The organism is Nocardia puris (assembly GCF_003315035.1).
Classification (GTDB): Bacteria; Actinomycetota; Actinomycetes; order Mycobacteriales; family Mycobacteriaceae; genus Nocardia; species Nocardia puris.
Genome location: NZ_QNRE01000002.1, coordinates 451,778 through 904,275, shown reverse-complemented (window position 1 = coordinate 904,275; position 452,498 = coordinate 451,778). Strand labels below are relative to the sequence as shown.

The window sequence follows — 452,498 nt, the reverse complement described above, 5'->3', positions numbered from 1 at the left end:
CCGTGGCAGCCGCCGGAGAACTACCGGCGCTGACGACATCCTCGGCACGCCCCGCCACCCGATCCCGGGTAGCGGGGCGTTCTGCGTCTCCGCACGTTCGAATGCGCTCGGGGTGGGTAGGTGACCAGGTGAGCGGGGTCTCACGACCCGGCGCGCGATGATTTGCTGAAAAGTTGCAGAGTCCGATGTGTCCGACTACGGTTCTGGGCGTCGCTGAGAACAGCGCGCGACCGAACCGACGAATCCGGGAGACTTCGATGCAGTACCGGCCCGTAGCTGCGGCGTTGCCTGCCCGCGTGCCCGGCGTGACTCCGCCGGGCGCGTTGCGGGAGGACCAGATCGCGGTCAAGGAGTTCCAGCGCGAGGGCACGCAGGTGTCGGTGACGATCGGGCGCCCCGCGCAGTTCCCGGAGCGGGCGGGCTGGCGCTGCCGGGTGCGGGTGGAGCGCGAGACCCGGCTCGAGCAGTCGCAGGTCGTCGCCCCCACCGAGGCGGAGGTGCTGCGCATGGCCATGGAGTTGGTGACCAGCCGCCTCGGGCTGACCGGCGCCGAGTTCCTCGACGGCGCGCACGTGCGCTCCGATTTCCTGTGCGGGCTCACCACCGCGGGCTGAATCGCCGGGTCGGTGCGCCCGTGCCGATCCCGTTGCGGTGCTGGGCAATACGGTCGGCGTGGTCACGTTGACGCGGCGGGAGTCGCGGGCTACTAATGGACGGTGGCGCGACGCGCGCAGCCCCCTCGTCCGACAGCCCACGGGAGCGCCCACCCATGTCCGGCTCGCTCAGCCTTCCGGTCGACCGCTTCGACACCGAAGTGCTCGGCCTGCACTGGATTCCGCTGCCGGAGGCCGACGAGAACACCGCCGCGGTATTGCGCGAGCGCCTCGGCGTCGACTTCCCGCCCGTGGCCGACGAGCCTTGGGAGAGCGGCGGTTTCGCCTACTTCCCGGTGACGTTCCGGTATCCGCGCGGTGAAAGTTTGGTGGACGCGCGGGTCGTGCTCGCCCTCGGGGCCGATTTCGTCGTCACGCGTCAGCCCGCCGAGCCGTTCGTCCCGTTCGACGCCGCCGTGGCCGAGATGGCGCGCACGCCCGCGCTCACCCGCTCCCCGCACGGCGTGCTGTACGCGCTGCTGCGCGCGCTGAACGAGACATCCGAGCGGGTCGTCGCCCACGCGGCGGACGACGTGGACGCGCTGGCCGGGCTGGTCGGCGGGCTCTCCGGTGGCGCGGGTGCGCTGCGCGACGTTTCCGCGCGTCTGGACCGTGCTGAGCGCACGGTGGCGCAAGTGCGCGAAACCCAGCGCGGGCTCGCCCGTGCGGCGCGCCACCTGCGCGCGGTGCACGCCGATGAACTCGGCGCGCCCGTCGCCGCCTTGCTCGCGGCGATCGAGGCGGCCGACGCCCGCGCGCAGGGCGTGCAGGACCGCGTTCGCCACGTGGAGGCGGCACTGGCCGCGCACCTGGCACTGCGCCGGACCCGCCTGCGGACACTGCTGGCCCTGTGCGCGGCGGGTCTGGTTCCATTGCTGATGATTCTGGGCTATCTGGCCTTCTCCGCCTGACCGATCCGCCGCGATCACATGCTACGGAGCCGAGCGCTCCGGCGGTTGGTCCTCGCCGCACCCGTCCGGCGGCACACGGGCGTTCGGCATCCCCGTGCGCAGCGCATCCGCTTCGCCACTTCGGTCGGTCGAACCGCCGCCCATGCCGGCACGCGTATCGAATCGGCTGGCTGGACCACGTGGAACCAAGGCCGATGCGCTGCCTCCCGCGAAGCGCGCCACGACCGCGGCGGCGAGAGCGGCGATGTCGTGCGCCCGCAGTACCGCCCGCTCGGCCCGCCGGGCGTGCTTGCCACCGTGCACGGCATTCCACGCGATGCCGTGAGCGGGCGGCGCGCGAGCACCGACCCGGCCGTCGCGGCGAAACCAGCCAGCGAGGCCCAGATCCCGATCACGAAGAAAGTCCCGCGCCGACTCGGTCCACACCCACAGCCGTACCGGTGGACACCCGGCCGCTACGGCACCCTCGGAGGTAGCACGGCTGTGATCTGGGTCGCGGGACCGCCTCGCCGCCGTTCGCGACACGACCCGGCTCGCTGGTCTCCGGTCGGACACGGCTGGGCGAATTCTCTTGCGGGATACCCGAACACGGTGCGGCCTGTGCTGTCTGAGGAGCATCCTGGAAAAACTGGTGTCGGCGCGGGACGAGGTGGTCGGTGTGGACGAGGTCGAGCGGGATGCGTATTCGCGCGCGGTGATCGGGGTGGCCGCGGAGGTGGCGCCGCGGGTGGCGCGGGTGCGGCTGCGGCGGACCGAAGGCTCGGCGGTGGTGTGGGCGGACGGCGTGCTCGTCACCACGGCGCATGTCGCCGGGGTCGAGACCAGTGGGGACGTGCTGTTCGCCGACGGGAGCGAGTCGCGGTTCGAGTTGATCGGCATCGAGCCGGTGTCGGATCTGGCGGTGCTGCGGGTGCGGGACGGATCGCCCGACGCCGCGACATTCGGGGACGCCGACGGTCTGGACGTCGGGCAAGTGGTTGTCGCAGTGGGTAGTCCGTTGAGTCCGGGCGCTTACGTGAGCGCGGGGGTGGTCGGTGCGCTGGGGCGCGCGCTGCCGGTGACCTCACGCCGCGCGGGACGCCTTCTCGAATCCGTCATCCAGACCGACACCACACCCAACCCCGTCGATGCCGGTGGCGCGCTGTGTGACTCGGCGGGCCGCGTGATCGGCATCCTCACCACGGTGACGGGCATCGGCACGGGTCTGGCGATCCCCGTCGACCCCACCACCCGCCACATCATCGACACCCTGCGCACCGAGGGCCGCGTGCGCCGCGCCTACCTCGGACTGATCGGCATCCCCGCCCCGCTGCCCACCGGAGGCGGGGGAGTGCGCGTCTTCGACGTGGTGCGCGGCGGTCCGGCCGAACGCGCGGGCCTGCGCCGCGGCGACGTCGTGCTCGACATCGGCGGTGCGAAAGTCGAGGACGCCCAATCCCTCCAGCGCCTGCTGTTCGCCGACGCCATCGGCCACCCCACCCCGATCACCCTGCTGCGGGGCGGCGAACCGACGGAGGTGACCGCCGTCCCGATCGAACTGGGCGCGGACTGAGCGAACGGCGCGGCGGGTCGAACCGGAATCGGAGAGTGCGCGGTACTCCCGTCCGGGCCGTGGACCGCGGCCGGTCAGGTCCGGGCCTCGCCCCTCAGTCGCGCGCGCCGACCGGTTCGGCGACCGGAACCGTTTCGGACTCCACCGGTTCCGGCTTCCAGCGCGCGTCGACCAGCAGCCCAGCGAAACCGATAGCCAGGCACACACCGGAGACGACCAGCATCGCCGGATGGGAGCCGCCGGTGAGCGCGTCGGCGAGGACGACGGTGGCGATGGTGCCGGGCGCGGACCCGGCCAGGGTGGCCGCGAGGTAGGGCCAGAAGCGCACGGAGGACAGTCCGCAGCAGTAGTTCACCACCGAGAACGGGGCGAAGGAGATCATCCGCAGGGAGCCGACGGCCAGCCAGCCGCGCCGGCGCAACCGGTCGTCGATCGCCGTGACCGCCGGGTGCCGGATGCGGGAGGCGACCTTGTTGCGGTCCAGCGCCCGCACGAGCTGGAACGCCAATGCCGCCGCCACCGTGGTCGCCGCGAGCGCGACGATCACACCCAGCAGCGACCCGAACAACACCCCGCAGCTCACCGTGAGCACGGTCCGGGGGACGGGTGCGACCGCGACCAGCGCGTACACCACGAAGAACAGCACCGGCAACCACGGACCGGCCGTCCCCGCCCACTCCTGGATGCGCGCGGGACCGGGCAGCGGAACCAGCAGCGCGGCGGCGCAGAGCGCGCCCACCCCGGCGAGCAGCGCGACGATACGCGGGTTCCTGAGCAGCCTGGTCACCCGCGACAGGTTACCGGTTGGTAGTGGCGGCCAGGGTCAACCCGCGCGCGCCGGACCGCTAGCATCGAGGGGAACGGGACGAATACTCGTTAACCGAAGTGTGCGCTGACCAGCGCAAACGCGGCGGAAGTGAGTGTTTGCCAGTGGTGCGTCCCGTGGGTCGAACAGAAGAGGAACACCAGCTATGCCGATTGCTTCAGATCCGCCCCCGGGCGGGGAGGTCGCGGATCGCCCCGAGGGTGTCGTGCCGCAGTACGACGCCTGGCGCAAGGGTGTGGCGGGAGTCCTCGCCAAGGCGCGCCGGGTCGAGATCACCGAACTGCCGGACGAGCCGGAGCGGCTGCTCGAGCAGACCACCTACGACGGCCTGACCGTCGCCCCCCTCTACACGCTGCGCGACGAGCGCCCCGAGCTGCCGCTGCCCGGCGAGTTCCCGTTCGTGCGCGGCCGCGACGCCACCCGCGACGTGCATCGCGGCTGGTTCGTCAGCGCTTACGTGGGCGATGCCGACCCCGCCGTCGCCAAGCGCGAGATCCTCACCGGACTGGAGAACGGCGTGAGCGCCGTGTGGCTCGGCGCCGGAACGCGCGGCGTGCCCGTGGCCGCACTGCCCGCTGCGCTGGAGGGCCTGCTCTACGAACTCGCGCCGCTCACCCTGGACGCGGGCGCGCAGGTGTCCGAGGCGGCCACCGCCGTGTTCGGCCTCCTCGACGGCTACCAGCCCGCGGGCGACCGCGCCGACATCCGGCTCTCCCTCGGCGCCGCACCGCTCACCAGCCGCTTCGCCGGCCTCGAGGACGTGGACACCGCCGAGGCCGTGGTGCTGGCCGGTCGCGCGATCGCCCGCGCGGAGACGGTGCGCGCGATCACCGTGGACGGCACCGTCTTCCACGACGCGGGCGCCTCCGACGCGCAGGAACTCGGCGCCGCGATCGCCGCCGGACTCGAATACCTGCGCGCGCTCACCGAGGGCGCGGACCTGGCGGATGCCCTGGGGCAGCTGGAGTTCCGGTTCGCCGCCACCGACGACCAGTTCGCCACCCTCGCGAAATTCCGCGCCGCGCGCCGCCTCTGGGCGCGCGTCGCCCACGTCTGCGGCGCACCGGATTTCGGCGGCGCGCCCCAGCACGCCGTCACCTCGGCCGCGATGATGAGCCGGCGCGATCCCTGGGTGAACATGCTGCGCACCACGCTGGCCGCGTTCGGCGCGGGCGTCGGCGGGGCCGACACCGTCACGGTGCTGCCCTTCGATTCGCCGCTGCCCCCGGGCGAGCTCGGTGTCTCCAAGTCGTTCTCGGACCGCATGGCCCGCAACACCCAGCTGCTGCTGCTCGAGGAATCCCACCTCGGCCACGTGCGCGACCCCGGCGCCGGCTCCTGGTACGTGGAGGACCTGACCGCCGAATTAGCCGTCAAGGCATGGGAATTCATGCAAGAGCTGGAGGCCGCGGGCGGCTACCTGGCCGCCCTCGAGTCGGGCCTGCTCGCCGAGCGCATCGCCGAGACCAAGGCGGCGCGCGACAGAGATGTCGCGCACCGGAAGACGGCCGTCACCGGCGTCAACGAATTCCCGAACCTGGGGGAGCAGCCGCTGTCGGAGGCGGCGCGCGTGCCCGGCCGGGTGGCGCGCTACGGCGCGGCGTTCGAAGCGCTGCGCGACCGCTCCGACGCCTTCCTCGCCGCCACGGGCGCGCGCCCCAAGGCGCTGCTGGTGCCGCTCGGCACCGTGGCTGAGCACAACGTGCGGGTCACGTTCATCGCGAACCTGCTGGCCTCGGGCGGGATCGAATCGATCAACCCCGGCCCGCTCGACCTGGACGGAATCGGCGCGGCCGCACGGGAATCCGGTGCGGGCATCGCGGTGCTGTGCGGGTCGGACGCGCGCTACGGCACGGACGCGGGCCCGGCGGTCGACGCGCTGCGCGCCGCCGGTGTGGAGACGGTGCTGCTGGCCGGCGCGGCGAAGTCCGTGGCCGAGCTGGACGGCGCCCAGCGCCCGGACGGGTTCCTGGCCGCGAAGATCGACGCGGTCGCCGCCCTGTCGGGCCTGCTGGAGAAGGTGGGAGCCTGATGACAACGCGTGAGATCAAGCACCTGATCGGCAATTTCGCCGACGTACCGCTCGAGGAGCGGGCGCCCGAACCCGCCGCGGTGGACGCCGCCCGGGTCGAGGAGTTCGTGCGCACCGCCGCGACGGCGAACCACTACACCCCCGAACAGCTGGTGTGGTCCACGCCGGAAGGCATCGAGGTGCCACCGGTGTTCACCAAGGCCGACCGGGATGCCGTCGCGGCCGAGGGCTATCCGCTCGACAGCGTGCCGGGCATCGCGCCGTTCGTGCGCGGCCCGTACCCGACGATGTACGTCAACCAGCCGTGGACCATCCGCCAGTACGCGGGCTTCTCCACCGCGGCCGACTCGAACGCCTTCTACCGCCGCAACCTTCAGGCCGGGCAGAAGGGTCTGTCGGTCGCGTTCGACCTCGCCACCCACCGCGGGTACGACTCCGATCATCCGCGCGTGCAGGGTGACGTCGGCATGGCGGGCGTGGCGATCGACTCGATCCTGGACATGCGCCAGCTCTTCGATCACATTCCGCTGGACCAGGTCTCGGTGTCGATGACGATGAACGGCGCGGTGCTGCCGATCCTCGCCCTCTACGTCGTGGCCGCCGAGGAACAGGGCGTCGAGCCCGAACAGCTGGCCGGAACGATTCAGAACGACATTCTGAAAGAGTTCATGGTCCGCAACACCTACATCTACCCGCCCAAGCCCTCGATGCGGATCATCTCCGACATCTTCGCCTACACCAGCGCGAAGATGCCGAAGTTCAACTCGATCTCCATCTCCGGCTACCACATCCAAGAGGCCGGGGCGACAGCGGATCTGGAGCTCGCCTACACCCTCGCCGACGGTGTCGAGTACATCCGCGCGGGCATCGACGCGGGCATGGAGGTCGACAAGTTCGCGCCGCGCCTGTCGTTCTTCTGGGCGATCGGCATGAACTTCTTCATGGAGGTCGCCAAACTCCGTGCGGGACGGCTGCTCTGGAGCGAGCTGGTCGCGAAGTTCAATCCCAAGAGCGCGAAATCGCTGTCGCTGCGCACCCATTCGCAGACCTCGGGCTGGTCGCTCACGGCGCAGGACGCCTACAACAATGTGGCGCGCACCTGCATCGAGGCGATGGCCGCGACCCAGGGGCACACTCAGTCGCTGCACACCAACGCACTCGACGAGGCGCTGGCGCTGCCCACCGACTTCTCCGCGCGCATCGCCCGCAACACCCAGCTGCTCATCCAGCAGGAGTCCAACACCACGCGGCCCATCGACCCGTGGGGCGGCTCCTACTACGTGGAATGGCTGACCCACCAGCTGGCCAACCGCGCCCGCGCGCACATCGCCGAGGTGGAGGCGCACGGCGGGATGGCCCAGGCCATCGGCGAGGGCATCCCGAAGCTGCGCATCGAGGAGGCGGCCGCCCGCACCCAGGCGCGCATCGACACCGGCCAGCAGCCGGTGATCGGCGTCAACAAGTACCAGGTGGAGGAGGACCAGCAGGTCGAGGTCCTCAAGGTCGAGAACTCGCGGGTGCGCGCCGAACAGATCGAGAAGCTGGAACGCCTGCGCGCCGAACGCGATCCGGCGGCGGTGGAGCGGGCGCTGGCCGAATTGACCCGTGCCGCGGGGTCTTCCGAGGGCGGCATGGCGAACAACCTGCTGGCCCTGGCCATCGACGCGGCGCGCGCCAAGGCCACCGTCGGGGAGATCTCCGACGCGCTGGAGAAGGTGTACGGGCGGCACCAGGCCGAGATCCGTACGCTGTCGGGCGTGTACCGCGATGAGGCAGGCAAGGTCACCAATATCACCAAGGCGAGCGAACTGGTCGAGGAGTTCGCCGAGGCCGAGGGCCGCCGCCCGCGCATCCTGGTCGCCAAGATGGGCCAGGACGGCCACGATCGCGGTCAGAAGGTGATCGCCACGGCCTTCGCCGATCTCGGCTTCGACGTGGACGTGGGCCCGCTGTTCCAGACGCCCGAGGAGGTGGCGCAGCAGGCGGCCGACAACGACGTGCACGTCGTCGGTGTGTCGTCGCTCGCGGCGGGCCACCTCACGCTGGTGCCCGCCCTGCGGCAGGCGCTGACCGAGGTCGGTCGTCCCGACATCATGGTCATCGTCGGCGGCGTCATCCCGCCGGGCGACTTCGACGAGCTCTACGAGGCCGGCGCGGCGGCGATCTTCCCGCCCGGCACCGTGATCGCCGAGGCCGCCATCGATCTGCTGCGCAAGCTGTCCGCCGAACTCGGGCACGAGCCGGGCGGGGCGGAGCCGGACGCCGCGGAATGAGCAGACGCGTCATCGATGTCGACGCACTGGCGCAGGCGGTCCGCGCCAATGAGCGGGCCGCCGTCGCGCGGGCGATCACCCTGGTCGAATCCACCAGGGCCGACCATCGGGAACTCGCGCAGCGATTGTTGCTGAAGCTGACGCCCGAATCCGAAGCGGTGGTGTCGAATCGGGTGGGCATCACCGGTGTGCCGGGCGTGGGCAAGTCGACGTTCATCGACGCGCTCGGCATGTCGCTGATCGGCAAGGGGCACCGGGTGGCGGTGCTGGCGGTGGACCCCTCGTCCACCCGCACCGGCGGCTCCATCCTCGGCGACAAGACCCGCATGGCGCGACTTTCCGTGGAGCGCAACGCCTATATCCGTCCCTCGCCCACGGCGGGCACGCTCGGTGGCGTCGCGAAGGCGACCCGCGAGACCATCGTGCTGCTGGAGGCGGCCGGGTACGACGTGATCCTGGTGGAGACCGTCGGTGTCGGGCAGTCCGAGGTGACCGTCGCCAACATGGTCGACGTGTTCTGCTTCCTGACCCTGGCGCGCACCGGAGATCAGTTGCAGGGCATCAAGAAGGGTGTGCTCGAGCTCGCCGATCTGGTGGCCGTGAACAAGGCCGACGGCAAGCACGAGGTGGAGGCCAAGGCCGCCGCCCGCGAACTCGCCGGGGCGCTGCGGCTCATCCACCCGCACGACACCCTCTGGCGCCCACCGGTGCTCACCATGAGCGGCTTGGAAGGCACCGGCCTGGACAAGTTCTGGGACACCGTGCTCCAGCACCGCCGCGTCCTCACCGACGCCGGCGAGTTCGACGAGAAGCGCCGCCGCCAGCAGGTCGACTGGACCTGGACCATGGTGCACGACAACCTGTTACGCCGCCTCGCCGACAACCCGAACGTCAAGGCGATCCGCCACCAGGTCGAAAAGCAGGTCCGCGACGGCACTCTGACCGCCGCCCTCGCCGCCGAAGAACTCCTCCAGGCCTTCGATTCGGGGGAGCGGGGGTAGGCCGCGGCCGCTCGGCGCGCGGAAGGCGCTACGTCACCCGACCGCCGAGGCGTGGGCGGCGACGACCCGCCAGCCGCGCGAGTCGTCGTGCGCCCAGGTGCGGGTGTAGCGCATCTTGGCCGCGAAGGGGGAGCCGTGCACACTGCCCTCGAGGACGCCGAGGAACCATGTGACGCCGGTGGTTCCTTCCACCAGGACCGTCAGCTGTTCTTCCTCGAGCTTGCTCAAGGTTTGAGCCTTCGTGCGGTGCAACTCGAGATCGTCGGCCTTGGTGAACGTGTCGGCGCCGAAGGTGAAGATCAGCCGGTCATCGAGTAGCGCGTCCAGCGCCTGGACATCCCCGGCCAGCTGCGCGGCCTGAAGTCGCCGTTCGGCCTGCCGCAAGTCATTCTCCATACCACTCAGCATGCCAGCCGAGTGCCGATCCGCCCCGCACGTTTCGCTGACAGCGGATATGCGACCCCGCGCGGATTCCGCCGCCGAGCCGGACTACGCGGAGGTCTGGTCGAGTTCCCGGAAGGCTCTGGCGAATTCGGCGTCGGTGCGGAGGAGGTGGTCGCGGGCGGTGGTGAGGAGGGTGCGGAGCTGTTCGGCGGTGGTGCGGTAGGCGTCGAGGGTGGTGGCGGCGTTGTTCGGGCCTTCCGCGGCCTTCTCGCGGAAGATTCGGACCAGGGCGGAGGCGGTCCAGAGGCGGGGGTTGTCCTCGCCGAGGCCCCAGGGGGAGTGTGCGGCAAGGGATTCGGCGGCGGTGCGGGCCTCGGTGAGGCGGTCGATGACGTCGGCGCAGGCGCGGTCGAGGGCGAGGAACGCGGCGGGTTCCATGCGCAGGCGGGGCGCCCCGGCTGTCGCGTCGTCCACGGCGGCCCCGACGGGGTTCGGCACGGTCATGGGTCACCCTCCCAGTGGTGTCGTTTGCAGGGTTGGACGCACCACGCCCGGCCCTGGTTCCCCCGAAGTGCCGACACGCGCTGCGACACGCCGTACCGGGTGAAAGTCACACCGGGGCAAGGGGATCGGTGACGCCGCAGCGCTCCACGCCGGTTGCTCGGCCCGCTCTCAGTCCTCGTGCCCGACCAGCAGGGGGCAGTCGGCCGCTAGGACCAGGGACTGGCTGGTGGAGCCGAACAGCATGCTGGAGAAGCCGCCGCGTCCGCGGCTGCCGACCACCAGCAGTTGTGCGGTTTCGGAGCGTTCGCGCAGGTAGCGTTCGGGGCGGTCCTTGACGACCTCGCGGTGGATGGTCACCTCGGGGAAGCGTTCCTGCCAGCCCGCCAGGCTTTCGGCGAGGACGTAGTTCATGTCGGTCTCGGTGTCGGCGGGGTCGAAACCGTAGTCGGCGGGCAGTTCGACGCCGGTCCAGACGTGCACCGCCACGAGGTCCACGCCGCGCACGGACGCCTCGGACAACGCCAGTTCGATGGCCGGTTCGCTGACGGCGGTACCGTCCACGCCGACGATCACCGGCCGCGTGCGCACCGCGGCGGAGAGATCGGCGCCCTCCCGGATCACCGCGACAGGGCAGTGCGCCCGGCGCGCCAGCGCGGAACTCACCTAGCCGAGCAGCGCCCGCCGCAGGCTCCCGCGATCGCGCGTGCCGACCGCGATCATCCGCGCTCCCTCGGACCGTGCCAACAGCGTGGGCGTGGCGGGGGACTGCACGAGTTCCACCCGCACCTCGACACCGCCGAGGTCGGCCGCCGCCTCCTCGGCGCGCGCGGTCGCCGAGCCGAGCAACCACCGTCCGTGCTCGGCCAGGCGGTCGTAGTCGGTGGCGGTGAGCGGTTCGGTGCTGCCGGGCCCGTAGTCGGCGACCACGTCCACGACGTGCAGTAACAGCAGCGGGGCGCGGTGCAGCGCGGCGGTGTGGGCGGCCCACGTCACCGCCGTCGTCGCGCCGGCCGATCCGTCGACCCCCACCACGATCGGTGCGTTCCCAGCCATCGCCGTCTCCTCTCGGGTGCCGCCTGCGACCATACCGTGCACGTGACGACTGTCCGGGGATCTCGCGCGGCACTCCGGGTATGGGCCGAGATCGCCCGGTTCGCGCCGCCGGAACGAGCCCGCGCGCCCGGTCGAGATCCGCTTCGGCCGTCACTCTTTCGGCGTGCATCCGCGGCCCGCCCACCGCCGAATACCGCTAGCTGTCGAGCGAACGACCCGAACTCGCAGAACGACTTGCGTGCCGTAGTCCTCCTCTCGGGCCGAGTCCGACTGCCGCCGGGAAGTCCGGGACGAGGTGGCCACCTGGCCCACTGCGGCGTCCACCCCGGAACCTCCCGCACCGGGGTCGTTCGCCTCAGAGCCGGAGCAGGCCCACGAGACGTCGAAACATCGGCGGCGACAGGTCAATCCGAAGAACCGAGCCGGTGACCGATCCGTTAGCGCCCCGGTTCAGGACGGCGTGCCGACCGTCCCCGGCTCCTTCTCCACCACCGTCGCGCCCACGCGCCGCGACCGCCCACCCGGCATCCACCAATTCGCCGGGCCCATCAACTGCACCAGCGCGGGAACCAGCAGCATCCGCACCAGCGTCGCGTCGATGACCAGCGCGATGATCATGCCCAGCCCCAGGAAGCGCATCGGGGTGAGCGGGGAGAGGGTGAACGCGCCGGTCACGATGACGAGCAGCACGGCGGCCGCGGTGATGACGCGCGCGGTCTTGAGGGTGCCCGCGCGCACGGCCTCGGCCGTGGACGCGCCCGCGTGGTGCGCTTCCACCATGCGCGAGAGCAGGAACACCTCGTAATCGGTGGACAGGCCGAACACCACGGCGATGATGAGCACCAGCATGCCCGCCGCGATCGGCCCCACGCTCACCCCGAGCAACCCGGCCAGGTTGCCGTCGGCGAAGATCCACGTCAGCACGCCGAAGGTGGCGGCGAGACTCAGGAACGCCATGGCTACGGCCTTGAGCGGCAACACGATCGAGCGGAACGCCGCGAGCAGCAACAGCACGGTCGCGAGCACCATGGCCAGCACCATGAACGGCATTCGCTCCACGATGGAGTCCACGCTGTCGCGGGTCGCGGCCGTGTCGCCGCCGACGCGCAGCACCGTGTGCTCCGGCGGGGTGAGGGCGCGGATCGCGCGCACCGTGTCGGTGGCGGCCTCGCTGCGGTCGGGGTCGGTGAGGAAGGCGTGCAGCACGACGAAATCGTCCGCGCGCCCGACCTGGAGCACGGTGCGCACGCCGTCGAGACCGGAGATCGCACCGATGGTCTGCGAGATCGCCGCCGCGCCCGGCGCCGAACCGTCGACGCCTTGCAGCACGGTCGTGGCCCCGCTGCTCGCGGCCGGGAAGGTGTCGGTCAATTCCTCGACGGTCGCGCGCATTTCGCTGCCCGCGGGCAGGGCGCGATGGTCGATGTCGCCCAACCTCAGCCCGCTGAGCGGGGTGGCCAGCACGAGCAGCAGCGCGCCCACCGCGACGGTCACCACCCCCGGCCTGCGCAGCACGGCGTCGACGATCCGCCCCCAGAACCGTTCGGTGCGTTGCGAAGTGCGCGCCCGCCCGATGCGCGCGCCGAACAGCGTGAGCAGGGCGGGCAGTACGGTCAGCGAGAGCGCGGCCGCCAGCGCCACCGCGGTCATCGCCCCGATGCCGAGTGAGCGCAGCACCGCTTGCGGGAACACGAACATGCCCGCGAACGCGCAGATCAGCAGCAGCGCGGAGAAGGCGACGGTGCGCCCGGCCGTCGCGACGGTGCGCTCGATGGCGGCGGGCACCGCGTGCCCCTCGGCGATCTCCTCGCGGAAGCGGTTGACCAGGAACAACCCGTAGTCGATGGCCATGCCGAGCCCGAGCAGCGAGGCGATGTTCACCGCGAACGTGCTCACCTCGGTGACCTCGCTGAGCACCCGGATCGCGCCGAGCGAACCCGCGACGGCGAGCAGCCCCACGGCCACCGGCAGCGCGGCGGCGGCGAATCCGCCGAACACCAGGACCAGGATCAGCAACGTCAGCGGCAGCGAAATCGATTCCGCCACCAGCAGATCCCGCTGCGACTGCGCGGTGATCTCGGTGGACAGCGCGCTGTAGCCCGACATCCTGGTCTCGATGCCCGGAATCCGCAGCGCCGCTTCGATGTCGGGGAAGGCGGCGACCCGCTCGGTCTCGTCGCCCGCCGTGAACACCACGGCGAGCGCGCGCCGCTCGTCGGGGGAGCGCAGGAAGTTCTGGCGCGGCGGGACACTGCTCCAATAGCTTTCGACCGGTTTGGCCAGGAGCGCCGGGTCGATGCTCGTGATGGCCTCGCGCACGCGCGGCCCGAGATCGGCGAGGGTCTGTCCCTCCGGCACGGTGTATACGGCGACCACGTCGGGGTTCTGCGGCCCGAAGTGCTCGGTGACGAGACGGTCCACGAGCGCGGATTCGCTGTGCGGATCGGTGAATCCGCCCGCGCTCAGGTGCTGTGCCGCGCTCGCGCCCACCAACCCGCACAGGCCCATGAGGGCCACGACCACCGCCAGCACGGTGCGCGGCCGCGTCATCACCAATCGCGCGAACGCCGTCATCGCGCACCCGCCGGGCCGGAACACGTCCTCATCGCAGAACTCCTGTGCCGCAGTGATATCGGGCGATCAGACCGCGGCCGCGGTGAGGTCGCGTTCGAGCGTGGCCGCGATCAGGTCCAGCAGCGCCTCCAGCCGGGCCTCGACGCCCTCGCCGTTGCGGCACGACACGGTGAGTTCGAGCTTCCCCGCGCTCTCCACCATGCCGAACAGCAGCGGCATCATCCCGCTGTGCTGCGGCAGCACCCGCATGGTGGTGGGCGTGTAGCCGGGCACCGCCATCTCGGCGAGGTCGAACGCGCCCATGTGGGACACGGTGGCCGACACCAGATTCCGGTTCAGGCGCGCGCCCACCCAGTTGCCCGCGCGCAGCACGCCGCGCACGACGGCCCCGGGGAACGCGGTGAGCCCGCCGTTGTCCATCTGGTTCAGTTCGCGGTTCTCCCGCAGACCCGCCCGCAGCTGAGCGTTGACGCTCTCCCAGCCCTCGCCGGGCGCGACGTCCAGGAACAGCGGCAGCGCCAGGTTGCCGGTGGAGCGCAGATCCGGATCGTGCCTGCGCAGATCGACCGGAACCATGAAGCGGGACTCGGCATTCGCCGCGTCGGCGAGCACCGCCGACACCCGCGCCACGATGCCTTTGCCGGTGGCGGGAATGGTGCGGTGCCGCAACAGCCACCGCACGCGCGCCGGGTCCTGGCGGCCCTTGCCCGCGGCGGATCGGAAGCGGGGCAACAGGATCGACGGCTTGCCGGGTGCGCGGAGGCGGGCGACGAGTTCCGCGTCGGCCACCGGGTCGGGCGCGCCGATCGGCTCGGCGCCGCGCAGCGCGCGGAACACGTCGTCGGCCCACATCCGCATGCCCATACCGTCCATGACGCCGTGGAAGACGCGGAACACCACGGTGACCGGATCACCGGTGAGCAGCAGCACCTCGCAGGTGCGTTCGGGCGTGGGGCCGATCGGGCTGTTGAGCACCGGATCGTCCTCCAGCCCGGGGTAGGTGAGCGTGTGCCCCTCCACCACGCGCACCGAGGCCGCGATCCCGCTGTCGACCCAGTAGTCGCCGTCGCGGACCAGACGCGAGCCCGGGTTGGCGGCCGAGGCCACGTCCACCGCGCGGCGCAACGCGTCGGCGTCGAGAGTGCCCTCGCCGTGCACGGCCAGGTGCATCAGGAAGGGCGGCGCGACATCGCGGGTGGCGAAGTACAGCCGCTCGGTCGGGGAGATCTTGCGGCGGAAGACGGTGCTGCTGTTCATGATTGCCTCCGGGGCTCAGCGCAGATGCCGGTTCAGTTCGCGGACGCCCCCCTGGGTGTCGAGCCAGGCGAGGAACTCCGCCAGCCCGGTCGCGCGGTCCACGATCGGCCGGTAGCCGAAATCGCGGGTCGCGGCGCTCGTGTCGTAGGTGGCCGAGCGCGTCATCAGCGCCACCGCGTAGCGCGACAGCGGCGGTGACCAGCGCGTCGCCACGGCCGGGATCCGCCACACGGTCTCGATGGCGGCCACCACCGCGTTCAGGACCCGCCGGTTCGGCTGCCTGGTCGGCGGCGCGTAGCCGAGGCCGGCGGCGACCTCGCCGAGAAAGCCCCACACATCGGTCTTCTCGGCGTCGGCCACGAAGTACGGCTTGCCGCCGACCGCGTCCGAGCTCAGCGCGAGCACGGTGGCTTCGGCGATGTTCTCCACGTGGCACAGCGACGCGTACACCGCCCCCCCGTAGGACAGATCGGGCAGCTTGCCCTCGGCGGTGCGGCCGAGCAGGCGCACGATGGGGCCCGAGCGGTCGCCCGCGCCCCAGATGGCGCGCGGTCGCAACGCGCACGTGGTGAAGCCAGGAGCGTTGGCGGCCAGCACTTCTCGCTCCGCCGCCGCCTTGGTCTCGGAGTAGAGATTCAAGTAGCGGGCGGGGTAGGGGATGGACTCGTCCACGTCCAGCTGGTCGCCGCCGTGATAGTCCATCATCGCGCTGGGGCTGGAGATGAACACGAACCGCGAGGCGCCACCGCGTTTCGCCGCGTCCAGCAGCCGCTGTGTCGCCGTGACGTTCTCGGCGACGAACTGCGCGCGGGTGCCGCGCTCGTCCACGCGCGCGGCGCTGTGCACCACGGCGTCGACGCCGCCGGCTGCCGCGACCAGCGAGGCCGCGTCGGTGAGATCGCCGTAGACGATCTCGACCCGCTCGCGCACGGCACCCAGATCGTCCAGCTTGCTGGTGCGGCGCACCAGGATTCGCACGTCGTGGTCGCCGTCGGCCACCAGGCGGCGCACGATGGCGCCGCCGAGGAAGCCCGACGCGCCCGTGACCAGGATCTTCATCGCGGTGCCTCCGTGCGGGTGTCGGTGTGCTCGGTGGCCCAGTAGGTGAGACCGAAGATCTGGGTGAGCACGGCGGTTTCGAGGGGGGAGTGCCCGGTGTCGCGCGCGGCGCGCAGGGCGACCGGGATCTGCGCGGCGTGCACCACCACGCTCAGGAACGCGTCGATCCACCACGCGGCCCGCAGCAGCCGGTTGTCCGGCGCGCGGCCGGCCAGCGCGGCGACCAGCCCGGCGAACAGGTACAGCCAGCCGAGAATCGGGATCGCCCGCAGCGCCGTGGTCCTCATCGAGCCACCTTGTCGCGCAGGCGTTTGCCCGCCCACACCGCCAGCTGCTCGCGGCCGATCTTGGCGTTGTGGCGGATGTCGACCGGGAACGTCTTCGGGTAGATCAAGAAGTCCTGGATCGGCTTGGTGAGCGCGAATTCGACGCCCTTGGTGCGCACTTGGAGTTCCACCGCGGTGGCGTCGGCGCCCGGCTTCAGTTCTACGCACAGCACCGGGCGCTGCGCGCCGCGCGCTCCGACCCCGACCAGCGCGGTGCGCGCCACGCCGGGCACCGTGTTGAAGATCTGCTCGATCTGCACGGTGAACAGCGGACCGTCGGCGGTGACCACGCGCTGACTCTTGCGGCCGCAGAACCAGATCCGGCCCTGCTCGTCGATGCGGGCCAGATCGCCGGTGCGGTGCCAGACCCGGTCGCCGTCGAGGATCTTGCCCTGCGCGTTGGCCGATTCGGGCCAGTAGTAGCGGGTGCTCACATTCGGCCCCGACACCACGAGTTCGCCGATGCCGTAGGACTTCTCCAGCTCGCCCGCGCGTTCCTCGGCGCGCGCCCAGGTGGGGATCACGTCGTCGGTGATCGCCACCAGGCGAGCCTCCACGCGGTCCGACGGCCGTCCGATGCAGGTGCCGTCGCCGCGGTGGGCGCGAGTCACCAAGCCGCCCAGCAGTTCCCGCGATTCGATGGTCGACATCGGCAGCGCCTCGGTGGACCCGTACCCGGCGAAGATCCGCACATCGGGGTCGAGCACCTCGCGCAGACCGGCGATGCACCAGTCCGGCACGGGCGCGCCGCCCGAGTAGATGCTGCCCAGCGCGGGCAGCGGCGTGGGGTGCTGTTCGAGGTGGCGCAGCAGCGGGATCAGCACGGCGGGGGAGGCGAACATGGTGCGCACCTCGAACCTCGCCAGGGCGTCCACCACGTGCGCCGGATCGGTCGAGCCCACCTTGCTCGGGATCAGCGGCGGCAGCACGCAGCGCGCGCCCAGCAGCAGGTCCAGCACGCCCACCAGCGGCAGCGTGATGAGCGAGGTCCCCGGCGGCACATGATCGCGCGCGGTGTCGACCTGCTCCACCATGGCGGCCAGGTTGCCGTGGGTGAGCTGCACCGCCTTGGCGGGCCCGGTGCTGCCGGTGGTGAACGCGATGAGCAGCAGATCATCCGGGTCGGCGGGGGTGCGCTCGGGAGCGGGACCGGACGGGCGGCGGCCCCAGTCGTCCAGGCGCTCGGCGCGCCCGAACCGCGGCTTGCCGACGGTGACGGCCGTCCGCACGCTGCGGAAGCTGCGCCGGAACAGCACGCGCAGCGCGTGCGCCTGCGGGATCCCGATGAACGCTTCGGCATCCACCGCGCGCAGGCAGCGCAGCATCTTGCGCACGCCCATGCCCGGGTCGATGACGACCGGCGCGGCCCCGATCTTCAACAGCGCGAACAGGATCGCGTACAGCTCGGGGCTGGGCAGCACCAGCACGATGGTGCGGGTGCCGGTGCCCACCCCCGACGCGGTGAGCCGTTCGGCGATCGCGTCGGACCACTCGTCCAGCTCGCGGTAGGTGAGGTGCCGGTAGCGGGGGAGCCCGGCCTCGCTGCCGTCCGGGTAGATCACGGCCTCGCGATCCGGTTCCGTGCGCGCGAACGCACGGAACCGGTCGATGGCCGCCCAGTAGGTGCCGTCGGTCACGCGGGAGCTCCGACGAGGGCCGGGAGGCGGTACAGCGACGCCGCGGCCGAGGGGCCCGCGCCCGCCGCCACGAACAGCACGCGGGTGTACTCGGCGAGCGTGCCCGCGCCGACCGCGCGGTCGTAGGCCTGCGGGAGCGACGCGGTATGCGGGTCGCCGTCGCCGAGATCCGGTGTGCACACCGAATCCCGGGCGATGCCGAGCGCGTCGGCGAGGCGCAGCGGGAACTCCGCGCTGGGGGTGGAGGCGATCAGCGCGACCTCGGACAGGTCCTCGAGATCGGCTTCGGCCAGCGCCGCGCGGGCGACCTCGAGCGCCGCCTCGAGCAGGCGGTCCTCGAAACCGTCCTCGCGCACCACGGTCATCAGGCCGCGCCCGACGGTTCCCATGGTGGCCGTGTCCACGTACGCCTCGACGGCCGGTGTGCCCTCGGTGGTGGTGACGTGCACCGGTCCGAAGCCCTCCGGTTCGTCGGTCTGCTCCAGCAGCAGCGCGGCACCCGAAGTGGCGTACGGGAATTCGTCGTCGGCCACGGCCCGGGTGAGCGACGGGTGGGTGTCGCCCGCGACCACCAGCACGTGCTCGACGCCGCCGGCCGCCAGGATGGCGCCCGCCACCTGGACGGCGTTGAGCACGCCGGTCGCGCCGTTCATCAGATCGAACGAGAAGGTGGTCGGATCGCCCTTCGCGTACTCCAGGCCGATGCCCGCCGCCTTCTGGATCAGCGCCGAGACGGCCGGTTCGACGGTGTTGGAATCGCGGTGGATGCCGGTGTTGATCAGCACGCCCACCTGCTCGGGAGCCACGCCCGCGCGCTCCAGCGCGCGGCGGGCGGCCCGGCCGCTGTGGGTGACGACGCTGTGGGTGTCGCCCGCGCGGCTGACGGCGGTGGACTTGATGCGCACGCCCATGACGATGACCTCAGACCTTCAGGGAGGAGATGGTGGTGGACAGGAAGCCGGTGACGACACCGGACGCCGCGGGGATCATCAGCACCTTCGACCCGGCCGGGATGGCCTGATCACCGAGCTGATCGTGCAGCACGATGAAATGCGACGTGGTGGAGGTGTTCCCGTACTTGTGGATCACGTTCAGGTCCGGCGGCATCGGTGTGCCGAACTCGCGCGCGGCGATGGCGTTCGCGTACGGCACGGCCGCCGCGCCGAACTGATGATGGATGATGTAGTCGAAGTCCTCGTCGGCGAAGGTGGTGCCGCGTTCGCGCAGGTAGACGTCCTGAGCGTTGGGCCACAGCATGAACCGCGCTTCGTTGTGCATCTTGCGGTTGTCGGTGTAGAGCGCGACGCCGGGGGTGCGCCCGCTCGGCATGCCCAGGCACAGGTGCGAGTGTTCGGAGGCCGTCATCAGCTCGATGTAGTGGATCTTGTCCGCGTCGTCCACGGCGCGGTCCAGCACGACGGCGCAGCCGGAATCGCCGACCGAGAGCGAGGCGAATTGGAGATCGTATTTCTCGGTGATCTCGTCGACGGCCGTTTCGGCGATCGGGGTAATGGCCTCACCACTGACGACCATGCCGTTGCGCACCACGCCGGCGCGGATCATCCGGTCCAGAATGTAGGTGCCCGTGAGCATTCCGGCGCAGGCATTGGATACGTCGAAGGTAATCGCGTCGCGGGCGCCGAGATGTTTGCCGATGGTGGACGCGAACGACGGCTCCATGTAGACGCGGGTGGCGTGGCGGCTGCGCGTGATGGAACTGGAGATGATCACGTCGAGGTCGCCCGCGGAGTAGCTCGACCTGGACAAACAATCCTCGGCCGCGGCGATCGCGAGCGCGAAGGAATCCTCGTAACTTTCCGGACGCGTATCGTGCACCCGGCGTTCTTTGATTCCGGTGATTTTCTCGAGATCGAACTGGGGCGGCACTTTCAGCCGGCCGATCAACTCCTCGGTGGTGACGATTGTCGAGGGCAGATGGGCGCCGATGGATTCGAAGCGGGAATGCGGCACGGGATGCTCCTGGGAATCGGTGGCGGAGACGCTCGGAGGATCAGCGCTGATCGTCGACGTGACGGAACGTTACCCGAGAGTAACTAGAAACGTGAACGCGTCCGGCGGGCGAATGCGGCTGCGCGGGAGGGGCATTCAAGTTTCTGTATCTGTGGGTATCGGATATCGGTCACCGCGTGGCTATGGCCGATGGCTATGGCCGTGACCGTGCGTGTTCGCGACATCGTTCCAGGTGGGAGTGGGTCGCGCGACGTGCGTCAGCTAACTTTTGGCGAACCTGAATCGGGTGCGGGGAACTGGACAAAATATGGTCCGTGTCCAGCGACTATGTGAGTGACTTCACTCGACTCATGGGAGTGGAAGTGGACTGCGATGCCGTTTCGCGTGCATCCAGCAATGTCGTCGGATCCTAATTTCTCCGGTGCCGTCTTGTCGCCGAAGACAAATCGGGGATCCGGCCGCGCGTGCGGCGGCGGACGGTCCGGGCGATAGGCTCCGGGTATCGCGGACGCGGCGGAAAGCGCGACCGCGCGGAGTCGAAGGAGTGGTGCGATGACGACCGCGGGCGAGCAGGTGGACGTGCTCATCGTGGGGGCCGGGCTGTCCGGGATCGGGGCGGCCTGCCAGGTGCGTCGCGCGTTCCCGCGGCGGCGTGTGGTGGTGCTGGAGAGCCGGGGTGCGCTGGGCGGCACCTGGGACCTGTTCCGCTACCCCGGAATTCGCTCCGACTCCGACATGTACACGCTCGGGTACCGGTTCCGGCCGTGGCTGGGCGAGGAGGCGATCGCCTCCGGGAGTGACATCCTCGATTACGTTCGCGCGACGGCGGCCGAATACGAGGTGGAGGAGTGCGTCCGGTACCACCACCGGGTGGTCGCGGCGGACTGGTCGTCGGCGGAGAGCCGGTGGACGGTGCGCGTGGAACGCACCGATAGCGGCGAAACCTTCACGCTCACGGCGGGTTTCCTGTTCTGCTGCTCCGGCTACTACCGCTACGACGAGGGCTACACGCCGGAATTCGCGGGCGCGGAACGGTTTCCGGGCCCGGTCGTGCACCCGCAGCACTGGCCCGATGATCTGGATGTCGCGGGCAAGCGCGTCGCCGTCATCGGCAGCGGCGCCACGGCGGTCACGCTGGGCCCGGCGCTCACCGCGCGCGGCGCGCACGTGACCATGGTGCAGCGGTCGCCGAGTTACGTCATCTCCGCGCCCGCCCGCGACGATCTGGCCCTGCGGGCCCGGAAGTTCCTGCCCGCCAAGGCGGCCTACGCCGTGGCGCGGGCGAAGAACGTCGCCGTCGCCACCGCGATCTACCAACTCAGCCAGCGTTACCCGGAGCGCATGCGGGCCCGCATCCGCGGCTGGCAGCAGCGCTGGCTGCCCGAGGGATACGACATCGACACCCACTTCACGCCCCGTTATGGACCGTGGGATCAACGGTTGTGTTTGGCGCCCAATGGCGACTTCTTCCGCGCCATCCGCAAGGGCGAGCTCGACATCGTCACCGACCGCATCGCGTCGTTCACCGAGACCGGCCTGGCCTTCGAATCCGGGGCGGCGCTGGACGCCGACATCATCGTCACGGCAACGGGATTGAACCTGCTGGCGTTCGGCGGGATCGACCTGGCCGTGGACGGGCGCCCCGTATCGATGGCCGACCACCTCGCCTACAAGGCGTTGATGCTCTCGGGCGTGCCGAACTTCGCGTTCGTGATCGGCTACACCAACGCCTCCTGGACGCTGAAGGCCGATCTGGTGAGCGAGTACGTCGTCCGGCTGTTGCGCCACATGGATTCTCGCGGGTACGCGACCTGCGTGCCGGTCCGCGACCCGTCCGTCGGCAAGGCGCCGCTGTTCGAGAACTTCATGCCCGGCTACGTCCTGCGCGCCGCCACCCTGTTCCCGATGCAGGGCGACCGCGCCCCGTGGAAACTCCGCATGAACTACCTGCGCGACCTGATCACCTTGCGGCACCAGCGCATCGAGGACGGCGCACTGCGGTTCGAGCGGTCGGGGAAGACCGCAGGCAGCGCTGTGAGTGCGCGCTAGCAACCCACGCGTGCTCTATCGCGTCCCGGATCTGGGCCTGACCATGTCCGGCGCGGTCAACCAGATGCGCTACCGCAGTCTCCCGCACCGCCTCCTGCTCGCGCTCGTCACGAAGTTCCTGCGAGAGCCCCTGTCTCTCACGGGTCTTCGGCGAACAGGTTCGGAATCGTCAAGGCGTATTCGATGTCCGTGCGGGTGCCGAGGGTGGTGAGCAGGACGCGGATCATGGTGAGCCTGGCCTCCGCGACCGTCTCGGCGTCGGGCTCCCCGCCGGGCGCGGTGCCCGACGAGATCCGGTAGACCACGTACTCGCAGACGTGCAGCGCCGCGTCGAGGTCCAAGGGGGAGGGGACCGGCCTGCCGAGTTCGGTGAACGTCTCCCGCACCGTGACGCGGATGTCCTCGAGCGCGCGCTCCCGGTACTCCGACACGGGCGAGCCGGGATCGTGCAGTTCCGCGAAGAGCGGACGCAGCATCGGGCCGTGGCCGCGCGCCCAGTCCAGGTAGGCGTCGATCAGGCGGATGCCGAGTTCCACCGGCTCGTCGGTGCCGGTGAGGGCGGCGCGGATGCCGCCGACCAATCCGTCGTTCGACGTGGTCAGCAGCACGTGCAGCGGTTCGGTCGCGTTGCCGAAGTAGCGGTAGAAGGTCGGCCGCGCGATCCCGGCCTGCTCGATGATCTGCGCGACGCTCAGCCCCCGCGACCCCGTACGCGTGAAGACCTCGGCCGTGGCCAGCACGATCCGCGACCGCACCTCCTCGGCCTGCTCCGCCGTCTGCGGCGGACGTCCGCGCCGGGCGCTGCCCACCTCAGTGGTCACCATGAGACCTCACAGCCGGATTCCTGGGATGTCTGTGCCGCACACCAAGAGCTTGACACGCGACGCCGTGCAGGCATTAATCTAACACCACTGTTCATTTAATGCGGACCGGCGACGTTCCGCTTTCCGAGAGGGCCGACAATGACGACCGCCCCCACGCTGTCCGCCGACGCCGCGCTGCCCGCCGGGCTGGTCCGGTCGCTGCTCGAGCACGCCGTCGCGGGCGGCGCGCCCGCGGTCGAGGTGTCCGCGCCCGCCACCGGGCAGCGCATCGCCGAGCTGCCGCAGTCCTCCGTCGACGACATCGACCGCGCCTTCGCCACCGCCCGCGCCGCCCAGGGCGAGTGGGCCGCCACGCCCGTGCGCGAGCGGGTCGCGGTGCTGCGCCGCTTCCACGACCTCGTGCTCGCCGAGCAGGACGCCATCCTCGACATCGTGCAGACCGAGACCGGCAAGTCCCGCGCGCACGCGTTCGACGAGGTCGGCGACGTCGCGGTGAACGCCCGCTACTACGCCTCGGTCGCGGAGAAACTGCTCGCCACCCGCAAGCCGCGCGGCGTGCTGCCCGTGCTCACCCAGGTGGACGTGCGCCACCGGCCCAAGGGCGTGGTCGCGGTGATCTCGCCGTGGAACTACCCGCTCGCGCTGGCCGCCTCCGACGCGCTGCCCGCCCTGGTCGCGGGCAACGCCGTGATCGCGCGCCCCGACAACCAGACCGCGCTCACCGCGCTGTGGGCCATCGACGCCGCCGTGCGCGCCGGACTGCCGCGCGGGCTGTGGCAGGCCGTGCTCGGGCGCGGGCGCGAGATCGGCGGCGAGGTGATCGGGCGCGCCGACTACGTCGACTACACCGGGTCCAGCGCGACCGGCCGCACCATCGCCCGGCAGGCCGGCGAGCGGCTGATCGGGTACTCGCTGGAGCTGGGCGGCAAGAACCCGCTGCTGGTGCTGGCCGACGCGGACGTGTCGCGGGCGGCGAAGGTCGCCGTGCGGGCGTGCTTCTCCTCGGCCGGGCAGCTGTGCGAATCGATGGAGCGCATCTACGTCCACGACGGCGTCTACGACAAGTTCGTGGGCGAGTTCGTCGCGAACGTGCGGGCGCTGAAGCTGGGCGCGGCACTGAACTACGACAGCGATATGGGGTCGCTGACCTTCCAGCGCCAGCTCGACACGGTGAGTTCTCACGTGGACGACGCCGTCGCCAAGGGCGCGACGGTCCTGGCCGGTGGCCGCGCCCGCCCCGACCTCGGCCCCTACTTCTACGAGCCGACCGTGCTCGCCGACGTGCGCCCCGGCATGACCGTCTACCGCGAGGAGACCTTCGGCCCGGTCGTCTCGGTCTACCGCGTCGCGAGCGACGACGAGGCGGTGGCCGCCGCCAACGACACCGCCTACGGGCTCAACGCCAGCGTCTGGACCAAGGACGCCGGCCGTGGCCGTGAGATCGCGGCCCGGATCAACGCCGGCTCGGTGAACGTCAACGAGGGGTTCATCGCCGCGTGGGGCAGCGCCGACGCGCCGTCGGGCGGGCTGGGCATCTCCGGCACCGGCCGCAGGCACGGACCGGAGGGCCTGCTCAAATACATCGACACCCAGACCATCGCGGTCCAGCGGGTGCTGCCCATCGCGCCCCTGCCCGGCATGTCCGAGCAGCTGTGGGCCAAGACGATGACGTTGTACTTCGGCGTCATGAAGACACTGCGTCAGAAGTGACGCCGAGAACGGAATCCGGAGCATTCATGAAACTCGACTCGGTCGCGGGTAAGAAGGTGCTGGTCACGGGCGCCGCGATGGGCCTGGGCAAGCTGTTCGCCGAACGCGCGGTGCGCGAGGGCGCCGCCGCGGTGGCGCTGTGGGACGTCAACGAGGTGGCGCTGAAGGAGACCGCCGACGAGCTGTCCGGTAAGGGCACCGAGATCCACCGCTTCGTAGTGGATGTGTCCGACCGCGACGCCATCGGCGAGGGCGCCACCGCCACCCGCGAGGCCGTCGGCGGCATCGACATCCTGGTCAATAACGCGGGCATCGTGCGCGGCAACCGGTACTTCTGGGAGACCGACGACCGCGCCGACATCGACAAGACCATGGCGATCAACTCGCTCGCCCCGATGTACCTCACCCTGGAGTTCCTGCCCGCCATGGTGCAGGGCACCGGCCAGGCGCGCGTGCTCACCATCGCCTCCTCGGCGGGCCTGGTGTCCAACCCGCGCATGGCCGTGTACGCGGCGTCGAAGTGGGCGGCGCTGGGCTGGTCGGATTCGGTGCGCCTGGAACTCGAGCAGGCCGGGCACGACCATGTGAAGGTCACCACCGTCTGCCCGACCTACATCAACACCGGAATGTTCGACGGCGCCAAGGGTTTCTGGCTCACCCCGATCCTGGACCAGGACGAGGTGGTCGACACGTCCTGGAAGCAGATGAAGGACGGCACGCCGCTGGTGATCCTGCCCTGGACCTCGCGGCTCAACAAGGCGCTCTCCGGTCTGCTGCCCATCAAACTGCGCGACATGTTCCTCGACACGGTGGGCGTCTACCGCTCGATGGACCAGTTCACCGGGCGGAAGAAGTAGGACGATCGCCGGCGGCGGGCCCCGCCCGCCGCCGCTCGGCGAGCGTGGTTAGCCCAACCATATGTTGCGACCACTTGGTAGATCCCGTGCTCCGTTCGCTGCTTCCGGTGATCGCCGGACTGGTGCTGGTGGTCGCCGGGTGCGCGTCCGGTCGAGGACGGTGCACCGGAGTCGGGTGGTGCGGACGGTGGCGCGGGGTACCCCGTCACCATCGATCACCGATTCGGGCAGACCGTCATTCCGGCGACGCCGCTGCGCGTCGTGACGATCGGATTCAACGAGCAGGACTTCGCGCTGGCGTTCGGCGTGGTGCCGGTGGGCGTGCGGGAGTTCCTCAGCTAGGATGCGCCGTCGCGCCCGTGGGCGCCGGAATCGGTGCGCGACAAGCCCTTACCCACCGTGGGGGCCACCGAGTTGAACCTCGAGAAGATCGTCTCGCTGAAGCCGGATCTGATCCTGGGCATCAACTCCTACATCGATGAGACGGGCTACCGGGACCTGTCGTCGATCGCGCCCACCGTGGCCGAACCGGCCGGCGTCCTGCCGGGCGCGACGACCTCGGAGGAGCAGACCCGCATCACCGGCAAGGCGCTGGGTCGGGAGGATCGGGCCCAGGAGTTGGTCGCCCAGACGCGGCAGCTCTTCGACGACGCGATCCGCGAACATCCCGAATTCGCCGGGAAGTCGGCGCGCTTCCTGCTCGGGCTGAGCCGGACGGGCGATCTGCGGATCAGCCCGGGCGTCGACGACTACCGGAGCCGGTGGTTGACCGAACTGGGTTTCCAGGTCCCCGCGCGGTCGGAACAGATCAGCTTCGAACTGATCGACCGGCTCGAGGCCGACGTGCTCGTCGCCGAGGGTGTGGACCCCGACTCTTTCGCCAGCCCGCTCGTCCAGCAGATGCCCGCGGTCCGCGAGGGACGATTCCTGAACATGGGCGGCTTCGACCAGGACTTCGCCGGCGCGTGGGGCTTCAACTCCCCGCCGAGCATTCCGTTCCTGCTCGAGACCGCGGTTCCGCGACTGGCCGCCGCGTTGGATGGGGACCCGGCGACGACGCCGGAACCCTTCGGCAACTGACGGATTCGAGTTCGAGTCAGGGAAGCCGGGGGTTCGGGGATCGCCGCGCGGCCTCCGGCGAAGGTGAACGTCGGGGTGCGATCGGGTCTGCATCGCGAGGGCTTGGCTGTTCCGTCGATGGACGACCGTCGCTGTCGGTAGCTCGCGGATGCGGTGGGCAGGGGAGGCCGACGACTCGCCCACCGCCGAGACCGGCCGCGCCGCCGAGGCGCCACCGTCGGCGAGCCCGACCGCGCGGAGATCATTCAGGTCGAGATGTTGCGAGCGCAGGCTCACTCGGGGCACGTGCCGATGACGACGGTGGCGTAGTGCTCCTCGGATTCGGCGAGGCGTGGGGTGAGGCCGTGGGTTGTGAGGATCGCGGTGGCGGTCGGGGCTTGTTCGGTGCTCGTCTCGACGAGGAGGTGGCCGCCCGGGGCGAGCCAGTGCGGGGCTTCGGCGGCGACGCGGCGGAAGAGGTCGAGGCCGTCGGGGCCGCCGTCGAGGGCGGAGCGGGGTTCGTGGTCGCGAGCCTCGGGCGGCATGTCGGCGATGTGGGCGGTGGGGACGTAGGGGGTGTTGGCGAGGAGGATGTCGACGCGGCCGCGGAGGTGGTGCGGGAGTGGGGTGAAGAGATCGCCCTCGTAGACGGACCCGCCGATCGGTGCGAGGTTGCGGCGGGCGCAGGCGACGGCGACGGGTTCGATATCGGCGGCGTGCAGGTCGACGGGGATGTCCTGGCCGGCCAGCGCGGTGGTCAGGGCGAGTCCGAGTGCGCCCGACCCGCAGCAGAGATCGACTATGACGGGGCGGTTCGGCTGCGGCCCGGATCGTGCTGCGCCGTCGAGGAACGCCTCGGTGCCAGATGGTGCGGCGGTCGTGTGGGGTGTACGGGTGGCGGTCGTGTGGGACGCGGGGGTGCCGGGGCGCGTCGCGGTCGCCGAAGGTGCGTCCTCGCCGAGCGCCCTCATGCTGTGCCGGACCAGCGCCAACGCCTCGTCCACGAGGAAAACGCTCCGCTGTCTCGGCACGAACACCCCCGGCCCGACCGCGACCCGCACTCCCCGGAACTCGGCCCACCCCAGCAGATGCTCCAGCGGCGTGCCCGAAACCCGTTGCGACACCAACCGCTCCAGCTCGACGGCGGAACCGCCCGCCGCCTCGGTCAGCAACCGTGCTTCGTCCTCGGCGAACACACACCCCGCCGCGCGCAACCGCGCCGCCACGTCACCCGAAACGCCCACCTCCACGTGGTCATCGTGCCGCACCGGTCCGGGCGTGACCAGCGAATTGTCAGCGCGAGGTGGCGAGCTGGAACGTCCGGGTCGCGTCGAGGTAGATCCCGCGCTGGGCGTGCCGGGGCGGCGGCGGGAGCTGCGACACCAGCTGCTCCAGCGAGGTGGTCGCGCCGACGACGCGGGTCCCCGCGACGATGAAATCGGCCACCGCGCGCCGGATGTGGTTGGGGGAGGTCACCACCACGGCGCTGGTCGCACCGATATCGCGCAGGATGCGGGTGCTGAACAGCGCGTTCTGCACGGTGGAGCCGGCGCGGTTCTCGATGTGGATGCGCGAGGCGGGGATGCCGCGCCCGATCAGCCAGTGCGCCATCGCGTCGGCCTCGGCGATCCCGTTGCGCGGATTGCCGCCGGTCAGCACGATCGGCGAGAACGGCGACGCCACCGCCTGCAACCACGCGGCCGTCAGCCGGTTCACCAGCTCGGGCCGCAGCGCGCCGTCGGGCAGCAGGCCGTAGCCGAGCACCACGATGCCGGTCTGCGGGCCGACCAGCGCGGGCAGGGGATTGGGCAGGGTGCCCGCCGCCGCGGTCACGGCGTGGATCACGTTGTCGGTGCCCGCCTTCTTGGCCGGGTCGACGGCCGCGAGCCGACCCATCGCGTCGGCGAACGCGGGGATGTCGCCCGCGTAGTGCGACCAGATGGCTTGCAGGGCCAGCGCGTCGGCGTCGGCCGGGTCGGCGTCGATCAGGGCGCGCAGATCGGCGCGGCCCGCGGCGTCGTTGCCGTCGGTGAAGTGCCGTTGCGCGGAGTTGTACAGGGCGTCGGTGTCGGGGGCCGCCTGGGCGGGGGCGCCGAGCACACCGGTCAGGGTGACGGTCGCGAAAGCGGCCGCGACCAGGGTTTTCCAATGCCTCGAGATCTTCACTACAGTCGACACCTTCCACGCGTGAAACGGGTTCCGGTACGTCAGCTGGCAGTTAGCCGGGGGCAGAGCACCCACCACGATACGACTGGTCGCGGCGATCGCGGCGCAATTACCGGACCGAAACGCGCGCTGATTCACCCGGCGCGGCGAAGCGCGGGCCGGCACCCGGATAAGCTGTGGCACCGTGGATACCGTTTCGCTGTCCGGCAAGGAACTCGCGGCCGCCCTCAACGCCGACTCCAAGGAGCGCGCCGCCGCGCTCACCGAGCGGGGCGCCGCGCCGCGCCTGGCGCTCGTGGTCGCCAACGACGACCCGGCCAGCGCCTGGTACGTGAACTCGCTGCGCAAGGCCGCCGAACGACTCGGAATCGCTTGCGAGCGTATCGATCTCGGCGCCGACGCGTCCGCCGACCGGATCCGCGCCGAACTCACCGAACGCAGCGCGGACCCCGCGTTCGACGCGATCATGTTGCAGACCCCGCTGCCCGCCGGCGTCGCCCTCGACGACGTGAGTGGCGCGATCGCCGCCGACAAGGACGTCGACGGCGTCAGCCCGCTCTCCCTGGGCCTGCTGGCCTCGGGCCTGCCCGGCTTCGTGCCCGCCACTTCCGAAGCTGTGGTGGAACTACTGAAGCACCACGACATTCCGCTCACCGGCCGGCACGTGGCGGTCGTCGGCCGCTCGAACGTGGTCGGCAAACCGCTCGCTCAGTTGTTGCTGGCCGAGAACGCCACGGTGACCGTCTGCCACTCGCGCACCGCCGATCTGGCCGCCGTCACCACCACCGCCGATGTGGTGGTCGCCGCCGCGGGCCGCGCGGGCCTGATCACCGGCAAGCACATTCGCGAGGGCGCGGTCGTCATCGACGTGGGCACCAACGAGTCGCCCGACGGCGGGATCGTCGGCGATGTCGACGCCGACTCTGTCGCCGGGAAGGCCGAGGGCCTGAGCCCGGTTCCCGGCGGCGTCGGCCCCGTCACCACGGCCCTGCTGATGCGGCACGTGGTGGACGCGGCCCAGCGGCACCGGGGCTGAGCGCACGCGGACGCCCGTCGGCCCATCGCGACCCGAGCCGGATTCCTGCGTTCCGCGAATCCGCGCTGTAGGCCGGCGGCGCGATCGGGAGTATCGTCCGGTCGAATGTGACGGCTGCTCGTCCCGGAGTCGGCCGACCGACTGCCCCTCGAGGGGACGACAGATTCATGACGAACTCTCGTGCGACCGTGGTAGTTCTGGGTGTGAGTCTGCTCGTCGCGTTCGGCGCGGGAGCAGCCGGCGCCACGCCGCCGCCCGCGAACCCCTGGTCCGCGTGGCTGGACCCGATCATCCTGTTCATCGGGCAGTTGCTCGGCCTTCCCGGGTACCGGCCGGGGATCTGAGAGGGCTCGGACGCCGCTGCCGGATACGTCGCGGTGTCGGAGTCGAGTAGGCAGCGGCGCGGCTATTCGGTGGCTGTCACCCGTGACCGGTAGGCGCGCTGCCGGCACGCCGCCGAGCAGTAGCGGCGTTTGCGTCCGCTGGCCGGCTGGTCGAGGGGCGCGGCGCACACCGGGCAGGTTTCGTCACCGAAAGTGCTTATTTCGTCACCGGATCGGGCCGCCCGGTGCGCGTCCGCGTACTCGGCGGCCGCCAGCAGGTCGGCGACCGGGATGCGGCCGCGCGGGGTGTACTGCCGCAGTTCCTTCTCCAACATCGGGCAATGTCCCGCCGGGTCGTCGTCGGTGCAGGTGAGTAGATGCTCGAGGTAGTCGCGGGCGCCGTGCAACCGCCGGATCCGCTCCTCGATCACCCCGATCTGCGTGCGCACTTCGCGCTGCCAGTCCGCGTGCCCGGCCCGCCCGGTGGTGACCACCGCGGCCCGGTCCAGCGGCATCATCCCGGTGACGCAACAGAGGTAGGCGAGCCCCAGTCGGCGCAGGTCGCGGTAGCTGTAGCGGCGGCGCCCACCGGCGCGATCGGGCGGCGGCAGCACCCCCGCGCGCTCCCACCACCGCACGGTGGAGGCCGGTAGATCGAACAGCGCGGCGGCGGCCGCGATCGGTACCCGGGATGCGCCCATGATCACCAGTTGACATCAAGCCGACTTCAAGAACAAGACTTGGGTCGGCCTTGGTCACCTGGGTCACGCCGCGTCGAGAGGGAGCCGATGACCCGTCATCGAGACCCGGCCGCCCGCCGAATTATCCCGCGCGGGTGGGGCTTTCGCGGTTGCTCTCAGGCGGTGCGGGGTGGCGGATCGCCGGAAAGGATTGCGATGCGGGGACTTCTGTTGCTGGCTGTGGTGGTGCTGGTGGGTGCCTGCGGCACGGTGGACGGGCCGGAGACCGGGGCAGAGGTGACGGTGCAGGGCGCCGACGGGCCGGTGTCGATTCCCGCCACCGACCGCGGGATCTGGGCGCTGGGCGACGCGACTGCCGTGCATCTGCTCGCCTTGGGCGTGGTTCCGGAGCATGCCGCGCGCAACCGATACCAGGGTCGTGGGCGCGGTCCAGGTGAACGTGCCGTCCCCGCTGAGCGTGCTCTGGTCGCGGGGGACGATCCCGGGGAGAGTACGCCGTCCCCGACTGCGCGCACTCAGCTCGCCGGCGCGATCCCGGTGATGAGTGTGCGGTCCCCGGTGCGGGCGACGCTCACCAGTTGCGGGTTGTAGGTCGTGGCGGCGCTGTCGGGGCGCTTCTCGGTGACTACCACGCGGAACTGTCCGGCGAAGGTACCCGGCGTGATGGTGACGCAGTGGGTGGTGCCCGCCGGGATGCTGTCGATACCGGTCTGGATGGCCTCGGCCGTGGGCACCGACGCGTTGGGCGCCACCACCGCGCGCGCCAGCTCCGCCGAGCGCGTGACGTAATACGCGTGCTGGAAGGCGAAGATCGCGGACGGGCCGGAGTCGGTGCCGCCCTCGATATTGCCTTGGAATCGGTCGCCGACCCGCTCGAACGCACACGGCGCGGCCGCGGCGGGTTCGGCGGCCGGGGCGGGAGCGCTCGAGGACGTGGGCGCGGGATCGTCACTGCCGATGAACGTCAACGCGCCACCGGTGAGGGCGAGCGCACCGATCGATGCGATCAGCGCGGGCGCCCACCGACGGACCCGGCCGCGTTTGGGCGAGCGGTCGATCATCCGGGTGAAGACGTCCTCCTCGGGGAAGGAGGTGGGCTGGAACTCGGGCTCCGGGCGGTTCGTGGGCGGCTCCCCGGGGCTGGACCCGTAGCCCGGTTCGGCGGTCCGTGCGGCTCGCGCCGCCGCCAGTTCGGCGAGCGGATCGCGCACACGCGCGGGCTGCTCGGCGGAGCCGCCGGACGACCACGGCCTGCGCTTGCGGGCCGCCGAGGCTTCGACCAGCGGTTCGCGCACGGCGGTGTCGGTCTGCGCGGCGCTCACCGTGCTGTAGCGGCGGGTGGGCCGGAAATCGGCGGGGGAGTCGGCGGTGGTGCGCCGGGCGGTGCGCGCGGCGTGCGCGCTGCGGTGGTCCAGACCGGGGGTGTCCGGCGTGACGACCGGCCCCGGCTCGGTTGTGGAGGCGGCGGGTCTCGCGGCATCGGGTGCGAGGCGGGGCATGCGTTCGGTCGGCGAGGTGCTGAGCGGCTGACGCGCCTGCGGTGCGCCGAGATCCCGGGCGGCGTGCCGCGATCGAGTCGTGCTCTCGGGGGAGATGACCGGGGCCGGGCGGGGTGCCCTGGCGGCTTGCGGGGCGGGGCGCGTCTGCGGTGCGCGAGGGGGCTCGTTCCTCCGGGCGAGCGGGCCTGTTTCGAACGCGGCGCCGGACGGCGGCGTGAGCCCTCGAGGCGACGTCTGCGCCGGTTGGCCGGCCTGGTGCCGCGGTCCGGGGGGAGGCGGTGGTGCGGTGCGCGGCAGCGGGCCGGAGTCGTGCGGGCGGTGGGGGACGTTCGGTGCCGGACCACCCGCCGCTTGCGCGGGCCGCGGTGGCGGCGTGCGATGCCGGCCGGACGAGTCCGTCGCCGGTGCCGGACGGCGGGGGATCGGACCCGAATCGTTCATCCCCCGCGAGACTTCCGGTAGTCGCGGCGATTCGGAGTTTCCGTACCTACCGGTCGGGGTATTCCGGGTTTCGTGCGGGCGCGGGCCGGTCTCGGGCGTCGGATAACCAGGAGTGCGCCGGGCTGCGGACGGGTCGGACCCCCACTGATCCGGGCGGCCGCCTCGGCCGTGCGCCGGGCCGGGCCCTGAAGTCGCATCCGGTCGATCCATCTCCCCGCCTTCGTCAGATCGCGCCCGTCGGGTACGTCGCGCTCGAAACAAGCTCCCCGGCACGATACTGCCAGTCCGGGGTGTTCGGCGAAACGTAGCGGCGCGTCGCGTGGCGGAGCGGCCGTCACGGTGACGGCGGGAAGGCCTACCAGTGCACGGTCACCGGATCGCCGATACCGACCGTTTCGTAGTACCAGCGGGCGTCGTCGGGAGCGAGGTTGATGCAGCCGTGGCTGACGTTGGCGTAGCCCTGGGAATCCACCGACCACGGCGCGGAGTGCACGAAAACGCCACTCCACGTGAGCCTTTCGGCGTACTCGCCGTTGATGAGGTAGCCCTCGGGGTGGTTCAGCGGGATGCCGATGGTGCGGGAGTCGAACACGATCGAGCGGAACTTCTCCAGCACGGGGAAGGTGCCCGTCGGGGTCTCCCAGCCGGGCTTGCCCATGGACGCGGGCATGGTGCGCGCGATCTGTCCACCGATACTGACGGTGAAGGTGTGCGCGGACATGTTCGCGACCGCCGTGACACCCGCGTTGGTGCGGAACTCGGTGCGCGCCCCGCCCGCCACGACGCTGATGCCCGTCCTCGCGGGCAGGAACCCGTCGGGTGTCCAGGTGAGTTCGCGGTCGCCGGTCCAGGCAAGCGTGCCGGGGAGCGAATCGCCGGCGCGGACGTCGACGAACCGTTCCGCCCGCGCCCGGTTCTCGACCGGTTCGGCGAAACGGATGGTCACCGGATGCGCGATCCCCACCTCCTGACCGGCCGACGGCGTGATCGAGGCGACGCGTTCGACGGTGTCGGCGCCGACCGTGACCGCGGCCGCCGCTCCGGAACCGAACGCGGCCGTGGCGACCACGACGGTCGCGAGAAACAGGTGGCGACAGGCGCTCCACATGGCTGCCACCCCTTTCGCATGCTCGGGGTACGCGGAGATCCAGTTTACGCCCGCATGATCATCCGGGTCGACGGCGAAGATCGACTTGTAACCGAGGGGAAACCTGCGTGATCACCCCGGTTCGGCGGCGCCCGCGACCCGTTCGTCGAACCTCGCCCGCGCCTCGGCCACCTCCCCGTGATGCCGCTGCGACCATTCGCCCAGCGCACGCCCGATATCGCCGATGCTCACCCCGAGTTCGGTGAGCGAGTACTCGACCCGAGGCGGCACCGTGGGGTAGACGGCGCGATGCACGAGACCGTCACGCTCCAGTGTGCGCAGCGTTGTCGTGAGCACCTTCTGGGTGATCCCGTCGAGCGTCCGCCGCAACTCGTTGTAGCGGATCGGGCCCGTCTTACGGAGCACGCCCAGCACCAGCAACACCCATTTGTCGGACAGGATGGTCAGCACCTCACGCGCCGGGCAGTCGGCGAGGTACTCGGAGACGAGACCCGACGTCCGCTCCGCATTCGGCCCACCGCTCACGATTCGATCCGCCCGGACGCGAGGTGATGCGGATCGGCGGCAGTCCCGGCGCCGCCCGGCCGGCAGTACGCGGGTCCCGCGGAGCACCCGGCACCCTGCGCGGCGTGCATCGCACCGCGATGGGTCGCGCGAAAGGCGGCGACGTCGGGCGCGGACGTTGCGTACAGCATGAGTCGAGCGTATCCGCACCCCTCGGCACGAGAGGTACGACGGCGCTCAACCAGCGCAGTTCCCGGCGGGCGCCCGTGGTCGCGCCGAGTGCTCTCGCGTCCCCGCCACCGTTCGATCCGGCGGACGGGCAACCTGGAGTTTCGCACCGCACACCCCGAGTTGCGGCGACCGAAGAACGGAACAGCCTCGCCATCAAGGGGAGGTGAGCTGGAGCGCTGCGTAGAGGATGGTCGCGGTGGCGCCGAGGATGCCGGGGTGGGTTCCCGGAAGTGCCTGGGGATCCCGAAAGTGCCTTCTTCCGGTACCCATTCGTGCGCAGCAGGATCGAACGCATGTTGGTGATCACGCAGGATGAGTTCGGGGGGCCGGAAGTGTTGCGGGCGGTGACGGTGGAGCGTCCGCGGCCGGGGCCGGGTGAGGTGGTGGTGCGGGTGGCGGCGACGAGTGTGAATCCCGCTGATTGGAAAGTGCGGGCGGGGCAGGTGAATCCGCCGTGGGAGCTGCCGTTCACGCTGGGATTCGATGTGTCGGGGGTCGTGGCCGAAGCCGGGGCTGACGTGAGTGAATTCCGGGGAGGGGAGCCGGTTTTCGGGTTGGTGTTCGGTCGTTACGGCGCGAACGCCGAATACCTGACTGTGCCTGCCGCCGTGCTCGCCCAGATCCCCGCCGGCGCTTCGTATCTGGAGTCGGCGGCACTGCCGACGGCCGGGCTCACGGCGTGGCAGTCCCTGTCCGCTGTGGCCGCGGGGCAGCGTGTTCTGATCCACGCTGCGGCGGGTGGTGTCGGGCACCTCGCCGTGCAACTGGCGGTCGCGCGCGGCGCGCATGTCATCGGCACGGCGAGCGCGAAGCATCACGGCTATCTGCGGGGGCTCGGCGCGCACGAGCTGATCGATTACAGGACAGCGGATTTCGCCGAATCGCTCGCCGAAGTCGACGTGGTCCTCGACCTGGTGGGCGGCGATTACGGCAAACGCTCGCTCCGCGTGCTGCGCCCCGACGGCGTACTCATCGCGGCCCTGGACTCCGACGCCGAGGGCGACCCGCGCTATCACCGCCTGCACGTGCAACCATCGGCGGCCGACTTGTCATCTCTCGCAACCGAATTCGAGGCCGGACGCCTGCGCCCGGCCATAGCGGCGGTCTACCCGCTCACGGACCTGGCCACCGCCCACCGCCATAGCGAATCCGGCGGCGTGCGCGGCAAGATCGCGATCGAAGTCGACGCCTCGCTCACCACCGGCTGAGCCCACGACCACGCACCGCAGGGCGCGCCCCGACCGCGCGCCCTGCCCGAGTGCGCCCACACGCGCCTCCACGCCCGCGCCGGTGGTGAGCCTGCGCCACAGGTCGGCGGCCTCGCGTGCCCTGCGAGGCCGATGTTCCGCCCACCGGCGCGGCGAACCGGTGGGCGGAACGGTGTGCACCGGCGAACCGGCACACGTCTATTCGAGATCGGCGCCCGTTCTGGGCGGGGGCGCCGCTTCGAGGTCGGTGAACTCCTCGTCGGTGAGGAGGCGGGAGCGGATCAGGAACCGCACGCCTTCGGGCGCTTCCAAGGAGAATCCGCTCCCGCGACCCGGGACGACGTCGACCGTGAGATGGGTGTGTTTCCAATACTCGAATTGATCGGCGCTCATCCAGAACGGGGTGTCCGCCGCGACGGTGCCGAGCAGCACGTCCGAGGCGCCCACGCGGAACTCGCCGCGCGGGTAGCACATCGGGGCGCTGCCGTCGCAGCAGCCGCCGGACTGATGGAACATCACCGGCCCGTGCTGCCCGATCAGATCGTCGAGCAGCAGTTCGGCCCGTTCGGTCAGTTCGACGCGGCGGACGGGCATCAGAAGAATCCGAGCTTCTGCGGCGAGTAGCTGACCAGCAGGTTCTTGGTCTGCTGGTAGTGGTCCAGCATCATCGCGTGATTCTCTCGCCCGATCCCGGACTTCTTGTACCCGCCGAACGCGGCGTGCGCCGGGTAGGCGTGGTAGCAGTTGGTCCACACCCGGCCCGCCTTGATGCCACGGCCCAGCCGGTACGCGGAGTTCATATCGCGAGTCCAGACGCCCGCGCCGAGCCCGTAGAGGGTGTCGTTGGCGAGCTCGAGCGCCTCCTCCTCGGAATCGAACGTGGTGACCGAGACGACCGGGCCGAAGATCTCCTCCTGGAAGATCCGCATATCGTTGCTGCCCTTGAAGATCGTGGGCTCGATGTAGTACCCCTCGGGGAACTCGTCCACCTTGCGGGCGCCGCCGCCGGTGAGGACCTCCGCGCCCTCCTTCCGGCCGATATCGATATAGGAGAGGATCTTCTCGTACTGATCGTTGCTGGCCTGCGCGCCGATCATGGTCTCGTCGTCGAGCGGGTTGCCGCCGCGAATCGCCTCGGTGCGCTCGATGGCGCGCGCGATGAACTCGTCGTAGATGGACGAGTGGATCAGCGCCCGCGACGGGCACGTGCACACCTCGCCCTGGTTCAGCGCGAACATCACGAAACCCTCGACCGCCTTGTCCAGGTAGTCGTCGTCGGTGGCGGTCACGTCGGCCAGGAAGATGTTGGGGCTCTTGCCGCCCAGCTCGAGGGTGACCGGGATGATGTTCTCGCTCGCGTACTGCATGATGAGCCGGCCGGTGGTCGTCTCACCGGTGAACGCCACCTTCGCCACGCGCGGGCTCGACGCCAGCGGCTTACCCGCCTCCACGCCGAAACCGTTGACCACGTTGACGACTCCCGGCGGCAGCAGATCCGCCACGAGTTCGATCACCTTCAGGATCGACGCCGGCGTCTGCTCGGCGGGCTTGATCACCACGGCGTTGCCGGCCGCCAGCGCGGGCGCCAGCTTCCAGGTCGCCATGAGGATCGGGAAGTTCCACGGGATGATCTGCCCGACCACGCCGAGCGGCTCGTGGAAGTGGTAGGCGATGGTGTCGGCGTCGATCTCGCTGATCGAGCCCTCCTGCGCGCGGATCGCGCCCGCGAAATAGCGGAAGTGGTCGACGGCCAGCGGCAGATCGGCGGCCTTGGTCTCGCGGACCGGCTTGCCGTTCTCCCACGTCTCGGCCACGGCGAGGGCCTCGAGATTGTCCTCGATGCGGTCGGCGATCTTGTTGAGGATAGTGGCGCGTTCGGCGGCCGAGGTGGCGCCCCAGCCGTCGGCGGCGCGATGCGCCGCGTCCAGCGCCCGGTCCACGTCGGCGGCCGTGGAGCGCGCCACCTCGGTGAACGGCTGCCCGTCCACGGGCGAGGGATTCTCGAAGTACTTCCCCTCCACCGGGGCCACCCAGTCCCCGCCGATGAAATTGTCGTAGCGAGCCGCGTAACTGACAATGCTGCCGTCGGCGCCGGGCTTGGCGTAGGTCATGGTGCTGCTCCTCGATGAGTCGGACGCGTGATCCCACGGCCGCGGGGCCGTGGTGCAGGTCACTTTTCTCCGCGAGGGTTGGCGGAAGGTTGACGCGCGATCGTCCGTCATCGGTGCGACCACTCCGACGGATGAGATCGCGCCCGCGCTGGTGGTCACCGCCGCGAACTCGGTTGGCGTGTAGCGCATGGTCGCGCGTGTGGCGCCTGGCGGTTGGTCGGCGCCGGGTCCGGGCGATCCGGCGTGACGTGCGTACGATGGCAGCGGCCTGCGCACGACCCCTGCGACCGTACGAGGTGCCGTTCGATGAGTTCCTTGCCTGTCTCGTGGCGAGTCCCGTTGCGGGTCGCGGTGCGCCTGGTGGTGAGCGCCGCGGTGCTGTGCCTGCTGACGGTCGCTCCCGCGCACGCCGAGCCCATCGCGACAACACCACCGCCGCAACCGACTTCGGGTCCCGGCGGCAGCGACTACACCGCCGGCGGCGTGCGTGTGAGCGAGGGCGGCAGCGGCGACAGCGCCTGGTACGTCTTCGAACCCGTCGACCCGCAACCGGCCTCGGCACCGCTCGCCGTGATCTCCCACGGCTACGGCGAGTTCGCCGGCTACCAGATGCTGGCCGGGCTCATCCACCACACGGTGCGCAAGGGCAATGTCGTCATCTACCCGCGCTGGCAGGCGAGTCCGCTCACGCCATGCCCCGGACCGTTCGATATCGAACCTTGCGTGCGCGCGGCCGTCGACGGTATCCGCGGCGCGCTGGACTTCCTGCGCGCCGACCCCACCCGGGTGCCACCGGACCTCGCCCGCACCAGCTACTTCGGCAACTCCTTCGGCGGTATCCTCACCGCCAACTTCCTCACCCGCTGGGAGCACTACGGCGTGCCGCGCCCCCGCGCCGTCTTCCTGGAGGACCCGCACGACGGCGGCCTCGCGGGCCCCGGCGAGCCCGCCCTCGCCGACGACCTCGGCGGCATCCCGTCCGATGTGCTGCTCGAATGCCACAGCGGCGCGGAGGGCGTGATCTCCGAAGCGGGCAAAGCGGATTCGAGCTGCAACGCGATCTTCCCGAAGCTCACGAGCCTGCCCGCCGAGAACAAGAGCATCGTCCTCACCCACACCGACGCCCACGGCACCCCGCCCTTGTCCTCCGACCACGGTGTCGCGGGCGGTTCCCCCGATCCCGAAGGCGCGGTGTGGGGAACGATCGACGCCTACGACTACTACTTCGTCTGGAAGGTCTGGGACGCGCTGCGCAACGCCGCCTACTACGGCGAAGACCGCGAATACGCCCTCGCCGACACCCCGGAACACCGGTACACGGGCACCTGGAGCGACGGAACTCCGGTGATCCCCTTGAAGATTCAGGACCACGCACCCATCCGGCCGTGACGCGGTCGGTTCAGTCGGCCTCGGCGGTAAGTCGGCGAAAGCTCAGCTCCGCGTGGGCGATTCGTCGCAGGGCCGCGATGATGGGCTCGTAGAGGATGGTGCCGAGCACGGAGTACTCGATGGCGGCGGAGGCCGAATCGAGCGGCATGTTCTCGATTTCGTAGGCGGCTATCGCGGTGACGTGCTCAGTGTAGATGCGGAACCGTTCGTCGGTGATCGGCATACCCGCCGCCTCGGCGTCGGCCAGGGCCTGTTCCAGTTGCGCGACCGGGGGCGCTTCGGTGGGCAGGGTGAGCCCGAGGGTGGCGAGTATCGACGCGGCGCGGGGATTGCCGGTGCTCGCACCGGAGTCCGGTGCGGCTTCGGTGACCGGGGGCAGGGCCCACGTCGCGGCGGCGATCAACTCCAGGAGCGGACCGTCGGCGGTGTCGATCAGGCCGACGATCACCTTGATCCTGGTCATCGAGACCCCGAGCGCGGACAGCGCCTTGATCAGCGCGATACGCCGGATGTGGGTCTCGTCGTACTCGGCGCGCGTGGCGCTGGTCGCGCGGCCCGGCATGAGGACCTTCTCGCGCAGGTAGTACTTCACCGTCGGCACCGGCACCCCGGCCCGCGCGGCCAACTCGGACATCAGCACGACGGCATCGCTCCTCGGACATTCGGTCTTGACATTGGATACTAACACTATCCAATATTGGATAGTCGCAGTATCCAACAGCGCCGTCCCTTTCCGCAGCCCGAGACGCAGGACACTTCCATGCAGCACATCAGCCCGTTCATGACCATCGCCCTCGGCGCCACCGTCATCTCGGTCGCCACCATCGCCTCCGGCGGTGCGTTCCTCTTCCGCATCGCCACCGGAGGCCACGGAGCCAACGACCTCCAGAAGACCTTCTTCCGCGCGGGTCACGCGCACGCCGGCGTCCTCGTGACGCTCGGCCTGCTCCTGGCCGTCCTCGGCAACGCCGCGGGCGCGAGTCCCGGCTGGGCGAACGGCGGTGCGCTCGCCGTGCTGGTCGCCGCGATCCTGATCCCGGCCGGCTTCTTCCTCTCGGTCCTCGGTAGCGAACCGGTGCGCCCGAATCGGGTGGTGAACGTCATCTGGGTGGGCGCGGGGCTCCTGGTGGCCGGTGTGATCACCTCGGGAGTCGCCGTCCTGCTGGCGGGCGTCGACCGCCAGTGAGCGCCGCCGGCGCCGGTCTTCCCGACCTTCGCCCCCAGCGCGCGGGCCGTGCGCCCGAGCGCAGGGCGATCTGTTCGGGCGATGCGCTGGCGAAAGCCTTTGTGCCGGTTGGTTACCTGAGCATGCGCCGCCTCGACTCCGGCCGGAGTGTTCGGACGTCAGTCGGATCGTGGTCGCGCCACCACGATCCGATCCGGCGGGCGATGTCGTGTCAGGTGGCGGCCGTGCGGGACGCGGCCCGGCATGATGCGCGGTGCGTCAGCCCTCACCCTCGCAGCGCGGTGTGCAGCCTTGCCGTCGCGATCGCTCGCCGCGAATCGTGGTGGGGGAGGAGGTGGAGGGCGTGTTCGTGGACGGCGATGTCGTCGGGGGCGCGTTCGCCGTAGCGGAGGGCGATGTCGGGGTCGGGGTCGGTGAGGACGGCGGTGCGGACGGCGACGGCGAGGTGGTCGCGCCATTCGACGATGCCGGGGGTGTCCGAGCCGGGGAGCAGCGGGCCGCGGTAGAGGCGCACGGCGGTGGCGGTGTCGCCCGCTTCGAGGGCGGCCAGCAGGTCGACGGCGTCGCAGGACACCGGTGTGGTGAGGCGGTAGACGCGGTTGGCGATGTCGCCGCCGGTGGCCGAACGCAGGTGCGACACATCGGCTTTCAGCGTGCTGGAGGTGACGGGGCGGTCGCCGTAGATGGCGTTGTGCAGGCGTTCGGGGGTGAACCCGTCGGGTTCGAGGGCGAGCAGCGTGAGGATTTCGAGGTGCCGGGGCCGCAACCGCACGGGGCGGCCCGCACGGACGAGTCGCGCGTCGCCGAGACAGGTGAGCCGCACGGCGGGCGGCGCGGGCGCGAGATCCGGCAGCCGCGCCTCGATCGCGGTGACGAGCGAGCGCACCGTCGTCATCGCGAGCGGATGCGAGCGGTCCCACGTGGACGAGAGATCGAGCACGCCGAGTTGCCGCCCGTCGGGGGCGTGGATCGGCGCGCAGTAACACACCCATCCGTGCAGCGCGGCGACCAGATGCTCGGCGGAGAACACGGTGGCGGGTCTGCCCGAGCGCATGGCCAGCGACAGCGCGTTGGTGCCCATGTGCGGTTCGTCCCAGCAGCCGCCCGGTGCGAAGTTCACCTTCTCGGCCCGCCGCCGCATGACGGCGCCGCCGAAGGACCACAGGATGGTGCCGCTCTCGTCGGTCACCGCCGCCACGTAGCCGGCGTCCTGCGCGACATGCCGGAATTCGTCGGCCAATTCGGTCACCGGCCCCCGCAACGGCGAGGCCTCCCACCGCGCGCCGACGTCGCCGGAGTCGGCTTCGGGCGCGCTGGGGATGCCGGGATCCACCGTTCGGACCGAGCGCATCCAGGACCGCACCACGTCCCCGCGCAGCCCGGTCGCCGAATCCGCGCTCCCCGGAACCCGATTCGCGCGCGCAGGCACCCAGCGGGCCCATTCCCGCTCGAGTGCGGCCCGCTGCTCGGCGAGAGTGCTCCGTTGCCCCATCCCGCGATACTTTCGTCGTCTCGGTCGTGTACCCCCATGATGCCGCACCGCGACCACGATCGGTGCCGCAATCTCCCCTCCGTTCGGACAGGATCGCCCGTCGTCCGAATGATCAGCCAACGCCTTCGGCGTATTGCTCGGCATTTGGTGCCGGCGTCACAGGTGTGGCCTGTGCCCTGGTTCGGTATCGGGTGTGCGGGTTTGTGAGCCGGGTGGCGGACGCCTTCGGCGTATTGCTCGGCATTTTGGTACGCCCCGGTTTCCTACGGCGATCCACGCACCCGCGCTGGGCAAATGCGGGATGCTGGGACCAGGCCGTTCCGCCGAACCCCGACCGCACGGGAGCCCGCCATGAATACCGCCTGGGTCATCGTCACCGTCGTCCTCGCGCTGGGGGCCGCCGCGTCCGGCGTGGGGACGCTGACCCGTCAGCCTCAGATCGTCGACATCATCACCGCCGTCGGATTCCCCGCCGACCGGATCTGGATACTGGGCGCGCTCAAAGTAGCCGGCGCCGTGGGTCTGCTGGTCGGACTCGCGTGGTGGCCGCTGGGTGTGGCGGCGGCCGTCGGGTTGGTCGCGTACTTCTGCGGTGCACTGGCGATGCACCTGCGGGCGCGCCGGTTCGACATCGCCCCGGCGACCGGGTTCCTGGTGCTGTCGGTGGTGGTTCTGGTGCTCTTCCTCGCCGTCGGTCCGTGATACCGCCGAATCACGCTGTGCGGGTGGATGTCTGACGTGGTGGCCCGTGGTGCCGCGCCGCATCGGCCCGGCACCACGGGAGTCGGTCAGCTGAGGTGGTGCACCGGCCCCATCCCGTACACCGGGGTCGGGATGCCTTCGTAGCGCGCCTTCAACTGGAGTGCCAGATACAGCGAATAGTGCCGTGACTGGTGGAGGTTCCCGCCGTGGAACCACAGCGCTTCCTGATGGGTCGGCTTCCACATGTTGCGCAGTTCCCCTTCCCACGGCCCGGGGTCCTTGGTGGTGCCGGAGCCGTAACCCCAGCATTTGCCGACCTTGTCGGCCACCTCGCGCCCGATGAGGTCGGCGGCCCACCCGTTCATCGGGCCGTAGCCGGTGGCGTAGACGACCAGGTCGGCGGGCAGTTCCGTGCCGTCGGCGAGGATCACGGCGTCCTCGGTCAGCTCCCGCACCTCGCCGTGCGCCAGCGCGATATCGCCGTTGGCGACGAGATCGCACGCGCCCATGTCGATGTAGTAGCCGGAGCCGCGCCGCAGGTACTTCATGAACAGGCCGGAGCCGTCGTCACCCCAATCCAATTGGAAGCCCGCGCGTTCGAGCCGGTCGTAGAAGTCGGCGTCGCGCTCGCGGATCGCCTGGTACACCGGGACCTGGAACTGCGGCATGATCTTGTAGGGGAGCGAGGCGAACAGCAGATCCGCTTTGTCGGTGGTGATGCCCGCCGCGACCGCGCGTTCGGAATACAGGTCGCCGAGGCCGAGTTCCATCAGTGAATCCGACCGCACGATGTGGGTCGAACTGCGCTGCACCATCGTCACCCGCGCGCCCGCCTCCCACAGCGCGGCGCAGATGTCGTGCGCGGAGTTGTTGGCGCCGATCACCACCGCGCGTTTCCCGGCGTAGGCGTCGGGGCCCGGGTGGGCGCTGGAGTGGTGCTGGTCGCCGCGGAACCGGTCCTGCCCCGGGAAGGACGGGATGTTCGGCTTGCCCGACATGCCGGTCGCCAGCACCAGTTGCGTCGGACGTAGCGTGACCGGCTCGCCGTCGCGCACCACCTCGACCGTCCACTGCCCGCTCGCCCCGTCGTAAGAGGCGGAGGTGCACGTGGTCTTGGACCAGTACGGCACCTCCATCACCCGCGTGTACATCTCCAGCCAGTCGCCCATCTTGTCCTTCGGGGTGAACACCGGCCAGTTGGCGGGGAACGGCAGGTAGGGCAGGTGGTCGTACCAGACCGGATCGTGCAGGCACAGCGACTTGTACCGCTTGCGCCACTGGTCGCCGGGCCGCTCGTGCTTGTCCACCACCAGGGCGGGCACCCCGAGCTGGCGCAACCGCGCGCCCAGCGCGATCCCGCCCTGCCCGCCGCCGACCACCAGCACATACGGTTGCCGCTCGTATCCGAGTTCGCGCTCCTCCCGCGCGCGCCGCTCGGCCCAGGTGACGCGCTCCGGGTCCGCGCCGTGCACCACCCCGCGCGGCCGCGTCGGACCCTTGCGCTCCTCGTGGCCGTGCAGCTCGCGCAGCGAGGTGAGCAGCGTGAACGCGCCCTCCTCGGTCAGCCGCAGGTGCCCGGTGCAGCGGCCGGTCGCGGTCTCGAAACCGATCCACGCGGAGATCACGCCGTCGGCGGCGGTGGGCGGTTCGGTGGTGTGGAAGCCGCGCGGATCGGTGTCGGCCAGGCGTGCGGTGAGCATGTCCGCGACGCCCTCGCGCCCCTCCACGGTGGCGATGTTCCAGGTGAACGCCACCAGGTCGCGCCAGAAACCGTTGGTGGCGAACAGATTCGCCGCGGCGGCCACATCGCGGGCGGCCAGCGCCGCTTCGAACGCGGTCAGCCACGCGTCCACCCGTTCCTGGGGACCGAGCCCGTCCGGTCGCGTCGCGGTCGGTGCGAGTGTGCGGGTCATCGTCGACTCCTTCTCGTGCTGATCTGTGACCTACAGCACACGCCGGGCGAACCGATGTCACAATCGTTGCAAGGCGTTGCATCATCGGTGGACTTCGCGCCGGTGTCCGCGCCGGAGCGGGATCGAGGATGGGACCGTGGGCGATTTCAGTGCGATAGGACCGGGCACCGACCTGCCGCGCTATGCCCGCGACCTGGTGCGGATGCACGACGCGGTGATCGGCGGCGGGCGTTCGCCGCTGCGCCCGCGCACCGTCGTGGCGCGGTCGTGGTCGCGGGTGCTGGCGGCCGGGCTCTCCCCGGCCGGATCGAACGCGCGCGCGGTGCTGCCGTTCGACGAGGTGGAGCGCCGCCGTCGCGCATCCCCGCTCGCCGAGACCATCGGCGGGCTCACCCAGGTCGTGGCAGGCGTGGCCGACGCCTCCCAGATGATCATGGTGGTGACCGACGCCGACGGCGTGGTGCTGTGGCGCTCGGGCGCGGCGCGGGTACGCCACCGCGCCGACACCCTGGGTTTCCAGGAAGGCGCCCGGTGGACCGAATCGGTGGTGGGCACCAACGCGATCGGCACGGCGATCGCGGAAGCCGTCCCGGTGCAACTGTTCTCGGGCGAGCACTTCGAACAGTCCCAGCACCCTTGGTATTGCACGGCCGCTCCGATCCACGATCCCCGCTCCGGTGAGCTGCTGGGCGTTGTCGACGTGAGCGGTCCCGCGCTGACCCTGCACCCGGCGATCACCGCGCTGGTCGGTGCGGCCGCCCGGCTCGCGGAAGGCGAGATCGCGCGCGGACAGGTCGATCGGCTCGAACGCCTGCGGACGGCGGCCATGCCGACGCTGTCCGCGCTGACCGGCCCTGTGCTGCTCGTGGATGAAAATGGTTGGGTGGCGCACTCTTCCGGCGTGGCGCCGGTACGGCGCATCGGGATCCCGAATGCCGGACGCGCCGTGCATGTTCCGGGGTTGGGGCTGTGCGCCACCGAACCGCTGCGCGGTGGGTGGGTGGTGCGGCCGGTCGGCACCGAGGCCACCATCCGGCTCACCCTCGACTTGACCGGCACGCCCGTGGTCCATGCGACCGGCGGGGAAACCGAATGGCGCGCAGCCCTTTCCGCGCGGCACGCCGAAATACTGCTGATCCTGCACCGGGCGGGTGCGCGCGGCGTGACGGTCGCCGAGTTGAGCACGGCCCTGCACGGCGACCCCGACCACGCGGTCGCCGTGCGCGCCGAACTCTCCCGTCTGCGTCGCACCCTCGGCGCGGTGATCGAGAGCCGTCCCTACCGGCTCGCGCCTTCGGTGCGGCTCACCGTCACCCCGCCCGAGGCGATCGGGAACCCGGCGCCGCGAGGCTCCTCCTCGATCTGATCGGCGACGGCGGCGTGGCGTCGAGCTTGCCGAGCAGATCGTCGCCCGGCTCGTCGTCGAGGCCCGAGCGCCGGTTCCCGGGTACCGCGCGGTGATCTCCGGTCAGGGTGCCGCGCAGGACACGTCGTCCTCGGGCATGGTGCCGTCCACCAGGTAGGCGGTGGTGACGTCCTGGGCGCAGGCGTTCTTGCCGAGCACGTACGCGCCGTGGCCGCTGGCGTCGACGCTCACCAGTCGGGCGCGGTCGCCGAACTGCTCCCGCAACATCTCGCCGCCCACGTGCGGCGTGGGCACGTCGCGCCGGTTCTGGACGAGCAGGATGTTCGACGGGCCGTCCTGGGAGATCTCGACCGGTTGCTCGGCGGGCTCGAACGGCCAGTAGGCGCACGGCGTGATGTTCGCGGGGGCGGCGCCGAAGAGCGGGTAGCGGTCGCGGTCCTCGGCGACCGCCCGGCGATAGGTCTCCACGTCCTCGGGCCAGTCGATGTCGTTGCAGGTCACCGCCAGGAACACGGTCCACGAGTTGTCGTAGGACGCGAGGTCGGGCGTCTCGCGGGGCGGCGCCGGCAGCGGTGCGTCGGTGCGCAGCGCCTGCCAGAGTTCGGCCAGCGCGGGATATCCGGACTCGGCGAAGAGGAGGCCGAACAGGACGGAACGGAAGGCGGGGCCGTTCATATCGGGCCGGGGGTTGTCGTCCAGGCGGTGGGCCAGTTCGAAGTAGGTCGCGCGCACCTCCTCGGGTGTGCGGCCCAGACCGTATTCGTCGTCGCGCTGCGCCGCCCATGCCGCGAAGGCGGGGAAGGTCTCCTCGGTGCCGAGGCTGTAGCGGCGCATGCCGTCCTGATCCAGGTGGGTGGTGCCGACGTTGCTGTCGAGCACGATCCGGTCGGTGCGCTCCGGGAACAGCGACGCGTAGGCCGCGCCGAGCGCGGTGCCGTAGGAGTAGCCGAGGAAGTTCGTCTTCTCCTCGCCGAGCGCGGCGCGGATGCGGTCCAGGTCGCGGGCCTTGTTGGCGGTGGACAGGTGGCGCAGGCGGCCCTCGCTGTCGTTGCTCGCGCATTGCCGCGCGACGGCTTCGACCTCGGTCGCCCGGGCGAGGACCGCCGCGTCGTCCACCGCGTACGGCGGGATGTTGCCGATGTAGGGGCCCTCGCCGGTGAAACCGCAGTGCACGGGGGCGGAGTACTTGATCCCCCTGGTATCCATGGCGATCACGTCGTAGCTGTCGGTCACGCTCGCGGGCAAGCCCAGCTTCACCAGGAACGCCGAGAACGCCAGGCCCGACTCGCCGGGACCGCCCGGGTTGAGCATCAGCACCCCGCGCCGCTTGTCCGGATTCGGGCTCGCGAGCCGGGAGATCGTGAGGTCGATCCGGGTGCCGTCGGGATCGGCGTAGTCGAGTGGAACGGGCACGGTGGCGCAGTCCAGCCGCGACGGCGCGGCCTCGGTGACGACGTCTTCGGGGCAGGCGCCCCAGGTGACGGTCGGTGCGGGCTCGTCGGCGGTGGTGGAACACGCCGAGGCGAGCGCGCCGGCCATGCCGAGCACCGCCACGACCGCCAGGCCGCGGGTCACGGCGCGGTGTCTGGTCACAAGAATCTCCTCCTTCGCACCCTCGCGCCACCGAGCCAACACCGTGCCGCTACGGCACAGTCAAGTCGGCGGCGCGGGATCGATGAGCGGAGACTTCGTGGCCGGTGGGGCACATATCCACGGCCCGCTACGCCTCGCCGAGGACGTCGCCGAAGTCGTCCTCGACCCGGCGCACGAGAACACCCCGGTGGCCGACGCGGCGACCCGTCTGCCCGTCCCCGTCCGGTGGCACCCCGGATTCCGTTTGCACACAGACGAACTCGTCCACCACACCGCCTACCGCGGCCCCCACATCGTCGCCCTCGGCACCGCCCTCGCCGAGCACGGCTGGCTCACTCCGCGCGTCCTCGGCGACGCGGCGCGCGGGCACCCACGATCCCCAGGACCTGAAGAAGGTCTGGCACCGCCTCGCCCGCTTCGGCTACGCCTGGACTGATCCGACTGCCTGACAAGGAGTTTCGGAACGTACCGGAAAAGCGTTGGCGTGCACCATGAACCGCTCAATGCTCTGCGCGGTGCACGGGGTACCAGTCCTGCCCGGCAGGTTCACCGGCCAGGTTCCAGCTCCAGGACGTTGTCGGGGTGACGCGCACGTAGTACCCCGGACCGACCATGCCGGTGCGCTCGAGGGGTTTCTCGGCCCTGCCGTAGATGCGGATCCCGCGGGCGATGAACGGGTCGAGGGACACCACGTCGTCGAAAACGAGGGCTACGTGGTGGTTTCCGGCAGCGATATTGCGGATCTTGCGGGTGCGCAGGACTTGTTCGCCCGCACCGCAGATCCACAGATGCGGGAGGTCGAGTTCGACGGCGACGGGCACCACGTCGGGGTGACCGGTGGGGGAGACGGTGGCGAGGCGGGCGACGGGTTGCGTGCGCAGGTAGGCGACTTCGTCGTCGGTGAAGGACATGAAGGCTCCTCGAGGAGAGTGGACTCGTCACCAGTTATACGAACGGGCACCCGCCGGATCGACAGTTCACGGCGCGGACACGCGCCCGGCGGGGCGGGGCGTCTCCGGCGGGCGGCTCACGCGCCCGCCCAGCCGCTCCTGCACGGTGAATCCGTGGCGGCGGCACCAGCGCGCCAGGGCGGGGATCGCGTTCTCGTCCTCGCGGAACGTCGGGATCAACTGGCCGGTGATGTGCAGGCGGTGGGCGTCGGCCGTGCGGCACAGGTGGGTGAGCACGGCGGTGCCCAGGCCCATGCCGCGCAGCGCGGGCGTCACCGTGATGGTGTCGAGTTCGAGTGTGCTGGTGCGGATCACGAAGGACACCTCGACCGGGCTCGGCCCGCTCCGCAACAGCGTCAGCACATCGGAGGGGACGGGCCGCAGGTCGCCGGGCAGGTGGTCGATCAACCGTTGCCGGGCCGCCTCCGAGGGGGCGAGCCGCACGGCCGTGAGCAACCGGCCGGTCACGTGCTCCACGGCGAGCCGGTCACCCTCGGCGGCCGCCTCCCGCGCGGTGAGGCAGTCCCGCGCGATGGCGCGCAGCTCCCGCGACCACGGTGGCGCGCTCGCCGCGAAATACGGTGCGACCGTGGCGACGGTCGCCTCCAACCCGACAACTCCGTCCAGCGTGTTGGTCTCGCCGCCGGACAGCACGCCCCAGGCGCGGTCCTCGGCGCCCACGCCGTGCCGGGACAGCTCCTGCCGCAACCGCTCCAGCCGCCGCTCCGCGCGCTCCACCGCACCGCCGGGCAGCCGCGCCAACCACAGCGGCCGTCCCGCCAGATTCGTGCGGATCCGCAACCCCGCCAACGCGATGCGCGCCGCCCGATAGTTGCTCCACGCTTGCTCCCTGCGGGCGCGCACCTGCGCCGCCGGACCGGGGTCCGGCGCCGCGGGGGAGGGAGGGTCGGCACTCATGACTTATCAACCGTAGATCGGTCCACGGCGGTTCGGCGACAACTCGGCGCACGACGATCCGAGAACCTCCCGGACGCCGCTGGTCAGCCCGTCGGCGCGCGGAGAACCGCCGCGTGTCCGCCTATCGGCGTGTCGGTGGGCGGGATTCAGCCGCGGACGGCGCGGAGCACCTCGGCGTGCAGCGCGTCGGCCCGCGCGGCGATCTCCTCGACGCGCAGCAACGCCGGGGCGAACGGGTCGCCGAGCGCGGCGGGCAGCGAGGTCACGTTGATCTCGATGTTCAGCCGCGAACTCGTCGCGGCGGCGCGGGCGGCGTCGGCGGCGGCCCCGATATCGGTGACCACGTTGGGATTTCCGATCGGCAGCAGCTCCGCCGCGAGCGAGAGCACCTCGTCGGCCTCGTCCATCACGCGCGCGGGCACCCGCGCGGCCTCCACCAGCGCGGCGTTGATCGCTTCGGTGCGGGCGGCAGCCTCCTCCTCGGTCGCCTTGGGCAGTTTGTAGGCGGCGCCGACGGCGGTGAAGGCGGCGGCGTCGGCGTCGGCGAGCGCCAGCGACCGGGCGCGCGCGGCGTCGGCGGCCTCGATCAGGCGGTCGATCACCGGACGGTGCTCGGCGTCCTTCGCGCGCGTCGTGTAGCGGGCGACCATGGCCACCAGCGCGGCTCCCTGCGCGGCGTGCAGCGCCGCCACCGCGCCGCCGCCGGGCGCGGGGATCTTGGCGGCCAGATCGGACAGGTACCCGTCGAGGGTGGCCGCGCCGAAGGAGGACGCGGTTTCCTGGGACGACGTGCTCGGCTGCGACACGGGTGACCTTTCGTTCTCGGATCTGCGGGAATCGCACCCACGCTACCGCCCGCCCCGGCGGACCGGCGCGCGGGCGGGCCGTATCGAGGACTATGTTGTGGACTATGCGGATCGGATTGGGCATCAACTACTCGGGCGGTTTCAAGGAAGCCGCCGCGGAAGTGGCCGACCTGGAGAAAGCCGGGCTCGACATCGTGTTCGTGCCCGAGGCGTACTCCTTCGACGCGGTCAGCGCGCTCGGCTACCTCGCCGCGCGGACCGAGCGGATGCAGCTGGCCTCGGGCATCCTGCAGATCTACACCCGCACCCCGAGCCTCACCGCCATGACCGCGGCCGGCCTGGACTTCGTCTCCGAGGGCCGCTTCGTGCTCGGGCTCGGCGCATCCGGCCCGCAGGTCATCGAGGGTTTCCACGGGGTGCCCTACGACGCGCCCATCGGCCGCACCAGGGAGCTGGTGGAGATCTGCCGCAAGGTGTGGCGGCGCGAGCGCCTGGAATACCAGGGCAAGCACTACCAGATCCCGCTGCCCGCCGAGCGCGGCACCGGCTTGGGCAAGGCGCTCAAGCTCATCAATCACCCGGTGCGCGAACGGATTCCGGTGCTGCTGGCGGCGCTGGGCCCGAAGAACGTGGAGCTGGCCGCCGAGATCGCCGAGGGCTGGCAGCCGATCTTCTTCCTGCCGGAGAAGGCGCGGGACGTGTGGGGCGATGCGCTGGCCGCGGGCAAGGCCAAGCGCGATCCCGCGCTCGGTGAGCTGGAGGTGTACGCGGGCCCGGCGCTGGCCATCGGCGAGAACGTGACGCCACTGCTGGAGTTCGTGAAGCCGCACCTGGCGCTCTATATCGGCGGCATGGGGGCCAGGGGTAAGAACTTCTACCACACGCTGGCCACCAAGTACGGCTACGGCGCCGAGGCCGACCGTATCCAGGAGCTGTACCTGGCGGGGCAGAAGGAGGAGGCGGCGAAGGTGGTGCCCGACGAGCTGGTGCGCGACGTGTCGCTGGTGGGGCCCGCCGGGTTCGTCAAGGAGCGGGTGCAGGCGTTCCGGGAAGCCGGGGTCACCACGCTGAACGTGGTGCCGCTGGCGGCGACGCCCGCCGACCGCGTCAAGCTGATCGAGCAGCTGCGCGAACTGGTGTGAGCGAACGGGGCGCGTCCGGGCCGGACGCGCCCCGTTTCTCTCGTCCTCAGTTGGCGCGCAGCGCGGCCAGCGCGGCCTCCAGCGTGGAGTGCAGCGCGAACACCTGGTCGAGGGCGGTCATCTTGAGCTGGCGGCTGGTGGCGGGCCCGTCGGCGACCACGGCGATCGAGGTCGCCGCGCCCGCCCGCTGATGCGCGGCGACCAGGGCGGCCATCCCCGCCGAGGCCAGGAAGCTCACCCCGGTCAGGTCGATGATCAGGGCCGCGGGCTTGTCGCCGAGCACGCCTTCGATGGCGTTCTCCAGCGCGGGAGCGGTCGCCAGATCGACCTCCCCGGTCACCGTCAGCACGGTCGCGCCGTCGTGCGCCGCGACCGAGGTGGTCATCGTGTCCGCCATGGGATACGCGTCTCCGGAAGTGTTGGTCACCTATCAACAACACACAAACCGCGCCGAATTCGCAACCTCATCCGGTGACGATTGTGCGACGCGGGCTCACTCGCGCTCCAGGACCGCGTGGAGGAAGTCGCGGGTGCGTTGGTGGGTGGGGGCGGTGAAGACCTGGTCGGGGGTGCCGTCTTCGATGACGCGGCCGGCGTCGAGCATGAGGACGCGGTCGGAGACGGTGCGGGCGAAGCGCATTTCGTGGGTGACGCACAGGAAGGTGATGGGTGTGGTGTCGGCGATGTCACGCAGCAGGTGCAGCACGCCGGTGACGAGTTCGGGGTCGAGCGCCGAGGTGACCTCGTCGAGCAGCAGGACTTCGGGGTCCATGGCCAGGGCGCGGGCGATGGCCACCCGCTGCTGCTGGCCGCCGGAGAGCTGATGGGGGCGCGCCTCGGCCTTGTCGGTCAGCCCGACCAGCTCGAGCAGTTCGAGGGCGCGCTCGCGCGCCTGCTCCTTCGGCCTGCCCAGGCCGCGCACCGGCCCCTCGGTGATATTGCGCAGCACCGACATGTTCGGGAACAGGTTGAACTGCTGGAACACCATCCCGATCGCGGTGCGCGCCCGGCGCAGGTGCCGGGCGTCGGCGGGCACCAGCCGGTCGCCGCGGCGCAGGTGGCTGAACGGCTCGCCCGCCACCTCGATGGTGCCCGCGTCCACCCGTTCGAGGGTCATCAGCAGGCGCAGCACGGTGGTCTTGCCGCAGCCGGACGGGCCGATCAGGGTGACGAACTCGCCGGGCGCCACCGCGAAATCCATCCCGTCGAGCGCGACAACCGGCCCGAAGGTCTTGCGCACGTCGGTGAACCGGATCATCGGCGAACCGGGCTGGTCCTCAGGCGAATTCGACACGGCGTTCCAGCTTTCGTACCAGGAGCGAACACGGGTAGCTCAGCGCGAGGAAGGTGAGGCCCACGGCGAACCAGGCTTCCGGGCCCGCGCCGCCGGTGTCGGCGGCGTAGGCGGTCTTGATCTGGTAGACCATGTCCAGCACGACGATCGCGGACAGCAGCGGCACCTCCTTGAACATGCTGATGGTGTAGTTGCCGAGCGCGGGCAGCACGCGGGGAATGGCTTGCGGCAGAATCACATCGGTCCAGGTGCGCCCGCGCGGCAGGTTCAGCGCCACGGCCGCCTCCCACTGCGCGGCGGGCACCGCCTCGATGCCCGCGCGATACACCTCGGCGGTGTAGCAGGCGTAGTGCACCCCGAGGGCCGCGACGCCGACGATCACGCGTTGCGTGTCGATCGACAGCCCGTCCAGCAGGGCCGGGCGCACCACCCAGTACAGCACGAACAACTGCACCAACAGCGGTGTGCTGCGCACGAATTCGATGAACAGCCACAGCAGCTGGTACACCACCGGAACGCGGCTGCGCAGCAGCACGGCGAACGCCAGCCCGAGCGTGTAGGCGACCAGGGCACCCAGCACGGTGAACTGGATCGTGACGAGCAGGCCGTCCCAGATGTAGGGGAAGGCGTCCCAGAACTTGTCCCAGCGCCAAAGTCCCATCAGGTCCCCAGCTCCATCAGGTCACCGTCGCCATTCGCAAGCGCCACCCGGCTCCGGTCGGACGTGGGCGGCCCGCGCGATGCGCGGCCCAGCGCTCCAGGATCCGCATGATCAGCGTGATCACCACGGCGATCGCGAGATAGCAGAGCAACTGGATGGTGTAGACCACCCCGAGTTCCTGGGAGAACTGGGGCACGGCGCGCAATTCGTCGCCCTTCTTGAAGATCTCGGGCACGGCGATGAAGCTCAGCAGCGCGGTGCTCTTCATCAGCTGGATGAACAGCGTGTTGAACGAGGGCAGCATCTCGACCACGGCCTGCGGCAGGATCACCCGCCACATCCGTTGCACCGGACCGAGATTCAGCGCGATCGCGCCCTCTACCTGGGCGCGCGGCACCGAGCGCACCGCGCCGCGCACGATCTCCGCGCCGTAGGCGCCGTGGTTGAGGCCGAGCACCAGGATGCCGATGAGCAGCAGGCCCTGCGCGGTGGCGCCGAGCGCGATGCCGAGGAAGATCGGCACCGCCACGGCGAAGAAGAACAGTTGCACCACTTCGGAACTGCCGCGGAACCCTTCGACGTAGATCCGGGCCGGGACGCGCGCCCAGCGCGTGGGCGCGAGCAGCGCCAGGCCCGCCAGGAACGAGAGCACCACGGTGAGCGCGATGCCGCCGATCGTGGCCCAGAGGGTGAACGGCAGGCCCGCCAGTATCCGCTCGAGGTAGATGTCGAGGTTGTCGGACAAAGGCTATGCCGCGCAGTACTGCTCGGTGGACAGGGCCGGATCGGGTTCGTTGGCCGCGGTCAGTCCGAACGGCTCGACCAGGCGCAGCCATTCGCCGCTCTCGTGCAGCGCGCGCAACTCGCGGTTGAAGTCCTCGCGGAACTGGTCGTCGCCGATGCGGAAGTTGAACGTGCCCACGTCGGGACGGTCGCCGTACTGGAAGGATTCGGTCACTTCGAGATTCGCGTCCGGGTTGTTGCGCACCAGCCAGGAGGCGGTGACGTCGAGCATGGCCGCGCCGTAGACGTCGCCGCCCGTGACGGCGCGCAGGATGTCGTCTTGTTTGGCCATCGGCTCGATGAGGGTGTCCGGCACGCCCGATTCGGTGGCGTAACCGTTCTCCACGGCGCCGCCTAGGGTGGCGATGCGTACTTGTTCGCGGGTGATGTCCTCGAAGCGAGTGATATTGCGCGGGTTGCCCTTCGGGACGAGGAACGCCGAACCCACCTGGTAGTCCGGGATCGCGAACGCCGAACTCTCGCAGCGGCGCGGGTTGATGAACATGCCCGCGGCGACGAAGGCGTAGTTCTGGGCGCGCACGCCGTCGATGAGGCCGTCGAAATCGGTGACCACGCCTTCGATCTCGTCGATGCCGAGCCGTTTCAGCACGGCCCGCGCGACCGTGGGGGCGTAGCCGGTGAGCTCACCGTGCTGGTCGAGGAACGCCCACGGCGCCTCGTTGGCGAAACCGACCTTGATCGTGCCGGAGGCCTTGGCGTCCTCGTAGGTGACGGCGGCCGCGCCGTCGCCGCCGAGTCCGCAGCCGGTGGCCGCCAGGGCCGTGGTCATCGTCACTGCCGCCAGTATCCGCCGGACCCGACCCCGCATTCGCGTCGCCATCGCCCATCCTCTCCTCGACGGCGCCGGGCAGCGTCGAGGGGATCGCCCCCGGCCGCCGGCGCTCGAATCGCCACAACCCACCCGGGCCCGCAGACACGGGCCGATCGGTGTCTTCAAGGCTGGCGAACGAACTTTGCGGCCGCCGATCGAGTCGTTTGCGGTTGTGTGACAGATGTCACTTCACTTGCGGAAAGTGACACGGGCACGACGCCGGCGATCGGTGTCATGGCCGGTCGTGTGCCAGGGTGGCGAGCAGATCGCGCCAGCTCGGGGCGTCGCGGTCGCGCGCGGATACGAGGGTGACCGGCTCGGGCCAGGGCAGGGCGAGGTCGGGGTCGTCGTAGCGGACGGCCAGGTCGTCGGCCGGATCGTGCGGGCGGTCGATGCGGTAGCAGACGTCGGCGCGCTCGGTGAGCGCCTGGAATCCGTGCAGGAAACCGGGCGGGATGTAGAGCTGGTGGAAGTTCTCGTCGTCCAGGCGGAACGCGGCCGAGCGGCCGAAGGTGGGGGAGCCGGGCCGGATGTCGACCACGATGTCGAGGATCGCGCCCGCCGCGCAGCGCACCAGCTTGGCCTCGCCGCGCCCGCGCCGCCCGTGCATCCCGCGGACCACGCCGCGCCGGGACCGCGACTGCGAGTCCTGGACGAAGCGGCCCGAGGCGCCCGCGCCGAAATGCGCGTCGAACACCGCCACGTCGAAGGTGCGGGTGAACAACCCGCGCTCGTCGTGGGCGGGGTCGGGGATCAGCAGCGCGACGCCGTCGAGGTCGGTGGACTCGATGCGCACGGTGGTCACGACGGCCGCACCGTCCGTCCCGGGTGCAGAACGGCGTCGACCTCCGCGGCGATCCGGCTGCGGAAGGTCGCCGGGGAGAAGTTCTCGGCGTGGTCGCGGATGCGGGCCGGTGCGTAGGCGGCGGGGTCGAAGGCGGTGAGGAGCCGGGCCAGCTCGTCCACGACGTGCGCGTCGTCGCCGGGTGGGACCAGCGCGCCGGTCACCCCGGGTACGACGGTGTCGAGTGCGCCGCCCGCGCCGACGGCGAGCACCGGCGTGCCGCAGGCCATCGCCTCGACCGGGACGATGCCGAAATCCTCGATGCCCGGCATGAGCAGCGCCCGGCACCGCTGGTACATCTCGGCGAGCACGTGGTCGGGCGCGGCGCCCAGGAATGTGGTCTCCGGGCCCGCGATGCTCTCCAGGTGCGCGCGGTCGCGGCCGTCGCCGACCACCACGAGCCGGCACCCCGCCCGCTGCGCGGCGCGGATGGCGAGGTCGGGCCGCTTGTACGGGACGAGCCTTCCGGCGAACAGTACGAAATCCTCGCGGTCCACGCCGGGGTCGTGCCGGAACCGCTCGACCCGGACCGGCGGCGGCACCACGGTGGCAGGCAGCCCCCACCAGCTGTTCACCCGCTCGGCGACCGCCTGCGAATTGGCGATCACGCGGGTGAGCCGGGGCGCGGCGCGCAGTTCGGCGCGACGGGCGAGGGTGCCCAGCGCGGCGAGCGCACCCGCCCCGAGCGGCCCGCCCGCCTCCCGGCGGCGGAACGCGGTGTCCCACGCCCAGCGAGCCGGGCTGTGGACGTAGGCGACGACGGGCGCGTCGGTGGCGAGGGCGGCCTGGGTGGCGAACGAGTGGTGGCTCACCACCACCGCGTCGGCGTCGGCGAGCGGGAACCGCCGGAACGCGGCGGGCGCGAACGGCAGCAGCGGCGCGTGCGAGCGACGGCCGGTGGCGGCGTGCGCGCGGCTGAGCCAGCTGTCGCGCACGGTGGACCAGTCCAGCCCGTCGCCGCCCCGGTCGCGGACGGCGGTGCGGTCCACGATGGGCGCGAAAACCGGTGCGGCGGGCCAGATCCGGGTGAACTCGTCGATCACCGCCTCGGAACCGCCGTATTCGGTGAAGCGTTCGTGGACGATCGCGAACGTGTTCATCGGGTGTGCTCCTCGAGCTGTCGGGGGGCGGCGTAGCGGCGCAGCGCGGGCGCGACCGGGCGGCCGTGCAGCAGGCCGTCGACGCCGCCGCGTTCCAGTGCAGTGCGGTAGATCTCGGCGGCCGCGCGGATCGCGGTGAGGGTGTGGTCGATATCGGCGGGCAGGTGCGCGGCGGAGGTGACGAACGACTGGCCGAGCACGCCGTGGCGGAGGAGCTCTTGCAGGAACAGCGTCCGGAACTCCTGCGACGGCGCGCCCGACGGGTCCTCGGTGCGGAACACCAGGCACGAGGAGCGGCCCAGCACGCGCAGCCGGTCGGCGATGCCGAGTTCGGCGGTGATCTCGGCGAATCCGGCGGCCAGCGCGTCACCGGCGGCCTCCAGCCGGCCGATCGGATCGGTGGTGGCGTAGGCGTGGACGACGGCGCGGAACGCGGCCAGCGACGCCGTTTCCGGGCCGTGGGTGGTCGAGAGGAGGAACACGCGCGGCCGGTCGGTGCGCAACCCGCCGAGCTCCATGTACTCGCGCTTGCCCGCCAGCGCCGAGATCGGAAACCCGTTGCCCATCGCCTTGCCCCAGCACGACAGGTCGGGCGTCACACCGTAGACCTGTTGCGCGCCGCCGGAAGACCAGCGGAAACCGGTGATCATCTCGTCGAACACCAGCAGCGCGCCGTGGTCGTCGCACAGTGCCCGCACGGCCGCGAGATACCCCGGTGCCGGTTCGGCCATCGCGGTGGCCGCCTCCATCACCACGCAGGCGACGGCGTGCTCGGTGAGCACCCGCGCCAGGGAGTCGATGTCGTTGTAGGCGAACACGACCGTGCCGGGGGCGGGGATGCCGCTGTCCATCTCGGTGGTGCCGATGAACCAGTCGTCGGTGGAGAAGAACGGCTGCGCGCACACCGCGACGGTGGTGCGCCCGGTGGCGGCCCTGGCCAGCCGCACGGCCGCGGTGGTGGCGTCGGAGCCGTTCTTGGCGAACTTGACCATGTCGGCGCCCGGCACCAGGCGCAGGAAGTCCTCGGCCGCCGCGAGTTCGAGGTCGGTGGGGCGGGAGAAGTTCACGCCGTCGGCGATGGCGCGCGCGACGGCCTCCACCACGGGCGGATATCCGTGGCCCAGGGTCACCGACCGCAGTCCCATGCCGTACTCGACGTACTCGTTGCCGTCGCAGTCCCAGACCCGGCATCCGTTGCCGCGCACCAGGACCGGCGCCATCGCCTCGGGGTACTGGTCGGAGCCGCGCGCGTAGGTGTGCGCGCCGCCGGGGACGATCTCGTGCAGCCTGGCTTGGGCCGCTTCGCTTTTCCGCAGTCGGGTGGTGTCCCGGGTGGTGGTGCGCATCGCTTCCTCCTCAGCATCCGCGATCGGCGAAGGCCCGTAGATATCCGGCGGACTGACGGATGTACATCCAGGCCCAGAACAGCGGCCCGGACGGGCTGGGGGAGGCGACCATGGTGATCCGGCCGCCGAAACACTTCCCGACGATGTAGCGGGCCCGCGAGACGTGCGGGGTGAAGGTGATGACGATGATGTGGCGCCAGCCCCCGGCGTCGGCGCGGCGGCGGATCTCGCGCGCCTCGCCCTGGGTGGTCCACGGGTCGGGAACGAAACAGTCGACGCGGAACGGGTGGCCACCCGCGCAGTAGCGGTCCATCTCGTGGTCGTCGGCGCCGGTGGAGCGCGAGATCAGCAGGCGCGGCGCGTACCCGCGCTCGGCGAGGTCGAGGCCGAGGTCGAAACGCTCGTAGGCGGTGCCGCCGAGCACCACGATGGCGTCGGCGGGTTCGAGCGCATCGGTCTGGGGGTGCACGAAGACCGGCACCCCGGCGGCGGTGACCGTGACGATCACCAGCAGGGCGAGCGCGAGCCGGGTCGCGACGCGGCGGACGGTGGTCATGGGCGGCCCCCGAGCGCCACGGCCCACAGCTCCCGGTTGCCGTCCGCGACCTCCCGCAGCACGCCCTCTTTGTGAAACCCATTGGCGGACAATGCCTTCGCCGCGAGCGAATCGGCGGGGTCGGCGAGTATCGTCACGCGCTCGATGCCCAGCAGGCGGCAGCGGGCGACGACGGCGCTCAGCACTGCGCCGCGCAGGTCCCCGGCCAGCGACGGTGGGTCGAGGGCGGCGCTGATATTGCGGTCGAACATGTCCAGCCCGAACAGCCGCGCGTGGCCGAGGGTTTCGGCACCGCGCCGGATGGCCAGCGCCAGCCCGTCCGGCGTGCGCAGATCGTGGAACCTGGTGCCGCGCAACACCACCTCCGGAAAGCCAGGCACCTCGAGCGTGATCCGCCGGGTGGGCAGCCGCGTCCGGATCGGCCGCGCCGTCGACGCGGCGGCATGGCGCGAGGCGACCGCGACGACGGTGGTCACCGGCGGCGCGGTGCGCTCGGGCACACGGACCGAGGTGAGCGCGGCAGGGGTGCGTCCGGGTCCGGGACGCGCGGTTCCGTGCTCGGCGCGCAGCCAGCGCGCGACGAATCCGCCGGCGGGCACGTCGGCGCGGGTGAGGGCCCACAGTTCGTGGTCGGTGCGGCGGCCGCCGGCGTCGACGGCGCGCACCAGGAGGGCTTCGCGCCGCATGCCCATGGCGGCCGCGCCGGTGCGGGTGACGATATTGTCGGCCGCGATGGGCGCGGTGACGCGACGCAGGCCGAGCGGACCGGTGGCGAAGTCCAGCAGCAGGGCCGCGGCCAGCCCGCCGAGCCCGGAACCCGCGTGGTCGCGGTCGATCCAGATGCCCAACTCGGCCGACTCCGCGCGGGCGTCCAGGGAGCCGAGCTCGCACTGCCCGGCGAAGCGGCCGTCGACCTCGATGACCGTCGCCAGCCGCCGCCCGCGCCGGATGTCCGCGCGCGCTGTGAGCCACTCCCGCGTCCACGCCGCGCCGTCGTGGCGGGCCTCCCAGTCCAGCGGGGAGCTGATCATGAACGGCTGCAACGCCTCCTGGTCGCGCAGGCGGATGCGCCGCCACTCGCCGAAGTCGTCCAGCCGCGGTGGCCGCAGCCGGACATGGTGCCCGGCGAGCGCCACCGGACCGAGGGTGAGTCCCGTGAGCACGGGCCATCGCGCCGTCACCGATGCGGCCGCCGATCGCCGAGGGCGGCGGTGGTGACCGCGCCGTCCGTGCCCACCGAGAGCCGCCAGTACGCGCCGTTCTCGTCCCGCAGCACCACCCCGGCCTCGGACAGCAGCGCGCCGCTGGGCAGCACCGCCGCGACCGCCGCGCCGTCGGGGGATTCGAATCGCGCGATTTCGGCGTCGGTGGAACCGCCTTTGGCGACGACGGTTCCGGTGAACGTCGGATCGGTCGTATGGCCGCGGGCCAGGACGTGCCAGGCGCGCGGGAAGACCGCGTCCGAGAGGTCGGCCCCCGCGCTCGAGATGAGGTTGATCGCCGTGCCCTCCGGGCAGTCGCCCGGGTCGATGCGCAGTTCCACCGGCATCCGGTCCGCGAGATCGGGGTCGAAGCGGACGTTCGCCAGATAGGGCTGGCGGCAGTACGCCAGATCGAGCCCGACCGAGCGGGCCGCCACCTTGCAGTTGACCATGCCGAACTGGGAGGGGCCTCCGACGCCGCGACGCCCGACCGCGAGCGCGGTGTCGGCGCCCTCGAACCAGATGTTGGTGAGCCACCAGTTGTTGGCCGCGCCGTCGATGTCGACGTGGCAGCGGGTGGTGCGGGGATCGTTGTCGGAGACGAATTCCACGTCGGTGAGCGACAAGCCGGCGTTGTGGTCGTTGCCGGTGCCCAGCACGCCCACGTGGTTGGCCGCGAACTTGGACGCGGTGACGTAGTTCTGAATGCAGGAGGTGACGAGCCCGACGCCGAAGTTGTTGATATCGCAGTTGATGAACGCGGTGCCGCCGGTGTTGCCGGACAGGACGACCCCGCGCTGGTCCAGATAGCGCGGATGGTTGTCGGGCAGGTGATTGCCCCGAATCACCATGCCCTCGAACGAACACCGGAAGCACTCGTCCAGGTGCACGGCCGTGGCGCGCTCGCCGGTGAGGTAGAGGCCGAAGTGGGAGAACCGGATTCGCTGTTTGCGACGCAGCGCGATGAGCGTGGTGTCGGTCTCGCAGCCGACGATGGAGGCGTCCCCGCCATCGCCGTAGACGGTGGCGTAGTCGGGGAGCTCCGGCCAGGCGGTGATCCGGTAGTGCCCGGCGGGCAGGTACAGCAGCGGCGCCCGCCCGCCGTCGGTGCGGGCGGCCGCGGCGAACGCGGCGGTGTCGTCGGCTACCCCGTCCCCGACGGCGCCGAAGTCGCGCACATTGCGGACCTCGGCGGGCCGTCCCGCGGCGGGCGCGGTCCCCGCCGTGCACCCGAGCACCGGGACGGCGGCCGCCGCGCCGAGCGCGACGGCCAGCATGCGCCTGCGGCCGACATCCTCGGTACTCATCGCGCGCCTCGCCCGAGGAGCAGGCGCACGCCGGCGCGGGCCTTCTCGACGACCAGCGCTCCGGCGAGCATGCCGCCGGAGTCGGTGAGCAACTCGGCGCGGGCGCGCAGGTCGGTCACCGTGGTCCGCGCCGGCTCGACGACGCCCACGGTGGTGCCCGCCGTGGCGAGCGTGAGCGCCTCCGGGTGCGCGGCGGGCGGCGCGGCGATCACGATCACGTCGAAGCGCCCGCGCAGGTCGGGGAGCAGTTTGTCGAGATCGCCGCGGGCCAGCGCGTCGGCGGTGTCGGCCGCGCTGCCACCCACCGGCAGCACGCCCGCGCCGGTGTCGTCGGCGTGCCGGATGAGGTCGGGCGCGGACCCGCCGTTGCGGAACAGCTCGGCCAGGCCGGGTTCGCCCGTCGCCGGGCCGGTCGTGTCGGCGTCGATGAGCAGCGCGCGCGAGCCCACCGCCGCGAACGAGCGGGTGAGCGCCCCGGCGACCTCCGGTGCGGAGCGATCCGACAGCGCCGTCACCACGAAGGTGCCGGTCCCATCGCCCAGCAGGTGCAGGCGGGTGCGGGCGACGCGGACGCCGGTGTCCTGGGCGCCGGGCACGGGAGCGACCGACGCGAACACCGGAACCCCCACCGCTGCTTCCACTTCCGCGTTGTCACGGGGCCTGCGGTCGGTGCGGTCGCGGACGAGCGCCGCGACCGCGCCGAGGGCGAGCCCGGCCAGCAGTCCCAGCGCGGCCAGCCGCGAGGTGCCGGGCCCCGTCGGGGCGGTGGGCACCTGCGCCGTGTCGACCACCGCGACGCGCGCGGCCGGGGCGGCGGTGGCCTCGATGGTCTCCAATTCGTCCACGAGCGTGCGGAACTTGGCGACCACCACATCGGTGAGTTCGCGCGCGCCCTCGGCGGTCGAATCGGTCACCGCGATGGTGAGCAGCGAGGTGGCGGGCGGTGAGGACGCGGTGATCCGGGCGCGCAGTTGCTCGGCCGAGATCGGCAGGGCGCGTTCGGCGAGCACCCGCTCGGCCACCTCCGCGCTGCTCGCCAGCTCCAGATACGAGCGCACCCGCTGCTGGGCGGCCAGCCCGCCCTGGTACGAGTCGTTGACCGACGTGCCGGTCGCCATCGAGACGTACATGGTGCTCGACGCCGTGTAGGTGACGGGCCGCGACTGCGCGTAGTACACCGCCGCGGCCACACCGAACAGGCCGCACAGCCCGATGATCAGCCAGCGGCGGCGGACGATCCCCCGGATGTCGTTGGGGTTCATGGGTGTTTCCTTCCTGCGGACAGGACGGGTGCCGTCCGTGGCGCGGGTGCGGGGACGCGGTCGGTCCGCACGGCGGCGACCACGAAGTAGACGGCGACCACCAGGACGATGGTCTGCAGGTATTTGCCGACGGTCTCGACGCTGCCGAGCATGCCGCGCTCGAACACCACCGGCACCTCGATGAGCGCGACCGCCATGACGACCACGACGAGGTTGCGCGCGTAGATCGCCCGCGACCAGGCCAGCAGCAGCGCGGCGGTGAACAGGACCCCCAGCGCGACACCCGGATACCCGGCCAGCACGTAGCCCTCGTTCACATTGCCCTCGGCCAGCGACACCGAGATCTGGCTCATGTCGACCGAGGCGCCGCGCACCTCGCTCGCCCACGCCGTGCCGGACTGGAACTTCTCGACGCCGAGCAGCTGGCCGGGGATGAGGCTGAGTACGGCGTGCTGGGCGACCTCGCCGGCGCTCAGCCAGGAACTCGGCCCCCGGTAGGCGGCGTCGGTGGCGGCCTCGAGCAGGTCGAAGCGGCGCAGCAGGCTCAGGAACGGCTGTACCGCAGGGGGATACGCGGCGTCGGTCGCGGCGGACTCGGCGCGCAGGAACGGTGTGGCCTTCAGCGATTGCAGCCAGCCGAACCCGCCCACCCCGGCCACCGACAGCACGGTGATGGCGGCGATCTTGCGCCGGGTCCAGCCGGTGAGCGCGAATCGCACCGCCACCGCCAGCGCGGCGCCCATGATCGGGGTCTTGGACTCGATGGACACCGTCCACCACAGCTCCCCGGCCATCAGCACCAGGATCAGGGCGGCGGGCGCGCCGGCCCGCACCGGGCGGGCGAACACGATCAGCCCGACCGCGCCGACGGTGGCGAGCGTGGCCGCCAGACTCAGGACGGGACTGGCGCTTTCGACCTCACCGGCCTGCCCCGCCGAGCCGGTCGCGACCGCGGCCAGCCGGGCGAGGGTGCCCAGCGCGTAGAGCGCCCACAGCGTCGGCACGAAGACCGGGTCGTCGAGGATGCGGGGTGTGGGCTCGGTGCGGCGGCTCCGGGCCCACACCGCGTAGGCGACGATCACCCCCGCGTACAGCCACAGGCCGAAAACGACCGGCTGCAACACCAATTCGAGTCCGGGACCGTAACCCAGGCGGGCCAGGCGCGGGTCGGCGATATTGTCGCCGAAGCGAGGGTCGGGACGCACCCACAGCAGCACGATCGGGCGCGCGACGTAGCTCATGCCCCAGTAGATGGCCTGGGCGATGAGCAGCACCCGCACCACGCCGGGCAGGGTGAGGGCGGCGGCCACGAGGGCCGCCAGCGCGCCCGCGATCAGCGCGACCTCCGAGATCGCGGTCATGATCGCACCCCACGGGGTCCCGGGTCAGCCCAGCGCATCGAGGATCTCCCTGGCCCGGTCGACGTAGCGGTGCCTGCCGCTGGCGATGCGGCGATACCCGGCCTCGGCGATGCGCGCCGCCTCCTCCGGATGGCCCGCGCACCATTCGAGGATGTCGTCGAGTTCCTCGGCGGTGGAGAACAGCAGGCATTCGGTGCCCTCGTCGAGCAGCTCGGCGTGGTCGTCGGTGCGCTGTCCGACGAAAAGGCCACCGGCGGCGGGGATCTCGAAGCTGCGGCAGGTGTGGGTGTCACGGTTGTCGGAGTTCAGCAGTACCAGGTTCGCGACGATGGAGGCGACCGTGATGGAGAACTGTTCGCCGTAGGCGCCGTCGCCGATCTCGGCGCGGGTGGCCCGCAGCGCCGCGTTGCGCCGCCACCCGGGCCCGCTCACCAGCATGCGCGCGCCGTAGGCTCGGGCCAGCGACACCATCGCCGCACTGCGGTCGGGGCGCTCGACCCCGATGAACCCCACCAGGAACAATCGCGAACCGCGCCGCGCGCTGGGCCGGTGCCAGGCCGGGTCGTAGGCGCTGTGCACGTACTTCACCTGCTGGGCGCCGCGGTCGAGCAGCTCGCCCACGTTGTGGCGCTTGGTGGTGACCACCAGGTCCCAGAGTTTCTCGTGCGCGAGGTATTCCGGCGTCAGGTTCTCCGGGTTGGACACGTCGTCGGGGCTGTAGTGCACCCGCAGCGCGGCGGGCGTCTCGAGCAGGCGCTGCTGGTCGAGGTGAATCCCCTTGAACACGAACAACATATCCGGGCGCAGCATGGTGGCGACCCGGTCGATGCGGGTGTGCACGGCGGCGACGCTGCCCCGGGAGCGGTGCCCGGCGACCTTCGAATACGCCCAGGGCGCCGACCAGCGGTCGGGCAGCGTCACGGTGGTGGTGTCGATGACGACGACTTCGTGCCCGGCCTGACGGAAGCCCTCGGCCAGGGAGCGGGCGTTGCTGCCCACCCAGTCGTCGCCGACGAACAGGATCTTCATAGCTTCTCTCCAATCCGGGGCGCGGGCGTGACCGCCGCCCCGGCCGGTCCGCCGTCGCGGCGATACAGTTGACGGGCGCGCAGCAGATACCAACCGGCGACGGCGAATTCGGCCGCGACGGTCCCGTAGACCAGCGCCCACACCGAGTGGTTGCGCGCGCCCGCGGCCAAGGCGACGCCCGCGACGGCCACGCCGACGCAGGCGCCGATGAACACCCCGGCGGTGTCCTGCCGGACCGGCAGCACCGCCGTGGTGAGGAACGACGAGATGGTGGTGGCGGGCAGGATCAGCGCCTCCACCCGCAGCAGGGTGACGGCGTCGGCGAATTCGCTGCCGAACAGCAGTCCGATCAGCAGCGGCGCGGTCACCCAGATCAGTGCGACCGCCGCCACGGCCGCGGTCACGCAGGCTCCCAAAACTCGGATCGTGGTGCGCCAGAAGCGATCCGCGCCCTGGTCGCGCGCCATGCGCGGGAGCATGGCGAGCCCGATCGGATCGAGCATGGACTGCACCGCGCGCACCAGCCGGTCCCCGGCCGAGAACAGGCCGAGCGACACGGCGTCGAGCACCGCCGCGTACACCACGGCCGCGCCCTGCCCGTAACTGCTGACCAGCAGGCGTGCGGTGAGCACCGGCGCGCCGATCCGCAGGGTGGCGCCCACGTCGTGCGGCGTGCCCGGTTTGCCGTGCCTGCGCACGACGTCGAACCAGGTGAGCGCGAGCACGATCAGCGCCGAACCCAGCAGGCACAGCAGTGCCGCCGACGCCGACGGGAACCGCGGCAGCAACACCACCAGCAGCACCAGGTAGCAGACTCGCGCGATGCCCTGGTACACCGTCGAGGTGCCGAAACGGCCTTCGCCGATGAGGATCCAGTCCTCCGACACCGCCCACATGCCGCCGACGAACAGCCCGAGGAACACCATGTGCACGGCGGCGGGCGCGCCGAGCGCCCACTGCGCCCCCAGCGCCAGACCGAGGGCGGCGAGGACGGCGACGCGGATGAGCAGGTAGTTGCCGCGCAGCGTGGCCAGCTGGGGTCCGCCGCGCGGCACCAGGGCCGCGAGGAACGAGGTGATGCCCAGGTCCACCAGCAGCGAGCCGATGAAGTAGGCGGCCATGCCGATGGCGAGCAGGCCCATGCCCTCGGGGCCGAGGACGCGGGCGGTGAGCGGCACGGTGGCCAAGGTGATGAGGTACTGGCCGTACTTGCCGAACATCACGTAGACGATGTCGCGCAGCACCGCGCCGATCTCGCGCAGGCGGGCGTGCCGGTGCTCGCTCATGTCCGCACCGCCTTCGCGCGTCCGGCCCCGTGGACCGTGGTGGTGAGGAATCCGGCGACGATCGCCGCCGAATCGGTGATGTCGAAGCGGCGGGCGTGCACGCGGGCCCGCTCGCCCAGACGGATGCGCAGGCCGCGATCGCCGATCAACCGGTCGAGCGCGCGGACGAGGTCGTCGTGGCGCGGGGCGACGAGCAGGCCGTCGACCTCGGACTCGACGATCTCGGCCGGGCCGCCCGCGTCGGCGGCGACCACGGCGCAGCCCGCGCGCATGCCCTCCACGACGACCTGCCCGAACGGTTCGGCGAGCACCGAGCAATGCACCAGGATGTCGGCCTCGCGCATGAGCGCGGCGGGGTCGTCCACGTGACCGGTGAAGGCGACGGGCAGACCGGTCTCGGCGGCGAGCGCCTCCAGCTCCGCGCGAAAGTCCTGTTCCCCGAAGAACGTTCCGCCCACCACCAGCACGCGGCGTGGCCGGATAGTGGTAGCGGCCAGTGCCCGCAGGGCGACGTCCTGTCCCTTCCAGGGGGTCAGGCGGCCCACGATCGCGACCACGGTGTCGGCGGGCGGGCGCTGGGGTGAGCGTTCGTGGTCGGCGTCGAATTCGATGCCCGGGTAGGCGACCACGGTCGGGACCCGCCGCGTCGGCAACGAGCGTTCGGTGGCGCGGCTGTTGGCGATGAGCCCGGCGCAGCAGAGCACGGCCAGCAGCCGGACCAAGGGAGCGAGCAACCGGCCGAAGTACTCGGCGCTCACCCGGTCGTGCACCTGCCACACCAGGGGGACGCCCGCCCGGCGCGCGGCCAGCGCTCCCATCAGCAGCGCTTTCACGCTGGCGGCGACGACCACGTCGGCGTGTTCGTCGCGCACGAGGGCGCCGAGCCGCCAGCCGATCCGGGCGAGCGAGAAGCCGCCGGTGAGCAGCCGCAGCGGGGAGGAGCCGGTGATGGTCATGGACCGGTTGTCGAAGTCGTTGGCGTACACGGTGACCGGGATGCCCCGGGCGCGCAGGGCGGTCACCATCGGACCGGGCTCGGTGCACACCATGACCGGGTCCACGGCGCCGAGCGGGGAGTCGCGCAGCGCGGTGAGCAGGCGCATCGTGGCCAGCTCCGCGCCGGAGGGCGCGGCGGTGTGGGAGAGGAAGACGGCCTTGATCATCCGGTCAGCTCCCGGTACAGGGCGGCGTGCCGCTCGGCGGCGGCCGCCCAGGAGAAGGTTCGCGCGTGCGCGCGGCACCGTTCGGGCGTGGGAACCTTGCCGTCCAGCGCGGCGACGAGCCGCGCCGCGAGCGCGTCGGGGTCGCCGGACGGCACGATCAGCGAATCATCCAGCGCGCGCACCGAATCGGGCAGTCCGCCGCAGTCGGTGACGATCGGCGCGCGCCCGGCGGCCAGGGATTCCAGAGCGATGAGCCCGAAGCCCTCCAGCGCGATCGACGGCACTACCGTCACCGTCGCTCGCGCGTACAGGCCGGCGAGTTCGGCGTCGTCCACCCGGCCAAGGAATTCCAGGGAGCTGCGGTGGTAGTAGAGGTCGGCCATGGCGCGCAGCTCGTGTTCGGCCGTGCCCGTGCCCACGATCAGCAGGCGCGCGCCGGGATGCTCGGCCAGCACGTCGGGCCAGGAGCGGATGAGCCGGTCGATGCCCATGCGCCGTTCGAGCCGTCGCACGCACAGCACCGTGGGCGCGTCCGGTGCGGTGTCGGCCGCGGCGTACCGGTCGGCGTCGATGCCCGGCGGGATGACCGTCACCCGGTCCTCGGGCACGCGATAGTCGTGGACCAGTAGATCGCGGAAGTGGTTGGACAGCACCACGATCCGGTCCGCGCCACGATAGCGCAGTCGCTCCACCGCGTACTTCGCGGCGACCCCGAGCCGGCCCGCGCCCCCGGCTCGGCTTTCGGCGGCCCACGGGCCGTGGAAATGCACGACCAAGGGGTCGCGCCGCGCGGCGGGACCGTACAGCGCGAAATGCCGGTCCACGATCGCGCCCGGTGGCGGCGCGGCACCGCGATCGGTGAACGCGCGGGTCGCGCGGCGCAACGTCGAACCACCCGTGGGGCCCCAGCTGTGCCCACCGCCGGGCGCCTCGCCGAAAGCCGCTGCGCTGACGGTGATTCCGGGGTGCCGCGACAGCGCGGTGTACAGGTCGGTGAAGTACCGGTTCAGACCGCCCGGCGCGGAGCCGAACCACTCCGCGCCGGTCATGTGGACGTGTGGCGTCGTCATCCGCGGCCCCCGTGGGCCAGGGCCGCGACCCGGACCCGCACCCGCTCCAGCGCGGTGCGCACGAGCCGGCCGTCGCCGCCCATCACGTCGCTCGCGCCGATCAGGTCCGGGTATTCGGCCGCCATCCGGTGGTGGAAGCGCAGCTGTTCGGTCAGTTTGCTCACGGTGGAGGTGGTGCTGCACAGGTTGAACGACGAGTGCCGCCAGGCGGCGAGCACGTCCGACAGCCCGGCGAACACCCCGAACGCGCCGATCCTGGCGAACAGGTCGATGTCCATGGGGAACACCAGGTCCCCGCGGAAACCGCCGACGCGGTCGAACAATTCGCGCCGGAACATCGCGGCCGCCGTGGGACCGAACTCGGCCGGTCCGCGCCGCACCAGGGTGCGCACGAACGTGCGCGGGTCGCGCACCCCGATCAGGCCGGGCAGGCCCAGATCGTCGTCGAGCACCGCGCCCGCCTCGTCGATCACCCGGAAACGCGAGGCCGTCACCGTGACGCGCGGGTTCGCCAGCACCTCGCGCTGGCGCGCCAGCGCACCCGGCAGCAGGATGTCGTCGGCGCACACGACTTTCACCAGCGTGCCGGTGGACAGCCGGACGGCCTTGTTCCAGTTGGCCCCGATCGGCAGCACGCGGTCGTTCGCGTGGTACCGGAGGCGGGGATCGTCGAACGCGTGGGCGATCTCGGCCGTGCGGTCGGTACTCGCGTTGTCCAGCACCACCAGCTCGAAGTCGGCGTCCTGCGCGAGCAGCGAGGCGAGGGTGGCTTCCAAGGTGCGGCCCGCGTTCAACGCGGGCACGCATACCGAGATGGACATCGCTCAGGTGGTCCACGTGGGACCGTAGGTCACCACGGTGTCACCCGATGCGCCCACCACCGACACGAACGGCCGGATCGTGGTGGGGCCGACCACGCCGGTCACGGTGGAATGGAAGCCGGAGACGCGGAGGAACCCGTCGGTGCCGGAGATCTCGCCCGAGGCGACCTCGACGGTCTGGATGCCGGGACCGAATCCGACCTCCAATTCGATGCCGCCGCGCGGGATCAGGCCCTCGATCTTGACGACGGCGCCGGTGCCCAGCTCCACGCCCAGGCCGGGCGTCGAGTACTCGAACTTCAGCTTGCCGCCCGCGGTGGCCGGGTAGCCGACCTGGTAGCCGAGGGTGATGCGGCCCGACCAGTTCCCGGCGTCGGGGCCTGCCACGGTGAATCCGGCGCGTCCGTGGTGGAACCACTCGCGGGTGAGCGGGTTGCCGTCGAGCGGGGCCACGAAGTCGATGCGGGTGTCGGCCTGGATCGCCGAGACCGTGCGGCCCGCGCTGTCGACGATCTGGTTGGAGCTCTCGATCTCGGCCGCGGCGGTGCCGGTGAGGCCGGTGGTGAGGATCGCGGCCGCAGTGAGGGCGACGCCGGTGGTGAGGACGCGACGCGCACGCCGCGAGAAGTGGGAGGACATGACAACCTTCATCAGTGGATCCGACAGCGAAACGGCCCGCCCCGTCGCGGGGCCGCGGTGTCCGGCGAATCATGGTGTCCGCCGGTCTTTTCCTTCGGTACAGCAGAGAACTGAGGCATAGGCGTGCTCACGTCGGTGTGGGCAATGGTGTGGCGGGGACCGGGCCGCGGCGCGGATCGACCACCCAGGCCCCCGCGAGTGCGGGCAGCGCGGCGGAGACCTCGGGCAGCAGGTCGGCGAGGGTGAGCAGGACCCGGTCGGGTCGCGCGGCGACGAGCTCGGCGGGCGTGATGATCGGGATGTCGGTGCCCGGCATGCGGCGGCCCTGCTTGGCGGGCGCCGCGTCGGCGACGCCGGCGAGCAGCGTCCGGTCGAGGCAGGCGGCGGCGAACAGCGCGACCGCGCGGGAAGCCGCGCCGTACGCGTAGACGGTGTTGCCGCAGCGCTTTTCGTCCTCGAGCCAGCGGCGCAGCGTCGCGCGGTCGTCATCGGCGGCCTGTTGCAGGTCGCTCGCGGCGGCGGGATCGGCGCAGAACGCCTCGTCGGCGAGCAGGTCACGCACGCGGTGGTCCGGTTCCGCGGCGCCGTGCACCGCGGCGAGCAGCACCGTCCCGCCGTAGAGCGGGAACCGCCACGTGGTCGTCACCGACAGGCCCGCGCCGGCGAGCAGCCGCGTCAGCACGGGCAGGCTGTAGTACGCGAAATGGCCGTGGCGCAACGCATTCCACTGGCGACCGGTCAGGATGGCCCGCAGCGAGTGGTATTGCAGCAGCAGCACGCCACCGGGCGCGGTGGCCGCCGCGCGCCGGGCGAACGCGGCGCGCTGATCGGGTTCGTGCATGAGGCCGAAGCAGTCGACCACCACGTCGGCCGGTCCGGTGGTCACAGGCTCGAGCCCGGCCGCCGAGAGCGGACCGAGCCAGGAACCGCCGTGCGGACTGGGGAATTCACGCACCGTGCGCCCCGTCAGCAGCCCCGCGCGCGCCACCTCGGCGATCGCGTCGACGGCTTGATCGCGCAGCGCGCGCGGTTCGACGGATTCGGGTTCGCGCCCCTCGTAGCCGCCGGATTCGAGCTGGGCGAGACCGCAGTCCCGGCAGACCGCCATGCGCAGCGGCGGCACCGGCGCCGCCTCGGGTTGGCCCGGGCGCGGGAAGTAATCGGTCGCCGGCATCGCGCCGAGGTCCAGCACCCTGGTCAATTGCCGCCCTCCGCAGGCCCGGCAGCTCGGATCACGCTCGCGCACCGGACTCACCGAGCCCGCGCCGTGAGGCGCAGCGACGCGTCGAGGCTGCCTTCGGACTCCAGCTGCCGCAGTTGCGCCAGCCGGGTGTAGCGGTCGAAATCCGCTGCGGCCAAGCCGTATTCGACGTAGGCGCGATGGAGTTCGCGCGCGCCGTCGGCGACCGTGCGGTCCGCGCGGAAGCCGAGATCGTCACGGGCGGCGGTGAAATCGACCCGGTACGAGCGCGGATCGGGCCCGGTCTCGCCCGTGATCACCACCCGCGCGCCCGGGACCGCATCGGCGACGGCGTCGGCGATCTGCGCGACGGTCATGTTGTTCGCCTCGTGGCCGATATTGAACGCGCGGCAGTGGATCCGGTCCCGCGGCGCGGTGAGAGCGGTCTCGAAGGCGCGGGCGATGTCGTCGGCGTGCACCAGCGGCCGCCACGGCGTGCCGTCGGACAGCACGCGGATCTCCCCGCTGGTCACCGCGTGCGCCACCAGATTGTTCAGCACGATGTCGAGACGCGGGCGCGGCGAGATGCCGAAAGCCGTGGCGTTGCGCAGGAACACGGGGGAGAAGTCCGCGTCGGCCAGGGTCAGCAGATCGTCTTCGACCCGCACCTTGCTCTCCGCGTACGGGGTGAGCGGGCGCAGGGTGGCGTCCTCGGTCACCAGCCCGTCGGCCGACCCGTAGACCGAACAGGTGGAGGCGTACAGGAACCGCCGCGCCCCGGCCTCGCGCGCCAGGCGGGCCAGCCGCACCGACGCGTGGCGGTTGATCTCGTGGGTGATCTCGGGTGCGAGGGAACCGAGCGGATCGTTCGACAGGGCGGCCAGATGCACGATCGCCTCGACGCCGGCGACGTGCTCGGCGGTGACGTCGCGCAGATCGATCCGGTGCCCCGGCGGATCGTCGGGCTCCGGCCCGAGCACGCACTCGGCGAAATAGCCTGTGTCGAGCCCGATCACGTCGTGGCCGGCGGCGCGCAGGCGCGCCGACATGACCGAGCCGAGATAGCCCTGATGGCCGGTGAGGAGGACGCGCATCGTTTCACCTGTTCCCGAGTTGGAGGACGGCTTTGTCCGAGGAGAAAGCCTCGGCGTAGGGGGCACGGCACTGCACGCCGCGCAAGCGGGCCACGCTGAGGAAGGTCCGCTCGTCGAACCAGTCGCGACCGGTCTGCGAGCGATAGTGCTTGTGCAGCAACCGCGATTTGTGCTCGGCGTGCTCCGCGGTGAGCGGCAGGTACACCGAGGGCCGCCAGGATTCGGCCTCCCACTTGGGGATCTCGTAACCCAGCACGAGGTGGTCGCGGAACTCGGTGGGCACCAGCTCGGCCAGCAGCCGGTGGTCCTGGTGCGCGTCGCACCGGTGCGGTCCGAACACCAGATCGGTGCGCAGGCCGCGCCGGAACTCCGCGAGCGCGTCCTTGATCCGCTCCCAGTGGCCGGGCGCGCGCCCGTCGGGGATGTCGAGGACGGTGAGCCGCACCGAGCCGCCCGCGCAGAAGTCCGCCAGCGCGTCGCGCTCCTCGGCCTCGCGCGGCGAGCCGCCGCCGCTGAGTACCAGCGCGTGCACCCGCAGGCCCGGATTGGCCGCGACGGCGGCGAGCAGCGCACCGCCCATGCCGATGGCGATGTCGTCGCAGTGGGCGCCGAGAACGGCGATCTCGGTGAGCGCGCCGGTGTCGAGAGCAATCATCGCGCGTCGCGCTCCCACACCATCCAGGGCCGGTCGCCGTGCTGATAGGCGGCGTCGAGTTCGGCGCGTTCCTTGAACGTGTCGGCGGGCTTCCAGAAGCCGAAGTGCTGGTAGCCGAACAGCCGCCCCTGCCGGGCGAGCGCGCCGCACGCGTCCTCCACCAGGTCGCCGCCCGGGGGCAGCAGGTCGAACACGTCCTGGGTGAGCACGAAGTAGCCGCCGTTCTCCCACAGCGGCAACCGCGACACCGGCGTGATGCCCGAGATCTCGCCCGAGGTGCCCACATCCACGCAGTGGAACGAGGATTGCGGCGGCACGATCATCATCGAGGCGGCCGCGCCGGAGGCGGTGAACTTCTCGATCATCTCGTCCAGCGGTGCGTCGGTGAGCACATCGGAGTAGTTGGCCAGGAAGTACTCGTCCTCGCCCAGGTGCGGGCGGACCCGCCGCAGGCGTTCGCCGATCGCGGATTCCACGCCGGTGTCGACGAAGGTGATGGTCCAGTCGCTGATATCGGTGTGCAGCAGCTCGACCTGCCCGTTGCGGATGACGAAGTCGTTGGACATCGACTCCTGGTAGGTCAGGAAGTAGTTCTTGATGTGCTCGGCGCCGTAGCCCAGGCACAGGATGAATTCGGTGTGCCCGAAGTGCGCGTAGTAGCGCATCACGTGCCAGATCAGCGGTCGCGGACCCACCATCTGCAACGGCTTGGGCGCCGCGTCGGATGACCCGCCGCGCATCCGCATCCCGTATCCGCCGCAGAACAAGACGACCTTCATGCCACTCGCCTCGCGATCTCCGCCGGGTCGATGACGCGCAGCGACGGCATCGGCACCGCCAGCCGCCCGCCCCACTCGGCGACATGGGCGAGCTGGGTGACCAGCTCGCGCTCCAGATTCCACGGCAGGATCAGCACCACGTCGGGCCGGTCCCGCGCGATGACCTCCACGGGCCGGACCGGGATGCGGGCGCCTGGCGTGAATCTGCCGTGTTTATAAGGGTTTCGGTCCACGGTGTAGGCCAGGAGGTCGGGCCGGATTCCGCAGTAGTTGAGCAGGGTGTTGCCCTTGCCGGGCGCGCCGTAGCCCACGACGCGCCGGCCCGCGGCGCGCGCGTCGAGCAGGAAGCGCAGCAGGTCGTGGCGGACCGCCTCGGTGCGTGGGCGCAGTCCGTCGTAGCCGGAGGGGTCGTGCAGGCCGGCGGCCGCCTCGGCGGCGAGCACCTCGGCCACCCGCTCGCTCGGGCGGTGCGCCGTGCCGGGGCGGGCCCAGAGGCGCAGCGAGCCACCGTGACTCGGGATCGGCTCGACGTCGACCACGGTGAGGTCGCCGGTGGCCAGCGCTCGCGCGGCGGTGGCCAGCGTGAAGTATTGGAAGTGCTCGTGGTAGATGGTGTCGAACTGGTTGTCGCGGACGAGGTTCAGCGCGTGGTGCACCTCGATCGACACCCAGCCGTCGTCGGCGGCCAGCGTGCGCAGCGCGCGGGTGAAGCCGAGCAGATCCGGCACGTGCGCGTAGACGTTATTGGCGACGACCAGGTCGGCGGGCCCGTGCGCGGCGCGCAGCGCGCTCGCGCGGGCCTCGTCCAGGAAGGCGGTCTCGGTGGGCACGCCCTTCGCGCGGGCCGCGGCCCCGACGTTGGCCGAGGGTTCGACGCCCAGGCACGGGATGCCGGCCGCGACGACGTGCTGGAGCAGATAGCCGTCGTTGCTGGCGACTTCGACCACGAACGAGTCCGCGCCGAGGCCGAGCCGGCCGATCGCGCTGTCCACGAAGGCGCGCGCGTGCGCTACCCAGCTGTCGGAGAACGACGAGAAGTACGCGTACTCGGTGAAGATCTCGTCCGGAGTCACCAGTTCGGGCAGTTGCAGTAGTAGGCACGCGTCGCAGCGGCGCAGGTGCAGGGGATAGGTGGCCTCGGGCAGGTCGAGGGCGTCCGCGGCGAGGAAGCTCTCGCACGGCGGTGTGGCGCCGAGGTCGAGCACCGACGTCAGTGACGGGGAATTGCACAGGCGGCAACGCACAGGGGTCTCCCTAGAGAAACTTCGCAGAACGAATTTTTCAACGCTGATTCGCGACCCCCAAGTCGAACGCAGTCGACAGTACAACCATTGCTGAGCGCGCGCCACACCCCGCCGCGAATTCTCGGCGAAAAGTTTCGTACAGCACACTTATAGCAAACCGATCTGTCTCGCGCCTCCTCTTCATAGCGCGAACTAATGGAACGTGTTCTGACTCACCCGCATACTCCCAGTCAACTGAGGGCGGGCGACGGCAATCCAGGAACACCTGCTATTTTCACGACAACTGCCAGTAAAATTGCTGGTAGAGGCGATTCATGAGATGGTAGGCTGGCGTAGCCGCGACATTGCCAGTTGTTCGTTTAATCATCGAGTTTCTCCTATAAAAGGTGCAAACTGTGATGCTCGCCATAGGTGTGTAGCATCGGGGGCCCTTTCTGCGACACTCTTGCACAAGTAAGTTGCGTTCTCCGCGAGACGATTGGCGAGCCGGTGGCAAACTTCGTGCCACCGTGTCGAGAAACAGCTGTGCGGCGGGGCTCGAAGTACGCAGGGAAAAATGGATACAGGTTCATGGAATCGATAATCGACCGCGCGCCCGCCGGTCTGCACGCCCCGGTACTCGAATTCCCTCGGATCGACCAAGTCCGATCGCGGGGCAGGCACGCGCGCCGGGTGTTCGCCACCGACGCCCTGGTGATCGCCGCGGCAGTCGGGCTCGCGCAGTGGTACAACGGGCAGACGCCGCGCGGTGACGTGCGCGAATGGGTCACGAGCGCCGGCGCCGCGACGTCGCTGGCGCTGGCGTGCGCGTGGCTGCTCGCCTGCTCGGCGCACCGCACACGCTCGGCGCGCGTCATGGCCGCCGGCGTCGAGGAGTACCGCAGGCTGGCGGTGGCCACCGTGCAAGTCTTCGGACTGTTCGCCATCGCCGCCGGGATGTTGCGCGCCGACTCGCTGCACGGGTATCTCGTGATCGCTATGCCCGCAGGGCTTTTCGGCTTGGTCCTCACCCGCTGGTCGTGGCGCTCGGCGCGGCGCCGGGCCTCGCCCGCCGGGCCGGGGCGCGGGTCGGTGGTCGTCTACGGCGCCGCGCAGGCGGCCCGGGAGATGGCGGGCACGATGGCCGCGCACGGCGGATACGGTGTCGTGGGCGTGGTGCCGCCCGGCGAGACGCCCGGTGGTGACCATCGCGCGGTGATCGCCGCGGTGCGCCGCACCGGCGCCGACTACGTGGTGGTCGCGCCCGGCGGCGGTGCGGGCGCGGGCGAAATCCGGCGCCTGGCTTGGGAACTCGACCCCCTCGGCGCCGAACTCATCATCGCGCCCGGTGTGATCGACGTGGCCCGGATCCGGCTCAGCAGCCACACCGTCGCCGGTGTGCCCATGCTGCACGTCGGCAAACCCCGCTACGATCGCGCCACCGCCCGGCTCAAAGCCACGTTCGACATGGCGTTCGCCCTCACCGCGCTCCTGCTCACGGCTCCCGTGCTGATCGCCATCGCGGTCGCGGTGAAAGTGAGCAGCGCCGGGCCGGTGTTCTATCGCTCCGAACGAATCGGCCTGGACGGCAAGCCTTTCCGGATGACGAAGTTCCGCAGCATGACCACCGACGCGGACCGGCACGCGGAGGCGCTGATCGCCGCACACGGCGGCGGCGCGTCGTTCTTCAAACTCGCCGACGATCCGCGCGTCACCCCGGTCGGCCGCATCCTGCGCAAATACAGCCTCGACGAACTGCCGCAGTTCTTCGACGTGCTGCGCGGCGATATGAGCGTGGTCGGCCCCCGCCCGCAGGTGTGGCGCGAGGTGGCGGGCTATGACGGCACGATCCGGCGCCGCCTGCTGGTGAAACCGGGCATCACGGGGCTGTGGCAGGTGAGTGGCCGCTCGGACCTGTCACCGGAGGAGTCCTACCGGCTCGATCTGTCCTACGTGGAGAACTGGTCGATGGGGCTCGATCTGCGCATCATCGCGCGCACCCTCACGGCCGTCGTGGCCGGCGACGGTGCCTACTGACGTGCGGCTCGCCGCGGCCGGGCGCGTCGTAACGCCGGACGTGCCTCGGCGGATATTCCCGGCGTTCGGGGAAGAACGAGACCGTCGTGCACCGCGCGTTCGCGCCGCTCACGCGGTACCCGGATTCGGAGTTCGACGGTGGACGTGCACAAGGTCCTGATGCGACTGCTCGAGGTCGCCGATCCCCTGGAGATGGAGATCCTGCTCCGCCTGCACGCCGCGGGTGACCGGTGGCTGACCACCGCGGAGGTGGCCGCGGGTGTGCCCGGGGCGGAACCCGTTGTCGCCGAGGCGTTGCGGGAGCTGGCCGTGGGCGGACAGGTCCACTGGGACGTGCGCTTCCGCACCACCGGTAAACCGCTGCCCGAGCACGCGAGCCTGGCGCAGGCGCGAGTCATCCGGGAACTGACACCCGAGCCGAGGTCCTACGCCGAGCTCAACCCGAACCGCACCTCGATCTCGGGTACCAAGATCACGGTGAACTGGCTGGTGGCCAACGGTCATGCCGAGGTCGTCGACATCTGGCGCGCCTCCGAGAGCACCGACCGCAAGCTCACCGGCCTGTAGCGGGTCAGCCGGCCGCGGGGACCGCGGCTCGCGCGTGTTTGCGGGTGATGAGCCAGCCGAAGATCGCGGCGAGCGGGAACATCAGCACGCCGTACACCGCGGCGGGCACGGCCATCTCGGTGCTGTCCAGGACGCTGATGGCGATGGTGATCGCGATGGTGCTGTTGTGGATACCGATCTCCATCGAGCACGCGATGGACTGGCGGGCGTCCACGCCGAGCCTGCGCGGGACGAAGTAGCCCACCGACAGGCTGACCAGGCAGAACAGCACGGTGACCGGGCCGACGTCGATCAGGTAGTCGAGCAGGTTGTCGCGCTCGGCCAGCATGGTGCCCAGCACCACGAGCACCAGCATCAGCGCCGAGCCGATCCGCACCGGGCGGTCCATCCGATCGGCGAAACCGGGCGCCAAGCGCCGCACCACCATGCCCAGCGCCACCGGCACCAACACGATCGCGAACACCTGCACCGCCTTGCCGAACTGCAACCCGACCGTGCCCGCGTCACCGGCGGGATCGAAGTAGCCGATCGCGAAGTTGGTGACCAACGGCAAAGTGACCACCGCGATCACCGAATTGACCGCGGTGAGAGAGACATTCAGCGCCACGTCGCCGCGGAACAGGTGGCTGTAGAGGTTGGCGGTGGTGCCGCCGGGGGAGGCGGCCAGCAGCATCATGCCGACGGCGAGGACCGGCGGCAGATCGAACAGCAGCACCAGGCCGAACGCCGCCGCCGGGAGCGCCAGCAGCTGGCAGGCCAGCGCGATGGTGACCGCGCGGGGGTTCTTGGCGACGCGGGCGAAGTCCGCGACCGTCAAAGACAGTCCGAGGCCGAACATGATGACCGCCAGCGCCACCGGCAAGCCGACCGATACGAACGGAGAGTCCATCGTCATTCCTTGTGCTACCGCAGGTTCCGGCCGGGCGGGCCGGAAATCTGATACCGACTCGTCTCAGATTGCGATGAGGGTAGCCCGATGTGATCTGCGTCGCAAGAAGATGGGTTGGCCGGTGCGGGTCACACCTCGATCCGCGACCCGGCGTCGCGCGCCCTCGGCGCCGGTGGCGGCCAGGACGATCGCGGCCGCCGCGACGCCGGGTGCGGAGCACGATCGGCGCTCAGTCCAGCTTGTCGAGTTTCTGTCTCAGGACGTCGCGCTCGTTCTCGTTGCCGCACAGGGCGAGAGCGCGTTCGAATTCGGTGCGGGCCTCGGCGGGGCGGCGCAGGCGGGTGAGGAGTTCGCCGCGCACCGTGGGGAGCAGGTGCGAGTTGGGGAGGGCCCCTTCGGCGATGAGGCGGTCGACGAGGGGGAGGGCCTGGGCGGGGCCCGAGGCCATGGCTACGGCCACGGCGCGGTTGAGCTCGACCACGGGGGAGGGGGCGAGACGGCCGAGGGCTTCGTAGAGGACGACGACGCGGTCCCAGTCGGTGTCCTCGACCGACGCCGCGACGGCGTGACATTCGGCGATCGCCGCTTGCAGGCCGTAGGCGCCGAGTCCGCGCCCCGATTCGGCGGCGCGCGCGAGGGCGGCGCGCCCGCGCGTGATGGCGGACCGATCCCAGCGGCGGCGGTCCTGATCCTCCAACAGGACGGGACGCCCGTCGGGGCCGGTGCGCGCGGGGAACCGCGCGGCGGTGAGTTCCAGCAGCGCCAGCAGCCCGTACACCTCGGGTTCGTCGGGCACCAGGCGCGACAACACGCGGGCCAGCCGCTGTGCCTCCCCGGCCAGGTCGAAGCGGATGTGGCCGGAACCCGAAGTGGCCGAGGACCCTTCGGTGAAGATCAGGTACACCACGCTCAGCACCGAGCCGAGCCGCTCGGCGCGCTGCGCGGCGGGCGGCACCTCGAACGGCACCCGCGCGGCGGCGAGCGTCTTCTTGGCGCGCGTGATGCGCGCCTGCACGGTGGCGGGCGGCACCAGGAACGCCTTGGCGATCTCGTCGCTGGTCAGGCCGCCCACAACGCGCAGGGTGAGCGCGACGCGCGCCTCCCGGCTCAGCACGGGATGGCACGAGACGAACATCAGGGCCAAGACGTCGTCGTCGATGCGGTCGGGGTCCCACAGCACATCGACTCCTTCGCGGGACGGGTCGGTGGGCGCGCCGCCGGTCGCGGCACCGCCCTCACCGAGTTCCCCGGCGAGAGCGGCGTACCGCGTGTCGAGCGCGCTGCGGCGGCGGAAGGTGTCGATCGCGCGCCTGCGGCCGACGGTGAGCAACCAGCCCGCCGGATTGTGCGGCACGCCGTCGCGCGGCCAGGTCACCAGCGCCTCGGCCAGCGCCTCCTGGGCGAGGTCCTCGGCGAGGGCGAAATCGCCGGTGTAGCGGGCGAGCGCGCCGACGATCCGCGCCGATTCGATGCGCCAGACGGCGGCGACCGCCGCCCGGCCGGTGTGATCACTCATCGAAGTCGCTCAGCGGGCTCCGCTCAGAGCTGACCGGTGGACTCGCGCCACGCGCGCTCTTTCTGGATCCACACATTGTCCTGCGGGAACTCGTCGATGGACGGCACCCGGCGGATCTCGGTCTTGAAGCCGGGGCCGTTGCCGGGAATGCGCTTGGCCCACTCGATGGCCTCTTCCTTGGAGGCCACGTTGAGGATGTAGAAGCCGCCGAACAGCTCCTTCGTCTCGCCGTACGGGCCGTCGGTCACCACGGGCGTCTCCGACTCGTAGTCGACGACGACACCGTCGGCGGGGTCGTCGAGTCCCTCGGCGGCGACCAGCACACCCGCCCGGATCAGCTCGTCGTTGAACCTGCCCATGGTCTCGAGCATTTCGGCGAAGTCGATCTCGCCCATCTTCGCCATACCCTCGTCGGTCGCGCGCATGATCAGCATGTACTTCATGGTTGTCTCTCCTCGGATCGTGTTCCGGGTCCCGTTCGGACCCTTTCACACCTAGGTCGAACGGGGATCGACTCGAATCGACACCGCCGCGAAATTTTTCCGGGAGATTTTTTCCGGCTCAGCTCAGGCGGCGGTGGGTGCCGCGCAGCGGGTTGGCGACGGGGGATTTGATGGCGGGCAGGGTGACCGACATGCGGACGTGGGTGCCGTCCTCGCCGTGGTCGATGTGCAGTTCCTCGGTGAGCGCGCGCATCATGTCGATGCCGCGGCCGCGATGCCCGGGGTCGGCCGGGCGCGGCTTCCACCTGCCCGTGTCGGTGATCTCGATGACGACCTGTTCGGTGTCGCACTGGGCCGACAGGCGCACCCGCCCCGACGCGGCGGCCCCGTTGCGGTACGCGTGCTCGATGCTGTTGCTGCACGCCTCGTTCGCGGCGGCGACCAGATCGGAGGCGAGGTCGTGCGGCACGGCGGCTGCGGCGAACCAGTCCTTGAGCGAACGCCGCAGCGCGGACAGTTCGTCGGCGCGCGCGGGCACGTCCAGGTGCAGCGGGGCGGGCGGCTGCCGATAGACGACCATCGCGACGTCGTCGTCGTATCCGGCGGCCGGGCGCAGGCGGGAGAGCACCGCGTCGGCCACCTCTCGCGGCAGCTTGCCCGGCGTGTCGGCCAGCACCGCGGCGATCTTGGCGAACCCGTCGTCGATGTCGACGCCACGTTGCTCCACCAGCCCGTCGGTGAACAGCACCAGCGTCGACCCGGGCGAGAGCGCGGTGGTGGCCTCGGGCCTGCGCGGCATCTCGAAGGTCGCCAGCGGCACCGAGCGTCCGCCCTCCAGCATGCGGCCGGTGCTGCCGACGTCGGCGAGGATCGGCGGCATATGGCCCGCGCTGCTGTAGCGCAGGACGCCGCGCACCGGGTCCAGCACGGCCGCGCAGACCGTGGTGCACATCGCGCCGGGAATCCGGCTCGCGACGGTGTCGAGTTCGGCGAGCAACTGCGCGGGCCCGGCCCCGCGCAACAGCAGAGCCCTTCCCGCCGAACGCAATTGGCCCATCACCACGGCCGCCGACAGTCCTCGGCCCACGCAGTCGCCGACCACCACACCGATGGTGCCGTCGCGCAGCGGCACCACGTCGTACCAGTCGCCGCCGATCTCGAGCGGCGGCAGGGCCGGTTCGTAGTGCACCGAGAACCGGGGCGGCAGTTCGATGGGGCCGAGCATGGCCCGTTGCAGGGTGAGCGAGGTGGAGCGCGCCTGATCGAAGTTGCGCGCCCGCTGCACGGCCAGGCTCAGGTGACCGATCAGCAGCGAGAACAACGTCCAGTCGGCGGCCGTGACGGCGCGGGGCGCGGCGAAGCGCAGAAGCAGTGCGGCGTCGCCGGTTTCGCCGAGCGGGGCGACGATGCCGACCGCGCTCTCCCCACCTTCGGGCACGGTGGCCAGGCTGCGTGGCGAGCGGCGGCGCGCCCGGTCCAGCAGGGCGCGCTCCCCGTCGTCGAGGGCCGTGGGATCGCCTTCGGCGCCCGAATGGTCCACGTTCCCGGAGACATACACCTCCGGTTCGGCGGTGCGGCTCGGCCACACGGTCACCACCGCCGACTGCGCGCCCACCGTGCGGCGCAACTCGTCCAGGCCCACGGCCAGGACTTCGACCACGCTGGTCGCCGCGCCCACCGCTGTCGCCAGGCGGGACGCGGCCTGGTCGCGGGCCTGCGCGTCGTGCTCGGCGGTGACGTCGCGGACGGTGCCGACATAGATCAGTTCGTTGTTCTCCGGCTTCACCAGCGCGCTGGTGCTCACCGCCAGCCACAGTTCGCGCCCGTCGCGGTGCCGGATCGGCAGCACGAAACGCAGGGCCTCGGTGCCCAGATCCGGATAGCGCGAGCCGGTCGGCAGCGACCACGGATGCGGCAGGGCGAACGGCAGATCCGCCGCCCCGTACCCGGTGAGCGCGCCGAACGCCGAGTTCACCTCGGTGATGGTGCCGCGCGCGTCGGCGACGAAGAACCCGTCCTGCAACGACTCCACCAGCGCGGTGCGGAACGCGTCGCGCCCGGCGAGATCGTCGGCGCGGGTCCGCTGCTGCTCGGCCCGGCGGGTGCCGTCGAGGTAGCCGCGGGTGGCGATGTCGAGCGCGGCCAGCGTCTGGAGCAGGAACTCCAGCGCCGTCTCGGTGACGCGCGGATCACCGGATTCGGCGGCGGCCTCGGTGGCCAGCCGGAAGTGGTGCTCGGTGAGGTCGAGCAGGCTGATGCTCTCCACCAGCGCCCGGCGCCCCAGCTCGTAGCCCTCCTCGAGACTGTCCTGCGTGCGCGTCGCCAGGTGGTGACGCAGCGCGACGGCGTAATCGTCGAGGAAGGCGGCGAGCACGGCACTCATCGGCGGCCGGTCATCTGAACCCGTTCGCCGCGCCGCCGCGATGGCGGGCCGCGAGGACCAGGGCGTCGTCGGTGTCCTTGGCGTGCTTGGCGAGGATGTCGGCGGTGATCTCGGCGGTGGAGCGGGACAGGTCGATGTCCTCGCCGGACTCGGGGACGATGCCGTCGGTCGACATGACCAGCAGATCACCCGCCCGCACCTGCACGGTCTGGGGTTGCAGGTGCTGCGGCAGCCGGTAGCCGACGATGCCCGCCGTGAGCAGCACGGTGGCTTTCACGTTGAGCCCGACGGGGCCCGCGCTGAGCACCCGCGTCTCCACGTTGCCGACGCCGAGCCACTGGATGCTGTCGTTGACGTCGAACAGCGCCAGCGACACCGCGGCGCCCCTGGTGTCGGCCATGGCCCGATGACACAGCACCATCAGCACGTCCAGCGGTTCGCCGCGGTTCTCCGCGAGCACCTGGGCCGCCCGGTCGGCCGCGTCGGCGGCCGCCGCGCCGTGCCCGAGCCCGTCGAGCACCGCGAACAACACCGTGCCGCCGCCGGAGTCCAATACCACGCAGCGGTCGCCGGACACCCGCTGGCCGGGCAGGGCACGTCCGGCCGCCGCCCATTCGATGCGGCCGATGAAGCCGTCCTCATGCACCGTTGGGTACCCACTTCCACATCTCCACCAACGTGCCGCGGCCGGGCGCGGAGTCGATGGTGAGCCGGTCCATGAGCCGGCGCGCGCCGGGCAGGCCCAAGCCGAGGCCGCGCCCGGTGGAGTACCCGTCCTCCAGCGCGCGGGGGATGTCGCGGATGCCGGGGCCCTGATCCTTGGCCTGCACCACCAGCGCCCGCCTGCCCTCGCGGTCGTCGACGAGCAGCCGGATCTCGCCGATCCCGGCGTAACTGGTGATATTGCGGGCGATTTCGGAGATCGCGGTCGAGATCATGGTGCGGTCGGTCAACGAGAAGCCGAGCTCGGCCGCCAGTTCCCTCCCGGCTGTTCGTGCGGTGACGATGTCGCCGGACACCTTCACCGTGATCACCAAGATCTCAGCGGCCACTGTCACGACCGTCTCGATGGCGCCGTCCGGAAGATTTGTTTTCCAGCCAAGCCAGCCCTTCCTCCAGGTCCAGGGCAGTGTGCATGTCGTCGAAGGTGAGGCCGAGCTGCACCATGGCGAACGCGACCTCCGGCTGTAATCCGACGATCACGGTCTCCGCGCCGCGCAGCTGGGTCATGTGCGCGATGGTGCGCAGCGATCTGGCGGCGAAGGAGTCGAGCACGTCGATCGCGGTGACATCGACGATGATGCCGTGCGCGCGGTACTTGCTGACCTGTTTCATCAGGTCGTCGCGCAGGCGCTCGGTGTCGGCGTCGGTCAGCGCGGACTGGACCGACGCGATGAGGTAGGTCCCCTGCTTGAGGATGGGTACCGGCATCGGGCGGCCCGATCAGCGACCGTCGCGCTCGGTGACGCGATCGGTCCCGCGGGTCACTTCGTAGCCGAGCAGGCGCTCGGCCTCCTCGATACCGCCCTGGAGGTCGCCCACCGCGTTCATCTTCGACAGGTCCAGGCCGATGGTGGCCAGGGTGAGCGCGATCTCCGAGGACAGGCCGGTGATGATGACGTTGGCGCCCATCAGGCCGGAGGCGTCGACCGTCTGCACCAGGTGGTTGGCCACCGTGGAGTCGATGTCGGGCACACCGGTGATGTCGATGACGACGACCTTGGCGCGGTTGGCGCGGATCGCGCGCAGCAGCTGTTCGGTGAGCTGGCGGGCGCGCTGGCTGTCCAGCACGCCGATGATGGGCAGGATGAGCAGCTGTTCGCGCACCTGCAGCACCGGGGTGGACAGCTCGCGGATGGCTTCCTGCTGCTGGCGGATGACGCGCTCGCGCTCCTGCACGAAGGAGATGGCCACCGTGCTCGCGATGCGGTTGGCGGCAGGCTCGTAGGCGTCGAGCACGTGGTTGAGCAGCTCGAAATTGGTCTGGTACTTCTCGAACAGCGAGCGCGCCAGCACATCTCGCAGCAGCAGGACGATGCCGATGACCTCGTCGGTCTCGACGCCTCGCGGGATGATGCGCTCGGACAGGTCGCGGGCGTAGGCCTGCAGCGCCTCGACGCTACCGGTTTCCAGGGCCTCGACGTAGTTGTCGTAGATGGAAGTGGCCTCGGAGAAGATCTCCTCCGGGGTCATGGCGGTGAGCAACTGGGCGTCGGTGATGCGGCGCGCCCACTCCTCGCGCAGCGCGGTGCGGTTCTGCCGCAGGTGCTCGACCAACTGGGGGAGCAGATTGTCCACCGGTCCCGTGGACAGGGGATCCGCCGAAAGGCCCATGGATACCTCGGACATGGAAACTCCAGCCCCTTTCGACGTGGTGGTGTCGGGATCGTCGTGCGCTCGGCCCGTGCCGAGTCCGAGCCTAGTCATACCCCATCGTCTTCGCCGCCGAAACCTGCGGGTCGGTGTGCACGATGCACGTCTCGGGCGCGAATCCCCGCTCCAGCGCCAGCAATGCGCGGTCCAGGTAGACGGTGAGGTCGGCGTCGGCCCCGCGCAGCCAGGCGTCGAAGGCGGCGCGCGCGGCGGCCAGCGCGGTGCGGCCCACGGCCATCGGGACCAGGTCGTCGGGGGACTGGCCGAGCCTGCGGGCGGCGAACGCGCTGACCGCGCGCTCCCACGCGTCGTAGTGCGCGCCCGCGCTGGCGGCCAGGGCGGGGACCGAGGCGACCAGCCCCATCCGGGTGCGCAGCTCGGGCACGTCCTCGGCGCGATATCGGTTGGCGTTCACCACGACTCGGCGCACCGCGGTCATCATGGGCACGTCGTCGGCGACGGCGTCGAAGGCCGCGCGCAGGGCGCGCACCTCCTCGTCGAACTGGTACCACAGCACCTCGCCCTTGCCGGGGAAGTAACGGAAGAACGTGCGGCCGCTGACACCGGCCGCGGCGGCGATGTCCTCCACGGTGGTGTTCTCGAAGCCGCGCTCGGTGAACAGGCGCATGGCGATGAGCTCGAGTTCGCGCTTGCTGGTCCCGCGCGGCCTGCCGCGTCCGGTGCCCTTGGTCGTCACGATTACCGATTATGTCGCCACCCGCGGCCCTTGATTATGTCACTCAGTGACGATAATCTCGCGGCATGTTGTCGGATCTCACGTGGCCGCAGGTCGACGACCGGGCCGCGGGCGTGGTATTGGCGGTGCCGGTCGGGTCGACCGAACAGCACGGCCCGCACCTGCCGCTGTCCACCGACACCGATATCGCCGTGGCGCTGTGCGCGCGGCTGGCGGCGGCCCGTCCCGACGTGCTCGTCGCGCCCGCGTTGCCGTACGGATCCAGCGGTGAGCACGCGGGTTTCGCGGGCACGCTGTCGATCGGGCAGGCCGCGCTGGAACTGGTGATCGTGGAGCTGTGCCGTTCGGCCACCGACACTTTCGATCGCGTGCTCCTGGTGAACGGGCACGGCGGCAATCGCGAACCGCTGCGCCGCGCCGAGGCGCTGCTGCGCGCCGAGTCCCGCGACGTGCGCGTGTATATGCCGCGCTACCAAGGGGATCCGCACGCCGGGCGCGCCGAGACCTCGATCCAGCTCGCGCTGCGGCCCGATCTGGTGCGCGCCGAGGAGGCGGTGGCGGGCGACACCCGTCCGCTGGCCGAGGTGCTGCCCCTGCTGCGCGCGGGCGGCGTGCGCGCGGTGAGTCCCAGTGGCGTGCTGGGCGATCCGGCGGGCGCGACCGTCGCGGAGGGGCGCGCCCTGCTGACGGCCCTCGCCGACGACTTGACCGAGCAGACCGGCCGCTGGTGGCCGGCGGCCACCCCGAAAGGACACCCGTCATGAATCCCTGGTTCGAGACCGTCGCCGAGGCGCAGCGCCGCGCGAAGAAGCGGCTGCCGAAATCGGTGTACGGCGCGCTCATCGCGGGCTCCGAACGCGGGCAGACGATCGAGGACAACCAGGCGGCCTTCACCGAACTCGGTTTCGCCCCGCACGTGGCCGGGCCGATCGGGGAGCGCGACCAGTCGACCACCGTGCTCGGGCAGCCGCTGTCGATGCCGGTGATGATCTCGCCGACCGGGGTGCAGGCCGTGCACCCGGACGGGGAGGTGGCCGTGGCCCGCGCGGCGGCCGCGCGCGGAATCGCCATGGCGCTCAGCTCTTTCGCGAGCAAGCCGGTGGAAGAGGTGATCGCGGCCAATCCCAGTACGTTCTTCCAGCTGTACTGGTGCGGCGGCAAGGACGACATCCTCGCGCGCATGGACCGGGCGAAGAAGGCGGGCGCGGTCGGGCTCATCCTCACCTTGGACTGGTCGTTCTCGCACGGGCGGGACTGGGGCAGCCCGGTGATCCCGGAGAAACTGGACCTGCGCACCATGGTGAAGTTCGCGCCGCAGACCCTCGCGCGGCCGCGCTGGCTGGCCACCTACCTGCGCTCCGGCCACATCCCCGATCTCACCGCGCCCAATATGGCGGTCGGCGGCGCGCCCGCCCCCGGCTTCTTCGGCGCCTACGGCGAATGGATGGGCACCCCCGCGCCCGACTGGGACGACGTGCGCTGGATCTGCGAGCAGTGGGACGGGCCGGTCCTGCTCAAGGGCGTCATGCGGGTGGACGACGCGCGCCGCGCCGTCGACGCGGGCGTCGCGGGCATCTCGGTGTCCAACCACGGCGGCAACAACCTCGACGGCACCCCGGCCGCCATCCGTGCCCTGCCCGTGCTCGCCGACGCCGTGGGCGGCGAGATCGAAGTGCTGCTGGACGGCGGCATCCGCCGGGGCAGCGATGTGGTGAAGGCGGTCGCGCTCGGCGCCCGCGCCGTGCTGATCGGCCGCGCGTACCTGTGGGGCCTGGCCGCCAACGGCCAGGCGGGCGTGGAGAACGTACTCGACATCCTGCGCGGCGGCATCGATTCGGCCCTGCTCGGCCTGCGCAAGACGAAGGTGACGGACCTGACGCGCGACGACATCGTCGTCCCGGAGGGTTTCACCCGGGCGCTGGGTGTGCCGGAAGGTGCTCGGGACACGGTGTCCGCCTGAGTGTTCGCGTGGGGCGGTGCCGTAATCGGTGCCGCCCCACACTGTTTCGCGATCGTCAGCGCCAGGGCTCGTAGCGGCCGAAACGGGCTCGTTACGTAGTTGACGAGGCGGCAACCTCGAGGTGATCTGGGGCCAACCTGTATGCGTGACTGTATACACCGAAGTACACGAAGTGCGTATACCTCTGAGGTGACAGGTTGCCATGGACAGCAGTACCTTTCAGCGTCTTCGGCGGTCGCCGGCCCGGGTGGTCGTGGCCGCGATGGCGCTGCTCCTGACGGTCGCGGGGTGTTCCTCCATCGACTCGACCTTCACGCCCGGCGCGGGCGGCGGGGACGGGCAGGTGGTGCGGGTGGGCACCTTGCGCGGCCAGCCGCACCTGTTCGCGCCCTTCTTCTACGAGCGGGCGCTCGCCGACGGCGTCAGCGCCGACGTGCTGGTCTTCGACTCCTCCCCGGACATCAAGAACGCCTTGGTGTCCGGGCAGATCGACGTCGCGGTGATGGGCCTGCCCGCCATGCTGGCGGGGGCGGCCGCCGGACAGGACGTGCGGTTGATCGCGTCGTCGGCCGACGGCGGATCGGCGATCGTCGGCCGCCCCGAGATCGGCGACGTCACCCACTTGCGCGGCAAGCGGGTCGGCTTCCCGGTCGGTTCTTCGCAGGAGGTGCTGCTGCGGGCCACGCTGGCCCAGCACGGCATGGACGCCGATCGCGATGTGACGCTGGTGAATCTGGCGTTCGCCGATATGGCCAACGCCTACCTGAGCGGCCAGATCGACGCGTTCTCCTCCGCCGAACTCGGGCCCTCGGTCGCGCGGCAGCAGGGCGCGCGAGATGTGGTGTCGCCCTATGACACTCCCGTCGGGAAGGTGAACATCGGCCTGGCCACCACGCAGCGCGTCATCGACCGCGCTCCCGATCTGATCCAGGCCGTGCTGGACGCGCACGTCCAGACCGTCGAGTACATGGACACCCACCGCGCCGAATGGCGCGACCGCGTGGTCGCCGAGTTCGGGCTCGACCCCGAGGTGGCGGCGGGCGCGATCGCGAACACCTGGCCGCGCTCGGATCTGTCGGCCGAGTACGTCGCCCAGGTGACGGCGCTGGCCGGGGAGATGTTCGCGCTGGGGCAGCTGCCGAACCGGCCCGACATGTCCGCCTTCGTCGAGGACACCTTCGTCACCGCCACCGAGGGGAGCGGGAAATGACCGCCACGACAGCGGCTCCGGCCGCGACACCCGTCCGCGTCACCCCCGCGCCCGCCGCGCCGGGGAAGGCCGCGAAGTACGCCAAGACGTTCGCGAACATGGTGGGATTGCCGATCGTGCTGGTGTGCCTGTGGGCGCTGGCCGTGCGCGGGCAATGGCAGTTGCCGCTCGGCGTCGATATGCGGTTCGTGCCCTCGCCGTGGGCGGTGCTGGAACGGCTGTGGGACCTGGCCGTGGGCTCGGGCGCGGAGGCGACCAGCGGCTCCCTGTGGCGCCACACCGCGGCCAGCACGCTGCGCGTGGCCAACGGGTTCCTGATCGCCGCCGCCCTCGCCATTCCGCTGGGACTGCTGATGGGCCGGATCAAAGCGGTCAACAGCCTGTTCGATTCGACGGTCAGCCTGCTGCGGCCCGTCCCGGTGACGGCGTGGGCGCCGTTGGCGTTGCTGCTCATCGGCTTCGGCGACCGCTCGACCATCTTCCTCATCGTGATCGCCGCGTTCTTCCCGATCCTGCTCAACACCATCGCGGGCGCGGCCACCGTCTCGCCCCGGCTGCTGGAAGCCGCCGCGATGCTCGGCACGCCCACCTGGAAGTCCTTCTTCACGGTGGTGCTGCCCAGCGCCATGCACTCGATCACGGCGGGGCTGCGGGTCGGGCTCGGCCTGTCCTGGGTGGTGCTGGTGGTCGGCGAGACCGTCGGTATCCGCACCGGCCTCGGCGCACTCATCACGCAGGCCAGGGACATGAGCCGCACCGACATCATCATCGCCGGGATGGTGGTGATCGGCCTGGCCGGACTGCTCAGCGACCGCCTGCTCACCCTCGGCCTGCGCCTGCTCACCCGCGGCCGTCCCACCCTCACCTGACCGGAGGCACCGTGACCACAGCGACCCGACTCGGCGCACCCCTCACCCTCGCCGGGCTGACCAAGAGTTTCCCCTCCGAACAGGGCCCGGTGACCGCGGTCGCCGACCTGGACTTGGCCATCGAGGCGGGCGAGTTCATCGCCGTCGTCGGCGCCAGCGGCTGCGGCAAGTCCACGCTGCTGCGCATGCTCGCCGGTTTCGAGGCGCCCACCTCGGGCGTGCTCGAGGTGGGCGGCGCGCCTGTCGCGGGACCGGGACCCGACCGCGGGGTGGTGTTCCAGGACTACGGCCTGTTCCCGTGGCTCACCGTGCTGGAGAACGTGGCCTACGGGCCGCGCCAGAACGGCGCGTCGCGCGCCGAGGCCAGGAAGCGCGCCGAGCGGTTCATCGAGCTGGTCGGGCTCACCCGCGTGGCCGCGCGCTTCCCGAACCAGCTCTCCGGCGGTATGCAGCAGCGCGTCGCCATCGCGCGGGTGCTGTGCAACGAGCCCGCCGTGATGCTCATGGACGAACCGTTCGGCGCGCTGGACGCCCTCACCCGCGGCGCGATGCAGCGCGAACTCGGCAAGATCCACCGCGACCTCGGCACCACCACCGTATTCGTCACGCACAGCGTGGAGGAGGCGGTGTATCTGGCCGACCGGGTGGTGGTGATGAGCGGCGGTATCTCACACGGGATACCGGGACACATCGAGGCGATCGTGGATATCGGGATCGAGCACCCGCGCGATGTGAACTCCGCCGAGTTCGGGGAGCAGCGCAGGCGGATCAGCGCGCTGATCGAGGGCCACTGAGCCCTGCCCGCCGTCCCGTGCGACCTGGGCCCAGGGCCGCGGACAGCATTGCGCGCCGACGTGCATCGAGTGCAGGGCTGCCCGGAATGCGGAAGCGCCTCGACTGCCGATCCGGACTGTTTCAGGTGCGCAGGGCGCTGATGATGCCCGCCATCGACACCGCCTGGCTCGCGCGTTCGATGGCGACGCGGCGGGAGGTGTCGATGTGGGCCAGCAGCGCCGCGCGGGCGCCCGCCAGGTCGCGGTCCAGGACGCGCTGGGCGATATCGATGTGCTCGGTGATGGTGGCGGCGATGCGGTCCTCGGTGAGGTAGTCGTACATGCGCACCGGGCGGATGCGCACGTTCACCAGGGCCAGCGCGCTCACCAGGGCGCGGTTGCCCGCGGCGGCCAGCAGCCGGTCGTGGAAGCGCTCGTCGTCGGCGACGAAACCGGCGTCGGGTTCGGGCGGGGCGGCGTGCAGGGCCGCCCAGCGGTCCAGCTCCGGGCCGAGGATGTCGGGGTCGTGGCGCAGCGCGTCGTCCTCTTCGATGCGCACGATGCCGCGCAGTTCCACCGTGGTGCGCAACTCGTAGAGCTGCGCCAGATCGTCCAGGCTCGGCCGGTACGGGAACAGCCCGCGCTCGCGGCGCTCCACCAGCCCGTCGGCGAGCAGGCGGGCCAGCGCCTCGCGCACCGGCGTGCGCGACACCGCGTAGCGCTCGGCGAGGACGGTCTCGCTGAGGCGTTCGGCGGGGGAGATCCGGCCCGACATGAGGTCGTCGCGCAGCGCGACGAAGACGCGTTCCGTCAGATTGGTGTCGCTCATCCCGCCCTCGCCCCGCCGTCGTTCCGTTGTATCCGCCAGCGTATACCCAGCCGGACGCGGCGCTGCGCGGCCGATCAGGGTGTGGCCTGCCGCCGGTGATGGGCCAGCAGCGTGTCGTAGATGTCGGCGAGCGCGGCCAGTTGCTCGCGGTCCAGCGCGTCGATCATGTGTTTGCGGACGCTGATCACGTGCGCGGGCGCGGCGGTGGCCAGCACGTTCGCGCCGCGTTCGGTGAGTCGCGCGGCGGTGCGGCGGGCGTCGTCGGGGATCGGCTCGCGCACCACGAGCTCGCGCTTCTCCATGCGGGTGATCTGGTGCGAGAGCCTGCTCTGCGACCACTCCAGCACCTCGGCGAGTTCGGCGAAGGTGCGCCGGTGTCCGGGCGATTCGGCCAGTCGTGCCAGCACCGAGTACTCGACGTAGGTGAGGTTCGACTCGCGGGCCGAGTCACGGCCGATCGCGGCGGCGATGAGGTCGCGCGTGCGCACGAATCCGACCCAGGCCCGCATTTCGACGTCGTCGAGCCATTGCGGTTCGGTCACGAGAAGCCTCCAGTAGTTCCGGCGTGTGGGGTGCATTGTCCCGGTGTCGGTCGCGAGCCGGGAACTGAGAGTTAACACCGCCGGGTTGAACGTGCAACCTTTCCGGTCCCCATCGGCTGGATAGGGTTGCCTAACCGATCGCGCTCCCGACCGGCCTGGATAGGCTCCCTCCTGCTCGTGACCAGCCCGGTTCGGCTCAGCCCCCACGCCGACCGCAGGCTCCGTCGCGCCCCAGCCCGACCTCGAAGGAGAGCGATCCGTGACCGCCCCGGAATTCCGCTATTCAGACCTGCTGCCGATCGGCGCCGACGACACCCCGTACCGGCTGCTCACCACCGAGGGCGTCAGCACCTTCGAGGTCGACGGACGCACCTTCCTGCGGGTCGAACCCGAGACGCTGCGGCTGCTCACCGCCGAGGCGATGCACGACATCAGCCACTACCTGCGCCCCGCGCACCTGGCCCAGCTGCGCAAGATCATCGACGACCCCGAGTCCTCCGGCAACGACCGGTTCGTCGCGCTGGACCTGCTCAAGAACGTGAACATCTCCGCGGGCGGCATCCTGCCCATGTGCCAGGACACCGGCACCGCCATCGTGATGGGCAAGAAGTCCGAGGGCGTGCTCACCGGCGCCGACGATGCCGAATGGATCAGCCGGGGCGTGTTCGACGCCTACACGAAGCTGAACCTGCGCTACTCGCAGCTGGCGCCGATCACCATGTGGGACGAGAGGAACACCGGCACCAACCTGCCCGCGCAGATCGAGCTGTACTCCACGCCGGGCGATCCCGCGCAGCCGTCCTACAAGTTCCTGTTCATGGCCAAGGGCGGCGGTTCGGCCAACAAGTCGTTCCTGTACCAGGAGACCAAGGCGGTACTGAACCCCACCCGCATGCTGGAGTTCCTGGACGAGAAGATCCGCTCGCTCGGCACCGCGGCCTGCCCGCCCTACCATCTGGCGGTCGTGATCGGCGGCACCAGCGCCGAGTTCGCGCTCAAGACGGCGAAATACGCCTCGGCGCACTACCTGGACAACCTGCCCACCGAGGGGTCGCTCGCCGCGCACGCCTTCCGCGATGTCGAACTCGAGGAAGAGGTGTTCAAGCTCACCCAGTCGTTCGGGATCGGCGCGCAGTTCGGCGGCAAGTACTTCTGCCACGACGTGCGCGTGGTGCGCCTGCCCCGCCACGGCGCCAGCTGCCCGGTCGCGGTCGCGGTGTCCTGCTCGGCCGACCGGCAGGCGCTGGCCAAGATCACCCCCGAAGGCGTGTTCCTGGAGCAGCTCGAGCGCGAGCCCGCGCAGTACCTGCCCGAGCAGACCGACGCCATCCTCGGCGGCGACGTGGTGCAGATCGATCTGAACCGCCCGATGTCGGAGATCCGGGCGGAACTGTCGAAATACCCTGTTAAGACCCGTCTTTCGCTGACCGGGCCACTGGTCGTGGCGCGCGACATCGCGCACGCCAAGATCAAGGAGCGCCTCGACGCGGGCGAGCCGATGCCGGAGTACCTGCGCGAGATGGCCGTCTACTACGCGGGGCCCGCCAAGACGCCCGACGGATACGCTTCCGGTTCGTTCGGCCCCACCACGGCGGGGCGCATGGACTCCTACGTCGACCAGTTCCAGGCGGCGGGCGGCTCGTTCGTCATGCTGGCCAAGGGCAACCGCTCCGCCCAGGTCACCCGGGCGTGCCAGGAGCACGGCGGCTTCTACCTCGGCTCCATCGGCGGGCCCGCCGCGCGGCTGGCGCTGGACTGCATCAAGTCCGTCGAGGTGCTCGAGTACCCCGAACTGGGCATGGAGGCGGTCTGGAAGATCGAGGTGGAGGACTTCCCGGCGTTCATCGTGGTGGACGACAAGGGCAACGACTTCTTCGCCGAGACGCAGAAGCCGATCGCGCTGCGGGTGCGCACCCGCTCCACAGAGCGCGTCTGAGCGCCCGCCGCGCCGGTGCGGGCACGGGTGCGGACACCGCGTTGTCACCCTGTTCGCCGCAGCGGCGCGGGCATCCGCCGGTGCACCCTGGTCGGGGTAGGTCGTACTGGTTTCGATGCGAGGAGGGCGAGCAAGGTGATGACCACGTCGTTTCGCGTCTCGGAATCGGCCGGGCGACGCCTCGTCGCGCGCGCCGCACAGGAAGGAACCAGCTCCACCGCACTGCTCAACCGATTGATCCGGGAGGGGGTCGACCAGTTGGAACACCCGGGGATCGTGTTCCGCGGGCCGATCACCGACCGGCGGGCCGCCCTGGCGGCCGGGCCCGAGGTGTGGGAAGTCGTGGCCCGGCTGCTGGAGCTCGACGGTCCGGTGGAACGCCGGATCGCCGTGCTGAGCAGCCGCTGTGATCTGCGCGCGCCGACCATCCGCACCGCGCTCGCGTACGCGCGGGCGCACGGTGCGGAGATCGGTGCGCGGATCGGGCGGAATCGTCAAGTGGCCGAGGCGATTCGGCGGGGCGAGCCGGTGTGAGCGGGTGAACGCGCGGGTGCACGGGGGCGCCGAGGCCGGGTGAAGGTCTCGGCGTCGTCGTGTGAATGGGGGCGAAAAGTAGTGGGGGAGAGGTGTTTCGGGGGTTTCGGCGTGGACTGTTCGGGTCTGCCGGTGTGATCGTGGCCGTGGCTCGGGCGTGATGGGGCGGTGGGGTGGTTGCCGGTGCGCGGGGCGTGGTTCGGTGCGTGCATTCCAAGCGGGTAGTGGCTGTCGCCGGCGTGGGTGTCGTCTATTTCCGGCCGTGGTGGTGTGTGGTTCCCGCGTGGGTTGCGTCCTGGTGGGCGCGCGGGTGGTGGTTCGTCCGTAGAGCGGTCGCGGGTCGGAGTCGAGAAGCTACGCGATTGCTGTGCCGATCCTCGAAGGTCGTGCGGGCCCGTCGGATTCACGCTTGAATGTGATGTCCATCACTTTATTGCCCGCACTTCGGCGTGTCTCCGCAGCACCTGCCTGGCCGGACTGGTCGGTATCGTCCGCTCCTGCTTGGGGATTGGTAGCCCGGTGTGTCCCGCTGTGATCCACAGCACTGGATAACTATGTGGACAACGTCCGTTCCTGTGGACATTCCTGCCGTCCGGCAAGGGTTTTCGGCCATCGAAGCGCCCAAACCGCCCGAATCGCCCGCTCCGGCACCGTCACTCGTCCCCAATTCATCCACAGCCGATGTGTATAACCAGTGGTCGCGAGGGTCTGGGGGCGGCCGGAGCGCCCGCGGGCCTGTGGATATCGGGCGGCGGTTCCGCCCGGGTCGTGTCGGGGCGGGCGCGGTGCGCGCCGCTACGATGGCGCGATGGCGCAGACGACGGTGCGGTGCGGAACGCGGATGGTGATCGGGGCGCTGGCGTTTGCCGCGCCGGTGCTGATGGCGGTGCCGGTGGCGCAGGCCGCGCCCGGCCCGCAGTGGGCGGTGGTCGGATCGGCCGAGGGCACCGAGGGATTGGACCCGGCGCTCACCGTGGCCTACACCCTCGCCGAGAACGCCGCCCACGTCGAGGGTGTCCCGCTCTACATCAACTCCGGCCACCGCACCCACGCCGAACAGCAGGCCCTCTGGGACCAAGGCCTCGCGACCTACGGCAGCCCCGAGGAAGCCCGCCGCTGGGTCCTGCCGCCGGAGGAATCCACCCACGTCACGGGCCGCGCCATCGACGTCGGCCCCCAGGAGGGCGCACTCTGGTTGGAGCGCAACGGAAATCGCTGGGGCCTGTGCCGCACCTTCCTCAACGAGTGGTGGCATTTCGAGCTGGCCACCCTCCCCGGCACTCCCTGCCCACCCATGCTCCCCGACGCCGGCCACCGGTAGGCGGATACGTCCGGTAATCCGCGAAGGTCGAAGGCGCCGAGCCACTTCCGCCCTCCGATGAGCGGCATGGCGGGTCGGCGAGGAGCCACAGGACTGGCCACCGGGACGGGCAGATCGTCGGCGATGACGTTGTCGTCGGCGCCTCTACCGCGGGTCGCGGCGCGCCGCACTCGACGGCTCGGTCGGCATATTCGTCGACGCTCTGCTGCCGCGCAGTGGGACCGACGACGTCGAACCGTGCACCGAGCTGCGTTGGTCGCGGCCGTGACCGGGGATGGTCACGGAGGAGACGCACGGCAGGCCGGCACCGGCACCGCAGGGTCGGCCGAGCCCGACCGGGCTCCGTGTTCCAGGCGCGCCGCTCGGATACGCACTCGACGGCGCATCGCGCGCGACGGTGGGTTACGTCCGGGCCGGCGGTTCGGCCCGCCCCAAGACCTCGGCCGGAACCAGCCGCTGTGCTCCCAACACCTCGAGGCCGAGCAGGGTGCCCGAGGAGTTGAAGTCGAGCACCACCGTGCCGCCCGCGACCGGGGTGACCACCTGCCGGGTGGCCTCGCCGGGGGCGATGGCGTCGGCGATGGTGAAATAGGCGGCGTCGGCAGCCGGATCGTAGGTCACACGCATCATCCACACCTTTCGTCCCTCGACGCCCGTCGAACTTCCCCGGTGAGCCCTCCACGGTAGACCGGTAACGCCGATGTCGCCCCGCGTACCGCGAGAACGCCGGGAACACGCAGGTAGCCGCCGTGTGCGCGCGTGGCGCAGGGTGTAGGGGCCGGGCCCGATGGACTCGCCTCGGCCCGGTCACGGTGGAGCTGTGCTGCGGGGTCCCGGTAGCGCGGTGCTGCCGTGCCGCCTGGTGGAGGTAGCGCCGTGCTGTCCTGTCGCCCGGCCGAAGTTGCGCCTCGCTGTCCGTCGCGGCAACCGCCCCCGTCGCCGGTCGCTCTGCCGGGCCGCGGCGCTGCTGCCTGGGTGGCCGTGCTGCTTTGGCGCCCCCTGTCGGTCGCCCCGCTGCCGCGGCACTCGCGGCATGCGTCTCGGCGACCACACTCGTGGTGCGCGGACCGGGCGACCGCGAGTTGCGGGACGGCCGTGTCGCTCGGGATCGAGGCGGCGAGGGCGTCAGCGCGCGTCGACCAGCTCCGGTGCCACGCTGGACTTCGCCCGGCGGGGCAGGGCCCAGTACAGGGCGTAGGTGCAGGCCAGGCTCATGGCGCAGATGCCGATCGCGTAGAGGGTGACGGGGGTGGAGCTGGCGCCGGTGGTCCAGAGGGCGGTGGCGATCAGCGGGGCGAAGCCGCCGCCGAGCATGACGGAGAACTGGACGATGAGGGAGGTGCCGGAGTAGCGGACGGCGGGCGGGAAGAGGTCGGCGATGATGATGCCGCCCACGCTGTGGCTGACCGGCAGCGCCAGGCCCATGCCGAACAGGGCCAGGATCGCCACCACCGGCGAGCCGGTGTCGAGCAGCGGGAAGTACAGCGCGCACCACAGCAGCAGGACCGCGGTGCCCGCGAGGAACACGCGGTGGGTGCCGAACCGGTCGCCGAGCGAACCCCACAGCGGCATGGTGGCGCACCACAGCACCGACCCCGCGATCACGCCGCCGAGCAGGAAGTCGCGATCGAACCCGAGCGAGGACGTGCCGTAGGTGAGGGTGAACGCCATGAACAGGTACACCACGGCCGAGGTCGCGGTGGCCGCCCCGAGGATCAACAGCAGCCGCGCCGGACCCACCCGCAACGCGTCGCGCAGCGGGAACTTCGACACCTCCCCGCGCCGCACCAGATCGGCGTACGCGTCGGATTCGGTGACGGCCAGCCGCACCGCCACCCCCACCGCGACCAGGATCACGCTGAGCAGGAACGGGATTCGCCACCCCCACGACTGGAACGCGTCCTCGGACAGCAGCGCGCTGGTGCCGAGGAATACGGCGTTGGCCAGCACCACCCCGGCCGGCGTCCCCATCTGCGGGAAGCTCGCGTACCGGTTGAGCCGTCCGCGGGGTGCGTGCTCCACGGCGAGCACGGTCGCGCCCGCCCCCTCGCCGCCGAGTCCGATGCCCTGCACCAACCGCAACGCCACCAGCAGCACCGGCGCCCAGAACCCGATGGCGTCGTAGTTCGGCAGCAAGCCGATGAGCGTGGACCCGACGCCCATCAGGATCAGCGAGACCACCAGCGTGTTGCGCCGTCCGAGCCGGTCGCCGAAGTGCCCGAACAGCAGCCCGCCGACGGGCCGCGCGCCGAACCCGACGGCGAACGTCGCGAACGAGGCGAGGGTCCCGGCCGCCGGACTCAGCTCGGGGAAGAACTGGGTGCGGAAGATGAGCGCGGCGGCGGTGCCGTAGAGCATGAAGTCGTACCACTCCAGCGTGGTGCCGACCAGGGTGGCGGCGGCGACCTTGCGGTGGACGGCGGTGGTGCGGGGTACTGCGGTGGTCACGCGAATCCGTTCGGGTCAAAGGGTGTTCGATACTGCATGGGCTGAAGCTGCGCTACGGCCTCCGGGCTCGTCCGGGTCGTGCTGTGTTCCATTGGGCCTGTCCTGGGAGCCTTCGTGGCGACGCTGCGCTGCGGACTCGTCGGGTCGGGCGGTGGTCGTCGAGCCTGCTCCGTGGCGACGCTGCACTACCACTTTCGGGTCTGACCGGGACAGGCTATACGGCCGCGGGCGCGCCCGGCATGTCGTCGAGGGTGAGCCCGCCCTCGATGCCCACGGGCACGCGGCGGCGGTTGGGGGACCCGAGCGCGGCGGTCAGGTCCGACCCGTCGTGCTCGGCGAGCAGATCCCCGGTGTCCCACACCAGCAGCGTCGCGCTGACGGTGTTCTCGGCGGTGGAGTGCGCCAGGTCGTAGTGCGCGCAGCCCGGCACGTGCGGGTAGGTGATCCACAGGTCGTAGCCGGTCATGAACAGGTCGAGGTCGAATTGCACGCTCAGGCTGAGCAATTCGCTGCGCCCGTTGTCGTCCACGCCGGCGAACGCCTCGTCCAGCGCGAGCAGGCGCGGGGCCTGCGGGTCGGCCGAATCGAGCATCACGTGCGCGGCCGCGAACAGCGGCAGGTGCAGCGACACCGACTGCTCGCCGCCCGACAGCGCGCTGTGCCGGGCCACCGTGAGCTTGTCCTCGCTGCCGTCGCCGGAGATGAGGGTGAAGGAGAACACCCGCCAGGTGCGGTAATCCAGTGTGGCGGCGAGGATTTCGGGATAGGAGCGCTCCGGGTGCGCGGCGCGGGCGGCACGGATCTCGGCGGCGAAGTGGGCGCGGATGGCGGCCAGATCCTCCGGCGCGAGCGCCGACGCGTCGCGGTCGAGGTGTTTGCACACCGCGCGCGCCGCGTCGGACAGGTGGTCGGCCAGCACCCAGTGCACGCCGATGGTGTTGCCCGAGGACATGCGCCGCTGCTTCATCTCCGCGCCCATTTTGGCGATGAGTTCGCGGGCGTCGCCGGTGCGTTCGTGGATCTGCTGGGCCAGGCCGGTGAGCAGCGCATCCTCCAGGATGCGCCGTTCGGCGTCGGTGAGCAGCTGTTCCTGGTCGTGGCGGGCCCGGTCGACGCGGTCGGCGAAATCGGCCAGCGCGGCGGCGCCGTGCTCGTCGTGCACCTGGACGACGGTGAGCCCGTCGGCGGCGTCCCACTGCAACCGGTAGTCGCGTCCGGAGGCGGACAGGGCCGCGTCGAACTCCTGGAGCGCGGCGGTGACCGCGCTGCGAGTGGACTTGCGGGCCGCCTCCCCCGCGCGCACGGAAGACGTTGCGGTGTCGAGGCTTTCGAAGAGATGGGCGACCTCGTCGGGCAGCACCTGCGGCGTCTGCTCCGGCCCGGCCTGTGCGATCCGGTACAGCAGCTGCTCGGGGGTCGACCACGCCGCTTCGCCCGCAGGCCACCGGCATTCGGTGTCGGCGCCCAGCAGCGAGAGCAGGTCCGGGCGCGCGTACGGGGCCAGGCCGCGCACGTCGGCGAGCACTTCGGTGAGCGCGGTGCCGAGCGACTCGTGCGCGGTGCGGTAGGCGGCCTCCGCGTCGCCGACGGCCTCGATGGCCTGGTTCGCGGCCTTGCGCGCCGCCTTCTGCTCGGCGCGGGCGGCCTCGATGCGCTGGCGGGCCTGCTCGAGTTCGTGGTCGATATCGGCGGCGCTCGCACCCAGGGCCTCGCGCAGCGTCTCGAGCTTGCGCAGCTGTTCCTCGTAGCCGGCGCGGGCGGCCTCGGCCTCTTCGGCGAAGGCTTCGGCCAGGTCGCGGGCCTCGTCGTGGCGGTCGGCGCCCTCGCGCTCGCGTTCGCGTTCCCGGTCGTGCTCGGCGCGCAGCCGCAGCAGCCCGGTGCCGGTGGTCTCGAAATGACGGATGGCGGCGGCGAGCGCGTCGAGCTCCCGGGGATCGCGCGGCGCCCGGTGCGCGACGGCGGCGGCCCGCAGCTTCTTCTCGAGGGCGGCCACCTCGGTCACCGCTTGATCGAGATCCTTCTCGGCCTGGGCGGCGGCCTCGGCGCGCGAGCGCATGAGCCCGGCGGTCTCGGAGACGGCGCGCAGCGCGGCGGTCACGGCGGTGGGGCGGGGGAGCGCCTTCGCGGCGGCGGTCAGGGCCGCGAGCCGGGACGCGGCCTCGGCCTCGGCCGCGCGCGCGGTCGCGAGTTCGGCCTCGGCCTCCTCGACCGCCGCGTCGAGTTCCGCGAGCCGCAGCGCGCGGCGGCGGGAACGCGCTGTCGCGCCGATGAATTCGGCGTCGGGTTTGGTGTGGCGGCCGAGCAGGACGCCGTGCCGGAAGCTTCCGGATGTGTCGACGGCGGCGTCGGATTTCGTGGAGCCGGTGGCGAACCCGGTGGAATCGGCGAGCGCGATGGAGGCGAGGACGTCGGACACGGTCTGCCGGGGGACGCTGAGATCGTCGGTGTCGTCCTCGATCACCAGGACGTCGGCGAGGGTCCGACCGGCCGGACGCCGATCCGCCGGAAGGGGGACCAGGTAGATGTCCGCATCGTCGGCCGGCGTCGCGCCGTCGGGGCACACCCAGGCGTCGAGCAGATTCGCCGCCTCCAGGGCCGCTTCGATGCCGGCGGCGTCCTCGGCGGGTACCTCATCGGCGAAACGCACGAGCCGCCACAGCGGTGCGCCGGGCCGGTCCGCGCGATCGGCACGCGCCGCCGGCACCTTCGGCGCGTCATCGCGCTGGGCGCGCACCCGGGCTCGTTCGGCGGTGAGTTCCGCGATGCGTTCGGCGGTCGCGGCGGCGCGCGCCTTCGCCTCGAGCCGGCCCTGGCGGATCTCGTCCAGCAGCGGTTCGCTGCGCTCGGCCAGCACCTCGGCCGCACCCGCCGCGTCGTCCGAACCGACGTGCGCCAGTGCGGAATCCAGCGCGTCGTACAACTGGGAGCCGAATGCGCCGTAGTGCTCGCGGTGGGTCTCCCACCAGGTGCGCAAGGCGGCGGCGGTCTCGGTGCGGGCCAGGGTGACCGCGGCCTCCGCGTGCGCCACCTCGGCCGCCGCCGACTCGCGGGACTGCCCGGCGCGCTCGGTGAGCCGTTCGGCCCTGGTGCGCTCGGCGAGGGCGGAATCCATGAGCACCAGCGCTTTTCGCACGGCGCGCACATCGGCGTCGCGCTCCTCGGCGCGGGCCCGCACGGTCGCGGTGAGCTGGTCGCCGCGCGCGTCCTCGGGCGGCGCGGTCCAGGTGATGCCCGCTTCCTCGGCGGCGCGGCGCAATTCCTCCTCGCCGCGCGCCAGCGCCTCGGCGGCGGCGCGGACCGCGGTGCGGGCGCGTTCGGCCTCCTCGGCGCGCTGGTCGAGGGTCTGGCGGGCCTTGAGCGCCTTGTCGGCGTGCACGGCGGCCGAGGTCTCCAGCCTGCGCACCGCGTCGGCCAGGTCGTCGAGCTGCTGTTTGCCCTCGTAAGCGCTGGAGCGCTGGAGGGTTTCGCGATCGGTGAGGGCCTGTTCGTAAGCGCGGTCGGCGTCCTCGGCGCGCTCCTCGGCGGCCGTGCGCTCCGCCTCGCGCCGCGCGCGCAGCGCCTTGGCGGCGAACAGCGCCGTGCTGGCGTGGGTTACCGCGTCCAGACGCCCCCGCACCTGCTCCACATCCGTCTTCGCCTGCACGGCAAGGTATTTGCGATACACCCCCACGAACGCGCGGGTGGCGGTGTCGGCGTGGACGAGACCTTCGAGGGTGCGCCCGACCTCCTCCATATCGCTGAACGAGCGCGCCGCGTCCAGGATCAGCTGCTCGTCCAGCGGGCGCAGACCGTCGGTGAGCGCCTGCGAGAGCCCGCGCGGGTCCAGGTTCTTGGCCAGCTGCGGGCGGCGCAGCGTGAGGATCAGGTTGATGAGCTGGTCGTAGCGCTGCACGCCCAGGCCGAACATGCGCGCGTCGATCGCGGCGCGGTACTCGACCGGCCGGTCCACGATGGAGTCGGTGCCGATCTGCTCGGCCAGCTGCTTGCGGGTGAGCGGGCGGTCGTCGGGGCCGATGAGCGAGAAGTCCACGCCCACACGGCCATCCGCGACGAAGTACCAGCGGGTGACCTTGTCCGAGGACCGTGTGGCGCGCATGCCGATGCCGACGGTCACCACCTCGGGGTCGGCCCAGCGGCCGCGCGCGAACTCCATCCACACGTACGAGTACGCCGACTCCTGTTTGCGGTACAGCAGATTCGACTTCATGGTGCGCTCCTCGCCCGCGAACGGGTTGAGGCGGCGCGGCTCGATCCGCCCGTCCAGCACGAACGGGAACAGCACCTCGAGGGCCTTGGTCTTGCCGGAACCGTTGGGGCCGCGCAGCACCAGCCTGCCGTCGGCGAAGCAGAACTCCTGATCGCGGTAGTCCCACAGGTTGACGATCCCGGCGCGGGTGGGCAGGAAGCGCACTCCGCCGTGGATGACCGACATGTTCAGTTCCCTTCCGTCCCGGTGCTCGCCGCGACGGTGTCGGCGGCGGTGACGAACAGTTCCTCGGCCCGTTTGGTGCGCACCGTGACCACCGCGCCCCGGTAGCGCGCCAGCGCGGGCAGCACCAGCAGGCCGTCCTCGACCGGCGCGACCAGGCGCAGCCGCGCCAGCAGCGCGGTCACCTCGGCGGTCAGTCCCGGCACGTCGGCCTGCCACTGCGCGGCGAACGTGACGCCGTAGCGGTCGGTGAGCGCGCGCACGGTCTCGCGCACCCACGCCGCGGTGACGAACGGGTAGTCGGCGGGCGGGGTTTCGGGCTCGGCCTCCGGAAGATCTTCCGCCGCAACGGTTTCGGTGAACGGCAGGTCGGCCATCGCGGTGAAGACGGTGGATTCGGGGATGGCGTCGTCCAACTGCGCGGCCAGCGCCACATCGGGCTCCGGCCCGCGCGGACGGCGGGGGAGCGGGTTGTCGATATCGAGCACCACGTCGGCGATCTCGCCCGCCAGCAGCAGCGCGACCTGCGCGAGCGTGCCCGTGCCGGGGAACCGCACGTCGGAGAGGCGGCCCGAGGTGTCGATGAGCGCGACGCCCTCCGCGCGGCGTTCGGCCCGCAGGCCCGTGAACATCTCCACCTCGGCGACGAGCTTGTCCTGGGAGAGCGCGGTCCGCTCGCCGGGCGCCAGATCCTCGGCGTAGACGACGGGCCGCTCCACCAGCGCCCGCCGCACCCGCCGGGCGTTCTCGGCGGCGATGACGGCCGGTTGCGCGCTCGGCGGGACCTCTTCGGCGAGCAGGCCCCGCACGCTGTGCAGGTGTTGCAGCGCGCGCGGCGGGCGGAACAGCGCGAACACCACCGGGCGGTCGATGTCGTAGAGCGCTTCGCCCGCGTCGGGATCGGCGGCCCAGCCGCCCGCGTCGCCGTCGGCGAGGGTGAGCGCGCCGCGCGCGGCCAGCCAGCCCACCGCGTCCACGAACGCGTCCCGGTCGACGGCGCGGTCGGGCGCGAGTTCCAGGCCCTCGACGCGGCCGGTGTAGGCGGCGACCTGGTCGGCCAGCTCCGACAGCGTGATCTGATCGCCCGCGCGGCCCAGCGCGGCCAGCGCCAGCGCGAGGTAGGCGTAGCGGCGGCGGTCGAACACGCGGTCGTTCACGGTGCGGGCGGGCTTGCCGCCGTCGAGCCGGTCGGTCACCGGGAACAGGCGGGCGGTGATCTCGGTGACCTCGAGGCGGTAGCCGAACAACTCGGCCAGGTCCTCGCGCAGTTCGGTGGCCCAGCGGCGCACCAGCGGCAGCGCGATCCGGTCCGGGTAGGTGCGGGTGATCAGGTGGTTGGCGAGCACCACGCGGGCGGCGCGCTGATAGTTGTCCAGCGCCAGGGAGTCGATGCGGCGCGCGTGAATCATGCCGTCCCCCTCGCTGATCCGCTCTTCTTCCCCGACCGCGTCGGCCGCACCTCGAGTTTGCGGTTGTTCAGGTGCAGCAACCCGCGGGAGGTGCGCACCACGGTGGGGCCCGCGTGCTCCGACACGGTCAGGGTGACGCCGCTGTCGGTGCCGGTGGTCCCCGCCACGCGCCCGCTCACCGGCACCCACGCCGTGGACGCGGCGTCGAGCAGGCGCAGCAGCACCTCGGTCTCGCGGTCGTCGAGTTCGCGCTCGTGCACGTCGGCCGAGGCCAGCGAGCGCGCCGCCTCCGCCCTGGCGCGCTGGGCGGCCAGCTGGTTCTCGCGCAGCCTGCGGATACCGGCGTCGTTGCGTTGAATGCGGCCGGGCGCGCCCGCCGAAGGCGGACGGCCGGTCTCGGCGAGCGTGCGCGAGATCTCCAGCGGCGGCGCCTCCCACCACGACCGCACCGCGGGCACGATATCGGCGTCCGGATGCTCCATGGCGAGGTGGCGCGGCCTGCCCAGCCCGAACACCGCGTCGAACAGAGCGTGCGCGCTCTCGGCGGTGGGCGCGGCGGTGAACCAGCCGGCCAGGTGCCGCAGCGCCGACTCGCGGCTCACCCCGCCGCGGCGCGTCTCGGTGACCCGCCGCAGCAGCGAGAGCACCGCCGCGATCGCGCTCATGGTGGCCTCGCGCAGGCGATCGGCCTCGGTGGATTCGGCCTCCACCGCGACGAACCAGGTGCGCAGGCCGTGCCAGCGCGCCCGCCAATCCGCCTCCCGCTCCGCCGGACTCAGCAGCACCCGCTCGTCGCAGCTCGCCGCGCGGGCCAGCAACTCGTCCACGCCGGTGGCCTCGATCTCGGTGATCGCGGAGGCCAGGCGCGGGGCGAAACGCGCCAGATCCATGCTGAATTCGCGCATGTGCGCCAGCAGCGCGTCCTTGTGCGCGAGGAACGACTCGGGGGTGATCTCGGTGGTGCGCACCAGATCGCCCAGGGAGAGGTAGAAATGCGCGGCGCGCGCGGCCATGTCGGTGAGGGCGGCGTCGAGCCTGCGCAGCGTGCGGTAGACGCGTTCGGCGTCGCCCGCGCGGTTCACCTCGGCGAGGGTGTGCAGATCGGCCAGCAGTTCGGGCAGCACCAACCGGGACAGCGACGCCTCGTCCAGCCGCGCCTCCAGCACCCCGGCCACCGCGCGATAGGCCTGGAAACCGGCCTGCGAGAACTGATAGACGTAATGCCGGTTCCGGTACTCGGCCAGCGTCGCGGCGCGGGTGCCGTCGTAGCTGCGCTCCAGCACGCCCCAGCGGTGCAGCTGGTCGAGCAGCGGGCCTATCTCGGCCGCGCTGAGCGGTTCGGTGTCGGCGCGGTGGAACAACCCGATCTGCGGCGCGCCCGGCTCCTCGTCGGCGGTGACGACACCCTCGGCGACGCGCGCCCGCCCGCCGTGGCGGCGGATCCACTCCGCGACGTCGTCGGCGTGCAGCAGCACCACGTACGCGGCCCGCGCGCTGTCGAAGGCGCGCAGCACCCACAGGTAGTCGGCACGCCGCTCGGCCGTGGCGAACGAGAACAGCCGCAGCCGGTCGTCCCACGGCGCGGCGTCCATGCCCGGCGGGCCGTCATCGGAGTCGGTCACCGGGAACAGGGTAGTAGCGGGCAGGTCGCCGTGGTCGTGCCCGGGGCGCGTTCGGCGTGGCCGTGTCCGGTTTGCCGATCATTCGCCCACGTCCGGAACGGGACCCGCGCCCGCGCGGCCCCGCTCACTCGACGGACAGCGCGCGCAGCTGATCCAGGTACGAGCGGGTGCGCGGATCGCCGGGGTAGCGCTCGATGATCTCGCGGGCCGTCTCGCCCGCGATCCACATCAGCGACGGCAGCGACCGGCGCTTGCCCTCGAAGGCGCGCATGCCCTCGTCGATGGCCCGTTCCAGATCGCGGTCGCGCACCGCCACCACCGCCAGCGTGAGGTGCGCCTCCGACACCCGCATCGGGTTGCGGATCGTGCCGTCGGGCCGGGTGGAGCTCCGGATGACCTCGCGGGCGAAGGCTTCCGCGAGCTTGTCCTGGCCCGCCACGCGGCAGGTGTCCATCGCGTAGAAGTCGAACTTGCTCGCGTCGACCACGAAGTGATTGTCCAGATTGGCCGGATGCTCGAGTCGCTCCAAGATCGCCCGGCCCTGCGCCAGCGCCTTCTCGACCTCGGCCTGATCGCCCAGCCTGGCCCACGCCTTGGCCCGCTGCGCCGCCAGCTGCACCCCTACGCCGATATGTCGGGTGTCCTCCGGTGCGGTATCGGCCGCCTCCACAGCACCCTTGTAGTTACCTTGGGTGAGCGCGAACCAGGCGGCCATCTCCGCGGCCCAGCCGGTGATCTCGGGGTGGTCGGCCTCCTGGCCCAGCGACCACGCCGCGCGGCGTGTCGCCTCCGCCGAGGTGCGCCGCCCCAGGTCGTAGTCGACACACCCGACCAGCAGCGCCACCCAGCCCGCCAGCACCAGGATCTCGCGGTGCTGGGCCAGCGTGAGGCGGGCGTCGAGCAGCGAGGTGATGCGGCGCAGCCACGCCGTGCCCTCGGCGTGCAGCTCGTACGGATCGGCGAACGGATACTCGCAGCACAGGCGCTCGGCGGTGATGCGCACGGCGTCCAAAGTGCTTGCGGAGACGTCCGACATGCGCAGACGGCCGATGAACTCGAGGGTGTCCATCCCCGTCGCGGAGAGCAGTTCGTCGTCCCGGTTGGGGCGCGATTTGGGGAAGAACGCCGCCGTCACCGTGTCGAACGCGGCCGCGATGATGGGCGCGTAGAAGTCGTCCGGCCGGGATTCGCCCGACTCCCACCGCCGCCAGTTGCGCAGCAGCGTGGAGTCGGTGGGTAGGTTGTGCGCGGACTTCGCGCGCATGACGCGGACGGCATCGGCCTGGGACCACCCCCTCGCGTCGCGTTCAGAGCGCATGCGGACTGCCCAGACGGGTCGATCGTCTCCTCCGGCCACGGTTGTAGTATCGCACCAGTTAACGTTCGGTGGCCCGAATAGGGCACCAAGATGTCAGTGGGTTGACATCTGCATTCGCAACATGGCGTCGACGATTCTGGAAGAGGGAGCGGCCCGGTTGCCCACTTGCAGATGTAAGTACATTTGTAAGAGCACCGGCGTTTCCGAGATGTGGCAGTTAGCTCGTTCCAGCAATTCAACCCCGCGCCGACGCGGGGATGAGCCAGGAGGTTCGGGTGGAAGCGTTGATCTATGGATACGTGCGTGACGACCTGGCCGAGGGCCGGAGCGCGGAGCTCGAGGACGCGATGTGCACCCTCGCCCGCAGCGAAGGACTCTGCTTCGCCGCCACCTTCCATGAATCGACAGGGGGAGACGGCACGGCGTTCGCCGAGCTGACCCAGGAGTTGCGGCGCGCCGATGCCCACCATGTCGTGGTGCCGTCGCTCGATCACTTCGCGGGACAGACGATTCCGCGCGACATCCTCATCGCGAAGCTGGCTCAGGACGCGGCGGCGCAGGTGTGGACGGTGGAGGACGTCGAGGCGGCCGCGCAGCGGGTCCGGCGGCCCGCGTAGGTCCACCGCGATCCCGGCCGCCGCACGCCGGCGGTCCGATCGCGATGGCGCACGCGCGGTGACGCCGGTTCGGTGTCACCCACGGGCATGGTGCCGCGGGTAGATGCCGGCGCGGTGTCCGGGCGCGCCGGGACAGGGCGCGGCCCGGATCGCCCGTGGCGCAACGGTTTTCAGGGACGAGAGTTCCGGGACACGACGGCGGTTCGCACCGACCGGAGCTCCATTGCCGCCGTGCCTCGCGGTGTCCGAGGGCCTACAGACCGCCGAAGCTGCCCGGACCGCGCCTGCGCAGGTAGCGCTCGAACTCGGCCGCGATGGCGTCGCCATCGATCTTGGCCATGGCCTCGTTGACATCGGTCGCCGCGTCGCCGCGCTCCTCGAGCGAGCGCACGTACTCGGTGATCTCCTCGTCGCCGACGGTCATCTCGTTCACCGCGGCCTCCCACTCCTCGGCCTGCTTGGGCAACTCGCCGAGCGGGACCTCGATGTCGAGCACGTCCTCCACGCGGTGCAGCAGCGCGATCGTGGCCTTCGGGTTCGGCGGCTGCGACACGTAGTGCGGGACCGCCGCCCAGAACGACACCGCGGGCACGCCGGCCTTCACGCACTGGTCCTGGAGCACGCCGGTGATGCCGGTCGGGCCCTCGTACCTGGTCTGTTCCAGGTTGAAGCGCTCCGCGGCCTCTTTGCTGTAGGCGGAACCGGTGACCGGGACGGGACGCGTGTGCGGCGTGTCGGCGAGCAGCGCGCCGAGGATGACCACCGTCTGCACGCCCAGCTGTTCGATGAATTCCAGCAGGTCGGCGCAGAAGCTGCGCCAGCGCATGTTCGGCTCGATCCCGCGCAGCAGCACCACGTCGCGCTCGCTGCCCGGGGGCGAGCACACCGACAGCATGGTGGCGGGCCACTGGATCTCGCGGGTCACGCCGTCCACCTGGCGCACGGTGGGCCGATTCACCTGATAGTCGTAGTAATCCTCGGAATCGAGCTCCGCCAGCGGCTCGGCATCCCAGATGAGTTCCAGATGCTCCACCGCGCCACTGGCCGCGTCACCCGCATCGTTCCAGCCCTCGAAGGCCGCGACCAGCACCGGTTCCCGCAACGTCGGCAGTTCCGAATCGGGAGTTTCACTGGGGTTCACCCGGTCAGCCTACGGCGTGGAACCCGGTATCGGCGCGCCAGGGCGCGCCGTGTTCCGGGCCGGGGTGGTCCCCGCGTGACCCGTCCGACCGGTCCGTACGGGCGGCGGATCGCGCGGTCCACAGCCCGCCACCGACACGCGGGGGACGCACGTTCTCGCGACCTGGCGACCGCTCGGCCACCGCCGGGGTGCGCACCGATCCGGCCCGCGCGTGCCTGACCGACGCCCGGTCGCCCGCGGTGGCCGCGGCCGCGCAGCGGTACCGCCGGATCGCCCGCCCCGGCGGAGCGCGCCCCCGGCGTCCGTCCGGCAAACGTGGTCGCGGGGTGTGTGGTGTGGGGCACGCTCACCGGAGGGGGAAGGATGCTGTTGGTTTCGTGTCGCCGTCGGCCTTTACGCTTGTACGCATGTCTGTGTCCGATCGCGCGTTCGATACCTCGCTTCTCGACACGCTTCAGCGGCGTGTCGTCATCGGCGACGGGGCGATGGGCACCATGTTGCAGGCCGCGGATCTGACGCTCGACGATTTCCGCGGCCTGGAGGGCTGCAACGAGATCCTCAACGAGACCAGGCCCGACGTGCTGCGCGCCATCCACCGCGCCTACTACGAGGCAGGCGCCGACGCCGTCGAGACCAACACCTTCGGCTGCAACCTGCCCAACCTCGCCGACTACGACATCGCCGACCGCATCCGCGACCTGTCCGAGCGCGGCACCCGCCTGGCCCGCGAGGTGGCCGACGAGATGGGCCCCGCAGAGGACGGCACCCCGCGCTACGTCCTGGGCTCGATGGGCCCCGGCACCAAGCTGCCCACGCTGGGTCACGCCCCCTACACCGTGCTGCGCGACGCCTACACCGAGGCCGCGCTGGGCATGCTGGACGCGGGCGCCGACGCGATCCTGGTGGAGACCTGCCAGGACCTGCTCCAGGTGAAGGCCGCCGTCACCGGCAGCAGACGCGCGATGGAGCGGGCGGGCCGGCGCATCCCGATCATCACCCACGTCACCGTGGAGACCACCGGCACCATGCTGGTGGGCAGCGAGATCGGCGCCGCGCTGGCCGCGCTCGAGCCGCTCGGCATCGACATGATCGGCCTGAACTGCGCCACCGGCCCCGACGAGATGAGCGAGCACCTGCGCCACCTCTCCCGCCACGCGCGCATCCCGGTGTCGGTGATGCCGAACGCCGGCCTGCCCGTGCTCGGCGCCCACGGCGCCGAATACCCGCTCACCCCCGAGGAATTGGCGGTCGCGCTGCGCGGGTTCGTCTCCGAGTTCGGGCTCGCGCTGGTGGGCGGCTGCTGCGGCACCACCCCCGAGCACATCCGGCAGGTGCGCGACGCGGTCCGCGAGGTGGAGCCCACGCTCCCGCCGCTGGACGACCGCCGCGCCCCCGTGCACGAGCCGAGCGTGTCGAGCATGTACACGGCGGTGCCCTTCGAACAGGACGCCTCGGTCCTGATGATCGGCGAGCGCACGAACGCCAACGGCTCCAAGGCTTTCCGCGAGGCGATGCTGGCCGAGGACTGGCAGAAGTGCCTCGACATCGCCAAGGACCAGACCCGCGACGGCGCCCACATGCTCGACCTGTGCGTCGACTACGTCGGCCGCGACGGCGCGAAGGACATGGAGGCCCTGGCCAGCCGCCTGGCCACCGCGTCCACCCTGCCGATCATGCTGGACTCCACCGAAACCCCGGTGCTGCGCGCGGGCCTGGAGCACCTGGGCGGGCGCTGCGCGGTGAACTCGGTGAACTACGAGGACGGCGACGGCCCGGACTCGCGCTTCCAGCAGACCATGGCCCTGGTCGCCGAGCACGGCGCCGCCGTGGTCGCCCTGACCATCGACGAGGAGGGCCAGGCCCGCACCGCCGAGAAGAAGGTCGAGATCGCCGAACGCCTCATCGCCGACATCACCGGCAACTGGGGTCTGGCCGAATCCGACATCATCATCGACACGCTGACCTTCACCCTGGGCACCGGCCAGGAGGAGTCGCGCCGCGACGGCATCGAGACCATCGAGGCGATCCGCGAACTCAAGCGCCGCCACCCCGACGTGCAGACCACCCTGGGCCTGTCCAACATCTCCTTCGGCCTGAATCCGGCCGCGCGCCAGGTGTTGAACTCGGTGTTCATGCACGAGTGCGTGCAGGCCGGGCTGGATTCGGCGATCGTGCACGCCTCGAAGATCCTGCCCATGGCGCGGATCCCCGACGAACAGCGCGAGACCGCCCTGGACCTGGTCTACGACCGCCGCACCGAGGACTACGACCCGCTCCAGAAGCTGATGCAGCTGTTCGAGGGCGTGTCGGCTTCGTCGTCGAAGGCCTCGCGCGCCGAGGAACTGGCCGCGCTGCCGCTGTTCGAGCGCCTGGAGCGCCGCATCGTCGACGGCGAGAAGGCCGGTATGGAGGCCGATCTCGACGCCGCCATGGCCGAGGTGCCGCCGCTGCGGATCATCAACGAGACGCTGCTGTCCGGCATGAAAACCGTTGGCGAACTGTTCGGTTCGGGCCAGATGCAGCTGCCGTTCGTGCTCCAGTCCGCCGAGGTGATGAAATCCGCCGTCGCCTACCTGGAACCGCACATGGAGGCCACCGACGATTCCGGCAAGGGCCGGATCGTGCTGGCCACCGTCAAGGGCGACGTGCACGACATCGGCAAGAACCTGGTCGACATCATCCTGTCGAACAATGGCTACGAAGTGGTGAATCTCGGGATCAAACAACCGATCTCGACCATCCTGGACGCCGCCGTGGACAAGAAGGCCGACGTGATCGGCATGTCCGGACTGCTGGTGAAGTCGACCGTGGTGATGAAGGAGAACCTGGAGGAGCTCAACGCCAAGGGCGTGGCCGACCAGTTCCCCGTGCTGCTCGGCGGCGCCGCGCTGACCCGCGCCTACGTGGAGAACGACCTCACCGAGGTCTACGAGGGCGATGTGCACTACGCCCGCGACGCGTTCGAGGGCCTGCGCCTGATGGATGACATCATGAGCCGCAAGCGCGGCGGCGGTCCCGACCCGGACAGCCCCGAGGCCGTCGCGGAGCGAGAGAAGGCCGCCGAACGCAAAGCGCGCCACGAGCGTTCGCGGCGCATCGCGGAGAAGCGCAAGGCCGCCGAGGTCCCCGTGGTGGTGCCGGAGCGCTCCGATGTGGCCGCCGACCTGCCCGTGCCGGTGCCGCCGTTCTGGGGCACCCGCGTGGTGAAAGGCCTGGCGCTGCACGAGTATTCGGGCCTGCTCGACGAGCGCGCCCTGTTCCTGGGGCAGTGGGGCCTGCGGGGCCGGCGCGGCGGCGACGGCCCCAGCTACGAGGAACTGGTGGAGACCGAGGGCCGCCCGCGCCTGCGCGCCTGGCTGGACCGGCTGTCCACCGAGGGCGTGCTCCAGCACGCCGCCGTGGTGTACGGGTACTTCCCGGCCGTGTCCGAGGGCGACGACGTGATCGTGCTGACCGAACCCACGCCCGACGCGCCCGAGCGCTACCGGTTCACCTTCCCGCGCCAGCAGCGCGACCGGTTCCTCTGCATCGCCGACTTCCTCCGCTCGCGCGCGCTGGCCCGCGAGACCGGGCAGGTCGACGTGCTGCCGTTCCAGCTGGTCACCATGGGCCAGCCGATCGCCGATTTCGCCAACGAACTGTTCGCCGCCGACAACTACCGCGACTACCTCGAGGTGCACGGCATCGGCGTGCAGCTCACCGAGGCGCTGGCCGAGTACTGGCACCGCCGCATCCGCGAGGAACTCACCCTCGAGGGACACGCGATCGCCGAGACCGATCCCGACGACGTGCTCGACTATTTCAAGCTCGGCTACCGGGGCGCGCGCTACTCCTTCGGCTACGGCGCCTGCCCCGACCTGGAGGACCGCGCCAAGCTGGTGGACCTGCTCGAGGCCGACCGCCTCGGCGTCGTGCTCTCGGAGGAGTTGCAGCTGCACCCCGAGCAGTCCACGGATGCCTTCGTGCTGCTGCACCCGGAGGCGAAGTACTTCAACGCCTGACCGGCGGTGTGATGGTGCTCACCGTGGGTGCGAAAGTCCGCGCCGCGCCGCCGGTTCGGCGCGCACGGTGCCGCTGACCTGCTGTTCGAGGTGGAATGCGCTGGTGCCGAGGAGAAGTCGCGAGGATATCCGGTACCGCTCGGCACACCATTCTCACCCGCGCGTTTCACCTGGTCGACCGACCGGTCCGCGTGGGGTCGTGCGCGCGGGTGGCTCTGTGTCGGTTGGGTGTGCCATTGTCGAGGGGTTGCAACTGCATCCGGAGCAGTCGGCGGATGCCGTTCGTCCCTGCTTCGGGTGCAATGTACTTCGGCGCGAAGGATTTTCGGGGCCCTCCGGGAACCCCGCGCCGGGTGCTGTTGGCTCGCGGGTAGCAGGAGGGGCACGACCACATGACGTCGGACCGGTTGATCGCTGGACGGTATCGGCTCGCGGATCCGATCGGCACCGGCGCGATGGGCGTGGTGTGGCGGGGCACCGACGTGCGCCTGCGCCGCACGGTCGCCGTCAAACAGTTGCTGCTGGCGCCCGGACTCTCGCGCGAGCAGGCCCTCGAATCGAAGCTGCGCGCCATGCGCGAGGGGCGCATCGCCGCCCGGCTGCACCACCCCAACGCCATCACCGTCTTCGATGTCGCCGAGGAAGACGGCCAGCCGTGGCTGGTCATGGAGTACCTGAACGCGCCGAGCCTGGCCGCGAAACTGTCGGGCAAGCGCACGCTGCCGCCGCTCGAGGTGGCCAGGATCGGCGCGCAGGCCGCGGCCGCGCTGGCCGCCGCCCACGACGCGGGCATCATGCACCGCGACGTGAAACCGGCCAACCTGCTGGTGGCCGACGACGGCACGGTCAAGATCACCGACTTCGGCATCTCGCGCGCGGTCGGCGACGTCACCGTGACGGCCACGGGATTCCTCGCGGGCACACCCGCCTACCTGGCGCCGGAGATCGCGCGCGGCGAGAACCCCGAACCCGCCTCCGACGTGTTCGCCCTCGGGTCCACGCTCTACGCGGCGGTGGAGGGCTCGCCGCCGTTCGGCGAGGGCGACAACCCGCTGGCCGTGCTGCACGCGGTCGCCCGCGGGGACGTGCCCGAACCGCGCAACGCCGGACCGCTCGCGCCCGTGCTCATGCACCTGCTCGCCGCCGGTATCGACGCGCGCCCGACCATGCGGGAGGCCGCGGAGGCGCTGGGAGCCGTTGCGGCGGGCCGCGTTCCGAAGCTGGCCGCCGCGCCCGTCTCCACCAAGATGCTGCCCGCGCCGGGCGCCGACGCCACCACGGTGCTCGCCGCACCGGGGCAGGCGAGCGCGGCGAACGCCGACGCGGCCACCACCTTCGTCCCCGCGCCCGTCGCGGCGGTGCCGCCACCGGCACAGGGTGGCGGCACGTTGCCCGGCGGCACGAACCCGCCGAGGCCCAGCCGGACGACAGTGGCCGTGGTCGCGGCGGCCGCGCTCGTGGTGATCCTGGCGGGGGCCGTGGCGCTGGCGAGTCGCGGGGGCGACGGCGAGCAGACCGCCGCGCCGCCCGCGACGACCGGCCAGGCGCAGCAGCCTGCCGAGTCCGGGGACCCCGGCACGCCCACGGTGGTTCCGTTGCCGCAGGGCGGGGGAGAGGCCGCGCCGCCACCGGTCACCGTCCCGACGACGACGCCCGAGCCCACCTCGGCCGCACCGAGCCCCACGACCACCACCGAGCCGACCCCGACCTCCACCACGAGTACGAGCACGACGGTCTCCGCCACGCCGTTCGGACCGCCGCCCGCCGACCGGGTGGCCGGCTTCATCCAGGGCTACTACGGCATGCTGCCCGGCAACGTCTCGGGCGCGTGGTCGCAGCTCGCGCCCGGCTACCAGGCGCAGACCGGCGGATACGCGCAGTACGCGTCGTTCTGGTCGACGATCCGCGCGGTGCGGGTGGAGGCCATCAGCCCGAGCGGCGAGGGCGCCGCCACGGTGACGCTCACCTATGTGAAGTCCAACGGTTCGGTGGAGAGCGAGAACCGCTGGGTGCAGGTCCGGCAGGAGGGCGGGCGGATGGTGATCACGGCCTCCGGGCTGTGATCTGGCCCGCGCGAGTGGCCCGCCGCTCACCTCGCTGACTACGGTGGGGACGGCCGAGGTGGACGACGAACGGAGCAGCGAACTGTGACAGCGCGACTCGCCGCGGTGCTGTGGGACATGGACGGGACGCTGCTGGACTCGGAGAAGCTGTGGGATGTCGCGGTCCGCGAACTCGCCGTGGAACTCGGCGGCGTGATGACCGACGCGGTGCGCCACGCGCTCATCGGCGCGTCGGGGCCCAACGCGCTGCGCATCCTCTTCGACGGGCTGGGTGTGCCGTCGACCCCCGACGCGCTGCGCGAGGCGGGGGAGTTCCTGGAGCGCCGGGTCAGCGACCTGATGACCGGCCCCATCCCGTGGCGCCCCGGCGCGAAGGACGCGCTGAACCTGGTGCGCGACGCGGGCCTGGCCTGCGCGCTGGTCACCAACACCAAACGCTCGCTCACCGAGTTCGGCCTCGACACCCTCGGCCGCGACTACTTCGACATCTCCGTCTGCGGCGACGAGGTCCCCGAAGGCAAACCGGCGCCCGACCCCTACCTGCGCGCGGCGTCGCTGCTCGGCGTCGACCCGGCGCACTGCGTCGCGGTGGAGGATTCGCCGACCGGGTCGGCCGCCGCGGCGGCCGCGGGCTGCGCGCTCATCGTGGTGCCGTGCGAGATCCCCGTGCCGCCCGCCCCGGGCCGCGTGCACCGCGACTCGCTGGTCGGGTTGACCGTCGCCCACCTGGAAGAGGCGTTGTTCGCGCGGGTCTGACCCGGGTCAGCCCTTCTTGTGGTTATTGCGCGAGGTCTCGTACTCGTAGCGGACGCGTTCCCACAGGCGGCGGGGCATGAGGTCGAAGCAGCCGCCGAGATGTTCGCCGTCGAGGTCGGTGGTGCGACCGTCGGCGTCGACGATCGAGACGACGCGCACGACGCCTTCGTGCACGTACCAGACGGCGGTGGCGCCCTGGGCAGTGGTCGAACGCAGTCGCCCCGCGGGCTGCGTTGTGTCCATGGGTTCTCGGCTCCCGGCGTTCACGGTCGGACATCGGCGTCGGGACCGGGCCTCGGCGCGCCATGCGGACGACCCCGGCCCCTGTGCTCGAACGAACGACACGCGGCAATCCCGAGCGGCGGCGTCGAACCCGATCCCGTGTTGGAACACACTCAGACGATCATCATCCACTACCGGGTGCCGATCGCGTGCGCGACTCCGCGAATCGGTTTCCGACCGGCGCGAATACCCGGCCCGATCCGGCGTGCGGGCCGAAAGGTGTTGCCGCACAGTCAGGCGGGGCCGCGCGGTGGCTCGGGTGGCAGGTCGGCGACGGCGGCGGTGACCGTCGGGTACACCTCGAGCCGGTGGCCGGCTGGAGCGCCCGCGCGCAGGGCGTCGGCGAATTGGCCGATCGGGCGGGCGATGCGCAGGCGGATCCGGCGGCGGGCCAAGGAATCCCGGAGATCGGCGAGCATGCGGGCGGCGCTCACGTCGATGGACGGGGAGGTCTCGGCGTCGAGGACGACCAGGCGGGTCGCGTCGGTGCAGAGGTTCTCGATGGCGTGGCGGACGTAGTCGGCGTTGACGAAGTACAGGCCCGCCTCCACGCGCACGACCACCAGGTCGGGGCGGCGCGGCAGCCCGGGGTGGCGCGCCGCGTCGAGCCAGAGATCGCCGCGCCGGGCCACCTCGGCGACGTGCGGCCGCGACGTGCGATACACCAGCAGCAGGATCGACACGCCGACGCCGATGAGCAGCCCCGGCAGCGTGCCGAACAGCAGCACCCCGGCCAGCGTGACGAGCGCGGCGGTGAAATCGGCGCGTGCCGCCTTGCCGTAGATGCTGCCGAGCCGTTCGGTCCACACCCCGTAGAGCCGGCGCAGCGCGGCGAAATCCACGAGTTCGACGACGGCGGCGATCACCACCGCGGCCAGCGTCGCCTCGGGCAGGTTCTCGAACAGCCCGGTCAGGAACAACAGCGTGAGGATGGTCAGCGCGGCCATCACGAGCCCGCTGACCTGGGTCTTCGCGCCCGCGCCGCCGTTGACGGCGGTCTTGGAGAGGCTGCCGTTCACGATCATGCCCGAGGCGAGTCCGGAGCCGAGATTGGCGGCGCCGAGCCCGAACAGTTCGCGATTGGCGTCGATGGGATAGCCCTCCTTGGCGGCGTAGGCCCTGGCCGCGCCGAGCCCTTCGGCGAACCCGATGAGCACCACCCCGACGGCCGGTCCGAGCAGATCGAGGTAGTCGTGGAAGCCGAGACCGTCCGGCGGGCCGAGCGCGGGAAGTCCCGGTTCGATGTGCCCGACGATCGCGACGCCCCGCTCGTCCAGATCGAACAGCCCGACCACCGCGATACCGAACAGCACCGCGAGCAGCGCGCCGGGCACCAGCGGCAGCCACCGGCGCAGCGCCAGCACGACAGCGAGGCTGACCAGGCCGACGAGCAGTGTGCGCCAGTGTGTTTCGCCGAGCCGGCGCAGCACGCCCCAGGCCTGCCCGAAGAACTCGCCCTCGCTCTTCTCGATGCCGAACAGCTTGGGGACCTGGCCCACGATGATCGTCAGCGCCAGCCCGACGATGAAGCCCTTGAGCACCGGCTCGGAGATGAACGCCGCCACGAACCCGAGCCGAGCCAGCCCGGCCAGCAGGCCCACGATCCCCGTCGCGAGGGCGAGCGCGGTGGACAGCGCGACGTACCGCCCGCCGTCGGCGCCCGCCAGCGGGGTCACGATCGCCGCCGACAGGGCGGCCGTCGCCGACATCGGCCCCACCACCAGGTGCCGGGAGCTGCCCGCGAGCGCGTAGAGGACCAGCGCGGGGATCGCGGCGTAGAGCCCGACGACCGGGGGGACGCCCGCGATCGAGGCGTAGGCGAGCGATTCGGGCACCAGTACCGCCCACACCGTGAGCCCCGCGAACACATCGGGCCGCAACCACGCGCGCCGGTATCCGCGCAGCGAGTCGAAGACCGGCCACGGGCGGGCCGATCCATCGGTCGCGGGCCCCGCCGTCACAGCCCGCCGATGCCTGTGCCGAGGACCACGCTGCCCATCACGAGCAGCACGATCGCCAGGACGGCGTGGCTGTTGTCCTGCCACCGCGTCCGGGCCCGGTCGAGGGTGGGGCGCAACCGGTCGGCGGCCACCGCATAGTCGATCGCGACGTCGACGCCGAGGATGCCCGCCACCCAGCCCGCCGCGAAACCGGAACCGGCGTCCCCGGTGCCGGGCGAGAGGATCATCAGGATCGCGGCGACGATCGGGATCGGCGAGAGCGCCACGCCGACCACGAGGGGGAGCGGCTCTCCGATGACCGGGCCCATCCCGCGACGCTAGAGTTCGCGGCGGGGAGGAGTCGTCACACGTGACGGGTGATTTCGCCGGTGCGGTCGTGTCGTCCGTCGGCGGGGATGTGCGCGTGTGACCCGCGCACGGCGGTGGCTCGGTTGACAGGTGGCGTCGCTTCGACCTGGGCACACGGACCGTGTTCACCGGACGCCGTGTGCGCCACGCTCCCGACGCGGTTCGCCACGACGTGCCACATCGACCGGACGCCGAGATCGCCGCAGCCCGCGAGACCCGCGCGGTGTTTCCGAACGGCAGCGACACCCCGCCGGAAAATTGTCGGCCGATCACCCGCCGCGCCGCCGAATTGGCCTGTCGCATCAGTGTGAATGATCACGTTTGCCACGGGAGTTACTGCGCCGCAACGCAAATGAGCACCGATGATAGGTGTGACCGGCGTCACCGGCAATCTTTCCGAATTCCGGGCGTGTCGTCGGCGGCTGCACCAGAATATCGCCATGGCAGGGACGGGAGTGCTGGACGAAATCGTCGATACCGCAAGGTATCCGCTCGATGCGCCGGACTCGGCGCGGTGGCGGGAGGCGGTGGCCGCGGCACGGACCGACCTGGCCGCCGACGGGTGCACCGTGCTGCGGGAGTTCATCCGGCCCGAACTCACCGAGCGGCTGCGCGCCGAGGGCGAGGCGATGGCGCCGCACGCGTACTACCGGACCGAACAGGTCAACGCCTACAACATCCCGCTCGACACCGACCTGCCCGCCGACCATCCGGCCGCCATCGTGCTCGAGCGCGGCAACGCCTTCGTGCCGCGCGACCGCATCCCCGCCGACGCGCTCATCCACCGGCTCTACACCTCCGCGCCGTTCCAGCGCTTCGTCGCGGACTGCTTCGGGCTGGCCGACCTGCACGAATACGCCGACCCGCTGGCCGGGCTGTGCCTGAACGTGGTCGCGCCGGGCATGTCGCACCCGTGGCATTTCGACACCAACGAGTTCACCGTGAGCATGCTGACGCAGCTGCCGGACGCGGGCGGGGAGTTCGAGTACTGCCCCAATATCCGCACCCCGCACGCGGAGAACCTGGCCGACGTGCGCGCGGTGCTCACCGGCACCGGCGAGCGGTTCGTGCGGCGCCTGGCCCTGCGCCCCGGTGATCTGCAACTGTTCCAAGGACGCTTCTCCCTGCACCGCGTATCCCCGGTTTCGGGTGCGGCGCAACGTCATTCGGCGATCTTCGCCTACACCGACCAGCCCGGGGTGATCGGCACCGCCGAACGCACCCGGCAGCTGTTCGGCAGGGTTCTGCCCGCACACGTCGAACGGGACAGCGTGGTCCGCGGCGACCGACTACTCGACTAGGCCCGGTCGTGGAGTCCGGGCGGCGGTGCCGGACGGGCTTCGAGACCTGGCCTACCGACCGAGCCGAGAGGAACGAACACGTGCCAGTGCCGTTGCATACGACCGGGAAAGCGTCCTTCGACCACATCTACGACCGCCCCGATCCCCGCCTGTACTACGCACGGATGTCCGAACTCGACTATCGGATTCCGCAAGCGGCGAAACCCTTTCTGGAACAGCAGATCCGGGAGTTCCGCGCCTCCGAGCGCACCGACACTCCCACGGTGCTCGACATCGGCTGTTCCTACGGTGTGAACGCCGCCCTGCTGCGCTTCGACACCACGATCGACGAGCTGGCCGCGCACTACCGCGACGGCGACGGACTCGACCGCGCCGCGCTGATCGCCCGCGACCGCGCGCGCCTGGCCGCCCGCGATCACCTGCCCGGCGTGCGCTTCGTCGGTATGGACGCCTCGGCGCCCGCGCTCGACTACGCGCGCGAGGCCGGTCTGCTGCACGACAGCGTGCACGCCGATCTGGAAGCGGCCGAACCCACCGACGCCCAGCGCGCGGTGCTGGCCGCCGCGGATCTGGTCGTGTCCACCGGTTGCATCGGCTACGTCACCGAGAAGACGCTCGTGCGCATCGCGACCGCGCATCCGCGCAAGCGGCCGTGGATGGCGCACTTCGTGCTGCGCATGTTCGATTTCGGGCCGATCCAGGCCGAACTCGACGCCCTCGGCTACCGCACCGAGCGGATGTCCGGTCTGTTCCCGCAACGCCGCTTCGCCTCGGCGGATGAACAGCGGCAGGTGCTCGGCACGCTGGCCGCCGCGGGCGTCGACGCCGACGGCCACGAATCCGAGGGATGGCTCTACGCGAGTCTGTACATCTCGCGCCCACTCAGGAATCGCCGGGCCTGACCTCTTGCCCAAACCCGGTCCCGCACCGAGGATCAGTCGTGGAGGACGTACTCCGCGAGTCTCACCGCACGGTCGCCCATCGACGTGCGCCCGTAGCACCCCCCGCACCCCCGATTCGAGGAATCCGACTTGACCGACCGCACCTTCGCCGCCGAAGACCACCTGCCCCGGGTACCGCTGCCCACATTGGAGGACAGCTGCGCCCGGTTCCTGGAGTGGTGCAGCCCGCTGCTGACCCCCGAGGAGCTGGCCACCACCGAGGCGGCGGTCGCCGACCTGCTACGGCCCGGCGGCGCGGGCCGCACGCTGCACGCGGCGGTGGCGGAGTACGACGCCACGCCCGGCGTGGGCAGCTGGCTCGACCAGTTCTGGCCCTCGCGCTACCTGGGCCGCCGCGACCGGATCGCGTTGAACGCCAACTTCTTCTTCCTCTTCCGCGACGACACCGCGCTGGCCGCCTCCACCGGGGCCAACCAGGTGGAACGGGCCGCGGCCATCGTCTCGGCCGCCGTGGACTACAAGCTCGCGCTGGACGAGGAGAAGATCCCGCCGGTCACCCAGCGCGGACAGCAGCTGTCCATGTGGCAGAACAAGTACCTGTTCTCCGAAACCAGAATCCCCGGCGCGCAGCAGGATTCGGTGCGGGTGCCCTACACCGAGGAGTGGCCCGGCCCGTCGCGTGAGCGGCACATCCTGGTCTTCTACCGCGGCAACATGTTCCGCGTGGACGTGATCGGCCCCGACGGCGCGCCCTACGCGCCCGAGGACCTTCAGGAGGGCCTGCGCGCCGTGCTCGAGGCGGGCGCGCACCCGGCGCGCACCGACACCGCCGTCGGCCACCTCACCACCAAGGCGCGCGCGGAGTGGGCGGCCAGCCGCGAGGCCCTGCTCGCCGAACCCGCCAACGCGGCCGCGCTGGACACCGTCGAGCGGGCGCTGTTCTGCGTCTGTCTCGAGGACTTCGCGCCGCGCGACGAACTGCAGGCCTGCGATCATCTGCTGCACGGTGACAGCGCCAACCGCTGGTTCGACAAGGCCGTCTCGTTCATCGTGTTCGCCGACGGCGGCGCCGGCATCAACGTGGAGCACTGCGGCTTGGACGGCACCACAATCCTGTCGTTCGTGGACACCCTGCTCGAGACGCCCGTCGCCGAGCACGCCGAACGCTCCGGCGCGCGCGTGCAGGGCAAGCCCCCCGTCGAACCGGTCGAGTTCGTCCTCGACGACGCGCTGCGCGCCGACATCGGGGCCGCGGGCGCGGCGTTCGCCCGCTACGCCGCCGAGAACGCCACCCAGACGGTGTCGTTCGAGGATTTCGGCACCGCGCGCGCCAAGCAGCTCGGCATCTCGCCCGACGCGTTCGCCCAGCTCAGCTACCAGCTCGCGCACCGGCGCAGCAAGGGCCTCACCGGCGCCACCTACGAATCCATCGCCACCCGCCAGTACCGCAACGGCCGCACCGAGGCCATGCGCGTGGTGACGCCGGAGATGATCGCGTTCGTGGACACGATGCTCGACGAGTCCGCCGACAAGGCCGTGAAACTGGCGGCCGCCCGCGCCGCCGCGCAGGCGCACGTGCAGCGCGCCAAGCAGTGCCAGGCCGGGGACGCGCCCGAACAGCACCTGTGGGAACTGCAATGGGTGCAGCGCCGCCGGGGCGCCGAACTGGGCGTCACCGAGCCGATCGCGCTCTACGACAGCCCCGGCTGGACGATCATGCGCGACGACTACCTGAGCACCAGCTCCGCGCCCTCGGTCAATATCCAGTACTTCGGTTTCGGCTCCACCAGCCCGAAGTGCATCGGCGTGGCGTACGTGCTGCTGCCCGACCGCTGGAACCTCTACCTGGCGACGCCGAAGTCGGTGGCCGACGAGATGCACGCGTTCGCGGGGCACCTGCGGGAGGCCGTGGAGGAACTCGCGGAGCTGCTGGCGTCGGGGACGTGAGGGGGTAGTGCGGGGATTCGGGCCGCGCCTCGGTGATCGAGGCGCGGCCCGCGTCCGTCCTGTTCCGGCGGTCTGAAAGAATCTCCTCCCGTGAAAACTTTCGAGGCCCTGTTCGCCGAGCTGCAGGATCGTGCCGCCACCCGTCCCGAGGGTTCCGGCACCGTGGCCGCGTTGGACGCCGGTGTGCACACCCAGGGCAAGAAGGTGCTGGAGGAGGCCGGTGAGGTGTGGCTGGCCGCCGAACACGAGAGCGACGAGTCGCTCGCCGAGGAGATCTCCCAGTTGCTGTACTGGGTGCAGGTCCTGATGGTGGGCCGGGGGTTGAAGCTGGAGGACGTGTACCGACATCTGTGACGGTCGCGCCCTTCCGTAGTTTCTCCCCGAAAGGACATCTGCCCATGCTGCGCGTCGCAGTTCCCAACAAAGGCGCACTCTCGGAGTCGGCCACCTCGATCCTGTCCGAGGCCGGCTACCGCAAGCGCACCGATTCGCGCGATCTGAGCGTCATCGACCCGAACAACCAGGTCGAGTTCTACTTCCTGCGCCCGAAGGACATCGCCGTCTACGTCGGCTCCGGCGATCTGGACCTCGGCATCACCGGCCGCGACCTGGCGCTGGACTCCGGCGCGCCGGTGCGCGAGCGCCTGGCGCTGGGCTTCGGCCGCTCCACGTTCCGCTACGCCGCCCCCGCGGGCGCCGAATGGAAGGTCGAGGACCTCTACGACAAGCGGATCGCCACCTCCTACCCGAACCTCGTGCTCTCGGATCTGCAACGGCGCGGGATCGAGGCCGAGGTGATCCGCTTGGACGGCGCGGTCGAGATCTCCATCCAGCTCGGCGTGGCCGACGCCATCGCCGACGTGGTCGGCTCCGGCCGCACGCTGCGCCAGCACAACCTGGTCGCGTTCGGCGAGACGCTGTGCGAGTCGGAGGGCGTGCTGGTCGAGCGCGAGGACTCCGATCAGAACGACCGGGCCCGCAACCAGCTCATCGCCCGCGTCCAAGGCGTGGTGTTCGCCCAGCAGTACCTCATGCTGGACTACGACTGCCCCAAGGAACTGCTGGACCGGGCCGTCGAGATCACGCCCGGCCTGGAATCGCCCACCGTGTCGCCGCTGGCCGACGAGTCCTGGGTGGCGGTGCGCGCGATGGTGCCGCGCAACCAGAGCAACACGGTGATGGACCAGCTCGCCGACATCGGCGCGAAGGCCATCCTGGCTTCCGACATCCGCTCCTGCCGCGCCTTCTGAGGTGATCCGGGCGGGTGCCGCAGGGTACCCGCCCGAATCCCGCGCCGCGCGTAATCAATTCACGCGGAATACAACCGGCGTGGGTCCCGGTGTCCGGTTGCTACGGTGCGCCCCTCGATGAGGGAACGCAAGGAGTACGACCGTGTCCGACACACCGCCCGAAGAACGTCCGGGCAGCACTTTCACCTGGAACGAGGACTGGCTCGCCGCCGTCGCCGGGCTCACACTGCTGGTGCTCGTCCTGGTGGGCGTCATCCCGGGCTGGCTGGTGCCCTGATGGCCGAGGAGAAGACCACAGACGCCCCGATCCGTTCGGAAACGGCCGCGCTGCAAGCGAATCCGAGCCCCACCCCGGCGCTGATCGCGGCCGGTGTCGCGGTGGTGTTCGCGCTCGGCGCGCTCACCAGGTTCCTGGAACTGCACGTGCCGGACTGGGCCGAGGACACCGCGTTCCAGCGCGTGGCCAAGTCCGTCGAGTACCCCGTCTACGCGATCGCGCTGGGCCTGATCGGCAACGTCGTGCTGTCGAAACTCGATCTGCGGGAGAAGCTTTCGGCCGGGTTCCGCACCGAGTTCTTCATCAAGACCGGCGTGGTGCTGCTCGGCGCGTCGATCAACCTGAAGATCCTCGTCACCGCCGCCGGGCCCGCGATCCTGCAGGCCCTGCTGCTGATCACCGCGGTGTTCGCGTTCACCTGGTGGTTCGGCGGGCTGCTCGGCCTGGACGACAAGTTGCGGGCGCTGCTCTCCTCGGCGGTGTCGATCTGCGGCGTGAGCGCGGCCATCGCCGCCGCGGGCGCGGTGCAGGCCCGGCGCGAGCAGATCGCCTACGCGGCCTCGCTGGTGATCCTGTTCGCGCTGCCCTCGATCTTCCTGCTGCCCTGGCTGGCCGACGTGTTCGGCCTGTCCGACGCGGTGGCGGGCGCGTGGATCGGCGGCAATATCGACACCACGGCCGCCGTCGCCGCCTCCGGCGCGATCGCGGGCGAGGAGGCGTTGCAGATCGCGACCATCGTCAAGACCACGCAGAACGCGCTGATCGGCGTGGTCGCCATCGCGCTGACCGCGTACTTCACGCTGCGCGTCGAGCGCAAGCCCGGGAGCCCGCGCCCGCCGGTGCGTCAGCTGTGGGACCGGTTCCCGAAGTTCGTGCTGGCCTTCATCGCGGCGTCGGTGATCGGCACCGTCTACCTGGCCTCGGTGGACAAGGCGACCGGTTCCGAGCACATCGGGATCGTCAACGATCTGCGCACGTGGTTCCTGATCCTGGCCTTCGTCTCCATCGGCCTGGAGTTCTCGCTGCGCGGCCTGCGCGACGCGGGCTGGCGGCCGATCGCGGTCTTCGGCTCCGCGGCCGTGGTGAATCTGGTTGTCGGACTGGGCCTCTCGGTGCTGCTGTTCCGCAACTTCACGGTGTGATGCCAGGGGTGGTGGTCCGGTGTGCGGGCCACCACCGCCGTCGACCTACAGTCGCCCCTGATCACCCGTCAGTCCGCGACGGCCTCCGCCAGCTCTTCCCCGGGCGACTCACCCGTCGGCCACCCCGGATACGGCGGCGGCGTGCCACCGAACGCCGGGCACAGCGCCTTGTACTCGCAATACCCGCACAACCAGCTGGTGCTCGGCGGGAAATCACCGGTGCGCCCGGCCTCGAGGATCGCCGCCCACAGCGCCGCGAGGGTGCGCTCGAAGCGATCGAGCTCCTCGGCGTCGGGCTCGTAGGTGAGGATCTGCTCGTCGGCCAGGTAGATCAGCCGCAGTTGCGCGGGCAACACGCCCCGCGTGCGTAACACCATGAGCGCGTAGAACTTCAACTGGAACAGCGCCCGGGTCTCGCGCGTGACGCCGGGGGAGCGGCCGGTCTTGTAGTCCACCACCCGCAGCTGTCCGGTGGGCGCCACGTCGATCCGGTCGACGAAGCCGCGCAACAGCACCCCGCCCTCGAGTTCGACCTCGACCTCCGCCTCGCGCGATTCCGGATCGAACCGGGTGGGATCCTCCAGCCGGTAGTAGCTCGCCACCAGGCGCTCCACCTCGCCGAGGAACGGATCGTCGGCCCCGTCCACCAGCTCGGCCACCTCGGGCCGCTCGGTCCGCACCCGCTCCCACGCGGGACCCACCAGGGCCGCCGCCCGCTGCGGGACACGCTCGGCCGCGGGGAGCCCGTACAGGTCCTCCAGCACCGCGTGCACCACCGTGCCGCGCACCGCCTGGCGCGAGGGCGGCTCCGGCACCCGATCGATCGCGCGCAGCCGGTATTTCAGCGGGCACTGCTTGAAATCCATTGCCCGCGAAGGCGACAGCGCCGGCCTGCGCCGCGCCCCACCCGATCGGGACGCGGCGTCGGCAGGGGGCGTGGACACGGGCGCTGGCATACCTGGCAGGCTATCCGGCGGCACCGACACGCCGGAGCCGAACCAGACACGAGCAGCGGAACGGAGATTCATGACGGCCAGACGGACCGGGCCATTCACCCTCGGGGACCGGGTGCAGCTGACCGATGCCAAGGGCCGCCTGTACACGGTGGTGCTGGAACCGGGCAAGGAGTTCCACACCCATCGCGGCGGGATCAAGCACGACGCCCTCATCGGCGCCGACGAGGGCAGCGTCGTGCAGTCCACCAACGGCACCCCGTATCTGGCGCTGCGGCCGCTGCTGGTCGACTACGTGTTGTCCATGCCGCGCGGCGCGGCCGTCATCTACCCGAAGGACGCGGCGCAGATCGTGCACGAGGGCGATGTGTTCCCCGGCGCGCGGGTGCTGGAGGCCGGCGCGGGCTCCGGGGCGCTGACCTGCTCACTGCTGCGCGCGGTGGGTCCCGAGGGCGAAGTGCTCTCCTACGAGATCCGCGAGGATCACGCCGAGCACGCCGTACGCAATGTCGAGACGTTCTTCGGCGAACGCCCCGCGAACTGGTCGCTCACCGTCGGCGACGTGGCCGACTACGCCGGCGAGCGGGTCGACCGCGTGGTGCTGGACATGCTGGCCCCCTGGGACGCGCTGCCGACCGTGTCGAAGGCGCTGGTGCCCGGCGGCGTGCTCATCGTCTACGTGGCGACGGTGACCCAGCTGTCGAAGGTGGTGGAGGCGCTGCGCGAGCAGGAGTGCTGGACCGAGCCGCGCTCCTGGGAGTCGCTGGTGCGCCCGTGGCACGTGGTGGGCTTGGCCGTGCGCCCCGAACACCGTATGCAGGGCCACACTGCCTTCCTGGTGAGCGCGCGGCGCCTGGCCGAGGGCACGGTCACCCCCAAGCCGCAGCGGCGGCCCTCGAAGGGCTGAGCGGCCGACAGCGCCCGTGCGGGGATCACCCCCACGCGGACGCTGTCACGCCGGCGCGCGCCTTACTGACAGGGCGCCTGGGCGAACTGGAGCAGGGTGCACGCGGTGAGGTCGGACAGCTTCCAGGTGCCGTCGACGCGCTCCCAGGTCATGGGCATCGCGGGGGCGGTGCCCTGCGGCGCGGTGATGACCACCTGGGCGGTGGCGGACTCGCCGGTCACCACGATGTCGGAGACGGCGAAGGTCAGGGTGCCGTAGCCGGCCAGCGCGGCGTTCATCTGGTCGATGTTCGCGGCGCGCTGCTCACCGTTGACGATGACAGCGGTCTTCTCGGGGGTGGTCTTGGCCGGATCGGCGACCAGATCCAGGGTGGCCTGCAGTTCCTCGGCGGTGGGCGCGCCCTCGGCTGCCTCGGCGGTGGTCGTGGCGGCGGCGCTGGTCGTGGTGGTCGCGCCGGCATCGCTGTCGGAGTCGTCCGAGCCGCAGGCGGTCAGGCCGACAGTAACGGCGAGCGCCGCTGCGGCGGTAGCCACGGAAACACGCAGTGTCCTGGCAGGGAGGAACATGTGAGCAACCTTTCGGTTTCGTGTGGCGACAGACCGCGCCACGTGTCGGGTTAGGGCAGGCTAACATGGTCCATCGGCCGTCGATCGCAGCACAGATGTGATCACCACGAAACCATGTCGGACAGCGAGAACGGTTCGCGCCCGGTAGCGTTGATAGACCGGGACTGGGAGGAGCAGCACATGAGCCCCATCGAGAATTCGGATTCGGCGGCCTGGAGAGAGCTCGAGGCGGTACGCGCCGAGGCGGCTGCGCTCCGAAGGCAACTGGCCGATTCACCGGATCGCGCACGGGAATTGGAAGCCCGCATCGATTCGCTGACCATTCGCAACACGAAGCTGATGGACACCCTCAAGGAGGCGCGCCAGCAGCTGGTCGCGCTGCGCGAGGAGGTCGATCGGCTCGGCCAGCCTCCGAGCGGCTACGGTGTCCTGATCGGCGTGTTCGACGATCAGACCGTCGACGTGTTCACCTCGGGCCGCAAGATGCGGCTCACCTGCTCGCCGAACATCGACACCACCACGCTCGAGTACGGCCAGACCGTGCGCCTCAACGAGGCGCTCACCGTGGTCGAGGCGGGCAACTTCGATTCGGTCGGTGAGATCGGCACGCTGCGCGAGATCCTCGACGACGGCCGCCGCGCCCTCGTCGTCGGACACGCCGACGAGGAGCGCGTGGTCTGGCTGTCGGCGCCGCTGGCCAAGGTCGCCGAGGTCGACGATCTGGAGGATCCCGACGCCCCCATCCGCAAGCTGCGCCCCGGCGACTCGCTGCTCGTCGACACCAAGGCCGGCTTCGCCTTCGAGCGCATCCCCAAGGCCGAGGTCGAGGACCTCGTGCTCGAAGAGGTGCCCGACGTGGACTACGGCGACATCGGCGGTCTCGGCAGGCAGATCGAGCAGATCCGCGACGCGGTGGAACTGCCGTTCCTGCACAAGGATCTGTTCCGCGAATACGCGCTGCGCCCGCCCAAGGGCGTGCTGCTCTACGGTCCGCCCGGCTGCGGTAAGACGCTCATCGCCAAGGCGGTGGCCAACTCGCTGGCCAAGAAGATCGCGGAGGCGCGCGGTGAGGACGCCAAGGAAGCCAAGTCGTTCTTCCTGAACATCAAGGGCCCCGAGCTGCTCAACAAGTTCGTCGGTGAGACCGAGCGCCACATCCGGATCATCTTCCAGCGGGCGCGCGAGAAGGCCTCTGAGGGCACGCCGGTGATCGTGTTCTTCGACGAGATGGACTCGATCTTCCGCACCCGCGGTTCCGGTGTCTCCTCCGATGTGGAGACCACCGTTGTGCCGCAGCTGCTTTCGGAGATCGACGGCGTCGAGGGCCTGGAGAACGTCATCGTGATCGGCGCCTCCAACCGCGAGGACATGATCGACCCCGCGATCCTGCGGCCCGGCCGCCTGGACGTGAAGATCAAGATCGAGCGGCCCGACGCGGAATCGGCGCAGGACATCTTCTCCAAGTACCTCACCGCGGACCTGCCGCTGCACGCCGACGATCTCGCCGAGTTCGGCGGCGACCGCGTCGCCTGCATCCGCGCCATGATCGAGCGCGTGGTGGAGCGGATGTACGCCGAGAGCGAGGACAACCGCTTCCTGGAGGTCACCTACGCCAACGGTGACAAGGAAGTCCTGTACTTCAAGGACTTCAACTCCGGCGCCATGATCCAGAACATCGTGGACCGGGCCAAGAAGTACGCCATCAAGGCCGTCCTGGACACCGGCAACCCGGGCCTGCGCATCCAGCATCTCTACGATTCGATCGTGGACGAGTTCTCCGAGAACGAGGACCTGCCCAACACCACGAATCCCGATGACTGGGCCCGCATCTCGGGCAAGAAGGGCGAGCGGATCGTCTACATCCGCACCCTGGTCACCGGCAAGAACGCCAGCGCGAGCCGGGCGATCGACACCGAGTCGAACACGGGTCAGTACCTGTAATCGAGTCGTCGAGGGCCGCGCATCTCACCGGGTGCGCGGCCCTCGGGCTTTTCCGGGCGGACGGCTATCCGGTGACGGCTACGGCGAATCGCGGGTGAGCGCGCACGACGATTCGTGCGTCGTCCTCCATCGGCCGGATACGGGCGTACTGGGTCGCGCGCGCGAAGGCGGCACCGGCGACAGTGATCATGCCTGGGAATCGCACGTGCCGAGTTCCACGGCGGTTACGGCGATCTCGGCATCGGTCCATGCGCTCTGCGTTCTACGGGTGGATGTCGACTGCGGCACCTATTTCTGCGAGGTCGCCATGATCGCTGACCCCAACTCGAACCGGCCCGCATTGGATGATCGACGACGGTTTACGCCCGCCGAACCGTAGCCGGATTTCCTGTCCGTCGGCGACGAATCCCAGGTCTTCCTGAATTTCGACCACAGATCCGTGCCGCAATCGATCGGCATCTCTCTGCCGCCAGATGCCGAGATCGAGCACAGGCACCGCGCCTTCGGAAATCTTCTCGTATCCCGATGGGACCAGTGCCTCCGACGCTGGCGGGGCGACCAGAACGATCGCCGAGGTCAGCATCCCTGTCTCCAGATCCACCTTGAACTCGACCTCACCACCTGAGCGCCCGGAGATTCGGAGATAGAGCAGATCAGCCGTGGACCGGGGTGACCACGAGACCTTCATCGGTATCCACGGATCGACCTCGGCGGTGGCGTCGGAACAGGCCCTGTGCCCAACTACCTTCACCACTGTTCTCCCATCATCCCACTGGGAGAGCGTGGATTGTCGTGGGGCTGACCGGCGCATCTCACGGGCTGCGCGGCCTCGCCGTTTCCCTGCCCCGTTCGCGTCTACGAGGAAGCGCCCTCAGCCGGACTCCGAGGTTCCCCCGACATGACAAACCGGAGGTCGGTTCCGCTCCAGATGCGCACCCGACCCCAATCTCCCTCCACCGAGAAGACACCGTCCTCGTTCACCAGCGAATCGATGTTCCCCATGTCTTCTTCGCCCGATGCGTCGGTGTAGATCTCCGCGGAACGTGTAACCCATTCGACCTTTGTCACCTCGGCGAACACCAGATCGCCACGGGCGTAGCAGTACTGTTCACCCGGCGGCGGAGCGTGGTACCTCGGATGCTCTGGTGTGAGTACTGCGTCGAGCTCGAACCTCACTTCGCCGGGTTCCTCTGATATGCCGAGAACGTAGCTGTCCTCGAGGTAGATGGCCGCCAGGTCCGGATAGTGCGTGTAGTCGCGCGTCATTGCCAATCCCAATCGATAGGAGTGTGATTCCCGGGGCTTCGTCTGTCTACGGTATTACCGAACGGGTCGATTCGTTCCCCGTTGGCATTTCTGAGCTCGACGTGCGGATCCTGACTTCCGGGGGCTCGGCTGCTGCCCTTCTTGATCGTCATTCTGACAATGCCGTTTTCATCGGTGTATTTCGGAGGTCCATTCGGCGTCTGCGATTTAGTCCAACCCTGCTCCAGGGCATACTTCTCAAGCTCGCTTGCTTTTGGTGTTCGCCCATTCTCGAAAAGGTCTTGTAAGTTCTTCGGCTTGAATACTGACCTCTTCAGTTTATCTATGAGCTCTGTCGTGAGTTCCTTGATGCGCTGAATTATTTCCCTGGTTCTGGCGCCGGCTCGCTCGATCGCGACTGCGGTCCGGAGCTTCGCCGCTTTGACGGCCGCCTTGATCAGGTCAACGAACTTGTCGATGATCCTCGCGACCGCGACGGCTGTCTTGGCAGCCACCGCGGCAGCGCCGACTCCGAAGCTGACAGCGGACGCGACCACGGACAGGGCGAGGTTGACCGCGACCTCAGTGGCGATCTCTGTTGCGAGTTGTTCGCACAGCTGCCTGAGGTCTTCTCGGAGCTCGTCATGGGCTGTCTTCTGGTCACGACAGGCCTGAGCGAGCTCGCCGTACGCGCCGCCGAGATCGCTCGCGGCCGTTTTGAGTTGGCGGAGGTCTTCATCGATGAAGTTCGCGTCCGGCGAGGTGACCTGTTCGAACAGCACGGCGGCGCGTTCGAGTTCGCTCGGTGCTGCTGTGACGGAGGCATTGTTGGCCAGGTTGTGCCAAACATCTCCGGAGCGTGACAATTTGGCGGTGTCCCCGTCGGGAATGGGTATCCCGACTTTCACAGCCAGCTCGAGCCCGTCGTCGACGAGCCCGCGCCCTGGTCCGCCAGCCGAAGGGGGCACGAGGAGCGAGACGAGTTCCTGCGGAGATAGGGTGAACGACGGATTCAAGTTGGGAGCAGCGGGCTCCGGTGTGCCGGAGTTCGGGTCATGGTCGGCGAGGGCGTGGTTGTACCCGGCCTGTTTGAGAACCTGGGCGTATCCGTCGAGTGCTACGACCATGTCGATCGACATTGTGTATATGTCTCTGCACTGCTGGTCGTAGGATTCGGCCCAAGTCTTGCCGTCGCCGACGCTTCCGGCCATGTTGGTGGTGTCGCCGAACGATCGCATCGCGGTTTTGAACGCTTCGAAGTAGCCGAAGGACGCCTTCGCGCAGATGTCGGCCGCATCATAGTAGGTCTGCGCGGACACATCGAGAACGGTCACGACTCGCTACCTGTCGAGCGACCGAGCATCCGTAGGTTCGTCGCGACGGCGGAGTTGTATCGGTCCCGGGCCGCCAGCGCTGCGGTACGCATGGCCTCGATGCCCTCGGCGACATCCTGGGCACCGCTCACCCATTTCGTGAACGCTTCGTCGGCGGCGGTGGCGGAGGGGCCGGTCCAACTGGACTGGAGCCCGGACGTGCGTTGCCGGATACCGGCAATGCTCTCGGTGAGGAAGCCGACGAAGCCAGTGAGTTGCGTTGAGATGTCCTCGAGTTCATCGAGGTTCACCCGGTATGAATCGGTCATTGACGTTTCCTCCCCGAGGTCCTACGGCAGGTCCAGTGAGCTGGTATTCGAGGCGCGTTGCGTGTCGACCTCGACGTGAGTGTCAGCAACCACACCCAGCAATTCAGCCAACGTCGCCAAGGACTCCAGCACGGTCTCCGCGCCCTTGCGCGTTTCATCCCAGCCTGCGCGATACGCGGCGGCAGAGCTGCCGGTCCAGTTCCGGAGCAACCTGTCGACATCTGCGTCTATGGCGCGGAGTCCGTTCACGAGTTCTTGCGCTGTCAACTGGACGAATCGACCAGCATCGGAGACTTCGGCGGGAACGACGTCGAACTGACCGTCCCACGATTGCGACAAAGGACCCCCTAACGGACATGCGACTGTCGCAAGCCTAGCGGATGCCCTGATCCGAGCTTGCTACTACCACCGGCCTGCTGAGGTCGGCGACCGATATCAGCCAGCTTGGCGGTGGTTTGGATTGCTCGGTTCGGCGGGATAGGGAAGAGATTCCGCCGACGAAAATTCGTCAGTGGCGGAATGCGTAATTCGCATGGTAGTGACCCGCGCGATGTGATGAACGGCATCGGCCGTTTCTGTCGGACATGGCGGCAGTTGGGTGCGGTGGTGATTGCCCCGAAGCCGAGTCGCCGCCCGTCCTGGCTCGCGCTGCCTGGTGCCTCGAGATCGTGCATGCCCAACGGGCGCGGTGTCGACCGATCCGCGCTGCCGAGTAGAGGAGGCTCCCATGACCGGTTCCGCTGCGGCGTTCGCCGCCGATGTCCTGTTCCGACTGATCACCCAGCTGCTCGCCAGCGGCAGCGCGAGCTGAGCGGGCGCGTGGGGGCGGTCCGGCCCCGCGCGTGAACTCGGCGCTCCACGAAACGGCGCCGAATGAAGAGAAGAGACCGTGTTCCACCGGGAACCGGTCTCTTTGTCGTTGGATGCCTGCAGGTTTCGGCGAAGCGACGTTCTGGAAGCGTGGGGGATCGTCGGTCCGGCGGGGTGGCGGATCGTGTCGGTGAGGTGCGACGGATCGGGCTGGCGAACGCGGGACGGCTGGAACCGGGGACGCCGGATCAGGTCGTCACCGTCTCGTCCTCGAGCATGTTGCGGAGTTGTTCGCGCAACTCCGGCCCGTCCTGGTGTTTGTGGACCGAGACCGCGTGCTCGCAGGCGGCCTGCAAAACTTCCTCTTCCTCACCGGCGATGGTGAGCGTGCAGTTGGATTCGCTGGGAAACCGACGACAGTCCGCGACCTTCCTCGTCATCGGAAACCTCCTCGGGATCGAGAGTGGTGCCGTCCCTCACGATAGTCCGCCCGCTACGTGCGAGAACACGATCCAGCAGGTCGGATCCCGCCAATGCTCCGAGGTGCGTATGCGAGCGTAGAACTCGGCGGGAAGGCGAGGTGGCCCTGTACGGTGGCCGGGTGGCGATTCGGTGTTCTGCATGTGATTCACCGATTGAGGTCGGCGGTGACCATGCTCACTGAACTTCCCCACTGACGCTCACCGAAATTCCCCACTTCCCCGTGTGGCTCCGCCGTGAAGGGCGGGCCTGCTCCGATGCTGGTGGTTACCACACCTGACCAGCAGTTTCGTTCGGAGGAGGCCCGCTTTTCCATGTTGACATGTGAGGAAGATGTGGAAATCAGTGCCCTACGCGCACGAGGCTGGACGATCTCCCAGATCGCCCGCCACACCGGCCGCGACCGTAAGACGATCCGCGCCTATCTGGCCGGGGAACGCAGCCCCGGCGCGCGGAAACGGCATCGGCGCGACCCGTTCGAACCGTTCGTCGACTACGTGACAGCTCGCCTGGCCGAGGACCCACACCTGTGGGCGCAAACGCTGATGGACGAGCTGGAACCCCTCGGGTTCCCGCTGTCGTATCAGTCGCTGACCCGCGACATCCGCGCCCGGGGACTGCGGCCGGTCTACCAGGCCTGCCGGACCGCGACCGAACGGCCCAACGCGGTCATTCCGCACGCACCGGGTGGTGAAACCCAGTGGGACTGGGTGGATCTGCCGAATCCCCCCGACGCTTGGGGGTGGGGCGGATGCGCGCATCTGCTGGTCGGATCCCTCTCCCATTCGGGCCGCTGGCGCGGCTATCTCGCGCCGTCGACTGATCAGCCGCACCTGATCGAGGGCTTGGACCGGGTCGCCCGCGCCCTGGGCGGGGTGACCGGGTCGTGGCGGTTCGACCGCATGTCCACCGTCTGCCACCCGGCAAGTGGGCAGGTCACCGCGTCGTTCGCCGCGGTGCTGAAGTATTACGCGTTCGCACCCGCGATCTGCCCGCCACGGCGCGGGAACCGCAAGGGCGTGGTCGAGAAGGCCAACCACACGGCTGCGCAACGCTGGTGGTGCACTCTCGCCGACGAGACGACGCCCGAGCAGGCCCAAGCCTCGCTCGACAAGTTCTGTTCCCTGCGGGGCGACACCCGGCTGCGGCCCACCGCCGATGGCCGCGCCACCAAGGCCGTCGGCGCCGACGAGACCGCGACCCGCTACCAGCAACTACGATCGCATCTGGGCACGCTGAAACTGCATGCCGCCGCCGAAGCTCTGCCACAGGTCCTCGAAGACGCGACCGCGCAGAATCTTTCGGCGACACGTCCTGCTCATCGGCACGCCCGGCACCGGGAGGACACACCTGGCGACCGGGCTCGCGAGGGCGGCCGCGCACGCCGGCTACCGCACCTACTTCACCACCGCCGCCGACCTGGCCGCCCGCTGCCACCGCGCCGCGATCGAGGGCCGCTGGGCCACCACCATGCGTTTCTACGCCGGACCAGCACTACTCGTCATCGACGAACCCGGCTACCTGCCACTACCCGCCGAGGCAGCCGCAGCACTGTTTCAGGTTGTGTCGCAACGGTATTTGAGAACCTCGATCGTGATCACCACCAACCGTGGTGTCGGATCCTGGGGTGAAATACTCGGCGACAACACCGTCGCCGCAGCCCTGCTGGACCGGCTCCTACACCGCTCCATGGTCATCAACCTCGACGGCGACTCCTACCGGCTCCGCGACCACCAAGCCACCGCCGACAACCTCCGCCGCCACCACCGGGAACCGGCAACCCCTATAATCAGGACCGCTCACGGGTGGGGAATTTCCACGAGCACAGGTGGGGAACTTCGGCGAGCGCAGTCATCGAGCCGTTGGCGTGCGTTGTGGCTGAGCTGCACCTCCTTGGCCGCGGCCCGGATCGTCAGGTCTCGGCCTTCGCGCCCCTCGAGCGGGGGCCGTCCGAGCTGTCCTCGCAGCAGCGTGGGGCATTGCTCCTCGAATCACGAATAGATACGGGATAGTTCGAGCTCGACGCGCGGGGAGCGCTGCCGATGGCGTTGACTCGAACGGTAGGTGGCATGGTTCGGTACGGCCGAACTGATTGCCCCGCGTGATCGTCAGGCGGGAGCGGACGGGATGGTTGAGTGCGGGCGCCCAGCCGGAGTGGGTTGGTGATCTGTATCACTGTGCGAGCGCCAGCGACATGATTGCAGGTAGATGCCCTGGTGTTGGCGATGGTGGGGCCTGTATCCGATCTCCGGTTTCTCGAAACGCTCGCATGAACAATCTGAATCGTGCATGCTTCAGAATAGCGGCGCGCCGGCAGGGTGCGTGCCAGTGGTAGAGATGAGGAGCACCATGTCCGGATCCGCTTCGGATTTCCTGGCCGACGTCCTGTTCAAGACCCTTCAGCAGCTGCTGGGGAGTGGTAGCGCGAGCTGAGTGTTCCGCGTGATGCGAGGCCGGGTCTCCGAGGGGGCTCGGCCTCTTCGCTTTCCGCGCGGTGAGAGATTCGCGGGCAACGAGCACGTAGTGTGCGGCGACGAGGGGGTGTTCGGCGGAGACGCCGCGAACGACCTGAGCGACTGCTGGCGGCGTGAAGCCCAGTGTGCCCCGCCCGGGCTGGGACTTCCGCGAGCGGCGGTGCTCGAGGGCGCGTCCAGGCGGGACCTGTTCGATCGGTGGTGGCCGACGGCAATGCTCTGACGGCTACCCGTGCACCGGCGTCAATTCCACCACCAACCACCCTACTGCCAGGTTTGGTACAGGTATACCTTGTTCGGTGACCCGCCGGGACCGAACCCGATGCCGTTGAACTCGGCGTGGGGCTTGTTGTCGCCCGCGACGATCGCGAACAGGCGCAACACGTCGGCCTCGGTGGTGTGGACGACCTGGTCGAACTGTTCGGGCCGCGGATGACGGTGACCGAGGGCGGGGCGCGGGTTGCGGACCCACGGGCGGGACGAGGTGCCGATCAGGAGGGTGTCGCCGTGGCGCGTGTGGGCGAGGGGGACCTGGTAGACCGTGCCGGATTCGCGGTCGACGACGTGCGGCGTGAGCGATCGCTTGCCGATGACGCGGGAGAGCCACGGCACCTTCAGTAGTGTCCGCACCACCGTATTCGTGGTGGATCGGTAACGGGAGAGCGGTTTCGGCCCGGTCGTCGCCGGTGTGCCGTCGGGGTTCGCATCGCTGATGTCACCAGTATGATCGCGCCGGCGCGGATCGGTCGGGGCCGAGGCGACCGGGAATGCCGGGCGCGGTGGCACTCCCCGGCTAGTGCCGTGTCCAGGAAGGTTGGTGCGGTAACCCTGGTGTTCGGGCTGGCGGGTTGATCATCGGCTGCTGAGCGGTGATGCTGCCGGTGCAGGTGATGCCGGTGACTCGGAAGCCGGATGTGTTCGTCAGAGCGGTGTCCCCGGAGGCGGGCCGCAAGCTTGCTCGGATCGCGCGGCGCAGCAAGCAGCCGATCCGGGTGCGGCGGGCGGTGGTCGTGATGGCCTCAGCGCGGCACCAGCCGGTCGGGTTCATCGCGAAACTGATGCAGGTGTCGGAATCGTATGTGCGGCAAGTGATCCACGACTTCAACAGGCATGGATTCGAGGCGTTGGACCCAGAAGGAACACTGTTGGCGAATTCCACTGATGCGCACTCTGATTCGGCACGATCAGCACTGGCGGGGGAACCTCACCTACCGAACGTTGCCTGACGAGGCACTAGATTCGACGCTATCGGAATCCGTGAGGAGTGGCGTGAGCGAACGTATTGAGCGGGGCCTGGCCAGGCGCCGGTGGAGGAGCGGTGTGAGCGATAGCGGGGTGCGTGCGGAATCCGGTGTGGGGGAGCGGCCGCCGGTGGCGACGGGCGGGCTGAGCGCGGTGGCCGCGGCGTCGACGGCGGTGCTGGCGTTCGCGGCGAGCCGCTACGACTACTTCGGCGACGAGCTGTATTTCCTTGCGGCGGGGCGGCATCCGTCGTTCGGGTACGCCGATCAGGGGCCGGTGCTGCCGATGCTGGCCCGCCTCATGGACGCGCTCGCACCCGATTCGTACTTCGCACTGCGCCTGCCGGCCGTCGCGCTGACGGTGCTGGCCGTGGTGCTCACCGGGCTGGTGGCCAGGGAACTCGGCGGCGGCCGGACGGCCCAGATGCTGGCGGCCACCGCGTACGCGACCTCGCCGTTTCTGCTCCTCCAGGGCAAGTTGCTGACCACCAACGCGGTGGACACGGTGATGTGGGTGGTGATCACCTGGTGCGTCGTGCGCTGGGTGCGGACCCGCCGCGACGGGCTGTTGCTCGCGGCGGCGCTGGTGACCGCCGTGGACATGCAGGTGAAATGGCTGATTCCGTTCTTCTGGCTCGCGGTGGCGGCGTCGGCGCTGGTGTTCGGGCCGCGCGACCTGGTGCGGCGCCCGCTGCTGTGGGTGGGCGGCGCGCTCGTGGTGCTCGCGACACTGCCGACGCTGATCTGGCAGGCGCGGCACGACTGGCCGCAGCTGCGCATGGGCGGGGTGATCAGCGGTGAGCAGGACATCCTCGGCGGCAGGCTGATGTTCGTTCCGCTGGCGGTGCTCACGGCGGGCACGCTGGGCGCGGTGGTGCTGGTGTACGGGGTGTGGGCGCTGCTGCGGAATCCCTCGCTGCGCGAGTACCGGTTCCTCGGCGTGGCGTTCCTGCTGGTCACGCTGGTGTTTCTGATCGTCGGCGGCCGGGTCTACTACATGGCGGGCATGTACGGCGTGGTGCTGGCGGCGGGTGCGGTCGGATTGGTCGAACTGGCTACCGAGTCACGGCCTTTCGTACGAAGGTTCCTGACGGCGGGCGGCACCGTGCTGACGGTGGGGTCGGTGGTGTTCGTGCTGTGGGCGACGCCGTGGCAGTCGCCCGAGGACATCGCGCCCCCGATCGACGACACCGAGGCCGCGCTCAATATCGACGTCTACGGGCAGTTCGGCTGGCCCGAACTGGTCGACGGCGTCACGGCCGCCTACGCGAAGCTCACCCCGGCCGAACGGGAGGACGTCGTGGTGGTGACCGACACCTATTGGCAGGCAAGCGCTCTCGACCAGTTCGCCCGCCACGAACTGCCCGCGATCTACAGCCCGAGCCGCGGCTACGGCTATTTCGGCACGCCGCCCGACGACGCCACCGCCGTCCTGGCGGTGGGCGTCGACGAGGACTTCCTGCGCTGGAACTTCGAACGTGTCGAAGCGCTCACGAAGGTGGACAGCCGGCTCGGCTTCCCGGGCAGCACCCAGAACGTCACGGTGTGGGTCGCGACCGGCCTGCGCCACCCCTGGCCGGAGACCTGGCCGAATCTCATGCATCTGTAAGGGGTTTCGCGGCCTCGCGCAGGATGCGGACCATGCGATCCGGGTCGTCCACGCGGAGGCTGACGGCGGTCACCTGCGCCGTGGGTGCGCGGCCGGAAAGCCGGGCCTCCACCGGGTTGTGCAGGGAGAGCGCGATATTGGCGCCGTCCTGGGTGGGCAGGTGCAGGGTGTCGCCGTCCACTTCGGGCGAGGTCTTGTCGTAGCGGGCGCGGGCCGTGACGGCGGCGAGGTCGGCCACGGGGATCGCGGCGACCACGCGACCGGAGCGGCGCAACACCACGGTGTCGCCCGCGAGGTGGTGCGGGTGGACGACGTCGGTGGCGACCACGCCGAAGAGCAGCACCAGCGACCATACCGACAGCGCCGCGAGGGTGAGGTTCAGCCACGGCCACGGCACCAGGAAGTGCACCACGCCGATCTCGATCATCGTCGCCACGGCGAACGCGGCGGGCAGGCCCAGCGTGCCCTTGGCGGAGGGGAACACCGGACCGTCGGGCCGATCCGTGCGACCGCGCAGCCACATCCACAGGGATCGATAGGGGCGCAGCAGGTTTCGCATCACGACTCCCGCCATCACGACTCCCACAGTGCCCGCGCGCCGCGCACGATCACCGCGCGCTGGGCGGGATCGGGGATCAGATCCTCCACCGACAGGCCGTCGGCTTCCTCCGCCCGCGTCGCGAACATCTCGGGGGTGAACCGCTCGCGCAGCAGCTCCGCGAGTTCGGCGGCCAGCGCGGCGATCCGGGGCTCGCACTCGGCGACCGGCTTGCCGCGCAACGACTCCCACTCGCCGAGGAAGCGCAGGTAGGTGTGGCGGAGGCCGTCGTCTTCCAGCACGGTGGTGACGGGGATCAGCATCTCCTCCGGCACCGCGCCCGAGACGGCGAGCACCTCGAGCAGATCCCGTTCCTGCTGCAACGCGCGCACCTGGCGCGGATCGGTGGTGCTCGCGCGGACCCGCTCGAACGCGTCCACGACCTCGTCCGGCAGCGCGGTGAGAGTGCCGCCGCGCGTGGCGGATTCGAGCATCCGGTGCAGCCGGTCGCGCTTGCGGGTGAGCACGGCGATATCGCGTTCGCAGCCCGCGACCAGGGCCCGCAGATCGGCGCGGATGTCGTCGTCGGCCTCGCCGTCGCGGCCCTCGGCCAGCACGGCGGCCACCGACCCGAGCGGCAGACCGTTCTCGGCGAGCCACCGGATGCGCAGCAGCCGGGCCAGATCCGCCGCGGTGTAGTCGCGGTAGCCGTTGGCCTTGCGCGCGGGCTCGGCCAGCAAGCCCAGCCGGTGGTAGTGCCGGACGGCTCTCGGTGTGGTGCCCGCCGCGCGGGCGACGTCGCTGATCCGCATGACTCGAGTCTCGACTATGACGCCGCGTCAAGGTCAAGGGCGCGCACCGGGCCGCGCACGGAACACCATGTGGTTGGCTGATTCCATGACCTCCGAGCAGACCGAGATCTGGCACAACCCGCGCTGCGGCAAGAGCCGCGCGGCCACCGCGCATCTGGACGGGGCGGGCGTCGAATACCGGGTGCGCCGCTACCTCGACGATCCGCCCACAGCCGACGAACTGCGCGCGGTGCTCGCCAGGCTGGGCGCCGAACCGTGGGACATCACCCGCACCGGTGAGCCGGTCGCGAAGGACCTGGGCCTGGCGTCGTGGGGCCGCACCCCCGCCGACCGCGAACGCTGGATCGAGGCGCTGGCCGCGCATCCCAAGCTCATCCAGCGCCCGATCGTGCTCACCGCCGACGGCGGCGCGGTGGTGGCGCGCACCGACGAAGCGCTGCGCACCCTGGGCTGAACCGCGCCCGCGCCGCGCCGAATTCGCCGCCGCCTGCCCGACACTCGCGCGCGGTAGGGTCGGCGGCATGAAGGTACAGTTGCGCCACAATCCCGCCTCCGCCGTCGCGCGGTGCTTCCTCGCGGGTGGCGAACCGATGCGGGTCGAGAGCGGCGCGATGGTCGCGCACTCGGCGGGAGTCACACTGCAGGCCAAGGCGGAGGGCGGCATCCTGGCCGGGCTCAAGCGCTCGGTGCTGGCGGGCGAATCGTTTTTCGTCTCCACGTTCACCGCACCGCAGCAGGGCGGCTGGGTGGACGTGGCGCCCGCGCTGCCCGGCGACATGCTCAACCTGCAGATCAGCCCGGATCGCCCGTTCTTCATCAGCCGCGGCGGCTGGATCGCCAACTCCTACGGCGTCCAGATCGAGAGCAAGTGGGGCGGCTTCGCGAACCTGTTCGGCGGCGAGGGCGGTTTCGGCCTGCGCGCGCACGGCGAGGGCGAGGTCGTGGTGGGCGTGTTCGGCGCGATCGACGTGATCGACCTGCAGCCCGGCGAGCCGATCACCATCGACACCGGCCACGTGGTGGCCTACGACCTGGCGATGAACTTCTCCATCCGCCGCGCGGTGTCGGGCCGGTCCATCCAGTCGCTGAAGTCGGGCGAGGGCTTCGTGTTCGACTTCGTCGGCCCCGGCCGGGTGCTGTTGCAGACGCGCAACCCCGGCGCCTTCGCGGCGTGGGCGGCGTCGAGCGCGTCGTCGGGGTAGCCGGCGTGCGGTGCCCGCGCCGCGCCGGCGAGGCACCTGCTCAGGCGAGCAGTGTCTCGATCAGCGCCCGGGTGTCGGGCACGAACGGCCAGTCCGGGAGAGCCAGATGCGCGCGCAGTTGCGCGTCGGTCCACCACCATCCGTCGGCGATCTCCTCGGGCTGGTGCCGGATCGGGCCGTCATAGCGCAGTTCGTAGGCGAACAGGTGGCAGCGCATGTCCAGCCCGTCCCACGCGCCCTCCCACGCGATACTCCCGAGCGGCCGCACCGCGCTCGCGGGCGCCTCGATCCCGAGCTCCTCGGCGAGTTCCCGCACGGCGGTGACCTCGGGCGTCTCGCCCGGCGCCACCACACCGCCGGCGAGGCAGTCGTGCGCGCCCGCGCCCACCAGCTTCGTATCGGTGCGGCGGTGCACGTAGAGGCGTTCGCCGTCCCCGGAGCGGACCAGCACGCCCGCGCTCGCGTGCCAGAGCCCGTCGCGGTAGACGTCGCCGCGGGCGGCCGCCCCCACGGGGCGCCCGGCGCCGTCGTAGACGGCGATCGTCTCCCGCGCGGCGGGCGGCGGACTCTGCGGGGCTGACACGGCTCGAGGGTACCCTGGGCTGCGCACCCCACCCGGTAGAGAGGACCTTGCGATGGTGCTGCCCCGCGCGTTGGCGTCGTTCAACCGGCAGGTGACCAATCCGATCGCGGGCCTGGTGGCGGGCAAGGTGCCGGTGCTGGCCGTCGTCCGGCACGCGGGCCGCCACTCGGGCCGCGCCTATCGCACCCCGGTGTGGGCGTTCGAGGCCGAGGGCGAATTCCGGATCGCGCTCACCTACGGCATCGACTCGGAGTGGGTCAAGAACGTCCTCGCGGCGGGCGAGTTCGCGCTCGAGACCAAGGGTCGCACCGTCGAGCTCATCGATCCGGCCGTGCTGGAGGACCGTTCGGCCTCGTGGGCGCCGTTCGGTGTGCGGCAGGCCCTCCAGCTGCTCGGCGCGAAACACTACTTGCGGGCCCGCCGCGTGGTCTGAGTCCGCTGGCCGCGCACCGGTTTCGCACCGGGTTTCGGAGCGGTCGCCCTCGACGCGGAAACAGGTGCCGCGACGGCGGTTTCGGCGTCCACCCGCCGGTGCACGAGGTACTGCTGCCCGAGCGTCCACCCGTTGTTCGCGACCCAGTACACCAGAATCGCCACCGGCAGCAGCGGCCCGCCGATCAGCAACCCGGCCGGGAAGACCCAGAGCGTGAGGGTGGTCAGCAGTGCGGGTTGCGCGGCGGTCTGCCGGGCCGCCGCGCCCCGGGCGGTGAAGTGGGTGGCGACGGCGGCGGCGAGCACGAGCGCGCCCGCCACCAGCATCATCGGCACCGTCGGCTGCCCGGCCAGGGTGGCCGAGAGCGGCGCGCCGAAGACATGGGCGTCGAGGAAGGCGCGCACGCCGTCGGCCTCGAAGAGGTAGTTCGGCGTCCGCGCGTTCTGTTCGGCCGACATCGGCGCCGCCGTCGCCTGGAACGGCAGCTGCCCCACGGCGTGGGTGCGGTCGAATGAGCGCAGCACGTGGAACAACCCGAAGAACACCAGCGCCTGCCCCAGCAGCGGCAGGCACCCGGCCAGCGGCCGCACGCCCTGCTCCCGGTACAGGGCTTGGGTTTCGGTGGCGAGCGTGCGCGGATCATCGGGGTACTTCGCCTTCAGTGCGTCGACGCGGGGCCGCAGCCGCAGCATCGCCGCCTGGGTGCGCGTCTGGCGCAGCGCGACCGGGATCAGCGCGGCGCGGAAGGTGATCACCAGGAACACGATCGCGAGCACCCACGCGACGGCCGACGCCGGGCCGAAGGCGAGCGCGAACAGGGAATGCCATGCCTTCAGCACGGCGGAGACAGGGTAGTAGACGATATCGAGCATGGGGGTACACCTGATTCGGTGAGACGTGCGCGCGCACGTACGGGGACTGGGTCACGGCGACTCGGCCGAACCACCCCGCGCGGGGGTGCTCAGCCGGTGACCAGTCCCGGAGCTCGTGGCCGCGGGCGGCCCGGCGTGTCCGGATTGCTCTGCCGCAGATAGGTGCCCCGCCTGCGGCGACGGGCCGAGGGCGGCGGGCCGGCCCACGCGGCGCGGGCGGGCAGCCGGACGCCGCGCACCGACACCAGCGTGACGACGGCGGCCGCCAGCACACCCAGTGCGGCGAGCGCGGCGTGCTCGGACATCGGCGCCGCGAGCAGCGCGAGGACCGGTGCGAGGCACGCGAAGACCGCGAACGTCGCGAGCCGGACCCGGGAGAGCATGCCGCCGAGCCTACCGGCCGGGTTCGGCCTCGCCGAGATCCCACTGCTCGGGGCGGTGCAGCGCGGCGGGCGTGAGGCCGAAGGTGCGCTTGCAGGTGCGGGTGAGCTGGGTGCCGTCGTCGAAGCCCGCGGCGCGGGCGGCGGTCGCGAGATCGTCGCCGCTGCGGAACCGGCCGATGGCGACGCGCAGGCGCAGCCACAGCATGTAGGGACGCAGGGGCAGGCCGACCTGATCGGCGAAAAGGTGCGACAGGCGCGCGGGGGACAGGCCCACCCGGGCGGCCACGTCCGCGCCCCGGACGGTGCGGTCGGTGACCAGCGTCGGCAGCAGGCGCAGCGCCTCGAGCACCGCGCTGTGCCGCGGGCCCGCGGAACCCGGTGCGCCGGAACGCAGTTCGCGCACGATCACGGCCACCTGATCGGCCAGCGGCGCGGCGGCGAGTTCGGCGGGCAGGGGTGCGGCGTCCTCGGCCCAGCCGCCGTGGTGGGCGCGACGGTCGGCGCTCGCGCCCGCCGCGGTCTCGGGGTCCAGGTACAGCGCGGCGCCCTCGGCGGCCGTCTCGATGCGGTGCGGCGCGTCGGCGGGCACCACGACGCGGGTGCCGCGGTGGCGCACGCCGCTCGCGTCCATCACCGTGACCGGGGTGCGGGCGACGAGCACCTGCACGGTGTGGTGGGCGTGCAGGTCGGTGGGGCGGATCGGGCCGCCGAACGCGAGCAGGCCGGGCCGCAGCAGAGCCGTCGCCCGGCCTGCGGTGTCGTCGGGCGGATCGGTGACCAGAGCCTGCTCCATTGGATGCTCCCGGCTGCTCGCTGCGGTCCGCCAGATCGGACCCATGGCCGAGATTATCCGGACCGCACCGCCCCGGTGAGCGTTTCGGCGAGCCGATCGAGGAATTCGCCGACCACTTTGCGCGCGGCCGGGGTGTCGGGAAAGCGGGTGCGCAGCGCCAGCCCGTCGTCGGCCCTGGTGAACCACAGCTGCACGTCGTCCAGCGGTGCGGCACGGCTGAATTGGGCCGGATCGCGCGGTCGCGCGCGGGTGGTGTCGGACCGGCTGCCGCCCGGCAGATGCCGGTAGTCGGTGTAGGAGACGCTGAACAGGTCGCGCCGGGTCCGGCGCAGTTCGGTGCCCATCGCCTCGAACACCCGCACGGCGGGCACGGTCGCCAGCCGCTGGCCCGCCTGCACGGCGGCGTGGGCGGCGTGGGCTGTCGCGAGGAAATCGCCCGCGACCGGCACGCGGGCCGGTGCGTTGGCGACCAGCCAGCCGAAGGTGTTGTGGTGGCGGGGTTCTCGGCGCGTGTGCACCGGGAAGACCAGGTCGATCGCGGGAGCGCCGCCGAGTTCGGCGGCGGTGAGCGCCACGGCCGCCAGCAGCGCGGCGAACAGCGAGAACCCCTCAGCGCGGGCTCGCAGATGCAGGGCGTCGGTGTCGTTGGGGCCCAGTACCTTTCGCACGTCGCTGCCGAAGGGCGCGGGTTCGCCGCCGGTGCCGAGGTCGAGTGGGAAGTGCGGCAGGTCGTTGTCACCCGCGCGCAGGAACTCGCGCCACGCGTCGAGCAGGGGCCCGGTGGCGGCCGAGGGGGTGGCGGCTTCGCGGGTGGCGTAGGCCAGGAAGCTGCCCGCCTCCGGCAGCGTGCGCGCCGCGGCCGCCGCGGCGGCGGGTCCCTGTTCGACGGCCGCGCGATAGAGCACGTCGAGTTCGGTGACCGCGATCATGATCGACCACGCATCGCAGATGGCGTGGTCGAATCCCACTACAACAGTGGAGGTTTCGGCCCGGCTGACGGCGCCGAGGAAGTACGGCGGGAAACTGGTGGGCGCGCACGCGTCGTCCAGCCGCTCGCCCAGCAGCGCCCGCAGCCGGCCGGCGGAGTCGACGGTGACGGGCGCGCGGGCGGCGAGCGTGATGCCGGTGTCGGGGGCGACCCGCACCGCCACCCCGCCATCGGGCGCGGTGCCGAAGGCGCAGTGCAGCGCGTCGTGGCGCGGAATCCAGTGGGCGAACGTGGTTTCCAGCGCCGTGGTGTCGATCGGCCCGGCCACATCGAAGTGGGCCGCCAGCCAGGTGGTCGGCCCGCCGGAGGACAGGTGAATCGTCTGGTTGGAGGTCGGCGGGGTCGGGTCGGGCACCGGGTCGGCCAGCGCGGTCCATTCCAGCAGCACACCGGGATCGGCGGCGAGATGGTCGAGGAAGAGCAGTCGCATCACGGCCCCTCGCTGTCGTGCGCGACCGCGCGCAGCACCGCGCCCAGCCGAGCGAAATACTCGGCGGCCGAGGCGTTCGCGGCGGGTGTGTCCGGGTACATCGCCGTGACGTGCAGGCGGTCGAGTTCGCGGCTGAACCAGATCGGCGAGGTCTGCCCGATCCGGCTGCGCGAACCGAGGCCGTTGATGCCGCTCACCGCGGGCAGCGCCTGTTCCAGCGCGGCGCCGGAGATGGCGCGCACGTCCATGTAGGAGACCCACGGCCAGTCCGTGGTGACGGGCTGCGGGGCCCCGCTGCGGACCGCCGCCAGCCGCAGCGCGGCGTGCACGGGCACCGAGCCCAGCGCCTTCACATCCTCGAGCGCGGCGGCCGCGCGCCGGACGAGTTCCGCGAAATCGGCGTCGGCCGTGTCGAATCCGACGGGCAGCAGGTTCACGAACCAGCCCTGCGCCATCTGGTACTCCGGCGCGGAGCGGGTGCCCACCACGTTCATCGCGAGATAGCCGGTGCGCCCGGCGGTTTCGCGCTCGGTGAGCGCGAGTGCGGCGTACAGGCCCGCCGAGAAACCGCCGCCCGCCGCCTTGCAGGCCGCCGCGAACGCCTCGCATTCGGCGGCGTCGAGCAGATCCACCTTGGTGCCCCGGCTCTCGGCCAGCTCGCCGGGCGCCAAACCGAGATCCCACGGCAGCGGCGCGACCCGGTCGGCGTATCCGGCGAGCAGGGCCGCCATCCGGTCCAGCTCGGGCGACCCCGCCGCCACCGCCGCGCGTTCGGCGGCGGCGAAATCGACATAACTGCCGACCGGGGGCAGCACCGGGTCGGTGCCCACCGCGTGCGCCGAGTAGCAGTTGTACAGCTCGAAAATCGCGGTGACCAAGGAGATTCCGTCGCTGAACGCGTGGTCGGTGCTGTAGAGCAGCGTGAAGCCGTCTGGTCCATGGTCGATCGCGCCGCACACGAACGCGGGCCAGCGCGTCGGGTCGGCGGCGGCCCGGAACCGCGCGACGAGCAGATCGCGCAGCTCCTCCCCGGAGTCGAACTCACCACGGTGCTCCGCCACCAAGTCGACGTCCTCGGCGGCGACGATATGTCGGCGCGGATCCCCGCCGCCGGTGTCGAGATCGAAACGGCAGCGCAGGGTTTCGTGCCTGCGCAGGAACGTGACGAACGCGCGGCGCAGCGCGTCGGCGTCCAGCGGGGTGGCCACGGTGAAGCACAGCGACAGCTCCGAGGCCAACGGGTTGTCGGTGTGCCTGCGCTCGGCCCACCGGGAGATGTGGGATTCCTGGAGGAAGGTGGGCGGCACGGGGGAGGCGGGCGCGTCCAGCGCGGCGGCGCGGGACTCGGCGGTCGGCGTGAACTCCAGCAGCGCACCGGGTTTCGGCAGCCAGTCCTCGGTGAGGGTCATCTCCATGACAGCGGCGCTCCTTCGACGGGTCGGACGGGGACGTCGCCGCGCACGGCGAATTCGGTGAGCAGCTCGCGCATCCGCAGCACGTGGCGGTGGATGTCGCGGGTGGCGCGGGTGGTGCCGGGGTAGCGCATGTTCAGCGAGACGCCGCTGGGCGTGCGCAGGAACCAGAAGAAGAACTCCTCGCCGGAGCGGTTGCGGCTGCGCAACCACCTGGTTTCGGAATCGGCCCAGGCGTGCGCGCCGGGTACGGCGCGAATATCCATGTAGGACACCATGAACGCGATACGCGGACGCACCTCGAGCACGTCGCAGACATGGCGGAACGGCACCCGCGCGGCGCCACGCACGCGCCGCAGTTCCGCGCCCGCCGGGCCGACGAGTTCGGCGAGGGTGCGCGCGCCGCCGGTGTCGAGCGCGAACGGCGCCAGCCCCACGAACCAGCCGAGCGTTTCGGCCCAGCACGGCTCGCTGCGCGTGTGCAGCGGCACGACGGTGCGGAAGTCGCGTCCCGCGCCGAATTCGGCCGTGGTGGCGGCGAACGCGGCCAGCAGCACCGCGAACAGGCTCTGCCCGTGCTCGCGGGCCAGGGCGGCGGCCGCGTCGGCGGCGCGGGAGTCGAGCAGTTCGAGGGCCAGGGTGCGCTGGGTGGCCTCCGGGGCGGGCGCGCCGACGGCGACCGGACGGGCGGCGACGCGGCCGAACGGATCGTCTCCGGGGAGCACGGCCAGGCCGTTGGCGGAAGCGGGTTCGGCGCGCAAGCCGTTGCGCGCGTAGTCCGGCGCGGCGGGTGCCGGATCGACGACACTCAGGACGGGCGTCCGGTCGGCTTCGTCGGAATTCGCTGTGCTGGAAAGGAATTCGCGCCAGAGCGCGACGCCCGGATCGTCGGCCGTGACCGTCGCGGCGACGGCGCGCTCCCGCTCGGAGAAGTCCACGTAGCTGCCCGGCGCGGGCAACGCGGGCGCGGTGCCGGCGCGGGCGGACTCGTACAGCGCGCGCAGTTCGCCACCGATGCCGGTGGTGGAGTACCCGTCCATGATCGAGTGGTCGGCGGCCAGCACCACGGTGCACCCGCGACGTCCGTCGATGGTGACGCACACGTACGACGGCCAGCGCAGCGGCGAGGTGCCCTCGTCCAGGAGGTCCTGGACCAGCCGGAAGGTGGCCATGGTGGAGGCGTGCGTGCCCGCGTCGACGGGGCGCACACGGATGACGCCGGGCTCGGCGGTGTAGCGCGCCGGGCGCCCGCCCTCCACGGTGACGTGGGTGCGCAGCGCCTCGTGCCGGTCGATCCACTGATCGAGGGCGATCCGCCAGGCGGCGGCGTCGAGCGCGCCGTCGAGACGGAACGCGTGACCGAGCCAGTAATGCCTGCGCTCGCGTATACGGTTGTGTTCCAGCGCATCTCGCAGATGCTGTTCGTGATTGTGGGACACCGCCCTGGTGTCGCGGGGCCAATCCGCCCAATGGGAGGCGGCCGTGGGGAGCCACTCGACGACGTGTCCGCCCGGCAGCGGATAGTCGGCCAACTCGATGAATTCCATGACGCACACCTTCAGCTGCCCATCGAGAACTGTCTGTTTCGTACGGTTCCCGATCAGAAAACGTGACCAGAATCGCTCTTCGGGACGTTCCGAAGTGTTTTGTCGAGCTTTTCCCGGGACGTCGTCGTCTACCGGGCTGCACAAAACAATAGGAGAAGATTCCGATCGGTGTGTAAGTGAGTTGAGTCACCGTCGGGTGTGGTGTCGGCCCCGGGAATCCTGGGCACCCTGTGTCGCGTGCCCGCTGCCAGGGGGTTTGTGAAATAGAAGCGCTTCATGGGCTCGGGTGCGGCGTGTGCGCAGGTGGGAGGCCGTCGAGGCGATTTCATCCTATGTTTTCCGGTCTTTAACGCGCGCGGCCGGACTCAGGGCGTGAACGCGGCCGATTCGAGCTTGCGCGCCAGCCGCGCCGCCGACAGCGTCATCGCGTCGGCGGGCCGGTGCGGGTCCAGGCCGGTCAGCTCGTGCACCCGCGACAGGCGGTAGGTCACGGTGTTGCGGTGCACCGTGAGCTGCCGTGCCGTGGCCACCTGGTTGAAGCCGCTGTCCACGAAGGTGTCGAGGGTCTCGGCCAGCATCGGCTGGCTGTCCAGCGGGGCCAGCACGGCGGCCAGGCCGGGACGTGCCGTATCGCTCATCGCCACCGTGTACTCGAACTGCAGATCGCTTCGGCGGCAGACGATCTCGCTCCGCCGCAGGCACCGCCCCAGCTCGCCCAGGACGCGCGCCTCGGTGTAGGCGCCAGGAATCTCGGCGCGGGTGCAGGCCGCGGCGACACCCACCCAGTACGGCGTCGCGTCGGTGGGCGCGGGGGCGGGCAGCCGGGCGGTGAGTGCGGCGAGCGTGTGCGACCCGTCGTCGCCGGGACGCAACGGGATCAGCGCCGTCCACCCGCCGGCGTCCAGGCGCAGGAACACCCCCGGAATCGCTTCCGCGCGATGCCGCAGCGCGGCGGCCGGACCGCTGCCCGCCGCGCCGAGCCGGAAGACCGCCACCAGGAACGCGTCGGCGATCGGGATCACCGGACCGTTCGCCCACTCCACCGGGTCCTGTCCGGCCAGCAGCGCGTCGGCGATGGCGCGGCGGCGCTCCAGCAGCTCCCAGCGCGGATCATGGGCGCGCTGCGCGACGCCGGTGGCGATCCGGGTGACCACCAGCGTGATGTACTTCAGCAGCGCGGGCGCCGCCGTGAACAGCACCTCGCTGTCCTCGGGAGCGACGGTGTGGCGCAGCCGGTCCCACAGCAGCGCCGACCCGAGCCGGTACCGCTCGAGCACCTCCGCTACCGGCGTGCCGTCGCGCACGCGGTCGAGCGCGAGCTCGACGAGTTCCCTGGTGTCCTCCTCGGAGGGATCCACGCCGGTGCGCAGATACTCGAAGAACAGGTCCACGTTGAGCTTCGTGCCGCGCGCGAAGTCGGGCTCGACCAGCGACTGCGGCAGGCGCGCGTACGGCGGCAGCGCGGCGTAGAACCCGTCGATGAGCGCCCCGGCCCGCCGGTGCAGGTCGTCGATCGGGGTCGGTGCCGGCATCGTTGCTCCCTCCGTCCGTCCGTCTCGGACAGTACTACGCCGAATACATGGCCTCGATGGTTTCGGCGTAGCGGGCGGCGATCGGGGTGCGCCGCAGCTTGCCCGTCGCGGTCAGGCATGCGCCGCCGGGCTCCCAGGTCTCGCCCAGGACGCGGAACTTCTTGATCTGCTCCACGCGCGAGAGTTTCGCGTTGGCCGCCGCGACGCCGCGCTCGATCTCGGCCAGCACCTGCGGGTCGCGCGCGAGATCGCCCACGCCGGTCGCGGACAGCCCGGCGCGCGTGGCGAAGGCGGCGGACAGATCGGGATCGAGGCAGATCAGCGCGGTGTTGTACGGGCGCTGCTCGCCGATCACCGCGACGGCGCCGGCCAGCGCGCAGTGATCGGTGACGGTGTTCTCGATATTGGCCGGGGACATGTTCTTTCCGGCCGCGTTGATGATCAGCTCCTTCTTGCGGTCCACGATGCGCAGGTAGCCGTCGGCGTCGAAGGACCCGATGTCGCCGGTGTGCAGCCAGCCCTCGGCGTCGACCGTCTCCGCGGTCTTCTCCGGGTCGCCTCGGTAGCCGCGCATCACCATGCGGCCGCGGATCAGCACCTCGCCGTCGTCGGCCAACCGCACCTCGGCGCCGGGGAGCGGGGTGCCGACGGTGCCGATCTTGACGCGCTCCGGACCGTTGAGCGTCGCGCCCGCCGTGCACTCGGTCATGCCGTACCCCTCGCACAACGGCAGACCGAGTCCCAGGAAGAATTCGTGGACGTCCGGCGGGATCGCGACCGACCCGGTCACGGCCACGCGCACGCGGTCCAAGCCGAGTCGCTCCCGGAGTCTGCGCAGGACGAGGCGCTCCGCGACGGCGTGACGCAGGCGGTCGGCCGGACCTTCGGGAATACCGTCCGAGACAGCACGCGCCCGGTGGCGGCCGGTCTCGACCGCCCAGCGGATCAGGGCGCGGCGTGGCGCGGGCTCGGCGGCGAAGCGCTCCTCCAGCGCGCCGCGGACCTTCACCCACACCCGGGGCACGCCGAGGAAGACCGTCGGGCGCACCTCGGTCATGGCGGCGGCGACCTGTTTCAGGTCGGCGACGGTGGTGATCTCACCGCCCTCGAGCATGGTGAGGTAGTGCGCGAACCAGCGGTTGGCGGCGTGCGCGTCGGGCAGGTAGGAGATCACCCGGTCCTCGGCGCCGCCCCCGCCGAACTTCTCGATGACGCGGGCGTTCTCGAGGAAGTTGGTGTGGGTCAGCTCGACGCCTTTGGGCGGTCCGGTGGTGCCGGAGGTGTAGACGATGGTGAGCAGATCCTCGGGGTCCACCGCCCGCCACGTCGCCTCGAAATCGAACCCCTCGGGAGCGGGGGCGGATTCGACGGCGGCCAGTGTCGTGGTGCCGGGAACCGGTTCGTCGACCACGATCACGTGTTCCACGCGGTGTCCTTGTTCGGCCGCCAGCGCGGCCGCTTCGAGAATTCGCGAGGCGAATTGTTTCTCGCAGATCACCATTTTGTTTCCGGCATTGCCGAATTGGTAGGCGAGCAATTCCACGGGATTGGTGTTGTACACCGAGAACGGCGTCGCGCCCGCGTGCAGAACGGCGGTATCGCACAGGTGGAATTCGGGCCGGTTGGTCAGCATGAGCGCGACGGTGTCGCCGGAACGCAGCCCGAGCGCGCGCAGGCCCGTGGCGATGGCGCGCACCCGCTCGCCGTACTCGCGCCAGGTGAGGGTCTGCGCGCCACCCAGGGTGCGCAGGGCGACGGCGTCGCCGTAGCGGGCGACGTTGGACTGGAACGCCGCGCAGAGCGTGCGGGGGCGGGCGCGGCCCGCGGTGGTCGATGAGGCAGCCAAGACCGGAAAACCTTCTGTTCGAGAGTGAGTGAGGCCACCTGACCTCACTGTCCCTCTCAGCACATCGCATGAACCCGCACCGCCACCACCGGCAAACCCCAAGACTGCGCGCGCCCGGATTGTGCACTCGACCAAGACGCGCGGACGCCGCCGCGATCGGAGCGGCGGCGTGGGCGCGGGGGATCAGCGTTCGCGGGCGAGCAGGCGGTAGGCCTCGTGCCAGGCCCACTCCACCGGGCCCCGCTCGAAGCGGCGCAACCACAGGTGAGCGGCGCCCATCAGGACGATCGCGACCACCACGTACACCGCGATTGTGAACGGCACCCGGTGGTCGGGGGAGAAGCGCGCCGCCAGTCCCAGGCCCCAGCCGTAGCAGATCGCCGCCGCGATCAGGTTCTGGAGGATGTAGCAGGACAGCGCGGTCCGGCCCACCTCGGTGAGCCTGCGGCCGGCGTAGCCGAGTCGCGGCCTGCGCAGGTAGAACTCGGCCACCGCGGCCAGGATGCCCAGCGCCACGAAGGGGGCGATGCCGTAGCGGGTGAACACGATCAGGTCGCCACCGACGCCGATGCCGATGCCGAGATCCAGCGGCACCGCGAGCGCGCCGATCACCATGAGCCGCTTACGGATTCGCGTGCCCTCGGAGCGGAACACCCCGGCCCGGAACAGTCGCGCGCCGGTCAGGAACAGCGCCACCGACATCGCGAACACGAAGACCGCCTCGAGCCGGAACGCGAACACGTTGTCGACGCGGAACACCACCAGATCCCAGAACGACCCGTCCGCATAAAGGTTGGGGTCCAACGGTTTCGACTCCGTCCGCGGGGTGTCGTCCCCTGGGCCGAACGCCAGGCCGACGGCGATCAACGTCAGCAGCGCGACATGCACGCTCGCCGCCACGATCAGCCAACGCCGTTGCGCCCGTTCGCTCGTCGCGAGCAGGAACGCCACCACCAGGCCGGTCACCGCGTACCCCATCAGCACGTCGAACTCGGCGATCAGCAGGAAGTTCAGCAGGCCGTCCAGGAACAGCAGCGCGGCGCGCCACGGATACTTGCCCGGCCACGGCCGCCCGCGCCGCTTCGCCGAGGCCTGCTGGATGGCCAGGCCGATGCCGAACATGATGGTGAGCAACCCGAGGAACTTGCCCTGCGCCACCTGTTGCAGCGCGCGCTCGGCCCACATCCAGCCGTCCTCGGCGGGGGCGCCGAGCCGGCGGACGTAGCCGACCATGCCCTCCGGGTCGGTCAGGATCCAGATGTTGGTGCCCAGCGTGCCGAGAATCGCGATGCCGCGCAGCACGTCCAGCGCCACCAGGCGCGACGGCGCGGGCGCGGCGGAGCGTACGGTGGGGGCCTGGGTGCCCGCGAGGGATTCGGTCATGGTTCGACTATCGAGTCCGCGGCCGCGCGGGCGAATCCTCCGGAAGTACCACCCTCGGTATGAGATCGGTGATGGTCGCTAGGCTCGACCCCATGCAGCGCATCATCGGCATCGAGGTCGAATACGGCATCTCGACCCCCACCGAGCCGTCGGCAAATCCGATCCTCACCTCCACCCAGGCGGTGCTGGCCTACGCGGCCGCGGAGGGCGTGCCGCGCGCCAAGCGCACCCGCTGGGACTACGAGGTGGAGTCGCCGTTGCGCGACGCGCGCGGATTCGACCTGAGCCGGATGAACGGACCCGCCCCCGTGATCGACGCCGACGAGGTCGGCGCGGCCAACATGATCCTCACCAACGGCGCGCGCCTCTACGTCGACCACGCGCATCCGGAGTACTCCGCCCCCGAGGTCACCGACCCGCTGGACGCGGTCATCTGGGACAAGGCGGGCGAGCGGGTGATGGAGGCGGCCGCGCGCCACGCCTCCAGCGTGCCCGGCGCGCCGCGCCTGCAGCTGTACAAGAACAACGTCGACGGCAAGGGCGCCTCCTACGGCACCCACGAGAACTACCTGATGAACCGGGACACCCCGTTCAACCAGATCATCCTCGGGCTCACGCCGTTCTTCGTGTCGCGCCAGGTGGTGTGCGGGTCGGGCCGCGTCGGCATCGGCCAGTCCGGCGACCACGCCGGGTTCCAGCTGTCCCAGCGGGCCGACTACATCGAGGTCGAGGTGGGCCTCGAGACCACCCTCAAGCGCGGCATCATCAACACCCGCGACGAACCGCACGCCGACGCCGACAAGTACCGCAGGCTGCACGTCATCATCGGCGACGCCAACCTGGCCGAGATGTCGACCTACCTCAAGGTCGGCAGCACGGCGCTGGTGCTCGACCTGATCGAGGCGGGCGAGGACCTCACCGATCTGCAGCTGGCCCGGCCGGTCACCGCCGTCCACCAGATCAGCCACGACCCCACCCTGCGCGCCACCGTCGCGCTGGCCGACGGGCGCGAGCTCACCGGCCTGGCGCTGCAGCGCCTCTACCACGAGCGGGTCGCGAAGTTCATGCACCGCGAGGGCAACGACGACCCGCGCGTGACCGACATCCTGGACAACTGGGCCATGGTGCTCGACCTGCTCGAGCGCGATCCGATGGAGTGCGCCGACCTGCTGGACTGGCCGGCCAAGTTGCGCCTGCTGGAGGGCTACCGCCAGCGCGAGGGCCTGGGCTGGTCGGCGCCCAAGCTGCACATGCTCGATCTGCAGTACTCGGATGTGCGCCTGGACAAGGGCATCTACAACCGCCTGGTGGCGCGCGGCTCGATGAAGCGGCTGGTCACCGAGCAGCAGGTGCTCGACGCGATGACCCAGCCGCCGACCGACACCCGCGCCTACTTCCGCGGCGAGTGCCTGCGCCGTTTCGGCGCCGATATCGCGGCCGCCAGCTGGGATTCGGTGATCTTCGACCTGGGCGGCGACTCGCTGGTGCGCATCCCCACCCTGGAGCCGCGCCGCGGCACCAAATCGCACGTCGGCAAACTGCTCGACGGCGTGGACACGGCGGCCGAACTGGTGGAACAGCTCACGACGTAAACGGCAACGGCCACACGGCGAATTGCGCACAGATCCGACGCCGTGTCGGCCCGCCTGGGTAGTGTTGGTGTACGAGCACGCACATTGCTCATGACCGAGGCCGTGCTCACCATCGGGCCCCGGTCATGATGAGGACGACAGGAGGTCGGCTGCCATGGCACAAGAGCAGACCAAGCGAACCGGCGGCGGCGACGAGGACGAGGGTCCCGGCGCCGACGCCGCCGGACAGGAGCGTCGCGAGAAGCTCGCGGAGGAGACCGACGACCTGCTCGACGAGATCGATGACGTGCTCGAGGAGAACGCCGAGGACTTCGTCCGCGCGTACGTGCAGAAGGGCGGCCAGTGACAGCAGGTGATCCGATGCGGCTCCAGCCGGGGCACGCCCTCTCCTCGTTCACCGAGCACCTGCGCCACCACGCACCGGAACTGTTGCCCGCCAACAAGTTCGCCGCGCTCGACGGTGCCACCGGGAGTCCCGGTGGCACCGGCGTGAAGGACATCGCGCCGCACGGCACCACCATCGTGGCGGTGACCTACCGGGGCGGCGTGCTCATCGCGGGCGACCGGCGCGCCACCCAGGGCAACCTGCTGGCCAGCCGGGACATGGAGAAGGTGTACATCACCGACACGTACTCGGCGGCCGGAATCGCGGGCACCGCGGGCCTGGCCGTCGAGCTGGTGCGCCTGTTCGCGGTGGAGCTCGAGCACTACGAGAAGATCGAGGGCGTCGCGCTCACCTTCGACGGTAAGGCCAACAAGCTGTCGAAGATGGTGCGCGACAATCTGCCCGCCGCGCTGCAGGGCTTGGCGGTGGTGCCGGTGCTGGTCGGCTACGACGAGCGGGCCACCGATCCCGACCGCGCGGGGCGCATCGTGTCCTACGACGTGGTGGGCGGGCGCAGCGAGGAGCGGTTCGGCTACGCGGCCGTCGGCTCCGGCTCGGTCTTCGCCAAGACCTCGCTGAAGAAGTTGTACGCCAAGGGAATCGACGAGGACCGCGCGCTGCGGATCGCGGTGGAGTCCCTGTTCGACGCCTCCGACGACGACACCGCCACCGGCGGGCCGGATCTGCTGCGCCGCATCTTCCCGACCGCGGTGCTGGTCGACGCCGACGGCGCGGTGGAGGTGCCCGAGTCGCGGCTCGGGGAGATCGCGCGCGACATCACCGCCGCCAGGGAGGCGGCCGAGGAAGGGGGTGCTCCGGCATGACGCTGCCGTACTACGCTTCCGCCGAGCAGATCATGCGCGACAAGACCGAGCTCGCGCGCAAAGGGATCGGCCGCGGCCGCAGCGTCATCGTGCTGGTGTACGACAAGGGTGTGCTGTTCGTCGCGGAGAATCCGTCGGCGACCCTGCACAAGGTGAGTGAGCTCTACGACCGCATCGGGTTCGCGGCCGTGGGCAAGTACAACGAGTTCGAGAGCCTGCGCCGCGGTGGCATCCTGCAGGCCGATCTGCGGGGCTACCAGTACGACCGGCGCGACGTCACCGGCCGGGCGCTGGCCAACGCCTACGCGCAGACGCTCGGGTCGATCTTCACCGATCAGCTCAAGCCGTTCGAGGTGGAGATCTGCGTGGCCGAGGTCGGCTATCCGACGCAGAGCCCGCAGTCGGTGCTGTACCGGATCACCTTCGACGGCTCGATCGTCGACGAGCGCGAGTACGTGGTGATGGGCGGCACGACCGAGCCCATCGTCACCGCGCTCAAGGCGTCCTACAAGCCCGGCCTGGAGCTGGGCGAGGCGATCGGGGTCGCGGTGAAGGCGCTGCAGGCGGGCATCCCCGAGGGCACCGACAAGGACAAGCGCGGCCTGGGCGTGAACTCGCTCGAGGTGGCCACGCTGGAGCAGTCGCGGCCGCGCCGGGCGTTCCGGCGGGTCGGTGAGGCGGCGCTGGCGCAGTTGCTCGACGGTGTGGTGGAGGCGAAGGCCAAGCCGACCGAGGATGTCGAGCTGCCCGAGGCGGACTCGAAGTAGCGGCGAACCCGCGTCCCGGACCGCCCCGTCGGGGTGGTCCGTGGCGCGGGTTCCGCCCTTTTCCAGGGGGTCTGCGGGGGTGCCGCGCCGTGTCCGGAATCCGCTGGTGACCGGGCGTTCGCCGTCGCGGGGCGGAGCCGAATCGTTGTGAAACCGGATGCGTCCGTGTTGCGCGCAGCGCCGCGCGAGCGCATCACATGGCTGTAATGTCGAAGGTGTGCAGCGACGAATCATGGGGATCGAGACCGAGTTCGGTGTGACATGCACCTTCCACGGTCACCGTCGGCTGTCCCCCGACGAGGTGGCCCGGTACCTGTTCCGCCGGGTGGTGTCCTGGGGCCGTAGTTCCAATGTGTTCCTCCGCAACGGGGCCCGGCTCTATCTCGATGTCGGGTCGCATCCGGAGTACGCGACGGCCGAATGCGACAGCCTGCATCAGCTGGTCACCCATGACCGCGCCGGTGAGCGCGTGCTCGAGGAGCTGCTGATCGACGCCGAGCAGCGCCTCGCCGAGGAGGGCATCGGCGGCGACATCTACCTGTTCAAGAACAACACCGACTCCGCGGGCAACTCCTACGGCTGCCACGAGAACTTCCTCGTGGTGCGCGCCGGCGAGTTCTCCCGGATCTCCGATGTGCTGCTGCCGTTCCTGGTCACCCGCCAGCTGATCTGCGGCGCGGGCAAGGTGCTGCAGACGCCGAAGGCGGCCACGTTCTGCCTGTCGCAGCGCGCCGAGCACATCTGGGAGGGCGTGTCCTCGGCCACCACGCGGTCGCGGCCCATCATCAACACGCGCGACGAGCCACACGCCGACGCGGAGAAGTACCGCAGGCTGCACGTCATCGTGGGCGATTCGAACATGTCCGAGACCACCACCATGCTCAAGGTCGGCACGGCCGCGCTGGTGCTGGAGATGATCGAGGCGGGCGTCTCGTTCCGCGATTTCGCGCTGGACAACCCGATCCGCGCCATCCGCGAGGTCAGCCACGATCTCACCGGCCGCCGCCCGGTGCGCCTGGCCGGGGGACGGCAGGCCAGCGCGCTGGACATCCAGCGCGAGTACTACGCCCGCGCCGTCGAGCACCTGCGCAACCGGGACCGCGACCCGCAGGTCGACCAGGTGGTGGACCTGTGGGGCCGCACCCTGGACGCGGTGGAGGCGCAGGACTTCGCCAAGGTGGACACCGAGATCGACTGGGTCATCAAGCGCAAGCTGTTCCAGCGCTACCAGGACCGCTACAACATGGAGCTGTCCGACCCCAAGATCGCCCAGCTCGACCTGGCCTACCACGACATCAAGCGCGGGCGCGGCGTGTTCGACCTGCTCCAGCGCAAGGGCCTGGCCAAGCGGATCACCGAGGACGAGGCCGTCGACGCCGCCGTCGACACCCCACCCCAGACCACCCGCGCCAAACTGCGCGGCGATTTCATCACCGCCGCCCAGGAGGCAGGCCGCGACTTCACCGTCGACTGGGTCCACCTCAAGCTCAACGACCAGGCCCAGCGCACAGTCCTGTGCAAGGACCCCTTCCGCTCCGTCGACGAACGCGTGGACCGCCTGATCGCGTCGATGTAGGCATTATAGCGCTGAAATAGCGCTATAATGACGCTATGGCGACAATGCAGATCCGCGACATCCCCGAGGAAGATGCCGAAGTGCTTCGGCAGCGAGCCGAGGCAGCCGGTATGTCGCTACAGGCGTATATGCGGCGTGAGTTGATCGCGCTGGCGCGACGACGTACGAAGCGTGAAGCGTTGGCGGCGATTCGCGAAGCGCTGGCGCAGGACCCTGCCCCAGGGGGCGACCGCGAGAGCATTCTCGACGCCCTGCGTGAGGCTCGCGATGAGTGACGAGTGTGTGGTCGATGCCTCGGCCATATGCGAGTCTTTGCTGCGCAAAGATTCTGTGGGGCTGGCCGTCGCCGAGCGCATCAACGGTTCGACCTGCCATGCGCCGCATCTGATCGACGCGGAAGTCGGCAACGTCCTGCGCCGGCATGAGCGCAAAGGCATGATCGGGGCGAACTCCGCGGTGATGAGCTTGCGACTACTGCGGACCTTGGTGGATCTGCGCTACGCCCACGATGGTTGGTTGGTGCAAGACGCGTGGGCACTTCGGCACACCGTCAGTTTCTACGACGCGCTGTACGTGGCGCTGGCGACGCGGTTGGATGTTCCCCTGTTGACCGCCGATGAGAAGCTGTCGCGCGCACCCGGCTTGCCCTGCCGCGTGGATCTGATCGTGTGATGCCGCCGGGGCGAAGTCGGCCCCCTCACCCCTCGGAGAGCCGGCGTAGGCGGGTGTTGAGGTAGCGCTGTTCGGGGAGGCTGGTGGTGAGTTGGGCGGCGCGGCGGTAGCTTTCGGCGGCGGCCGCGCGGTCGCCTGCCATGTCCAGCAGGTGGGCGCGGACGGCGTGGGTGCGGTGGTGGCGGCGCATGGCGGGATTGGTGAGCAAGGGGTCGATCAGGGCCAGGCCGTGTTCCGGACTCAGGGTCATGCCGAGGGCGACGGCGCGGTTGAGGGTGACGGCCGGGCCCGGGGCGAGGCGGTCGAGCATGGCGTACAGGACGCAGATCTGTGGCCAGTCGGTGGTTTCCCAGGTGGGCGCCTCCGCGTGGACGGCGGCGATCGCCGCCTGCACCTGGTAGCGGCCGACTTCGCCGCGGGGCAGGACGCGTTCGAGGATCGCGACACCCTCGGCGATCGCCGCGTGGTCCCAGCGGCTGCGGTCCTGCTCGGCCAGGGGCACCAGGTCGGGGCCGTTCATGCGCGCGGCGGCGCGGGCGTGGGTGAGCAACATCAGGGCCAGCGCCCCGGCGACCTCGTCGTGGTCGGGCACGACGCGGTGCAGCTCCCGGGTGAGCCGAAGGGCCTCCCCGGCGAGGTCCGCGTCCACCACCGACGCCCCGGCGCTCGCGTGCCCCGCGGTGAACATCAGGTGACAGACGTCCAGAACCGCCGCGATCCGCGCGGGCAACTGCGCCGGAGCGGGCATCTCGAATCGGGCGCCCGCCGCCCGCAGCGCCGCGCGCGCCCTGGTCAGCCGCTGCGTCATCGTGCGCTCCGGCACCAGATAGGCGGCCGCGATGCGCCCGACGCTCAACCCGGCCACCGCGTGCAAGGTCAACGCCACCTGGGACGGACGGGTCAGGCTCGGATGGCAGCAGAGCAGGAACAGGCGCAGCGTGTCGTCGCGGTCGTCCGGCGTCCCGGCATCGGCCGGGGGAGCGAGGCGCGCGTCGTCCGGATCGGCCGCCGCGTGCGCCCATTCCCGCTGCGCTCGTGCGTCCTGCGCGCGCACCCGATCGATCAACCGCCGCGACGCGACCCGGATGAGCCAGCCTCGCGGATTGTCCGGCACACCGTCGCGCGCCCACTGCCGCGCCGCCGCCTCGGCCGCCTCCTGTGCGGCGTCCTCGCAGTCACCCAGATCGCCGTGCCTGCGCAGCAGGGCGGCCAGGACGTACGGCGCCTCGCGACGCCACACGTCCGCGACCGCCCGCGCGCTCACTGGTCGTCGCCGCCCGGCCACATGGTGGGCCGCAGCTCCACCGTCTCCCCGGGCCCGGCGAACACGGCGGCGATCTCCTCGGCCCTGGCCCGGCTCTCCACGTCGATCAGGAAGAACCCGGCCAGATGTTCCTTGGCCTCGGAGTACGGCCCGTCGGTGGCGAAGGGCGCGCCGGCCTCCCACCGGTACAGCCGCGCGGCCTCGGGCGCGCCGAGCGCCTCGCCGGTGACGAATTCGCCCTTCTCCTGCATCTCGGCGAGCAACCGCTCGAAATCGCCGGTGATCCGGTCGCGTTCGGCCTGCGGCAGCGCCTGGAACTCGGCCAGGTAGTCGCCGGTCGGATGCCCCCACGGCTGCGGGTTGGAGTGGATCAGGATCACGTATTTCACGATGTCTCCTCGGGTCGGGGACGGACCGTCGCGGTCCATCTTCGTCCAGAACGTCGGCGCCGAGGCCGCGATGTCGACATCGCCGCGCGGATTGTGTGGGTTCGCGAAGTGCGCGCCGCCGCGCCGGACGCCGGGGACGGCGATTACCCTCTAACGGGTGGCGATATCCAAGGTCGAGCGGCTGATGAATCTGGTCATCGCGTTGCTGTCGACCCGGCAGTTTCTCAGCGCGGAACGGATCAGGGACAGCGTCGCCGGCTACGAGGACTCCGCCAGCGACGAAGCCTTCAGCCGGATGTTCGAGCGCGACAAGAACGAGCTGCGCGACCTGGGCATTCCGCTGGAAGTCGGCCCGGTGGGCCGGTTCTCGACGCTCGAGGGCTACCGCATCAACCGCGACGCCTACGCGCTGCCCGATATCGACCTGTCCGACGAGGAGGCCGCCGCCGTCGCGGTGGCCGTGCAGATGTGGGAGTCACCGGAGCTGGCCGCGGCCGCCGAGGGCGCGCTGCTGAAGCTGCGCGCGGCCGGCATCCACGTGGAGACCGACGCCGCCGTCGCGTCGGTGCCCGCGGTGCCTGCCCGCACCCGCGGCTCGGAACCGGTGCTCGGGAAACTGCTCGCCGCGATCGACGAGGGCCGCGCCGTCCGGTTCGAACATCGCGGGGGAGCCAACGCGCCCTACCTGATGCGCGATGTGGAGCCGTGGGGTGTCGTCACCCACCACGGCCGCTGGTACCTGGTGGGCCACGACCGCGACCGCGACGCCACGCGCAGCTTCCGCCTCTCGCGCATCGGCGACGACATCACCCCCTACGGCCCGCCGAACGCCGTGCACAAACCCGAAGGGGTCGACCTGCGCGAGGTCGTCACCCGCGTCACCAGCAGGGCGCCGGTGAGCGGTTCGGCCACCGTGTGGGTCGCCGACGGCCGCGGCCGCGAGATCCGCAGGCTGGGCCCGGTGCTGGAGGAGCGCACGGTCGGCGGCCGCCCGGGCGTGGTGGTGGAGGTGCCGGTGCGTTCGCGCGACTGGCTGGCCCGCCTCATCACCGGCCTCGGCCCCGACGCGCTGGTGTTCGGCCCCGCCGACCTGCGCGACGACGTGGTGGCGCGGCTGCGGTCGGTGTTCGACACGACGGAGGTGAGCGCATGAGCGAACGCAGTGAGCGAATCATGTGCCAGCGCGCACCGCGCGTGCCGGAGCCGAGCGTCAGCGAGGCGCAGGCATGAGCGGGCGCCTCTCCGTGCGGCTTTCGCGGCTGCTCAACATGATTCCGTACTTCATCGCCAACCCCGGCATCAGCGCGGCGGAGGCGGCGGCCGATCTGGGCGTCACCACCAAACAGCTCATGAGCGATCTCAACCAGCTCTGGATGTGCGGCCTGCCCGGCTACGGCCCGGGTGATCTGATCGACCTCTCGTTCTCCGAGGAGTCCATCGAGGTCACCTTCTCCGCGGGCATGGACCGCCCGCTGCGGCTCACCTCCACCGAGGCGACCGCATTGCTGGTGGCGCTGCGTTCCCTCGTGGACATGCCCGGCATGGTCGATCCCACCGCCGCGCACGCCGCCATCGCCAAGATCGAATCCGCGATCACCGGCGCCAGGCCCGAGCGGCCGGGCCCGGAACCGTTCGCCGCGCCGGTGGAGGCGCCCGCGGTGGCGACCGTGCGCGCGGCGCTGGCCCGCCGGCACGCGCTGCGGCTGGTCTACTACTCGGCCAGCCGGGACGTGGTGTCCGAGCGGGTCGTCGACCCGATCCGGACGGTCCTGGTGGACGACAACAGCTATCTGCAGGCCTGGTGCCGCGAGGCCGAAGGGGTGCGGCTGTTCCGGTTCGACCGGATCGAAGACGCCACCGAACTGGACGAACCCGCCCACCCGCCGAGCCACGCCGCCAGCGAGGCGGCCGCCTCGCTGGACCTGTTCCAGGACGATCCGGCGCTGCCGTCGGCGCACCTGCGCATCCGGCCCGACTACGGCTGGGTGTTCGACCAGTACCCGATGCACCGCCTGGCGGTGCATCCGGACGGCACGCTGGAGGCGACCATGCGGTTCGCCACCCTGGACTGGATGGCACGGCTGCTGCTCGGCTTCGGCGCGGGCGTCACCGTACTCGGCCCGCCCGATCTCGTCGCGGCGGTGCGGGAGCGTTCCGAGGCGGCCCTGGCCGCCTACACGGACGCCGGACTCGAAGAAATGGAGTGAGGTGTCGGGGCTCGACAACATGCCGGCGCGGGTCATGGTGCTCGGCGCGGGCAGCATCGGCGTCTACGTCGGTGGCAGGCTGGCGGCGGCGGGCGCGGAGGTCACCTTCGTCGGCAGGCAATGGCTGGTGGACGAGATCGGCGCGTCCGGACTGCGCCTGACCGATCTGGACGGCGCCGAGGTGCGGGTACCGCCCGACGGCTTCCGCCTGGCCACCCGTCCCGACGAGGTCGGTTCGGCCGACCTGGTGCTCGTCGCGGTGAAATCGGGCGCCACCGCCGACGCGGTGCGCGAACTGGCGGGCAAGATCCGGCCGGGTACGGTGGTGCTGAGCCTGCAGAACGGCATCGGCAACGACACCGTGATCCGCGAGATCCTGCCCTCGTGCGTGGTGCTGGCGGGCATGGTGATGTTCAACGTCGTGCACCATCCCGACGGGCATTTCCATCGCGGCACCGCGGGCGGGCTGGCCGTGCAGGACGATCCGGCGCTGGCCGATTTCGTGGACGTCTTCGACCGGGCGGGCCTGCCGCTGCGCAGGCACGCGGACCTGCGCCCGGTGCAGTGGGCGAAACTGCTGCTGAATCTGAACAATCCGATCAACGCGCTGTCGGGGCGCCCGCTGCGTGAGGAACTGGGCGAGCGAGACTATCGCCGCTGCCTGGCGCTGGCCCAGCGCGAGGCGCTCACCGCGATGAACAAAGCGCGAATTCGTCCCGCCCGGCTGACGCCGCTGCCGCCCGAGCTGATGGCCCGCGTGCTCACCGTGCGCGACGGCGTGTTCCGGCGCGTGGCGGGCGCGGTGCTGGCCGTCGACCCGCTCGCGCGCTCCTCGATGGCCGACGATCTCGCCGCCGGGCGCAAGACCGAAATCTCTTGGCTCTGTGGCGAAATCGTAGGTTTGGGCGCCATGGTCGGCGTGCCGACGCCGGTGAATCAGCGCCTCATCGAACTGATCGTCGCGGCCGAACAGGGCGACCGGCGCGCGTGGTCGGGCCGGGATCTGCTGGCCGATCTGCGCGCCGCGGCGGCCGCTGTGACCGGTTGAACACCGGGCTAACGAGCACGTCGAGCGGCGTGCTCAGGGTCGAGGTCCGGTAGCATCGGAGCTACCACAGTCTTGGGAGGTTTCACATGTCAGGCACGTTCAGCTGGTCGCACCTGCTGATCATCGCGCTGCTGTTCGTGGTGTTGTTCGGCGCGAAGCGGCTGCCCGATGCCGCGCGCGGCATCGGCCGTTCGCTGCGGATCTTCAAGAGCGAGGTCAGCCAGATGCAGAACGACGCGGCCCCCGCCCAGGGCGCGGCCGCCCCGCAGCAGCCGCAGGCCCAGCAGCTGCCGCCGGCGCAGCCCGCGGCCCAGCCCGCCGCCGCGCCGCAGGCCGAGACCAAATCGGCCTGAGCCGTATGCTCCCGCCGGGGTGAGTCCGAGCTCACCCCGGTCAGTGCTGTTCGGCGGTTTGTGACAGGCGAGGGCGACCACACATATGCGAATCCCGTTCGATCCCCGGCGCAGCAGGCGCAGGACGAATCCCGACGGCACCATGTCGTTGGTCGAGCACCTGCAGGAACTGCGCAGCCGGTTGCTGAAGTCGCTGGCGGCGGTGGCGCTGACCACCGTGCTCGGCTTCCTCTGGTACGCCCATTCCTTCCTCGGCATCGAGAGCCTCGGCGAGATCCTGCGCGGTCCGTACTGTGCGCTGCCGCCGGAGTCGCGCGCCGCGCTCTCGCCGGACGGCGCCTGCCGCCTGCTCGCCACCGCTCCGTTCGAGCAGTTCATGCTCCGGGTGAAGGTGGGCTTCACCGCGGGTGTCGTCCTGGCCGCGCCGATCTGGCTCTACCAGGTCTGGGCGTTCATCACGCCGGGCCTGTACGCCAAGGAACGCAAGTACGCCGTCGGGTTCGTCACCACCGGCACCGTACTGTTCGCCCTCGGTGCCGTGCTCGCCTACGTGGTGGTCGCCCACGCGTTGAGCTTCCTGCTCACCATCGGCGACAACGTCCAGATCACCGCGCTCAGCGGTAGCGAGTATTTCTCGTTCATCATCCAGCTGCTGATCATCTTCGGCGTCAGCTTCGAAGTGCCCTTACTGATCGTCGGGCTGAACCTGGTCGGCGTGCTCAGCTACGAGAAGCTCAAGGCGTGGCGGCGCGGCATCATCTTCGGCCTGTTCTGCTTCGCCGCGGTGGTCACCCCGCAGGACCCGCTGTCCATGCTGGCCCTGGCGTTCGCGCTGACGATCCTGTTCGAGGTGGCCGTGCAGATCGCCAGGATCCACGACAAGCGCAAGGCCCGCCGCGACGCGCTGGCCGCATTGGACGACGACGAGGCCTCCGAGATCGGCGCGCCCGAGCCGATCCGTCCCGCCGAGGGCATGGTGGACCCGGCCGGGAAATCCACGCGCCCGGTGTCGGACTACTCCGATACCCTCTGAACGGTGACAGATGACCGGTCCCTGACTGGCGAGCTGGCGACCTTCGCCGCCGAGCTGACCTTCTCTCTCGACCCGTTCCAGCGGCAGGCCTGCCGCGCGCTGGAAGGCGGCCACGGCGTGCTCGTGTGCGCGCCCACCGGCGCGGGCAAGACGGTGGTCGGCGAGTTCGCCGTGCACTTGGCCCTGGCCTCGGGCGGCAAGTGCTTCTACACCACGCCGATCAAGGCGCTGTCGAACCAGAAGTTCGCCGACCTCACCGAGCGCCACGGCCGCGAGCACGTCGGCCTGCTCACCGGCGACCAGTCGATCAACCCGACCGCGCCGGTGATCGTGATGACCACCGAGGTGCTGCGCAACATGCTCTACGCGTCGTCGGACGCGCTGCGCGGCCTGTCCTACGTCGTGATGGACGAGGTGCACTACCTGGCCGACCGCTTCCGCGGCGCGGTGTGGGAGGAGGTCATCCTGCACCTGCCCGCCGACGTGCGGCTGGTGAGCCTGTCGGCCACGGTCAGCAACGCCGAGGAGTTCGGCGCGTGGATGGCGACCGTGCGCGGCGACACCGCGGTGGTGGTGGACGAGACGCGCCCGGTGCCGCTGTGGCAGCACGTGATGGTGGGCAGGCGCATGTTCGACCTGTTCGACACCAAGTCCAGCGATCAGAAGGTCCTCGTCGACGAGGACCTGGTGCGCTACATCCGCCAGCGCGAGGCCGCCGACCGGATGAACGGCTGGGGCCACGGCCCGCGCGGCCGTGGCGGCGGGCGGCGCGACTTCCGGCCGCTGCCGCGCCCGGAGGTGCTGGCGCGGCTGGACGAAGAGGGCCTGCTGCCCGCGATCACGTTCATCTTCAGCCGTGCCGGGTGCGACGGCGCGCTGGCCCAGTGCGTGCGCTCGCGCCTGGACCTGAGCCGCGACGGCGAGGCCGACGAGATCGACGCCATCATCGAGAAGCACACCGGCGACCTGCCCAAGGGCGATCTCGAGGTGCTCGGCTACTGGGAGTGGCGCGAGGCGCTGCACCGCGGCCTGGCCGCGCACCACGCGGGCATGCTGCCCGCCTTCCGCCACACGGTGGAGGAACTGTTCGTGCGCGGGCTGGTACGGGCGGTGTTCGCCACCGAGACGCTCGCGCTGGGCATCAACATGCCCGCGCGCACCGTGGTGCTGGAACGGCTGGTCAAGTACAACGGCGAATCGCACGCCGAACTCACGCCCGGCGAGTACACGCAGCTCACCGGGCGCGCCGGGCGGCGCGGCATCGACGTCGAGGGTCACGCGGTGGTGCTGTGGCAGCCGGAGGTCGACACCAGCGCTGTCGCCGGCCTGGCCTCCACCCGGACGTACCCGCTGCGCAGCTCGTTCCGCCCCGGTTACAACATGTCGATCAACCTGATCGACCGGATGGGCGCGGCCGAATCCCGCGCGCTGCTGGAGCGGTCGTTCGCGCAGTTCCAGGCCGACCGTTCGGTGGTGGGCCTGGTGCGTGGCATCGAGCGCAACGAAGCACAGCTGGCGACGTTGCGCGAACAGCTGGGTGGCACGGAAGGCGGCTTCCTGGAATACATCTCGCTGCGCGAGCGGATCAAGCAGCGCGAGCGCCAGCTGGCCCAGCAGCACCGGTCCGACCGGCGCGGCGCGGCCGTGACCGCGCTGACGGCGTTGCGCCGGGGCGATGTGGTGGCCATCCAGTCCGGGCGGCGCACCGGGCTCGCGGTGATCCTGGAACCCGACGCCACGCCGAACGATCCGCGCCCGCTGGTGCTCACCGAGGACAAGTGGGCGGGCCGCGTGTCGGTCGCCGACTTCCCCAACCCGGCCGAGCCGCTGGGCCACATGCGCCTGCCGCGCCGGGTGGATCACCGCACCGCGCGCACCCGCCGCGATCTGGCCTCGGCCCTGCGCAGCACCGGCATCACCGCGCCGGGGCGCTCGCGGCGCGGGAAGCGGGCGGAGGCGGCCGACGACCGGGAGCTCTCCACGTTGCGGCGCAGCCTGCGCGCGCACCCCGCGCACCACCGGCCCGACCGCGAGCAGATGGCCAGGATCGGCGAGCGCTACAACCGGCTGGCGCGCGAGACCGAGGCCATGCGCCAGAAGGTCGCGGCCACCACGAACTCGCTGGCGCGCACCTTCGACCGCATCGTCGGGCTGCTCGAGGAGCGCGGGTTCGTGCGCGAGGGCGAGGTCACCGCCGACGGGCGCAGGCTCGCCCGCATCTACGCCGAGAGCGATCTGCTGGTCGCCGAATGCCTGCGGCAGGGGCTCTGGCGCGGTCTGGGGCCTGCCGAGCTGGCGGCGGTGGTGTCGATCCTGGTGTACGAATCCCGGCAGGAAGGCGGTTTGCTGGGCGTCACCGGCCCGACCGCGCCGATCAAGAGGGCGGTCGGCGAGACGGTCGGGGTGTGGCAGGAGTTGCGCGGCGACGAGGCCCGCCACAAGCTGCCGCCCACGCGCGAACCCGATCTCGGATTCGTGTCGGGCGTGTACAAATGGGCGCGCGGCGACGGGTTGGCCGAATCGTTGCTGGCCAGTGGTGACCAGGGCACGCCGCTGTCGGCGGGCGATTTCGTGCGCTGGTGCAGGCAGGTCATCGACCTGCTCGACCAGATCAACGGCACCGCCGACGACCCCGAGCTCGCGGGGACCGCCGCCAAGGCGGTGCGGGCCATCCGGCGGGGTGTCGTGGCGGTGGACGCCGCGTAGCGGATTCAGTTGTGATTTGATTTCTTTCGCGCACCGACCGTGGTGGAGGAGTCGTTACCGTGCGACGAGTCGCCCGCGGGGGGCTACCGTGTGAAGAACGATGCGAGTGGAGGCAAGCAGATGAGCGGCCCGTACGGACCGAACGACCCCGCCGGGGAGGGACGTAACGATCCCACCCAGCAGTGGGGCGGACAGCAGACGCCCGGCGGCGCCGGACCGACCCAGCAATGGGGTGGGCAGCCGAATCCGCAGGCCCAGCCCACCCAGCAGTGGGGCGGCGACCCGAACCAGCCGCCGCAGCAGCAGTGGGGCCAGACGCCCGGCCAGCCGCAGCAGCCGTGGGGGCAGCAGCCCCAGCAGCAGCCGCAGCAGCCGTGGAGCCAGACCCCCGGCCAGCCGCAGCAGCAGTGGGGGCAGACCCCGGGCCAGCCGCAGGATTGGAACCAGCAGCCGCAGCAGCAGTGGGGCCAGGCGGGCCAGCCGCAGCAGCAGTGGGGCGGTCAGGGCGCAGGCCAGCCGCCGCAGGGCGGCAAGAGCAAGAAGGGCCTGATCGCGGCGCTCGCCGTGGTCGGCGTCCTGGTGATCGCCGGTGTGGTGGGCCTGATCCTGTTCCTCACCGCGTCCGACGAACTGGACCAGACGGCGGTGCAGGAGGGCGTGCAGAAGGTCCTCACCGACTCCTACGGCATCCAGGACGTCACCGACGTCGCGTGCCCGTCCGGTCAGGCCGTCGAGGTCGATGCCACCTTCTCCTGCACCCTGAAGGTCAGCGGCGAGGAGAAGACCGTCAATATCAAGATCACCAAGGAAGACGGCACCTACGAGGTAGGCCGCCCCAGCTGATCCGCTCGGCGGACGGGCGGCCCCGCGCCGCCCGGGGTGGGGACCCTCGGCCCGTGAAGGCTCCGCGATCACACCGAATGCGGTGTGGGCGCGGGGCGTTCACGGGCCTTTGCGTTGGTGGGGGAGGTACTCAGCCTCGGGGAGCTTGCAGCGCCGCGATCAATCGCTTGATCGGGCTCTCGGCGTTGTAGAGAACCGCCAGTTCGGCGAGGCGGTCCGGGTCGGCCGGGCTCACCGGCAGCGCGTCGGGCCGCGACAACACCACTTCGGCATCGCGGACCACGCGCACCACCGGTGCGGCGGCCGTCAGATAGTCCTCGGCCGCGCGCAGCTTGCCGCGCACACCGGGCGCGAGGTCGGAGGCGGGGTCGTCGATGGCGGCGCGCAGCGCCTCCAGCGAGCCGAAGCGCGAGATCAGGGTGGCCGCCGACTTCTCGCCGATCCCGGCCACACCCGGCAGACCGTCCGAGGAATCGCCGCGCAAGGTCGCCAGATCGGCGTAACCGGGCCCCGCGTTCTCTTCTCGCACACCGTATTTCGCCGCCACCTCGGCGGGCCCGAACAGTTCGGCCTTGGCCAGCCCGCGCCCCGCGTACAGCACCCGCACGGGCGGCGCGGGCTCGTCGCGGACCAACTGCAGCAGGTCGCGGTCGCCGCTCACCACGATGACCGGGTCGGTGCGCTCCCGGGTGGCGAGGGTGCCGAGCACGTCGTCGGCTTCGAGCCCCTCCGCGCCGCCGGTGGCGATGCCCGCGGCCTCGAGGACGTCGAGGATCATGTCGACCTGCGGGGTGAGGCGGTCGGGCACCTCCTCCGTGCCCGGCTCCGGGGCCGAGGTGTCGAGGCGGTGCGTCTTGTAGGACGGCACCAGTTCCACGCGGAAGCTGGGCCGCCAGTCCAGGTCCAGGCACACCACCAGCCGCGCGGGCGCGTGCTTGGTGACGAGCGAGGCGACCATATCGGTGAACCCGCGCACCGCGTTGACCGGGCGGCCGTCGGGCGCGGTGATCTTGTCCGGGATGGCGTAGAAGGCACGGAACCACAGGCTGGCGCCGTCGAGCAGGAGCAGCGGGCCACCGGTCGTCGCAGAGGTCACCCGCCGAAGGCTACCCGGCGCCACCGACGAACCGGCGGCGATCCCGCAGGGCGGGTCCGCCGCGGCGGGCGGGCGGGTAACGTCGGAAGGTATGAGTTCGCACACGGAATCCAGGTTCGCGGCGGATGTGTACGGGGAGCGGCTGGAGCGGGCGGTCGAGCTGATGCGCGCGGCGCACCTCGACGCGCTGCTCATCACGCCGGGGCCCGATCTGCGGTATCTGATCGGGTCGGCGGCCGAATCGTTCGAACGGCTCACCTGCCTGGTGATCTCCGCCGACGGGGCGACGCCCTCGGTAGTGATTCCGAAGCTCGAGCTGGCCTCGCTGGAAGGCTCGGCGGCGGGCGAACTCGGTCTGCAAGTGCTGGACTGGGTCGACGGGGTGGACCCGTACCAGGTGGTGCGCTCGACGCTGCACGCCGGTTCGCGCGTGGCCGTGGCCGACGCGATGCCCGCGCTGCACCTGATCCCGCTGGCGGGGGCGTTCAGCGGGTTGCCCGCCTCGGCGACGCCGGTGCTGCGCGAGATGCGGATGATCAAGGACGCCGCCGAGATCGACGCGCTGCGCCGCGCGGGCGCCGCCATCGACCGCGTGCACGCGCGGATGGGTGAGTTCCTCGTCGCGGGCCGCACCGAGGCGGAAGTGGGGGCCGATATCTCGGCGGCGATCGTAGAGGAAGGACATACGGAGGCGGCGTTCGTCATCGTGGGCAGCGGTCCGCACGGCGCCGACCCGCACCACGGCGTCTCCGAGCGCCGGATCGGCAAGGGCGACGTGGTGGTGATCGATATCGGCGGGCCGGTGGAACCCGGCTACTACTCCGACTCCACCCGCACCTACGTCCTCGGCGAGCCCAGCGCGGCGATCGTGGACCGGTTCGCGGCGCTCGAGCGCGCCCAGGCGGCCGCCGTCGCCGCCGTCCGGCCCGGCGTCTCCGCCCAGTCGGTGGACGCCGCCGCGCGAGATGTGTTGACCGAGGCCGGTTTCGGTGACGCGTTCGTGCACCGCACCGGCCACGGCATCGGACTGTCGGTGCACGAGGAGCCCTACATCGTCGCGGGTAACGACCTGGTCTTGCAGCAGGGGATGGCGTTCAGCGTCGAACCCGGCATCTACTTCCGGGGCAGCTGGGGCGCCCGCATCGAGGACATCGTGGTCGTCACCGAGGACGGCGCCGAATCCATGAACACCCGCCCCCACGGCCTCACCGTCCTGTGACCGGCCCGGTGTCGACGTTCACCACCACGATCGAACTCGGTGGCAAGACCGCCACCGGGTTCCGCGTCCCCGCCGACGTGGTCGAATCCCTCGGCAGCGGAAAGAAACCCAAGGTGCGCGTGACCATCGGCGACCACAGCCGCATCGAGAAGATCGTCACCGAACTGTCGGTGTAGCCACATCCGCGTTCGGACGAGGGCGGCGGCCGGCGAGTGGACGACCACCGGGCGTCACCACGTGCGCGGGCCTCCGACTCGCCCCGGGTACGGTCGGATGATGCCGACCACCACCGCCGATCTGAGCCCGGCCGCCGTCGAATTCGTCACCGAACGCCACCTCGCCACCCTCACCACGCTCCGCGCCGACGGCACGCCGCACGTGGTGGCGGTGGGTTTCACCTGGGACCCCGACGCCGGACTGGTCCGCATCATCACCGACGGCGGTTCGGTGAAGGTGCGCAATGTCCGCCGCTCCGGTTACGCCGCCGTGAGCCAGGTCAACGGTCCCCGCTGGCTCACCCTCGAAGGTCCCGCGACCGTGCTGACCGATCCCGCCTCGGTCGCCGAAGCGGAGGAGCGCTACGCCGCCCGCTACCGCATCCCGCGCGAGAACCCCACGCGCGTGGTGATCGCGATCCAGGTGGGGCGCGTGCTGTCCTCCGGCTCGCTCCGCTGAGGGGCGGGCGCTTCGGCCGCGGGCCGATAGGCGATGAGGGAGGGCGGCCGCCCGGTTCGCGTCCGCATCCGAGCGTATCTCGTCCCCTCGCCGAAGCGCGTCAGCACTGAAAGGCACACCGGCACGTGGTTCCGCGCGCACCTGAGCGTATGGGCGTGCACGTCCCTCGTCCTCGGATGACAGACTGGGCGCATGGGTAAGCGAGGGATCGACGACGGTTCCGTACTGGTGCTCGGCGGACGCAGCGAGATCGGCCTCGAGGTCGCGCGCAGGCTCGCGCCGGGCCGCACGGTGATCCTGGCGGCGCGGCCGGGCGGCGACCTCACCGCCCCGATCGCGCAGGTCCGGGCCGCGGGCGCGACCGCCGTGCACACCGCCGATTTCGACGCCGACGACATCGCGAGCCACCAAGCGCTGCTGGAGAAGATCGCGGCCGAGCACGGCCCGATCGGCGTCGCCGTCCTCGCCTTCGGGGTGCTCGGCGACCAGGCCCGCGCCGAACGCGAACCCGAGCACGCCGCGGCCGTGGTGCACACCGACTTCGTCGCCCAGGTCAGCGTGCTCACCACGCTCGCGAATCTCCTGCGCGCGCAGGGCCGCGGCCAGATCGTCGCGTTCAGTTCGGTGGCAGGCGTGCGGGTGCGCCGCGCCAACTACGTGTACGGCTCGGCCAAGGCGGGCCTGGATGGTTTCGTCTCCGGGCTCACGGATGCGTTGCACGGCAGCGGAGTTCAGCTCCTGCTGGTGCGGCCCGGCTTCGTCATCGGCCGCATGACCGAGGGCATGGATCCGGCCCCGTTCTCCAGCACCCCGGACCAGGTCGCCGACGCCGTCGTGCGCGGGCTGCGGCGGGGCACCGACCAGCTCTGGGTGCCGTGGGTCCTGGGTCCCGTGTTCGTGGGTATGCGACTGCTGCCCCGCGCCGTCTGGCGCCGGCTGCCCCGGTGACGCTCACCTGGGCGGGCCCGCCCCTCGCGGTCGTCGGCCTCGGTGCCGACGGGTGGGACGGGCTCGGCGTGCGCGCCAAGGAGGCGATCGGCGCGGCGGAGGTCCTGTTCGGTTCCGCCCGCCAATTGGCCCTTGTCCCTGAGGAAGTCGGCATCCAACGCCGGGCATGGCCGTCACCGTTGCTGCCCGCCCTGCCGGACCTGTTGCGCGAGCAGACGGGTCGGCGCGTGTGCGTGCTGGCCAGCGGCGACCCGATGTTCTACGGCATCGGCGTCACGCTGGCCCGGCTAGTGGGTCCCGCTGCGCTGCAGGTGTTTCCGCAGCCCTCGTCGGCCACGCTGGCCTGTGCCCGCCTCGGCTGGCCGCTGGCCGAAACACCGGTGGTCAGCGCGGTCGGCAGGCCGCTGCACGCGGTGCTTCCCGAATTGTCGGACGGCAGCAGGTTTCTTGTCCTGAGCGCCGACGAGCGAACACCGTCCGCGCTTGCGGAACTGTTGCGCGAGAACGGTTTCGGCGACTCCACCCTCACCGTCCTCGAACAACTCGGCGGCCCCGCCGAGCGCATCTCCCAGGACCTTGCCGCGAAATGGACTGCGCGCGAAGTCGATCCGCTCAATATCATCGCGCTCGAATGCGTCGCGGACCCGGACCGCCCCCGCGCTACCCGACTGCCCGGCCTCCCCGATGCCCTGTACGGCGGCGACGGCCAGCTCACCAAGGCGGAGGTGCGCGCGCTGACCCTCGCCGCCCTCGCCCCCGCTCCGGGCGAACTGCTCTGGGACGTGGGCGGCGGCTCCGGCAGCATCGCCATCGAATGGTGCCGCACCCACCCCACCTGCCGCGCGGTCACCTTCGAACGTCTCGCCACCCGGCGCGCGGGCATCGAGGCCAACGCGACGGCGCTCGGCGTCCCGCAGCTCCGCGTGCGCGGCGAGGTGCTGGCCGAACTGGCGGACGCGTCCGGGGAACCCGCTCCGGACGCGATCTTCCTCGGTGGCGGTGTGACCCAGCCTGGCGTGCTCGAGACATGCTGGGCACAGCTGCGTCACGGCGGCCGGCTCGTCGCCAACGCGGTGACTGCCGAATCGGAGGCGCTGCTGGTGTCCTCGGCCGCTCGATACGGCGGTGACCTGCGGAAATTCCAGATCTACCGTGCCGAGCCGCTCGGCGGGTTCACCGCATGGCGCCCGCAGCTCCCGGTCGCGCAGTGGTCGGCCGTCAAACCGCGGTAGCACACCGGCCGGGACTTTCGGGGGATGAAACCCCGGTTGGCCTGCGGGTAGGGTCGGCAGCGAGATTCGATCGTCTCGAATCCGATACCTGATGGGGAGAAGTATGAAGTACAAGAAGTTCGCCGCCACCGCCGTGCTGGCCATCGCCGCGACCGGTGTCGCCGCGGGTACCGCCTACGCGGGCCCCGGCGTGCCCCCGGCCGCCGAGCAGCAGGCCACGCTGGCCGCGCAGGGCACCGACCAGGGCGTGAACTACACCGCCACCCTGGCCGACGCGGGCCGCTCGATCGTCACCACCGTCACCGGCGGCGCGTTCAGCCTGGACGCCGACAGCACCGCGGTCACCCTGACCAACGCCGCGGGCGAGGTCGTCACCCGCATCCCGCTCGGCGCCGTGGACGCGGCCACGGGCGCGCCCGTCGAGTTCGGCGCGGCCATCGCGGACGAGGGCCGCAGCCTCACGCTCACCCCGAAGGCCGGTGCGATCGCCACCCAGGACATCAGCTCCCAGCAGTGGTTCTTCGCCGAGTTGCAGCGCGCCTCGCTGGGTGCGGCGGTCGGCGCGGTGATCGGCGGGCTCATCGGCCTGTTCGGTTTCGTGGTCGGCGTCATTCCGGGCGCGGCCCTCGGCGCGGTCATCGGCCTGCTGGTCGCCGGTGGCCCGTCGCTGCTGAACGCGGGTCTGGCGTACTTCAGCGGCCAGCCCTGAAAGCCCTGATCCTGGGCGGCACCGGCGAAGCCCGGCGCCTGGCCCACCTGGCCACCGGCGAGCGAGGTCTCGAGATCGTGACCTCGCTCGCCGGCCGCGTGCGGAATCCTGCGTGGCCCGAGGGCGAGGTGCGCGTCGGCGGTTTCGGCGGCGCCGAGGGGATGCGGGAGTGGTTGGCGGACAACGATATCGACGCCGTGGTGGTGGCCACCCATCCTTTCGCCGCGCGGATCAGCGCCAACGCGTCGACGGCCGCGCGGGCGGCGGGCGTCCCGCTGCTGCATCTGCGCAGACCCGGTTGGACCGAAAGTCCCGGTGACCGTTGGATTCGCGTGCCCGATCTCGACGAGGCCGCCCGCGTGCTCCCGAGCCTGGGGGCGCGGGTGTTTCTGACCATCGGGCGTCAGGGCGTGGGGGCGTTCGCGGGCGTGGACGGTCCGTGGTTCCTGATCCGGTCCATCGACCCGCCGAGTGGTCCGCTGCCCGCCCGGCACGAATTACTGTTCGCCCGTGGGCCGTTCACCTCCGAGGAGGAGGCGGAGCTGCTGGCCGCGCACCGCATCGATGTGCTGGTCACCAAGGACAGCGGCGGCGAGCAGACCGAGGCGAAACTCGTCGCGGCGCGCGCGGCCGGCATTCCCGTCGTCGTGGTCGAGCGGCCGCCGCCCCCCGGCGGCGAGGTCGTCGGCAACGTGGAGGACGCGTGGGAGTGGTTGCGGGACAAAGTCTCCCGCGCCGCGTCAGCGGCCGAGCAACGTCGGTAGGTTGTCGAACCACTCGAGGACCGCGCGCTCGTAGCGGATGCCGAAATCGAGCGTGGCGCGCGAGTGCGGGGGGATGTTGTCGTGGTCGTCGGTCAGATAGTGCGCCAGGCGTGCCTCGTGAATCTTGCGATTGGCCGCGATGATCCGGTCCAAATGCTCGGGATCGAGGTGCCTGCCGAACGACATCGTCAGCAGCAGCGGCACCCGGATGGTCTCGGCGCCGGGATCGCGAGCGATCCACTCCGCGAACGCTTCCCGGCCCGCGTCGGTGATCCGGTAGGGCGTGCGATCGCGCGCGCCGCTCTCGCCCTTCTCGACCAGGCCGGCCGTGTGCATGGCGGCCAGCTCGCGATACACCTGGCTCTGTGTGATCGTCCAGAAGCCGCCGATCCGCTCCTGGGCGATGGTCACCAGATCCCAGCCGGACATGGGGCCTTCGTGCAGGAACCCGAGCAGCGAGGCCGCCGTCGAGTTCAGGGTCTTGCGCCGAGTGGCGGTCTCTGTCACCGCGCGCTCCCTCCGCGTAGACATTCCATAGTGGAATGTAAGTCTACCGCGCCGTCCCCGGGATCCGGTCGAGGAGATGATCGACGAACCTGCGGGCTTCGTCGGCGCTGTGGTGTCCGGCCAACATACTCTGCGTCAGCCCGACGAGCGCGCCGAGGATCAGTCCCGCGTCCAGTTCGGCCGTGGCGGCGCTGTCGGGGTCGGCCTTGCTCAGCACGTCGGTGAGCGTCGCGACCAGCAGGCGAGGTGGGGCCAGCAGGTCCTCGGACACGATCTCCGAGCCGGTGAGCCCCGCGACGTGGAAGGCGACGTTGACCAGGGCGTCTGAGCGGCTGTCCGCGTCCAAGGGCAGCAGGGCGTCGGCGACGGTGCGGACGATCTCGCGCGGGTCGGTGATCGGCCCGCCCGCCGTGATCCGCTCGGTGAACCGGGCCGCCGAATCGTCGATCACGGCGCGATGCGTCGCCATCAGGAAGTCCTTCTTGGTGCCGAAGTAGTACTGCACCAGGCGCACCGAGATCCCCGCCTCGGCGGCGACCGACTGGAAGGTGGCCGCTTCCATCCCGCCGCGCGTGATCACGCGCCGGGCGGCGTCGGTGATCTGGCGGCGGCGTTGCTCGTGGTCGACCAAGCGCGGCACGGGCGTGGGCTCCTCTCGCGGGCGGGGAAAGCCTTCATGGTACGCCCTTACCATCATGGAAGGGTGTGGGCGCAGCTCGAGTCGGCGTGGATGACGAGGCGCTGGCGGAAGCGGCCGGACTATCCGCTCGGCGAGGTCGTCGCCGTCCAGCCGGAGCGCCGGGCAGCCCTCGGAATGAATGCCGGTGGGGCTCAGCTGGTTCCGTAGCGGCGGGAGGTGTAGACGCGGGTGCCGTGCGGGGTGTCGACGGTGGCCGTGGTGGAGGCGCCGATGATCAACAGCGTACGCATGTCGACGTCGGCGGGATCGAGGTCGGTCAGGGTGACCACGCGCACGGATTCGGTCGGGCCGCCCACATCGCGCCCGAGGACCACCGGGGTGCCGGGCTTGCGGTGCTCGAGCAGCAGGTCGCGCATGGCGGCGACCTGCCAGGTGCGCTGCGAGGACGCCGGGTTGTAGATCGCGATCGCCATATCGGCCGCCGCCACCGCCGACAGGCGCTGCGCGACGACCTCCCACGGCTTCAGCCGGTCGGAGAGCGAGATCATGGCGTAGTCGTGGCCCAGGGGCGCGCCCACGCGGCTGGCGACGGCATTGGCCGCGGTGAGACCGGGCAGCACGCGGACCGGCACGTCGCGCCACTGCGGGTCGGCCGACTCCTCCAGCACGGCGGCCGCCATCGCGAAGACCCCCGGATCGCCCGAGGACACCACCGCCACTTTCGCCCCGTGCTTGGCCAGGTCCAAAGCCATGGCCGCGCGCTCGGATTCGACCCGGTTGTCACTGGCGTGCCTGCGCTGGCCGGGGCGTACCGGGACCCGGTCGATATAGGTGGTGTAGCCGACGAGATCGGTGGCGGCGTCGAGCGCGGCGCGCACCTCGGGGGTGGTCCAGTCCGGCGCGCCGGGACCGAGGCCGACCACGACCACCTCGCCCGGGGCGGCGGACTCGGATCGAGGCGCAGTCTCGGTAACCGTTTGGGCGGCAGGGGAATCCGTGCGGGGGAGCGGTGTCGTCGGGCGCGGGCCGGGAACGAGGGTGATCGAGAAGTACGGCACGTCCGCGTCGTTCACGTCGGCGGCGGCGAGCACGCGCTGCTTGCCCGTGCTGGCGCGCTCCACGTAGTAGGCGTCGTCCAGGCGGCCGGAATCCGAGAGCGCCTGGCGCACACCGGGATAGGTGCGACCGAGCTTCATGATCGCCGCGGCCTCCGTGTCGCGCAGACGACGGGTGAGCTCGTCGGCGGGCAAGGTGCCGGGCAACACCGTCAGCACCTGCTCACCCTCCACCAAGGGCGTCCCGAGAGCGGCGGAGGCGGCGCTCACCGAGGTGATGCCCGGGATGATCTCGGCCTCGAACCGGTCCGCGAGCCTGCGGTGCATGTGCATGTACGAGCTGTAGAACAGCGGATCGCCCGCCGCCAGCAGGGCGACCGAGCGTCCCACCGCGAGATGTTCGGCGAGCCGGGCGGCGGCCTGCTCGTAGAACTCGTCGATCGCGCCCTGGTAACCGCCGGGATGGTCGGTGGTCTCGGTGGTGACCGGGTAGACGAGATGTTCCTCGAGCTGGCCTGGCCGCATATAGGGCGCGGCGATGCCCCGCGAGATGCTGCGCCCGTGCCGCGCGCTGTGGAATGCGATCACGTCGGCCTCGGCGATGACGCGCGCGGCTTTCACCGTCACCAGTTCGGGGTCGCCCGGTCCGAGTCCGACGCCCCAGAGTTTGCCCGCGCTCATATCCTCGCCTCACGATCGGTGCCCGGTTGTCCGTCCGTCTGTGCGACAAAGCCTTTCAAGCCACCCGGCTCGGCCTCGCGCTCGGTCGATTCCCCGAGAGGTTGCCCGCTCATTCCTGTTCGCTCGCGATCGCGTTGAGCGCCGACGCGGTGATGGCGCTGCCGCCGCGCCGCCCCCGCACGGTGAGGAACTCCACGCCGCCGTACGCGGCCAGCGCGTCCTTCGACTCCGCCGCGCCGATGAATCCGACCGGGATACCGAGGATCGCGGCAGGCCGCGGCGCGCCCGCGTCGAGCATGTCGAGCAAGTGGAACAGCGCGGTGGGCGCGTTGCCGATGGCCACCACGGCCCCGTCGAGACGGTCGCGCCACAGTTCCAGCGCCGCCGCCGAACGCGTATTGCCCAGGGCCGCCGCGAGTTCCGGTACGCGGGGGTCGGCGAGCGTGCAGATCACCTCGTTGTCGGCGGGCAGGCGTTGACGGGTGACGCCGGAGGCGACCATGGTGGCGTCGCACAGGATCGGCGCGCCGTCGCGCAGGGCCGCGCGGGCGGCCGCGACCACGCCGGGGGAGAAGGCGATATCGCCCGCGAGATCGACCTGGCCGCACCCGTGGATCATCCGCACGACGACCCGCTCCACGTCCGGGGGGAACGCGCTCAGCTCCGCCTCCGCGCGGATGGTCGCGAACGACCGCCGATAGATCTCGGCCCCGTCGGTGAGGTAGCTGGCACGCACGTCGGACATGACTCACACCCTAGAGTCACGCCGGAACCGGGCACGCCTCAGCCCGTGCGGGCGGTGGCGTGCGCTGTCAGGCGCGGTCGGCGATCGCGTTCTCCGCGACCGACGTCCGGTCGATGACGCCGATCGCCGCGTACACGGCGGTGCGGACGCGCTCGGCGACGGCTTCGTCGGAGGAGGTGTCGAACTTGCCGTCCAGGTGCAGGAAGGCCAGGCCGTGCACCAGGGCCCAGAGCGCAGTGGCCATCGCGTCCACGTCGGAGTCCGGGAACGCCTCCTGGGCAAGGTGTCCGACGTATTCGCTGATGGCCTCGGTGGCGGCCACCCGCTCGGGGCTGGTCGGATCGCAGGGCTCGGCGAACATGGCACGGAACATGCCCGGGCGCGTCAGGGCGAAGCGCACGTAGGTGGTCGCGATCGCGGCGAGGCCTTCGGGGGTGGCCGGGGCGGGGTGCGCGGCGCCCAGGTCGGCGGTCAGTTCGCGGTAGCCCACCGCGGCGACCGCGGAGAGCAGGGCGTCGCGGTCGGCGAAGTGGCGGTACGGCGCGGCGGTCGAGACGCCCGCGCGCCGGGCCGCGGCGCGCAGGGACAGTTCGGTCGCGCCGCCCTCTTCGAGCAGCTCGACGGCCGCGCGCACCAGCGCGTTGGGTAGGTCGCCGTGGTGGTACGACGTGGACGACGGTGCCATGCCTCCAATCTAGCCGTTGTCGACAGTGCTTACATCCCTTCCTGCCGTGGTGTCCAGCTCTATGTGAGCGATGTAAACTTTTGCGGGGGAGAGGAAGGTCTCCCATGTCGAGCGGTACGGCGTCGGACGGTTCGTTCGCACCCCTACGGCCGCGGTCCGGCCAGGTGCTGCGGAACAGGATCGCGAAAGCCGCCATGGAGGAGGGCATCGCGGGCGAGGCAGCTGCCCTGCCCGCCGCGACCCGCGCCTGCTGGTTCGGGCGTGCGTCGGTTCGGGCACCTGCCGGGTCGGGCGCCCGTACGCTGGGGCGCCCGTTGGCTCGAGTCGCTCGAGCGCCCGTCGGCTCGGTTGCCCGTGAGCTGGCACACGTCGTCGGTCGGAGCGCCGTGTGGTCGGTCCCTAGGTGGGGCGCTTTCCGTCAGGTGCGGGGGCGTTCCAGGATGCGCGACATGACGATCGAGCTGCGGGTGCGGCCGACGCCGGCGTTCTCCCGGATCCGCTCGACGGTCGATTCGATCTCGGCCATATCGGTCGCCATGACGTGCACCAGGGCGTCGGCCTCGCCCGCGATCGTCCACACGCCCACCACCTGGGGGATCGGTTCGAGGCTGCGGCGCAGTTCGGCGGGGGAGATGTTGTCGCGGTAGTAGACCTCGACGTAGGCCTCGGTGGTCCAGCCGAGGGCGGCCGGATTGACCAGCGCGGTGAAGCCGGTGATCTGGCCGGAGGCCACCATGCGGTCCACGCGACGTTTCACCGCGGGCGCGGACAGCCCCACCGCGGAGCCGATCTCCTGGAACGACGCGCGCGCCGAGCGCAGCAGGTGGCCCAGAATCAGCCGATCGGTGTCGTCCACGTCACACCACTTCCTCTCTCGCGCAATAATTCGCCGCAAGCCACGGGTAATGCGCAATGAATGGATGTTCCTGGCGCAATGCTATGCCGATTACGGTCATCTCAGCCGAATTGCGACTCTTGCCGGGAGCCACGATGACCTCAGTAGCAACCCTGGAGATCCCCGAACCGACACCGGTCCGCCGACCCGTGCCGCGCCGGTTCGTGATGTGCCGCCCCGATCACTTCGACGTGCGGTACGCGATCAACCCCTGGATGAACCCGGGCGCGCCGGTGGACCGCGCGCTCGCCCTCTCGCAATGGGACGCGCTGCGCGACACGTTCGCACGGTTCGGGCACACGGTGGAAGTGGTGCCGGGCGCGCCGGGCCTGCCCGACATGGTGTTCGCCGCGAACGGCGGGCTGATCGTCGGCGAGCGGGTGATGTCGGCCCGGTTCACCCACGCCGAACGCACCGCCGAAGGTCCCGCCTACCACGACTGGTTCGCCCGGCGCGGCGGCGCGGAGCTGGCCGCCGCCTCCGAATTCAACGAGGGCGAAGGCGATTTCGCACTTGTGGGCGGACGGTTCCTGGCGGGCACCGGATTCCGCACCTCGCTCGCCGCGCACCGCGAGGTGGAGCTGTTCTTCGAAATCCCGGTCGTGTCCCTGGAATTGGTGGATCCGCGCTTCTACCACCTCGACACCGTGCTGATGGTCCTCGACGACACCACCGTCGCCTACTATCCGCCGGCGTTCAGCCCCACCAGCCGCACCATCCTCGTCGGCCTGTTCCCCGACGCGATCGAGGCCACCGACGCCGACGCCGCCGTCCTCGGTCTCAACGGCGTGTCCGACGGCGCGAACGTCTTCCTCAGCCCCCGCGCCACCGACCTGGCCGCCGCACTGGACGCGCGCGGGTTCCGGCCGGTGCCGGTGGATGTGTCCGAACTGCTGAAAGCGGGCGGCGGCATCAAGTGCTGCACGCTCGAGGTGCACTGATCGGCGCTCGGGCTAGCGGACCGGCCGCACGGACCGCCTGGCGAAAACTGTCGACTCGATCGTGCTGGGGCACGCCCGACCGGGGGTGCGCCGACGGATGTGGTCCTTGCCGGACGTGCCCACGGTGCGAGGAGTCGCTCCAGGAACGGCAGGCCGTCTCAGTCGACGCGGTAGCCGTTCGGTGTGGCGGTCACCGATACGGCGTCGTGGGGCCGTCCGCAGTGGCGGTCGCAGCCGGACCAGTGCTGGCGGCCCGCGACGACGAGTTCGCTTGCCGGGAGCGGATTCTCGTTGGGCTCGGTGGGCTGGTCTGCGGGCAGGACCCGGCCGGATTCCACGGCGGCCGTGAGGTCGGCGCGCACGTCGGTGTGGGACTTGGCGCAGCCGGGCCGTCCCGCGCAGGCGCTCACCCGCAGCCACGGTGAGGCGGCGTCGAAGATCAGGCCCATGGGGGCGAGGACGCGCACGACCTGTTCGGCGGTCCATTCGTCGAGGTCGGTGAGAACCAGTCCGCGCCAGGGTGTCACGACGACGGGACGCTCGACGGCGGCGAGAAATTCCGCGGTCCTGGCGTCGAGGGTGCCGAGCCGCACCCCCGCGCCGAGCGCGACCAGCCCGTCGTCCTGGGGCAGCCACCCGATCGGAAGATCTTGCGGCGCGGGCGGATCGAGGCGGTCCGCGCCGGGCGTGAGGCCGAGCCCGTCCACGATGCGCCCCGGGCCGCCAGGCACCTCGTGCACCCGCCAGCGCCCCTCACTCACGTCGAGGAACAGGTGCGCGGCGGCGAGCAGCACCGCCACCGCTTCGGCTGTCGCGACCCGGATGCCGGTGTCGGCTCCGGCGAGCAGCAGGGCGAACTCGTCCGTGCCGACCGCTCGGACGCCGATGTCGCCGCCGAGCCCGCTCACGTCACCGCGGCCGTCGTCGAGCGTGAACAGCACCCGGCCCGGCAGGTCCGCCAGGCGCGCGTCACCGCACAGACCCGCATCGAGCTCGCCGACCAGGCCGCGCACATCGGCCACCCCGCCGACCCGCCCCGACAGCGGCGACGCCACGATATTGCGCACCCGCTCGTGCGTGCGGCTCGGCAGCAACCCGGCCGCGACCAGCCGCGCTTCCAGCGCGGCCGCGTCCCGCACCCGCCGCAGCTGCACGTTCCCGCGCGAGGTCAGCTCGATCGCCCCGTCCCCGACCTCCCGCGCCGCCTCCGCCAGCGCCGCCACCTGCCCCGCCGCGAGCCGCCCACCCGGCACCCGCACCCGCGCCAACGGCCCGTCGGCCGCCTGATGCAACCGCAGGACGCCGGGACAGGAATCGGGAACGATGCGCGCCATGATGAGCCCAGCCTACGACGGGGTGCGCGAAGGCCGACCGCCCGCCAGCCGCAGGCGGGTGTCCCGGCGCGCAGCACCCGCCGGGTAGCATCGGCGTGCTCGGCGGCTGACGAGGAAACCGGTGGAATTCCGGTGCGGTCGCGCCACTGTGAACAGCCAGACCCTCTCCGGCGAGCACCACACCCCCGATGGGCGCGTCACCCGAGGAAGGTCACCCGTGATCCTGCTGCTGTCCACGTCCGACACCGATCTGCTCAGCGCGCGCGCCAGCGGCGCCGACTACCGGCTCGGCAACCCCGCCCGGCTGCTGGTCGACGACCTGCCCGGCCTGCTCGACGGCGCGGACCTGGTGGTCGTGCGCATCCTCGGCGGCAAACGCGCCTGGGAGGAAGGGCTGGACGCGCTGCGCGGCAGCGGGGTGCCGATGGCCGCGCTCGGCGGCGAGATCGCCCCCGACGCCGAACTCATGGAATGTTCCACCGTTCCCGGCGGTGTGGCGGCCGACGCCCACAACTACTTGGCGGCGGGCGGCCCGGCCAACCTGCGACAGTTGCACAACTTCCTCTCCGACACCGTGCTGCTCACCGGCCACGGTTTCGAACCGCCCGTCCAGCTGCCGACCTGGGGCGAACTCGAGCGTGAAGCGCGCCACCCCGCGCCGGTCGCGGGCGTGCCCACGGTCGCGGTCGTCTACTACCGTGCCCAGCACCTGGCGGGCAACACCGGCTACGTCGACGCCTTGTGCACCGCGATCGAGGACGCGGGCGCGCGCCCCCTCCCGCTGTACTGCGCCTCGCTGCGCACCGCCGAACCCGAACTCCTCGCCACCCTGCGCCAGGCCGACGCGCTCGTCGTCACCGTCCTCGCGGCGGGCGGCACGAAACCGGCCACCGCGTCGGCGGGCGGCGACGACGAGGCCTGGGACGTGGGCGCCCTCGCCGACCTGAACGTGCCGATCCTGCAAGGACTCTGCCTCACCAGCGGCCGCGCCCAGTGGGCGGACAACGACGACGGCCTCTCCCCGCTCGACGTCGCCACCCAGGTCGCGGTGCCGGAGTTCGACGGCCGCATCATCACGGTCCCGTTCTCCTTCAAGGAGTTCGACGCCGACGGCCTGTCCACCTACGTTCCCGACCCGGAGCGCGCCGCCCGCGTCGCCGGCATCGCGGTGCGCCACGCGCGCCTGCGCCACATCCCCGCCGCCGAGAAGCGCCTGGCGCTGGTGCTTTCCGCATATCCGACCAAACACGCCCGCATCGGCAACGCCGTCGGCCTCGACACCCCGGCCAGCGCCATCCGCCTGCTCACCGAATTGCGCGCGGCCGGTTACGATCTCGGCGCGCCCGGCGAGATCCCCGGGCTGGAGGAGCGCGACGGCGACGCCCTGATCCACGCCCTGATCGCCGCGGGCGGCCAGGACCCGGACTGGCTCACCGCGGAACAGTTGGAGGGCAACCCGATTCGCATCGGCGCCGCCACCTACGCCGCCTGGTTCGACACGCTGCCCGAAGACCTGCGCGAGGCCGTGATCGAGGCGTGGGGCCCGCCGCCCGGCGAACTCTATGTCGACCGCTCCGCCGATCCGAACGGTGAGATCGTCATCGCCGCACTGCGTTTCGGCAATATCGTGCTGATCGTGCAGCCGCCGCGCGGTTTCGGCGAGAACCCGGTCGCCATCTACCACGACCCCGACCTGCCGCCCAGCCACCACTACCTGGCCGCCTACCGCTGGCTCGCCGCGCCCGAGGCCCAGGGCGGTTTCGGCGCCGACGCCATGGTGCACCTCGGCAAGCACGGCAACCTGGAATGGCTGCCGGGCAAGACGCTGGGCATGTCGGCCTCCTGCGGCACCGACGCCGCGCTCGGCGATCTGCCGCTGATCTACCCGTTCCTGGTGAACGATCCCGGCGAGGGCACCCAGGCCAAGCGCCGCGCCCACGCCACCCTGGTGGATCACCTGATCCCGCCGATGGCGCGCGCCGAGAGCTACGGCGACATCTCGCGGCTGGAGCAGCTGCTCGACGAGCACGCCAACATCTCCGCGCTCGACCCGGCGAAGCTGCCCGCCATCCGCCAGCAGATCTGGACGCTGATGCGCGCCGCCAAGATGGACCACGATCTGGGCCTCACCGAGCGCCCCGACGAGGACTCCTTCGACGACATGCTGCTGCACGTCGACGGCTGGCTCTGCGAGATCAAGGACGTGCAGATCCGCGACGGCCTGCACATCCTCGGCAGCGCGCCCGAGGGCGAGGCCGAGGTGGATCTGGTGCTCGCCATGCTGCGAGCCCGGCAGCTGTGGGGCGGCGAGGCGAACGTGCCCGGTCTGCGAGAAGCATTGGGGCTGAACGAATCCGGCGGTGAGGCGCGCGAGCGCGTGGACGCCGTCGAGGCGCGGGCGCGCGAACTGCTGGTCGCCCTGCAAGCCGCGGACTGGTCGGTGGACGCCGTCGACGGCTTGGTGGCCGAATTCGCCGGGGACGCCGCCGAGGCCGTGCGCCCGGTGCTGCGGTTCGCCGCGACCGAGGTGGTGCCCCGCCTGCGGCAGACCTCGATCGAGGTGGAGCGCGTCCTGCACGCGCTCGCGGGTGGTTTCGTGCCCGCAGGTCCCAGCGGCTCGCCGCTGCGCGGCCTGATCAACGTGCTGCCCACCGGACGCAACTTCTATTCGGTGGATCCGAAGGCGGTGCCGTCGCGGCTGGCGTGGGAAACCGGGCAGGCCATGGCGGATTCGCTGCTGGAGCGCTACCTGGCCGACCACGGCGAGTACCCGCGCTCGGTGGGCCTGTCGGTGTGGGGCACCTCGGCGATGCGCACCTCCGGCGACGACATCGCCGAGGTGTTCGCGCTGCTGGGCGTGCGGCCGGTGTGGGACGAGGCGAGCCGGCGCGTCACCACGCTCGAGGTGATCCCGCTCGCGGAGCTGGGCCGCCCGCGCGTCGATGTGACCGTGCGCATCAGCGGCTTCTTCCGCGACGCGTTCCCGCACGTGCTGGCCCTGCTCGACGACGCGGTGCGCCTCGTGGCCGATCTGGACGAGCCCGCCGAGTCGAATTACGTCCGCGCGCACGCGGAATCGGATCTGGCCGAGCACGGCGACGCCCGCCGCGCCACCACCCGCATCTTCGGGTCCAAGCCGGGCACCTACGGCGCCGGCCTGCTCCAGCTCATCGATTCCAAGAGCTGGCGCACCGACGACGACCTCGCGCAGGTCTACACCGCCTGGGGCGGCTATGCCTACGGCCGCGACCTCGACGGCGCGCCCGCCGCCGACGACATGCGCAGCGCCTACAAGCGGATCGCGGTGGCGGCCAAGAACACCGACACCCGCGAGCACGACATCGCCGACTCCGACGACTACTTCCAGTACCACGGCGGCATGGTCGCCACGGTCCGCGCGCTCACGGGCAAGAACCCCGAGGCCTACATCGGCGACAGCACCCGCCCCGACGCGGTGCGCACCCGCACGCTCTCCGAGGAGACCACCCGGGTGTTCCGCGCCCGCGTGGTGAACCCGCGCTGGCTGGAGGCGATGCGCAGGCACGGCTACAAGGGCGCGTTCGAGATGGCGGCCACCGTGGACTACCTGTTCGGCTACGACGCCACCACCGACGTGGTCGCCGACTGGATGTACGAGAAGCTCACCGAGAGTTACGTGTTCGACGACGTGAACCGCAAGTTCATGGAGCAGTCGAATCCGTGGGCGCTGCACGGCATCACCGAGCGGCTGCTCGAGGCGGCCGAGCGCGGTATGTGGTCGGCGCCGGAGCAGGACACCCTCGACAAGCTGCGCCAGGTGTACCTGGAGACCGAGGGCGAACTCGAGTAGGGGCGCGGGGGGCGGGTTCGGTGAATCCGCCCCCATCGTTTCTCCCGTCACAAAGACGACGTTCCGGTTTCGTTGCGCCCGAGCGCATCCGGATATTTCCATGAATTGTTTCCGCGTAAATACCTGCCGCCGGAATGCAACCCCCCAATTCCGATGTCAATTTCTTGATCTTGCAACGCAATTCGCTTCCATCACGCTATCGACAATGCCGGTCACGGTGGCGCATCATTATTGATGTCCTGAAAGCCGATTCTCGGGGCACACACAATTCGGATCGGCCGGATGATGGGAAGATTCATCATGATCAAGAAGATGATTGCGGCCGCGGTACTCGCCGTCGCCGCCACCACCGGAATAGCGACCGCGACCGCGCACGCCGCGCCCGGCGCCGTGGTGGCCGGCGTGGACCGCGGTGTCGAATACACCGCCGCTGTGGCGCCGGATCGTTCCGCCGCGACGGTCACGCTCGCCGGGGGGACCTTCGAGGTCACGCCCGGCGCCGTGGCGGTGCGCGCGCCGGATGGCGCTGTGCTGGCGAGCCTTCCGACGTCGCTGCACACGGTGACGGGTCAGCAGGTGCGGGTGGTGCCGTCGCTGGACGCGACCGCCACGCAACTGACGCTCACCCCGGCGAGCGCGCCCGCCCAGCCGGAACTGTCGTTCATCGGTGACGCGGGCACCACGATCGCGGGTATCGCGATCGGTTGTGCGATCGGGGCGCTCATCGGCGCGATCTTCCTGATCCTGCCCGCGATTCCCGGGTGCATCATCGGCGCGGTGATCGGCGGCATCATCGGCGCCAACGCCTGATCGGCGAGAATGCGGCCCGTCCGGTGGTGATCACCGGGCGGGCCCCGTTCTGTCACAGCGCAATTCCGGCCGCACCGGTCCTCGGTGCGATATTCGGTCCGATCATTCGACGCGGATCCGCATGATCATTCCGCGGCGGGTACGAGCGTATTCTGCCGCGCGGCCACCCACCATTGATCACCTTCCTTCACGAGGACATACAGCGCGACCATCGCCGGGGTCCGGTCGATCAACTCGCCGTCGGGTGTGGTGGCGCGAGCGGCTTTGTGCGCCAAGGCGATATCGGGGCGCAGGAACGTGATGCCGGTGACGTCGTAGCGGACGTATTCGTTCTTCAGGAACCCGGCCAACCCGCGCCGCCCGGAGTCGAGGAGCGCGTCGTAGCCGGAGATCAGGGTGCCGACGGCATTGCCCGCGACGGCGTTCGCGGTGAACCCGCTGACCATGAGCTCGGCGTCGTTGGTGTTGTAGCCCCGTTGGACGTCGGCGATCAGCTGTTCGATGGCGGCGATGTCGGCCGTGTGGTCGACGGTGTCGTCGGCGACGTGTGGTCGATGCGTGGTGGAGTTCATGGACCCAGGGTCATGCATCAACCTAAGTTGAGGTCCAGTCCCACATCGATGTGAGCGCGGTCGCTGTCTCCGCGCCAGGGTTTGGCGCAGCGGCGTCGATGGGTCGCGCGGCCCCTGGGTGACGGATTCGTGTTCGACGTCGCCACGGGGAAGTTGAACGAGGTCACCGCTTGAGCGATCTCGTCGCCGCCGGTGAGCCGGACGCGCACCACGGCCATCGCTTCGCCGCGGGTGACCGAGAGGACCGTGCCATCATGTCGGCATGCGTGGCGCCCTTCGTGCACAGACGGCCGCCGTTGGCGGGGTGCGCCTTGTCGCCGGAGACCTTCCGGACCTGTCGGCCGTCCGTCTCCACCGCGAGACCGCAGCCGACGCCGCAGTACGAGCCCACCGTCCGCACCGGCTCGGACCCGGGACCTGCGGCCACCGGCACACCTCCTCACCCGTCGACGCCACACCCACTGCCCGCCACCGTAGGAACTCGGTGTTACCGGCTGGTCACCTCGGCTGCTACGGTCACCTCTCCGAGGGCGCGTGCCGGCTGTGCGGGACTGAGAGGCAGGTCACGGCCACGCGGCCGGCGAAGTCTGGTCGGATGGACCGCATGGCCGACATCCTGCTGTTCTCCTACGGAACCCTGCGCCAGCCGGAGGTGCAACGCACCGTCTTCGGCCGCGAACTCGACGGTCGCCCCGACGAGATCACGGGCTACTCACTGGGTGAGGTCCTCATCACAGACCCGGCCGTGATCGCCGCCAGCGGCAGCGCCGTCCACCCCGTCCTGCGCCCGGCCCCGTCCGCCGCGGGCATTCCCGGCACCGTCTTCACGATCGACGCGCACGACCTGGCCGCCGCCGACGCTTACGAGGTGGACGACTACACCCGCGTGCTGGTGCCGCTGCGATCGGGGGCGAAGGCGTGGGTGTACGTGCTGGCTTCGGAAGCGCCTGCCTGAGCTGTTCCACGGGCGGGTATCCGACGTACTCGTCCTGCTCGATCACGCCGGGTAGGTGTGGGTTTCGGTGGCCTTGACCGCCGCCCACAGCTCGAGGCCGGGGCGTAGAGACAGGTCGGCGACCGTCGCGGGGGTGATATCGGCGAGGACGGTGGGGGTGCCGTCGAGGCGGACGCGGGTGGTGTGGGCGTGCTGTTCGATGCCGGTGACCGTGACGGGCCAGGTGTTGCGGGGGCTGCCGGCCGGGCGGTCGGGGTGCAGGCTCACGGCGCTGGGCGGGAACGCCACGTGGACGCGGCCCGCGGCCGGTTCGGCGACGGTGAAGGTGCCGCCCTCGTCCAGGGCGACGCGGGTGCCGTCGGCGGTGCCGCGATACAGGTTGAGCCCCACCAGGTTCGCGACGTAATCGGAGCGGGGGCGGCGCGCGACCTCGGCGGGCGGCCCCTGCTGGATGACGCGGCCGTGCTCGAGGATGACGAGGCGGTCCGCGAGCACCATCGCGTCGAGGGGGTCGTGGGTCACCAGCACGGTGTGGCCGGGATAGTCGCGCAGGTGCTGGGCCAGGTCGGCCCGCACCTGGAGGCGGGTGCTCGCGTCGAGCGCGGCGAGGGGTTCGTCCAGCAGCAGCAACTGCGGATCGGTCACCAGCGCCCGCGCCAACGCCACCCGCTGCGCCTGCCCACCGGAGAGAGCCCGCGGCTTGCGTTGCGCGAACTCGGCGAGCCCCACGCGGTCCAGCCACGCGGCGGCCCGCTCCCGCGCCTCCGCGCGGCCGCATCCGCGCGCCCGCAGCCCGAACGCCACATTCTCGAGCGCGGTCAGGTGACCGAACAGCAGATAGTCCTGGAACACCACGCCCGCCGCCCGCTTCTCGGCGGGGACGAACACCGAAGGCGCCTCGTCCCACGTGTTTTCACCGAGCCGCAGGTGCCCGTCGGTCAACGCGAGCAACCCGGCCAACGCCCGCAGCGCGGTCGTCTTCCCGGCCCCATTCGGGCCGAGCAAGGCCACCACCTCACCCGGCTCCGCGCGCAGGTCGAGTTCGAGCGTGAATTTCCCTCGGGCGACCAGGATTCGAGCATCGAGCGTCATCGCGGGCCTCGGGATCGCGCGTGCCCGAATCCGCGACTCACACCGCACCTCGAATCCACCGCTCCCGCAACGCCACCAGCACACCCACCGACACCAGCAGCAGCACCAGGCTCAGGACGATCGCGGCGTCCGGATCGGTCTCGAGCGCCAGATACACGGCCAGCGGCATGGTGGTAGTCTTGCCGGGAAAGTTGCCCGCGAACGTGATGGTGGCGCCGAACTCGCCGAGCGCGCGCGCCCAGCACAGCACCGCCCCCGCCACCACACCCGGCAGCACCGAGGGCAGGGTCACGCGCCGGAAGGTGTACCAGCGCGAGGCGCCGAGTGTCGCGGCCGCCTCCTCGTAGCGGGGATCGGCCGCCCGCAGCGCACCCTCCACGGCGATGACGAGAAACGGCATCGCCACGAACGCCTCCGCCACCACGACCCCCGCCGTGGTGAAAGGCAGTGAGACACCGAACCATTCGTGCAGATACTGCCCGACCAACCCGCGCCGACCCAGCACCAGCAACAGCGCGACACCACCCACCACCGGCGGCAATACCAGCGGCACCGTCACCAGCGCCCGCAACAATCCGCGCCCCGGCACGTCGCCGCGCGCGAGCAACCATGCCAGCGGAATGCCGAGCACCAGGCACACCAGCGTCGCCAGCGTCGCGCAGACCAGCGAAAGCCGCAGCGCCTGACCGACTTCGGCGCTGAACAGCCGCTCGGGCACCGTGTCCCACGGCGCGCGCAGCAGCAACCCGAGCAGCGGGACGAGCAGGAACAGCAGCCCGACGACGGCGGGCAGCACGAGGATCAGCGGCCGCCGCCCCCGCACCGCCCGTCGTCGCGAGGCACTGATCACGGCGTGCCGAATCCCGCCGCCTCGAACACCGCGTCGGCCTCGTCGGAGGTGATGAACGCGACGAACGTCTCGGCCGCCGCGGCGTTCGGCGCACCGGACAGCGGGGCCACCGGATAGTCGTTGACGGCCTGCTGCGATTCGGGGAACTCGATGCCCTCGACCTTGTCGCCCGCGGCCCGCACGTCCGTCCGGTACACCAGGGCGGCGTCGACCTCGCCGAGCGTCACCTTGGTGAGCACGGCCTTCACGTCCTGCTCACGGGTGTCGGGGTGCGGCGTGATGCCGGCGACCTCGAACACCTTCTGCGCGGCCGCTCCGCACGGCACCTGTTCCGCGCACAGCGCGATCGTCGGCTCGGTCTTGCCGAAGTCGGCGAGTCCGGTGATGCCGCCCGGGTTCCCGGCCGGCACGGCGATCTCGAGCCGGTTGCGCACGAAGACGGTGGGTTCGGCGGTCACTTCGCCGGTGTCGACCACCTGCTGCATATTGCGCGGCGCGGCGGAGACGAACACGTCGGCGGGCGCGCCCTGGTTGATCTGCTCGGCGAGCGCGGAGCTGGCGCCGAAGCTGTAGACGACCTTCACCCCGGGATGCTCGGCCTCGAACTTCTCGCCGAGTTCGGTGAAGGTCTCGGTGAGCGAGGCCGCGGCGAACACGGTGACCGTGCCCGAGACCCCGCCGTCGGGCGCGGCGGTGGGTTCGTCCGAACCGCAGCCGGCCAGCGCGACCACGCCCAGCGCCGCGGTGGCCGCGCCGAGTGTGCGAATCATCCTCATCTGCGTCAACTTTCCGGTATCTCGACAACGACGTGCGTGGACTTGACCGACGCGACGGCGACGCTGCCGACCTCCAGGCCCAGGTCGTCCACCGATTCCCGGCTCAGCAGCGACACCAGCCGGAACGGACCGGCCTGCATCTCCACCTGCGCCATCACGGTGTCCTTGACGATCCTGGTGACGATGCCGCGCATGCGGTTGCGCGCGGACGCGGCCACGGTGACGCCCGGTTGCGGCGCGTCGGCGGTGGCCCGGAGGAATTCGGCGACGTCGCGGCCGCTCACACCCTTGCGCCCGTTGTCCAATCGGATCGAGGGCAGGCGGCCCTGGTCGATCCAGCGGCGCACGGTGTCATCGCTGACACCCATCAGCGCCGCGGCCTCACTGATCCGTAGATTCGACACAGGGGAGAGTTTATTGCCGCATCCGCGGTTCGTGTGGCGGGGTCGGCGCGTCGCGGTCATCGGGGGAGCGGCAGCAGTTCGGCGAGGCTGCCGCGGACGGTGCCGGGGCGCAGCACCGCGAGCGCGGAACATCCGATGAGGTCGGCCAGGTGCGGGGTCTGCACGGGGCCCGCGGTGCGCCACACCCCGCCCGGCACCTGGCGCACCGGCAGCACCTTGGTGATCTCGCCGGTGATGCCCGCGGCGATGCGGCCCCACATCGGGGCACGGGACGTGCGGGCGGTGAGCGCGTCGACGAGGGCGGGACCGGTGAGCAGGAGGGCGGCGACGGCGGCGTAGGGGTTGCCGGGCAGGCCGAGCAGGACGCGGCCGTCGGGGAGGACGGCGACCAGGTGGGAGCCGCCCGGGCGCATGGCGACACCGTCGATGAGTACGCGCGCGCCGGCTTCGGCGAGCAGGGGGCGCAGGTGGTCGGCCGCGCCGCGCCCGGTGGCGCCCGCGACGACGATCAGGTCGGCGTCGGTGGACAGCTCGAACCAGGAGCGCAGCAGGTCGCGATCGTCGTCGAGGTGCCAGATATGGTCGCAGCGAATGTCGCAGGCGCGCAGGTAATTCGGGAGGATCGGGCCGAGTGCGTCCCGGGTCTGTCCGTCGCCGAGGGGGCCGTGTGTGCGGATCTCGTCGCCGGTGAGCAGGACGTTCGCGCGCACCGGACCCCGCACGGGCAGCGCGGTGACCTCGGCGGCGGCCGCGGCCGACACCACCGCCGGACACACGCGCGTCCCGGCGGGCGCCAGGTGTTGCCCGGTGGTCCAGTGTTCACCGCGGCGGCGGGTGTCGTCGCGCATCGGTGCGCCGGGGGCGCGCATGATCACGCGCTGGCCGGAAACCTTTGCGGTGACGGCGTATTCGTCGCGGATGACGGCGGTCGCGCCGAGCGGGGTGGGCGCGCCGGTCGCGAGGCGCACCGCGTGCCCCGCCGCGAGGTGCTTGCCGGTGGCGATGCCCGCCGTATGGACGTCGCGGCGCAGCGTCCACCACGGGCCGGGACCCGCTGACGGCGTAGCCGTCCACGGCGGCGGAATCGTGGCGGGGGAGTGCGGTGCGGGTGGTGAGCGGCTCGGCGAGCGTCGCACCCATCGCGTCGGCGAGGTCCAGGGGACGCACCGGCAGCGGCGCGATCCCGGCCCGGAGGATCGGCCCTATCTCCTCGACCGCGACCCGCTCGCCCGTCGATTCCACAGCCCGCGCCGGTACCGCACCCACTCGATATCCTGTCCCTCGGATTCCGGTATAAGCCGGGAGTAGATACTCATGTGCGGTGATTTCCGCCGATTTGCTCTGTATTTGCCGAGGGGTGACTTTGTGCTCACGCGGGCGGGGTGGGGGTTGAGAAGTCGATCGTCAGCGGCCAGGTCGGGGTCAGTGGTTCGGATTCTGTGTCCGCGTCGCGCGGTTCGTCGATCGCGAGTAGGCGTCCTGATTGCGGAGGGGTCGGACGAATCGCGGCGCGAGGTGCACGCGTTCCTTGCCGATGAGTGGCAGGGCTCCGGTTGCGCATTGTCTGACGCACCATCGGGTGCCGGGGTTCCGCGCCGATGCTGACTCGGTGACCCCCGCGATGGGGTGTGCCGGTGGTGTCGGCGGTGAAGTTGCGTCGCCGTGGGCAATGCGTGCGCGCAGCAGCCGGGATCGTCGGCGTCATCAGTTCTGGTGGGCCACCGATTCGCTTGTGTCGGAGGTTGTTTCGGTTGCGCCCGGCAGGACCGAGCCGAGAATGTGGAGGAAGGTCGGGCATTCGATGTGGCGCGGTGCGGGGCAGTATGCGGCATGGCGGAGGCCGTCGCGCAGGACCGTGAGCTCGCGGATGGTGCGGTCGAGGTCGTCGGCCTTGGCGGACAACGTGTTTCGATCCAATGTGGGTTCGCCGTCAGGGGCGAACATGAGGGCGATCTCGTCCAGGGAGAAGCGGGCGGAGCGGGCGAGAGCGATGAAGGCGAGGCGCCGCAGAACGCCGGGGTCGAACTGGCGGCGCAGGCCCCGTCGGCCGGCGGCGGTGATCAGGCCTCGCTCCTCGTAGTAGCGCAGGGTCGAGGGCGGCAGTCCGGAGCGGCGTGAGACTTCGGCGATATCGAGGAGTGTCGTGTTGACCTCGAGTCGGCTTGAATTGAGACAGTCTAAGCATGGAGACCAGTCGAGAGACCTACAAGACGACCGCCCAGGCATGGAACGGGGCGGCGGGGAACGCCTGGGTGGACTCCCAGGAACTCCTGGACAGCATCCTGCGGCCCTACGAGAATCTGCTGGTCGACGAGGTGCGCGACCTTCCCGCGCGCGATGTGCTGGACGTCGGCTGTGGGTCCGGCGGGACGACCGTCGCGGTGCAGCGCGCACTCGGCGCGCGCTGTCTGGGGGCCGATGTGTCGGCGCCGATGGTCGAGGCGGCGCGGGCGCGGGCCGAGCGCGAAGGATCGCCGGTCGAGTTCCTGCTGGCCGACGTCCAGCGCCATTCGTTCGAGGCGGCGAGTTTCGATCTGATCGTCTCGCGATTCGGCGTGATGTTCTTCGACGATCCGGTCGCGGCGTTCGCCAACCTGCGCCGCGCCACCCGCGACGGGGGCGAGCTGCGCTTCATCGCGTGGCGTTCCATGGCGGAGAACCCGTTCATGACGACCGCCGAGACCGCCGCCGAGCCGCTGCTGCCGAACCTGCCGGTGCGTGACCCGGACGGCCCGGGTCAGTTCGCGTTCGCCGACCGTGATCGCGTGACGGCGATCTTGACCGAAAGTGGTTGGGGGCGTGTGGAGCTCGAGCCGGTCGATGCGGAATGCACGATGCCCGAACCCTCCCTCATTCCGTACTTCAGTCGGCTGGGGCGGGTCGGGATGGTGTTGCACGAGGTGGACGAGGAGACGCGTGCCCGCGTGATCTCGACTGTCCGGGCCGCGTTCGAACCCTTCGTGGACGGGGGCACGGTGCGGTTCACGGGGGCGTGCTGGATGGGGCGCGCCGCCGCGGTGTGACTTCGCCAGGATCGTCGTGCGCCGCGGCGGGCCGCCGCTCGACAGCAGCATCGGCTGGCCGGTGGCGCACTCGGTCACGGCCTCGGGTACTGACGGCTGAGTTCGCCCATGGCGGATCCGTCGCGCGTGATCGAGTTCTGTTGTCGCTCAGGCGGATTCGGCGAGGCTGGCCGCACGCCAGGTGTCGGCGAGCTCTTGCAGCGGGATGTCCAGGGCCTGGCTGAGCGCGACGACGGTGCCGAAGGCGGGGGAGGGGAGGCGGCCGGTCTCGATCTTGCGGAGAGTCTCCGGGGAGATGCCGGCGGCCTCGGCCACGGAGGCGAGGTCGCGGTCGCCGCGCGCGGTGCGCAGATGGGTGCCGAGGCGGCGACCCGCCTCGATCTGGGCGGGCGTGAGCGGAAGACGGACCATGACTGCCAGATTACCGGCTTGCGCGGTCAGCCACGCGGAGCGCGGACCGGCAGCACACCGGCCGCGACCAGCTCGTCGTAGACGCGCTGCTGCTCGCCGTCGAGTCCGGAGTACAGCATGTCCCAGGCGCGTTCCTCGGCCTCCAGCACCGCGATGGGGTCCCAGTCGTCGCCGAGCGCCCGCATCACGGCGGCACGGCGGTGCGCCTCACCCAGCGTCAGATCGAGCGTGAAGCTCTCCTCGTTCGCGCTCTCCCGCATGGACACACCTCTCGTTCGCGCGGTCACCGCAGGTCACGGCGACGTCGAGGAGGGATGGTGGTCGAGGAGGTGTCAAGATCGCAATGATCTGGGTCACTCCGTGGGTGGACCGAATCGCCGACCGCGCGGCTTCGTGGTGCCCGAGGGGACCTTGTCGCGGGTCAGCGGGTGGCCGGGGTGAGCTGGGTGATCTCGCGGAGGATCGCCGACTGGTCGCAGGGGGTGAGGTGGAACTCGTTGAACTGCTTGCGGTAGAGGTAGCGGCCGTCGCCTTCGATGTCGAACCAGTTGAGGTAGCGGGGTTCGGGCGGGCGATGGCCGCGGACGTTCGGGAGGGATTCGATGGTTCCCGAGCCGGAGCGCGGCGCGCGGAGCAGGCGCAGGATGCGGTCGGCGGCGGTCTCCTTGCTGCCGGTCCACGAGTCGATGCCGAGCTGGAGGCGGTCGAGATCCTCGGAGAGGGCGCGGTGCCGTCCGGCGGGGACGTCGCCCGCGACCGCCGTGAACACCTTCGCGACCAGCGCGGCGCGACCGGCTTGGATGACGACGTTGCCGCCGAACTCGGTGGTCGGTCCGGGGCGCTGCACCATGGTGACGCCGATATCGGTGTCGATCGCACCGTAGGCGCGCATGGGCTTGCGGCGGGTGCCGATCAGCGACAGGGAGGTCTCGGGGTCGGCGGCGACGCGCAGCGCGGCGGAGAGGTCGGGGTCGCCGTGCCGGGGCAGGCGGTCGTCCAAGTGCCTGGTGAGGGCGTCGAATTCGTCCTCCCACCGGACCGACGCGATCAAGCGCAGCGGGAACGGGAACCGGTCGGCACCCGTCTCCCGCCAGACGTGCATGAACTCGTCGGGGGTGAACTCCCACCGCATCAGCGCTGTTCTCCGTCGAAGTCGGGCCGGTTCGCCGGCGCGTCGTCACCGATGGCCTGCGGGACCGTAGGCTCCGGCGTGCCCAGCAGTTCTTCCTGGACGCCGATGAGGTAGTCGGGGATCTGGCGATTGCTCTCGTTGTCGTCCTTGCCGCGACCGGTGCCGGGGGCCATCATGCCGGGCATGCCCGCCCGTCCCGCGCCGGGCGCGCGGTTCGCGGCGTTGGCGGCCGCCGCGGTCGAGCCCAGGCCCGTCGGTGCGCCGGTGACGCTGCGGCCCTGGCCGGGACTGCCCGGACCGGGGACGCCGGGGCCGGGTCCGCCGCCCGGGCCGGGGCCGGGCGTGCTCGGGTTGCCGGTGCCCGGCGTGGTGGGCGTGGTGGGCGTGCTCGGCTGCGTTCCGGAGGGTGTTGTGGAGGCCGGGGTGGTGCTGTTGTTGGCGGGGTCTGTGGTCGTGCCGGTCCCGGACGGTTGAGTGTCGGCGGGCGAATCCTGTTCGTCCCCTGCGGGATTCGTGGATTCGTCGTTCTCGCCCGGCGTCTCCTGATTCTCGGACGGGGTGCCGCTGCCGCCCGGATTCCCGGTGCCAGGCCCGTTCGTCCCGGGACCATTGCCCCCGTTTCCGGGATCATCGGTGCCCGGCACCGTGACCGGGGTGAAGGTCGGCACGCCGGTGCCCGCCGGGCCGTAGGACGGCTTGTAGCTGTTGTTCATCGTGTCGATCGCGGCGCGGTAGAGGGCTTCCGCACCCCGCTCATACGCGACCTGCTCACTCGCGCCCGAGTCCACGAGGCCGGTGCCGAACGCGGCGATGATGATCTGAGCGGGATCGAGGGTGCCCTCGGAGCCGTTCTGGCCGTAGGGGGCGACGGGCGGCGGGACGGAGGTCTTGACCACCTCGGCGGCGTGCGCCACGGCCTTGATCCGCGTGCCGGTCGTATTGATCACCTGCTGGATCCCGGTGGCTTCTTTGTAGAACTGCTGCGCGGAAGCCAGTGCGGCATCGGCCATCTGGCCCTCGATCCCCTCGGCCAGCGCGGACTGGATCGCGAGATGCGTCCCGAGCAGTCCGCCGCTCAGGGAGTGCCCGATCTCCATCCACGAGTCCGCCTGCTGATGCATGAGCCCGGGATTCATCAGCTGCGCGTTGGCGTAGATCTCGGCGTGCGTGTGCCCCTCGAACTGCTCCATCCGCGTGATGTACGCGGGGTCCTCCCCGAACTGGGTGAGATCCGATTCGTACTTCTCCGCACCCTCCTGATTCAGGCGCGAACGCTCACTGGGACGCGTGACGTCCGGGCCCTTGCCGTCCATGAAGACGCCCAAGGCGGCCGGGTTGTCGTTGATGTTGATGTAGGGGTCGGCCATGGTCAGTTGTCCTTGCCGATTTCCGGCTCGATGGTGGAGGCGATGTCGGTGATGCCGGCGCAGGGGTCGGTGCCGGCGGGGGATCGGTCGGTGAGATCGACGGCAATCTGGACGAATCCGACCTCCGTGCGCACGTCTACTTGGCAGCCGCGACGCATCCCGGGGTTGCGGACGAGTAGTGCTTCGCGGCCGTTGATGTTGGTTGGCTCGCTGTAGGACCCGACCTTCGCGATGTTCTCCTCCCACGTGGCGTTTCCGGAGTAGACGGTCAAATCCTTTGCAAGAGCATCGAACTGGCAAATGAAGAAGCTGTACTCTGCCACGAGATCCTTGCCGCGCTTGCGTGAACCCGGCTCGAATCCCGCCCTCAGGATGGTTTCGTCACTGATCCATGTGCAGGGGTCGAAGACGATCTTGGGACGCCCGCTGCTCTGGGTGTATTGATTGTTCTGAGAGGGGGGCTGAAGCTTCGAATCGGTCAGGGTGGGTCGTGCCGCCGTTGTCTCAGCAGGCAGTGTCGACTGGCCGGGCGTGGACGTCGGTGTTCCTTCGGTCGAGCAGCCGATCGCGAACAGTACGACCGCGAGCATCGGGATCGCCCATCGTCGGTTCGTCCGGGTCATGACTGCGATACCTCCGTTGCGGCGGTGTTGATGGCGCGGGCGTTCATCGCGTCCGCCTCCTCTATGAGCTGTCCCGCTCGAAGGTAGGCGGCCGCCATCCTGAGCGCAGCTTCCTTCATCGCGATCAGGGCTTCTGTCATCTTGAGGGCTTTGGCTGCGAATCCGGATTGGAGTTGCTGCGCAGACTCGAACCCGCCGAACCCCTCCAGACGCTGCAAGTCCCCCGCAGCTCGGAGTTGCGTGTCGATCGTGGTCTCCACGAACCGCGTATAGACCTCCGCACACTTGCGCGCGGCATCCGCCTCCATGCGGAAGGTTCCCCCCACCGCCTGCTGATACAACGCGTTCGCTGTCGTCTGCCCGACTTCCATCGACCGGCCCTCCCTCCGCACGCGTGCGCTCACTGTACTTGACGCTTGAAACCGGAGATCGGTTCCCCTGGGACGCCAGTTACCCGGAAGCTGGGTTCCGTCCTGGGCTTTTGCGGCGATGTGAGCGATTCGCCACGTTATCGTGGCGCGAGTCTCGGCGATGCGGACAATGCGACCGCTCCGGCGGGATCACCGCCCGCTGGTCGGCGTTCGAGCGACGCGGCAGATCCCGCGCACCCGGTACGAGCGGACTGATGCGCTCGCCGCGCCGGCACCCGTGTCTTCGAACCTGTGCGTCGACTGGGACCTTGGTGCGGTGTTCGGGGAGGTTCCCGGACAAGGCGGTGGTTGGGGCTCGAAGGTGCGCAACGGGTGCGAGAACCCTGACCGCCAGACGCCGCGGCGAACTGGATCAGCTCCGGTATCGGTTGCAGAACGCAAGCCTTCCTGGGCTTATGCGGCAATTGAATCGAATTTCGTGTCAATGGTTCCGGGCGCGACGGACCCGTGATCTGCTTGCGCGCAACGAGATCTGGAGGGAGGCGGGAATGTCGGGCGAGAGGTCGACGCTGGCGCGCAGGCAGCTCGGGAAGTACTTACGCGAGGGGCGGGAGGGGTGCGGGTTCACGCTCGCGCGGGTGGGGACGCTGATCGACCGCAGTACGAGTACGGTGCAGCGGATCGAGAAGGGGCTCGTGACTCGGCTGCGGATGGTCGACGTGGAGGCGCTGTGCGCGCTGTACGGGTTCGACGACGAGAAGACCGCGGCGATGAAAGTGCTTGCCACACAAGGGATCGAAGAACCCTGGTGGTGCGGGTACGACGACATTCTCGGCCGATTCGACTTCTACGTCGGCTTGGAGTCGTCGGCGGAGCTGATCACGACGTTCGAGTCGGAGGTGGTGCCGGGCCTGTTGCAGACGGCGGGTTACGCGCACGCCCTGATGCGGGCCGGCTATCCGCGCGAAAGTCTCGAACAGCGTTCTCGCAGAGTGCAAGTGCGGATGCGCAGGCAATCGCGGATCACCAGGAAATACGATCCGATGCGGCTGAACGTCATCGTGCAGGAGTCGGTGCTGCGCGTGGACGTGGGCGGACGGGGCGTGATGGGTCCGCAGTTGACGCACCTCGCGGACATGAGTCTGCGTCCGAACGTCGAACTGCGCGTACTCCCTTTCGGCGCCGGGCTTCCCATGGGCGTGTCGATCGGATCGTTCGTGCTGCTCGACTTCGGGACGGACAAGCGCGGGAAATCCCTGGAACCGCAAGTGGTGTATACCGAACGTTTCGCCGGAGACCTGTATTTCGATCGTCCCCGCGTTGTCGAGCGCTACCATCGTGCGTACGAGAGCATGCGCTGGAACGCCATGGATCCCGTGGCGAGCCGGACCCTGCTCAGAAGGACGGCCAAGGAGTGCGAATGAACGTCGACATGACCGGTGCCCGGTGGTTCAAGAGCAGCCGCAGCGGTGCCGACAAGAATTGCGTCGAGGTAGCCTACTTCGCGAACAATACTGTCGGAGTTCGTGATTCGAAGAATCGGTCCGGATCCGCCCTGGCCTTCAGCGCCGACGAGTGGTCGGCCTTCCTGAGCGCGGCGGCTCGAGGCGCGTTCAACCGCTGACTTCGGGAGCGCAGCACACGACCATCTAGACGTGCGCCTGCGCCGCACCCGAACAGCTCAGCGCGCCCCTGGATCGGCTCTCACCGCGGTGGGCGGTAGTTCGCTGCCGCCGGGGAGGAGGCGGGAGTGCGGCCGCAGAAGGCCATGGACGTGCGGATGAGGTGCGGTTGGTCGGCGAAACCGGAGGTGGCGGCCACTTCGGCGGCGGGCTGGTAGGGGAGTTGGAGACCGGCCTCGCGGAGGCGGTGCCAGCGGCGCAGCGGGGCGAGAGGGCCGTGAAAGTGAGCTTGCGCCAGTTGGCGGAGGCGACGCGGTGAGAGATCGAGAGTTCTTGGGGCCATTTGGAGTTCGTCCTCGGTGGCGGTGAGCGCGTAGGTGATTCGAGGGTCCGCCGGGGGCGGGTCGCCGAACGTTTCGCGCAGAGAGTGTCGTAGCGGGTCGGGGTCGAAATCCGTTGTGATCGCGGCCAGTAGGCGCCGCACCTGAGTGCTGTCGAGGGCATGGATGCGGGGTGCACCCGGGACGCGCAGGTGATGGGGATCGATCCACAAAGTGGTCGCGGCGATTTCGCCAGTCGTCGTATGGAAATGGTGGGGTGGCACCAGAATTCCGGCCGCCTGAACTTTCGCGCCGGAATCGTCGACGGCGGTCAGCGGCCCGTCCGCCGACAACGTGAGGGTCCATGCCGGATGACGGTGACCGGCGGTGCCCCACGGGCCCCCGGACTCCGCGTAGCAGGTGAACTCGCCGGCGACCGCCAGGAAGACGGAGTTGCCGTTTCGTTCAATACGGGACGAGCGCGCCTGCTCGATCATTCCTCCATGGTCGCACCGATCCGGCCCGGCGGGTTGGGCGGTGTGGCGGAACTCGCGCCCGGCAGACGGCGCCGATCGAGGAGGAACACCATGCGGCTCCCGGAGTCCGAACACACCTCGCGCCCCTGGCGCATCCACGAGATCACCCGCGACTTCGAGCTCGAGGACGTGTGGGCGTTGCCCACGCCGGGCGGTCCCGACGACTTCCCCCTGCTCATCGACCTGTTCGACAGCGACGAGGACGACCTCGTGTCCCATCCCGTCGTGCGCGCGCTGTTCGCGATGCGCACTCGCCTGGGCGCCCTGTTCGGCTTGGACAAGGCGGGCAGCGCGGTCGGCGCCCGCGTCGGCTCACTGCGGGATCGGCTGCCCGCCGACCTCCCCGCGGCCCCACCCCCGACCACCCCGCCCTCCGACCGGCTCGATCCCGCCGAGTTCGGTCCCATCTACGAACTTCCCGACGAGTGGGCCGCCGAGATGTCGAACCGCACCGCCCACATGGTCATGCACCTCGGCTGGGTGCGCGACGGCGACACCTACCACGGCCGCCTCGCCGTCCTGGTGAAGACCAACGGCCTCCTCGGCCGCGCCTACATGGCCTTCATCAAGCCCTTCCGCCACTTCCTCGTCTATCCCTTGCTCTTCCGCTCGATCGACCGGAAATGGGCCCAGCGTGTGCGCCTCGGCTGCGGTCTTCGGCCACGAGGCGTTCAGAACTCCTAGGTCCCGTCACTGACGAACAGGACGGCTACGTCAGTTCCGCGAAAGCTGCCGGGCGACTGGGCGCGGTGCTCAGTGATCGGGTGTTTGCGCGTCAGCTCGTGCGTCGGCCATGAGCCGGAATGGTGCTGCCAGGTCGAGGCGTCGGGCGAGTCGCTCGAACAGCCGTGGTGATACAGCGGCGGCTGCCATGGCCGGTCGCGGAGTTCCGCGCATCACGACAACCTCGGGGAGGTCGTGCTCGACGGCCCGGACGACCGCGTCGGCGACCCGGCCGACAGGGAGGGACCCCATGCTGGCCGGGGCGCGGATACCGAATTCGGCGCGCATGTCCTCGTACATCCCGGCTCCGTCGGTGAATCCGGGGCACACCGCTGACGCGCTGACGCCCCATTCGCGGTCCTGAGCGGTCAGCCGGAGCGATTTCGTGAATCCGATCAACCCGAAATTGGTTGCGTTGTATGGCTCTTCGTAGGCTGCGGGCAGCAAGCCGGCGATCGACGCCATGTTGACGATGTGGCCGCGCCTGCGTGCGATCATCTCGGGTAGCACGGCCCGCGTGAGCAGCATCGGGGCGAGCAGATTGACTTCGGTGAACGTCGCGATGTCGTCGAATGAACGTAAGTCGAAGCGGTGCGAGGCCTCCACGCCCGCATTGTTGACCAGCAGATCGATCGGTCCCGCCGCCGATTGTGCCCGTTCGACCAGCTCGGTGGTCTGCGCGCGGTCGTTCAGATCTACCGGCAGCGTGCTGACCGCTACCCGGTGCCGGTCTCGGATCTGTGCCGCTACCCGGTCCAATCGGTCGGCAGACCGGGCGGCCAGGGCCACGTTGACTCCGCGGGCGGCCAGCGAGAGCGCCAGATGGTGGCCTATCCCGCGTGAGGCACCGGTGATCAGAGCAGTGTCTCCTGGTGTGATCCGCATCGGAACTCCTGTCGTCGAACCACCGATTCCATAATGACACAATGTTCACTATGACGCAGAGGCCAGTGGACAGGCCACGCCGCGGGAGGCCCGTCGACACCCGTCGGCGGTTGGTGCGCGCCGCGGCCGAGACGTTCAACAGATACGGTTATGCGGGTACCGACGTACGGCGAATCGTGGCTGCGGCCGGATACGCGACCGGCACGTTCTATCGCCACTTCCCGCACAAGGGCGCCGCATTGCTCGCCGCCTATGAGACGTGGGTGGTCGAGGAGTGGGAGGCGTTGAGCGCGGCGGTGTCGGCGCCGGGCAGTCCGGCAGAGCGTGCCGAACGCCTCGTCGATATCGGTGCTGATCTGCATGCCCGCTGGCACGGTCTCCGCCAAGCGATGGCGACGTACCGGTCGATCGACGAGCAAGCCGTCCTGGCGTATCGAGAACTGCAGCGACGTCAGGTCGCCGTTCTCGGTGGTCTGCGTCGGCAGATAAGCCCGGGCGCGTCACGACCGCCCGAGGCGGATGTGCTGCTGATCATGCTCATCGAACGCGCTGTGGAAGGAATGGTCGTCGGCGAGCCCGCCGACCTGGGCTTGAACTGGCAAGTCATGCGCGGACTGCTCATCGATGCGGTCGCCGAGGCGCTGGTGCTCGAGTGAGATCCGGGGTCGGCGTCAGCGTGCTGGCCATGCGTTGTCACGGGGCCGAGCTTCTCGATGCGCATCCGGTCGCTCGGTCCAGCCGGTGCGAGGCGGTCTTGGCGGACGTGCGTCGCTCAACTGGCTGTCACCGGCCGACTCGTCACCGCGCGCCGGACGCGACCATGGTCCACCCACCCCGCCGCCGGTGGACACAACCGCGACGCGGGGTTGGGGGCCGGGCCGGGCTCCCGTCGCGGCCCAGGTGATGGTGCCGCACGGCGCGGTTGAGGAGCCGGTCGGGTCGCGCGCGCGGGCGGGCTGGCCCCTCGGCCGTAGCTCGGCGAGCAGCCTGATCGGACTGTTCCGTGTGGTCGCGGCGTGCGCGGACGACTCCAGGCGCGCCGCTCACGCGTCGAACAACAAGTACAACCCCAGGAAGGTGAAGCCGACCATCACGAGCATGAGGGCTAGTTGGCCGGTGAGGCGGTGGGCTGGGGGGAGCAGGCGCAGGCAGCGGTCGTGGGCGGCGGCTACGCCGAGGATGTGGCCGGTGAGGACGGCGAGGACCTTGATGGTGGCCAGGACGCCGGGGTGCTGGGAGAGGAGGTAGTGCACCTCGAGGTTGTCGAGGCCGAGGAGGTTCCAGCCGAGGCCGAAGGGGTCGGCGCAGAGCAGGAGAGTGGCTTGGCCCTTCTCCACGAGGAAACTGAGGTAGTGGGCGACGATGTAGCCGGCGATGATCGGGGTCAGGCTGTAAGCCAAGCGGATCGGCAGCAGCGCGCGGTCGGCGCGGGAGACGCCGCCGGTCGCGCGGGTGGCGAGTTCGAAGAGCCCGCCGACGACCGCGATGAAGACGAGCAGGCCGAGTGTGCGTACGGGCGTCGCGAAATCACCCGCGTCGTAGACGATGTCGCGCCAGAAGGGGAACATCGAGAAACTGTCGAACGCGGTGGAGCCCAGCAGGGTCGCGGCCACCGCCACCGACCCCAGCAGCGCGGGCGTGCCCGCGAGATTGTCGAGGGGCCAGCGCAAGACCGGCGCACCGGAGGCGCGGCGCGCGAACGGACTCAACCGCGCCATCAGCCCGCTGTACACCTCCATGGGGTCGGCGCGCTCGGCCCACACCGTGCCGAACACCACCAGGCCCGCCAGCGTGACCACCAGGTACCCGCACAGCCAAAGGGTCACGGCCAGAACAGATCCCGGGTCGGGTGACGCCAACTCGAGCCACACGAACGAGAACAATGCCAGCGCCGCCGGACGATACCCCCACGACGACGGATACGGCAGCAGCCCGTCTTCGGGTGACCGACCCAGCACCTGGCACAACGCCCGATGCACCGCCCGCACGGGCGACAGCACCTTCCACACCGGCCCCACCAGCAGCGAGGCCACCATCACCCCGACCCACAGGTAGATGTAGACAACCCCCGGCACCGGACTCGCCGACGGCTCCCGCGGCCCGAAGAACCCCGACACCAGTACCGCCACCGTGAACGCGACACTCAGCACCGCGAGCACCGTGCGCAGACCCCGTGAATCCACCACCGCGCGAACGGCATTCGGTAGCGGCTTCCCCGGCGCGTCCGGATCGAGCCGGGGATCCTTCCACGCGAAGGCCAGCACCGCGAAAGAGAAGGTGAGTGCCCACGCGGCCCCGATCAGGGCGTAGGTCAACGGGATCGGCAGGTCGGTCGCGCCGCCGATCCCGTGCGCCAGGACCGCCGTCACGCGGCGACGAGAATGGTGGCGACGGTCCGGTGCGCGCCGTGCAGTTCGATCTCGACCCGGCCCGGCACCTCGACGACGAACTCGAACCGCTGGTTCTGGGCGGCCTCGACCGGGAACGTGTGCTCCGGGGTGGCGTGCACGTGCAGTTCGTCGGTGGTATCGCTGTCGACGAGGAGGACGATCGGTTGTCCCACCCGCGATGTCAGCTGGGCGTTCACCGGGTCCACCGAGCCGTCGGACAGCGTGACGCCGATGGTCATCGGCTGGCTGAAGTCGGGGGCGGGGGTGGGCTCGGTGGTGAGCTCGGCCGAGGTGGCCGGCGCGGCGTCGGTGGACTCGCTCGACGAGCATCCGGCCAAGGCCAGGCCCGCGGCCAGGACCAGGACGCCGAGACGGGCGCGGTTCATGGGGTCTCCTCCTCGGGAGTCGATGTCGGGTCGGCCAGGCCCTGTTCGCGCTCGCGTCGTTCGGCGCGGCGGTCGCGCACCGCGATGAACACCACGATGCCCACCACGGCGAACGCGGGCGCGAAGGCGGGGACGGCCAGGATCAGCGGATGGTCGGCCAGCACGTCCACGCCGGGTGGCACGGACGTCATCCGGCGGTCACCGGCTCGTCCGCCTCGGTGGGCAGGGCGGTCGGGTACCGGTCGTTGATGCGGGCCGCGCCCCAGGACAGCGCCCCGACCAGGATCAGGCTGCACAGCAGCACCACCAGCGAGGCCGCGCCGAACAGCCAGTCCGGGTGATCGAAGTTGCGCTCGCGCTGCAGCACCGTGATCTCGGCGACGAACGGGCGGGTGAACTCGGCGGGCGCGGAGACCTCGTCGGCCCCGATGCCGGGATCGGCGGGCATGAAGATCGGCAGCGCGGTCAGCACGCGGCCGTCGTGCAGGCGCAGGACCGTCTTCCAGGTGCCGTAGGCCGGCACGGGTTCGGTGGAGCGGAAGTGGTTGGGGCCCACGCGTTCCAGGTGGTCGATGATCAGGCCGTTGCTCGGGGTGTCGATGCCGCCCTGCCAGGCGAGGATCTGCACCCACTCGGGATCGTCGCTCACCACGTACTCGGGCGAGATCCGGACGTCGGCGGTGACCATGCGCCCGCCGTCGACGGGTTCGGCGTCGCGCAGCGTGACGGAGGCGGTCGCGTTCTCGGGCACCTCGACCATGAGGCCGTTGGCGGTGGCCGCCGAGACGATCAGCACCGCGGCGACGATGATCCCGCGCCGCACCGGCGGGCGCGGCAGCGGCTCACCGCGCAGCACGATGCCGAGCAGCGCGCCGACCACACCGCCCGCGACGCCGACGGGCACCGCCATCAGCAGCAGTTCCGGCCACATGCCGGTGGGCCACGGATCCATGAAAACGGCGTTCACCCAGAGGGATTCGAGCCACAGGCCGACGGTGGAGATCGCGAGACCGGCCGTGGCGCCCCACAGGATCGGTGTGCGCATCAGCGGTAGCAGCGCCAGCAGCTCGACCACCACGGCCGCGCCGAGGAAGAGCGGGAAGATGTTGTAGGGCGCGCCGATGATCGGGCCGCCCACCAGCCAGGCGACGATACCGCGCACCACGGCCGCGAACGCGACGAGCACGAAAGTACTGAACGCGCCGAGCACCGTCCGCGCCGCGACGAGCGTGATGGTCGCGGCCACCACGATCAGCATCGGCTGGAACACCAGGCGGAATTGCTCGACGCCGAAGTCGAATTCGACCGGGAACACCGACAGGCCGATGAGCAGGCCGCCGAAGGCGAACGACCGCATGACCCAGATCAACCGGCCGTCTTCGCGATCGGGGTCGGGACGGCAGCGGCGGCCCTCGAACTCCAGCAGCAGCACACCGACCAGCGACAGTCCGGCGCCGCCGATGAGCATCAGGTGCGTCGGGCCCCACAGCGTGACGTCCTGGCCGAAGATGCGGTGCCAGATGTCGTCGAGCGGGAAGCCGATCAGCGCGTAGAGGCCGGCGCCCGCGAGCAGTACGCCGCCGACGGGGGCGTACCAGGTGCGGGTGATGCGCACGGCGGCCGGGCCGGGCTTCTCGTCCAGCGGCAGCACGATGGCGAGCATGCCCGCGGTGAACAGGAAGAACAGGCCGACCAGGATGAAGTAGTGCGCCGGGTTCGCCAGCGGGCCCTCGTCGCGGCCGTTGCCGATGTGCAGGGAGACGTCCCAGATGAAGCCGAGGAACGCGGTGAGGATGGTGCCGAGGAACAGGACGATCGGCAGCGCGACCCAGCCGGGCCGGTTGAAGATCGCGCCGACGCGGTCGGCGAGCGCGCCGAGCCAGGTGATCTTGCGGGTCCGGTGCAGGTAGCCGACCCACAGCAGCACGAGCGCGACCAGGCCGGCCGACCCGGTCATGATGGCGACCTGATCGAGCGCCGCGCCGCCGCCTTCGGAGCCGGACTGCGCGAGGCTGCCTATCGCTTCGTGGATCGTGCCGGACACGAAAACCTCCAACCACACTGAGTTTACACTCGTCGCAAGTAAGTGTTACGAAAGGTAGCACGCACATGGCGGCCGTGGGGAATCTACGTTTTCGTTCTTGGATCGTCGCAGGACAGCGGCCGGTCGGGGGTAAATGTTGTCGTCTCGCAACACTCTGGTCGCGGTGGCCGGGTGGGCAGGTCTCGGTGAACAGTTGTGCTCCGAATCGCGAGAATTGGTATTTAAATACCGGTCGACTAGGCTGGTATTTAAATACCGAGCGGAGGTCGTGATGGTGGAGTTGAAGACGGCGGACGAGATCGAGCGGATGGCGGTGGCGGGGGAGTTCGTCGGCGGCGTCCTGGCAGAACTGCGCACCCGCGCGCGGGTGGGTGTCAACCTGCTCGAGCTGGAAGCCCTTGTGCGGCAACGGATCGAGGAGCGGGGTGCGGTGTCCTGCTATTGGGACTACGCACCGTCGTTCGGGCGCGGGCCTTTTCGCAACACCGTGTGCCTCTCGGTGAACGACGCCGTGCTGCACGGGCTTCCGTTCGACTACGCGCTGCGCGACGGCGATCTGCTCAGCGCCGACCTGGCCGTCGGCGTGGACGGGTGGGTCGCCGATTCGGCGATCAGCTTCGTCGTGGGCGCGGCCGACGAGGAGGATTTGCGACTGGTGCGCGCCACCGAGGACGCGCTGGCCGCCGCCATCGCGGTCGCGGTGCCCGGCAATCGGATCGGCGACATCTCGGCTGCCATCGAGGCGGTCGCGCGCGCCAACGGCTACCCGGTCAACACCGAATTCGGCGGTCACGGGCTCGGGCGCACCATGCACGAAGATCCCCATGTCGCGAACGCGGGCCGGGCCGGGCGCGGCTACCGGCTGCGGCCCGGGCTCACTCTCGCCCTCGAACCGTGGTTCGCGCGCACCACCGACCGCATCTACACCGACCCCGACGGCTGGACCATCCGCTCCGCCGACGGCTCTCGCACCGCGCATTCCGAACACACCGTCGCGATCACCGAGGAGGGCCCGCGCATCCTGACCCTCGCCCGGTGAGCGTTGGGGCTCAAGAGTTTTCGGTGAGCCAGCGCTCCAGATCGGCGCCCGCGCGCAACTCGGCGGCCACCGCCGCGCGGTCGGCATCCGAGAGGCCGAGCGCGCTGATCTCGGCGCGGTGCTTCTCGGCGAGCTCCGGATCGCCCGCGGCGACGGCGATCTCGGCCAGCATGGCGAGCGCTCGCGCCCGGTCGGCGACCGGAGCGGTCGCGCCGTGCCTGCGCAACCCGGACTGCACCAGCCGGGCGGCCGCGCGGTCGTCGTTCTTGAAATCGCGCAGTACGCGGGCGAATTCGAGCGTGCTGGCCAGGTCGACGAGATCGCGTGCGGTGTATCGGGGCTTCTCGGGTTCGTCGCGCTGGATGAACAGCATGGTGTTGCCGTCCGGGTCCACCAGGCTGAAACGGCTCTGACCGGGCCGGAATCGCGTCAGGCGGGGGCAGCCCTTGGCGGGCACCTTGCCGAACGCGGCCCGCAGGCGCGCCGTGAAATCGGCGTGGCGGGCGGCGACGTCGTCGACCATCACCAAACAGGCCACCGACTCGAACGGCACGGGGAGGCCCTTCGGCGAGTCCGAGAAATGCAGTGCGGTGCCGTCGCGTTCGACCACCAGGTAGGTGTAGGGGCGGGTTTGCTCGTGGGTGACCGTGTAGCCGAGCGTCCGGTAGAAGTCGAGGGTGGTGGCCGGCGACGCGGACCACAGCACCGGGACCGTGGTGTCGTCCATGGGACTCCTCCGTGATTATTAGTCAAATTTGAGTAGCGCAACGGTAGGCCTCGCGCCGCGCGGAAGTCAAGTTTGAGTAGCATGGGCCGTTCGATGCCGACGAACGAAGGGAGTGCGCCGTGGCGGCCGTGCGCCTGCTGGTCCTGGGGGTGATCCGCACCCGTCAGCCGACCTACGGCTACGCGGTGCGGCGCGAACTGCTGTCCTGGCGCGCGGAGACGTGGACGAACGTCAAACCCGGATCGATCTACCACGCGCTCAAACAGCTCACCCACGAGGGAAAGCTGCGCGCCGCCGGCACCGAGGACAGCGATCAGGGCCCGGGGCGCACGCTGTTCGAGCTGACGGAGGCGGGCGAGGCGGAGTTCCGCGAGCGGATGGACGCGGCACTGGTCTCGATCGATATGGAGGAACTCGGCGCGGGCATCGCGTTCATGGACGCGCTGCCTCGCGCGCACGTGATCGCGAAACTGCGGGAGCAGCGGCGCAACGCCGCCGCGGTGCGCGACGAGCTGCGCGCCATGGTGCCCGATTTCCCCGGCCGCTACGAGCCGCCGCACGCGCCCGACCTGCTGGAACTGTGGGGCGGGGTGTTCGACAACCTGACCGCCTGGACGGACGGGCTGATCGAGCGGCTGGCGGCGGGTGAGTACCGGATGCCGGAGTGAGCGGTCGCAGTCCTGCCGGTCGGCGCGCGGGCCGATAGGCTGGCGGCCATGACCAATCCCTTCGGCGAGGCCGGGACCGCCGACTACGTCATGCTGACCACGTTCCGCAAGGACGGCACCCCCGTCGGCACACCCCTGTGGGCGGTCGAGGACGGCGGCAAGCTCTACGTCTGGACCGAGACCGAGAGCTGGAAGGTCAAGCGCCTGCGGCGCGATCCGTCCGTCACCGTGCAGGCCTGCGATCTGCGCGGCAAGAAGGTGCACGGCGCGGTCGTCTCGGGCACCGGACGGGTGCTCGAGGCCGAGGAGACCGACCGGGTGCGCAAGCTGATCCGCAAGAAGTACTGGCTGACCGGGCCGATCGTCGTCTACGGCAGCCTGCTGCGGCGCGGCAAGGCCGGGACCATCGGCATCGAGATCACCCCGGCGGCCTGAGGATCGCTTCCGTCCGGAACGTCCGGAATCGGCAAGGCGGGCACGGCGATTCCGGGGGACCGGCACCCTGGCGGGGTGGGCTGGGCTATCCTCCACGGGCATACCGGGGTAGTCCCCAGGCGGACGCCATGTTCCGACCCTGCCCCGGGGGAGGGGATCGTTCATGACAGCACCGACGCGGCAACCTCGGGAATCCCAGCCCTATCCGGTCGCCGCCCACGCCGAGGACGAGACCACCGAAGGTGGCTGGGTTCCCGTGTTCGTCGCGGGCATCGTGGCCGCCGTGGCCATCGCCATCGCCGGGATCATCGCCGGGCTCATCGTGGTGAACATCCGCGAGGGCGATGTGGCCGAGGCGCCCGCACCCACACCCGCCGCCGCACCGCCGTCGGCCACGGAACCCGCGACCCCGGTGCTCGCCGCCCCGGCCCCGCCCGTGATCGCCGCCGAGCCGGAACCCGCGCCCACGCCCCAACTGCTCGACCGGACCGATCTCCAGCGCGGCGTCCAGCTCATCCTGATCGACACCTACGGCCTGGACAACGCCCGCGACGTGCGGTGCCCCGACGGGCAGCAGGTGGTGGTCGGCGCCACCTTCGACTGCACCGTCCGGATCGGCTCGGCCGTGCGGACGGCCGCCGTCACCATCACCGGGACCGACGGCACCTACGAGGTCGCCCAGCCCGAGTGATCCGAGCGGGCCGCCGTGGTTCGGGCGGCCCGCACGAATCGGCCGACGGGCCAGGGATATTCGAGACCCGCCCGGTCGGCGGCGCCACCCCTCCCGAACATTCCCCGCTCGCCCGTCAGGTCGCCTGGCTCACCGACGACATGTGGAAGTCGGGAATCCGCAACGGCGGCATGGCCGTCCGGGTGAACCAGTCCTTCCATTCGCGCGGCAGCGTCGTGCGCGTCGCGCCCGCCTCGGTGGCGCGGCGCAGCAGATCGATCGGGCTCTCGTTGAAGCGGAAGTTGTTGACCGCGGCCGTGACCTCGCCGTTCTCCACCAGGTAGACGCCGTCGCGGGTGAGGCCGGTGAGCAGCAGCGACGCCGGGTCCACCTCGCGGATGTACCAGAGCGTGGTGAGCAGCAGGCCGCGTTCGGTCTTCGCGATCATCTCGTCCAGGCTCGCGCCGGAACCGCCCGTCAGCAGTAGGTTCTCGCCCGGCGCCGCGACGGGGGCGCCGAATTCGGCCGCGGTCGCGCGCGGATAGACCAGCGATTCGATCGCGCCGTCGCGCAACCAGTCCACGCGCTCGGCGGGCATCCCGTTGTCGAACACCGACACCGATTCCGAGGACGTCGAGGTGGCCACGAACGGCACGTACTCCAAGCCGGGCGCCGCGGGATCGGAATACAGCGTGAACGGAATGTCGCTGAGCCGCTCGCCGATCCGGGTGCCGCCCGCGCGGGCGAATGCGTTGTGCCCCTCCTGCGCGCCGCGGCCCTCCATCGTCCAGACCATGTAGATCAACAGGTCCGCCACCGCCGAGGGCGGCAGCAGCGTCTCGTAGCGACCGGCGGGCAGGTCGACGCGCCGGGCCGCCCAGTCCAGCCGCCGCGACACCTCCGCGAGCAGGCCGGGGGTGTCCACGTCGGTGAAGTCGGTGGTGCCGACGCCCGCCCACGCGCTCGCCAGATCCGCACCCGCGCCGCGCTTTCCGTTGATCTCCACCGACCCGGTCGGCTGCGCGTAGCGGCGGCAGACGCCCGTGGAGGTGCCCAGCCAGGTGGTGTGGACCTGGTGGTGCGCGAAGCCGTAGAGCTTGTCGGCGCCGTCGAAACCGGGGGCGAGATCGCGCGCCAGGTCGGTGAACACCTCGATGCCGGTGGTGGCGGGCTCGTCGGCCCACCCCGGGTCGGTGACCGCCGAATCCAGCAGCGGCATGGCGTCTCTCGCGGGTTCGGCGGTGCGCGCCGACTCCTCGCTGGCGCGCACGACCGCCTCGATACCGTCCAGGCCGACGGAGGTGGCCGACACGCTGCCCACCCGGGCCGCGTGCGGGCCCTCGCGGAAGATCGAGACCACCGACCAGCTCCGTGACACCGAGGAACCGTTGGTGGTCATGGAATTACCGGCCCACCGCAGCGACGCGTCGTGCGCGTCGGTGACGAGCACGATCGCCTCGTCGGCACGCGACAGCGCCAGCGCCCGCTCCACGACCTCGCCCGCGGGCGCCACGGCCCGCGCACTCCGTTCCGTCACCGACCGGCCTCCGTCCGCGTGTTGAGGATGTTGATGCCGCGCACCAGGATCGACGGGCAGCCATGGCTGACCGCCGCCACCTGACCGGGCTGGGCCTTGCCGCAGTTGAACGCGCCGCCGAGCCGCCAGGTGGACGGGCCGCCGACGGCCTCCATCGCGCCCCAGAAGTCGGTGGTGGTGGCCTGGTAGGCCACATCGCGCAGCTGTCCGTCCAGCCTGCCGTCCTTGATGCGGAAGAACCGCTGGCCGGTGAACTGGAAGTTGTAGCGCTGCATGTCGATCGACCAGCTCTTGTCGCCGACGATGTAGATGCCGTCCTCGACGCGTGCGATCAGGTCCTCGGTGCTGGTATCGCGGTCGGGATCGGGTTGCAGCGAGACGTTGGCCATGCGCTGGATCGGCACGTGGTGCGCGGAGTCGGCGTAGGAGCAGCCGTTGGAGCGCTCCAGGCCCAGGCGCGGGGCGAACACCCGGTCGAGCTGGTAGCCCACCAGCACGCCGTCGCGCACCAGATCCCAGCGCTGGCCCGCCACCCCCTCGTCGTCGTAGCCGACGCTGGCCAGGCCGTGCGCCTCGGTGCGGTCGCCGGTGACGTGCATGATCGGCGTGCCGTAGCGCAGCGTGCCGAGCTTGTCGGGCGTGGCGAACGAGGTGCCCGCGTAGGCCGATTCGTAGCCGATGGCGCGGTCGTATTCGGTGGCGTGGCCGATGGATTCGTGGATGGTGAGCCACAGGTTGGTGGGATCGATGACCAGATCCGTGGGCCCCGGGGTGACGGTGGGCGCCTTCACCTTCTCGGCCAGCCACTGCGGGATGCGCGCGAGTTCGCCGTCCCAGTCCCAGATTCCGTCGGCGCCGGTCACGTACTCCCAGCCGCGGCCCGCGGGCGCGGCCAGGGTCCGCATGGTCTCGAAGGCGCCCGCCGAGACGTCGACGGTGATGGCCTCGAGCTGCGGATGCAGTCGCACCCGCTGCTGGGCGATCGACGAGCCCGCGGTGTCGGCGTAGAAGGTCTGCTCCTTGACCTGCAGCACCGAGGCGGTCACGTGGTCGACGCCGTCGGCGCTCGCCAGGCGGTCCGAATAGTCCTGCAGCAGTGCGACCTTCTCGGTGGTGGGCACCGCGAACGGGTCGATCTCGTAGGGGGAGACCCAGCGCACGCCGTCGTAGACGGGTTCGTCGGCCAGCTCGACGCGCTCGCGGTTGAGGGCGCGCAGCGCGGTCGCGACGGTCACCGCGCGGCGGGCCACCTCGGCGGCCGTCTCGGGGGTGAGCGCCGCGTGCGAGGCGAAACCCCAGGTGCCGTCGACGATCACGCGGACAGCCAGGCCCACGTCGGTGGCGTCGACGACGCCCTCGACCCGTCCGTCGCGCAGGCGGATGGACTGGGTGACGAGGCGGTGCACGCGCAGATCGGCGTGCTGGGCGCCGGCCGCGGTGGCGGCCGCCAGCGCCGCGCCGGCGAGCTCGGTCAAAGGGAGCGCGAGGAATTCGGCGTCGATGTCCTGACTCGCCGCCGGGGAGGTCGGGATGCTCACCCCGGCTACGCTACCGCGTCCCCGCGAGGGCGTCCGGGCGCGTCCACGGCGCGCCGACCGGCCACGACGGTCCGCCCGTGCGAAACACACGGCGGCGCAGGGGGAAATCGGACGGGCGGCGGCACGCGCGACACGGGTGGTTGCGACACGGTCGGCGCGCGATGCCGTAGCCTGCCCGCGTGCCGCCATCCGCCCTCCGTGACCGCAAACGTGAACGTACCCGCCGCGCGCTGCTCGAGGCTGCCGTCGAGCTGTTCGAGACGAGAGGCTACGAGGAGACCACGGTGGCCGATATCGCGGCCGCGGCGGAGGTGGGCACGCGCACCTTCTTCAACTACTTCGCCAGCAAGGAGGAACTGCTGTTCCCCGAACCCGACGAGCGGGTGCGGGCCGCGGTGGCCGCGATCGCCAGCCGCCGCCCCGGCGAGCTACCGGTGGAGGTGCTGTTGCGAGCGCTGCGCGCGGCGGGTGACAACCCGGGTGAGCACCTGGTGGACGACCTCAGCGCCCGCATCGCCGCCGTCCGCGCCGAGGTCTCGCGCACGGTGCCCGCGGTGAGCGGGCGCGCGGCGCACGCGCAGCTGGTCGCGCAGCTCGAGATCGGCAGGCAACTGCACGCGGCCTTCCCGGAGGAACTGGACGAGGTGCGCGCCGCGGCCCTGGTGGGCGCGGTCGTCGGCGCGGTGTCCGGGGCGCTGACGGTGCTGTTCCAGCGGGCGGCCGCGGGTCACGACGACGGCGAACTGGACCGCCGGATCCACGAGACCACCTCGGACGTGCTGCGGCCGTGGCTGGCCGCCGCCCGGCCCGCTCCGGTCGGCTGACGGCTCAGCCGAACTGCTGCCAGCCCAGCCGCAGCACCATCGCGATCACCACGACCAGCAGCACCACCCGCACGAACTCCGCGCCGCGGCGCAGCGCCATGCGCGAGCCCACGATCGCGCCCGCCACGTTCGCCGCCGCCATCGCCAGGCCGAGCGCGAACAGGATGTGCCCGGTCGCCGCGAAGAAGATCAGCGCGCCGACGTTGGACCCGCAGTTGATCACCTTCGCCATCGCGGCCGCCCGCACGAACTCGGTGCCGAGCAGGGTGGCGAAGGTGATGATCAGGAAGGTGCCGGTACCGGGCCCGAGCAGGCCGTCGTAGAGGCCGATGAGGCCCGCGGCGAGCGCGACCACCAGGATCGTCTTGCGCCGCGTCGGCGGGTGCGTGGCCATGGTGACGCCGATCGAGGGACGCAGCGTCACGAACAGCGCGACGCCGACCAGCACCACCATCACCAGCGGGATGAACAGGTCGCGATCGATGAGCGAGACCGCCGCCGCGCCGCAGGCGGCCGTCACCGCCGCGATACCCGCCGCCGGCAGCAGCACCCGCCAGCGCATCGGCACCTTCCTGGCGAAGGTCGCCACGGCGGCGCCGGTGCCCGCCACGGCGGCGAGCTTGTTGGTGCCCAGCGCGGTCTGCGGCGCGATGCCCGGCATCACCAGGAACAGCGTCGGCAGGATGATCAGCCCGCCGCCGCCGACCACGGCGTCCACCCAGCCCGCGGCGCCCGCGGCCACCAACAGCGCCACCCAATCTGCAATGTCCACCCGGTAAGACAACCAGACGTCCCATGAATACGCGGTGTCCGGGACGGGTTCGCTCGCGTCGGCGAGCCCGCGGGTGGGTGAGCGCGCGGCGCCGTACCCGCGCGTGCCTGCGGCGCGGCCGGCCGCACCCCCTAACCTGGTGCGGTGCGCCGTTTCAGCCTGTGGCTTCGCGGAAAGCCCGTCGTCGCGGATTCGATCCTGGCGTTCGGGTTGCTGATGCTCGACCTGACCGGGATCGGGGAGAGCAACCACAAGGTCGTCTACCTGGTGGTCGCCGGCCTGCTGCCGCTGCCGGTCGCAATGCGCCGCCTGTTCCCGCGGGCGATGGCGGCGACCCTGCTCGGCATGAGCATGCTGGTGACGCTGCTCGGGTACGTGCTCGACGACTCCGCGATGCACCCGGCGCTGATCGCGCTGGGGATCATGCTCTACACCCTCGTGGCGTATGTGGGGCGGCGCGAGGCCGCGTTGCTGCTGATCGGCCTCGGGGTGGACGCCGCGCTGGCGATGTGGCTGGTACCGGAGTTGTGGAGCTGGTCGACACCGATGCTGGTCGGCCTGATCTACGCGCTGTGCTGGACGCTGGCCGAGTTCAACGGCGCGCGCCACGCCTACGACGCGGAGGTGGCGGCCCGGCTCGCGGTGGCCGACTACGACCGCGAGCGGCGCACTCACGAGGCCGTCGCCCAGGAGCGCACCCGCATCGCCCGCGAACTGCACGACGTGGTCGCGCACGCGGTGAGCGTGATCATCGTGCAGGCCGACGGCGCGAAGTACGCGCTGCGCCGCGACCCCGACATCGCCGAACAGGCCCTCGCGACGATCGCCAGCACCGGCCGCGACGCCCTGCGCGAACTGCGCCGCACGGTGGCGCTGCTGCGCACCGAACACGCCCCCGACCAGTTGCCCCAGCACGGCACGGCGGGCATCGCGCGCGTGGTGGACATGATGCGCGGCACCGGTCTGGCCGTGGAACTCGAGCTCACCGGCGACATCGACGACATCGCGCCCGAGGTGAGCCTGGGCGTGCACCGGATCGTGCAGGAGGCGCTGACCAACACGCTGCGCCACGCGGGCGCCCACCCGAAGGCGTGGGTGCGGGTGCAGCGCCGCGACGACGACGTGCTGGTGGAGGTCATCGACTCCGGCGGCGTCCCCGTGCACGGGCCCGAGTTGAACCCGATCAAGGGCAGCGGGCTCGGGCTGCTGGGCATGCGCGAGCGCACCGCGGTGCTGGGCGGCACCCTGCACGCGGGCCGCACCGCCGACGGCGCATGGCGGGTGCTGGCCACCATCCCGCTCGACCAGGGCGCGCGAGAGTAGTTCCGGCTCAGTCGAATACGGTCGCCAGTTCGCGCAGGACCTCGCTCGCGTCGATCGGGTCGAGCACGCCGAACGCGGTGTCGCCGCAGCGCCGCCACCACGGCGACGGCGGCGCGGAGCCCAATTCCACCGCCTCGATGACGTGTTCGCCCTCCTCGATCGGCTCGCCGGCCGCGATGCCGTCGTCGAGTTGCAGCAGCACCTGCAGGCCGCCGCCCACCGGGCGAAACAGGTGATCGTGCACGCCGTCCACGGAACCGCCCAGCCGCCAACCGAATTCGCGCAGCCGCAGCAGCGACGCGGTGGGCACCATGTGATTCGCGAACCGGTCCAGCGAGGTGGACGCGCGCTCCCGCTCGGTGAGCACGTGCACCTCCCGGGACAACTGCGGAAACGGTTGGCACAGTGCGTGATCGGAGAACTCGGCGAGCCAGCACGGTAGCTCGGCGGCCAGCTGCAACGGGTGCGCCACCGCGATGTGCGGTGCGTCGATGTCGACGAGACGGCCCGCGCTGTCGGTCGGCCTGCCGTCGTCGGCGATGCGGAAGGACACGCCCTGCTCGGCCCGGTCGTCGAAACCGAGCCAGACGAGTCGTCGCGCGGGCTCCCGGAGGTCCGGGTGCTCGAGCACGGAGCGGTGCTGCCCACCGGTCCAGGTGCGCCTGCGGATCATCGCGATCTCGAGACGCCGAATCTGTTCGTACATAACCCCGCTCGCGAGAGTTGGTTGTTCGGAACGAAACTGCTCGGAACTTCAGGAGCGTAATGGTCGGCGGCCGGGATCGCGCGGGCGGCTAGATTGGACGCGTGCCGATCACCGTTCTCGTCGTGGACGACCAGGAATTGATGCGCATGGGCCTGAAGATGGTCCTCGGCGCCCACCCCGACATCGAGGTGGTGGGGGAGGCCGAGAACGGCGCCGCCGCGGTGACCCGGGCCAAGGAGTTGCGGCCCGACGTGGTGCTCATGGACGTGCGGATGCCGGTGGTGGACGGCGTCACCGCGACCGGGCGCATCGTGGAGTCCGGCGACGGCTGCCGCGTCCTGGTCATGACCACCTTCGACCTGGACGAGCACGCGCTGGGCGCGCTGCGCGCCGGGGCGAGCGGGTTCCTGCTCAAGGACACCCCGCCCGAGGATCTGATCTCGGCCATCCGCAGCGTCGCGGCGGGCGACGCGGTGGTGTCGCCCAAGGTGACCAAACGGCTGCTGGACCGGCTCATCGCCGACGATCCGGGCGGGATGCGCGATCCCGCCGTGCTCGACGTGCTCACCGCCCGCGAACGCGAAGTGCTCGAGCAGATCGCGGCCGGGCGGTCCAACGCGGAGATCGCCGAGCAGCTGTTCCTCTCCGAGGCCACCGTGAAGACCCATGTCGGCCGCGTGCTCACCAAGTTGGGCTTGCGCGACCGCGTGCAGGCGGTGGTGCTCGCCTACGAGACCGGGTTGGTGCGGCCGGGCGGCTGAGGGCACTTGCGCGTCCGCTCCGTTTGTGCGCGGGCTGAGGGCGCTCCCACTCGGTTGTGCACGGGTCGAGGGCGGGGAGGGCGCGCATCTCAGCGACCTATCAGGCGCGATCGGGAGAAAAACGGCGGGCTCGCGCGTTGGTAGGGGTAGATCGTCCCGGAAGGAACGCCATGCCCGCCCTGTTGTTCGTGCTCTACGTCGCCGTCGAGGTCGCCGCGCTGATCGCGGTGGGCCAGCTGATCGGCGTGTTCCCCACCATCCTGCTGGTCATCGCCGGATCCGCGGCGGGCATGCTGCTGCTCGGCTCGCAGTGGCGGCGCGTCGCGCGGCAGTTCCGGCGCGCGCAGCGCGGCGAGATCCCGCCCGGCACCGCCGTCGCCGACGGCGCGCTGGTGGGCCTGGGCGCCGGCCTGATGTTCGTGCCCGGCCTGGTCACCTCGGTCGCGGGACTGCTCCTGCTGCTGCCGCCCACCCGCGCGCTGCTGCGCCCGCTGGTGACGGCGCTGGCCGCGCGCCGCGTCGGCAAGTTCGTCACCGCGGCCGAGTCGCGCTACAGCGGCGTGATCATCGACGGCGACGACGTGGTGGACGGCGTCGTGGTCACCGAGTGGTACGACGACGGTCGCGGCACCGGCCGTCGCGCGGTGGGCCCGGCCTGGGACGCACCGGCGCGGTGACCCGCCGGAGACGGCATACGGCAGACTGGTGACCCGTGGGTACCCAGTTGCTGATCGGCGGTCGTTTCTACAGTTCCAGTTCCCCCGACGCGACGGCCATGGCGGTCAGCGACGGCACCGTGGTGTGGCTGGGGGCTGAGCGCCCCGGCCGCGCCCTGCATCCGGACGCGGAGGTCATCGATCTCGACGGCGCGTTCGTCGCGCCGGCGTTCGTGGAACCGCACGTGCACGTCACGGCGCTCGGATTGCAGCTCACCGGCCTCGACCTCTCGGCCACCCGCTCGGTCGCCGAACTGCTGGACGCGGTGCGCGCCCACGCGTCGGCGCACCCCGACGGCGTGATCCTCGGCGACGGCTGGGAGGAGACCCGCTGGCCGGAAGGCCGCCCGCCGACCCCCGAGGAGATCGACGCGGCCGCGGGTCCCGGCAGGCGGGTATACCTGGCACGGATCGACGCGCATTCGGCCGTGGCCTCGACCGCGCTGCTGGACTCCGTTCCCGGCGTCACCGCCGCCGCGGGCTATCGCGCGGGCGAGCCGCTGCGCGAGCAGGCCCACCATCTGGTGCGCCGGGCCGCGCTCGGCGCGCTCGACCGCGCCCGCCGTGACGACGCCCGCCGCGCCGCGCTGGACCACGCCGCCGCGCACGGCGTGGTCGCCGTGCACGAATGCTCCGGCCCCGACATCGCCGGGCGCGACGACGTGCGCGAGCTGCTCGCCTTCGAACACGGCGTGCGCGTGCGCGCCTACTGGGGCGAGGCGGTGCGCACCGCCGAAGAGGCGAAGGCGCTGCTCACCGACCTCGGCGTGCACGGCCTCGGCGGCGACCTGTTCGTCGACGGATCGTTCGGGTCGCACACCGCCTGGCTGCGCCGGCCCTACGCCGACACGCCCGGGACCGGAACCTCTTTCCTGGACGCCGCCGCGATCGCCGAGCACGTGCGCGCCTGCACCGAGGCGGGCATCCAGTCCGGCTTCCATGCCATCGGCGACGCCGCTCTGGACGCGGTCACCACCGGCCTGCGCCGCGCCGCCGACGCGCTCGGCGCGCCCGCCGTCGCGGCGCTCGGGCACCGGGTCGAACACGCCGAGATGCTCGACGCCGGGCAGATCGCCGAACTGGCCGCGCTCGGCGTGATCGCCAGTGTGCAACCGGTTTTCGACGCCGCGTGGGGCGGCCCCGACGGCATGTACGCGAGTCGGCTCGGCGCCGAGCGCGCCGCGGCGCTCAATCCGTTCGCGGCCATGGCGGCGGCGGGTGTGTCGCTGGCCATCGGCTCCGACGCGCCGGTCACCGCCCTCGACCCGTGGGCCGCGATCCGCGCCGCCACCGAGCACCGGACGCCGGGCCACGGCATCTCGCCGCGTGCCGCGTTCGCCGCCGCCACCCGGGGCGCGTGGCGCGCGGGCGGCGTGCGCGACGGCGTCGCGGGCACTCTGGTGCCGGGCGCGCCCGCGTCCTACGCGGTGTGGGACGCCGGTGAGCTGGTGGTGGCCGCGGCGTCGGATTCGGTGCAGCGCTGGTCCACCGATCCGCGCTCACGGGTGCCGGGATTGCCTTCGCTGGCACCGGATTCCGCGCTGCCGCGCTGCCTGCGCACCGTGCGCGACGGCGTCACGATCTTCGAGGCGTGACCGTGACGCGAGACCGCACCGGCGTGCTGTGGCGCGCCCTGACCGCCGTCCTGTCGGGCCTGCTCCTGTTCGGCAGCTTCCCGCCCCGCCCCTACTGGTTCCTGGCCCCGATCGGCCTCGCGCTGCTCACCCTCGCGGTCCGGCGCGCGGAGCGCGGGCGGGGGGCGTTCGGCTACGGAATGCTCGCGGGGCTGGGCTTCTTCCTCCCGCTGCTGCCGTGGACGGGGATCTACGTCGGCCCGGTGCCGTGGCTCGCGCTGTCGACGGCGTGCGCGGTGTACATCGGGCTGTTCGGCGTGCTCGCCCGTCTGGTGTCGGCGCTGCCGCTGTGGCCGCTGTGGGTGGCACTGGCCTGGGGCACGGCCGAGTGGGGGCGCTCCAGCTTCCCGTTCGACGGCTTCCCTTGGGGCCGCGTCGCTTTCGGCCAGGCCGACGGCTGGTATCTGCCGCTGGCCGCGTACGGCGGCGCGCCGCTGATCGCCTTCGCGGTCGCGCTCACGGGCACCGCGCTGGCCGCCCTGATCGAACGGCTGCCCGTGCCGTCGCGGGTGCGCACGGTACTGGCACCCGTCGTGCGGTTCGACACCGATCCCGACGCAACGGAATCCGAGAAGGACCCCACCGCGAGTGGACGGCGGCGTGTCGGAATCGCCGCGGCGGCAGTCACTTTCGTCCTGGTTCCCCTCCTCGGGCTCGCACTGCGACCGACCCTGCCCGGACCGATGGACGGCGACTCCACCCTCACCGTCGCGGCCATCCAGGGCAGCGTGCCGCGGCTCGGCCTGGACTTCAACGCCCAGCGCCGCGCCGTGCTGGACAACCACGTCCGCCGCACCGAGCAGCTCGCCGAGGACGTGGCCGCCGGACGTGCTCCCCAGCCCGACGTGGTGATCTGGCCGGAGAACTCCTCCGATATCGACCCCCTCCGCAACGCCGACGCGGCCGCGCTCATCACGGGCGCGTCCGAGGCCGTCGGCGCCCCCATCCTGGTCGGCGCGGTGCTGGTGAACGGTGACCGCACCACCACCAATTCCGTCATGGTGTGGAACGGCGCGGACGGGCCGGGGGAGCGCCACGACAAGAAGATCATCCAGCCTTTCGGCGAGTACCTGCCGATGCGCTCGTTCTTCCGTCTGTTCTCCGAATACGCCGACCGCGCAGGCTATTTCGTGCCCGGCGACGGCGACGGCACGGTGCGCGCGGCGGGCGTGGAGATCGGCGTGGCCACCTGCTACGAGGTGGCCTTCGACCGGGCCTTCCGCGACTCCATGGAGGCGGGCGCGCAGTTGCTGACCGTGCCCACGAACAACGCCACGTTCGGCGACAGCGAGATGACCTACCAGCAGATGGCCATGTCGCGGGTGCGGGCCGTGGAGCACGGCCGGGCCCTCGTGGTGGCGGCCACCTCGGGCGTGAGCGCCATCATCACCGCTGACGGCGCGGTGGCCCAGCAGAGCGAGTTGTTCGTGCCCGCGGCGCTGGTCGCGGAACTACCGTTGCGCACCAGCACCACACCGGCAACCCGAATCGGCGGCACATTCGAGCTGTTCTCGGTTATCCTGACCGCTGCCGCCGTTGTCGTCGCGCTCTTCCGACGGCGGGGGTCGCGGTCTGGACACGCGACCGACCAGGTCCTTCCGGTGAGCGACTCGGCCGGCTGATCTGGTCACCGCACTTCTCCACAACAGAACAGCCGGTATTTTCCGGTGTGGATGAGGCCGCCGTTGCGCGGCCGTGATGTTGCGCGCTATTCGCTGAGTCCTCCGCACCGGCGTCGTACCCGCACGCGTTTTTCGCGCCCGGACCTCGGGGTTGTCCCCGGGTCCCGCGCCGCTCGGCCGAAGTTTGCCGAAATGTAGCTGTTGAAAACAACGTTCTGCCAACGCCGTTCGCCGGAAACAAATCCAAAACGTCGGCCATCCGTGTTCCGGCGTGCTCCGAATCATAGGGCGTGGATCTCACGTCCTACGGCTCGTGCGCGCTCTCGAGCCGTAGTCGGGCTCGGGGAGTTGCGTCAGTAGCGGCAGAACGGAGTGATGAATGAGTTCATTGGCCACCGATCGTGTCGACCAATGCACTTCGGGTGATCTCTCGGTACAACCTTTCGCTCTCTCGCCTGCGCAGACGGCCCTGTGGTATGCCCAGCGGATCCGGCCGGACGTACCGTTGACGATCGCCCAATACGTCGAGATCCACGGGGATCTGGACGTGGGGTGCCTGCTCTACGCGATCGAGCGATTCGGCGCCGAGACCGAGGTGGGCCACGTCCGCCTCGAGGAGATCGACGGCGTCCCGCACCAGCTGGTCGACTGGTCGCGCCGCCCCGGCTGGGGCCGCGTGGACCTGCGCGACGAACCCGATCCGCACGCCGCGGCGCTGCGCTGGATGACCGAGCACGCCAGCTCGCCGATCGATCTGGAACGGGACCCGCTCACCATCAACGTGGTGCTGCGCACCGGCGACTCCGACTACATCTGGTACGCCAGGGCGCACCACATCGTGATCGACGGCTACGGCGCGATGAACGCGCTCACCCGCACCGCCGAGATCTACACCGCCGCGCAGCAGCACACCGAGCCGTCGGTGTCGCGGGCCGCGTCGCTGGAGCGGATCTACGCCGACGAGTCCGCCTACCGGGAATCCAGCCGGTTCCGCAACGACCGCGACTACTGGCTCGAACAGCTGGCGGGCGCGGGCGGTCCGGTCAGCCTGTCGAACGTGCCGCTGACCACCGCCACCCCCGATCCGGGCCGCCGCCTGGCCAAGGGCGCGCTGAGCGAGCGGGTGGACGCGTCGATGAGCGCGGCCGCCACCGAGTTCGGCACCCACAGCTCCACGCTGTTCGTCGCCGCGCTGGCCGGCTACGTGCGGTCGGTGACCGGCGACGCCGACGTGGTGCTGAGCCTGCCGGTCGCCGCGCGCACCACGGTCGCGCTGCGCCGCTCGGCGGGCGTGCTCTCCAACGTGGTGCCGATCCGCGTGCGGTTCGACGCCGACACCACCGTCGCCGACGTGGTGCGCGCGGCCGAGCTCCAGATCACCGGCGCGCTGCGCCACCAGCGTTACCGTCACGACGACATCCGCCGCGACTGCGGCTACTCCCGCGACGCGCGCGGCTTCTTCGGCCCGATGGTCAACATCATGCTGTTCCACGACGAGCTGCGCTTCGGCGATCTCGTCGGCTCGCTGCACGTGCTGGCCACCGGACCGGTCGAGGACCTGTCGATCAACCTGTACAACGGCGAGGGCGGGCGCATCCACGTCGACTTCGAGGCCAACCCCCGGCTGTACGGGGACACCGAGGTCGCCACCCACCACACCCGGTTCCTGGACTACCTCGGCAAGTTCCTGGCCGCCGATCCGCAGACTCCCGCGGAATCGCTGTGCGCGCTGACCGACGCCGAACGCGAACTGGTGCTGCGCGGCTGGAACGACACCGCCGCCCCGGTGCGCCCCGGCACGCTGGCCGGGATGTTCGCCGACCGCGTCGGGGTGAGTCCCGAGGCCGTCGCCCTCGAGTTCGGCGACGACCAGCTGACCTACCGGGAGCTGGACGAGCGCGCCAACCGCCTGGCCCGCGCGCTCATCGCGCGCGGCGCCGGACCCGACACCGTGGTCGGCCTGTGCCTGCGGCGCAGCCTCGACCTGGTCGTCGGCATGTACGCCGTGGTGAAGGCGGGCGCGGCCTACCTGCCGCTGGACCCGGAGCACCCGGCCGAACGCATGGCGGGGATCCTCGACCAGGCGAAGCCGGTGTGCCTGCTCACCGCCGAACGCGACGGCCTGGCGCTACCGGTGCGGGCCCCGATCCTGGCGATCGACACCCTCGACACCTCCGCCTACGACGGCGCGCCGGTCACCGATGACGACCGGCGCGTTCCATTGCGCCCGGACCATCTGGCATACGTGATCTTCACCTCCGGCTCCACCGGCAAGCCCAAGGGCGTCGGCGTGAGCCACGGCGCCATCGTCAACCGGCTGCGCTGGATGCAGCACGAGTACCCGCTCGACCACACCGACGCGGTGCTCCAGAAGACCCCCGCCACCTTCGACGTGTCGGTGTGGGAGTTCTTCTGGCCCTTGCAGATCGGCGCGCGCCTGGTCGTCGCCGAGCCCGACGGGCACCGCGATCCCGCGTATCTCGCGCGCGTCATCGCCGAGAAGGGCGTCACCACCGCGCATTTCGTGCCTTCGATGCTGTCGGTGTTCGTCACCGACACCGATGTGCGCGCGTGCCTGAGCCTGCGCCGGGTGTTCTGCTCCGGTGAGGCGCTGCCCGCCGCCACCGTGCGCGACTTCCACGCCGCGCTGCCCGGCCCCCGGCTGCACAACCTCTACGGGCCCACCGAGGCCGCGGTGGACGTGACCTACTGGCCGTGCCCCGACGATCCGGAGAGCGTGCCGATCGGCTCCCCGGTCTGGAACACCCAGACCTATGTGCTCGACGCGCACCTGCGGCCCGTGCCCCCCGGCGTGGTCGGCGAGCTGTACCTGGCGGGTGTGCAGCTCGCGCGTGGCTACCTCGGCCAGCCGGTGCTCACGGCCGACCGGTTCGTCGCCAACCCCTTCACACCGGGCACGCGGATGTATCGCACGGGCGACCTCGCGCGCTGGCAGCTGGAGCCGACGGCCGAGGGCCGCGGCGTGCTGGAGTACCTGGGCCGCACCGACTTCCAGGTCAAGATCCGCGGTCTGCGCATCGAACTCGGCGAGATCGAGGCGGCGCTGCTCGACGACGCGCACGTCGCGCGGGCGGTCTGCGTGGCCCACCGGGGCCGCGCGGGCGACGAGCTGATCGCCTACGTGGTGGCCGCGCCGGGCAGCACCGACGGACTCGACACCCAGGCACTGCTGGCGGCGCTGCGCCGCACCCTGCCCGCGTACATGGTGCCCGCCGCGCTGATCGAACTGGACGAACTGCCGTTGAGCGCCAACGGCAAGATCGACCGCAAGGCGCTGCCCGTACCCGCGCTGCCCTCGGCGTCGACGGCGATCACCGCCGAACCGCGCACCGAGGTGGAGCGCACGCTGGCCGCGATCTTCGCCGAGGTGCTGGGTATGGAGGCGGTCGGCCTGGACGACAGCTTCTTCGACCTGGGCGGCAACTCGCTCATCGCGGCGCGCGCGGTCGCGCGCATCAACGTCGCCCTCGGCACGGCGCTGACCATCCGCGACCTGTTCGAGGCGGCGTCGGTCGCGGCGCTCACCCAGCGCTTCGCCACGCACACCCCCGACATGGCCTCACCGCGCCTCACCCGCGCCGAGCGCCCGGAGCGGGTGCCGCTCTCGCTGGCTCAGCAGCGGCTGTGGATCCTCAACCGGTTCGCCGAACACGCCGCCGCCTACAACATGCCGCTGGCCATCCGGCTGGAGGGCCCGCTCGACCACGCCGCGCTGCACGCCGGCCTGGTCGACGTGATCGACCGGCACGAGAGCCTGCGCACCACGTTCCCCGAGGGCCCCGACGGCGCGTACCAGCTGGTGCACACGGCGGCGGAGATCCCGCTGACCCTCGACCCGATCGAGGCCGAGGGCGCCGACGTGGCCGCGCTGGCCACCGAATTCGCCGGCTACGGGTTCGATCTGCGCAGCCAGGCCCCGATCCGGGTCGCGCTGTGGCGCACCGGGCCCGACCGCCATGTGTTCCTCGTGGTGCTGCACCACATCTGCGGCGACGGCTGGTCCATCGCGCCGCTGGCCCGCGACCTGGTGCAGGCGGTCACCGCGCGCGTGCGGGGCGCGGCGCCGGAGTGGGAACCGCTGCCGGTGCAGTACGCCGACTTCGCGCTGTGGCAGCGCGAACTGCTCGGCGACGAGAACGATCCGGCCAGCGCCCTGAGCCGCCAGCTCACGCACTGGCGTTCGGCCCTGGCGGGGCTGCCCGAACAGCTGGACCTGCCGCTGGACCGCCCCCGCCCGCTGCGCCGCTCCACCGAGGGCGGCCGGATCGAGTTCACCATTCCGGCCGAGATCCGCCGTGCGGCGGGTGAACTCGCGGCCAGCCGCGGCGTCAGCATGTTCATGGTGCTGCACGCGGCGCTGGCGACGCTGCTGGCGCGGCTGTGCGCGAGCACCGATATCGCCATCGGCACGCCGATCGCGGGCCGGTCCGATCCCGCGCTGGACGAACTCGTCGGCATGTTCGTCAACACGCTGGTGCTGCGCACCGAGGTGGACCCCGCCGCGGGCTTCGACCGCATGCTGGACGTGGCCCGCGAGACCGACCTCAACGCGTTCGCCAACGCCGACGTGCCGTTCGAGCGGCTGGTCGAGGTGGTCAATCCGGAGCGCTCCACCGCGCGCCACCCGCTGTTCCAGGTGATGCTGTCCTACGACCGCGCCCCGGAACTCGGCATCGCGCTGCCCGGCGTCACCGCCGAGGTGCTGCCGCTGGCCGCCGATATCGCCAAGTTCGACCTCCAGCTCGAGGTGCACGACAACCTCGGCGATGGACCGCTGAGCGCCGAATTCGCCTACGCCACCGACGTATTCGACCGGCGCACCGTGGCGGCGTTCGCCCGCCGGTTCAACGCGGTGCTGGCCGCGGCCGTAGCCGCGCCCGATCTGCCCGTGGGCGATATCGACCTGCTGGACCGCAAGGAGTCGGCGAACCTCGTCCCGCTGGCCGCCGCGCCCGCCGAGCCGCCGATCACCCTGGCACGGCTGCTCGGCGCGACGGCCGAGCGGCTGCCCGACGCCGTCGCGGTGCGCTACCTGGGCCGCGACACCACCTACCGGGAACTCGACGAACGCTCGAACCGGCTGGCGCGCACCCTGATCGACCAGGGCGCCGGTCCGGAATCGGTGATCGCCCTCGCGCTGCCGCGCGGCCTGGACTCGATCACCGCGATCTGGGCCGTGGCCAAGACGGGCGCGGCCTACGTGCCCGTGGACCCCGGCTACCCGCGCGAGCGCATCGAGCACATGCTCGGCGATTCGGGCGCGATGCTCGGCCTCACCGTGCGCGACTGCCTGCCCGACCTGCCCGCGTGGCCCGCCCCGCCCGGCAGGCACAGCAAGACGGCGGTGGACTGGGTCGTGCTCGGCTCGCCCGCGCTGGAGGCCGACGTCGCCGCGCGCCCGGCCGCGCCGATCGCCGACACCGAACGCCACCACCCGCTGCGCACCGCGCACCCGGCGTACCTGATCTACACCTCGGGGTCGACCGGCAAGCCGAAGGCCGTCGTGGTCACCCACGCCGGCCTCGCGTCGCTGGCCAGCGAGCAGACGCACCTGTTCGGCGTCACGGATTCCGCACGCACGCTGCACTTCTCGTCGCCGAGCTTCGACGCGTCGGTGCTGGAGCTGCTGCTCGGGTTCGCGGCGGGGGCGACCATCGTCATCGCGCCGGCCGGGATGTACGGCGGCGCGGAGCTGGCCGGCCTGCTGCGCACCGAACGCGTCACCCACGCGTTCGTGACGCCCGCCGCGCTGGCCACCGTGCCCGACGACGGGCTCGACGAGCTCGAGGCCGTCATCGTCGGCGGCGAGGCGTGCTCGGAGGACCTGGTGGCCACCTGGTCGGCGCGCCACCGCATGCACAACATGTACGGCCCGTCCGAGGCGACGGTCGCGGCCACCGCGTCCGGGCCCATGGTCGCGGGACAGCCGGTGCCCCTGGGGCATCCGGTGCGCGGCATGCGACTTTTCGTGCTGGACAACAGGTTGCACCCGGTGCCGCCCGGCACCCCCGGCGAGCTGTACCTCTCGGGACCCGGCGTGGCCCGCGGCTACCTCGGGCGCGTCGACCTCACGGCCGCGCGATTCCCGGCCAACCCGCACGGGCGCCGCGGCGAAAGGATGTACCGCACGGGCGATCTCGTGGTCGCCGACCACGCCGGGCACCTGCGCTTCCTCGGCCGCGCCGACGACCAGATCAAGATCCGCGGCTTCCGCGTGGAACTGCGCGAGATCGACCTCGCGCTGCGAGCGCACCCGGGTGTGGCCACGGCGCTGACCATGGTCCACCGCGACGAGCACGGGCACGACCGCCTCATCGCCTACGTCACGGCGGAACCGGGCGCGGCGGTCACGGCGCGCGACGTGGTGGAGACCGCCCGGCAGCGGCTGCCCGGCTACATGGTGCCCGCGTCGGTGACCGTGCTGGACGCCCTGCCGGTGACCCCGGCGGGCAAGCTGGACCGGAAAGCGTTGCCGGAGCCCGTATTCGTGGCCGCCGGACCCTCGCGCGAACCGGGCACCGAGGCCGAGCGCCGCGTCGCGGCGGTCTTCGGGACGGTGCTCGGCCGCCCGGTGACCGGTGCCGAGGACAGCTTCTTCGACCTCGGCGGCACCTCGCTGCTGGCCACCCGGCTGGCCTCGGCGCTGCACGCCGAGTTCGGGGTGGAGCTGGCGGTGCGCGCGCTGTTCGAGGAGCCCACGGTCGCCGGGGTCGCGCAGCGGCTGGCGGAAGCGCCCCGGACGCAGCGGATCGCGCTGGCTGTGCACACGCCGCGTCCGGGTCGCCTCCCGTTGTCGCTGCCGCAGCAGCGACTGTGGTTCCTGAATCGATTCTCACCCGAATCGAGCGCCTACAACATCGCATTCGTCATACGGATCGACGGCGATCCCGACGTGGCCGCCCTGCGCGCCGCGCTCGGCGACGTGGTGGCGCGCCACGAGGTGCTGCGCACCGTGTACCCCGAGGACGGCGCGGGCGCCCAGCAGGTCGTGCTGCCCGCGGCGCGGGCGGTGCCCGCGCTGGTGCCGGTCGACGTGGACGAGGCGGGCGCGGCCGACGCGCTGCGCGTGCTCGCCCGCGGCGGCTTCGACCTGACCCGCGACACCCCGCTGCGCGTGGCGCTGCTGCGCACCGGCCCGCGTCGCCACCAGCTCGGCATCGTGTTGCACCACATCGCCGCCGACGGCTGGTCGCTCGGCCCGCTCACCCGCGATCTGGCCGTGGCGTACGCGGCCCGGTGCGGCGACGCGGCCCCCGCGTGGGCGCCACTTCCGGTGCAGTACGCGGACTTCGGGCTCTGGCAGCGCGAATGCCTGGGCGACGCGAGCGATCCCGAGAGCGTGGCGGGCGCGCAGCTGGCCTTCTGGCGTGAGACGCTGGCGGAGCTGCCCGACGAGCTGCCGCTGCCCTACGACCGGCCGCGTCCGGCCGACCCCACCCACGAGGCGGGGACAGTGCGCTTCACCGTGCCCGACCCGATCGCGCGCGGTCTCACGGCGCTGGCCCGCGAACAGGGCGCGAGCCCGTTCATGGTGCTGCGCTCGGCGCTCGGCGTGCTGCTGCGCGCCGTGACGGGCGGGCGCGACATCGTGATCGGCACGCCCATCGCCGGACGCACCGACGCCCAGCTCGACGAGCTGGTGGGCATGTTCGTCAACACGCTGCTGCTGCGCTCCGACGTGGACCCCGACGCCACCTTCGCGGCGCTGCTGCGCGCCGACCGCGACGGCGAACTGGCCGCCATGGCCAACGCCGACGTGCCGTTCGAGCGGGTCGTGGAGGAGCTCGGCCGCACCGTCGGCGCGAACCGCCCGGTGTTCCAGGTGGCGCTCACCGTGCAGGACGGCCCGCCCCCGGCGCTGGACCTGCCCGGCCTGACGCTGCGCGCCGACGAGCTCGACATCGCGCGCGCCAAGTTCGACCTGGAACTGCGCGCGGGCCAGAGTGGATACGAATTCGTCTACGCCGCCGAGCTTTTCGACGAGGCGACGGTGCGGACCCTGGCCGACCGGTTCCTGCGCGTGCTGGCCGCGATCACCGCCGACCCGCGGGTGCGGGTGTGCGATATCGACGCGCGCACCGAACTGGAACGCCGCCACTTGACCCCGGCCATCGGCGGCCCCGCCGCCCCGCCGGTCACGCTGGCCGAACTGTTCGTCGCGGCCGCGCGGCGGCACCCGGAGAACGTGGCGCTGCGCGCGGACGGGACGTCGATCACCTACGCCGAGCTCGACCGGCGCTCGAACCGCTTGGCGCGGGCCTTGATCGGGCGCGGACTGGGTGCGGGCGATCGTGTCGCGCTCGGGCTCACCCGCTCGGTGGAGTCGGTGCTCACGGTGCTGGCCGTCGCGAAATCCGGTGCGGCGTACGTGCCGGTGGACCCGAACTACCCGGCCGACCGCGTGCGCCACATGCTCACCGACTCCGGTTGCGCCTTCGGCGTGACGGTCGGCGCGCACGCGGCGAACCTGCGGGCGGCGGCCGCCGACGCGGCCACGCACTGGCTGCTGCTGGACGACCCGGCCTTCGCGGGCGAACTCGCCGCGCTGGGTGAGCGGCCGATCGCGGATGCCGAACTGCGCAAGCCGGCCCGGATCGCCGACCTGGCCTACCTCATCTACACCTCGGGCTCGACCGGCACGCCGAAGGGCGTGGCGGTCACGCACCGCGGCCTGTCCAACTTCGCGGCCGAACTGCGCGATCACGTGGCGGTGGACGAGCACTCCCGCACGCTGCACTTCTCCTCACCCAGCTTCGACGCGGCCGTGCTCGACCTGCTGTTGGCGCTCGGCGCGGGCGCGACCATGGTGATCAGCCCGACCGACATCTACGGTGGCGACGAACTCGGCGCCCTCCTGCGGCGCGAGCGGGTCACCCACGCCTTCTTGACTCCGGGGGCGCTGGCGACCGTGGATCACGACCGCTGGCCGCTGCCGGACCTGCGCGCCCTGCTGGTCGGCGGCGAGGCCCTGCCCGCCGATCTGGTGGCGCGCTGGGCGCCCGGCCGGGCGATGTACAACGCCTACGGGCCGACGGAGACGACGATCGTCGCCACGATGGCGGGACCGCTGCGACCCGGCGGTCCGCTCACCATCGGCTCCCCGGTGCGCGGCGCGCGGGCCCTGGTGCTGGACGAGCGGATGCGCCCGGTCCCGATGGGTGTGCCGGGTGATCTGTACGTCGCGGGTCTGGGCGTGTCGCGCGGGTACTTCGAGCGCTACGGCCTCACCGCGTCGCGGTTCGTCGCCGACCCGTTCGGCCCCGCCGGTGAGCGCATGTACCGCACGGGTGACGTGGTGCGCTGGAACGGCGACGGCGAGCTGGTGTACCTGGGCCGCAGCGACCACCAGGTGAAGGTGCGCGGTTTCCGCATCGAGCTGGGCGAGATCACGGCCGCGCTCGGCGCGCACCCGGACGTGCGGTTCGCCTTCACCCAGGTGCGTCCGGTCGCGGGCACCGATCGCATCGTCGCCTACGTCCAGCCGGCCGATCCGTCTGCCGGTGTCGACGTGGACGCGGTGCGCGCGCACGCGGCCGAGGCGCTGCCCGCGCACATGGTGCCCGCGAGTATCACCGTGCTGGAACGGATTCCGCTCACGCCGGTCGGCAAGCTCGACACCGCCGCGCTGCCGGAACCGGAACTCGCCGCCGGCCCGGTCCGCCGCGAACCCGCCACCGACTCCGAGCGACTGGTGGCCGCGGTAATGGCCGAGCTGGTCGGTGCCGAATCCGTCAGCGCCACCGACAGTTTCTTCGATATCGGCGGAAACTCGCTGCTGGCCACGCAATTGGTGGCGCGGCTGGCCGCGGCGGGCGCCGCGCGCCTGGAGGTGCGCACCGTGTTCACCGCGCCCACCGTCGCCGAACTGGCCGCGCTGCTCGACGCGGGCGTCGCGGGGGAGGCCGAGAACGGGCCGGTGCGCCAGGAACGGCCGGACCGCGTCCCGCTCTCCGCGGCGCAGCACCGGCTGTGGTTCCTCAACCGGTTCAACGAGACCGGCGCCGAGCTCAGCGCGGGCGCCTACAACGTCCCGGTCGTGCTGCGCTTGCGCGGCGACCTCGACGTGCAGGCGCTCGTGCACGCGCTGCACGCGGTGCAGGAGCGGCACGAAACGCTGCGCACCGTATTCCCCGAGCTGGACGGCGAACCCGCCCAGCTGGTGCTGGACCCGGCCGCGGCGGCCATCACCCTGTTCGTCGCGACCGTCACGCCCGGCGAGGTGGACGACGCCGTCCGCCGTTTCACCGCACCGGGATTCGACCTGGCCGAGAGCGTGCCGCTGCGCGCGGCGCTGATCACCGTGACCGACCGTCCCGACCCGGACGGCGCGATCGCGCCCGGCGCGTCGCAGGAGAACGTGCTGGTGCTCGTCGTGCACCACATCGCGATGGACGGCTGGTCGCTGGAACCCCTCGCCGCCGACGTGGCCGTCGCCTACAACGCGGCGCGCGACGGGCTGCGGCCCGGCTGGGACGAGCTGGCCGTCCAGTACGCGGATTACACGCTGTGGCAACGGGATACGCTCGGCGCCGAGGACGATCCGGAGTCGGTGCTGAGCAAGCAGCTCGACTACTGGCGGCGCACCCTGCACGGCGTGCCGGAACTGAGCACCGTGCCGGCCGACCGGCCGCGCCCGCCCGTGCCGTCCTACCGCGGCGGCGAGGTGGCGTGCACGGTCGACCCGGCCACGCACCGGGAGTTGCAGGTCGTCGCGGCGAGCCGCAATGTCAGCATGTTCATGCTGCTGCACGCCGCGCTCGCCGTGCTGCTGCACCGGATGGGCGCCACCGACGACATCGCCGTCGGCACCCCCATCGCCGGGCGCGGGCACCCCGCGCTGGACCGCATGGTCGGCATGTTCGTGAACACGCTGGTGCTGCGCACCCCCGTCGACGGATCGGCGCGGTTCACCGACCTGCTCGACACCGTCCGCGACACCGACCTGGACGCCTTCGCGCACGCCGACCTGCCGTTCGAGCGGCTGGTCGAGGTGCTCAACCCGCACCGCTCGCAGGCGCACCACCCGCTGTTCCAGGTGATGCTCTCGGTGCGCAACCGCCCGGTCACCGAACTGACCCTGCCCGGACTGCGGATCGAGAGCGTCGAGACCGACGCCGGGATCGCCAAGTTCGACCTGCAATTCACCCTCACCGAAGGGCTCACCGCGGACCGCGAACCGGACGGCATCACGCTCGCGGTGAACTACGCGGCCGACCTGTTCGACGCGGACACCGCGCACGCGCTCGGCAAGCGCCTGGTGCGCCTGCTCGGCGCTATCGCGGCGAATCCCGCTGCGGCCGTGGGTGATCTGGACCTGCTCGACGCCGAGGAATGGAGCGGGCTCACCCCGGTGCGGGGCGCGACCGCCGACCGTCCGGTCACCTTCCCCGAGGTGTTCGAGGCGGCCGCCGCCGTCGACCGCGCCGCCGTCGCGATCCGCGCCGACCAGACGCAGGTGAGCTACGACGCGCTCGACCGGTGGACCAACCGCCTGGCGCGCGTGCTAATCGGGCGCGGCGTCGGTCCGGAAACCCTGGTGGCGCTGGGCATTCCGCGGTCGGTCGAATCCGTGGCCTCGGTGCTGGCGGTGGCCAAGGCGGGGGCGGCGTTCGTCCCGGTCGACCCGCTCTACCCGGCCGGGCGCATCAGCCACATGCTCTCCGATTCCGGTGCGGCACTGGGCATCACGCTCGCCGAGTACCGCGACGAGCTGCCCGGCGACGTCGAGTGGATCGTGCTGGACGACCCGGAGTTCCGCGCCACCGTGCTGGCCACCGGCGACGCAGCCGTCACCGACGCGCAGCGGGTGCGTCCGCTGCGGCTGGACAATCCCGCCTACGTCATCTACACCTCCGGCTCCACCGGCACCCCGAAGGGCGTGGTCGTCACCCACGGCGGCCTGTCCAACTTCGCCGCCGAGACCGCGCAGCGCTTCGGCGTGCACCCGGGCAGCCGCATCCTGCACTTCGCGACGCCGAGCTTCGACGCCGCCATGCTGGATCTGCTGTTCGCGCTCGGCGGGGCGGCCACGCTGGTCATCACGCCGCCCGGCGTGGTCGGTGGCGCGGATCTGGCCGAGGTGTTCGTCGCCGAACGCATCACGCACGCGTTCATCACCACCTCGGCGCTGGGCACGGTCGACCCGGCCGGCGTCACCGAACTCCAGCACGTGCTGGTGGGCGGTGAGGCGCTGCCCGCCGATCTGGTGAACCGCTGGGCGCCGGGCCGCAACCTCTACAACGTGTACGGGCCGACGGAGACCACCATCGTCACCGTCATCTCCGAGCCCATGCGGGTGGGCGCGCCGATCCTCATCGGCGGGCCGATCCGCGGCGTCGCGACCACCGTCCTGGACGCCCGCCTGCATCCCGCGCCGGTCGGCGTCACCGGCGAGCTGTTCCTCGCGGGCAGCGCGCTGGCGCGCGGCTACCACAACCGGCCGGGACTCACCGCGCAGCGGTTCGTCGCCAATCCCTATGGCAAGCCGGGGGAGCGGATGTACCGCACCGGCGACCTGGTGCGCTGGTGGCCGGGCGCGCCCGCGGGCAGGCACGAGATCGAGTACATGGGCCGCACCGACCACCAGGTCAAAATCCGCGGCTTCCGCATCGAACTCGGCGAGATCGACGCCGCGCTGCACCGGCATCCCGCGGTCGAATGGGCGCACACCATCGGGCACCGCACCCAGGCGGGCACAACGGCGCTGGTGTCCTACGTGGTGCCGCGCGCGGCGGTCACGGCCGGCGAACTCACCGAGCACGTCGGCGGCCTGGTGCCGAATTACATGGTGCCGCAGTCGATCATGCTCATCGACGAGGTGCCGCTCAGCCCCGTCGGCAAGCTCGACCGCAAGGCCCTGCCGGAGCCGGTGTTCACCGCCGCCGTCGGCTACCGCGCCCCGGCCACCCCCGTGGAAGCGGTGCTGTGCGCGGCCTTCGAGACCGTGCTGGGAGTCGAGCGGGTCGGCGCGGACGACGCGTTCTTCGAACTCGGCGGCAACTCGCTGCTGGCCACGAAGGTCGTCGCGCAGGTGCGGGCCGAGGGCATCGACCTGCCGGTGCAGCTGATGTTCGGTGACGCCACCCCCGCCGCCATCGCGGCCCGGCTCACGGCCGCGGGCGGTGCCGATGCGGCGCTGGCTGCCACGCTGGCGCCGGTGCTGCCGATCCGCCCGCTGCGCGCGGGCGGCAAGGCGCCGCTGTTCTGCGTGCACCCGGCGATCGGACTGTCCTGGTGCTACTCGGGGCTGCTCGCGCACCTGGCGCCGGACCGTCCGGTGTACGGGTTGCAGGCGCCGCACGTGGCGGGTGACGAGCAGTTCGACTCGATCACCGAGGCCGCGAAACAGTATGTGGCGCATATGAAGTCGGTGCAGCCGACCGGTCCGTACCATCTGCTCGGCTGGTCGCTGGGCGGTCTCATCGCGCACGAGATCGCGGTGCAGTTGCGGGACGCGGGCGACGAGGTGGCCCTGCTGGCCATGATGGACAGCTACCAGCTCGGCGACCGCTGGCTCGACGACGCCGTGCCCGGCGTCGCGGAGATCGTCGCCGAATTCGGCGGCGACGGCATCGACCCGGCCACCGTCACCACCCTGAGCGACGCCGCCGAGGTGTTGCGCGCCCAGCAGGGACCGTTCGCGGCGCTCACCCTCGAGCACCTCGAACGCCTCTACACCGGATACGCCAACGGCACGATCCTCGCGCACGGATTCCGTCCGCGCGCCTTCGACGGCGACGTCGTGTTCTTCACCGCCGCCGACGACGAGACCAACCGCGCGGATCCGCAGCGGTGCGCGGCGGCCTGGGAGCCGTTCGTCACCGGCACCGTGCACGACCATCCCCTGTCCTGCCGCCATTCGGCCATGACCGCACCCGACGCGCTCGCCGTGATCGGCCCGGTGCTGCACCGGCATCTCGACGGCGGCCCGAACGACCACGAAGGAGATCAGCCGATGAGTGAGACGCGCTCATGACACTCGCCGTCGAGGTGCGCGGCCTGGTCAAGAACTACGGGAAGGCCCGGGTGCTGGACGGGATCGACCTGGACATCCCCGCGGGCACGGTGCTGGGACTGCTCGGGCCCAACGGCGCGGGCAAGACCACCACCGTCCGCATCGTCACCACCCTGCTGCGGCCCTGCGCCGGCTCGGTGCGCGTCGCGGGCGTCGACGTGCTGCGCGACCCGGCCGGGGCGCGCCGGCGCATCGGCCTGTCGGGGCAGTACGCGGCGGTCGACGCGAACCTCTCGGGCTACGAGAACCTGCGCATGGTCGCCCGGCTCTACGGGATGTCACCGCGCCAGGCCACCCACCGCGCCGCCGAACTGCTCGGCGCGTTCGGCCTCGACTACGCCGCGCACCGCCGTGCGGGCGCCTACTCCGGTGGCATGGCGCGCCGGCTCGACCTCGCGGGCGCGCTGGTCGCGCGGCCCGCGGTGGTGGTGCTGGACGAGCCGACGACGGGTCTGGACCCGCGCGGGCGCAACGACATGTGGCGGGTGATCGGCGATCTCGTCGACGACGGCACCACCGTGCTGCTCACCACGCAGTACCTGGAGGAAGCCGATCTGCTCGCCGATCGGATCACCGTCATCGACAAGGGCAAGGTCATCGCGCGCGGCTCGGCCGACGAGCTGAAGACCTCCATCGGCGGCGACCGGCTCACCGTCACGCTCGCGGCGGGGCAGGAACCCCGGCCCGCGCTGACGGTCCTGGCGCAGGTGGGGATCGGGGAGCCGAGTCACGAGTCCGGCACCGACGAGGTGTCGGTGGTGGTCGGCGACGGTTCGCGCACGATGGTCGAGGCGTTGCGCAGGCTCGACGACGCCGGCGTGTGCGTGGTCGACGCGCACGTGCACCGGCCCTCCCTCGACGACGTGTTCCTGTCCATCACCGGCACCCCGGCCGCCGAATCGAGCACCGAGCCGGAAACCGACGACGTACCAGAGGAGATCATGTCGTGAGCCAGCGACGCGAGACGACGACCGCGGGCCGGGTGGTTCGGTGACCAGCGCAGCCACCGTGGAGCGCGACGACGCCGCGGGCGAGAACACCCCGCCGCCGGCGAAACCCCGTCCCGCCCAGGACTTCACGTCCCCCAAACTGCGGGTCTTCCGGGACAGCGCGATCGTGGCGCACCGGAACCTGCTGACCATCCTGCGGGTGCCGACGCTGCTGGTGACTGCCACCATCCAGCCCCTGATGTTCGTGTTCCTGTTCGCCTACATCTTCGGCCCCACCGTGGGCGGCGGCCAGTACCGGGAATTCCTGCTGGCGGGCATCTTCGCGCAGACCGTGGCGTTCAACGCGGCCTTCACCACGGTGGGCCTGGCGGGCGACCTGCACCGGGGCATGATCGACCGGATGCGCACGCTGCCGATGTCGCGGCTGGCGGTGCTGATGGGGCGCACGCTGTCGGACCTGGTGGTGAACATCGTCGCGGTCGCGGTGATGGTGGGCTGCGGTTACCTCGTCGGCTGGCGGATCAACGGCGGCATCTGGGACGCGGCGCTGGCGTTCGGCATCATCCTGCTGTTCGCGTTCGCCATGTCGTGGGTGGGCGCGGTGACCGGCCTGATGTCGCCGTCGGTGGAGGTGGCGCAGAGCGCGGGCCTGATCTGGCTGTTCCCGCTGAGCTTCATCTCCTCGGCTTTCATCTCCGCCCAGACCCTGCCGCAGCCGCTGCGGACCATCGCGGAGTGGAACCCGATCACCGCCGTCGCGGCGTCGGGGCGCAAGCTGTTCGAGAACGGCGCGCCGCCCTCGTTCGGCGTGCCGACGGGCTGGCCCGCCGAGCACTGCGTGGAGTACGCGATCCTGTGCTCGGTGGCGATCCTGGCGGTCGCGATCCCGATCGCGCTGTGGCAGTACCGCAAGGTCGCCAGCCACTGAGCCCCTTCGCAAGAGGCCGGTTCCGATTCGGGACCGGCCTCTTTTCGTCGGCCCGGCCGATTCGGGGCGGCGAAGGCGGGTAGGGCGTAGTCAGGCCGGGGCGCCGAATGATTTGCCAGAGGAACCACCCATGTCCACACCGCACGCACCTCTCAGCGGTGAGGGGCCGCGCGAGAAACGCCGCGAGTCCGCGCCCGCCGCGCACGACGCGTGGAACCTGCGGGCCCGCGCGGAGACGCCGACGCAGCGATTGGACCGCAACTGGGCGCACCTGCTGCAAGAGTTGCGCGTGCTGCAAACCGGCGTGCAGGTGCTTACCGGATTCCTGATGATCCTGCCCTTCCAGCCCGCGTTCGGTGCGCTCTCGGACGGGATGCGCGCCGTCTACCTGATGACGGCCGCGGCCGCGGTGTGCGGCGCGATCGTGCTGATGGCGCCGGTGGCCTGGCATCGGCTGCTGTTCCGCCGCAGGCGCCTGCAGACGCTCGTGTGGGCCGCGCACCGGTACGCGATGGTGGGGCTGGTGCTGCTCGGGGTCGCGATCGGCGGGGTGTGCACCTTGATGGTGGATCTGGTGGTGGGACCGGTGGCGGCCGCCTTCGCCGGAGCGTCGACGGTGGTGCTGTTCCTGGTGGTGTGGCTGGCCGCGCCGATGCGCAGGCGGTGGACGGCGGGCGAGCCGGACCACGGTCTGCCGGTGCGGCGGCGGGATCGCCGGGTGGTGCGCGGGACGGGACCACCCAACCGGCGGGGAGTGCCTGGGCTGATGCGGTAGTGCGTTATCGCACGCGGTGCCGGGGTGCATCGAGTGCCGGGTGAACAGCACGAAGGCCGGCTCCCGTGTCGGGAACCGGCCTTCGTCTGTCGTGCTCAGCCGCGGCGGCGGGTCTTCAGCAGCTCGAGGCGCTCCTTGAGGAGTTCCTCCAGCTCTTCCTTGCTGCGGCGTTCCAGCAGCATGTCCCAGTGGGTGCGCGGCGGCTTGACCTTCTTGGTCTCCTGGGTGGTGCCCTCCATGAGGGTGCCCTCCTGGCCGTTGCGGCACAGCCAGGTCGGGGGGATCTCCGCGTCGTCGGCGAACGGCACGTCGAACTCTTCACCGTTGTCGGTGCGGTAGCGGGCGATCCGACGCGGAGCCAGGTCGTGGTCGCGATCGGTCTCGTAGCTCACCGCTCCGAGCCGACTGCCCCGGAGTACGCGATCTGCCATGGTGTGCCTCTCCCTGTGTGCTCGAGTCTTGCGCTGCCACCGACATCCGCGAGTTGCGGACCTCTGGTGCAACGAACGGGCCTGCGTCAATAGTTCCCGACACGGCGGCGGTGAACCGTTCCATTGTAGTGGGTGCGCGTTCACCTCCCCGCCACGCGCCGGGTCAGGCGGTGCCGTGGTCGTCGCGGAGGCGGTGCAGATCGGCGTGCAGTTCGGCGTTGGCGTCCTCCAGATCGAGGATGCGGCCGATGCCCGCGAGGTTGACACCCTGGGCGACGAGGTCGGTGATCCGGCGCAGGCGGGCGAGGTCGTCGCCGCTGTAGCGGCGGGTGCCGCCGTCGCTGCGCGCGGGGGTGATGAGTCCGTGGCGTTCGTACAGGCGCAGGGTCTGTACGCCGATACCGGCGAGGTCGGCGGCCACCGAGATGGCGTAGACGGCGCGGCCGGGGTCGGGTACGGGGTGGTCGTCCTGTGGCATCGTGCTCCCGCGTTCATCGGCATCAGATTTTCTGAGGGTATCCACTTGCGATCACTTCAATCCGGTGCTATAAGAAATATGTGTCAGGTGACACAGATTATCTGACACGAACCGCAGGGAACCGAACCGGACATTCGGAGTGACGCCATGCGTGACATCGAGATCCCGGTACCGCTGGACGAGCTGGACGCGCGCCTGCTGGCGCTCGACCCGGACCTGGCGCCGCTGGTCGCGGAGATCGAGGAGATCTTCGCCGAACTGCCCGCGAGCCGACGGGTCCCGGTGCGACCGCGACTGCGCACCCGCCCGGCCCGGCCGGCGGCGGTCACGCCGCGGTTTCCCGAACCGCCCCGCCTGACGGGGCTGCCGCGACGACGCGTCCGGGCGACGCAGCGCGGCCCTCCGCGGCGTGCGCGCAGCAGGACATGAGGACATGAGCCAGGAGGTGATAGCCGAATCGGAGTCCACGACCAGGTTCGCGTCGCGGGATGCCGACCGCGCCCAGCACCCGGCGCCGTCGAGCACAGCGACCAGATCTCCGCGCACCGCCACGTCCGTGGCACGACCGGGCGCGGCGGCATCCCCGGCGGCGGACCACTATTCGCAATGTCACGTCTTCCTTCGCGGGGCGGGCCCGGCAGCGGTGCCCGTCCCGTCCCGATGGGCAAGGAGGTTCGCCGATGACCACGATCCCCACCCGCGACGACGCGGACCACGCCGACCAGCAGACGGTCGTCCACGCCGCCGATCGCGACATCGGCTGGGACGACGGCGCGTTGCCTCCGCTGACCGAACGCGTCCGGGCGGGCTTCGACGCCGCCGACCTCACCGACCGACTCGACCAGGCTCTGATCACACCGCTCCCCGATGACGACTATCCACTCGCCTACTGACACCGCCCCCGTTCCCGACGCCGCGCCGGCCCACTGGCATCACGGCACCGTCGCGTGGTTCAACGCGGAGAAGGGTTTCGGGTTCCTCACACCGGACGACGGCACCGCCGCGGTGTTCGTCGACTTCACGAGTATCGACGTGGTCGGCTACCGGACGCTGAGCGCCGGTCAACCCGTCATCTACACGATGCGGGAGACCCGGCGCGGGCCCGAGGCCACGTGCGTGCGCCCCTACTCCCGCGCGCAGACCGGATCGTCGGCGCGAATTCCCTTGGCGCGCCTCGGTTCCTGCCTGCCCCGGTGGGGTGCACGGGACCGCGCCGTGTGAGTGGTCTTCCCCGGTGCGGCTGCCGCACCGGGGAAGGGGACCGGTCGCGGGCCGGTTCGTGGGAATGTGGTGGGGTGGATGTGGAGATCGTTTCGCCGGTGGTGGCGTCGGTAACGCCGTTCGGGGAGTCCGGGCGGGTGGATCACGGTGCGCTGGCGGACTTCCTGGCATTGTCCGCGTCGGCGGGAGTCCGTTCGATGCTGGTCGGCGGGACGACGGGGGAGTTCCCGAGTCTGACCGTGGGGGAGCGGCGGACGCTGCTGGAGCGCAGCCGCGCATCGTGGGCAGGGACGGTGATCGCGCACGTCGGAGCGACGGCGGTCGAGGATGTGGTCGCCCTCGCGGACCACGCGCGGGAGTACGCGGACGCGGTCGCGGTGGTCGCGCCGTACTACTTCGCCGACGCGACGGGTGTCGAGGCGTTCTTCCGGCAAGTGCTGCAACGGGTTTCGATGCCGGTGTGGTTGTACAACTTTCCCCGGCACACGGGGAACGTGATCAGCGGGGCCGTGCTCGAGCGGCTGGCGGCGGAGTTCCCGCAGCTGGTCGGGGTGAAGGAGTCCGGCAAGGATCGCGACGTGACCGCGGCGATGACCGCGTTGCGCCCCCGGCTGTCGGTGTATCTCGGCGACGACGGCGCGGGTGCCCGCGTGCGCGCCTTGGGCGTCGACGGTGTGGTGAGCGGCGCGGGCGGGCCGGTGGCGGAACTGCCCGTCGCGATCGCCCGCGCGGTGGCCCGCGATGACCTGCCGCGCGCCGACGCGGCGCAAGCGATCTTCGACCGCTACAGCGCGTTCCGGCGCGAGATCCCGCTCAGCGACATCGCTTTCGCCAAAGCCGCCGTCGCCACCCGCCTCCCGGGATTCCCGGTCGCGGTGCGCGCCCCGCTGACCGCGGCCGACGCGCAACAGCGCCGCTCGATCGACACCTTCCTGCGCGAGCGGATCCTCGACGAGCTGCCCACGCTCTGAGCTCGACAGTGGCCCACGGATTGCCACGCTGCGCGACGCCGGGGCCGCGTGGGTGACGTGTCAACGTGCGGCGTTGGTGGGAGGGGTGGGGAGGGGCGCGCTATCGTGTCCGGCGTGCCTCATGCGTCCATGCCGGGTCGTACCGTCGTCGATCGTCATCTGTCGTGCCTGTGGTGCGGGCGGGAGATCGTGGAGTCGGAGGGCGGGCGGCGCAGGCGGTACTGCAGGCAGTCGTGCCGGCAGCGGGCCTACGAACACCGGAACAGCTTGAAGGGCACCGGGATTCCGGAGGATTCGGTGGTGCTCAGCGCGCAGGAGGCGGCCGATCTGGCAGACCGGTGGTTCGCGGCGCGCTGCGCGGCCGAGGACGTCGCCACCGCCATCCAGGAGGGCGCCGACCGCGACGAACTGGCCGCGCTCAGCGCGACCCTGGTGGACCTCGCCCGCGACGCCGAACGCCTGCGGTGACTCAGCCGACGCGCCGGTAGGTGAGCGGGAAGTCCTCGGTCCACTGCTCGCCGTTCGCCGAGATCTCGTAGGCCCCGCTCACGCGGTCGCCGCCGTCGGAGATCGCGCCGACCCACCGCTGGGAGAAACCCGGCTCGAACCGCCAGATGATCCACGTCGCCGAGTCCAGCTTCATCCGATACGTGCGGGTGACACCGCGCGAGTCGTAGGTGTGCATGACGAAGACGTCGTCGCCCTGGTACCCGATGACGTTCAGGGCGTCCGGCATGTCCGGATGGTCGCTGACGGACCGTTCGGTCAGGAAGTGCTTGCCCGGCACCCACTCGAAGGTGGACCTGCCCGGCACCGTCAGCTCCGGCGCGCCCGGCCCAAGGAACCCGGCTCGGAAGTGGGCCGCCGTCTCCCAGGTCCCGACCAGGAAGTCGAGCCGGTCCAGGGCGGGGTCACGTCCGGCGGGGATGTCGGCGGGTTCGATCGACTCGGTGGACATGAGCGCCTCCTGTGCTGTGCGCGTACCGGAACAAACGCCGGCGGCGCGGCCTGAACATCGGGGTGCGTGGTCCGAGGATGCGTCGCGGTCGGGCTCGGTTCCCGCTGTTCGAGGCGTTGCGCCCGGGTGAGGTTGCTCTGTTTCATGCTACGCAGCGAACCTGGTCAACACGCCGGAACGAGCGGGCCGGGCCTCTCACGCGGTGGAACTGCGGACGGTGGGCCGCGGCCTGGCGTCGAGTTCCGCGCGGGCGCGGGTGTAAACGGTCGCGGTCGTGAGGGCGACGAATCCGAGGACGGCCGCGGCGGCCGCCAGGGTGGCGGCGTCGGGATGGATCAGGGGCTGCGCGCGCATCGCCTGGGTGAACACGATGACCAGCGCTCCGCCGTAGCCGAGGGCCAGCACACCGACGAGCACGGCGCGGGTGCGTTCGTCGCGCAGCCAGACGTGCCGGTGCGCCAGCCAGGCCAGCACCACCGCGGCGAGCAGCAGGACCTGGATGCCGTGCAGGCCGACGAAGTGCGGGACGCGCAGATCGCCACCGACCGTGCTCCACTGCGTGATCGGCATCCCCGGCCCGGCGTCGCGCACCAGTTCCCCGGGAGCTCCGTCCGGCAGAACGGTATGGCCGGCGACCAACTCGACTATGTCGCCGTTGGCGTCGCGCACGAGCTGCTTCCCCGTGAACCCCATGAGATAGCCGAGCGCCATACCCATCACGGCCAGCACAAGGCCCGCTTGTATGGCCCGTGTGGTCGGCCGGTCCGCCAGGCGCTGCCATATCAGCATGACCATGATGAGCACATTCGCGAAGAACAGTCCGGGCACGCCGGACGCGAACACCGTCTGGCCGATCGAGTTGACCGGGTCCTCGGCGGTATTGAAGTGGCTGAACGTGCCGCGCGCGGCTTGCAGGACGATGAATCCCACGTCGATCACGCCGGTCACCGCGAACACCGTCCCCAACCACCACGTGAAGCGGGATCCTTTGTGCGGCAAGGAGAGCAGCCACGCCAAGGTGAGACCGTAGAGGGCGAACGCGAACCCGAATTTGAACGTCTTCAACCACACCGACTCGCCCAGCAGCTGCCGGTCGTCGGCGAGCATGCCGATCACCGAGGCGAGGGTGAGCGTCGCCATCGCGGCGGACATGTACAGCAGCGGCCGGTGCAGACCCGTCGTGGCGCGGATCGTGGCGGGTGCGGCGATCTCGGTGGTGACCATGCGATGACGGTAGGAATCGGCGGCGCGCGCCCACGTCCCGCGACGGGACGATTCGCGGCTCATACCGTGGTACCGGATCGCGCTCCAGCTCACTCCCCGGTACGCGAAACACCCGTGCCCGCGAACGAAAGTCGTTCGCGGGCACGGGTGCCGGAGGAGTTTCGCGAGCCCCTCATCTCACTCGCGAACCCGATACATCAGGCCGGGTGGCGGAACACGTCCACACCGCGCGCGGCCAGCCACGGGATCGGGTCGATCGGACCCACACCGGGCATGTGCACCTCGTAGTGCAGGTGCGGACCGGTGGAGTAGCCGCGGCTGCCGACGGTGGCGATCACGTCACCGGCGCGGACGTGCTGGCCGACCGACACCAGGATGTCCTGCATGTGGCCGTAGACGCCGACGCTGCCGTCGTCCTGCTGGATGCGGACCCACAGGCCGAAGCCGGAGGCGGGACCGGCCTCGAGGACGACGCCGTCGGTGACGGAGACGATCGGCGCGCCCATCGGGTCACCGAAGTCCAGACCGGCGTGCATCGCGCCCCAGCGCATACCGTAGTGCGAGGTCAGCATTCCCGCGACCGGACGGACGGTCTTGGGGCGCGCGGCCTCCTGGGCCAGGCGGTGCTGTTCCCACAGGACGGGCTCGGGCACGATCTGGGGCATCTGCGCTTCGCGGGGTGTGAAGGCGGTGAACTCCACGGCGTGCGACTCGATGGAGTCGGCAGCCGCGGGAGCGGCGTCGTCGGGGCCCACGGCGGCGAACAGGCCGAGCGAGGCGCCGACGGCGGCGGAGACGGCCACGGCGCGGGTGGCGACGCGGCGTCGGCGAGAGCGGGTCACGCCGGGCCGCCGGTAAAGTAACGGATCGGTCACGGGCATGGAAACGAACGTACGGGAGTCCTCACGGCGTTCCGTAATCTTGTGGTTACCCTCACAGGGGTACAAAAGCCCAGGTGGCGTGTCACGACTAGGTAACGACGCGGCGTGTCTCCGTTTGTGACCTCGCGATTTGGGGTAATCGCGCAAGTTGACCGGAAGTGTGCCAGTTGATCACACTATGTGAGTGGCGACTAACGGAGTTCGGGCGCTCGAAGCGCTGGCCGACCCCACCCGGCGCGCCCTGTTCGAGGCCTTGCCGCAGGGTCCGCGCTCGGTGGGCGAACTGGCGGCCCAGGTCGGGGTGAGCAGTTCGGCGGTCTCCCAGCATCTGAAGATCCTGAAGGCGGCGCGCCTGGTGGCGGTGCGGCCGGAGGGCACCCGGCGGCTCTACACGCTGGACCCGCGCGGGCTCGGCGACGCCCGCGACTACCTGGAACAGTTCTGGCCCAGCGCGCTGGCCGCCTACGCGGCCGCGCTGAGCGAGGCCAGGACCGAGAGCGAGACCAGGCCGGGCGGCGAACCCGCTCAGCCCACCCGGCGGTAGGTGGGCCTGCGCCCGGCCGTCCCCGGCCAGGTGCGCTGATTGAGCTGCTTCTCCAGCGCCGCGATCACGTCGGGCACGTCGATGCTGAGCAGACCGGGGTCGGGGGTGTCGGCGTGCGGATCGCCGACCTGCCCCGCCCACAGCACCGCGTGCCTGCCCAGCAGATGCGGCGGCGGCCCGCCCCAGCGCGGCGGCGTGGGCCCGAACAGCAGCACGGTGCGGGTGCCGAACGCGGTGGCCAGCCGGGCGACGCCGGTGTCGCCGCTGATGAGCAGCGCCGCCTCGGCGACGGTGGCGGCGATGTCGATGAGGTTCTGTTGGCCGGCCAGCACCCGGTGCGTGGACAGTCCGGCCCGCGCGGCGACCGACAGCGCGAGATCGCGCTCGGAGTCGTCACCGGTGAGCACCACCTCGCGGCCCAGCACCAGCAGATGCCGCACCACCGCGGCGAACCGCTCGGGCGGCCAGCGGCGGGCGGGCGCGCCCGCGCCCACGTGCACCACCACGCAGTCGCGGTGGCTGGTGGTCGAGACCGGCGGCACCAAGCCCAGATTGCGCCGGTCGGCGACGATCCCGTCGGATTCGAGCAGATGACACCACCGCTCCACCGGATGCATGTCCTCCACCCACTCCGGGCCGCCGTATTCGGGGAACGCCGGATTGCGGTAGGTGAGCACGCGGCCGGGGGCGATCTTGGTCAGCTCCACGATGCTCTCGGTGTTGGCGCCGTGCAGGTTGACCGCGAGTTCGGGCGGCGGTCCGTCCCAGCGCAAGGTCCCCAGATCGGGGGTCGGCAGCAGGGTGTCCACCGACGCGATGAGATCGACGATCGGCTTCAGACGGTGGGGTGCGGCCAGGACGATGTGATCGCTCGGCCGGGCCCGCCGCAGCGCGCGAAGCGCCGGGACCGCGGTGAGCACATCACCGAGTCCGCGTGCCTGGAGCACGAGTACAACCGCCACCTTTTCTCCCTAGCAACCCGAAGCCCACGAATCATGTTCTCCGCCTCGCGACCACGCGCGGCGAGAGGCACTGACCGATGACTTCCCCGGGGGGTTGAGCGGTAAACGTCCGCGGCCCGGGACGTAATCGACGCCACCCTCCGCGCGGGCGCAGTAGGCTCGCCGGTGGCGGAAAACTACAGGTGAGGAGCTATGCCATGGTCTCCACGCTCAACCCGTACCTGGGCTTCGGCGACAACGCGCGCCCGGCGCTCGAATTCTACCGCGACGTCTTCGGCGGCACCCTGCGGATCAGCACCTTCGGCGAGTTCGGTGACAAGGACGCGCCCGGCGCGGATCTGGTCATGCACGGCCAGCTGGAGACGCCCAGCGGGTACACGCTGATGGCCTCGGACACCCCGCCCGGCATGGAGTACGAACCGGGCAGCGCCATCTCCATCAGCCTCAGCGGCGACGCGGCCGAGGAACTGCGCGGCTATTGGGGCAAACTGATCGAAGGCGGCGTCGTGACCGTGCCGCTGGAGAAGCAGATGTGGGGCGACGAATTCGGCATGTGCCGCGACCGTTTCGGCATCTCGTGGATGGTGAACATCAGCCCGGTGGGGACCTAGGTCCCCGGCCCGGTGAGGACTTAGGTCACCAGTGCGTATCGGGCGGCGCGTTGCTGCCGCGATAACCCCGAAATCCACTGGTCGCGGGCCTAACATCTGATCATGACGACAAACAGTGTGCTGGAGGGTCCCCTGGAGGCGCTCGCCAAGAGCGCCTGGACAACCGTCCTCGTCACCGGGGCGCTCTCGGTGATCCTCGGTGTGATGATTCTGGTGTGGCCGGGAAAGACGCTGTTGGTCGCGGGCGTCCTGTTCGGCATCTACCTGGTGATCTCCGGGGTATTGCAGCTCGTGGCCGCCTTCGGCGCGACCGCGAGCGCGGGAATGCGCGTGCTGTACTTCATCAGCGGCGTGCTCTCGATCATCATCGGTATCTTCTGCTTCCGCGACGAACTGGCCTCGATCCTGCTGCTCGGCATCTTCATCGGCATCGGCTGGCTCTTCCGCGGCGTCGCCGTGGTGGTGGCGGCCCTGTCCGACCCGGAGATGCCGGGGCGGGGCTGGCAGCTGTTCTTCGGCGTCATCACCGCCATCGCGGGCGTGGTGCTGATCGTGTGGCCGGTCACCTCGGTCGCGACCCTGACGCTGGTCGCGGGCATCTGGTTGATCGTGCTCGGCATCATGGAGATCATCACCGCCTTCGGGGTCCGCAAGGATGCCAAGGCGCTCGCCGAGAGCCTCTGATCGCGCGCTGACGGCGGCCGGTTCGTACGCGGACCGGCTGCCGTCTCCTGCGCCGACTCCGGTGGATCGCGCGGGATTTCGGCTCACCGCGATTTCGGTGGATCATCCTGAACGGAAGCGTTTCCGGGAACGGAAGCGATGTCGGGCGCCCGGTACGGTCCGGACGTGCGACCAGCCCCTGATCACCGTGCCGCCCTGTGGTGCTGCCTCGGCGCGGGTTTCGCCACGCTGCTCGACAGCGCGGTGGTGGCGTTCACCGCGCCGGCCGTGCAGGCGAACCTCGGCCTGTCGAACGCGGGCGTGCAGTGGTTCCTGGCGGCGTTCTCGCTGACCTTCGGGCTCGGACTCGCCCCGGCCGGCCGCCTCGGCGACGCCTACGGACGGCGGAAGCTGTATATCGCGGGGCTCGCGCTGTTCCTGGTCGGGGCGGTCGTCTCGGCGTGCGCGCCGGGCGCGTGGCCGTTGATCGGCGGACGGCTGATCCAGGGTTTCGGCGCGGGCGTGATCAGCGCGCAGGTGCTCGGCGTGATCCAGGACGTCTTCACCGGCCCGGACCGGCTGCGCGCGCTGGCGCGCTACACCGCCGCCGGCGCGCTGGCCGCCATCGCGGGACCGGTCGCGGCCGGGGTGGCGCTGTGGGTGCTGCCGCAGGAGTACGCGTGGCGGGCCGTGTTGCTGGCGCCGGTGCCGTTCACGATCGCGACGATCGTGCTCGGCGTGCGCGGACTGCCCCGGGACGTGCGGGTGCGGCGCGCCACGGATCTGGACCTGCCCGGGATCGCGGCGCTCGGCGCGCTGGTGGTGCTGGTGACGATTCCGGTCATCGATCCGGGGCTGCCGGGGCGCGCGGTGGTGGCCGTCGTCGTGTTCTGCGGCGTCCTCGTCGCGGGGCTGGTGCTGTGGGAGCGCGGCTACGCGCGGCGGGGGCGGCTGCCGCTGTTCGCGCCCGCGCTGATGCGGTCCAGGGGCTACGTCACCGGAAATGTGGTGGCGCTGTTGTGGTTCGGGTCGGGGTTGGCGTTCGGCACCGTCAAGACGGTGTTCTTCCTCCAGGCACTCGGGATTCCGGCGCTGGCCGTGGCGGCCGCGATGATCCCGTCGGCGGTGGCGCGCCTGGTGGCCGCGCGCTGGGGCCAGCGCTTGTTCGCGCGACACGGCGCGGCCGTGGTGACCCACGGGTTGGTGGTGGCGGCGCTGTGCGTGGGCGCCAGTGTGCTGGTGTCGTTCTGGTGGGACGGGATGGCGTTGTTCGCGGCGCTGTCGGTGATCCAGGTGGCGGCGGGCCTGTCCAGCGGGGTCGTGGAGCCGCCGCTGCGCGTGGTGACGCTCGGGTTCTCGCCGCCGTCGCTGCACGGCGTGGCGGCCTCGTTCCTGCAACTCACGCAACGGCTTTCGGCGACCTTCTGCATCGCCGCCGCCACTGGATTGCTGCTGGCGTTCGGCACTGCGGCGTCGGTGGTGTCGCTGCGGTGGTCGATGGTGTTGTGCCTGGTGGCCGCGGTGCTGGCGGCGGTCGCGTCCCTGGTGCCGGAATTCCGCGCGGGCGATGCGGGCCCGGTGGCCGCGCCCCGGCGCGAGCCGGCCGTGGAAGTGAACTGAACCGGGGAGATCACGCTCGGGCCGTGCGGGCGCGGCCATACTGGATCGCGGAACAGCCGCCGATCCGAGGAGCCTCGATGACGAGCAAGTCCGATCTGTCCGACCTGTCCGTGGAAGACCGTGCCGCGCTCGGCAGCGGAGCGGATTTCTGGACGACGAAGGCGATCGGCCCCGTCGGCTCGGTGACCATGACCGACGGCCCGCACGGCGTGCGCAGGCAGGCCGGCGCGACCGACCACCTCGGACTGGCGCAGAGCCTGCCCGCCACCTGCTTCCCGCCCGCCGTGGGGCTCGGGCAGAGCTGGGACCGCGACCTGGTGGCCAGGGTGGGCGCGGCGCTGGGGCGGGAGGCGCGCGGCCTCGGGGTCGATGTGCTGCTCGGGCCGGGCATCAATATCAAGCGGGACCCGCGCGGCGGCCGCAACTTCGAGTACTACTCGGAGGACCCGCACCTGACCGGCGCGCTCGGCGCGGCCTGGGTGACGGGGGTGCAGGGCGCCGGCGTCGGAGCGTCGCTGAAGCACTTCGCCGCCAATAACGCCGAATACGACCGGATGCGCATGAGTTCGGACGTCGACCCGCGCCCGCTGCGCGAGATCTACCTGCGCGCGTTCGCCCACATCGTGCGCACCGCGCGCCCGTGGACGGTGATGTGCTCCTACAACCGGATCAATGGTGTGCACGCCGCGCAGAACCGCTGGCTGCTCACCGACGTGCTGCGCGGCGAGTGGGGATTCGACGGTGTGGTGGTGTCGGACTGGGGCGCGGTCGCCGACCGGCCCGCCTCCGTGGCCGCCGGCCTCGATCTCGAAATGCCCGGCGGCAACGGCGCTTCCGACGCGCAGGTGGTGGCGGCGGTGGCGGCGGGCACGCTCGACGTGTCGGCGGTGGACCGCGCGGCGGAGAACGTCGCGCGGCTGGCGGCGCGGGCCGAGGCGGGCCGCGCGCTCGCCGAGGACGGTGACACCGTCGACGCGCACCACCGACTGGCGCGCGAGGTGGCGGGGCGCTGCGTGGTGCTGTTGCAGAACGAGAACGGTGTGCTGCCACTCGCGCCGGGCCGGTCGCTGGCGGTGATCGGGGAGTTCGCGGCCGAGCCGCGCTATCAGGGCGGCGGCAGCTCCCATGTCAACCCGACCCGCCTCGACATCCCCCTCGACGAGATCCGCGCGCTCGCCGGGACGACGCCCGTGACCTACAGCCGCGGATTCACCACCGACGGAACGGATTCCGGCGCGCTGCGCGCCGAAGCCGTGGCGGCGGCGCGCGCGGCCGACGTGGCCGTGCTGTTCCTGGGCGTGGCCGCCGCGCAGGAGTCCGAGGGCTTCGACCGCGACGACATCGAGCTGCCCGCCGGCCAACTCGACCTGCTCACCGAGGTGGCGCAGGTGCGGCCCGAGACGGTGGTGGTGCTCGCGCATGGCGGTGTGGTGCGGCTGGCGCCGGTGGCCCGCGCGGCGGCCGCGATCCTGGACGGCGGTCTGGTCGGTCAGGCGGGCGGTGGCGCGCTGGCGGATGTGCTGTTCGGCGTGGTGAATCCCTCGGCCCGGCTGGCGGAGACGGTGCCGATGGCGCTGGCGGATGTGCCCGCGTACCAGAACTTTCCGGGCGAGCACTCGCACGTGCGCTACGGCGAGGGACTGTTCGTCGGATACCGCTGGTACGACCACCGCGCCATGACGGTGTGCTTCCCGTTCGGGCACGGGCTGTCCTACACCACGTTCGCCTACGACGGCCTCGCGCTCGACGCGGGCGAGTACGGCATCCGCGTCCGCGTCACCGTCACCAATACCGGCGACCGCGCGGGACGCGAAGTGGTGCAGGTGTATTCGGGGCTGCCCGGCTCGGCGGTGGCGCGGCCGGTGCGCGAGCTCACCGGTTTCGCGGTCACGGCCGAGCTGGAACCCGGTGCGAGCGAGGATGTTTCGATCCTGCTCGCCCGGGACGATCTGGCGTACTGGGACACTCGCGTCGACCGGTGGGTGCTCGAACCCGGCACGTACCGGGTATGGGTGGGCGCGTCCAGCCGCGATCTGCGGGTGTCGGGCGAGGTCGACGTCGCGGGTGACCAAGTGCGGGTCCCGATCACACTGGAGTCCACGCTCGGCGAGGCGCTGGCCGAGCCGGCGACCGCCGCCGCGCTGGCCGAGGTGTTCGGCGGGATGGCCGGGGGCTTCGGCGGCGGCTCCGCGCTCGGCGTGGACATGATGCGGATGATCGCCTCCATTCCGCTGAACCGGCTCGCCGGGTTCGGGGTCGACGCCGACCGCCTCGCCGCGGCGCTGGACGCCGACGCGCCGTGATTCGGCGTGCGCTGAGCCGAACCATTGTGCGCGCGCGGCGGTGCTGGTTCGATCCCGAACGTGACCGATCAGACCGATGTGCCCCGTATCGTCAGCGCCAGCCGTGACATCGCCGCGAGCGCGGCCGACCTCTTCGAACTCATCGCCGACCCGGCCCAGCAGCCGCGCTGGGACGGCAACGACAACCTGGCCGAATCCGCGCCCGGTCAGCGGGTGCGCGCGGTGGGCGAGATCTTCCGCACCACGCTCACCGTCGGCGCGGTCCGCGAGAACCACATCGTCGAGTTCACCGAGGGCCGCCGCATCGCGTGGCGGCCCGCGGAGCCGGGCAAGCAGCCGCCCGGCCACCTGTGGCGGTGGGAGCTGGAACCGGTGGGCGACACGCTGACCCGGGTCACCCACACCTACGACTGGACCGAGCTGCACGACGAGAAGCGCCAGGTGCGCGCCCGCGCCACCACCGCCGACAAGCTCACCGCGTCGCTGGACCGGCTCGCCGAACTCGCGGAGAAGGAAGCGGGCCCCGCCTGATCCGCGCCGCACCGAACCGCCGGGCAGCCACGGATGTTGTGTTGGCCGGCGGTTCCGTTTGCCGGGACTTCGTCACCCAGGACGGGCACGTTCGCCGAGTCGCACCTCCCGGGGTCGTCGGAGGCCGATGGCGACCGGCCGTCCGGCGCGGTCCGCGCTTCGGCACCAATTGTGGTGAAAGGTAGCCATTTTCGCGGATGGCCCGGCACCCGCGCCCTGATCGAACCCTTCACCGCCGCCGCCGACCGCTACACCCGCGCGACCGCCCGCAAGGCGCTCCGGAAGTTCCCGCCCGAGCGGTGATCTCCTCGGCGTCCGGCGCGGTATGTAGCACGGCAAACGAAATGCGCGATGGTAGGGGAGAGCGCTTCGGTCGCGATCTCGGGTCGCCGCGCGAGTTCGTGCCCATCCGTTCGACGAAGGAGTTCCGCTGTGTCACCCGTGAAGGCAAGCCGAGCGTTCGCCGCGACCGCCGTGGCCGTGGCCGCCGTGATCGGCGCGAGCGCCCCCGCGTCGGCGTCGAACTACATCCCCGTCGAGCTGCCGCTCGCCACGACCGCCGCGCACGGTCTCGGCTGCGCGGGCGACGTGTGGGCCATCGGCAACGTGTACCCGGACGGCGACGTCGCGGGCACCGTCGACCTCCAGGTGCAGGGCTGGCTGAAGGTGCTCGGCGTCCCGGCCCCGTGGTGTTCGGTCACCGCCACCGTCCACTGGCACAACCACGACACCGGCGCCAGGGGTTCGGGCTCGGTGTTCCTCGGCGCGGGCAACGGCACCCCGTTCTTCTGGATCCGCCCGCAGCTCGGCAATGTCCGCCTCGTGACCGGCGCGGGCAATGTCACGTTCACGCTGACCACCGACCTCCCGCACGCGCCGAGCACCACCACGTTCCGCGTGTACTGAGCCCGTCGCGAACCCCGTGGTCACGCGGGTGCCGTGAACTACGATGGGCCACGTGGTGCGCAAGGCGGCGGCGGACCGGCGGCACCTGCCGGTCCTCAAGGGCGATGCTCGCGCCGATCGGTGGCGGGAGCATCGCGCCGCCGTCCGCGTGGAGCTGATCGAGGCGACCCTGCGCGCCATCGACGAGTACGGCCCGGACCTCTCCATCGAGGAGATCATCAAGACCGCGGGCATTCCCCGGCCCAAGCTGTACCGGTTCTTCGGTGACAAGGACGAACTGTTCGCCGCCGTGACCGAGCGGGTCCAGGAACTCGTCGTGCAGCGGCTCACGCCGCATTTCGCGCTCACGGGCACCGTGCTCGGCGCCGTCACCGCCGGATTGCACGCCTACGTGGATCTGGTGGACGAACGGCCCAACCTGTTCCGCTTCATCGTCGGCTCCCAGGTGGCGTCGGGCCGCTCGCCCATGGTGCTGCTCGAGTCCGGCCGCCCGCTGTCCGACGCCATGGCCGCGCTCGTCGGCGCGGTGCTGGGCGGGCGCGGTGGCGATGTGCGCGATATCGAGTACTTCGTCGACGCGGTACTGGGCGCGGTCGGACTCGCGGTGCTGCGCTGGTTGAACTCGCCGACCATCGAAAAGGACGAACTGGTCGGGCAATTGGTGACCTTCGTGTGGGGTGCGCTGTCGGCCACCGCCGCGTCGCGCGGCGTCGCGCTCGCTCCGGACGACGTGCTGACGCTACCGTCTCAGTCGGTTCCGCCGGAGGCCTGACCGCCGCCCTCGACCTCGCTCAGCTCGGTCGGGACGTGGAACGGCGGCGTGCTCTTCCCGGCGATCCGGTAGCGCCCCCACGGGTCGGGATCGCCGATGACCGCATCGCGCGCGCTGTGCGCGGTGCGGATGGTCACGGGTGTGCGCGGCTCGTCACCGAGGAGTTCGGTGAGCGCGTCGTGCGGGCGGACCCGCCCGATCCACCGGTAGATCCCGTCGATCGGTTCCACGTACCCGCGGAATTCCACGCGGACGGCGAACTCGCGCCCGCCGATCACCAGGGTGGCCTCGCCGAGGTAGTCGGCGTCGTCGTGCGGGCTGTGGGGAACGGCGCTGGTCATGGTGTCCGCCTTCCTCGTTCGGAAATCGACGCCCCGATCGCGTTGACACGCCTTCGTGTCTGGGACACACTCGAATATACATCGAACAACCAGTACTAGGTACCGGTTGTCTCTGACCTCGCTTCGGCGATCGGAGGAATGCCATGGGGACAACGAAGTCCTACGGCGACCACGAGTTCCGGCCCGCGACCACCGCGTCGGGCGGCCCCGTCCGCCATCGGCGCGGGATCGCCGATGGCGCCACCGCGACGCGGCTGCTGTTCGCGGCCTCGGAACAGGCCTACGATCCGGATCTCGACATCGACTGGGACGCACCGGTGGTGCCGGACGCGGAATGGCTTCCCGCGCAGTGGATTTCGCTGCACGGAACCTGGCTGTGGCGGTGGCTCGGCGAGGAGCAGCGGGCCGAACTCGCCAAGCGGGAACTGGTCGCGCTGCTCACGGCGGGCATCCACGCGCAGTCCGTCGTCGGGATGCTCGACTTCCGCGATCTCATCGAGGGCGACAGCCCGGTCGACGACCGCAGCCGGTTCCTGCTCTCGGCGATCAACGACGAGGCACGCCGCACCACCATGTTCAGCAGGCTCGTCGCGAAATCCGGTGTCGCGCCGTATCCGCTCTCGCCGCCGCTGCGGGTGCTGGCCAAATTCGTCCTGCTCACTCCGACCGGGCCGGCCGGTCTCGCGTTCCGGCTGCTGCTGGAGGAGATGGTCGCGGCCGTCCTGCGCGACGTGGCCGGCCATCCCGGCGCGCCGCCGCACCTGCGGCAGGTGTCGATACTGACCGCGCCCGGGGCGGCCCGCCACGTGGAACTGACGCGCGAGGAACTGGTGGCCGCGGTGCGTGCGCGCGGACCGGCCGCCAACGCGCTGCACCGGTGGCTCGCGGCGGCGATCACCGCGTCGCTGTACGCGGCGGCGATCGAACCCCGTGCGTATCGCGACGCCGGGGTGTCGCCGGGGATCGCGGTGGTGGCCGCGCTCACCGGCCCGGCGTATCGGCGCAACGCGCGCCGCGCCACCGCCTCGTTCCGCGAATTCGCCACGGCGCAAGGCATTCTGCGCGGCCCGGTGGCGGCGACCATTCTGCGCCTCGGCGGCCTGCGGTAGCCCGGCGCACCCGAAGGAAGAAGGACCGGCATGACCCTCGACGCGAGCACCCCTCCGATCGTCACCACCGCGGGCGCCTCGACCGCCCGCCGCCGCACCGTCGGCGATCGGCAGAAGACCGCGCAGCGCCTGCTGCGCTCCACCGCCGAACGCGCCTACGACGGCGAACTCGACATCGACTGGTCGGCCCCGCCCGACCCGCACCGCAAGTGGATGCCCGAGCACCGACAATCGCTGTACGGGACGGCGCTGTGGGACCGGCTCACCCAGGAGCAGCGCGACGAACTGGGCAAACACGAGGCCGTGAGCGTGCTCAGCTTCGGCATCTACGCCGAGGCCGGGCTGAGCCTGGTGCTGTGGCGCTCGGTGCTGGAGTCGGGCGACCCGTCCGACGACCACACCCGCTACGCGCTCGCCGAGATCGGCGAGGAGACAAGGCATTCCACCATGTTCAGTCGCCTGGTGAACCTCACCGGCGTGCGGCCGTACGTGCAGCCCCGGTGGACGCGCACCGCGCTGCGCCTGGCCGGGCTGATCCCGATCGGCCCGTCCTCCTACGCGGGCACCCTGCTGATCGAGGAACTCCTGGACCGGCTGCAACGTGAGGCGATGAACGATCCCGAACTGCAACCGCATCTGCGCCAGCTCATGAAGATCCACGTACTCGAGGAGGCCAGGCACATCACCTACGCGCGCGAGGAGATGGTGCGCGCCATCGAGGCCCGCGGGAAGCTCTCGAATGCCTTGCACCGCATGGTGTTCGGCGTGATGATCACCGGCGTCTACCCGGTGCTGATCAACCCGAACGTCTACCGCAGCGTCGGCATCAGCCCGTGGCGCGGCTTTCTCGCCATGATGACCTCGCCGAACTACCGCGCCAACGCGACGTTCGCCGCCGAGCCGCTGCTGCGTTTCTGCCACGAGGCGGGGTTCCTGGACGGCGTGGTCACCCGGCGCCTGGCGCGGGCCTCGCGGGCGGTGCCCGACGACATCCTCGACGACCTGTTCGGCCGGAAGGCGGCACGCTCGTGAGCTCCGTGCGCACCGAAGTGGTGATCATCGGCAGCGGATTCTCCGGCCTGGGCATGGGAATCGCGTTGCGGGAGGCGGGCATCGAGGACTTCCTGCTCCTGGAGAAGGCCGGCGAGGTGGGCGGCACCTGGCGCGACAACACTTACCCGGGCGCGGCGTGCGACGTGCCGACCCACCTGTATTCGTACTCGTTCGCCCCGCGCACCACGTGGACGCAGCTGTTCTCGGCGCAGCCGGAGATCCAGGAATACCTGAAGTCGGTGGCCGACGAGTACGGCCTGCGCCCGCGAATCCGGTTCGGCCGGCATGTCGTTCGCGCGGAGTGGGACGAAGGGCGACACCGCTGGCACGTCGCGACCGCCGACGGACAGGAGTACGACGCGCGCTACCTCGTCTCGGCGATCGGCGCGCTGCACATCCCCAGCATCCCGGACATCGAAGGGCTGGCGCGGTTCCGGGGTCCGGCCTTCCATTCGGCGCGGTGGGACCACGACGTCGACCTGACCGACAAACGCGTCGCCGTCATCGGGACGGGCGCGAGCGCCGTCCAATTCGTGCCGGAGATCCTCGGCCGGGTCGCCGCATTGCACCTCTACCAGCGCACCGCGCCCTGGGTGCTACCGCGCCGCAACCTCGACCTTCCGCCGCCGGTGCGGCGCGCGCTGCGCGTGGTGCCCGGCCTGCGTTTCGCCCTGCGCAACGGCATCTACTGGTCGGCCGAAGCCGGCGCGTACGCGATGACGCGCCGTCCCGGACTGCTGCGGGCGGTGGAATGGGCCGGGCGGCGCCACATCCGGCGGCAGGTCTCGAACCCGGCGCTGTGGGACGCGCTCACGCCCGACTACCGCGCGGGGTGCAAACGGCTGCTCGGGTCCGACACCTACTACCAGGCCGTCGACGACCCGAAAACCGAACTGGTCACCGCGCGTCTCGAGCGCATCACCGAGAGCGGGATCGTCACCGCCGACGGCATCGAGCGCGAGGTGGACGCGATCATCTTCGGCACCGGATTCCACGTGCTCGACTCGTTGACGAATCTGCGGGTGCGCGGCCGCGACGACGAGGACCTGGCCGACCGCTGGACGCGCGAGGGCGTGCAGGCGCACCGGGGCATCACCGTCGCGGGTGTGCCCAACGCGTTCTTCCTGCTCGGCCCGAACACCGGGCTCGGCCACAACTCGATCGTGTTCATGATCGAAGCGCAGATCCACTACACCATCCAGGCCATTCGCCTGGTCCGGGAACGCGGTGCCCTGGCGCTGGCTCCGCGTTGCTCGGCGCAGGATCGCTACAACGCGGCCCTGCAACGCGACCTGGCGGGCTCGGTGTGGAACACCGGCGGCTGCCGCAGTTGGTATCTGGACGAGCACGGTGAGAACCGCACCCTGTGGCCGGGATTCACCTGGCAGTACTGGCTGCGCACGCGGCGCGTGGACCCCGCCGAGTACGAATTCACCGGCGCGCCCGCGCTTCCCGCCGTCCGTAGAGCGGTCGCGCGGGAAAACGTTCCGGCGCAGGTCTTTCCGGCCACCACCGTCCCGAACGCCGAAAGGGTGACCCGATGAGGAACTTCAGGAACAAGGTCGCCGTGCTCACCGGCGCGGGGTCGGGCATCGGCCGGGGCCTGGCGCTCGAACTGGCCGAGCGCGGGGCGAAGCTGGCGCTGTCGGACGTCGACCCCGTGACCGTGGCCGAGACCGCCGCCCGGTGCGAAAAGCTCGGCGCCACCGCGATTCCCTTCGAACTCGACGTCGCCGACCGCGCCGCCGTGTACGCGCACGCCGACGACGTGCGCGCGGAGTTCGGGCGGGTGGACCTCGTCGTCAATAACGCGGGCATCGCGCTCAACGCCGATGTGGTGGAGATGACCTGGGCCGATTTCGACCGGGTGATGAACGTCGATTTCTGGGGCGTCGCGCACGGTACGAAAGCATTTCTGCCGGACCTGATCGATTCCGGCGACGGGCACCTCGTGAATATTTCGTCGGTGTTCGGCCTGATGGGAATTCCATCCCAAAGTGCCTACAATGCGGCAAAATTCGCGGTGCGCGGATTCACCGAGGCGCTGCGGCAGGAAATGCTGATCGGGAAATATCCGGTGGGCGTCACGTGCGTGCACCCGGGCGGGGTGAAGACGAATATCGCGGTGAATGCCCGCGGTTTGCCGGACACGGTGGATATCGAGACTGTCCGCAAGGGATTCGATCTGATCGCGCTCACCAGCCCGCGCTCGGCGGCGCGCACCATCCTGAAGGGTGTCGAGAAGAACAAGGCGCGGGTGCTGATCGGGCCGGACGCCCGGGGATTCGACCTGATCCCGCGGGTGCTCGGCCCGCGGTACGAGGACGCGGGCGCACCGCTCTACCGGGTCGGGCGACGGGTCGCGGGACGCTTCGGCGTGGAGCTCTGACGGGCCGCCATGACCGATCTCGCGACCCGGGCCACCACCGCCAACGCGCACGTCCACACCCTCGAGATCGTCGAGGTCATCGTGGAGACCGCGCGGGCGCGCTCGCTGGTGTTCGCGGTGCCCGACGAGCTGGCGCACCGGTTCCGCTACCACCCCGGTCAGTTCCTCACCCTCGAAATCCCCGGCGCCGGCGGCGATTCCATGGCGCGCTGCTACTCGCTGTCGAGTTCCCCGCACCTGGACGACACCCTCGTCGTGACCGTCAAGCGCGTCGAGGGCGGCTACGCCTCGAACTGGTTGTGCGACAACGCCGTACCCGGGATGAGCTTGCGCGTGCTCACGCCCTCGGGGGTGTTCGTGCCGAAATCGCTGGACGCCGACCTCTTGCTGCTCGCGGCGGGCAGCGGCATCACCCCGGTGATGTCGATCGCCAAGTCCGCGTTGCTCGGCGGCTCGGCCACCGTGTACGCGCTCTACGCCAACACCGACGCCGAATCGGTGATCTTCGGGGCCGAACTCGCCGAGATGACGGTCGAATTCCCCGACCGGTTCCAGGTCGTGCACTGGCTGGAATCCGAGCGCGGCAGGCCGTCCGCGGCGGCGCTGGCCGGGCTGATCGCGCCGTACCGGGCCTATCGGGCGTACGTGTGCGGCCCCGAGCCGTTCATGGCGGCGAGCCGGGCGGCGCTGCGGGCGATCGGCATGCCGGACAACCACGTCCACGTGGAGAAGTTCCGCTCGCTCACCGGGGACCCGTTCGCCGATATCGTCCGGCCCGAGGGCGGGGGCGCGGCGGCCTCCGCGACCGTGGCACTCGACGGCCGGACGATCGGCCTGGAGTGGCCGCGCGGCACACCCTTGCTGGATGTGTTGCTGAGCAACGGTTATGACGCGCCGTATTCCTGCCGGGCGGGGGAGTGCAGCGCGTGCGCGTGCACGGTGCGGTCCGGCGAGGTACGGATGCTGAAGAACGACACGCTGGTGGACGCCGATCTCGCGCTGGGATTGACGCTGGCCTGCCAGACGATTCCCGTTTCCGAGCGGATCGAGATCGCGTTCGACCAATAGCGGGCGGTGACGAACGCCTGGACCGCAGGTTGCGGGACGTCGAACTGCGGGCCGATACCGGCCGGGCCGTTTCGCGGATTGCCAGAGTATGTGAAATGCTCGCGCTGCCACTGTGTCACGTCGATTCGGACGGCAGGGCTGATGCTTGCAATCGACACGAGGAGGAACGATGACCGCAGGTGGATACGACCCGAATCTCGGCAAGCTGGGGGTGAACCCGGCCGGTATCGGCAGCCGGGCGGGCGCCAGGTTCATCGACTGGATCATCGCCGGCATCGTCGGCGCGATCATCTTCTGGCTACTGGACCGGGCCACTGATCTACCGCAGTGGGTCAGCGTCCTGCCCGGCGCCGGATTCGGCTTCCTGTACTTCGTGTTCTTCGAGGTGCTCACCGGCTCCACCCCGGGCAAGAAGGTGCTCGGCCTGCACGTCAACGGTTCCGGCGGCGCCCCGAAGCCGAACATCAAGGACTCGGCGCTGCGCAACGCCTACATGCTGCTCAACCTGATCCCCTGGGTCGGCGGCCTGCTCTGGTTCATCGCCGCCATCGCCATCGCGGTGACCGTCAGCTCCAGCCCGACCAAACAGGGCTGGCACGACAACCTCGCGGGCGGCACCCAGGTCATCAAGGACTGACCGGCGCGGACCACTCTCCGGCCCCTCGAACCTGCGGGATCGAGGGGCCGGAGCGCGTTGCGGGCCCGTGCTCAGCCGCCCATGCCGACCAACGCGCCCGCCAGGTCCTCGGTGCCGAGGGCATCGAGCGCGTTCTGGCGCACGTCGGGGCAGGCCTGAGTGGTGACGTCGTCCACGATCGTCTTGTCGCGCAGGATCTCGTCGTTGAGGCCGTCGTTGCGCGCCGCCCAGTTCTGGACGGTGCCGTTGAAGCTCACCCGGGCCACGGCCGTGCCTTGGTCGCGCCAGGTGTCCACTTCCGAGCCGATCATGTCGCACAGCTGCTGCGCGGCGGCGGGCGTGATCTCGGGCTGCTCGCCCGGCGAGGTGGTGGTGTCCGTGTCCGGCGCGGTGGTGAGTGGCGAGGTGGCGGGCATCGTGGGCATCGGATCATCGGCGGTGTCGTCGGTACATCCGGCGAGCACGAGTCCGCCGAGCGCGAGCCCGGCCACGATCGCGCGGACAGGGGTTCGGTAGGTGGGCATGGGGTCCTCCTCAGCGAGCGGTGTCACATCGGGACGACGGTCTTCAGCCAGCCGTCGTCGCGGCGGTCGAACGCCGCGTAGGCGTCGACCATGGACAGTGGTTCGGCGTGCCGGGTGATGAAGCGACGCGGGTCGATATCGCCGCGCGCGACGCGTTGCAGCAGACCGGGGATGTAGCGGTGGTGGTTGCAGTTCCCGGCCTGGACGGTCAGGTTCCGGTTGACGGTCACCCCGAGGGGATAGCGGTCGAACCCCGGCGGATACACGCCGATGATCCCGACCGAGCCGGCCTTGGCGACCATGCCGGTGGCCCAGCGCGCGGCCAGGCTCGGCGCGTCGCCCACGAGCCACGGCCCGCCCTCGGTGTTCCCCTCCGGCGCGGCCACCCGCCGTTCCTCCTCGAACGTCTCGGCGTCGAGGCGGATATCGCCCACGCCGTGCCACACGATAGCTTTCATACGAGCACCTCCTGCCGTGCCCCTACCCGGCATCGGGGAGGCGAAACCGCAGCCGGAGGCGTCGACCGGGTATCGCCCGGATATGCGGAATCGGCGTGAACCTACGCTTCCGGAACTTACGCCACCGAATGTATTCCGCGTCACTCCCGCATGCGGCCGGGTATTCGCGAAACCGCCCGTACCAGTAATTGTCTCGTTCCGTCGCCGGGCCGAACGGGGCCCGCCGACGTGCTAGGGTGCCCCTGGTCAAATGCTCGGAAGTCGGAGTCGCATGCGTACGGAGAACATCAACAGAAAACTCAAACTGCACGAAGAGCGCAGGGCGACGGATCGGCTTCCCGAACAATTGCAGGGCTTCGAGATCGTCGAATTCGTTCGCGAAGACGAGTTTTCACCGGAACTGCTGAAATCGCTGGCGGAATTCACCGGCGGCGCCGTCGCGCCGCATTCCCGGATCTACCGCAACGCGCAGGCGCATCGCATCGACGAGTGGGTGCTGGCCCTGCTCACCCGCGCCCGCATCGGCGAGCGCCTCTACCTGCGCACCGGCCTCGAGTACTTCCCGTGGGTCGACTGCCGGGTGGTGGACCACCGCTGGTTGGAGTCGCTGCGCCGGGTGTTCGGTCCCGACCAGGCCTTCATCGCCCACGACAAGTACTCGGCGGCGGCCACGGTCGGCGCGCAGTACGAGGTGCTGGGCTACGTGGCCCCCGAGGACCTGGCCCACGCGCCGCTGCCCGACCCCGAGCCGGCGGGCTCCGACGCGCCCACCAGCCTCCTCCCGGCGCTCGGCGACATGGTCGCGCCGGACGCCGAGACCGAGCTGATCCGGCGCATCGAGCCGCTGCCCGCCGGCGACGACCCGACCTGATCCGCCACTCGGTACGGCCCGGTGCGGGCGGCGGCTATCGGCGTCGTCCAGTCCGACCCAGCACCGCGCTTCAGCCGCACGCCCGGTGCGAGCCGGCGCCTGCCGAACCCGGTCAGCACACCGACGACCGGGGGTTCGGCGCGACCGAGATCGCGCGCCGGGAAGGCGATCGGGCGGGCGCGGTCTCAGAGTCCGGCCGGATGGGATCAGGGCTTCAGATGGTGGTCCGGCGTGGCGATGGGCCGCTCAGTCGAATGTCACGGCCACCACGGGATCGGAGGTGGGCTGGGGTGAGCCGCCCGCCGGTTCGACCGAGACGGCCAGGGTGCGGGCGTCCTCGACGGGCATGACGAGCGGGTCGTCTGCCGACGGCAACGCGTCGAGCACCGCCGCCGAGCGCGGGGTCCCGTCGGCCGGAATCAGCCATACCTGGTAGGTCCGGCCCTCGGGGGCGGTGGCTACGGCGTCGAACGCCACGGTGGCCGCGCCCAGCGCCCGCGAACTGTTGACGGTGAGCGTGCCGCCACCGGTGACGGGCGCGATGTCGGCTTCGACGTCGTCCTGCGCGATCACCTCCGCGGCGGTGAGGGTGCCGGGTTCGGTGGATTCGATGCGGGACAACGCGATTCCCACGCCCACCGCCACCGCGACCAGCACGGCGGCGGCCGCCGCGAGCCAGCGCAGGGCCGGCGGGCGCCGCGCGGGCGCGACGTCCTCCTCGTCGGCCTCGGCCTGTTCGTCGAGCGCGCGCAGCAACGCGGCCTCCACGTTGGGAGGTGCGGGCACGGCGTCGACCATGGTGATAGAGGCGAGGGTTTCGCGCAGGTCGCGGACGGTCGCGCGGAACGCCGCCGCCGTCTCCTCGTCGGCTCGTTCCAGCAGGTGCTCGACGGCGCGCCGGTCGGCGTCGGGCAGCGCGTCGAGCGCGTACGGGTAGGCGAGGTCGAGCAACTCGTCGTGGGAATGGATGTCAGGCATCGGCCACCGATCCTGCCAGGCAGGTCTGCAACCGCTTCAGACCGTCCCGGATGCGGGTCTTCACCGTATTCAACGGGATACCGAGATGGTCGGCCACCTGGGCGTAGGTGCGGCCGCCGTAGTAGGCCAGGGCGAGGGTTTCGCGCTGGGTGTCGGTGAGCGTGCCGAGGCAGTCGACCACCGCGCGCTCATCGGAGCGCTGCCCGACGGTCTCGGCGACGATGTCGTGGTCGCGGCCCAGGTTGCGGTGGCCGTACGCGAGATCGCGAGTGCTGGCGGAGGATTCGACGCGGACCCGGTCGACGGCGCGGCGGTGGGTGAGCATCATGAGCCAGCCGATCGGACTGGCCAGCGCGCCGTCGTACTGCTCGGCCGCGTTCCACACGTAGAGGTAGATCTCCTGGGTGATCTCCTCCGCGGCCGCGGGCTTGCGCAGGATGCGCAGCGCCAGGCCGAATACGCGGTCGTGGGTGGAGCGGTAGAACTCGGTGAAGGCGTCCCGGTCGCCGGTGGCGATCTCGGTGAGCAGCGCCGCGAGCCGCCGCATGACCGCGGGGTCGGCGCCGGGCCGCTCGGCGGGGCAGGAATCGGCCGGGCCGCGCGCCTCGGCGCGGCCGGTGTCGGCCGAGTGGCGGGGTTCGTTCCCCATAGTGTGGTGTCTCCGTAGGTCGAGGTAGCTCGGCGGTGACTCGGGTGCCGTCGCGACGGCGGGCTTGCTGGCGGCTCGGGTCCGTCCTCCTTGGCAGACTACTGGCGTTCGGTGCCGGATGACCGCCACTTCGGCCACCGTGCTGGTCACGGCCGGCTCCGGCGGGGCGGGCGCGGGAAGAAGTACGCGGTGCGGCGCTGGTACTCGCGGTAGCCGGGGCGTTCGGCCATGTGCTCTTCGAGCAGCCGAGCGCCGGTGCCCTGGACCAGCACGTATGTCATGAGCAGCGGAGCGAAGACGGTCAGGGCGCCCGGCCAGGCGGCCGCCGCGACGAGCCAGAGGCCCCACCAGACGCAGGCGTCGCCGAAATAGTTCGGGTGGCGCGTCCACGCCCACAGCCCGCGATCCATCACGGTGCCGCGGTGGCGCGGATCGGCGCGGAAGCGGGCCAGTTGCCGGTCGCCCACCGCCTCGAAGACGAACCCGATCAGCCAGACCAGCACACCGGCGACCACGAGGAGCCGGACCACGCCCGACACCGGACCCGTGACCGCCGCCACCTGGAGGGGGAGCGAGATCACCCACTGCGCGAGCCCCTGGGTGAGGAAGATACGGCGCACCACCACGCCCGCCGAATGCCCGTGCCGATCCAGCAGGGCGGTGTAGCGTGGGTCCTCGCCGTGCCCGGCCGTGCGCCGGTGCATGTGCAGGCTCAGCCGCAGACCCCACACCGCGACCAGGACGAGCAGCAGGACGCGACGTTCGACCGGCGCGGTCCCGAGGAGGGCGGCGAGCGCGGCGACCACCACGAAGCCCAGCCCCCACACCACGTCCACCACGTTGTAGCGGCCGATCCGGCGCGCCACCGCGAAGGTGACAGCCTGGAGCGCGGCGAGCCCCAGCAGGGACGCGGCGGCGAGGACGAGGGCCGACGAAACGTTCACGACGCCACCACCCGTTCCGCACACGCAGCCCGGTCGCCGCGCGGGCCACCCGGGCGGCGCAGCAGGATCTGGTCCACGCCCATCCGCCCTTCGGCGAACGCGAGCGCACCGCCCGCCAGATACAGCCGCCAGGTGCGGGCCCCTTCGACGCCGAGCAGTGCGACGGCCTCGTCCCAGCGTTCCTCCAGGCGCCGCGACCAGTCCCGCGCGGTCCACACGTAGTGCTCCCGCAGCGCCTGCACGTCGCGCGTCTCGAAGCCGGCGTCCTCCAGCAGCGACACCGTGTCGCCCACCGGGCGCATGGCCATATCGGGGGCGATGAACGATTCGATGAAGGGCCCGCCGCCGGGGTGCCGTCCGCGCCGCGACATCTGTTGCACGAGGACGGGCGCGCCCGGCGCGGCGGCCGCGAACAGCGCGCGGGCGTAGCGCGGGTAATGGCGTTGTCCCACATGCTCGCCCATCTCCAGGGAGGCGACGGCGTCGAAGTCGGTGCCGTCGAAGTCGCGGTAGTCGAGCAGCCGGACTCGGACGCGGTCGCCGAGTCCGCGTTCGGCGACGCGGTGTTCGACGTAGCGCTGCTGTTCGCGTGAGAGGGTGATGCCCTCCGCCCGCGCGTCGTAGTGCTCGGCCGCGTGGAGCAGCAGCGCGCCCCAGCCGCAGCCGACGTCGAGGAGCCGCGCGCCGGGGGTGAGACCCAGCTTGCCGCACACCAGGTCCAGCTTGTCGCGCTGCGCGTCGGCGAGGCCGTAGCCGGGATCGGCGGGCGTTCCTGGGACGTTGCGGGTGTAGTAGCCGCACGAGTACGCCATCGACGGGTCCAGTACCAGCGCGTAGAAATCGTTGGACGCGTCGTAGTGGTGGCTGATGGCGGCGCGGTCGCGGGACGGCCGGTGCCGGGGGCCGCGCAGCCGCACCTGGGTGGACGGCGCGCGCGGGGGAGCGCCGAGCCCGGCGAGGCGGGCGGCGGTGACCGCGAGGCGGGCCACCTCGAGCGGTCGGAGCCCGGGGATGCGGCGGTCCCGCACCGTGCGCCAGGCCAGGGCGAGGGCATCGGTGAGGTCGCCCTCGACGTCGATCGCGCCGGTGATGTAAGCCTGCGCGGCACCGAGTTCGCCAGGGTGCCAGAGGATTCGGCGCAGCGCCTCGGGACGGTTCACCCGGATCACCGGTGCGTCGTCCGGTCCCGCGGCGCTGCCGTCCCAGGCGATCAGGCGCACCGGCAGCGGCCCGCGCAGCAGCGGGCGCAGGGCGTTCTCGAGGCGAGGGGCGACGCTCACCGGTGCTCCTCCGGACGGTCCAGCACGAACTGCGCGACATCGAGGTATCCGGAGCGGAACCCGGCCTCGGAGTACGCGAGGTAGAACTGCCACAGGCGGCGGAATCGGCTGTCGAAGCCGAGGTCCGCGACCCGGGCGGCGTGGGCGTCGAAGCGTTCCCGCCACAGTCGCAGTGTCTCGGCGTAGTGCGGGCCGAAGTCGAACCGGTCTCGGACCCGTAACCCGGTGTGCGCGTGGGCTGTTCGTTCGATCGCCGCCACGGAGGGCAGGAAACCGCCGGGGAAGATGTACTTCTGGATCCAGGTGTAGGTGCGCCGGGTGGCGAGCATACGGTCGTGCGGCATGGTGATGGCCTGGAGCGCGACCCGCCCGCCCGGGGCGAGCAGCCGGTCCAGGCACGTGAAATACGTTGCCCAGTGGCGGTATCCGACCGCCTCGATCATTTCGATCGACACGATGGCGTCGTAGGTGCCGCGTATGTCTCGGTAGTCGAGCAGGTCGATGTCGACGATGTCGGCGTGGCCCGCGGCCGCCACCCGGTCGCGCGCCAGGTCGAGTTGGCGGCGCGACAGCGTCACCGAACGCACGATCGCACCGCGCGCGGCGGCCCGGACGCAGAGTTCGCCCCAGCCCGTGCCGATTTCGAGGACCCGGCTGCCCGGCCCGACGCGGGCGGCGTCGAGCAGCCGGTCCATCTTGCGGCGCTGCGCCTCGGCCAGCTCCTCCCAGGTGGCGGTCGCGGAGTCGGCGTCGAACAGGGCGGACGAGTAGGTCATGGTCTCGTCGAGGAAGAGCCCGAACAGCTCGTTCGACAGGTCGTAGTGGTGCTCGATGTGGCCGGGAGCGTTGGCCTGCGTGGCGGTCTCCGTCACCGGCGGCGCGGGCAGCAGCGCCCGGAACCGTTGCAGCGGACGGGGAATCAGCCGGGTCAGAGCCGTGGCCAGCACGGTGAGCACGTCCGCCGGGTCGGGGGAGGTCCACTCGGCGGCCGTGTAGGACTCGCCGAACCCGATGAGGCCGTGGGTGCCGAGGCGGGCGACGAACGCGTCCGGATCGCGAAGGATCATGCGCGGCAACGGTTCCGGGTGCGCGGCGCCGAGGACCGTGCCGTCGGGGAACTCCACGCGCAGCGGTAGCCGCGCCACCGCGCGCCGGAACAGCAGCGCGGCGACATCGGCGCGGAGCCGGGCGCGCGGTCCGCCGGGGACGGGCGGCAGCAGGTCGCCGGTGTGGGTGTCGAGGCAGGAGCTGGTCACGGGGCCGTCCTCAGCGGTGATTCGGCGCGGGGGCGCGGGGTGATCGGCAGCCCGCGCGCCCACAGGGCGATGCCGTGGCGGCGGATGCGGGCCGAGGTGAGCAAGGGCGAGAGCGGGGCGCGGAGGTTGGCGCGCAGCACAGTGCGTGCCGTCACCGGCAGCCGGTGGCCGGTGAGCGCGGCGTGGAACGGGGGCTGCGCGTCCCGGAGCAGGGTGATCCGCAGGTCGAGGGCGTCGGCGGGTTCCGGTAGCCGCAGCCGGTAGCGGCCCTCGACCCGGTGGAACGGGGAGACGTGGAAAGCCTTGTCGATCTCGGCGCGGCCCCGCTTGTCCGGCTGGACGACGTAGGCGTGCCGCTGCCCGTACGTGTTGTGCACTTCGGCGACGACGCAGCGCAGGTCACCGCGCCGATCGTGGCACCAGAACACGGTGAGCGGGTCGAAGACGTAGCCGAACACGCGGGCGTTCATGAGGGCGGTGACCGGCCCGCCGGCGTCATGGATGCCGTGGGCGGCGAGGACAGCATCGACCCGAGCGCGCAGGTCGTCGGGGCGGCCCCCACCGTGTTGCCGCCGCGACCTACCGGACGGCGGGAAGAGGTGATCCTCGGCGCGGAAGCTTGCCAACGGGCGCAGAAGCAGCGGGACCTTCGGCGGGTGCGCGAGGTCGAAGTACCAGCTGTAGCCGCGATAGTCGAACTCGTGGCGCACGGGAGCGCGGCGCGCGTGGTGGATGCGCGTGAAGTAGAGGGCGGGTTCGGTCATCGCGCCTCCACCGGGGCCGCCGACCGGGGGCAGCCCCTCCCGCGCGCCCGCGAAGGCCCGTCGTCCGCGCGGACGGGGAGGTCGGGTGGAGGGCGGCGCAGGCCGAGGCGTTCGGCGGCGCGCAGGCCGGAGCGCGCGCCGTCCTCGTGGAAGCCCCAGCCGTGGTAGGCGCCCGCGAACACGATCCGGTCGGTGTCGAGGTCGGGGAGACGGCGTTGCGCGGCAACGGATTCGGGGGTGTAGATCGGGTGCTCGTAGGTCATCTCGGCGATCACCCGGGACGGGTCGACCAGGTGCGCGCCGCCGAGCGTGACGAGGAAGCGCCGGTCGCCGATGTGGTCGAGCCCCATCAGCCGGGTGAGGTCGTAGGTGACCACCACGCCGTCCTCGGGGCCGGACGGCACCAGGTAGTTCCATGAGGCGCGCGCCCGCCGCGCCCTCGGCAGCAGCGACTCGTCGGTGTGCAGTTGCGCGGGATTCACCGAGTACGGCATGGCGTTGAGCACGTCGCGGGCGAGGTTCGAGGGCGCCGCCAGCAGGTCGAGAGCCTGCCGGGGATGGGTGGCGATGACGGCGGCGTCGAACCGCCGCGTGCCCGACGGCTCCACGACCACCACGCCCTCCTCGCGTTCGGCGACGGCGAGAACCGTGGCGTTGGTGCGAATTTCGGTGACCGTCTCGGCGATCCTCGCCACGTAACGGGCCGACCCGCCGATCACGGTGCGCCACGTCGGCGAGCCGAACACGGTGAGCATCCCGTGGTGCTCCAGGAACCGGAACAGGTAGTGCGCCGGATACCGCGTGGCCAGGCCGGGTGCGCAGGACCAGACCGCCGCGACGATGGGCGTCACGAAATGGTCGGTGAAGTAGGCGCTGAACCGGTGGCGCGCGAGGAAATCCGCCAGGGTGACGCCATCGTCCGCCCGGCGCACCAGGTCGCGGGCGGCGCGGTGGAAGCGCGGCACCTCGGTCAGCATCCGGAGGTAGCGCGGATCGCGGGCCGTGCGCACCGACGGGAAGAGGCCGGGAAGTCCTCTGGCCCCGGCGTATTCGAGTCCGGTGGCGTCGGCGCGCACCGACATGGACATATCGGTCTCCCGGGTCGCCACGCCGAGTTCGCCGAACAACCACCGCAGCGTGGGGTAGGTCCGGTCGTTGTGCACGAGGAACCCGGAGTCCACGCACACCCGCCGCCCCGGCGCGTACTCGATCTCGTGCGTGTGCGCGTGGCCGCCGAGCCGGGAGTCCTTCTCGTACAACGTCACCCGGTCGTGCCCGGCCAGGAGATAGGCGGCGGTGAGCCCGGCGACACCGCTGCCGATCACGGCGATGTCCCGGGGCGCGGGCAGCGGGGTCACGGTGCCCCCGCTCGGCGTCGCGGTCGGGCCCACGGCGTGCGCGGGACGGGCACACGGCCGGGTGGGGCGTTGTCACGAACTGCTCGCATATCCCCACTTCGATAGGAAACCGCCCGCGGTTTGGCGGCGAGGAGTGTTCTCGGTCACGACCGGACGGCGGAAATGTTCGTCCGGGACCAAACCCCCGGCGTGGTGTGCGCGAAGTCCTGTGCGGTGCCCACCGGATACGTAACCGGGCACCGGACGGGGTTCAGCCGCCCCGTCGCTGGAAGTCACCGGCCGAATCCTCCCGACCTCGGCCGGTGACCCAGGGAGATCGATCCGTGGCCCCGCCCCCCGTCCCGGAGGTAACGAACGATCATGACACCGACGCAGAGCCCGGCCGCGGTGCTGGAGCGCGAGATCCGCCCGGCCGAAGAGGATGCGTCGGATCGCACGGGGCGTGGCGCGCCCACCCGCGACGAGAGCCCGTCGCGGCGTTTCATCGCGCTGGTGCACGCGATCGGCGACGGCGACCGGCGGGCGTTCACCGAGTTCTACCGGCAGACGAGCCACCGCGTCTTCGGGCTGTCGCTGCGGATGACGCGCAACCGCACCGTCGCCGAGGAGATCACCCAGGAGGTCTACCTGCAGGTGTGGTCGTTCGCCGCGCGCTACGACGAGCGGATGTGCGGCCCGGTGGGCTGGCTGATGATGCTGACCCACCGTCGCGCCGTCGACCGCATCCGCTCCGACCGCGCCGCGGGGATGCGCGATGTCGTGTTCGGGTTCGTGCACCTGGGCCGGGAGCACGATGTGGTGAGCGAGACCGTCGAACAGCGTCTCGACGAGCAGGCGGTACTGCGCGGACTCGACGCCCTCACCCCGCTGCAATACGACGCCGTCACCCTCGCCTACTACGGCGGCCTGACCTACGCCGAGGTGGCCGAGAAGCTCGGCGCGCCCCTGCCCACCGTGAAGTCCCGCATCCGCGACGGTCTCGCCCGCCTGGCGGCCGCGCTCGCCGAGGGCGCCCCTCGATGACTCCCGCCGACCTGCTCGACCTCGCCTACCCGTACGCCCTCGACGCGGTGAGCCCGGCCGAACGCGTCGCCATCGAACTGCTCCGCGACCGTGCGGGCCCCTACGCGGCCGCCGAATTCGACGCCGTCGTCGCCACCGTCCACGACATCATGGCCGTCCTCGCGATCCTCGACGCGCACCCGCCGCCGCCCGGCCTCGAACCTCGCCTACTGAACGCCCTCGGCGAGCGCTCCGACCCCTGCCCGGGTCACTGGTGGCGCGGACGCCGGTGGGGATCACCCCGGTGATGTGCGGGCGGGTTAGCCGCGCCGCCACATTGCGGTAACCCGCGCGGGACACAATCTCCGGTGATGCCCCGCGCGGAAGGAAGGTGGGGGTGGAACCCGACGATCTGGCCGTCCTGGACTTCGCGCTCATCTGGGAGCCGTTCGGGGGACCCGGCACCGAGGACATCTTTGTCACCTTCGGCATGACCGACCAGCAGTTCCGCGTCCACGTGCGCGGCATTCTCACGGCCCCGGGCACCCGCGCCGACCGGCCCCTGCGCACACACGCCCGCGCCGCGCTGCGGTCCTATCTGGTGTGAGATCGGTTGCGCCCGTTACCGTCCGGGCGCGAAATCGCGTGCGCCCGCGTCGGTCTGGTCCAGGTCGCGGCGGCCGCGCGCCGCGCCTACGAGGGCGGTGAGTGGACTGCCGCGGGGCGCCGGCGCATCGTCGCGATCGCTATCGACGGCCCTACGCCGACGCCCAGTGGCGCGGGCCGATCGCAGCGGCGTCGGCGGGGAGGATTCCGGGAGTTCTTCGGGTCGAGCACAGTCAGTCGCCCTGGTGACGGTTCACGCGCAGTCCGTGGCCCACACCGGTTCGAGGTGCGCCGTGTTCGTCCGATGGTCGTACGGGAACGGTGCCGCCGACTGCCGGTAGCTGTGCGCGACGTACGCCGAACGCAGATACCAGAGTCCGTCGGACTTGCCCGCCTCGAGCCCGGTGAGGGCCGCGATCCGGCGCAGGCGGTAGTCGATCGAGTTGACGTGCAGGTGCAGCATGCGGCTCGTGCGTTTGCGGTTGAGTCCGGTGGCGATGTGGCAGCCCAGGGTCTCCAGCAGTTCGGGCTGGTCGTCGAGCGGGTCGAGCAGGGCGGCCAGCGTCTCCAGGCCCGGTCCGGGGCGGGTGAGCTGGTACTCCAGTGCCAGATCGCCGAACCGGTGGACGCGGGCCGGGAGGCCCAGGCGCAGGGCGATGTCGAGCATGTCGTGCGCGACGGCGGAGTCGGCGGGGATCTCGGCGGTCGCGGCCCGCAGCGCGACCACCGTGAGCGGCAGCTCGGCGGCGCCGGTGAGCCCGCGCACCAGCATCTCCAGGTCGGCGTCGTCGCAGTCGGCGGCGGGCAGCAGTAGCGTGCCGCCGTCGGCGGAGAGCACGGCGGCGCCGCGGCCCGGGAACTGTCGCGAGAGCTCGAGATCGAGGGCGCGCAACACCCGCCCGGCCCAGACGCGCGGGTCGATGCCGGGGCGCGGCACCGCGGGAAACCGCGGGCGGGCGAGGGCCAGAATCCAGTACTCGTCGGCCAGGTGGCACCCGCACTGGCGCGCCACGGCGGTGGTCGCCGTGCCCGCGAGCAGCGCGGCGGCGAAGGTCCTCGATCCGGGCCGTGGCTGCTCCGGCGCCGCGTCCAGCCTGCGCAGGTAGGCGCCCGAGATCCGTGCGGTGGTCTCGTCCAGCAGGTCGAGCGTGCCGCGCAGTAGATCCAGCGGTTCGGCGTCGCCGGGGTGGGCCGGTGCGGTGCGCAGGCGGGCGCGGATGGCTTCGTGCACCGAGGCCAGCACCGTCTCGAGGGCGACGCCGTGGTCGATCCAGCGCTCCACGGCCTCGTCCAGCAGGTCGTCGGCGGGCACGCCCGGCCCGGCCGCCCGGCGCAGGCACTCCTCGATGGTGGCCTCGACGGACTCGGGGACATCGACGAGGGCGGTGGGTGCGGCGGACATCGGCGCCATGACGGACTCCTCTCAGCTACCTGCGGTTTCAGCGTGCCCGGTGCGAGTCCGCGGCGGTATCGGCATTTCTGCGTAGGCCGGTGCCGTAGGCATCGGCAGCGGTGGCCGGAACCGAGCGCCCGGTTTCGCCCCTGGCGGGGCATGTCGGCGCAGTACGATGCCGTTGCGCCGGCCGCCCGGTGGCCGTGGGCGGTAGGTGTTGCGGGGAGCGAAGGGAGTGCACGGCGCATGACACGCGAGCTGCCCGACGCGGAGCCGACCAGCTATGTCGGCCGCCGCGACGAGGCCGCGGAGGTGCGCCGCCTGCTCGGGGACCGGCGACTGGTCACGCTCACCGGATGCGGCGGCATCGGGAAGACGCGCCTGGCGCGGCGGGTCGCCGGGGAGATCGGGCGCGCCTATCCCGGCGGGGCGGTGTTCGTGGAGCTGGCCGAACTCGCCGACGGCGCGGCGCTCGCCGCCAGCGTGGCCGACCGGCTCGATCTGCGGTTGCGGTCGGGCGAATCGATCACCGGACGGGTGCTCGGGTACCTGCGCGAGCGCCACGTGCTGCTGATCATGGACAACTGCGAGCACGTGCTGATGGCGTGCGCCGAGTTCGTCACCGACGTGCTGGCCGACTGCCCGCGCGTCACGGTGCTGGCGACGTCGCGGCAGTCGCTCGGCGTCCCGGGCGAGCACGTGGTGCGGGTGCCGCCGCTGCCGGTGCCCGCCGACGAGACCGGCACGCCCGCCCGGGCGCGGACCTTCGACGCGGTCCGCCTGTTCGTGGACCGCGCGCGGGCCGCGTCCTCGGAGTTCACCCTCACCGCGGCCAATTGCGCGGACGTGGTGCGGTTGTGCCGGACTCTGGACGGCGTGCCCTTGGCCATCGAATTGGCCGCCGCCCGGATGCGGTCGCTGTCACCGCGCCAGGCGCTGGAGCGGTGGTCGGGGCAGCTGGCCCTGTCGACGGCCGCGAGCCGCACCGGCTCGCCCAGGCAGCAGACGCTGCGCGCGACCCTGGACTGGAGCTACGACCTGTGCACCGAGGTCGAGCGCGCGGTGTGGCGGCGCCTGGCGGCGTTCGCCGGCTCGTTCGCGCTCGATTCCGCCGAGTTCCTGTGCGGCGACACCGCGGCCGTGGTGGTCGACACGATCGACGGATTGGTCGACAAGTCCCTCCTGGAACGCCACGGTGACGCCGTGTTGCGCTACCGGATGCTCGAACCGGTCCGCGAATACGGACTCGAACAGCTGCGCGCGGCGGGGGAGCTGGACGGGGTGGCGCGGCGTCACCGGGATTGGTTCCACCGGGTGGTGCGCGCCGCCGACGACGGCTGGATGAGCGCCGCCCAGCTCGACTGGGTGTGGCGGCTGCGCCGCGACCACGCGGATCTGCTTGTGGGACTGGAGTATTCGCTGAGCGAGCCCGGCGGCGCGGACCTCGCGCTGTCGATGGCGTGCCGGGTGCCGGAGTACTGGACGTTGCGCGGCGCGAACCGGGCCGCCCGCGCCTGGCTCGACCGGGCGCTGGCGGCGGCCTCGCCCGAACACCCGGAGCGCGCGTACGCCGAGGCGGTCGCGGCGTGGCATTCGCTGTGGCTGGCCGACCTCGACGACGCGCACGCGCGCCTGGCCCGCGCCGAAGAGGCGCTCGCCCCCGGCGACGCGCACACCGAGGCGATGATCATGGCGGTGGGCGCGCACGCCGCCAAGATCGTGAACGACAACGCACCCGCCGCGAAGCTCGCGGCGGTGGCGATGGACCGGTTCCGGGAGCTCGGCGATCTCCGGTTCGCGGTGGCGGCGGCGAACCTGCTCGCGCTGGCGACGATCACCACCGACTCCGCCGAGAGCCTGCGCGTGCTGGACGCGGCCGTGGCCGACTGCGAACGGTGCGGCGACACCTACTACCGCGACGTGCTGCTCTTCGCGCTGTGCCTGACGCATCTGGCGCGCGGCGACCACGACGACGCCGAGCGCGCGGCGCGGCAGGGCCTGGCCTCGACGATCCGCCGCGACAGCCGCTTCGGCGACGCCTACCACATCGAATCGCTGTCCTGGATCGCTTGCCTGCGTGGGGAATACGAGCGGTCGGCGCGGCTGTCGGGTGCGGCCGCGTCCTGCTGGGAGATGCTGGGCGCCGACCCGGAGGTGATCCTGGTGGTGCCCTACACCCAGTGCCGCGACGGAAACCTGCGCGCGCTCGGTGACGCCGCCTTCGCCGAGCACTTCGCGGCCGGCCGGGCGATGTCGCTGGACCGGGCGCGCCGCTACGCCCTGGGGGAGGACGAGCCCCCGGCGGCCGAGGCCGAACCGCTCACCGCCAGGGAACTCGAGGTGGCCGAACTGGTCGCGCTGGGCCTGACCAACCGGGAGATCGCGAACCGGCTGGCCATGGCCCATCGCACCGCCGACACCCATGTGCGCAACATCCTCGCCAAACTCGGCATGACCAATCGCGCGCGCATCGCCGCCTGGATCACCGACCGCGTGCGCGAAAAGGCGTGACGAGGGATCAGGTGCGCGCGGCGACGAAGTTCGCGGCGTCGCCCGCGTGGCGCTTGTATTGCAGGTGCACGTTCCAGTTCGAACCGCGCGGATCGCAGACCGGATCGTTGTCGTTGCAGACGTCGAAGGTGCGCTCGGCGTAGGTGCCCGTGACGCGCTTGCCCAGCTCCCGGATCGGGTTGCCGAACAGCAGCACCGCCGCGATCCGCGGCTCCACCGACGCGGGCAGGGTGGCCACGATCGGCCCGCCGACCTTGGCGCCCTCGCTACTGATCCCGAGCGAGTTCACCACCACGTTGGCGCCCTGGGAGTAGCCGACCAGCACGAACTTCTGATCGGGACAGGCCGCGGCCTGGTCGACCACGTGGTCGACCAGATCGCGGTTGCCCGCCTGCACAGATGCCGGTTGGTTCAGCGACGCCGGGTACTCCACCCGGTAGGCGTCGGTGCGGACGTTCAGTTTGTCGTCGATGGCGGCGTAGACGGGATTGCCGACGACGGTGCCGAGCTTGTACCGGCTCAGGAACCCGCCCATCTCGTTGGTGCCGCGCGCCGCGACCACATGGATGTCGCTGCATGCCGGTGCCGCCTGGGCGGTGCTCGCGGTGACTGCGGTGCCGTTGAGCGCGGCGGTCGCGAGCGCGGCCGCGAGGGCTGTGCGCGCGGCCTCGCCCCGAGTGATCGTCATCTGTCCTGCCTTTCGCCGTTGTCGTCGGACGAAAGGGAACGTAAGCGCGGCATTCGGGACGGCGGGGAAGCTTTGGAGGAATCACGAACTCCGGTGCCCGGCGTCCGTGGTGGGTGTGAAATCCCTGGTGGCGGGCGTGGTTCCGGGACCGGAGTCGGGCACGTGGTCGGCGGGCGCGCCCACCCCGCTAGCGCGCGGCGGCGGCCGCGGTGTGCGCGTTGGAGGACAGTTCCCAGACGTGCCCGTCGGGGTCGGAGAAATAGCCCATGTAGCTGCCGTCCTGTTCGGTAGCGGGATGGGGGACCGCACCGCCCGCGGCGGTGGCGCGGGCGAGGATGTCGTCGAGTTCGGCCCGGGTCCCGATGGCGCACGAAATGATGCAGGCTCCCGAGACCGGCCGGACACCGGGCACGCCCGCCCGCGACGCGTAGGCGGCGTATTCGTCGGTGGCGATGAGGAACAGCGAGAGGTTCGGCAATTCGAACGCGAGAATCCCCTCCTCGATCCCCGGCGTCTCGAGCCCGAGCCCGTCACGGTAGAAGCGCAACGATCGTTGCGGGTCGGCGATGGGCAACGACAGCACAGTGGCCACGATCCTCATGCCCCCACGGTATCGCCGAGCGCGATCACCGTGGGCACTCGGGTGCTGCCCCCGGTGCCGTGGGCCGTGGAAACGGGGTCTGGGGGTCGGGGCGGTGCCCGCATAGCGTGATCGGCACTGTCCCGGGTAGTCGGGCCGGACGAATAATCAAGAGTAGAGGGAAGTTTCGATGAAACGATCAATCGCCGCCGCCACGTTCGCCGGTGCGCTCGCGCTCACCCCGGCGGCCACGGCGCACGCCGCGCCCGACGCGGGCACCGCCCCGGCCACTCCGGTGGCGGCGTGCGTCGAGTTCCCGATCGGCGCGCCGGGTGGATGCGACATCATCCAGAACATCCTGCAACTGCTGAGCATGGGCTCGTCCAGCCTCAGCGGCTCGTAGGCGGTGCGTCGGCGCCCCGGTGACCAACCCCGGTCACCGGGGCGCTGGCGTGTTCAGGCCGCGTAGCCGCTGTCACCGGCGCGGCCGCCTGAGCCTGCGGCCAGTTCTCCTGGACCACGGTGTGCGGGTGGCGCACAACGAGTCTCAGGTTCGGTGAGTTCTCCGAGCAGCTTCTGGACGTGCGCCCGCAGCGGTGACCGGACGCGGTGGTCGGTCCGGGATTGCGGTCGGAATAACGACGTTGTGTAGTAGGCGGGCCGGAGATCAACTAGCGTGTGGGTTCATGGAATTCGTCTACAACGTCGTGGTCGTCACGCATTTGCTGGGGATGGCCGCTCTGGTCGGCGGGTATGCCGTCGGGCAACCCAAGGTCAACGAGGTGATGGTGTGGGGCGCGCGGGCGCAGATCATCACCGGACTGGTCCTGGTCGGGATGGCCGAATCGATCGGCTCGCTCGACAAGGACCTGAACATGGTGAAGATCGGGGTGAAGCTGATCGTCGCGTTCGCTGTCGCGGCGTTCGCGGAGATCGCGCACGCCGACGCCAAACGCGGTAAGGATGTGCCGTGGATGGCGCACGCCGCGGGCGGACTCGGCATCGTCAACGTCTTCATCGCCGCCCTCTGGTCCTGATCGCGCCCCGGGGCCGGATTCACAGCCCCCGGCCCCGGGGTGGATCAGGATTCGAACAGCGTCTGCCCGAGATAGCCGCCCGGCGCCGCGACGCCGGGCGGGATCACGAAGACCGACGACCCGATCGGCGTCGTCCACACGTTCAACGCGTCGAAGTCGGCCAGCCGTTGCTGCACCGGCACGAACTGCGCGTCCACGTCCCGCTGATACGCGGTGAACAGCAACCCGGAATTCGACGTCGTGCCCGGCGCGGGCGCGTCGTCGTAGTTGTATCCGCGGCGCAGGAACCGTTCCCCGTCGTGGGTATGGCGGGCGCGGGCGATGTGCGAACCGGGCGGGATCACCGGGATGCCGTTGGCGTCCACCGCGGCGAAATCGGGTTCGTCGAACTCGTGGGTGCCGCCCAGCGGTGCGCCGTCGGCGAGCCGGCGGCCGACGGTGAATTCCCGTGCATCCGTGTCGATCTCGTCCCACGTGTCCAGCGTCATCGCGATCCGGCGCAGCACCAGTGAGGTGCCGCCTGCCAGCCACGGTTGCGCCGCGCCGTCGTCCCAGACCAGCCGGTCGAATTCGGACGTGCCCGGGGTCAGGTTCACCGTGCCGTCCACCTGGCCCATCAGGTTGCGCGGGGTCCGGCCCGGCGCCGCGTCCCGGAACCCGCGCTGCACCCAGCGCACCGCGGTGAGCGAGACGACGCTGCGGCACAGCACGCGGACCGCGTGCGCGACCGCCGTCGGCTCCTCCGCGCACACCTGGAGCAGCAGATCACCATCGCTCCACGCCGGGTCGAGCCGGTCCACCGAGAACGGCGGCAGCGGGCGCAGCCACGCGGGCTTGTGGTGCTCGAGCTCGGCCGCCGTGAACGCCCCCGGCCCCAACCCCGCGGTGACGGTGAGCCGCGACGGGCGCTGCGCCAGTTCGGGTTCGGTATCGGCGAGGGCGGGCGCGCCGCGGGTGAGACGTTCGGCGTCGGCGGTCCAGATCTTCAGGATGCCCGCGAGGTCGTCGCGGCCCACGCCGGGGCGCAGGTCCAGGCCGACGAACGCCGCGTGGGTCTGCGGCGCGGTCGCGATGCCGGCCTGGTGCACGCCGTAGAAGGGTTCCGTCGCGAGGGCGGGCGGCGTGGCGGCGGTGTCGCGGCCGGTCAGCGCGAGCGTGCCCGCACCGAGCCCGGCCGCGCCCGCCGCGGCGGCGCCCCCACCCAGGAGACGCCGCCGCGACAGACCTCGCGACGTGCTCGCCTCAGCCACCGTGCGCGGGGGCCGAGCCGGACGCGCCGTGCTCCTCGTCGGGCACGTAGTTCTCCTGGTTGCCCGGGAAGTCGCGCACCTGGGCGGTGAACGTCATCGAGGAGCCGTCGTCGAAGGTCAGCGTGACCGGGGTTTCCGACCCCGTGCGCAGCGGGCCGTTGAGCCCCATGAACATGATGTGATCCGCGCCGGGCCGCAGCGCGAGCGCGCCGTGGGCGGGAATCGTGAAGCCGCCCTTCTTGGGTCGCATCACCTTCGCGCCGCTGTCGTCGGTGACGACCTCGTGCAGTTCGACGGTGGCCGACGCCGGACTGGTCGCGGACACGATGGTGAGATCCCGATCGGCGCCGTTGGCGAGCTCGCCGAACGCCGCCGACATGTCGCTCTCGGCGGCCTTGATCCACTGCTCCCGGATGGTGACCGCGTCGGCGGCCGTGGTGGGGGCGGCGTCGTCGGTGGACGAACAGGCCACGAGGAGAAGGGGAGTGGCGGCCAGGGCGACCGCGGCCCGCCGGAGGCGGGTGAGGGGTGAAGACATGGTGTGCTCCAGTTTCAGGTTGTGCAGGTGGGTGGGGTTCCGCCTGGATTCGCGCGGGGTGGTCCGGGATCGCGCGGGGCTGGCGTTCGGGCGTGAGGTCGCGATCCGGCGGTGGGCGTCGGGCCCTGAACGCCGGGTCGCCTTGCCCGCTGTGCGTGCACCGCCGGTCGACGCGGTCGAGAACCCGATCCGGCCTAGGGCTGCGCAGCCCCGGGCGTTGGTCGGCCCGTACCACGCGTTGGTTCGGTGAGACGCAACATCGGGCAGCCCCGGTCCGGACGTCGTCGATTCACGGCCGCGAGGAAGGGGTCGGTGCCCGCGCGCTCGGCTACGTGGTTTGTGCCGATGCGGCCGTGACGGTCCGCGGAACGCGAGACCGTTCGTTGCGCGCCGCTGGTCCGTTGCCGTTGCCGTTGCCGTTGCCGTTGCCGTCGCTTGCGCGCCGCGCTGGGGTGCGCGACGTGCGAGTCTGCGCCGCATGCCGATTCGTTGGCTCGCGTCGAAGAGTCGGCCGGTGGGAGGAAGAGGAACTACACCCTGACCGGTGGACCTCGGGTACCGAGCCCCGAACTGAGAAGCAGGTGTCGCGCGGCGGGCCGAGTGCCCGGCGCGAGGGGAGCTACGGCAAGCGGGACGACCGGCGCACCACTCGCCGCGAGCGCGCGCACCACTCGCCGCACGCTGGAGGCGATCCGCGCGAGCGCCGTCTCCGCGCCACGGATGAGAATCGCGCCGACCGGGATGGCCGCGAGGTGGGCGAGCAGCATCACCGAGGTGGCGTGGGTGCCGTGGTGGTGTTCGGGCGGCAGGGTGAGCGCGGTGTGCGCGACCGCCTGCCCGAGCGCGAGCAGCGCCATGAGCTCGAGGAGCCCGTTGCGGGTCCGCAGTGACCCGACCACCATGCCGACCGCCGCACACGCCCCGATCAACAGCGCCGCCGACGATTCACCGGGCGCCACCACACCCCCGCCGAGCGCGTGCGCCGCCACACTGACCGCCCCGGACGACGCGCCCACGAAGGCACCGCGCCAACGCGCCGCTACCTCCGCCGGTGAATGCACCGGTTCATACTACCGCCCGTCGTAGGGTCGGGCCTGAGTCACCGGTGAGGGGAGCGACCGTGTGCCGCGCGGTGACACCCCTCGCCCCCGGGACAGGCGACTGGCCGGCCTCCACTCGACCGGCACGCGAACAGCTGGCCGGCTCCGAGCGCGGCGGGTTGAACGGCAGACCGGCTGGGAACCATGCCTGACGGACCGTCCTCGGCACCCGGCGGCACTCGCCGCCTGCGAGCGCCGGTAATTCGCGTGAACTCCGCACCCGAGCGGAGTAGCGTCCGCCGCCACGGCGCGATGGCAGACCCTCTCGGACGGCCTCCGATGACCGGCGTATTCGAGTCCCGGATCGCCGACGCGCTGGCCGCCCTGCCCGGCGGCCCGACTTCGGCGGGTCCACGAACTCGTCGCCCGCGCATCCGGTGCGAACTCGGCGGCTCACCGACGCGGCTCACGACACACGTGCCTACCGGATCGTCGGCAAGGCCCGCGACGTCACAGTGAGCCGCCGCATGAAGCGCCTCTACTGCACACCCCACCGCCCGAATTCCGCCCGAATCCCCCTCAACTCGCCGCGAGGGGCCGCAATTCGGGTCGTTTCGGCTCGATCCCCGTCCCCGACGACTGTCCGCGAATCCGCCGCGCCACCCACGGCAGCATGTGGTTGGCGGCCCAGGTGAACTCGGTCGCCAGGATCTCCCGCGCGCCGCGACGGGTCACCGGCAGCGGGTCGCGCCAGGTGGCGTCCGCGCCCGGCACGCCCAGGGTGTCGGCGACGGCGCGGGCGACGAGGTCGTGGCCGAGCGGGCTCAGGTGCAGGCGGTCCTCGGACCAGACCAGCGGGTGGGTGGTGGCGGCGACCGGTTCGAAATCCACGAGCGTGAGCCGGTATTCGGCGGCCAGACGGCGCATCTCGGCGTTCACCTCCCGCACGCGCGGCGACAGCGGTCGCACGAACGGCGCGACGCCGCCGATATCGGGGTAGGTGAACGTCACCACCCGCGCTCCGGTCGCGGTGAGCGCGGCGAACATGGCGTGCAGGTCGGCCAGCAGCGCGGCCCGGTCGAAACGCGGGCGGATGATGTCGTTCATCCCCGCCATGACGGTGACCAGATCGGGCCGCAACGCCAGCGCGGGTTCCAGTTGTTCGGCGCGAATCTGCCCGGCGCGCCTACCCCGGATGGCGAGGTTGGCGTAGCCGAGCGCGGGTGTGCCGGCGCCGAGCAGGGCGGCGAACCGGTCGGCCCAGCCGCGGTGCCCGCCCGCGCCGTCGGGGTCGCCGATGCCTTCGGTCTGGCTGTCGCCGAGCGCGACATAGCGGGCGAAGGGGTATCCGGGTGTCGAGTCCACGGTGTGCTCCTGCGGGTTCGGCTGCGGCGCAGCCACATCCTACGAGCGCCGGGGACTCACGGCCACGTGTGTCACAGCGGGCGGAAGCCCGCGCCCACCCCGCCGGTGCGGTCGACGGCGTCGAGCACCCGCCCGATGTGGGTGGCGACCGCCGGGTCGTGCACCGACACCGCCGGATGCTGGCAGGCGATGTCGAACACGGTGACGCCCAGGACGTCGACGCGGATGTGGCCGACGTTCATGCCGACGAGCCGGTCACCGACCGTGACGGGTCCGCCGGAATCGCCGGGCTGCGAACACACTTGGTTGCGGAACCACCAGTCGTGCCGATCCCACACCACCCCGCAGCTGTGGCCGGAGGTGCGCCCGTTCTTGCACACCACGTCGCCGGGTTCCGGCGGCCCGCCGATGCCGGTGATGACGGTGCCCGCCACCTCCCGCCGCGGCGCGACGCGGGCGGCGTCGAACTCGATGACGGCCCAGTCGTCGGCGAGCTGGCGCGCGACCACGGTGCCGATCACACCGGCGTGGGTGGCGTGCTCGGCGTGCACGGGCTGGCCGACTTCGGTGCAGTGCCCGGCGGTGAGCCCGACGAGCCTGCCCTCGCGGTCGTGCCCGATCGCGGTGAGCGTGCAGACGGCGCGGTACCCGAACACGACACCCGATCCACCACCCAGCGGGACATCGGGCGTGACCGCCTGCGCGCGCACGGGCAGCAGCGTGACGACGAGCGCCGGCACCGCGAACAGCAGGACGGGAAACGCCGCGCGGCGCGTCGCGCTCACGGCTGCGCCGTCGCGGCGGCGGGGTCGATGTTGTGATGCAGGTGGAAGACGTTGCGCGGGTCGTATTCGAGCTTGACCGCGGCCAGGCGCGCGTAGTTCTCGCGGCCGTAGCCGGCGATGACGCGGTCCATGCCTTCGTCGCCGATGAAGTTGAGGTAGACCGCGCCGGTCGAGTACGGCCGCATGGCGGCGGTGGCGTCGCGGACCCAGGAGATGACGCGGTCGTCCTCGGCGGAGTCCTCCCACATGCCGAAGGGGTGCAGCACCCAGCCCGCGCTGCGGTGCGGCTGCGGCCAGTACCCGGCGTTCTCGGCGACGGCGCCGCCCCACGGTGCCAGCAGATGCTGGGTGAAACCGGGGCACGGCATCGACTGCCCTTGCGCGTCGAACAGGCGTAGCGCGTCGTCGGTGAGGGCCGCGAGGTGCTGGCCGGACCAGTAGTTGCGGTTGCCCGGCGGATCGTCGAGCGCGGATTGCAGGTCGGTGTAGGGCATTTCGGCGATCATGGCGCCCGGGGGCGCGAGGTCGAGCAGCGGCGCGATCACCTCGCGCAGCTCGGCCTCGGTGCCCGCGTAGGTCCCGATGCAGGCGACCACGCGTTCGCCGCGCAGGGGTTCGGGGACGAAGTCCTCGGGCGGCCCGGTGAGGTAGGCGACGGCGCCACCGAGCTCGAGGGGGACGCCGCGCTCGAGCAGATCCCGGTACGCGGTGGAGATTTCGGGTCCGCGGTCGGCGGGCCACAGGAGCAGGGCGAGTGTGCACACCGGCAGCGGATGCAAGCGGAACGTGAGCCGGGTGGCGACGCCGAAGTTGCCGCCCCCGCCGTGCAGGGCCCAGAACAGGTCGGGGTGGCTGGTCGCGCTCGCGGTGATCGCGTCGCCGTCGGCGGTGAGGAGGTCGACGGAGGCGAGGTTGTCGCACGCCAGGCCGAAGCGGCGTTCGAACCAGCCCGAGCCGCCGCCCAGGGTGAGTCCGGCCACGCCGGTGGTCGAGACCCGGCCGCCGGTGGTGGCGAGTGCGTGGGGCTGGCAGGCGCGGTCGAAATCGGCCCACGTCGCGCCGCCCTCGGCGACGGCGGTGCGGGCGGCGGGGTCGACGGTCACGCGGTTCATGCGCCGCAGGTCGACGACCAGTCCGCCGTCGCTGAGGCAGGCGCCGGTGACGCTGTGGCCGCCGCCGCGCACCGCGACCTCGAGCCCTTCGCGCCGGGCGTGGGCGAGGGCGGCGCGCACGTCGTCGGGGGTGGCGCACTGGGCGATCACCGCGGGGCGGCGGTCGACCATGGCGTTGTAGACAACGCGGGCGTCGTCGTAGCCGGGATCCTCTGGGGTGAATACGGTGCCGGTGAATCCGGTCCGCAAGCCGTCGGGAGACAGGGTGCTCATGGCGCCTCCTTGGCCCGACCGCTGCCAGCATCGCGTCGGCAAACTCCGATCGGCTGAGTCAGGGTACGCAGGGTGCCGATGCGGGCAGACGGAGATCGCGGCGAGTGATGTCGAGCTGCAACGGGCGACCCGATCGGGGCGCCTGTGCTCGTGGATCATCCACTGCCGCAGGTGATTCGGAGGAATCGCCGGGTTGCGGGATACACGGAGTGGTCACGTGGGCGTCGCGTTCGGGGCACGATCGGATGGCGACGCGGTCTCGATGTGGCACCCATCCGTTCCGAGCGGTCACTCGCACAGGACGGCATGACCGGCGTGCCGAACGTCACTGATGTAGGTGTTCCCACCCGGCGATCCGCCGAAACGGGACGCGACCCTCTCGTCGTCCGCCGACTTACCCCGCCCCTCGCGCGTTGTACACGGTCAGCCCGCGTTCCACCGTCATCCGTCCGTACTCGGCGAACACCTCGAGCGCCTCGGCCCGCCGCACCCCGGTGACGACCTCCACGCCGCGCAGCCGCAACTGTTCGGCCCAGTCCTCGCGCATGGGTCCCTCGTCGAAGCCGGTGAGCTGCTCCAGTTCGGGGCCTTCGCCCGCGATGACGAGCCGCCGGATGCCCGACCACAGCACCGCGCCGTAGCACTGCGCGCAGGGTCGCCAGTTGACGACGAGTTCCCGCCGGGGCGCGCCCGCCGCGCCGAGATCCCATCCGCCCACCCGGGCCTGCGCCAGCGACAGCGCCGTCACCTCGGCGTGCGCGACGGACAATCCGCTGGCCAGCACCAGGTTCACCCCGGCGGAGACGAGTGCGCCCGTGTCGCTGTCCACGACCAGCGCCGCGAACGGGCCGCCCGACCCCTCCAAGGGGTTGCGCGCGGCGAGGCGGTGCACGAGGGCCATGCGGTCGGCGTCGGTGCGCAGTGTGGCGGGGGTGGCGGCGATCTCCTCGAGCACCCACTCGGGCAGGTGCGCGCCGAAGGAGCGGGGTAGGCCGGTGGTGTCCACGGGCGGGTCTCCTTTCTGGGGACCTTCGCCACGCTAGGGCGGATCGATTGCGGCGATGTTGCCCGCAGGGGACGGCGGGATGACAGAGCTATGCAAACATAGCCATCTATGCATATGATGCTGGTATGACAGGGACCACGCACGAGCCCGGCCACGCGCACGGGCACTCGCTCCTCGGGGAACGCGGCGAGCTGATCTTCGCGCTCGCGGCCGGTGTCACCTACGCCGCGGGCATGGTGGCGGAATATCTGCTGTCGGCGCCGTCGTGGGTGCCGCTGGTGTTCTTCGCCGCGACCTACTTCTTCGGCGGATACTTCACCGTGCGCACGGCGGTGGAGACGGTGCGGCGCGGGCGGTTCGAGGTCGACTTCCTCATGCTGGTGGCGGCGGTCGGCGCGGCGGCGGTGGGGAAGTGGGCCGAGGGTTCGGTGCTGCTGTTCCTGTTCAGCCTCGGCCACGCGCTGGAGGAATACGCGATGGGGCGGGCCAAGCGCTCGATCGAGTCGCTGGCCGAGCTCACGCCCCGCACGGCGCTGGTGCGCGGCGACGACGGGGAGGTGCGCGAGGTCGATGTCGACGAGCTCGCCGTGGGCGATGTGATCGTGGTGCTGCCCCACGCGCGTCCGGCGGCCGACGGCATCGTCGTCGCGGGCGAGAGCGCCATCGACGAATCCTCGGTCACCGGCGAGAGCATTCCCGTGGCGAAGGCGCCCATGGCGGGCGCGGCGGTGGACGGGCGGGCGGTGCCCGAAGAGCACCGGGTGTTCGCGGGCACCGTGAACGGGTCGGGCGCGCTGGACGTGCTGGTCACCCGCCGGGCGTCGGACAGCATGCTGGCGCGCGTCATCACCATGGTCCGCGAGGCCGACACCCAGAAGTCGCCGACGCAGCGGTTCATCGACCGCTTCCAGCTGTTCTACGTGCCCGCCGTGCTGGCCGGTGTCGCCGCCGTGCTCGGGTTCGGTGTGCTCGCGCTGAGCGAGCCGTTCGCCGACAGCTTCTACCGCGCGATGGTGGTGCTGGTCGCCGCGAGCCCGTGCGCGCTGGCGATCGCGACGCCCAGTGCGGTGCTGGCCGGTGTCGCGCGGGCCGCGCAGGCCGGGGTGCTGGCCAAGGGCGGCGGGCCGCTGGAGACGCTGGGGCGGGTGCGGTCGATGGCGTTCGACAAGACCGGCACGCTCACCTGGGGGCAGCCGCGCGTCACCGATATCGTGGCGCTGCGTCCGGAACGGCGCGCCGACCTCATCGACACCCTGCACGCCGTCGAGTCCTACAGCGACCACCCGCTGGCCACCGCCCTCACCCGCGACCTCGCGCCGCTGGTCGGCACCGCGCGTGACGCGTCGGCGGTGCACTCGGTGACCGGTCGCGGCGTGACCGCGCTGGTCGACGGGCACGCCACCGAGATCGGCAACCTCACCCTGTTCGCCGAACTGGAGACCGACGGTGTGCCCGCCGAGGTGGCGCGCGTCGCCGACGACCTGCACGCGGCCGGGCGCACCATCATGATCGTGCGCCAGGGCGGGGTCTACCTCGGCGTGGTCGGCGTGATGGACACCCCGCGCGCCGAAGCGGCGCCGGTGGTGGCGCGGCTGCGCGAGCTGGGCATCGAGGACATCGTCCTGATCTCCGGCGACCACCAGCGCGTGGCCGACGCCGTGGCCGCCGGCATGGGCCTGGACGCCGCGCACGGCGGGCTGCTGCCCGAGGACAAGGTGCGCATGATCGGCCGGCTCGGCGGCCGCGACGGCACCGCCATGGTGGGCGACGGCGTGAACGACGCACCCGCCATGGTGAATTCGTCGGTGGGTATCGCGATGGGCGCGGGCGGTTCGGCGGTGGCGCTGGAGACGGCCGACGTGGCGCTCATGGTGGACGATATCGGCCGCCTGCCGTTCGCGGTGGCGCTGAGCAGGCGCACGGCGCGCGTCATCCGCCAGAATCTCGCGTTCTCGTTGCTGATCGTCGCGATCCTGGTCCCCGCCACCCTCATGGGTCTGCCCATCGGCCCGGCCGTGTTCATCCACGAGGGGTCGACGCTGCTCGTCGTCGCGAACGCGCTGCGGCTGCTGCGGTTCCGGCGCGGTGCGGAGCACGCCGGGATCGACCACGAACCCCGGCCGGTGGCGTAATCGCGACGCAGGTTCGGCCCCGCCCGGCTCTCCGGGCGGGGCCGCTCCGGCTACCGCACTCCACGTGACCGTCTCGCGGCCCGCGCGACCGGGGCGTAGACGTTCTCGCCGCGCTCCGGCCTACGAGCGCACCGTAATTCGACACGAACACCGCGCGGCCATCGGTGTCGGCGTCACCGTCCCCCACGGAATCTCCACAATTGGCGCGGGATCTCTCCACAGTGGGTGGCTAGGGTTCCGGTCATGGACAACAGCGGGGCGGGTGAGCGGACACGGCGAGTGCTCGTCGTGGACGACGAGGTGACCATCGCCGAATCGGTGGCGGCGCGGTTGCGGGCCGAGGGGTACGCGGTCGACCTCGCGCACGACGGGCCGGGGGCCGTGGCGGCGGTCGAGGCGAACGAACCCGACCTCGTGGTGCTCGACGTGATGCTGCCCGGGTTCGACGGATTCGAGGTGTGCCGCCGCATCCAGTCCGGGCGGGCGCTGCCGGTGCTGATGCTCACCGCCCGCACCGACGAGACCGACCAGCTCGTCGGCCTGGGCGTCGGCGCCGACGACTACCTCACGAAGCCGTTCTCGATGCGGGTGCTGGCCGCCCGCGTGCACGCGCTGCTGCGGCGCGTGGAGCGGGCGAGCGACCGCCCGGACGCGGCGATCGTCGTCGGGGACCTGCGCATCGACCTGGACGAACGCCGCGTGTGGCGGGGCGCCGACGAGGCCCGGCTCACCCCGCTCGAATTCGATCTGCTGGTCCGCCTGGCGCGCAGGCCCCGGGCGGTACTGGCGCGCGAACGGCTGCTCGAAGACGTGTGGGACTGGGCGGACGCGGCGGGCACCCGCGCGGTCGACAGTCACGTGAAGGCGTTGCGCCGCAAGCTCGGTGCCGACCTGATCCGCACGGTGCACGGTGTCGGCTACGCCTTGGAGGCGCGATGAGCGAAATCATGGGCGGGCGCGCGCCGCGTGGGCCGGAGCCGAGTGCGGGCGAGGTGCGGACATGACTGAGCTCGCGCCGCGGAAGGCGAGACTGACGGCCGTCACCGACCGGATCGCCGAACTGTTGCCGCGACCGCTCGATCCGGTGCGCTCGATCAAACTGAAGCTGGCGATTCTCATGGTGTCGTCGGGGGCGGTCGCGTTCGGGTTCTTCGGGTTCCGCATCGGCTGGCTGCCGCCGCGCACCACCCTGGCCGCGCTCGTGATCGCGCTGGTGACCTCGCAGTTCCTCGCGCACGGCATCACCAGGCCGCTGCGGGAGATGACGGCCGCCGCCAAACGCATGGCCCAGGGCGATTATTCGCGCCGGGTGCGGGCCAGCTCCCGCGACGAGGTGGGCCAGCTGGCGGAGGCGTTCAACCAGATGGCCGCCGACCTGGCCGCCGCCGACCGGCAGCGCCGCGACCTCATCGCCAACGTGTCGCACGAGCTGCGCACGCCCGTCACGGCGTTGCACGCGGTGCTGGAGAACCTGGTCGACGGGGTCTCCCAGCCCGACCCCGGCACGCTGCGCACCGCGCTCGCGCAGACCGAACGGCTGAGCAGGCTGGTGTCGGAGCTGCTCGACCTGTCCAGCATCGAGGCGGGCGCGCTGCGGCTGGACCGCGAGGAGTTCGAGGTGGCGCCGCTGCTGCACGAGGTGGTCGCCGAGGCCGAGGTGATGACGGCCGCGCTGGGACGGGGCGTGCGGTTCCGCACGGACGTGCGTCCCGGCGACGCGCACGTGTTCGCAGACCGCGCACGGTTGCATCAGGTGCTGATCAACCTGCTGGACAACGCCGCCCGCCACGGCCCGGCCGGCGGCGAGGTGCGGATGACCGCCGAGGCGCGTCCCGCGGAGCTGGTGATCGAGGTGCACGACGACGGTCCCGGCATCCCGGTCGCCGAACGCGCCCGCGTCTTCGACCGCTTCACGCGCGGCGGGCGCGCCGACGGCGGCGGCACCGGCCTCGGCCTGGCCATCTCCCGCTGGGTCGTCGACCTGCACGGCGGTTCCATCGCCGTGGCCGACCCCGGCTCCCGCATCAGGGTGGTCCTCCCGGACCGCTGAACCTCCCCGACAGCAACCACTCCGCATCCCACCGGCCCCCACCTCGGGAGCCCGGTCGATCACGCACACCCTCCGGAGGGAACCATGGGTCCATCGACCTCGGAAAACCCGCGCGACGGCAAACCGGTCCGCGCACTGGCAACGCCGGAGCAATCCGACGGCGGCTCGGACGCGGGGGAATCGAGCCGCGCGTCGGAGGCGGCTGGCGCCGAGAAGCCTTCGACGGACAGCGGAGGCGCCGAGGGGCCGGTGCCGTCCGGCGACCCGACCCGCCCCGAGACGCCGGAAGATGTGCCCGTTTCGAGGGGTGCGGGCACATCCGATGCGGTGGAGGACACGGCGCGGACAGACGAAGCACACGGCGGCGCGCAAGCCCCCGGCGAAGGAGTCGGCGAAAGTGCCCGCGCCACCGGACGATCGGGTGGCGGCTCCGCGAACTCGCACGGCGGCGCCGGGAACCTCGGGGCCGATCCCGTGCTGGGTGCGAGTTCACCCACATCCGGGGAGAGCGCGGAGGAGAAGGGCGCTTCCACAGGGGCGGGCAACACCGTCGTCGGACCGACCGGCGCGAAGTCTCCCGCTGGCGAATCCCGCGCGACGGACTCGGACAAGCCCAGTAAGGGCCCTGGCGCGGCAGAAGGCGTCGCGACCGCGGGGAAGGTCTCGTTGCGCAAGGACGCACCATTCCCGGCCCCGACTTACGTGCCGCGCTGGCGGCGCGTCGCCTATCCGGCCGTCGCGCTGCCGGGCGCGCTTGTGGCGGGGGTGGTCGGTGCGCTCGTGCTGCCGTGGGACCGGCCGGGCATCGGCTGGCTGCTGGCGGGGATCGCGATCACGGCGGCCGTGTTCGAAGTCGACCGGCGCGCGCGGAAGTCCGCCCGAGCCCGCGATTCCGGCGGGCAGAGGTGGCGTTCGCCGCGCGTCTGGTGGGCGGCGACGGCGCTGGCATTGCTGGCGGTGGGCACGTTCCGGGCGGCGGGCTGGTTGTTCGCCCTGTGCCTGATCGGGGCGGCGCTGGCGGGGTCGCTGGCCATCGTGCCGCGCCGGTCGGCGCACGGCATCGTCTATGACCTGCTCGCCGTCCCGCTCGAGACTCTGACGGTGTGGCCGTGGGCGTGGGAGGGCGTGCGCAGACAGGGCAGCACCCGCGCGGCACGCACCCGCCGGGTGGGGCTGACGGCGTTGGCGACCGTCGCGGTAGTCGCCGTGTTCGCGCCGCTGCTGGGCAGCGCCGACGCGACCTTCGGCGCACTGCTCAACCGGCTGTCCCCGGAGATCGGCGGGGAGGTGGTGTTCCGGTGGCTGGTGGTCGGCGGCATCGTCGTGCTCGGCTGCCTGTCCTGCTCGTATCTGATCGCCGGACCGCCCCCGGCGGCCGGGGCGAAAACGTCGCGGTCGCGTCGCGCGCTGCGGGTCTCGGAGTGGGCGCCGCCGGTGGGCGCGCTGACGGCCTTGTTCGCGGCGTTCGTCGTCGCCCAGTTCGCCGCCCTGTTCGGCGGGGACGACTACGTGCAGCGCACCGCGAACCTCACCTACGCCGAATACGCGCGCAGCGGTTTCTGGCAGCTGTCCATCGTCACGATGCTCGCGCTGGCCCTGATTCTCGCGGTCCTGCGCTGGGGCGCCCAGGATTCCGCGCGCGACCGCACCTGGTTGCGCGGGCTGCTGGGTGCCGTGACCGCACTGTCGCTGGTGCTGGTCGCCTCCGCGCTCGGGCGCATGTGGACCTACCAGCAGGCCTACGGGTTCACGGTGATGCGCCTGCTGGTGGAGGTGTTCGAACTGTGGCTGGGCCTGGTCTACGTGCTGGTGTTCGCCGCCGTCCTGCGGTTGCGCCGCGCCTGGCTGCCCCGCGCCGCCGTCGGCACCGCCCTGGCGACTCTGCTGGCCCTGTCGATCCTGAACCCCGAACGCGTTGTCGCCGACCGCAATATCGACCGCTGGCTCGACGGCAAACGCCTCGACACCCACTACCTGGGCACCCTGACCTCCGACTCGGCCCCCGCCCTCTCCCGCCTCCCGGCCTCGATGCGCACCGAGATCGAGCAGAGCATCCGCGCCGGCCAGCCCGAAGACACCTGGCAGAGCTGGAACCTCTCCCGCGCGAGCTTCCGGTAGGGGAGGTTCCGCGAAACATCGAGCTGTGTGGGCGGGCTGAACACCCGCCACGCGCCCGCGCCGGTCTGGGTGTCGGATCCGCGCGCCCGGAACAGCCCAGGGCCGTTCGGCTTGCACGAGTCGGCCCGGCGCGGGGACATGAGTGGGTCAGGGCTGGCGCGCGGTCCTCGAGACGGTCGGGTCCCACAGCACTTCGGTTCCGGCCGGCGTGTGTCCCCGCTGGCAGTCAGCCGATTCCGGCGAGGGCCAGGTGCACGGCGTGTTCCGGATCGTTCGCGACCAGTCCCGCGGTTACGGGTCGCCCCGCGTCGTCGACGACGCTCCACCCGCGCAGCGACACGACGGGGACGTCCCCGCGATGGTGGGCGAGGGCGAGTTCGGAGAGGGTGCCCCAGGACCCGCCGATCACGATCACCGCGTCGGCGGAGCGCACCAGGATCGCGTTGCGCGCCTCGCCCATGTTCGTGTATAGCACGGCGGAGAGGCCGGGGCAGGCGGCGGCGCGGTCGGTGTCGGGCCGCACGCCGATCACCAGTCCGCCCGCCCCCGACGCGCCCGCCGCGACGGCCGCCATCACCCCGGTGCCGCCACCGCACAGCACGGTCGCGCCGGCCTTCGCCAGCAACCGTCCGACCTCGCGCGCGTCGGATACCTCCACCGGTCCGCACTCGCGCGGTCCGCACACCGCTACCTGCACGGCCACACCAACATTCGCTCCAGAGTCGGACACGGCCTCCAGTGTGCCCGCCCGGCCCCGATGCCCTCGCGGTTTCCCGCACCGAAAGGGACTCGTTCGCGACTCGATTCGCCGAGCACCCGATGCCGTCGTGCGGCAACGTGCGTCGCTCGGTCCGTTTGCGACCGCACCCGCGGCGATGCGACGGCAGGGTCCGTCCACGACCGCACCCACGGTGACGCGATGGCCGGTCGTCCACGACCACCCCACGGCGACGGGATGACCGGTCCGCCTACGACCGCACCCCACGCCGGAGCGACCCCCTGGCCCCCTTGCGAAAACCCCGTGCGCCGACCACCGCCCTGCATTACCGTGGGCCCCGCAAGTGATCCGGGTGTGGGCGGGCCGGAGCGGATCGGTTATCGGACACGGAGTCGCGGGTTCGAGTCCCGCCGGTATCCCCGGATGCCGTAGCTCTGCGGATAGAGCGCCGTGCAACACCGGTCGGCATCACCACGTCCGTCCCCCGGATCCCTTGTCCAGCCACAGCGGCATCCCGGGCAATCCCGCATCGACTGCGTGAACGCAGCTCGCGCACCCAGGCACTCGCTGCCCTCACCCGACGTTGTGCCGCAGCGCCATTGCGTCGAACGGCGCGCGCACCTCGCCATTCGCTGTCGTCACCCCACTTTGTCCCGCAGCACCATCGCATCGAACGGCGCGCGCCCGTCCGCGTCGTTGTCGAAGTACACGTACACGTCACCGTCCCGCGCCCACCCGCGAATCTTCCGCGCCCACGCGTCGAGCCGGGCGTCGTCGTATCCGCCCCGGTACAACTCCTCGTGCCCGTGCAGCCGCACGTAGGTGAAGCCGGCCGTGGCGTGCTCGAACCGCGGATACTCGCCCGCGGTGTCGGCGACGACCAATGCCACCTCGTGCTCGCGCAGCAGTCGCACCGCCTCGGGGGCGTCGAACCCCGGGTGCCGCGCCTCGAGCGCGTGCCGCATCGGCCGATCGGTCGCGCAGTCGGTCCACGCCGATTTCACCCGGTCGTCGTGCCCACGGGCGATTCGCGCGGCCTCGCCGGTGGTTCGTGGCAGCAGCGCGCAGAACGCGTCGAGCCGGTCCGCGTCGAACGCCTGGGTGGCGGGCAACTGCCACAGGATCGGCCCGAGTTCGTCCACCGCCAGGACGCCCGCCGCGAGAAAGTTCGCGAGCGCGGTCTCGCTGTCGCGCAACCGTTTGCGGTGCGTGATGAAGCGGCTCCCCTTCACCGCGAACACGAACCCGTCGGGCGTCATCTCCGACCACTTGCGGTAGGTGTCGGGCCGGCCGAGCGCATAGAACGACGCGTTGATCTCGACGGTGTCCAGACGCTCGGCGAGATAGCCGAGCTCGTCGCGTTGGCGCAGCCCCTTCGGGTAGAAGTCGCCGCGCCATCGCGGATACACCCAGCCAGACGTGCCTATCCGAACCCGGCCCATCCCTCCATGGTGTCGTATGAGGCTGCGCACAGCGGTGTGGTTCTCGGTCTGGGGCGGGTGTTACCGTGGGTCGTCTTCGATGGATCGGCAGGGAAGTGGAGGTGAGTTGATGATGGCGGTAGTGGCCGCGGCCCCGAGTGGCACCATCCTCACGTCCCGGAACCCGTTCTGACCCGGTTCAGGTTGGGCGAGTGAAACCTCGCCGTCCGGCATTTCCCCAGTGAGTGGCGCGCCCGTGCGCACGGCACCGTCTCCCTCCCGCGTTGAGGGAAGGCGGTCGCCGTATACGGCGCCGCCTCGGTGCCCTTTGCCGGCCGGTCGCTCGGATGCGGTGTACATCCGGGTGGTTCTCGCGGCCCGCGACACCGAATCATCCCCTCCCACGAACGGGAGAAGACCGTGAGCACACGCTCCGACTGGATCACCCGCGCCGAATTGCGCGGGACAACCCGTGCGCCCGCCGGTGTGGCGCCGTCGCGGACGCGAGTTCGTCGGACCCCAGGTCGGTCACCGCATACGCGGATCACCGCATGCGCACGGGCGACGCGAGATTCCGGTCGACTTCCCCGGAACGAGCGTGCCCCGCGGGCGCCTTCGCGAACTTCAACCCGATCACACACCCGACGATCCCGACGAGGAACGTCACCTTGCCCACGGTCGCGGCCTCCGCACCGGTCACCATCGCGAACCCGACGGTGAGCGCCGCGCCGATCCCGATCCACACCGCGTACGCGACGCCGATCGGGATGCGGCGGGTGGCGACGGCGAGCCCGATCATGCTGAGCGCCAACGCGACCGCGAACACCACGGTGGGCACCGGGCGGGTGAATCCGTGCGATTCGCCGAGCGCGGTCGCCCAGACCGCCTCGAACACCGCACTGAGAACCAGAATCGGCCAACCCATGTCAGCTCACCACCTTCAGGCCCGCGACGCAGCCGACCAACCCGGCCAGCAGCACCGCACGGGCGACGTTCATGCGTTCCTTGCCGGTCACCACCGCCCACAGCGCGGTCAGCACCGCACCCACGCCGACCCACACCGCATACGCGGTGCCGGTGGGCAGGCTGCGCATCGCATACGCCAGACCGCCCAAACTCGCGGCCAGCGCGACGGCGAAAACGACGGTGGGAACGATGCGGCGGAACCCGCGGGATTCGGCGAGCGCGGTGGCCCACACGGCCTCCAGCACACCCGCGACGAGCAGCACGATCCACGCCATGACCGACCTCCTGGCCAGTCTTGTCGCTGTCCGGGTACTGATCCCTCGTCCGGAGGCCCGTCAGGGGCCTTGACTCCGAGGCTAGCAAAGGGGGAGCGGCTCGGGTGGTGACCTTCCTTACCACCTGGTCAGGCACGTAGGTGTGTGTGCGGGAATCGGTCGTGCGGGGGCGTTTCGCGGGGGCGGGCGCAGGTCGCGGTTCGGCAACGGGCAGTATCTGCGAGGGTTCGGCCGCCTATCGTTCGGGTACGTCAAGGTCGGATCACCGCGGTAACCCGGAATACAACGGAGGAATTGAGATGGCGAAAGTCGATGCCGTGCGGCTGTCGAGCGTGCTGGGCATCGATGTGGCGCAGGCGATGCTGCGACTGCGCCACGAGAAGTATCCGGGGGAGACCGAACACGAGACCTGCCTACGGCTCATCGCCGAGGACGCGCGCCGCAGGCGGCACGGCGCCTGATCACCCAGGCGCGCGCGTGAACGTGCCGAGTCCGTCGGCGTCGTAGTACTCGAGGATCAACCGGTCACCGTCGAACGTCGCCCGCGAGACCGTTCCGGCGGTGGCGTTCTCACCGGACGGGGTGAACACGAAAGTGTCACCGTCCCAGTGCCGCAACGGAAACTCCATGTTCCGCGGCCCGAGCGTGAGCGTGAGCTCAGTACCGGCGACGGCGACCACGGCCGGTCCGTAGTAGTCGTTGCCGAACGTCCCCGCGTACTCCGCGAGCGGTCGCGCCGGCGCGGGATCGGTGGGTGGAGACCGGCCCGCCAGGTCGCCGAGCGGCGCTCCCATCGGCGCGAACGCCTGCTCGTAGAGGGCGCGCCAATCCTGGCGGATGTCCCCGAACTGGACGAGATCGGCGAACTCGGCGTTGAGCGTTTCGGGCACACCGATCGGCGGCCCGTTGGTGAGCGTCACGATGCCGACGTTCACCGACGGGATCAGCGCGAACGCCGTCGCGGCGCCGAGGTCGAAGCCGCCGGAGTGGCTCAGCATCACCCGTCCCGCCCCGGAATCGCTCACATTGAACCCGAATCCGTAGAAGCCGGACCGGGCGTCGGGCTGCTGGGCGGGCTGCGACACCGCCTGCGGCGTCACCGCGGGCAGCAGCGCGTCCGGTGCGACGAATTCGCGTCCGTCGAGGGCGCCGTCGGCGAGGATGAGCCGCATCCAGGCGGCGACGTCGTCGACCGACGAGCTCACCCCACCTGCCGGGGTCTGGGCGTCAGGGTCGCGCGGCGGGTCGGTCACCCGGTACGCACCGTCCACGAGGTGGTGCCCGTCGGCGCGGTTGGCGCGGGACCGGAAACCGGCGTAGCGCGAACTGGTGGCCGCCATGCCGAGCGGTTCGTAGAGGGTCTGCTCCGACAGCGCCTCCCAGTCCATCCCGCTCGCCGCCGCGACCGCCTCGGCGGCGGCGGTGAGCCCGAAGTTGGTGTAGGCGTAGGAATCCCGGAACGGGTCCAGCGGCAGCAGCCGCAACCGCCGCAGCACTTCACCCCGGTCGAATCCGAGGTCTTCGAGCAGGTCACCGGCGTGGTCGGGCAGTCCGGAGCGGTGCGAGAACAGATCGCCGACGGTCACGTGGTCGCTCACGTACGGCTCGCCCAGCTCGAACCACGGCAACCGCTCCCGCACGGGCGTATCCCACGCGACGGTGCCCGCCGTCACCTGCCGCGCCACCACCGTCGCCGCGAGCGACTTCGACACCGACGCCAACTGGAATACCGTCTCCGGGCCCACCGGTTCCCGCGTCTCGACGTTGCGGACCCCGAAACCCTTGCGGTACACCACATTTCCGTCGTGCACCACCGCCACCGCCATACCCGGCACACCGGACTCGCTCAGCAGGCTCTCGGCGAGTTCGTCCAGACGTTCCACCGCCCGGTCGATCTGCCCGGCGGGGATGTCGACACCCGGCACCAGATTCGGCATCTCCGTGGACCCGGCCGCCCGCTGCGGCGGCGGTTCGGCGGTGCACGCACCGAGCACCAATCCCGCGACCAGGATCGCGGAACAGACGGCCCCCCGCTCGAACAGGCGCACGGGTAACTCCGGATGTCGTCATCGACGTGTCATAGAGGCTAGCCCCCGATTGGGAGACGTCACAACACCGCGATCCCGCCCGCGGGGGCAAATGCTCAATTATCTCCGCCGCCGCACCCCGCGCCGTACCGGCCGATACGGTGGACGCGGATCGGGAGGAAGCGGAAATCCTATGGACGATGGCGCGCGGCTCGAGGTCGGCGCGGCGATCAGGATGGGGTTGGACCTGGCGCTCGCGTTGCTCGAGGACACCGACTCGTCGCTGGACGGGATGCTGCGCAGGCTCGCGCGCGACACCACGCGCTGGGCCATGGACGGCGTGCCCATCGAGGACGTCCAGCACGCCGTGCACGACGGCGTGAAGTCGGGTCTGGCCGAGATGCGCGAGCGGGTGGGCGACCCCATTCCCGACTGCGTGCCGGTGGTGGAGCTGCTGGACCTGCTGACCTCGGTGGTGTCGCGCGCCTACCTCGACGCCGACCGCGCGCTGCGTCCCGTGCGCCGCATTCCGGCCGGGTGGCCACCGACCGGTTCGTAATATCGACAGCGTGAGCACCCCCACCGCCGGCGACCTGCTCCGGCACTGGCGACAGGAACGCAGGCTCAGCCAGCTCGAACTGGCCGGGCGCGCCGAGACTTCCGCGCGGCACCTCAGCTTCATCGAAACCGGCCGCGCCACCCCGAGCCGCGCCATGCTCGCCCACCTGTGCGATCACCTCGACATCCCGCTGCGCGAACGCAACCGTCTGCTGCTGGCCGCCGGATACGCCCCCGCCTACGCCGAACCCGCGCTCGATTCGCCCGCGATGGACGCGGTGCGCGCGGCCATGCGCCAGATCCTGGCCGGGCACGAACCGTATCCGGCGCTGGCCGTGGACCGCGCCTGGACCATGGTCGACGCGAACGCAGGCATCGCGCCGCTGCTCGCCGACGTGGATCCGGCGCTGCTGCGGCCGCCGGTGAACGTGCTGCGCCTGAGCCTGCACCCGCGCGGACTCGCCCCGCGCATCGTGAATCTCGCCGAATGGCGCGGGCACCTGCTCGCGCGCCTGACCCGGCAGTGGGAAGCCACCGGCGCGCCCGACCTCGCGGACATGCTCGAGGAGATGCGCGCCTACCCGGGCGGCGAGGTCGACCCGGCGCTGCCGGAACCGGACCAAGCCGTCGTCCCGCTGCGCGTGCGGCACGAGGGGCACGAGCTGTCGCTGCTGAGCGTCACCACCGTGTTCGGCACGCCCCTGAACATCACGGTCGCCGAACTCGCCGTCGAATCGTTCTTCCCGGCCGACGCGGAGACGAGGAAGCTGCTCGCCGAAGTGGTTCCGTAGGGTCCGGTCGACTTCCGTTCCGGCATCGAGCCGGTCGGCGCCGAAAGCTGCGCACCACCGCGGGCCGAGGAACGTCCGGATCGGCGCTTCACGAGAATGCAGGCCCACCGCCGGACCGCAATTCCGGAGTTTCGTGGGCTCGGGCGGAGCCGGTTGTCGCCCAGCGCTCTTCGACCGTACACAGATGTGCGCGCCCGCGCTGCGGCTCACCCGCCGAGCACGGCGCGGGCGGCGGCGAGAGTCTGCGACCGGTACCCGCCCCCGAACAGCGCGACGTGCACGAGCAGGGGATACAACTGGTGCAACGGGATTCGCGCCCGCCACCCGGCCGCCAACGGATGCGCCTCCCGATACGCGCCCACGATCCGGTCCAGGAACGGCGCCCCGAACAGCGCGAGCATGGCCAGATCGGTCTCGCGATGCCCACCGTGCGCGGCGGGGTCGATCAGCACGACCCGCTCATCCGTCCAGCACAGGTTTCCCGACCAGAGATCTCCGTGGATTCGCGCAGCGGGCTCGGCCGGACCCGCGAACTCCTCGACGGATTCCAGTACGCGCTCGAGCAGCCGCGTGCCCTCCGCGCCCAACACCGACGCCGTCCGCTCCACATAGGGCAACAACCGGCGTTCGGCGTACCAGCGTGCCCACGGGCCTTCGGAGCGCGTGTTGTCCAGCGGCAGCGAGGCGATCCACCCCTCCCAGGGCGCGCCGAACATCCCGGGCGAATCCGCGTGCAGCGCAGCCAGATCCCGCCCGAACCGCTCGGCCGCCGCGGGCGTGGGGGAGCGCTCGGTGAGCCACGGCAGCACCAGCAACCCGTCGGCGGCGGCCAGCACCGGCGGCGTCAGCTCTCCTGGTCCTTCCGCCAACCACCGCAACCCGGCCGCTTCCGCCGCCAACGCCCCCGCCGACCCCTCGGACGCTTTCACGAACACCACGCGCCCGTCGGTGAGTTCCGCACGCGCCATCGTCCACGCGTGACTCGTACCGAGCGCCGACACCGATCGCACCTCCGCGCCCAGCGCCACACTTACCCGTTCGGCGATGCTCACCGCACCACCGTAAGCGCGCCGGTGCGCGGCGGGCCGGTGAGTTCGGCTTCGGCTTTCCTCGAGCGCACTCAAGACGCGGTGCGCGCGATCACCTTCTCCGCGAAACGCGAGAGATTCGCGATCTTGGTGTCCAGACTCTCGGTGTCCTGTTCTCGGGTGTAGGGGTAGCGGAAGCCGACGATCACATCGGTGACGCCCTTGTCCTCCAGGCGCTTCACCCCGTCCACCGTGAAGCCGTCCAGCGAGATCACGTGCACCTCGAAATCCTTGCGGGTGCCGTATTCGGCGCGCAACGCGTCGAGTTTCACCAGCAACCGGTCCAGCTCGCCGGGGTCGCCGCCGGCGTGCATCCAGCCGTCGCCGCGTTCGGCCGCGCGCCGCAGCGCCGGATCGCTGTGGCCGCCCACCAGGATCGGGATCGGCTCGGTCGGCACCGGGTTGATCTTGATCGGCGGCAGGTCGTACACCGTGCCGTGGTACTCGAAGTAGCCGCCCGCGGTGAGACCGCGCACGATGTCGACGCATTCGTCCATGCGCGCGCCCCGCTTGGCGAACGGCACGTCCATGATCTCGAAATCGTCCGGCCACGGGCTGATCCCCACCCCCAGGCCGAACCGGTTATCGCTCAGCACCGCCACCGACGCGGCCTGCTTGGCCACCAGCACCGGCGGGCGGATCGGCAGCTTGAGCACGAACGGGGTGAACCGCAACGTGGTGGTGGCCGCCGCCATCGCCGCCGACAGGACGAACGCCTCGATGAACGGTTTGTCCTCCAGGAAGTCCCTGCTGCCGTCCGGGGTGTACGGGTAGGTGGCGTCGGAGTCACGGGGGTAGGCGATGCTGTCCGCCACCGCCATCGACGTGTAGCCGGCGGCCTCCGCGGCCTGTGCCAGCGGAATGAAATAGGACGGGTCGGTCATCGTCTCCGCGTACGTGAACCGCATTGTTCAGCCTCCTGCTCGCTCGCCCCCACCAGCCAATTAATCACTAGTGCTTAACCTGGTCAAGGCTCGGCTTCAACTACAGTGCACCCATGGCCGCCGAAGACCCCCGCACCGCCCTGCTCGACGCGGGGGAGCGGCTCATCGCCGCGCGCGGCGTCGACGTGCCCCTGCGCGACATCGCCGCGGCGGCCGGGCAGCGGAACAACTCCGCCGTGCACTACTACTTCGAATCCCGCACCGGACTCATCGAGGCCATCGTCGACCGCAAGATGAACCGCCTCGAAGAACGCCGCCTCGCCCTGCTCGCCGCCCGCGAAGCCGACGGCACCGCCACCGAACTGCGCACCCTCGTCACCCTGCTCATCGGACCGATGGTCGAACTCGTCGCCGAAGACCCCGACAGCCACTACGGACGCTTCCTCGAAGTCATCCGCACCCACCCCGCCATCGCCGACGCCCGCCGCCTCGCCGGCGCCGACCGCGCGGCCGTCCGCATCCTCGCCACCCGCCTCGACGCCGCCCTCACCCAGCTCACCCCACGCCACCGCCGCCGGCGCCTGGAAACCATGACCACCCTGCTGTTCGCCCTCCTCGCCGACTACGAACGCGCCATCCAGCACGGCACCCGCACCCCCGACCTCGACACCGACATCGCCGAACTCACCGACATGCTCGTGGCCATGCTCAGCGTCGGCTAGCGCCTTCGGCGTATTGCCTGGGGGGCCAACGCCTTCGGCGTATTGCCTGGCATCTGGTGCCAATGCCACAGGTATGAGTAGTGGGGCGTTGGCGCCTTTGGTGTAGCACTTGGCATCTGGTGCCGGTGCCACAGGCATGGGTAGTGGTTGGCTGGCGCTTGCCCTGTCGGCTGGGTGGTGGGTCGCCTTGTTGTGCATATCGGTTGGACATCGAGTCGGTGCGCCGCGGTCCGCGGTCCTATACGGCGGGTTGTCCGATGTCGGGGTTCCGTTCGGGTCGGTCGTCGAGGAGGCGGCGGATCTCCTTGTCCGGATACGGGGTGTCGCGGCTCTCGTGCTGGAACGCGTGCGTGAAGGCGGACATTCGTGCGGCGATCGGCGCGTTTCGGGTGAGGACCACGGCGGCCCCCGCTGGAATGCCCTCGGGGCGCTCGCCTTCCGCGAACGCGTGCACCAGCGCGGTGCGCGCCTCCCGGTCGCCCGGCCGGAGTCCGTACAGGGCGGTGACGAGCCAGTTCACCAGGTAGGTGGTGGTGTAGCCGCGGTCGTAGGTCTGGTTGCGGTCGAAGAACGCGGACTCGTCCGGCGAGAGGTCGAAGCCGTGGGAGAGGGCCAGGCCGTAGTCGCTGAAGTAGAGGCGCCGGCCGTCGGTCAGGATGTTCTCGAAGTGCGCGTCGAGGTGCAGCAGGCCACGGCTGTTCTGGAATGCGGTGCCGGTGGCCAATTCTCGCTCCACCAGGGCGCAGGCCCGGTCGGCGGCCTCGTCACCCGCCTCGACCTGGCGGCCGAGCCACTCGTGCAGGTTCTGCGGGATGTACTCGAGGAACAACGCGATGCACGCCGAAGCATCCCGCAGGGCCTCGATCCGGCGGCGCACCTGTGGATTGCCCTCCCAGTAGGCGACGGCGCGGTCGATGTCGGCGAGCTCCTCCGGCAGTGGTGTCGTGTCCGGCAATACCCGCCAGTGGTACATCAGCGGGAAACCCTCGTATTCGGCGGCGAGCACCCAGTTCGTCGTCATGGTGTGCGCGGCCTGCTCGCGCCAGGCCCCGAAGCCCGCCGCGCCGATCAAGCCGACGCCGTAGTGGTAGAACTGCGGTAGGTCGAAAAGATTCGCCGTCGTCCGGACGTGCTCCGGCTGCCGTTCCAGGTCGGTGAGGGGAATACGCTTCACGAAGACCGGGATTCCGGCGACCTCCAGCAGCGCGGACGTCCCGCCGATACCCGTCCCGAGGGGCGAGCCCGCGTCCACGAGGTCCTGCAACAGGTGATCGCTGTGCCGCGCCAGCGCGGTGGAGACGGTGCTGTGGGCGCGCAGGCGTGCGGAGTGCGTCATGTCGCGGGTCGCCGCGTCAAGTGATGTGGACGCCCCGGTGTCGGGAGTGTTCGCTGCGGTTTCCATGCGGACGCAGACCTCGATTCAGTCAGGACCACGGCGGTCCTGCATGACCACGCGGTCGTGCGCAGACCTCGGGCGCGGTCGGTCAGGAGCGCTCCGGCGCGCCACTGACTCGAATCACCCCGTGCGGTGGGAAGGGCACTCCGCGACCCACAGGACCGTTTCTCCCCGCCGCACCGGCACGTGGCCCGTGGCGCGGTCCGCACCGGCGCCCACGCCGGAATTGTCGGTGGCGCAGCGGGATCCGAGGAGGTGTTCCACGATGCGTGATCGCCTCACCGCCCCACCTCCCGCCGTGCCGTTACTCGACCGGCGGGCATCCGCCGATCCGTCAACCCCCGGAACTTCGTCATGACACCAGGATCGCCCCGGCGGGTGGGCGGAGGGAAGCGTAGGAGTACTCAGGTGCGGGCCTCGCGGGCCCGATGCGCCATATCCACTGTCGCCGCGCGCAACTCACCGGCCGACGCGATCGGCTGCGCATAGCCCACGCGGGTGCGGGCCACGCCGCGCGGCGTCCGGACCCGCAGATCCAGCCCGTAGCGGTCCGCGCGCTCGCACACCGCCTCCGTCGCGTCGGGATACCCGCCGAACGCGTGTGCCATGTCCAACAGCGCGTCGGCGTGATCGTCGTTCAGATGCGCCACCGCGCGGCCCGACGCGGGCACCACCGGGTCGGGCTCCGCCGCCAGATACTGTTCGGCCGTCGCGGAATCCATCCGCCCGTACCCGCCGACCCAGCGCACCCGCCGCACCCGCAACACCCACAGCGAGAAGTCGCCGTAGTCCACGTAGTTCGACGCCACCGGCACCGCCGCCAGCAACGCGGCCCGCGCCGCGCCCGCCTCGTCACTCTCCGGCTGCTCCACCACCCCGGCCAGCGTGACGCGCGCACCCGCCAACGGGTCCTCCGGCAGGTCCGGCGCGACGATGGACAGGCTCGCGCGCGGATCCGCGAGGAGATTGCGCCCGTGCTCCGCCAGCCGCGAAACACACAGCACCGGAGCACCTTCCAACAGCCCGTAGGTCACGAACGAGGCCCACGGTCCACCGTCCGCGCTCAGACTCGCCAACGTCGCGACATTCGTCGCCGCCGCGATCGTGCGCGCCTCCTCCGCCGCCGACGGCCGCACCACCTGCTCCACCGGCGCCGTCGGCGGCGGCACCGACGGCGCGTCCCCGGGATCACCATGATCGAGTGTCATGCGCCCAGCCTGCCACGATCCCTACCAGGAGTATGCGGGTTCGCGGCACCGCGGTGACGCTCCGCTTTCCCATGGCGGTCGGTGCGCACGGTGGGGGCCGCGAGCCGGTGACGGCTTCACGGTGCACCATGATGCTCGGGCGCGGCCACTGCTCGCCACGCTTGGGTGCGCGCGGATGGGGATCGCACACCGGTCCGTCGAGGCGGCGCTCCGAGTGTGCGTGGGTTCGGGCGATGCCGCGTGGGCAGCTCGTGCGCACGAGCAGGCTGGGTGTACGCCGGGGCCGCGCGAGATGGCGGTGGCCGGGTGCTGAAATCGTGAGCCACTCGGCACGTGCTCGAGTTCGCGGCGGTCAGCGGGCGATCGCCATGTCCGCACCGAGCCAGCGGCGCAAGGCCGAATAGACCGCGTCGTTATTGAGCAGCGTGAAGTGATTCGCCCCCGGCACGTGCAAGCCGTTCTCCTCGGCGAACCCGAGCCGCCGCGCGTGGCTGCGGCCCGAACCGCTGCCGGTGAGCACCAGGCCGTCACCGATCACCCGGCCCAACGGATGTCGCGGACTCCTCGTGACGGTCGCGGTGACGAAGTAGTGCTCCGCACCGACGAGCAGCGGCACCTCCCGCACGGCGCGCCGGCCCAGCGCATCCGCGTCGAACCCGCGCCAATCCTCGTCGACCAGCGACCCGTACCGCAGATCCCGGATCCCGGAACTGCGGCGGCGCAACAGATTACCGATCGGCCGCGTCTCCGGCACGAGCGCCAGCAGCGCCGACAGCCGATGCACCACCTGCTCCAACGGCGCACCCAGGTGCGGGGACCCGAGGCTCACCACTTCGCTCACCGATCGCACCCACGGCGTGCTCGACTGCTCGCCGTCGAAGCAGGCGGCCCGCGCGATCAGCCCGCCCATCGAATGCCCGATCAGCGTCAGCCGCCGCACGGGCACCGGCCAGCTCTCCACCAGCCGTTGCACCAGCTCACTGAGTTGACGAGCGTTCTCCGAAATATGCAGTCCGCTGTTGTAGCGCACCTGCACGCACGCGCACGACAGATCCTCGCTCAGTCGCTCGGCGTAGGTGGGGCGCCCGCCGAGCCGCCACGCGTGCTCGGTCTCGACCAGGCCGTGCAGGAAGACCACCACATGCCCGGTGCGCGGGGCATCGGCGGCGATCGTCTCCGGCGGGACCGGGTTGCCGTCCACGCGAAAGGTCATGGGAGCGGCCAGAATCGGCCGGTTCTCCTCGAGCTCGTCACCGATCAACCCCTGAACCGCCGCCAAGAGTCCCGACCCCAGCACCGTGCGCGACGGCGCGACACCGGGCACGTCCACGGCCCGTTCGGCGACCATGCCCGCACCGACGGCCGCGCCGCTGATGATCCGGTACACGCTGTCGGTGATGGCGTCGTGCACCACCTTCACGGGGGCGGCCGCCGGCCCCACCCCGAGCCGCACCGTCGCGAACACCCGATCCGACACGGCCCGGTGGATCGCGCCGATCCCGTCCACCGCGCCCCCGAGCTCGTCACCCGCCAACCGGGCCAGCGCCCGCACCTCGGCCCGCCGCTGCGGCACACTCTCCGACATGAGAATTGAGTGTACAGTTGTGCACCGAAATCGTCTCGGGGTAGGGCTCGGGAGTGGGGGAGTCTGGGAGTGGTCCCAGGCGAGCCGGGCGCGAGTTGTGATGGGGGAGTGGTGTCTCCGCGTCGCCGCAGCACCTTGGGGAAGGGGACTCCGCGCGAGTCTCGCGGTCCCTGCTGGGCTCGGGTAGCCCGCGGCGAAGCCTCCCAGAGTTAAATATTGCTATGACGATATGCGCATTAACGCATGTCGGTGCGATCCAAGTCGGCAGTCGCGACAACTGCAACCGCAGACCCCCGCAAACAGCAAGGGAGGGGAGGGGTCCCGTGCTCGGCTGGGAAAATGAGGCGAGTTCGCCATCGGGTGTGTCATACGGTCGGGAGCCGTGCTTCCTGTCATGTGGCTGCTCGGAACGTCCGGGGTGGGGAAATCGACGGTCGGGTACCGGTTGCTCTCCGCGCTTTCGGCGTCCGGAGTGACGGCGGCGTTCATTCTGCGTCTCGATACGGCCGGACGACCGACGGCAGCCCTGGCGGGGGAGCTCGTCTCGGCGGCCCGCGCGCATCTGAGCCGTGCGGCCGGCCGCGGCGAGGCGGAGTCCGGTGGTGAGAGGGCGATGCCGCGGCTCCTCACCATCACCGGTCCGGGTGGTGTCGGTGTCTCCACTGTCGGTTTCCAGACCTTCGCTCAGCTGGCGAAATGCTCTGTGCCGGTTGGCTACCTGGATACGCACCAGCTCGGGTTCCTGGATGGTGGCCATCGGCTCGCGGAACTCCGCGCGAGGAATGCGTTCTCGGTGGCGGGAACGTTCGCGGGGAAGGGCGCGGAGGTCGTCGTGATCGGTGGCGATCCGGCGACCACGCGGATTCTGGGTGAACGCGTGGAGTCGGCGCGGGTGTTCTGGCTGCACGCGTCTCCGGATGCGCTGGCCGAGCGAATCACGTCGCGAGCCGCGGGAGCTGGCCCGCCGCTGCAGGGAGACCACCGTCTCGGGCTGGCCGGCGCGGACTTGACCGCCTCCATCGCGCGTGCGGTGGACGAGTCCCGCGACCTGAGTCTGAGACCGAGGGGGAGTGCGGCAATCGACACTAGTTCGTTGACGGCTGGGGGAGCGGCAGACGTCATCGTCGGCGCTCGTGGGGTAGGGGAGTGGACTTGGCGAGGCGCACTACTTGTTGTGGGAGAGCCGGATTCGGCATCGGGTGGCTGTCGAAGTGGATGCGGCTGGATCCTCGAGGTCACGCAAACCGCTTGTCTACGATTCGGGTATCAAGATATCGCTATGTCTCGGGCTAGCGTTTCCCTCTCTTGCTGTTCACGTTCTGCGAACAACTCCAGTAATCAACAAGGACGCCAAGACCAGAAGGTGGGTGCGGCAGTGTCGAGAGGAGACTGCCGCACCCACTCACCTCACGGCGCGACCGTGAACACGTGCCACAGCACCGCGAGCGTCCCCACCCCGAACAGCGGTGTCAGGATCCAAGTTTCGACCTTGTTCCCGGTGCGCTCGATGATCGGGAACGACACCCGCTTCTTGATGGGCCACAACAGGGGACACCCGCGGTCGGTGAGGCAATCGCCGAGAATGTGGGCGAGAGCGCCGAGTCCGACGCAGAACGGCAACCAGGCGGGTTTGTCGCTGATCCAGTGGTCCATCGCGAAAGTTCCTGCGACGGCGAGAAGTACGACCGTGCCCCAGGCGCGGATGCTGTCGCCGGGCGGGTGCAGGTGGAGGGCGCGCAGGGCGAGCGCGAGGAGGAAGAAGACGAGCGCGAGCGTGAAATTGCGTCCGATCCAGTGCATTCCGGCCCAGGTGCCGTAGGCGGCGACGGCCACGAAGACGAACGAGTGAGTGGCTTGGCGATGCCCGCCCGCGAGCTTGGAGATGATCTTGCACAGCACGTGCGACAGCGGCCCGAGGACGTGCGAGATGGTGCCCTTGGGATGATCGGCGTCGGGGAGCAATGCCGCTCCGGCGGTGAGGAATACGCCGAGGAGCACGTCGACGGGGCCGAGCCGCGCGTCGGTGTTCTGGGCTACCGGATACGTCAATGCCGCGAGTGGCAGCGTCGCCGCTGCCGCCGACCAGGCGAGTGCGCCACTGGTCGCGTGTGAATGTCCAAGCACCACAGGAACGTTAGTCGAACTGATGTTCCCCACCGTCGATCGGTCGGATGACCAGTCGGGACTCGGGATGCTAAGCGTGCCGGACCACGCGGTCCAGGGCGCGCAGGTCGGATTCGAGGATGTAGTACACGCGCATGGCCACGAGGAACGCGAAAAGTCCTCCGACGCAGAGGGCGACGATGGAGCCGATGACGGCGCGCTGCTGGTCGGAGTCGAGAAAGGCGAGGCCGGCGGCGACGCCGAAGAGCGGAACCGAGGCGGCGATGCCGAGGTAGATCCGTGCGCGCCCGGAAAGTCTGCGCAGGCGCGCGGATTCGTCGGCGGCGGGATGGCCGGCGGCGAGCAGGCCCGGGTAGTACCAGCGCAGGACGAAGAAAGTGACGGGGAAGTAGGTGTAGACGACGGCGACGGCGGCCGCGACCAGATGGGAGGCAATGAGATTCGTGAGCAGCCCGGGACTGAGGTCGGCTTCGGTGGTGAGCTGGACGAGGAAGATCAACAGCGCGAGCGTCCAGCCGGCGAACGCGACCACGGCGATGCGGTCCCCGCACACCAGCGTGTCGGCTCGCGCGCGGGCCAGCGTCCGCTCGTCGTATTTCTTGCCGTGCCGCAACCCTTCCGGCACCAGGAACACCGCGCGGCACCAGTACAGCAGCAACCCGATCCCGATGGGGTAGGCGAGGAACCCGACGAGGACCGCGAGACGGGTGAGCCCGCTCATGGCCTCGGGGGTGAGTTCGCGTTCGAGGAGGGTGGTGTTGTGCGCGGAGAGGTACAGCACGCCGAGCAGCTGGCCGAGTGCGCTGGACAGCGTCACGACGGGCATGGGCCGCATACGCAGCCGGGCGCGCAGACTGCGCGCGGGTGGGGCGACGAGGTCGCGGGCGGTGCGGTCGAGACTGAGTTCGAGTTGATGGGCGAGTTCGGCGCCGCTGGGGTAGCGGTCGTCGGGGTCGGGGGAGAGGGAGGTGAGCAGCGCCTGGCGCAGCACGGGCGGGCAGTCGGGCGGGACGGGCAGCGTGGGATCGACCGGTTTGCTGCGGCGTTCGATCATGCGCGCCAGGGACGCGTCGGAGTCGCCGGTGTCGCCTTCGTCGTCGAACGGGAGACGCCCGGTGAGCAGTTCCCAGAGCACGACGGCGAGGGCGTAGAGGTCGCTGCGGGTGTCGAGGTCGGCGGCCGAGCGGGTTTCGGTGGGGTGGCAGGCGGCGAGCTGTTCGGGCGACATGTAGGGCAGGGAGCCGCCGAAGTAGGCGGCGGGGCTGGCGCCGGGGATGTGCCTGCTGAAGCTGATGTTGAAGTCGGCGAGTTTGGGGTGTCCGTCGGCGGTGAGCAGCACGTTGGCCGGTTTGATGTCGCGGTGCAGCACGCCGCGCCGGTTGGCGTAGTCGAGGGCGGTGGCGAGTCTGCTGCCGAGCCAGGCGACGGTTTCGGGCCAGCTGAGTCCGGCCAGCTGCCTGCGGGTTTCGGAGGGCTGCGGTTCGAGCACACCACCTTCGGTGACGGCTTTGTCGACGGCGTCGAGCAGCGTCTGCCCGCCGCGCGGGCCCGGCGCGTTCGTGCGGAGGTGGCGGAGTACGCCGAGCAGGGTGCCGCCGGGCACGTACTGCATGTAGAGCAGGCGCAGGGAGCGGTCGTGCACGCTGCGCTGGTCGAAGACGCGCACGATGTGCTCGTGGTCGAGCTGGGCGAGGGTCTGGGGTTCGCGGCCGCGGTCGCGCGACACCTTGACGGCGACGAGGCGCTGCATGGTGCGCTGGCGGGCCAGGAACACGCGCGCGAAGGACCCTTGGCCGAGGGGGAGGAGCAGGTCGAAATCGTCGAGGCTGGTGCCGGTTTCGAGGGCGTCGAGCGCGTGCGCGGACTCGGGGTCGGACAGCATCGTGGTGTGGAACTGCTCGTCGCCGAGGGTGGCGCCGATGCGGGTCATCTGGGCCGGGTAGTCGGCGGTGTATTCGCCGAGGTCGACCTCGTCGTCGGTGCTGCTGCGGACCGAGATCTCCTCGTAGACGAGGTCGGGCGGCAGCGGCGCGCTGTCGAGTTCGGGAAACTGGCGGCGGTAGTCGGCGAGCCGTTTACGGCCTTTGTGGCGCAGCCACCGGTGGTGCAGGTCGACCTTGATGAGTTCGATGAGCGCGGTGCGCCGGTAGGGCGTGGTGGTGGGCGGGACGTGCGCGGCGAGGTCGGGGGGTTCGCCGGAGCGGCGCCAGGCACTGTCGAATTCGGCGACCACCTCGCGTAGCGCGGTGCGTGTCGCCTTCGCACGATCGGGCTCGTGCGCCCACGGGTCGATCTCGGCATCCATGTCGCCCACCTCGGCTGGGACCCAACCTCCGAGAATAAACGATCTTCGGCTCGCCCCGATCGGGTTCGGGGGAGACGGTGGCGTCGCACGCACCGCGCGCGACGCCACCCGGTGCTCACTTCCTCAGGTCGAACCGGTCCAGGTTCATGACCTTGTCCCACGCGGCGACGAAGTCGTGGACGAACTTCTCCTTCGCGTCGTCGGTCGCGTACACCTCGGCGAGGGCGCGCAGCTGTGAGTTCGACCCGAATACGAGGTCGACGCGGCTGCCGGTCCACTTGGGCGCGCCGGTGGCGCGGTCCTTGCCTTCGTAGGTGCCGTCGTCGGCGGCCGAGGGCGACCAGACGGTGCCCATGTCGAGCAAGTTCACGAAGAAGTCGTTGGTCAGCGACCCCGGCTTGTCGGTGAACACGCCCAGCGGCGACTGCTTGTGGTTGGCGCCGAGCACGCGCAGGCCGCCGATGAGGACGGTCAGCTCAGGAGCGGTGAGCGTGAGCAGGTTCGCCCGGTCGATGAGCAGGTATTCGGCGGGCAGGCGCGCGCCCTTGCCGAGGTAGTTGCGGAACCCGTCGGCCTGCGGCTCCAGCGCGGAGAACGACTCGACGTCGGTCTGTTCCTGCGTGGCGTCGGCGCGGCCGGGCGCGAACGGCACGGTCACGTCGTAGCCGGCGTTGCGCGCGGCCTGTTCGACGGCCGCGACGCCGCCGAGCACGACCAGGTCGGCGAACGACACCTGGGCGCCGCCCGCCGCGTTGAAGGATTCCTGGATGCCTTCGAGCACCCGGATCACCTGGGCGAGCTCGTCGGGTTCGTTGACCTCCCACCCGGCCTGCGGTTGCAGGCGCAGGCGGCCACCGTTGGCGCCGCCGCGCTTGTCGCTGCCGCGGAACGAGGCGGCCGCGGCCCACGCGGTCGACACCAGCTGAGCCACCGTCAGTCCCGACTCCAGGATCTGCTTCTTCAGCGCGGCGACGTCCTCGGCGGAGACGAGTGGCCCGGTGACCGCCGGGATCGGGTCCTGCCACAGCAGCACCTCGTCCGGGACGAGCGGGCCGAGGTAACGCACGACCGGGCCCATATCGCGGTGGGTGAGCTTGTACCAGGCCTTGGCGAACTCTTCGGTGAGTTCCTCGGGGTGGTCGAGCCAGCGGCGGGTGATCTGCTCGTAGATCGGATCGAACCGCATCGACAGGTCCGTGGTCAGCATGACCGGCGTGTGTGACTTGGACGGGTCGTGGGCGTCGGGCACCGTGCCCTGGCCCGCGCCGTCCTTCGGGATCCACTGCCAGGCGCCCGCGGGGCTCTTGGTCTTCTCCCACTCGTAGCCGTAGAGAACTTCCAGGAAGCTGTTGTCCCACTGGGTCGGGGTGGGGGTCCAGGTGCCCTCCAGGCCGCTGGTGATGGCGTCGCCGCCCACACCCGAGCCGAACGACGACTTCCAGCCCAGGCCCTGTTCCTCGAGCGGCGCGGCCTCGGGTTCGGGGCCCACCAGGTCGGCGGGTCCGGCGCCGTGGGTCTTGCCGAAGGTGTGGCCGCCGACGATGAGCGCCGCGGTCTCCACGTCGTTCATCGCCATCCGGCTGAACGTCTCGCGGATGTCGATGGCGGCGGCCAGCGGGTCCGGATTGCCGTTGGGGCCTTCGGGATTGACGTAGATCAACCCCATCTGGACGGCGGCGAGCGGGGACTCGAGGTCGCGCTGCCCGGTGTAGCGTTCGTCGCCGAGCCAGGTGTGCTCGGGACCCCAGTAGACGTCCTGTTCGGGTTCCCACTGGTCGACGCGGCCGAAGCCGAATCCGAAGGTCTGGAAGCCCATCGACTCGAGCGCCACATTGCCCGCGTAGACGATGAGGTCGGCCCAGGACAGCTTCTTGCCGTACTTCTGCTTGACCGGCCACAGCAGGCGGCGGGCCTTGTCGAGGCTGGCGTTGTCGGGCCAGCTGTTCAGCGGCGCGAACCGCTGCATGCCGGCACCGGCGCCGCCGCGGCCGTCGTGGACGCGGTAGGTGCCCGCGGCGTGCCAGGCCATGCGGATGAACAGGCCGCCGTAGTGGCCGAAGTCGGCGGGCCACCAGGGCTGGGAGGTGGTCAGCACCTGCTCGATGTCGCGTTTGAGCGCGGGCACGTCGAGGGTGGCGACCTCGGCGGCGTAGTCGTAGTCGGCGCCGAAGGGGTTGATCTCGGCCGGATTCTTCTGCAGGATCGCGAGATTCAGCTGGTTCGGCCACCACTGGCGGTTGCTGTTGCCACCTTCGGTGGGGAAGGCGAGGCGACCGCCCACCGGGCAACCGGACTCGGCGGGTTCGGTGTTGGCCTCGGCGATCGGAGGATGCTCCTCGGGCACGGCGTTTTCCTTTCGAGAGCGAGTGATCGGGCTGTGATCACAGGTGTGATCGCGACTCGTGAGGGGTGTTGCAGGCGGGGCACAGGCCCCAGTAGATGACCTCGGTCTCGTCCAGGACGAAGCCGTTGTCGTTCGAAGCGCTCATGCAGGGCGCGTCGCCGACGGCGCAGTCGACATCGGCGATGACTCCGCAGTTGCGGCAGACCACGTGGTGGTGGTTGTCACCGACCCGGGTTTCGTAGCGGGCGACCGAACCCATGGGCTGGATCCGCCGGATCAGTCCGGCGGCGGTCAGTGCCCGCAGCACGTCGTAGACCGCTTGGTGCGAGACCGCGCCGAGGGTCGAGCGGACGAGACCGAGGATGGAGTCGGTATCGGAGTGCGGGTGGTGGTGTACCGCGCTCAGCACGGCGACCCGCGGCGCGGTCACCCGCAGGGAGGCCCCGCGCAGCATCCGCTCGAACTCCGAGGTCGTGGACACATTCCGAAGTATGACTCATTCAAGTCTTCGCCGGGCGGAATTCGGGTGAACAGTTCGAACCGGGCAACTACCAGCCCTGTTCGGCAGCCCGCACCTCGCCGTCGGCGATCGCGGCGACCAGATCGGCGTGATCGGTGTGGGTCTGCGCGGCGTAGGCGCGGGCGTAGGTGACGATGCCGGAGGCGAACGCGTCACCCTTGCCGATGTAGCCCGAGATCGCCTCCGGGTCGCCGCTGCGCGCGTGCGATTTCGCCAGCGCCGCACCGCACACCGCCGCGAACTGGGGGAGATAGCCCGCGATCTGGTGCCCGTTCGGGATGATCTTCATATCGCGGAATTGCCGCACGTAGTAATCGAATTCGTTCACCCGCACGCTGCCGAGGAAGATGTCGCTGGCCGTCTGCATCAACCGCTGCCCGACGCACACGCGCTCACCGTGGTTGTCGAACCGGCTGGGTTCGAGGAATTCCTCGTACACCGAGGCCGTCGCCTGTTTCACCTGGAAGAACACCGGCTGGCGGCCGCTGTCGCCCTCCATCAGATGCAGGTAGACGCGCATGCCGACGCTGCCCACGCCCACCACCTGCCGCACCGAGTCGATCCGGGTGAACCGGCCGACCAGCCGCTCGAGGTGGGGCGGGATCGACCGCAGGTACGAGTCGAACACCTGCTCGTAGACGCTGACCTCTTCCTCGTCGCCGAGCGTGAAATGCCTGCGCTTGAGCGGGTCTTCGGAGATGCGGCGCTTGCCGTCCTCGACCACGATCAGCTGACGCGCCGTGCCCTCCTGCGACCGCTTGCGGCTCTGCTTGTCGATCGTGCGCTTGGCCTCCTCGGCGAAGTGGGAGGTCAGGTACTCCATCGGCATATCGGCGGTGATCCGGTCGTACCAGATGTCGAGTTCGCCCGACCGCGCGTAGCGGCGCATCGCCGTGCGGTACCCGTCGATCACCGCCTGGGCCGCCTCGTCGGCCGTGGAGCCGGCCACCGACTCGGTGGCCGCGAGCACGTAGACGCTGGTGGCGAGCCGCTTGAGGTCCCACTCGAACGGTCCGGGCAGCGTCTCGTCGAAATCCCTGGCGTCGAACAGCAATTGCCGCTCGGGGGAGGCCCACAACCCGAAGTTGAGGATGTGCGCGTCCCCGCACATCTGCACCGTCAACCCCGAATGCGGGCGGATAGCCAGATCGGCCGCCATCACCGCCGCCGCACCCCGCAGATACGCCCACGGCGACGATGCCATCCGCGCGTACCGCAGGGGGAGCAGCTCCTGATCACGCACCGCCTCCTGCGCCCGCAACCGCGCCAACGCCGGCTCGGACCGCTGCGACGGATCCCATTCTCCCGCAGCCCGTCTCGGCGCCCGAGCCCGCGCCGCCCGCCCGGCCTCCGCGTCGAAGTCCGTCGCGGGCAGCGCCCGCACCCGCACCGCGCCACCCGATCCACTGTCGCTGGTCATCGCCACTCCCTCGCTTGCCGGCCGACGCCACCGGTCCCGGGGGACCGGCGCGGGAACGCTGAGCACGCCCGCCCAGAACGATAGCCCCAGATTCGCCGGGGATCACTACGCCGATCGGGAGTGTGTTGGCCGGCGACCGCGCCTTCCCGATTCCCGGGAGCGTTCATATCGCACCACCTGCGGGTGCGGCTTCGGCTGGTGTCCGAGGCCCGGCCCGGAGTGCTTGATGGCCGGGGCCGCGGACGAGGGGGATCGTGGAGGGCGCGAAGGCATACGCGCGGCGGGGAACGCCCATTACTTGACATAATGTTGATTATCGGCGTTACAACGTGGGCGGGCAGAGCGGTTTCGGCTCGGGTTGGTTGATCAGTGTTTGCCTGGTGCGACCGCGCGTTCAGGGTTTCGGCTGGTGTCGACCCCGGAGGGTGCTAGTCGGAGTATCGTGCTGTCTCGGGTCGTCCACTCTCTGCGGACGAAGGCTGGGCAATGGAAAAATTCCTGTCAAATGAGATTTTTGCGTAAAGATTTCCTGGATGCTCCTAGTTCCCGCTCCCCCCGCCTGATCGGTCACCTCAAATCGTCACTGTGACGATTTGAGGTGGTGTCGCGTAACGCCTCGCGCATCTGCGCGTTGGCGCGGTCTGCCGTGGCGGCGGGGTCGATTACCAGCAATCGAACGCGTCGATCGTGTGGGCCGAAGACGTCCATCACATGCGGTGGCTGATCCGGATCCGGTCCGGTGACCTCGATTCCGTCGGGAGCGTCGATGCGGCGTTGGGACAAGCTCAGCGAGTTCCAGTCGAAGCTGATTCGGGTGGTAGCGCCCAGTCGCGTGGTGAGAGCGGCGACCAAGTCGTGCAGTTCGCTGGTGAGATTGTCGGTTCTGGGCCACCAGGTGCCGTCGAAGCCGCCGGACTTCTCGTCGCTGTCGCTCAGCAGCAGTCGCGGTGTGCGGGTGGGTGTGTCGAAGGGCTGCCCGCCGTCGTCGCGGGCATGGAATCGGCCCAGGCCGCGGTCTGCGACGCCACCTCTGTCCTGCGATCGGTTCTGTGTCATGTCAAGCCTCCGGCACGGTCGTGTTTACTCTGCGCGGGTGCGCGCTGCGCCCGCCCTCGTCGTCCCAGCGCCGCAATGCCGCATCGTTGTCCGTGTCCTCGAGGTGGTGCCGGGTGTGCGCGGCCATGAGTTCGAAGGCGGTGAGTTCGTTGCCCGGTCGGGATGCGGCCGACAGCAAAGCCTGGGCGGCGGCGTTCTCGTGCGGGGCCACCAAGCCCCATCCACCGCACCCGGGTGACGCGCTCGCGGTGACGGCGGCGGACCGCTGCGGACGGCGAAGCGTGAGAAGCGGTCCAGCAGGATCGCCCGTTGTTGTGGCGTCATCGCGACGCTCCTGACCGGGGCCGCGAAGCGGTCCCTTGTCGACTCGCCGGGCGACGACCGAACCATGGGTGGCCCGGTGCGAAAGCCCCCGACTCCTTCATCCTACTCACCGGTCACACCAGCCCGAGCGGCCGCGGAGGCGTAATTGCGCGCGCTCTGGACGGGTCGTCATTGTCGGTGCGTGTGGTGGCCGAAACGGCTGCCGTTCGCGAGTGATGGGGAGGACACTCGAGAGATGGAAGGCTGTTGTCGTCGGTGCCCTCGCCTGGTCGGTCGCTCGCCGAATCCGCCGGCGGATGTGCCCCGGCAGAGATCGCCGGTGACCCGCTGCCGCTGTCCAGCACAGGCCGGTTCAGACCGGTGACCCCGAGCGCCCTGGTCTGGGATCTCTGGTACGCGGTCGGCTGGCGCCTGGTGCGGGAACTATCGAAACCGCGGCCACCGGGCTCGAACACATCCACGACGCGATCGATCGTGGACGCGGGGCCGTGCTGGCGCTGCCGCACAGCGGCAACTGGGACCTGGCGGGAGTCTGGCTGGTCCAGCGGGTCGGCACACCGACCGTCGTCGCCGAACGGCTCCAACCGGAATCACTGTTCCGGCGCTTCGTCCGGTTCAGGGAAGGCCTGGGATTCGAGATCATCCCGCTCACCGGCGGGACCGCGCCGCCGTTCGAGTTGCTGGCCATGCGGCTGCGGCAGGGGCGGATCGTCGGGCTGCTCGGTGACCGCGACCTGACTGGTGCGGGTGTGCCGGTGACGTTCTTCGGCGAATCGGCCCGCATGCCGGTAGGCCCGGCCCGGCTGGCGATCGACACCGGTGCGTCGCTGCTGCCGGTGCACTGCTGGTTCACCCCCGACGGCTGGGGATTTCACGTCGACGCCGCGATCGACACTGCGGGCGGCGTACGGCCGACGACTCAGACGCTGGCCGACCGGTTCGCCGCCGGAATCGCCGCGCACCCCGCTGACTGGCACATGCTGCAACCACTGTGGACCGCCGACCGCCTCATTCGAGAGCGGACGGCTGGCACGCCGCACGATTGATCCAGCCGCCCATCGTGGGTCCGCGCACCTCGGCGCGGACCGTGCTTCCCCACCGCGTACACCGGATCGCGCGGGGCGTAAGCTGAGCAGTGTCCGGCGGCAACACGCGCGCTGACCAGCAGGGGTCGCGTCGTCACCGGATCGAAGTGATCCGGCCTGCTGTCAGGCCGTGATGGGAGCGTCCGATGACGCCTTCTCCGTTGCCCACCCCGTCGGTGCCGCCGCAGGTGACCACCCCGGGCCCGCGATTGCATCTTCATCCGGACGCGAGTGACTACATCGATGCGACTTGGTGGCCGCGATCGGGAGTCCTCGTCACCGAGTTGCCCGATCTGCTCACCGCGCTCCAGTTGCGGGCCGGGCCGATATCGCGCGTGGTCTACGACCCGACGGCCTGGTCAGAGGCCGAACGGAGTTTGCGAATGGACGATCGTGTCATTCGACTCGATCCATATCCGTTCGAGCTGTTCGACACGATGTATGTGTACGGAACCAACGGTGCCGTGATCGTGCTGCAAGTTGTCCACCCGGGCGCCGGATCGGCACCCACAGTGGCCGGGGAGCCCTCCCGCGCCGCGGGACCGAATACGACGGGTAGCGGTCGGGAACCCCGCACTATCACCAACCACGCGGCGATGGGCGGCTCCGCGGATCGGTGACCCGTAGACCGGGCGGGTCGTTGCGTTTCTGTCAGCGCGGTAGGCATTGTCGCGGACCGATCGATGTCCCGGGTCTGGCGTCGACGGCGGTGTCGATGAGCCCTTCAGCGCGGCGGGCGTCAGCCGGGAACGCGGCAAGTGGTGCGGCGTGTTCGGGTCGTCGGCTGGCGGCGTATCCGCTTCCGGGATCACCGTGAACAGATCTCAGCTCGAGGCGTACCGGCCCGCACGGCCGTTTCGCATCGTTACGTCGGCGGCGCTTCGAGGAAGGCGGCGATGTCCGCGGCGATCCGGTCGGGGTATTCGCCGTTGATGGCGTGGGAAGCGTCCCGGTAGATGAGGACGGTGGCGTCGGCGAGGGTTTGGCGGGCGTGGTCGGCGGCTTCGTTCGCATCGTGCATGACCGATTTGCCGGCGAGGATCACGAGGAAGGGCATGCGCGGGCTGGTGAGTTGGTCGGTGCTGAACTGGGTGGTGGTGGGCAGGTGCAGGGCGTAGGACCGCATGCCGGCCTCGATCATGTCGGCGACGGGCACGTCCTCGACGGGCGCGCCGCCCGCGGTCCAGCTGTTGAAGCTGTCGCGCCAGCTCTTCGGTAGCCAGCGCACCGAGGCCGGGATGGAGCGGATGATCGTCTCGAGCGGCAGGCCGGCGAAGGTCATGGCAGGGTCGAGCAGGATGACGCGGCCGATGCCATCGGGTTCGCGGACGGCGAGGTTGGTGGCGGTCCAGCCGCCGATCGACATGCCGAGCAGGTCGACGGTCTCGTGCGGCAGCTGGCGCAGGGCTTGGTGCAGCCAGCGCGCCTGGTCGGCGTCGTTCTCGATCGGCCGGCTCTGGATGCTGGCGCCGGGTTCGCCGAGCAGGTCGATGGTGTAGACGGTGCGCAGCGCGCGCAGTGACGGCAGGTTGTCGGCCCACACGGGGGTGGCGGCGGCACGGCCCGGCAGCAGGACCAGAGGGGCCGCGTCTGGATTCGCGCCGTCGAACCGGTACATGCGGACCACGCCGAAGTCGGTGCGCAGATCCAAAGTTTGGTCGGGCGTGGGCATTTCGGCCATCGCGCGGTCGTAGGCGGTGAAGAACCGCTCGTAGCCCTCGGCGGAGGTGAAGTGACCGACGGGTGCGCTGTCGCGCAGGGTGAACCACGCCAGTACGGCCAGCGTGGTGAGGCCCGCGGTGCCGATCAGCAACCACTTGCGTCGCCGACGCGGGGGTCTGCCTGCCTCGGGATCAGCTGTTGTCTTGTCGGACAATGTAGTTCACCTCCCGTCAGATCTGACTGGACCACGCGATGAGGAACAGCACCGCGATCGCCGCGAGCACCACCGTGAGCGGAACCGGCCACACCGGTCCGCCCGCCCCGAGGTAGCGGCGGTCTATCCGGTCGATCATCGCGCCGAGCCCGAGCATGCCCAGCATCGCCACGCCGGTGCCGAACAGCCCGACCAGCGCGTGCACGATCCACGCGCCGGCCAGCGACGGGCCGCCCCAGGCGTTCACCCAGCCGTCGTCGTCGATGACGAACCCGTACCCGAGGCCGCGCACGAGCATGATCACCGACATGACCGCCAGCACCAGCGCGGGAAACCACAGCAGGGTGAGGAGTGCGGCGTGGGTGGCGCGGCGGCCGGCCGGGATGTCGCGCCGGTCCGGTGCGCCGAACCGGCGGATCGCGGTGGGTGCGGCGGTGAGTGGCGCGACCAGGCGCGCGGGCAGCGAGGTGGTGTCGCGGCGGACCTGGGTCCGTGGGTGTGCGGCCGAGCTCATGCGTGTCCTCCCGATACCGTTCGGTCGTTTGAAGCAGACAGTACCCGCTATGGGACATGAATGTCTCATCGTTTTCCGCTGATGTCCGGGCATGGTCGGTCCGTGTACTGTCCATTTCATGGTGCGCAACAGGCCGAACGACGGGGTGGAGGCACGGTCGAGCGGCCTGCGAACCCGGACCCGCACGGCGATCCTGGCCGCGGCGCTGGCGGTCTGGTCCCGCGATTTCGCCGCGTCGCTGGCCGATATCGCCGAGCGCGCGGAGGTCAGTCGCAGCACCCTGCACCGGTACTTCCCGGAACGCCAGGATCTGGTGGACGCGCTGCTGGTGGAGTCGCTGGAAGTGCTCGACGGGATCGCCCGCGCGGCGACCGAGCAGACCACGTCGGCGTTCGACCACCTGATCTATCTGTTGCGCTCGTTCGTGGAGGTCGGGGACCGCGTGGTGTTCCTGTTCGCCGATCCCGGCCGGTTCGCGGGCAACCCGCACTGGGCCGACACGGGCGACGTCTCGCTGCGCACGCTGATCGCCGCCGCGCAGGAGGAGGGTGATCTCGACCCCGACCTGCCCGCCGAATGGCTCGAGGGTGTGTTCAACGCGCACATCTACGTCGCGGCCGATGCCGCCCAGCGCGGCACGCCCTCGCACGCGATCGCGGACGCGGCGGTGCGGACGCTGCTCAACGGGATCGGTTCGGCTCGAACGCGCGAGGGTGCGCCACGACGCTGAATGCGGCGCCCGGAATCTACGTCGCGGCCGATGCCGCCCAGCGCGGCACGCCCTCGCACGCGATCGCGGACGCGGCGGTGCGGACGCGCGAGGCGCGCCACGTGCTGGACGCCGAGCATGGGTGCGCGCCGTGTTGGTAGTGGCCGTCGGTCGGTGCGGTTCCGCGCGGTAGGCCGAGCGTCTGGCTGTGCCGAGGCATCGTGGGCGCGATCGACTCGTCGGCGTGCTCGGCTGTCGCGATGCTGGGGCAATCGGCGTGCCCTGGTCGTCAGCGACTGGTGCGGCCGTGCTGTCTCGGCGATCGGAAACACGCGATATGGGGATCGGGCACACGCGATATGGGAGGTCGCCGTGGCGGGCGGACTCGGCTACCGGCACGGTGGCGGGTGTGGAGGGCGCGTGCCACGACCGATTGCGCCGTAGTGCGCGGTGCCGACCCGGAGCGCGCGGTGGCGGAAGTGCAAGGGCGCTCCAGTCTCGTTCGCGACGGGTGATCGGGCAGCACGACCCGCGCCGTATCGCACGGCCTTACGCGGCCGACGGTTGCCCGGGGCTGAGGGCGTGGGCGCCTGACTATCCGCTATTCATGCGCTCCGCGCAGGCAGGATCGAGCTCTCCCCCGCGCCCGGCCCGTCCACCGGGCGCAGGTCGCGCCCGCGCACCCGCTCACCGCAGTGTGAACATGTCGGTTCGATGACCGCGATGTGGCCGCAGGTCTGGTGCACCACCTGGACCGGCGGTCCGGCGGGGGCGGCCCATTCGTCGCCCCACTGACGCATCGCGGTGACGACCTGCCAGAGGGAGCGTCCTTTGGTGGTGAGCCGGTAGTCGTAGCGGACGGGGTTGTCCTGGTAGGGCTCTTTGGTCATGATCTCGTGCGCGACAAGGGCTTCCAGGCGTTGGGTGAGGATGTTGCGGGCGATGCCGAGGCGGTCGCGGAAGTCGTCGAAGCGGGTGACGCCGAACAGGGCGTCGCGCACGATCAGCAGGGTCCACCACTCCCCGACTACTTCGAGGCATTGGGCCAGGGAGCAGTTCATGTCTTCGAAGCTGGTGCGCCGCATCCCCCGAGCATAGTCGGTTGCATGAAAGAACTCACTGCCTTAGGTTGAGTTGCATGATGAAACTCACTGGGCGGCTCGGCGATGAATTCGGGCTCTCCCCCACCGACTCCGGCCACTGGAGCGCCGTAGTCGACGCCTCGTGGCGCGGCTGGACCGGCCCGCACGGTGGCGCGCTCGCCGGTCTCCTGCTCGACGTCGCCCAACGCGCCGACGAACGCCCCGTTCGCAACGCCGACGTCCGATTCCTCGGCAAACCCTCACTCGGGGCGCTCACCCTGCACGCGACCGCGCACCGCGTCGGCCGCAGTACGGCCGTCGTGGACGTGCTCGCGACACAGGACGACGCCCCGGTCGTCGCCGCGACGGTCACCCTCGGCGCGCACGGCACGACGGCGATCGCCGAGCACAGTTCCCGGCCCGCGCCAGTGGTTCCCGCGCCGCCGGACTGCCCGGTGTTCGCGCTCCCCCGCGAAATCGTTCCGGCGGGCGCGCATTTCGTGATTCGCCCCGCCGCGGGACCGCTGCCGCTCACCGGCGCGGACGAGGCGATGATGTGTGCCTGGATCGCTACCGATCCGGAACTCGCGATCGACGCGTCCAGCCTGGCGCTGCTCGCCGACGCGCTGCCGCCCGGCCTGTTCCCGCTGCTGACCGCTCCGGTCGCGATCCCGACCGTCACCTTGTCGATGCAACTGCACGCCGCGACCACGGCCCCCGCGCCGGTCCTGGTCCGCACCCAGAACGTGAGTACCGCGGACGGCTGGTCGGTCGACGACACCGACATCTGGGACCGCCACGGCACCCTGCTCGCCACTGCCCGCCAGACCCGCCGTGTCCTCGGCTGAAACGGAGCGACCGATGTCTTCCCGCTCCGCGTCGCGGGCGGCCACCGATCCGCGCGTCGTCCTCGCGATCGTTTCCGTCGGCGTGCTGTTGTCCAGCCTCGACCTGTTCATCGTCAACCTCGCCGTCCCCGCCATGTCCGAGGACTTGGACGCCGGGCTGTCGGGTCTGTCGTGGGTGCTCAACCTGTATGCGATCGTGTTCGCGGCGCTGCTCGTCCCGGCGGGGCGGCTCGGCGACCGCGGCGGCAATCGAGTGGTATTCCTGCTGGGGCTCACCGTGTTCGCCGCCGGGTCGGCGCTGTGCGCGGCGGCGTGGAATGTGGAGTCGCTCATCGTGTTCCGTGTCGTGCAGGCGGTCGGGTGCGCGTTGATGACGCCGTCGTCGCTGGCCCTGGTGCTGGCCGCGACCCCGCCCGAGCGGCGCGCCGGCGCGGTGCGGCTGTGGGTCGCGTTCGGCGGGCTCGGCGCGGCGCTGGGACCGGTGGTCGGCGGCGTGCTGGTGGCGTTCGATTGGCGCTGGGTGTTCCTGGTGAATGTGCCGATCGGACTGGCCACGTTGGCGATCGGGCTGCGCCGGTTGCCGAGTCCGCCCGCAGCGGGAGGTCCGCTGCCCGATCTGGTGGGTGCGGGTGCGCTGATCGGTGCGGTCGGGTCGCTGGTGCTGGCGGTGGTGCAAGGTCCGGAGTGGGGATGGTCCTCGCCCGGGGTCCTGGCGGCGTTCGCGGTGGCGCTGGCCTGCGGTGTGCTGTTCGCGGTGTCCTCGGCGCGCCACCACAGCCCGCTCGTGGACGCCTCGGTGCTGCGGCTGCCGAATGTCGTTCTGGCGGCGGTGAATTCGGTGGTGTTCCAGATCGCGTTCGCGGGCATGCTGCTGTCGGCGACGCTGTGGGCGCAAGACGTGTGGGGCTGGTCGGCGCTGCGCGCCGGACTGGCGATCGCGCCGGGCCCGCTGGTGGTGCCGTTCGTGGCGATCCTGGCGGGGCGGCTGATCGGCCGGGTGGGCCCGGGGCCGGTGATCGCGGCGGGCGGGTTCGCGTTCGGCGGCGGGTTGCTGTGGTGGGCGCTGGCGATCGCGCTGTCCCCGGATTACGTGTCCGGGATGCTGGGCGGGATGCTGCTGACCGGTGTGGGTGTCGGGTTGATCGTGCCGACCGCGTTCGCGGCGGGCTCGAGCGCACTGCCCCCGGCGAGCTTCGCGACCGGCTCGGGCGTGCTCAGCATGGCGCGGCAGCTGGGGCTCGCGGGCGGTGTCGCCGTGCTGGTGGCGGTGCTCGGTACCCCCGACAGCCCGGTGGCCACGCTCGAAGCCTTCCGGCGAGCTTGGTGGGTGATGGCCGCAGTGGCGGTGTTCGCGGGTCTGCTCGGGCTCGGTCTCCGGCGAACGTCACCGGGTGGAGCTACGCGTGAACCGTCCGACGCTCCAGAACAGCATCGCGCCCAGGAACACCTGATCCCGCAGGAATCCTCCGGCGAGCGCACCCACCACCACCGTCCTGCGGTATCGCCGGAGGACACCACCGTTCGTCCGTGATGGAGAGCGGGCGGTGCTGCCGCACGCACCGCCCGCCAGCGCGTCTCACCCTCCGACGTAGGCCGCCAAATGCTCGCCCGTCAGCGTCGACCGCGCCGCGACCAACTCGGCCGGTGTCCCCTCGAACACGATCTTGCCGCCGTCGTGACCCGCGCCGGGCCCGAGGTCGATGATCCAGTCGGCGTGCGCCATCACCGCCTGGTGGTGCTCGATGACGATCACCGACTTCCCGGACTCGACCAGGCGGTCCAGCAGTCCGAGCAGCTGCTCCACGTCGGCCAGGTGCAGGCCCGTGGTCGGCTCGTCCAGCACGTAGACGCCGCCCTTGTCGGCCATGTGGGTGGCCAGCTTCAACCGCTGCCGCTCGCCACCGGACAGGGTGGTGAGCGGCTGACCCAGCGTCAGATAGCCGAGACCCACGTCGGCGAGCCGTTGCAGGATGGCGTGCGCCGCGGGGATACGGGCTTCCCCCTCGGCGAAGAACGCCAGCGCCTCGTCCACCGGCATCGCCAGCACCTCGCTGATGTCGCGCCCACCGAGGTGGTACTCGAGCACCGCCGCCTGATACCGCTTGCCCTCACACACCTCGCACACGGTCGACGTGCCCGCCATGATCCCCAGATCGGTGTAGATGACGCCGGCGCCGTTGCAGTTCGGGCACGCACCTTCCGAATTCGCGCTGAACAGTGCCGGTTTCACGCCGTTGGCTTTCGCGAACGCCTTGCGGATCGGTTCGAGCAACCCGGTGTAGGTGGCGGGATTGCTGCGCCGCGATCCCTTGATCGCGCCCTGGTCCACCGACACCACGCCTTCGCTCGCCGGGATCGACCCGTGCACGAGGGAACTCTTGCCCGACCCCGCGACGCCGGTGATGGCGACCAGCACGCCCAGTGGAATGTCGACGTCCACGTCGCGCAGATTGTTCGTCGACGCGCCACGGATCTTCAACGCGCCCTTGGGTTTCCGCACGCTCTCCTTCACCGAGGCGCGGTCGTCGAAGTGACGGCCGGTGATGGTGTCGCTCTTGCGCAACCCCTCGACCGTGCCCTCGAAACAGATGGTGCCGCCCCCGGTTCCGGCGCCCGGCCCCAGATCGACGATGTGGTCGGCGATCGCGATGGTCTCGGGCTTGTGCTCGACCACCAGCACGGTGTTGCCCTTGTCGCGCAAGCGCAGCAGCAGATCGTTCATGCGCTGGATGTCGTGCGGGTGCAGGCCCGCGGTCGGCTCGTCGAACACGTAGGTGACGTCGGTGAGCGCCGAACCCAGATGACGGATCATCTTGGTGCGCTGCGCCTCACCACCCGACAGCGTGCCGGCGGGCCGGTCCAGCGACAGGTAGCCCAGCCCGATCTCGACGAACGAGTCGAGGGTGTGCGCGAGGGAGGTGAGCAGCGGCGCCACCGACGGCTCGTCCAGGTCGCGCACCCACTCGGCGAGGTCGCTGATCTGCATCGAGCACGCGTCGGCGATGCTGATGCCGCAGATCTTCGACGAGCGCGCCAATTCGCTGAGCCGGGTGCCGTGGCACTCAGGGCAGGTCGTGAACGTGACGGCGCGCTCCACGAACGCGCGGATGTGGGGCTGCATGGACTCGACGTCCTTGGACAGGAACGACTTCTGGATCTTCGGGATCAACCCCTCGTAGGTGAGGTTGACGCCGTCGACCTTCACCTTCACCGGCTCCTTGTACAGGAAGTCCTGCATCTCGCGCTTGGTGAACTTGCGGATCGGCTTGTTCGGGTCCACGAACCCGGACTCGGCGTAGACGCGGACGGTCCAGAAGCTGTCGGACTTCCAGCCCGGAATCGTGAACGCGCCCTCGGCCAGGGATTTCGAATCGTCGTAGAGCTGGCTGAGGTCGATGTCGTTGACGCGGCCGCGGCCCTCGCAGCGCGGACACATGCCGCCGGTGATGCTGAAACTGCGGCGCTCGCGCATCTTCTGCCCCGCCCGCTCCACCGTCACCGCGCCCGCACCGCTGATGGAAGCGACGTTGAAGGAGAACGCCTGCGGGGAACCGATGTGCGGGTCACCGATCCGGCTGAACAGGATGCGCAGCATCGCGTTCGCGTCGGTGGCGGTGCCCACCGTGGAGCGCGGGTCGGTGCCCATGCGCTGCTGGTCGACGATGATCGCGGTGGTCAGGCCCTCGAGCACGTCGACTTCGGGGCGGGCCAGGGTCGGCATGAACCCCTGGATGAAGGTGCTATAGGTCTCGTTGATGAGGCGCTGCGATTCGGCGGCGATGGTGTCGAACACCAGGGAGCTCTTGCCGGAGCCGGAGACGCCGGTGAACACGGTGAGCCTGCGCTTGGGCAGCTCGATGCTCACATCGCGCAGGTTGTTGACCCGCGCGCCGTGCACGCGGATCAGTTCGTGGCTGTCGGCGGCGGGCGGCTTCGTGGTCGTCTTGGTCGTCCCCGTCTTGGTGGGCATCCTGTCTCCCTGGTCGTCGGGCGGGGCCGCGGGCGCGGTCGCCGTCGCTACCGCCCGGCGGGCGGATACGTCTTCGATGAGTTGTGTCTACCGGATCGCTGTCGCGCGCCGAGGGAGGCGCGTTACCCTGGCCGGTGCGCGCCGGCCGGGGGCGTGCGCGTCAGGGACGCTGCTGGATACGGACCATGTTGCCCGCGGGGTCGCGGAACGCGCAGTCCCGCACGCCGTAGGGCTGATCGATCGGCTCCTGCACCACCTCGGCGCCGCTGGCCTGCACCTGCTCGAAGGTGGCGTCCACGTCGGGCGTGGCGAGCAGGATGCTGGCGAAAGTGCCCTTGGCCATCATCTCCGCGATGGTGCGGCGCTCGTCGTCGGTGATGCCCGGGTCGGCGCCGGGCGGGTAGAGCACCACGGAGGTGCCGGGCTGGTTCGGCGGGCCGACGGTGAGCCAGCGCTTCCCGTCGTAGCCGACGTCCTGACGGACCTCGAAGCCCAGGGCGTCGCGGTAGAAGCCGAGGGCCGCCTCGGGGTCGTCCTGCGGGAGGAAACTCGAGTAGATGCTGATGTCGGTCATGCTGATCAGGCTATTGCCGCTCGGTAGCCTGCGCTTCTCGATTCCTGACCGGTCGTGTCACCTGTTTGTAGACCAGCGAGGGCATCCCCTGGGTCGCGTCGCTCTGCTCCCGTTTGTAGACGCTGGGCGGCATGCCGACCAGTTCGGTGAACCGGGTGCTGAACGTGCCCAGCGACGAACACCCCACCTCGAAACACACCTCGGTGACGCTGAGATCGCCGCGCCGCAGCAACGCCATGGCGCGCTCGATGCGGCGGGTCATCAGATACGAGTAGGGCGATTCGCCGTAGGCGAGCCGGAACTGTCTGCTCAGATGCCCGGCCGACATGTTCACACCCCGTGCCAGCGCCGGCACATCCAGCGGTTGGGCGTACTCGCGGTCGATGCGGTCCCGCACCCGGCGCAGCAGGACGAGATCACGCAGGTACTGCGGCGTATCGGATCTGCTGGTCATACCGAGATCGTCCCACGCCACCGCCCCGGCTGCCGATGGTCGCCAGGGATTCGCCGGTCAGTGGGTGCGCAGGACGAGCAGGCCGGGGACGGTGCGCAGGTAGTCGGTGAGCGGGGTGTCGACGACCTCGTAGGTGGCCGAGAGGGAGGAGGCGTTGCGGAAGATCGGGCCCGACGGGCCGGCGACGAAGATGCCGACGTGGGTGACGTCGAGGCCCGCCTGATCGGTGTAGGCGCCGAGATAGTCGCCCGTGCGGAGATTCGCGATCACCTCGGGGGTGACGGCGGTGGACGGGATGTAGGTGACCTGGCGGTCGGTGACGGGCAGACCGGGGAGGTAGTGGCCGCCGTCGGCCTTCGCGTTGAGGTGCTTGGTGACGGTGGTGGCGGCGGGGCTCACGGCGGCGGTGACGTCGGTGGCCGCGCCGGTGTGGGCCCAGTCGGTGAAGAAGTGCTTGCGGTGCGCGTAGTCGACGCGGGCGTCGCGGTAGCGGGTGCGGACGAGGTTGTCCAGGAAGCTGTCGCGGTCGGTGGCCGAGGTCAGCGCTTCCACGTAATCGAGGTAGGTGAAGCAGTCCACCCGGCGCAGATCCACCACCAACTGCTCGGGGGTGGTGTCGGAACCGATGAGCATGTTCGCGCCGTACGGCGTGCCGAGGAATTGCCGCGACAGCACCTCGATCAGCGAGCCCTTGTCCGCGCCTGCCGAAGCGCGCACCGCGAGGAGTTCGTCGAGTTTGCGGGCGGTGGTGTCGTCCAGGTGCACCTGCGGCGCGGCCTGCGCCGGCGCGACGAGCGCGCAGGACAGCGCCAAGACGATCAGCAGCACGCGGACGATGATGCGCACAACGCCTCCCAGCGGTCGATGCCCGAGCCCATCCCACCCTAGCCGCCCCGATCTGGCAACCGTCCGGCGAACTCAATCCTCGTACAGCTGGACGAACCGGCGCACGAGCGCCCCGGGATGCACCACGTTCCCCGACCGCGCGACCTGCTTGAGGGATTCGGCTTCGCCCGGCTCGAAATAGCCGTGGTGCTTGTAGGCGTCGATGCGGGTGCTCATGCCCTGCGCGTCGAGCTCGGGATGGAACTGGGTGGCGTACACGTTGGCGCCCACCCGGAACGCCTGCACCGGGCAGGTGTCGGAAGTCGCCAGACGATCGACACCGTCGGGCAGTTCGCTGACGGATTCCTTGTGCCCGACGAACGCGTCGAACCGCGGCGGCAGCACACACAGCAACGGGTCGACCCGGCCCGCGTCGGTGAGCGTGACCGTGGTCGGGCCGACGGGCTCCGGATGGGTGCGGTCGATGACCGCGCCGATCTGTGAACCGATCACGCCGATGCCGTAACAGGCGCCCAGGAACGGGAAATCCTGGCGCACCACGGCCGCGACGAGATCGCCCAACTCGGCCTCCACCCGCCGCTGCACCGGCGACTTCCCGTCGGGCGGGTCGGACACGGTGAACGGGCTGCCGCCCAGGATGATCCCCGCGTACTCGTCGAGATCGAACTCGCCGAGAGGTTCGCGTTCCAGGCGGCGCCGACGCAGACGATGCGGGGCGAGCCCGCCGTACCGGAGGAACGCGGCGTACTCCTGGTCGGCGGCCTCGTCCTCGGCGCGGGTCGCCAGCAACAGGAACGGCCTGGCGTGCGCCTCGCTCATGCCGACGCCTCACCGGCGCTCGCCCCCGCGGGGCGCCGACCCATGATCCGCTCATGGCGTTCGCTCATGTCAGACACCGTAACCGCGCGGACCGCGATCGAAACCCGAACGGCACGCGCGGAATGTGCGCGGGCCGATCACCGGTTACGGTCGCCTACTCGACGTAAGGGAAACCCCGGTGAGGCGTCGGCTGGTGACTCGGCGTCTGGGTCGGACCGACCGGGGACCGTGGCGGCCGCCGGAGACGCCGTCGTCACCGCGACCGCTCAGGACTCCGCGACCTTCTCCCGCTCGGCCCCCGACACGGCGAGCAGGTCGCTGAAGCGGATGACCTGCCCCGCCGCGCCCCAATTGCCGTCCGGCACTTCCCGGATCAGCGTCCACACGTGCAGGGCCCGCTCGGGCTCGAGCCCCGCCGCCGCGGTGACGGCGGCGTGCACGTCGGCGACCAACCCTTCCTTGCGGCGCTGCGAGAGCGCACCGGCGGGCACCGTGATCTCCACGCGGAAGCGTGGGCTGCCGCCGGGCCTGCCGCCCACCGCCAGCGCCGTGGCGGGCAGCGGATGCAGGTACACCCAGGTGATCTCGCGGAAGAATTCGGTGTCGGGCGCGCCTTCCCAGCGCAGCAGGATGGTCGCGAGCTCCTCGAGCAGCGCGGAGGCGGTCTCGGGGGCGAGGGTGTCTTCCACGGCGTAGACGTCGATCAGGGGCATGGGGTGACTCCTTGGTCGGGTGCGGGTTCGAGGCGGGCGGGCACGTGTTTGTGCCACGGGGTACCCGCGATGCTGTCGCGCAGCGTGAGGTCGGTGAGTTCGTTGAGGGCGACGCCGGTGCGCCCACCCGGCAGGTCGAGACCGAAACCGTTGGGCAGCGAGACGTGGCCGCGCTGCATCCGGTCGGTGACCTCGACGGTGGTCAGCGCGCTGCCACGCGCCGTGGTGACGCGCGCCCGGTCGCCCGAGGACAGGCCGAGTCCGGCGGCGTCGTCGGGATTGACGCGCAACGCGCCCTGCGGATCGCGGCGGCGCCAGCTGTCGTCCCGGAAGATCGTGTTCGCGGTGAACGCGCGCCGCTCGCCCGCCGACAGCACGAACGGGAACTCGTCGCTGGTGTGGGCGACGGGCGCACCGCCCAGATCACGCAGGGCAGCGAGGAGTTCGGGGATGGCCAGCGGAATCCGTTTCCCGGGGTGCGGCACGTAGTCCCAGGCGTCGGCGTAGTCGTCGACGGTGAACGTCACCCCGGACCGGCCCGCGAGGATCGCGTCGAACAAGGCGTCGGCGTTGCGGTGCCCGGCGCGGCGCATGGCCGCCGGATGCAGTTTCGCGACACGCTGCGTCAACGCCCACAGCACCGCCGCCGAGCGCGCCCCGTCGGGCAGCGTCGGCCCCAGCGTCTCATACAGCAGATACGGGGCCAGCCCGAACGTCTTCTTGTCGATCGCCATCAGCGCCGCGAACGCTCCCAGATACGCGCGCCGCCCCAGCCGCGCCGCCGCGCTCAGCAGCGCCAGCCGCCGGCGCGAGACCACGCCGAGTTCGCGCAGCAACCGCGCGTAGATCTCGGGCTCCGGCAGGGTGCCCGGCAGCGGGTCGAGCAGCGGCGCCCGCAGGTGGAAAGTGTTGTGCGGGAACTCCAACGTGAAGAACGTGGCTTCCCACTTCTCGAACTGGCTGGCCGCGGGCAGCACGTAGTCGGCGCGGCGGGCGGTCTCGGTGAACGCGATATCGATGACCACCACGAGATCGAGGGCGTCGAGCGCGGCGCGGAACGCGGCCGAATCCGCCAGCGAGTGCGCCGGATTGGACGATTCGATGATCATCGCCCGGAACCGGTCGGGATGGTCGGTGAGGATTTCCTCGGCGATGCTGTTGCACGGCACCATCCCGCCCAGGATCGGTGCGCCCGTCACCGGGGTGCGTTTGATCTCGCGGTCGTACCCGGCCAGCGGCACCAGCCACGAATGCGGATGCATCGCACCGCGTTTCGCGAAATTGCCGGTCAGCAGCCACAGCAGTTTGTTCAGGTAGGAGACGAGGGTGCTGTTGGGGCTCTGCTGCACGCCCAGGTCCTCGTAGGTGGCGACGCTGCCCGCGGTGCCGATGCGGTGCGCGGCCGCGCGCACGAGATCGACAGGCACGCCGCAGACCTCGGCGTAGGCGTCGATGTCGACGGCGCGCAACGCGTCCAGCACCGGTGCCGCGTCGGTGGTGTGTTCGGCGAGGAAGCCGTGGTCGAGCAGGTCGTCGCGGACCAGGACGGCCAGCATCGCCGCCAGGCACCACGCGTCGGTGCCCGGCCGCACCGGCAGGTGGATATCGGCCATCTCCGCGGTCTCGGTGCGCACCGGGTCGAGCACGATCATGGTGCGCGCCGGGTCTTTCGCGATCTGCTGCAGCACGGTGCGGGCGCGGGCGACGCCGTGGGATTGCCACGGATTCTTGCCGAGGAACACCGACACCTCGGCGTGCTCGAAATCGCCGGTGGTGTGCCCGCCGGTGAGGTGGGCGTCGACCCAGCCCTCCCCTGTCTTCTCCTGCGCCAGCGCCGTGGACCGGTAACGGCTGCCCAGCGCACGGCGCAGCGCGCCGCTGTAGGCGCCGCCGAGGTGATTGCCCTGGCCACCGCCGCCGTAATAGAAGATCTTGTCGCCGCCGTGCGCGTCCCGCACCGCCGACAGGCCCGCCGCGATCTCGGAAATGGCGGTGTCCCAGTCGATTTCGGTGTAGGTGCCGTCGGGTTCGCGGCGCAGCGGGCTGGTGAGGCGGGTGCCGCCGTTCTGGTAGTGGTCCAGGCGCAGCGCCTTGTTGCAGGTGTAGCCGGCCGAGGCGGGATGGTCCTTGTCGCCGCGGATCTTCTCGAACCGGCGGCCGTCCAGGCGCACCAGCAGCCCGCAGTTGTTCTCGCACAGGATGCAGGCGGTGGCATGCCACCGCTCGGTGGTGGTCACGGGCTCACCTGATCGACGCGGCTGCCGTCGAACCACGGTTTGGGATCGGCCAGGAACGGGGTGTCACCCAACCGCGCCAGGTCGTCGGCGAAGGCGCCGAAGGTGCGGGACGCCCCGGCCGTGGTTCCCACCGAGACGAACGCGGCCAGTTCACGGTCCAGTCCGCGCGAGAGCGTGGTGTCGGTGCCGAAGTAGACGGCGCGTTTGAGTTCGGCGATCACCACCGGATTGCGGGCCGCGAGTCGGGCGGCGGTGAGCTGGGATTCGGCGAGCAACTGGCCCTCGGGGATCACCCGGTGCACCAGGCCCAGCCACGCCGCTTCCCGCACCGCCAGCGGTGCGCCTTCCAGGGTGAGTTCGATGGTTTTGGCCGCGCCGAGCAGGCGGATCAGGCGCTGCGTGCCGCCGCCGCCCGGGATCAGGTTGGCGAGGGTTTCGATCTGCCCGAGCCGCACGTGTTCGGCGTCGGCGGCGTAGCGCAGATCGCAGGCCAAGGCGATCTCGAGGCCGCCGCCCAGCGCGGGACCGTTGATCGCCGCCACGTACACCGCGCGGGAACGGTTCATCCGCAACGTCGTTCGCTTCCACCGATGCCCCCACACCAATCCGGCGCCCAGACCGCCCCCGGCCCGTTCGGTGACCGACGCCGCGCCGGGAATGCGCAGTGCGACGTCGAGCGCCCGCAGGAACGGCCGCGCCACCCCGGCGGGCACGAACGGATGGGGCCGCTCGATCATGTCGGCCAGTGCGACGGGATCGGCGTGGGTGAGGAACCGGCCGGGCACTCCACCCGTGAGGACGACCGCGCCCACCGAATCGTCGGCGTCCACGGCGGCGGTGAGCGTGTCCAGATCGCGCACCACCTCCTTTGTCACGAAGTTCAGCGGTGGCGCGCTGAGGCGGGCGGTGAGTACCCGTCCGTCCTGGACTGGGGCGATCGTCTCCAGCTGGAGAGCGGCGGCGCGGGACATCGGCGGCTCCTAACGGCGCGCGGCGAGGGCCGGTGGTCCGCCCTCTGCCTTCACTATGGCATACACCATAATCATGGTGTCAAGAGGAGCCCGTGGATCCGAACCATCCCGGATCAGCGCTTGGCGCGCTGCCCGTCGGCCAGCTTCGCCGAGAGCGCGCCGGCCCCCGCCCACCGCTGGATGCGCGCCGTGAGACCCGGTGCGACACCGGCGAATCGCGCGGCCACCCGCATCTGCGGCGACGCCACATCCACCTCCCCGAGATCACGTTCGACTGCCCGCACCACCGCCGCGGCCACGTCCTCCGGACTCGACGTGCCCACTCCCGGCGGCGCCGCGACACCCGCGTCGGCGAACATCCCCGCGTCCCGCACGAAACCCGGGAACACGGTCGACACCCCCACCCCGGCCGGCGCCAGATCCTGCCGCAACGCCTGCGCGAACCCGCGCACCCCGAACTTCGTCGCGTTGTAGAGCGAGGCGCCCGGCGAGGCGACCTTGCCCGCGATCGAGGAGAGGAACACCAGGTGCCCCCGGCCCTGCGCGGCGAGCGGTTCGGCCAGCAGGCGCGCGGTCAGGATCGGCGCGCGCAGATTCACGTCGAGCGTGCGGTCGATCTGCTCGACCGTGAAGTCGGTGAGCAGCCCGCTGGCCGGCAGCGCCGCGTTCGCGACCACCACGTCGACCTGCCCCACCTCCGCCAGCAGCTTCGCGACACCGTCGCGGTCGGCCAGATCGGCCGCGATCGCGACCGCCCCGGTCTCGGCGGCCAGGGCCTCGAGTGCGTCCACCCGCCGCCCGGTCACCACCGGCTGCCCGCCGCGCGCCGCCACCGCGCGGGTGATGGCGTGACCGATCCCGCCGGTCGCGCCCGTGATCAGTACCCGAGTTCCCTTGATGCGCATGGCCCGCCACCACTTCCGGTCGTTGGTGTCTGCACGGTATCGAGCGCGGCGGGCGCGGGCATCGGCGCGCGGTCGGATTCGCGCTCCGACCCCGGTAGGAGCTCAGCGGGCGGTGTAGAGCGCTTTCAGTTCGTCGACGATGTCGTCGAGCGGGGTGAGTGAGTGCTGCGCGCGGCACAGCGCGATCGCGCCCTCCATCGCGGTCACGGTGAGCGTGGCCAGGCGGCGAGCGCGGTCGGCGGGCATGCCGTAGCGCGAGAACCCCTCGGCCAGCGCGGCCTGCCAGCGGGCGAACACCTCGGCGGCGACCGCGGCGAACTGCGGTGCGTCGTCGTTGGTTTCCACGGCCACCGCGAAGATGGGGCAGCCCGCGCGGAAGTCGCTGTCCCGCAACGTCTTGCGCCACATGTTCGCGAAACGATCGAGTGCGTCGAATGGCTCGCCCTCGCGGGTGATGTCCTCGATATAGGCCGACATCACCTCCCCCGCCGTCGTGATCGCGTCGGTGATCAGTTGGGTGCGTCCACCGGGGAAATGGTGATACACCGAGCCGCGCGGCGCGCCGGTCTCGGCCAGCACCCGATCCACACTGGTCGCGCTGGCGCCGTGCACGCGCAACGACTCGATCGCGCCGGCGATCATGCGCTCCCGCGCGCTCGGCTTCCTGGAGGTGCTACCTGTCGCTGCCACCCACCCATTCTATGGGGCCGACCATAGTGGCGGGCGTCTCACCCGACCTCGGTGTCGTGGAAGTCGGCGAACGCCGCCGCCGTCCGCTGCGGTGCCTCCACCTGCGGATAGTGGCCCACATCCGCCAGCTCCACGACATCCGGATCGGGGACCAGCTCGCGGTAGCGGCGCACCATGTGCGCACCCGACACCGGATCCAGCGCGCCGTCGATCAGCCGCACCGGCATCGGCGCCCGCGTCAACGCGCCCACCCAGCGTTCGCGGTGCGCGCGGCGTTCGGCCATGTAGCGGATCAGCTTGTGCGCGTTGCGGTTCCCGTGATGGTTGTGCCATAGCAGCCAGAACCGGCGCAACTCCTCCGGCGAGGGCTGCGTGCGCGGCCCGAACACCGCCGCCAGGCTGCGGGTGAACGCGCGCTCACCACCCAGCGCACCCACCACCGGGCCCAGCGGGCTTGCCAGCAGCCGCTGCACCGCACGCGGCCGATGCGTCTCGGGGAACAAGCCTCCGTTGAGCAGGCACACCGACGCGATCACCAGCGAATCGTCGCCCACCGCGGCGCGGTCGGCGGCGCGGGCCAGCAATTCCTGCGCGACGGTGTCGCCGTAGTCGTGGGCCAGCAGATGCACCCGCCGCACCTGTCGCTCCCGCAGCAGGGATTCGTGCAGGTCGGCTTGATCGGCGATCGAATAGTCGTAGTCGCGGGGTTTGGCCGACCACCCGAAACCGATCATGTCCGGGGCCAGCACGTGGCCGAACCGCGCGCACAGATCCGGCCAGATCGGATGCCAGTCCCAGGACGCGGTCGGAAACCCGTGCAGGCACAGCAGCGTTTCCCCGCCGCCCGAGCCGCCCTCGGCCAGGAAGATCTGGTGTCCGCGATGGGTGAAGCGGTGGCCGTTCGCCCGCCAGGTCGCGAAATCGTCCATGCCGCCAGCATCGCGCGCCCGCCCGCGCGGCGGCACGGAATCCGCCGAAATCAGTAGGAGGCGCCGACCGGTTCGGCGGTGCGGGCGTGGGAGTAGATGAGGCGCGAGTACTGATCCAGCAGGCGCTCCAGGCAGATGTTCTCCCCGCTCGCCGCGATCTGCTGGTAACCGATCAACATCGCCATCCCGAGCGAGGTGACCACGGCGGCGGTGTCCTCGTCGCCCACCACGCCGCGCACCACGCGCTGCACCGTGCGGTGGCGCGATTCGTCCACCCGCTTCACCGCCGCGCTCACCGACTCGTCGTTGGCCGCCCACGCGCGAATGGCGGCCTCGGCCGAATGATGCAGTCCCGCGGCGAGATCCGCCATGGCGCGCACATCCTCGTCGGGATCGCCCTGATTGAAGTTCGAGGAGCGCAGGATGCGCACCTGGCGCTGCTCCCAATGCTCGAGCAAGGCGTCCACGAAACCCTGCCAACTGCCGAAGTGGTGATAGAACGAGCCGCTGGTGACTCCCAGTCTGCGACAGAGCAATCCGATATTCAGGCCCTTGAATCCCAGCTCCGCCAGCACCTCCAGAGCCGTGCCGAAGTACTGCTCCTTGGTGACCACTCGTGACATTCGGATGCCGTTCTGTTCGCGCCGTCAAGGGGGTGAGGGCCCGAACAGTACCGCAAACGGCCGCGGGAACGGGCGCGCACAACGAAATCCGTACACCACCTCCGGGGGTGACTCAAAGTAGCTGTTACGTGGCGAAATACGCAGTGCCGCCGGCGACCGCGAGTAACAGAGCATCCGCTCTGTTATCCTGTCCGGGTGCCGCGCCCCCGCTTCCACGACCCCGAGGTCGTTCTCGACGCCGCCGAAGCCCTCGCGGCCGGCGGCGGGCCCGGCGCGGTCACCGTCCGCGCGGTCGCGGCCGCCACCGGTGCGTCCAACGGCGCGCTGTACCACACGTTCGGGTCCCGCGCCGGGCTGCTCGGGCGAACCTGGCTGCGCGCGGCTCACCGGTTCCTCGCGGTGCAGACCGAACTCGTCGACGCGAGCGAAAAGGACTCGGGCGTCGAGCATTCCGGGATCGCCGCCGTCGTGGCCGCCGCCGAGGCGCCCAGCGTGTTCGCCGAACGGTATCCCGGCTCCTCGCGCCTGCTGCTCACGCTGTCGCGTGACCGGTTGCTCGGCGAAGACCTCCCCGGCGACCTCGCCACCGACGTGGCGGCCGCCGAACGCGCGCTCGTCGCGCTCCTGGTGCGGCTGGCCCGGCGCCTGTGGGGACGGGGCGACCGCCGCGCCGTCGACGTGCTCACCCTCTGCGTGGTCGACCTGCCCACCGCCATCCTGCTCGACCGCGACCGGCTCGCCGACCCCGACGCGCGCGCCAGGCTGCGCGCCGCCGTGCGCGCCGTCCTCGCCGAAGGACCCCCACCCCGCACACCGTGAAGGAGACCCCGTGCCCACCCTGACCCACCACGACAAGATCGCCGTCCTCGACCTCGGCGGCGGCGAGAACCGCTTCTCCCCCGACTTTCTCGACCAGGTGAACGCCCACCTCGACACCGCGCTCGCCGAAGGCGCGCAGGGCCTGGTCACCACCGCGAGCGGCAAGTTCTACTCCAACGGCCTCGACCTGGACTGGCTCGGCGCCAACGGCGACCGCGCCGACTGGTACGTCGGCCGCGTGCACGCCCTGTTCGCGCGCGTGCTCACCCTGCCCGTGCCCACCGCCGCCGCACTGCCCGGCCACGCCTTCGGCGCCGGCGCCATGCTCGCCATCGCCCACGACTACCGCGTCATGCGCGCCGACCGCGGTTTCTTCTGCTTCCCCGAAGCCGACATCCGCATCCCCTTCACCCCCGGCATGGCCGCGCTCATCCAGGCCAAACTCACCCCGAAGAGCGCCATCGCGTCCATGACCACCGGACGCCGGTTCGGTGGGGAGGACGCCGCCGCGTTCGACCTCGTCGACGCCGCCGTGCCGGAGGATCAGGTCACCTCGACCGCGCTGGAGCTGCTGGCGCCGCTCGGTGGGAAGGACCAGGCCACCCTCGGCGCGATCAAGAACACCATGTTCGCGCCGGCGGTGAAGGCGTTGACCGGGGCGTAGGCGGGCTCGGCCCTGGGCGCCGGATGATTACCACCGGCGTCCTCGGTGCGTGGTGCCGAGATTGTCCCGCAGGCCCGGTGCTGCGCGTGGTGCGGTCGGCCCCAACTGGGCTCCTGCACGATGTCGCCGAGGCCGGCTCCACCTCGACACGCTGCTGATCCGGACGGTGGACCACCCTCGCCGCACGTTCCTGTCGGCGTCGTTCTCTGCCGGTGCCCTTCTCCGACGCGGCGGGGCAGGTACCGAGTCCGGTAGATCCTCGGGCATCGGCGGGTCAGGTTGACGATCTGTCCTCAGCGTCCTAAGCACACAGGAGGCCGCCGGGTTCCAGCGTGCGGCGGTTCCGGTCGGCTCGAGGAGGGTGCGCGATGGTTCGGATTCGACAGGGCTCGGTCGCGAGCCGGACACGCTGGGCGGCAGCGGGATTCGTGTTCTCGACCCTGCTCGCCGGATGCGGGACCGACACCGGGGACGCCGCGCCACCGGCCGCCGTCACCGTGCGCGTCGACTACGGCGCCGATCCCGACACCTACGGCATCCTGCACGTCCCCGGCGGCGCGGGACCGCATCCCGTCGTGGTCCTCGTACACGGCGGCGGCTGGCGCGAGGACCACGACGTCACCACCTTCGAACCTCTCGCCCGCTCGTTGGCCGACCGCGAGGTCGCGGTGTGGAATATCGAATACCGGCGCGTCGGCGGCACCGGCGGCTGGCCCGTCACCCTCGCCGACGCCGACAACGCCACCGAAGCGCTCACCGGCCCCGTGCAGGACGCCGCCGGTGGACGCCTCGACCTCGACCGCGTTCACCTCGCCGGTCACTCCGCCGGCGGGCACCTGGCCGCCTGGATCGCCGGCCGACACACCCTGCCCGCCGACGTCCCCGGCGCGCAACCGCAGGTCCGGCCGCGCAGCGCCACCATCATGGCCGGCGTGTTCGACCTGTCCCTCGCCGCGACCGACGGGCACGACGCGTTCGTCCGCGGCCTGCTCGGCGGCACCCCCGACGAACAACCCGATCGGTACGCCATCGCCTCACCCATCGAGCACCTGCCGATCGGACTATCGGTGGTGGCCGTGCACGGGAGCGCCGACACTGTGGTCGACCCACGCCAGTCCCGCGACTACGTCGCCGCCGCCGAACGGGCAGGCGATCCGGCACGCCTCCAGATTCTCGACGGTGCGGGGCACGCGGAATTCGGGGACGCGGCGTCGCACAGTTGGACGGCGGCGCGGGAGATCATCCTCGGGCACGTACGCGAGAGTCGCTGAGGGGCCTCAGTTTTCGATTCGATTGGTCTTCAGGCGCGCGGTTGCAGGGGCGGCCTCCCGCCCGAACACCGCCCCGGCGATGAGCTGTGGCGTTCCGCCAGGCGGACGGCGGCGGCGAGTCGGCCTCCCGGCGCGCTCGCTTCGGCAGGTTCTCCGTACACGTCGCGTCAGCGCTCGCGCCCCGCGCACAGCGTCACGACGGGCATGGGCAGCCGGGCGCGCGGGTGGGGCGACGAGGCCACAACGGCCGGGTCAACCTGTGCGGCGTCGCCACCAACGGCGTTGCGGTGGTTCGGGTTTCGGAGACGCGGATGTTCCCTCCCCAGCCGATGCCTCCCGTCCGCCCAGCGGTCGTGCCGACGGCCGACCAAACGAACCGGGCCGCCGACGCGACAGCACGTCCTCCACGTTCACCGGCGCCAGCGGGACCTGCGGTGGGGTCGGGGTGCGCAGCCAGGCGACGATCCGGCGGTTCAGATCCGAGACCGCCGCGCGGATCTCGGCCTCACTGTCGAGTTCGGCGGCGGTCTCGTGAATCCGCTCCACGTCCCGGCGCAGCACCAGCGACTCCGGCAGCATCCCGTCGGCCGGCACGCCCTCGCGGCGCAGGTAGTCCCGCAACCACCAGTTCTCGTCCACCTGCGTGCCCGCACCCGGAATCGGTTGCCCCGCACCGCGCAGGCCCTCGAACTCCCCGCGCTCGGTCGCTTCCCGGATCTGCCGGTCGATCCACGACTCGAAGGTCTGATCCGGCGGTTTGCGCTCGGTCATACCACCAGATTACGGACCGACTACCGGTCGACCCGCTGCTTCGCGTCCGCGGGTGGTGCGGGCAGGCGCAGACGTTTCAACGACAGGGCGTTGAGGGCGACGATGATGCTCGACCCCGACATCGACATCGCCGCGATCTCCGGCCGCAACGTCAGCCCGAACGCCGGCTGGAACACACCGGCCGCGATCGGCAGGGCGAGGGTGTTGTAGCCGACCGCCCACGCCAGATTCTGATGCATCTTGCGCAGCGTGCCACGCCCGATCCGCAGCGCCGTCGGTACATCCAGCGGATCGGACCGCATCAGCACCACGTCGGCGGTCTCGATCGCCACATCCGCGCCCGCGCCGATCGCGATACCCAGGTCGGCCGTCGCCAGCGCGGGCGCGTCGTTCACGCCGTCACCCACCATCGCGACTTTCCCGCCGGCGGACTGCAACTCGGCGATCCGCACCGCCTTGTCCCCCGGCAACACCTCCGCGATCACCGTGTCGATGCCCAGATCGGCGGCGATCCGCTCCGCCGTCGCGCGGTTGTCGCCGGTGAGCATCACCACCCGCGCGCCGAGTTCGTGCAGGGCGTCGATCGCGGCCCGCGAGGTCGGGCGCGGCGCGTCGGCGAGCGCGAACACCGCCACCGCCCGCCCGTCGACAGCGGCCAGTACGGCGGTGCGGCCCGTCGAGACCAGCTGATCCCGTTGCGCCGCAAGCGGACCCGCGTCCACGCCCTCGCGCTCCAGCAGGCGGAGATTGCCGACCGCGACCCGGTGGCCGTCCACCTCCGCCACCGCGCCGTGCCCCGGCACATTCTCGAAACCGCTCGCCGAGCCCACCGCCACCCCGCGATCCTTCGCGTAACGCACGATCGCCTCGGCTAGCGGATGCTCCGACTCCACCTCCACCGCCGCCACCAGACCCAGCACGTCGGTCTCCGAAACATCCCGCGCGAACGCGGTTTCGGCGACCTCCGGTTCGCCCTTGGTCAGGGTGCCGGTCTTGTCCAGCACCACCGTGTCCACTCGCGCCGCCGACTCCAACGCCAGCGCGTTCTTGAACAACACGCCCCGGCGCGCGCCCAGACCCGTGCCCACCATGATCGCCGTCGGCGTCGCCAGACCCAGCGCGTCGGGGCAGGTGATCACCACCACCGTGATCGCGAACAACATCGCCCTGCTGAACGACGCCCCCGCCAGCAACCACACCGCCAACGTCAGCGCGCCACCCGCCAGCGCCACCAGCACCAGCCAGAACGCCGCCCGGTCGGCCAGCTGCTGACCCGGCGCCTTCGAATTCTGCGCCTGCTGCACCAGATCCACGATCTGCGCCAGCGCCGTGTCCGCACCCACCTTCGTCGCCCGCACCCGCAGCACGCCGTTGGTGTTCACGGTCGCGCCGATCACCGTCGCGCCGGGGCCCTTGTGCACCGGCAGGCTCTCTCCGGTGACCATCGACTCGTCGACCTCGCTGCTGCCCTCGAGCACCACACCGTCGGCCGCGATCTTCGCGCCCGGACGCACCAGCAGCACATCGCCCACCGCCACCTCGGCGGTCGGCACCTCCACCTCCGCGCCGTCGCGCAACACCACCGCCCGCGGCGGCGCCAGATCCAGCAGCGTGTGGATCGCGTCGTTCGCCCCGCCCCGCGCCCGCATCTCCACCCAGTGCCCCAGCAGCACGAACGTCGCCAGCATCGTCGACGCCTCGTAGAACACCTCCCCGCCGCCGGTCAGCGTGATCGCCAGCGAATACAGCCATCCCGCCCCGATCCCCACCGCCACCAGCACCATCATGTCCAGCGTCCGCGCCCGCAACGCCCGCACCGCGCCCGTGAAGAAGATCGTGGACGAATAGAAGATCACCGGCAGGCTCAACACCAGCGCCCACACGTCCTCCCGCAGGCCGAACGGGGTCGGCACATGCCAGCCGAACAGGTGCGTGGCCATCGGTGACCACAGCATCACCAGCAGCGAGAAGACGGCGGCGACGAGGAAGCGGTTCCGCATGTCGGTGGCCATGTGGGACATGGACATTCCGGCGTGGGCCGTGTGGGGTGCGTCCGCCGAGGCGGAGGCCGAGTGCGGTGTGTGCGGGGAGACGTCCGCGTGGGTCGCGTGCTTCCCATGACCGGAACCGCCCACGTGCGGGGAGCGCTTCCCACGGGGCGGGTCTTCCGAGTGCGCCCCTCGCGCCGAGTAGTCTGCGTGTTTCCCGTCGATGGAGTCCGGCAACGGGGTGACATTCCCGGCGTCATCGGGGCGAGCGTGATCCGCGTGTGGGACGGAGCGCTCTACGGCATCGGTGCCGTGGGCGCTCGATCGCGCACGCGAATGTGGGCGGTCGTCGGTGAGCGCACGGTCCGCGGAACCCAACACCCCCGGCTCCCCCAACGGATCACACAAATGCCGGGGCACCGAACGCCCCGCGCAGTGATACCCGCACTCCCGCACCCACTCCCGCAACTCGGCGACCGACGTCCGCTCCGGGTCGTAAACCACCGTCGCCGTCTGCGCCACCGCATTCGCCGACACCGTGACCACCCCGGGCCTGCGCCCCAACGCCGCCTGCACCACATGCACCGACGTCCCCCGCAACAACCCGCCCACATCGAGCACCACCGTGCGACCCCCGGCAACCACCCTCTCGTCCATCCACCTACTCCTCACCGAGGCGCCTCGTAGATCGTTCGACGGTGTGCACCACCGACGGGCCTCGCAACCCAGAGCACACTATACCCCTGACGGGTATCGATCCGCGCTCGTCGCACCGCCGGCGACCAGGCCGGTGAGGCGGACGGTGCTGCCGGTCTCCTCGAGGGTTTCCCGAACGGCCGTGTGGCTCGGCGATTCTCCCGGATCGTGGGCGCCGCCCGGCATCGACCGATTGCCGTTGTCGGAGCGGCGGATGAGCAGGACCGCGCCCTCGCGCTCGACGAAGGCACCCGCGCTCGGGCGAACGCTGTTGGCGGCCGGGGCGTTCGGGTCCCGGTGGTAGTCGATCCGGCGTCCCATCGGGCCAGGATACTGGTGGTGGCGGGGCGACCTACAGCGCGAATGTGAGGCGGGACGGGGTCAGGTAGTCGGTGGGGTCGTGCATGAGGCGGAGGTCGGGGCGGGAAGAGGTGGGGAGGCGGGCGAGTTCGGTGTGGAGCGGGGTGTCGTAGGCGGCGGCGCTGGAGGTGAGGCCGGGGAGCCAGTTGTCGTGGTGGCCGGGGACGAAGACGGTGGGGGCGAGGGATTCGAGGTAGGTGCGGGGGTCGCGCAGGCCGTTGGTGAGCTGGTTGTAGCCCTGGATCGCGCCGAGGTGGACGTGCGTGGTGGGCAGGGCGGCCAGGGTGTTGAAGAGGTCGGGCGCCTTCTCGGTGAGGGGGCCGGAGGAGTCGTGCCAGGTGAGCGCGAAACCCGGTGTGCGGAACTGATAGAGCAGGACGCCGCCTTCCGGGTCGAGCAGGCGGGGCACCGTTTCGCGGAGGTGGGTGAGGGTCGGTGGGTGCCGCAGGATCGGGCCGAGTTGGGGGCGCGGGAAGAAGCGTGGGGCGGGGTCGTTCTCGTCGGCGGGGGTACGCGCCGAGTGAAGGTGGCGGATCGCGGTCACCTCGACCGAGCCGACCGTGAAGTCTTCGCGTGCGCCGACCGGCGTGGTCGAATCACCGTGCGCCACCGTCGGAAACGACGCGTTCGGTACTTGGCCGCGGATCGCCGCGCAGTGCTCGGCCGTGCCGTGCACGGTGGCACCTGACGCCTCGGCGATCGTCCCCGCGTCGCCCGCGTGATCGAAATGTCCGTGGCCGATGAAGATCGCCTCCGGCCGCAAGTCCACCAGGTCCTGCGGCGTCGCGGGCACGTATCCGGAACTGGTCACGCGCGGCACCCACGCGTCCAGCAGGAACACCGACCCCGCGAACGCCATCGCGTACGTCGTGCACCCCACCCACGACAGCACCACCCGGTCGGGCCGCACCGCGCCCGTGTCGGGGTCGGCCGCGTCCCCGAAGAACCGGCGCCGTACCGCGATCGCCCGCGCCGACCCCGCCTCCGGCGGCGCGGTGAGCGGTGGAACGGCTCCGAACACGCCGCGAAGACCCGAGATCAGCGAACCTGGACGCACAGTGCACACCCGACGAACCACACCACGGAATCACCGGCACGGCAAGACCTGTACTGCTCGCCGAGGGTGGGCGCTCCGCACCCACCCTCCTCACGGCGCGAGGGTGCTCAACCGCTGCACGCGGTGCAATCCCGCATGGACTACCACCGCGACCTGAATCTCACGGCCCGTCAGCCGCGCGCAGTCGAACGCGCCCGCAGCCTGGGATCGACCCCCGGTGCTCCTTGCCCGAGCCAGGCGAAAACGTCATCGCCCCGGCGAATTCCGACCCTCAGAGCCGAATACCCAGCAACCCGTCGATCGCCGTCGCGATCAACCCGGGCGCCCCCGCATCCGACCCACCGTACGTGAGCGCCTGATCGGCCCAATTGTCGAGGGCCGCAACAGCTTTCGGTGTATCGAGATCATCGGCCAGGTGCTGGCGCAGCCGCGCGACGGTGTCCTCGGCCGACGGCCCCGACGCCAGCGCGGTCGCCGACCGCCACCGGTCCAGACGCCCCACGGCCTCGCCGAGCACCGCGTCGGTCCACATGCGGTCCTGCCGGTAGTGCCCCGACAGCAGCGCCAGCCGGATCGCGGACGGGTCCACCCCCGACCGCCGCAACACCGACACGAACACCAGGTTGCCGCGCGACTTCGACATCTTCTCGCCGTCCAGCCCGATCAGGCCGGTGTGGACGTAGTGGCGGGCGAAGCGGCGCCCCGCGATCAGGGACTCCGCGTGCGCGGCGGAGTACTCGTGGTGCGGGTAGATCAGATCACTGCCGCCGCCCTGGATGTCGAACTCCGCGCCCAGACGGTTCAACGCGATCGCCGAACACTCGATGTGCCAGCCCGGACGGCCCGCGCCGAACGGCGACGGCCACGAGGGCTCCCCGGGACGCGCCGCCCGCCACAGCAGCGCGTCGATGCTGTCGCGCTTACCGGGACGGTCCGGGTCGCCGCCGCGTTCGGCGAACAACCGCTCCATCGTCGCCCGGTCGTAGCCGGACTCGTAACCGAACTGCTCGGTCGCGTCGGACCGGAAGTACACGTCCGGGTACTCGGCGTCCTCCACCACGTACGCCGCGCCGGAAGCCAGCAACTTCTCGACGAACTCGACGACCTCGTCCACCGACTCGACCGCGCCCACGTACTCGCGCGGCGGCGCGACGCGCAGCGCGGCCATGTCCTCGCGGAACAACTCGATCTCCCGGTCACCGAGGTCGCGCCAGTCGATCCCGTCGCGCTCGGCGCGTTCGAACAGCGGATCGTCGACGTCGGTGACGTTCTGCACGTAGTGCACCTCGTGCCCGGCGTCGCGCCACAGCCGGTTGACCAGGTCGAAGGTCAGGTAGGTGGCGGCGTGGCCCAGGTGGGTGGCGTCGTAGGGGGTGATGCCGCAGACGTACATGGTGGCGGTGGCGCCCGGCGTCACCGGACGGACCCGGCGATCCGCGGTGTCGTACAACCGCAACGGTGGCCCTGCTCCGGGAACGGTCGGGATGGCGGTTTCGGACCAACACTGCATGATTCGAGGGTAGAGGTGTGGTCGCCGTCATGGCCGCCCACCCCGGTCGCCCGTCCGGGACACACCCCCGGCACCCCCTTTGTGAACAGCCACAATGGGACTCCGACGGGAAGTCAACCGTTTAGCTCTCATCGACGCGAGTGCCAGCTCGAATCGAACCGGGCGTCAGCGTTCATCGCCCGCAAGCACCCCGCGCCGATCATGGTCGCCGAACCTGCGCCACAACATCACTCGCCCCCGCACGAATCCCCTAGAACGCCGGCCAGGGAATCGGCCGCGACGACCGCGGCAACGGCATCACCGGAGTATCCAGCAACTCCTTGGCGCGCGCCGCCAGCGCGTCGATCTCGGCGTCGGTGATGTGGTCGGCCAGCGCGTCCGCCGGGGCGCCCGGCAACTCCGCCGCGAACGCCGCCACATCGGCGACCAACCCGTCCGGGACCGGCTGTCCCGCCCACCCCCACAGCACCGTGCGCAACTTCGGCTGCTCGTGCAGGCAGATGCCGTGATCCACGCCGTAGACCTGGCCGTCGGTGCCCTCGAGCGCGTGCCCGCCCTTGCGGTCGGCGTTATTGAGCAGCACGTCCAGCACCGCCATGCGTTGCAGGCGCGGATCGTCGGCGTGGATGAGCGACACCTCCTCGCCGGCGGCGTCGGTGGCGCGCAGCACCTCGCGGAAACCGTCGGGGACCGCGCCCGGCGGGCACAGATCCACCAGATCGAGCCGGTTGCCGCGCTCGGTGTGGTTGTCGACCGACGTCACCCACCGCTGCACCATCCCGGGCCCGAACGGGCCCTCGCGCAGGATCGTCTCCGGAATCACGTGCCAGCCCAACGCTTCCGACACCAGATACGACGCCACTTCGCGCCCCGCGAGCGTGCCGTCGGGAAAATCCCACAGGGGACGCTCGCCGCGCACCGGCTTGTAGACCACCCGCAGCGGGGCGTCGCCGTTCGCGTCGATATCGCACACCAACGTGACATTGCTGGCGGTCGACACCCGCCCGATGACGGTCAGCTCACCGTCGTGGAATCCGTCGCCCGCCCGCGCCACGCATCACTCCTCTAGTTCGGCCGCGCCGAAGATGTCCCCGCGCTTGTAGCCGTTGGTCCGCACACACATGTGCCCCCGCGCCGAGAGCGGTTCCCCGCACAGCGGACACGGCGGGCGGCCCGCCGCGATCACCCGCGCCGAGCGCAGCGCGAACTCGCGCGCCTGGATCGGGGTGAGGAACACCCGCACCGCGTCGGGGCCCTCCTCGGTGTCGTCGAGCACCACCGACTCGTCGACCTCGGTCTCGGTGATGGCCAGCAGCTCCACCACCACCGCGCCCGCATCGGCGTCCCAGCCCAGCCCCATGGTGCCGACCCGGAATTCGGCGTCGATCGGCGTCACCAGCGGCGCGACGTCGTTGACGTCCTCGGCCTGCGGCGGCACCTGCGCGCCGAACCGGCGGGCGACCTCGTCCAGCAGCAGACCCATACGGTCGGCCAGCACCTTGACCTGCTGCTTCTCCAGCAGCACACTCACCACCCGCGGCTGCTGCACGGCTTGCAGATAGAACGCGCGATCGCCCGGCTCACCGACGGTCCCGGCGACGAAACGATCGGGGGTGCGAAATACATGGATTGCTCGTGCCATCTGCACCTCCTGATACCTGACCCTGATCGACCCTGCGCGGCGCCGGACTCCCGGACCGCCGTCTCCTCCACTTACAAGGAATCGCGGCGCTCCGCATTCCCATTATCCGCGTCACCGGCGACCTCGCCGCCCGGGATCGGACCCGAGGACGCGGCCCCGGGACGGTCCTCGGCGTTCGGCGGGGTCAGCGCGGCGAGCGCGCCCAGGTCGGTGCCGGTGTCGTTGAGCCGCCACACATAGGGCGCGGTCGGGGTGTAGCGGACGACGCTGATCGAGGCCGGTTCGGCGACGATGCGCTGGAAGCCGTCGAGGTGGATGCCGAAGGCGTCGGCCAGGACGGACTTGATCACGTCACCGTGCGTGCACGCCACCCACAGCGCGTCGCCGCCGTACTCCTCGCCGAGGACCCGATCGTGCTCGCGGATCGCGGCGACGGCGCGGGCCTGCACCTGCGCCAGCCCTTCCCCGGACGGGAACACCGCGCCCGAGGCGTGCCGCTGCACGACCTTCCACAGCGGTTCCTCGAGCAGTTCGGCGATGGGGCGGCCGGTCCAGTCGCCGTAGTCGACCTCGAGCAGGCGCTCGTCGTGGTCCGGTTCCAGGCCCAGTTTCTCGGCCAGTGGCGCCACCGTGCGCTGGCAGCGCAGCAGCGGCGAGGACACGATCCGCCGGATCGGGAGCACCGCGAGTCGTTCGGCCACCGCGCGCGCCTGTTCGGCGCCGCGTTCGGTCAGGTCGACGCCGGTACTGCGCCCGGCGAGGGTGCGGGCCGTGTTCGACGTCGAAACGCCGTGCCGCAGCAGGATCACCGTCATGCGGCCAGCCTAATGAGCGCCGCGCCCGCCCTCATGTGGCCGACACCACTCCGCCGGCGAGCAGGCCCATGATCACCAGGCCCAGCACGATGCGGTAGCCGACGAACCAGTTCAGCGAATGTTTGGCCACGAACTTCAGCAGCCACGCCACCGAGGCGTAGCCGACGACGAACGAGACCAGCGTCGCGACCAGCAGCTGCGGCCCGGAGGCGTTGAGTCCCTCACCGGCCGGTTCGAACGCGTCGGGCAGGCTGAACAGGCCCGACGCCGTCACGGCGGGGATGGCGAGCAGGAACGAGAACCGCACCGCCGCCTCGCGCTCGAGACCCAGGAACAGGCCGGCCGAGGACGTCGCCCCCGACCGCGACACGCCCGGAATCAGCGCGAGGCACTGCGCCAGGCCCATGATGATGCCGTCGCGGGTGGTGAGCTGCTCGATCGGGCGGGCCTTGGCGCCGTAGTACTCGGCGGCCGCGATGACCAGCGCGAACGCGATCAGCATGAACGACACCAGCCACAGGTTGCGGGCCACCGTGCGGATCTCGTCCTTGAACAGGAACCCGAGCACACCGATCGGGATGGTGCCGATGATCACATACCAGCCGATGCGGTAGTCCAGGTCGCGCTGGGCGTCCGGATCGGGGCCGTAGGGGGCCGAGCCGGTGACGACCGGCAACTTCGTGGTGACCTGGTCGTGGATCGGCACCGGCTGCTTGCTGCGGGCGCTCAGGCGCAGCGCGATCCCGGCGAACCACGCCTTGACGATCCGCACGATGTCCTTGGCGAAGTACACCAGCACGGCGGCCTCGGTGCCGAGCTGGGTGACCGCGGTGAACGAGGCGCCCGCGTCCTCACCGAAGAACACCGAGGACACGATGCGCAGGTGACCGGACGAGGAGACCGGCAGGAACTCCGTCAGCCCTTGCACAAGACCGAGGACCAGCGCCTGCACCCAGGTCATCGACTCGCCCACGCAACCTCCTCGTCCGCTGCCCGAAAGATCAATTCCTACTGGGCAATTGGTCCAGCACCGGCGCCGGAGGGGTCCCGGCGCCGCAATACCGCAGCGACAGTACCCGTTCCCGCGCGCCCGAGCGCGCCCGGCCGCCGCCGCTCCGAGACCGCGCGGCCGCCTGAGTACGGCATCGGGGCGAGGAACCGCGGATGCCGCCGGAGCGTGTGCGGCCGCGCCACCGCCTCAGTTGTGCGGCCGCGCCACTGCCTCAATACTGCACGGCCGGAACGTAGGCTTGGCGCCGTGACGAAAGCGGGGATGCGGTGATGGAACAGCGGACGGTCGGCCGCAGCGGGCTTCGGGTGTCGCGGATGGGACTGGCGACCCATACCTGGGGTTCGCATACCGACCCCGACGACGCCCGGTCGCAGCTGGAGGCGTTCGTCGACGCGGGCGGCACCCTGGTCGACACCTCCCCCGCCTACACCGGTGGCACGGCCCAGCGCATCCTCGCCGACCTGCTCGGCGACCTGGTCTCGCGCGACGACCTGGTGCTCAGCGGCTGCTCGGGCATCTTCCCGCGCCCCGCCCCGCCCGAGGTGCCCGGCCCGGCGCACGACGAGATCGACACCTCGCGGCGCAGCCTGCTGCGCCAGCTCGACCGCACGCTGCTCGAGCTCGGCACCGACCACCTCGACATCTGGCACGTCGCGGCGTGGGACGCGCGCACCCCGCTCGACGAGGTCGCCGCCGCTCTAGAACACGCCGTGCGCTCCGGCAAGACCCGCTACGCGGGCGTGCGGGGGTTCAACCCGTGGCAGCTGGCCAGCCTCGCCGCCATCACCACGGTCACCGCCGCGCAGACCCCGTACTCGCTGCTGGCGCGCGGCGCCGAAGCCGACTTCGCGCCCGCCGCGTCTCACCACGGGGTGGGCCTGGTCGCGTCGGCGCCGCTGGCGGGCGGCATCCTCACCGGCAAATACCGCAACGGTGTGCCCGCCGATTCGCGCGGCGCCGACGAGGCCACCGCCGCCGAGATCCGCCACCGCCTCGACGACCGCGCCACCCGCGTGGTGGACGCGCTGGTCACCGCCGCCGACGGACTGGGCACCTCGCCGCTGGCAGTGGCGCTGGCCTGGATCCGGGATCGGCCCGGTGTGGCGAGCATGTTCGTCGGGGCCCGCGACATCGGCCAGCTCACCGGGGTGCTCGCCGCCGAGACCCTGGAACTGCCGCGCGCCATCGCCGCCGCCCTCGACGACGTGAGCGCGCGCACGGAATGAGCCCGACCGCGTGTGCGGGCCGCCTATTAGGCTTGCCTGCATGAGCATCCTCCCCGGTGTCCGATCCGCGGTGCTGCGCTGCGTGCTCGCCGCGCTCGCCCTGGTCCTGTGCGTGGGAGTCACCGCGTGCGGTGGTGGCGACGACGCGGGCGCCGCGCAGCCGCACGGCCCGAGCACCGCGCGGGTGGACGATCTCGACCCGGTCCCGATCGGGCCCGCGCCCACGCCGGTGCTGCCCGCGACCGTGCGCTCCTTCGACGGCGGCGACGTGACGGTCACCTCCGCCGACCGCATCATCGCCTCCGACCGCTACGGCACCCTGGCCCAGATCGTGTGGGCGCTCGGCCTGGGCGACAACCTCGTCGGCCGCTCCACCTCGGCGTCGTTCCCCGCCGTGCGCGAGGTCCCGAACGTCGCGGGCGGCAACGGCGCCCTCAATATCGAATCCATCCTGGCGCTGCGCCCGACCGTGTTCCTCACCGACACCACCACCGCCGCGCCCGCCGTGCGCGAACAGCTCAGCGCCGCCGGCGTCACCGTCGTCTACTTCGATCCGGAACGCACCATGGAAGGTGTGGTGCCCCAAATCGAGGCGGTCGCCGCCGCGCTCGGCGTCCCCGACGCCGGCCGCGCGCTGGGTGAGCGCACCCGCGCCGAGATCGACGCCGCCTCCGCCGGCGTCCCCGCGCACGGCGAACGCCCCCGCATCGCGTTCCTCTACCTGCGCAGCGCCGCCATCACCATGCTCGCCGGGCCCGGTTCCGGCGCCGACGCGCTGATCGCCGCGATCGGCGGCGAGGACGCCGGCACCGCCGCCGGGCTCACCGAGCCCTTCACCGCCATCACCAGCGAAGCCATGATCACCGCCGCACCCGACGTGCTGCTGGTCATGACCGACGGTCTGGACTCCCTCGGCGGCCTCGACGGGCTGCTGAAGGTGCCCGGCATCGCGCAGACCCCGGCGGGCCGAAACCAGCGCGTGGTCGACATGTCCGACGCGGTGATCCTGAGCTTCGGCCCGAACACGGGCCGGGTCATCGCGGCGCTCGGCGAGGCCGTCCACGGCACCGCATGACCGAGCCACGCACCGACGCGCCCGCGGTCGTCGTCACCCCGGTGCCGAGCGGGCGCAGCCGCTCCCGGGTCTCGCTCACCTTCGTCGTCGCCCTCGGGGCGCTGGTGATCCTCGCGCTGGCCTCCGCCGCGATCGGGCAAGTGCCCACCACGCCCGCCGAGGTCGCGGGCAGCGTGTTCCACAAGATCGGGCTCGACTGGGGGTCGCTGCCCGCCCACCCCGCCGGGGAGGTGACGCTGTGGGAGGTGCGGTTCCCGCGCGTCATCCTGGCGATGCTGGTCGGGGCCGCGCTCGCGACAGCGGGTGCATTGTTGCAGGGAGTGTTCGCCAACCCGCTCGCCGAACCCGGTGTGATCGGGGTGTCGGCCGGGGCGGCCGTCGGGGCGGGCACGGTGATCGTGGTCGGTGGCGCGTTCGTCGCGGCCTGGTCGGTGGCGGCCGCCGCGTTCGTCGCCGGGTTGATCACCACGGCACTGGTGTATGTGCTGGCGCGGTCCAACGGGCGCACCGAGGTGGTGACGCTGGTGCTGACGGGTGTCGCGATCAACGCGTTCGCGGGTGGGTTGATCGCGTTCCTGCTGTTCGTCGCCTCCCCCGCCGCGCGCGACCAGATCGTGTTCTGGCAGCTGGGCAGTCTCAACGGCGCCACCTGGGACGCCGTCGGCGTGGTCGCCTCGCTGGCCGCGCTCGGGGTGGCGGCGGCCGTGCTGGTCTCGCCGCGGCTGGACCTGCTGGCGCTGGGCGAATCGGCGGCCCGCCACCTCGGCGTCGACGTGGAACGGTTGCGGCGCAACGTCATCGTCATCGTGGCCGTGCTCACCACCGCCGGGGTCGCGTTCACCGGCATCATCCTGTTCGTCGGCCTCATCGTCCCGCACCTGGTGCGCATGATCGTCGGCCCCGGCCACCGGGTGCTCATCCCGCTCAGCGCCATCGTGGGCGCGGTCGTGCTGCTCGCCGCCGACGTCGCCGCCCGCTCCCTCGTCGACAACGCCGACCTCCCCCTCGGCATGCTCACCTCCCTCATCGGCGGGCCGTTCTTCTTCTGGATGCTGCGCCGCACGCGCGCCCGAGCGGGAGGGTGGGGATGAAAGACGGTGTGAGCGGGTTGCGGCAGGGGTTGGAGTCGATGCTCGGGCGCGCGCACGAGCTGCCGGTGCGGCCCGAACGCGGCACCGAGACGTTGCGTGCGCGGAGTGTGAGCGTGGTGCGGTCCGGGGCGCGGAAGGTGCTGGACGGCATCGACTTCCATGTGGCAGCCGGTGAAGTCGTCGCGCTGGTCGGGCCCAACGGCGCGGGCAAGTCCACGCTGCTGGCCGCCCTCGCCGGGGAGGTCCCGCTCAGCGAGGGGGTGGTGGAACTCGACGGACGCGACCTCGCGCACTGGAGCACCCTCGACATGGCGCGCAGGCGGGCCGTGCTCCCGCAGAGCCACACCGTCGGATTCCCGTTCACCGCCCGCGAAGTCGTCGCCATGGGGCGCGCGCCCTGGGCGCGGACCGAGCGCGGCGACCGCGACGACGAACTCGTCGGGAAAGCCATGGCGCTCGCCGACGTCACCCACCTGGCCGCCCGCTCCTTCCCCACCCTCTCCGGCGGTGAACGTGCCCGCGTCGCCCTGGCCCGCGTCCTGGCCCAGGACACCGCCACCCTGCTGCTCGACGAACCCACCGCCGCCCTCGACCTCGGCCACCAGGAATCGGTGCTGCGCCTGGCCGCCGAGCGCGCCACCGCCGGCGCGGCGGTCGTCGTGGTCCTGCACGACCTCGGCTTGGCCGCCGCCTACGCCGACCGCGTCGCCGTCCTCGACGAAGGCCGCCTCGCCGCCGACGGCTCACCTCGCAAGGTGCTCACCACCGACTTGCTCACCCGCGTCTACCAGCATCCGGTCGAAGTCCTCGACCACCCGGTGACGGGCGCGCAATTGGTGCTGCCGGTCCGCCGCTGAAAACCGTTGGGGTGCAGGGACTTCCGGTCTTACTTCAACGCCGCTTCCGCAAGGTCCGGGAAGGCCGCGAACTCCGCCCGCTGTTCCTCGGTCGGCAACTCCTCCGGCACGGTGATCGCCTTACAGCCCCGTCGATCATCAGTCGCCTCATACAAAGGGTCAGCGCTGGCGTGCCTCGAGGTAGTGCGTGCGCTCGTCGGGGTCGAGGTGCTCGACGGCGTAGCGCAGGGCTGTGCGTGGCATGGTGGCGGCGTGGCGGTCGAGGAAGGCGCGCAGGCCGTCGAGGTCGTGTTTGCCCGCCTCGCGCACCCAGCCGCCGACCGCTTTCTGCACGTACTCGTCGGGATCGTCGGCGAGCAGGTCGGCCAGGGCGAACGTGTCCGACACGTCACCGGACTTGATGAAGTACCAGGTGGCGGTGATGGCGGTGCGGCGGCGCCACGGGTCCGGTGAGGCGGCGAGCTCGTAGAGCAGGGTGCGCGGACGGTCCGCGAGGTAGCGCCCGACCACGTGCGGCGCGGCGCGGTCGACCAGGTCCCAGGTGTCGATCCGGTCGTGCCGGTCGAGGTACAGCTCGAACAGCGCCCGGCGCTCGTCCTCGGAGGTGCCGCGCTGCCGCGCCCGGAAGTCCATGATGCTGACCGCGCCCACGCGCGCCGCGTGGGCGTCCTCGTCCAGCAGCAGCGCGACCTGGTCCACCGGCATCGCCGTGTACGTCTTGGCGAGCGCGAAGATCTTCCCCATCGGCAGCCGGTCCTCGTGGCCAGCGACCACCGGCGCCAACTCGGCCAGAAACGCTGAGGCGGTGAGCATCACGACCTCTCCTCTCGGAACGAGCCGATCGCGCAACGAGACCGGCGTCTCGATCATGCCCGACGGCACGGTCAGGCGCGCCCCGCCACGTCGACCAGCAACCCGCCCTGCCACAACACCCGCACCAGAGCGTTCACCACCCACAGCGCGAAGAACACCACCCCCGCCGCCGGCGACACCGCCTCGGCCCACAGCAGCGCCCCGCCGCCGAACCAGATCACCTCGAGCGCGACGCGCCACCACCCCGCCAACCGGAAACGGGCGTCGGCGGCCGCGCCGAACAACGCCCACATCAGCACGAACAGCAGGGGCGTGAGCACCCCGGCCGCGATCCGCACCGGCCAGCCCGCCGACAGCGTGAAACCCCAATACCCCGCGCCGATCACCACGCCGAGCTCCAGCAGGAACATCAATCCCAGGTTCGCCCCGGTCACCGCGCGCCGCACGCCCTCACCTCCACACGAGCTTCAGCACCGCGGGCGTGAGCAGCATCCGGATGACCGTCGCGTCGATGATCAGCGCCGCGATCATGCCGTAGGCGATGTATTTCATCAGCACCAGATCCGAGAACCCGAACGCGCCCGTCACCACGATCAGGATCGCCGCGGCCGAGGTGATGACGCCGCCGGTGTGGGCGATGCCGTACCGGATCGCCTCCGGCGCGTCCGCCCCCGCCGCGCGCGCCTCCGCCACCCGGGAGAGCAGGAACACCTCGTAGTCGGTGGAGAGCCCGAACACCACGGTCACGATCAGCGCCAGCACCGCGAACATCAAAGGGCCGGGCGTGAATTGGAAGATCTCCGACCCGTGCCCCTGCACGAAGATCCAGGTCAGGATGCCCAGCGTCGACAACAGGCTCAGCGCGCTCATCACCACGGCCTTCACCGCCAGCACCACCGACCGGAACGCCACGATCATCACAATCAGCGCCGTGCCGATCAGAATCGCCAGCAGCAGCGGCAATCCCGCGAGCAGCCCGTTGATGCTGTCGCGCTCGAGCGCCGGCACCCCCGCCACCATCACCCGCACCCCCGGCGGTTCCGGAATGGCGCGCAGCGCGGCGATCACGTCGTCGGCGTCGCGTTTGTCGACCAGCCCGGCGCTGAGCACGTTCACGCCGTCCTTGGTCGCCGACGCGGGCTCGAATCGCCCGGTGAGCCCCGGCACCTGGTTCGCCTCGTGCCGGATGTCGCCGAGCTGCTGCGAATCCGCGCCCACCACAACAAGTTTCAACGGCTCGGTACGGAAACTCGGGAACAGCGCGTCGAAATCCTCCTGCGCCACCCGCGCCGGACTGTCGCTCGCCAGATACTTCTCGCTGATCCCGCCGAACTCGATGTGGCGCATGGGAATCGCCAGCGCCAGCAGCGCCAGCACGATCGGCACCGCCACCAGCAGCGGCCGCCGCATCGCGAACAGCGCCAGCCGGGAGAAGAAGCCCGCGTCGATCTGTTCCTCGGTCTTGGTGCGGGAGAAGCGCTTCCAGCCCAAGAAGTCGATCCGCCGCCCCACGATCGCCAGCGCGGCGGGCAGCGCCGTCACCGACAGCAACGCCGCCAGCATCACCGAACTGATCCCGCCGTAGGGCACCGAGCGCAGCACGCCGTTCGGGAAGATGAACAGCGCGCCGAGGCTCACCGCGATGATCGTCGCGGAGAACAACACGGTGCGGCCCGCCGTGGCCACTGTGCGCGCCACCGCGTCCTCCACGTCGCGGCCCGCGGCCAGCTCCTCCCGGAACCGGGTCACCGTGAACAGGCCGTAGTCGATCGCCAAACCCAGTGAGACCAGCGTCATCACCGCGTTGGCGAAGACGTTCACCTCGATGTGGTCGGTGAGCTCGCGCAACATGCCCTGGGTGCCGAGGATCGTCATCCCGCCGATCAGCACCGGCAGCAACGCGCCGATCACCCCGCCGAACACGAAATACAGCAGCACCGCCACGATCGGCAGCGCGATCAGCTCCGCCCGGTGGATGTCGTCCTGCATGCCGGTGTTGATGCCCTCGACGATCGGCTGCAACCCGGCCAGCTGGACCGTCGTGCCGCCCGGACCCCCGCCCTCGGCACCCGCGCCCAGCGCGTCCTTGATCGCGAGGTAGTTCTCGACGGTCACCGTGCCGCCGTCGCCCTGCAGGCCGACGCTGGCGAAGGCGTGCTTCTTCTCGGCGTCGGCCGCGTTCGCGGTGAACGGGCTGTCCCAGTAGCTGTCGATCTTGAGAATGCGATCCGGATAGCGTTCCAGCAGGTCGGCGAGCTGCCCGGTGACCGCGTCCCGCACCTGCGGATCGTCCACGGTGTGCCCGTCGGGGGCGGTGTAGAGCAGGATCAGGTCGCTGTCGGTGTCGCGCCCGAAGGTGGCGTCGGCCAGTTCGGACGCCACCACCGACTCACTGGTCTCGTGGAACCAGCCCTCCTGGGAGAGCCGGTCCATCAGATCGCGGCCGTACCAGCCCGACAGCAGCACGGCGAACACGAACACGCCGAGCACGAGATAGCGGTGCCGGTAGACGAACCGTCCCCACCGCAGGGAACCGGAATGCAGCATCGACCGCGATCACCCGCACGCGGGGGTGCGGTAGTCGGCCGAGCGCAGGATGCCGCACAGATCGGTGCGCGAGATCTTCCAGCGGCCGTCCAGGTAGATGAAGTGCACCACCGTGGTGCGCACCGCGGTGCCCGAACCGTCCTTGTCCAGCCGCATGGTCGCGGTGAGCGTGCCGTCGCGGTTGTCGAACACCGGATCGGTCACGCCGTAGACGGCGCGCGGATTGTCCTGCAACGCCCGGTACATGTCGGGGATGGCGTCTTTGAACGCCTCGCCGTCCTCGATGAGCGCGGTGCGCTCGCTGTCGGGCAGCGCCGGGTCCAGCGCCCGCTTGATCTGCGCGTCCAGTTCGGCGGCGGTGGGCAGCGGGCGATTCACGATCTCGCTCGACGTGGCCGCCGCCGAGGACGACAGCTCAGCCAGCGCCTTGGAACGGGCCGCCTCGACCTCGGCGTCGTCGGGGCCCGAACTACACGCGGCCACCGCGACGACGGCCAGGCAGGTCGCGGCGCCGAGCGCGATTCGCGAAATTCGTGTGGAATGCATCACTACCTACATACCACCTACATGCCGTCCAGCGCGGAACTGATCCGCCCCAGCAGCGCCCGCACCGTCGTGACATCCCGGTCGGCCGCCGATTCCACCGGCACCGCGTCGGGGATCATGTCGCGCACCAGCGCCACCACGCTGCGCTCGTCGTCGAGATCCACATCGGTGACGCGCACCTCCGCCACCGCGACCACGTCCTCGGGGCCCGGCACGTCGGTGTCCAGGTCGGCGCGGTAGATCTCCAGCGTCAGGGTGGAGCGGACGGTGCGGAACGCGTACGGCCTGCCGTCGGCGGTGGTGCCGAATCCGTGAGCGAACGGACCAACGGTGATGTCGTCGATGGCAAACCCCGATGGATGGTCGGCTTTCAACCGGAACTCCCTGCGTTGGACGTCTTCCTGTACACCGTAACCCCCAACGGTGACGTTCCGGCGTCGCCGCCACCCCGGTCGGCCGGGGCGAGGGACGGTCATGGTCAGATGGTGGGGTCGCGTTGACCCGTCAGAGAAGGAGTTCGGTGGTGCGCCCTCGGGGCTCGGTGATCTCGGCGCTGGTGGGTGTGACCGTCGCGGCGCTGCTGTCCGGATGCGGTGCCGACGACGACGTCCCGAACGTCGCGACCCGCGAACCCGCCGTCGCGGCCGTCGCGCCCGCACCGGCCGCCGCCCCCGCGGGCGAGGTGCTGGGCGTCGCCGTTCCGGTGCGCGCGCTGCTCGCCGAATCCGAAACGGGACGACTCGCCGCCCTCACCGACACCACGCTCACGCTCATCGATCCGGCCGCACCCGCCGACGCCCGCACCGTCACCCTGCCCGGCCCCGGCGCGAGCCTGGCCCAGGGCGCGCCCGGCGAAATCCTCGTCGCCACACCGCAACGCATCGTCCGCGTCGACGTCGCCCGCGCCGAAGCCACCGAGATCCCCGCCGACGGCGACGTCCGCACCGTGCGCCGCCGCGACGACGGCAGCTACGTCCTCGGCACCGCCGACGGCAAGGTCCGCCTCGTCTCGGCCACCGGCGAAACCCTCGACACCGTAGGCGGTCTCGTCTCCGCCGACGTGGTCGCGCTCACCGCCGACCGAATCGCCGTGCTGGACCGCCGCCAGACCTCGATCACCGAGATCGACCCCGCCAAGGACTCCCTCGGCCTGGCCCTGCGCGCGGGCGACGGCGCCACGAACATGATCTCCGATCACTTCGGCCGCGTGCTCGTCACCGACACCGCGGGCGGCGAACTGCTCGTCTACACGACCGGACCGCTCGTCCTGCGCCAGCGTTTCCCGGTAGGATCGTCGCCTTACGCACTGGCCTACGACCCGCGGTCCGAGACCGTGTGGGTCACGTGCACGCAGAGCAACGAGGTGGTCGGATTCGATCTGTCGGCGGGTATACCGGAGGAAGTGGGACGCCATCCCACCGTCCGGCAGCCCGATGCGGTGACCGTCGACGAGCGCACCGGGGACCTGTTCGTGGGATCCGCGACCGGGGACGGTGTGCAGCGGATTCCCGCGGACCAGCTGAAGAGAGGGCAGTGATGGCGCAGAAGAGTTCCCGCGCGGCGTTACCGGCCGGCTGGGAGACCAGCGGTGACGACTACGAGTACATACCGCTGCGGCTGCCCAAGGACGTCACCCGCGTGACCGCGTCCATGCGCCTGGCCATCCAGGCCGAATTCGGCGGGTGGGAACTGTCGCGCGTGCGCGCCTACACCGACGGCAGCCGCAAAGTCCTGCTGCGCCGCCGCAAGCACGCCCTACTACCCCAGCCCGAACCGGGGATGTGACGCGACCGATGTACGCACTGCTGCTGCGCCTGATGTTCCTGGTGCCGCCGGAACGAATCCACCACTGGGCCTTCACCGCCATGCGCCTGGCCGCCCGCTTCGCCCCCGCCCGGTGGGCGCTGAACAAGCTGGCCGCCGAGGACCCGATCCTGCGCAACACCGCCTTCGGCGTGGAGTTCCCGGCCCCGCTCGGGCTGGCCGCCGGATTCGACAAGAACGCCGACGGCGCCGACGTGTGGGGACCGTTCGGGTTCGGATTCGCCGAGATCGGCACCGTCACCGCCCAGGCCCAGCCCGGCAACCCGGCCCCGCGCCTGTTCCGGCTGCCCGCCGACCGCGCGCTCATCAACCGCATGGGCTTCAACAACCACGGCGCCGCGGCCGCCGCCGCCCAACTGCGCGCCCGGCGCTCCACCGTGCCGATCGGCGCCAATATCGGCAAGACCAAGGTCGTGGAACCGGCCGACGCCGCCTCCGACTACGCCACCAGCGCCGCCCTGCTCGGGCCGCTCGCCGATTTCGTCGTGGTCAACGTCAGCTCCCCCAACACCCCCGGCCTGCGCGACCTGCAGGCCGTCGAATCGCTGCGCCCCCTGCTGCGTGCCGTGCTCGACACCGTCGAGGTGCCGGTGCTGGTGAAGATCGCCCCCGACCTGTCCGACGACGACATCGACGCCGTCGCCGACCTCGCCGTGGAACTGGGCCTGGCGGGCATCGTCGCCACCAACACCACCATCCGCCGCGACGGTCTGCGCACCGACGCCGCCGAGGTGGCCGCCATGGGCGCGGGCGGACTGTCCGGTCCCCCGGTCGCCGCCCGCTCCCTCGAGGTGCTGCGCCGCCTCTACCGGCGCGTCGGCGACCGCCTGGTGCTGATCTCCGTCGGCGGGATCGAAACCCCCGAACAGGCCTTCGAACGCATCCTCGCCGGCGCCACCCTCCTGCAGGGCTACACCGGCTTCATCTACGGCGGCCCGTTCTGGACCGGCAAGATCCACCGCGGCCTGGCCCGGCTGCTGCGCGAGCACGGCTACACCTCGATCGCCGAGGCGGTCGGTGCGGAGAACGTCGCCAGGACCTGAAATCCCTTGGGGCGCAGGGCTGGTGCGCCCGGATCGACTCACCCGTAGACGTGCGGTTCGTCGCAGATCAACCGCCGCGAATGGTGCTCGCACCCGAGCGCCGTCCGCGGCTGCGGCGACGCCACACCCCGCCCGTCGCGCTCGAGCATCCGCTTGTACAGCCACACGATCGCCTGCTCGACCAGGATGCCGAGCCGGTCGGCGCGCACCGCGGCCTCGGCCATCGCGACCCGGTCGTGCACCAGGCCGGGATCGCTGAGCTTCTCGTCCAGCTCCATGCCCGCCAGGGCCTCCTCGCAGGTGAGCAGGCGGCCGGGTAACCAGCTCAACCGCCACACCCGCTCACCGGGCCCGCGTTCGCGATAGGCCGATTCGGGCGTCAGGTCGCTGATCATGAACCAGTCGGTGGTGGTGATGGCCATGGCTGCCTCCGGGTGCTTACAGCCCGAGCATGATCTGCTCGAAGGGGATACCGAGTTGTCCGGCCAGGTGGACCGCGCGCAACTGCGCCGTCTGATCCAGCCGGTGGGTGCGGGTGCTGATGATCTCGGCGAGATCCATCCCCGCCAGGGCCTGCTCACGGGTGAGCAGACGGTCGGGCAGCCAGCTCAGCCGCCACGAATTCGGCCACTTCTCCGCGACGCGATGCGCCGTGTGATCGGTGAGGTCGCTGGTGATGGTCCAGTCGGTGACGAACATGGTCACGAATGCCTCCTGTTCGGACATCCGCTGCGACGACGGCAGTGCCGCCGTCCGGGTGGTTCCGGAAGGGGCCGTTCCGCCAGGGGATTCGGCCGTATCGGGTGCCGGTACCGGTCATCCGGTCCGTCGGCGAGCGCCGGGTGCGCCGATCAGCGGATCGGCCGCCCCGCACGCCCGGCATTCGGCTCGCGCTCGGTCTCGGGGCGCTGCCGTCGGTGCCGGCGGATGCGTCGCCGGACGAGAACCACTCTCATCACCAGTCCCTCCGAGTTCCTGGTGCGGGCGATCGGGTCGCCCGATTTCAGTGTCACCGCTGTGACGGCCCGATCGCTACCAGAATTTCGGCAGTTGCCGAATTGCAACGTCAATTGCCGTCACAACTACGGAATTCACCGCGATTCGCGTGGCTAAACCCGCTCGGGCGGCCTATTGTGAGCGTCGTCCGGCGGATCGCGCCGTCACAAGCACAGATGCCGTTGCCCACGATCGGGGATCGACCCCTCCTCGGGACCGTCCCCCTCAGCCGCCGAGGAGTGGATCGCGCCTATGGTGTCGCAGGACTCCGCCCCTGCCCTGCGCGGCATCCTCGCGCGGCTCGGCAAGCACTCCGGACTCGCGGGCGGTGCGGAACGGTTGCGCTCCACCGAGATCGACGTGGGGCCGCTGGTCGGGCTGCCCGTCGTCCATCGCCGCGCTTACCGCGACGGCGTCACGGCCGAGGAGGCGGTGCTCGCCGTCGTCTCCGACCTCGCCGCCCAACTCGACCTCAGCGACCGGCTCATCGCCGACGCGGCGCTGTCCCTCGGACTGCTGCGCGGCGCACCGCCCCCCGGCATCGATCCGGACCGCCTCTATGCCGCCGACCTCGGACAGCGGCGGACCTACCTGTCCGAACAGTGGGAGGCCTTGCACCGCGGCGCGGGCGCCACCAGGATTCCGCCCTCACCGACGGTGCGGTCGCTGCGCAGCACCCTGGAACGGCGCGCGCTCGGCGCCCTGGCCACCCTGCTCGCCAGCGAATCCGCCTTCGCACCGGGCGCGCACGACACCGTCTCGCCGACAGACGCTTCGGCCCGGCCGCGCGGCGACATCGGCGCGGCCACCGTGCTCGGCGACGCCGTGATCGACCACTTCTACCGGGTGGACCGGCTGCCGGGGAAGTCCTCGCCCAGCAGGGGCCTGTTCGGCGACCACATCGGTGGCAAGGGACTCAACCGCGCCGTCGCCGCCGCCCGTCTCGGACTCGACGTGCGCCTGCTCGCCGCCGTCGGCGACGACCTGCCGGGCAAGAGCATCGGCCGCTACCTCACCCGCGAGCACGTCGACATCGAACTGGTGAAGATCGTGCCCGCCGAGTCGACGCCCGTGGCCTGCGTGATCGTCGACGACAGCGGCAACAGCCTGACCATCGGCAGCGCCAACGACACCGTGCGGCTCACCCGGGAGGACCTGAACAAGCCGGGAGCCCGGGAGGCGATCACCGAATCCGACGCTCTGCTCGTGACTTTCGAGCCGCCCGTCGGCGTCCTCGAGCACATGCTGCGCATGATCCAAGGCGCCACGGACCCGCCGTGGTTGCTGGTGCACCCCACCCCGCCGATGGCCCATCCGCAGTACCTCTACAAGTACTTTCCGTTGGTGGACTACATGATCGGTTCGCGCGCGCAGCTGGCCGGGTTGTTCGCCGAACCGGGCACGGTGGAGGTGCCGTCGGTCGGCGAGATCACCCGCCGGCTGCGGGCCATGGGCGTCGACAACGTCTGCGTCGTCGACGGATTCGAGTGTCACGTCGTCGCCGAGGACGACTCCACCCTGCATCTGCCGCGCTCCATCGCGGCGCAGCTGGACAGCTCCCCCGGCGCGCACGCGGCGTTCATGGCGGCCCTGGCCTACCGCCTCGTCGTCAACGGACGCGCCGCCGACCGCGCCGACTTCGAATGGGCGACCGCGGCCATGGCCGCCACCCAGTCCTTCGGCGAAGTCGCCGACACCATGCCGACCGCGGCCGAAATCGACCGCATCGCACGATATACCGCGACGGGCCCGCAGAACTCCTGAGCACCGCCGCACCCCCACCCGAAACCCACTGCATGGAGGCACATGTGACCCTCTCCGCGCGCGGTCTCGACGAGACCGAGCACCAGCTGACGCGCAAAGGCCGGGAGATGACCGTGCGGGTGCACGAATTCCACGCCGGACGCGACAGCGGCACCCTGTTGGTGTTCGGTGAGATCGCGGACGGTTGCCTGGTGCGGATCCACTCCCGCTGTCTCTACGGCGATGCGCTGGCCTCCGACGACTGCGACTGCGGTCCGGAGCTGGACCTGGCCATGGACCAGATCCAGAACGAGGGCGCCGGCGTGCTGCTCTATCTCGAACAAGAGGGGCGCGGAGCGGGTCTCACCGCGAAGGCGCGCGGCCTGCGCGCCTCCGAACTCACCGGCGACGACACGTTCACCAGCTACGCCCAGCTCGGCCTGCCCGCGGACTCCCGCGACTACGGGCCCGGCGTCACGCAGCTGGTGCAGTTGGGGCTGACACGGATCCGCCTGCTCACCAACAACCCCGAGAAGGCCGAGGCCGTGCGCGCCGCGGGCATCCACGTGGTCGTCCTGCCGTTGGCCACGCGGGCCCGGAGTGCCAGGGCCCGAAGCTATCTCGACGCCAAACGCCAGCACCGCAAGCACTGGTTCGCCGCCGACGCCGGGCCGTGGGCCCCCACGCTCGCCTCCCCCGAGAGCACCCTGGTGATGCCCGTCCTGCCCGACGACTCGGGCTGGTCGGAACCGGCCGAGGAACCACGCAAACGCCGGCGCCTCCGGTAACCGCCGCCACATCCGCGCCCGAATCGCTACGATAAGTGAGCCGCGCCACTCGAAGACGCGCCGCGTGGCGAGAGAATGACATAGCATCTCTCGCATCGCGTCGGCATTGCAGGGGCCGAGCGCACGGGGTCGGTTCACGACAGAAGCACCGGGAACAGGGATTATGAGCACAACAGATATCGGTTTCGCGCACGAATCAGGCAAAACGGTCTACACCGTTCCCGAGGCGTTCCAGGAGACCATCACCTTGCGGCCCGACCAGGTCGCGCTGCGCACCGTGGGCGGCACCACGGAGATCACCTGGCGCGAATACGGTCAGCGGGTCGAAGTCATCGCCGCCGGACTCGCGGCCCTGGGCCTGAAACGCGGTGACACCGTGGGCATTATGCTCACCAACCGGCCCGAGTTCAATCTGGTCGACACCGCCGCGCTGCACCTGGGCGCCACGCCGTTCTCCGTCTACAACACCAGCTCCCCCGAACAGATCCGGCACCTGTTCACCAACGCCGAGAACAAGGTCGTCGTCACCGAGAGCCTGTTCCTGCCCATCATCACCGGCGCGGGCGTCGAGCTCGAGCACGTGATCGTGGTCGACGGCCCGGCCACCGGCGCCCTCACCCTCGCCGAGGTGGAGGCCAACCCGGCCGCCGATTTCGACTTCACCGCCGCCTGGCGGGCCGTCGAATCCGGCGATCTGGCCACCCTGATCTACACCTCGGGCACCACCGGCCCGTCCAAGGGCGTCGAGATCACCCACCGCAACGTGCTGGCGCAGATCATCGCGCTGGTCAACGGCCCGCTGCGGGTCGGATTCGACGATCGCGCGGTGTCCTACCTGCCCGCCGCGCACGTCGCCGACCGCATCTCCGCGCACGCCATGAGCCTGCTCACCGGCATCCAGATCACCACCGTCACCGATCCCCGCGAGGTCGCCGCCGCACTGCCCGACGCCCGGCCCACCACGTTCTTCGGCGTGCCGCGCGTGTGGCAGAAGATCAAGGCCGGTATCGACGCCAAGCTCGCCACCGAGCCGAGCCCGGTCAAGAAGTCGCTGGCCCAGTGGGCGATCGGCACCGGCGTCGCCGCCGCGCGCGCCGATCTGGCGGGCAAGGGACGCGGCGCGGTGCTCGGCGTGCAGTACAAGCTCGCCGACACCCTCGTGCTGTCCAAGCTGCGCCACGCGCTCGGCCTCGACGAGCTGAAGGTCGCCGCGTCGGGCGCGGCCGCCATCCCGCCGGAGACCCTGGAGTACTTCCTCGGCCTCGGCTTCACCATCACCGAGGTGTGGGGCATGTCCGAGACCACCGGCGTCGGCACCTACACCGAACTCGACAAGCCGCGCCCCGGCTCGGTCGGCCGCGTCGTCGACGGCGCGGAGATCCGCCTCGCCGAGGACGGCGAACTGCTGATCCGCGGCGCGATCGTCACCCCCGGCTACCGGTCCCAGCCCGACAAGACCAAGGAGGCGATCGACGACGACGGCTGGCTGCACACCGGCGACGTCGCCACCATCGACCCCGACGGTTACGTCCGGATCGTGGACCGCAAGAAGGAACTGATCATCAACGAGTCGGGCAAGAACATCTCGCCCAGCAATATCGAGAACGCGGTCAAGGCGGCGTCCTCGCTCGTCGGTCAGGTCGTCGCGATCGGTGACGCCAAGCCCTACATCGCGGCGCTCATCGTCCTCGACCCCGATATCGCGGCGGTCCGCGCCAAGGAGATCGACGCTCCCGCCGACGATCTCGCGGCCCTGTCCACCCGCAAGGAGATCCTCGACGAGGTCACCGCCGCCGTCCAGGCGGGCAACCGGAAACTCTCGCGCGTCGAGCAGATCAAGCGCTTCACCGTGCTCGGCACCCTCTGGGAGCCGGGTGGCGACGAACTCACCCCGAAGATGTCGCTCAAGCGCAAGCCGATCGACGCCAAGTACGCCGCCGAGATCGCGTCCCTCTACACCGACCCGATCCCGGACACCGTCATCAACGTGAAGTAGGTACCCGACTCACGTGGCCCGGGGCGAGAATCTGGGTTCTAGCCCCGGGCTTCATCGGAGGTGACTGAGGATCGCGTGTCCGAACGAGAAAGGGTGCTCTGAACTGGGAGAATTCTGATTGCTGAGGTCGGAATTCGCGCGTATTCGAGGAGCGCCCCTGTCGGCTCAGCTCAGCTCAGTAGGACTGGGAACGGAACTCGGCCAGCAGCGCTTGTCTCATATCGTTGGACAGGCCGGGCGAAGGTTGGTGGTTGAGGGCGTTGATGGTGTGGCGCAGCTGGTCGAGATAGCGGTCGCACCCGTCGCAGTACCGCAGATGGGCGAGGAACAGCCGCTCTTCGTCCGCGCTCAGGGCGCCTTCGAGAAAGTCGGTGACCCGTTCGACAAGGTCGATGCAATGAATTTCCTCCATCAAGGTACCTTCCTGTCCGTTCGCCGGTGGGTGTTCTCGGCTGCGGCGAAGTACTCCTCCAGTCTTCCTCGGACGAAAGCCCGCGCCCGATGCAGTAGTACTCGCTGGTTGGCCGCGGAGATCTCGAGTATCTCGCGGACCTCGTGCGCCCCGTAGCCGAGCACATCGCGCAGGTTGATCACCATGCGTTGCCGAGCGGGCAGTTGTTCGAGCGCCGCGACTATCACCGTGCGCACCTCGTCGTCGAGCAAAGCCTGCTCCGGTGAGGGCCACGGCACCGGCGGCGACCACCAGTGACCCGCATACGGCTCTCCCTCGGGTCGAAATAGCGCGGAGTCGACCGTAGGTCCGGTGTCCAACGAGCTCATCGGAACACTACGCGCCTCCTGGAGACCACGGCGTTTGGCCGTGTTGACCAAGACGCGGTACACCCAAGTTTTCAATGTGGAGCGACCTTCGAATCTGTCGATGCCGCGGATGACGGCGATCCAGGTTTCCTGCACCACTTCGCAGGCCGACTCGTGGGTCGAGACGTAACTTCTCGCTACCTGGATCATCCCACCCGACCAATTGTCCAAAATGAACTCGAACGTGGCCGCATCACCATTCTGCAAGCCAGCGAGCAGGACGTATTCCTCTGTGTCGTTCCGTTCCGACATCCGTGTCTCCAGGCGTGCGGGGACGATAGGGCCGCCGGGCTCAACTCGGTGCGGCCTCAACTCGAAGCCAGCAATCCGGTTGTGAGAACGGATCCCCGTTCGTTTCATTCTAAGTCGAGTTCGTAGTACAACGAGACAGGCCCTTGGCCTTTGCCTTCGTGGCAATCGAAACCGTGTTTCTCATAGACGCGGCGTGCGGCGCGGTCTTCCTCGGTGGTGGTCAGATCCATGTATGTCGCCCCGCGTTCACGGGCGTGATCGAGAATCGCCGCCAGGAACTGTGAGCCTATGCCACGTCCACGCAGCGGCGGAATCACGTAGAACTCGGCGAGATAGGCTTCGGAACTCGCCGACCACGTACTGGTCCGGAACCGAAGTACAGCCACTGCGACCGCCGGATCACCGAGGAGCAGGACACTGGTGTCTCCGCCCGCGATCAACGTCGACAGATGATCAGCCAGCCACGCCGGATCAGGGGCGGGATCGTTGTATTCCCGGTTGAAATCCACCAGCAGTTGGGCAGCAGCAGCCAGGTCCCTCGCCTCGGCGGGTACCACGCGCACCGACGTGTTGCCCGGGTCGGCTACACGGGAATAGTTCATCGCTTGCCCTCCACCTTCGCGGCCACCCGGGAGTCCAACGACACCGCGCCTGCTCCGGTCCAGGTCAGAGCAAGCGCGACGAGCAGCATTGTCGGTGCGAGGCCGAGGTGAAAGTAGCCGCCCTCGTGTATCCCGGCGGTGCAGATCGCACCCACCATGGTGACTGCGAGCCCGGCAGTGGCCAGTCGCGTACCGAGGCCGAGGAGTAGCAGCGCCCCGCAGCCCAACTCGAGCAGGCCGACCAGAATGACGATCAAGGCCGAATCCGGAAAGCCCCACCTCACGAACGCGGCCAGTTCTGCCTGGTAGTAACTCGAGAACGGAAACTTCGAGGTTGAGGCGAGGATGAAGAACGCGCCGACCACGATTCGCACGATCGCGACGGTGACCGCCCAGCGTCCGGACACCCGGCTTTCCAGCATGCGAAGCGCCCAGGGCTGGTCGGCTTTGCCGCCGCCGTGTGGGCCGGAGCCCGCCGCCGCGGTGGCTGCTTCTGCGGACGGGGGCAACGGGGTGCCGTACATTGAGACTCCTTCCAAGCGGATAGCTTCAGAAGGCTCAGTGTCAGCAGTCCCGGCAACCGTTACATCGACATCGATCGCTGACCAATTCCCTGCGGGACGCGGTCTGCTCCTGATCCCAACCGGCAACGCCGCCGACAGCCGCCAGACCGCGCGGATCGCGAGGTGTGCCGCGCACCGTCCGGGCCGGGGTGCGGGCGGCCGGACGCGCGCCGTCGGTGCACAACACGCAACCGTGGCGGTGGGTGTTCGACGGGACGCGCCTGCACCTGTTCCGCGACGACAGCCGGTGGCTCGCCGCCACCGATCCGCACGCGCGCCAGCTCGTGATCAGCTGCGGCGCCGCCCTGCACCACGCCCGCACGGCCTTCGCCGACGCCGGCTGGCACACCGACACCAGCAGGCTGCCCGACCCCGCCCGCCCGGATCACTTGGCGGCCATCACCTTCCGGCCCTGGCCCGACCCGCCGCCCGGCATCGCGGACCGCGCCACCGCCATCGACCGCAGGCGCACCGACCGCCTGCCCCTGCTGCCCCCACCCCGGCAGGCCGACCTCGTGCACCGGGCCCGGCTGCTGGTGCAGCCGCACGACCTCGAACTGCACCTGCTCGGCGAGGACGCGCGCGACAGGCTCGCCGAGGTCTCGGCGCACGACACCGCCGCCCACCGCTACGACATGGCCTACCAATCCGAATTGCATTGGTGGACCGGGCATTCGGCCGAAGCGGGCGGTGTGCCCGCGCAGTCCCTGGCCTCGGCCGAGGAATTCGCCAGGGTCGGCGTGGGCCGCGCGCTCCCGTCCCGCGCGTCCTCCACCCGGCGCGCCGACCTCGCCGACCGCTCCAGCCTGCTGGTGATCAGCTCCCCGGCCGACGCCCCCGAAACCTGGCTGCGCACCGGGGACGCCCTCTCGGCCGTCCTGCTCGAATGCACCGCTCAGGGCCTGGCCATCTGCCCGCTCACCCACATCACCGAACCCCCGACCGGCCGCAGAACCATCGCCGAACTGCTCCCCCACACCACCGTCCCGCAGATCGTCCTGCGCGTCGGGGTCTCCCCGCTCACCGCCCCGCCCCCACCGCGAACACCGCGCCGGCCGGTCGAGGAAATCCTCGAAATACGCACCGGCTGAAGCGCTGTCGGGACGAGCGGCCTTCGCGACACACGACAGGGACATCGCAGCCGCACGCACAATCGTGGCCCCGAGCCGACCGGCCCGGGGCCGCCGCCTTACCGCTCGTACTGCGCCACCAGCGTGGCCCGGCCGAGCGTGTGGGAGAACAGGGTGAAGCCCACCAGCGCGGGCGACGCGTCGGCGTCCACGCCCAGCGACTCCACATCCACCGCGTGCACCACGATGAAGTAGCGGTGCGGGCCGTGCCCGGGCGGCGGGGCCGCGCCCACGAAGCCCGCGAAACCGGCGTCGTTGCGCACGGCGAGCGCGCCCTCGGGCAGCGAACCGCCCTCGCTGCCCGCGCCGCTGTCGAGCGAGGTGACACTCGCCGGGATGTCGGCCACCACCCAGTGCCAGAAGCCCGAGGCCGTCGGCGCGTCCGGGTCGTAGACGGTGACGGCGAAACTCTTGGTGCCCTCCGGGAATCCGGACCACGACAGCTGCGGCGACACATCCTTGCCGCCCGCGCCGAACACGCCGCTGACCTGGTCGTTGCCGAACGTGGCGCCATCGGCCACATCGGCGGAGGTGACGGTGAATTCCGCAACCTTCGGGAGCGCGTCGTAAGGGTTGTAGGTCATCGGTGTCCTTTCTCTGCCCGGTGGTGCACTCGGGCGTCGGATCAGCTGTGCAACAAGAAGTGTTCCAGCACCCGGGTGCCGAACTCGAGCGCGTCCACCGGGACCCGCTCGTCCACCCCGTGGAACAGGGCGCTGAAATCCAGTTCGGGCGGCAGGCGCAGCGGCGCGAAACCGAAGCAGCGAATGCCCAAGCGGGCGAACGCCTTCGCGTCGGTGCCACCGGAGAGCATGTAGGGCACGGTGCGGCCCTGCGGATCGTGGGCGAGGATCGCGTCGTTCATCGCGTCCACCAGGTGCCCGTCGAAGGTGGTCTCGTAGGAGTCGAGTTTGGTGATCCACTCGCGCTCCACGTCGGGGCCGATCAACTCGTCGACCTCCCGCTCGAACGCGGCCTGCCTGCCCGGCACCACCCGGCAGTCCACCACCGCCTCCGCCGTCTGCGGGATGACGTTGGCCTTGTACCCGGCTTGCAGCATGGTCGGATTCGCCGTGTCGCGCAGCGTCGCGCCGATGATCCGGGAGATGGTGCCCAGCTTGGCGAGCTGGCCCTCGATGTCGGGGCTCTCCGGATCGAACGGGATACCGGTCTCCTCCGACACCGCCGCCAGGAACTCCGCCACCGAATCCGAGAGCACCAGCGGGAACGTGTGCTTGCCGAGCCGGGCCACCGCGTCGGCCAGGATCGTCACCGCGTTGTCCTCGTGCAGGAACGAACCGTGACCGGCGCGGGCCTTGGCGCGCAACCGCATCCAGCCCAGGCCCTTCTCCGCGGTCTCCACCAGGTAGAGGCGGCGCTCACCGCCGTCGCGGCGCGGCACCGTGAGCGAGAAACCGCCCACCTCGCCGACCGCCTCGGTGATGCCGGTGAACAGATCGGGCCGGTTGTCCACCAGCCACTGCGACCCCCACCGGCCGCCGTTCTCCTCGTCGGCCAGGAACGCGAACACGATATCGCGCGGCGGCACCGTGCCCTCGATCTTGAACTGCCGTGCCACGGCCAGCATCATGCCGACCATATCCTTCATATCGATCGCGCCGCGGCCCCACACGTAACCGTCGCGCACCGCGCCCGAGAACGGGTGCACACTCCAGTCCGACGCCTCGGCGGGCACCACGTCCAGGTGCCCGTGCATCAACAGCGCGCCACGGCTGGAATCCGCGCCAGCCAGCCGCGCGAACACGTTGCCGCGACCGGGCGCACCGGACTCCACGTACTCGGTGGTGTAGCCGGCGTCCTGCAACTGGTGGGCCACCCAATCGGCGCACTCGGCCTCACCTTTGGTGGTGGCCAGGTCACCGGTGTTGGAGGTGTCGAACCGGATCAACCGGCTCACCAACTCGACGACCTCGTCGACCGCGCGGGACCTGCTGTTCGGATCTGGGAGTTCACCGTTGACGGACACGCCCCCTTCCTACCATTCGCCGCCGGGCCCCGTGCCGCACCCGCGCCCGGCGATCCGCCCTGCGTTCCCCTGGCATGCGCGATCGTCCACGCGCGCAGCCGAATCACCTCGAGTACAACCCTTCGCTACGGGGCATGAATACCGATGACAACCGCCGGACTGTGCCCGCCGCCCCGGCCCATTACACTGCCGGAGACCTGGTCAACAGATTGTCAGGGGTCGTTCGGGGGCGTGCTTCGGAGGTCCGCCGAGAACACCCGCGCCACCGAGCGTCGACGACAAGTGAGGAATTGATGACATACCCGCCGCAACAGCCCGGATTCGACCCGTACAAGCAGTCGGATCCCTACGCGCAGCAGCCGCCGCCGGCCAGTGACCCGTACGCCCAGCAGGCCGGATACCCGCCGGCGGGCTACCCCGGTGGCGCGCCCGGGTACCCGGCGGCGGGCGGTTACCCCGGTGCGCCCGGATACCCTGCCGCGGGCGGCTACCCGCCGGCCCCGGGCTACCCGGGTGCCCCCGGTTACGGCGCGGGCTACCCGCCGGCCGGCCCGCAGCCGGACAACCACATGGTGTGGGCGATCCTGGCGACCGTGTTCTGCTGCCTGCCCTTCGGCATCGTCGCCATCATGAAGGCGTCCAGCGTGAACAGCCTGTGGATGCAGGGCCAGGCCGCCGAGGCGCAGCGCGCGGCCGACGAGGCCAAGAAGTGGTCCACCATCGCCGCGATCTGCGGCGCGATCGTCATGGTCGTCTGGATCGTGATCTACATCGTCGCGTTCGCGGCCGCCGCCTCGGCGTGACCACTCGCGTGTCGCTCCCGCACCGGCTGATCGCGCCCGTCGCGGTCGCCGGTGCGGGAGCGCTCGCCTGCGTCGCCGTATGGTTCGCCGATCCGACCACTTCGGGCGGCATCATCCCGGTCTGCCCGTCCAAGTTCCTGCTGGGCATCAACTGCCCCGGCTGCGGCAGCTCCCGCATGCTGTATTCGCTGCTGCACGGCGACATCCCGGCCGCGGTGCACTACAACGCGCTCGCGCTGCTCGCGTTGGTCGTACTCCTCGGCACCTACGTCTTCTGGGCTCGCGACCGCGTGCGCGACCAGCGGACCCGGCGCTGGTATCAGCGCCACCGCGCCCCGCAGGTCGTCCTCGCGCTGGTGTTGGGCTGGCTCGTGGTGCGCAACATTCCCGTCGCGCCGTTTACCTCGCTGCGCGTGTAGATCGCGCGCGGTCTGCCGCCGAAACCGGCAGCGCGACCCGGCCGATCTACTTACCGTTCCCGGTGTCACCGCCCTTCGGCATGCGCACCGCGTCCCACGGCACCCACTGCCGCAAGGTGGTCTCGGTGAGCTTGTTGCGGGTGCGATAGTCCACCGCCACCTCGGCGTACCAGGCCAGATAGTGACCGAAGTGCAGCCGCGCCCAGCCGTACTGCGTGGCGGGCAACCACGGCTCCTGAAAGCACGGATCGATGCTGTTCGAGGACGCGCCAAGCGACGGCCGCGCCGGCCCGGGACGCTGCGGCGGCACCCAGATCCGCTTCGGATCGACCAGCACCCGGCGCGGTCGCGGCAACCTCCGCACCGCGGAACGCTCGTCCTCACTCACCCGCGACCACCCGCCGCACACCACTCCGGCAAACCGCCCGCATTCGAACACATGTTCCCATCATTGCACGGGAACAGACCGGTCGGAACGGGACCCGGGAAGGAGCATCATGCGGTGCGGATATGCGGTGACTGCGTCATCGCACGTGCTGCCTTCGGCACCGGCAGCACCCCCGGAGTGAGAGGTTCGAGCAGGCGCGTTCCGGTTGCGGGCGCACCACCTGTCGCGCCGGTCGTCGAGCGATGAGTTGCCCGGCGTGGCGGGGGCTTGCGGGGTGCAGAACAGCCCGCCGGGTTCGGCGTTGCCCGCCTTGGGCGGCGGGCAGGCGGCGCGCGGTGTCGTCGGTGGTCCGCTACGCGAATCCGTGCGCCTGGGCGACGAGGTCGAGGAACACGCCCACCTCGCCCACCGAGTACGTCTCCGGCGCTTCCGAACCGCCGAGGAACGGGTAGGGCTCGGCGATGTAGACCTGGTCGGCGGTCAGCGGGCCCAGTCGCTCCCTGATCAGCGCCACGTGCTCGAGGCGCAGCACGAACTCGCCGAAACCGCGCTCGCGCAGCACCTGTCCGGCGAACGCCTCCGGATCGGAGAACTGCCCGTATCCTTTCGCCGCCGCCTTGTACGGGTGCAGCACCGCGCACTCCCCCGACTGTCCGTTCACCATGAACACATGCCCCAGATCCGACCGCCCGAACACCAGGTCGAACTGCGGAAACTGCGGCGCCCACGCCGGCATCGCCTCGACCATCGGCCGCTGCCCGAACAACTGGAACCCTTCTCCCGTCACGCCAACGATCCAAGCAGCCCACCCCGGGCCCGCGCCACCCACGGGGTAGAGGGCAGATATCGCGCCCGCACCCGGTTCCGCCGGAACCAACCGGCCCTGATTCCCCCGGTGCGCGGTCGCCGCCGGTGATCCCCGCGGCGTTTACCCGGTGCGGGACGGCCGCGTTCCCGACCGTGCTCGCCGGGTTGCGCGGTTCGGTCCCCTAGCTTTCGCGGACGAGCCACGTGCGCCTCGCCTTGGGGTGCGCGCCGATACGGCAGGGGTCGGGATCCCGCGGGCGGATCGGTGACGACCGCCTCGACAGGTCGACATCGGGAAACCGGCGACCACTCACCGTCCTCGCGCTCGCTGCACGCCTACGCAGTGCAGGCTGAAGCGGCGGTAGGGGCTGGCGAAGCGCCAGGACCGCTCGGCGAGCTCACCGACGGAGGCGAAACCGAGGTCCCGTAGCAGCGACACGGCGAGTTCGGCGGCGGGACGTGGATCGTGATCCGGCGCGAAAACACTTGTCCAAGCGTCGTATTCGTCGCGCGCGAGGCCACGCCGCGCCAGAGACTCGGGATCGGGGTGGTCGTTGCCCACCAAGACCGTCAGCTCGTCGACGCCCTGCACGAGCTGGACGACACGGGAGTCGCCCGCGGCCGATTCCAGGGAGATCACCACGCCGTCGGTCGTGGGAGCGGGACCGCCGACACCGAGCGCCCGCATGCCGAAGCGGATGTCGCGCAGGGTGCCGGTGAGTGCCGTGACCAGCCCCGGCCACGATCCGGCCACGCGGCCGCCGGTGTGAAAGCCCGCCAGGCTCGGGTGCCCGTTGTCGCCGAGCCAGGTGTAGGGGACGTCGTCCACGGCGTCATCCCACTCCCAGGTGCGATGATCCCAACTCTCCCACGCCTCGGTGCAGAACGCGCGCACCAGCACCGACCCCTCGCGATCGATCTCGAGCTGCCGCGACACCACCGGTCCGCGCCACCGCGAGAACGCATTCCGACTGCCCCCGTACAGTGAAGGCTCGCCCCACACCTCCGTGGCGACCTCCAGGTGGGCGCGAAACCTCTCGGGCGTCGTCACCGCCGCGCACAAGTACAGCTGCATCATCTCGGACTCGCTGTCGCGCCGGCGATCCCAGTTCTCGGTGAGATAAGCCCCGCGCACCGCGCCCGGCACCGCCGCGATCTCACAGCGCGGCAACACCTCTCGCGAGACCTTCCACCCCGAACCCGCGCACACCGCGTGCACGTCGGCGCGCCGCCAGCCGCCGAAATCGGCCGCCGCGAGATCGGTGAGCAGCGCCCGGAACTGAGTCTGTGTCATCCCCACCATGCCCGGCACGCTACGCCTGGGGTCCGACACGAAACCGCGCCGGTGACAGCACCTTTCACCCGTGCCATACGGGTCCGGCGACGCCCCCTACGAACCGCCCGTCGCCGGCGCGAGATACATGAAACTCTTCTCCTCGACGCGGCTGCGTATGCGCCACCGTCCGTCCACCCGCGCGACCGTATCCAGGTACCACAATCCGCACATCATCAGACTGTGCGCGCCGCCGTCCCCGTGCACGAGCATCGGGTTGTGGCACATCGTCCGCACGGTCGCGGTGTCACCGTCGAACGTCATCGCCGAATTGCTCACCAGGTGCTGGAAGGCCGGGAAGTTCGGCATGACGGCCGCCAGGAACTCCTTGGTGGACTTCAGATCTCCCGCCGGCCCGCCCATGGCCGTGTAGTCGATGAACGCGTCGTCGGTGAACACCTCGTCCAGCAGCTCCCACTGCCGCGAATCCACCGCGTGCGCGTACCGCACCAGCAGGTCCTGGATCTCGAGCCGATCCGATATCTCCCGCAGCGACAACATGTCCACCTCCGCACCGCGACACCGCGCTCAGGCTAGAACATGTTCTCCCTCGCGCGGGGCGTTCTCCCCGGAGTCGATCAGAAACGCCGCCGCACGCGGCCTTCCGGCGATCCGGACCCGCGCTCCTGGACTCGCCCCCGGGTGATCAGTGAATTTCCGTCAGGCTGCCCACGTCGTAGCCGAAGCGTAACCGCCGCCGATGCGCAGCTTCTTCGCGCGCGCCACGAACGCGGCGACGAACTCCTCGCGAATCGCCTCGTCCACATACAGGCGCTCGACGCAGACGCACAGCTGCCCGGTGGAGGGGAAGCGCGCGGCGATGGCGCCGTCGGCGGCGCGCTCGATATCGGCGTCGTCGAGCACGAGCATGGCGTTCTTGCCGCCGAGCTCCAGCGAAGCGCCGATGAGGCGTTCGCCCGCGTCGCGGGCGATCTGGCGGCCGGTGGCGGTGGAGCCGGTGAACATCATGTAGTCGGCGTTGTCCATCAGCGTGCCGCCAAGGGAACTGCCCCGGCCCACCACCATCTGCCACACGTCCCGCGGCAGACCCGCCTCATACAGCAGGTCCAGCGCCCACAGCGCGGTGAGCGCGGTCTGGGTGTCGGGCTTCTGCACCACGGCGTTGCCCGCCATGAGCGCCGGAATGGCGTCGCCGGCGGCCATGCTCAGCGGGTAGTTCCACGGCGAGACGACCGCGACCACGCCCCTTGGGGTGGCGCAGCTCCGTGGTGTGGGTCAGCAGGGGGATCGCGCCGCGACGGCGCTTGGGCGCGAGCAGCTTCGCGGCGCTGCGCGCGTAGTACCGCGCGGTGATCGCGATATCGGTGACCTCGAGGAAGGCGTCGCAACGGGTTTTGCCGCTCTCGGCCTGCATCAGGTCACGTCGATGGCGACCTCGCCCGGGCCGGGCGCGGGCAGATCCGCCACCGGGCCCGCCGCATCACCTCGGGGCCACCGAAACCGTCGAGCGTCACCGCGTGCATGTCGAAATCCTTTCGATCAACTCAATATGTGCACCGTTTACATCACTCTTCGAGTAAGCAGCGTCAACATATGGAAGAGGCGATGCTGAGCACTCGTTCGGCAACCCGGATTGACCGCTCCTTTTCGAGCAGGTGGCAACTTGTCGGTAACGACCAAGGGGCGGCTGTCTGTCACTAGACTGGCAATGGATCAGCGAACCCTGACGAAAGAGTCAAGCCATAGATCCCTTCCAATTCGAAAGAGGTCCACCATGACTCAGCTCCCCCCGCCTCCGGACCCGGTACTCGAGCCCGCCGCGCAAGCCCTCGCCGACGCGACGTCCGGGCATCCGCGGATCTACGAGGTCCCCCCGGCCGAGGGCCGCGACATCCTCGCCGGACTGCAGGCCGGCGAAGGCGTGGACAAACCCGAGTTGGACGAGCAGTGGGTCGACGTGCCCGGCGGGCCGACCGGCTCCACTCGCGTGCGCATCCTGCGCCCCAAAAGCCTGACCGGCAACCTCCCGGTAATCTACTACATCCACGGCGCCGGCTGGGTGTTCGGCGACGAGAACACCCACGATCGCCTGGTGCGCGAACTGGCCGACGGCGCCCAGGCCGCGGTGGTATTCCCTCTCTACGAACGGGCGCCGGAATCCAAGTACCCGAACGCGATCGAGCAGAACTGGACCGTCGGTAAGTGGATCGTCGAGCACGGCGCGGAATACGACCTGGACGGCTCCCGTATGGCGGTCTGCGGTGACTCGGTGGGCGGCAACATGTCCGCCGTCTTCGCCCTCATGGCCAAGGAGCGTGGCGGCGTCGACCTCTCGGCGCAGGTGCTGCTCTATCCCGTCACCAACGCCGACTTCGACACCGCGTCCTACCTGCAGTTCGCCGACGGCTACTTCCTGACACGCGAAGGCATGATGTGGTTCTGGGATCAGTACACCACCGACCCGGACCAGCGCGCCGAAATCCACGCCTCTCCCCTGCGCGCGAGCCTCGACCAACTGCGCGGCCTGCCGACCACCCTGATCATCACCGGCGAGGCCGACGTGCTGCGCGACGAGGGGGAAGCCTACGCGGCCAAACTCCGCGCCGCCGGCGTCGACGTGACCGCCGTCCGCGCCCTCGGCATGGTGCACGACTTCCTCATGCTCGACAGCCTCCGCGACTGCCACGCCACCAGCATGGCGCGCAATCTGGCCATCGAAGCGCTGGCTGAAGCCCTGCACGGCAGCAACGCCCGCGCCACCATCCCCCACTGGTTCAACCACACGACAGCCGAGGTGTAGACCCGGCTTACGGAGACGCGCCGAGCGGTGGGACCGCTCGGCGCATCGGCGTTCTCCCGCGGCGAGCCGTACCGGGCGGACGTCACGTAACCCGTTCGTCGGCTGAATAACGGACCGACCCCCGCACGTAGCTGCCACCGATCTTTCTCCGGCGAGAATGCGGCCGCACGTATTCATAGCCCATGCTCATCAGTATGCGGCTGGGGTCCGACACGTTCGGGCGAGTCGGCGAACCGAACGAGGCCGGATCATGTTCTCCGCGAACATGATCCGGCCTCGGTTGATGTGTCCGAAGGGGGACTTGAACCCCCACGCCCGATAAAGGGCACTAGCACCTCAAGCTAGCGCGTCTGCCATTCCGCCACCCGGACCGGTGTTCTGTTGTGTGCCTGGTGAGTTGGGGTCGCCCGGCGGATGATGATCTTAGTAGGGGTGGTTCGCGGATTGCCAAATCGGGTGGTCAGGCGGGGGTTTCGATGCGGGTGGCGTCCACTCGCACGTCATCGGACTGTGCGCGTCGCCGGGCGCCCATTCCGTCACGCCGGGGCCGATCGCGGCGAGCTGAACGCCGTGGGAGCGCAGCGGGCCGAGCCTGGTCATTGTGCGCAGCGTCACACTCCCGACCGCTCAAAGTTCTGGGCATACTGCTCAATTTTTCGCGCACATCTTGCGCATTATGACTGTGAAATGCTTCTGTGATGCGCATAACGCCCCCACATCGAGCCGAATCGCGACCACGAAGCTCTCGCGCCACGACAAGCACAGGAAGGATTTCCCATGCCCCAGATCCTCGAACACGCCACGGCGACAACGGTATTCGACCGTGAGGACGCCTCGGAGCATCCGCACGAACAGGTGATCTTCTGCGAGGACGCCGCCACCGGCCTCCAGGCGATCATCGGAATCCACTCGACCGTGCGCGGCCCCGCGCTCGGCGGCACCCGCTTCTATCCCTACCCGGACCAGGGTGCCGCCCTGACCGACGTGCTGCGGCTCTCGCGCGGCATGACCTACAAGGCCGCCGTCGCGGGTGTCGACCTGGGCGGCGGAAAGGCGGTGATCATCGGCGATCCGAACCGGATCAAGACGCCCGGCCTGCTGCGCGCGTACGGACGCTTCATCGACACGCTCGGCGGTCGATACATCTCGGCGGGCGACGTCGGCACGAATACCGCCGACCTCGACATCATCGGCGAAGTCACGAACCATGTCGTCGGCCGCTCGGCGCGGACCGGGGGATCCGGGGACAGCGCACCCATGACGGCACTGGGGGTGTTCCAGTCCATGCGCGCGGCCGCCGACAGCATCTGGCGCGCACCGTCCCTCGCGGGCCGGACGGTCGGGGTGGAGGGCCTCGGCAAGGTCGGCACCGAACTCGTCGCACTCCTGCACGCCGACGGCGCCCGCATCGTCGTCGCCGATGTCGACCCCGACGCGGTCCGCCGGGTTCGCGACCGATTCCCCGACGTCTCCGTCGCCGCGCACGTTCTCGGCGCCGACCTCGACGTCTACGCGCCCTGCGCACTCGGCGGCACCCTCACCACGGACACGGCGTCCACCCTCACCGCCCGGATCGTCTGCGGCGCGGCCAACAATCAGCTCTGGACACCCGACGTCGAACAGATCCTCACCGATCGGGGTGTCGTCTGGGTGCCCGACTACGTGGCCAACGCCGGCGGGCTCATTCAGGTGGCCGGTGAGTTGCGGCGCGCGAGCGCCGAGCGGATCCGCACCGAGGTCGACGCGATCTACGACACCGTTTCGTCGCTGCTGGAACAGTCGCGGACGGAATCCATCCTCCCGGGACGGGCCGCCGATCGGATCGCCGAGGAGCGCATCTGGTCCGCTCGAGGCGCATGAACCCCAGCCCTGCCGGGCACTTCCGCCACCTGGACATGAGTCCTGTTGTGCTCCTGGCGAGTTGGGGTGCCGGCGGATGATGGGGTGGTTGGCGGATCGCCGAGTCGGGTGGTCAGGCGGGGATTTCGATGCGGGAGGCGCCGATCCGGTCGATGCGGTCGCGGCCCCAAAGGCCCAGGGGCTCCAGGGCGGCGTTGAGGGCGGCGCCGCTCTCGGTGAGGCGGTACTCCACGCGGGGCGGAACCTCGGGGAAGATCTCGCGGGCGACGATCCCGTCTTCCTCGAGTTCGCGCAGATGCTGGATGAGCATCTTCTCGGAGACGCCGGGCAGGCCGCGGCGCAGCTCGCCGAACCGCCGCACGCCGTGCGCCTCGAGCTCCCACAGGATCAGCGCCTTCCACTTCCCGCCGATCACGTCCATCGCCGCGTCGATCCCGCACACGTACGGTCCGGTTCGCTTCGCACCCATCTCACACCTCGTCAGCCGCGTTCGTGTTCCGTCGCATGGTAGGACCACTCGAGCAACGCCGGGGTGATCGCCGGGATTCCGCGAGCGCCGAGCGATGGGAGCGCGTACCGCCCCGAGTCGCTACACACGACCACATCGTGCCGAGCGAAAGTTGCGGCATGTGGAGACCGATCCGACGGCGCACCCCGATGCGGAACCATCCGGATACACTCAGATACGCATCAGGGTGCGGGAGGACGTCGCGTTGGTGCATGCGCTCGGGTGGCCGTTCGGTGGTATTCAGGATGCTCGGGTGGACGTCGGCCGGGACCTGCGCCGCCAGTTCCACAACACCCCGTAATCCCGGCGTGACCAGCGGATCAGGGGGCGATTTGGTCCGCGCGCCGGTATCCGATAACCTTGCTGAGCACACCGGTCCGGGTGGCGGAATGGCAGACGCGCTAGCTTGAGGTGCTAGTGCCCTTTATCGGGCGTGGGGGTTCAAGTCCCCCTCCGGACACGAAACTCGATGCCAGGCCCATGCTCATGGAGAGCATGGGCCTGGCATCGTTTCGTCGTGTTTTGTGGGGGCGCAGCCCCCACGCCCCGCCCGGCGGGCTGCGCCCCCGGACCCCCGTGCAGATGTGGTCCTGTGTCGGAGTGGTTGCACCTTTTCGGGGAGCCCGCACACGTCGCAGCCCCATCCCCACCCTGCCGTTGGGTAACGGGCGGTGGGCCCGGTGTTCGGTCGAGGGCGCTCGATCAGTCCGCGCAGTCGAGCCGGAGTTTCGTGTATCGGCTGAGTGACCGGCTGCGGTCGGCCGGACTGCCCACATTCCGGTCTCGCGGTCCCTGCGCAACGCGGTGAGCGAACAGTATGTCGTCCGACCACTGATATCGACCTCAATGGTCCTCGCCCAAAACAATTGGCCGCCAGGTAGTTCCGCGTTGTCTCTCGCACGGATATCCCACTGCTCGGCGAACGCGGCGGCCTGCTCCGCTCGCCATCGATCCTGCCGCCGCTCCTCCGCTGTTCCCGCGACGACCAATGTCAGTAGGAAAACGAGCGCGCCGATGCCCAATACAACGATCGTGGCGGACCGGTTCTTGCCCATGAACCGAATCGCGGTGAAGGCGACGCCCGTCACCAGCATGCCCGTCACGGTGAGGATGACGGGACCGTCGATCACCGATCGACTCAGCTCGAGCTCGGTTTCGTAGGTACGCAGATGATCCGCCGGCGGCTGTCCGAGCAGCAGATGACACCGGAAATATTCGACCGCACAACCAACAGTGTCAACGCCGTCATCTCTTGACCATCCACGTGGCCCGGCGAACCCGATCCAGCCACCGACGCCCCGAAAGGCCGCAGGTTCACTCCCCCGGGCGGTTGAACCCACGGCACCACCCCCGCGATCAACGCTCGATCCGGCGGACGACTCACCGAACCCCGGCGCGACGTGGGCAAACGCTCGGCGATGGCACAATGGGGTCGATGAAACCCTGGCAGCCCACCTCGACCCCGGACGAAGCACCTGCTGGCAACGGGTGGGTGAGTGTGGACGAGGTACGCGGGCTCCGGGAGCAGTTCGTCGACTTCATGCTCGGCTACAAGTTCGCGATCGAGGAGATCACCACCAAGATCAATATCTTGCGTGAGGACTTCAACAACACCCACGAGTACAACCCCATCGAGCACGTGGGTTCGCGGCTCAAGTCCCCGGAGAGCGTGCTGGAGAAGGTCCAGCGCAAGAACTACGCGATGGATCTGGCCTCGATCCGGGAGAACGTGCTCGACATCGCCGGCGTGCGGGTGGTGTGCAGCTTCATCTCCGATATCCGCAAGATCCGCGACATGCTGGTCGGCCAGGAGGACATCACCCTCCTCGAGGAGCGCGACTACATCACCCACCGCAAGCCGAACGGCTACCAGAGCCTGCACCTGATCGTGTCGATCCCGGTGTTCCGGTCCGACCGCACCGAGCGCGTCCCGGTCGAGATCCAGATCCGCACCATCGCCATGGACTTCTGGGCCAGCCTCGAGCACAAGATCTACTACAAGTACCGGGGCGAAGTGCCGCCGAATCTCCGCACCGACCTGGCGCAGGCCGCCGAGGTGGCGACCCAGCTCGACGAGAAGATGGAAGCCCTGCACCGCCAGGTCGACCGCACCGCGCACCCCCGGACGGACCCGGCCGATTCGCTGGACTTCAGCGTGCTCTACCGGAAGCTTGTCGCCGACCAGTAGGGTCCTCACCACCCACCTCGGCCGAAAGTTAGGTTAGCCTGAGCTGATGAAATGGGATAACTTCGTTGCCGGCCTCCTCGCCCGCGAACGAGTCGCGGCCAACCTGCTGCGCGCCCGCCTCGAGATCGGCCCGGGCACCGGGCGCGGTTACGTTCCGATCCAGCCGGGTGACGAGTCCGTGGCCTTCTACTTCTCCCGCGACGGCGAGGAGCTGCACGCCCGCGCCAGCGAGCGCCCGAATGCCTTGGGCGGCTGGGAGATCGCCGACGAGGAACGCAGCACCGGCCACCGCAACTACACCGTCCGCTCCTACGACCCCGAGACCCGTGAGATGGTGGTCGACTTCGCCGAGCACGCGCACGGTCCGGCGATCGACTGGCTGCGCGCCGCCGAACCCGGCTGGCGGGTGCTGGGCGCCGGGCCGCGGTCCTGGTATTCGCCCCCGCGGGCCGCCCACCACATCCTCGCCGGGGATCTGGCGGCGCTGCCGGCGCTGGCCCGCATCCTCGAGCAGACCGATCCTTCGGTGCGCGTCACCGTGGTCGCCGAGGTGCTGGACCGCAGCGAAATCGCTTATCTCCCCGAGCATCCGAACGCCGAGATCGTGGAGCTCGTCGGCACCGGCAACGGCGTCGCGCGCACGCAGCTGGCCTCGACGCTGGCCGAGATCGACCTGTCCGGCGACGCGTACTGCTGGCTGTCGGGCGAGTCCGCCGACACCCGCGCCGCCAAGAAGCACCTCGAGGCGCTGGGGTGGACCCGCGACCGCTACGACATCGTCGGCTACTGGCGCCAGGACGCCGAGGTGTGGACCGCGCGCTTCGATGAGCGGGGCGAGGAGTTGCTCCAGGTGTTCCAGAACGCCTTGGACGAGGGGCGTTCGCGCGAAGAAGCCACCGACCTCTACGAGGCGGCGCTCGAGGCGGCCGGGCTCTGATCCGGGCTCGACCGCGGCGAACCTGGTAGGAAGGGTGGGTGAGCGCTGACGATCCCGACGCGGAGAAAGTGATCGAACTGGCCGGCGCGGTGTTCGACCTCGCGCGCACGGGCGATGCCGACACGCTGGCCGCCTACCTCGACGCGGGTGTGCCCGCCGACCTCACCAACGACCGCGGCGACACGCTGGTCATGCTGGCCGCCTACCACGGGCGCCGCGACGCCGTCGCCGCCCTGCTCGAGCGGGGCGCCGACCCCGACCGGGCGAACGACCGCGGCCAGACCCCGCTGGCGGGCGCGGTGTTCAAGGGCGAGGACGAGATCGTCCGCCTGCTGCTGGCGGCGGGCGCCGATCCGGACGCGGGCACGCCGTCCGCCCGCGACGCCGCCGCCATGTTCGGCAAGACCGGCTTGCTGGACCCGACGGACTGAGCGGAATATTCTCCGGCCGCAATCCCGTTGGGCGTGGGGTGAACGATTTCAACGCACGCGTGATCGAGGAGTTCCGCGCGAACGGCGGACGGGTCGGCGGCCCCTTCGAGGGCCGCGACAACATGGTGCTCATCACCACCACCGGCGCGAAATCGGGACGTCGCATCACGACTCCCCTGGTCTTCCTGCCCGACGGTGATCGCCTCGTCCTCATCGCCTCCAACGGCGGCTCCGACAAACACCCGGCCTGGTATCACAACTTGCGTGCGACCCCGGAACTGACCGTGGAAGTCGGCACCGAAAAGTTCGACGCCGAAGCGGAATTCGTCACCGGCGCGGAACGTGACCGGCTCTACGACCGCATGGTCGCACGGCACACCGACTTCGGCACCTACCGCGAGAAGACCGACCGCGTCATCCCGGTCGTAGCGATCAATCGCCGCGCGGCGTAGCACCCGGCTCGCGCACCGCGTCCGCAACATGCGCTTGCTCGACCGTGCCCAGCGGGAGGGTGCGGCCGCTCAGGGCACCACGGTCGACGATGTCAGCTCGTCAACGGAATCGTGTCGGCGACCGAGTCCCTGCCGAATCCGGTGGCGCGCGCCGAGACCTTGCTGACGATCGCGGCGAACGGGCTGCTCCCCGGAACAGGGCGGCAGCGTCGAGTAGTGCCGCACCGGTTCGATAGTTCACCGTGAACCAGCACGCGCCCGATCGGGGGTCGCCGATCGGGCGGCGCCTCAGCCGCGTTTGGCGACCGCCGCGACAGCCTTGCGCGCCGCCACCAGGACCGGGTCCCACACCGGGGAGAAGGGTGGGGCGTAGCCGAGGTCGAGGGCGGTCATCTGCTCGACGGTCATGCGGGCGGTGAGGGCGACGGCGGCGATGTCGACGCGTTTGGCGGCGCCCTCGCGGCCCACGATCTGCACGCCGAGGAGCCGGCCGGTGCGGCGCTCGGCGAGCATCTTCACCGTCATCGGCGCGGCCTCCGGGAAATAGCCGGAGCGGCTGGTGGATTCGATCGTCACGGTGACGAACTGCAACCCGGACTCGCGGGCTTCGGCCTCGAGCAGCCCGGTCCGCGCGACTTCCAGATCGCACACCTTGCTCACCGCCGTGCCCACCACGCCCGGGAACGTGCCGTAGCCGCCACCGATGCCCGCGCCGATGATCTGGCCGTGCTTGTTCGCGTGGGTGCCGAGCGGGATGTGGCGCATCCGGCCCGACACCAGGTCCAGCACCTCCACGCAATCGCCGCCCGCCCAGATGTTCTCGTGTCCGCGCACCCGCATCGACAGATCGGTCAGCAGGCCGCCGTGCTCGCCGAGCGGCAGCCCGGCCGCACGGGCGAGCGCCGTCTCCGGCTGCACGCCGATACCGAGCACCACCACGTCGGCGGGGTATTCGGCGTCCTCGGTGACCACCGCGCGCGCCCGGCCCGACTCGTCGATGCGGATCTCGGTGACCTCCGCGTCGCAGACGACGTCGATGCCCATGCCGGACATGGCTTTCCGGATCAGCGCCCCCATATCGGGGTCCAGGCTCGACATCGGCTCGGTGCCCCGGCTGACCATCGTGACCTCGTAGCCGCGCGTGATGAGCGCCTCGGCCATCTCGACGCCGATATAGCCCGCGCCCACCACGACGGCTCGCTTGCCCTCGGTGGCCTCCAGCGTCTCGATCAGCGCCTGTCCGTCGTCGAGGGTTTGCACGCCGTGCACGCCGGCGGCGTCGATACCCGGCAGCGGCGGGCGGATGGGCCGCGCGCCGGTCGCGATGACCAGCTTGTCGTAGGCCGTCCACTCCTCCGCGCCCGTGTCGCGGTTCCTGGCGCGCACGCGGCGCCCCGGCACATCGATCTCGACGACCTCGGTGCGGGTGCGCAGGTCGATGTCGCGGGCGCGGTGTTCCTCGGGGGTGCGCGCGATCAGATGATCGCGGTGCGCCACGATGCCGCCCACCCAGTACGGAATCCCGCACGCGGAGTAGGAGCTGAAGCCCCCGCGCTCGAACACGACGATCTCGAGATCCGCCGGCCCGGCCATCCGCCGCGCCTGGGAGGCCGACGACATGCCCGTCGCGTCGGCGCCGATGACGACCAGACGTTCACTCATTCTTCCCACGCTACGTGTCCGCTCCGGACCACGGCACCCGTGCGGGTGATCTTGCGGGCGGTGCGGCGGGTGCGATAGGTTGCCCGACGCTGGGGGCGGGGTCGTCCGCGCGACGGCTCCCGAGGGGGCGCGGCGCGATCCGCCGTGACGACAGGGGTTGTGCCGATGGATGGCGTGCAGGATGTGCTCGCGGGTGTGGGGATCGCGCTGACGGTGTTCGCGGCGGTGGCGTTCGTGCTGGCGGTCAGCTGGCGGTGGAGGAATCCGACGGTCGGCGGGGTGCGCCTGGACCGCATCCTCATCGATCTCGGCATCGGATTGGCGGCGGTCGGCATCGTCGCGTCGGTTGCCGGGCTGGTGCCGGTGCGTTCGCCGGGCGGTGACGATGCCGGCGCGCGATGCGGCGCCGCGACCACCCAGGCGCAGCAGTCGGCCGGTGAGTGCGCGTGGGCGGGCGGCGGATCCACGCGCTGAGCCCGGCCGATCGATTAGCGGTGGGCCTAGCCGGGAGTTAGCGGTGGAAACCGCTGCGCTGAGCCGGATTTCACGTTTCGCCAGGGGGTGCGGTGGGCAGCCGCCGGGGCTAGTTTGGTGACGTGAGTTACGAGTACGTCGTCGTACCCGCGGGGGCGGTTTCCACGCCGGGCGAGGTCGCCCAGTATGTCCGGTCGCAACGCGATCTGCCACTGGACGGCGACCTACGCCTCCTCCTGGTGCCCGGACTGACGGCGTGGAATGCGGCCGTGCCCCCCACGCGCTCACACGCGAGGGTGCGCATCGAGGCGGCGGGCAGCGTGGTGCGGGTGACGGCCGCCGACGAACTCGACCGCAGGCGCAGGGATCCCGCGGTGGCCGACGCCGGGGGCCCGGTGCGGCAACTCCTCGAAGATCTCCTCACCGGCTTCGACTACGAGATCTACGACGCGCGCGCCCACACCTTGCGCTCCGCGCCGGGGTTGCGCGTCGCCGACGTGGACATCGGCGGCGAGCGGCAGTACACCTCGGTCACCGAACATCAGCTGTACGCGTGGGTGCCGAGTCTGTCCGGACTCGCCGCGACGCCGTTCCTCATCATCAGCCGCACCGGCGATCCGCAGACCTTCATCCAGACCTACCGCGACGGCTCCGACAACTACACCGTCGAGATTCACGACAGCGCCCACACCGATCACTTCTTCGCCGCGCAGCTGCGCGACCCGCAGCTGGTCGCCCGCCTGCTCTGGGAGTGGGCGGGCAACGACTGGACCACCCTCGGCCGCGTGGACTGGACGCGCGAGGGCAAATAGGGGTCAGTGGCCGGGCAGCACGCAGACCGCGTCGAGTCCGAGCACATGGTTGAGCCTGCCGAACGCCAGCCACGAGCCGATGCTCATGCTCAGCTCCACGATCTCGGCCTGGCTGTAGTGGGCGCGCATCCGTGTCCAGAACTCCTCGTCGAGGTTGTGGTGATCGGTCGCGTAGCGCTCGGCGTATTCGGCGGCCAAACGGGTGCGGTCGTCGAACAACTCGGTGGTGCGCCACTCGGTCACGGCGTCGGCGAATTCGGTCTCGACCTTCTGTCCGTCGCGCTCGGTGCGCCAGTCCAGGCAGAACAGGCACCCGTTGATCTGGGCGATGCGCAGCCGCGCCGCCTCGAACTCGCGCAGCCCCAGCGTGCTGTGCTCGTACACGGCCAGCGAGAAGCTCGACGCGGCGATCCCGATGCCGGGGACCATCTCTCCCCACACATAGCCGATCGGGTCCTTGCCCTCGGGGACGTCGATGATCATGGGTTCTTCCTTCCGAGTTTGCCCACCGCGGGTCGCAGCGGCACGTCGAGTGCGTCGTACAGTCCCGGTTCCGCGTCCACCAGCCAGTCGATGGCGCCCACGAGACGGCCGACGGCGGTGGCATTGCCGCCCGCGGAACGGTTTCCGTCCTCGTCGGTGGCCTCCACGCTGACCTCGATGCGCGGGCGGCCCTCCACGATCACGCGGTGCGCGCCGTCGCCGTCGGGCGGGGTGGGCCAGTCGGGTGCGGCTGTGGGGTGGATGCGCGTGACGTGCTCGATCACGAGGCGCGGCTCGCCCCCGACGATTCCCTGCACCTCGAAACGCACCGCGCCCTGGGTGCCCGCGTCGAAATCGCCCATGCTCGCGGTGGTGACGGTCTCGTCGAGCGGGCGGCGGTCCAGCGTCTCGCGGATCTCGTCGAGCTCGACGCCCAGCGCCCGCGCCATGAGTCGGACCTGCCCGCCCCACACCATGGTCGGCACACCCGGCAGCAACATCGGAGGCTGGTAGTCCATGGGCTGACCCATGCCGACCAGATAGCGCACGGAGTCGGGCTGGTCATAGGTGGAGTAGTCGAAGATCTCCTGGCAGCGCAGCACGTCGATGGTGCCGGCCAGGCCGCTGATCAGCAGTGGCAGCACATCGTTGCCCCAGCCGGGATCGATGCCGGAGACGAACAGCGAACCACCGCCCGCCGCGATGGCGGCCAGCACCGGATCGCGCAATTCCGGTGGGGCGCTGCGCGGATCGTAGAGCGCGTAGAGGGCGGGGGTCACGACCGCGGCGCCCGCACCGATCGCGCGCAGGATGTCGGCCAGTGCGTCGTCGGGGCGGACGTCGCCGGAGGCCGCGTAGACGATGGCGCGCGGCCGGGTGGCGAGCGCCGCGTCGATATCGTCGGTCGCGGTGACGCCGAGGTCGTAGCCGAGGCCGGCGAGATCGCCCGCGTCGCGGCCGACCTTGGCGGGATTGTGCACGAGCACCCCCGCCAGTTCCAGCGCCGGATGGGATTCGACGGCACGGATGGCGGCACGGCCGACATTGCCCGTGCCCCAGACGAGCGTGGGGATCATCGCGCGAGCGTAGCAAGCGCTTGGTTCGGTGTCCGGGGATCGTGAGAATCCCGCGCCGGAGCTGTGACGCAGGGATCGTCCGAATACCTGGTCGAGGGCGGCGACGTCGGGTAGGGTTGGACGCGTCACGCCGCCTTCGCCGGCGTTCCGCCATTCGGCATCCACGCATCGAAAGAGAAGATATGTGTAACCCAGGGTTACATGTAACTGCGAGTTACGCTTATTCTGACTCGGGTTCGATGCTCCCCGGCCGCCGTTCACGCATCCGAAAAGCATTCGTCTTCGCAACCGGTCGGCGAGTTCCGTTCCACGCCACGGGATTGCGCCGCCTCCACGCGGCGCGGCTAGTACGGTATAGCCCGCCGCAGAGCGCAGACGTGGGTGACGAGCATCCGGCGGAAAGGCGGGACCCCGACATATGAAAGAGCCGTATTCTCCCTGGCAGAACAGGAATTCGGCCGACATCCCCCTCTCCGACCGCTACACCAGCGCCGACCCCATCCGGTGGAACGGCAGCATGGTCTACCCCATGTACACCGAACAGTTCGGTCCCGCACCGATTCTGCTCGGCATGACGCTCCTCTCCGCCGCACCGCCCGCCGGGCTGCGCGGGCACGGCATCGGGCTCTCGGTGGCCGAGGGCTACATCGAGATCGACGGCCGCAGGCTCCCCGGTGTCGACGTGTGGAGCGACGCGCTCGTGCGCGGCATCACCGTCGAACTCACGCCCACCGGGCCAGGCGCCATGTTCACCCTCACGCCGGTCTGGGTGGACCGCACCGGCGTCCATCGTTCGTGGACGGGCAATTACGGCATCCTCATCGAGGACACGCCCGACGGGCGCATCGCGCTGTGGTGCAGCGTCGGGGAGGGACCGCCGAACTTCGCCAACCTCGTCGTCGGCGTGGCGACCGACGCCGGGGACGAGATCGTGCCCGTGCCACCCGCGCCCGGCAGTGCACTGCCCGCGACGCCCGGCGTGATCCGGACGGACGCGCCGGAAAGTGCCGCGCGCGCCAAGTATTCGAGCCTCGACCCTGTCGAACCGGAGGCCGAGAAGCCGCTGCCGACGTACACGCCCGAACCCATCACGAGCTGGACGCCGACCCGCGCCGTGGTGGAGTGGAGTGCTCCGGTCGTGGAGCCCGCCGAACCGGATAACGCTGCGCCGCAAATTGATTCGAGCGCGGCCACCGCTCCGATCCAGACGATCACGAAGGCGCCGCCCCACGCGCCGGAACCGGCCCCGCCGGTGCCAACGACCACCGCGCTGCGGCCTGCCCCCGCACCGGAGATTTCTGGGCCGGAAATGTCCGCGCCCGAGCGGCCCGCCGCGAGCAGAGTCGAACCGCCGCCGCGCCTTCCGGCGCCGCCCTCGCCGGAACAGATCGCCGAGGCGTTCGCCCAGCGGTCCCATGGGGACCGGGCCGTCGCACTCGATGCGCCCGTGCCGGTGCGACCGCTTGCCGACGCAGGCGACACCGTAGGCGAACCGGCCTGGCTGCGTCTCGGCGCAGGCGGCATTGTGGATGAGGCGGCTCCGGCCCGGCCGCACCCCGAAGCGGACAGCACCGTAGACAAGCCATCGCCGGTGTGGGAGGCCGGCGTGATCGCCGCAGCGCCGGAACTGCCTGCGCCCGTTGCGGAACCGGTCACCACGCCGAGCGGTCTGCCGAAACAGGTCGAGCCGAGTGCCGACTCGGACGGGCCGGATCCCACGGCGCAGCGCGGAGAGGAGGCACCACCGGAGTGGTTGTCGGATCGCGGTGCTCCACCCCGTCCGGCGGATATGTCCCCGCCGGTTCGCCCGGTGGACGGACGGGACGAATCCCCCGCTCGGCTGCTCCGGCCTGTCACGTCCGAGCCCCCAACTCGTCTTTCGGCACCTCAGACCGCACAGACTCCCCCGAGTGCGCAGGTCCCACCGCCGCCCTCGGGTGACCAGGGCACGTCACGTCCGTCGGGCGCGACTCCACTCTCTGCACCACCGACCAACACCACCGGCTCGCAACCGACGAGCCCGGCTTTCGCGCCGCCCACACCCGCTCCGACCGCCCACGCCCCGCAAGAACCGCCGGGCGCGACTCCCGCACAGCCCACATCACATACGACCACTCACACCCCGCCCCACACATCAGATGCGGCGCTCGCCCCGGTATCGCAGCCCGCGCGGACGCCGGCGAGCAACCACGTTCCGCTGCCGGAGCCGACCGTGCCCGAAGGTGCCACACCATCGAATTCGCCTGCGCCGCAGAGTCATACGCCATCTCAGGGTCCGGCGTCGGTGAGTCGCCCCTCGGAGCCCACCGTCTCCGAGCCGAGTACACCCTCGCCTCGACCCGAGGCAGGCACCGGGCGTGCCGCTGAGCACGGCTATCGCAACGCCCTCTACGAACTCGGTGTCGCCATGTTCGGGCGCGGTGAGGAGGAGCAGGCGTGTGAGTTGTGGGCGCAGGCGGCGCAGGCGGGGCATGCCGGGGCCGGGTACGACCTCGGCGTGGTGCTGCTGCGGCGCGGTGCGGTGCGGGAGGCCGAACAGTGGTGGCGCACGTCAGCGGAGTTGCGCGATGTGCGCGCGATGTCGGGACTGGCCGACCTGTTGGACCGGCACGGTGACCACGCCGAGGCGCGCACCTGGCGCACCCGCGCGGTCGAGGCGCGGGCCGGGGAGGCCGGTCAGCCGGGCTGAGCGGCGCTTCCCCTTACCCGCGCCGGAAAAAATCGGTTGCGGTGGCCCGGGGGCTCGTGGGTACGGTGACCGGCGTGGCAGTGACAAACATGGTCGCGGCGTACGCGGCCACTTATTTCATCCGGCTGCGTGCGGAAGGCTCGGGCTCGGCCTGCGCACCGCACCGCTGCGTCTCCCGACACCACTGATCGGGATCCCCGGCGCTCCACGCGCCTGACGCCGACCGCCTCCGCGCGGTCGAGTTGTGCTGCCCCGGCACGGGTCCGGGCGAATCGAACCTGCCGATTCGACCCCACCCTCCGGAGGACACCCATGTCCCGCTCACGGTCCCTGCCGCGCGCCCGCGACGCCCGCAGGCCCTCGGTCAGCACACGCAAACGCTTGAGCCAGAACTTCCTCGCCGACACCGGCGCCGCCCACCTGCTGGTGCGCTCGTCCGGGATCGGCGCCGACGATCTCGTGCTCGAGATCGGTCCCGGCGACGGCATCCTCACCCGCCAACTGGCCGCGACCGCCCGCCGCGTGCTCGCCTACGAACTCGACCCGCGCTACGCGCAACGACTGCGCCGCCGCTACACCGGTGACGCCCGGGTGAGTGTCCACCAGGCCGACTTCCGCACCGTGCGCCCGCCGGGCGAACCGTTCGCCGTGGTCGCCAACATCCCGTACGGCAGCACCACCGACATCGTGCGCTGGTGCCTGGCCGCACCGACGATGACCTCGGCGACGCTGCTCACCCAGCTCGAGTTCGCCCGCAAACAGACCGGGGACTACGGCCGCTGGTCCAAACTCACCGTCACCCACTGGCCGCGCACCGAGTTCGCGCTCGGCCCCCGGGTCGACCGCACGCGATTCCGCCCGGTCCCCCAGGTCGACTCGGCCGTGCTGCACCTGCGCAGGCGCGGCGAACCGCTGCTCCCCGCGCGCGCCGATCGCGACTACCGCGCCCTGGTAGAACTGGGCTTCTCGGGTGTCGGCGGCTCGCTGGCGGCGTCGTTGCGCACCCGTTTCCCGCCGCGCCTGGTGCGCCGGGCGTGCGCGTTCGCCGGGGTCGCGCCCGACGAGCCGGTGGGCTTCGTCGACCCGGACCGGTGGCTCACGCTCTACCGCGCGCTCATCTGACCTGACGGTCGGTTTTGCCCCTCGATCGCTGATCTTCGCGCGGAATGTGCCGGTCGCGCGGGTCGGGCGGCGTTACGATGCGCAGATGGCGCACCCCGCACCGGTTCCGGGGGCGACGGTCGGAGCGGGCACGTCGCCGGTCGCGGGACGCGGTACCGGGGTCGCGGAGGTGGTCGCCCGCTTCGTGGAAGCGTGGCGGGAGGCGCGCACCCCGCCCGACCTGCCCGCCTTCCTTCCCGACTCCCCCGCCATCCGCCGCGTGTCGCTGATCGAGCTGATCAAGGTGGACCTGGCCAACCGGTGGTCGCGCGACGCCGAACCGAAACGCCTAGCCGAATACGTGGAGGAGCTGCCGGAGCTGAGCACCTGGCCGTTGCCACCGGATCTCATCTACGAGGAGTTCCACGTGCGCAGGCAGGCCGGGAACTCGGTCGACGTCGGCGAGTACACCGCCGCGTATCCGGCGCAGGCGCAAGAGCTTTCGCAGATGCTGGCGACCGGCGACTACCACAGCACGATGATGGCCGCCGCCACCGAACCGGTCCGGCTCGACGACATCGACGTCGGCCAGCGCATCGACGATTTCGACCTCATGACCAGCCTGGGCCGCGGTGCGTTCGCGCGCGTCTTCCTGGCCCGGCAGCGGTCCATGCAGCGACTGGTCGCCGTGAAGATCTCCCAGGACAAGGGCACCGAACCGCAAACGCTGGCCCAGCTCGACCACGAGTACATCGTGCGGGTCTTCGACCAGCGGGTGCTGCCCTCGCGGCGCCTGCGCCTGCTCTATATGCAGTACGTGCCCGGCGGGACGCTGTTCTCCGTGCTGGAACAGGTGCGCGCCACCCCGCCCGCCGAACGCGACGGCGCGCTGCTGCTGGACGTGGTGGACGCCGTGCTGGCGGCCAAGGGCGAGATCCGGCCGAGCGAGTCCCCGGTGCGGGCGGAGCTGGCCGAGCTGTCGTGGCCGGAGACGGTCGCGTGGCTGGGCCGCAGGCTGGCCGAAGCCTTGGACTACGCGGGCCGCCGCGGCGTGCTGCACCGCGACATCAAACCGGCCAATGTCCTGCTCACCGCCGACGGCGTCCCCAAGCTGGCCGATTTCAATATCAGCTTCAGCGGCAACGTGTCCGGGGACAGCCCGGTCGCGTACTTCGGCGGTTCGCTGGCCTACATGTCCCCCGAGCAGCTGTCGGCCGTGCACCCGGATCGCCCGGCCACCGCCGCCGACCTCGACACCCGCAGCGATCTGTACTCGCTGGCCGTGATGCTGTGGGAGCTGCTCACCGGGCGCAAACCGTTCGGCGACGACGCCGTGAGCGGCGGCGACCGCACCACCCTGGACGGGATGCTGGACCGGCGCGCGGCGGGCCCCGATGCACTGCCCTACGGCGATCTGCCGCCCGACTGTCCCGAGGCGCTGCGCCGCGCCCTGGCGCGCGCGCTCGACCCCGACCCCGACGGCCGCTGGGCCACCGGCGCGGATATGGCCCAGCAGCTCGACGTGGTGCTCGACGCGCACGCCCGCGACCTGGTCGACCCGCCCGAGCGCAGCTGGCGGCGCCGCTCCCGGCTGCTCATGCTGCCGATCGTCGGGCTGGCCATCGGCATCCCGAACGCGCTGGCCATCCTCTACAGCTACAACCACAATCGCAGCCTCATCATCGACAAGCTCGACAGCGAGGCGCAGACGCAGTTCGATCAGATCGCGCTCAACACCTACGGCTTGTGCTTCCTGGTGGGCTTCATCGTCACCAACGTGCTGCTGGCCGGGCTGCTGCCGATCGCCTACGGCCTGCACAAGGGCCGCACCTACGACGCCGAACGCCTGGCGCGGGCCCGCTCCGACACGTTGCGCCTCGCGCAGCGAAATGTGCTGACCTGCTTCGGATTGTGGGCGCTGGCGGGCGTGGTGGTGCCGGTGACCGTGCAGGTGTCGGGCAATCGTCTGGAACCCGACGCCTACGTGCACTTCTTCGTCACCCAGATCGTGTGCGGCGGCATCGCCATGGCCTACCCGTACTTCCTGGTGAGCTTCTACGCGGTGCGCAGCCTGTATCCGATGTTCCTGCCGCACGGCGGGCTCGGCCGCGAGGACGCCGAACAACTCGACGAACTCGACCGCCGCAGCACCTGGTTCCTAGCGATCGCCGCCGCCGTCCCGCTGCTGGGCGTGGCGGGCGCGACGTTCATTCCCGCCGAGGACATTCCGTCGGTGATCGTGGCGCTGCGCGTGCTGTGCGTGGGCAGCGCGCTGGCGTTCGTGGGGGTGTACTGGCTGTTCCGGATGCTGGAGCAGGACATCGCGGCGTTGCAGCGGATCGTCGCGCGCTGATCGGCCCGTTGGCCCGGCGGGCGTTGAGTAGTCTGCCGGTCACGGGTGCGTCCAGGAAGATCACGTCGCGTCGAAGGCCGACCAGCGTGCACAACACGTGCGATCCGGCGGCCGACGCGCGGCGGCATGCTCCTCTCCCTCTCATCGGTCAGGTAGGTGGAGATTGCCGTCGTCGCCTCGACGAGGATCGCCATACCGCCGCCGGGCTCGGCTTGCCGAAGTCGCCGCGCGCAGCTCGTCGCGAAAGGTGACGAGCGCCGATGATCGCCACCGGAACCCGTCGACGCGCAGCCGTACACGGCCCGGCCGATCCCCGAGTCGTTCGGTGCGGACGCGCAGCGCTACGACCAGGCCCGGACCGCCTATCCCGATCCCATGGTGACGCGGATCGCCGCCGGCATCCCCGGACCCGGGCCGCCGTCGGCCGACAGCGCCGCACGTCCGTCGACGAACGTGCGGCGCTGCGAAACCCGCCCGGGTCTACACCGGGGTGAAGTCCCGGCTGCCGATGTAGGTCGGCCGGGGCCCCGGGGCGGCGAACGGCTCCTCGAGGGTGTTCTCGACGCTGTTGAACACCAGGAAGACGTTCGAGCGCGGGAACGGCGTGATGTTGTTCGCCGAACCGTGCATCAGATTCGAATCGAACAGCAACGCCGATCCGGCCCGGCCGGTGAACTGGGAGATCCCGTACCGATTCGCCAAGGCCTCGATGTCCTCGGTGGTCGGCACGCCGATCTCCTGCTCCTGCAACGACTCCCGGTAGTGCTCGGCGGGGGTGCTGCCCTGGCACGGCACGAACGTGCGGTGCGAACCCGGCATCACCATGAGGCTGCCGTTGAACGGGTGGTTGTCGGTCAGCGCGATCGACAGGCTCACCGCGCGCGGGGTCGGCATCCCGTCCTCCGCGTGCCAGGTCTCGAAGTCGGAGTGCCAGTAGAACCCCGTCCCACGGAACCCGGGCATGTAGTTGATCCGGGTCTGGTGCAGGTACACCTCGGATCCGAGCACCTGGCGGGCCAGGCCCGCGGCGCGCGACTGCCCCACCAGCTCGGCGACCAGCGGGCTCAGTTTGTGCACCTCGAAGATCGAGCGCACCCGCCCCGACGCCCGCTCGGTGATCACGCGGTCGTCCTCGGCCAACGCGGGGTCGGCCGCCAGCCGGTCGATCTCCGCGCCGAAGGCGGTCACCTCACCGGCGTCGAGCAGATCGGGCAGCACCGCGAACCCGTCGCGGTCGAAGGTGGCCAGTTCCTCGGATTCGATCCGCCCGTATACCACCGGGTCGGGGCGCTCGATGTGCGCCACGCGCCCGGCGGTGCGGGTGGGGTACCGATCGACGCGCTCGGCCGATTCGCGTTCGATGGCTTGCAGCACCACTTCCCTGGATTTCCTTTCAGCTCGGCACGGCGACCAACGGGTAGACGCCGTTGCTGTCGTGGACCTCCTGCCCGGTGACCGGCGGGTTGAACACGCACATCATGCGCATCCGCTCGCGCACCTCGAGACGGTGCCGCTCGTGCCCGTCGAGCAGGTACATGGAACCGGGCCCGAGTTCGTAGGTGACGTCGTTGTCGAGATCGGTGAGCGTGCCCTCGCCCTCGACCAGCCACACCGCCTCCACGTGGTGGCGGTAGTGGAACTCGTGCACGGTCCCGGCGTCGATGGTGGTCTCGTGGAAGGAGAACCCGACGCCGTCACCGCCCAGCACGATGCGCTTGCTGCGCCAGCCGGTGCCCGCGACGTCGCGGTCGGTGCCGGTGATCTCCTGGGTGGTACGAACGATCACGCGCGCTCACCCGCCTTGGTCGCGACCCCCTGGCGCAGGCGGCCCCAGCCGGTGCAGACCGTGTCGATCGCGCCGGTCAGGATCTGCAGGCCGTGGTCGAGCTCGTCGTCGGTGATCGTCAACGGCGGCAACAACTTCACCACCTCGTCGGAGGAACCGGAGGTCTCCACCAGCAGACCGCGCTCGAAGGCGACCTGGCAGACCTTGCCCGCCTGCGAGGGATCCTCGAACGCGAGGCCGTGCACCAGGCCGCGGCCGCGCGTGGACAGGCCCGGGAAGTGCCCGGCCACCTCGGCCAGGGTCTGCGCGACGTGCCGGCCCTTGGACCGGGTCGAGTTCTGCAGGGTGTCGTCGGACCAGTAGTGCTCTAGCGCGGTCTGGGCGGTGACGAACGCCGGGTTGTTGCCGCGGAAGGTGCCGTTGTGCTCGCCGGGCGACCACTGGTCCAGCTCGGCCTTGAACAGCACCAGCGCCAAAGGCAGGCCGTAGCCGCCGATGGACTTGGACAGGGTCACGATGTCGGGGGTGATGCCCGCGACCTCGAACGAGAAGAACGGCCCGGTGCGCCCGCAGCCCATCTGCACGTCGTCGACGATCAGCAGGATCTCCCGCTCGGCGCACAGGTCGGCCAAGTGGCGCAGCCACTCGGCCCGCGCGACGTTGACGCCGCCCTCACCCTGCACGGTTTCCACGATAACGGCCGCCGGGCGGTCGAAGCCCGAGGACGTGTCGTCGAGCACCCGCTCCATCCACTGGAAGTCGGCGGTGGTGTTGTCGAAGTAGCCGTCGTAGGGCATGTGCGCGGCGTGCACCAGCGGCACACCCGCACCCGCGCGCTTGGCCGCGTTGCCGGTGACCGACAGCGCGCCCAGCGACATGCCGTGGAACGCGTTGGTGAAGCTCAGGATGGTCTGGCGCCCCGTCACCTTGCGGGCCAGCTTGAGCGCGGCCTCGACCGAGTTGGCGCCGGTCGGGCCGGGGAACTGCACCTTGTAGTCCAGTCCGCGCGGGGCCAGCACGACGTCGCGGATCGTCTCGAGCAACTTGCGCTTGGCGGCGGTGGACATGTCCAGGCCGTGGGTGATGCCGTCGGAGGCGATGTAGTCCAGCAGCGGCTGCTTGAGGACGTCGTTGTTGTGCCCGTAGTTCAGCGAGCCGGCGCCCGCGAAGAAGTCGAGGAAGTCCTTGCCCTCCTCGTCGCGCAGCCAGGCGCCCTTGGCCGTGGTGAACACGGTGGGCCAGGCCCGGCAGTAGCCGCGGACGTTGGACTCGAGCGACTCGAAAATGGTGGTTTCGGCGGTGATCATTCGAAGCTCCTTACTTCTGTGCGATCGGCGCGATGCGGTAGAGGTCTTCGGCGGCGTGCTCGTCGGGGAAGACGGCGGGATCGAACAGGGGGTGCTTGGTCATCCGCGCGCCGCGATGGCGGGCGACCGCGTCGAACATGGCGATCGATGCCGCGTTGTCGGGCGAGACGGTGGTCTCGAGCGTGCTCGCGGGCAGGGCGTCGAGCAGCCACTCGATCATCGCCGTCCCGATGCCGCGCCCGCGCGCGGCGTGCGAGACGGCCACCTGCCACACGAACAGCGTGTGCGGCGCCTGCGGACGGAGGTATCCGATGACGAAGCCGACGACACTGCCGTCCACCTCGGCCACCACCGTGGTGTCCGTGAAATCGCGACACCACAGCAGGTAGGCGTAGCTCGAATTCGTATCGAGCACACGCGAATCCTTGGCGATGCGCCAGATCGCGGCGGCGTCGTCCAGCCGTGGCGCGCGCAGGACCGGGGTGCCGGTCCCGTCGCGCGGCGGGCCGCCGCGCTCGATCGTCTCCGTGGACAAGGTATGCAGTGACATACAACTCCCAGGTCGAGTCTGCAGTACTTATCCAGGCTTACGAACAAATGTTGAGGTGGACCGGTCGAACTCTTTACGGTTGCATTACGAACAGATCACGTGGGTTCGGAAAATGTGATCAACGTTGCACATCGAGACGATATCCGAGGCCGCGCACAGTAACCACGACGGCGGGGTCCGACGGATCTCTTTCGATTTTTGTGCGAAGCCGTCGCATATGGACGTCGACGATGCGTTCATCACCGAAAAATCCGTCGTCCCAGACCCGTTCGAGCAGGACAGAGCGGCTGAGCACGCGCCCGGGAGTTTCCGCGAGTTCGCAGAGCAGCCGAAATTCTGTTATAGTGAGGCGAATTTCCTCATCACCACGGCGGACCGCTCCGCCGTCCCGATCGAGGATCAGCGGCGAATTCTCGTCGGCCTCGAGAATCATTTCCCGGGGCTCCTCGCGTTCGGCCGCCAAGCGCGCGCGACGGCGTAACGCACGCATTCGCGCGGATACTTCCTTGATTTCGAACGGTTTCTTGACGAAATCGTCGGCGCCGGCTTCCAGCGCGGCCACCACGTCGTGGGTGTCGTGGCGCGAGCTGATCACGATGATCGGCACATCGTGGTCGCGGCGGATCTCCCGGATGCAGTCGAAGCCGTCCATGTCCCCGAGCATCAGGTCCACGATCATCACGTCCGGCGCGCCGTTGCTGCGCAGGTAGGTCAGCGCGTCCTCGGCCTCACCGGCCTCGGAGACCTCGTAGCCTTCGTCCTCCATCGCGACGCGCAACGCGTCGCGAATCTCGGCGTCGTCGTCCACGATCATCAGATTCGCGCTCACAACCTCATCCCTTGCCGATGGGCGGAACGGCGCGACGCGACGGACGTCGCAGACACCCCCGGCGACGCGACGGTCCGCTTCGTGCAGCTTGACGAGCTACCGGTTACCCCACTTTACGATCGCGTAAACATCGCCTCACCCGGCGGCGGGATCCCCCACCGACACGCCGACACCCGACGGCGCGGTGACCGGCCCCAGGATGTACAGGTTGAGCTGGGAGTTCGTCTCCTTCGCCTGCTGTGCTCCCTCGGCGATCGTCTGACCCAGCACGTATTTGCCGTGCGGGGTGTAGTTCGGCGGCAGCGAGCCGATCGCGGGCCCGAGGTTCCAGTCGGCGACGGCGCTCGCCTCGCCGTGGTTGAGTTCCACCCGGGTGCCGCCCGGGATCTGGTCCACCGCGATCGCCGCGGCCGGTCCCGCCGCCAGCGTCAGGGCCGCCGCGCCGGCGGCGAGGGTGGTCAGTGCGGTTGTCGCGCGCATATCACTCCCCTTCCGTGCCCGGTCGGTCCGGGCGCACCGATCGATTCTTCTCCATCGCGTCCGCGGCGACCCCGGTTCAGTCTTCCACGACCCGTTCGATCCGATTGACGTAGCTGGGCGAGCCGTCGGGCCGGTGCTCCTGGAAGCGGAACCACAACCGGCGCGCGTCGAAGGTGGCGAACCATTCCTCCCAGCTCACGTGGCGCAGCACCGCGCCGCCGTAGCCGGGGAAGTCCAGGCGCAGCGCGCCGAGGTGGCCGTCGTACTCGCTGCCCGGCATGGTGGCGGGCCGGGCGCCGCGCTGTTCGGCCCAGCGCCGGATGACCTTGTGGTCCCGGGTGACCCGGGTGCGCGCGTTGCGCTCGGTCCGCAGCGCGCCCGGCGGCCCGCTCTCGCGCACGCGATGCAGCGCCAGCGAATACTCCGGTCCGCCGAGCGGATTCCGGGTGCCGGGTCGCCGCTGCTCGTTCATGACGACCTCCTTCGCGCCCTGGTCTGTCTCCGGATGTCCGGCTCCCCTTCACGTACCCGCGCGACACGCCGGGCAAACCGCCGGGGACCCGAGCCGGAGAGCGACGGATGTCACACCGGCGGGCGGGCGCGGGGACGGGCATCGGCGAGGATCGCCTCGACGGTCTCGCCGACCGTGAGATCCGAAGTGTCGAGCCACAATCCGAGCCGCGGGGTGGTCTCGCGCAGCACCGCGTCCAGCGCCGCCACCGTGAACGCGCCGTACGCGTCCTTGGCGCGGGCCGCCTCGCGCGCGGCCACCGCGTCGGGGCGCGGCGCGAGCACCACGACATACAGCGGGTCGGTGCGGATCTGATCGATCAGGTACGGCAGGAATTCACCCAGCACCACGTCCTGGAGGACGGCGGTGAACCCGGCCTCGGCGTATCCGTCGGCGGCCTGCGCGGACAGCCGGTGCCGCAGCCGCAGCTGGTCCAGCGCCTCCGGCGAAGGCTCGGCGCTCATCTCGGCCCGCCCGCTCACGACGAACCTGCGGAACGCGTCACCGCGCACATGCGCGGAGCGCGGCAGCCGTTCGGCGAGAGCCTGCGCGACGGTGGACTTGCCCGACGCCTGGATTCCGGTGAGGAGGTAGACCGACACGGCGGGCATCGTGGCAGAGGCCGCGCGGCGGGCTCAACCGAATTCCGCGGTGACCGTGATGGTGGTCCAGGCGCCGACATGGATGCGGTCGCCGCTGCGCAACGGCACGGGACGGTCGGCGGGGATGAGGTCGTCGCTGTCGTTGAGGCTGGTGCCGTTGGTGGAGCCGAGATCGGTGACCGTCAGCCCGGCGGAGTTCAGGTGCAGCAGCGCGTGCGTGCGCGAGACGCCGGCGTCGGCCGGGGCGAGGCCGAGATCGATATCCGGTCGCACGCCTTGGGATTCGCTGCGTTTGCCGATCAGCGTGTCGCCTTCGCGCAGGGTGATGCGGCGGGGCGGGTAGTAGGCGGGGAACTCGATGGCGCGCGCGTCGGGGCCCTCGCGGGCCAGCATCCGCTCGTAGCAGCCGCGGTCGGCGGCGATCATCGCGATCCACGCGACGGCGGAAGCCCGCGCGGTGATCTCCGGCCCGTCGAGGCGCCGGGACGGTGGGGTCGTGACCTCCGCGCTCTCGGGGCTCCGGGATTGCGGTGGAGTGCTCGTCGTGCCCTCGGAGCGCGGCGGTGCGGTGCTTGCCGCGCCTACGGGGCGCTGCGGTGGCGGGGCGGGCAGGGCCGAGTCGTGGCCGCACGCTTCGCAGAAGCGGCCGTCGGCGGGCGCGCCGCAGGCCGGGCAGCGCGGGAGCGCCGACGCCACCGGCGGGGCGCCCGAGGCGATCGGCACCCCGCACACGTCGCAGTAGTCGGTGGCGTCGGAGCGGTGTCCTTCCGGGCAGGCGGGCATCACGCCTCCTTGCGGACCCGGGCGGTCTTCGTGGACCGGACGTCGAGGGCCATCTCGTCGGCCGCCGCGACCGAGGAGCGCAAGCGCACGGTGCCGTCGCGCTCGTCCACCTCGACCACGCCGCGCAACAGTTTCGCGGTGCTCTCGTTGCCGGACTCGGCCGCCAGCTGCACCGCCCGGCGCAGCTTCGCCGTCGCGGTCTCGACATCGCCGCGCTTGCGCGCCGCCAGACCCGACTGCACGGCCTCGGCCAGCTCGGCCTGCCCGGTGTAGTGCGCGACGCGGGCACTGATGCGGGCCGACAGCTCGGTCTCGGTGGTCCACACCGCCCGGACCAGGCCCTGCCCGACCACCTCGCCGTCGGCGATCACGCTGATCCGCGCCGCCAGCTTCTCCCGGCCGGGCGCGGCCGGTTCCAGGCGCACCTGGAGGTGATAGTCGCGGTCCTCCGCGCCCCACGCGCCGAGCGGGTACTCCCCCACCTGCGGGCCCGTCTCGGCGCGTCGGCCCGTGAGGTCCTCGATCGTGGGCGCGACCTGTTTGACGAACCGCACCGCCGCGCCCGCCGGCGTCCACACCCGCAGGGTGAGTTCGGGGATCGCTTTCGCCAGCGAGTCGTGGGTCATGGCGGCGAAGTCGGCGGCCAGATGCGCCGGATCGGCGACGATATCGGCGGTGCCGTGCAGCGCGGCGGCGATGGTGCGCAGCTCGCCCACCCGCCAGTCGGTGCCCACACCGCGGCAGTCGCAGGTGAACGCGCCCTCGGATTTCGCGATCTCCTCCGCCAGCGCCTCCGGCGACTCGTGCTCGTTCTTGCCGTCGGTCAGCAGGATCGCGTGCACCATGGTGTCCTCGTGCTTGGCCGCCAGTTGGCGGGCCAACCCCAGCCAGGTGCCCATCGCGGTACCGCCGTCGGGCTTCAGCTTCGCCAGCGCCCGGCGCGCCGCGGCCCGGCTGCTGGCGTCGGCCACGACCGAGGGCACCTCGGCGGGAAACACCAGCCGGCCCATGGAGGTGCCCGCGACGATCGCGAAGCGCGTGCCGTCGGGCAGCGCGTCGATCGCGGCCAGGGTCGCGTGCCGGGCGCCCTCGAACTTGCCCGCGTTGCCCATGGATCCCGAACAGTCGATGATCAGGATCTCGAGCCGCTGCGGCGGGGGCCCGGCCGCCACGTAGTCGGCGCCGGTCTCCACGGTGAGGACGGCGTCCACGACGTCGGCGCCGTCGGCCAGGTACTCGTTCTGGTCGACGGTCACCGAGATGCCGCTGTCGGAAACAGGATTCACAGTGCTCTCCCGTGGTGGTTCAGGTGATCGGCGCCAGCGCGACGGTGATGTTGTCACCGCCGCCGCAGCGCAGGGCGAACTCGACGAGTTCGCGGGCCGCGACCATGGGATCGGCCGCGCCCGCCAGTTCGGCCAGCCCTTCTGCCTCCGGGCGGTAGTTCCAGAGGCCGTCGCTGCACAGCAGCAGCAGACCCGGTCCGCGCACCCGGTAGGTGTGCAGGCTGTTGTCCGACCAGGGCTGTTCGCCGGAGTCGGCGCCCAGCCAGCGCAGCAGGGTGTGGGCGCGCGGGTCCTTCATCGCCGCCTCCTCGTCCATCGCGCCCGCGTCGACCAGGGCCTGGGCCCACGAGTCGTCGACGGTGAGGCGGCGGGTGGGCGGCGAGCCGGGGGTGCCCGGCGCGGCGAGCCAATACGCCCGGCTGTCACCGACATTGGCGACGGTGATCTCCACGGTCTCGGCGTCGCAGCCGCGCACGATGGCCGATACGAAGGTGCACGAGGGCGCGTGACTCTCGTGCCCGCCGATGGCGGCGACCGCCTTCGCCGCGGCCGCCAGACCCGCCAGCGCCGCGGTGGGCGCGTCCAGGCCGTCGGCGAGCGCGGCGAGTCCGGCGTCCACGCCGGTCCGCGACGCGGTACCGGACGCGGCCTGCGGATCCTCCGAGGAGGACACGCCGTCGCACACCACGATGACCACGGCCTCGGTGCCCTCGGCGCCGTCCACGACCGCCGCCGCGACCGAATCCTCGTTGCGCGCGTGGGCGATACCGCGATCGGTCACCAGGCACACCGCGCCCAGATCGGCCTCGAAGCGGTCGCGGGGCGCGCGGAGCTGGCCGCAGCCCGCGCAGTAGCCGTCGGCGTCGTACCGCCCGCCGCACGCGGCGCAGTCGGCGACGGGGTCGGTCTCCGGATGCGGCAGCGCGACCCGTCGCGCGCCCAACTCCCGCCCGCATGCCTCGCAGAACCGGTGCGCGATGCTCACCGCCGCCCCGCACGCCGGGCAACGCCGCCCCTCCGCCCGCGCCGCCGGTGTCACGATGGGCATCGGCATCGTCGGCGCTACCCGCGCCGGGTCCATGGGCACGGTCGGCGCGGCGCTCGCGGGTGGGTTCATCTCGGCTCTCACGATCGGTTCGGTCGGCAGGTTCGGGTCGGGGGCGGGCTCGGGGTTCACAGGGTGGTCCTCGGGCGGATGGCGTTGGCTCGGTCGACCAACTCGAATCTGGTCCACATATCGTCGGTTTCGCGGGCCAGGTCGCGGTAGCACCGTTCCGAACCGGTGCGTACCCCGTCCTGATCGAAGGTCACGCCCAGCAGCGGCGCGTGCCGCGCGGGCACGTTGCCGCCCGACAACCACGCCAGCGCGGCGTCGAACACGCGCAAACGGGCATGCGCCGCACGGCGTTTGGAGTCCAGGCGCAGCGCCCCGACCCGGTCGCCCGCCTCGCGCAGCACGTCCTCGGTGACCTGCGCCGGATCGCGGTCGGCGAGCAGCGCGTCCACGGCGGCCAGGCGCGCGTCCACGTACAGCGCCGAGGTCGCGTCCACCTGATCGAGCGCCGCGACGGCACCCGCCCGGTCGCCCGCCGCGCGGCGCACCCGCGCCAGCCCGAACGCGGCGCTGGGGTAGCCGCGATCGGTGCGCCACACCATCTCGTAGTAGCGGGCCGCCGTCGCGCGATCACCGGCGAGTTCGGCGACCACGGCCAGCGCCAGTTTCGGCGCGGCCTCGCCGGGCAGCGCGGCGTAGACGGCGTCGAATTCCGTGGTGGCACCGGGGAAGTCGCGGGTCAGCAGGCGGGCCTGGCCGCGATACCAGGACAGGCGCCAGTCGCCGGGGTCGGTCCGCTCGAATTCGGCGATGCGCCGTTCGGCGTCGGCGGGGTCGCCGGTCTCGAGCGCGGCCCGGATCAACCGCAGCGGGATCTCGATCGACTCCCCGCCGCCGGTGACGACCGCGCGCAGGCCGTCGGCGAAGGCGCGTTCCATCTCGGCGGGCGGCGCGGCGGCCGTGGTGGCCAGCAGGCGCGCGCCGCTGTCGGACGGGTCGGCCAGCGGCACCGGCAGACCCGCGACCACCGCGGACGGCGCGACCGCCTCGTCCACCCCCACGCCGAAAACCGTGCGGGGCGGGCCGAAGTAGGCCGACATCCCGGGGCGCGGCACCGCGTCGTCGGTGGCCAGGACCTCGCGCAGCACGCCGGTGAGCTGGTCGGTCATCTCCTCGGTGGAGGCGAACCGGGCCTCGGCATCGGCGTCGGTGGCGCGCAGCAGGAACCGGTGCAGCGAGTCGTAGCGCGCGAGCAGCGGCTCGGCCTGCGGACCGGGCAGCGCTCCGAAATGCCCGTCCTCCTGGGGAACCCGCATGATGAGCACCGCGAGCGTGCGTCCCACCGTGTACACCTCGGTCGCCACCGTGGGCCCGGTGGTGGCGATCTCGGGCGCTTGGTAGCCGAGCGTGCCGTAGATGGCGCTGTCCTGGTCGTCCATCGCGATGACGGCGCCCAGGTCGATGAGCTTGAGTTGCTCGTCGGTCTGCATCACGTTGTCGGGCTTGAAATCGCAGTACGCCAGGCCCAGCGAATGCAGGTGCCCCAGCGCGGGCAGGATCTCGAGCACGTAGGCGATGGCCTGCGGCACGGGCAGATAGCCGCCCTCGGCGTCGCGGCGGGTGCGCAGGATCTGCTTGAGCGAGGTGCCGCCGACGAACTCCATCACGATGTAGCCGACGGTGACGCCGTCGGCTCCCGTGTGCTCGACGAAGTTGAAGATCTTGACGATGTTCGGGTGCTCGACCTCGGCGAGGAACCGCTTCTCGGCGACGGCGGCGGCCATCGCGTCCAGGTCGCCGGAGTTCAGCAGACCCTTGAGCACCACCCAGCGGGAGCCGACGTTGCGGTCGGTGGCCAGGTAGATCCAGCCGAGCCCGCCGTGGGCGAGACAGCCGACCACCTCGTACTGCCCGCCGACCAGATCCCCGGGCGACAGCTTGGGCGCGAAGGAGAATCGGGTGCCGCAGTTCGGACAGAAGCCCTCGGCGCGGCCTGGCACGCCGTCGCGGCCGCGGCCCACCGGCTGAGCGCAGGCGCCGCAGAACCGCTTCGACTCGGCCACCACCGGATCGGCCATGACCGCCGAGGCCGGGTGGATGCGCGGCACCCGGGGCACGTCCACCAGCCCGGCACCGAGCCGGCCGCGTCTGCTCGAGGACGACGACGTGGAACGCCCCGTGCGCACCGAACGTCCCGACGCCCTGGTGGCCACCGACACCGCCGAAGCGGCGGCGGGCGCGGTGCCGCACGTGTCGCAGTAGCCGTCGGAAATCGTTCCCGTACAGCCGGGTTCGCCGCAGCGCTCGGGACCGGCCGCCGCAGCGGGCGGCGGTGCGGCGGGTGGCGCGGTGCCGCAGACGGCGCAGTAGCCGTCCTCGATCACACCCCCGCAGCCCGGTTCCGCGCAGATCATGAGCCCCTCCCCGATTTCTCCGCGATGAGCTGTTGGTAGTCGGTGACGGCCCGGGTGACCGCCCCCAGATCGCACGGTTTGCGCGCCAGCAGGCCGGCGGCGATGCGGTGGCTCGCCATCACGTCGCGGTCCTCGGCGATCCCGAGCCGGGCCGCCTTCACGCGGTACGCGTCGAGCCGCCCGCGCAGTTCGGCGCGCCGGTCCAGCAGGCCCTGCGCGAGGTCGGTGGCGCGCACGGCCGCGCCGAGCGCGGTGTCGATGTGCTCGCGCAGCGCGAGCAGGCCCTCGGGGTCGCGGGCGAGCCCGGCCAGCGCGGCGGCGAGAGCGGCCGACTCGTCGGTGACGGTGGGCAGCGGCGCCGTGTGGACCTTGGCCTCGGCCTCGGCTCGCACTCGCTCGGCGTGGGCCGTCGCGACGCGCAGGGCGGTCAGTTGTTCCTCGGTCAGCGCGACGGCGGCGTCCCAGTCGGCCAGGATCGCCTCGAGTTCGGCCACGGACCGCGCCGATTCCTCGAGCCGCGCGCGCAGATCGATCAGCTGTGCGTCGATCCCGTCCGCCGCCACCGCGAGCGGGTCGGTCGCGGACCGGCGCAGCAGTTCGTCCACTTCCGCGGCGAGGGAACGCAATTCGGGGGTGCGCGTGCCCACCCGCTCGAGCCGCTGCTGCATCGGCGCGAGCCCGGCCACCACGCGGTCGCCGGCGACCGCGACCTCGTCGAGGAAGGCGGCGATGCGCGGGAAGGTGGCCCGCATCCGGTCGATGGTGTCGGCGAGGCCGACGAACAGCACCTGCTCGCTCGGCCCGGTCAGCGACCGTTCGCCCAGCGGTATCGGCGTCCGCGCCGCCTCGTGCGGCCGCCCGCGCAACAGCCTGGTCAACTCGGCGCGCTCGGCGAGGTCGAGCCGGCCGCGGGTGCCGCGCACGGTGCGGGCGGCGTCGAGGATCGCGTTCAGCCGCGCGTGGTCCTGCCACATCAGGTCCAGGTCGGCGCTCAGCGGTCGCCAGCGGCGCTCGGTGAAACCCGTGGGGCCGAAGCGGCGCAGCAGCCCCAGCCCGGGGTGGCGGTCCAACTCCAGCAGCGTGCCGGTGATCGTATCGAATTGCGCCGTGTGCGTGGCCAACTCACGGTCGATCTCGGCGAGGGTGAGCGGCTGCATGACGGCCGGCCTCACGCGGTGTACCGGGGTACGGGCGGGCCGGGCGAGGGACCGAGGGCGGCCAGGTGGGTGTCGTAGAGCCGCTGCCAGGTGCCGTCGGCGCGCATCCGCTCCAGCACCGCGTTCACGAAACGCACCAGATCGGTCTGGTCCTTCGCCATGCCGACGGCGTAGGAGCCGGTCCAGATCGGCTCCCCCACGACCTCGAGGTTGCGGTCCTGCTGGACCAGTCCGTACAGGATCGGATCGTCACCGCTCACGGCGTCCACGTGGCCCTGCTGCAACGCCACCAGGCAGTCGGTCCAGTTGGTCACGCCGAACACGGTGGGCGGGGTGGGCAGCGCGAACAGCGGGGCCGCCGCGGTGGTGCCTTTGGTGACGCAGACCCGCTTGCCCGCCAGATCGGCGCCCGCCCGTATGCCCGAACCCTTCGGCGCCAGGATGCGTTGCGCCGCACGGTAGTACACGGCCGAGAAGTCGGCTTCGCGGCGGCGGTCGCAGGTGGCCGAGAAGGTGCGCACGATGAGGTCGACCTGTTCGTCGCGCAGCGCGGGCAGGCGTTCGGCCGCGGTCACCGAACGCAGTTCGACGCGGTCGGGGTCGCCGAACAGCGCCCGCGAGATCTCCCGCGCGAGGTCGATGTCGAAGCCCTCGATGCGCCCGGAGATGGGATTGCGGAAGCCGAACATATAGGTGTTCTGGTCCACGCCGACCCGCACCCGCCCGTTGGCCACGATCTCGGCCATGCGCGAGCCGGCGGGCATCGCCCCCGGCGCGGGCAGCGGACCGGGCGCGACGGTGGCCTCCGTGTCGCACCGCTGATCGACCTGCGCGTCGTCGGCGGTGAGCTCTTCGAATTCGGGCGGAGCCGGGTGCACGGCCGCGGCGGGCGGTGTCTGCGGCACGGCGCGGTCGCCACCGCACCCGGTGACGAGGGCGCCCACCGCCAGAAGTGCCGAGAGTATCGGCGCGAGCCGTCGTCTCACAGGAACTCCTTCAACCGGGGCCATAGGCCCGCGACGGCGGCGGCCGCCGCGAACAGCATGAGCAGCAGCGTGCCCGACGGGCTGAGCGTCAGCGTGTCACCCGCGCCGTCCACACCGCCGCGCAGATCGCTGCGCACGCGCTGGAGGTCTTCTCGGAGCGTGCGGTCCAGCTCGGCGAAGCGGGTGGCCGAGGTCTGCGGGCCGGTGCCGATGGCCTGGGTGACGGCGGCCGGATAGTCGGCGGACTGGTAGGCGGCGAGCTGCCAGCGGTGCCCTTCGGTCCAGCCCTGCAACCGCTGCGCGGCGGCCGAATCCTCGCCGGTGACCGCGTGGACGCGATCCCGCAGTGCGGTGGTGTGCGTGGTGAACGCCTCCTCGCTCGCGGCGATATCGCCCCGGGTGATGAGCTGCAAGGTCTCGGCCGTGCGCGCCTGCTGCGCGAGAATCCGCGCCTCGGCGAGGGTTTCGAAGTCCGAGGCGGAACCACCCGGGCCCGCCCCGAGCGCGGCGCCCGCGACACCCGTCGCGGCGACCGTCCAGACCAGCGCGACACCCGTGGCGGCGGCCGCGGCGACGAGTCCGGTGTTCACCCGCCGATTGGTCCGCCGCAGCAACACCAGCGAGCCGCCGCCGAGCGCGGCCAGCACCAGCAACTGCGCGGCGATGGTGGTGAAGGGCAGCGCGCCGATGGCCCGCTGATCCTCGTGCAGCGCGGCGAACCGGGCGGAGCTGAGCTCTTCGGCATTGCGCAGCAACGAGTTCTGCATGACGTCGGAGGCCTGCCGCAGATAGGCCGAGCCGACCGGGAAGCCCTGCCGGTTGTTCGCGCGGGCCGCCTCCACCAGGCCGGTGTAGGCGGGCAACTCCGCGCTGATCCGCGCGACGATGCGCCGGGTGCGCTCGTCGGCGGCGCCCGTGGTGGCCTGCGCCAGCGCGTCGGCGGCGTCGGCGAGGGCCTGCTGGTAGCGGACCCGGATCTCGGGCGACTCGACGCCGCCGGAGAGGAATGCCTCGGCCGCGGCGGCGTCGGCCGCCGACAGCGAGACGTACAGATTCTGGGCCGCGTCGGCGAGCGGTTCGGTGCGGGTGAGCACTTCCTCGCCGCGCTCGATCTTGCCGCCGAGCTGGCCCGCGCCGGTGAATCCCGCGAACAGGCACAGCACGACGAGCGCGAGGGCGAGTGCGGCGATGATGCCGGGGGTGGTGCGCGCGAACCGGCGCGCCAGCGCCGCTCCGTCGCGGAGGGTCGCCGGGAGACGAGGTGTCACACCGTCCCCCCTTCTTCAGCCCGGCCGGTGTTCCGAACGCGATAGTACGGTAGCCGATTGGGATGCGCTCCCCCATTCGCCGACCTCGCTTTGCCTGCCCCGCAGCAACTTCCCGGAACCCCCGGCCCGGTCAGTGCGCGCGCTGGCGCTCCGGCGCGTCGACGTAGCGGTGCATGGCCCAGTTGAGGCCGTGCATGGCGGCGGTGTAGCCGGGCGGGAAGTAGCGCTGCGCCCAGTGCCCGAGCCGCACATCGTGCGAGGTGTACACCAGGTACCGGTTGCGTTCCACGCCGCGCACAACGGATTTCGCGGCCTGGTCCGGGGTGACGGCGTGGCGCAGGAACAGCCGCATCCCTCGCTGTACGGCCTCGGCCTGCCGGTCGACGCCCGCGATGTCGACCCGGTCCACCATCGGCGTCGACATGGCCCCGGGGCACACCAGGCTCACGCGGATGCCGTGGCGGCGCAGGTCGAAGCGCAGGACCTCCGAGACGCCGCGCAACCCGAACTTGCCCGCGCTGTAGGGCGCGTGCCAGGGCAGCCCGAACAGGCCGGCGGCCGAGGAGACGTTCACCAGGTGCCCGCCGCGCCCCGCCGCGATCATGGGCGGTACGAACTCCTCGATGACGTGGATCGGTCCCATGAGATCGATGTCCACGGTGCGCCGCCACTGCTCGTGGCTGAGCCGGTCCACGCTGCCCCAGGTGGCGATGCCCGCCACGTTCATCACCACGTCCACGCTGCCGGTCTCGGCGTGCGTCTTCGCCGCGAGCGCGACGACGGCCGCGTGGTCGCTCACATCGGCCGCCTCGGCGAGGTGCACGGTGGCGCCCGCGGCCCGCAACTCCTCGGCGGTGCGCCGCAGACCGGTCTCGTCGACATCGGTGAGCACCAGCGATCCACCCCGCTCGGCCACCGCGAAGGCGGTGCTGCGGCCGAGTCCGCTCGCCGCCCCGGTGATCAGGCAGCGCTTCCCGTCGAACTTCGTCATACGGCGACCCTAGGCTTTGCGAACACCATTGTCTATAGATGGGCGGTTACAGGTCCGCACCTGGTTGTCGACGTGTTCGTGGGGTGGCCTGCGCGGGCTCCGCACCTGGGTTCGTACGGGTGCGGCGGCGATCAGCTCTCCGGAGCCGCACCCGGCGTAGACGTGCGGGGCCGTGGACTCATTCCTCCGCGATGCTGATACCCAGCGCGGCGGCGAACGTGGGCGCCAGATCCATCAGCTGGAGCGGGGTGATGGTGACCCCGCGCATCCCGTCGATGCCCTCGGCGATGCCGATGCGGGCGGCGCCGCGCATATCGACCTTGCGCATGCGGGTGCGGCTGAGTGCCAGATCCGTCAGGGCCGTGCCGGGGAAGGTGACTGAGGTGAGGTCGGCCTCGCCGAAGTCGGCGTTGCGCACCACGCAGTCGGCGAACGTCACGTCGCGCAGCTTCGCCGACCGGAAGTTGACGTAGTCGAACTTGCACCCCTCGAAGCGCACCCGCCGCAGCACGGCACCACCCGCGTCGACACCCGAGAACGCGCCGTCCACGAACTCCACGTCCTGCCACGCGGTGTCGGCCAGTTCGGTCCCGATCCACGCCACGTTGCGCAGCCACACATCGGTGAAGCGCCCGTAGCGCAGGCTGCCGCGCTGGAAGGTGACCGCGCTGAAGGCGGATTCGCCGAAGCGGATGTGCTCGGCGCGCGGCTTCTCGAACTCGAGCCCGTCCACGTGGACGCATTCGTGATCGTCCTCGACAGCGAGTTCCCCCTCGAACGGGCGCAGGTAGCGGGCGAACGGCAGTGCTTCCAGCTCTCGGGCCACGCCCGACCTCCTCTGCGACGACGGCAAGCGGTGCCGACCTGTCTACCAGCGCCGTCCGACAGGCTCAGCGCAGCGTGCGCAGCCAGCGGCGGGTCTCGGCCGGGTCGATCACGTCGTCGAGTTCGAAGACGGTGGCCGCGGTGAGCGCCTTGCCGCTGGCATAGGCGAGTCGCACCAGATTGTCGAAGGCGGCCTGGCGTTCGACCGGATCGGCGATGGCCGCGAGTTCCTTCGCGAATCCGAGCCGCACCGCGCCCTCGAGCCCCATGCCGCCGATCTCCCCGGTCGGCCACGCGATCACGAACCGCGGCGCCCGGAACGATCCGGCCGCCATGGCCTGCGCGCCGAGCCCGTAGCCCTTGCGCAGGATCACGGTGCCCCACGGCACCGACATCGCCGCCGCGTCGATGAACAGTCGGCTGAACTTGGTGACGGTGGCCTGTTTCTCGGCCTCCGGGCCGACCATGAATCCCGGTGTGTCGCACAGCGACACGATCGGCAGGCGGTGGGCGTCGCACAGCCGCAGGAACAGCGACAGCTTGTCGGCGGCGGGCGCGTCGATCGCGCCGCCGAGGTGGTGGCAGTCGTTGGCGATCAGCCCGAACGCGCGGCCCTCCACCCGCACCAGGGCGGTCACCACGCCGACACCCCAGTCGCGGCGCAGTTCGAGCACCGACCCGGTGTCGGCGACCGTCGCGATCGCCTCGCGAATGTCGAAGGCGCGCAACCGGTTCTCCGGCACCACGTGCCGGGCGGCGCGCGGGTCGGGCGCGGTCCAGTCGCGGTCGTCGCCTTGGAAGTAGGCCAGGTAGCGGCGGGCCAGATCGACGGCGTCGGCCTCGTCGGCGGCCACCAGGTGCACCACGCCGTTGCGGCGCTGCACGTCCACCGGGCCGATGTCCTCCGGCGCGTACACGCCGAGGCCGCCGCCTTCGATCATGGCGGGCCCGCCCATGCCGATATTCGCGTCGGGGGTCGCGATCACCACGTCGCACATGCCGAGCAGCGCGGCGTTGCCCGCGAAGCACCGGCCCGACACGATCCCGATCAGCGGCACCTGTCCCGACAGCGCGCCCATGGCGCGGAACGTGGTGACGTCGAGCCCGGAGATGCCGGAGTGGTCGGTGTCGCCGGGGCGGCCGCCGCCGCCCTCGGTGAAGAACACCACCGGAAGCCGTTGAGCGCGAGCCAGTTCCAGCATGCGGTCGGTCTTGGCGTGGTTGCGCATGCCCTGGGTGCCGGCCAGCACGGTGTAGTCGTAGGACAGGATCACCGCGCGGGCGGCCTCCGCGCCGAAACAGTCGGCGTTGACGGTGGCCACGCCGGTGATCAGCCCGTCGGCCGGGGTGTTGGCGATCAGATCCTCTTGGCTGCGCCGGGATCGCTGGGCCGCCACGGCGAGCGCGCCGTACTCGACGAAACTGTCGGCGTCGACCAGGTCGGCGATGTTCTCGCGCGCGGTGCGGCGGCGCAGCTTGCGGCGCTTGGCCACCGCCTCGGGGCGGCCGCCGTCGGACGCGGCGCGGCGGCGCTCCAGCAGTTCGGCGAGGTCGTCGCGGACGGCGTCGAGGTCGACGGCCGCCTCGGCTTCGGCGACGCCGTCATGATCGGTGGCGGTCCAGGTGATCAGCGGCGCGCCCGGGTCCACCACGTCGCCGGGGTGCACCAGGTGCCGGGCGACGAGCAGAGCTTCGGTCGCGCGCACGACGTGCTGCATCTTCATCGCCTCCAGCACCGCCACCTCGCCGTCCGCCGGGATCACCGACCCCACCGGCGTGAGTGCGACGACCGTGGCGCCCATGGGTGCGCCGAGCACGGATTCGCCTGCGCTCAGGGCAATTTCGAGCGCGGGAGTGGAATCGGTGGTCGCGAAGTCGCCACCCGCCTCCTCGTTACGCGACCGCCCCCGTGATCCACGCTTCGGCGCGTCGCCGCCGTCTGCGACGACCCGGTCCGCGGTGTCCGCGTACTGTGCTGCCCGCGCGAGCAGGTCACCTCGATTCGACTCGAACCACTGCGTCGTCACCACTCCCCCGTCGGCCAGCGCATCCAGCACTGCCCGCAAGACCGTGACGTTGGTGCCCACGCCCTCCACCACGGTCTCCCCCAGCGCCTGCGCGCATCGGCGCACCGCGATCGGGAACGTGTCGCCGCGCGTGATCACCTTGGCCAGCAGCGAATCGAACCGCACGCCGTGCCGCATCCCGGCGTGCAGGGCGGTGTCGACCCGCACGTGCGGTCCGGTCGGCGGTTCGAACCGGGTGACGACGCCCGACGCGGGCAGCACATCGCCTTCGGCCGTGAGATTCTCGGCATTCACCCTGGCCTGCACCGCGTACCCGCGCGGGGCGGGGAACTCCGGCAGCGGCCGGCCGCTCGCCAGTTCGAGCTGGACGGCCACCAGATCGAGACCGGTCACCTCCTCGGTGACCGTATGTTCCACCTGGAGGCGGGGATTCACCTCGAGGAACCACCATTGCGCGCCGCTCACCAGGAACTCGACGGTGATCACGCCCCGGCACCCGGCCGCCTCCGCCAGCGCGACGGCGTCGCGGTGCAGGCCCGCGCGGACCTCGTCGTCCAGGTCGGGCGCCGGGGCGATCTCGATCAGCTTCTGATGACGGCGCTGCACGCTGCAATCGCGGTCGCCCACGGCCGTCGCGCGGGCGCCGTGGGCGACGATCTGCACTTCGATGTGGCGGGCCTTCGGCGCGAGCGTTTCCGCGTAGACGCGGTCGTCCCCGAATCCCGCCGCCGCTTCGGCCCGGCACGCGGCGTGCGCGGCGCCGAGGTCGTCCGGATCGCGCACCACCCGCATACCGCGCCCGCCACCACCTGCTGCGGCTTTGATCATCACCCCGTCCGGATGTGCCGCCAGGAGCGCGGCGATCTCCTCGATGTCGCTGCCGTGCGCGGTCGCGGGCAGGACCGGTACGCCGATCCGCTCGGCGGCCGCGCGCGCCGAGACCTTGTCGCCGAACGTCCGTAGCGCGTCTGGTTCCGGGCCGACGAAGACCAGTCCTGCCGCGCGGCACGCTTCGGCGAATTCGGCACTCTCGCTGAGGAATCCGTAGCCGGGATGTACCAGAGTCCCGGCACCGGCGGTGCGCGCCGCCGCGATCACCCCCGCGATGTCGAGGTAGGCCGCGGCGCCTTCGCCCTCCAGCGCCACGGCCTCGTCGGCCAGGCGCACGTGCGCCGCCTCCCGCTCCTCCGGCGTGTACACCGCGACCGTACGAAACCCGAGCTCTCGGGCGGTACGAAGAATCCGGACGGCGATCTCGCCCCTGTTGACCACGACGACGTGCATGCGCCCAGTGTGATTGACATTGACGTCAACGTCAATCACGATGGTTCGCGTGACCTCCGCTTCCTGGTCCGTGCGCGGCGCGCGCGAACGCTCCCACACCGACCGGCACCGCGCCCTGCTCGACGCCGCCGCCGAGGTCTTCGTCGCGCGCGGCTACGCCGAGACCACCGTCGCCGCCATCACCGCCGCGGCCGGCGTCTCGCGCGCGACCCTCTACGTCTACTTCGCGTCCAAGGACGAGATCTTCCACGCCTTGGCCGCGCGGGTCCGCGACGATTTCCTCACCGCGCAGCAACCCGATCTCGACGGCGACGACCCCCGCGCCATGCTCCGCGCCACCATCGACGCCTACTCCACCTCCGCCCGCACCGCCGGTCCCCTGCTGCGCCTCATCGACGAACGGGGCGCCGTCGATCCCACCGTCGCCGCCCTGGCCCGCGAGATCTCCGAGCGCCCCCTCCACCGCTTCACCCGCTACCTCGAACGCCACCGGGCGGCGGGCACCCTCATCCCGGTCGCGGCCCCCCGCGTCGTCGCCGAGACCATCGGCTACTCACTCACCCGAGGAGCGCTCGACCGGCGCTCCGCCTCGGACGCCGAGTGGGACAACTACCTGAAAGACGTGTACGCGATCGCCGAAACCCTGGTCGGACTGCCGCCGAAGAGCTGAGAGCCGCAAGCCTTTCGGTGAGAGCGCGCCGGAACTCACGACCCGATCGCCGAACTCCGGATTCGCTCACACGGCAAGTGGCGGTGCGGCCGGGGCCGGCCGCTCGGGTGGCCGGTAGCCCCGCCACGCCCGAGCCAAACGGCGTGCGGCTTCGCGCAATTCGGCGGGATCGGCGACGAAGCTGATGCGGATGCGGTCGATGCTGCCGCCGGAAGCGTCGAGTCCGGCGCCCGGCAGGATCGCGACCCCGTGCCGCAGTGCGCGCTGGGCGAACGACGTACCGTCCCCGTACGGCAGCCGGATCCACAGGGTCTGGCCACCGGAAACCGCCGGGATCTCCCAGTCCGGCAGTCGCGTGGCCAGCTCGTTCACCAGCACGTCATGAGTTTCCTTGCGCTGCTGCGTGATCAGTCCGCGCAGCCCGTCCAGATCATCCAGCAGCCGCGCGGCCGCCAACTGGGCCGGGATGTCGCCGCCGAGGTCGTGCACGGCACGCGCTCGCGCCAACCGCGAGATCAACGCGACCGGTGCCCGCACCCAGCCGACACGCAGCCCGCCCCAGACGATCTTGCTGAGCGAGCCGACCGAAATCACCGACGGGTCGTAGTGCGCCAACGGCGGGGGTGGCGGCTCGGTGCCGGGGAAGGTGAGGTCGGCCAGCACCTCGTCGTCGATCAGGGCCACGCCGGACTTTCGCGCCGATTCCACCAGGAAGCGCCGGGCCGGTGCGGAAAGTACTGCGCCCGTGGGGTTCTGACATGTCGCGACGACGTAGGCGAGCGCCGCCGCGTCCACCTTGCCCAGGCCGACCGGGGCTGTCCGCGGCACCGCCCCGGCCTCCCGGAATGCCTCCAGGGCGCCGGGGTAGGTCGGTGCCTCGACCAGGACCCGGTCGCCGGGCCGCAGCAGCACGCGAGCCAGCAGCGACAGGGCTTGTTGCCCGCCGCCAGTCACGAGGATCTGCTCCGGATCGGTCGGCACACCACGGGCGCGGTACCGGTCGGCGATCGCGGTGCGCAACGGCAGATACCCGGTCGGGTGGTAGCCGATGTCGCCGTCCACGGCGGTGAGTTCGGGCAGGATTCGGCGATATGCCCGGGTGAGCTCGGGTGGCGGCGCGGTCGGCGCGGCGCAGGCCAGCGCGATGACCTCGGCGTCGGGCTCCAGCAACTGCAGGAAAGCCGGGGAATGGGTGCTCTCGCGAGCCGGGAGTGCTTCGGGCCCCGCGACCCGGGTGCCACTGCCCTGTCGGCGCACCACTCGACTCTCCGTGACGAGCAGATCGTAGGCGGCGACGACCGTACTACGCCCGACCGCAAGGGCTTTCGCCAACGCGCGGTCGGGCGGCAACAGCGTGCCCGCCCGAAGTTCTCCGTCATCGATCAGCGTGCGCAGGCGCCGCGCCAGTAGCAGATAGAGCGGGCCTCGGTCCGCTGACCAGCGACCGAGCCGGTCGGCGAGTTCCATTGGCCCCATAAGCAAACCAATTCTAGCCGATTGGCTCTGGGTCCACGACCCAGGCGGCGCGAGGATGAACCCATGAGCAAGATCTCCATCACCGATGTCATCGGCGATCTGACCGACCCCTGGCAGCCCCGAGACCTGGCCGTCGCCAACGACGCCGTGGTGCGCATCGCCCGCTTCCACGGCGCGTTCCCGTGGCACCATCACGACGAGGACGAGCTGTTCCTCTGCTGGAGCGGCACCTTCCGCCTCGAGCTCCAGGACCGCGAGTCGGTGACACTCGCCGCGGGCGAGATCTTCGTCGTACCCCGCGGTGTCGAGCATCGACCGGTGGCGGAGGATCCGGCGTATGGCGTGATGATCGAACGGCCCGAGACCAAGCAGTACGGCAACTGAGTTCGTGCGCTATCCGCCCTCCTGTGTGAGAAGGGTTCTCCTCCTCTTCGGCGAAGAAGAGGGCAATACCGGTACCGCACCGAAATTCGCATCGACGCGCCGCTGTCCACCATCCGGAACCTCCAGGCCGACGTGAAACGCCGGCCCGAATGGCAGCAGGCGGTCGCCACCATCGCCCGCCTGGACGACGGCCCGCTGCGCCCGGGTTCGCAATTCCGCATCCACGTCTGGGCCTTCACCGTGGTCGACGGCGGCGTCCTGGTGCGCACCGAGGAGAACTGGTCGGGCGCGCAGGTGGAGGCCGACGTCCCCACCTCCACCGCGTTCCTCGGCGCGGGCCTGGAAACCTGGCTGAAGGACCTGAAAGCCACCGCCGAGGCGCGGTCCTGAATCAGCCGCCCACTCGCGGATACCGGTCGCTGTCGAACACCTGCCCCGGCGCGACGTCCGGCGTCGGGTCGTAGTACTCGGCGCCGGCCTGCGGCCGGTACACCGCCTCGGCGTCCATGTAGACGGTGGTCAGCGAGATCCGCGTTTGATCGGTCGCGTTCACACCGGCCGAATGCACCAGGCGAGCGTCATGAAAGGTGCAGTCCCCTGCCCGCAGCGGCACCGTGACGCGCGGGAACCAGCGCAGCGAGGGCCGGGCCTGGAACGGGTCCTCGAACACCGACGGCACACCGTCGGGCCACTGGTGCGAGCCCGGCACGAACGTCATGCACCCGCGCTCCACCGGCACGTCCACCAGCGCGACCCACGCCGTCAGCGTGACCGGCGCGGAGTCGATGGGGAACGCGGGTGCGTCCGCGTGCGGCGGCGTCGGCGCCGAGCCGGACGTCTTCTTGCGCAACAACTCCGACTTGTACAGCCGCAGCGGCCGCCCCGCCAGCCGCGCCCCTATGCCGGTGATGCCCGGATGCAGCGCCAGCCGCCGCAACACCGGGCTCACCCGTTCGGGCTCCACCACCCAGTCCATGACATTGCCGTCCTCGGCGTCCCACGACGCCACGGACTGCGCGTCCAGCTGCGCCGTCGCCTCCGCCAGGAACTCCGCCACTTCGTCGGCGCTCAACACCCCGGGCACGTGCACGTACCCGTCCCGGCGATACCGCGCCACCACGTCCTCGGACACGTGCTCCACCGGCGTCTGCGCGTTTCCAGTCATGCTTCCACGCTAGGAGCCGGTTAGGACGCCCGGCTTCCTAACTGGAGAATCCCTTTCCGGCAACGCGAACGGCCCGCCGGAATCCGGCGGGCCGAGGCGGTCGGGACGAACTCAGGCGGAACGCGTGGCCGCCAGATCCTTCTTCCGCGCCCGCTTCGCGGTGAAGGTCAGCACCCCGTCTTCGATGGGGGCCTTCTCCAGCAGTGCGCGGTCGCGGAAGTAGTTGTTGATCACCTTCCACGGGCCGTTGGTGCCCTGGCGCGGCATCACGGCGTCGCCGCGCTTGATGTAGCCGGAGGTGAGCGCGCCGCCCATGAGCGAGTCGACGCCGCGGTCCTCGGGCCGGGCGGTCACCTCGAACTTGGTGAATCCCTTGTCGCGCATGCGGTTCAGCACCCGGCACAGGAACTTCGCGGCCAGATCGGCCTTCAGCGTCCAGGACGCGTTGGTGTAGCCGAGCACCATCATGAAGTTCGGCAGGCCGTCCAGCAGCGCGCCCTTGTAGACCACGCGGTCGCGCGTCACGACGGGCTCGCCGTCCACGGCCAGCGTCGCGCCGCCGAGCATCTGCACGGTCAGGCCGGTCGCGCTGATGACGATATCGGCCTCGAGCTCCTCGCCGGAGGCCAGCCGGATGCCGTTCTCGGTGAAGGTCTCGATGCGGTCGGTGACGATGGACGCCTTCCCGCTGCGCAGCACCTTGAACAGGTCACCGTTGGGCACCACGCAGAGGCGCTGGTCCCACGGATCGTAGGACGGCGTGAAGTGGCGCATGTCGATATCGGAACCCACCTGCAACCGCACCGCCGCGAGCAGCAGCTTCTTCGCCGCCTCCGGATTGGTGCGCGAGAGCTGGAAGCTGGCCCGCTGCAACGCGATATTGCGGGCCCGGCCCAGGCGGTAGGCGATCTTCGAGGGCACCTTCGCCACCTTCAGGCCCACCGCGACCGGGTCGTCGGCCGGCAGCGCGGTGATGTAGGTGGGCGAGCGCTGGAGCATCGTGACGTGCGCGGCGTCGGGGGCCATCGCCGGGATGAGCGTGATGGCGGTGGCGCCGCTGCCGATCACCACGACGCGCTTGCCGGTGTAGTCCAGATCCTCGGGCCAGTGCTGCGGGTGCACGATCCGCCCGCGGAAATCCGCTTCACCGGGGAATTCCGGGCGGTAGCCCTTGTCGTAGTCGTAGTAGCCGGTGCAGCCGACGACGAAGTTCGCGGTCCACACCTCGGTCTCGCCGGTGCCCTCGTCCAGCGCGGTGACCGTCCACAGTTCGTCCGCGGTGGACCACTCGACGGTGGTGACCTTGCGGCCGAACCGGATGTGCTCGGTGACTCCGTATTCGGCGGCCGTGTCCTCGACGTACTGGCGGATGTTGGGCCCGTCGGCCAGCACCTTGGTGCCGATCCAGGGGCGGAACCCGTAGCCGAAGGTGTACATGTCGGAGTCGGACCGGATGCCCGGGTACCGGAACAGGTCCCAGGTGCCGCCGATGGCGGTGCGGCGCTCCAGGATCGCGTAGCTGCGTCCGGTCCGCTCGCGCGTGAGGTGGCAGGCCATGCCGATTCCGGACAGGCCCGCGCCGATGATCAGTACGTCGACATGCCGCGTCATTGGGGTACTCGTTTCGTTCTGGTCCACCCGGCGCACTCGTCCGAGCGTATTGGCGAGATTACATGTTAATGGAAGTTACGCATAGGGCACCAATCGCCCCCGTCCCGGATTGAAACCACGGTGAGTACAACCCGTGACGGAGCCCGCGGCGCGCGTCAGGATCGACGGTCGGCCCCGCACCCCGGTCTCGTGAAGGAAGTGACGCCCGTATGAGCTTGTCGTTCCACTGGTTCCTGCCCACCTACGGCGATTCGCGGGGGCTCATCGCGGGCGGCCACGGCACCTTCATGTCCGGCGACCGCCCGGCCACCCTGCGCTACCTCAATCAGATCGGCGCGGCCGCCGAGGACAACGGTTTCGAGGCCGTGCTCACCCCCACCGGCGCGTGGTGCGAGGACGCCTGGCTCACCACTGCCATGATGGTCGAGACCACCGAGACGCTGAAGTTCCTCGTCGCGTTCCGCCCCGGCCTGGTCAGCCCCACCCTCGCCGCCCAGATGGCCGCCACCTACCAGCGGCACTCGCGCGGCAGGCTGCTGCTCAACGTCGTGACCGGCGGCGAACCCCATGAACAGCAGGCCTACGGCGACTTCCTCGACAAGACCCAGCGCTACGCCCGCACCGGTGAGTTCCTGCACGTGGTGCGCGCGCTGTGGGAGTCGGCCGAGCCGGTGAGCTTCGAGGGCGAGCACATCCGGGTGCAGGACGCGCTGCTGGCCAACCGTCCCGATCCGCTGCCGCCGGTGTTCTTCGGCGGCTCCTCCGAGGCCGCGGGCCCGGTGGCCGCCCGTTACGCCGACACCTACCTCACCTGGGGTGAGCCGCTGCTCGCGGTGAGCCGCAAGCTCGAGTGGATCCGCCGCCTCGCCGTCGACCACGGCCGCATCCTGGACTACGGCCTGCGCATCCACGTCATCTCCCGCGACACCTCCGAGGAGGCCTGGACCGAGGCCGACCGCCTGCTGCGCGGCATCGACCCCGCCGACATCGAGCGCGTGCAGGCCAACCTGGCCCGCAGCGAATCCGAGGGCCAGCGCCGCATGCAGGAGCTGCACGGCGGCAGCACCGACCGCCTCGAGATCGCGCCGAACCTGTGGGCCGGTGTGGGTCTGGTCCGCGGCGGCGCGGGCACGGCGCTGGTGGGTTCGCATCACGAGGTGGCCGAGCGGCTGATCGAGTACTCGCGCCTGGGCATCAAGCACTTCATCCTGTCGGGCTACCCGCACCTCGAGGAGGCGTACTGGTTCGGCGAGGGCGTGCTGCCGATCCTGGAGCGCAAGGGGCTGTGGCAGCACCCGAACCGCGCCGCAGCGGTGCGGGCCGCGACGCCGTTCGCGGCGTCGTCCTCCAGCTGACGCGACGGCAAACCCCCGGTTAACAGCCGGGAAGTCGCACCTACGACAATGGCTCTTCGGTCCCGACCGGGATCGGAGAGCCATTGTCGTAGCTGGGGCGCGTGACCCGCGCCCCGAGAGGAACCCGATGACCAGCCCGACAGCCCAGCGGTGGCGCCGCCGCACGCCCGACGATCTCGCGACACCGGCGGGCACCCTGCACCGGCGGCTCGGGCGGCTCGACCTCACCGCCATGGGCGTGGGCACCATCGTGGGCGCGGGCATCTTCGTCATCACCGGCGTCGCGGCCGCGGAGAAGGCGGGCCCGGCGATCGTGCTCTCCTTCGCGCTGGCCGGGCTGGTCTGCGTGCTGGTGGCGCTGTGCTACAGCGAGCTGGCCGCGATGACGCCGGTCTCCGGCAGCGCCTACACCTACACCTACGCGACGCTGGGCGAAGGACCCGCGTTCCTGGTGGGGTGGAACCTGCTGCTCGAATTCGTGATCGCCGGCGCGGCGGTGGCGATCGGCTGGTCGGGTACCACCGTGTCGGCGCTGGACTCGATCTTCGGGATCACGCTGCCGCACGCGATCACGGCGAGCCCGAGCGAGGGCGGGGTGGTGAACCTGCCCGCCGTGCTGATCATCGGCGCGATCGTGGCGGTGCTCGTCGGCGAAGTATCGCTCACCGCGCGCATCACCAAGGTGCTGGTCGCCGTGACCATCGGCGTGCTCGTCCTGGTGGTCGTGGTCGGCGCGCCGCATATCGACCCGGGCAATTGGACGCCCTACGCCCCGTTCGGGTGGAGCGGCGTGATCGGCGGCGCGGCGGTCGCGTTCTTCGCCTTCCTCGGCTTCGACGTGGTCGCCACCTCGGCGGAGGAGGCGCGCGACCCCAAGCGCGACATCCCGTTCGCCATCATCGGCACGGTCCTCGTCGCGACGGTGCTCTACGCGCTGGTCAGCGCCGTGCTCACCGGTGTGGCGCCATTCGAGTCGCTGAACAACGGCGCCCCCATCGCCACGGCGTTCGGCGCGCTCGACATCGGCTGGATCGGCACCGTCATCGTGGTCGCGTCGGTCGTCGCGCTCACCAAGGGCCTGCTGCTCATCGTCTACGCGCAGGTGCGGCTGAGCTTCGCCATGTGCCGCGACGGGCTGCTGCCGCGCTCGCTGGCCGCCACCGGCAAGAGCGCCACACCGGTCAAGCTCACCCTGGTGCTGGGCGTGTGCTGCGCGGCCATCGCCGGCCTGCTGCCCATCGACATCGTGGTCGAGCTGGTGAACATCGGGGCGCTGTCGGCGTTCGCGGTGGTGTGTGTCGGGGTGCTGGTGCTGCGCAAGATCGAACCCGGTCGCGAGCGGCCGTTCCGCACGCCGCTGGTGCCGCTGGTCCCGATCCTGGCGCTGCTGGGCTGCGCGCTGATGGCGTTGACGCTCGACGAGCTGACCTGGGTGCGGTTCGCGATCTGGGTGGCGATCGGCGTGGGCGTGTACTTCTGGTACGGGCGCAGGCATTCGGCGTTCGCGGAGGCGGAGACCGTGAAGGTGACGGACTGAGGCTGTTGTTGCACTCGATGCACGTTTGCGGCGAGTGCTTCTTGAGTCCTTGCCCTTGGGAGTGCTTCCCTGGTTCGGAACTTCCCGCAGGTCGAGCGGGGGAACTGTCGCGGACGAGCAAGGGCGCACGCGAGGTCTGACCCACCCCCGATTCGAGGCACTCGATGCCGAAAACCGGTGCGGGATGGCAGTTCTGCGCCATTCGGCATCGAGTGCATCGGCAGTTCCACGTGAATCAAGGCGTGCGACAGGGGTTTTCGCTCGCACCGTCACGCTCAGCGCGTGTACCGGTGCTTCACGCCGATCGGGAAATAGTCGGGGTCGCCCGCCGGGCGCAACTCGACGTGCGGGGTCCGGCGTTCGGCGGGCACATAGTTGGCGTATTCGCTGCTACGCGTGACCAATTCGTCTCGGATGCGCGTCGCGACGAGTGCGGTGCGGTCGGGTGTCGCGGACTCGCCGGGAGCGAGTTCGACGGTGATGCGGAGCATGCGGTCGCTGTCGGCGTTCTCCCAGGCTTCGAGCACGAACTTGCCCGTCACCCACTCGCTGATGTCCGGCCCTTCCAGCGCGATCGACACGGTCTCGGGGTAGACGTTGGCGCCGAAGATCGAGACCGCGTGCAGGGAGCGGCCGAAGACGTAGACGAACGGCAGGTCCGGTCCTGTGTCGTCGTCCGGGTCGAATCCGTAGGCGCGGCAGTACTCCACCATGCGCTCGTTCGGGATGACGCCGCCGTCGTCGGCGATGTGGTACCGGATCAGTGGCACACCGGTGTCGGCGGTGAATACCAGTGTGCCGTCGACGGTTTCGAAGTACCGGTCCGCCGGGTTGTACTGCATCAGCGTGGGCAGGCGCTCACCGCCGAACAGTTCGCGCGCGCAGCGCGGATGCTGCGCCAGGAACCGGCGGATGCGCACGCTCAGCGGTGTCTCGTTGCCCAGCACGCCGCCGTCGGCGGTGCCGTACAGGGCGGCCACGTCGTGGACCGGGTCCAGCCCGGCGCGCACGCCCATCAGGTCGCGCCACTGTTCGCTGAACACCTCCCCCGCGCACACCAGCTTCACCGCGTAGGACTTCCAGTCGACACCCTCGCGCAGGCCGGTGTCGATCACGTCCTTGAGGAACGGCGGATACCCGAACAGCACCACCTGATCGAAGTGCGCGCCCAATTCCGGTACCACACGCAGGATCTCGGCCTTGTTATTGCCGGGCGCGACGACCGTCATGGACAGCTCCCCGGCCAGTCCGCGCAGGCACGACAGCGTGTAGAGCCCGCCGACCCAGGTGCCGAGCGGGAAGCACACCACGGCCAGCGTGCGCCGGTGGGTGGCGTCGAAGCCGTGCACCAGGACCTGCGTGAAGCGGCGGGTGGCGGCCGCTTCGTCCTCGGAGGTGCGCGGCCAGTACGTGGGTGTGCCGGTGGAGCCCGACGACACCGCGATCACGTCGCATTCGGTGAGGTCGCCGCCGCGACAGCGGTCGGGCAGCGGGTAGCGATGGTGGTAGTTCTCCTTCGTGATCAGCGGCAGCCGCGCGAAGCCCGCCGCGTCGGTCACCGCGTCCGCGTCCACCCCTTCGGCGTCCAGGAACGCGCGGTAGGCGGGCACGGACGCCGCCGTACGGCGGAACAACGTCACGAGCCGGTGCTGCAGATCCGAATCCATCTCCGGGGAGGCCCTTCCGCGAGACAAACCTGCGTCGCGGTCCAACGTACCGCCGCGCGAGGCGGTCTCGACGGCGATCGGCACGGATCGCGCGCCTCGAATTCCGCGGGGGTGTGACGGTGAACACACCGCGAATCCTGGGCATACGCAGGGCAACTCAACGATACCCGGCGAGGCGGTGGGCAAACCTGACGGCCGGTTAGAGTCGAGGTCGTGACCTGGACCGTCGGCTTCGACCTCGACATGACCCTGATCGACTCCCGCCCCGGGGTCTCCCGCGCCATCGACCTGGTCGCCGCCGAGTTCGGGCTCCCGCTGCGCGGCGCGGATCTCGCCGAACACCTCGGTCCCCCGCTGGGTATGCTCCTCGCCCGCTTCGGCACGCCCGAGGACCTGGTTCCCGCCGTGATCACCCGCTACCGCGAGCTGTATCCGAGCATCGTCGCCGACATCCCCGCCATGCCCGGCGCCGCCGACGCGCTCGCTGCCGTCAGCGCCCGCGGCGGGCGCGTGCTGGTGGTCACCGGCAAGCACGAACCGCACGCCCGCCTGCACCTCGACGAACTCGGCTTCCAGGTCGACCACCTCGCCGGTGACCTCTGGTCCACCGACAAGGCCGACGCCCTGCGCACCCACGGCGCCGACATCTACGTCGGCGACCACGTCGGCGACATCCACGGCGCCCTCGCCGCGGGCGCACTAGCCGTCGGCGTCCCCACCGGCCCCTGCACCGCAGGCGAACTGCGCACCGCCGGCGCCCACACCATCCTCCCCACCCTCACCGCCTTCCCCACCTGGCTCACCGAATACGCCGCCGCGTAGTCGCGTTCGGGCGCGTTAACACGCTGTCGGCCATCACTTTCCGGGGCTGTCGCCCCCCGGTGCTCGCGCGCTGCCATCGTCGTGGTGCTTGGGGAAGCCACTGGTTCGTATCTCGATAGGGGAGGTCATTCGAATGAGGATGCGAAAGGTCGTTGAGTCCGACACCGCCTACTACCGGCACTGCGGTGACAGCACTGTGCTCGTGCGGGTCGAGTACAGCTGGATCGTCGGCGGGGGTGACCATCACTTCTGCGCCGGACCGTGGACGGTCTCGGTGCTCGGCCACGAGGCCCACGTCGACTACGCGGTCGCCATCGCCACCTGCTGAGTTCGATCGCTGAACGATTCCGTCCCCGCACGCCGCGTGGTGGGACGGAACCGTTTCAGGCGGAGAGTTCGGCGAGGACGCTGAAGTGGAGGGCGTCGGCGTCGGCGAGGAAGACGGGTTGGGTGGTGTGGGCGCCGCGGACGCGGACTTCGCCGCGCGGGCCGCCGTAGCTGACGTGGTGGGCGTGGCGTTCGATGTCGCGCAGGTCGAGGCTGCGGGCGGCTTCGGCGAGGGAGGCGAACAGGAGCAGGCCTTCGTAGCAGGATTCGCCGATATTGTTCAGGGCCGGGGCGAAGGTGCCGAAGCGGCGGGTGTAGCGGCTGCCGAAGTCCATGCCTTCCGGGGAGACGACGCTCTCGAAGTAGCCGGAGGCGGTGTAGAGGCCGCGGGTGCTCTCGGCGCCGCCCGCGTACAGCACGTCCTCGCCGATCATCATGCTCAGCCGGATGCGCCGCTCGTCCAGCCCGGCCCGCGCGAACGCCCGGTTGAACGCGGCGCAGTCCGCCCCGACCATGAACAGCAGCACGCCCTGCGCCGAGGACTCGCGCACCATGTCCAGCGCCGCGCCGAAATCCCGCCCGCCCAGCGGCACGTACGACTCACCGACGACGTCGATCCCACCGCCCCACGCGAACTCCCTTGTCACGCGGGCGGTTTCCCGAGGCCACACGTAGTCGTTGCCGACCACGCACCACCGCGTGATCCCGAGTTCGGACCGCAGCCACCGCAGCGCCGGGAACAGCTGCTGGTCGGGCGTCTCCCCCACCATGTACACGCCGTCGGAGTCCTCGCCGCCTTCGTAGAACGTGGTGTACACGTACGGCACGCGCCCCGCCGTCACGGGCGTCACCACTTTGCGGGCGTTGGACAGGTGCCACCCGACCACGCCGTCCACCCGCCCGGTGCGCACCAGCCGATCGATCTCGGCGGCCACGGTGGGCAGGGGCGCGCCCGCGTCCACCGGGTGCAATCGCACGGGACGGTCCAGAATCCCGCCGGCCGCGTTGATGTCCTCCACCGCCAGCGTGGCGCACGCCTCGGTCGACGGCCCGAACAACCCCGCGGGCCCGCTCGACGGAATGAGCAGCGCGATATCGACGGTCTCCCGTCCCCGCGAGCGCGCCACCGGCCTCACCACCGCACTTCGTCCGCCCGTTCGCGGGCTCCCACCTGGTCCCATTCGGACCATAGCACCGACTACGGACCGGCGACCCCGTCGTACACCACACCGTGGGACCACTGCCTCCGGTCACGCCCGAGCGGATCGACGCCGACTTCTCCCGAGCGATTCGTCCGCGCGGCGCGGGCCGGATACCAGCAGACCGACCAGCGCCGCGAACCGGATTCGTCCGTGCGGGCGCACCGGATCCGGGCGAGCTGGAGGTGATCCAACAACCCGATTCGTCCGCGCGGGCAAGCTACCACCGAGACGACTCCGCGCCGCCCGAATTCGCGCCAGGCCTGCGCGTGCCGGTAATTCATGGCACCTACACAACCGGGCGGGAACCCAGGCGAAACGCGGCGACCCCGGTCCCGGATCGGTCGGACCTCAGGCGGTCGCTGCGACTTCCGACACCCGAACGTCCGGCCGATGCTTCCGGATCGCGTCCACGATCCGCGACAGCGGCGCGTCGACGGATGCGAGCGGAATCGAGGTGAGCGTCGCGAGCGCCGCCTCGGGATCGGGATGGCGCAGCACGATGTCCACGCCCGGCTCCCCCGCCCGCCGCACGCGCACGTGGTCGACGGTCTCCCACGCGACCCGGCCGAACGCGCGATGCTCGACCCACCGATCGGTCACCACCAGGTCGGGCCGGTTCCGCACCGTCCCCCAGGCGAATTCGACCGCCGAGCCGGCGAACACGACCGCGCCCACCACGCCTGCGATCACCGCCGCCCCGCTCGCGACCGCGATCCCGCAGATCGCCGCGACCACCAGGCACACCGCCGCCACCCGCAGACCCGTCCAGGTCGAACGGAACACGGTGGCCCGCCGGGACGCCCCCTTTCGCACACTCACGCCGCGAATGGTAGTCGCCCGCACCGGGTTCCGCTGCGACCGGTCGATCCCGGATCGGTGGATCCGGTTGTTCCCCACTGCATTTCGCCGGACTTCTCGCACACCCGCCTTCCGTCGCTTGACGCCACCGGTTCCCCACCCCTATGGTTCATTACATCAGTAATGAACCACTGAAGTGGCGCGAGCCGCGATGAGAATCCTTTGGAGTGCCGTGTTCGACAACCGGAGTCCGATCTATCAGCAGATCGCCGACCAGATACGCACCGACGTACTCCACGGGACGCTGCAGGAGGGCGGCCAGATCATGTCCACCAACCAGTACGCCGAGATGTTCCGGATCAACCCGGCCACCGCGGCGAAGGCTTTCCAGGAGCTGGTCACCGAGGGGGTCATCTACAAGCGCCGCGGGGTCGGCATGTTCGTCGCGTCCGGCGCGCGCGAGCAGCTGGCCGAGCAGCGGCGGGCGCGGTTCTTCGCGGAGGTCGTGGACCCGATGATCACCGAGGCGGCCGCGCTCGGCATACCCGTGGACCAGGTCATCGCCCACATCCGGGGCGACGAGGGAGGAGAACGGTGAGCACGCTCGAAGTCGACGGGGTGACCCTGCGCTACCCGGACAACGACGAAAACGCCCTGAACGACGTCACTTTCACGCTGCGGGGTCCCGGAATCCACGGTGTGCTCGGCCGCAACGGCGCGGGCAAGTCGAGCCTGCTGTCGGTGGCCGCCGCGTTCCGCAAGCCCGACGCGGGCGAGGTGCGCGTCGACGGCGCGCCGATCTACGAGAACCAAGCCGTCACCGAGCGCGTATGCCTGATCCGGGGCGGCGGCGATTCGGTGACGAACAACTGGCCCGAAGACCGCATCGCGGACGCCTTCGACGTGGCCGCCCTGTTCCGCCCGCACTGGTCGGCCGCCTACGCCGACGAGCTGCTGGCGAAGTTCGGCCTGAAAGAGTTCCGCCGCAAGCACATCGGCTCGCTGTCCAAGGGCCAGCGCTCCCAGGTGGGCGCGATCCTCGGACTCGCCTCCCGCGCACCGGTCACCATCTTCGACGAGTGCACGGCCGGTATGGACGCGCCCGCCCGCAGGCTCTTCTACGACGAGGTCCTGCGCGACTACGCCGAACATCCGCGACTGATCGTGCTGGCGTCGCACCTGATCGACGAACTCGCGCCACTGCTCGAGGACGTCGTCATCCTGCACGAGGGCCGGGTCCTGCTGCACGAGCAGGCCGAAGCGCTGCGCGGGCGCGGCGCGACCATCACCGGCCCGGCCGAGCGCGTCGACGCCGCCACCGACGGGCTGATCGTGCTGCACAGCCAGCGCCTCGGGCCGACCGCGCGGGTCACCGTGCTCGCCCACGAGGCCGACCGGCAGGCGGCGCAGCGCGCGGGACTCATGGTGGAACCCGTTGCCCTGCAAGAACTCTTCGTCCATCTCACGACCTCGGAAGGGGCCCTTCGATGACCAGGTACCCGGTGTTGCGGCACCTCTGGCGCAGTGCGGGAATCGTCTGGCTCTGGGCGGGCCTGCTGGTGTTCATGCTCGCGGTGACGTTCGTGGTGAGCCTGTTCCGCGATATCGAGATCAGCGGGTGGGGCGCGGCCGTGTACATCGCCCCGTGGTACATGCTCGCGATGGGCATCTACCTCACCACGGTGAACGTCCCGCTGTACGTGACGCACGGCGTCACCAGGCGCACCGTGATCACGCAGGCGTTCGTGTACGCGGTGGCCCTGGCGCTCACCGGCGCGGCGCTGATCGTGGCCGGCTTCCTGATCGAGCGCGGCGTGTACAGCGTGCTGGACTGGCCGCAGAAGCTCGGCGACGACGCCACCGGCCTGTTCACCTCCGCCGACCAGTACGGCTGGATCTTCCTCGGCTTCCTGCTGAGCTTCGCCCTGTTCTTCGCGGTCGGCGCGGCCATCGGCGCCGCCTTCTACCGCAAGGCGTGGGGCGGGCTCGGCGGCCTCGTCGCGATCGTGGCCGGCCTGGCGCTGATCACCCCGGCCTCGATCGCGGGCGCGGCGAGCGTCCCGCCGAGCGGGCTCACCGATCTCATCGCCGAGGACTGGGCCACACCGGTCATCCTGGCGACCTGCGCGGTCGCGGTCTGCGCGGCCACGGCGCTGGCCTGGAGTCTGGTGCGCGACATCCCCGTCCGTAGCGAAACCACCTGACCCACGGGAAGATTGTGCCCGCGCCTCGAAAGGGGCGCGGGCACAACCGCTTTCCTCGGGATCTAGGCCGCCTTGTACTTGCGCAGGTATTCCCCCGTCAGCGACGACGGATGCTCGAGCAACTCCGCGGGGGTGCCGGTGAAGACGATCTCGCCGCCGTTCTTGCCGCCGTCCGGACCGAGATCGATCACCCAGTCGGAGTGCGCGACCACGTCCAGGTTGTGTTCGATCACCACGACCGTGTTGCCCCGGTCCACGAGCCCGTCCATCAGTGCGAGCAGCGTGTCCACATCCGACATGTGCAGCCCCGTGGTCGGCTCGTCCAGGACGTACACCGAGCCCGTGTTCTGCAGCTGCGTCGCGAGCTTGATCCGCTGACGCTCACCACCCGAGAGCGTGCTCATCGCCTGGCCCAGGCTCAGGTATTCGAGCCCGACCTCGTTCATGGTGCGCAGCTTGGCGCTGAGCCCCTTCTCCGGGAAGAACGCCAGCGCCTCCTCCGCCGAGAGCTCGAGCACGTCGGCGATCGACTTCCCGCGCAGCGTGTGGGCCAGCACCTCGTCGGAGAACCGCCGCCCGTCGCAGGAATCGCAGTGCGTGGTGACCGGATCCATGTAGGCGATCTCGGTGATGAGCACGCCGCGGCCCCCGCACATCGCGCACGCGCCGTCGGAATTGAAGCTGAACAGTCCCGGTGAGGTGCCCGACGCCTTGGCGAAGAGTTTGCGGATCGGGTCCATCAGGCCCAGGTAGGTGGCGGGCGTCGAGCGCGACGACGCGCCGATCGGCGACTGGTCCACGAAGATCGCCTCGGGATGCTCGCGCACGAACACGTCCCGGATCAGGCTGCTCTTGCCCGATCCCGCCACACCCGTGATGGAGGTGAGCACGCCGGTCGGGATGCCGACCGACACGTCCTTCAGGTTGTGCACCGACGCGTTCTCGATGCGCAGCTCGCCGGTTGCGGCGCGAAAGCTGTTCTTGACGGCGAACTTTCGCCGCAGACCCGCACCCGTCGGGGTGTCGGCCGCGCGGAGGTCGGCGAACGTGCCCTGGAACACGACCTGCCCGCCGTGCACACCGGCGCGCGGGCCGACGTCGACGATGTGGTCGGCGATCTGGATGACGTCCGGATCGTGTTCCACCACCAGCACCGTGTTGCCCTTGTCGCGCAAGGCTTTCAGCAGATCGTTCAGCCTGCCCACATCGCGCGGGTGCAGGCCGACGCTGGGTTCGTCGAAGATGTAGGTCATCCCGATCAGCGTGCTGGACAGGTGCTTGACCATCTTCAACCGCTGGCCCTCACCGCCCGACAGCGTGGACGTGGCGCGGTCCAGGCTGAGGTAGCCCAGGCCGATGTCGGCGACCCGCCGCAGCGCGGTGCGGATGGCGTCGGCCAGGCCGAGCGCGGCCGGGTCGGTGACCTCGTCGAGCACCTCGAGCAGATCGGTGATCTGCAGGCTCGACCAGTCCGCGATGGTGCGTCCGTCGATCTCGGTGGCCAGCGCCGCCGCGTTCAGCCGCGCGCCGCCGCAGCTCCCGCACACGCCCTCGGTGAGGAACCGCTGGATCTGCTGACGGGTCTTCTCGGTCAACCCCGAGGTGTCGCGCTGGAGCTTGGTGCGGGTGAATTTCGCCGCCAGCCCTTCGTAATTCGCCTTCCAACTGCCCGTTGGGAAGACGAGTTCGACCTTGCCGCCGGAGCCGTGGAGGAATTCCGCCCACTCCGCCTCGGTGTAGTCGGCGAGTTTCTTGTCCGGATCGAAGCGTCCCGAGGCGCCGTACATCTGCCATTCCCCGCTGCCCACCGCGTAGCCCGGCAGCAGGATGGCGCCCTCGTTGAGCGACTTCGTGCGGTCGACGAGCCGGTCCGGGTCGGCGCGCACGCTCACGCCCAGCCCGTCGCAGTCCGGGCACATGCCCTGCGGCACGTTGAACGAATAGTGGTACACCGCACCGGCCGACGGGCTGCCGAACCGCGCGAACATGGCCCGCACCATCGAGTAGATGTCGGTCATGGTGCCCACCGTGGAACGCGGCCCGCCGCCGACCGGCTGCTGATCGATGATCACCGGCGCGGTCAGGTTCTCGATGGCCTCCGCGTGCGGCCGCTCGTAGCGCGGGAGGAAGTTGAGGATGAAGGCGGGAAACGTCGCGTACAGCTGGCGCTGCGACTCGACCGCGATGGTGTCGAACACGATCGAGGACTTCCCGGACCCGGACACGCCGGTGAACACGGTGATCCTGTTCTTGGGGATCTCCAGCGACACGTCGCGGAGATTGTGCTCACCGGCCCCGAGTATTCGGATGACGTCGGTGGCGGGGGATGCGAGGGCAGACATGCCGACCACCATGCCACCACGGGACCCCCGAGCACCCACTGCGTAGTGATGCAAATCACATTACGACAGGTGCATGGAAAACTCCCGGCGCCGACGCGTGGAACGCCCCGGACGGCGCGCCGCAAGCTGTTCCGGGGCCACCGCGACAGACTCGAAACAGCTTGCGGCACAGGCTCTTCGAGTACGAGCAGTGCCGGGGCGCGGCCGTTCAGCGGAGGCGTTCGAGGATCGGGCCGAAGGCATCGATGCTGTCCTCGAGCACGGTGATGTAGGTGATGCCGAAGCGGTCGCGCAGGTCGCGGAGGCGGTCGGCGGCCTCATCGGGGGAACCGATGAGCAGGGTGGGGATCTCTTCGGGGGTGTCGACCAGTTCCGGCGGCAGGGAGGGGCGGAACGCCTCGGCGAGCGCGGGCCATTCCGACGGATCGATCACCCGCTGGATGAGCAGGTTGAGCTCGACCTCGCCCGCGCGGGCGCCGAGCAAGCCGTCGACGTAGGCGACGCGTTCGGCCAGCACGTCGGGTCCCGCCAGCACCACCGGGCCGCCCTTGCGCGACCCGCCACCGGCGAACGCGACGATGTCGGCCCGCTCGGCCGCGAGCTTCAGCAGCCGGTCACCCCAGGCCCGCCAGCAGCACGGGCGGGCCCGCCTGCGCCGCCGGGCGTGGCTGGTACTCGGGGTCGGCGAACAGGCGGCGCAGGGTGGCCACCGCCTCCTCGAGCCGCCCGACCCGCTTGCCGCCGCTCTCGAACGGGATCGCGGCGGCCTCGAATTCGGCCTCCACGTAGCCCGCGCCCAAGCCCAGTTCCAGCCGCCCGCCGGTGAGCTGGTCCACCGACGCCACGTCGCGCGCCAGCAGCGCCGGGTTGTAGAACGGCGCGTTGAGCACGAATGTGTTGAGCCGCACCCGCTCGGTGGCCTATCCGGACCGTCGCGCCACATGCGTTGGCGGCCTACCGAGGGCCGCACGCGATTCAGCACTGGGTGAACAACCCCGCCGCCACCAGCAACGCCAGCACCGCGCCCGCGGCGGGCACCGGACGGCGCAGCGTCCGCGTGATCAGCTCCCGAACCGGCACACGCTCGCGCGGCGCGCCGTCGGCCGGGCGGTTCCGGCCTCGGAACCGTCGGCGCAGGAAGGCGACGATCGTCACCACCAGGGTCGCGATCAACACGGCGAACTCCTCACGCCCGCACGGGTTTCGGTGCGGCGGATGCCCCACGGGGCGCCTTCACCACACCGACGTTGATCAAGCTCTCCGCCGTGTCCACCACGGAGTCGCGCACCGACCGCATGCTCCACCCGAGTTCCCGCTGCGCCTTCCCCGCGCTCACCGTCTCCACCCGGCCCAGCGTGGGCACGACCAGCCGAACTCCCTTGTCGAACACCGCGAGTCCCCGGATCAGCCAGTCCGGCAGCACCCTGGTGGGCACCCGGAATCCGCGCGGGTTGTACTCCTCGGCCAGGATGCGGGCGATCTCCGCCATCCACAGCGGTTCGCCCGCGAGGATGTAGCGGTTGCCCGGCGCCACCGGCGATTCCATCGCCAGCCGGTGCGCCACCGCGAGATCGCGCACGTCCACCGGGGCCCAGCCGGTGTTGACCGAACCGGGCACCGCGCGATTGAGCAACCGCAGGATCGGTTCGTGCGACGTGCTGGTCTCCGCCGACAGCACCGGACCGAGGATCATGCCCGGGTTCACCGCGACCAACTCCAGGCTCCGGTCGGCGGGCAGCGAGTGCGCGAAGTCCCAGGCGGCCCGTTCGGCGAGGGTCTTGCTCTTCTGATAGGCCGGAACCTTGTCCACCACAGACCAATGCGCCTCCGTGCGCACTTCATCGCGGTCGTGCCCGTGGGCGACGGCGGCGATCGAGGAGGTCAGGACCACCCGCCGCACCCCCGCGTCGGCGGCAGCGCGGAGCACTCGCAGCGTGCCCTGGACGGCGGGTTCGACCAGTTCGCGGTCCTCGCGCGGCGGCGTGGACGGGAACGGCGAGGCGACGTGCACGACGAACGCGCACCCGTCGACCGCGGCGGCCCACCCCGCGTCGGAGCCCAGATCGGCGGCGACGAATTCGACGCCCCGGCCTTCCAGGTGGGCGCGTTTGGCCGTCGCGGACAGATCGCGCACCGTCGCGCGGACCGCGTAGTCGTGGTCGAGAAGTTCGGCGATGACGTGTCCGGCGACGAATCCCGTTGCGCCGGTGACGAGTACCCGTGTGCTCATGTGCTCACCCGTTTCGATGGGGAATGACCGGCGCCTATCTGAGCGCCGCTCAGATCATCTAAGCACCGCATAGATAGCTTGTCCAGTGGCGTCGCATACGCTCGGAGGGTGAAGCGGACCAGATACCACCACGGCGCCCTGCGGGACGCGCTGATGGAGGCGTGCCTGCGCCTGATCGAGACCGAGGGCATCGCGGCGGTCAGCCTGCGCCGGGTGGCCAGGGAGGCGGGCGTGAGCACCGCGGCGCCCTACCACCATTTCGCCGACCGCTCGGCGCTGCTCGCGGCGCTGTCCACGCAGGGGTACCAGTTACTCGCCGCCGAACTGGGCGCCGCCCGCGACGCGTCCACCGGCTCCCCCATCGAGACGCTGCAAGCGCTCGCGGCCGCCTACGTCCGCTTCTCGCGGGAACACCAGGCCCAGTTCCGCCTGATGTTCCGGCCCGAGCTCTCCCAGCCCGAGAAGCACCCCGACACCATGGCGGCCGGCGACGCCGCCTTCGCGATCCTCACCGACGCCATCGCCGACTGCGTCGCCGCGGGCCAGCTGCCCGCCGACAAGGCCGATCTGCTCGGCATCACCTGGTGGAGCATCGGCCACGGCCTGGCCTCGCTCTGGCTCGACGGCCACCTCGACAAGCGCAGCGCCCAATACGGCATCGACACCCCCGACCTCGTCGCAGGCACCCTGGCGACACTCGCCTCCCTCATCGCCCGGTGAGCACGGAGCGCTGTCCTACAGTGGGTGTCGCTTCACACGGCACGGCCGCATGTCCTGTTCGACCACGCGAGAGGGAGGCTCAGATGTCCGATCAGCAGCTCGATCCTACGGTGCGGGAGTTCGTCGACGCGGTGAACGCCGGCGACCGCGCTCGGTTCCGCGCCGTCCTCACCGACGATGCCACCATGTCCGACGACGGTGTGGAGCGCGACCTAGCGCAGTGGACCGACTCGGAGATCTTCGACAGCGACGGCCGGATGACCATCGAGTCGGTGACCGACGGCGGCACCGCATTCGTCGCCGACTACGCCAATTCCCGGTGGGGTTCGATGCGCACGGCGTGGCGGTTCGAGCTGCGCGACGGCAAGGTGCGCCGATTCGAGACCGGACAGGCGTGAAAGCCCTTGCCGCGCGACCGTTGATCTTGACATCCTGACCCGGTGTTCGACGCGCCCCGGTACGGCTCCGGTTCCCTGGCCGATCTGCTCCCGTCCGTCCTGGCCGGTCTGGGGGTGCCCGACGAGATCGACCGGCTCGGCCTCGGCCTGTCCGCGCGCCGGGTGTGCGTGCTGCTGATCGACGGTCTGGGCGCGGAGGCGCTGGCCGCGAACGCCGATGTCGCGCCGTTCCTTTCGAGCCTGCCCGACCATCCGCTCACCGCGGGGTTCCCCAGTACCACGGCCACGTCGATCGCGTCGCTGGGCGTGGGTGTGCCCTCGGGCGAGCACGGCATCGTCGGCTATCTCATGCGCGTGCCCGGCTACGACCACCCGGTCAATTCCCTGGCGTGGCAGCTGCACGGCGACGCCGCCAAACGCGATCTGCGCACCGAACTGGTGCCGGAACAGTTCCAGCCGTTGCCCACCGCCTTCGAGCGCGCCGCCCGCGCCGGGGTGTCCACCGCGCAGGTGGCGCCGATGCTCCAGGCCGGGTCGGGACTGACCCGAGCGGTGTTGCGCGGCTGCGATTTCCGCCCCGGGTTCTCGGTGGGCGATCTGGTCGACGGCGTCACCACCGCCCTCGGCGCGGGCGAGCGCTCCCTCGTCTACGCCTACCACGCCGACCTGGACACCACCGGTCACGTGCGCGGACCCTCGTCCTCCGCGTGGCGGCTCGAACTCGCCCACGTCGACGGGATCGCCGCGAGCATCGCCGAACACCTCCCGCCCGACGCCGCCCTGCTGGTCACCGCCGACCACGGCATGGTGCAGCTCACCGGCACCGTCGATTTCGACACCGTCCCGGCACTGTCCGAGGGCGTGGATCTGCTCGCCGGCGAACCCCGCGCCCGCCACGTCTTCACCCGCGACGGCGCCACCGGCGAAGTGGCCGCCGCGTGGCGCGAGACCCTCGGCGCCGACTTCGCGGTCCTGACCCGCGCGGAGGCGATCGACCTCGGCTGGTTCGGCCCGACCGTCACGCCGACGGTCGCCGAGCGGATCGGCGATCTGGTGGTGGCCGCACGCGGCACCCGCGGCGTGATCCGCAGCGGCGCCGAACCTTTGCTGTCCTCCATGCCCGGCCACCACGGGTCGCTGACCCCGGCGGAGCTGAACATCCCGCTGCGCGTGCACGCCGCCTGATCGACACGCCGAGCGCGGGAGCCCGGCCGTCACCGGCGTGTCCTACCCTCGACAGTGTTCGGCGGCCGACCCGTCCGACGCGACCAGGAGGAAGTACATGAACGCCACCCTGACACGGACCGGCCTCGGCGTGGCGGCCGTCGCGCTGGTACTGGCGGGCTGCACCGACATCGAACGCGCGCTGAACAAGGGCGGCGACACCCCGTGCAGCGAGTACGTCACCCAGGACCCCGACACCAAGCGCACCACCATCACCAAGTTCGTCAAGGAGCAGACCGGCGACGACCGCGAACCGGCGGGCACGGTCGTGGACGCGACCATCATCTCCGCCGACCTGCTGTGCGCCACCCAGATGAACGCCGACACCCCCATCAAGAACGCCGACGTGGCGGGCATCTTCATGAACAAGTGAGACTCGGCAATACAGAACTCAGCGCGGCGGGTGGCTCGCCAGCCAGTCCGCGCCGCGCTTGTGCGAGGCCCGCGCCAGCCAGGCGTCCTGGATGATCTCGGTCAGCTCCCCCACCGAGATCTCCCCGAGGCGGGAGGCCCGCACCAGCACCGACAGGTGCCCGTCGAAGTGGGGAGTGGTGAAGAACGGCGACTCCGGATCCTGCACCAGCGCCAGCTTGTCCGACTCCGAGGGCACCCAGACGACGATCACGTCCTCGTACCGCTCCCCGGTGTCCGGATCGACGGCGTCGGGCCGCGGATTCCGGAAGAACACGAACGATTTCCCGCCGACCTGGTAGACCGCGTTGCCCTTCGGCCCCGGCACCTGCGTGACGTGCGGCATCGCCCGCGCGATGGCGTGCACGTCCGCGACCCGGGCCGGTCGATCCCGCCTCCGCATACCAGCCAGTATGAACCCCGGCCCGTGCGCGATGCAGGAAGCGCGGCTCGGCCGAATTCACCGGCGGACGACAACGGCCCGGCCGGAACCCCGGCCGGGCCGATTCGTTCGACGCGGGTCAGCGCCCCGGCAGGAACCGCAGGCTGCGCGCGACCGTCATGAGGAACCGCTGCCACTTCTCGTGCGGCACGAGCGGGGGCGGGTCGAGGTTCAGGAACCGGGTGACCACCACGGTCTGCGGCTCGGTGAACTTCAGCAGGCCGTCGGGGCCGTGCCTGCGCCCGACGCCGGAGATGCCCATGCCGCCCATCGGCGCGCCGGTGGTGCCCCACGCGGGCGCGTAGCCCTCGTCGACGCACACGGTGCCGGCGTGCAGTCGCTGCGCGATCGCCTCGCCCTCGGACTTGGTGCGCGCCCACACGCTGGCGTTCAGGCCGTACTCGGTGTCGTTGGCGAGCCGGATGGCGTCCTCGACGGAGTCGACCGGGTAGATCGAGACCAGCGGGCCGAAGGTCTCCTCGCGGCCGCACTCCATCTCGTCGGTCACGTCGGCGAGCACGGTCGGCTCGTAGAACAGCGGGCCCAGATCGGGACGCGCCTTGCCGCCGGCCAGCACCGTCGCACCCTTGGACGTGGCGTCGGCGACGTGCTTGGTGACGGTCTCGAGCTGCGATTCCGAGATCAGGCTGCCGATATCGGCCGAGTAGTCGTAGGCCGCACCGAGTTTCGCGGTCTGCACCGCGGTGACGAACTTGGCGGTGAACTCCTCGGCCACCGCCTTCTCCACGTACAGGCGCTCGATCGAGATACACAGCTGCCCGGCGTTGGAGAAACAGGCGCGCACCGCGGCCTTGGCCGCCTTGTTCAGGTTCGCGCCGCGCGTGACGATCATCGGATTCTTGCCACCCAGTTCGGCGGAGAAGCCGATGAGCCTGCGCCCGCACTGTTCGGCCAGCGTGCGGCCGGTGGCCGAGGACCCGGTGAACATCATGTAGTCGCACTCGTCCACGATCGCGGTGCCGACCACGGCGCCCGGTCCGGGCACCACCGCGAGCAGGTCGCGGGGCAGGCCGGCCCGGTAGAGCAGTTCGGCGGCGGCCAACGCGGAGTACGGGGTCTGGCTGTCGGGCTTGACCACTACCGCATTGCCGGCGAGCAGTGCGGGGATCGAGTCGCCGATGGACAGCACCATCGGGTAGTTCCACGGCGCGATCACGCCGACCACGCCCTTGGGCTGGGTGCGCACCGAGGCGCGGTTCAACACCGGGAACGCGCCGGGCACGCTGTGCGGCTCGAGCAGTTTCGACGCGACGCGCGCGAAGTAGCGCGCCGCGAACATCATGCCCATGATCTCTTCCTGGGCCGCCCAGCGCGCCTTGCCGGTCTCGGCCTGGATGACGTCCATGAGCGCCTCGCGCTCATCGATGATCAGGGTGCGGAACCGGTCGAACACCGCGCAGCGCTCGCCGGCGGGGCGCGCGGCCCAGCGCGCCTGCGCCGCCCTGGCCTTGGTGAACGCCGCGGCCACGTCCTGCGCGTCGCCGACGGGCACCGTGCCGAGAGGTGTGCCGGTGAACGTCTCGGCGATCGTCTTGCGCGGGCGGGCGGCGGGGTCCTCGATCGCGGCGAGCGCGCTCAGGCGGTCGAAGACTCCGGCTTCGGGCGCGGGCATCCTTGCCTCCTACTTGTGGGTAACCACGGATTACACACAATCTACGCCGCCGCTGCCCTCCCCCGCATTCGGTTCGGCGTTCACGCGCACAGCGGTCGTTTCAGATGTCCCGCGGCGGGGCATGCCGCGAGGTAGCGCGGGTCGCGCTGTCCCATTCGGTGGCGAAACGCGAATTGACCTGCCGGGCACAGAAATTCGGCCGACCGACCAGTCCGGGCGGTCATGCCGATCAACTCTCGCTCCCCGCTGTCAAATCCGGTCCCGCTGAGCGGGACACTCTCGACAGCTGTCTCGCACAGTGGATTACGTTGTGCCGATGTTCAGAGCGAGGCTCGGGGTCCGGACCCGGATTCTGGCGATCGCGCTCGTGCCGAGCCTGACATTGCTCGTGGTCGGCGTGGGCGCGGCGGGATACCTGGTCGATCAGGGCAGAACCGAGCGGGACTGGGCGGTGCAGATGCAGGCCGCCATCCCGTCCACCAGGGAGTTGGTGGAGGCCGTCCAACAGGAACGCCATCTCGCGATGGTGTATCTGGCCGGTGACGACAGCGTGGTGCCCGCCCTCACGGCGGCGCGGACCCGGTTGGACGCCGCGTTCGCGCGCCTCATCGAGATCTCCGACGACATCCGCGCCGTGGACGACACCCGCATCGGCGACGATCTGGCCGGATTCGCCACGCTCGGACAGCATCTCGCCGGCGTGCGGGGCGGCACCGACGCGCGCGCACTCCCGCCGGCCGACGCCTACGGCTTCTACAACCGTCTGCTCGACGTGGTGTCGGTCGGCGCGCAGGTCGCCCACGACTCGGTGCCCGATGCCGAGATCGGCAAGCAGCTCACCGAGGGCATGCGCCTGTTCTACGCCGTGGACGCCATGTCGCGCGCCCAGACGCTGGCCTTCGCGACCGTCACCGCGGGGGACGAACCGCCGGTGCCCGTGCAGGAGTTCCTGGCCCAAACCGGCTTCTACCGCACCGAGCTCGCGATCATGGCGGCCGAGCCCGACGCGGGACAGCGCGAGGCGATCCAGGCGTTGATGGCCACGCCGGCCTGGCAGCAGCTGGGCGCGGTGGAGTCCGCCCTCACCGAGCGCCTGTTCACCCCCGAAACCGATACCACGGCAAGCACATCCAGTACGCGCCGCACCACCTCCGCGCCCGCGCCGCTGCCGCTGTCCCTCGAGGACTGGCGGCGCGCCGCCGAGGAGGTGAACGGTGCTCTGCTCGACATCTACACCGGCCAGAACCAGCGCACCCAGCGCACCGCCGAGGAGCGCGCCAACGACTCCGCCCTCACCTCCCTCTACGGCGGCGGTGGCGTGCTGCTGGTGAGCATCGCGGCCTTCCTCATCGCCCTGGTGCTGGCCAACCGCGTGATCCGCAGGCTGAAGCGGCTGCGCGGCGAAACGCTCGCGCTGGCCGACGAGAACCTGCCCGACATGCTGCGCAGGCTGCGCGAGGGCGAATCGGTCGACCCGGCCGCCGAGACCCCGCGCCTGGACTACGGCGACGACGAGATCGGCGAGGTGGCCAAGGCATTCGAGCACGCGCACGCGGCCGCCGTCACCGCCGCCGTGGACGAGGCCCGCACGCGCGAGGGCGTCAGGGCGGTGTTCCTCAATATCGCGCACCGCAGTCAGGTGGTGGTGCACCGCCAGCTCGAGATCCTGGACGAGGCCGAGTCCCGCCAGGAGGACCCGGTGCTGTTGGAGACGCTGTTCAAGCTCGACCACCTCGCCACCCGCGAGCGCCGCAACGCCGAGAACCTCATCATCCTCGGCGGCGGGCAGCCGGGACGGCAATGGCGCCAACCGATTCCGCTCATCGACCTGGTGCGCTCGGCGGTCGCCGAAACCCTCGACTACGCCAGGGTCCGGGTCACGAAACTGCCCGACGCGCACGTGCTCGGCACCGTCGTCGCCGACCTCGTGCACCTGCTCTCCGAACTGGTCGACAACGCCACCTCGTTCTCGCCGCCGCAGTCCAAGGTGGAAGTCTTCGGCAACGTCGTGGGCCGCGGCGTGGTCGTGGAGATCAGCGACCAGGGCATGGGCATGCCCGAGCCGGAGCTGGCCAAGATGAACGAGATGCTGCGCAACCCACCGGACTTCGGCGTCGCGACACTCTCGGCCGATTCACGGCTGGGGTTGTTCGTGGTGGCCCAGCTCAGTCAGCGTCACGGCGTAACCGTGCGGCTGGCCGACTCCGACTACGGCGGCATCCGCGCCATCGTGCTCATCCCGACCACGCTGCTGGCCCCGGCCGAAGCACCGGCCGCGCCGCCGCGGGCCGAGCCGGTGCGCAGGCCCCGTCAGCCGGCCCCGTCTATGGAATCCGGTGCGGCGGAGGCGGGTGCACTGCTCACCGTCGCGCCGCCCGCGCCGGAGCGGACGGTGTTCGCCGAGGAGCCCGAGACCACTCCCGACGGCAGGCCCGCGCTGCCCAGACGCAACCGGCAGGCCAATCTCGCTCCGGAGCTGGCGAATCCGGCGTCGGCCGCATCCGCGACCGGCGAGCGGGAACGATCGGCCGAACAGGCCAGGGACCTGATGTCGGCCATCGAGAACGGAACACGGCAGGGCCGCCGCGCGCAGCCCACCGACGAACAGGAAGGCGTGCAGTGACCGCTCCCCAATCCGGCGACCTCAACTGGCTCCTGGACGATCTGGTGGATCGGCTGGCCGGTGTGCGGCACGCGGTGGTGCTGTCCACCGACGGGCTGCTGCTCGGCCGCTCGACCGCCTTCAGCCGTGACGACGCCGAGCATTTCGCCGCGATGTCATCGACGCTCTACGGTCTGGCGCGCAGCGCGGGCAGCCGCTTCGACGGCGGCGGCGTGCGCCAGGCCGTGATCGAACTCGACCGCGCCGTCCTGTTCGTCACCGCCGCCGGCGACAACGCGTGTCTGGCTCTGCAGGCGTCGGATTCGGCGAACCTGGGCATGGTGGCCTACGAAATGAACGTCACCGTGCAGCGTGTCGGTACTTATCTCTCCACCCCCGCGCGCTTGCCATGACGCGCCGGGGGGAGCCGTGGTTCGACGAGGCGGCCGGACCGCTGATCCGGCCCTACGCCCTCACGCGCGGCCGCACCATGGGCACGGCCCATGATCTGGACATCGCCACGGTGGTCACCGCCGCGGTGCCCGCACCCCCGCTGCGCAGGCCGGAGCCGGAGTACGGGCGCATCATAGCGCTGTGCCGGGAGCCGCAATCGGTGGCCGAAGTCGCGGCGAACTTGAAACTTCCTCTTGCGGTGACAAAGATTCTCGTCGGCGACCTGATCGGCGAGGGACACTTGATCTTCCGGGCTCCGGCACACACGGAGGCCGGCCCCGGCGATCTCAACATATTGCGAGCGGTACTGGATGGCATCAGAAAACTTTGACCCCGCACGGCTCGACCCGCAGGGGCCCCAACACTTGGCCGCGTCGGTCAAGATCCTCATCGCCGGTGGTTTCGGCGTCGGCAAGACCACGATGGTCTCGGCGATCAGCGAGATAGCCCCGCTGCGCACCGAGGAACTCATCACCGAGGTCAGCTCCGGCGTCGACGACTTGTCCGGTGTGGAGTCCAAGCAGACCACCACGGTCGCCTTGGATTTCGGCCGCATCACCATCGACCGCGATCTGGTGCTCTACCTGTTCGGCACGCCCGGACAGGACCGGTTCTGGTTCCTGTGGGACGAACTCTCGCGCGGCGCGCTGGGCGCGGTGGTGCTGGCCGACACCCGCAGGCTGGGCAGTTCGTTCGCGGCGGTGGACTTCTTCGAACGGCGCGGGCTGCCGTTCATGGTGGGCGTCAACTGTTTCGACGGCGCGCCCCGCTACACCGAACAGGAAGTGCGCGAGGCGCTCGACCTCGAACCGCACACCCCGGTGATGCTCTGCGACGCCCGCCACCGCGACTCGGCGAAGAACGTCCTGCTCACGCTGGTGCAGCATCTCATCGAACTGGCGGGGCGCGAACCGGTCACCACCTGAACCACACCGCTCCCCCCCGTTGGTGGTGCCCGCGCGATTGGGGTCTGCCTCGCTCCCCCCTCACGGCCGATACTCAGCGTGTCGCGTGTCGAAGGAGTGTCGAAATGAAGATGTCGTCCAGGTTCAGCAAGGGCGTAGCCGCGTTCGCCGTGTCGGCCGCTCTGGTGTGCGGTTCGGGCGCGGGCGTGGCCGCGGCGGACCCCGGTCCGGGTACCGGGTCCGCCGACGCGGCCCGCTCGGTCGTGGAGCTCATCGTGTGCTTCTTCCGCGGCGAGCTCGTCGGGTCCAAGTACCCGCTCTGCTGAGTCGTGCGCGGCGAGGCCGCACCGTGCGATCCTCGCGTGGAAACTTCCAAAGGCGTTGCGCCCCAACGTCTCCCAACGCTCTTGGCCCAATGATTGAGGGCTGCGATTCCCGCTCCTTCGCGTCCGATACTCATCGCGGAAAGAAGGAGAACACCGTGAAATCATCCCCGGGAATCAGTCGAATCGTCGCCGTCTGCGCGGTCACCGCCGCCCTGTTCGGCGGTGTCGCCGCACCCGCGTCGGCGGCACCGACCGACTCCGGCTCGTCCAGCGCGTCCGCGACCTACCCCCGCGAAGCCCTCGAGGCCCTGGTCTGCTTGCTCACGGGCCGGTTCCTCGGATCGAGCTATCCGTACTGCTGAGCCCCACCCATTCAGCTCAGCAGTTCCCGGCCGACCAGTTCGTCGAACAGCAGCTGGTCGACCGGGGGCACCAGGGCACGATCCGCCGCGGTGAACCAGGCGGTTTCGGCGATCTCGCTGCTCGGGGTGAGCGTGCCCTCGTATTCGGCGGTGTAGCAGCTCATCCGGACCGTCACGCCGTTCGGCGGCACCTGCGCCGGCGCCTCGTAGGTGCCGACGTGGCGCACCGTCTCCGGCCGCAACCGCACGGTGAGCTCTTCCTCGATCTCGCGCACCAGCGTTTGCAGATCCGTCTCGTCGCCTTCGCGTTTGCCGCCGGGGATGAAGAAGACGTCTTTGCCCGCCGGCCGCCCGCACAGGATGCGGCCTTGCACGATGTGCACCCAGGCCACGGTGTCGATCAGCGTTTCCACACGGGCTTCCGTCACGTGCGCAGCATAGTGGGCCGGGGTCGCCGCCGTTCGAGGGCGCCCGCCAGGCGCATTCACCCCGCACGACGACTGATTCGGGAGACGGCGATGGGCCGGACCCCGAAGAGTCCGGCCCACATCCTCACCGCGACAAGCGCTGGAACCTGCGCACCGCGAGCGGCACGAAGATCGCCGTGATGAGCAGCGGCCACACCACCGACATCAGCGCGGCGTTCTGCTCGATCCAGGACTCGCCACTGCCCGCCGGTGTCTCGAACAGCTCGCGGGTGGCGGTCGCCGTGGACGAGATCGGGTTCCACGCCGCCACGTGTCCGAGCCACGTCGGCATCAGCTGCGGCGCCACGAAGACGCTCGAGATCATCGTCAACGGGAACGCCACGGCGTAGAGGCTGCCCGCCGCTTCGGGGTTCGGCACCATCAGCCCGAGCCACACGCCCACCCAGATCAGCGCGAACCGCAGCCACAGCAGCAGCACGAACGCGGTCGCGATGGCGACGACGCCGCCTTCGGGCCGCCAGCCGATCACCAGCGCCGTGATCATCAGGATGCCCAGTTCCGCGCAGGCCAGCAGCAGATCGGTCACCGCGCGCCCCGACACCACCGCCGAGGGCGACATCGGCATGGAGCGGAACCGGTCGATCACGCCCTTGGTGGAGTCGTAGACCACCAGCGTGGCGGTGTTCATGAAGCCGAACGCCATGGTCATCACGAACATGCCGGGCATCAGGAAGTCGCGGTAGTCGCCGCCGCCCGGCACACTCATCGCGCTGCCGAAGACGTAGCCGTAGAGCAGCACCGACACGATCGGGAACCCGAGCTGCCACAGGATGTTCACCGGCTGGCGCTGGTAGTGGGTGAGCCCGCGGCGCACCACGTTCCAGCAGTCGGCCAGCACCCAGTAGGCGCGCGAGCGCTGCTGCGGGGCGAGATTCACGGTGGTCATCAGGCGGCCTCCTCGGCGAGCGTGCGGTGTCCGGTCAGATGCAGGAAGACGTCGTCCAGGCTCGGCCTGCGCAGGCCCAGGTCCTCCACTTCGAGGCCTTCGTCCTGGAGGGTGCGGGCCACGTCGGTGAGCGCGGCGACGCGATCGGCCACCGGCGCGTAGACGCGGCGTTCGGCCTCCACGATCTCCGGCTCGCCCGTGCACACCCGGGAGACGATCTTCGCGACAAGGCGCAGATCGCCGGGCACCGTCGCGACGACCTCGATCATGTCGCCGCCCACGGTGGTCTTGAGCCCGTCGGGGGTGTCGTCGGCGATGGCGCGGCCCTGGTCGATCACCGTGATCCGGGAGGCGAGCCGGTCGGCCTCCTCCAGGTACTGCGTCGTGAGCAGAACCGTGGTGCCGTCGGCGACCAACTGCCGCACCGACTCCCACACCTCGCCGCGGCTGCGCGGGTCCAGGCCGGTGGTCGGCTCGTCGAGGAACAGGATGTCCGGCGACAGGATCATCGAGGCCGCCAGGTCGAGCCTGCGCCGCATGCCGCCGCTGTACTTGCCGACCCCGCGGTTCGCGGCGTCGGTCAGGTCGAAGCGCTCGAGCAGTTCGGCGGCGCGGGCACGGGCGCGCCGGCCGCCGAGATGGAAGAGCCTGCCGAACATCTCGAGGTTCTGCCGCCCGGTCAGCACCTCATCGACCGCCGCGTACTGACCCGTGAGGCCGATGCGGGAGCGGACCTCGCGGGCCTGGGTCGCGACGTCGAGCCCCGCCACCGTCGCGTGCCCGCCGTCGAGGGTCAGCAGGGTGCTCAGGATCCGCACCGCCGTGGTCTTGCCCGCGCCGTTGGGTCCGAGCAGGCCGTGGACGGTGCCCCGGCGCACCGTGAGGTCGAACCCGTCGAGGGCGTACTTGTCGCCGTATTTCTTGCGCAACCCTTCGGCCCGCACCGCGTATTCGGTCACCCGAGTCCTCCCTCATATAACTGGGTACGTTGTACCCAAATGAGAGTACAACGTACCCAGTTTTTCGTCCAGTCCGGATTTCCACGGGTTAACCTGAACGACATGACGACTACGGAGGCCAGCGGCAGCGGCGATCTCGCGCGCACACTCGACCTGCTGTGGGATACCGCGCCGCGTCCGACGCGCGGCCCGAAACCCGGCCTCACCTTGGACGGCATCATCGCGGCGGCGGTGAAAGTCGCCGACGAGGAAGGGCTGGCCGCGGTCACCATGCGCCGGGTCGCGACCGAGCTGGGCACCGGCACCATGTCGCTGTACCGGTACGTGCCGGGCAAGGCCGAGCTGCTCGATCTCATGCTCGACCGGGCGCAGGCGCCCGCGGGGCCGCTGCCCGAGGACGGAGGGTGGCGCGCCGCGCTCGAGGCGCTGGCCTACGAACAGCTCGAGATGTTCCGCGCCCACCCGTGGCTGTTGCAGGTCGACCAGTCACGCCCGGTGATCGGCCCCGGCGCGGCGATGGGCATGGAACTGGTGCTGGCGCGTATCAAAGCGATGGGCCTGCCCGACGTGGAACTCGTCTCGGTGGTCGTCACCATCTCCGGCTACGTCACCGGCCTCGCGCGCAACCAGCTCTACGAACGCGAAGCCGAGCGCAGCTCCCGCATGACCGAGGACGAGTTCTGGAACACCCAGGGCCCCTACCTCACCAACGCCATCTCCAGCGGCCGCTTCCCCACCCTGGCCTCGCTGTCCGAGGATGCGTTCGGTTCGGAGTTCGACCACTTCGCCTTCGGTCTGCACCGCCTTCTCGACGGACTCGAAGCGTATGTGCGGCAGCGGAATACGAAGGATTGACACGATCGTGGCGCGCCGGGTCGCGCCACGGCCGCTGGTCAGTCGAGGCAGAACTCGTTGCCCTCGGGGTCGGTCATCACGATGAATCCGGCGCTCAGCGGCGGCTCGGGCTCGAACCGGCGCACCCGCTTCGCGCCGATCGCGACGAGCCGGTCGCATTCGGCCTCCAGCGCCGCCATTCGCTGCTCACCCTCCAGTCCGGGGGCGGCGCGGACGTCGAGGTGCACGCGGTTCTTGGCGACCTTGTCCTCCGGCACCTGCTGGAAGAACAGGCGCGGGCCGGTGCCGTCGGGATCCTCGACGGCCGAGCTCGTGTTGCGCTGATCCTGCGGCACGCCGAGTCGGTCCAGGAACTCGTCCCACGCCGCCAACGGGTCGGTGCCGACGGGCAGCTCGACGCCGGGCGGGGCGGGGTGGACATAGCCGAGGGCGTCGCGCCAGAAGGTCGACAGTGCCCGCGGGTCGTGCGCGTCGAACGTGATCTGGATGTGGCGGCTCATGCGGAGTGCTCCCGTCGTGTCGAAGTGCGTGTGCCCCCACTCTGTCACGCCTCGCGGACAGGATCGGTCCGCTATTTCTGGCAAGCTCGAAGACGTGATGGGCGATGCGGAACGCGGGACGACCGAGCGCGTGCTCACCCTGCTCGGGCTGTTGCAGCAGCGCCAGGTGTGGACGGGTCCCGAACTCGCCGGGCGGCTCGGCGTCACGGCGCGCACGGTCCGCCGCGATGTGGAGCGGTTGCGGGCGCTGGGCTATCCGGTGCACGCGAGTCAGGGTGTCGGCGGCGGATATCAGCTCGGCCGCGGCCAAGATTTGCCCCCGCTGCTGCTCGACGACGAGGAAGCGATCGCGACGGCGGTCTCACTCCTCCTCAGCGCGGCCACCGGCGACGCCGCGCTGCGCGCGCTCACCAAGCTCGACCAGGTGCTGCCCACCCGATTGCGCGGCGAGGTCCGCACGCTGGCGAACTCGGTCGAGTCGTTCGCGGGCGGGCACCGGCCGGTCGACTCCGACGCGCTGCTCACGCTGGCGCGCGCCTGCCGCGACGAGGTCGAGGCCGGGTTCGATTACCCGTCCGCCGGCGGTACCGCCCGACGACGCGTCGAGCCCTATCGCCTGGTCACCTCCGACCGGCGCTGGTACCTGCTCGCCTACGACCTCGATCGCGACGACTGGCGCAGCTTCCGCGTGGACCGCATGAGCGACGTATCAGCGCGCACCTGGCGTTTCCACCCGCGCCCCGGGCCCGACGCCGCCACGTACGTGCAGGAAGGGGTGGCGAGCCGCGTCTACCCCCACCAGGCCCGCTTCCTCGTCCACGCGCCCGCCGACACCGTGCGCGCCCAGGTCTCCCCGGCCGCCGCCGTCGTCCGCGAGATCGACGCGAGCAGCTGCGAAGTCCGCAGCGGCGGTGCGAATATCGACGCCATCCTGATGCACACCCTCCTCCTCGGCCACCCCTTCGAAGTGCTGGAACCGCCGGAATTGGTGGAGCGATGCGAGGTGCTGGCGCGGCGGTTGATGAACGCGGGAGCGAAGAGTGTGTCAAGGCCATCACAGGGGATGCCGTAAACGATCGCGCCACCCCATGCATGAGGCCTGTTCGGCTTGGCAACCGCCGTCCGGCCGCTCGCTGTCGTCGGGCCGAGCGATCGAATCGAACAGTGGGCGGTCCGCTTCGAAGCGTCGGACCGGATCGTCGACCTTGGTCGCGAAGCCGAGACCAAGTCGGCGGCCCGCTCCGGTGTCGCGCTGATTGATCATCGAGCTCGAACACTGAGCTGGAGCGGTTGTCGACAGGAGTCCGGCACCAGGGCGCACACCGAACGAATCGGCACCGACAGCCGGGCGCATACTTCTCATTGTCGCGGCCGCGCTACTCCGGGCCTATCTCACGCGGCCCGCGCGGTCACCTTCTCCGATCCGGCGGCCGCCGCCACGCGCGCCAGTGCCGGGTCCAGCTTCTTCGGCAGCGGCGCGTTGTCGAACATCGCGAGCACGACCTCGGTGCCATCGAGTTCCCAAGTGCCCACGATGCGGCCGTTCACCACAACGAGCGGCGCGATCCATCCGGCCGTGCGGCTGACGGCGGAGCGGTGTTCCTTCGGGAGCAGATCGGTGTCGGCGGTGGTAGGACCGAGCACGTATTGGTCGAACGGGCCGAGCAGGTAGGCGGACTTGTCGGGTTTCGCGGCGGCGAGGGCGTCGAGGTGTTCGGTGAGGGCGTAGGCGGCGCGGCCGTCGATGTCGACGGGCGTGAGCGCGTCCCCCAGCTCCGCGAACCATCCGCGCACGAGCGTCTTACGCAAATTTCCACGGGTCAGCCAGGCGTCGAACACCTCCGGCGTGGCCGGACCGTATGCGCCGAGATAGGCGGTGATCGCCGTGGCGGCGGCTTCGTCCACGTCGGCGAGACCGCGCCAACCGGGCACCGCCCGCGCCGGGGCGGTGAACGTGACCTTGGTGCCGCGCATCGGCCCGTGACACAAAGCCCCTTGCCAGGCAAGAGGTTTCAGCAGCGCGCCCCAACCGGAACGCAGCTGCTCCCCCATCTTGTGAAACGCGCGATCGGCGAGCAGCGCCTCCACCAGTTCCTCGCGCGTGAGCGCCGCATCGGCCAGAATGCCGCCGACCGCCTCGGTGAGCGCGGCGACCTCGGCGGGCGTCGCGCCGAATGTCTTCTGCCACGAGGGTTTCTCCCAGTTCCTCGTCGCCGCCATGAGCGGCAGCACCGCCGCCGCGTCGCTCGGCAGCAGGGCGTGCAGCGTCCCGCGCATGGCCCAGGTCTTGATCAGCGCGCCCTTCTCGAGCGCGCCGACCACCGCCCCTTCCTCTGGCTTCGCGCTCCGGACCGCCACGGCCATCTCCGCCGACGACGTCACCTGCGCCTGCACCCCGGCCAGCCGCCCGACCACTTCGCCCACCCCGCCGCGCGCCACTCGCGAGACGAACTGACGCTCCAGCCGCCACGCGAACACCTGATCCCAGCCGAGCCGCACCGCACCTCCCGAACAACCTGTCAACCCTTGACGCCCGCACGCTACACCCGCCCGCCGACGCCTCCCTGAAGTCGGCGACCGTCCCGAGATGATTCCGCGTGCCGCCGCGCCATATGCCTGACGATCGGGCACCTCGGCTCGAGCTCATACCGGGCCATCATCCTCAGACCGGCATGCTCACATGATCGGTGAAAGCGCCGCCTTGACGACGAACGATCGCCGACGCCCGGCCCGATGGGCAGCGACAACCACGCCCGCGAAGGCTATTTCCGAGGGAGGCGATCCGTTTCGAGTTCGCCGAGAGCCCTACTCGGACACGCGCCGACACCGTGACCGACGACGCAGGCGCAAGAGCCGATGAAGCGCGCCAAAAGCCCGAGCACAGCACGCGTTCACCGAATGCCCAGCCCCTCAGCGAATCAGCACGCTGCACATCATGATTCCGAGCGCGATCTCCACCAACCCGATCACCGTCGCCGCGATCACCCCGAGCAGCGCGGTCCGGTTGGTCACCCGGTGCATCCGCCCCACCGGCGTCGCGAGCCGTTCGGCGCGCACCAGCACCGCGGTGCCCGCCGCACCGAGCGCTCCCGCGGGCATCGCCCTACCGCCCGCGAGCGCGAGCATGCCGCCGAGCAACGGTTCGCGCCCGTGCGCGCGGGCCGCGCGGTCGTCGGCGCACATCTCCAGCAACCGGCCGATCTCCGCGCTGCCCTGCCGCAGCAACCGCAACGGCAGCGTCGAGGAGAGGGCGCGCAACAGGGCGCTCAGCGGCGCGTGCCGCCCGCGCAGGTGCGCGTGTTCGTGCGCGAGGACGGCGTCGAGTTGTTCGCGGGTGAGCGCGTCGACCGCGGCACTGGTCACCACGATGGTGTCGGGCCGTCCCGCCACGCAATACGCCTGCCGCTCGGGCGAATCCAGTACGAGCGCCCCGAGCCCCGGCACCCGCCGCCCCACCATGCGGACCGCCGCGCCGTAGGCGATCGTGCGCCGCCGCATCCGCCAAGCCACCCACACCGTCCGCAGGGTCGCCGCCACCGCGCCGGTCGCGACCGCCCCGGCCAACGCGTACAGCGCGATTCGCTCCCACCAGACGCTGTCGAGCAGGACGGGCGTCGACAGCACCGAGAAGCAGGCGCGCAGGGCCGCCGCCGAATGTCCTTGCACCGTCGTGAATTCCACGACGAGCAGCACCGCCGCCAGCACCCACGCGGCGAGCGCACCGCCGATCGCGACGAGCCAGGCGGCCACGCTCAGCCGGGGCGCCACACCGCGACGGGTGAGCCCGCGCAACACCGGCGGACCGAACACCGCCACGGTCGCGCCGTACGCCATCAGACAGAGCGCGACGTTCACGGCGACCCGGACCGGAGAATCGCGATCCGCGCGGCGAGCCCAGAGTTCGCCGACGTCGCCCCGGCATCGCACAGCACCGGTGCCGTATACGTGGCAGCCATCAACCACTCCCCATCCCGATAACCCACTGTGCTCGGCTCTACGGCAGCCCAGCATACGGGCAGGGCCGCCGCGCCGGAACCCGGACAATCGCGCGATGTCCCGCCGCGCACGCGCGACGGGGCATCGCATCCTGGAGCCCGACAGCATCGAGGACAAGCGGCCGCCGCGCACGCGCGACGGACCTCACCCGTCGACCGGCTACACCGCCGCCTTCTCCGCGCCCCGGGCTCGCTGCCGATGCCGCAGATGCTGCACCAAGCTGACCGCGATCGCGAGCCCCATCACCGTGTAGAGCACCACCGTGATGTTCGAGCCCACCAGAATCGACGGGTCACCCTCCGACACCGCCAACGCGCGCCGCAACTGGGTCTCGGCCAGCGGCCCGAGGATCGCCGCGATGAGCACCGGCGCCAGCGGAATCGAGTACCGCCGCATCACGAATCCGGCCACGCCGACAGCCAGCAGCAGCCACAGATCCATCATCGACGACGCGATCGCGTACACACCGAGCATCGCCACCACGGTGATCCCCGCGTACAGGTACTGCCGGGGAATCAGCAGCAGCTTCGCCCACACCGCCGCGAACGGCAGGTTGATGATCAGCAGGATCACCAGTCCCACGAACAGGCTCGCCAGCAGCGGCCACACCAGGTCACCGCTGCGCTCGAACAGCAGCGGACCGGGCTGCATGCCGTACTGCTGGAACGCGGCCAGCATCATCGCGGCGGTCGCCGAGGTCGGCAGGCCCAGCGCCAGCAGCGCGCCCATCGCCGTGCCCGCCGTCGCGTTGCCCGCGGCTTCGGGCGCGGCCACGCCCTGGATCGAACCGCGTGTACCGAAGTCGGGATCGTTGCGCCGCTGGGCCAGCTTCTTCTCGGTGCCGTAGGCCAGGAAGGTCGGCACCTCCGAGCCGCCGACCGGGATCGCGCCGAACGGCAACCCGAACGAGGTGCCGCGCAGGAACGCGGGCAGCGCCGATCGGAATTCCCTGCGGCTCGGGAACGGCGAGCCCTCCGCCTCCACCGGCACTTCGGGCCCGCCTTCCCGACGGATACGCGAGGCCACGTGCAGCACCTCGCCCAGCGCCAGCAGCCCGACGGTGATCACCACGATCGAGATGCCGTCGAACAGCGCCGCGCTGCCGAGGGTGAATCGTTCGGCGCCACTGGCACTGTCGATGCCGACCAGCGCCAACGCCAGCCCGATCCCCAGTGCGGTCAATCCGCGCACGACCGATTCCGCGACCACGGCCGAGATCGCTGCGAACGCGAAGATCGCCAGCGCGAAGTACTCGGCAGGGCCGAAAAGCGTTGCCAGCTTCACCAATTGCGGCGAGAGGAACACCACCAACGTGGTGGCGATCAGACCGCCGGTGAACGCGCCGATCGCGGAGATGCCCAGCGCCTTGGCGGCCCGGCCGCTCTTGGCCATCCGGTGCCCCTCGAACGTCGTCGCGATCGCCGAGGAATTGCCGGGCGTGTTGAGCAGGATGCCCGACGTGGAATCGCCGAACAGTCCGCCGAA

Annotated in this window: 436 protein-coding genes, 2 tRNA genes, 5 pseudogenes and 1 riboswitch (2 of these 444 running past the window's edge); of the genes and pseudogenes, 183 read left to right on the top strand and 260 right to left on the bottom strand. The window is 70.8% G+C overall.

Going from position 1 to position 452,498, the window contains the following annotated elements; genetic code table 11:
- The 4 genes from DFR74_RS09870 to DFR74_RS09850 all read left to right on the top strand — a co-directional run.
- A protein-coding gene (locus tag DFR74_RS09870) for an SPFH domain-containing protein (protein ID WP_067511209.1) crosses the window boundary here: on the top strand, positions 1-33 show its 3' portion. The gene continues 1,263 nt to the left of window position 1, outside the view; 33 of the gene's 1,296 nt are visible here — the last part of the coding sequence; its start codon lies beyond the left edge, outside the window; it ends in the stop codon at positions 31-33.
- A gap of 224 nt (positions 34-257) precedes the next feature.
- Complete coding sequence (locus tag DFR74_RS09865; protein ID WP_228788465.1) at positions 258-614, top strand: hypothetical protein; 357 nt, start codon at positions 258-260, stop codon at positions 612-614.
- Positions 615-769: 155 nt separating this feature from the next.
- Positions 770-1,564, top strand: a complete 795-nt coding sequence (locus DFR74_RS09860) for a CorA family divalent cation transporter (RefSeq protein ID WP_067511207.1) — start codon at positions 770-772, stop codon at positions 1,562-1,564.
- A gap of 631 nt (positions 1,565-2,195) precedes the next feature.
- A complete protein-coding gene (locus DFR74_RS09850; RefSeq protein ID WP_232331818.1) occupies positions 2,196-3,116 on the top strand; it encodes a S1C family serine protease in 921 nt (306 codons plus the stop codon).
- Positions 3,117-3,210: 94 nt separating this feature from the next.
- On the opposite strand, the gene DFR74_RS09845 is transcribed toward DFR74_RS09850, so the two are convergent.
- Complete coding sequence (locus DFR74_RS09845; RefSeq protein WP_067511206.1) at positions 3,211-3,903, bottom strand: TVP38/TMEM64 family protein; 693 nt, start codon at positions 3,901-3,903, stop codon at positions 3,211-3,213.
- Positions 3,904-4,087: 184 nt separating this feature from the next.
- On the opposite strand from DFR74_RS09845, the gene DFR74_RS09840 reads away from it, so the two are divergent.
- From DFR74_RS09840 to meaB, 3 genes are read left to right on the top strand one after another with little or no spacing between them, the layout of a single operon-like run.
- Complete coding sequence (locus tag DFR74_RS09840; protein WP_084537888.1) at positions 4,088-5,974, top strand: methylmalonyl-CoA mutase family protein; 1,887 nt, start codon at positions 4,088-4,090, stop codon at positions 5,972-5,974.
- Complete coding sequence (scpA, locus tag DFR74_RS09835; protein WP_067511205.1) at positions 5,974-8,247, top strand: methylmalonyl-CoA mutase; 2,274 nt, start codon at positions 5,974-5,976, stop codon at positions 8,245-8,247. The genes DFR74_RS09840 and scpA overlap by 1 nt, the downstream gene beginning before the upstream one ends.
- A complete protein-coding gene (gene meaB / locus DFR74_RS09830; RefSeq protein WP_067511204.1) occupies positions 8,244-9,248 on the top strand; it encodes a methylmalonyl Co-A mutase-associated GTPase MeaB in 1,005 nt (334 codons plus the stop codon). Before scpA ends, meaB begins: the two co-directional genes overlap by 4 nt.
- A gap of 33 nt (positions 9,249-9,281) precedes the next feature.
- Here meaB and DFR74_RS09825 read toward each other — a convergent pair whose 3' ends face one another.
- The 11 genes from DFR74_RS09825 to DFR74_RS09775 all read right to left on the bottom strand — a co-directional run bounded on the left by DFR74_RS09825 (position 9,282) and on the right by DFR74_RS09775 (position 20,013).
- Positions 9,282-9,644: a nuclear transport factor 2 family protein gene (locus tag DFR74_RS09825; RefSeq protein WP_067511203.1), complete on the bottom strand. Its 363-nt coding sequence runs from the start codon at positions 9,642-9,644 to the stop codon at positions 9,282-9,284.
- 93 nt (positions 9,645-9,737) lie between these two features.
- Positions 9,738-10,136, bottom strand: a complete 399-nt coding sequence (locus DFR74_RS09820; protein WP_067511202.1) for a hypothetical protein — start codon at positions 10,134-10,136, stop codon at positions 9,738-9,740.
- 168 nt (positions 10,137-10,304) lie between these two features.
- Positions 10,305-10,799 (bottom strand): universal stress protein, encoded by a 495-nt coding sequence (locus DFR74_RS09815; protein ID WP_084537887.1) that lies wholly within the window; start codon positions 10,797-10,799, stop codon positions 10,305-10,307.
- Positions 10,800-11,189 carry a universal stress protein gene (locus DFR74_RS09810; protein ID WP_170160723.1) on the bottom strand — a complete coding sequence of 130 codons (390 nt, stop codon included), beginning with the start codon at positions 11,187-11,189 and terminating at the stop codon, positions 10,800-10,802.
- A 450-nt stretch (positions 11,190-11,639) separates the two neighbouring features.
- Positions 11,640-13,763, bottom strand: coding sequence for an MMPL family transporter (locus DFR74_RS09805; protein WP_067511201.1), 2,124 nt, complete (start codon positions 13,761-13,763; stop codon positions 11,640-11,642).
- 66 nt (positions 13,764-13,829) lie between these two features.
- Positions 13,830-15,020: a peptide synthetase gene (locus tag DFR74_RS09800; RefSeq protein ID WP_067511200.1), complete on the bottom strand. Its 1,191-nt coding sequence runs from the start codon at positions 15,018-15,020 to the stop codon at positions 13,830-13,832.
- Between the two features lie 15 nt (positions 15,021-15,035).
- Complete coding sequence (locus tag DFR74_RS09795; protein WP_067511199.1) at positions 15,036-16,079, bottom strand: NAD-dependent epimerase/dehydratase family protein; 1,044 nt, start codon at positions 16,077-16,079, stop codon at positions 15,036-15,038.
- Entirely contained in the window at positions 16,076-16,366 is a 291-nt protein-coding gene (locus tag DFR74_RS09790; protein WP_067511198.1) for a hypothetical protein, read from the bottom strand. The genes DFR74_RS09795 and DFR74_RS09790 overlap by 4 nt, the downstream gene beginning before the upstream one ends.
- Complete coding sequence (locus DFR74_RS09785) at positions 16,363-18,042, bottom strand: fatty acid CoA ligase family protein (RefSeq protein ID WP_067511197.1); 1,680 nt, start codon at positions 18,040-18,042, stop codon at positions 16,363-16,365. The genes DFR74_RS09790 and DFR74_RS09785 overlap by 4 nt, the downstream gene beginning before the upstream one ends.
- On the bottom strand, positions 18,039-18,953 hold the full coding sequence (locus DFR74_RS09780; RefSeq protein WP_067511196.1) for a beta-ketoacyl-[acyl-carrier-protein] synthase family protein: 915 nt from the start codon (positions 18,951-18,953) through the stop codon (positions 18,039-18,041). Before DFR74_RS09780 ends, DFR74_RS09785 begins: the two co-directional genes overlap by 4 nt.
- Before the next feature lie 10 nt (positions 18,954-18,963).
- Positions 18,964-20,013, bottom strand: a complete 1,050-nt coding sequence (locus tag DFR74_RS09775; RefSeq protein WP_067511195.1) for a 3-oxoacyl-ACP synthase III family protein — start codon at positions 20,011-20,013, stop codon at positions 18,964-18,966.
- Between the two features lie 552 nt (positions 20,014-20,565).
- On the opposite strand from DFR74_RS09775, the gene DFR74_RS09770 reads away from it, so the two are divergent.
- The gene (locus DFR74_RS09770) at positions 20,566-22,062 is read left to right on the top strand and encodes a flavin-containing monooxygenase (protein ID WP_067511194.1); all 1,497 of its coding nucleotides are present in this window, start codon (positions 20,566-20,568) and stop codon (positions 22,060-22,062) included.
- 137 nt (positions 22,063-22,199) lie between these two features.
- On the opposite strand, the gene DFR74_RS09765 is transcribed toward DFR74_RS09770, so the two are convergent.
- Positions 22,200-22,886, bottom strand: coding sequence for a TetR/AcrR family transcriptional regulator (locus DFR74_RS09765; protein ID WP_067511193.1), 687 nt, complete (start codon positions 22,884-22,886; stop codon positions 22,200-22,202).
- Between the two features lie 138 nt (positions 22,887-23,024).
- Here DFR74_RS09765 and DFR74_RS09760 point away from each other — a divergent pair, with 138 nt between their 5' ends.
- The 3 genes from DFR74_RS09760 to DFR74_RS09750 all read left to right on the top strand — a co-directional run bounded on the left by DFR74_RS09760 (position 23,025) and on the right by DFR74_RS09750 (position 26,533).
- On the top strand, positions 23,025-24,596 hold the full coding sequence (locus tag DFR74_RS09760; protein WP_067511192.1) for a succinic semialdehyde dehydrogenase: 1,572 nt from the start codon (positions 23,025-23,027) through the stop codon (positions 24,594-24,596).
- Between the two features lie 26 nt (positions 24,597-24,622).
- Complete coding sequence (locus DFR74_RS09755; RefSeq protein WP_067511191.1) at positions 24,623-25,453, top strand: SDR family oxidoreductase; 831 nt, start codon at positions 24,623-24,625, stop codon at positions 25,451-25,453.
- A 375-nt stretch (positions 25,454-25,828) separates the two neighbouring features.
- Positions 25,829-26,533 carry an ABC transporter substrate-binding protein gene (locus tag DFR74_RS09750; RefSeq protein WP_084537885.1) on the top strand — a complete coding sequence of 235 codons (705 nt, stop codon included), beginning with the start codon at positions 25,829-25,831 and terminating at the stop codon, positions 26,531-26,533.
- 272 nt (positions 26,534-26,805) lie between these two features.
- Here DFR74_RS09750 and DFR74_RS09745 read toward each other — a convergent pair whose 3' ends face one another.
- Positions 26,806-27,762, bottom strand: coding sequence for a putative protein N(5)-glutamine methyltransferase (locus tag DFR74_RS09745; RefSeq protein ID WP_232331817.1), 957 nt, complete (start codon positions 27,760-27,762; stop codon positions 26,806-26,808).
- 43 nt (positions 27,763-27,805) lie between these two features.
- On the bottom strand, positions 27,806-28,678 hold the full coding sequence (locus tag DFR74_RS09735) for a YdcF family protein (protein ID WP_084537884.1): 873 nt from the start codon (positions 28,676-28,678) through the stop codon (positions 27,806-27,808).
- Between the two features lie 184 nt (positions 28,679-28,862).
- On the opposite strand from DFR74_RS09735, the gene DFR74_RS09730 reads away from it, so the two are divergent.
- Together DFR74_RS09730 and DFR74_RS35870 are read left to right on the top strand one after the other, a co-directional pair.
- The gene (locus tag DFR74_RS09730; RefSeq protein ID WP_067511190.1) at positions 28,863-29,714 is read left to right on the top strand and encodes a bifunctional 5,10-methylenetetrahydrofolate dehydrogenase/5,10-methenyltetrahydrofolate cyclohydrolase; all 852 of its coding nucleotides are present in this window, start codon (positions 28,863-28,865) and stop codon (positions 29,712-29,714) included.
- A gap of 167 nt (positions 29,715-29,881) precedes the next feature.
- The gene (locus DFR74_RS35870) at positions 29,882-30,058 is read left to right on the top strand and encodes a hypothetical protein (protein ID WP_157115856.1); all 177 of its coding nucleotides are present in this window, start codon (positions 29,882-29,884) and stop codon (positions 30,056-30,058) included.
- Positions 30,059-30,120: 62 nt separating this feature from the next.
- Here DFR74_RS35870 and DFR74_RS09725 read toward each other — a convergent pair whose 3' ends face one another.
- On the bottom strand, positions 30,121-30,738 hold the full coding sequence (locus tag DFR74_RS09725; RefSeq protein WP_067511225.1) for a helix-turn-helix domain-containing protein: 618 nt from the start codon (positions 30,736-30,738) through the stop codon (positions 30,121-30,123).
- A 195-nt stretch (positions 30,739-30,933) separates the two neighbouring features.
- Here DFR74_RS09725 and DFR74_RS35300 point away from each other — a divergent pair, with 195 nt between their 5' ends.
- Positions 30,934-31,329, top strand: a complete 396-nt coding sequence (locus tag DFR74_RS35300) for a hypothetical protein (RefSeq protein WP_147265769.1) — start codon at positions 30,934-30,936, stop codon at positions 31,327-31,329.
- Here the strand turns inward: DFR74_RS35300 and DFR74_RS09720 are convergent.
- The 3 genes from DFR74_RS09720 to DFR74_RS09710 form a co-directional block, all read right to left on the bottom strand.
- Positions 31,254-32,237, bottom strand: coding sequence for a hypothetical protein (locus DFR74_RS09720; protein WP_067511189.1), 984 nt, complete (start codon positions 32,235-32,237; stop codon positions 31,254-31,256). The two genes, DFR74_RS35300 and DFR74_RS09720, sit on opposite strands and share 76 nt — an antisense overlap.
- A gap of 796 nt (positions 32,238-33,033) precedes the next feature.
- Positions 33,034-33,786 (bottom strand): L,D-transpeptidase, encoded by a 753-nt coding sequence (locus DFR74_RS09715; RefSeq protein WP_067511188.1) that lies wholly within the window; start codon positions 33,784-33,786, stop codon positions 33,034-33,036.
- Positions 33,787-33,897: 111 nt separating this feature from the next.
- Complete coding sequence (locus DFR74_RS09710) at positions 33,898-34,311, bottom strand: winged helix-turn-helix transcriptional regulator (protein WP_067511187.1); 414 nt, start codon at positions 34,309-34,311, stop codon at positions 33,898-33,900.
- A 503-nt stretch (positions 34,312-34,814) separates the two neighbouring features.
- Between DFR74_RS09710 and DFR74_RS09705 the strand changes: the two genes are divergently transcribed.
- Positions 34,815-35,729, top strand: coding sequence for an NADP-dependent oxidoreductase (locus DFR74_RS09705; RefSeq protein WP_067511186.1), 915 nt, complete (start codon positions 34,815-34,817; stop codon positions 35,727-35,729).
- Positions 35,730-35,927: 198 nt separating this feature from the next.
- Here DFR74_RS09705 and DFR74_RS09700 read toward each other — a convergent pair whose 3' ends face one another.
- Together DFR74_RS09700 and adh are read right to left on the bottom strand one after the other, a co-directional pair.
- On the bottom strand, positions 35,928-36,323 hold the full coding sequence (locus DFR74_RS09700; RefSeq protein ID WP_067511185.1) for a DUF779 domain-containing protein: 396 nt from the start codon (positions 36,321-36,323) through the stop codon (positions 35,928-35,930).
- Positions 36,323-37,840, bottom strand: coding sequence for an aldehyde dehydrogenase (gene adh, locus DFR74_RS09695; RefSeq protein WP_067511184.1), 1,518 nt, complete (start codon positions 37,838-37,840; stop codon positions 36,323-36,325). The genes DFR74_RS09700 and adh overlap by 1 nt, the downstream gene beginning before the upstream one ends.
- Positions 37,841-38,146: 306 nt before the next feature.
- Between adh and DFR74_RS09690 the strand changes: the two genes are divergently transcribed.
- Positions 38,147-39,229: an alpha/beta fold hydrolase gene (locus DFR74_RS09690; RefSeq protein ID WP_147265768.1), complete on the top strand. Its 1,083-nt coding sequence runs from the start codon at positions 38,147-38,149 to the stop codon at positions 39,227-39,229.
- Positions 39,230-39,239: 10 nt separating this feature from the next.
- Here DFR74_RS09690 and DFR74_RS09685 read toward each other — a convergent pair whose 3' ends face one another.
- Complete coding sequence (locus DFR74_RS09685) at positions 39,240-39,863, bottom strand: MerR family transcriptional regulator (RefSeq protein ID WP_232331816.1); 624 nt, start codon at positions 39,861-39,863, stop codon at positions 39,240-39,242.
- Positions 39,864-39,989: 126 nt separating this feature from the next.
- Here DFR74_RS09685 and DFR74_RS09680 point away from each other — a divergent pair, with 126 nt between their 5' ends.
- Positions 39,990-40,415: a hypothetical protein gene (locus DFR74_RS09680; RefSeq protein ID WP_067511181.1), complete on the top strand. Its 426-nt coding sequence runs from the start codon at positions 39,990-39,992 to the stop codon at positions 40,413-40,415.
- Between the two features lie 265 nt (positions 40,416-40,680).
- Here the strand turns inward: DFR74_RS09680 and DFR74_RS09675 are convergent, their stop codons facing one another.
- Positions 40,681-41,907 carry a transcriptional regulator gene (locus DFR74_RS09675; protein ID WP_067511180.1) on the bottom strand — a complete coding sequence of 409 codons (1,227 nt, stop codon included), beginning with the start codon at positions 41,905-41,907 and terminating at the stop codon, positions 40,681-40,683.
- A 351-nt stretch (positions 41,908-42,258) separates the two neighbouring features.
- Here DFR74_RS09675 and DFR74_RS09670 point away from each other — a divergent pair, with 351 nt between their 5' ends.
- The gene (locus DFR74_RS09670; protein ID WP_067511179.1) at positions 42,259-42,609 is read left to right on the top strand and encodes a DoxX family protein; all 351 of its coding nucleotides are present in this window, start codon (positions 42,259-42,261) and stop codon (positions 42,607-42,609) included.
- Between the two features lie 86 nt (positions 42,610-42,695).
- Here the strand turns inward: DFR74_RS09670 and DFR74_RS09665 are convergent, their stop codons facing one another.
- A complete protein-coding gene (locus tag DFR74_RS09665) occupies positions 42,696-44,522 on the bottom strand; it encodes a flavin-containing monooxygenase (RefSeq protein ID WP_067511178.1) in 1,827 nt (608 codons plus the stop codon).
- 136 nt (positions 44,523-44,658) lie between these two features.
- Between DFR74_RS09665 and DFR74_RS09660 the strand changes: the two genes are divergently transcribed.
- Positions 44,659-45,888 carry a GAF domain-containing protein gene (locus DFR74_RS09660; protein ID WP_067511177.1) on the top strand — a complete coding sequence of 410 codons (1,230 nt, stop codon included), beginning with the start codon at positions 44,659-44,661 and terminating at the stop codon, positions 45,886-45,888.
- A 102-nt stretch (positions 45,889-45,990) separates the two neighbouring features.
- On the opposite strand, the gene DFR74_RS09655 is transcribed toward DFR74_RS09660, so the two are convergent.
- Positions 45,991-47,481 (bottom strand): alpha/beta hydrolase, encoded by a 1,491-nt coding sequence (locus DFR74_RS09655; protein ID WP_067511176.1) that lies wholly within the window; start codon positions 47,479-47,481, stop codon positions 45,991-45,993.
- A gap of 82 nt (positions 47,482-47,563) precedes the next feature.
- Between DFR74_RS09655 and DFR74_RS09650 the strand changes: the two genes are divergently transcribed.
- On the top strand, positions 47,564-47,917 hold the full coding sequence (locus DFR74_RS09650; protein WP_198161793.1) for a DUF3626 domain-containing protein: 354 nt from the start codon (positions 47,564-47,566) through the stop codon (positions 47,915-47,917).
- A 64-nt stretch (positions 47,918-47,981) separates the two neighbouring features.
- Here DFR74_RS09650 and DFR74_RS09645 read toward each other — a convergent pair whose 3' ends face one another.
- The 3 genes from DFR74_RS09645 to DFR74_RS09635 all read right to left on the bottom strand — a co-directional run bounded on the left by DFR74_RS09645 (position 47,982) and on the right by DFR74_RS09635 (position 50,155).
- Positions 47,982-48,392 carry a PPOX class F420-dependent oxidoreductase gene (locus DFR74_RS09645; RefSeq protein ID WP_067511174.1) on the bottom strand — a complete coding sequence of 137 codons (411 nt, stop codon included), beginning with the start codon at positions 48,390-48,392 and terminating at the stop codon, positions 47,982-47,984.
- Positions 48,393-48,458: 66 nt separating this feature from the next.
- Positions 48,459-49,349, bottom strand: coding sequence for a GNAT family N-acetyltransferase (locus DFR74_RS09640; RefSeq protein WP_067511173.1), 891 nt, complete (start codon positions 49,347-49,349; stop codon positions 48,459-48,461).
- A 146-nt stretch (positions 49,350-49,495) separates the two neighbouring features.
- Positions 49,496-50,155: a cyclodeaminase/cyclohydrolase family protein gene (locus DFR74_RS09635; RefSeq protein WP_067511172.1), complete on the bottom strand. Its 660-nt coding sequence runs from the start codon at positions 50,153-50,155 to the stop codon at positions 49,496-49,498.
- A 104-nt stretch (positions 50,156-50,259) separates the two neighbouring features.
- Between DFR74_RS09635 and DFR74_RS09630 the strand changes: the two genes are divergently transcribed.
- Complete coding sequence (locus DFR74_RS09630; RefSeq protein WP_067511171.1) at positions 50,260-51,297, top strand: LLM class F420-dependent oxidoreductase; 1,038 nt, start codon at positions 50,260-50,262, stop codon at positions 51,295-51,297.
- A gap of 46 nt (positions 51,298-51,343) precedes the next feature.
- On the opposite strand, the gene DFR74_RS09625 is transcribed toward DFR74_RS09630, so the two are convergent.
- From DFR74_RS09625 to DFR74_RS09510, 24 genes are all read right to left on the bottom strand, one after another.
- Positions 51,344-51,682, bottom strand: coding sequence for an STAS domain-containing protein (locus DFR74_RS09625; protein ID WP_067511224.1), 339 nt, complete (start codon positions 51,680-51,682; stop codon positions 51,344-51,346).
- 108 nt (positions 51,683-51,790) lie between these two features.
- Positions 51,791-52,555, bottom strand: coding sequence for an ectoine/hydroxyectoine ABC transporter ATP-binding protein EhuA (ehuA, locus tag DFR74_RS09620; protein WP_067511170.1), 765 nt, complete (start codon positions 52,553-52,555; stop codon positions 51,791-51,793).
- Positions 52,556-52,574: 19 nt separating this feature from the next.
- Entirely contained in the window at positions 52,575-53,252 is a 678-nt protein-coding gene (locus DFR74_RS09615; protein ID WP_067511169.1) for an amino acid ABC transporter permease, read from the bottom strand.
- Positions 53,253-53,268: 16 nt separating this feature from the next.
- Positions 53,269-53,997 carry an amino acid ABC transporter permease gene (locus tag DFR74_RS09610; RefSeq protein WP_067511168.1) on the bottom strand — a complete coding sequence of 243 codons (729 nt, stop codon included), beginning with the start codon at positions 53,995-53,997 and terminating at the stop codon, positions 53,269-53,271.
- Between the two features lie 3 nt (positions 53,998-54,000).
- Positions 54,001-54,825, bottom strand: a complete 825-nt coding sequence (ehuB, locus tag DFR74_RS09605; protein WP_232331819.1) for an ectoine/hydroxyectoine ABC transporter substrate-binding protein EhuB — start codon at positions 54,823-54,825, stop codon at positions 54,001-54,003.
- 274 nt (positions 54,826-55,099) lie between these two features.
- On the bottom strand, positions 55,100-55,663 hold the full coding sequence (rfbC, locus tag DFR74_RS09600; protein ID WP_067511223.1) for a dTDP-4-dehydrorhamnose 3,5-epimerase: 564 nt from the start codon (positions 55,661-55,663) through the stop codon (positions 55,100-55,102).
- Between the two features lie 5 nt (positions 55,664-55,668).
- Positions 55,669-56,811 carry a glycosyltransferase gene (locus tag DFR74_RS09595; RefSeq protein ID WP_067511166.1) on the bottom strand — a complete coding sequence of 381 codons (1,143 nt, stop codon included), beginning with the start codon at positions 56,809-56,811 and terminating at the stop codon, positions 55,669-55,671.
- Positions 56,808-58,157 carry a glutamate-1-semialdehyde 2,1-aminomutase gene (locus DFR74_RS09590; RefSeq protein WP_067511165.1) on the bottom strand — a complete coding sequence of 450 codons (1,350 nt, stop codon included), beginning with the start codon at positions 58,155-58,157 and terminating at the stop codon, positions 56,808-56,810. The genes DFR74_RS09595 and DFR74_RS09590 overlap by 4 nt, the downstream gene beginning before the upstream one ends.
- 10 nt (positions 58,158-58,167) lie before the next feature.
- The gene (locus DFR74_RS09585) at positions 58,168-58,713 is read right to left on the bottom strand and encodes a YdcF family protein (protein ID WP_067511164.1); all 546 of its coding nucleotides are present in this window, start codon (positions 58,711-58,713) and stop codon (positions 58,168-58,170) included.
- Positions 58,710-59,894: a GNAT family N-acetyltransferase gene (locus tag DFR74_RS09580; RefSeq protein WP_170160721.1), complete on the bottom strand. Its 1,185-nt coding sequence runs from the start codon at positions 59,892-59,894 to the stop codon at positions 58,710-58,712. Before DFR74_RS09580 ends, DFR74_RS09585 begins: the two co-directional genes overlap by 4 nt.
- Positions 59,891-61,222 carry a glycosyl hydrolase family 28-related protein gene (locus tag DFR74_RS09575; protein WP_067511162.1) on the bottom strand — a complete coding sequence of 444 codons (1,332 nt, stop codon included), beginning with the start codon at positions 61,220-61,222 and terminating at the stop codon, positions 59,891-59,893. Before DFR74_RS09575 ends, DFR74_RS09580 begins: the two co-directional genes overlap by 4 nt.
- Positions 61,219-62,484, bottom strand: a complete 1,266-nt coding sequence (locus tag DFR74_RS09570; protein WP_067511161.1) for a Wzz/FepE/Etk N-terminal domain-containing protein — start codon at positions 62,482-62,484, stop codon at positions 61,219-61,221. Before DFR74_RS09570 ends, DFR74_RS09575 begins: the two co-directional genes overlap by 4 nt.
- Entirely contained in the window at positions 62,481-63,845 is a 1,365-nt protein-coding gene (locus DFR74_RS09565) for a hypothetical protein (RefSeq protein WP_067511160.1), read from the bottom strand. The genes DFR74_RS09570 and DFR74_RS09565 overlap by 4 nt, the downstream gene beginning before the upstream one ends.
- A gap of 24 nt (positions 63,846-63,869) precedes the next feature.
- Positions 63,870-64,874 carry a CgeB family protein gene (locus DFR74_RS09560; protein WP_067511159.1) on the bottom strand — a complete coding sequence of 335 codons (1,005 nt, stop codon included), beginning with the start codon at positions 64,872-64,874 and terminating at the stop codon, positions 63,870-63,872.
- Positions 64,871-66,160: a lipopolysaccharide biosynthesis protein gene (locus tag DFR74_RS09555; protein ID WP_067511158.1), complete on the bottom strand. Its 1,290-nt coding sequence runs from the start codon at positions 66,158-66,160 to the stop codon at positions 64,871-64,873. The genes DFR74_RS09560 and DFR74_RS09555 overlap by 4 nt, the downstream gene beginning before the upstream one ends.
- Positions 66,157-67,323, bottom strand: coding sequence for a glycosyltransferase family 4 protein (locus tag DFR74_RS09550; RefSeq protein ID WP_067511157.1), 1,167 nt, complete (start codon positions 67,321-67,323; stop codon positions 66,157-66,159). The genes DFR74_RS09555 and DFR74_RS09550 overlap by 4 nt, the downstream gene beginning before the upstream one ends.
- Complete coding sequence (locus DFR74_RS09545) at positions 67,320-68,372, bottom strand: glycosyltransferase family 4 protein (RefSeq protein ID WP_067511156.1); 1,053 nt, start codon at positions 68,370-68,372, stop codon at positions 67,320-67,322. Before DFR74_RS09545 ends, DFR74_RS09550 begins: the two co-directional genes overlap by 4 nt.
- Positions 68,373-68,389: 17 nt before the next feature.
- Complete coding sequence (locus DFR74_RS09540) at positions 68,390-69,214, bottom strand: glycosyltransferase (RefSeq protein ID WP_067511155.1); 825 nt, start codon at positions 69,212-69,214, stop codon at positions 68,390-68,392.
- 3 nt (positions 69,215-69,217) lie between these two features.
- Entirely contained in the window at positions 69,218-69,865 is a 648-nt protein-coding gene (locus DFR74_RS09535; protein WP_228788461.1) for an MspA family porin, read from the bottom strand.
- Positions 69,866-69,980: 115 nt separating this feature from the next.
- On the bottom strand, positions 69,981-71,099 hold the full coding sequence (locus DFR74_RS09530; RefSeq protein WP_267898898.1) for a class I SAM-dependent methyltransferase: 1,119 nt from the start codon (positions 71,097-71,099) through the stop codon (positions 69,981-69,983).
- Between the two features lie 5 nt (positions 71,100-71,104).
- Positions 71,105-72,127 (bottom strand): NAD-dependent epimerase/dehydratase family protein, encoded by a 1,023-nt coding sequence (locus DFR74_RS09525; RefSeq protein ID WP_067511154.1) that lies wholly within the window; start codon positions 72,125-72,127, stop codon positions 71,105-71,107.
- 4 nt (positions 72,128-72,131) lie between these two features.
- The gene (locus DFR74_RS09520) at positions 72,132-72,782 is read right to left on the bottom strand and encodes a PIG-L deacetylase family protein (protein ID WP_067511153.1); all 651 of its coding nucleotides are present in this window, start codon (positions 72,780-72,782) and stop codon (positions 72,132-72,134) included.
- Positions 72,779-73,561, bottom strand: coding sequence for a sugar phosphate nucleotidyltransferase (locus tag DFR74_RS09515; RefSeq protein ID WP_067511152.1), 783 nt, complete (start codon positions 73,559-73,561; stop codon positions 72,779-72,781). Before DFR74_RS09515 ends, DFR74_RS09520 begins: the two co-directional genes overlap by 4 nt.
- Positions 73,558-74,805: a class I SAM-dependent methyltransferase gene (locus DFR74_RS09510; RefSeq protein WP_067511151.1), complete on the bottom strand. Its 1,248-nt coding sequence runs from the start codon at positions 74,803-74,805 to the stop codon at positions 73,558-73,560. Before DFR74_RS09510 ends, DFR74_RS09515 begins: the two co-directional genes overlap by 4 nt.
- Before the next feature lie 570 nt (positions 74,806-75,375).
- Here DFR74_RS09510 and DFR74_RS09505 point away from each other — a divergent pair.
- Positions 75,376-76,821, top strand: a complete 1,446-nt coding sequence (locus DFR74_RS09505) for a sugar transferase (RefSeq protein WP_113975023.1) — start codon at positions 75,376-75,378, stop codon at positions 76,819-76,821.
- 138 nt (positions 76,822-76,959) lie between these two features.
- Positions 76,960-77,388 carry a hypothetical protein gene (locus DFR74_RS09500; protein ID WP_067514273.1) on the top strand — a complete coding sequence of 143 codons (429 nt, stop codon included), beginning with the start codon at positions 76,960-76,962 and terminating at the stop codon, positions 77,386-77,388.
- A gap of 4 nt (positions 77,389-77,392) precedes the next feature.
- Here DFR74_RS09500 and DFR74_RS09495 read toward each other — a convergent pair whose 3' ends face one another.
- The 9 genes from DFR74_RS09495 to mftR all read right to left on the bottom strand — a co-directional run bounded on the left by DFR74_RS09495 (position 77,393) and on the right by mftR (position 85,689).
- Positions 77,393-78,277 (bottom strand): bile acid:sodium symporter family protein, encoded by an 885-nt coding sequence (locus DFR74_RS09495; protein ID WP_067514291.1) that lies wholly within the window; start codon positions 78,275-78,277, stop codon positions 77,393-77,395.
- Positions 78,278-78,506: 229 nt separating this feature from the next.
- Positions 78,507-79,793, bottom strand: a complete 1,287-nt coding sequence (locus DFR74_RS09490) for an RNA polymerase sigma factor (RefSeq protein ID WP_067514274.1) — start codon at positions 79,791-79,793, stop codon at positions 78,507-78,509.
- Positions 79,794-79,816: 23 nt separating this feature from the next.
- Entirely contained in the window at positions 79,817-80,236 is a 420-nt protein-coding gene (locus tag DFR74_RS09485; protein ID WP_067514275.1) for a YciI family protein, read from the bottom strand.
- A 118-nt stretch (positions 80,237-80,354) separates the two neighbouring features.
- Complete coding sequence (locus tag DFR74_RS09480) at positions 80,355-82,619, bottom strand: SpoIIE family protein phosphatase (RefSeq protein ID WP_067514276.1); 2,265 nt, start codon at positions 82,617-82,619, stop codon at positions 80,355-80,357.
- A 10-nt stretch (positions 82,620-82,629) separates the two neighbouring features.
- Positions 82,630-83,265: a SpoIIE family protein phosphatase gene (locus DFR74_RS09475; RefSeq protein ID WP_067514277.1), complete on the bottom strand. Its 636-nt coding sequence runs from the start codon at positions 83,263-83,265 to the stop codon at positions 82,630-82,632.
- On the bottom strand, positions 83,258-83,671 hold the full coding sequence (locus DFR74_RS09470; protein WP_067514278.1) for an ATP-binding protein: 414 nt from the start codon (positions 83,669-83,671) through the stop codon (positions 83,258-83,260). Before DFR74_RS09470 ends, DFR74_RS09475 begins: the two co-directional genes overlap by 8 nt.
- A complete protein-coding gene (locus DFR74_RS09465; protein ID WP_067514279.1) occupies positions 83,661-84,050 on the bottom strand; it encodes an STAS domain-containing protein in 390 nt (129 codons plus the stop codon). The genes DFR74_RS09470 and DFR74_RS09465 overlap by 11 nt, the downstream gene beginning before the upstream one ends.
- Positions 84,051-84,062: 12 nt before the next feature.
- Entirely contained in the window at positions 84,063-84,968 is a 906-nt protein-coding gene (locus tag DFR74_RS09460; RefSeq protein ID WP_067514280.1) for an STAS domain-containing protein, read from the bottom strand.
- Between the two features lie 70 nt (positions 84,969-85,038).
- Positions 85,039-85,689 carry a mycofactocin system transcriptional regulator gene (gene mftR, locus DFR74_RS09455; protein WP_067514281.1) on the bottom strand — a complete coding sequence of 217 codons (651 nt, stop codon included), beginning with the start codon at positions 85,687-85,689 and terminating at the stop codon, positions 85,039-85,041.
- Positions 85,690-85,754: 65 nt separating this feature from the next.
- Here mftR and mftE point away from each other — a divergent pair, with 65 nt between their 5' ends.
- The 5 genes from mftE to DFR74_RS09430 all read left to right on the top strand — a co-directional run bounded on the left by mftE (position 85,755) and on the right by DFR74_RS09430 (position 90,522).
- Positions 85,755-86,453: a mycofactocin biosynthesis peptidyl-dipeptidase MftE gene (gene mftE / locus DFR74_RS09450; protein WP_067514282.1), complete on the top strand. Its 699-nt coding sequence runs from the start codon at positions 85,755-85,757 to the stop codon at positions 86,451-86,453.
- The gene (gene mftD, locus DFR74_RS09445; protein WP_067514283.1) at positions 86,450-87,649 is read left to right on the top strand and encodes a pre-mycofactocin synthase MftD; all 1,200 of its coding nucleotides are present in this window, start codon (positions 86,450-86,452) and stop codon (positions 87,647-87,649) included. Before mftE ends, mftD begins: the two co-directional genes overlap by 4 nt.
- Positions 87,650-87,851: 202 nt before the next feature.
- Entirely contained in the window at positions 87,852-88,859 is a 1,008-nt protein-coding gene (locus DFR74_RS09440) for an ABC transporter substrate-binding protein (RefSeq protein ID WP_067514284.1), read from the top strand.
- The gene (locus tag DFR74_RS09435; protein ID WP_067514285.1) at positions 88,856-89,728 is read left to right on the top strand and encodes an ABC transporter permease; all 873 of its coding nucleotides are present in this window, start codon (positions 88,856-88,858) and stop codon (positions 89,726-89,728) included. The genes DFR74_RS09440 and DFR74_RS09435 overlap by 4 nt, the downstream gene beginning before the upstream one ends.
- Before the next feature lie 11 nt (positions 89,729-89,739).
- The gene (locus DFR74_RS09430; RefSeq protein WP_067514286.1) at positions 89,740-90,522 is read left to right on the top strand and encodes an ABC transporter ATP-binding protein; all 783 of its coding nucleotides are present in this window, start codon (positions 89,740-89,742) and stop codon (positions 90,520-90,522) included.
- 121 nt (positions 90,523-90,643) lie between these two features.
- Here the strand turns inward: DFR74_RS09430 and DFR74_RS09425 are convergent, their stop codons facing one another.
- Together DFR74_RS09425 and DFR74_RS09420 are read right to left on the bottom strand one after the other, a co-directional pair.
- Positions 90,644-91,330 (bottom strand): GntR family transcriptional regulator, encoded by a 687-nt coding sequence (locus DFR74_RS09425; RefSeq protein WP_067514287.1) that lies wholly within the window; start codon positions 91,328-91,330, stop codon positions 90,644-90,646.
- Between the two features lie 74 nt (positions 91,331-91,404).
- A complete protein-coding gene (locus DFR74_RS09420) occupies positions 91,405-91,872 on the bottom strand; it encodes a MarR family winged helix-turn-helix transcriptional regulator (RefSeq protein ID WP_067514292.1) in 468 nt (155 codons plus the stop codon).
- 259 nt (positions 91,873-92,131) lie between these two features.
- Here DFR74_RS09420 and DFR74_RS09415 point away from each other — a divergent pair, with 259 nt between their 5' ends.
- The 3 genes from DFR74_RS09415 to DFR74_RS09405 all read left to right on the top strand — a co-directional run bounded on the left by DFR74_RS09415 (position 92,132) and on the right by DFR74_RS09405 (position 95,663).
- On the top strand, positions 92,132-93,808 hold the full coding sequence (locus DFR74_RS09415) for a fumarate hydratase (RefSeq protein ID WP_067514288.1): 1,677 nt from the start codon (positions 92,132-92,134) through the stop codon (positions 93,806-93,808).
- A gap of 138 nt (positions 93,809-93,946) precedes the next feature.
- Positions 93,947-94,342, top strand: a complete 396-nt coding sequence (locus DFR74_RS09410; protein ID WP_067514289.1) for a hypothetical protein — start codon at positions 93,947-93,949, stop codon at positions 94,340-94,342.
- Positions 94,343-95,150: 808 nt separating this feature from the next.
- Positions 95,151-95,663 carry a M15 family metallopeptidase gene (locus tag DFR74_RS09405; RefSeq protein ID WP_407675048.1) on the top strand — a complete coding sequence of 171 codons (513 nt, stop codon included), beginning with the start codon at positions 95,151-95,153 and terminating at the stop codon, positions 95,661-95,663.
- A gap of 402 nt (positions 95,664-96,065) precedes the next feature.
- Here DFR74_RS09405 and DFR74_RS09400 read toward each other — a convergent pair whose 3' ends face one another.
- The 6 genes from DFR74_RS09400 to DFR74_RS09375 all read right to left on the bottom strand — a co-directional run bounded on the left by DFR74_RS09400 (position 96,066) and on the right by DFR74_RS09375 (position 106,835).
- Positions 96,066-96,290, bottom strand: coding sequence for a DUF2283 domain-containing protein (locus DFR74_RS09400; protein WP_067514294.1), 225 nt, complete (start codon positions 96,288-96,290; stop codon positions 96,066-96,068).
- Positions 96,291-96,788: 498 nt separating this feature from the next.
- Positions 96,789-98,111 carry an MFS transporter gene (locus DFR74_RS09395; protein WP_067514290.1) on the bottom strand — a complete coding sequence of 441 codons (1,323 nt, stop codon included), beginning with the start codon at positions 98,109-98,111 and terminating at the stop codon, positions 96,789-96,791.
- A gap of 214 nt (positions 98,112-98,325) precedes the next feature.
- Positions 98,326-102,543 (bottom strand): TIGR02680 family protein, encoded by a 4,218-nt coding sequence (locus DFR74_RS09390; RefSeq protein ID WP_113975022.1) that lies wholly within the window; start codon positions 102,541-102,543, stop codon positions 98,326-98,328.
- 2 nt (positions 102,544-102,545) lie between these two features.
- Positions 102,546-103,946, bottom strand: a complete 1,401-nt coding sequence (locus DFR74_RS09385; RefSeq protein WP_067512280.1) for a TIGR02678 family protein — start codon at positions 103,944-103,946, stop codon at positions 102,546-102,548.
- Positions 103,946-105,541: a TIGR02677 family protein gene (locus DFR74_RS09380; protein WP_084537996.1), complete on the bottom strand. Its 1,596-nt coding sequence runs from the start codon at positions 105,539-105,541 to the stop codon at positions 103,946-103,948. The genes DFR74_RS09385 and DFR74_RS09380 overlap by 1 nt, the downstream gene beginning before the upstream one ends.
- Positions 105,542-105,695: 154 nt before the next feature.
- Positions 105,696-106,835: a hypothetical protein gene (locus tag DFR74_RS09375; RefSeq protein ID WP_067512276.1), complete on the bottom strand. Its 1,140-nt coding sequence runs from the start codon at positions 106,833-106,835 to the stop codon at positions 105,696-105,698.
- A 329-nt stretch (positions 106,836-107,164) separates the two neighbouring features.
- On the opposite strand from DFR74_RS09375, the gene DFR74_RS09370 reads away from it, so the two are divergent.
- Positions 107,165-107,506 (top strand): hypothetical protein, encoded by a 342-nt coding sequence (locus tag DFR74_RS09370; RefSeq protein ID WP_067512274.1) that lies wholly within the window; start codon positions 107,165-107,167, stop codon positions 107,504-107,506.
- A gap of 253 nt (positions 107,507-107,759) precedes the next feature.
- Here the strand turns inward: DFR74_RS09370 and DFR74_RS09365 are convergent, their stop codons facing one another.
- Positions 107,760-108,647 (bottom strand): PAC2 family protein, encoded by an 888-nt coding sequence (locus DFR74_RS09365; protein ID WP_067512256.1) that lies wholly within the window; start codon positions 108,645-108,647, stop codon positions 107,760-107,762.
- Positions 108,648-109,054: 407 nt separating this feature from the next.
- Between DFR74_RS09365 and metH the strand changes: the two genes are divergently transcribed.
- The 3 genes from metH to DFR74_RS09350 all read left to right on the top strand — a co-directional run bounded on the left by metH (position 109,055) and on the right by DFR74_RS09350 (position 115,467).
- Entirely contained in the window at positions 109,055-112,648 is a 3,594-nt protein-coding gene (metH, locus tag DFR74_RS09360; RefSeq protein WP_067512254.1) for a methionine synthase, read from the top strand.
- A 392-nt stretch (positions 112,649-113,040) separates the two neighbouring features.
- Positions 113,041-114,711 carry a serine/threonine-protein kinase gene (locus DFR74_RS09355; RefSeq protein ID WP_067512252.1) on the top strand — a complete coding sequence of 557 codons (1,671 nt, stop codon included), beginning with the start codon at positions 113,041-113,043 and terminating at the stop codon, positions 114,709-114,711.
- An 84-nt stretch (positions 114,712-114,795) separates the two neighbouring features.
- Entirely contained in the window at positions 114,796-115,467 is a 672-nt protein-coding gene (locus DFR74_RS09350; protein ID WP_324191903.1) for an HAD family hydrolase, read from the top strand.
- A gap of 6 nt (positions 115,468-115,473) precedes the next feature.
- Here the strand turns inward: DFR74_RS09350 and DFR74_RS09345 are convergent, their stop codons facing one another.
- The 3 genes from DFR74_RS09345 to DFR74_RS09335 all read right to left on the bottom strand — a co-directional run bounded on the left by DFR74_RS09345 (position 115,474) and on the right by DFR74_RS09335 (position 118,018).
- Positions 115,474-115,710 (bottom strand): hypothetical protein, encoded by a 237-nt coding sequence (locus DFR74_RS09345; protein ID WP_067512249.1) that lies wholly within the window; start codon positions 115,708-115,710, stop codon positions 115,474-115,476.
- 272 nt (positions 115,711-115,982) lie between these two features.
- Positions 115,983-117,710: a SulP family inorganic anion transporter gene (locus DFR74_RS09340; protein WP_067512247.1), complete on the bottom strand. Its 1,728-nt coding sequence runs from the start codon at positions 117,708-117,710 to the stop codon at positions 115,983-115,985.
- On the bottom strand, positions 117,707-118,018 hold the full coding sequence (locus DFR74_RS09335) for a hypothetical protein (RefSeq protein ID WP_067512246.1): 312 nt from the start codon (positions 118,016-118,018) through the stop codon (positions 117,707-117,709). The genes DFR74_RS09340 and DFR74_RS09335 overlap by 4 nt, the downstream gene beginning before the upstream one ends.
- Before the next feature lie 480 nt (positions 118,019-118,498).
- Between DFR74_RS09335 and DFR74_RS09325 the strand changes: the two genes are divergently transcribed.
- The 7 genes from DFR74_RS09325 to DFR74_RS09300 all read left to right on the top strand — a co-directional run bounded on the left by DFR74_RS09325 (position 118,499) and on the right by DFR74_RS09300 (position 124,877).
- On the top strand, positions 118,499-119,359 hold the full coding sequence (locus DFR74_RS09325) for a HalD/BesD family halogenase (protein WP_067512270.1): 861 nt from the start codon (positions 118,499-118,501) through the stop codon (positions 119,357-119,359).
- Between the two features lie 80 nt (positions 119,360-119,439).
- Positions 119,440-120,261, top strand: a complete 822-nt coding sequence (locus DFR74_RS09320; RefSeq protein ID WP_195124358.1) for a class I SAM-dependent methyltransferase — start codon at positions 119,440-119,442, stop codon at positions 120,259-120,261.
- Positions 120,262-120,390: 129 nt separating this feature from the next.
- Positions 120,391-122,208: a choline/carnitine O-acyltransferase gene (locus DFR74_RS09315; RefSeq protein ID WP_067512240.1), complete on the top strand. Its 1,818-nt coding sequence runs from the start codon at positions 120,391-120,393 to the stop codon at positions 122,206-122,208.
- A gap of 90 nt (positions 122,209-122,298) precedes the next feature.
- Complete coding sequence (locus DFR74_RS09310; RefSeq protein WP_067512238.1) at positions 122,299-122,562, top strand: phosphoribosyl-ATP diphosphatase; 264 nt, start codon at positions 122,299-122,301, stop codon at positions 122,560-122,562.
- 44 nt (positions 122,563-122,606) lie between these two features.
- Positions 122,607-123,458 carry an ATP phosphoribosyltransferase gene (hisG, locus tag DFR74_RS09305; protein ID WP_067512236.1) on the top strand — a complete coding sequence of 284 codons (852 nt, stop codon included), beginning with the start codon at positions 122,607-122,609 and terminating at the stop codon, positions 123,456-123,458.
- 142 nt (positions 123,459-123,600) lie between these two features.
- On the top strand, positions 123,601-123,735 hold the full coding sequence (locus DFR74_RS37610; RefSeq protein ID WP_267465086.1) for a hypothetical protein: 135 nt from the start codon (positions 123,601-123,603) through the stop codon (positions 123,733-123,735).
- Positions 123,735-124,877, top strand: a complete 1,143-nt coding sequence (locus DFR74_RS09300; protein WP_067512234.1) for a YeiH family protein — start codon at positions 123,735-123,737, stop codon at positions 124,875-124,877. Before DFR74_RS37610 ends, DFR74_RS09300 begins: the two co-directional genes overlap by 1 nt.
- A gap of 68 nt (positions 124,878-124,945) precedes the next feature.
- On the opposite strand, the gene DFR74_RS09295 is transcribed toward DFR74_RS09300, so the two are convergent.
- On the bottom strand, positions 124,946-125,833 hold the full coding sequence (locus tag DFR74_RS09295) for a RecB family exonuclease (RefSeq protein WP_067512232.1): 888 nt from the start codon (positions 125,831-125,833) through the stop codon (positions 124,946-124,948).
- 70 nt (positions 125,834-125,903) lie between these two features.
- On the opposite strand from DFR74_RS09295, the gene DFR74_RS09290 reads away from it, so the two are divergent.
- Entirely contained in the window at positions 125,904-126,737 is an 834-nt protein-coding gene (locus DFR74_RS09290; RefSeq protein WP_067512230.1) for a tRNA (adenine-N1)-methyltransferase, read from the top strand.
- 62 nt (positions 126,738-126,799) lie between these two features.
- Here DFR74_RS09290 and DFR74_RS09285 read toward each other — a convergent pair whose 3' ends face one another.
- Positions 126,800-127,270: a nuclear transport factor 2 family protein gene (locus DFR74_RS09285; protein WP_232331850.1), complete on the bottom strand. Its 471-nt coding sequence runs from the start codon at positions 127,268-127,270 to the stop codon at positions 126,800-126,802.
- 213 nt (positions 127,271-127,483) lie between these two features.
- Here DFR74_RS09285 and arc point away from each other — a divergent pair, with 213 nt between their 5' ends.
- The gene (arc, locus tag DFR74_RS09280) at positions 127,484-129,244 is read left to right on the top strand and encodes a proteasome ATPase (RefSeq protein ID WP_067512268.1); all 1,761 of its coding nucleotides are present in this window, start codon (positions 127,484-127,486) and stop codon (positions 129,242-129,244) included.
- A gap of 262 nt (positions 129,245-129,506) precedes the next feature.
- On the opposite strand, the gene DFR74_RS09275 is transcribed toward arc, so the two are convergent.
- From DFR74_RS09275 to DFR74_RS09250, 6 genes are all read right to left on the bottom strand, one after another.
- Complete coding sequence (locus DFR74_RS09275; RefSeq protein ID WP_147265765.1) at positions 129,507-129,995, bottom strand: hypothetical protein; 489 nt, start codon at positions 129,993-129,995, stop codon at positions 129,507-129,509.
- A 104-nt stretch (positions 129,996-130,099) separates the two neighbouring features.
- A complete protein-coding gene (locus tag DFR74_RS09270) occupies positions 130,100-130,510 on the bottom strand; it encodes a hypothetical protein (protein ID WP_067512224.1) in 411 nt (136 codons plus the stop codon).
- Positions 130,507-131,823 carry a hypothetical protein gene (locus tag DFR74_RS37045; RefSeq protein WP_067512222.1) on the bottom strand — a complete coding sequence of 439 codons (1,317 nt, stop codon included), beginning with the start codon at positions 131,821-131,823 and terminating at the stop codon, positions 130,507-130,509. The genes DFR74_RS09270 and DFR74_RS37045 overlap by 4 nt, the downstream gene beginning before the upstream one ends.
- Entirely contained in the window at positions 131,820-132,131 is a 312-nt protein-coding gene (locus DFR74_RS09260) for a WXG100 family type VII secretion target (RefSeq protein ID WP_084537993.1), read from the bottom strand. Before DFR74_RS09260 ends, DFR74_RS37045 begins: the two co-directional genes overlap by 4 nt.
- 21 nt (positions 132,132-132,152) lie before the next feature.
- A complete protein-coding gene (locus DFR74_RS09255) occupies positions 132,153-132,470 on the bottom strand; it encodes a WXG100 family type VII secretion target (RefSeq protein ID WP_067512217.1) in 318 nt (105 codons plus the stop codon).
- Between the two features lie 719 nt (positions 132,471-133,189).
- Positions 133,190-133,381, bottom strand: a complete 192-nt coding sequence (locus DFR74_RS09250) for a DUF1059 domain-containing protein (RefSeq protein ID WP_067512215.1) — start codon at positions 133,379-133,381, stop codon at positions 133,190-133,192.
- A gap of 1,182 nt (positions 133,382-134,563) precedes the next feature.
- Between DFR74_RS09250 and DFR74_RS37040 the strand changes: the two are divergent.
- Positions 134,564-135,210, top strand: a pseudogene (locus DFR74_RS37040) (ATP-binding protein).
- Between the two features lie 949 nt (positions 135,211-136,159).
- Here DFR74_RS37040 and DFR74_RS09240 read toward each other — a convergent pair.
- The gene (locus DFR74_RS09240) at positions 136,160-136,525 is read right to left on the bottom strand and encodes a hypothetical protein (RefSeq protein ID WP_067512266.1); all 366 of its coding nucleotides are present in this window, start codon (positions 136,523-136,525) and stop codon (positions 136,160-136,162) included.
- Between the two features lie 242 nt (positions 136,526-136,767).
- Here DFR74_RS09240 and DFR74_RS09235 point away from each other — a divergent pair, with 242 nt between their 5' ends.
- Together DFR74_RS09235 and DFR74_RS09230 are read left to right on the top strand one after the other, a co-directional pair.
- A complete protein-coding gene (locus DFR74_RS09235; RefSeq protein WP_232331851.1) occupies positions 136,768-137,121 on the top strand; it encodes a helix-turn-helix domain-containing protein in 354 nt (117 codons plus the stop codon).
- 94 nt (positions 137,122-137,215) lie between these two features.
- Positions 137,216-138,745, top strand: a complete 1,530-nt coding sequence (locus DFR74_RS09230) for a glycosyltransferase family 39 protein (protein WP_232331849.1) — start codon at positions 137,216-137,218, stop codon at positions 138,743-138,745.
- Here the strand turns inward: DFR74_RS09230 and DFR74_RS09225 are convergent.
- Together DFR74_RS09225 and DFR74_RS09220 are read right to left on the bottom strand one after the other, a co-directional pair.
- Positions 138,732-139,319 (bottom strand): hypothetical protein, encoded by a 588-nt coding sequence (locus tag DFR74_RS09225; RefSeq protein ID WP_067512211.1) that lies wholly within the window; start codon positions 139,317-139,319, stop codon positions 138,732-138,734. The genes DFR74_RS09230 and DFR74_RS09225 overlap by 14 nt on opposite strands.
- A complete protein-coding gene (locus DFR74_RS09220) occupies positions 139,319-140,095 on the bottom strand; it encodes a MerR family transcriptional regulator (protein ID WP_067512209.1) in 777 nt (258 codons plus the stop codon). Before DFR74_RS09220 ends, DFR74_RS09225 begins: the two co-directional genes overlap by 1 nt.
- A gap of 85 nt (positions 140,096-140,180) precedes the next feature.
- On the opposite strand from DFR74_RS09220, the gene DFR74_RS09215 reads away from it, so the two are divergent.
- Both DFR74_RS09215 and DFR74_RS09210 read left to right on the top strand, forming a co-directional pair.
- Positions 140,181-140,549 carry an arsenate reductase family protein gene (locus DFR74_RS09215; RefSeq protein ID WP_067512208.1) on the top strand — a complete coding sequence of 123 codons (369 nt, stop codon included), beginning with the start codon at positions 140,181-140,183 and terminating at the stop codon, positions 140,547-140,549.
- Between the two features lie 67 nt (positions 140,550-140,616).
- Entirely contained in the window at positions 140,617-141,297 is a 681-nt protein-coding gene (locus DFR74_RS09210) for a TIGR00266 family protein (RefSeq protein WP_067512206.1), read from the top strand.
- A 40-nt stretch (positions 141,298-141,337) separates the two neighbouring features.
- Here the strand turns inward: DFR74_RS09210 and DFR74_RS09205 are convergent, their stop codons facing one another.
- Positions 141,338-141,880 (bottom strand): NUDIX domain-containing protein, encoded by a 543-nt coding sequence (locus DFR74_RS09205; protein WP_067512204.1) that lies wholly within the window; start codon positions 141,878-141,880, stop codon positions 141,338-141,340.
- A gap of 52 nt (positions 141,881-141,932) precedes the next feature.
- Here DFR74_RS09205 and DFR74_RS09200 point away from each other — a divergent pair, with 52 nt between their 5' ends.
- Complete coding sequence (locus tag DFR74_RS09200; RefSeq protein ID WP_067512202.1) at positions 141,933-142,313, top strand: nitroreductase/quinone reductase family protein; 381 nt, start codon at positions 141,933-141,935, stop codon at positions 142,311-142,313.
- Here DFR74_RS09200 and yidC read toward each other — a convergent pair.
- From yidC to DFR74_RS09155, 9 genes are all read right to left on the bottom strand, one after another.
- A complete protein-coding gene (yidC, locus tag DFR74_RS09195) occupies positions 142,286-143,185 on the bottom strand; it encodes a membrane protein insertase YidC (protein WP_067512200.1) in 900 nt (299 codons plus the stop codon). The two genes, DFR74_RS09200 and yidC, sit on opposite strands and share 28 nt — an antisense overlap.
- Before the next feature lie 89 nt (positions 143,186-143,274).
- Complete coding sequence (locus tag DFR74_RS09190) at positions 143,275-143,568, bottom strand: DUF6412 domain-containing protein (protein WP_067512198.1); 294 nt, start codon at positions 143,566-143,568, stop codon at positions 143,275-143,277.
- Between the two features lie 10 nt (positions 143,569-143,578).
- Positions 143,579-144,361 carry an AraC family transcriptional regulator gene (locus DFR74_RS09185; protein ID WP_067512196.1) on the bottom strand — a complete coding sequence of 261 codons (783 nt, stop codon included), beginning with the start codon at positions 144,359-144,361 and terminating at the stop codon, positions 143,579-143,581.
- 53 nt (positions 144,362-144,414) lie between these two features.
- Positions 144,415-145,779: a condensation domain-containing protein gene (locus DFR74_RS09180; protein ID WP_067512194.1), complete on the bottom strand. Its 1,365-nt coding sequence runs from the start codon at positions 145,777-145,779 to the stop codon at positions 144,415-144,417.
- Positions 145,779-147,194 (bottom strand): condensation domain-containing protein, encoded by a 1,416-nt coding sequence (locus tag DFR74_RS09175; RefSeq protein WP_067512192.1) that lies wholly within the window; start codon positions 147,192-147,194, stop codon positions 145,779-145,781. Before DFR74_RS09175 ends, DFR74_RS09180 begins: the two co-directional genes overlap by 1 nt.
- Entirely contained in the window at positions 147,185-148,738 is a 1,554-nt protein-coding gene (locus DFR74_RS09170) for a condensation domain-containing protein (protein WP_067512190.1), read from the bottom strand. Before DFR74_RS09170 ends, DFR74_RS09175 begins: the two co-directional genes overlap by 10 nt.
- A gap of 365 nt (positions 148,739-149,103) precedes the next feature.
- Entirely contained in the window at positions 149,104-150,270 is a 1,167-nt protein-coding gene (locus tag DFR74_RS09165; RefSeq protein WP_067512188.1) for a PucR family transcriptional regulator, read from the bottom strand.
- 34 nt (positions 150,271-150,304) lie between these two features.
- Positions 150,305-152,116: an AMP-dependent synthetase/ligase gene (locus DFR74_RS09160; RefSeq protein WP_067512186.1), complete on the bottom strand. Its 1,812-nt coding sequence runs from the start codon at positions 152,114-152,116 to the stop codon at positions 150,305-150,307.
- Positions 152,117-152,299: 183 nt separating this feature from the next.
- Positions 152,300-153,499 (bottom strand): DUF418 domain-containing protein, encoded by a 1,200-nt coding sequence (locus DFR74_RS09155; RefSeq protein WP_067512184.1) that lies wholly within the window; start codon positions 153,497-153,499, stop codon positions 152,300-152,302.
- Between the two features lie 92 nt (positions 153,500-153,591).
- On the opposite strand from DFR74_RS09155, the gene dop reads away from it, so the two are divergent.
- The 7 genes from dop (at position 153,592) to DFR74_RS09120 (ending at position 159,315) form a co-directional block, all read left to right on the top strand.
- A complete protein-coding gene (gene dop, locus DFR74_RS09150) occupies positions 153,592-155,091 on the top strand; it encodes a depupylase/deamidase Dop (protein ID WP_067512182.1) in 1,500 nt (499 codons plus the stop codon).
- Positions 155,092-155,245: 154 nt separating this feature from the next.
- On the top strand, positions 155,246-155,437 hold the full coding sequence (locus DFR74_RS09145; protein ID WP_067512180.1) for a ubiquitin-like protein Pup: 192 nt from the start codon (positions 155,246-155,248) through the stop codon (positions 155,435-155,437).
- Positions 155,438-155,451: 14 nt separating this feature from the next.
- Positions 155,452-156,300 (top strand): proteasome subunit beta, encoded by an 849-nt coding sequence (gene prcB / locus DFR74_RS09140; RefSeq protein ID WP_067512178.1) that lies wholly within the window; start codon positions 155,452-155,454, stop codon positions 156,298-156,300.
- A complete protein-coding gene (gene prcA, locus DFR74_RS09135; protein ID WP_067512176.1) occupies positions 156,297-157,067 on the top strand; it encodes a proteasome subunit alpha in 771 nt (256 codons plus the stop codon). Before prcB ends, prcA begins: the two co-directional genes overlap by 4 nt.
- A 217-nt stretch (positions 157,068-157,284) precedes the next feature.
- Positions 157,285-158,643, top strand: coding sequence for a Pup--protein ligase (gene pafA / locus DFR74_RS09130; RefSeq protein WP_195124345.1), 1,359 nt, complete (start codon positions 157,285-157,287; stop codon positions 158,641-158,643).
- 35 nt (positions 158,644-158,678) lie between these two features.
- A complete protein-coding gene (locus DFR74_RS09125) occupies positions 158,679-158,918 on the top strand; it encodes a FitA-like ribbon-helix-helix domain-containing protein (RefSeq protein WP_067512172.1) in 240 nt (79 codons plus the stop codon).
- Positions 158,911-159,315, top strand: coding sequence for a type II toxin-antitoxin system VapC family toxin (locus DFR74_RS09120; protein ID WP_067512170.1), 405 nt, complete (start codon positions 158,911-158,913; stop codon positions 159,313-159,315). The genes DFR74_RS09125 and DFR74_RS09120 overlap by 8 nt, the downstream gene beginning before the upstream one ends.
- Before the next feature lie 25 nt (positions 159,316-159,340).
- On the opposite strand, the gene DFR74_RS09115 is transcribed toward DFR74_RS09120, so the two are convergent.
- Positions 159,341-160,579 carry an RNA polymerase sigma factor gene (locus tag DFR74_RS09115; protein ID WP_067512168.1) on the bottom strand — a complete coding sequence of 413 codons (1,239 nt, stop codon included), beginning with the start codon at positions 160,577-160,579 and terminating at the stop codon, positions 159,341-159,343.
- Positions 160,576-160,968 carry a YciI family protein gene (locus DFR74_RS09110; protein ID WP_067512264.1) on the bottom strand — a complete coding sequence of 131 codons (393 nt, stop codon included), beginning with the start codon at positions 160,966-160,968 and terminating at the stop codon, positions 160,576-160,578. Before DFR74_RS09110 ends, DFR74_RS09115 begins: the two co-directional genes overlap by 4 nt.
- A gap of 157 nt (positions 160,969-161,125) precedes the next feature.
- On the opposite strand from DFR74_RS09110, the gene DFR74_RS09105 reads away from it, so the two are divergent.
- The 7 genes from DFR74_RS09105 to DFR74_RS09075 all read left to right on the top strand — a co-directional run bounded on the left by DFR74_RS09105 (position 161,126) and on the right by DFR74_RS09075 (position 169,158).
- Positions 161,126-162,121, top strand: coding sequence for a helix-turn-helix transcriptional regulator (locus tag DFR74_RS09105; protein WP_084537989.1), 996 nt, complete (start codon positions 161,126-161,128; stop codon positions 162,119-162,121).
- Between the two features lie 73 nt (positions 162,122-162,194).
- Positions 162,195-163,175 (top strand): helix-turn-helix transcriptional regulator, encoded by a 981-nt coding sequence (locus DFR74_RS09100; protein WP_067512166.1) that lies wholly within the window; start codon positions 162,195-162,197, stop codon positions 163,173-163,175.
- Between the two features lie 19 nt (positions 163,176-163,194).
- Complete coding sequence (locus DFR74_RS09095; protein WP_067512260.1) at positions 163,195-164,223, top strand: 2-dehydropantoate 2-reductase; 1,029 nt, start codon at positions 163,195-163,197, stop codon at positions 164,221-164,223.
- An 86-nt stretch (positions 164,224-164,309) separates the two neighbouring features.
- On the top strand, positions 164,310-164,576 hold the full coding sequence (gene tatA / locus DFR74_RS09090; protein ID WP_113975020.1) for a Sec-independent protein translocase subunit TatA: 267 nt from the start codon (positions 164,310-164,312) through the stop codon (positions 164,574-164,576).
- 85 nt (positions 164,577-164,661) lie between these two features.
- The gene (gene tatC / locus DFR74_RS09085; RefSeq protein ID WP_067512781.1) at positions 164,662-165,609 is read left to right on the top strand and encodes a twin-arginine translocase subunit TatC; all 948 of its coding nucleotides are present in this window, start codon (positions 164,662-164,664) and stop codon (positions 165,607-165,609) included.
- A gap of 3 nt (positions 165,610-165,612) precedes the next feature.
- Positions 165,613-168,315, top strand: a complete 2,703-nt coding sequence (locus DFR74_RS09080) for a DEAD/DEAH box helicase (protein ID WP_067512783.1) — start codon at positions 165,613-165,615, stop codon at positions 168,313-168,315.
- A gap of 120 nt (positions 168,316-168,435) precedes the next feature.
- Complete coding sequence (locus DFR74_RS09075; RefSeq protein ID WP_067512882.1) at positions 168,436-169,158, top strand: DUF4333 domain-containing protein; 723 nt, start codon at positions 168,436-168,438, stop codon at positions 169,156-169,158.
- Positions 169,159-169,288: 130 nt separating this feature from the next.
- On the opposite strand, the gene DFR74_RS09070 is transcribed toward DFR74_RS09075, so the two are convergent.
- Positions 169,289-170,254: a 5'-3' exonuclease gene (locus tag DFR74_RS09070; RefSeq protein ID WP_067512785.1), complete on the bottom strand. Its 966-nt coding sequence runs from the start codon at positions 170,252-170,254 to the stop codon at positions 169,289-169,291.
- Between the two features lie 91 nt (positions 170,255-170,345).
- Here DFR74_RS09070 and DFR74_RS09065 point away from each other — a divergent pair, with 91 nt between their 5' ends.
- The 7 genes from DFR74_RS09065 to DFR74_RS09035 all read left to right on the top strand — a co-directional run bounded on the left by DFR74_RS09065 (position 170,346) and on the right by DFR74_RS09035 (position 175,801).
- A complete protein-coding gene (locus tag DFR74_RS09065; RefSeq protein WP_067512787.1) occupies positions 170,346-171,473 on the top strand; it encodes a M24 family metallopeptidase in 1,128 nt (375 codons plus the stop codon).
- A gap of 8 nt (positions 171,474-171,481) precedes the next feature.
- Positions 171,482-171,649, top strand: a complete 168-nt coding sequence (locus DFR74_RS09060) for a DUF1905 domain-containing protein (RefSeq protein ID WP_084538053.1) — start codon at positions 171,482-171,484, stop codon at positions 171,647-171,649.
- Positions 171,650-171,749: 100 nt separating this feature from the next.
- Entirely contained in the window at positions 171,750-172,148 is a 399-nt protein-coding gene (locus tag DFR74_RS09055; protein ID WP_067512884.1) for a pyridoxamine 5'-phosphate oxidase family protein, read from the top strand.
- A 192-nt stretch (positions 172,149-172,340) separates the two neighbouring features.
- Positions 172,341-173,096, top strand: a complete 756-nt coding sequence (locus tag DFR74_RS09050; RefSeq protein WP_067512791.1) for an SDR family NAD(P)-dependent oxidoreductase — start codon at positions 172,341-172,343, stop codon at positions 173,094-173,096.
- A complete protein-coding gene (locus DFR74_RS09045; RefSeq protein WP_067512885.1) occupies positions 173,075-174,328 on the top strand; it encodes a bifunctional cobalt-precorrin-7 (C(5))-methyltransferase/cobalt-precorrin-6B (C(15))-methyltransferase in 1,254 nt (417 codons plus the stop codon). Before DFR74_RS09050 ends, DFR74_RS09045 begins: the two co-directional genes overlap by 22 nt.
- A 103-nt stretch (positions 174,329-174,431) precedes the next feature.
- Positions 174,432-175,037, top strand: a complete 606-nt coding sequence (locus DFR74_RS09040) for a hypothetical protein (protein WP_067512793.1) — start codon at positions 174,432-174,434, stop codon at positions 175,035-175,037.
- Positions 175,034-175,801 carry a cobalt-precorrin-6A reductase gene (locus tag DFR74_RS09035; RefSeq protein WP_067512887.1) on the top strand — a complete coding sequence of 256 codons (768 nt, stop codon included), beginning with the start codon at positions 175,034-175,036 and terminating at the stop codon, positions 175,799-175,801. Before DFR74_RS09040 ends, DFR74_RS09035 begins: the two co-directional genes overlap by 4 nt.
- Here the strand turns inward: DFR74_RS09035 and DFR74_RS09030 are convergent.
- The 6 genes from DFR74_RS09030 to DFR74_RS09005 all read right to left on the bottom strand — a co-directional run bounded on the left by DFR74_RS09030 (position 175,778) and on the right by DFR74_RS09005 (position 180,970).
- Positions 175,778-176,332 carry a PadR family transcriptional regulator gene (locus DFR74_RS09030; RefSeq protein ID WP_067512795.1) on the bottom strand — a complete coding sequence of 185 codons (555 nt, stop codon included), beginning with the start codon at positions 176,330-176,332 and terminating at the stop codon, positions 175,778-175,780. The genes DFR74_RS09035 and DFR74_RS09030 overlap by 24 nt on opposite strands.
- Before the next feature lie 19 nt (positions 176,333-176,351).
- On the bottom strand, positions 176,352-176,948 hold the full coding sequence (locus DFR74_RS09025; RefSeq protein ID WP_067512797.1) for a TetR/AcrR family transcriptional regulator: 597 nt from the start codon (positions 176,946-176,948) through the stop codon (positions 176,352-176,354).
- 191 nt (positions 176,949-177,139) lie between these two features.
- Positions 177,140-178,684 (bottom strand): precorrin-2 C(20)-methyltransferase, encoded by a 1,545-nt coding sequence (locus DFR74_RS09020; protein WP_067512799.1) that lies wholly within the window; start codon positions 178,682-178,684, stop codon positions 177,140-177,142.
- A 109-nt stretch (positions 178,685-178,793) separates the two neighbouring features.
- Positions 178,794-179,429: a precorrin-8X methylmutase gene (locus DFR74_RS09015; protein ID WP_067512801.1), complete on the bottom strand. Its 636-nt coding sequence runs from the start codon at positions 179,427-179,429 to the stop codon at positions 178,794-178,796.
- A gap of 67 nt (positions 179,430-179,496) precedes the next feature.
- Complete coding sequence (locus DFR74_RS09010) at positions 179,497-180,114, bottom strand: TetR/AcrR family transcriptional regulator (RefSeq protein WP_067512803.1); 618 nt, start codon at positions 180,112-180,114, stop codon at positions 179,497-179,499.
- 418 nt (positions 180,115-180,532) lie between these two features.
- A complete protein-coding gene (locus DFR74_RS09005) occupies positions 180,533-180,970 on the bottom strand; it encodes an Lrp/AsnC family transcriptional regulator (RefSeq protein WP_067512805.1) in 438 nt (145 codons plus the stop codon).
- A gap of 134 nt (positions 180,971-181,104) precedes the next feature.
- Here DFR74_RS09005 and ddaH point away from each other — a divergent pair, with 134 nt between their 5' ends.
- Complete coding sequence (gene ddaH, locus DFR74_RS09000; RefSeq protein WP_067512807.1) at positions 181,105-181,950, top strand: dimethylargininase; 846 nt, start codon at positions 181,105-181,107, stop codon at positions 181,948-181,950.
- A 158-nt stretch (positions 181,951-182,108) separates the two neighbouring features.
- On the opposite strand, the gene cobG is transcribed toward ddaH, so the two are convergent.
- Positions 182,109-183,284 carry a precorrin-3B synthase gene (cobG, locus tag DFR74_RS08995; RefSeq protein WP_067512809.1) on the bottom strand — a complete coding sequence of 392 codons (1,176 nt, stop codon included), beginning with the start codon at positions 183,282-183,284 and terminating at the stop codon, positions 182,109-182,111.
- 217 nt (positions 183,285-183,501) lie between these two features.
- On the opposite strand from cobG, the gene cobN reads away from it, so the two are divergent.
- Positions 183,502-187,113, top strand: a complete 3,612-nt coding sequence (gene cobN, locus DFR74_RS08990; protein WP_067512811.1) for a cobaltochelatase subunit CobN — start codon at positions 183,502-183,504, stop codon at positions 187,111-187,113.
- Between the two features lie 300 nt (positions 187,114-187,413).
- Positions 187,414-187,923, top strand: coding sequence for a hypothetical protein (locus DFR74_RS08985; RefSeq protein ID WP_233444436.1), 510 nt, complete (start codon positions 187,414-187,416; stop codon positions 187,921-187,923).
- Positions 187,924-188,048: 125 nt separating this feature from the next.
- On the opposite strand, the gene DFR74_RS08980 is transcribed toward DFR74_RS08985, so the two are convergent.
- Together DFR74_RS08980 and DFR74_RS08975 are read right to left on the bottom strand one after the other, a co-directional pair.
- A complete protein-coding gene (locus DFR74_RS08980; RefSeq protein ID WP_067512813.1) occupies positions 188,049-188,495 on the bottom strand; it encodes an SgcJ/EcaC family oxidoreductase in 447 nt (148 codons plus the stop codon).
- 163 nt (positions 188,496-188,658) lie between these two features.
- Positions 188,659-188,850 carry a hypothetical protein gene (locus DFR74_RS08975; RefSeq protein WP_232331871.1) on the bottom strand — a complete coding sequence of 64 codons (192 nt, stop codon included), beginning with the start codon at positions 188,848-188,850 and terminating at the stop codon, positions 188,659-188,661.
- Positions 188,851-189,099: 249 nt separating this feature from the next.
- On the opposite strand from DFR74_RS08975, the gene DFR74_RS08970 reads away from it, so the two are divergent.
- On the top strand, positions 189,100-189,450 hold the full coding sequence (locus DFR74_RS08970; protein WP_113975046.1) for a gamma-glutamylcyclotransferase family protein: 351 nt from the start codon (positions 189,100-189,102) through the stop codon (positions 189,448-189,450).
- A gap of 42 nt (positions 189,451-189,492) precedes the next feature.
- Here DFR74_RS08970 and DFR74_RS08965 read toward each other — a convergent pair whose 3' ends face one another.
- From DFR74_RS08965 to DFR74_RS08940, 7 genes and pseudogenes are all read right to left on the bottom strand, one after another.
- Entirely contained in the window at positions 189,493-190,542 is a 1,050-nt protein-coding gene (locus DFR74_RS08965; protein ID WP_067512819.1) for an ABC transporter ATP-binding protein, read from the bottom strand.
- 37 nt (positions 190,543-190,579) lie between these two features.
- A complete protein-coding gene (gene modB, locus DFR74_RS08960; RefSeq protein ID WP_067512821.1) occupies positions 190,580-191,392 on the bottom strand; it encodes a molybdate ABC transporter permease subunit in 813 nt (270 codons plus the stop codon).
- On the bottom strand, positions 191,389-192,162 hold the full coding sequence (modA, locus tag DFR74_RS08955) for a molybdate ABC transporter substrate-binding protein (RefSeq protein ID WP_067512823.1): 774 nt from the start codon (positions 192,160-192,162) through the stop codon (positions 191,389-191,391). Before modA ends, modB begins: the two co-directional genes overlap by 4 nt.
- An 11-nt stretch (positions 192,163-192,173) precedes the next feature.
- Complete coding sequence (locus DFR74_RS08950) at positions 192,174-192,572, bottom strand: TOBE domain-containing protein (RefSeq protein ID WP_067512824.1); 399 nt, start codon at positions 192,570-192,572, stop codon at positions 192,174-192,176.
- 56 nt (positions 192,573-192,628) lie between these two features.
- The gene (locus DFR74_RS37955; RefSeq protein ID WP_411719596.1) at positions 192,629-193,282 is read right to left on the bottom strand and encodes a molybdopterin-binding protein; all 654 of its coding nucleotides are present in this window, start codon (positions 193,280-193,282) and stop codon (positions 192,629-192,631) included.
- Positions 193,283-193,375: 93 nt separating this feature from the next.
- Positions 193,376-193,712: pseudogene (locus tag DFR74_RS37950) on the bottom strand (molybdopterin-binding protein); the annotation flags it as partial.
- A gap of 564 nt (positions 193,713-194,276) precedes the next feature.
- Positions 194,277-194,798 (bottom strand): helix-turn-helix domain-containing protein, encoded by a 522-nt coding sequence (locus DFR74_RS08940; protein ID WP_084538049.1) that lies wholly within the window; start codon positions 194,796-194,798, stop codon positions 194,277-194,279.
- Here DFR74_RS08940 and DFR74_RS08935 point away from each other — a divergent pair.
- Positions 194,756-195,595, top strand: coding sequence for a class I SAM-dependent methyltransferase (locus DFR74_RS08935; protein WP_067512830.1), 840 nt, complete (start codon positions 194,756-194,758; stop codon positions 195,593-195,595). The two genes, DFR74_RS08940 and DFR74_RS08935, sit on opposite strands and share 43 nt — an antisense overlap.
- Before the next feature lie 147 nt (positions 195,596-195,742).
- Here DFR74_RS08935 and DFR74_RS08930 read toward each other — a convergent pair whose 3' ends face one another.
- The 6 genes from DFR74_RS08930 to DFR74_RS08905 form a co-directional block, all read right to left on the bottom strand.
- On the bottom strand, positions 195,743-196,006 hold the full coding sequence (locus DFR74_RS08930; protein WP_067512832.1) for a helix-turn-helix transcriptional regulator: 264 nt from the start codon (positions 196,004-196,006) through the stop codon (positions 195,743-195,745).
- 26 nt (positions 196,007-196,032) lie between these two features.
- Positions 196,033-196,266, bottom strand: coding sequence for a DUF6400 family protein (locus DFR74_RS08925; protein WP_067512834.1), 234 nt, complete (start codon positions 196,264-196,266; stop codon positions 196,033-196,035).
- A 161-nt stretch (positions 196,267-196,427) separates the two neighbouring features.
- Positions 196,428-197,138, bottom strand: coding sequence for an ESX secretion-associated protein EspG (locus DFR74_RS08920; protein WP_067512836.1), 711 nt, complete (start codon positions 197,136-197,138; stop codon positions 196,428-196,430).
- Positions 197,138-198,505 carry a hypothetical protein gene (locus DFR74_RS08915; protein WP_067512838.1) on the bottom strand — a complete coding sequence of 456 codons (1,368 nt, stop codon included), beginning with the start codon at positions 198,503-198,505 and terminating at the stop codon, positions 197,138-197,140. The genes DFR74_RS08920 and DFR74_RS08915 overlap by 1 nt, the downstream gene beginning before the upstream one ends.
- A gap of 2 nt (positions 198,506-198,507) precedes the next feature.
- A complete protein-coding gene (locus DFR74_RS08910) occupies positions 198,508-199,128 on the bottom strand; it encodes a DUF3558 domain-containing protein (RefSeq protein ID WP_084538050.1) in 621 nt (206 codons plus the stop codon).
- The gene (locus DFR74_RS08905; RefSeq protein WP_067512893.1) at positions 199,125-199,499 is read right to left on the bottom strand and encodes a hypothetical protein; all 375 of its coding nucleotides are present in this window, start codon (positions 199,497-199,499) and stop codon (positions 199,125-199,127) included. Before DFR74_RS08905 ends, DFR74_RS08910 begins: the two co-directional genes overlap by 4 nt.
- A gap of 548 nt (positions 199,500-200,047) precedes the next feature.
- On the opposite strand from DFR74_RS08905, the gene DFR74_RS08900 reads away from it, so the two are divergent.
- Positions 200,048-200,923, top strand: coding sequence for a helix-turn-helix domain-containing protein (locus DFR74_RS08900; protein WP_067512842.1), 876 nt, complete (start codon positions 200,048-200,050; stop codon positions 200,921-200,923).
- Positions 200,920-201,123: a DUF397 domain-containing protein gene (locus DFR74_RS08895; RefSeq protein WP_067512844.1), complete on the top strand. Its 204-nt coding sequence runs from the start codon at positions 200,920-200,922 to the stop codon at positions 201,121-201,123. The genes DFR74_RS08900 and DFR74_RS08895 overlap by 4 nt, the downstream gene beginning before the upstream one ends.
- An 80-nt stretch (positions 201,124-201,203) precedes the next feature.
- On the opposite strand, the gene DFR74_RS08890 is transcribed toward DFR74_RS08895, so the two are convergent.
- The gene (locus DFR74_RS08890) at positions 201,204-201,938 is read right to left on the bottom strand and encodes a helix-turn-helix domain-containing protein (protein WP_084538051.1); all 735 of its coding nucleotides are present in this window, start codon (positions 201,936-201,938) and stop codon (positions 201,204-201,206) included.
- Positions 201,939-202,028: 90 nt separating this feature from the next.
- Here DFR74_RS08890 and DFR74_RS08885 point away from each other — a divergent pair, with 90 nt between their 5' ends.
- Complete coding sequence (locus DFR74_RS08885) at positions 202,029-202,661, top strand: DUF2867 domain-containing protein (protein WP_067512846.1); 633 nt, start codon at positions 202,029-202,031, stop codon at positions 202,659-202,661.
- A gap of 69 nt (positions 202,662-202,730) precedes the next feature.
- Here DFR74_RS08885 and DFR74_RS08880 read toward each other — a convergent pair whose 3' ends face one another.
- Positions 202,731-203,585: an SDR family NAD(P)-dependent oxidoreductase gene (locus DFR74_RS08880; RefSeq protein WP_067512847.1), complete on the bottom strand. Its 855-nt coding sequence runs from the start codon at positions 203,583-203,585 to the stop codon at positions 202,731-202,733.
- Positions 203,586-203,698: 113 nt separating this feature from the next.
- On the opposite strand from DFR74_RS08880, the gene DFR74_RS08875 reads away from it, so the two are divergent.
- Positions 203,699-204,241 carry a TetR/AcrR family transcriptional regulator gene (locus DFR74_RS08875; RefSeq protein ID WP_232331872.1) on the top strand — a complete coding sequence of 181 codons (543 nt, stop codon included), beginning with the start codon at positions 203,699-203,701 and terminating at the stop codon, positions 204,239-204,241.
- Positions 204,242-204,628: 387 nt separating this feature from the next.
- Here DFR74_RS08875 and DFR74_RS08870 read toward each other — a convergent pair whose 3' ends face one another.
- From DFR74_RS08870 to DFR74_RS08855, 4 genes are read right to left on the bottom strand one after another with little or no spacing between them, the layout of a single operon-like run.
- Entirely contained in the window at positions 204,629-205,954 is a 1,326-nt protein-coding gene (locus tag DFR74_RS08870) for a hypothetical protein (protein WP_067512851.1), read from the bottom strand.
- Positions 205,951-206,361: a hypothetical protein gene (locus DFR74_RS08865; protein ID WP_067512853.1), complete on the bottom strand. Its 411-nt coding sequence runs from the start codon at positions 206,359-206,361 to the stop codon at positions 205,951-205,953. Before DFR74_RS08865 ends, DFR74_RS08870 begins: the two co-directional genes overlap by 4 nt.
- Positions 206,358-206,552, bottom strand: a complete 195-nt coding sequence (locus DFR74_RS08860; RefSeq protein ID WP_067512855.1) for a hypothetical protein — start codon at positions 206,550-206,552, stop codon at positions 206,358-206,360. The genes DFR74_RS08865 and DFR74_RS08860 overlap by 4 nt, the downstream gene beginning before the upstream one ends.
- Positions 206,549-208,318: a hypothetical protein gene (locus tag DFR74_RS08855; RefSeq protein WP_232331873.1), complete on the bottom strand. Its 1,770-nt coding sequence runs from the start codon at positions 208,316-208,318 to the stop codon at positions 206,549-206,551. Before DFR74_RS08855 ends, DFR74_RS08860 begins: the two co-directional genes overlap by 4 nt.
- 358 nt (positions 208,319-208,676) lie before the next feature.
- On the opposite strand from DFR74_RS08855, the gene map reads away from it, so the two are divergent.
- Positions 208,677-209,444 carry a type I methionyl aminopeptidase gene (gene map / locus DFR74_RS08850; RefSeq protein ID WP_067512858.1) on the top strand — a complete coding sequence of 256 codons (768 nt, stop codon included), beginning with the start codon at positions 208,677-208,679 and terminating at the stop codon, positions 209,442-209,444.
- 10 nt (positions 209,445-209,454) lie between these two features.
- Here the strand turns inward: map and DFR74_RS08845 are convergent, their stop codons facing one another.
- Positions 209,455-210,171, bottom strand: a complete 717-nt coding sequence (locus DFR74_RS08845) for a VOC family protein (RefSeq protein ID WP_067512860.1) — start codon at positions 210,169-210,171, stop codon at positions 209,455-209,457.
- A 119-nt stretch (positions 210,172-210,290) separates the two neighbouring features.
- On the opposite strand from DFR74_RS08845, the gene DFR74_RS08840 reads away from it, so the two are divergent.
- From DFR74_RS08840 to DFR74_RS08830, 3 genes are all read left to right on the top strand, one after another.
- Complete coding sequence (locus DFR74_RS08840; RefSeq protein WP_067512862.1) at positions 210,291-210,839, top strand: PadR family transcriptional regulator; 549 nt, start codon at positions 210,291-210,293, stop codon at positions 210,837-210,839.
- Positions 210,840-210,887: 48 nt separating this feature from the next.
- On the top strand, positions 210,888-211,274 hold the full coding sequence (locus tag DFR74_RS08835) for a PPOX class F420-dependent oxidoreductase (RefSeq protein ID WP_067512864.1): 387 nt from the start codon (positions 210,888-210,890) through the stop codon (positions 211,272-211,274).
- 163 nt (positions 211,275-211,437) lie between these two features.
- A complete protein-coding gene (locus tag DFR74_RS08830; RefSeq protein ID WP_067512866.1) occupies positions 211,438-211,965 on the top strand; it encodes a DUF4333 domain-containing protein in 528 nt (175 codons plus the stop codon).
- A 115-nt stretch (positions 211,966-212,080) separates the two neighbouring features.
- On the opposite strand, the gene DFR74_RS08825 is transcribed toward DFR74_RS08830, so the two are convergent.
- Positions 212,081-213,457 (bottom strand): metallopeptidase TldD-related protein, encoded by a 1,377-nt coding sequence (locus tag DFR74_RS08825; RefSeq protein WP_067512868.1) that lies wholly within the window; start codon positions 213,455-213,457, stop codon positions 212,081-212,083.
- 20 nt (positions 213,458-213,477) lie between these two features.
- Positions 213,478-214,983 carry a TldD/PmbA family protein gene (locus DFR74_RS08820; RefSeq protein ID WP_198161865.1) on the bottom strand — a complete coding sequence of 502 codons (1,506 nt, stop codon included), beginning with the start codon at positions 214,981-214,983 and terminating at the stop codon, positions 213,478-213,480.
- A gap of 215 nt (positions 214,984-215,198) precedes the next feature.
- On the opposite strand from DFR74_RS08820, the gene DFR74_RS08815 reads away from it, so the two are divergent.
- On the top strand, positions 215,199-215,843 hold the full coding sequence (locus DFR74_RS08815; protein WP_170160720.1) for a TetR/AcrR family transcriptional regulator: 645 nt from the start codon (positions 215,199-215,201) through the stop codon (positions 215,841-215,843).
- A 4-nt stretch (positions 215,844-215,847) separates the two neighbouring features.
- Here the strand turns inward: DFR74_RS08815 and DFR74_RS08810 are convergent, their stop codons facing one another.
- Positions 215,848-216,615 carry a TSUP family transporter gene (locus DFR74_RS08810; RefSeq protein WP_067512872.1) on the bottom strand — a complete coding sequence of 256 codons (768 nt, stop codon included), beginning with the start codon at positions 216,613-216,615 and terminating at the stop codon, positions 215,848-215,850.
- A gap of 144 nt (positions 216,616-216,759) precedes the next feature.
- Between DFR74_RS08810 and DFR74_RS08805 the strand changes: the two genes are divergently transcribed.
- Positions 216,760-217,938 carry a sensor histidine kinase gene (locus DFR74_RS08805; protein ID WP_067512874.1) on the top strand — a complete coding sequence of 393 codons (1,179 nt, stop codon included), beginning with the start codon at positions 216,760-216,762 and terminating at the stop codon, positions 217,936-217,938.
- Between the two features lie 7 nt (positions 217,939-217,945).
- On the opposite strand, the gene DFR74_RS08800 is transcribed toward DFR74_RS08805, so the two are convergent.
- Positions 217,946-218,644, bottom strand: a complete 699-nt coding sequence (locus tag DFR74_RS08800) for a DUF4132 domain-containing protein (protein ID WP_067512876.1) — start codon at positions 218,642-218,644, stop codon at positions 217,946-217,948.
- Between the two features lie 101 nt (positions 218,645-218,745).
- On the opposite strand from DFR74_RS08800, the gene DFR74_RS08795 reads away from it, so the two are divergent.
- The 8 genes from DFR74_RS08795 (at position 218,746) to DFR74_RS08760 (ending at position 240,065) form a co-directional block, all read left to right on the top strand.
- Complete coding sequence (locus DFR74_RS08795; RefSeq protein ID WP_067512878.1) at positions 218,746-219,405, top strand: response regulator; 660 nt, start codon at positions 218,746-218,748, stop codon at positions 219,403-219,405.
- Positions 219,406-219,575: 170 nt separating this feature from the next.
- Positions 219,576-220,082: an FxsA family protein gene (locus tag DFR74_RS08790; RefSeq protein WP_067512880.1), complete on the top strand. Its 507-nt coding sequence runs from the start codon at positions 219,576-219,578 to the stop codon at positions 220,080-220,082.
- A gap of 35 nt (positions 220,083-220,117) precedes the next feature.
- Positions 220,118-221,716, top strand: a complete 1,599-nt coding sequence (locus tag DFR74_RS08785) for an amidohydrolase (protein ID WP_233444435.1) — start codon at positions 220,118-220,120, stop codon at positions 221,714-221,716.
- Positions 221,713-223,377 carry an apolipoprotein N-acyltransferase gene (lnt, locus tag DFR74_RS08780; RefSeq protein ID WP_411719593.1) on the top strand — a complete coding sequence of 555 codons (1,665 nt, stop codon included), beginning with the start codon at positions 221,713-221,715 and terminating at the stop codon, positions 223,375-223,377. The genes DFR74_RS08785 and lnt overlap by 4 nt, the downstream gene beginning before the upstream one ends.
- A gap of 379 nt (positions 223,378-223,756) precedes the next feature.
- Positions 223,757-237,373 (top strand): non-ribosomal peptide synthetase, encoded by a 13,617-nt coding sequence (locus tag DFR74_RS08775; protein WP_113975018.1) that lies wholly within the window; start codon positions 223,757-223,759, stop codon positions 237,371-237,373.
- Complete coding sequence (locus DFR74_RS08770; RefSeq protein ID WP_067514314.1) at positions 237,370-238,362, top strand: ATP-binding cassette domain-containing protein; 993 nt, start codon at positions 237,370-237,372, stop codon at positions 238,360-238,362. Before DFR74_RS08775 ends, DFR74_RS08770 begins: the two co-directional genes overlap by 4 nt.
- 139 nt (positions 238,363-238,501) lie before the next feature.
- The gene (locus DFR74_RS08765; protein ID WP_067514327.1) at positions 238,502-239,290 is read left to right on the top strand and encodes an ABC transporter permease; all 789 of its coding nucleotides are present in this window, start codon (positions 238,502-238,504) and stop codon (positions 239,288-239,290) included.
- A gap of 130 nt (positions 239,291-239,420) precedes the next feature.
- On the top strand, positions 239,421-240,065 hold the full coding sequence (locus DFR74_RS08760; RefSeq protein WP_228788453.1) for a DUF6328 family protein: 645 nt from the start codon (positions 239,421-239,423) through the stop codon (positions 240,063-240,065).
- Positions 240,066-240,160: 95 nt separating this feature from the next.
- Here DFR74_RS08760 and DFR74_RS08755 read toward each other — a convergent pair whose 3' ends face one another.
- Together DFR74_RS08755 and DFR74_RS08750 are read right to left on the bottom strand one after the other, a co-directional pair.
- Complete coding sequence (locus tag DFR74_RS08755; protein ID WP_030202367.1) at positions 240,161-240,496, bottom strand: RNA polymerase-binding protein RbpA; 336 nt, start codon at positions 240,494-240,496, stop codon at positions 240,161-240,163.
- A gap of 163 nt (positions 240,497-240,659) precedes the next feature.
- Positions 240,660-240,974 carry a MerR family transcriptional regulator gene (locus DFR74_RS08750; protein ID WP_067514315.1) on the bottom strand — a complete coding sequence of 105 codons (315 nt, stop codon included), beginning with the start codon at positions 240,972-240,974 and terminating at the stop codon, positions 240,660-240,662.
- Positions 240,975-241,121: 147 nt separating this feature from the next.
- Here DFR74_RS08750 and DFR74_RS08745 point away from each other — a divergent pair, with 147 nt between their 5' ends.
- The 5 genes and pseudogenes from DFR74_RS08745 (at position 241,122) to DFR74_RS08725 (ending at position 243,634) form a co-directional block, all read left to right on the top strand.
- Positions 241,122-241,403: a hypothetical protein gene (locus tag DFR74_RS08745; RefSeq protein ID WP_067514316.1), complete on the top strand. Its 282-nt coding sequence runs from the start codon at positions 241,122-241,124 to the stop codon at positions 241,401-241,403.
- A 251-nt stretch (positions 241,404-241,654) separates the two neighbouring features.
- Positions 241,655-241,867, top strand: a complete 213-nt coding sequence (locus DFR74_RS08740) for a hypothetical protein (RefSeq protein WP_067514317.1) — start codon at positions 241,655-241,657, stop codon at positions 241,865-241,867.
- Between the two features lie 43 nt (positions 241,868-241,910).
- Positions 241,911-242,096, top strand: a pseudogene (locus DFR74_RS37035) (cold-shock protein); the annotation flags it as partial.
- A 173-nt stretch (positions 242,097-242,269) separates the two neighbouring features.
- Entirely contained in the window at positions 242,270-243,166 is an 897-nt protein-coding gene (locus tag DFR74_RS08730) for a dihydrodipicolinate synthase family protein (RefSeq protein ID WP_067514319.1), read from the top strand.
- 129 nt (positions 243,167-243,295) lie between these two features.
- Positions 243,296-243,634: a hypothetical protein gene (locus DFR74_RS08725; RefSeq protein ID WP_084538219.1), complete on the top strand. Its 339-nt coding sequence runs from the start codon at positions 243,296-243,298 to the stop codon at positions 243,632-243,634.
- Position 243,635: 1 nt separating this feature from the next.
- On the opposite strand, the gene DFR74_RS08720 is transcribed toward DFR74_RS08725, so the two are convergent.
- The 3 genes from DFR74_RS08720 to DFR74_RS08710 all read right to left on the bottom strand — a co-directional run bounded on the left by DFR74_RS08720 (position 243,636) and on the right by DFR74_RS08710 (position 246,229).
- Positions 243,636-244,124, bottom strand: coding sequence for a hypothetical protein (locus DFR74_RS08720; RefSeq protein WP_067514320.1), 489 nt, complete (start codon positions 244,122-244,124; stop codon positions 243,636-243,638).
- Positions 244,125-244,319: 195 nt separating this feature from the next.
- Positions 244,320-245,348, bottom strand: a complete 1,029-nt coding sequence (locus DFR74_RS08715) for a hypothetical protein (protein ID WP_067514329.1) — start codon at positions 245,346-245,348, stop codon at positions 244,320-244,322.
- A 197-nt stretch (positions 245,349-245,545) separates the two neighbouring features.
- The gene (locus DFR74_RS08710) at positions 245,546-246,229 is read right to left on the bottom strand and encodes a M23 family metallopeptidase (protein ID WP_084538220.1); all 684 of its coding nucleotides are present in this window, start codon (positions 246,227-246,229) and stop codon (positions 245,546-245,548) included.
- A 184-nt stretch (positions 246,230-246,413) separates the two neighbouring features.
- On the opposite strand from DFR74_RS08710, the gene DFR74_RS08705 reads away from it, so the two are divergent.
- On the top strand, positions 246,414-246,773 hold the full coding sequence (locus DFR74_RS08705; protein ID WP_067514322.1) for an ArsR/SmtB family transcription factor: 360 nt from the start codon (positions 246,414-246,416) through the stop codon (positions 246,771-246,773).
- Here DFR74_RS08705 and DFR74_RS08700 read toward each other — a convergent pair.
- Complete coding sequence (locus DFR74_RS08700; RefSeq protein WP_067514323.1) at positions 246,755-247,735, bottom strand: glycosyltransferase family 9 protein; 981 nt, start codon at positions 247,733-247,735, stop codon at positions 246,755-246,757. The two genes, DFR74_RS08705 and DFR74_RS08700, sit on opposite strands and share 19 nt — an antisense overlap.
- Before the next feature lie 197 nt (positions 247,736-247,932).
- Between DFR74_RS08700 and DFR74_RS08695 the strand changes: the two genes are divergently transcribed.
- From DFR74_RS08695 to DFR74_RS08665, 7 genes are all read left to right on the top strand, one after another.
- Positions 247,933-248,346: a VOC family protein gene (locus DFR74_RS08695; protein WP_067514324.1), complete on the top strand. Its 414-nt coding sequence runs from the start codon at positions 247,933-247,935 to the stop codon at positions 248,344-248,346.
- Between the two features lie 102 nt (positions 248,347-248,448).
- Positions 248,449-249,030 carry an HdeD family acid-resistance protein gene (locus tag DFR74_RS08690; RefSeq protein ID WP_067514325.1) on the top strand — a complete coding sequence of 194 codons (582 nt, stop codon included), beginning with the start codon at positions 248,449-248,451 and terminating at the stop codon, positions 249,028-249,030.
- Between the two features lie 165 nt (positions 249,031-249,195).
- The gene (locus DFR74_RS08685; RefSeq protein WP_170160719.1) at positions 249,196-250,629 is read left to right on the top strand and encodes an MFS transporter; all 1,434 of its coding nucleotides are present in this window, start codon (positions 249,196-249,198) and stop codon (positions 250,627-250,629) included.
- A 77-nt stretch (positions 250,630-250,706) separates the two neighbouring features.
- A complete protein-coding gene (locus DFR74_RS08680) occupies positions 250,707-252,932 on the top strand; it encodes a glycoside hydrolase family 3 C-terminal domain-containing protein (protein WP_113975017.1) in 2,226 nt (741 codons plus the stop codon).
- Between the two features lie 60 nt (positions 252,933-252,992).
- The gene (locus DFR74_RS08675) at positions 252,993-253,463 is read left to right on the top strand and encodes an SRPBCC family protein (protein ID WP_067514563.1); all 471 of its coding nucleotides are present in this window, start codon (positions 252,993-252,995) and stop codon (positions 253,461-253,463) included.
- Positions 253,464-253,895: 432 nt separating this feature from the next.
- Complete coding sequence (locus DFR74_RS08670) at positions 253,896-254,369, top strand: hypothetical protein (protein WP_147265764.1); 474 nt, start codon at positions 253,896-253,898, stop codon at positions 254,367-254,369.
- Positions 254,370-254,424: 55 nt separating this feature from the next.
- Complete coding sequence (locus DFR74_RS08665; RefSeq protein ID WP_232331944.1) at positions 254,425-255,141, top strand: TetR/AcrR family transcriptional regulator; 717 nt, start codon at positions 254,425-254,427, stop codon at positions 255,139-255,141.
- Here the strand turns inward: DFR74_RS08665 and DFR74_RS08660 are convergent.
- Complete coding sequence (locus DFR74_RS08660; RefSeq protein WP_067514559.1) at positions 255,117-255,482, bottom strand: DUF4873 domain-containing protein; 366 nt, start codon at positions 255,480-255,482, stop codon at positions 255,117-255,119. The genes DFR74_RS08665 and DFR74_RS08660 overlap by 25 nt on opposite strands.
- Positions 255,483-255,625: 143 nt before the next feature.
- On the opposite strand from DFR74_RS08660, the gene DFR74_RS08655 reads away from it, so the two are divergent.
- From DFR74_RS08655 to DFR74_RS08630, 6 genes are all read left to right on the top strand, one after another.
- A complete protein-coding gene (locus DFR74_RS08655; protein ID WP_067514557.1) occupies positions 255,626-256,591 on the top strand; it encodes a diiron oxygenase in 966 nt (321 codons plus the stop codon).
- Between the two features lie 30 nt (positions 256,592-256,621).
- The gene (locus tag DFR74_RS08650; RefSeq protein WP_067514556.1) at positions 256,622-257,623 is read left to right on the top strand and encodes an AurF N-oxygenase family protein; all 1,002 of its coding nucleotides are present in this window, start codon (positions 256,622-256,624) and stop codon (positions 257,621-257,623) included.
- The gene (locus DFR74_RS08645; protein ID WP_067514554.1) at positions 257,620-259,188 is read left to right on the top strand and encodes a flavin-containing monooxygenase; all 1,569 of its coding nucleotides are present in this window, start codon (positions 257,620-257,622) and stop codon (positions 259,186-259,188) included. Before DFR74_RS08650 ends, DFR74_RS08645 begins: the two co-directional genes overlap by 4 nt.
- Entirely contained in the window at positions 259,185-260,033 is an 849-nt protein-coding gene (locus DFR74_RS08640; protein WP_067514552.1) for an SDR family NAD(P)-dependent oxidoreductase, read from the top strand. Before DFR74_RS08645 ends, DFR74_RS08640 begins: the two co-directional genes overlap by 4 nt.
- A gap of 9 nt (positions 260,034-260,042) precedes the next feature.
- Entirely contained in the window at positions 260,043-261,101 is a 1,059-nt protein-coding gene (locus tag DFR74_RS08635; protein ID WP_067514550.1) for a ferredoxin--NADP reductase, read from the top strand.
- 169 nt (positions 261,102-261,270) lie between these two features.
- Positions 261,271-261,738 (top strand): RDD family protein, encoded by a 468-nt coding sequence (locus DFR74_RS08630; RefSeq protein ID WP_067514549.1) that lies wholly within the window; start codon positions 261,271-261,273, stop codon positions 261,736-261,738.
- Positions 261,739-261,809: 71 nt separating this feature from the next.
- On the opposite strand, the gene DFR74_RS08625 is transcribed toward DFR74_RS08630, so the two are convergent.
- Complete coding sequence (locus DFR74_RS08625) at positions 261,810-262,262, bottom strand: hypothetical protein (RefSeq protein WP_067514547.1); 453 nt, start codon at positions 262,260-262,262, stop codon at positions 261,810-261,812.
- A 23-nt stretch (positions 262,263-262,285) separates the two neighbouring features.
- The gene (locus DFR74_RS08620) at positions 262,286-262,720 is read right to left on the bottom strand and encodes an MDR/zinc-dependent alcohol dehydrogenase-like family protein (protein ID WP_067514542.1); all 435 of its coding nucleotides are present in this window, start codon (positions 262,718-262,720) and stop codon (positions 262,286-262,288) included.
- Between the two features lie 271 nt (positions 262,721-262,991).
- On the opposite strand from DFR74_RS08620, the gene DFR74_RS08615 reads away from it, so the two are divergent.
- Positions 262,992-263,591, top strand: a complete 600-nt coding sequence (locus DFR74_RS08615) for a hypothetical protein (RefSeq protein WP_067514540.1) — start codon at positions 262,992-262,994, stop codon at positions 263,589-263,591.
- Positions 263,592-263,837: 246 nt separating this feature from the next.
- Here the strand turns inward: DFR74_RS08615 and DFR74_RS08610 are convergent, their stop codons facing one another.
- From DFR74_RS08610 to DFR74_RS08580, 7 genes are all read right to left on the bottom strand, one after another.
- Positions 263,838-264,569 carry an anti-sigma factor gene (locus DFR74_RS08610; protein ID WP_067514538.1) on the bottom strand — a complete coding sequence of 244 codons (732 nt, stop codon included), beginning with the start codon at positions 264,567-264,569 and terminating at the stop codon, positions 263,838-263,840.
- Positions 264,562-265,218, bottom strand: a complete 657-nt coding sequence (gene sigK / locus DFR74_RS08605; protein WP_067514536.1) for an ECF RNA polymerase sigma factor SigK — start codon at positions 265,216-265,218, stop codon at positions 264,562-264,564. Before sigK ends, DFR74_RS08610 begins: the two co-directional genes overlap by 8 nt.
- 146 nt (positions 265,219-265,364) lie before the next feature.
- The gene (locus tag DFR74_RS08600) at positions 265,365-266,162 is read right to left on the bottom strand and encodes a DUF1295 domain-containing protein (RefSeq protein ID WP_067514534.1); all 798 of its coding nucleotides are present in this window, start codon (positions 266,160-266,162) and stop codon (positions 265,365-265,367) included.
- Complete coding sequence (locus DFR74_RS08595) at positions 266,159-267,442, bottom strand: SAM-dependent methyltransferase (RefSeq protein ID WP_113975016.1); 1,284 nt, start codon at positions 267,440-267,442, stop codon at positions 266,159-266,161. The genes DFR74_RS08600 and DFR74_RS08595 overlap by 4 nt, the downstream gene beginning before the upstream one ends.
- Entirely contained in the window at positions 267,439-268,719 is a 1,281-nt protein-coding gene (locus DFR74_RS08590; RefSeq protein WP_084537160.1) for a class I SAM-dependent methyltransferase, read from the bottom strand. The genes DFR74_RS08595 and DFR74_RS08590 overlap by 4 nt, the downstream gene beginning before the upstream one ends.
- Positions 268,695-269,462, bottom strand: coding sequence for a DUF1365 domain-containing protein (locus DFR74_RS08585; protein ID WP_067501142.1), 768 nt, complete (start codon positions 269,460-269,462; stop codon positions 268,695-268,697). Before DFR74_RS08585 ends, DFR74_RS08590 begins: the two co-directional genes overlap by 25 nt.
- Positions 269,459-270,820, bottom strand: coding sequence for an NAD(P)/FAD-dependent oxidoreductase (locus DFR74_RS08580; protein ID WP_067501145.1), 1,362 nt, complete (start codon positions 270,818-270,820; stop codon positions 269,459-269,461). The genes DFR74_RS08585 and DFR74_RS08580 overlap by 4 nt, the downstream gene beginning before the upstream one ends.
- Positions 270,821-271,180: 360 nt before the next feature.
- On the opposite strand from DFR74_RS08580, the gene DFR74_RS08575 reads away from it, so the two are divergent.
- The 3 genes from DFR74_RS08575 (at position 271,181) to DFR74_RS08565 (ending at position 272,429) form a co-directional block, all read left to right on the top strand.
- Positions 271,181-271,843, top strand: coding sequence for a sigma-70 family RNA polymerase sigma factor (locus DFR74_RS08575; RefSeq protein WP_067501148.1), 663 nt, complete (start codon positions 271,181-271,183; stop codon positions 271,841-271,843).
- Positions 271,840-272,130 (top strand): RskA family anti-sigma factor, encoded by a 291-nt coding sequence (locus DFR74_RS08570; protein ID WP_067501151.1) that lies wholly within the window; start codon positions 271,840-271,842, stop codon positions 272,128-272,130. The genes DFR74_RS08575 and DFR74_RS08570 overlap by 4 nt, the downstream gene beginning before the upstream one ends.
- Before the next feature lie 89 nt (positions 272,131-272,219).
- Positions 272,220-272,429 carry a hypothetical protein gene (locus DFR74_RS08565; protein ID WP_067501154.1) on the top strand — a complete coding sequence of 70 codons (210 nt, stop codon included), beginning with the start codon at positions 272,220-272,222 and terminating at the stop codon, positions 272,427-272,429.
- Between the two features lie 252 nt (positions 272,430-272,681).
- On the opposite strand, the gene DFR74_RS08560 is transcribed toward DFR74_RS08565, so the two are convergent.
- Entirely contained in the window at positions 272,682-273,839 is a 1,158-nt protein-coding gene (locus DFR74_RS08560) for a PucR family transcriptional regulator (RefSeq protein ID WP_067501157.1), read from the bottom strand.
- Between the two features lie 228 nt (positions 273,840-274,067).
- Here DFR74_RS08560 and DFR74_RS08555 point away from each other — a divergent pair, with 228 nt between their 5' ends.
- The gene (locus DFR74_RS08555) at positions 274,068-276,332 is read left to right on the top strand and encodes an ATP-binding protein (RefSeq protein ID WP_067501161.1); all 2,265 of its coding nucleotides are present in this window, start codon (positions 274,068-274,070) and stop codon (positions 276,330-276,332) included.
- A 7-nt stretch (positions 276,333-276,339) separates the two neighbouring features.
- Here the strand turns inward: DFR74_RS08555 and DFR74_RS08550 are convergent, their stop codons facing one another.
- Entirely contained in the window at positions 276,340-277,020 is a 681-nt protein-coding gene (locus tag DFR74_RS08550) for a cutinase family protein (RefSeq protein ID WP_067501164.1), read from the bottom strand.
- A gap of 187 nt (positions 277,021-277,207) precedes the next feature.
- Complete coding sequence (locus DFR74_RS08545) at positions 277,208-277,621, bottom strand: VOC family protein (RefSeq protein WP_067501167.1); 414 nt, start codon at positions 277,619-277,621, stop codon at positions 277,208-277,210.
- A 169-nt stretch (positions 277,622-277,790) separates the two neighbouring features.
- On the opposite strand from DFR74_RS08545, the gene DFR74_RS08540 reads away from it, so the two are divergent.
- Positions 277,791-278,003 (top strand): hypothetical protein, encoded by a 213-nt coding sequence (locus DFR74_RS08540; protein WP_067501170.1) that lies wholly within the window; start codon positions 277,791-277,793, stop codon positions 278,001-278,003.
- Positions 278,004-278,286: 283 nt separating this feature from the next.
- Complete coding sequence (locus tag DFR74_RS08535) at positions 278,287-278,637, top strand: hypothetical protein (protein ID WP_067501173.1); 351 nt, start codon at positions 278,287-278,289, stop codon at positions 278,635-278,637.
- A gap of 44 nt (positions 278,638-278,681) precedes the next feature.
- Here the strand turns inward: DFR74_RS08535 and DFR74_RS08530 are convergent, their stop codons facing one another.
- From DFR74_RS08530 to DFR74_RS08495, 7 genes are all read right to left on the bottom strand, one after another.
- Entirely contained in the window at positions 278,682-279,887 is a 1,206-nt protein-coding gene (locus DFR74_RS08530) for a Dyp-type peroxidase (protein ID WP_113975015.1), read from the bottom strand.
- On the bottom strand, positions 279,880-280,425 hold the full coding sequence (locus DFR74_RS08525; protein WP_067501184.1) for a copper chaperone PCu(A)C: 546 nt from the start codon (positions 280,423-280,425) through the stop codon (positions 279,880-279,882). Before DFR74_RS08525 ends, DFR74_RS08530 begins: the two co-directional genes overlap by 8 nt.
- A 530-nt stretch (positions 280,426-280,955) precedes the next feature.
- The gene (locus DFR74_RS08515) at positions 280,956-281,486 is read right to left on the bottom strand and encodes a hypothetical protein (RefSeq protein WP_067501190.1); all 531 of its coding nucleotides are present in this window, start codon (positions 281,484-281,486) and stop codon (positions 280,956-280,958) included.
- 558 nt (positions 281,487-282,044) lie between these two features.
- Entirely contained in the window at positions 282,045-282,830 is a 786-nt protein-coding gene (locus DFR74_RS08510; protein WP_067502036.1) for an SGNH/GDSL hydrolase family protein, read from the bottom strand.
- Between the two features lie 71 nt (positions 282,831-282,901).
- On the bottom strand, positions 282,902-283,615 hold the full coding sequence (locus DFR74_RS08505) for a S1 family peptidase (protein ID WP_113975014.1): 714 nt from the start codon (positions 283,613-283,615) through the stop codon (positions 282,902-282,904).
- Entirely contained in the window at positions 283,612-285,000 is a 1,389-nt protein-coding gene (locus DFR74_RS08500; protein ID WP_067501195.1) for an FAD-binding oxidoreductase, read from the bottom strand. The genes DFR74_RS08505 and DFR74_RS08500 overlap by 4 nt, the downstream gene beginning before the upstream one ends.
- 394 nt (positions 285,001-285,394) lie before the next feature.
- Complete coding sequence (locus tag DFR74_RS08495) at positions 285,395-286,006, bottom strand: nucleoside deaminase (RefSeq protein ID WP_067501198.1); 612 nt, start codon at positions 286,004-286,006, stop codon at positions 285,395-285,397.
- 125 nt (positions 286,007-286,131) lie between these two features.
- Here DFR74_RS08495 and DFR74_RS08490 point away from each other — a divergent pair, with 125 nt between their 5' ends.
- From DFR74_RS08490 to DFR74_RS08475, 4 genes are all read left to right on the top strand, one after another.
- Positions 286,132-288,138, top strand: a complete 2,007-nt coding sequence (locus tag DFR74_RS08490) for a heavy metal translocating P-type ATPase (RefSeq protein ID WP_067501201.1) — start codon at positions 286,132-286,134, stop codon at positions 288,136-288,138.
- A gap of 243 nt (positions 288,139-288,381) precedes the next feature.
- Positions 288,382-289,077, top strand: a complete 696-nt coding sequence (locus tag DFR74_RS08485; RefSeq protein WP_113975013.1) for a response regulator transcription factor — start codon at positions 288,382-288,384, stop codon at positions 289,075-289,077.
- Positions 289,078-289,138: 61 nt separating this feature from the next.
- Positions 289,139-290,188 carry a HAMP domain-containing sensor histidine kinase gene (locus DFR74_RS08480; RefSeq protein WP_067501204.1) on the top strand — a complete coding sequence of 350 codons (1,050 nt, stop codon included), beginning with the start codon at positions 289,139-289,141 and terminating at the stop codon, positions 290,186-290,188.
- Positions 290,189-290,272: 84 nt separating this feature from the next.
- Positions 290,273-292,306 (top strand): DUF4153 domain-containing protein, encoded by a 2,034-nt coding sequence (locus DFR74_RS08475; protein WP_113975012.1) that lies wholly within the window; start codon positions 290,273-290,275, stop codon positions 292,304-292,306.
- Between the two features lie 226 nt (positions 292,307-292,532).
- Here the strand turns inward: DFR74_RS08475 and DFR74_RS08470 are convergent, their stop codons facing one another.
- The 4 genes from DFR74_RS08470 to DFR74_RS08455 form a co-directional block, all read right to left on the bottom strand.
- Entirely contained in the window at positions 292,533-293,036 is a 504-nt protein-coding gene (locus tag DFR74_RS08470; RefSeq protein WP_232331564.1) for an SLOG cluster 4 domain-containing protein, read from the bottom strand.
- A gap of 626 nt (positions 293,037-293,662) precedes the next feature.
- Positions 293,663-294,466, bottom strand: a complete 804-nt coding sequence (locus DFR74_RS08465; protein WP_067501207.1) for a DUF72 domain-containing protein — start codon at positions 294,464-294,466, stop codon at positions 293,663-293,665.
- Between the two features lie 523 nt (positions 294,467-294,989).
- On the bottom strand, positions 294,990-295,370 hold the full coding sequence (locus DFR74_RS08460; RefSeq protein WP_067501211.1) for a DMT family transporter: 381 nt from the start codon (positions 295,368-295,370) through the stop codon (positions 294,990-294,992).
- A gap of 1 nt (position 295,371) precedes the next feature.
- Positions 295,372-295,686 (bottom strand): DMT family transporter, encoded by a 315-nt coding sequence (locus tag DFR74_RS08455; RefSeq protein WP_067501214.1) that lies wholly within the window; start codon positions 295,684-295,686, stop codon positions 295,372-295,374.
- 9 nt (positions 295,687-295,695) lie between these two features.
- Positions 295,696-295,760, bottom strand: a riboswitch (guanidine-III (ykkC-III) riboswitch).
- A 225-nt stretch (positions 295,761-295,985) separates the two neighbouring features.
- On the opposite strand from DFR74_RS08455, the gene DFR74_RS35865 reads away from it, so the two are divergent.
- Positions 295,986-296,147, top strand: a complete 162-nt coding sequence (locus tag DFR74_RS35865; RefSeq protein WP_157115784.1) for a hypothetical protein — start codon at positions 295,986-295,988, stop codon at positions 296,145-296,147.
- Here the strand turns inward: DFR74_RS35865 and DFR74_RS08450 are convergent, their stop codons facing one another.
- Positions 296,148-297,734, bottom strand: a complete 1,587-nt coding sequence (locus DFR74_RS08450; RefSeq protein WP_067501217.1) for a serine hydrolase — start codon at positions 297,732-297,734, stop codon at positions 296,148-296,150.
- A 172-nt stretch (positions 297,735-297,906) separates the two neighbouring features.
- On the opposite strand from DFR74_RS08450, the gene DFR74_RS08445 reads away from it, so the two are divergent.
- Positions 297,907-298,272, top strand: coding sequence for a hypothetical protein (locus DFR74_RS08445; protein WP_067501221.1), 366 nt, complete (start codon positions 297,907-297,909; stop codon positions 298,270-298,272).
- Between the two features lies 1 nt (position 298,273).
- A complete protein-coding gene (locus DFR74_RS08440) occupies positions 298,274-299,062 on the top strand; it encodes a helix-turn-helix domain-containing protein (RefSeq protein ID WP_067501223.1) in 789 nt (262 codons plus the stop codon).
- Positions 299,063-299,268: 206 nt separating this feature from the next.
- Here the strand turns inward: DFR74_RS08440 and DFR74_RS08435 are convergent, their stop codons facing one another.
- Complete coding sequence (locus DFR74_RS08435; protein WP_084537168.1) at positions 299,269-300,114, bottom strand: fructosamine kinase family protein; 846 nt, start codon at positions 300,112-300,114, stop codon at positions 299,269-299,271.
- Positions 300,115-300,182: 68 nt separating this feature from the next.
- The gene (locus DFR74_RS08430) at positions 300,183-301,058 is read right to left on the bottom strand and encodes a TIGR03619 family F420-dependent LLM class oxidoreductase (RefSeq protein WP_067501226.1); all 876 of its coding nucleotides are present in this window, start codon (positions 301,056-301,058) and stop codon (positions 300,183-300,185) included.
- Between the two features lie 89 nt (positions 301,059-301,147).
- On the opposite strand from DFR74_RS08430, the gene DFR74_RS08425 reads away from it, so the two are divergent.
- Complete coding sequence (locus DFR74_RS08425; RefSeq protein ID WP_067501235.1) at positions 301,148-301,756, top strand: TetR/AcrR family transcriptional regulator; 609 nt, start codon at positions 301,148-301,150, stop codon at positions 301,754-301,756.
- Positions 301,757-301,994: 238 nt separating this feature from the next.
- Here the strand turns inward: DFR74_RS08425 and DFR74_RS08420 are convergent, their stop codons facing one another.
- From DFR74_RS08420 to DFR74_RS08370, 10 genes are all read right to left on the bottom strand, one after another.
- Positions 301,995-303,158, bottom strand: a complete 1,164-nt coding sequence (locus DFR74_RS08420; RefSeq protein WP_232331565.1) for a protein kinase family protein — start codon at positions 303,156-303,158, stop codon at positions 301,995-301,997.
- Between the two features lie 398 nt (positions 303,159-303,556).
- Positions 303,557-304,360, bottom strand: coding sequence for a HugZ family pyridoxamine 5'-phosphate oxidase (locus tag DFR74_RS08415; protein WP_067501237.1), 804 nt, complete (start codon positions 304,358-304,360; stop codon positions 303,557-303,559).
- A gap of 352 nt (positions 304,361-304,712) precedes the next feature.
- Positions 304,713-305,945: a lipase family alpha/beta hydrolase gene (locus tag DFR74_RS08410; protein ID WP_067501240.1), complete on the bottom strand. Its 1,233-nt coding sequence runs from the start codon at positions 305,943-305,945 to the stop codon at positions 304,713-304,715.
- Between the two features lie 1,407 nt (positions 305,946-307,352).
- Positions 307,353-308,069 carry a metal-dependent hydrolase gene (locus DFR74_RS08405; RefSeq protein WP_067502058.1) on the bottom strand — a complete coding sequence of 239 codons (717 nt, stop codon included), beginning with the start codon at positions 308,067-308,069 and terminating at the stop codon, positions 307,353-307,355.
- Positions 308,070-308,139: 70 nt separating this feature from the next.
- On the bottom strand, positions 308,140-310,374 hold the full coding sequence (locus DFR74_RS08400; protein ID WP_067502061.1) for a serine/threonine-protein kinase: 2,235 nt from the start codon (positions 310,372-310,374) through the stop codon (positions 308,140-308,142).
- 115 nt (positions 310,375-310,489) lie between these two features.
- Positions 310,490-312,718, bottom strand: coding sequence for a catalase/peroxidase HPI (gene katG, locus DFR74_RS08395; RefSeq protein ID WP_067501243.1), 2,229 nt, complete (start codon positions 312,716-312,718; stop codon positions 310,490-310,492).
- Positions 312,719-312,755: 37 nt separating this feature from the next.
- The gene (locus DFR74_RS08390) at positions 312,756-313,199 is read right to left on the bottom strand and encodes a Fur family transcriptional regulator (RefSeq protein ID WP_067501246.1); all 444 of its coding nucleotides are present in this window, start codon (positions 313,197-313,199) and stop codon (positions 312,756-312,758) included.
- A 67-nt stretch (positions 313,200-313,266) separates the two neighbouring features.
- Complete coding sequence (locus tag DFR74_RS08385) at positions 313,267-314,658, bottom strand: DUF2252 domain-containing protein (RefSeq protein WP_067501252.1); 1,392 nt, start codon at positions 314,656-314,658, stop codon at positions 313,267-313,269.
- A 567-nt stretch (positions 314,659-315,225) separates the two neighbouring features.
- On the bottom strand, positions 315,226-315,714 hold the full coding sequence (locus DFR74_RS08375; protein ID WP_067501260.1) for a DUF5994 family protein: 489 nt from the start codon (positions 315,712-315,714) through the stop codon (positions 315,226-315,228).
- 1 nt (position 315,715) lies between these two features.
- Positions 315,716-315,928: a hypothetical protein gene (locus DFR74_RS08370; RefSeq protein WP_113975010.1), complete on the bottom strand. Its 213-nt coding sequence runs from the start codon at positions 315,926-315,928 to the stop codon at positions 315,716-315,718.
- A 490-nt stretch (positions 315,929-316,418) separates the two neighbouring features.
- On the opposite strand from DFR74_RS08370, the pseudogene DFR74_RS08365 reads away from it, so the two are divergent.
- Positions 316,419-317,084, top strand: a pseudogene (locus tag DFR74_RS08365) (phosphatidylinositol mannoside acyltransferase); the annotation flags it as partial.
- Between the two features lie 227 nt (positions 317,085-317,311).
- The gene (locus DFR74_RS08360) at positions 317,312-317,743 is read left to right on the top strand and encodes a DUF5994 family protein (RefSeq protein WP_147265763.1); all 432 of its coding nucleotides are present in this window, start codon (positions 317,312-317,314) and stop codon (positions 317,741-317,743) included.
- Between the two features lie 245 nt (positions 317,744-317,988).
- Here the strand turns inward: DFR74_RS08360 and DFR74_RS08355 are convergent, their stop codons facing one another.
- Positions 317,989-318,999, bottom strand: a complete 1,011-nt coding sequence (locus DFR74_RS08355; protein ID WP_084537171.1) for an alpha/beta fold hydrolase — start codon at positions 318,997-318,999, stop codon at positions 317,989-317,991.
- A 16-nt stretch (positions 319,000-319,015) separates the two neighbouring features.
- A complete protein-coding gene (locus DFR74_RS08350) occupies positions 319,016-319,513 on the bottom strand; it encodes a hypothetical protein (RefSeq protein WP_067501272.1) in 498 nt (165 codons plus the stop codon).
- A 118-nt stretch (positions 319,514-319,631) separates the two neighbouring features.
- Between DFR74_RS08350 and DFR74_RS08345 the strand changes: the two genes are divergently transcribed.
- Positions 319,632-320,243, top strand: a complete 612-nt coding sequence (locus DFR74_RS08345) for a TetR/AcrR family transcriptional regulator (RefSeq protein WP_067501278.1) — start codon at positions 319,632-319,634, stop codon at positions 320,241-320,243.
- Between the two features lie 584 nt (positions 320,244-320,827).
- On the opposite strand, the gene DFR74_RS08340 is transcribed toward DFR74_RS08345, so the two are convergent.
- On the bottom strand, positions 320,828-321,307 hold the full coding sequence (locus DFR74_RS08340; RefSeq protein WP_067501288.1) for a winged helix-turn-helix transcriptional regulator: 480 nt from the start codon (positions 321,305-321,307) through the stop codon (positions 320,828-320,830).
- Between the two features lie 53 nt (positions 321,308-321,360).
- On the opposite strand from DFR74_RS08340, the gene DFR74_RS08335 reads away from it, so the two are divergent.
- Positions 321,361-322,152: a thioesterase family protein gene (locus tag DFR74_RS08335; RefSeq protein ID WP_067501291.1), complete on the top strand. Its 792-nt coding sequence runs from the start codon at positions 321,361-321,363 to the stop codon at positions 322,150-322,152.
- 13 nt (positions 322,153-322,165) lie between these two features.
- Positions 322,166-323,683: an MFS transporter gene (locus DFR74_RS08330; RefSeq protein WP_067501295.1), complete on the top strand. Its 1,518-nt coding sequence runs from the start codon at positions 322,166-322,168 to the stop codon at positions 323,681-323,683.
- Positions 323,684-323,728: 45 nt separating this feature from the next.
- Here DFR74_RS08330 and DFR74_RS08325 read toward each other — a convergent pair whose 3' ends face one another.
- From DFR74_RS08325 to DFR74_RS08270, 12 genes are all read right to left on the bottom strand, one after another.
- The gene (locus tag DFR74_RS08325) at positions 323,729-326,122 is read right to left on the bottom strand and encodes an ATP-binding cassette domain-containing protein (RefSeq protein WP_067501297.1); all 2,394 of its coding nucleotides are present in this window, start codon (positions 326,120-326,122) and stop codon (positions 323,729-323,731) included.
- A 160-nt stretch (positions 326,123-326,282) separates the two neighbouring features.
- Positions 326,283-326,696 (bottom strand): VOC family protein, encoded by a 414-nt coding sequence (locus tag DFR74_RS08320; protein WP_067501299.1) that lies wholly within the window; start codon positions 326,694-326,696, stop codon positions 326,283-326,285.
- 10 nt (positions 326,697-326,706) lie between these two features.
- Positions 326,707-327,150 (bottom strand): helix-turn-helix transcriptional regulator, encoded by a 444-nt coding sequence (locus DFR74_RS08315; protein WP_067502063.1) that lies wholly within the window; start codon positions 327,148-327,150, stop codon positions 326,707-326,709.
- A gap of 57 nt (positions 327,151-327,207) precedes the next feature.
- Complete coding sequence (locus tag DFR74_RS08310) at positions 327,208-327,996, bottom strand: DUF1460 domain-containing protein (protein WP_067501301.1); 789 nt, start codon at positions 327,994-327,996, stop codon at positions 327,208-327,210.
- Between the two features lie 72 nt (positions 327,997-328,068).
- On the bottom strand, positions 328,069-328,815 hold the full coding sequence (locus DFR74_RS08305; protein ID WP_067501304.1) for a glutamine amidotransferase: 747 nt from the start codon (positions 328,813-328,815) through the stop codon (positions 328,069-328,071).
- A 266-nt stretch (positions 328,816-329,081) separates the two neighbouring features.
- Complete coding sequence (locus tag DFR74_RS08300) at positions 329,082-329,528, bottom strand: tautomerase family protein (RefSeq protein WP_067501306.1); 447 nt, start codon at positions 329,526-329,528, stop codon at positions 329,082-329,084.
- Positions 329,519-331,765 carry a molybdopterin-dependent oxidoreductase gene (locus DFR74_RS08295; RefSeq protein ID WP_067501308.1) on the bottom strand — a complete coding sequence of 749 codons (2,247 nt, stop codon included), beginning with the start codon at positions 331,763-331,765 and terminating at the stop codon, positions 329,519-329,521. Before DFR74_RS08295 ends, DFR74_RS08300 begins: the two co-directional genes overlap by 10 nt.
- On the bottom strand, positions 331,762-332,736 hold the full coding sequence (locus tag DFR74_RS37030; RefSeq protein ID WP_067501309.1) for an enoyl-CoA hydratase/isomerase family protein: 975 nt from the start codon (positions 332,734-332,736) through the stop codon (positions 331,762-331,764). The genes DFR74_RS08295 and DFR74_RS37030 overlap by 4 nt, the downstream gene beginning before the upstream one ends.
- 113 nt (positions 332,737-332,849) lie before the next feature.
- Positions 332,850-333,641, bottom strand: a complete 792-nt coding sequence (locus DFR74_RS08285; RefSeq protein ID WP_067501312.1) for an SDR family NAD(P)-dependent oxidoreductase — start codon at positions 333,639-333,641, stop codon at positions 332,850-332,852.
- Between the two features lie 102 nt (positions 333,642-333,743).
- On the bottom strand, positions 333,744-334,331 hold the full coding sequence (locus DFR74_RS08280; protein WP_232331566.1) for a TetR/AcrR family transcriptional regulator: 588 nt from the start codon (positions 334,329-334,331) through the stop codon (positions 333,744-333,746).
- 38 nt (positions 334,332-334,369) lie between these two features.
- A complete protein-coding gene (locus DFR74_RS08275; protein ID WP_067501319.1) occupies positions 334,370-335,260 on the bottom strand; it encodes an alpha/beta fold hydrolase in 891 nt (296 codons plus the stop codon).
- Positions 335,261-335,310: 50 nt separating this feature from the next.
- A complete protein-coding gene (locus DFR74_RS08270; protein WP_067501322.1) occupies positions 335,311-335,883 on the bottom strand; it encodes a TetR/AcrR family transcriptional regulator in 573 nt (190 codons plus the stop codon).
- 195 nt (positions 335,884-336,078) lie between these two features.
- Between DFR74_RS08270 and DFR74_RS08265 the strand changes: the two genes are divergently transcribed.
- From DFR74_RS08265 to DFR74_RS08255, 3 genes are all read left to right on the top strand, one after another.
- A complete protein-coding gene (locus DFR74_RS08265; RefSeq protein WP_067501325.1) occupies positions 336,079-336,702 on the top strand; it encodes a TetR family transcriptional regulator in 624 nt (207 codons plus the stop codon).
- 10 nt (positions 336,703-336,712) lie between these two features.
- On the top strand, positions 336,713-337,366 hold the full coding sequence (locus DFR74_RS08260) for an enoyl-CoA hydratase-related protein (protein WP_067501327.1): 654 nt from the start codon (positions 336,713-336,715) through the stop codon (positions 337,364-337,366).
- Positions 337,367-337,734: 368 nt separating this feature from the next.
- Positions 337,735-338,637 (top strand): alpha/beta hydrolase family protein, encoded by a 903-nt coding sequence (locus DFR74_RS08255; protein WP_084537177.1) that lies wholly within the window; start codon positions 337,735-337,737, stop codon positions 338,635-338,637.
- A 252-nt stretch (positions 338,638-338,889) separates the two neighbouring features.
- Here DFR74_RS08255 and DFR74_RS08250 read toward each other — a convergent pair whose 3' ends face one another.
- The 9 genes from DFR74_RS08250 to DFR74_RS08210 all read right to left on the bottom strand — a co-directional run bounded on the left by DFR74_RS08250 (position 338,890) and on the right by DFR74_RS08210 (position 348,449).
- Positions 338,890-339,408: a DnaJ family domain-containing protein gene (locus DFR74_RS08250; protein WP_067501330.1), complete on the bottom strand. Its 519-nt coding sequence runs from the start codon at positions 339,406-339,408 to the stop codon at positions 338,890-338,892.
- Between the two features lie 20 nt (positions 339,409-339,428).
- Positions 339,429-342,053, bottom strand: a complete 2,625-nt coding sequence (locus tag DFR74_RS08245; protein WP_084537179.1) for a heavy metal translocating P-type ATPase — start codon at positions 342,051-342,053, stop codon at positions 339,429-339,431.
- A gap of 78 nt (positions 342,054-342,131) precedes the next feature.
- The gene (locus tag DFR74_RS08240) at positions 342,132-342,413 is read right to left on the bottom strand and encodes an NUDIX hydrolase (protein WP_067501332.1); all 282 of its coding nucleotides are present in this window, start codon (positions 342,411-342,413) and stop codon (positions 342,132-342,134) included.
- 31 nt (positions 342,414-342,444) lie between these two features.
- Positions 342,445-343,509, bottom strand: coding sequence for an MBL fold metallo-hydrolase (locus DFR74_RS08235; RefSeq protein WP_232331567.1), 1,065 nt, complete (start codon positions 343,507-343,509; stop codon positions 342,445-342,447).
- 271 nt (positions 343,510-343,780) lie between these two features.
- Positions 343,781-345,019 carry a cysteine--1-D-myo-inosityl 2-amino-2-deoxy-alpha-D-glucopyranoside ligase gene (gene mshC / locus DFR74_RS08230; protein WP_067501338.1) on the bottom strand — a complete coding sequence of 413 codons (1,239 nt, stop codon included), beginning with the start codon at positions 345,017-345,019 and terminating at the stop codon, positions 343,781-343,783.
- 250 nt (positions 345,020-345,269) lie between these two features.
- Complete coding sequence (locus DFR74_RS08225; protein ID WP_067501340.1) at positions 345,270-346,073, bottom strand: SCO1664 family protein; 804 nt, start codon at positions 346,071-346,073, stop codon at positions 345,270-345,272.
- Between the two features lie 3 nt (positions 346,074-346,076).
- The gene (locus DFR74_RS08220) at positions 346,077-346,661 is read right to left on the bottom strand and encodes a DUF3090 domain-containing protein (RefSeq protein WP_067501342.1); all 585 of its coding nucleotides are present in this window, start codon (positions 346,659-346,661) and stop codon (positions 346,077-346,079) included.
- 71 nt (positions 346,662-346,732) lie between these two features.
- Complete coding sequence (locus tag DFR74_RS08215) at positions 346,733-347,476, bottom strand: histidine phosphatase family protein (protein ID WP_067501343.1); 744 nt, start codon at positions 347,474-347,476, stop codon at positions 346,733-346,735.
- Between the two features lie 31 nt (positions 347,477-347,507).
- Positions 347,508-348,449, bottom strand: coding sequence for an undecaprenyl-diphosphate phosphatase (locus DFR74_RS08210; RefSeq protein WP_067501345.1), 942 nt, complete (start codon positions 348,447-348,449; stop codon positions 347,508-347,510).
- 308 nt (positions 348,450-348,757) lie between these two features.
- Between DFR74_RS08210 and DFR74_RS08205 the strand changes: the two genes are divergently transcribed.
- The 4 genes from DFR74_RS08205 to DFR74_RS08190 are packed head-to-tail and all read left to right on the top strand — an operon-like array spanning position 348,758 to position 352,737.
- The gene (locus tag DFR74_RS08205; RefSeq protein ID WP_067501349.1) at positions 348,758-349,714 is read left to right on the top strand and encodes an aldo/keto reductase; all 957 of its coding nucleotides are present in this window, start codon (positions 348,758-348,760) and stop codon (positions 349,712-349,714) included.
- A gap of 40 nt (positions 349,715-349,754) precedes the next feature.
- On the top strand, positions 349,755-350,789 hold the full coding sequence (locus tag DFR74_RS08200) for a heme/hemin ABC transporter substrate-binding protein (protein ID WP_067501350.1): 1,035 nt from the start codon (positions 349,755-349,757) through the stop codon (positions 350,787-350,789).
- Positions 350,786-351,880, top strand: coding sequence for a FecCD family ABC transporter permease (locus DFR74_RS08195; RefSeq protein ID WP_084537181.1), 1,095 nt, complete (start codon positions 350,786-350,788; stop codon positions 351,878-351,880). The genes DFR74_RS08200 and DFR74_RS08195 overlap by 4 nt, the downstream gene beginning before the upstream one ends.
- Complete coding sequence (locus tag DFR74_RS08190; protein WP_067501353.1) at positions 351,877-352,737, top strand: heme ABC transporter ATP-binding protein; 861 nt, start codon at positions 351,877-351,879, stop codon at positions 352,735-352,737. Before DFR74_RS08195 ends, DFR74_RS08190 begins: the two co-directional genes overlap by 4 nt.
- Positions 352,738-352,896: 159 nt before the next feature.
- On the opposite strand, the gene DFR74_RS08185 is transcribed toward DFR74_RS08190, so the two are convergent.
- From DFR74_RS08185 to DFR74_RS08165, 5 genes are all read right to left on the bottom strand, one after another.
- Positions 352,897-353,550 carry a DNA alkylation repair protein gene (locus tag DFR74_RS08185; protein WP_170160718.1) on the bottom strand — a complete coding sequence of 218 codons (654 nt, stop codon included), beginning with the start codon at positions 353,548-353,550 and terminating at the stop codon, positions 352,897-352,899.
- Between the two features lie 71 nt (positions 353,551-353,621).
- Positions 353,622-353,996 carry a YrdB family protein gene (locus DFR74_RS08180; RefSeq protein WP_198161643.1) on the bottom strand — a complete coding sequence of 125 codons (375 nt, stop codon included), beginning with the start codon at positions 353,994-353,996 and terminating at the stop codon, positions 353,622-353,624.
- Positions 353,997-354,000: 4 nt separating this feature from the next.
- Positions 354,001-356,097, bottom strand: coding sequence for an MMPL family transporter (locus tag DFR74_RS08175; protein ID WP_067501359.1), 2,097 nt, complete (start codon positions 356,095-356,097; stop codon positions 354,001-354,003).
- A 9-nt stretch (positions 356,098-356,106) separates the two neighbouring features.
- A complete protein-coding gene (locus tag DFR74_RS08170) occupies positions 356,107-356,643 on the bottom strand; it encodes a hypothetical protein (RefSeq protein ID WP_067501362.1) in 537 nt (178 codons plus the stop codon).
- Between the two features lie 17 nt (positions 356,644-356,660).
- Positions 356,661-357,017, bottom strand: a complete 357-nt coding sequence (locus DFR74_RS08165; RefSeq protein ID WP_067501365.1) for a hypothetical protein — start codon at positions 357,015-357,017, stop codon at positions 356,661-356,663.
- Between the two features lie 146 nt (positions 357,018-357,163).
- Between DFR74_RS08165 and DFR74_RS08160 the strand changes: the two genes are divergently transcribed.
- From DFR74_RS08160 to DFR74_RS08150, 3 genes are read left to right on the top strand one after another with little or no spacing between them, the layout of a single operon-like run.
- The gene (locus DFR74_RS08160; protein WP_232331569.1) at positions 357,164-358,180 is read left to right on the top strand and encodes a YncE family protein; all 1,017 of its coding nucleotides are present in this window, start codon (positions 357,164-357,166) and stop codon (positions 358,178-358,180) included.
- Positions 358,180-358,428, top strand: a complete 249-nt coding sequence (locus DFR74_RS08155; RefSeq protein WP_067501371.1) for a DUF5703 family protein — start codon at positions 358,180-358,182, stop codon at positions 358,426-358,428. The genes DFR74_RS08160 and DFR74_RS08155 overlap by 1 nt, the downstream gene beginning before the upstream one ends.
- Before the next feature lie 8 nt (positions 358,429-358,436).
- Positions 358,437-359,510, top strand: coding sequence for a quinone-dependent dihydroorotate dehydrogenase (locus DFR74_RS08150; RefSeq protein WP_067501374.1), 1,074 nt, complete (start codon positions 358,437-358,439; stop codon positions 359,508-359,510).
- A gap of 38 nt (positions 359,511-359,548) precedes the next feature.
- Here the strand turns inward: DFR74_RS08150 and DFR74_RS08145 are convergent, their stop codons facing one another.
- Together DFR74_RS08145 and DFR74_RS08140 are read right to left on the bottom strand one after the other, a co-directional pair.
- Complete coding sequence (locus DFR74_RS08145; RefSeq protein ID WP_067501376.1) at positions 359,549-359,932, bottom strand: hypothetical protein; 384 nt, start codon at positions 359,930-359,932, stop codon at positions 359,549-359,551.
- Positions 359,933-359,948: 16 nt separating this feature from the next.
- On the bottom strand, positions 359,949-360,215 hold the full coding sequence (locus DFR74_RS08140; protein ID WP_067502071.1) for a hypothetical protein: 267 nt from the start codon (positions 360,213-360,215) through the stop codon (positions 359,949-359,951).
- A gap of 543 nt (positions 360,216-360,758) precedes the next feature.
- On the opposite strand from DFR74_RS08140, the gene DFR74_RS08135 reads away from it, so the two are divergent.
- From DFR74_RS08135 to DFR74_RS08125, 3 genes are all read left to right on the top strand, one after another.
- Positions 360,759-362,270 (top strand): PfkB family carbohydrate kinase, encoded by a 1,512-nt coding sequence (locus DFR74_RS08135; RefSeq protein WP_067501379.1) that lies wholly within the window; start codon positions 360,759-360,761, stop codon positions 362,268-362,270.
- Positions 362,271-362,314: 44 nt separating this feature from the next.
- Positions 362,315-363,037, top strand: coding sequence for a GTP cyclohydrolase II (locus DFR74_RS08130; protein ID WP_067501382.1), 723 nt, complete (start codon positions 362,315-362,317; stop codon positions 363,035-363,037).
- A 163-nt stretch (positions 363,038-363,200) separates the two neighbouring features.
- Entirely contained in the window at positions 363,201-365,033 is a 1,833-nt protein-coding gene (locus DFR74_RS08125; protein ID WP_067501385.1) for an AMP-dependent synthetase/ligase, read from the top strand.
- Positions 365,034-365,208: 175 nt separating this feature from the next.
- On the opposite strand, the gene DFR74_RS08120 is transcribed toward DFR74_RS08125, so the two are convergent.
- The 4 genes from DFR74_RS08120 to DFR74_RS08105 form a co-directional block, all read right to left on the bottom strand.
- Positions 365,209-365,445, bottom strand: coding sequence for an anti-sigma factor family protein (locus tag DFR74_RS08120; RefSeq protein WP_084537186.1), 237 nt, complete (start codon positions 365,443-365,445; stop codon positions 365,209-365,211).
- Positions 365,445-366,104, bottom strand: coding sequence for an RNA polymerase sigma factor (locus DFR74_RS08115; protein WP_067501388.1), 660 nt, complete (start codon positions 366,102-366,104; stop codon positions 365,445-365,447). Before DFR74_RS08115 ends, DFR74_RS08120 begins: the two co-directional genes overlap by 1 nt.
- A 104-nt stretch (positions 366,105-366,208) precedes the next feature.
- Positions 366,209-366,706, bottom strand: a complete 498-nt coding sequence (locus DFR74_RS08110) for a GNAT family N-acetyltransferase (protein ID WP_084537188.1) — start codon at positions 366,704-366,706, stop codon at positions 366,209-366,211.
- Positions 366,703-367,230 carry a DoxX family membrane protein gene (locus DFR74_RS08105; protein ID WP_084537190.1) on the bottom strand — a complete coding sequence of 176 codons (528 nt, stop codon included), beginning with the start codon at positions 367,228-367,230 and terminating at the stop codon, positions 366,703-366,705. Before DFR74_RS08105 ends, DFR74_RS08110 begins: the two co-directional genes overlap by 4 nt.
- A 164-nt stretch (positions 367,231-367,394) precedes the next feature.
- On the opposite strand from DFR74_RS08105, the gene DFR74_RS08100 reads away from it, so the two are divergent.
- Positions 367,395-368,360: an Acg family FMN-binding oxidoreductase gene (locus DFR74_RS08100; protein ID WP_067501395.1), complete on the top strand. Its 966-nt coding sequence runs from the start codon at positions 367,395-367,397 to the stop codon at positions 368,358-368,360.
- Positions 368,361-368,458: 98 nt separating this feature from the next.
- Here the strand turns inward: DFR74_RS08100 and DFR74_RS08095 are convergent, their stop codons facing one another.
- Together DFR74_RS08095 and DFR74_RS08090 are read right to left on the bottom strand one after the other, a co-directional pair.
- Complete coding sequence (locus DFR74_RS08095; protein WP_067501398.1) at positions 368,459-368,983, bottom strand: YbhB/YbcL family Raf kinase inhibitor-like protein; 525 nt, start codon at positions 368,981-368,983, stop codon at positions 368,459-368,461.
- A gap of 41 nt (positions 368,984-369,024) precedes the next feature.
- Positions 369,025-370,386, bottom strand: coding sequence for a M20/M25/M40 family metallo-hydrolase (locus tag DFR74_RS08090; RefSeq protein WP_067501403.1), 1,362 nt, complete (start codon positions 370,384-370,386; stop codon positions 369,025-369,027).
- 293 nt (positions 370,387-370,679) lie between these two features.
- Here DFR74_RS08090 and DFR74_RS08085 point away from each other — a divergent pair, with 293 nt between their 5' ends.
- A complete protein-coding gene (locus tag DFR74_RS08085) occupies positions 370,680-371,189 on the top strand; it encodes a CD225/dispanin family protein (protein WP_113975007.1) in 510 nt (169 codons plus the stop codon).
- Positions 371,186-371,608 carry a DUF2752 domain-containing protein gene (locus DFR74_RS08080; RefSeq protein WP_067501406.1) on the top strand — a complete coding sequence of 141 codons (423 nt, stop codon included), beginning with the start codon at positions 371,186-371,188 and terminating at the stop codon, positions 371,606-371,608. The genes DFR74_RS08085 and DFR74_RS08080 overlap by 4 nt, the downstream gene beginning before the upstream one ends.
- Before the next feature lie 46 nt (positions 371,609-371,654).
- Here the strand turns inward: DFR74_RS08080 and DFR74_RS08075 are convergent, their stop codons facing one another.
- The 6 genes and pseudogenes from DFR74_RS08075 to DFR74_RS37945 form a co-directional block, all read right to left on the bottom strand.
- On the bottom strand, positions 371,655-371,996 hold the full coding sequence (locus DFR74_RS08075) for a hypothetical protein (RefSeq protein ID WP_147265761.1): 342 nt from the start codon (positions 371,994-371,996) through the stop codon (positions 371,655-371,657).
- Between the two features lie 352 nt (positions 371,997-372,348).
- On the bottom strand, positions 372,349-372,783 hold the full coding sequence (locus DFR74_RS08070; protein ID WP_198161644.1) for a T6SS immunity protein Tdi1 domain-containing protein: 435 nt from the start codon (positions 372,781-372,783) through the stop codon (positions 372,349-372,351).
- Between the two features lie 330 nt (positions 372,784-373,113).
- Entirely contained in the window at positions 373,114-374,106 is a 993-nt protein-coding gene (locus tag DFR74_RS08065; RefSeq protein WP_113975006.1) for a hypothetical protein, read from the bottom strand.
- 87 nt (positions 374,107-374,193) lie between these two features.
- The gene (locus DFR74_RS08060) at positions 374,194-374,637 is read right to left on the bottom strand and encodes a nuclear transport factor 2 family protein (RefSeq protein WP_067502085.1); all 444 of its coding nucleotides are present in this window, start codon (positions 374,635-374,637) and stop codon (positions 374,194-374,196) included.
- A gap of 159 nt (positions 374,638-374,796) precedes the next feature.
- Positions 374,797-375,339, bottom strand: coding sequence for an aldehyde dehydrogenase family protein (locus DFR74_RS08055; protein WP_232331572.1), 543 nt, complete (start codon positions 375,337-375,339; stop codon positions 374,797-374,799).
- Positions 375,340-375,516: 177 nt separating this feature from the next.
- Positions 375,517-375,620 (bottom strand): annotated as a pseudogene (locus tag DFR74_RS37945) (NAD(P)H-quinone oxidoreductase); the annotation flags it as partial.
- Between the two features lie 251 nt (positions 375,621-375,871).
- On the opposite strand from DFR74_RS37945, the gene DFR74_RS08050 reads away from it, so the two are divergent.
- The gene (locus tag DFR74_RS08050; protein ID WP_067501415.1) at positions 375,872-376,897 is read left to right on the top strand and encodes an alpha/beta hydrolase; all 1,026 of its coding nucleotides are present in this window, start codon (positions 375,872-375,874) and stop codon (positions 376,895-376,897) included.
- 286 nt (positions 376,898-377,183) lie between these two features.
- On the opposite strand, the gene DFR74_RS08045 is transcribed toward DFR74_RS08050, so the two are convergent.
- Positions 377,184-377,268 (bottom strand) — tRNA-Leu (locus DFR74_RS08045).
- Positions 377,269-377,674: 406 nt separating this feature from the next.
- On the opposite strand from DFR74_RS08045, the gene DFR74_RS08040 reads away from it, so the two are divergent.
- Entirely contained in the window at positions 377,675-378,757 is a 1,083-nt protein-coding gene (locus DFR74_RS08040; RefSeq protein ID WP_067501418.1) for a Glu/Leu/Phe/Val family dehydrogenase, read from the top strand.
- A gap of 112 nt (positions 378,758-378,869) precedes the next feature.
- On the opposite strand, the gene DFR74_RS08035 is transcribed toward DFR74_RS08040, so the two are convergent.
- Complete coding sequence (locus tag DFR74_RS08035) at positions 378,870-379,226, bottom strand: winged helix-turn-helix transcriptional regulator (RefSeq protein WP_067501421.1); 357 nt, start codon at positions 379,224-379,226, stop codon at positions 378,870-378,872.
- Between the two features lie 414 nt (positions 379,227-379,640).
- Here DFR74_RS08035 and DFR74_RS08025 point away from each other — a divergent pair.
- The 5 genes from DFR74_RS08025 (at position 379,641) to DFR74_RS08005 (ending at position 383,273) form a co-directional block, all read left to right on the top strand.
- A tRNA-Leu gene (locus DFR74_RS08025) sits at positions 379,641-379,725 on the top strand.
- Positions 379,726-380,700: 975 nt separating this feature from the next.
- Positions 380,701-381,453, top strand: coding sequence for a GTP pyrophosphokinase (locus DFR74_RS08020; RefSeq protein WP_170160717.1), 753 nt, complete (start codon positions 380,701-380,703; stop codon positions 381,451-381,453).
- 46 nt (positions 381,454-381,499) lie between these two features.
- Complete coding sequence (locus DFR74_RS08015; RefSeq protein WP_067501430.1) at positions 381,500-382,390, top strand: siderophore-interacting protein; 891 nt, start codon at positions 381,500-381,502, stop codon at positions 382,388-382,390.
- A 38-nt stretch (positions 382,391-382,428) separates the two neighbouring features.
- On the top strand, positions 382,429-382,821 hold the full coding sequence (locus DFR74_RS08010; RefSeq protein WP_067501433.1) for an ankyrin repeat domain-containing protein: 393 nt from the start codon (positions 382,429-382,431) through the stop codon (positions 382,819-382,821).
- A 38-nt stretch (positions 382,822-382,859) separates the two neighbouring features.
- On the top strand, positions 382,860-383,273 hold the full coding sequence (locus DFR74_RS08005; protein ID WP_067501436.1) for a nitroreductase family deazaflavin-dependent oxidoreductase: 414 nt from the start codon (positions 382,860-382,862) through the stop codon (positions 383,271-383,273).
- Positions 383,274-383,561: 288 nt separating this feature from the next.
- Here the strand turns inward: DFR74_RS08005 and DFR74_RS08000 are convergent, their stop codons facing one another.
- A complete protein-coding gene (locus DFR74_RS08000; protein ID WP_067501439.1) occupies positions 383,562-384,935 on the bottom strand; it encodes an FAD-dependent oxidoreductase in 1,374 nt (457 codons plus the stop codon).
- Positions 384,936-385,100: 165 nt separating this feature from the next.
- Here DFR74_RS08000 and DFR74_RS07995 point away from each other — a divergent pair, with 165 nt between their 5' ends.
- Positions 385,101-385,409, top strand: a complete 309-nt coding sequence (locus DFR74_RS07995; protein WP_067501442.1) for a hypothetical protein — start codon at positions 385,101-385,103, stop codon at positions 385,407-385,409.
- A 122-nt stretch (positions 385,410-385,531) separates the two neighbouring features.
- Entirely contained in the window at positions 385,532-386,221 is a 690-nt protein-coding gene (locus DFR74_RS07990) for a hypothetical protein (protein ID WP_067501445.1), read from the top strand.
- A gap of 3 nt (positions 386,222-386,224) precedes the next feature.
- Here the strand turns inward: DFR74_RS07990 and DFR74_RS07985 are convergent, their stop codons facing one another.
- Positions 386,225-386,704, bottom strand: a complete 480-nt coding sequence (locus tag DFR74_RS07985; RefSeq protein WP_067501448.1) for a carboxymuconolactone decarboxylase family protein — start codon at positions 386,702-386,704, stop codon at positions 386,225-386,227.
- Positions 386,701-387,780 (bottom strand): NAD(P)H-dependent amine dehydrogenase family protein, encoded by a 1,080-nt coding sequence (locus DFR74_RS07980; protein ID WP_067501451.1) that lies wholly within the window; start codon positions 387,778-387,780, stop codon positions 386,701-386,703. Before DFR74_RS07980 ends, DFR74_RS07985 begins: the two co-directional genes overlap by 4 nt.
- A 418-nt stretch (positions 387,781-388,198) precedes the next feature.
- Here DFR74_RS07980 and DFR74_RS07975 point away from each other — a divergent pair, with 418 nt between their 5' ends.
- The 3 genes from DFR74_RS07975 to DFR74_RS07965 all read left to right on the top strand — a co-directional run bounded on the left by DFR74_RS07975 (position 388,199) and on the right by DFR74_RS07965 (position 393,923).
- Entirely contained in the window at positions 388,199-390,469 is a 2,271-nt protein-coding gene (locus DFR74_RS07975) for an SEL1-like repeat protein (protein ID WP_067501454.1), read from the top strand.
- Positions 390,470-390,781: 312 nt separating this feature from the next.
- Entirely contained in the window at positions 390,782-391,591 is an 810-nt protein-coding gene (gene erm, locus DFR74_RS07970) for an ErmE/ErmH/ErmO/ErmR family 23S rRNA (adenine(2058)-N(6))-methyltransferase (RefSeq protein WP_067501458.1), read from the top strand.
- Positions 391,592-391,676: 85 nt separating this feature from the next.
- Positions 391,677-393,923, top strand: a complete 2,247-nt coding sequence (locus tag DFR74_RS07965) for a serine/threonine-protein kinase (RefSeq protein WP_067502088.1) — start codon at positions 391,677-391,679, stop codon at positions 393,921-393,923.
- Between the two features lie 480 nt (positions 393,924-394,403).
- On the opposite strand, the gene thpD is transcribed toward DFR74_RS07965, so the two are convergent.
- The 18 genes from thpD to DFR74_RS07870 form a co-directional block, all read right to left on the bottom strand.
- Entirely contained in the window at positions 394,404-395,297 is an 894-nt protein-coding gene (thpD, locus tag DFR74_RS07955; RefSeq protein WP_407675264.1) for an ectoine hydroxylase, read from the bottom strand.
- Positions 395,298-395,316: 19 nt separating this feature from the next.
- The gene (locus DFR74_RS07950) at positions 395,317-395,709 is read right to left on the bottom strand and encodes an ectoine synthase (RefSeq protein WP_067501461.1); all 393 of its coding nucleotides are present in this window, start codon (positions 395,707-395,709) and stop codon (positions 395,317-395,319) included.
- The gene (gene ectB, locus DFR74_RS07945) at positions 395,706-397,016 is read right to left on the bottom strand and encodes a diaminobutyrate--2-oxoglutarate transaminase (protein ID WP_067501464.1); all 1,311 of its coding nucleotides are present in this window, start codon (positions 397,014-397,016) and stop codon (positions 395,706-395,708) included. Before ectB ends, DFR74_RS07950 begins: the two co-directional genes overlap by 4 nt.
- A 10-nt stretch (positions 397,017-397,026) precedes the next feature.
- Positions 397,027-397,566, bottom strand: a complete 540-nt coding sequence (gene ectA, locus DFR74_RS07940; RefSeq protein WP_084537194.1) for a diaminobutyrate acetyltransferase — start codon at positions 397,564-397,566, stop codon at positions 397,027-397,029.
- Between the two features lie 118 nt (positions 397,567-397,684).
- Entirely contained in the window at positions 397,685-398,395 is a 711-nt protein-coding gene (locus DFR74_RS07935) for a response regulator transcription factor (RefSeq protein WP_067501467.1), read from the bottom strand.
- A gap of 135 nt (positions 398,396-398,530) precedes the next feature.
- The gene (locus tag DFR74_RS07930) at positions 398,531-398,875 is read right to left on the bottom strand and encodes a hypothetical protein (RefSeq protein WP_067501469.1); all 345 of its coding nucleotides are present in this window, start codon (positions 398,873-398,875) and stop codon (positions 398,531-398,533) included.
- Positions 398,876-398,951: 76 nt separating this feature from the next.
- Positions 398,952-399,347, bottom strand: a complete 396-nt coding sequence (locus DFR74_RS07925) for a hypothetical protein (RefSeq protein WP_067501472.1) — start codon at positions 399,345-399,347, stop codon at positions 398,952-398,954.
- Between the two features lie 110 nt (positions 399,348-399,457).
- Complete coding sequence (locus DFR74_RS07920; protein ID WP_067501475.1) at positions 399,458-399,997, bottom strand: AAA family ATPase; 540 nt, start codon at positions 399,995-399,997, stop codon at positions 399,458-399,460.
- Between the two features lie 24 nt (positions 399,998-400,021).
- The gene (locus DFR74_RS07915) at positions 400,022-400,771 is read right to left on the bottom strand and encodes an FHA domain-containing protein (RefSeq protein ID WP_067501478.1); all 750 of its coding nucleotides are present in this window, start codon (positions 400,769-400,771) and stop codon (positions 400,022-400,024) included.
- Positions 400,771-402,057 (bottom strand): vWA domain-containing protein, encoded by a 1,287-nt coding sequence (locus DFR74_RS07910; protein WP_067501481.1) that lies wholly within the window; start codon positions 402,055-402,057, stop codon positions 400,771-400,773. Before DFR74_RS07910 ends, DFR74_RS07915 begins: the two co-directional genes overlap by 1 nt.
- Before the next feature lie 19 nt (positions 402,058-402,076).
- Positions 402,077-403,234, bottom strand: coding sequence for a phosphatase (locus DFR74_RS07905; RefSeq protein WP_113975005.1), 1,158 nt, complete (start codon positions 403,232-403,234; stop codon positions 402,077-402,079).
- Positions 403,231-405,525: a serine/threonine-protein kinase gene (locus DFR74_RS07900; RefSeq protein WP_067501484.1), complete on the bottom strand. Its 2,295-nt coding sequence runs from the start codon at positions 405,523-405,525 to the stop codon at positions 403,231-403,233. Before DFR74_RS07900 ends, DFR74_RS07905 begins: the two co-directional genes overlap by 4 nt.
- Positions 405,522-406,697: a hypothetical protein gene (locus DFR74_RS07895; protein WP_232331574.1), complete on the bottom strand. Its 1,176-nt coding sequence runs from the start codon at positions 406,695-406,697 to the stop codon at positions 405,522-405,524. The genes DFR74_RS07900 and DFR74_RS07895 overlap by 4 nt, the downstream gene beginning before the upstream one ends.
- Positions 406,694-407,668 (bottom strand): glutamate ABC transporter substrate-binding protein, encoded by a 975-nt coding sequence (locus tag DFR74_RS07890; RefSeq protein ID WP_067501489.1) that lies wholly within the window; start codon positions 407,666-407,668, stop codon positions 406,694-406,696. The genes DFR74_RS07895 and DFR74_RS07890 overlap by 4 nt, the downstream gene beginning before the upstream one ends.
- On the bottom strand, positions 407,665-408,936 hold the full coding sequence (locus tag DFR74_RS07885) for a hypothetical protein (RefSeq protein WP_232331575.1): 1,272 nt from the start codon (positions 408,934-408,936) through the stop codon (positions 407,665-407,667). Before DFR74_RS07885 ends, DFR74_RS07890 begins: the two co-directional genes overlap by 4 nt.
- A 130-nt stretch (positions 408,937-409,066) precedes the next feature.
- Entirely contained in the window at positions 409,067-409,927 is an 861-nt protein-coding gene (locus tag DFR74_RS07880; protein WP_067501492.1) for an SDR family oxidoreductase, read from the bottom strand.
- A 178-nt stretch (positions 409,928-410,105) separates the two neighbouring features.
- Positions 410,106-410,753, bottom strand: a complete 648-nt coding sequence (locus DFR74_RS07875) for a pentapeptide repeat-containing protein (RefSeq protein ID WP_067501495.1) — start codon at positions 410,751-410,753, stop codon at positions 410,106-410,108.
- A gap of 64 nt (positions 410,754-410,817) precedes the next feature.
- On the bottom strand, positions 410,818-414,063 hold the full coding sequence (locus tag DFR74_RS07870; RefSeq protein WP_067502101.1) for an acetyl-CoA carboxylase family protein: 3,246 nt from the start codon (positions 414,061-414,063) through the stop codon (positions 410,818-410,820).
- A gap of 49 nt (positions 414,064-414,112) precedes the next feature.
- Here DFR74_RS07870 and DFR74_RS37605 point away from each other — a divergent pair, with 49 nt between their 5' ends.
- Entirely contained in the window at positions 414,113-414,733 is a 621-nt protein-coding gene (locus DFR74_RS37605) for a TetR/AcrR family transcriptional regulator (RefSeq protein ID WP_170160716.1), read from the top strand.
- A gap of 66 nt (positions 414,734-414,799) precedes the next feature.
- Here DFR74_RS37605 and DFR74_RS07860 read toward each other — a convergent pair whose 3' ends face one another.
- Positions 414,800-416,209: an aminotransferase-like domain-containing protein gene (locus tag DFR74_RS07860; RefSeq protein ID WP_067501501.1), complete on the bottom strand. Its 1,410-nt coding sequence runs from the start codon at positions 416,207-416,209 to the stop codon at positions 414,800-414,802.
- Between the two features lie 63 nt (positions 416,210-416,272).
- Here DFR74_RS07860 and DFR74_RS07855 point away from each other — a divergent pair, with 63 nt between their 5' ends.
- Both DFR74_RS07855 and DFR74_RS07850 read left to right on the top strand, forming a co-directional pair.
- Positions 416,273-416,593: a cupin domain-containing protein gene (locus DFR74_RS07855; RefSeq protein ID WP_067501504.1), complete on the top strand. Its 321-nt coding sequence runs from the start codon at positions 416,273-416,275 to the stop codon at positions 416,591-416,593.
- 132 nt (positions 416,594-416,725) lie between these two features.
- Positions 416,726-416,983 (top strand): SRPBCC family protein, encoded by a 258-nt coding sequence (locus DFR74_RS07850; RefSeq protein ID WP_067501507.1) that lies wholly within the window; start codon positions 416,726-416,728, stop codon positions 416,981-416,983.
- Position 416,984: 1 nt separating this feature from the next.
- Here the strand turns inward: DFR74_RS07850 and DFR74_RS07845 are convergent, their stop codons facing one another.
- Together DFR74_RS07845 and DFR74_RS07840 are read right to left on the bottom strand one after the other, a co-directional pair.
- Positions 416,985-417,758 carry a phytanoyl-CoA dioxygenase family protein gene (locus DFR74_RS07845; protein WP_067501510.1) on the bottom strand — a complete coding sequence of 258 codons (774 nt, stop codon included), beginning with the start codon at positions 417,756-417,758 and terminating at the stop codon, positions 416,985-416,987.
- A gap of 111 nt (positions 417,759-417,869) precedes the next feature.
- A complete protein-coding gene (locus DFR74_RS07840) occupies positions 417,870-419,369 on the bottom strand; it encodes a flavin-containing monooxygenase (protein WP_067501513.1) in 1,500 nt (499 codons plus the stop codon).
- A gap of 209 nt (positions 419,370-419,578) precedes the next feature.
- Between DFR74_RS07840 and DFR74_RS07835 the strand changes: the two genes are divergently transcribed.
- Both DFR74_RS07835 and DFR74_RS07830 read left to right on the top strand, forming a co-directional pair.
- Positions 419,579-420,724, top strand: a complete 1,146-nt coding sequence (locus tag DFR74_RS07835) for an LLM class flavin-dependent oxidoreductase (protein ID WP_067501516.1) — start codon at positions 419,579-419,581, stop codon at positions 420,722-420,724.
- Positions 420,725-420,851: 127 nt separating this feature from the next.
- Entirely contained in the window at positions 420,852-422,261 is a 1,410-nt protein-coding gene (locus DFR74_RS07830; protein WP_067501518.1) for an amino acid permease, read from the top strand.
- Between the two features lie 275 nt (positions 422,262-422,536).
- Here the strand turns inward: DFR74_RS07830 and DFR74_RS07825 are convergent, their stop codons facing one another.
- Entirely contained in the window at positions 422,537-423,928 is a 1,392-nt protein-coding gene (locus tag DFR74_RS07825; RefSeq protein WP_147265760.1) for a phenylacetate--CoA ligase family protein, read from the bottom strand.
- Between the two features lie 213 nt (positions 423,929-424,141).
- Here DFR74_RS07825 and DFR74_RS07820 point away from each other — a divergent pair, with 213 nt between their 5' ends.
- On the top strand, positions 424,142-424,750 hold the full coding sequence (locus DFR74_RS07820; protein ID WP_113975003.1) for an HAD family hydrolase: 609 nt from the start codon (positions 424,142-424,144) through the stop codon (positions 424,748-424,750).
- A gap of 139 nt (positions 424,751-424,889) precedes the next feature.
- A complete protein-coding gene (locus tag DFR74_RS07815) occupies positions 424,890-425,078 on the top strand; it encodes a DUF6355 family natural product biosynthesis protein (RefSeq protein WP_067501522.1) in 189 nt (62 codons plus the stop codon).
- Between the two features lie 55 nt (positions 425,079-425,133).
- On the opposite strand, the gene DFR74_RS07810 is transcribed toward DFR74_RS07815, so the two are convergent.
- Entirely contained in the window at positions 425,134-426,204 is a 1,071-nt protein-coding gene (locus tag DFR74_RS07810; RefSeq protein WP_232331576.1) for a substrate-binding domain-containing protein, read from the bottom strand.
- Positions 426,205-426,627: 423 nt separating this feature from the next.
- Positions 426,628-427,098, bottom strand: a complete 471-nt coding sequence (locus DFR74_RS07800) for a hypothetical protein (protein ID WP_147265758.1) — start codon at positions 427,096-427,098, stop codon at positions 426,628-426,630.
- 211 nt (positions 427,099-427,309) lie between these two features.
- On the opposite strand from DFR74_RS07800, the gene DFR74_RS07795 reads away from it, so the two are divergent.
- From DFR74_RS07795 to DFR74_RS07785, 3 genes are read left to right on the top strand one after another with little or no spacing between them, the layout of a single operon-like run.
- Positions 427,310-427,675: a GntR family transcriptional regulator gene (locus DFR74_RS07795; protein ID WP_067501531.1), complete on the top strand. Its 366-nt coding sequence runs from the start codon at positions 427,310-427,312 to the stop codon at positions 427,673-427,675.
- Positions 427,672-428,568 carry an ATP-binding cassette domain-containing protein gene (locus tag DFR74_RS07790; RefSeq protein ID WP_067501534.1) on the top strand — a complete coding sequence of 299 codons (897 nt, stop codon included), beginning with the start codon at positions 427,672-427,674 and terminating at the stop codon, positions 428,566-428,568. The genes DFR74_RS07795 and DFR74_RS07790 overlap by 4 nt, the downstream gene beginning before the upstream one ends.
- Positions 428,565-429,281: a hypothetical protein gene (locus DFR74_RS07785; protein ID WP_113975002.1), complete on the top strand. Its 717-nt coding sequence runs from the start codon at positions 428,565-428,567 to the stop codon at positions 429,279-429,281. Before DFR74_RS07790 ends, DFR74_RS07785 begins: the two co-directional genes overlap by 4 nt.
- Before the next feature lie 62 nt (positions 429,282-429,343).
- Here DFR74_RS07785 and DFR74_RS07780 read toward each other — a convergent pair whose 3' ends face one another.
- The 5 genes from DFR74_RS07780 to DFR74_RS07765 form a co-directional block, all read right to left on the bottom strand.
- Complete coding sequence (locus DFR74_RS07780) at positions 429,344-431,623, bottom strand: ATP-binding cassette domain-containing protein (protein ID WP_067502111.1); 2,280 nt, start codon at positions 431,621-431,623, stop codon at positions 429,344-429,346.
- 208 nt (positions 431,624-431,831) lie between these two features.
- Positions 431,832-432,161, bottom strand: a complete 330-nt coding sequence (locus tag DFR74_RS37020) for an LLM class oxidoreductase (RefSeq protein ID WP_067501540.1) — start codon at positions 432,159-432,161, stop codon at positions 431,832-431,834.
- 76 nt (positions 432,162-432,237) lie between these two features.
- On the bottom strand, positions 432,238-432,531 hold the full coding sequence (locus DFR74_RS37015) for an LLM class flavin-dependent oxidoreductase (RefSeq protein ID WP_067501543.1): 294 nt from the start codon (positions 432,529-432,531) through the stop codon (positions 432,238-432,240).
- A gap of 67 nt (positions 432,532-432,598) precedes the next feature.
- Positions 432,599-432,799, bottom strand: a complete 201-nt coding sequence (locus tag DFR74_RS07770) for a hypothetical protein (RefSeq protein WP_067501545.1) — start codon at positions 432,797-432,799, stop codon at positions 432,599-432,601.
- A gap of 10 nt (positions 432,800-432,809) precedes the next feature.
- A complete protein-coding gene (locus DFR74_RS07765) occupies positions 432,810-433,853 on the bottom strand; it encodes an NAD-dependent epimerase/dehydratase family protein (RefSeq protein WP_067501548.1) in 1,044 nt (347 codons plus the stop codon).
- Positions 433,854-433,961: 108 nt separating this feature from the next.
- Between DFR74_RS07765 and DFR74_RS07760 the strand changes: the two genes are divergently transcribed.
- From DFR74_RS07760 to DFR74_RS07745, 4 genes are all read left to right on the top strand, one after another.
- A complete protein-coding gene (locus DFR74_RS07760) occupies positions 433,962-434,573 on the top strand; it encodes a TetR/AcrR family transcriptional regulator (RefSeq protein WP_067501551.1) in 612 nt (203 codons plus the stop codon).
- Between the two features lie 83 nt (positions 434,574-434,656).
- Positions 434,657-434,971, top strand: a complete 315-nt coding sequence (locus DFR74_RS07755) for a nuclear transport factor 2 family protein (RefSeq protein WP_067501554.1) — start codon at positions 434,657-434,659, stop codon at positions 434,969-434,971.
- Between the two features lie 42 nt (positions 434,972-435,013).
- Positions 435,014-436,156, top strand: a complete 1,143-nt coding sequence (locus tag DFR74_RS07750; RefSeq protein WP_067501557.1) for an alkaline phosphatase family protein — start codon at positions 435,014-435,016, stop codon at positions 436,154-436,156.
- Between the two features lie 97 nt (positions 436,157-436,253).
- Complete coding sequence (locus tag DFR74_RS07745; RefSeq protein ID WP_067501560.1) at positions 436,254-436,568, top strand: hypothetical protein; 315 nt, start codon at positions 436,254-436,256, stop codon at positions 436,566-436,568.
- 18 nt (positions 436,569-436,586) lie between these two features.
- Here DFR74_RS07745 and DFR74_RS07740 read toward each other — a convergent pair whose 3' ends face one another.
- Positions 436,587-437,009, bottom strand: coding sequence for an MmcQ/YjbR family DNA-binding protein (locus tag DFR74_RS07740; RefSeq protein ID WP_067501563.1), 423 nt, complete (start codon positions 437,007-437,009; stop codon positions 436,587-436,589).
- Positions 437,010-437,127: 118 nt separating this feature from the next.
- Complete coding sequence (locus DFR74_RS07735) at positions 437,128-438,681, bottom strand: succinic semialdehyde dehydrogenase (protein ID WP_067501566.1); 1,554 nt, start codon at positions 438,679-438,681, stop codon at positions 437,128-437,130.
- A 316-nt stretch (positions 438,682-438,997) separates the two neighbouring features.
- Here DFR74_RS07735 and DFR74_RS07730 point away from each other — a divergent pair, with 316 nt between their 5' ends.
- The 6 genes from DFR74_RS07730 to DFR74_RS07705 all read left to right on the top strand — a co-directional run bounded on the left by DFR74_RS07730 (position 438,998) and on the right by DFR74_RS07705 (position 443,329).
- Positions 438,998-441,304: a sensor histidine kinase gene (locus tag DFR74_RS07730; RefSeq protein WP_067501569.1), complete on the top strand. Its 2,307-nt coding sequence runs from the start codon at positions 438,998-439,000 to the stop codon at positions 441,302-441,304.
- A complete protein-coding gene (locus tag DFR74_RS07725) occupies positions 441,301-441,696 on the top strand; it encodes a roadblock/LC7 domain-containing protein (RefSeq protein WP_067501571.1) in 396 nt (131 codons plus the stop codon). Before DFR74_RS07730 ends, DFR74_RS07725 begins: the two co-directional genes overlap by 4 nt.
- Complete coding sequence (locus tag DFR74_RS07720; protein WP_067501574.1) at positions 441,693-442,067, top strand: DUF742 domain-containing protein; 375 nt, start codon at positions 441,693-441,695, stop codon at positions 442,065-442,067. The genes DFR74_RS07725 and DFR74_RS07720 overlap by 4 nt, the downstream gene beginning before the upstream one ends.
- Positions 442,048-442,662, top strand: coding sequence for a GTP-binding protein (locus tag DFR74_RS07715; protein WP_067501577.1), 615 nt, complete (start codon positions 442,048-442,050; stop codon positions 442,660-442,662). The genes DFR74_RS07720 and DFR74_RS07715 overlap by 20 nt, the downstream gene beginning before the upstream one ends.
- Before the next feature lie 104 nt (positions 442,663-442,766).
- Positions 442,767-442,967, top strand: a complete 201-nt coding sequence (locus DFR74_RS07710; protein ID WP_067501580.1) for a hypothetical protein — start codon at positions 442,767-442,769, stop codon at positions 442,965-442,967.
- A gap of 155 nt (positions 442,968-443,122) precedes the next feature.
- Positions 443,123-443,329, top strand: coding sequence for a hypothetical protein (locus DFR74_RS07705; RefSeq protein ID WP_147265757.1), 207 nt, complete (start codon positions 443,123-443,125; stop codon positions 443,327-443,329).
- Between the two features lie 11 nt (positions 443,330-443,340).
- On the opposite strand, the gene DFR74_RS07700 is transcribed toward DFR74_RS07705, so the two are convergent.
- From DFR74_RS07700 to DFR74_RS07690, 3 genes are all read right to left on the bottom strand, one after another.
- Complete coding sequence (locus DFR74_RS07700) at positions 443,341-443,757, bottom strand: NUDIX hydrolase (RefSeq protein WP_067501585.1); 417 nt, start codon at positions 443,755-443,757, stop codon at positions 443,341-443,343.
- Between the two features lie 124 nt (positions 443,758-443,881).
- On the bottom strand, positions 443,882-444,703 hold the full coding sequence (locus tag DFR74_RS07695; RefSeq protein WP_067501587.1) for an ABC transporter permease: 822 nt from the start codon (positions 444,701-444,703) through the stop codon (positions 443,882-443,884).
- Positions 444,703-445,662 (bottom strand): ATP-binding cassette domain-containing protein, encoded by a 960-nt coding sequence (locus tag DFR74_RS07690; protein ID WP_067501590.1) that lies wholly within the window; start codon positions 445,660-445,662, stop codon positions 444,703-444,705. Before DFR74_RS07690 ends, DFR74_RS07695 begins: the two co-directional genes overlap by 1 nt.
- A gap of 102 nt (positions 445,663-445,764) precedes the next feature.
- Here DFR74_RS07690 and DFR74_RS07685 point away from each other — a divergent pair, with 102 nt between their 5' ends.
- Complete coding sequence (locus DFR74_RS07685) at positions 445,765-446,517, top strand: TetR/AcrR family transcriptional regulator (protein ID WP_067501593.1); 753 nt, start codon at positions 445,765-445,767, stop codon at positions 446,515-446,517.
- A 38-nt stretch (positions 446,518-446,555) separates the two neighbouring features.
- On the opposite strand, the gene DFR74_RS07680 is transcribed toward DFR74_RS07685, so the two are convergent.
- Entirely contained in the window at positions 446,556-447,017 is a 462-nt protein-coding gene (locus DFR74_RS07680) for a VOC family protein (protein WP_067501596.1), read from the bottom strand.
- Positions 447,018-447,114: 97 nt separating this feature from the next.
- On the opposite strand from DFR74_RS07680, the gene DFR74_RS07675 reads away from it, so the two are divergent.
- Complete coding sequence (locus tag DFR74_RS07675) at positions 447,115-448,089, top strand: helix-turn-helix transcriptional regulator (protein ID WP_067501599.1); 975 nt, start codon at positions 447,115-447,117, stop codon at positions 448,087-448,089.
- Here the strand turns inward: DFR74_RS07675 and DFR74_RS07670 are convergent.
- From DFR74_RS07670 to DFR74_RS07655, 4 genes are all read right to left on the bottom strand, one after another.
- Complete coding sequence (locus tag DFR74_RS07670) at positions 448,072-448,281, bottom strand: hypothetical protein (protein WP_067501602.1); 210 nt, start codon at positions 448,279-448,281, stop codon at positions 448,072-448,074. The genes DFR74_RS07675 and DFR74_RS07670 overlap by 18 nt on opposite strands.
- A gap of 128 nt (positions 448,282-448,409) precedes the next feature.
- The gene (locus DFR74_RS07665) at positions 448,410-449,516 is read right to left on the bottom strand and encodes a winged helix DNA-binding domain-containing protein (protein WP_067501606.1); all 1,107 of its coding nucleotides are present in this window, start codon (positions 449,514-449,516) and stop codon (positions 448,410-448,412) included.
- Between the two features lie 411 nt (positions 449,517-449,927).
- Entirely contained in the window at positions 449,928-450,851 is a 924-nt protein-coding gene (locus tag DFR74_RS07660; protein ID WP_170160714.1) for a M56 family metallopeptidase, read from the bottom strand.
- 321 nt (positions 450,852-451,172) lie between these two features.
- Positions 451,173-452,498: the 3' portion of a tripartite tricarboxylate transporter permease gene (locus DFR74_RS07655; protein ID WP_067501609.1), read on the bottom strand. The gene runs 204 nt beyond the window's last position; only the last 1,326 of its 1,530 coding nucleotides appear in the window; its start codon lies off the right edge, out of view; it ends in the stop codon at positions 451,173-451,175.

What these genes read in the sequence shown, in the direction of transcription:
- DFR74_RS08325 (WP_067501297.1), bottom strand. Translation starts at nt 326,122, where the DNA reads ATGCCCACCAAGACGGGGACGACCAAGACGACCACGAAGCCGCCCGCC.
- cobG (WP_067512809.1), bottom strand. Translation starts at nt 183,284, where the DNA reads ATGGCGCGCATCGTTCCCGATTCCTGTCCCGGCGTCCTGCGGTTGCAT.
- DFR74_RS09460 (WP_067514280.1), bottom strand. Translation starts at nt 84,968, where the DNA reads ATGTCCGAGGTATCCATGGGCCTTTCGGCGGATCCCCTGTCCACGGGA.
- DFR74_RS09185 (WP_067512196.1), bottom strand. Translation starts at nt 144,361, where the DNA reads ATGGAGCAGGCTCTGGTCACCGATCCGCCCGACGACACCGCAGGCCGG.
- DFR74_RS08940 (WP_084538049.1), bottom strand. Translation starts at nt 194,798, where the DNA reads ATGCCTGGGCGGTCGTCTTGTAGGTCTCTCGACTGGTCTCCATGCTTA.
- DFR74_RS07900 (WP_067501484.1), bottom strand. Translation starts at nt 405,525, where the DNA reads ATGATCTGCGCGGAACCGGGCTGCGGGGGTGTGATCGAGGACGGCTAC.
- DFR74_RS08830 (WP_067512866.1), top strand. Translation starts at nt 211,438, where the DNA reads ATGACAGCACCGACGCGGCAACCTCGGGAATCCCAGCCCTATCCGGTC.
- DFR74_RS09670 (WP_067511179.1), top strand. Translation starts at nt 42,259, where the DNA reads ATGAATACCGCCTGGGTCATCGTCACCGTCGTCCTCGCGCTGGGGGCC.
- DFR74_RS09380 (WP_084537996.1), bottom strand. Translation starts at nt 105,541, where the DNA reads ATGGACGCCGCGCCGTGGGACGACCGGCTGCGGCTGTTCTCGTTCGCC.
- DFR74_RS08035 (WP_067501421.1), bottom strand. Translation starts at nt 379,226, where the DNA reads ATGGGTGCGAAGCGAACCGGACCGTACGTGTGCGGGATCGACGCGGCG.
- DFR74_RS08320 (WP_067501299.1), bottom strand. Translation starts at nt 326,696, where the DNA reads ATGACCGACATCAGCATCTACTCGAGTTTCCTCCCGCAGGACGACCCC.
- DFR74_RS09795 (WP_067511199.1), bottom strand. Translation starts at nt 16,079, where the DNA reads ATGAAGATCCTGGTCACGGGCGCGTCGGGCTTCCTCGGCGGCGCCATC.
- DFR74_RS08620 (WP_067514542.1), bottom strand. Translation starts at nt 262,720, where the DNA reads ATGAAAGCTATCGTGTGGCACGGCGTGGGCGATATCCGCCTCGACGCC.
- DFR74_RS08015 (WP_067501430.1), top strand. Translation starts at nt 381,500, where the DNA reads ATGAAATGGGATAACTTCGTTGCCGGCCTCCTCGCCCGCGAACGAGTC.
- DFR74_RS09435 (WP_067514285.1), top strand. Translation starts at nt 88,856, where the DNA reads ATGACCGCCACGACAGCGGCTCCGGCCGCGACACCCGTCCGCGTCACC.
- DFR74_RS08800 (WP_067512876.1), bottom strand. Translation starts at nt 218,644, where the DNA reads ATGTACGAACAGATTCGGCGTCTCGAGATCGCGATGATCCGCAGGCGC.
- DFR74_RS08200 (WP_067501350.1), top strand. Translation starts at nt 349,755, where the DNA reads ATGAGCATCCTCCCCGGTGTCCGATCCGCGGTGCTGCGCTGCGTGCTC.
- DFR74_RS08690 (WP_067514325.1), top strand. Translation starts at nt 248,449, where the DNA reads ATGACGACAAACAGTGTGCTGGAGGGTCCCCTGGAGGCGCTCGCCAAG.
- DFR74_RS09535 (WP_228788461.1), bottom strand. Translation starts at nt 69,865, where the DNA reads ATGAAGGTTGTCATGTCCTCCCACTTCTCGCGGCGTGCGCGTCGCGTC.
- DFR74_RS08135 (WP_067501379.1), top strand. Translation starts at nt 360,759, where the DNA reads ATGGTGTCGCAGGACTCCGCCCCTGCCCTGCGCGGCATCCTCGCGCGG.
- DFR74_RS09165 (WP_067512188.1), bottom strand. Translation starts at nt 150,270, where the DNA reads ATGCCGGCACCGACCCCGATCGACGACCTGCACCGGCGGGCCGGGGCG.
- DFR74_RS09550 (WP_067511157.1), bottom strand. Translation starts at nt 67,323, where the DNA reads ATGATCAAGGCCGTCTTCCTCTCCCACACCGCCGCGCCCTCCGGCGCG.
- DFR74_RS09170 (WP_067512190.1), bottom strand. Translation starts at nt 148,738, where the DNA reads ATGGAATTCATCGAGTTGGCCGACTATCCGCTGCCGGGCGGACACGTC.
- DFR74_RS08965 (WP_067512819.1), bottom strand. Translation starts at nt 190,542, where the DNA reads ATGACGCTCGATGCTCGAATCCTGGTCGCCCGAGGGAAATTCACGCTC.
- DFR74_RS07975 (WP_067501454.1), top strand. Translation starts at nt 388,199, where the DNA reads ATGAAAGAGCCGTATTCTCCCTGGCAGAACAGGAATTCGGCCGACATC.
- DFR74_RS09825 (WP_067511203.1), bottom strand. Translation starts at nt 9,644, where the DNA reads ATGGAGAATGACTTGCGGCAGGCCGAACGGCGACTTCAGGCCGCGCAG.
- DFR74_RS08465 (WP_067501207.1), bottom strand. Translation starts at nt 294,466, where the DNA reads ATGGGCCGGGTTCGGATAGGCACGTCTGGCTGGGTGTATCCGCGATGG.
- DFR74_RS08095 (WP_067501398.1), bottom strand. Translation starts at nt 368,983, where the DNA reads ATGACCTACAACCCTTACGACGCGCTCCCGAAGGTTGCGGAATTCACC.
- DFR74_RS08285 (WP_067501312.1), bottom strand. Translation starts at nt 333,641, where the DNA reads ATGCGCATCAAGGGAACTCGGGTACTGATCACGGGCGCGACCGGCGGG.
- DFR74_RS09505 (WP_113975023.1), top strand. Translation starts at nt 75,376, where the DNA reads ATGGAATCGATAATCGACCGCGCGCCCGCCGGTCTGCACGCCCCGGTA.
- DFR74_RS08305 (WP_067501304.1), bottom strand. Translation starts at nt 328,815, where the DNA reads ATGAGCGAGGCGCACGCCAGGCCGTTCCTGTTGCTGGCGACCCGCGCC.
- DFR74_RS08040 (WP_067501418.1), top strand. Translation starts at nt 377,675, where the DNA reads ATGCCCCAGATCCTCGAACACGCCACGGCGACAACGGTATTCGACCGT.
- DFR74_RS08740 (WP_067514317.1), top strand. Translation starts at nt 241,655, where the DNA reads ATGACCACGATCCCCACCCGCGACGACGCGGACCACGCCGACCAGCAG.
- DFR74_RS08050 (WP_067501415.1), top strand. Translation starts at nt 375,872, where the DNA reads ATGACTCAGCTCCCCCCGCCTCCGGACCCGGTACTCGAGCCCGCCGCG.
- DFR74_RS09250 (WP_067512215.1), bottom strand. Translation starts at nt 133,381, where the DNA reads ATGACGAGGAAGGTCGCGGACTGTCGTCGGTTTCCCAGCGAATCCAAC.
- DFR74_RS07720 (WP_067501574.1), top strand. Translation starts at nt 441,693, where the DNA reads ATGACGCGCCGGGGGGAGCCGTGGTTCGACGAGGCGGCCGGACCGCTG.
- DFR74_RS08475 (WP_113975012.1), top strand. Translation starts at nt 290,273, where the DNA reads ATGGGTCCATCGACCTCGGAAAACCCGCGCGACGGCAAACCGGTCCGC.
- sigK (WP_067514536.1), bottom strand. Translation starts at nt 265,218, where the DNA reads ATGGGGAACGAACCCCGCCACTCGGCCGACACCGGCCGCGCCGAGGCG.
- DFR74_RS09525 (WP_067511154.1), bottom strand. Translation starts at nt 72,127, where the DNA reads ATGCGCGTCCTCCTCACCGGCCATCAGGGCTATCTCGGCTCGGTCATG.
- DFR74_RS07740 (WP_067501563.1), bottom strand. Translation starts at nt 437,009, where the DNA reads ATGCGGAGGCGGGATCGACCGGCCCGGGTCGCGGACGTGCACGCCATC.
- DFR74_RS08935 (WP_067512830.1), top strand. Translation starts at nt 194,756, where the DNA reads ATGGAGACCAGTCGAGAGACCTACAAGACGACCGCCCAGGCATGGAAC.
- DFR74_RS09210 (WP_067512206.1), top strand. Translation starts at nt 140,617, where the DNA reads ATGAAGGTACAGTTGCGCCACAATCCCGCCTCCGCCGTCGCGCGGTGC.
- DFR74_RS09180 (WP_067512194.1), bottom strand. Translation starts at nt 145,779, where the DNA reads ATGCGACTGCTCTTCCTCGACCATCTCGCCGCCGATCCCGGTGTGCTG.
- DFR74_RS08105 (WP_084537190.1), bottom strand. Translation starts at nt 367,230, where the DNA reads ATGTACGGCACCCCGTTGCCCCCGTCCGCAGAAGCAGCCACCGCGGCG.
- DFR74_RS08275 (WP_067501319.1), bottom strand. Translation starts at nt 335,260, where the DNA reads ATGGACGATTTCGCGACCTGGCGGGCGAACGGCCACCGCTTCACCCAT.
- DFR74_RS08120 (WP_084537186.1), bottom strand. Translation starts at nt 365,445, where the DNA reads ATGGAGGAAATTCATTGCATCGACCTTGTCGAACGGGTCACCGACTTT.
- DFR74_RS09325 (WP_067512270.1), top strand. Translation starts at nt 118,499, where the DNA reads ATGGCAGGGACGGGAGTGCTGGACGAAATCGTCGATACCGCAAGGTAT.
- DFR74_RS08910 (WP_084538050.1), bottom strand. Translation starts at nt 199,128, where the DNA reads ATGACCCGGACGAACCGACGATGGGCGATCCCGATGCTCGCGGTCGTA.
- DFR74_RS09490 (WP_067514274.1), bottom strand. Translation starts at nt 79,793, where the DNA reads ATGAGTGATCACACCGGCCGGGCGGCGGTCGCCGCCGTCTGGCGCATC.
- DFR74_RS08425 (WP_067501235.1), top strand. Translation starts at nt 301,148, where the DNA reads ATGGCCGCCGAAGACCCCCGCACCGCCCTGCTCGACGCGGGGGAGCGG.
- DFR74_RS09840 (WP_084537888.1), top strand. Translation starts at nt 4,088, where the DNA reads ATGCCGATTGCTTCAGATCCGCCCCCGGGCGGGGAGGTCGCGGATCGC.
- DFR74_RS09270 (WP_067512224.1), bottom strand. Translation starts at nt 130,510, where the DNA reads ATGACGCGCGACTACACGCACTATCCGGACCTGGCGGCCATCTACCTC.
- DFR74_RS07930 (WP_067501469.1), bottom strand. Translation starts at nt 398,875, where the DNA reads ATGCGCGCGACAACCGCACTGACCACCCTCGCCGCCGGCGCGGCGGCC.
- DFR74_RS08250 (WP_067501330.1), bottom strand. Translation starts at nt 339,408, where the DNA reads ATGACCGAGCGCAAACCGCCGGATCAGACCTTCGAGTCGTGGATCGAC.
- DFR74_RS07815 (WP_067501522.1), top strand. Translation starts at nt 424,890, where the DNA reads ATGCGAAAGGTCGTTGAGTCCGACACCGCCTACTACCGGCACTGCGGT.
- DFR74_RS08415 (WP_067501237.1), bottom strand. Translation starts at nt 304,360, where the DNA reads ATGACACTCGATCATGGTGATCCCGGGGACGCGCCGTCGGTGCCGCCG.
- DFR74_RS37030 (WP_067501309.1), bottom strand. Translation starts at nt 332,736, where the DNA reads ATGTCCCGCGCCGCCGCTCTCCAGCTGGAGACGATCGCCCCAGTCCAG.
- DFR74_RS08375 (WP_067501260.1), bottom strand. Translation starts at nt 315,714, where the DNA reads ATGACACAGAACCGATCGCAGGACAGAGGTGGCGTCGCAGACCGCGGC.
- DFR74_RS09335 (WP_067512246.1), bottom strand. Translation starts at nt 118,018, where the DNA reads ATGGGCCCGGTCATCGGAGAGCCGCTCCCCCTCGTGGTCGGCGTGGCG.
- DFR74_RS07915 (WP_067501478.1), bottom strand. Translation starts at nt 400,771, where the DNA reads ATGCCCGCCTGCCCGGAAGGACACCGCTCCGACGCCACCGACTACTGC.
- DFR74_RS08195 (WP_084537181.1), top strand. Translation starts at nt 350,786, where the DNA reads ATGACCGAGCCACGCACCGACGCGCCCGCGGTCGTCGTCACCCCGGTG.
- DFR74_RS08110 (WP_084537188.1), bottom strand. Translation starts at nt 366,706, where the DNA reads ATGAACTATTCCCGTGTAGCCGACCCGGGCAACACGTCGGTGCGCGTG.
- DFR74_RS08770 (WP_067514314.1), top strand. Translation starts at nt 237,370, where the DNA reads ATGACACTCGCCGTCGAGGTGCGCGGCCTGGTCAAGAACTACGGGAAG.
- DFR74_RS08570 (WP_067501151.1), top strand. Translation starts at nt 271,840, where the DNA reads ATGACTCCCGCCGACCTGCTCGACCTCGCCTACCCGTACGCCCTCGAC.
- DFR74_RS08630 (WP_067514549.1), top strand. Translation starts at nt 261,271, where the DNA reads ATGACCGCAGGTGGATACGACCCGAATCTCGGCAAGCTGGGGGTGAAC.
- DFR74_RS08060 (WP_067502085.1), bottom strand. Translation starts at nt 374,637, where the DNA reads ATGTTGTCGCTGCGGGAGATATCGGATCGGCTCGAGATCCAGGACCTG.
- DFR74_RS08655 (WP_067514557.1), top strand. Translation starts at nt 255,626, where the DNA reads ATGGGGACAACGAAGTCCTACGGCGACCACGAGTTCCGGCCCGCGACC.
- DFR74_RS08660 (WP_067514559.1), bottom strand. Translation starts at nt 255,482, where the DNA reads ATGACCAGCGCCGTTCCCCACAGCCCGCACGACGACGCCGACTACCTC.
- DFR74_RS08545 (WP_067501167.1), bottom strand. Translation starts at nt 277,621, where the DNA reads ATGAGGATCGTGGCCACTGTGCTGTCGTTGCCCATCGCCGACCCGCAA.
- DFR74_RS07980 (WP_067501451.1), bottom strand. Translation starts at nt 387,780, where the DNA reads ATGATCCCCACGCTCGTCTGGGGCACGGGCAATGTCGGCCGTGCCGCC.
- tatA (WP_113975020.1), top strand. Translation starts at nt 164,310, where the DNA reads ATGTCAGGCACGTTCAGCTGGTCGCACCTGCTGATCATCGCGCTGCTG.
- DFR74_RS08485 (WP_113975013.1), top strand. Translation starts at nt 288,382, where the DNA reads ATGGACAACAGCGGGGCGGGTGAGCGGACACGGCGAGTGCTCGTCGTG.
- dop (WP_067512182.1), top strand. Translation starts at nt 153,592, where the DNA reads ATGCAGCGCATCATCGGCATCGAGGTCGAATACGGCATCTCGACCCCC.
- DFR74_RS07675 (WP_067501599.1), top strand. Translation starts at nt 447,115, where the DNA reads ATGGGCGATGCGGAACGCGGGACGACCGAGCGCGTGCTCACCCTGCTC.
- DFR74_RS08890 (WP_084538051.1), bottom strand. Translation starts at nt 201,938, where the DNA reads ATGATCGAGCAGGCGCGCTCGTCCCGTATTGAACGAAACGGCAACTCC.
- DFR74_RS09050 (WP_067512791.1), top strand. Translation starts at nt 172,341, where the DNA reads ATGGGTAAGCGAGGGATCGACGACGGTTCCGTACTGGTGCTCGGCGGA.
- meaB (WP_067511204.1), top strand. Translation starts at nt 8,244, where the DNA reads ATGAGCAGACGCGTCATCGATGTCGACGCACTGGCGCAGGCGGTCCGC.
- DFR74_RS09630 (WP_067511171.1), top strand. Translation starts at nt 50,260, where the DNA reads ATGCGGATCGGATTGGGCATCAACTACTCGGGCGGTTTCAAGGAAGCC.
- DFR74_RS09190 (WP_067512198.1), bottom strand. Translation starts at nt 143,568, where the DNA reads ATGCTCTCCCGGGTCCGGCTCGCGACGTTCGCGGTCTTCGCGTGCCTC.
- DFR74_RS07745 (WP_067501560.1), top strand. Translation starts at nt 436,254, where the DNA reads ATGAACGCCACCCTGACACGGACCGGCCTCGGCGTGGCGGCCGTCGCG.
- DFR74_RS08480 (WP_067501204.1), top strand. Translation starts at nt 289,139, where the DNA reads ATGACTGAGCTCGCGCCGCGGAAGGCGAGACTGACGGCCGTCACCGAC.
- DFR74_RS08535 (WP_067501173.1), top strand. Translation starts at nt 278,287, where the DNA reads ATGGAATTCGTCTACAACGTCGTGGTCGTCACGCATTTGCTGGGGATG.
- DFR74_RS09355 (WP_067512252.1), top strand. Translation starts at nt 113,041, where the DNA reads ATGACGTCGGACCGGTTGATCGCTGGACGGTATCGGCTCGCGGATCCG.
- DFR74_RS09175 (WP_067512192.1), bottom strand. Translation starts at nt 147,194, where the DNA reads ATGGAGATGACCCTCACCGAGGACTGGCTGCCGAAACCCGGTGCGCTG.
- DFR74_RS09120 (WP_067512170.1), top strand. Translation starts at nt 158,911, where the DNA reads ATGAGTGACGAGTGTGTGGTCGATGCCTCGGCCATATGCGAGTCTTTG.
- DFR74_RS09800 (WP_067511200.1), bottom strand. Translation starts at nt 15,020, where the DNA reads ATGAACAGCAGCACCGTCTTCCGCCGCAAGATCTCCCCGACCGAGCGG.
- DFR74_RS09345 (WP_067512249.1), bottom strand. Translation starts at nt 115,710, where the DNA reads ATGGACACAACGCAGCCCGCGGGGCGACTGCGTTCGACCACTGCCCAG.
- DFR74_RS09545 (WP_067511156.1), bottom strand. Translation starts at nt 68,372, where the DNA reads ATGACCGGCGCGGAGTGGTTCGGCTCCGCGCCGGGCGGTCTGAACCGG.
- DFR74_RS09040 (WP_067512793.1), top strand. Translation starts at nt 174,432, where the DNA reads ATGAAGTACAAGAAGTTCGCCGCCACCGCCGTGCTGGCCATCGCCGCG.
- DFR74_RS07840 (WP_067501513.1), bottom strand. Translation starts at nt 419,369, where the DNA reads ATGACGCGGCATGTCGACGTACTGATCATCGGCGCGGGCCTGTCCGGA.
- DFR74_RS08000 (WP_067501439.1), bottom strand. Translation starts at nt 384,935, where the DNA reads ATGAGTGAACGTCTGGTCGTCATCGGCGCCGACGCGACGGGCATGTCG.
- DFR74_RS09625 (WP_067511224.1), bottom strand. Translation starts at nt 51,682, where the DNA reads ATGACCACCTCGGTCGCGGCGCACGACGGCGCGACCGTGCTGACGGTG.
- DFR74_RS08745 (WP_067514316.1), top strand. Translation starts at nt 241,122, where the DNA reads ATGCGTGACATCGAGATCCCGGTACCGCTGGACGAGCTGGACGCGCGC.
- yidC (WP_067512200.1), bottom strand. Translation starts at nt 143,185, where the DNA reads ATGCTCGATATCGTCTACTACCCTGTCTCCGCCGTGCTGAAGGCATGG.
- DFR74_RS09575 (WP_067511162.1), bottom strand. Translation starts at nt 61,222, where the DNA reads ATGAGTACCGAGGATGTCGGCCGCAGGCGCATGCTGGCCGTCGCGCTC.
- DFR74_RS08205 (WP_067501349.1), top strand. Translation starts at nt 348,758, where the DNA reads ATGGAACAGCGGACGGTCGGCCGCAGCGGGCTTCGGGTGTCGCGGATG.
- DFR74_RS08550 (WP_067501164.1), bottom strand. Translation starts at nt 277,020, where the DNA reads ATGACGATCACTCGGGGCGAGGCCGCGCGCACAGCCCTCGCGGCCGCG.
- DFR74_RS09220 (WP_067512209.1), bottom strand. Translation starts at nt 140,095, where the DNA reads ATGCGGATCAGCGACGTCGCCCGCGCGGCGGGCACCACACCGAGAGCC.
- adh (WP_067511184.1), bottom strand. Translation starts at nt 37,840, where the DNA reads ATGACCTACGCCAAGCCCGGCGCCGACGGCAGCATTGTCAGTTACGCG.
- DFR74_RS09780 (WP_067511196.1), bottom strand. Translation starts at nt 18,953, where the DNA reads ATGGGCGTGCGCATCAAGTCCACCGCCGTCAGCCGCGCGGGCGACACC.
- DFR74_RS09235 (WP_232331851.1), top strand. Translation starts at nt 136,768, where the DNA reads ATGCTGCCGGTGCAGGTGATGCCGGTGACTCGGAAGCCGGATGTGTTC.
- DFR74_RS08490 (WP_067501201.1), top strand. Translation starts at nt 286,132, where the DNA reads ATGACAGGGACCACGCACGAGCCCGGCCACGCGCACGGGCACTCGCTC.
- DFR74_RS08085 (WP_113975007.1), top strand. Translation starts at nt 370,680, where the DNA reads ATGACATACCCGCCGCAACAGCCCGGATTCGACCCGTACAAGCAGTCG.
- DFR74_RS35865 (WP_157115784.1), top strand. Translation starts at nt 295,986, where the DNA reads ATGGCGAAAGTCGATGCCGTGCGGCTGTCGAGCGTGCTGGGCATCGAT.
- DFR74_RS09570 (WP_067511161.1), bottom strand. Translation starts at nt 62,484, where the DNA reads ATGAACCCCAACGACATCCGGGGGATCGTCCGCCGCCGCTGGCTGATC.
- DFR74_RS09810 (WP_170160723.1), bottom strand. Translation starts at nt 11,189, where the DNA reads ATGGCTGGGAACGCACCGATCGTGGTGGGGGTCGACGGATCGGCCGGC.
- DFR74_RS08845 (WP_067512860.1), bottom strand. Translation starts at nt 210,171, where the DNA reads ATGGACGACACCACGGTCCCGGTGCTGTGGTCCGCGTCGCCGGCCACC.
- DFR74_RS07715 (WP_067501577.1), top strand. Translation starts at nt 442,048, where the DNA reads ATGGCATCAGAAAACTTTGACCCCGCACGGCTCGACCCGCAGGGGCCC.
- DFR74_RS08760 (WP_228788453.1), top strand. Translation starts at nt 239,421, where the DNA reads ATGTCCACACCGCACGCACCTCTCAGCGGTGAGGGGCCGCGCGAGAAA.
- DFR74_RS08640 (WP_067514552.1), top strand. Translation starts at nt 259,185, where the DNA reads ATGAGGAACTTCAGGAACAAGGTCGCCGTGCTCACCGGCGCGGGGTCG.
- DFR74_RS09515 (WP_067511152.1), bottom strand. Translation starts at nt 73,561, where the DNA reads ATGAAGGTCGTCTTGTTCTGCGGCGGATACGGGATGCGGATGCGCGGC.
- metH (WP_067512254.1), top strand. Translation starts at nt 109,055, where the DNA reads ATGTCTGTGTCCGATCGCGCGTTCGATACCTCGCTTCTCGACACGCTT.
- DFR74_RS07780 (WP_067502111.1), bottom strand. Translation starts at nt 431,623, where the DNA reads ATGTCTGCCCTCGCATCCCCCGCCACCGACGTCATCCGAATACTCGGG.
- DFR74_RS08880 (WP_067512847.1), bottom strand. Translation starts at nt 203,585, where the DNA reads ATGCGGATCACACCAGGAGACACTGCTCTGATCACCGGTGCCTCACGC.
- DFR74_RS09375 (WP_067512276.1), bottom strand. Translation starts at nt 106,835, where the DNA reads ATGCGCGCGAAGTCCGCGCACAACCTACCCACCGACTCCACGCTGCTG.
- DFR74_RS09650 (WP_198161793.1), top strand. Translation starts at nt 47,564, where the DNA reads ATGAGCGGAGACTTCGTGGCCGGTGGGGCACATATCCACGGCCCGCTA.
- DFR74_RS08855 (WP_232331873.1), bottom strand. Translation starts at nt 208,318, where the DNA reads ATGACCGGGTCGGCCGGCCTGGTCGCGCTCGTGCTGCTGTGGGTCGGC.
- DFR74_RS07710 (WP_067501580.1), top strand. Translation starts at nt 442,767, where the DNA reads ATGAAGATGTCGTCCAGGTTCAGCAAGGGCGTAGCCGCGTTCGCCGTG.
- DFR74_RS09155 (WP_067512184.1), bottom strand. Translation starts at nt 153,499, where the DNA reads ATGACCGAATCCCTCGCGGGCACCCAGGCCCCCACCGTACGCTCCGCC.
- prcA (WP_067512176.1), top strand. Translation starts at nt 156,297, where the DNA reads ATGACGCTGCCGTACTACGCTTCCGCCGAGCAGATCATGCGCGACAAG.
- DFR74_RS08650 (WP_067514556.1), top strand. Translation starts at nt 256,622, where the DNA reads ATGACCCTCGACGCGAGCACCCCTCCGATCGTCACCACCGCGGGCGCC.
- DFR74_RS09440 (WP_067514284.1), top strand. Translation starts at nt 87,852, where the DNA reads ATGGACAGCAGTACCTTTCAGCGTCTTCGGCGGTCGCCGGCCCGGGTG.
- DFR74_RS08455 (WP_067501214.1), bottom strand. Translation starts at nt 295,686, where the DNA reads ATGGCGTGGATCGTGCTGCTCGTCGCGGGTGTGCTGGAGGCCGTGTGG.
- DFR74_RS08145 (WP_067501376.1), bottom strand. Translation starts at nt 359,932, where the DNA reads ATGGCCATCACCACCACCGACTGGTTCATGATCAGCGACCTGACGCCC.
- DFR74_RS07660 (WP_170160714.1), bottom strand. Translation starts at nt 450,851, where the DNA reads ATGGCGTACGGCGCGACCGTGGCGGTGTTCGGTCCGCCGGTGTTGCGC.
- DFR74_RS07765 (WP_067501548.1), bottom strand. Translation starts at nt 433,853, where the DNA reads ATGAGCACACGGGTACTCGTCACCGGCGCAACGGGATTCGTCGCCGGA.
- DFR74_RS08925 (WP_067512834.1), bottom strand. Translation starts at nt 196,266, where the DNA reads ATGCGGGAGAGCGCGAACGAGGAGAGCTTCACGCTCGATCTGACGCTG.
- DFR74_RS08255 (WP_084537177.1), top strand. Translation starts at nt 337,735, where the DNA reads ATGGTTCGGATTCGACAGGGCTCGGTCGCGAGCCGGACACGCTGGGCG.
- DFR74_RS08125 (WP_067501385.1), top strand. Translation starts at nt 363,201, where the DNA reads ATGAGCACAACAGATATCGGTTTCGCGCACGAATCAGGCAAAACGGTC.
- DFR74_RS09405 (WP_407675048.1), top strand. Translation starts at nt 95,151, where the DNA reads ATGGCGCAGACGACGGTGCGGTGCGGAACGCGGATGGTGATCGGGGCG.
- DFR74_RS07985 (WP_067501448.1), bottom strand. Translation starts at nt 386,704, where the DNA reads ATGATCATCGACGTCCCCGAGGGCAAGGACCCGATCGGCTATGTGTGG.
- modA (WP_067512823.1), bottom strand. Translation starts at nt 192,162, where the DNA reads ATGATTCGCACACTCGGCGCGGCCACCGCGGCGCTGGGCGTGGTCGCG.
- DFR74_RS08900 (WP_067512842.1), top strand. Translation starts at nt 200,048, where the DNA reads ATGTCGGGCGAGAGGTCGACGCTGGCGCGCAGGCAGCTCGGGAAGTAC.
- DFR74_RS07845 (WP_067501510.1), bottom strand. Translation starts at nt 417,758, where the DNA reads ATGACTGGAAACGCGCAGACGCCGGTGGAGCACGTGTCCGAGGACGTG.
- DFR74_RS08340 (WP_067501288.1), bottom strand. Translation starts at nt 321,307, where the DNA reads ATGCGGCGCACCAGCTTCGAAGACATGAACTGCTCCCTGGCCCAATGC.
- mftE (WP_067514282.1), top strand. Translation starts at nt 85,755, where the DNA reads ATGTTGTCGGATCTCACGTGGCCGCAGGTCGACGACCGGGCCGCGGGC.
- ddaH (WP_067512807.1), top strand. Translation starts at nt 181,105, where the DNA reads ATGACCTCAGTAGCAACCCTGGAGATCCCCGAACCGACACCGGTCCGC.
- hisG (WP_067512236.1), top strand. Translation starts at nt 122,607, where the DNA reads ATGCTGCGCGTCGCAGTTCCCAACAAAGGCGCACTCTCGGAGTCGGCC.
- DFR74_RS09690 (WP_147265768.1), top strand. Translation starts at nt 38,147, where the DNA reads ATGAGTTCCTTGCCTGTCTCGTGGCGAGTCCCGTTGCGGGTCGCGGTG.
- DFR74_RS08985 (WP_233444436.1), top strand. Translation starts at nt 187,414, where the DNA reads ATGATCAAGAAGATGATTGCGGCCGCGGTACTCGCCGTCGCCGCCACC.
- DFR74_RS09015 (WP_067512801.1), bottom strand. Translation starts at nt 179,429, where the DNA reads ATGTCCGACGTGCGTGCCAGCTACCTCACCGACGGGGCCGAGATCTAT.
- DFR74_RS08190 (WP_067501353.1), top strand. Translation starts at nt 351,877, where the DNA reads ATGAAAGACGGTGTGAGCGGGTTGCGGCAGGGGTTGGAGTCGATGCTC.
- DFR74_RS07735 (WP_067501566.1), bottom strand. Translation starts at nt 438,681, where the DNA reads ATGCCCGCGCCCGAAGCCGGAGTCTTCGACCGCCTGAGCGCGCTCGCC.
- DFR74_RS09225 (WP_067512211.1), bottom strand. Translation starts at nt 139,319, where the DNA reads ATGGCGGGAGTCGTGATGCGAAACCTGCTGCGCCCCTATCGATCCCTG.
- DFR74_RS08625 (WP_067514547.1), bottom strand. Translation starts at nt 262,262, where the DNA reads ATGCCCACCTACCGAACCCCTGTCCGCGCGATCGTGGCCGGGCTCGCG.
- DFR74_RS09760 (WP_067511192.1), top strand. Translation starts at nt 23,025, where the DNA reads ATGACGACCGCCCCCACGCTGTCCGCCGACGCCGCGCTGCCCGCCGGG.
- DFR74_RS08315 (WP_067502063.1), bottom strand. Translation starts at nt 327,150, where the DNA reads ATGACCAGCAGATCCGATACGCCGCAGTACCTGCGTGATCTCGTCCTG.
- DFR74_RS08750 (WP_067514315.1), bottom strand. Translation starts at nt 240,974, where the DNA reads ATGCCACAGGACGACCACCCCGTACCCGACCCCGGCCGCGCCGTCTAC.
- DFR74_RS09425 (WP_067514287.1), bottom strand. Translation starts at nt 91,330, where the DNA reads ATGAGCGACACCAATCTGACGGAACGCGTCTTCGTCGCGCTGCGCGAC.
- DFR74_RS07755 (WP_067501554.1), top strand. Translation starts at nt 434,657, where the DNA reads ATGTCCGATCAGCAGCTCGATCCTACGGTGCGGGAGTTCGTCGACGCG.
- DFR74_RS07680 (WP_067501596.1), bottom strand. Translation starts at nt 447,017, where the DNA reads ATGAGCCGCCACATCCAGATCACGTTCGACGCGCACGACCCGCGGGCA.
- ectA (WP_084537194.1), bottom strand. Translation starts at nt 397,566, where the DNA reads ATGTCACTGCATACCTTGTCCACGGAGACGATCGAGCGCGGCGGCCCG.
- DFR74_RS09720 (WP_067511189.1), bottom strand. Translation starts at nt 32,237, where the DNA reads ATGCCCCGCCTCGCACCCGATGCCGCGAGACCCGCCGCCTCCACAACC.
- DFR74_RS09680 (WP_067511181.1), top strand. Translation starts at nt 39,990, where the DNA reads ATGCAGCACATCAGCCCGTTCATGACCATCGCCCTCGGCGCCACCGTC.
- DFR74_RS09820 (WP_067511202.1), bottom strand. Translation starts at nt 10,136, where the DNA reads ATGACCGTGCCGAACCCCGTCGGGGCCGCCGTGGACGACGCGACAGCC.
- DFR74_RS08710 (WP_084538220.1), bottom strand. Translation starts at nt 246,229, where the DNA reads ATGCCCGTGACCGATCCGTTACTTTACCGGCGGCCCGGCGTGACCCGC.
- DFR74_RS07830 (WP_067501518.1), top strand. Translation starts at nt 420,852, where the DNA reads ATGACCAGCCCGACAGCCCAGCGGTGGCGCCGCCGCACGCCCGACGAT.
- DFR74_RS08680 (WP_113975017.1), top strand. Translation starts at nt 250,707, where the DNA reads ATGACGAGCAAGTCCGATCTGTCCGACCTGTCCGTGGAAGACCGTGCC.
- DFR74_RS08525 (WP_067501184.1), bottom strand. Translation starts at nt 280,425, where the DNA reads ATGTCTTCACCCCTCACCCGCCTCCGGCGGGCCGCGGTCGCCCTGGCC.
- DFR74_RS08930 (WP_067512832.1), bottom strand. Translation starts at nt 196,006, where the DNA reads ATGGTCCGTCTTCCGCTCACGCCCGCCCAGATCGAGGCGGGTCGCCGC.
- scpA (WP_067511205.1), top strand. Translation starts at nt 5,974, where the DNA reads ATGACAACGCGTGAGATCAAGCACCTGATCGGCAATTTCGCCGACGTA.
- DFR74_RS08790 (WP_067512880.1), top strand. Translation starts at nt 219,576, where the DNA reads ATGCCCGCCCTGTTGTTCGTGCTCTACGTCGCCGTCGAGGTCGCCGCG.
- DFR74_RS09010 (WP_067512803.1), bottom strand. Translation starts at nt 180,114, where the DNA reads ATGGCACCGTCGTCCACGTCGTACCACCACGGCGACCTACCCAACGCG.
- DFR74_RS08155 (WP_067501371.1), top strand. Translation starts at nt 358,180, where the DNA reads ATGGCGCAGAAGAGTTCCCGCGCGGCGTTACCGGCCGGCTGGGAGACC.
- DFR74_RS09215 (WP_067512208.1), top strand. Translation starts at nt 140,181, where the DNA reads ATGACCTCCGAGCAGACCGAGATCTGGCACAACCCGCGCTGCGGCAAG.
- DFR74_RS08420 (WP_232331565.1), bottom strand. Translation starts at nt 303,158, where the DNA reads ATGGAAACCGCAGCGAACACTCCCGACACCGGGGCGTCCACATCACTT.
- DFR74_RS09075 (WP_067512882.1), top strand. Translation starts at nt 168,436, where the DNA reads ATGAGCGGCCCGTACGGACCGAACGACCCCGCCGGGGAGGGACGTAAC.
- DFR74_RS08915 (WP_067512838.1), bottom strand. Translation starts at nt 198,505, where the DNA reads ATGGCCGACCCCTACATCAACATCAACGACAACCCGGCCGCCTTGGGC.
- DFR74_RS08865 (WP_067512853.1), bottom strand. Translation starts at nt 206,361, where the DNA reads ATGAACCGCGCCCGTCTCGGCGTCCTGGTCCTGGCCGCGGGCCTGGCC.
- DFR74_RS09590 (WP_067511165.1), bottom strand. Translation starts at nt 58,157, where the DNA reads ATGCGCACCACCACCCGGGACACCACCCGACTGCGGAAAAGCGAAGCG.
- DFR74_RS08175 (WP_067501359.1), bottom strand. Translation starts at nt 356,097, where the DNA reads ATGCTGCATTCCGGTTCCCTGCGGTGGGGACGGTTCGTCTACCGGCAC.
- DFR74_RS08970 (WP_113975046.1), top strand. Translation starts at nt 189,100, where the DNA reads ATGGCCGACATCCTGCTGTTCTCCTACGGAACCCTGCGCCAGCCGGAG.
- DFR74_RS09200 (WP_067512202.1), top strand. Translation starts at nt 141,933, where the DNA reads ATGGTGCTGCCCCGCGCGTTGGCGTCGTTCAACCGGCAGGTGACCAAT.
- DFR74_RS08610 (WP_067514538.1), bottom strand. Translation starts at nt 264,569, where the DNA reads ATGCCTGACATCCATTCCCACGACGAGTTGCTCGACCTCGCCTACCCG.
- DFR74_RS09480 (WP_067514276.1), bottom strand. Translation starts at nt 82,619, where the DNA reads ATGAGTGCCGTGCTCGCCGCCTTCCTCGACGATTACGCCGTCGCGCTG.
- DFR74_RS08215 (WP_067501343.1), bottom strand. Translation starts at nt 347,476, where the DNA reads ATGACGGTGATCCTGCTGCGGCACGGCGTTTCGACGTCGAACACGGCC.
- DFR74_RS08460 (WP_067501211.1), bottom strand. Translation starts at nt 295,370, where the DNA reads ATGGGTTGGCCGATTCTGGTTCTCAGTGCGGTGTTCGAGGCGGTCTGG.
- DFR74_RS09790 (WP_067511198.1), bottom strand. Translation starts at nt 16,366, where the DNA reads ATGAGGACCACGGCGCTGCGGGCGATCCCGATTCTCGGCTGGCTGTAC.
- DFR74_RS08020 (WP_170160717.1), top strand. Translation starts at nt 380,701, where the DNA reads ATGAAACCCTGGCAGCCCACCTCGACCCCGGACGAAGCACCTGCTGGC.
- DFR74_RS07995 (WP_067501442.1), top strand. Translation starts at nt 385,101, where the DNA reads ATGGATGGCGTGCAGGATGTGCTCGCGGGTGTGGGGATCGCGCTGACG.
- DFR74_RS07920 (WP_067501475.1), bottom strand. Translation starts at nt 399,997, where the DNA reads ATGCCCGCCGTGTCGGTCTACCTCCTCACCGGAATCCAGGCGTCGGGC.
- DFR74_RS08400 (WP_067502061.1), bottom strand. Translation starts at nt 310,374, where the DNA reads ATGGATGCCGAGATCGACCCGTGGGCGCACGAGCCCGATCGTGCGAAG.
- DFR74_RS08240 (WP_067501332.1), bottom strand. Translation starts at nt 342,413, where the DNA reads ATGGGACGCCGGATCGACTACCACCGGGACCCGAACGCCCCGGCCGCC.
- DFR74_RS08330 (WP_067501295.1), top strand. Translation starts at nt 322,166, where the DNA reads ATGTCTTCCCGCTCCGCGTCGCGGGCGGCCACCGATCCGCGCGTCGTC.
- DFR74_RS07730 (WP_067501569.1), top strand. Translation starts at nt 438,998, where the DNA reads ATGTTCAGAGCGAGGCTCGGGGTCCGGACCCGGATTCTGGCGATCGCG.
- DFR74_RS08300 (WP_067501306.1), bottom strand. Translation starts at nt 329,528, where the DNA reads ATGCCCCTGATCGACGTCTACGCCGTGGAAGACACCCTCGCCCCCGAG.
- DFR74_RS09865 (WP_228788465.1), top strand. Translation starts at nt 258, where the DNA reads ATGCAGTACCGGCCCGTAGCTGCGGCGTTGCCTGCCCGCGTGCCCGGC.
- DFR74_RS09640 (WP_067511173.1), bottom strand. Translation starts at nt 49,349, where the DNA reads ATGAGTGCCGACCCTCCCTCCCCCGCGGCGCCGGACCCCGGTCCGGCG.
- mshC (WP_067501338.1), bottom strand. Translation starts at nt 345,019, where the DNA reads ATGCAGTGTTGGTCCGAAACCGCCATCCCGACCGTTCCCGGAGCAGGG.
- DFR74_RS07855 (WP_067501504.1), top strand. Translation starts at nt 416,273, where the DNA reads ATGAGCAAGATCTCCATCACCGATGTCATCGGCGATCTGACCGACCCC.
- DFR74_RS09665 (WP_067511178.1), bottom strand. Translation starts at nt 44,522, where the DNA reads ATGACCCGCACACTCGCACCGACCGCGACGCGACCGGACGGGCTCGGT.
- DFR74_RS08385 (WP_067501252.1), bottom strand. Translation starts at nt 314,658, where the DNA reads ATGACCAGCGACAGTGGATCGGGTGGCGCGGTGCGGGTGCGGGCGCTG.
- DFR74_RS09300 (WP_067512234.1), top strand. Translation starts at nt 123,735, where the DNA reads ATGGCCGAGGAGAAGACCACAGACGCCCCGATCCGTTCGGAAACGGCC.
- DFR74_RS09055 (WP_067512884.1), top strand. Translation starts at nt 171,750, where the DNA reads ATGCCGACCACCACCGCCGATCTGAGCCCGGCCGCCGTCGAATTCGTC.
- DFR74_RS07695 (WP_067501587.1), bottom strand. Translation starts at nt 444,703, where the DNA reads ATGACCACCGTGAATCTCGCCCCGCAGCAGCGCTCGCGCGCCTACTGG.
- DFR74_RS08430 (WP_067501226.1), bottom strand. Translation starts at nt 301,058, where the DNA reads ATGCGGTTCACGTACGCGGAGACGATGACCGACCCGTCCTATTTCATT.
- DFR74_RS07670 (WP_067501602.1), bottom strand. Translation starts at nt 448,281, where the DNA reads ATGATCAATCAGCGCGACACCGGAGCGGGCCGCCGACTTGGTCTCGGC.
- mftD (WP_067514283.1), top strand. Translation starts at nt 86,450, where the DNA reads ATGAATCCCTGGTTCGAGACCGTCGCCGAGGCGCAGCGCCGCGCGAAG.
- DFR74_RS08920 (WP_067512836.1), bottom strand. Translation starts at nt 197,138, where the DNA reads ATGCGGTGGGAGTTCACCCCCGACGAGTTCATGCACGTCTGGCGGGAG.
- DFR74_RS09520 (WP_067511153.1), bottom strand. Translation starts at nt 72,782, where the DNA reads ATGATTGCTCTCGACACCGGCGCGCTCACCGAGATCGCCGTTCTCGGC.
- DFR74_RS08885 (WP_067512846.1), top strand. Translation starts at nt 202,029, where the DNA reads ATGCGGCTCCCGGAGTCCGAACACACCTCGCGCCCCTGGCGCATCCAC.
- DFR74_RS07860 (WP_067501501.1), bottom strand. Translation starts at nt 416,209, where the DNA reads ATGGGGCCAATGGAACTCGCCGACCGGCTCGGTCGCTGGTCAGCGGAC.
- DFR74_RS09095 (WP_067512260.1), top strand. Translation starts at nt 163,195, where the DNA reads ATGCCGGCGCGGGTCATGGTGCTCGGCGCGGGCAGCATCGGCGTCTAC.
- DFR74_RS08220 (WP_067501342.1), bottom strand. Translation starts at nt 346,661, where the DNA reads ATGGCACGAGCAATCCATGTATTTCGCACCCCCGATCGTTTCGTCGCC.
- DFR74_RS09410 (WP_067514289.1), top strand. Translation starts at nt 93,947, where the DNA reads ATGACCACGTCGTTTCGCGTCTCGGAATCGGCCGGGCGACGCCTCGTC.
- DFR74_RS08695 (WP_067514324.1), top strand. Translation starts at nt 247,933, where the DNA reads ATGGTCTCCACGCTCAACCCGTACCTGGGCTTCGGCGACAACGCGCGC.
- ehuB (WP_232331819.1), bottom strand. Translation starts at nt 54,825, where the DNA reads ATGACCACGGCCCTGGCGGCCACCGGCTGCGGACTCGGCGGCGACGGC.
- DFR74_RS09755 (WP_067511191.1), top strand. Translation starts at nt 24,623, where the DNA reads ATGAAACTCGACTCGGTCGCGGGTAAGAAGGTGCTGGTCACGGGCGCC.
- DFR74_RS09715 (WP_067511188.1), bottom strand. Translation starts at nt 33,786, where the DNA reads ATGTGGAGCGCCTGTCGCCACCTGTTTCTCGCGACCGTCGTGGTCGCC.
- DFR74_RS09700 (WP_067511185.1), bottom strand. Translation starts at nt 36,323, where the DNA reads ATGCCCGTCCGCCGCGTCGAACTGACCGAACGGGCCGAACTGCTGCTC.
- prcB (WP_067512178.1), top strand. Translation starts at nt 155,452, where the DNA reads ATGCGGCTCCAGCCGGGGCACGCCCTCTCCTCGTTCACCGAGCACCTG.
- DFR74_RS08775 (WP_113975018.1), top strand. Translation starts at nt 223,757, where the DNA reads ATGAGTTCATTGGCCACCGATCGTGTCGACCAATGCACTTCGGGTGAT.
- DFR74_RS08500 (WP_067501195.1), bottom strand. Translation starts at nt 285,000, where the DNA reads ATGAGCACCCTGTCTCCCGACGGCTTGCGGACCGGATTCACCGGCACC.
- DFR74_RS09615 (WP_067511169.1), bottom strand. Translation starts at nt 53,252, where the DNA reads ATGGGACTTTGGCGCTGGGACAAGTTCTGGGACGCCTTCCCCTACATC.
- DFR74_RS08575 (WP_067501148.1), top strand. Translation starts at nt 271,181, where the DNA reads ATGACACCGACGCAGAGCCCGGCCGCGGTGCTGGAGCGCGAGATCCGC.
- DFR74_RS09770 (WP_067511194.1), top strand. Translation starts at nt 20,566, where the DNA reads ATGACGACCGCGGGCGAGCAGGTGGACGTGCTCATCGTGGGGGCCGGG.
- DFR74_RS08720 (WP_067514320.1), bottom strand. Translation starts at nt 244,124, where the DNA reads ATGTCCACCGAGTCGATCGAACCCGCCGACATCCCCGCCGGACGTGAC.
- DFR74_RS09595 (WP_067511166.1), bottom strand. Translation starts at nt 56,811, where the DNA reads ATGAACACGTTCGCGATCGTCCACGAACGCTTCACCGAATACGGCGGT.
- DFR74_RS08715 (WP_067514329.1), bottom strand. Translation starts at nt 245,348, where the DNA reads ATGGTCACCACCGAGATCGCCGCACCCGCCACGATCCGCGCCACGACG.
- tatC (WP_067512781.1), top strand. Translation starts at nt 164,662, where the DNA reads ATGCGAATCCCGTTCGATCCCCGGCGCAGCAGGCGCAGGACGAATCCC.
- DFR74_RS09860 (WP_067511207.1), top strand. Translation starts at nt 770, where the DNA reads ATGTCCGGCTCGCTCAGCCTTCCGGTCGACCGCTTCGACACCGAAGTG.
- DFR74_RS08905 (WP_067512893.1), bottom strand. Translation starts at nt 199,499, where the DNA reads ATGGAAGTCGGGCAGACGACAGCGAACGCGTTGTATCAGCAGGCGGTG.
- DFR74_RS09030 (WP_067512795.1), bottom strand. Translation starts at nt 176,332, where the DNA reads ATGTCTACGCGGAGGGAGCGCGCGGTGACAGAGACCGCCACTCGGCGC.
- DFR74_RS08860 (WP_067512855.1), bottom strand. Translation starts at nt 206,552, where the DNA reads ATGACGTCCGTGCCACCCGGCGTGGACGTGCTGGCCGACCATCCGCTG.
- DFR74_RS07870 (WP_067502101.1), bottom strand. Translation starts at nt 414,063, where the DNA reads ATGCACGTCGTCGTGGTCAACAGGGGCGAGATCGCCGTCCGGATTCTT.
- DFR74_RS08540 (WP_067501170.1), top strand. Translation starts at nt 277,791, where the DNA reads ATGAAACGATCAATCGCCGCCGCCACGTTCGCCGGTGCGCTCGCGCTC.
- DFR74_RS07685 (WP_067501593.1), top strand. Translation starts at nt 445,765, where the DNA reads ATGACGACTACGGAGGCCAGCGGCAGCGGCGATCTCGCGCGCACACTC.
- DFR74_RS08895 (WP_067512844.1), top strand. Translation starts at nt 200,920, where the DNA reads ATGAACGTCGACATGACCGGTGCCCGGTGGTTCAAGAGCAGCCGCAGC.
- DFR74_RS09125 (WP_067512172.1), top strand. Translation starts at nt 158,679, where the DNA reads ATGGCGACAATGCAGATCCGCGACATCCCCGAGGAAGATGCCGAAGTG.
- DFR74_RS09585 (WP_067511164.1), bottom strand. Translation starts at nt 58,713, where the DNA reads ATGACCACCGTCCGCCGCGTCGCGACCCGGCTCGCGCTCGCCCTGCTG.
- DFR74_RS08065 (WP_113975006.1), bottom strand. Translation starts at nt 374,106, where the DNA reads ATGGTGGGGATGACACAGACTCAGTTCCGGGCGCTGCTCACCGATCTC.
- DFR74_RS08560 (WP_067501157.1), bottom strand. Translation starts at nt 273,839, where the DNA reads ATGGCGCCGATGTCCGCCGCACCCACCGCCCTCGTCGATGTCCCCGAG.
- DFR74_RS08245 (WP_084537179.1), bottom strand. Translation starts at nt 342,053, where the DNA reads ATGGACGAGAGGGTGGTTGCCGGGGGTCGCACGGTGGTGCTCGATGTG.
- DFR74_RS08555 (WP_067501161.1), top strand. Translation starts at nt 274,068, where the DNA reads ATGACACGCGAGCTGCCCGACGCGGAGCCGACCAGCTATGTCGGCCGC.
- DFR74_RS09805 (WP_067511201.1), bottom strand. Translation starts at nt 13,763, where the DNA reads ATGACGGCGTTCGCGCGATTGGTGATGACGCGGCCGCGCACCGTGCTG.
- DFR74_RS08615 (WP_067514540.1), top strand. Translation starts at nt 262,992, where the DNA reads ATGCGTACGGAGAACATCAACAGAAAACTCAAACTGCACGAAGAGCGC.
- DFR74_RS07825 (WP_147265760.1), bottom strand. Translation starts at nt 423,928, where the DNA reads ATGGATTCGGATCTGCAGCACCGGCTCGTGACGTTGTTCCGCCGTACG.
- erm (WP_067501458.1), top strand. Translation starts at nt 390,782, where the DNA reads ATGTCCCGCTCACGGTCCCTGCCGCGCGCCCGCGACGCCCGCAGGCCC.
- DFR74_RS35300 (WP_147265769.1), top strand. Translation starts at nt 30,934, where the DNA reads ATGCGGGGACTTCTGTTGCTGGCTGTGGTGGTGCTGGTGGGTGCCTGC.
- DFR74_RS08335 (WP_067501291.1), top strand. Translation starts at nt 321,361, where the DNA reads ATGATGAAACTCACTGGGCGGCTCGGCGATGAATTCGGGCTCTCCCCC.
- DFR74_RS09290 (WP_067512230.1), top strand. Translation starts at nt 125,904, where the DNA reads ATGACGGCCAGACGGACCGGGCCATTCACCCTCGGGGACCGGGTGCAG.
- DFR74_RS09145 (WP_067512180.1), top strand. Translation starts at nt 155,246, where the DNA reads ATGGCACAAGAGCAGACCAAGCGAACCGGCGGCGGCGACGAGGACGAG.
- DFR74_RS08445 (WP_067501221.1), top strand. Translation starts at nt 297,907, where the DNA reads ATGGACGATGGCGCGCGGCTCGAGGTCGGCGCGGCGATCAGGATGGGG.
- DFR74_RS07785 (WP_113975002.1), top strand. Translation starts at nt 428,565, where the DNA reads ATGACCAGGTACCCGGTGTTGCGGCACCTCTGGCGCAGTGCGGGAATC.
- DFR74_RS09390 (WP_113975022.1), bottom strand. Translation starts at nt 102,543, where the DNA reads ATGTCGGTCATCCACGGCGGAGTGCGCTTCCTGCCCACCCGCGCCGGG.
- arc (WP_067512268.1), top strand. Translation starts at nt 127,484, where the DNA reads ATGAGCCCCATCGAGAATTCGGATTCGGCGGCCTGGAGAGAGCTCGAG.
- DFR74_RS08410 (WP_067501240.1), bottom strand. Translation starts at nt 305,945, where the DNA reads ATGTCGGAGAGTGTGCCGCAGCGGCGGGCCGAGGTGCGGGCGCTGGCC.
- DFR74_RS09495 (WP_067514291.1), bottom strand. Translation starts at nt 78,277, where the DNA reads ATGGACTCTCCGTTCGTATCGGTCGGCTTGCCGGTGGCGCTGGCGGTC.
- map (WP_067512858.1), top strand. Translation starts at nt 208,677, where the DNA reads ATGGTGGAGTTGAAGACGGCGGACGAGATCGAGCGGATGGCGGTGGCG.
- ehuA (WP_067511170.1), bottom strand. Translation starts at nt 52,555, where the DNA reads ATGATCCGGTTCACCGACGTGCGCAAGACCTTCGGGCCGGTTGTCGCG.
- DFR74_RS09485 (WP_067514275.1), bottom strand. Translation starts at nt 80,236, where the DNA reads ATGAAGTACATGCTGATCATGCGCGCGACCGACGAGGGTATGGCGAAG.
- DFR74_RS09645 (WP_067511174.1), bottom strand. Translation starts at nt 48,392, where the DNA reads ATGTCCTTCACCGACGACGAAGTCGCCTACCTGCGCACGCAACCCGTC.
- DFR74_RS09465 (WP_067514279.1), bottom strand. Translation starts at nt 84,050, where the DNA reads ATGCCGGTACCCATCCTCAAGCAGGGGACCTACCTCATCGCGTCGGTC.
- DFR74_RS08725 (WP_084538219.1), top strand. Translation starts at nt 243,296, where the DNA reads ATGCCGGGTCGTACCGTCGTCGATCGTCATCTGTCGTGCCTGTGGTGC.
- DFR74_RS08270 (WP_067501322.1), bottom strand. Translation starts at nt 335,883, where the DNA reads ATGTCACGAGTGGTCACCAAGGAGCAGTACTTCGGCACGGCTCTGGAG.
- DFR74_RS09295 (WP_067512232.1), bottom strand. Translation starts at nt 125,833, where the DNA reads ATGCCAGCGCCCGTGTCCACGCCCCCTGCCGACGCCGCGTCCCGATCG.
- DFR74_RS09560 (WP_067511159.1), bottom strand. Translation starts at nt 64,874, where the DNA reads ATGAAGATCCTGTTCGTCGGCGACGACTGGGTGGGCAGCAACGCCCGC.
- DFR74_RS07835 (WP_067501516.1), top strand. Translation starts at nt 419,579, where the DNA reads ATGAGCTTGTCGTTCCACTGGTTCCTGCCCACCTACGGCGATTCGCGG.
- DFR74_RS08350 (WP_067501272.1), bottom strand. Translation starts at nt 319,513, where the DNA reads ATGAGCTCGGCCGCACACCCACGGACCCAGGTCCGCCGCGACACCACC.
- DFR74_RS07925 (WP_067501472.1), bottom strand. Translation starts at nt 399,347, where the DNA reads ATGAACGAGCAGCGGCGACCCGGCACCCGGAATCCGCTCGGCGGACCG.
- DFR74_RS09400 (WP_067514294.1), bottom strand. Translation starts at nt 96,290, where the DNA reads ATGCGTGTGACCTACGATCCGGCTGCCGACGCCGCCTATTTCACCATC.
- DFR74_RS08980 (WP_067512813.1), bottom strand. Translation starts at nt 188,495, where the DNA reads ATGAACTCCACCACGCATCGACCACACGTCGCCGACGACACCGTCGAC.
- DFR74_RS09765 (WP_067511193.1), bottom strand. Translation starts at nt 22,886, where the DNA reads ATGGTGACCACTGAGGTGGGCAGCGCCCGGCGCGGACGTCCGCCGCAG.
- DFR74_RS09685 (WP_232331816.1), bottom strand. Translation starts at nt 39,863, where the DNA reads ATGTCCGAGTTGGCCGCGCGGGCCGGGGTGCCGGTGCCGACGGTGAAG.
- DFR74_RS09260 (WP_084537993.1), bottom strand. Translation starts at nt 132,131, where the DNA reads ATGACCGATTCATACCGGGTGAACCTCGATGAACTCGAGGACATCTCA.
- DFR74_RS08345 (WP_067501278.1), top strand. Translation starts at nt 319,632, where the DNA reads ATGGTGCGCAACAGGCCGAACGACGGGGTGGAGGCACGGTCGAGCGGC.
- DFR74_RS09100 (WP_067512166.1), top strand. Translation starts at nt 162,195, where the DNA reads ATGAGCGGGCGCCTCTCCGTGCGGCTTTCGCGGCTGCTCAACATGATT.
- ectB (WP_067501464.1), bottom strand. Translation starts at nt 397,016, where the DNA reads ATGATCACCGCCGAAACCACCATTTTCGAGTCGCTCGAGTCCAACGTC.
- DFR74_RS08635 (WP_067514550.1), top strand. Translation starts at nt 260,043, where the DNA reads ATGACCGATCTCGCGACCCGGGCCACCACCGCCAACGCGCACGTCCAC.
- DFR74_RS08185 (WP_170160718.1), bottom strand. Translation starts at nt 353,550, where the DNA reads ATGCTCACCGCCTCAGCGTTTCTGGCCGAGTTGGCGCCGGTGGTCGCT.
- DFR74_RS35870 (WP_157115856.1), top strand. Translation starts at nt 29,882, where the DNA reads ATGACGAACTCTCGTGCGACCGTGGTAGTTCTGGGTGTGAGTCTGCTC.
- DFR74_RS09565 (WP_067511160.1), bottom strand. Translation starts at nt 63,845, where the DNA reads ATGACCGCGATCTCGGAGGTCGCGCTGATCGCGGGCGCGCTGGCGGCC.
- DFR74_RS09540 (WP_067511155.1), bottom strand. Translation starts at nt 69,214, where the DNA reads ATGTCCATCTCGGTATGCGTGCCCGCGTTGAACGCGGGCCGCACCTTG.
- DFR74_RS09065 (WP_067512787.1), top strand. Translation starts at nt 170,346, where the DNA reads ATGAGTTCGCACACGGAATCCAGGTTCGCGGCGGATGTGTACGGGGAG.
- DFR74_RS09020 (WP_067512799.1), bottom strand. Translation starts at nt 178,684, where the DNA reads ATGAGCGCGGGCAAACTCTGGGGCGTCGGACTCGGACCGGGCGACCCC.
- DFR74_RS08755 (WP_030202367.1), bottom strand. Translation starts at nt 240,496, where the DNA reads ATGGCAGATCGCGTACTCCGGGGCAGTCGGCTCGGAGCGGTGAGCTAC.
- DFR74_RS09725 (WP_067511225.1), bottom strand. Translation starts at nt 30,738, where the DNA reads ATGGGCGCATCCCGGGTACCGATCGCGGCCGCCGCCGCGCTGTTCGAT.
- DFR74_RS09705 (WP_067511186.1), top strand. Translation starts at nt 34,815, where the DNA reads ATGTTGGTGATCACGCAGGATGAGTTCGGGGGGCCGGAAGTGTTGCGG.
- DFR74_RS08170 (WP_067501362.1), bottom strand. Translation starts at nt 356,643, where the DNA reads ATGCATTCCACACGAATTTCGCGAATCGCGCTCGGCGCCGCGACCTGC.
- DFR74_RS07880 (WP_067501492.1), bottom strand. Translation starts at nt 409,927, where the DNA reads ATGACGAAGTTCGACGGGAAGCGCTGCCTGATCACCGGGGCGGCGAGC.
- DFR74_RS09555 (WP_067511158.1), bottom strand. Translation starts at nt 66,160, where the DNA reads ATGAGCGAGCACCGGCACGCCCGCCTGCGCGAGATCGGCGCGGTGCTG.
- DFR74_RS07965 (WP_067502088.1), top strand. Translation starts at nt 391,677, where the DNA reads ATGGCGCACCCCGCACCGGTTCCGGGGGCGACGGTCGGAGCGGGCACG.
- DFR74_RS08585 (WP_067501142.1), bottom strand. Translation starts at nt 269,462, where the DNA reads ATGACCGAACCCGCCCTCTACTTCACGCGCATCCACCACGCGCGCCGC.
- DFR74_RS09675 (WP_067511180.1), bottom strand. Translation starts at nt 41,907, where the DNA reads ATGGGGCAACGGAGCACTCTCGCCGAGCAGCGGGCCGCACTCGAGCGG.
- DFR74_RS08835 (WP_067512864.1), top strand. Translation starts at nt 210,888, where the DNA reads ATGACCAATCCCTTCGGCGAGGCCGGGACCGCCGACTACGTCATGCTG.
- DFR74_RS08150 (WP_067501374.1), top strand. Translation starts at nt 358,437, where the DNA reads ATGTACGCACTGCTGCTGCGCCTGATGTTCCTGGTGCCGCCGGAACGA.
- DFR74_RS08115 (WP_067501388.1), bottom strand. Translation starts at nt 366,104, where the DNA reads ATGTCGGAACGGAACGACACAGAGGAATACGTCCTGCTCGCTGGCTTG.